This is a genomic window from Rhizobium sp. AN80A, from assembly GCF_030053015.1.
Lineage (GTDB): Bacteria > Pseudomonadota > Alphaproteobacteria > Rhizobiales > Rhizobiaceae > Rhizobium > Rhizobium metallidurans.
Genome location: NZ_JASJPX010000003.1, coordinates 1134875 through 1591413 on the forward strand (window position 1 = coordinate 1134875; position 456539 = coordinate 1591413).

Here is a 456539-nt window from a genome sequence, read left to right on the forward strand (position 1 = left end):
AGGCCCTTCAGCGGAACGACGTCGCAGACGGTGGCGAGCGCCACGATATCCAGCCATTGCAGGAGGTCGATGCCGCGCGCCTTCGGATGGCCGGCCTCGCGCAGCAGCCGGAGCGTCGCGACCAGCACGAGGAAGACGACGCCGGCGGCGCACAGATGCCCCTGCCCCGACAGATCGTCCTCGCGGTTCGGATTGACCAGCGCATGACACTCAGGCAGGTCATGTGTCACCTGGTGGTGATCGATGACGACGACGTCGACATGGCGCCTGGCTGCCGCCGCCAGCGCCTCGTGGCTGGTGGAGCCGCAGTCGACGGTGACGATCAGGCGGGCGCCGTTGTCGATCAGCTGGTCCATGGCGGCGGGGTTCGGGCCATAGCCCTCGAAGACGCGGTCGGGGATGTAGATTTCGGATGTCACGCCGAAATGGCTGAGGAAGCGATACATCAGCGCCGAGGAGGATGCGCCGTCGACGTCGTAGTCACCGAAGATCGCGACCTGCTGGCGGGCATTGATGGCGTCGGCGATGCGTCTGGCCGCCTTCTCGCAGTCGGTCAGCTTGTAGGGATCGGGCATCAGCGAGCGCAGCGTCGGATCGAGGAACTCGACCGCCTCGTCGACGGTGACGCCGCGGCCGGCGAGCACGCGGGCGATCAGATCCGGCAGGCCGTGCGTCTGCGACATGGCGAGCGCCCGGTTCTGCCCGGCCTGGTCCAGCCGCGAGATCCAGCGATTGTCGAGAACGGATTTCTCGACACCCAGAAAGGCGCGCTGTACCGGATCGGCCGGGATATCCATTGTGTCGTCCGAGTGTCTTACGTGTTTGCCGTCGTTACGTGGTTCTAACGATCCTGGAGCGCAAACGAAAGATGGCAGGCAGATCAGTGCTCCGCTTCCCACAGGATAGATCACCGCACGGTGACCCACACTCTCCCCTCATTCTCGCCCTTGTGGCGGGGATCCAGCCACGGCGCGTCTGCGCCGTGAGAAGACTCTTTCAGGCCCAAGGACTTGGGCCCGCTGGATTCCTGTGACAAGCACAGGAATGAGGTGAGAAGGAGAAACCGCGCCGCAGTCGGTAAGATAGACCTCAGTCCTCCTTCGGACGCTCGATGCGGATCACCTGCGGTTCGCCGACCAGATAGCCTTCGACCTTGATCGCCGCGACCGCCTTGCGCACCGATTCCTCGGTGGTCGCGTGGGTCACGAGGATGATCGTCTGGTGGTGCGACGGTGCGAGGTGCTGCTTGGAGCGCTGCACGATGGATTCGAGCGAGATGTGGTTTTCGGCCATGCGGGTGGCGACGCTGGCGAAGACGCCGGTGCGGTCGAGAACCGTCAGACGGATGAAATAGCCGCCCTCGTGGCTCTGGATCTGCGCCTTGCGGTAAGGTTTGAGCGACCTGGCGGGGTGGCCGAGCACCGGCACCTGCTGGGCGCCCGGGCGGCTCTTGGCGATGTCGGCGATGTCGCCGAGCACCGACGAGGCCGTGGCATTGCCGCCGGCGCCGGGGCCGACCATCAGCAGTTCGCCGAGCACGTCGGATTCGATCGCCACGGCGTTGGTGACGCCATCGACCTGGGCGATGACGCTGTCGACGGGCACCATGGTCGGGTGCACGCGCTGCTCGATGCCGGTATCGGTGCGCTGGGCAACGCCGAGCAACTTGATGCGATAGCCGAGTTCGGCGGCCGCATGGATGTCCTCGATCGAGATGTTGGTGATGCCCTCGAGATAGATGTCGTCGACGGAGATCTGGTTGCCGAAGGCGAGCGTCGTCAGGATCGAGAGCTTGTGGGCGGTGTCGTTGCCCTCGATGTCGAAGGCGGGATCGGCCTCGGCGTAACCCAGGCGCTGCGCTTCCTTCAGGCAGTCGGCGAACGACAGGCCTTCCTTCTCCATCTTGGTGAGGATGTAGTTGCAGGTGCCGTTCATGATGCCGTAGACGCGCGAGATCGTGTTGCCCGTCAGCGATTCACGCAGCGCCTTGATGACGGGGATGCCACCTGCGACGGCCGCTTCGAAGTTGAGCAGCGCGCCCTTCTCCTCGGCGATCCTGGCAAGCTCGACGCCGTGATAGGCAAGCAGCGCCTTGTTGGCCGTCACCACATGGAGACCACGGTTGAGTGCCGCCTGGACGCCGATCCTGGCCGGCCCTTCGGCGCCGCCGACGAGTTCGACGAAGACGTCGATATCGCCCTTGGTCGCGAGTTCCTCTGGCGTGTCGAACCACTCGATGCCGCCGACATCGATGCCGCGGTCCTTGGTCTTGTCGCGGGCGGACACGCCGGTAATCAGGATCGGCCGGCCGCACGTCGCGGCAAGCTGGTCGCTGCGCTGCTGAATGATGCGAACGAGAGAGGCACCAACGGTACCCAAGCCCGCAACGCCGATTTTAAGGGCATCTGCCATGGATCGATCCTGAAATATGTCATGAAGGGCAGCCGCCGGAGCGGCTGCCGAAAGAACTGATTGTATCAGCGGTGAGCGTTCAACGAGACGACGTTGTGCATCGTCTCATCGGCGGTGGACATGAACTTCTTGATGTTGCGCGCCGCCTGACGGATGCGATGCTCGTTTTCGACGAGCGCCAGACGCACGTAATCGTCGCCCATTTCACCAAAGCCGATCCCCGGCGCCACGGCGACGTCGGCCTTCTCGACCAGCAGCTTGGAGAACTCGAGGCTGCCGAGATGGCGGAACTTTTCCGGGATCTTCGCCCAGGCGAACATGGTGGCCGCCGGCGGCGGAACCTCGAAACCGGCCTTGCCGAAGCTGTCGACCATGACGTCGCGGCGGCGCTTGTAGACGTTGCGGACTTCGGCGATATCCGAGCCGTCGCCGTTCAGCGCGTGCGTGGCGGCCACCTGGATCGGCGTGAAGGCGCCGTAGTCGAGGTAGGATTTCACACGCGTCAGCGCCGCGATGAGCCGCTCGTTGCCAACCGCGAAGCCCATGCGCCAGCCGGGCATGGAGAAGGTCTTCGACATCGAGGTGAACTCGACGCAGACATCAATGGCGCCGGGCACCTGCAGCACCGATGGCGGCGGGTTGTTGTCGTCGAAGTAGATTTCCGAATACGCCAGGTCGGAGAGCACGATGATGTCGTGCTTCTTGGCAAACGCGATGACGTCCTTGTAGAAGTCGAGCGTGGCGACGTAGGCCGTCGGGTTCGACGGGTAGTTGACGATCAACGCCAGCGGCTTCGGGATCGAGTGCTTCACGGCGCGTTCCAGCGGCGGGAAGAAGCTGTCATCCGGCTCGACCGGTAGCGAGCGGATCACACCGCCTGCCATCAGGAAGCCGAAGGCATGGATCGGATAGGTCGGGTTCGGGCAGAGGATGACGTCGCCGGGCGCGGTGATCGCCTGCGCCATGTTGGCGAAGCCTTCCTTGGAGCCCAGGGTTGCGACCACCTGCGTATCCGGGTTCAGCTTCACGCCGAAGCGGCGTGCGTAATAGGCGGCCTGGGCGCGGCGCAGGCCGGGAATGCCCTTGGACGAGGAATAGCGATGCGTTCGCGGGTCCTGGACCACTTCGCAGAGCTTGTCGACGATCGCCTTGGGGGTCGGCAGGTCAGGGTTTCCCATGCCGAGATCGATGATATCGGCTCCGCCCGCTCGCGCGCTTGCTTTCAAACGGTTGACCTGTTCGAAAACATAAGGCGGCAAACGCCGGACTTTGTGAAACTCTTCCATTTCTTTCCCCACGGAAACGCGGCCACCATGACCGCAAATCGAAGTTCGTCCTAACTTCCGGCTGCTTGCGACACGAACTTCAGAATCGCCAAGGCCGTATTCATCAGACTTTCAGCGCACGGCGATTCTTTGACGGACCGCCGACAGGCTGACGCTTTATCGGGAAAATTTCATCTTCCGCACCTGACGGAAGGCTTTGCTTGCAAACGCCAGAGAAGGCAAGGCCTTATTTGGTGATTTCGGACAGCGTTTCAGGGCCGTGGTCGGCGGCGAGCTTGCGGTATTCCGCAACGCGGCGCTGGTACTCGGCTTCCGTGATGGTTCCCGCCTTGCGGCGGTTGCTCAGCGCCGTCAGCTTCTGCTGCAGGCCGGCGGCTTCCTCGTCGTTCATCTGAACGTTGGCGGCCGTCAGCGGCGCGCCGAAGCCCGGATAGCCATCGCTATAGTGCGACAGGCCGCTTTCGGTCGGCGCCTCGCCCTTGGTGGCGTTCATGACCACGGCCGTCGGGGCCGCTCGCCTCGCGGCGATCTCGGCCTTCTCTTCCGGCGTTCGCATGCATCCGGCAAGCGCCATGGCGCGGCGGCGCCGATCAGGGCGATGCGGGTGACGTTTGCGATGGTACGAATGCCTGTGTTGGTCATGCCGGAGGTTCCAAATCCTTAAGCTGCTTCGACTTGTTAAATTCGCAGCCTGCACAAAGCAATAGCATGAAGGCCCGTCAGCGGAACTTGTTTTCTTGATCCGAGCGGATACAACTTGATTTGGAGACAGATGCTGCCGCCGGAGGAACCGCGTGACCGACAGCAACCAGGACAAGGGCGAGAAGGGCCAGGGCCCGGGCTTCGAGGCGAAGGATTTCGATCCTTACATGCTGAAGGACCCGGAGACGATGGCGCTGAACTTCGCCCGCGCCCTGGAAAACCTGGGAAAAGCGGCGTCCGCCTGGCTTGCTCCGCGCGAAAGCGGCGAGATCCGGACGAACACCGCCGACCCCGTCACCGACATGGTCAAGACGCTCTCCAAGGTCAGCGAATACTGGATCTCCGACCCGCGCCGCGCCTTCGATGCGCAGACCAAGCTGATGACCAGCTTTTTCGGCGTGTGGATGCGCTCGATGCAGCGCATGCAGGGCGAATCGGCCGAGCCGGAGCCCGATCGCAAGGACAAGCGCTTCGCGGACCAGGATTGGGAGAAGAACCCCTTCTTCGAGTTCCTGAAGCAGGCCTATTTCATCACCGCGGACTGGGCGGAGAAGCTGGTCACCGAAACCGAGGGTCTGGACGAGCACACGCGGCAGAAGGCCAACTTCTACGTCAGGCAGATCACGGCGGCGATCTCGCCGACCAATTTCGTCGCCACCAATCCGCAGCTTTATCGCGAGACGATCGCGAGCAGCGGTGAAAACCTGGTCCGGGGCATGAAGATGCTGACCGAAGACATCGTGGCCGGCCACGGCGACCTGAAGCTGCGGCAGACCGACATGACCAAGTTCGCCGTCGGCCGCGACATGGCGCTGACGCCGGGCAAGGTGATCGCCCAGAACGAGATCTGCCAGATCATCCAGTACGAGCCGACGACCGAGACGGTGCTGAAGCGCCCTCTGCTCATCTGCCCGCCCTGGATCAACAAGTTCTACATCCTCGATCTCAATCCGCAGAAGAGCTTCATCAAGTGGTGCGTCGACCAGGGGCAGACGGTGTTCGTCATCTCCTGGGTCAATCCGGATGCGCGTCATGCGGCCAAGGACTGGGCGGCCTATGCGCGCGAAGGGATCGATTTCGCGCTCGAGACCATCGAGAAGGCGACCGGCGAGAAGGACGTCAACGCCATCGGCTATTGCGTCGGCGGCACGCTGCTGGCCGCGACGCTGGCGCTGCATGCCAAGGAAAAGAACAAGCGCATCCGCTCCGCGACGCTGTTCACCACCCAGGTCGATTTCACCCATGCCGGCGACCTCAAGGTGTTCGTCGACGAAGAGCAACTGACGCGGCTCGAGAACTATATGGATGTGACCGGCTATCTCGACGGCTCGAAGATGGCGACGGCCTTCAACATGCTGCGCGCCTCCGAGCTCATCTGGCCCTATTTCGTCAACAACTACCTCAAGGGCCAGGAGCCGATGCCCTTCGACCTCCTGTTCTGGAACGCCGACTCGACGCGGATGGCGGCGGCCAATCACGCGTTCTACCTGCGTAACTGCTATCTCAGGAACGCTTTGACCAAGGGCGAGATGGTGCTCGACGGCCAGGCCGTATCGCTGAAGAGCGTCAGGATCCCGATCTACAACCTCGCCACCCGCGAGGATCACATCGCGCCGGCGAAATCGGTGTTCCTCGGCAGCCAGTTCTTCGGCGGCAAGGTCGATTTCGTGCTCGCCGGCTCCGGCCACATCGCCGGCGTGGTCAACCCGCCGGACAAGAAGAAATACCAGTATTGGACCGGCGGACCGGCCAAGGGCGAATACGAGGACTGGCTCATCGACGCCGAGGAAGCGGCCGGCTCCTGGTGGCCGCACTGGCAGGCCTGGATCGAGGCCAAGGACGGCAAGCGGGTACCGGCTCGCAAGCCAGGGGGCGACGCCCTCAATGCGCTCGAGGAAGCGCCGGGCAGCTACGTGCTGGAGAAGGCTTGAACGGCATCACCGATCGGTGACGTCAATCTACTCAAACACAATCACGCTTGCCGGCGATGGCGGCAGCGGGCTGATCGCGATGTCGCGGAAGCCCGCCATCGACGCCATCTCGCGCAGGTCTGACGCCGTGTAGGCGTCGCCCTTCGGTGTCGTCGCCAGCATTTCGAAGGCGAAGGCGGCGGGGAAGTCGGGCGAGACGCGGTCCTCGTTGGGGACGAACTCGACGGCGATCAGCTTGCCGGTGGCGCTTAGGCTTGGGCGCGCCTTCTTCAGCAGTTCCGCGCAGCCGGCGATATCGAAGTGATGCAGGAAGTTCGGCAGCATGATGAGATCGTAGTCGCTGCCCCAGTCGACATCGAAGGCGCTGCCGGCGATGAAGCTGAACCGATCGGCAACGCCTGATGCCGTCGCATTCTCCCGCGTCAGCTCCAGCACCGGCTTCCAGTCGAGCGCGACGATCCGCGCCCGCGGAATGGCCCTGGCGATCTCGATGCCGAAGTAGCCGGGGCCGGCAGCGATATCGAGCACCTTTGACGGCGGTGACGGCCATGCCGCGACGTCGGCGGCAAGCGTCCTGCCCGCCCCGCCGGTAAAGGCGCCCATGGCGCGGGCAAAGCGCACCCACACGGGATTATCCGGCGAGAGGTTCGCCAATCCTTCGGCGCCGCCATTGCGCACGCAGGCGGCGGGGTCGGTCAGAAAGAGCGCGAGCATCTGCGGCGCCGCGATGAAATCGATCGCGGAGCCCATATAGGCCGGCGAGTGGCGATCGAGGAACGCGGCGCTCGACGGTGTCAGCGCGTAGACGTCGCCACTCTTGGTCAGGAAACCCGCGACGACGAGATAGTCGCACAGAATGCGAACGCCGCGCTCGGCGCATCGCATCCCGGACGCCGCCGCCCTGGCCGTCTGGCCCGTTCCGATGACGGTGAAGAGGTCGAGTTCGATCGCCGCCTTGATGGCGGCGGTCTTGCGGACGGCGAACATCGCATCGACCAGCAAGGCCGGCGAAACGTCGTTGCCAGGTGCTGCTTGTGCCGAAGACATCGGCGTCACCCCTCGGAAGCCCTCGATGCCACTTCATAGCACAATCGCAATATATTTTCCCGCTAATATTTACATGAAATCGGTGACATAGCCCCACACAGATCGACCCGTGCGCGTCACATTAGAAAAAAGCGAACAAGAACAACATGGTTAGCGGACAAGGTGAAGAATTTCACAACGGGCGACGCCGCCGTAAAGGGTTTGGTTACCATAATTCGTCATTCTCCAAGTCAACCGGAAAGCATGGAGAGGCCGCATTTTGGCCCCGATGCCCCATTACCGGCCCCGGCGAAGAAGTATCCGTTTCCGTGTACCGCCGGCCTCAGTAACGAGTTGTGAAAGACGAGTGTCATGGCGTTTGCGGTCGATGTGTTTGCCAATACCAGGCCAGTAGGTACGCCCATTTCTCGTTTCAGTCGCTTATTCCGCCTCATCTCGGGGGCGGGTCTCATCGGCGCAAGTTTTGCCGCCTCGGCATGGGTCGTGACATCGATCGCCACCGTGCCCGCAGCCGCGCCGCCGCCCTACAAGAGCGCCGCCAACGACATCGCGCTGGTGCAGCACGTCGCGGTGTCCGCCGCCTTCAAGGAGCGCCCCGCCGCTGTCAAGGAACGCAACATCCGCGTCTCCAAGTTCTCGCGCCTGCAGGCTTACACGGCGGCCGAGAACCGTCGGGCCCTGACGCCGGGCGCGATCAAGGCGGCATTCGCCGGCACCACCACCCCCGTCATCGCCGACGCCGTGCCCGTGCAGAAGGTGACCACCGTCACCTTTGCGGCCCCGGTTGCGGTCGCCCAGCCGTCCGTGACGACGAACCCGCCAGCGGAAGAAACCGTTGCCAGCGCATCCTCGCAAGATCGCATCATCATTCCGTCGAAGGCCGAAGTCGCGGCGCTCGAAGCCCCTGCCCTGCTGGCGCTGGCGGCGTCCGCGAAGACTGAAGCCCAGCCGAGGGCCAGCGTCGCGGCCGCGCCCGCCAAGCCCGCTGCCGCCGAAGTCGCGAGCGTCGCCACCAATACCGGCGCGGCGGTGAGCGCCAACAGCAGCCAGGCATTCGGCCTCGTCCTCAATGAAGGCGATACGTCCGCGCCGCTGCCGATGGCCCGCCCGGACGGAATGCTGAAGCGCGCGCCTGCAAAGGACGGCGCGACACGGCCGGCCGAACCGGTCCTCGCCTACGCGCGGCCCGATCTCACCGACGATCAGGGTGAAATCCCGGTTGTGCCGAAGCGCCAGGCAGTCGCCCGCGCCGGCGTCGCCGTCTACGACATCTCGGCGGGCATGGTCTACCTGCCGAACGGAGAACGCCTCGAGGCGCATTCCGGTCTTGGAAAGATGCGCGACAATCCAAGCTACATCCGCGAGAAGATGCGCGGTCCGACGCCGCCGCATATCTATACGCTGAGCATGCGCGAAAGCCTGTTCCACGGCGTGGCCGCGATCCGGCTCAATCCAATCGGCGGCGCGGGCAAGGTGTTCGACCGTGTCGGCCTGCTCGCCCACACCTACATGCTCGGCGCCAAGGGCGATTCCAACGGCTGCATCTCCTTCAAGGATTACAAGCGCTTCCTCGCCGCCTTCAAGCGCGGCGACATCCAGCAGCTGGAAGTCGTCTCCAGCCTGCCGGACAAGCCGAAATCCACCGTCGCCTCGCTGTTCTCGTCGCGGTCCTGATCGGACCGCGACGTTCACTCATGCGGCGTCAGCTCAGCGGCCGCCGGCCGCCTCGACGATCATCCGGGTGATCTCGTCGGGATGCGAGATCATCGACAGGTGGCTGGATTTGAGCTCGATGGTCCGCGCGCCCATGCGCTTGGCCATGAAGCGCTCCAGATCCGGGTTGATCGTCCGATCCTCCGTCGATACCGCATACCAGCTCGGCTTCGAGCGCCATGCCGCCTGCGTGGTCTTGCCCGTCAGCAACGCCTTGTTGAACGGCTGCTGCACGGCATGGAGCACCCTGGCCTTCGCCTCGGGGATATCGCCGGCGAAATCGCGCAGGAAGGCCGCCTCGGTCAATCGTCCCTCATCGCCATCGAACACGATCCCGGCGGAAGCCGGCGGGGTTGGATAGGTCTTTGCCAGCGCCGCATAGTCCTCGCCCGCATCGGGAGCGCGGGCGGCGACATAGACCAGCGCCGAAACCTTGGGATGCACGCCGGCCTCGGTGACCAGCATTCCGGAGAAGGAGTGCCCGACGAGAACGGTCGGACCATCCTGGCGATCCAGCACCTTCTCGACCGAGGCGACGGCCTCCGGCAAGGTGGTCAGCGGATTCTGCACGGCGGTGGCGTTGAAACCGGCCGCCTGCAGGCGAGCGATCACCTCCGTCCAGCAGGAACCGTCGGCGAACAGCCCGTGCGCCAGCACGATATTGCGTGCCTTGGCGGGCTGCGCCATCGCGGCCATGCCGCGTGTGGAGACAAGGGAAGCGGCAGCACCGGCGAGCAGCGCTGTCGAGAAAGTCCGTCTGTTGATGATCATGGTCTTTACCTTCGGCTTTGATCGATCCGACCCGGCGACGGGCTGTGAACCCGCGCATGATCGGCACCGGTCGATCCGCTCGGCCTGCCGGTTCTCTTCCGCGCACCGTCGCGACACCCTGAAATGGGCCGCCGTGCCTTGGCCAGGACCTGCAGCCCGGGCACGATCGCCGGCTGGCGCAGGTGAGGATGGCCCTCGTCCAGACATGCCGTTTATGCCTGATTTTCCTGACGCGACCGGTATACGTCGGCGCCGAAGCTTTTGTTACAGTCCGCCTTGCAGCGGAAATTTGCGGCCGGGACCGCCTTGTCGGTCCCGGCGCGATGCGCTCAGACTTCCTTCAGGCTCGGCGCATTGTCGAGGCGGCCGATCAGCGTCGCGCTCGCCTCGTTGAGGCCGATCACCTCGACGGCAACGTCGTGCGCCTTGAAGCGCTGCACCACCCGGTCCAGCGCCGCGACGGCAGTGATGTCCCAGAAATGCGCGTGGGTGAGGTCGATCGTCACCGCCATGCCCTCGGCATCGGCGATGTCGAAGGCGTCGATGAAGACGTCGGCGGACGCGAAGAAGACCTGGCCGGCGACATGGTAGACGATGCGCTCGCCTGCCTCGTCCGTCTGCTTGCGGATCGACAGGAGCCTGGCGACCTTGAAGGTGAAGAAGACGCCGCTCAGGAGGACGCCGACGGTGACTCCGAGCGCCAGGTTGGCGGTGAAGACGGTGACGACGACGGTCGCCAGCATGACGATGCTGGACGTCTTCGGATGCACCACCATGGTCTTGACCGACGACCAGTCGAAGGTGTCGATCGACACCATGACCATGATCGCGACCAACGCCGCGACCGGCACCTGCGACACCCACGGCTTGAGCAGCACCATGAGGATCAGCAGCAGCGCGCCGGCGAACAGCGTCGAGAGACGGCCGCGGCCGCCATATTTCACGTTGCTGACCGTCTGGCCGATCATGCCGCAGCCGGCGATGCCGCCGAACAGGCTGGCGGCGGTGTTGGCGATGCCGAGGCCGGCACATTCGCGGTTCTTGTCGCTGGTGGTGTCGGTGAGATCGTCGACGACACTCGCCGTCATCATCGATTCCAGCAGGCCGACCATGGCGATGGCCAGTGCCGGGCCGGCGATGATGCGAAGTGTCTCCAGGGTCAGTGGCACCTGCGGCCAGGCGAAGACCGGCAGCGGATCCGGCAGCTTGCCGAGATCGGCAACGGTCAGGACCGGCAGCTGCAGGCCGACGGAGGCGACGGTCAACAGCAGGATGCAGATCAGCGGCGACGGGATGGCGGTGGTGATGCGCGGCGCGATGTAGATCACCGCCAGGCCGGCGGCCAGCATGGCATAGGCGATCCAGTCGCCACCGATGATGTGCGGCAGCTGCGCCCCGAAAATCAGGATCGCCAGCGCGTTGACGAAGCCGGTGCGCACCGATTTCGACACGAAGCGCATCAGGACGCCGAGCCGCAGCAGGCCGAAGACGATCTGGATGATGCCGGCGAGCAGGCCGGCGGCGAAGAGATAGGGCAGCCCGTGGGAGCTGACCAGCGGCGCCGCGACCAGCGCCACGGAGCCGGCGGCGGCCGAGATCATCGCCGGGCGGCCGCCGGTGAAGGCGATGACGATGCCGATGACGAAGGAGGCGAACAGGCCGACCTGCGGATCGACGCCGGCGACGAAGGAGAAGGCGATGACCTCGGGGATCAGCGCGAAGGTGGCGACGGCGCCGGCAAGCATTTCGCGTGTCGGATTGGAAAACCAATCCCGGCGGATCGAGGATACGTGCATGTTGATGATATCTCGCAAAGCGTGGCCCAACGCGCCCGGACGGGCGGTCGAAAAATGGCGTGCAGGTTTTGCGTTGTCTGGCGGATCGGCGGCCAGAAGAGCCACCCGGAGTTTCACCGGGTCCGTGGTGAGTGCGCCCGTTATAGACCGCATTTTTGCCGCGATGCAATATCACCGGGCCATTTCGTGACCGCAGGCGTTCAGGGGCCGGACGCGGACAAATCCGTTTCCCTTTTGTACTCTTTGCCTCTTCCATTTCTCGCTGACTCTCTCCATATTCCGGCCATGGCCAAATCTCCGAAAAACTCCCCCGCCCCCGATGGTTTCGAGGAAGCTCCCCAATCCGCGTTCGAAGGCGCGCCCCTAGAGGGTTCCGTCGCCGATTGGGTGAAGCAGCTGGAGGCCGATGCCGAGGCATCGGGCGTCGAGACGCAGCGGCAGATCGCGTCCAAGGCCGGCAAGCACCGCAAGAAGGTGGAGATCGCCGCGTCCAAATCCGCGCGTGGCACCTCGATGGGCGGCTCGACCGACCCGAAGACGCGTGCGGCCGCCGGCCTCAACCCGGTCTCCGGCCTCGACGTCTCGCTTGAAGACGCCGCCGCACTGAAGGCCGGCACGGCGGTCACCGCCACGGTGGAGGCGCTTTCGGCGCTGATCGAGAGCGGCAATCCGCTTTTCAAGGACGGCAAGATGTGGACGCCGCATCGCCCGGCCCGGCCGCCGAAATCCGAAGGCGGCATCGAGATCCGCATGAACTCGGAATACTCACCGTCCGGTGACCAGCCGACGGCAATCAAGGATCTCGTCGAGGGCCTCGACAATGGCGACCGCAGCCAGGTGCTGCTCGGCGTCACCGGCTCCGGCAAGACCTTCACCATGGCCAAGGTGATCGAGGCCACCCAGCGCCCGGCCGTCATCCTGGCGCCGAACAAGACGCTGGCGGCCCAGCTCTACAGCGAATTCAAGAACTTCTTCCCCGACAACGCGGTGGAATATTTCGTCTCCTATTACGACTACTACCAGCCGGAAGCCTATGTGCCGCGCTCCGATACCTTCATCGAGAAGGAAAGTTCGATCAACGAGCAGATCGACCGCATGCGCCACTCCGCCACCCGATCGCTGCTCGAGCGCGACGATTGCATCATCGTTGCCTCCGTCTCCTGCATCTACGGTATCGGTTCGGTCGAGACCTACACCGCCATGACCTTCCAGATGGAGGTCGGCGACCGCCTCGACCAACGCCAGCTGCTGGCCGACCTCGTGGCGCAGCAATACAAGCGCCAGGACATCAATTTCGTCCGCGGCTCCTTCCGTGTTCGCGGCGACACGATCGAAATCTTCCCGGCCCACTTGGAAGACGCGGCCTGGCGCATCTCCATGTTCGGCGACGAGATCGACGCCATCACCGAATTCGACCCGCTCACCGGCCAGAAGACCGGCGACCTGAAGAGCGTGAAGATCTACGCCAACAGCCACTATGTCACTCCGCGCCCGACGCTGAACGGCGCCATCAAGGCGATCAAGGAAGAGCTGCGCCTGCGCCTCGCCGAACTCGAAAAGGCCGGCCGCCTGCTCGAAGCCCAACGCCTGGAACAGCGCACCCGCTACGATGTCGAGATGCTTGAGGCCACCGGCTCCTGCGCCGGCATCGAGAACTATTCGCGCTATCTCACCGGCCGCAGCCCCGGCGAGCCGCCGCCGACCCTGTTCGAATATATCCCCGACAACGCCCTGCTCTTCATCGACGAAAGCCACGTCACCATTCCGCAGATCGGCGGCATGTACCGGGGCGACTTCAGGCGCAAGGCGACGCTCGCCGAATACGGCTTCCGCCTGCCGTCCTGCATGGACAACCGGCCGCTGCGCTTCGAGGAATGGGACGCGATGCGCCCCGACACGGTCGCCGTCTCCGCCACCCCCGGCGGCTGGGAACTCGACCAGTCCGGCGGCGTCTTCGCCGAGCAGGTGATCCGCCCGACCGGCCTGATCGACCCGCCGGTCGAAGTCCGCTCCGCCCGCAGCCAGGTCGACGACGTGCTCGGCGAGATCCGCGAAACCGCCGCCAAGGGTTACCGCACGCTCTGCACCGTGCTCACCAAGCGCATGGCCGAGGACCTCACCGAATATCTGCATGAACAGGGCGTGCGCGTCCGCTACATGCACTCGGACATCGACACGCTGGAGCGTATCGAGATCATCCGCGATCTTCGTCTGGGTGCTTTCGACGTGCTGGTCGGCATCAACCTTCTGCGCGAAGGCCTCGACATTCCCGAATGCGGCTTCGTCGCCATTCTCGACGCCGACAAGGAAGGCTTTCTGCGCTCCGAGACCTCGCTGGTCCAGACCATCGGCCGCGCGGCGCGTAACGTCGACGGCAAGGTCATCCTCTATGCCGACACCGTCACCGGCTCGATGCAGCGCGCCATGGACGAGACCGCCCGCCGCCGCGAAAAGCAGGTGGCTTACAACACCGAACACGGCATCACGCCGGAATCGGTGAAGGCGAAGATCTCCGATATCCTCGACTCGGTCTACGAACGCGACCACGTCCGCGCCGACATCTCCGGTGTGTCAGGCAAGGGCTTCGCCGACGGCGGCAACCTCGTGGGCGGCAACCTGCAGACCCACCTCAACGCGCTGGAAAAACAGATGCGCGACGCCGCCGCCGACCTCGACTTCGAAAAGGCCGCGCGCCTGCGCGACGAAATCAAACGCCTCAAGGCCGCCGAACTCGCCGTCATGGACGACCCGATGGCGCGCGAGGGTCCAAGGCCATGGAAGGCATCAAGCGGAACGCCAAGGCGACCCGCGAGTCCCTTCTACCCAGCGGGGGTCGGAGGACGGGACGAGACAACCGGCTCGTCCCGGGGTGCCCGGCAGGGCGGATGAGGGGGCCACGCCCTCGACCTCCCTCTTCCAGAAACCCACCCTCGACGACATGGGCCCAGGCACCGACACCGCCATCCCCTCGCGCACCTTCCGCCGCAACGACCTCGACGAAATGACCGTCGGCCGCACCGAAAAGCCCGTGTCAGGCAAGCTCCCGGAAAAGCCCGACGCCGCCAAGAGCACCAAGCGCTTCTCCCCCCTGCTCGAAGGCCAACCCGACCGCGACGACCCGCGCCCCCTGGTGCGCGGCAAGACCGGCGTCGGCAGCTACGAGGATGCGGGTGATGTGAAGCGGCAGAAGCGGACGAAGGGCAAGACGGGGCGGCCGGGGCGGTAGAGGCGCCATCAGAGTTGCGCACCTATAACATCGTCGCGAACTTACTATGTGCTTAAAGCGCTCGAACTACCAGAAACAGCATTTCGTTGCTTCCTGAAAAACAGATCGATCGACAGCGCCTAAAGTAAAATTTCTAAAAATACCACTTCAAATCAAACAAGATCCGGATAAAAATCCCAGAATCAGTATTTTATACTTTTAGTTTATTCACTGCTGACTTTTTGAGAAACGAGATTAGAAATAATACTTGAATCTTCATTCTCAATATACGCCGCACTCCTGTCCTCAATCATCGGCGCTGGAGAACTATAGTACCAATCCCGTCTCCGACCATTTCCAAGTTTACGTGAGCGCTTTTCAAATATGTCACGGTAACGTCTCGGCGATATACCAACAAATGGACGAAAGAGAACTTTCTTGTCTGCCAGTTCATCGTCAAAAGTGATCGCATCGGAATTCAACTCAACCGCATAGCTTTTTGGATACGGCTCAAGATATACAAGCGACTTAATACCAGACGAAACAATATGTTTTGCACACATGTGACATGGAAATGTCGTGCAAAACATCGTCGCTTTTTTAACGGATACCCCTAGCCTAGCGGCATCCGTGATCGCAGACATTTCCGCATGAATCATACGCCCGAACTCAATGATGTCCATTATCTGGGACTCACGAATATCTTCGGCGTCCATAATTTCCCGCAACTGCTCTATAGCGTTGGTCTTCGACGAAAGTTCCTTCGACAAAAATCCCGCCCGACTCATACGATCGACCAAGTCATACAAAATTTGTAGTTTACGCGACTGGTTTGCGTCTCGACCTTTCTCGAAGTCACGTTGCGCTCCCTCACCATCCTCCGCCCAATATGTTCCCCCAAAGGCTTTGGGAACCTCGTTGCAGCCCATCGATAAAATTTCACCAGCGTCAGTGAATATGGACGCCCCGACCTGCCGTGATAAATCAATAGAACGCAACGACGCCGCAGCGGCCGTATACATTCCATATTCCATCTTCGTCGGAGAGTGACCGTTATATCCGAAAAACGCCTCAAAAAAACGCTTGAGTGTTTCGTCAATGTTTTGCTTATTCATTCCATAAACAAAGACATCACCGAGATGAAAGATGTTTGATATCTTTTGACCAAAGCTACCAATTCCTTCATCAAAATCTTTTTTTATGAGGTCAATTGCTTCCTTTTCGCATTCGTCCTTGTCACGTGTCGCTTCGTTGAAATCCTTTATTTTACTCGATATATCGGCACGCCTCTCTCTTTCAGAAGCTGAGACCGAAATCTGTATAAATTTGCGCCCGTAAGTCTGACGCATTAGTTCGATTTCTTGCGGCCTTTTGAATTGGCGAATGATATATGCGTGGCCCAACGCAGGTTTTTCAACGCTGCCCGTAATGAGGCTTCTTTCTGCGCGAATTCGAGCGACTGCAAGAGCTGCCAACGCCGCAGAGCTATCTGCGATCTCGCAGACTTTGTCTGCGTAAGCAATCAACGAATGATATTTGGAACTATAGGTACTGTTATCAACTTTCAGACCAGTCTCGATAGCCATCATTAGATCGGTTATTCGAAGCGGGACGGATTCATACTCCAAATGCTTCAGCTCGCGAACGATAACGTTTTGCACATAGTCTAAATCAACGCCAATAGGGCCTACCAGCCCAATTACGAGCTCAGGCTTTGCACCCACATCCATGGAAGTCTCCGATGCAAAATATGTTGATAATTCGTGAACTCAACTGAAAATAAATCGTTATGGGGATAGCTGTCTGAGCGCTACAATTTAGTGAGTCCATAGCAACCTTTGATGGAGGCGACATTGTCAAAAAATTGCAATGGTGTAAAGGATGCCAATGACTTCGTAGCAGCGGGTAAAACTTGGCTTGAGGAACAAATACACGTTGCGGCACGCAATTTAAGTAATCGGCCAAGTGAACGACGAGGCCCATTTGAAATAAGTGACGAGTTAATAGAAGACTTGACGGAGCAATTCTCGTTGAAGTCGCAATGATATTGCGGTTGATTGCTACACCGTGAAATCGCTGAAGATATTTAAGGAAGACAGCCGCAAGGTCTGCCTTCCTTATTTATTTGCGGCTTTATTCTATCCAATTCTAATGTTGGTGTCGCTATTCGGTTACAGCAGCGGCCCAGCTTGTAATTACGGTGGACTTCCAACACTCTCGACGTGACACAAGAGGTGGTTGTACTCATCTAAAACAGCCAACATATTTTATTTTCCCCACCCTCCCCCACCCATGCCATCATCCTCTCATCCCACCACGGATACACCGGCAGGCGTGCCGGCGAGGTGGGGTCGGCGCCGGGTGTTTGAGGAGGACGCAAGCTCTCTCATCCGGGGTTCGCAGAAAATGGTCTCCCTCCGGTGACGGCGGGTCCTGTCGCAAGACGGGCCCGAGTTGAGCCCGGACGTGCCTGTGAGGCACACATGGTTCCGCCGCGAAGTTGGGCGGAAAGGCAGAGAGACCGGAGTTGCGTTCATAAACCGCCGAACGGGGTGCTGGAAGGCACCATATTTTTTACTCTATCGAGGTGATTTCCAGCGCCCCGTCCGAGTGAAGCCTGAACCAGCAAGCCACGGGTGAAACCAGCCGCGTGACGGCATCGCCGCGCGCCGGAGCCGAAGAGGACCGCAATGCCGCAGCACCCTCATGATAATCCCGGCAAGGACCTTAAGGACCGCCTCGGTCTCGAGTTGATCGTTGCGCTGGCGGCGAGGACATCGGAGATGCTGTCCATGCCGGTCTTAACCTGCCCGATCAACCGCTGCCGCCGCGCTCGCGCCTGCCAGCGCATCGCCGTCAAGGGAAGCAAGCTCGCCTGCGTCCATACGCTGCCCTCGGAATACACACCCTGCTTCACCGACTATCTCGGCTGGGCCGGGATGGTCTGCGCCGACGCCCGCGATGGGGAGCACGGCGCGATGTTCCGGCTCCTTGACCTCCTGACGCCGGGCCTGCGCGGCAACACGGTGTCGATCGCCCGTGATTGCCTTGTCGGCGACGCCCCGGCGCTCGCCTGCCTTGATGAGACACTTGCCCTTATCGCCGAGAAAGCGCCACCGTTCCTCGGGCACCCGCAGGAGGAAGCGCAGGCCACACCCTGATGCGATCGCGATCGCCACCGCCCCCGGCGCCCCCGGCGCCACCGCCCTGCCCGCCGACATCGCGTTAAACTTGCGTCAACGCCCGCGTGGCATATCTGACCGCGAGACACGCAGGAGACTTTCATGGCATTCGTCGGCTTCAAGAACACCCATAATCATACGATCTACGTCAACCCCGCCCAGGTGCTCTATGTCTCGACCTATGAGGAAGACGTGACGATCATCGCCTACGCGGTCGCAGACGCCGCCGGCAAGCCCACGGTCTCCTATGTACGCGGAAGCGCCGACATGGTGCAGCAGAAGCTCGGCGCCGGCGCCGCGCGCTGATCCCACTCACCTTTACCGGGAATCCGGCTCGCCTTTACCGGGCAGCCGCCCAGCGCCTGGGCATTCGCATAGATCGGCCATGAAAGCGTGCCGTTGCGAGACGCATTCCAGGAATGGGCCAGCGGTGGCGGCTCGTGGTTACCAATCGTCAAGTGCTTGAATCTTTGGCCATTCCCGCTTTGGAGCGGCTGGTGTCAGAATAATGTCGCTTGCATTTTGCTCCGTTTGCTGGCACCAATTGTGTACTCGGGCATTTGCATGCCGGTGACTGGACTGATGTGGCTGAGCCCTCCCCGCGGGAGGGTGGCGTGGGGGGACCTCACGTGCGTAGACGTTCTTTCCCCGTTCGTGAACTACTCGACTGACCCTTCGCGCGCTGAGTTAAGATGAGGGAGCGCGAAAGTGAAAGCCGTCCATTTCCTTTCGGGGGGATGGATACCAGACAGACTACAGGGAAAAGGACCTATCCCAATGGCCACCAAAGGCGTCGTAAAATTCTTCAACCAGGACAAGGGTTTTGGTTTCATCACTCCTGATGGCGGTGCGAAGGACGTATTCGTTCACATCTCCGCTCTCCAGGCTTCCGGCATCCAGTCGCTCCGCGAAGGCCAGCAGGTTACCTTCGACACCGAGCCGGATCGCATGGGCAAGGGCCCGAAGGCCGTCAACATCTCGGCCAACTGATTTCGGTTTCTGCCTCGGCAGGACTGCGAAACGGCGCTCCGCAAGGGCGCCGTTTTCGTTTTCCGGCTTGCTGGTGCCGGGCGGCTGCATCGGGTTCCCGTGCGATGAGGGCGTGATACCTTAAATCGGCCTCCCCCATTGATCGCAATGGACGAACCCGGCATAGCTGCATTATGTATGACGACAATTTCCGCTAAGGCCCCCGCAATGGTAAACTATATCGAAGCCTCCTCCGCGCCATCCAAGAATACCGGCGCCATCAGGCTCTACGGCGCCGATGCCTTCGCAGGCATGCGCAAGGCGTGCCAGGTCACCGCCCGGTGTCTCGATGCGCTCGCCGATATCGTCAAGCCGGGTGTCACGACCGATGCGATCGATCGTTTCGTCTTCGATTTCGGGCTTGAGAACGGCGCGGTTCCCGCGACGCTCAATTACCGCGGCTACACCAAATCCACCTGCACCTCGATCAACCATGTCGTGTGCCACGGCATTCCGGATGCCAAGCCTCTGCGCGAGGGCGACATCGTCAATATCGACGTCACCTATGTGGTCGATGGCTGGCACGGCGATTCCAGCCGGATGTACACGGTCGGCACGGTCAAGCGCGCCGCCGAGCGGCTGCTCGAGGTAACCTATGAATCGCTGATGCGCGGGATATCGGCCGTGCGCCCCGGTGCGCGCACCGGCGCCATCGGCGAGGCGATACAGACCTATGCGGAAGCCGAGCGCTGCTCGGTGGTGCGCGATTTCTGTGGCCATGGGGTCGGCGCGCTGTTTCACGACAGCCCGAATATCTTGCATTACGGCCGCGCCAGCGAGGGACCGGAACTGCGCGAGGGCATGATCTTCACGATCGAGCCGATGATCAACCTCGGCCGCCCGCATGTGAAGGTGCTGGCCGATGGCTGGACCGCCGTCACCCGCGACCGGTCGCTGTCGGCGCAATACGAGCACACGGTCGGCGTCACCGCCGATGGCTGCGAGATCTTCACGCTGTCGCCCGGCGGACTGGACCGCCCGGGCCTGCCACCCCTCACAAAATGAGCCGCTGATGGCAAAAGGACCGGTTTCCCATTCCGAAGACCTGGAGCTGCCTTTCGCGGCGGATGAGGACGATGGCATGGACGAGCGGTCCTATTTCGCCGAGCAGGCCGGCAAGCCCGCAGCACTCCGGCCCTCGCCTGCCAAGGAAGAGCACTATCACGGCCATCGCGAAAGGCTGCGCCAGCGCTTCCGCGATCATGGCGATACGGCGCTTGCCGATTACGAGATGCTGGAACTGATGCTGTTCCGGCTGATCCCGCGCCGCGATACGAAACCGATCGCCAAGGCGCTGCTCGAGCGCTTCGGATCGCTCGCCGCCGTCTTCGGCGCGCCAATCGCGCTGCTTCAGGAGGTGAAGGGCGTCGGCGAGGCGGTGGCGCTCGATCTGAAGCTGATCTCGGCGATCGCGCATCGGACGCTGAAGAGCGAACTGCGCGGCAAGCAGGTGCTGTCGTCCTGGTCGTCCGTGATCGAATATTGCCACGCCGCCATGGCGCACGAAACGCGCGAGCAGTTCCGGATTCTCTTCCTCGACAAGCGCAACGCGCTGATCGCCGACGAAGTGCAGGGGCACGGCACGGTCGATCATACGCCGGTGTATCCGCGCGAAGTGGTGCGCCGCGCGCTGGAGCTTTCGGCCACCGCGATCATTCTGGTGCACAACCACCCGTCCGGCGACCCGACACCGTCGCGCGCCGATATCGACATGACCAAGATGATCATCGATACCGCCAAGCCGCTTGGGATCACGGTGCACGACCATATCATCGTCGGCAAGGATGGCCATGCCAGCCTCAAGGGGCTGCGGCTGATCTGAAAACGTGGGGCGAATTTTCCTCGCTCCGCCAAAGCCGGCTATTGTGGACGGACCTGCTCTTTCTCATCGTCGGCGAAGGACTTCATCGGCCGATGTATCCCGCCCCAAGTTTGCCTCGCCCATTCCTAATATTCGGCCGTAAATCAATCTGCAACATTGACCGGATACCTGTGAACGCGCCATTTTGCGTCGCAAAATGATTCCAGCTTTCCAATCGGGACCAGGCTCAATGTTTCAATACGATCTCGTTGTTGTGGGGAGCGGCCCGGCCGGTCGCCGCGGTGCTATTCAGGCCGCCAAGCTCGGCAAGAAGGTGCTCGTCATTGAACAGGGCAAGCGCGTCGGCGGCGTCTCCGTGCACACCGGCACCATCCCGTCGAAGACGTTGCGCGAGACGGCGCTCAATCTCTCCGGCTGGCGCGAGCGCGGTTTCTACGGCAAGGCCTACCGGGTCAAGCAGGAGATCAGCGCCGAGGATCTGCGCCGACGCCTGCTGATCACGCTCGACCACGAAGTCGAGGTGCTCGAGCACCAGTTCGCCCGCAACCGCGTGCAGCACCTGCGCGGCAAGGCGAGCTTCGTGGATGCCTCGACGCTTGAAATCGTCAAGGACGACGGCGAAGTGATGCGCGTCTCTGCGGGCAGCATCCTGCTTGCCGTGGGCACCAAGCCGTTCCGGCCCGACTATATCCCCTTCGACAACAAGACGGTTCTCGACAGCGACGAGCTGCTCGATATCGAGGAACTGCCGCGCTCCATGGTCGTCATCGGCGCCGGCGTCATCGGCATCGAATATGCCACGATCTTCAGCGCGCTCGACACCGCCGTCACGCTGATCGATCCGAAGTCGACCATGCTCGACTTCATCGACAAGGAAATCGTCGAGGACTTCACCTACCAGCTTCGCGACCGCAACATGAAGATCATGCTCGGCACCAAGGCGGAAAAGGTCACGAAGCTCGATGACGGCAAGGTCGAGCTCATTCTCGACAATGGTCGCCGACTGGTGACGGACATGGTTCTGTTCGCGGCCGGTCGCATGGGCGCCACCGATGCGCTGAACCTGAAGGCGGCGGGCCTGGAGGCCGACAGCCGTGGCCGGCTGAAGGTCAATCCCGAGACGTTCGAGACATCCGTGCCCGGCATTTACGCGGCGGGTGACGTCGTCGGTTTCCCGAGCCTGGCTTCCACCTCGATGGAACAGGGCCGTATCGCGGCGCGCGTCGCCGTTGGCGCGGTCGCCAAGGAGCCGCCGAAATACTTCCCCTACGGCATCTACGCCGTGCCGGAAATCTCCACCTGCGGCCTGACGGAAGAAGAGATGAAGGAACGCGGCATTCCCTATGAATGCGGCATCGCGCGTTTCCGCGAGACCTCGCGCGGCCATATCATGGGCCTCGATACCGGCCTCCTGAAGCTGATCTTCTCGCTCAAGACGCGCCGCCTTCTCGGCGTCCACATCGTCGGCGAAGGTGCGACCGAGCTGGTGCATATCGGCCAGGCCGTATTGAACCTCAAGGGAACGGTCGAGTATTTCGTCGAGAACACGTTCAACTATCCGACTCTCGCCGAAGCCTACAAGATCGCAGGCCTCGATGCCTGGAACCGGATGGGTGACATCAAGTCGGAGCTCTGAGCTTTTCGCTCGCGGGCCATGCGCTGTCGCCGTGGTCCGCAAGCGCCGCCAGGGACATCGGGCTGGGTTCGCGGGCTCCCCGAAGGCATTGCGGCGCCTGACAAGCTCGTAATAGGCGCAGCTTGTATAATCGGCTGCGTCTGATAGCGTTCACGCCACTTGGGGGGCTCTCTAATCAGCGAGTGACCGTGCGCGAACAATCCGAGACGACTGACCGGAATTTCCAGCTCATCCTCATCAAGCCGTCGCACTATGACGACGACGGCTATGTCATCCGCTGGTGGCGGGCGATGATCCCATCCAACTCGCTTGCGGCGCTCTATGGAATTGCCGCCGATTGCGCCGAGCGCCGGGTGCTCGGGCCGGGTGTCGGCATCGAGATCACCGTCATCGACGAGACCAATACCGGGTGAACACCTCAGCATTGCTGCGGCAGCTGAAAACAAACGACAATTTCGGCATGGTCGCGCTGGTCGGCGTGCAATCGAACCAGTATCCGCGCGCGCTCGATATCGCCCGGCCTTTCCGCGAAGCCGGCATTCCCGTCTCGATGGGCGGCTTTCATGTCTCCGGCTGTCTGTCGATGCTCGACGGCCACGCCGTGGGGCTCGACGAATGCCGCGAGATGGGCATCTCGATGTTCGCGGGCGAAGTCGAGGGGCGGCTCGACAAGGTGCTGCAGGACGCGGCATCGGGAACGCTGGCGCCGCTCTACAATTTCATGAACGACCTGCCGAGCATCGAAGGTGCCGCCGTTCCGTTCCTGCCGAAGACCAATGTCGCGCAGACGCTTGGACTGAGCACCAGCTTCGACGCCGGGCGCGGCTGTCCCTACCAGTGCTCCTTCTGCACCATCATCAACGTGCAGGGCCGCAAGTCGCGCTTCCGTACCGCCGACGATGTCGAGAAGCTGGTGCGGATGAACTGGGCGCAGGGCATCCACAAGTTCTTCATCACCGACGACAACTTTGCCCGCAACAGGGATTGGGAAGCGATATTCGACCGGCTGATCGAGCTGCGTGAAAAGGATGGCATTCCGCTCGGCCTGATGATCCAGGTCGACACGCTCTGCCACAAGATCCCCAACTTCATCGAGAAATCGAAGCGCGCCGGCGTCACCCGCGTGTTCATCGGGCTGGAGAACGTCAACCCCGACAATCTGACGGCGGCCAAGAAAAACCAGAACAAGATCACCGAATATCGCAAGATGCTGCTCGCCTGGAAGGCGCAGGGCATCATGACGTTGGCCGGCTATATCCTCGGCTTTCCGGCCGATACACCAGATACCATCCGCCGCGATATCGCGATCATCCAGCACGAGTTGCCGCTCGACGTGATCGAGTTCTTCGTGCTCACCCCACTGCCCGGCTCTGAAGATCACCAGACGCTGTTCCGCAAGGGCGTGGCGATGGATCCGGATCTCAACATCTACGACGTCGAGCACGTCTGCACCGAACATCCGAAGATGAGCAAGCAGGAGTGGGAGAGCATCTATCAGGAAGCCTGGTCGCTCTACTATTCGCCTGAGCATATGAAGACGCTGCTGCGCCGGGCGGTGGCGACAGGGGTACCGCTGGCGCGGCTGGTCAAGGTGCTGGTGTCGTTCGCGACCACCGTGCCGCTGGAAAACGTGCATCCGCTGCAGAGCGGGCTGTTGCGGTTGAAGCATCCCTCGGAGCGCCGGCCGGATTTGCCGCGCGAGAGCGCCATGGTCTTCTGGCCGCGCTTCGTCGGCGAGACGATCGCCAAGCACCTGAAGCTCGGCGGCACGATCGCGCGGCTGGCGGTCACCGCCTTCATGATTTCACGCGACAAGGGCGCCAGGACCTATATGGACCAGGCATTGACACCGGTTGGTGACCACGAGGACGAGACGCTGGAACTCTTCACCAAGACGGCGGGCGGACAGGCGGCGGTCTCGCATATCAAGAAGGTCAACGAGCTCACGCATGCCCACAGGGCGGGCTGATCGCGGCCCTTCCGACAGCGCAAGCACCCTCACCCGCGCAAAGCTTGCCCCCGAAACACCGCCCAAAATGAAAAACCCCGCACGAGGCGGGGTTCATCAAAATCCAGATTGGCCGGAGATTACTCGGCGCCTTCCTCGGAAGCCTTCTTCTTCGGAGCGGCCTTCTTCTTCGGTGCGGCTTCTTCGCCTTCAGCGGCTTCAGCCTTGGCAGCAGCCTTCTTCTTCGGAGCGGCCTTCTTGGCGTCCTTCTCGGAGCCTTCGCCTTCTTCGTCGGCGAGCAGCTCTTCCTTGGTGACCTTCTTGTCGGTGACGTCGAGTTCGGTCAGCAGATGGTCGATGACCTTCTCTTCGAAGATCGGCGCGCGGATCGAAGCGGCCGCACCCGGCTGGCTGCGGAAGAATTCGAGGATCTGCTTTTCCTGGCCCGGATACTGACGCAGCTGCTCGTAGATGGCGCGCTGCATTTCGTCTTCGCTGACTTCGACGCCGGCCTTTTCGCCGATTTCGGAGAGAACGAGGCCGAGGCGGACGCGGCGCTCAGCGAGCTTCTTGTACTCTTCGCGAGCCTGCTCTTCCGTCGTGTCTTCGTCTTCGAAGGTCTTGCCGGACTGTGCGAGGTCGTTGGCGACCTGGTTCCAGATGCCGTTGTACTCGGCTTCGACGAGCGAGGCCGGGGTCTCGAACTTGTACATTTCGTCGAGCTGGTCGAGGATCTGACGCTTGACCTTCTGGCGGGTCATCGAGCCGTACTGCGATTCGATCTGGCCGCGAACGATTTCCTTCAGGCGGTCAGCCGATTCCAGGCCGAGCTTCTTGGCCAGTTCGTCGTTGATTTCGACGTCGGCGGGAGCGGCAACGTCCTTGACTGTGACGTCGAAGGTGGCTTCAGCGCCAGCGAGGTTCTTGGCCGGGTAGTCAGCCGGGAAGGTGACCGTGATGGTCTTTTCGTCGCCAGCCTTGGTGCCGACGAGCTGCTCTTCGAAGCCCGGGATGAAACGGCCGGAGCCGAGAACGAGTTCGGCGCCCTGGTCGGTGCCGCCGTCGAAGGCAACGCCGTCGACCTTGCCGACGTAGTCCATGGTGATGCGGTCGCCGTCGGCGGCCTTGCCCTTCTTGGTCTCGTAGGAACGGGCGCTTTCGGCAACCTTGAGAACCTGCTCGTTGACTTCCTCGTCGGAGATATCAACGACTTCGCGGGTGATCTTGACGCCCTTGACGGACTTCAGCTCGATCGGGGGCAGAACTTCGTAGGAGAGCGTGAACTCGAAATCCTTCTGAGCAGACAGGATCAGTTCGGCTTCGTCCTTGTCTTCCGTCATCGCGATTTCAGGCTGCGTGGCGGACTTTTCGCCGCGCTCGGCCAGAATCGAGGTCGGCTGTTCGCGGACGATCTCGTTGACGAGGTCGGCCATGATGGACTTGCCGTAAACCTTCTTGAGGTGAGCGGCCGGAACCTTGCCCGGACGGAAGCCGTTGATCCGGACCTTGTCCTTCACGTCGGCAAGACGCTCGTTCATCTTGGTTTCCATGTCCTTGGCCGGGATTACGACCTTGATTTCGCGCTTCAGCCCTTCAGCGAGCGTTTCGATAACCTGCATGTGTTCCTACCTTCAATTCGTGGCGGCCGTGCCCAGACGCCGTTCGTTTCGATGAGCACGACGCCGGAAAGTGCCGGGCGTGGCCTGTTCTCAATTCTTCTTCGTTCTGCGTGAGCGGAACGGCGCTTGGCTCCGGGCAATCGAGGGGCACCTATCCGGTCCCTCGCCTGCAAGCCAGCTTTGGTGCGGGTAGAGAGACTTGAACTCCCACGCCTTGCGGCACCAGAACCTAAATCTGGCGTGTCTACCAATTTCACCATACCCGCGTTCTCAAAAACCGCATGCATATGCCTGCACATGAGGCCTTCCGGAGTGCGGCGTCTCTATAACACCCGATTTGGAGGAGGCAAAGGAAAAATGAAGGCCAAATGACAGCGATTTTAGCCCCTGCCGCGCGGACTTCAGCCGTCGGCGGGTCAAACTCAGTAAAGCGGCTCCTCATAGGCCGGCTTGCCGTCCACCAGGAGGCTTTTGATCTGCGCCACGCCATTGGCGCCAATGCTTGCTGTGATCGACACCTGACCGTCCCGGCGCGCCTCTTCGAGCGCAAGTCCGGCCCCCTCGGGAACATAATAGCGCTCGATGCCATATTCGACGCGGATGGTATCGGCCTGCGAGGTCTCGCCATAACTGTAGAAGGGCTGGCTTTGCAGCACGACGGAACCGTCGGCTTGCGGGAGCTTATCGAAGGATGATTCGGCGACCTGCCAGAAACCGCCCTCTCCCGGCTTCAGCCGCACCCAGAGGCTGCGCTGCGCCGCCTCCTTCGGCATGCCGCCTGATATCGAGGAGACGGGCACGGAGGATATGTCGTAGTTCAGCACCACGTAATCGCCGCGCAGGAAGTCGCGCGGATCGACCGGCGCGGTCTTCAGGAGCACCTGCGTTCCATTGCGCAACAGCGAGGCGCGGCTCTGAACGATATAGCCGAGCACCGCCGTCTGCAGCAGCGCCACCGTGACGGCTGCCGTGACGCAGCGGCGTTTCGAATAGCCCTTGAAGGAGAATAAGCTCATTGGACCGCCCCCCGCGCCTTGCCGGCAAATCGTCTTTCGAGACGGATGACGATCCACGCCACCGCCGCGACGAACAGGCCCGCGCAGAGGAAGAGCCCCGACGTGCCGAGAATGGAGCCGACGGTGACCGATCCGAGATAGAGAATTTCGACGGCGAAGACCGTGTAGGCCAGATAGCGGACGGCGCCGTTGTCACGCCCCTGCAGGGCGATCGCCAGAACGGATGCGGCCAGCGTGACGATCCCAAGCAAAAGAACCCATTTGCTGGCGTCGAGCTCGACATGCAGCAGGAGCAGGCCGATGACGGCAAGCAGGAAGGAATAAAAGGCGGGCGCTGCGCCGGCTCCCTCGATCAGCGAGGACAGCCTCGCCACCGGCAGGCTGACCAGAACGAAGACGGCCATGCCGCCAACGACGTAGATGAGTGCCAGCCACAGGCCGGAGTTCAGCGTGTAGAGCCAGGCGAGCCAGCCCAGCAGCAGGAGATAGGCAAGATGGCGAACGCGGCCGGCGCCGGTATAGCGGACCAATGCTATGACAATCGCCGCCATGACGGGAGCCGCCCATGAATCGATCGTCATCACGCGCATGTCGGAGTTGCCGAGATAGATCGCGAAGCTGCCCCATGACAGGAAGCCCGCCACGCCCGACACCGCCCCCGAGCGGAACAGCATGGCCGAAACCACCGCCATGGCGAACCACACATACATGACCGTCTGCTCGTCGCCCGAGAGATGATACATCTGCCCGACCAGCGAAATGGCGCCGCCGAAGGAGAGCGTGCCGATCACCAGCAGGGCGTTGGCGGCAGCGATCTGGCCGCGCACAAGCGCGGCGCCGGCGCCGAGATGGACCGACCAGATCAAGGCGAGGATGAAGAACATCCTGACGAGACGCGGTATCGCCTCCCAGTTCGAGGCGACCACCAGAAGGATGGCGGCGGCGAGCAGGATGGCGGCGAGTATCATCAGCACGTTGCCGAGGCTGAAGCTTGCCGGGCGCCGATCATAGTCCTGCAGCAGCGCGTCCGCGGTCTGCTCGGTGATCAACCCCTTGCCGACCCATAGCGACAAATCCCTCTCCAGACGTCCGCGATACATGCCCTACCCCGCAAACCGCGCGCCCTCTGGCGCACCTGATTTTCAACCTTATAGACGTGGTTTGGCGTTTGAGGAAACGGCTCCCTGGCGATTTCCTTCACGGATCATGCCGCGGCTGCATTAATCGCCCGGCAAGACTTTGCCGCTATCATCCGAGATGCCATGCATATTGCGCATGGAGACGACCGATTTACTGCATCGCACTATATCACTCAAAATCATTGAGCATGAGTGCAACCCGGGATGTACCCGGACCGGATTACCGGACGCTTTCGGATATGATTTCCGCCTAAATGATCGGGATGTGGACCTATCCTCCCAAAAACAGCCCGATCGACCGACAACGTCCTCCTCCCAGTTGCCGGTCAGACGAATGGACGCCCGCCGGATAACGCATCCGGCGGGCGTCTTCGTTCCGTCCGGCAAGTCCAGGCGGCCCAATGCCCGGCTATCGTTCATTTTGCCTATTCATTGACCAGAACATGGCGGAATCGTGCGATTTACAGCTTGAGAAATGCAGCCGGCGCATATGTGCGTTGAATTCTTGTCTCTGTTAGCTCTTCGCGGTGCAATATATATACAGCTCATCAGACAGAGGTCAGCGCCGATAGGCGGCAGCTGGCAGACGCAAGCCCTCGGAAAGGGGACCGACATGAACATTTCTCGCTCTTTCAACAACTGGCGCAAGTATCGTCAGACCGTGACCGAACTCGGCCGCATGACCAACCGCGAATTGCACGACCTCGGCATCGACCGCGCCGACATCCAGCGCGTCGCTCGCGAAGCCGTTCGTTAATATCCTCGCTGATCTCAGGGCGATTCGCTTCCTCCCAGGCCGATCGCCTCACCAAGACGCCCGCTGCCATCAGGCAACGGGCGTTTTCTTTTGTCTCGGTGTCTCGTTAACGCCAGAGTTGCGCCAAAGCCGCGCGTTTTTCCTGCTCAAAAAGTAACGCTTGCGTTTTATCTGTGCATAGCCGTGCACAATTGCATGGCAGGCGCCTAATAATTGCACTGCACAATATGACAGGGATCACCTATATCAAGGTCAACAACAGAGACGGCAATCGCGCCGCTCACTGAACTGATTTTGAGGAACTACACCATGAACCCGATCCGCATCGCAAAGAGCTGGCTCAGCTACCGCCGTACCGTCAGCGAACTCGGCAGCCTCTCCAACCAGGCTCTCGCAGACATCGGCGTAAGCCGTTACCAGATCCACAACATCGCTTCGCGCGCCTTCCGCTAATAGCGGAACGCAGGAAGTCCCCAAAACGGCGCCTTCACGGCGCCGTTTTCGCGTTTGGGTTACGTTCGCCGCCTACATCTCCAGCGCCCGCAGTTTCTCCACCGCGAAATCCACGAAAGCCCGCGTCTTGGCCGAGACGTGCCTTGCCTCGGCATGGACCACATGGATCGGGAGCGGCGCTTCCTCGTGATCTTCAAGCGTCAGGCGCAACCGACCCGAGGCAATGTGCCGGCTGACCTGATAGGATAGCGGCCGCGACAGTCCCCAGCCGGTGACGGAGGCTGCGATGGCGGCGTCGACCGTGTTGCAATAGAGGCGCGGATGCAGCGTGGCGGCGGCGCCATCGGGGGCGAAATGCCAGTCGATCGACGCAGACGAACCGGTGGCGACGATCGTGGCATGGTTGGCAAGATCGGCAGGTGTCCGCGGTTCGCCGTGACGCTCGAAATAGGAGGGCGCGCCACAGACGACGCGGCGCACATTTCCCACCTTGATCGCCGTCTGGTCGGAATCCTGCAGGCGGCCGATGCGGATCGCGACATCGATCCCCTCCTCCACCAGACTGACGATCCGGTCGAACAACAGCACGCGGCCGGTCAGGCCTTTATGGATGTCGAGAAACTCCGTCATCAGCGGCATGATATGCAACTGCCCGAACTGCACGGGCGCGGTGATCGTCAGCGTGCCCGAGGGCGTCGCGTGCGAGCCGCCGGCCGAGGCCTCGGCTTCGTCGATCTCAGCCAGGATACGCTTGCAGTCATCGGCATAACGCCGGCCGGCTTCGCTGAGCTTGACCGATCTCGTCGACCGCACGAACAGACGCGCGCCGGTGGCGTCCTCCAGAAAGGCCACGGCGCGGGTGACGGCGGGCGGGCTCATGTGCAGCTGCCGCGCCGCTTCCGCGAAGCTTGCCGTCTCGGAAACCCGCACCAAGACCTTCATGCATTGAAGCCGATCCATATCGTCGCCTTTATTACGCCGGAAGAAACAGTCTCTTTCCTATAATCGAAATTCCACACAATAACAGGAACAATTATTCTTCCGTCATTATCAACGGAGACCAGTTCCATGAAGCTCTACTCGTTCCCGCTTTCCGGCCATTCCCATCGCGCCCGGCTGTTCATCGCACTTACCGGAATCGATGCCGACATCGTCGATGTCGACCTCGTCGGCGGCGAGCACAAGCAGCCCGCATTCCTTGCACTCAACCCCTTCGGACAGGTCCCCGTTCTCGACGACAACGGGCTGATCCTGGCGGATTCGAATGCGATCCTGGTCTATCTCGCCAAGACCCGCGCGCCGGACTGGCTGCCTGATGATGCCGCCGGCGCGGCCGCGGTCCAGCGCTGGCTTTCGGTGGCCGCTGGCGAGATCGCCTACGGCCCCGCCGCCGCTCGGCTGGTGACGGTGTTCGGCGCACCCTTCGACACCAAGGAGGTGATCGCGCGCGCCCACAGCATTCTTGCGCTCATCGATGCGGAACTGGCCGGCAAGACATGGATCGCGGCGGATCGGCCGACCATCGCCGACGTCGCGCTCTACAGCTACATCGCCCGCTCGCCCGAGGGGAACGTCGATCGCTTCGGCTACGGCAACGTGACCGCCTGGCTGAAGCGTGTCGAAGCGCTGCCGCGCTTTCACCCGTTCGAGAAGACGGCGATCGGTATTGCCGACGCGGCCTGACACAGGCCAAGCGCCGCCGCCGGTCCTCAATATCCACGAAGGAGAATGTCATGCTTGTCTTGAAGCAGACCGAAAAGCCTTCCCCGTGGCATGACGGGGAGATTGCCCTGCAGGAGAGGGCCGGCGTCGCGGAGCACATGAAGGATTTGGGCGCGCGCATTGTGCGCGACCATCTGATCGACCAGCACCGCCAGTTCTACCCGCAGCTTCCCTTCATCGTACTCGGCTCCGTCGATGCCGATGGCAATCCGTGGGCGACGCTGCGGGCGAACTATCCGGGTTTCCTGGGTAGCCCCGATCCCTATACACTCAGCGTCAAGCTCAAGCGCGAACACGACGATCCGGCCGACCGGGGGATGGAGGACGGCGACCCGATCGGCATGCTGGGTATCGAGCTGCAGACGCGCCGTCGCAACCGGCTGAACGGCAATATCACGCGCAACGCGGCGGATCGTTTCGATGTCGGCGTCGTGCAGTCCTATGGCAACTGCCCGCAATACATCCAGCTGCGGGATTTCGGCTTCAGCCGCGAGCCGGGCTTATCCTCGGCCGTGCCGCCGGTGGTCGCGGACGCGCTGGACGCGCGGGCGATGGCGCTGATCGCGAAGTCGGATGCGTTCTTCGTCGCCTCCTATTCCGAACATGGCGATGGCGGGCGGCAGGTGGACGTTTCGCACAGGGGCGGCAAGCCGGGTTTCGTGCGGATCGGCGAAGACGGGGTTCTGACGATCCCGGACTTCGCCGGCAATCTGTTCTTCAACACGCTCGGCAACATTCTGCTCAATGGCCGCGCGGGGCTTGTGTTCGTCGATTTCGACAGCGGCGACCTGCTGCAACTGTCCGGTGACGCCGAGGTCATTCTGGATCCGCCGGAGATCGCGGCCTTTCAGGGTGCCGAACGGCTCTGGCGCTTCCGCCCCCGTCGTGTCGTCTACCGGGCCGATGCGCTGCCGCTGCGCTGGCAATCGCGCGCCGACGGGCAATCGCCGAACGCACTGATGACGGGCGACTGGGAAGCCGCCGCCGGGCGCATCCGTGCCGCCGAGATGGCGCAGCGCTGGCGGCCGTTGCGGGTGGGAGCGATCGTCGATGAGAGTGCGGGCATCCGCTCGTTCCACCTGGAGCCCGTCGATGGCGGCGGACTGATCGCGCACGATGCCGGCCAGTATCTGCCGATCCGCGTGGCTGTTGCCGGCGAGGATCGGCCGCTGATCCGGACCTATACGCTCTCCGTGGCTCCTTCCGACAACCGTTACCGCATAAGCGTGAAGCGGGAGGGTGTCGTCTCGCGTCACCTGCACGATAACATTGGCGTCGGCGATATCATCGAAGCGCGTGCGCCCGGTGGTACGTTCGGCATCGATGCGCTGGAGCAACGGCCGGCGGTCATGCTGGCGGCCGGTATCGGCATCACGCCCCTGCTCGCCATGCTGAGGCATGTCGTCTACGAGGGATTGCGCAAGCGCCGGATACGGCCGGTTTGGCTTTTCTACGCCGCGCGCAGCAAGGCCGAGCGCGCCTTCGACGACGAGATTACAGCACTTGTCGCTGCTTCCGGCGGGGTGGTCAGGCTGGTTCGCGTGCTCGGCGATATCTCGGGCGCGGTCGAGGGGCAGGACTACGACGCGCAGGGGCGGATCGACATGGCGCTCCTGAGTGCCGCGCTGCCGTTCAACGATTACGACTTCTACCTCTGCGGCCCTCCGGGCTTCATGCAGTCGGTCTATGACGGGCTGCGTGGTCTTAATGTCTCCGATGGCAGGATCCATGCGGAAGCTTTCGGCGTCGCGTCGCTCTCGCGGTCCGGCGGCGCGTCGGTCGAGGCTCCTTCGGCGGAGGTTCAGGCGGCGGCCGATGTGCCGGTGCCTGTCTATTTCATGCAATCGGCCAAGGAAGCCCGGTGGGAGCCTGAGGCCGGCACCTTGCTGGAGCTTGCCGAGGCACGCGGGCTGCAGCCGGAATTCAGCTGCCGGCTCGGCAATTGCGGCAGTTGCCGGACAAAGGTGCTGTCGGGCGCGGTCGCCTATACGAGGCAACCGACGGCCGAAGTGGCCAAGGATGAAGCACTGATCTGTTGCGCGGTTCCGGCAAAGGGAGAGACGCGGCTGGAGCTCGATCTCTAGGGAAACGTGAGGGCCACCGTTGGGCGGCAGTTGCTGCTCAAATATCCGGTTTCCTGCCAATATCCAGTTTGCTGTCATGGCGCGGCGTGATAATCAGCCGCCCATGACCCAGACCTCTTCTCATTCTCCCATCCACGTCGTCGGCGGCGGGCTCGCGGGCTCCGAAGCCGCGTGGCAGATCGCAAACGCCGGCGTTCCCGTCATCCTGCACGAGATGCGCGGCGTGCGCGGCACAGATGCGCACAAGACGGACCATCTGGCCGAGCTCGTCTGTTCCAACTCGTTCCGCTCGGACGATGCGACCGCCAATGCCGTCGGCGTCATCCACGCGGAGATGCGCATGGCGGGATCGCTGATCATGGCTTGCGCCGACAAGCACCAGGTACCGGCCGGCGGCGCGCTGGCGGTGGATCGTGACGGGTTCTCGGAAGCCGTCACCCGGGCGGTGCACGATCATCCGCTGATAACGGTCGTGCGCGAGGAGATCACCGGTCTTCCGCCGAAGGAGTGGGACCTGGCGATCGTCGCCACCGGCCCGCTGACGGCGCCGTCGCTTGCCAGCGCCATCCAGGCCGAAACCGGCGCCGATGCACTCGCCTTCTTCGACGCCATCGCGCCGATCGTCTATCGCGAGAGCATCGACATGGATATCTGCTGGTATCAGTCGCGCTACGACAAGGTCGGCCCCGGCGGCACCGGCAAGGATTACATCAACTGCCCGATGGATGAGGCGCAGTACAATGCCTTCGTCGACGCCCTGATCGCCGGCGACACGGTTGGTTTCAAGGAGTGGGAAGGCACGCCCTATTTCGACGGCTGCCTGCCGATCGAGATCATGGCCGAGCGCGGCCGCGAGACGCTGCGCCATGGGCCGATGAAGCCGATGGGTCTGACCAACGCGCATAACCCGACGGTGAAGGCCTATGCCGTCGTGCAGCTGCGCCAGGACAATGCGCTCGGTACGCTCTACAACATGGTCGGCTTCCAGACGAAGCTGAAATACGGCGCGCAGACTGAGATCCTCAAGATGATCCCGGGGCTGCAGAACGCCGAATTCGCACGTCTCGGCGGCCTGCACCGCAACACCTACATCAATTCGCCGACGCTGCTTGACGGTTCGCTGACGCTCAAGTCGCGACCGGGCCTGCGCTTCGCGGGCCAGATCACCGGCTGCGAGGGCTATGTCGAGAGCGCCAGCGTCGGCTTGCTCGCGGGCCGGTTCGCGGCCGCCGAGCGCAAGGGCGAAGCAGTCTCGCTGCCGCCGGCAACGACCGCGCTCGGTTCGCTGCTCGGCCATATCACCGGCGGGCATCTCAGCAACGACGAGGAACCGGGCAAGCGCTCCTTCCAGCCGATGAACATCAATTTCGGGCTGTTCCCGGAACTCGAGCCGGGCTCGATCGTCAAGCCGGAGGGCGTGAAGCGCTTCCGCGGCAAGGACAAGACGATCATGAAGCGGCAGCTTATCGCCAAGCGGGCGCTGAGCGACTGCGCGACGTGGCTTGGCGATACGGCCTGATCCGAATAGGGATCAGGCGGCTCTGCCCATAAAATAAGACAGGTCAGTGGGTGACCGGCCCGTTGGCCTTCTTCCAGGCATCGATGCCGCCCTCGATGTGGCAGGCGGATGCGATGCCGGCGTCGTGCGCGGCCTGTACCGCCATGGCGGAACGTTCACCGAAGGCGCAGTAGAAGACCAGCCGCTTGGTGGTCGATACGCCGAATTCATGCAGAACGCCGCCGGCGCCGATGCTTTCAGCGAGGGCCGGATAGGGAAAATGCAGCGATGTCGGGATGACGCCGTGACGCTGGCGTTCGCTGTCCTCGCGCAGATCGATCAGCGCGACATCGGGCCTGCCCATGAGATCGAAGACCTGCCGGACGCTCAACGACCATCCGCGACTGTCGACGTCGTGATGATCCATGCCTATCTTCATGTTGGCCGGCACGGCCACGTCCATCATCTTCGGGTTGGAGAGCTTCAGGTTGTTCATGAGATCGGCATATTCGTCGGCCGAGCGCACCTGCAGGCGCGGGTTGAAGGCCTTCTCCTCGCCGATCGTGGAGACAGTGTCGCCCTTGTAGTCGTGGGCGGGGTAGACCAGCGTCGTGTCGGGAAGCTTCAGAAGGCGGCCGAAGATGGATCTGAACTGGGCGCGCGGATCGCCGTTCTGGAAATCCGTGCGGCCGGTGCCCCGGATCAGCAGCGTGTCGCCGGTGAAGACGCGGTCGGGCAGCACGAAGCTATAGCTATCGTCCGTATGGCCCGGCGTGTAGATGACATCGAGCGACAGGCCTTCGATCGTCAGCTTGTCGTTATCGGACAGGCGCATCGAAACGACATCAGCCTTGGTCTGTTCGCCCATGACAGTCGTGCAGTGGGTCTTGTCGCGCAATGCGCCAAGACCCGTGATGTGATCGGCATGAAGATGCGTGTCCACGGCCTTGACCAGTTTCAGGTCAAGCTCGTGGATGAGCTGCAGGTACCGATCGACCTTTTCCAGCACGGGATCGATGATCAGCGCCTCCCCGCCGCGCCTGCTCGCCATCAGGTAGGAGTAGGTGCTGGATGCGGGGTCGAAAAGCTGACGGAAGATCATCTGCGTCTCCTGCGCGCGGTCTATATTATCCCTTCGGCTGCGGCACGATGCGGATATAGGGCTTCGGCGCCGCCCATCCGTCTGGATACTGCTTTTTCGCATCCTCGTCGGAGACCGAACCGGCGATGATGACGTCGCCGCCGTTCTGCCAGTTGGCTGGCGTCGCGACCTTGTGCTTTGCCGTGAGCTGCAGGGAATCGATCACGCGGATGACTTCGTCGAAGTTGCGGCCTGTCGTCATCGGGTAGACGAGGATCAGCTTGATCTTCTTGTCGGGCCCGATCACGAAGACGTTACGAACCGTCTGATTGTCGGCGCGGTGCGCACCGTCGGATCGCCAGACACAGCTGCCGGCAGCATGTGGTAGAGCTTCGATACGTTGAAATCGACGTCGGCGATCATCGGGTAGTTCGGTCGCGTGCCCTGCGTTTCCTCGATGTCGTCCATCCAGCCGTCGTGACGCTCCAGCGGATCGACCGAGAGGCCGATGATCTTCACGCCGCGCCGGTCGAATTCCGGCTTGATTTTCGCCATATAGCCCAGCTCCGTGGTGCACACGGGCGTGAAATCCTTGGGATGCGAGAACAGGACCGCCCAGGAACTACCAATCCAATCGTGAAAATTGATGGTTCCTTCGGTGGTCTGCGCTTCGAAATCAGGGGCAACATCGTTTATCGCAAGCATACCTACCTCCAATGAGTTGTCGAAAGTCATACCGTTTCGCTGAGCGCGCGAAAGATGCTCCAATTTGGGGCACCAGGCAATATGACACGATAGACGTAGGTACGACCGGGCGTCGCCGCAAGTCTGGCGGGTGGCCGGACACGGTTTCGATTGAAAGTCGAAAGGTGTTTTTATCGGTGATTGGCGGCTGTCGGATCGGTAAGCGGCAGCTCGCGATCGGGCTCGGCGACGTAGTTTCCAAGCAGCCAGAGGGCTACTTCCGACGCCTCCTTCGGCGACGCGAATTCGAAGGTGCCGTTCTGGTGCCGCGCATCGAGGAACTCGAGCGTCAGCCCCTTGCCGGTGTCGGAACTCTGGACGCGCACCCGGCCGGGCTGGATGACCTGGCAGGAGTAGTGGCGCTGCATGTTGCGCATGAAGCCGGTCTTGTTGTCGTGCAGGCGAACGAACACCACCTCGCCGTTCGCGGTCGCCTGCAGCGAGCGGATCGCCTCGGTCGGAAAGGCGCGGTTGAACTCGATGATGGCGAAGCCCGCGTCATCCAGACCCTGCGCCTCGTGCTTCGACGACATGCGCACGGCGACAAGGGCCAGGAGAGCAAGAAGCGAGAAAAGAACGACCCAGGCGAAAATGCTCACGTTACACTCCATCCAAAACAGGCCATCCAAGGCAGGCGATCATGACAGCTATAACGCGCGAGGCTTGCGCGAGTTTGGACAAGCGTCAGATTTTCCCGCGCATCAGCGCGATCGTCATGCCGATCTGGCGGCGCCATTGCGGTTGCTGCACCGTTTTCTCGAACAGCCCCGCCCCCACATGCTGCGCTTTCGACAGCACCGGCCCGGCCAAGGCCGCGGGCAGAAAGGCCGGAAGGAGCGGCTGCGGGATGGCGATCTTGCGTGCCTTGGCGAGATGGTCCCGCCCAAGCCCGGCAAAGGCCTCGATGGCGGCCGAAACGCGCGTCTTTTCCCCGCCGTCAAGGAAGCTGTCGCGATCGAGGCCGGTCGCCGACAGGATTTCAAGCGGGATGTAGATCTGCCCCCGGTGGCGATGGAGCGGCATCAAAAGCAGCAAACCCGCCATCGCCTGGGCGACGCCGGCATGGCCGGCCGCTTCGGCCGACTTCGGCGCATCGTCCGGTGACAGGATCAGGCTCGCCAGCTGGATCAGCGCCGAGGCCGTCTCGCCGGCATAGCCTTCGAGCGCGCCGCGCGATTCCATCGGATCGTCGTAAAGATCGAAGACGCGGGCGTCTATCATGTCGAGAAGCGTTTGGCGCGGCAGGCAGTGGGTCTCGATGGCCGACAGAAGTGCCGCGGCCACCGGATTGGCCTCGGTGGAACCGTGGGCGGTTCCCTGAAGCAGGTCGCGCCAGTATTGCATGCGGACTTCACCCGGAAGCGGCTCATGCACGAGGTCGCGGATACGGGCGAGTTCGGCGTTGAAGGCGTAAAGTGCCGCCAGCGCGCCGCGCTTGTCTTGCGGAGACAGCAGGCAGGCAAGATAACGGTCGCGATCGCTGTCGCGCAGCATCGCCAGGCAGATGTCCTGGTTCGTCGAGGATTGATCGGCCATTCGTCAGACCGCGATCAGCGCCGCCGCGACGGCACGTGATTCCATCAGCATGATGTTGAAGGTGCGCACCGCCGCCCCGGTGCTCATCGAATCCGAAGAAATACCGGCAGCCTTCAGCGCCGCCTTGAGGTCCGCCGGGATCGGGCGCATGTCGACGCCGGTGCCGAGCAGCAGGAACTCGATCTCGGACGCCTCGTCGAGCACGCGCTGCAGGTTCTCGATCGACAGCGGCATGGTCGCGTCCATCTTCCAGCCATGGATGCCCGACGGCAGGCAGAGGATCGAACCGCGATGCGACATGTCGGCGAAGCGGAAGCCGCCGTTCCCGTAGGTATCGATCGGAGCGCGACCGGGAAAATGCGCTTCGCGTATTTCTATGCCTCTTGCCATATTCTCACACTGCCGGCTTGCCGGGCTGGGCGGCCGGTTCCGGTACTTTCTTGTCGTTGTCGTTGTTGAGCGCATCCGGGCGAAGCTTGAAGACGATCAGCACCGGTGCAGCAATGTAGATGGAGGAAAACGTGCCGATGGCAACGCCAGCCAGCATGATGAAGGCGAAGGAACGGATGACCTCGCCGCCGAACAGCGCCAGCGCGAGCAGCGCCAGCATGGTGGTGGCCGCGGTCAGCACGGTGCGCGACAGCGTCTGGTTGATCGACGCGTCGATCAGGATCGGCAGCGGCATCTTGCGGTAGCGCTTCAGGTTTTCGCGCATGCGGTCGTAGACCACGACGGTATCGTTGAGCGAATAGCCGATGATGGTCAGAAGGGCCGCGACGCTCGTCAGGTTGAACTCGATGCCTGTCAGCACGAAAAGCCCGAGGATCAGGATGATGTCGTGCAGCGTGGCGACGATGGCGCCGACGGCGAACTGCCACTCGAAGCGCATCCAGATATAGACGAGGATGACGATGAGCGACGCGAGCACGCCGAGCGAGGCGGCGCGGGTAAGCTCGCCCGATATGGCGGGCCCCACCACTTCGACGCGGCGGAAATCATAATCGGTGCCGAGTTCGTCGCGCACCAGCGTGACCGCCGACTGTTCGGCATTCTCGCCGCCGCCCTGCGCCTCCAGCTGCACCAGTGCGCCCGAGGGATCCGCGAGCCTGCGGGCCTCGATGTCTCCGATCGGCAAATCGCCGAGGCGGGCGCGGATATCGCCGATGTCGGCCGCGCCCTGCTTGGCCTTGACCTCGACGATCGAACCGCCGGCGAAATCGATGCCGAGATGCATTCCGACCGCGGCGAAGCCCACCATGGCGGCGACGCAAAGTGCGGCCGAGGCGGTGAACACGTAGCGGCGGATGCCCATGAAGCGGATGTTGGCGCGATCGAAGATGCCGGTGTGGACATCCTTCGGCAGATGCTTCGGATGCCGGCGATGCAGCCAGGTGACGACGATCCAGCGGGTGAGCGTGACGGCCGTGAAAATGGTGGTCAGGATGCCGGCGGCAAGCGTGACGGCAAAGCCGCGCACGGCGTCGTTGCCGAGGAAATAGAGGATGACGGCGGCGATGACGATGGTGACGTTGGCGTCGAGGATCGTCATGATCGCCCGAGAGAAGCCGTAGTCGATCGCCTCGAAAAACGGCCTGCCGGTTTTCGCCTCGTCGCGGATGCGCTCGTAGATCAGGACATTGGCATCGACCGCCATGCCGATGATCAGGACGATGCCGGCAATCCCCGGCAAGGTGAGCGTAGCGCCGATGAGGCTCATCACCGCGAGGATGAGGACGAGGTTCAAGAGCAGCGACAGGGCCGCGATCAGTCCGAGGCCGCGATAGAAGCCGAACATCAGGCCGATGACGAGAATGGCCGCGACAATGCCGGCGACGAGCCCTGCCCGCGCCGATTCCGCGCCAAGCGCCGCGCTGACCGTGCGCTCCTCGACCGCGGTCAGCGTGGCCGGCAGGGCGCCGGCGCGCAGCATGAGCGCCAGATCGTTGGCGCCCTCTTCGGTGTAGCTGACCGGGATCGCGCCCTTGCCGTCAAGGATCGGCGCGGTGATGGGAAGCGACGCCATGACCTGATCGTCAAAGATGATCGCGAGGTAGCCGCCGGTGTTCTGCTGCGTCTTCTCCGCCAGACGTTTCGTGCCTTCGGCGTCGAGCACGTAGCTGATCGACACCGTATCGGCCTGCGTATCGGCCACCGACTGGACATCGACAATGTTAGCGCCGGTGATGAAGTCGGTGCGATCGACGAGGTAGGGAACCGGCGGATCATCCAGCGAATAGAGAACCTCCGAGCTCGCCGGCCAGCGACCATTGACCGCGTCCTGTCCGGACATGGTTGCGTCGAGCATGCGCACGGAGAGCTTGGCGGGTTCGTTGAGGATATTCTTCAGACGCTCGGCATCGACCTCGCCGAAGACCTGCACATCCAGCCGATCTGCGCCCTCGGGCTTGATCGCGAAATCCGGGTTGCCGAGGCCGGAAATGCGGCGGCTGACGATATCGATCGATTGGGTCTGGGCCGCCGAAATGGCGCCGTCGATGGCGGCATTGGCGATCTGGATCGTGAGATCGCCGCTGGCGGCCTGCGTGAGCGTGACATCCTGCGCCGAGCCGCCGAGCAGGCCGTTCCCGGTGCCGGCGGCCGGTTCCTTCAGCGCGGCGACGGCGGCGTCGATCTGCTTGGGGTCGGTGATCTTGACCGTCACGGTCTGGTCGTTGCCGGTGAGGCCGGTGTAGCGGATATTGGCCTGACGCAACCGGCGACTGATCTCGCCCACCGTCGCCACCAGCTTCTGGCGCGCGACATCGGCGCGATCGACCTGGAAGACGAGGTGCGTACCGCCCCTGAGATCGGAGCCGAGCACGACGCGGTGCTTGGACAGCCAGGACGAAATCGAGCCGGACTGCCCCAGCGGCAGAAAATTGGGGGCCGCGATCACCACGGCCACCAGCACCACAAACCAGATCAGAACGGTCTTCCAGCGGGAAAAATGAAGCATTTTCTCTCGACTATGTCAGATCCGGGCGATCCGGTTCGTGGATATGCGTGATGACTACGCGGCGTCGGCCTTTACGGGCTCGCCCTTCACGCGGATTTCGGAGACGCCGGTACGCACGATACGGACGCGGACGCCATCGGCAATCTCGACTTCGATTTCCCGCTCGTCAATCACCTTGGTCACCTTGCCGACGAGGCCGCCGGAGGTCACGACCTGGTCGCCACGACGGATCGCCTTCAATGCTTCGTCGCGCTTCTTGGCCTGGGCGCGCTGCGGACGGATGAGCAGGAAATACCAGACGACCATCAGCGGCACGAACAGGATGATCATTTCGAAGCCGGAACCGAACGGCGACGCCGCGCTGTCGGTGGCCTGGGCGAATGCCGGGGTGATGAACATGCTAAACTCCTCAAACTTTTCCGGAGGCGGAACGTCGCCTTTTTTCTCGGTGGCCGGACTATAATTATGGTCTTTGCGATTGCAACTGAAACAGCCGAAAACCGTACCGATTCCGCTGCCTCATAACCTTTCCGCATGTAAAAGGCCATGCTACCCGGCTACGAAAAGCGATTGGCGCACAGCCGCGTGCGCGCGAAGGAGGAAACACCATGGCCGAAGACGTCAACAGCATCATTCTCGGCGAGCTTCGCCGCCTTGCCGATGCCGTCGAACGGCTCGCGGGACCGCCGCCTGAAATCAACGACTGGAACGCGGCGGATTGCTTCGTCTGGGCCCCTGCGCGCCAGCATTTGCAGCCTGTTTCGCGGCCAAACCGCGTGGCGCTGGCGCTGATCCGCGGCGTCGATCGGGTGCGTGACATCCTGCATGAAAACACGGTGCGCTTCGCCGAAGGCTATGCCGCCAACAACGTACTCCTGTGGGGCGCGCGCGGCATGGGCAAGTCGTCGCTGGTGAAAGCCGTTCACGAAGATGTTAGACGCGAAACCGGCGTCTCGCTGAAACTCGTCGAGGTGCACCGCGAGGATATCGCCAGCCTGCCGGTGCTGCTCGACCTGCTGAAGGACACGCCGCACCGGGTCATCGTCTTCTGCGACGACCTCTCCTTCGACCATGACGACACCGCCTACAAGTCGCTGAAGGCGGCGCTCGACGGCGGCGTCGAGGGCCGGCCCGACAATGTGCTGTTCTACGCGACCTCGAACCGGCGACATCTCCTGCCGCGCCACATGATGGAGAACGAACAGTCGACGGCGATCAACCCGTCGGAGGCGGTGGAGGAGAAGGTCTCGCTGTCGGACCGCTTCGGGCTCTGGCTCGGCTTCCACAAGTGCAGCCAGGAAGACTATCTGACGATGGTCGACGGCTATGCCGCGCACTTCAAGCTGCCGCTGGACCGCGAGGTGCTGCATGCCGAAGCGCTGGAATGGGCAACGACGCGCGGCGCCCGCTCGGGCCGCGTCGCCTGGCAGTATATCCAGGACCTCGCCGGCCGAAAGCGGATCGCGCTCGACCGCTGCTAAGCTCAGCTTGCCGCTTACCATAACGACAAAAGCCCGGCTTCGGCCGGGCTTTTGCGTTGTCCTCGATACGCAATATCTATTCGAGGAAAGTCGTGACCTACTCGAGGAACGTCATCGGGTTCACCGGCGTCGCGTCCTTGCGGACCTCGAAGTGAACCTGCGGCTGCTTGACGTTGTTGCCGCTCATGCCCGAGACGGCGACCGTCTGGCCGCGCTGGATCTTCTGGCCGCGCGTCACGCTCAGCGTATCGGCGTTGCCGTAGACGGTGACGGTGCCATCGTCGTGGCGGACGAGAACCGTGTTGCCGAGTTCCTTGAGGCCATTGCCGGCGTAGATGACCACGCCGTTTTCAGCCGCCTTGATCGGGGTGCCCTGCGGGACAGAGATGTCGATGCCGTCGTTGCGGCTGCCGTTGACGTTGGCGCCATAGGCGGCGATGACCGCGCCTCGGGCCGGCCAGCGATACTTGCCGATGCCGGTGGCCTCGGGTGCGGCGGACGCCACTTCCTTCTTGGCGACGTCGCTGACGCTTTCGGTCGCGGCGGGCGCCTTGTAGGAGGCAGGCTGGGCGGTGGCCGTTTCAGGGGCAACCGCCGGCTGGGCGGCGGGCTTGGGTTCCGCCTTTGGCTGGATCGACGCGGTCTTGATGGTATCGGTAGCGGCGGCGCTGGCGTTCGGAATGTTCAACTCCTGGCCGATGCGGATCGAGCCGGCGGTCAGGTCGTTGGCCGCCTTGATGTCGTCGACGCTGTTTCCGGTCGCCTTGGCGATCTTGGCAAGAGAGTCGCCCGACTTGACGACGTAGGTGCCACCCGCGCCCTTCGGGCCGGCGCCGACAGGTGCCTTGCCGGACTGATCGGCGCCCGCCATCGACTTGTCACGCGAGGCGTTCGAGCCGGTCGGGATGAGCGCGAGGTTCTGTTCCTGGCTCTTGGTCGGCTGCGGCGCCTGACCGCCCTTCGCGAGATCACGCGACTGGGTGGATGCCTTGGCGGCGTTGCCGCCGTTGAAGGTCGGGATCAGAATGATCTGGCCGGGCTTGGCGGCCGCTGCGGTCTTCAGGCCATTGGCACGCAGCACTTCCTTTTCGGGAACGCCGTAGCGGTTGGCGAGAATGGCGATGCTTTCGCCCGGACGCATGGTCACGGAAGGCGCATTGGTCGCGGACCAGCCCGACGTCCTCGGGATCGACCCGGTGACGACGGTGTCGGTGTCGCGCTTCGGCGGCGCGATCGTCTGGGTACGCTGCGGCGCGTCGCTGCCCGGGAAAGGCTGCGCAAGGGCGACCTGCTTTTCGCGTGCCGGCGACATCGGCGCCTGCGACACCGCGCCTGGCGCGGCAAGCTCGGAACGCTGAACCGAAACCGGAGCCGATGCCATGCGTGCACTCGACCCATAGGCCGGCTGCTGGCTCGGATACGGCTGGTTCATCGAATTGTTGTTATTCGCATAGCTCGGCTGCATCGCGCCGCCCTGCATATCCGCCTGCGGCACCGGATCGGCCTGGAGGCCGCTCATGCTGCGCCGGGGAATGGAATTCGTCGTTATCTGATCCTGACCGGACGAAGAAAACAGACCGCCGAAACGTGTCACATCGGAACTGCAGCCTGATGCAGCACTCGCCAGGAGAGCCACGATCAGGGCATTACCGGCAGACTTCCCGAACTTAGGCGAAACGCTGAAACGCATGACACTCGACCCACTGAATAACGCAACCATTTGTGGGTATGATTAAAGCGCGTTAGCATTACCAACCGGTTAAGGCGGAGGGATTGACCTGCGTTTTTTGACAAATCGCTAACCATAGCGACAGCCGCGATCAGAGCTGCGACGCCACGCGGGGAACGATCGGCAAGTATGGGGAGTTGAATAACTCCTCGCGCTCGAAGCGGCTGCCGGTCTTGGTCAGGCGAACGAGACGGCACTCGGTCTCGGAGATGATCAGCGGAGCGATCATCGAGCCGCCGGAGACCAGCTGATCGGCATAGAAGCGCGGCATGCTTTCGAAGGCGGCGGTCACCAGAATGCGGTCGAAGGTGCCCTCGCCCTGCAGGCCGCCGCTGCCATCAGCCTGGCGAACGATGACGTTGCGGATACCCAGTGCCTCGAAGCGCTTCTGGGCGTTGGAGGTCAGCGTCTTGTAGCGGTCAATGGTAAGCACGCGCTCGGCCATGCGGGCGATCACAGCCGTCATGAAACCACTGCCTGTCCCCACTTCCAGCACCCGCTGGCCGGGCTTGACCCTCAACTGGTGCAGGACGCGGACGGCGAAATCGACGCCCTCGAGGAAGGAGCCGCATTCGATCGGGATCGTGCGGCTCGAATAGGCCTGTTCGGCGAACTGCGGCGGCACGAAGAGGGAGCGCGGCGCCTGCTCGACCGCCGTCAGCAAATCAAGGTCTGACACGCCTTCGGCCCGCAGCCTCAGAACGAGCGCCGCAAACTCTTCCTTCTCCACCAGACGTGCCGCCAATGCGATTTACTCCGTACCCGAAAGCGCCCGCGTCACGCGGTCCTGTACGGAATAATCGGTCAGATCCAGTTTCAAAGGTGTTACCGAGATCTTTCTATTCTTGAGCGCGTTGACGTCGGTGCCCTCGACGAAAGCGCCGGCGCGCTCGCCGAACTTCAACCAATAGTAGGGGAAACCGCGACCGTCGGCACGAGCATCGACCTCCAGATTGAAGGCGAGCTTGCCCTGCGCGGTCACTTCCGTGCCCTCGACCTCTTCAGGCGCGCAGTTCGGGAAGTTCAGATTGAGGAAGGTCCCTTCAGGCAGATCGACCGCCATCAGCTTGCGCAGCAGCGCCGGGGCATGGGTCTCGCAGACCTCCCAGGGAAGGACGCGGTGATCCCCCTCGCGAATGTAAGCCTGGCTCAACGCAAAGGAGCGTACGCCCTGCATCGTGCCTTCGATGGCACCGGCGATCGTGCCCGAATAGGTGACGTCGTCGGCGACGTTCGAACCGGCGTTGACGCCGGACAAAACGAGATCGGGCTTGATCTCCATCACCTGCTTGATGCCCATGATGACGCAATCGGTCGGCGTGCCGCGCAGCGCATAGTGCTTGTCGGAGATCTTGCGCAGGCGCAGCGGCTCCGACAGGCTCAGCGAATGGGCGAGACCGCTCTGGTCGGTCTCGGGCGCGACGATCCAGACGTCGTCGGACAGCGTGCGCGCAATCCGCTCCAGCGCCGCAAGGCCTTCCGCGTGAATGCCGTCGTCGTTGGTAAGCAGAATGCGCATGGTCTCAGGCCGCCCGTTCGATCTTCGTCAGGCCGCCCATGTAGGGCACCAGCACGTCGGGGACGGTCACCGAGCCATCCTCGTTCAGATAGTTTTCCAGAACCGCGATCAGGCAGCGGCCGACGGCGGTACCGGAGCCGTTCAGCGTGTGAACGAAGCGGTTGGTCTTGTCTTCCTTGCCGCGATAGCGCGTGTTCATGCGCCGCGCCTGGAAATCGCCGCAGACCGAGCAGGACGAGATTTCGCGGTAGGTGTTCTGACCGGGCAGCCAGACCTCGAGGTCGTAGGTCTTGCGCGAGCCGAAGCCCATGTCGCCGGTGCAGAGCGTCAGCGTGCGGAAATGCAGGCCGAGGCGCTTCAGCACTTCCTCGGCGCAAGCCGTCATGCGCTCATGCTCGGCGATCGAGCTTTCGGCGTCGGTGATCGAGACCAGCTCGCACTTCCAGAACTGATGCTGGCGCAGCATGCCGCGCGTGTCGCGGCCGGCCGAGCCTGCTTCCGAACGGAAGGACGGCGTCAGCGCGGTGAAGCGCAGCGGCAGCTTCTCCTGCTCGAGGATTTCCTCGCGCACGAGGTTGGTGAGCGTGACTTCCGCCGTCGGGATGAGATAGCGCCCGTCCGTCGTCTTGAAGAGGTCTTCCTCGAACTTCGGCAGGTTGCCGGTGCCGAACAGCGCTTCGGGGCGCACCAGCAGCGGCGAGCTGACTTCGGTGTACCCATGTTCGCTGGTGTGCAGGTCGATCATGAACTGGCCGAGCGCCCGCTCCAGCCTCGCCAGCGGGCCCGTCAAGACGGTGAAGCGCGAGCCGGAGAGCTTGGCGGCGGTCTCGAAACTCATGTAGCCGAGGGCTTCGCCGATCTCGAAGTGTTCCTTCGGCGTGTGGTTCCAGCGCGGCTTTTCGCCGGTCACGCGGGTGACGACGTTGTCGGCCTCGTCCTTGCCGACGGGGACGTCGTCATGGGGGACGTTGGGGATGCGCGAGAGGGCGTCGTTCAGCTCTTCGGAAAAGGCGCGGTCGTCTTCCTCGGCGGCCGGCAGCAAGACCTTGAGGTCGGCGACCTCGGCCTTCAGCTTCTCGGCCAGCTCGGTGTTCTTCTGCGCCATGGCAGCACCGATCTCCTTGGAGGCGGCGTTGCGGCGGGACAGCATGTCCTGGACCTTCTGAACGGCCGTGCGGCGCTTTTCGTCCAGCGCGATCAGGCTTTCGGACAGGGGCTCGGCACCACGCTTGGCAAGTGCCGCGTCGAGGGCTTCGGGATTCTCACGGATCCATTTGATATCGAGCATCGTCGTTCCAGGTCGTTGCAAAAAGGATGACCCGGCCGAAGCCTGACCGGGCCTCGACCGGATATTGGAAAGCGCTCATCGAGGAATTGCGGTGACGCTAGACGTTGTCCGTCTTGGCAACGTCCTGGGACCCTTCAGCCTCGGTGGCCGCATCGCGAGCACGCTGGCGTTCCACGAGTCGCGCCGCGTAGATGGCAATCTCGTAGAGAATGATGGTCGGCAGCGCAAGACCGATCTGGGACATCGGATCGGGCGGCGTCAGGACCGCGGCGACGACGAAGGCCATGACGATCGCGAACTTGCGCTTTTCGCGCAGCCAGTCCGACGTCAGCAGGCCGACGCGGGCAAGCAGCGTGGTGATGACGGGAAGCTGGAAGACCAGACCGAAGGAGAAGACCAGCGTCATGATGAGGCTGAGATATTCCGAGACCTTCGGCAGCAGCGAGATGGCGACATCCCCCTCGCCCGGCGCCTGCTGCATGGTCAGGAAGAACCACATGACCATCGGCGTGAAGAAGAAGTAGACGAGCCCCGCCCCCATCAAAAACAGGATCGGCGAGGCGATCAGGAACGGCAGGAAGGCCGAGCGCTCGTTCTTGTAGAGACCCGGGGCCACGAATTTGTAGATCTGCGCGGCGATAATCGGGAAGGCGATGACGAGGCCGCCGAACATTGCCACCTTCACCTGCGTGAAGAAGAATTCCTGCGGCGCCGTGTAGATCAACTGCGCCTTGGAGACATCCAGGTTCGCCCACTGGACCGCCCATTTGTAGGGGACGACCAGAGCATTGAAGAGATTCTTGGCGAAAATGAAGCAGACGATGAAAGCGGCGAAGAAGGCGCCGATCGACCACATGAGCCGCGTGCGCAGCTCCATCAGGTGCTCGATCAACGGCTGCGGCTTGTCTTCGATATCACCGCTCATGCTTCATCTTTCTTTTTCTTCGCCGCCGGCTTCTTCGGCGCGGCTGTCGCGGCGGCTACCGGCTTGGCGGCGGCCGTCTTGCTGGCGGGGGCAGCCTTGGCAGGTGCTGCAGGAGCACTTGCCGGAGCCGGCGCCGCCTTGGCAGCAGCACGCTTCGGCTTTTCGGCCGTAACCGCGACGGCGGCAACGGCATCGGCCTTATCGGCGGCCTTGGCGCGTGGCTTGCGGGCCGGCTTTGCCGTGGCCTCGGGCACGGCCGCCGAGGCAGCCGGCACGGGAGTGGGCGCAGGCATGACGGATGGCGTTCCGGTCGGTGCGACTTCTGGCGCCGGCATCAGGCCGAGCGGCGCTTCCGTGTTGCTATCGACCGATGTCGAGCGCTGGAGATCGGCCTTGATCTCGTTGCCCATCTGGCGAAGCGGGTTCATCGCCTCGCGCAGCGTGTTGACAGGATTGAGCTTCTGGGCGTCGTTCAGCGTCTGGCGCACGTCGTCCATATCGGCTTCGCGCAGCGCCTCGTCGAACTGCGCACGGAATTCGCCGGCGACTTTGCGGGCACGCTGCGTCATCTTGCCGAAAGCACGAAGCATCGGAGGCAGATCCTTGGGACCCACCACGACAATCAATACGACCGCGATGACAAGCAGCTCGGTCCAGCCAATATCGAACATTCAAGGCTCCTGAACGGGAAACGCGGGGGCGGCGCTGCCCGGACGTGGTTACTTCGTTTCGTCGGCCTTGTGATCGACGGTCTTGCCTGCGGTGGTCGTGTTCGAGGCCTCGGAGGCATCCTCGTCGGTCATGCCCTTCTTGAAGCTCTTGATGCCCTTGGCGACATCGCCCATCAGCTCCGGAATCTTGCCGCGACCGAAAAGCAACAGCACGATGACCAGAACGATCAGCCAGTGCCACATGCTAAAAGAACCCATTACGCTAACTCCTGTTGTGATGTTCTATTGATGTAAGAATACCCGACATCAAATCCAACATCTAATTCCCCGTAGATAGACGCTTAATGTCACGGTATCGACCATCGTGACAAGATAGTCCTCGGTCGAAAAGTCGTGAAGACAATTGTTTTCGCTCGGCGTGGCGAAACAAAGACACGGCGCCGACTATTCCTCGGGCGCGCCACCGGGCGCCAGAAGGCCCAGTTCCTCGAGATCCAGCTGCGTGATCGGATCTTCGTCCTCGGTCAGCTCATCGTTCATCGATGGCGACGGAATATTGAAGTTGGCCGGGATGCGACCGGAGAGCAGCCCTGCCCCCTTCAATTCCTCGAGCCCCGGCAGATCGCGCAGTTCCTCAAGCCCGAAGTGATCGAGGAAGTCGCGGGTGGTGCCGAGCGTGACGGGACGTCCCGGCGTGCGGCGGCGGCCGCGAAAACGCACCCACCCGGCCTCCATCAACACATCGAGCGTGCCGCGCGAGGTCTGAACGCCTCGGATATCCTCGATCTCGGCGCGCGTCACCGGCTGGTGATAGGCGATGATCGCGAGAACCTCGAGTGCGGCGCGCGACAGCTTGCGCACCTCGTTTTCGTCGCGGCGGATGACGAAGGAGAGGTCGGCGGCGGTGCGAAACGCCCAGGCATCGTCGACCCTGACCAGATTGACGCCGCGATGGGCGTATTCTTCCTGCAGCCGCAGCATGATGGCGCGCACGTCGAACACCTTGGGGAGGCGATCGGCGATGAAGGCTTCCGAGACGGGCTGGGCGGAAGCGAAGACGAGCGCCTCGGCGATGCGCGCCGCTTCCAGCTCGTCGCCGACGATGTCATCCTCGGCCCGGCCGCTGCCGCGCTCGTCGTCTTCCAGGTTGGCGTCTTCCAGATCGGTCAAGCCGGCAGCTCCTGTTCAACGACCTGCATCGTGCCATGGTTTGGCCCGCGCCGCATGTAGATCGGCTCGAACACGCCGCCCTGGCGTATCTCGATCTTGCCTTCGCGCGCGAGTTCAAGCGACGCGGCAAAGGCGCTGGCGATCGCCGTCACCCGGTCCTCGGGCGAGACCATGTAGGTCAATATATGCTGTTCGAGCGCCGTCCAGTCACCGACCTCGCCGATCAGGCGGGTGAGCAGTTCACGAGCCTCGGTGAGCGACCAGACGGTGCGGCGCGCGATCGTGACCTGCGTGACAGCCTGACGCTGGCGCAGCGACGCATAGGCGGTCAGGAGATCGTAGAGGCTGGCGTCGTAGGCGGACTGGTGGCGATCTGGGATATGTTCGGGAGCGCCACGGGCCAGCACGTCGCGGCCGAGACGATTGCGGTTGACGAGACCGCCCGCCGCCTCGCGCATGGCTTCGAGGCGCTTCAGGCGAAAGGCCAGCGATGCCGCCATCTCCTCGCCGGAGGGGCCGTCGTCCTTGATCTGCTGCGGAATGAGCAGGCGCGACTTCAGATAGGCGAGCCATGCCGCCATCACCAGATAGTCCGCCGCGAGCTCGATGCGAATACGGCGGGCGCTGTCGATGAACAGCAGATATTGCTCGGCGAGCGCCAGCACCGAGATGCGGGACAGATCGACCTTCTGCGTGCGGGCGAGATGAAGCAACAGGTCGAGCGGGCCTTCGAAGCCGGCGACGTCGATCAACAGGGCCGGATCGGTAGAGGCACGGTCGGCGCCGCCATCCTGCCACAGCTTGTCCATCGGCGTTGCCGATGTCTGCGGGCGTTCCTGAACCTTTGTCGTCGTCACGTCGTCTCGTCCCTTTCGCGGTCAGGCCGTCGCAAGCATCGCATCGAATTCGGCGCGGATCGCGGCCTCGTCGGCACCATCGGCCGTCGGGAACCCCTGCTCCACGCGCCTGGCGCGCTCGAGCGCAGCACCTTTGAGCAGCGGCACGTTGGCGACGACCTCAAGCATCTCATCCATATGACCGTTGCAATGCAGCACGATATCGCAGCCGCCCGCAATGATATTCGCCGCCCGTTCGCCAAGCGTGCCGCTCAGCGCGTTCATCGAACTATCATCGGAAAGCAACAGGCCTTTGAAGCCGATATGCTCGCGGATGATCCCGTCGATGACCTTGCGCGAGGTCGTGGCCGGATTATCGGCGTCGATCGCGGTGAAAACGAGATGGCAGGTCATCGCCATCAATTCGTCCTTCATGGCGATGAAAGGCGGAAAATCGTGGGCCTCCAGCTCTTCGCGCGAGACGCGGACGACCGGGAGCTCGTGATGAGAATCGGCAAAGCCGCGGCCGTGGCCGGGCATGTGCTTCATGACGGAGAGAACGCCGCCCGCCTTCAGGCCCTCGGAGGCGACGATGCCCATATCGGTCACGGTCTTCGGGTCCATGCCATAGGCACGGTTGCCGATGACGTTGCTGCTGCCTTCGACAGGGACATCCAGCACAGGCAGGCAATCGACGTTGATACCGAATTTCGAGAGATCGAAGGCATGCAGGCGCGACATCAGCCAGGCCGCGCGCCTGCCCTTTTCCGGATCCGCCCGATAGAGGTCGCCGAGCTGCTGGCCGGAGGGATAGTGCGGCAGGATCGGCGGGCGAATGCGCTGGACGCGACCGCCCTCCTGATCGATCAGTACCGGCGCGTGCCAGCCGACGCTTTCGCGCATCTCGGCCACGAGGTCTGTTATCTGCTGCGGCTCGGAAATATTGCGGCCGAACAGGATGAAGCCCCAGGGGCGTTCGCCCGCGTAGAAGGCCTTTTCTTCGGGCGTCAGGGAAAGGCCGCTACAGCCAAGGATCATCGCTTTTGATTCGGTCATACCCGAATCATAGAGACGCCATGGCGAAATGCGAGCAGCGTCAACTGCCATTCACAAAAAAGAACGGCACAAACGAAAAGAGCGGCGGGTATGCCCCGCCGCTCTCAAGCAATCCAGTTTCGAGACTTACTTCGAAATCAGGCAGGAGCCACCGGCCGCGCGATACTTCTCGCAGATCGCCGCGGCTTCGTCCTTGGAACCGGCGGTGATACGCAGGCGGTAGTAGGTGCCCTTGCCCGCGACCTCGGCCTTGCGGATCTCGTAAGGCATGCCGCTCAGTACGCCGCCGAACTTCTTCGACAGGCTGGCATAGGACTTCTGCGCTTCGGCTTCAGACGGCAAGGATGCGATCTGGACACCGTAGCTTCCAGGAGCAGCCGTCGTGGGCGGGGCTTGAGCCGCCGCCGGCGGAACGGCCGCGACTTCCTTCGGAGCCTGGGCCGCGGCGGTTGCCGGGGCAAGAGCAGCAGCGCCCGGACGCGATGCCGGCGCGGTATCGCTCTTGGTGCTGGTCACGGCGCGAACCGGCGGGCTGACGTTGTCAGGCGATGCCGAGGCGGCCTTGGCAAGCACGTTCTCGGAAGCCTGCTTCGCGGTCGGCGTGGTGCCTTCGACCGGCGTCGAGCGAATGTCGGCCGACGCCAGCTGTTCGATTGTCGGGGCGTCGGACGACGCGGCGCCTGCCGTGATCTTCTGCGTCTGCACGGAGGTTGGCTTCGGCAGCGAAGGTGTCGTGGGCTCCGGCGCCGGCTCTTCGCGGGCGACGAGGGTACCATCGGGCCGGACGATCATGGTGCGGACCTTGCGCGCCGAGACCGACGGCGAACGATCGGCATCCGCCGGATCGGCCGCGGCCGTGTCGGTCGCGTCGTTGTTCGGCAGCAGACGCGGATCCTGGGTGTCGCCGACGGGCGTCGACATCGAAGGCATCGGCGCGTCGTTGTCTTCGGGCAGCGTTTCGGGCGTCAGCGTGCGCTGAACGACATCGACCGGCTGCTCGTCGCTGGAAACCAGCGATTTCTGCTTCGGCGCCTCGGCGGCTGCGCCACCAACGCTGTCATAGACGGCCTTGTCCTGGTTCGGGACGGTCTTGCCACCCGGGTTTTCGGGAACGACCTTGACCGGGTCCTTGTCGGCGACGATGACCGGCGGCTCGCCGGTGGCGATGCTGATGCCGCCGTCGCGCGCCAGGAAGGAGTAGCCGGCGTAGGCGACGCCGCCGAAGATGACGATGACGGCCGCCGCCGCCAGCATGCGCTTCATCGAGCGGGCGCGGCTCATATCCTCGGCGTCGCTTGCCGACTGGATCTGAACCTCGGACACCGTATCACGGCGCTGCTGCACGGGCTCGTTGACGCTGCGGCGGAAGTCTTCCTCGAGCGCGCGCTCGAATTCATCGAAGCTCTGTGCCTGCGGCTGCGATGGCTGCGGGCGGGCGACGGACGCGGCCGGAGCAACGGCGGCCTGGCCGCGCACGCGCATGTCCTGGGCCGGTCTGGCGGGCGCATCTACCGGCTTTGCAGGCGCCAGAAGATTGGCGATCTCCGGATCGACGTCGAAATCGAAATCCGACATCGCCGGGACCGGCTCGTGCTTTTCGACCGGCGGGAGCGTCGGAACATGCATCTCGACGGCTTCCGTCTGATACTCCGCGTCGGAGATCATCGACGGATCGAAAGGCAGTTCTTCCGTCATGTCGGCGGCGGGCGCCGGCGCCCGGTAGGACGCCGCCGCGGGAGCTGCCGGCTCGGGCGAACGGTAGGCGGGCGCCGGCTGATAGGCGGGGGCCTGCTGATAGACGGGGGCCTGATAGGCCGGCGCGGGAGCGGATGGCTGGTACGGCGCGGGCGCCGGGCGCGCGGCTTGCTCCGGCTGGCGGACCGCCGGCTGGTAGGCCACGGGTGCCGGCGCAGGCTGCGGCTTCGGCTGCACGATCTCCTCGGCCACGACGGGCTCGACGAAATCGAGGTCGGCCAATTCGAGCTCGATACCTTCGAGATCCAGCTCGAAGTCGTGGCCGGCGAAGGGGTCTTCCGCATCGGGCACGGCCTTGGCGGCGACCATCTGCGGCTCGGGCACATGGCGAGGCGCCACGGGCGCTGCCGCAACCGGAGCGACCGCGACGGGCGGCGCGGGGATATAGGCACGCGCGGCGACTGGCGACGAGACGACAGGGGCTGGCGCGACCGGAGCCGGAACGACCGGCTGAACCGCTACCGGCGCGGCTTCACGCGCGACAACCGGGTACTGCTGGACATCGGCGAGAAGGTCATCGATATCGAAGTTGATGTCGTCGGCCTCGGCGGCGACTTCCGTCAGCGCGGCATCGGCCTTGACGTCGCCGTCCTTGGCGGCGGCGGCCAGATCGAAGGCGCTGTGATCGACCACAGGCTCGACGAACGCTTCCACGACAGGCTGCTCGACGACGAGTGCCGGTTCATGGCGATCGATCTCTGCCGGGAAGCTTGCGGCGGCCGGCGCTTCGAACGCGGCTTCGCGGCGCGGCGCGGCGGGTACGGGAGCGGTGGGCACCGGCTCGGCGGCGATCACCGGTGCCGGGGCGGCAACGGGTGCTGCGACGACCGGCTCTTCGCGGCGAGCGGGATGGAAATTGGCGATCGGCAAGCGGATGCTTGCCGCCGACCACTGTGGCGCCTTCGCAGGCTGCACAGGCGTCGGCGCGGCGCTGATGGAAAGCTCGAGCTCCTCGATCAGGTCACGAGCGCCGCCGGAGACGGGCTCGACGGGCCTCGACACGGTTGCCGCCCAATCGGCGGACGAGAGAACCGCGCGCGCATCCGGCTGCTCGAAAACCGGCAGGCTGTCGGCTTCGACCCGTTGCGAAACAACTGGCGCTTCGTACTGAACAGGTTCGGCCTCATAGCGGGGCGCTTGCTGCACGTATTGCGGCTCTGGCTCGTCGTAGGTGACGGGCTCAGGCTCGGCATAAACAACCGGCTCAGGCTGAGCGTAGGCCGTTTCGACCGGATGATCGACGACGGCCGGCGCGGTCGGAGCGTCGTAACGCTCGAACTCGCGCAGCAGTTCGTCCTCGAGATTGAAGGCCGGCTCCTGCCTTGGAGCCGCCTCGACGGTGTTCGCCGCTACACGGGGCTCAAAACCGACGATACGCGCAAGCTCCGCAAGGGGATCGTCGTCAGCAAAGAGGTTCGCATCGTTACGCGTGTCATACGCCCGCTGTTTATCTGCCATACTCATCCACTCGCAAATGCAAAGGTTTCGTGCCAGCGCATTGTGGGTAAATGGTGACGCTACCGCATCTCTTCCGGCGCAGCCGTTCCTGCGATGGCAAGACCCGACTTCAAAACGGACGCAACGGCGTACACCAGCCCTAGTCTGGTAATACTAGACTCTCGGCTCTTATCGTTAATAAATCGTAAGTCTACCTGATCCTTGCCTTTATTCCAATGCGCATGGAAAGAACTGGCGAGATCGTAGAGATAGAATACGACACGATGCGGCTCTTGCGACTGAGCCGCCGCCTCGACCAGCCGAGGGAACTCGGCAACCTTCGCAACCAATTGTAATTCCGCGGGATCCGCTATCCCAGACACCGCTTTCGCAAGGGTTTCGGGAGATACGTCGATATCCGGAAACGCCTCCTTGGCCTGCCTGAAGACCGACATGCAGCGGGCATGCGCGTACTGTACGTAAAAGACCGGATTATCTTTCGACTGCTCCGTTACTTTGGCGAAATCGAAGTCCAACGGCTCGGAACTCTTCCGGTACAGCATCATGAACCGCACCGAATCGCGGCCGACTTCCTCGACCACATCGCGCAGCGTCACGAAGTCGCCCGAACGCTTCGACATCTTCACCGGTTCGCCATCGCGGAACAGCTTGACGAGCTGGCACAGCAGAACGGTAAGCTTGGCCTTGCCTTCCGACACGCCGCGCGCGACCGCTTCCAGGCGCTTGACGTAGCCGCCATGGTCGGCGCCGAGCACATAGATCATCTCGCTGAAGCCGCGATCGAACTTGTTCTTGAAATAGGCCACGTCGGCGGCGAAGTAGGTGTAGGAGCCGTCGGACTTGATCAGCGGACGGTCCATGTCGTCGCCGACCTCGGTCGAGCGGAACAGCGTCTGTTCGCGGTCTTCCCAATCTTCCGGCAACTGGCCCTTCGGCGGCGGCAGCGTGCCCTTGTAGACGTGGCCCTTGAAGGTCAGGTCGTTGATGGCGGTGCGGATGGCGGCGGCACCATTGGCGTGCAGCGTGCGCTCGGAGAAGAACACGTCGTGATGGACGTTCAAGGCATCGAGATCCTCGCGGATCATCGCCATCATCGCATCGATCGTGCGATCCTTGACCAGCGGCATCCACTGATCCTCGGGCATGTTGTGCAGCTTGACGCCGTAGTCACGCGCCAGTGACTCGCCGACTGGCACCAGGTAATCGCCCGGATAGAGACCGGACGGGATCTCGCCGATCTTTTCGCCGAGCGCCTCGCGATAGCGCAGGAACACGGAGCGCGCCAGCACGTCGATCTGCGAGCCGGCATCGTTGATGTAGTATTCCTTGGTGACGTCGAAGCCGGCGAAGGACAAGAGGTTGGCCAGCGCGTCGCCGACGACGGCGCCACGGCAATGGCCGACATGCATCGGACCGGTGGGGTTGGCCGAAACGTATTCGACGTTGACCTTGCGGCCCTCACCCATCGTCGAGCGACCGTAATCGGTGCCGCTTGAGATCATCGATGCAAGCAGGCGCTGCCAGTAGCCGACGGCGATCCTGATGTTGATGAAGCCAGGGCCCGCGACCGATACGTCGGCGACGTCGGGATCTTCCTTCAATTTCGCGGTGATGATTTCGGCCAGCGCGCGCGGATTTGTGCCGAGCGGCTTGGCAAGCACCATCGCCGCGTTGGTCGCGACATCGCCATGGCTCGCATCGCGCGGCGGCTCTACGGCGATGCGTCCGAAATCCAGCTCGGATCGCTTTTCCTTGACCAGATCGATCTGTTCAAGGGCGGTTTTAATCCTGGCTTCGAAATCGGTAAAAAGGTTCATCGCACTCTTCCATGCATAGGCTGTGCCACTGGCATCCACCCGGCCTTTGCCGGGCGACCGCTGCCTAGCGCAAATCCGGAGTCTGGTCAAACAAGCGCCTGTGGGCACTGATGGCGTAGGTGTCGGTCATGCCGGCGAGATAATCGCCAACATGGCGCGCCTTCGGCGCTTCGGCCAGCCCCGCGATGTGATCCACCCAGTAGTGGCTCTGCATCTCCTTCGGGTTGGCCATGTAGGCCGAAAACAGGTCGGTGACGATCTGCGCGGCGCCTGAGCGGATGCGCATGATGTCGGGATGGCGGTAGATGCGCTTGAAGAGCATCGCCTTGATCTGCCTGTCCGTCTCGGCCATGCCCTCAGAAAACGTCGCGATCACGCGGCTGGCGTGCCTGACGTCGTCGGCGCTCTCGGGGCGGATCTCGGAGAGGCGCTCTTGGGCGACGGAGATCACGTCCTCGACCATGCGGGTGATCTGGCGGCGCATGATTTCGTGGGTGAAGCGGCTCGGCTCCAGAGTGGGGTAGCGCTCCCTCACCTCGGCCATCAGGCCGGCCAGGAACGGGATATCCTCCAGCATGTCGAAGGTGAGATAGCCAGAGCGCAGGCCGTCATCGATATCGTGGGTGTTGTAGGCGATATCGTCTGCGATCGCGGCCACCTGCGCCTCCAGGCTGGCGAAGGTGTCGAGCTGCAGGTCGTGGATCTCGCAGTAATCGAGGATCGGCTGCGGCACCGGGCCGCGCGTGCCGGTCCCGTCCTTGGTGAGCAGCGGGCCGTTGTGCTTGACCAGCCCCTCCAGGCTTTCCCAGGTCAGGTTGATGCCGTCGAAATCGGCATAGCGGCGTTCGAGCTTGGTGACGATGCGCAGCGACTGGGCATTGTGGTCGAAGCCGCCATAGGGCAGCAGCACCTCGTGCAGCGCGTCCTCGCCGGTGTGGCCGAAGGGCGTGTGGCCGAAATCGTGCACGAGCGCGACGCCCTCCGCCAGATCCTCGTCGAGCTTCAGCGCCCTGGCGAGCGCGCGGGCGATCTGGGCCACCTCGATCGTGTGCGTCAGCCGCGTGCGATAGTGATCGCCATCCTGGGCGATGAAGACCTGGGTCTTGTGCTTGAGGCGCCGGAAGGCTGTCGTGTGGACGATACGGTCGCGGTCGCGCTGGAAGTCCGAGCGCGTCGGGCTGGAGTTCTCGGGATAGAGCCGCCCGCGCGTCGTCCACGGGTCAGCCGCGTAGATTGCCCTGTCGCTGTTACCGAAGCCTAATGCACGCCTGTCGATCGTCATTCTTCACCGTCACTCGCCATGTCCCTGGCGCACGCCCATTGACGCCGCCATACGCTCTTCATACCTATAGAGAGCATAAACGGCAAAGAGACGACGTATCGCCGACTTTGCCGCGGGCGGCGCTTTCATGATATAAGGCGCGATAGCATTGAAAAACAGCTGTTTATATTGATGGCTGGACCACTATTCTCTCCGGATCTTGACCCCGGCAGGAGCAGACATGACCGAAGCAAGTGTAACCCTTTCCGACGCGGCCGCGAAGCGAATCGCCACCATCGTCGGCAGCGATCCCGGCAAGAGCGCGCTGCGCGTTTCCGTCGAGGGCGGCGGCTGTTCGGGTTTTTCCTACAAGTTCGACCTGACCGACGGCATTCAGGACGACGATGTCATCGTCGAGAAGAACGACGCGAAGGTGCTGATCGACAGCATGTCGCTGATCTACATGGCGGGCTCGGAGATCGATTTCGTCGATAACCTGCTCGGCCAGTCCTTCCAGATCAGGAACCCGAACGCGGTCGCCAGCTGCGGCTGCGGCACCAGCTTCTCGATCTGACCACCCTCTCCTGCTATCCACACCGAACCGGCCGAAGATTGTCTTCCGGCCGGTTTAACGTCTTGTGGCTTGCTCATGGTGCACGCTAGAAGAAGACGTCAAAGCGGAACGGGACCAAAGAATGAAGATCGCGACCTGGAACATCAACGGCGTCAAGGCGCGTATCGACAACCTCACGCAGTGGCTGAAGGATTCGAACCCCGACATCGCCTGCCTGCAGGAGATCAAGACAGTCGACGAAGGCTTTCCGCGGCTGGAGATCGAGGCTCTCGGCTACCATGTGGAGACCCATGGGCAGAAAGGCTTCAACGGCGTCGCCATTCTTTCCAAGACCAAGCCGGACGAAGTGACGCGCGGCCTGCCGGGCGATCCGCTGGACGAGCAGGCGCGTTTTCTGGAGGCGGTGTTTTCGCTTCCCGGAAATCGTGTTGCCCGCGTCTGCTGCCTCTATCTGCCGAACGGCAATCCCGTCGAGACCGAGAAATACAGCTACAAGCTCGCCTGGATGGAGCGGCTGCGCGCATTCGCGGCCGAACGGCTGGCTTACGAGGAGATCCTGATCCTTGCGGGCGACTACAACGTCATCCCCGAGCCACATGATTGCTTCGATCCCAAGGTGTGGGAGAACGACGCGCTGTTCCTGCCGCAGACGCGGGAGGCGTTCCGCAGGCTCGAAAGCCTGGGGCTGACAGACGCGGTGCGCGCCACGACGGATGCGGTGCCCGCCTATACGTTCTGGGATTATCAGGCCGGCGCCTGGCCGAAGAACAACGGCATTCGCATCGATCACCTGATGCTGTCGCCGGAGGCCGCCGACCGGATGACCTCGACGGCGATCGAAAAGCATGTGCGTGCGTGGGAAAAGCCGTCCGACCACGTGCCTGTGGTCGCCTATTTCGATTTCGCGGCCTGATTAGAAGGCGCGGCGACCGAGCCCGGTCCTGGCGATCCGGCGGTCGATCGATCAGTCGGTGTTGCTGCTGGCGATCTTGTGAGAGAGCGCGATGGCGTTGCGGCGGTCGCTTTCACTGGCCACGGAGAAGGCCTGCTCCTGCAGCGATTCCATCCATTTGCAGTCCTTCGGCTTGCAGCGGTCGAGCGCCGCCGTCATCAGCGCCAGACCGTTGGCCGACTGGCCTTCCTGGAACAGGATATTGCCGAACACGGACATGGCGCCGGGATGACCGCTCTTGCGGGCCTGGTTCAGCCACTTCTTGGCCTGCTGCGAACTGGTGCTGCCGCCATCGCCGGCAAGCATCATCTGCGCCAGCTGGAACTGCGCTTCCGGAACGCCGAACGTCGAGGCGACCTGGAAATAGATCTGGCGTGCCTGATTGAGATCGACCTTCACGGGGCTACCAGGGATGCCGCTCTTGTAATAGCTGGCGAGCGACAGCAGCGCGTTGACGAAAAAGCCGGTATCCTCCGATCCGGGCTCGACGCCCTGCTGGGCGATCTCGCTATAGATCTTGAAGGCGGCGAAATCGTCCTGCGCGACGCCGTCACCGTCGGCATACATGTTGGCGAGCGCCCAGCGCGAGCCGGTGTGGCCCTTTTCGGCCGCGTATTTGTAGGCCTCGACCGCCTCTTCCTTCTGGCCGTTCTTGTAGGCCTTGAAACCGAACTTGAAGAGATCGAAAGGACCGGATTCCTTGTTGACGCCCGACTTGATGTCGAACGCGCCGGCGGGAGAGCTGAGCGCCGCGAGACAGGCGACGGAAAGCCCCATAAGCATCAATCTGAAAGGTCTGAACTCGAACGTCAGCATTTCACTCGATTTCTTTCGTTTCCACCCATACGCGCCGTACCGGACATCCTGTCCATAAGGCCCGCAGATAAACTTCCTTCGGCGAGCGATCCCGCGGTGGGTTCCAAGACCCGCTTGCCCGCGTCGCATCCAGCCTTTTGCCCTCGCAAGAGAGCCTTCATCACCTTCGCATCGACCTCATCCGCCCGCTTCCCGGCGCGAACTGGCGACGATGCCATCAACCTCATTCCGGCGAGCCCATAGAGCGGCATTTCGCCTTCAGAAATGTCGTAGTCACCAATTGTGACAAAACGCGAGACGTCGTTACCCAAAGCCGGTCCCGATAGCGGCAACACCGTCGAACGTGAGGAAAATGAAAGGCTTGAGAACGCTGCGGTCGAACGACGTTTTCCGGCTGAAACACCTTGCACAGCAGGCGAAACGATCAAAGCGGCGGCAACTTCGCCGCACGTCATGCCCGTCTCTTCCGCATTCACTGAAAAACGACCCATCTTACTCTTTTACGCGCACCCTATGCCTGTCATTCCCTCGCCCGACATTACCGCTGCGCCTAGTTTGTGGCGGGAAATGGACAATTCGTATTGGAGCTCATCATACGCGAACACTCAAAAAAAACTGTTGCTGAATCGTCACAAATTGACACGCCAGCAGAGCATGCTTAATGGCGCCCGGACAAAGAAAAGCCCGACATTTCGCCGGGCTTTCACTTGCACTGATCTTGGCGGGTCAGAACTTGACCTTGATGCTGGTGGAGATGGCCGCCACCAGATCGTTTCCGAAGGAATATGTGACATCGTCGCCGTAAGTGACGCCGTCGCGCGTGAAGGTTCCCGATTCCCCGCTGGTGAGCACGCCGAGCGAGCCCGCAAGGCGCCATTCGATATTCTCTGTCGGGCTGTAGGCCGCGCCGACGCCAAGCAGCCAACTGTCGGTCTGTGCGCCGTAGCCATCGCTGGTGCCACGATCCCACGTGACGCTAACCGCGCCGCTCCATTGATCATTGAACTTGTGTCCGATGCCGCCGCTGACGGTCCAGCCGTCGCGATAGCCGAGATCAAGCGAGGTCAGGCCGCCCTTCGGACATGGCAAACCATTTGTCGGGCAGAAGGGGATGGACTGCAGAACGCTCCAGTTCGTCCACTTGACCGAGCCGAAAGCCAGCCAATCGGGTGCGATACCGCTTTGAACCTTCAGCTCGAGAGATTCAGGCGCTTCGGCGGAGCCGACCACGGGGGTGTTGCGACCCAGGAACGGGTTGCCGCCCGTGATAGGCAACTGCGTCAGGTTCACCGTGCCGGTCAGATTGTCGTACTTGACGCGGCTGTTATAGACGAGACTTGCGCGCAACGCATATTCCGGGATCTCGTAGGCCACGCCCGCGCGCCATCCCCAGCTCTCGTCCGAGAGATCAAGGCGTCCAACGCCGCTATACAGCGCAGAGGCCGGCGCGGGAATGACAGCGACGAGCTTTTCCTGGAAGCCCTCGATTTCCTGATAGAAGGCTCCGCCGATCACGCGCAGCTGGCCGGGGCCGACATCGAATTTATAGGAGCAGGTGGCGCCATAGTTTCGGCTATCAACCTTCGTCTCGACGTTGTTGTTCGCGCCGGCCCAGTTTACGCCCGGGTTGGTATGCGCGCCGAAAGGCTCGGAATAATCCACCAAGCAATCGACATTACCCGCGCCGCCTTTCAGACCCAAATAGGGGACGGCGTAGTCGGTCGTGTCATCGGCATAGTTGGGGCGTGAATTGAGATTGCCACCACTTGTGGGAACGTCCTGCACATTCTTCAGCTTGCGCTGCGGCATGACGTAGATCACGCCGGACTGAATAGAGAACTGCGATGCATCGAACAACTGATCGATATTATAGCCGCCACGATCCAGACCGCCCGCGAAGGCAGGCTGGGCGAGCGCCGACAACATAACAAGCGGCAGGGTTACTGCCAAAACCTTACGAGATGCCAAGGTGTCTCCCCCACTGAGGCAATTGCGATGGTGGGACTGTGACGGCGAGAGGTTAAAATGGCAACTTCGTGACCGGGCGCGATTGAAAAGTGAGCTAATGGATGCTTTACGTAAAAAATTGACGGGCACGTCAAAATTTCCCCATATTAGAAAATACGTCTCAAAAATCGCTGGAATCAATCAGGTGATAGAGCAATCGTTCTATACGAGCACAATTATGTTACCTTCTGACAACAGTTCTATTTTTAGAAAAAACTTCGTGGAAAAGCCGAAAAAAGGCGTCCCATCGGCCAAGTTATGGCGGAGCCGGGCCTCGTTACGGTTAATTTTTCGAAAAAAGGCGCCTGATTCACCATCAGACGCCTTGGAATGAAATACTATTAAAAGTTGATTTTACTCCGCCTCGGCTACACGCGACAGCGCGATCTTGAGGCTCGCGAGCTGCACCGTCAGTTCCTCCAGGCGCTCCCGTTCGGCCGCGACGACCTCCGGGTTGGCGTTGGCGACGAACTTCTCGTTCGAGAGCTTGCCGTTGATCCTCGCCATTTCGGCCTCGGTCTTGGCGATCGCCTTTTCAAGGCGGGCCTTTTCGGCGCCGAGATCGATCAGCGCGCCGAGCGGCAGGCAGACCGTCGCCTCACCGGCCACGATCTGGGCTGCTCCCTTGGGCGCCTGTTCGGCGAGAGAAATGCCGTCGACACGCGCCAGGCGCTTGATCGCCGCGTCGTGACGCGACAGGCGGTCACGCGTCAGGCTGTTGGCGTTGACGAAGACGAGTGGCGCGACCGCCGAGGGCGGCACGTTCATTTCGGAGCGAACCGAGCGGATGTTGGAGACCAGATCGATCAGCCAGTTGATCTCGTCGGCCGCCGTATCGTCGGCGTAGGACGGCGACGGCCATTCGGCGTGGCAGACCAGACCATCGCGCTCGCGGCCCTCGCCTGCCGTATGCGCCCAAAGCTCTTCGGTCATGAAGGGCATGAACGGATGCAGCAGCTTGTAGATCTCTTCGAGCACGTAGGCGACGCAGGACTGCGCCTCCTTCTTGGCGCCCTCGTCGGTGCCGCCGAAGATCGGCTTCAAGAGTTCGAGATACCAGTCGCAGACCTGGTTCCAGACGAAGCGATAGAGCACGCCGGCGGCATCGTTGAAGCGGTAGGCTTCGATCGCCTCGGTGACGTCGCGCTCGGTGCGGGCCAGTTCCGTCAAGATCCAGCGGTTGACCGTGAGCTCGGCCGCCTCGGGAATGAAATGCGGATCGTTGACGACGCCGTTCATCTCGGCGAAGCGCGTGGCGTTCCAGAGCTTGGTGCCGAAATTACGGTAGCCGGCGATGCGGGCCGGATCGAGCTTCACATCGCGGCCCTGCGCCGCCATGATCGCCAGCGTGAAACGCAGCGCGTCGGCGCCGTACTCGTCGATCAGTTCCAGCGGATCGATGACGTTGCCCTTCGACTTCGACATCTTCTGGCCGTTCTTGTCGCGAACCAGCGCGTGAACGTAGACGGTGTTGAACGGTTCGACCGGAACGCCATCCTCGTCCTTCATGAAGTGCAGCCCCATCATCATCATGCGGGCGACCCAGAAGAAGATGATGTCGAAGCCGGTGACCAGAACGTTGGTCGGATAGTAGCGCGCAAGTTCCGGCGTCTGCTCAGGCCAGCCGAGCGTCGAGAACGGCCAGAGCGCCGACGAGAACCAGGTGTCGAGCACGTCTTCGTCGCGTATCAGGATCTCGCCCGGCTTAAAATTCTCGAGCTTTTCCTCGACCCAGGCCTTCCACGGGCCTTCATGGGCGATGTAGTGCTGGATGGCGGCCTGCAGGGCCTCCTCTTCGGTCTTTTCGACGAAGACCTGGCCATCGGGACCATACCAGGCGGGGATCTGGTGACCCCACCAGAGCTGGCGCGAGATGCACCAGGGTTGGATGTTGTCCATCCACTCATAATAGGTCTTGTCCCAGTTTTTCGGAACGAAGTTGGTGCGGCCCTCGCGAACCGAGGCGATCGCCGGCTGCGCCAGCGTGTGGGCATCGACGTACCACTGCTCGGTGAGACGCGGCTCGATCGGAACGCCGCCACGGTCGCCATGCGGAACCATGTGCTTGTGCGGCTCGATCTGGTCGAGCAGGCCGGCCTCTTCGAAGATCTCCACGATTATCTTGCGGGCGGTGAAGCGATCCTGACCCTCGAGGCGATCCCAGGCGCCGTGAAGGGCCGCCGGATTGTCGAGACCTTCGAGGAAGTCCTCGTTCTCCTTGATGGTGATCGTGCCATCGACATTCATGATGTTGATCGCGCGCAGGCCGGCGCGCTTGCCGACGTCGAAGTCGTTGAAATCGTGGGCAGGCGTCAGCTTGACGGCGCCGGTGCCCGTGGTCGGGTCGGCGTAGGCGTCAGCGACGATCGGGATACGGCGGCCGACGATCGGCAGGACGACATGCTTGCCGACGATGCCCTTGTAGCGCTCGTCATCGGGATTGACGGCAACGCCGGTGTCGCCAAGCATCGTTTCCGGACGCGTGGTGGCAACGACCAGATAGTCGCGCGTTTCGAATTCCGTCGGCTTGCCGTCTTCGTCGAAGGCGATCGGGTGCTGGTAGGCGACGCCCTTTTCCAGCGGGTAGCGCAGGTGCCAGAGGTTGCCCTTGACTTCATGCTGCTCGACCTCGAGGTCCGAAATCGCGGTCAGGAGCTTGGGGTCCCAGTTGACCAGGCGCTTGTCCTTGTAGATCAGGCCTTCCTTGTAGAGGCTGACGAAGACTTCGAGGACGGCCTCGGACAGGCCTTCGTCCATGGTGAAGCGCTCGCGCGACCAGTCACAGGAGGCGCCGAGGCGCTTCAGCTGGTTGAAGATCAGGCCGCCCGACTCGTTCTTCCACTCCCAGACCTTGTCGATGAAGGCTTCGCGGCCCATGTCGCGGCGGCCCGGAAGCTGCTGCTCCATCAGCTTGCGTTCGACGACCATCTGCGTGGCGATGCCGGCATGGTCCATGCCCGGCTGCCACAGCACGTCCTTGCCGCGCATGCGCTCGAAGCGGACCATGATGTCCTGCAGCGTATTGTTCAGCGCGTGGCCCATGTGCAGCGAACCCGTCACGTTCGGCGGCGGGATCACGATGGTGAAGCTGTCGGCGCCCGGCTTGGCGTTGGCGCCCGCGCGGAAAGCGTCCGCCTCGTCCCATTTCGCGGCGATCTTCGGTTCAACGGCTGCGGAATCGTAGGTCTTTTCGAGCATTTTTGGACCAAATCTGGAGGTTTTCTGGATGCGGGTTGTAAATAGGATGCCCGCCAGCAAGTCAATAAAAAAGCCGCCCCGGAGACCGGAGCGGCTCTTTGAAAGGGTCGCGGAATCCGGTCAGCGGCGCGGGCCGCGCGCCACGCGCTCGATCTCTTCGCGCACGAGGCGCTCGACCAGCGTCGGCAGGTTGTCGTCGAGCCAGTCGCGCAGCATCGGGCGCAGCATGTCTTCGGCGATCTCATCCAGCGAGCGACGCTCGGCGCCGTCAATGGCTGCAGCCAGTTCCTCGAAGGAGCGGGCGATCTGCAGGCCGGCATCCTGCGACAGCAGCGACTGCTGGGTCTCCTCGATAAGGCTCGGCAGAAGGCGATCCGACAGCGGCGCGGCAACCGGCTGTGCCGCGATGGGTGCTGCGGACATGGGCGGCGCGATGGCGACCTGTTCCTGAACCGGCGCCTGGGCGGGCTGAACGGCTTCGGCTTCCACGGGCTGCGACTGTGACGGCATTTCGAACGGCATCGCGGCAGGCTCTTCGGCCAGCACGGGCTCAGGTTGCGGCGCCGGAGCGACCTGGTGCATCACCGGCTCTTCAACGGCCTGCTGCTGCGGCTGAGCGTCCATCACGGGCGCCGATGCGACGGGGCTCGATGCCAAGGCGGTTGGCGCAACGGGCGCCGGGGCCAGCTGCTGGCGGAATTCGAGAGGCGGTTCGCGCGGCGGCTGCAGGGTGTTGCGCTCGGAGGCGGCACGAACGCGAGCCGCGACATCGGCCAGCGACATGGCGGCGCGCGGTGCTTCCTGAGCGGGCGCCGAGCCTGCGGAATTGGCGGCGACGAAACGCGGATCGGCCTGCTGCGGCGCGGGATCGGGGAATTCCACGCCGGCATAGGCCTGATCGACCGTCAGATGAATGTCGGAGCCGTGATCGTCTTCATCATCACCATAAACAGGCGGCAGCGATGCGGAGAGTGCCCTGCCCGCGCCCGGCTCATTGCTTTCGATGATCTGGCGGATCGACGCCAGGATTTCTTCCATGGACGGTTCACGCGCTACGCTTGGCTGAGCCATATCTATCCCCGTTATTCCCGAACAACGATCGGATTGCGAGGTGTCGGCATCCGAATCACCCGGACTGTAGGATAGCCGATCGGGGAAAAAAATCATCGCGAATCAAATGACTGCCGCTTTGCACAGTTTTCTGAAAGGTCAACGGTTCCTTCGAAGGCCGGCCTGAAACGGAAACGGGCGCCAGTGGCGCCCGCATCATCGACAACCCACGTCGCGTGTCGCTTAGAACACGAATTCGCGTGCCTTGGCGAAGCCAGGCAGCGGCTTGACGGAGGCGTTGAAGAAGACGTTTTCGGAGACCGCGCCGCGCTCGCTCACGAACACCGTCGCCCGCGCCGAACCGCCATATCCCTTGATGGCGACAAGGCGACCGCCTTCGCGCAGCTGCGCGAAGAGCGCCGCGGGAACTTCTTCCACCGCGCCGTTGACGAAGATCAGATCGTAGGGCGCGCCCTTGGCGCTGCCGGCTTCGAGCGATCCCTTGACCACGGACACATTGGCGTAATCGGCAAGGTTTGCCGTTGCCTCGGCGGCCAGCGCCTCGTCCTCTTCAAGCGCCACGACGGAGCCGGCGAGCTTGGAGAAGAGCGCGGAGACATAACCGGTGCCGCAGCCGACATCGAGAACGACGTCATCCTTGGTCACGGCGGCGAGTTGCAGCAGCTTGGCGAGCGGCGACGGCTGCATGAGGAAACGCGCCGGCTTGCCCGATGCCGCCGGACAGATCTCGACGTCGGCGTCGATGTAGGAGATCGCCTTGGACTTTTCCGGGACGAAAGCCTCACGCGGCACGGCAAGGAAAGCGACCTGCACGGAGTGCGAGGTGACATCCGTGGTGCGGATCTGGTTGTCGACCATGTTGGCGCGTGCCGTCTCGAAATTCATAGTGTCCTCTCGCCCATTGAAAAGCGCTTCTAGCTGATCCGTGTCTTAATCGCAGGGGAACCGGCTTTCAAGGCTTACTGAGCGACGGCGGCAAGAATTCGGATCGCGCCGCCGGTTGCATCTCATGACCAGGAACAATCCGTGGAAACATTCATGAGATTGTGATAATATTGCAACCGGAGGAATAGGAGGAGAAGATCATGTCAGCCATAGCTGAATATTTGACGCTATTCGACCTGCTCATCGTCGCCGTGTTGATCGCGCTCATGTGCTGCGGATTGTGGGGAAAAGAGACAGGCTGAGATTTAAACATAGGTTCCCGCAACCAGGACGTTCAGGTGCTCGTCAGCTTTATTAGCGATGACTTCAACGCATAGGAACCAGGCCAGCGGGGTATCATGGCGAAATCAGCTCTTTTGGGTGGCCTCTTCATCGGGGGACTATTGGCGATCGTCGTGATGATACCGCTTGTGCGCGCAAGCGTTCCTGGTGTGGCGACCTATGGAGTGTCACCGCTGGTCTCGCTGCAGCGCGCCAACTGATCGATGCAGAGTGTGGCCCATAGATGGGGTTTGGCGCTGTTCTTCGGACGGTTTTCGACGGGCAAAGTCCCATGGTGAATTTTGACGCCTGAAATCCCTCAGGTTTTTGAACAACCCCCTTGCGCTTGTTTTCTATTCATTCTAAATGCCGCCCACGCTTTTAAATGTAAGCGTCGTGAGGCCTCGTGGCGGAGTGGTGACGCAGAGGACTGCAAATCCTTGTACCCCGGTTCAATTCCGGGCGAGGCCTCCAAAATTTCACCGAATACATGATGATATCAGCATGTGCGGCGCTCGCAGTGGCGCGGCCTGTGCTGCATGCATCAAAAAACCTGACCGCCGTCTCGGGCGATCAGGTTCATGTCATTCCGATACCAGCCTTGGCTCGATCAGGGGCCAACACATTGACGGCGTGGGCCATAGTTTGGCTGGTAGGTATTGTCCGACGCGCGATACGAGCGATATCGGTTGTAGCAATAGCTGACATGGTCGTTGCCGACATAGCGGGGAGCGCGGGGCTGCGAGGCGATAATTCCGCCGATCAAGGCGCCCGCCGCCAGACCACCGATAATGGCGCCAGCGTTGTTGTTATGACGGCGATAGTATCTGTCGTCGTAGCGATTGTAGTCGCGTCGATAATAATCACGACCACGGTCGCTATATCTGTATCCGCACCGGTAGTATGCGCAACGATTGCCCATATGGCTGTTGCGTACCCCGGAATCGCCAAACGTTCCGCGGCTTTGAACGGAACGCGAGTCGCCCCAGTTCTCGGCGAATGCAGGCCCTACTCCACTGATTGCGGTGGTCAGCGCCACGATCATGATTGCAAGCTTTCTCATCGTACACCTTCGAACTGTTAATGCGACTCGCGTCTCAAACGCTTGAAGGATAAACGCATTCGCGCGCTCGGTGTTCCGTCGATCGCAGCAGCGTTCCTGCGTCGGGGAAAACCGCAAAAGAATCGCCACGGGTCGATTGTGACACTTTTATTGCAGGTTGCGCTATTTTATGAGCAACGCATAAACAGTTCACATGGGATGGATGGCATGCTCAGCTGGTTTCGAAAACTTCTGCCGCGCGAAGATCGTTTCTTCGACCTTTTCGCCCAGCATTCGCGCACCATCGTGGGGGCGGCCGAAGCGCTGAACGAATTGCTCAAGGGCAACGACACCGAACGGCACTGCGAGCGCATCGTCACGCTCGAGGACGAGGCCGACAATATCACCCGCGAGGTGATGCTCGCCGTGCGGCGCAGCTTCATCACGCCGTTCGACCGTGTCGACATCAAGGATCTCATCCAGTCCATGGATGACGCGATCGACATGATGCACAAGACGGTGAAGACGATCCGGCTGTTCGAGCAGAAAGAGTTCGATCCGATCATGCAGGAAATGGGCGAAGCCATCGTCGAAGCGGCGGGTCTCGTCGCCGAAGCCATCCCCCTGCTCGAGCGCATCAACGCCAATGCAACGCGGCTGAGCGCCATCGCCGAGGAAGTCACCCGCGTTGAGGAGAGATCCGACGAACTCCACGACCGAGGCCTGAAAGCGCTCGTGCTTCGTCACCGGGAATCGAACCCGATGGCCTATATCATCGGCAGCGAGATCTATGGCGAGCTCGAGAAGGTCGTCGACCGCTTCGAGGACGTTGCCAACGAGATCAGCGGCATCGTGATCGAGAACGTCTGATGGACGCCACCCTCGCCTTTCCGCTGCTTGCCGGGCTGATCGCGGTCGCGCTGTTCTTCGACTTCCTGAACGGCCTGCACGACGCCGCCAACTCGATCGCCACGATCGTGTCGACGCGCGTGCTGAGGCCGCAGTTCGCCGTTGCCTGGGCCGCCTTCTTCAATTTCATCGCCTTTCTGTTCTTCGGGCTGCATGTCGCAGAGACGCTCGGGACGGGCATCATCGATCCCGGCATCGTCTCGCCCATGGTGATCTTCGCGGCGCTGATGGGGGCGATCATCTGGAACATCGTCACCTGGGTGTTCGGCATCCCGTCGAGTTCCTCGCACGCTCTGGTCGGCGGGCTGGTCGGCGCGGGGCTCGCCAAGGTCGGCTTCAGCTCGATCGTCTGGAGCGGCCTGCTGAAGACGGCAGGCGCGATCGTGATGTCGCCGATGATCGGCTTCCTGCTGGCGCTGTTTCTCGTTCTGGTCGTCTCCTGGGTCTTCGTGCGGCAGACACCTTTCGCGGTCGACCGTACCTTCCGCGTCATGCAGTTCGTCTCGGCGTCGCTCTACTCCCTCGGGCATGGCGGCAACGACGCGCAGAAGACCATGGGCATCATCGCCATCCTGCTCTATTCGCAGGGCTATCTCGGCGGCAGCTTTTACGTGCCGTTGTGGGTGGTGCTTTCCTGCCAGTCGGCCATGGCGCTGGGCACGCTGTTCGGCGGCTGGCGCATCGTTCACACGATGGGATCGAAAATTACCCGGCTGAACCCGATGCAGGGATTCTGCGCGGAAACCGGCGGCGCGCTGACGCTGTTCGGCGCCACCTGGCTCGGCATCCCGGTCTCGACGACGCATACGATCACCGGCGCGATCATCGGCGTCGGCGCGGCGCGGCGTGTGTCGGCCGTGCGCTGGGGCCTTGCGGGCAACATCGTCGTCGCGTGGGTGGTGACGCTGCCGGCCGCCGCGCTGATCGCGGCCGCCTTCTACTGGATCGCCGGCATCTTCGCCTGAAGCGATGATATCAGGAGGCGGAATTCCGCCTCCTCTGCCACCACACCGAAAAGCGTCGTCTCATGCGCCGCGCGACATGCAGATCGTGCGACAGCACCAGCACGCCGAGCGGAATCATCCAGAAGCCGAGGATCGGAAGAAAGCCCAGACATCCGCCCAAAACCAGAAGTCCGCCGATCAAAAGCCGCGATATGCGCGACTTCGGCAACGGAATGCGGGTCGACCCCATGACGATGTGGCCGGTGACGTGATCGATACCAAAGCGTTTGGCGTTGTTTTTCGGGCTCTCGGTCATCACCACCATGTGGGGATAACCTGAATGATTGCAAGGAGATGTCATTTTTTTGAAAAAACCGCTTGGCAAATCGAGCAAGCATTTGTATTAGCCCACTCACACCGCGGCGAGCGGTGATCCCTGGTAGCTCAGCGGTAGAGCATTCGACTGTTAATCGACAGGTCGCCGGTTCGAATCCGGCCCGGGGAGCCAGTTTCCAAAAGGTCTGCATTGAAAAATGCAGGCCTTTTTCTTTTCCGAAATCAAGACGATACACCTCACACCCGGCGCCAACGCCGGCGCCTCATCCCAGCGGATGGTCGAGCCGCCGGGACAAAGTGCAAGAGGGCGATATCAGTAGCTGCAGGAACGCCCGTCGCTGGGCCTGAAGCCATCGGAGCAGGCACGGTTCATGGAATCGCCCTGCACATAGCCGGATGCCGACCCGGACGAGGTCGGAACGCTGGTGCATCCCGCCGTGAGCGCCGAAAGGCCGATCAGCGTGACGGCGGCCAGGATGGTTGAAATTCGCTTCATGTGGACCTCTCCTCAAAACTGTCTTGGACATTAAGCTAGCACGCGGCCAGCAAACGCCACGTAAATTTCTTGCTGCCCGAACTTCCTGCTTCACGCCGGGCGACCATGTACGCGGCCGGGCACCCTACCCCTGCAGCGTGTCGACCTTGCGAAGATCCGGAAACAATCGGGTCCACATGAGCACCACGACGATGGTTCCGACGCCGCCGATGACGCCGGCGGCGACGGGGCCCATCATGCCCGCGAGCATGCCCGATTCAAATTCGCCCAGCTGGTTCGAGGTGCCGATGAAGAGTGAATTGACGGCGTTCACGCGGCCACGCATCGAATCCGGTGTCAGCAGCTGCACGAGCGAGCTGCGCACCACGACGCTGACCGTGTCGGCCGCTCCCACCACGAAAAGCGCCGCGATCGACAGCGCGATGCTGGTCGACAGGGCAAACACGATCGTCGCCACGCCGAATACGGCCACGGCAACCAGCATCTTCGCCCCGACCTTGCTGGTGAGTGAGCGTCTTGCGAGCAAGATCGACATGGTGAGCGCGCCGACGGCCGGCGCCGCGCGCAGCATTCCGAGCCCCCAGGGCCCGGCTTGCAGGATATCGCTGGCGAAGATGGGCAGCAGCGCGGTAGCGCCACCGAGAAGAACGGCGAACAGGTCGAGCGAGATCGTGCCGAGCATCACGGGCTTGCTCTTGATGAAGGACACGCCAGCGAAAACGGAAGAAAGCGTGACCGGTTCGCGCCTGCTTGGCGTCCATTTCATGCGGATCGAGATGACGTTGACGCTTGCAACGGCAAACAGGACAGCGGCGACGGCGAAGGGGGCGACGGCATCGACGCCGTAAAGCAGGCCACCCAGCGACGGGCCGACGATCAGCGCCGTCTGCATCATCGAGGTCGATGTCGCCACAGCGCGCTGAAGCAGCGATGGCGGCATGATGCTGGGGAGAAGTGCTGCCATCGTCGGGCGCTCGAAGGCGACGGTTGCGCCCATGATCGTCACCGCCGTCAGGATGCCTGAAGGCGTCAGCCAGTTCTGCCAGGTGGCGACCGCAAGTGCGGCCGACACGATTGCCAGGATCAGCTGGCAGACGAGGCCGATGCGCCTTCGGTCGAAGCGGTCGGCGACGTGGCCGACCACGAAGGTCAGCACCACCATCGGCAGGAACTGGCACAGCCCGACCATGGCCAGCGCGAAGGCGCTACGGGTCTGGTCATAGATCATCCAGCCCATGGCGATAGCGACGCACTGGAACGAGAGCGAGGAAAAGACGCGGGACGCCGCGAAATTGAGATAGCCGGGATGGCGCAGAACGCTATCCTGGTGAACTGCTGAAACATTCATGGGAAGACTGTCCGGCCCGCTGCCGACAGCGCGCCTCTGGGGGTTGTTGCTGCAACGGTTTCCGCCCGGACAGGCGTCCTTGTCAATGGCAACGGGGCCGCTTTCCGTACGGCCCTGCCGGATCGTGACCACCGACAGCGCTTGCCGCGGTGGTCACCGGATCAGGAACGCTACTTTTTCTTCTTCGTCGGGCGAACCTTCACCGGTTTCGGCGGCGGTATCAGCTCGGCGTCGGCATAGCAGTATCCGGCGACCCATCCGCCGCTGGCGAAGAGCTTGGAATCACCCTCCGCGTGCCACTGGCAGGTGAGCGAATTGGGGTCCCACGCCGTGACGGCCACGCCATAGATGCCCTTGCCCGCGAAGGTCGTCTTCGGGTTGCCCGTCAACCGCCAGCCCTCCGCCGGCTGCATCGTCCATGAGATTCTCTCGCCCTCCCGGGCCTTCTCCTTGAGACCGAATTCCGGGGTCTGGCAACGGTTGGTGGCGGGATCACAGGTCATCCTCACCGTAGACATTTGCGTCGGCGTGGTTCTCACCACGGTCTGACAACTGGTCAGGGTAAGCGCCACGAGCGTCATGGCCAAGGCAACATTATACCACATATCCGGCCTCCCATCCGTCACATGCTATCGATGAGGGCTACATTACAACATTACGACACCGGTCGCGCTTCACCGTTCGGGGGATATGTGCGCGGACGATTACATCGAACGGCAATGGCGATCAGCCAAGCGAGGTGTGCGGGGTGTGATCGGGTGCGTATCGCCTCGGCGCCTTCGCCTTCTCCCGGAGATTGTCGAACAGGGCGTAGCCGCCGGTCCAGCGGCCGAAGCCGCTGGCGATATTGATGTGGCCCGCCAGACCGATGTTCCTGAGATCCGTCTTCCAGAGACGCGCGTAAAGCGTCAGACGGTCGAGTTCCATGTAATGGTCGTTCAGGCTGCCGACGGTGATGCTTGGAAATGGCAGCGCCCTTGTCGGCATCGGCCCGAAGCGGATGGCCGCGTCCGGGTGCCGGCGTTCGGTGGGGCGCAGGTCGCATGGGGCGACGAGCAGCGCACCCTTGATCCGGCGCGCCGATGGTCGGTCGGCGAACTTCGCGGCGAGCAGGCAGCCGAGACTGTGGGCGACGATATAGGCCTCGCCGTGCTCGATGAGCGCTGCTTCGAGCCGCTCGGCCCAGCGATCGACCAACGGATCGTCCCAATCGTCCTGCTCGACCAGAACGCTCTCGGGGCGGTCGTGGAGCCAGAAACGCTGCCAATGGCCGTGGTCGGATCCATATAGCCCGGGGATGATCAATGTCGCGGTCATCGCGCCCTCCTAGAAATCGGAATAGCGCGGGCTGTGCATGAGCGCCGAAATCTCGTCCGTCATCTGCATGATGCGCTCGCGCAGATCGGCGCCCGTGCCGTCGTCGACATCCTCGCTGCCGAAGCAATATCGCGCTTCATGGAGCTCGAGCCTGGCTTCCAGCTGGTCGCGGATAGCGCAAAGGCGGTCGAAATGCCTGATGATACTCATCGTCGTCTGCTCCTGTGCGGCCGCGTTTTTTTCCGGCCGGCATCTGATGGAGCAGTATTCTCTATATTTTTAGTAGATTAAAGGAACGAGCATCCCTGCATGCGCGAACGAGGGGAAAATTCGCTATGCTGATACCGCCTGAGGGCGACGATCGACCCGCGAGACGCGCGCCCGCCGATCCTGTCGGACAATTCGCGGATTTCAGTGTTAAATCTTTATGCAGGCTGAAACTTTTGATCCACACTCCCCGTAGCTTCGTAACAGAGACAAGAGAGAAACAGGGGACCACATTCATTGTCCGACGACGCCGCAAAGCCGCTTATCCTCTGGTTTCGCAAGGATCTTCGCCTCGACGACAATCATGCGCTGCATGCTGCCTGCCGCACCGGACGCCCGATCATTCCCCTCTATATCCGCGAGCCCTCCTCTTCCGGCACCGGACCTCTTGGCGGCGCGCAGGCGTGGTGGCTGCATCACTCGCTGGCGTCGCTCACCGCATCGATCGAAGCGCTTGGCGGCACGCTCAATCTTGTGAGCGGCGATGCGCTGGATGTGCTCGGCGCCGTGATCAAGAAGACGGGTGCGGACACGGTCATGTGGAACCGCCGCTACGATCCGCCCGGCATCGCCATCGATACGCGCATCAAGCGGGAGCTTGAGCAGTTGGGCCTGGATGCGCAGAGCTTCGCCGGCCAATTGCTGCATGAGCCGTCGCGGCTGAAGACAGGCGGCGGGACGCCTTACCGTGTGTATACGCCGTTCTGGCAAGCGCTTGAGGGCGTCGGCGAGCCGCCTCACCCCGTCGATGCGCCCAGGAAGGTCGAATTCGCGCCGGAGCTCGCCGCAAGCGAGAAGCTGACATCCTGGAAGCTTCTGCCCACGAAACCGGACTGGGCCAAGGATTTCGACGAAGTCTGGACTGCCGGCGAAGAGGCGGCGCGCGAGCGACTTTCGGATTTTCTCGATGAAAGCCTTAAGGGCTACAAGGCCGACCGCGACTTTCCCGCCAGGCAGTCGACCTCGATGATGTCGCCATATCTGGCGCTCGGCGTGATATCGCCTGCCCGGATTTGGGAGGAGACGCGCGGGCTGGATGTGCCGGCGGACGATCTGGTTCATTTCCGCAAGGAACTCGCCTGGCGCGAATTCTCCTACCATCTGCTGTTTCACTTCCCGAAACTACCCTACGCCAATTGGAACGACCGTTTCGACGGGTTCGAATGGAGCAACAGCAAGACGCATTTTCGTGCCTGGACCAAGGGTATGACCGGCTATCCGATCGTCGACGCCGGCATGCGCCAGCTCTGGAAGCATGGCTTCATGCACAATCGGGTGCGGATGATCGTCGCCTCTTTCCTGATCAAGGACCTGATGATCGACTGGCGTCGCGGCGAAGCCTGGTTTCGCGACACGCTCGTCGATGCCGACCCGGCGAGCAATGCCGCCAGCTGGCAATGGGTGGCGGGATGCGGCGCCGATGCCGCCCCTTTCTTCCGCATCTTCAATCCGGTGCTGCAGGGCGAGAAGTTCGATCGGGATGGCGCTTATGTCCGCGAGTTCGTTCCAGAGCTCGCGGCGCTCGACACCAAATACATCCACAAGCCGTTCGCAGCACCTCAGAGCGTGCTCGACAAGGCGGACATCCGGCTCGGCGAGACCTATCCCAAGCCGATCGTCGACCACGCGACCGCCCGCGACCGGGCGTTGAAAGCCTACAACGCCGTAAAGGACGCCGCATGAACGCGCATTTTCACCATCCGCACAGTCGCCTGAAAATCGCGATCATCGGCTCCGGCGTCTCCGGGGCATCGGCTGCATGGGCGCTCAATCCGCTGCATGACGTGACGCTCTACGAGAAGGAAGCGCGCGCCGGCGGCCATACGGCCACCGTCGATGTCGATTACGACGGAATGCGCATTCCCGTCGATACCGGCTTCATCGTCTACAACGAGCCGAACTACCCGAACCTGACGGCGCTGTTCGCGCGGCTCGGCGTCGCCACCCATGCCAGCGACATGAGCTTTTCGCTCTCGCTCGACCACGGCAAGCTGGAGTGGAGCGGCGCCGGCCTGTCTTCGATCTTCGCGCAGAAGCGCAATCTGGTGCGCCCGTCCTTCCTGTTGATGATCCGCGAGATCCTGCGCTTCAACAAGACATGCCTCGTCGACCGCGCCGCCGGCCATCTGGCCGCACGGTCGATCGGTGATTATCTCGACTGGCGCGGCTTTTCGCCGGGGTTCACCAACAACTATCTGGTGCCGATGGCGGCGGCGATCTGGTCCACGCCGGCGGCGAAGATGATGCAGTTTCCGGCCGAGCACTTCGTCAATTTCTTCGACAATCACCGGCTGATCTATTCCAGGCAGCACCAGTGGCGCACGGTGACCGGCGGCAGTCGAAACTATCTCGACAGATTGCTTGAGCCTCTGGGTGACCGGTTGAAGCTCGGGCTCGGCGTGCGCGCGGTGCTTCGAACCGAGAATGGCGTCACGATCATCGACGAAGCTGGCGAACAACGCCATTTCGACAAGGTGATCCTTGCCGCGCACAGCGATCAGACGCGACGCATGCTTGCCGACGCGACCGATGAGGAAAAGCGGCTGCTGGCGGCGGTGCCCTATCAGCCGAACAGGGTCGTGCTCCATCGCGATCCGACGCTGATGCCGCAGCGCCGCAAGGTCTGGGCCTCGTGGAACTATCTGCGCTCCAGCTCGGCCGATGGCAACGCCGATGTCGCCGTGACCTACTGGATGAACAAGCTGCAGGCGATCGACGAGCGGTTCCCGCTGTTCGTTACGCTCAACCCCGATCGCGAGCCGGACCCGCGCAAGGTCTTCGCCGAGTTCAGCTACGAGCATCCGCAGTTCTGCGCCGACAGCGTGCAGGCGCAGCGCGCGCTCGTGAACATACAGGGACGCAATGGCTGCTACTTCGCCGGCGCCTGGACGGGCTATGGTTTCCACGAGGATGGACTGACCTCGGGCCTTGCGGCCGCCAAGGCGCTCGGCGCGACGCTGCCGTGGAGCACGCTCAAGACAAACGACATCGAACCGGAGCTGGACGCCGTCGCATGACGCAGGAACGCGAAGGACGTGGCATGAGCATGCGCGACAACGGGCCGCCGCCCGAGGCCGCGGCCGCGCTCTATGTCGGCGACGTCATGCACCAGCGAATGAAGCCCTTCGGCCACCGCTTTCGCTACCGCGTATTCTCGATGGCGATCGATCTCGATCGGCTGGATGAGGCGGATCGGCTCTCCGTGCTGTTTTCGGTGAACGGGCGCAATGCCGTGTCGTTTCACGAGAGCGACCATGGCGGCAGGCTGGGCGCCCGGGCACATGCCGACGAGCTGCTGGCGCGGGCGGGGATTGCCGCCCGCCGCATCGTGCTGGTCTGCTATCCCCGCATCCTCGGCTACGTCTTCAACCCGCTCTCCGTCTACCATGCCTATGACGGGCATGATGAGCTGATCGCGATGATCTACGAGGTTCGCAACACGTTCGGAGAACGGCACACCTATGTCTGCCCTGTCGGCTCAGGCGAAGTCAGCGAGAGCGGTGTTCGGCAGAGCTGCGAGAAGATCTTTCACGTCTCGCCCTTCATCGAGATGGGCATGCGCTACAATTTCCGCATGCTGCCGCCGGGCAAGGAGATCCGCTGGCGTATTCTCGAGACCGACGCCGATGGCCCGCTGCTCGCGGCGACCTTCTCCGGACAACAGCTGGCCATCACGACGAGAAACCTTGCGTGGCTGACGGCCGCCATCCCGTTCCTGCCGATCCGGATCGTCGGCGGCATTCATTGGGAAGCGCTGAAACTGTGGCTGAAGGGCGCGAAGTATATCGCAAAGCCCGCGCCACCCACGCCCGTCAGCGTGGTCGCGCCACGCGAAACGGCGGAGGCAGCGGAATAACATAAGCGCGCTTCGATATATACGTCGTTCGCGCGCAACACGGGACTGGAAATTTGTTTGGCTTTTCCAATTTTTACGATAGCGTTCAAAGCAATCGCCGGGGGGCGGAGTTTTTCAGCGCATCGTCGTCCTGAACCGGCCATATCTTGCCGGAGGAGAAAACCATGAGTGATGCTAGCGACTTGACCGATTCTCAACGCAACGCGATCCAGCTGACGCAGCAGAATATCGGACAGGTTTCGAAGGGGTTGCCCCTGCGCGCGAAGCTGGCGCTGAGGGCATTGCTTCGCATGCAGCATGGCTCGCTGACGATCGCGTTTCCCGACGGTCGCGTGGTGCTGGTGACCGGCGGCACGCCCGGTCAGCACGCGGAAATCCACCTGAAGAACTGGAATATCTGCTACCGGGCGCTTTCCAACGGCACGATCGGCGTGGCCGAGAGCTACATGGATGGCGATTGGGACAGCCCCGATATCGCGGCCTTCCTCGAGCTGTTCATCGTCAACGACGAGGCGATCCAGGATTACGCCAACGGCAAGCGCGGCCTGCCCCGTCTCGTCGAGCGCGTCCGCCACTGGATGAATACAAATACCCGCAAGGGGTCGAAGCGAAACATCTCGGCGCATTACGATCTCGGCAACGACTTCTACAAGCAATGGCTCGATCCGACGATGACCTACTCGTCGGCGCTTTACTCCACCGGCGCCAACGACCTGCAGTCGGCACAGAACGCCAAGTATCGGGCTCTCGCCGAGGCGACCGGGATCAAGCCGGGTGACCACGTGCTGGAGATCGGCTGCGGCTGGGGCGGGTTCGCCGAATTCGCAGCCAGCGAACTGAACTGCCGGGTCACGGGCCTGACGATCAGCCGCGAGCAGCTGGCATTCGCGGAGGAGCGCATCCGCAAGGCAGGTCTCGGCGACAAGGTCGATTTTCGCTTTCAGGATTATCGCGACGAAACCGGCGTCTACGACAAGATCGTTTCGATCGAGATGTTCGAGGCCGTGGGCGAGAAATACTGGCCCGCCTATTTCTCCAAGCTCGAGCAATGCCTGAAGCCCGGCGGCAAGGCCGGCCTGCAGATCATAACGATTCGGCCCGAGTCCTTCGAACAGTACAGGAGCAACCCAGACTTCATCCAGAAGTACGTTTTTCCCGGCGGCATGCTACCGACCCGCGAGCATTTAGCGGAACTTGGGCGAAAAGTGAATTTGTCACTGGTACGAGACTTCGGTTTTGGGTTAGACTACGCCCGTACTCTGGCCGAATGGCGGGAGCGGTTTTGGTCCGTGTGGGAACGAGTTCGCCCACTGGGATCCGACGAGCGCTTCAAGCGTCTCTGGGAGTTCTATTTATTTTATTGTGAAGCAGGTTTCCGCGCCCGAAACATAGACGTCCGCCAGGTCGTCTTTTCGCGGAGCTGACGAGAGCGGATGGCGGGACCAGACAGTCGACCTCCTGTCCCGGTCGCCATCCGCCTCGTCTATTCCCTCTCACCAGCCTGATCGTCACCTGCTCGCGTGCAGTCAAGCGTGCCTTTCACCTCAGCGTGTGACAGCCGCGACTACTCCGCGGGGCTTGGGGTCACCGGGCGGCGACCGTCGGCGCGTGGGCGCTCCTGCCAGCCGGTGGCACGATTGACCAGCCAGAAATACAGGCTGTAGGGAAGCAGGTTGAGAGCCTTCAGCGTGTAGGTGAAGCGCTTGGGGAAGGTAATCTCGAAACTTTTCGACTTCAGGCCCGCATAGATCTCGGCGGCTGCCTCATCGACCGGGATAAGCGACGGCATCGGGAATTCGTTCTTGCGGGTGGCGGGCGTGTCGACGAAACCAGGATTGATGAGCTGGATGCGGATGCCCATCTTGTCGAGATCGAATTTCAGGCTCTCGGCCATGTTGATCAGCGCGGCCTTGGTGGCGCCATAGGCCGCCCCCGTGGGCAGGCCGCCGTAACCGGTGACCGAAGAGACGATGGCGATCTGCCCCTGCCCCTTGTGCTTCATGTGGCGCACCGCCGGGACGAGGCAATTGACCACGCCCTGCAGATTGACCGCGAAGCTGCGCTCGAAATCCTCACGGCGCAATTCTTCCGCATGCACGGGCAGATAGACGCCTGCGTTGAAGACAGCGAGCGCCAGCGCGCCGTGCTCGTATTCGATCGATGCGAGCACATGCTCCATGTCCTCGGGATTGGTGACGTCGCCATCCAGCACGATGATGCTGCCCGCCAGGCCATTCGCCTCCGATTGCAATTCGGCGAGCTTTTCGTGATCGCGGGCGGTCACGGCGACCTTGTAGCCTTCGCTTGCCATTTTCAGCGCGAGGGCACGGCCGATGCCGGAGCTTGCGCCTGAGATCCAGGCAATTCCATGTTCGGGGCGGGCTACAAAATCGTTCATGGCGTGAATCCTCCGGTTGTATCGAAAAACGTCGAAACGGGCCCGGAAGTTCCTCTCAACCTCCCGGGATAATGGCTCTATCACGCTATTGTGGCTGCTTTCAGCCGATCAGGTCGCCAATCAGCTGGCGGAAGGACCCGGTCAGTTTGATGGGGGCGTCAAGAACGGAAAATGCAATGCAGGGACGATCTTTTTCGGCCACCGGACGGTGATCGATCGTCTCATCGGCAACCGAGATGTCACCGGGGCCGAAACGGCCGCGCGTGTCGTTGAAGGCGCCGTCGATGATGAGCGTCAGCTCCATACCCTTGTGGGTGTGGGCGGGCAGCGCTCGGCCGGGCTTGATCCACATGACGCTGACCTCGCAGCCGTCGATATCGACCGAATACTCCTTGAAACCGGGAAGCTTGGTTTTCCACGGCACCGTGTCGACATCGAAGCCGACGAGGCGGCGAAGGGCGCGCGGGAAAGTCCCCGGCTTTGCACTGGCGATCGGCGGCGACTTCGGCTCGGTGGGCGTGGCGGATGCGAAGATGCGCGCCAATCTGACATCGCGATCGTCCAGCCTTGTTTCGGAGGTCTGCTCCAGGGCCTCACCGGCCAGGAACTCCAAATCCCGTACCAGCATCCGACGATCCGGCTTCATCTCCAGATGCGATTCGACGAGCACCCGCGCCGGCTCGGGAAGGGAACCGGCAACATAGTACGCCATCAATGCATCGACCGTGTCGATATGCTCGTGAACCATGATGGTTTCGGTCGTTTCCGCTTTCAGTGATTGCTTTGTCATCGTCCATACGATGAAAGTCAATGTTCAGATCACAGACGGCCCCCAATCGCGGCATCGCAGGCCGATCGGGGGGGCGGAAGTCTAATTTTACCGTGGCAGTCTGGGGCGAGGAATAGGATTTCTTGCCAACCCAGCCTTGTGAAGGGAAAAGACCGTTCCTAAACTAAGTGTTTCAAAGAGGCAGATTCCATGACCGTGCACCCTTCCGTCCTAGAAGCCATCGGCAACACTCCCCTGATCAAGCTCAAGGGGGCGTCGGAAGCGACCGGTTGCACCATTCTCGGCAAGGCGGAATTTCTCAATCCGGGGCAATCGGTCAAGGATCGCGCGGCGCTTTACATCATTCGTGACGCGGAGAAGAAGGGCTTGCTGCGGCCGGGCGGCGTGATCGTCGAGGGCACCGCCGGCAACACCGGCATCGGCCTGACCGTCGTTGCCAAGGCACTGGGCTACCGCACCGTGATCGTCATTCCCGAGACGCAGAGCCAGGAAAAGAAGGACGCGCTGAAGCTGCTCGGCGCCGAGCTCGTCGAAGTGCCGGCCGTGCCCTACAAGAACCCCAACAATTACGTGAAGGTTTCCGGACGACTGGCCGAACAGCTGGCGAAGACCGAGCCGAACGGCGCCATCTGGGCCAACCAGTTCGACAATGTCGCCAACCGGCAGGCGCACATCGAGACGACGGCCAAGGAAATTTGGGCGGATACGTCAGGCAAGATCGACGGCTTCATCTGCTCCGTGGGCTCGGGCGGGACGCTCGCCGGCACGGCGATCGGGCTGAAGGGCTTCAACAAGGACGTCAAGATCGGCATCGCCGACCCGGATGGGGCGGCACTCTACGAGTTCTACAAGAACGGCGAGCTGAAGTCGTCGGGCAACTCGATCACCGAGGGCATCGGCCAGGGGCGCATCACCGCCAATCTGGAAGGGTTCACGCCCGACTTCGCCTACAATATCTCGGATGCGGAAGCCCTGCCCTATGTTTTCGATCTCGTCGAGCATGAGGGGCTTTGCCTCGGCGGCTCGTCGGCCATCAATATCGCGGGCGCGGTGCGGCTCGCCAGGGATCTCGGCCCGGGTCACACGGTGGTGACCATTCTCTGCGACTACGGCAACCGCTACCAGTCGAAGCTCTTCAATCCCGATTTCCTGACATCGAAGTCGCTGCCGCTGCCGGCATGGATGACCTCGCCCGTCGATATCAAGATCCCATACGAACCCGCAGCGTGAGGCCCGATGCCCGTTAATGCCCTCTACCGTGACGACTTCTATCTCTCGACCTGCGAGGCCGTCGTCACCGCCATCCACGAAGACGGGGGCATCGAGCTCGATCAGACCTGCCTTTACGCCACATCGGGCGGCCAGCCGGGTGATACCGGCTTCCTCGAGCGCGCGGATGGCAGCCGGATCACGCTGGGGCAGACAAAGCACGGCGCGGCCAAGGACATCATCATCCATGTTCCGCTTGATGAGGGGCAGGCAAGCCCCGAGGTCGGCGAGAAGCTTGTACTTCATGTCGATTGGGAGCGTCGCCACAAGCTGATGCGCATGCACACCGCCTGTCATCTGCTGTCCGTCGTCTGTTCCTATCCGATCACCGGCGCGGCCGTCGGCGAGGAGGAGAGCCGTGTCGACTTCGACATGACCGATACGATCGACAAGGACGAGGTGACGGCCAAGCTGATGGCGCTGGTCGATGAAGACCACCCCGTTTACCTGCAATGGATCACGGACGAGGAACTGGCGGCCAATCCCGGGATCGTCAAATCCAAGAACGTACGCCCGCCGATCGGGCTCGGTCGCGTCAGCCTCGTCTGCATCGGCGAGAACTCAGCGATTGACAGCCAGCCCTGCGGCGGCACACATGTGTCCAAGACGCGGGAAGTAGGACGGATTCACATCGCCAAGATCGAGAAGAAGGGCAAGGAGAACCGCCGCTTCCGTATCCGTTTCGGCGCTCCCGGCGACGACGCGTAAGCATTGATTGGAGAGAGCAGCATGAGCGAAACCACGAGCCGCTTCGTCGTTTCGGCCGATTGGGTCGAAAAGCAGCTGGGGACTTCAGGTTTCAAGGTGGTGGACGCCTCCTGGTATCTGCCGGCGCACAAGCGCGACGCCAAGGACGAATATGCGGCGGGCCACCTTCCCGGCGCCGTGTTCTTCGATCAGGACGCGATAGCCGACCACGCGACCGGTCTGCCGCACTCGCTGCCCTCGCCGGAGTTCTTCGCCGCCGAAGTCGGCAAGCTCGGCATTTCAGAGACGGACACGATCGTCGTTTATGACGGCATGGGCTTCTTCTCGGCGCCGCGTGTCTGGTGGATGCTGCGGACCATGGGCGCCAAGGACGTTTACGTTCTGGATGGCGGCCTTGACGGCTGGAAGGCCGAGGGACGTGCGCTCGAGACTGGAACAGCCACTCCGACGCCGGCGGTTTTCAAGCCGAAATTCCGGGCCGACAAGGTCATCCCCTTCGAGACCATGCGCGAGATCGTCGATGACGGTTCGGCGCAGATCGCCGATGCGCGCGGCGCCGGCCGCTTCACCGGCGAGGAAGCCGAGCCGCGCGCCGGCATGCGTTCGGGCCACATGCCCGGCGCCCGCAGCCTGCCGGCAACCAGCCTCTCGGCCAACGGCCGTTTCAAGGACGTGGCAACGCTGAAGACGATGATATCAGATGCGGGAATCGACCTCTCCAAGCCTGTCGTGACGAGCTGCGGCTCGGGCGTGACCGCCGCCGTGATCATGCTGGCGCTGGAAAGCGTGGGGCATGACGACAACGCGCTATATGACGGCTCGTGGAGCGAGTGGGGCAGCCGGCAGGACACGCCCGTCGCGACCGGTCTCGCGGAAGCGATCAAAGCTTGACCATGGCAAAAGCACCCTCTTCGCTGAAGGCCCATGTGACCCGCCTCGAGATGACGGCGGCGCCGAAGACGAGCCTGCCGGTGCCGGTCAATATCCAGACCGCCATCATGCGCGCGCCGGAAATTCCGCTGCCGTTCTACCGCTATCTCTATCGCCAGGTCGGCGCGCGATGGCAGTGGGTGGATCGCCTGAGGATGAACGACGAGGAACTGGCCGCCACGCTCTACGACAAGCGCAACACGATCTGCGTGCTCTACGTGAACGGGGCGCCGGCCGGGTTCTACGAGTATCTGACCGTCGACGAGGATACGATCGAGCTCAGCCATTTCGGGCTGATGGAGCATGCGCTGGGTCTTGGGATCGGCAAGTGGTTCCTGCTGCAGGCGCTCTACGCGATCTGGACGCAGAACCCTTTGCGCGTGACCACGACGACCAACAATCTCGACCATCCCCGGGCGTTGCAGCTCTACCAGATGTTCGGATTTTCTCCGGTGTCCACGGGCACCGCGATCGTGCGGCCGCTCAGCGACAAGGAACTGCTTGAGCTGGCGAAGAGAAGCTAGCTGGCGCGCGCAAGGATCGGGTGGTTTCCACTCGGGTTGAAGCGCATTCATGGCAAGCTCAAAAGGAGACTTGCCATGACCGCTTTATCTTTCACCGCGATGCCGACCGCCGACGCCGAGACGATCTGGAACGGCGGGAACGATGCCTATGGTCACTCGCCGGAGACAATGATTTCCGATGGGCCGGGACACCCCTGCCGCCATTGCCTGAAAAACATCGATTCGGGCGACGCGCTTTACGTCTTCGCCTACCGTCCCTTCCCGCAGCTGCAGCCCTACGCGGAGACGGGACCTGTGTTCCTGCACCAAAAGCGCTGTGAGCGCTATGAGGCCGAGGAAGTGCTGCCACCTGTCCTGACGACGAGCCCCAACTTCATCCTGCGTGGCTATGGTGCCAACGACCGCATCGTCTACGGCACCGGCGCCGTGACGGAGGTCGCCGATATCCCTGCCTATGCGACGGAGCTCCTGCGCAGGCCCGAAGTGGCCTATGTGCATGTTCGCTCGGCGCGCAACAATTGCTATCAGTGCCGGATCGACGGTTGAATCACGGAAAAAAGCCGGCTGCGGAGAGCGCAACCGGCTTCAGTTGACGCAGCGCGATGGACCTTACGCCACGTTGAGCACGGCTTCCGCGGCGTAAGGCTCGTAGCCCAGCGCCTCGGCAACGGCTTTATTGGTGACGCGCCCCTTGTGGACGTTGAGACCGTTTCTGAGATGCCGGTCTTCCGCGATGGCGCGCAGACCGCGATCGGCGAGCGCCAGGCCGTGAACGAGCGTCGCATTGTTCAACGCCTGCGCCGAGGTGACCGGGACCGCGCCCGGCATGTTGGCGACGCAATAATGGACGACACCGTCGACCTCGTAGGTCGGATCGGAGTGGGTCGTCGCATGCGATGTCTCGAAGCAGCCGCCCTGATCGATGGCGACATCGACGATAACAGAGCCCTTCTTCATGCCCGAGAGCATTTCGCCGGTGACGAGCTTGGGCGCGGCGGCACCCGGGATCAGCACCGCGCCGATGACGAGATCGGCGGAGAAGACTTCATCCTCCAGAGCCTGAATGCTGGAATAGCGGGTATGGATGCGGCCGCCGAAAAGATCGTCGAGCTGGCGCAGGCGCGGCAGCGACTTGTCGAGGATGGTGACATCCGCGCCAAGGCCGGCGGCCATACGCGCCGCGTGCAGACCGACCACGCCGCCACCGATAATGGTGACCTTGGCCGGCAGCACGCCGGGCACGCCGCCCAGGAGAATGCCGAGGCCGCCATTGGCCTTCTGCAGCGCCGTAGCACCCGCCTGGATGGAAAGACGACCGGCAACCTCGGACATCGGTGCCAAAAGCGGCAGGCCGCCACGGTCGTCGGTGACCGTCTCGTAGGCGACGCCGGTCACGCCCGACGACAGCAGGCCCTTGGTCTGCTCGGGGTCCGGCGCCAGATGCAGATAGGTGTAGAGGATCTGGCCGTCGCGCAGCTGCGCCCATTCGGACGGCTGCGGCTCCTTGACCTTCACGATCATGTCGCACTTTTCGAAGATGTCCTTGGCGGAAGAAGCGATCTTCGCGCCTGCCGCGGCATAGGCAGCATCGTCGGCGCCGATGCCGGAGCCCGCCTTCGTCTCGATCCAGACCTCGTGGCCATGCGCGACGTATTCGCGAACGGCGGCTGGCGTCAGGCCGACGCGATATTCGTGATTCTTGATTTCCTTCGGACAACCGACGCGCATCGGGGCGCTCCTCCTCGTTTGTTTTTCAAGCCTCGTCCCGCGAAGCGTTCACAAGCGAAATCCAATCACCCCGCGCGCGAAATGTCCTTGCAAAGAGGATTTGCATGAAGGGCATTTTTCGAAGAAAGATGCGTTTCGGACGCAATAATCGAAAGTTCTTCGAATGTCGGAACTAGATGCCATCGATCATGCCATTTTGAAAGCACTTCAATCGAACGCACGGATCACCAACGCGGACCTGGCCACCAAGGTGGGACTGTCGGCATCGGCCTGCTCCCGGCGGCTCGACATACTCGACCGCAGCGGTGTCATCCTCGGCTATCACGCGCATGTCTCGCCCAAGGCGCTCGACTACAAGATGATCGCCATCGTGCATATCTCGCTCTCGGGCCAGTTCGCCAAGACGCTTTCGGAATTCGAGACCGCCGTGAAACGCTGCCCGAACGTGCTCGTCTGCTACCTGATGTCTGGGGAATACGATTATATCCTGCGCGTCGCGGCCCGCGATCTGGAGGACTATGAGCGCATCCATCGCGACTGGCTTTCGGCCCTGCCCCATGTCGTCAAGATCAATTCAAGCTTCGCCTTGCGCGAGGTGATCGACCGGCCCAATGTGGGCTTGTAGCGGAAGAGCGGAATCACCCGCGCGCGGGTTTCCGGAATGGGGCGAGAGCCCGTGCAATAAGAAGACGCCATGAAATCGAAGACCCGGGGCTATATTTTCGTTCTTCTGGCGATCACCATCTTTTCCATTCAGGACGGCATCTCGAAACATCTGGGCGGGGCCTATCCGCCCGTCTTCGTGACGATGATCCGCTATTGGGCATTCGGTCTCTTCACCGTCCTTCTGGCCGCGAAGATGCGCGGCGGCATTGTCGCCACGGCGCGCACCAAGCGGCCGGTCTTGCAGGTGATCCGCGGATTGCTGCTCGCCGCCCAGGTGGTCGTGGTGATCAGCTGCTTCGCTGTCATTGGACTGGCGCGCTCGCAGGCGATCTTCTCGGCGACACCGATCCTGATCGCGCTTCTCGCCATCCCGCTGCTCGGCGAACGTGTGGGCTGGCGGCGGTGGACGGCGATCGGCGCGGGGTTGATCGGCGTGCTTCTGATCCTGAAGCCCGACAGCGGCTTCTTCGACGTCACGCTGCTGCTGGCGGTGCTATCCTGCTTCCTCTTTTCTTTCTACGTCATCGCCACCCGACTGGTCAGCCGCGACGATTCGTCGATGACGAGCTTCTTCTATACCGGTGTCGTCGGCGCCATCGCGATGACGCTCGTCGGGCCGTTCTACTGGACCTGGATGGCGCCCACGGACTGGATCTGGATGGCGCTGGTCTGCATGACCAGCATCGCGAGCCACTACTTCCTGATCCGAGCCTATGACATGCTCGACGCCGCCGCCGTGCAGCCGCTCACCTATCTGCAGCTCGTCTACGCCTCGATCATCGGCGTGACGATCTACGGAGAGACGCTGAGCCTAAACACGATCATCGGCTCCGTCATCGTCGTCGCCTCCGGCATTTTCACGATCTGGCGCGAGCATATCGTGGCGCGCCGGGAAGCAACGCGGATGTAAAAAACGACCGTGCAATTTTAGTGAATTGTATAAATCGATTTCAATCTACGCGACGTATGCTGTCTCCAGTTCAATTTGGGAGACGCGTCATGCACAATCTCAACATTATTACCCGCAAGGCCGAGCGCAAACCCTGCAGGCTCTTCGGCAAGGTTCGTTACCTGACCAAGGAAGTCGATGCGCGCATTCTCAACATGTCCATCTCGGGCGTGGCGGTGGAAGTTCGCGCACCGCTGCATGCAGCTTCCGGCAGCCGGGTGCAGATTCTCGCCGACGATCTCGGCGTTCTCCACGGCATCATCCGCTGGACGCACAATGGCCGCGTCGGCATCCAGTTCGACCCGAACTCCAACGCCCGCGCCCAGGTCGCATCCTACTTCCGGTTCTTCCACAAGGAGGTAAAGCCGGTACTGGCGCGATGAGCAATATCGGCCACGCGTAGAGCGGAACCGATATTCCCCTGTCATTTACGGGGTTTACTCCTTCGAAAATCATCCTACTCTCGCCGCCGGGCGGGCGTCGCGTGAATTTTCGAAGGAGTTTTCATGTCTTCCAGTTTTGAACTTCCACCCATGAGCCGTCGTTCGCTTCTCACCGGCATCGCCGCCACCTCCGCGCTGGTTCTGCTGCATCCCTTCACCGCGCGCGCCGCCGCCAACCAGGCGCATCTCAGGCTGATGGAAACGACGGATATTCACGTCAACGTCTTCCCTTACGACTACTACGCCGACAAGCCGAACGACACGATGGGACTGGCGCGCACCGCGACGATCATCGACACGATCCGCGCCGAGGCGGCGAACTCGCTGCTGATCGACAATGGCGACCTCTTGCAGGGCAACCCGATGGGCGACTACATGGCCTATCAGCGCGGCCTGAAGGACGGCGACGTCCATCCCGTGATCAAGGCGATGAACACGCTCGGCTACACCGTCGGCACGCTGGGGAATCACGAGTTCAACTACGGCCTCGATTTCATGTTCAAGGTGCTTGGTGGTGCCAACTTCCCGTTCATCTGCGCCAACCTGACCAAGGGCCAGCTCGCCTCCGATCCGAAAAACGACGAGCTCTTCTTCAAGCCCTACGTCATCGTCGAAAAGATGATCAAGGACGGGGCCGGCAACGAGAGCCCCGTGAAGATCGGCTTCATCGGCTTCGTTCCGCCGCAGATCATGCTCTGGGACATCAAGAACCTCGAGGGCAAGGCGCAGACGCGCGATATCGTCGAGGCGGCCAAGGCCTGGGTGCCTGTCATGAAGGAAGCCGGCGCCGATATCGTCATCGCGCTCTCGCATTCGGGCATCGACGGCAGCGCCCCCACCGACAAGATGGAGAACGCCTCGTTGCATCTGGCCGCCGTCGACGGGATCGATGCGATCTTTACCGGCCACCAGCACCTCGTCTTCCCCGGGCCGAAGACCTGGGACGGCATTTCGAACGCCGATCCGGTCAAGGGAACGCTGCATGGAAAGCCCGCCGTCATGGCAGGCTTCTGGGGCTCGCATCTCGGCCTGATCGACCTTCTGCTCGAAAAAGACGGCAAGAGCTGGAAGATCGTCGACTTCACCTCGGAGGCCCGCCCGATCTATCACCGCGACGACAAGAAGAAGGTCGTGGCGGATGTCGGCGACAAGAGGGAGGTTATCGACGCCGCCAAGGCCGAGCACGAGGCGACGCTCGCTTACGTCCGCACCCCCGTCGGCAAGACATCGGCGCCGCTCTATTCCTACTTCGCGCTGGTGGCCGACGATCCCTCGGTGCAGATCGTCAGCCAGGCGCAGAGCTGGTACATCAAGCAGATGCTCGCCGACACGGAATACAAGGATCTGCCGGTGCTCTCGGCGGCGGCTCCCTTCAAAGCCGGCGGTCGTGGCGGCGTCGATTATTATACGGATGTTCCGGCCGGCGATCTCGCCATCAAGAACATCGCCGACCTCTATCTCTATCCGAACACCGTTCAGGCCGTCGTCATCACCGGCGAGCAGGTGAAGAACTGGCTGGAGATGTCGGCAGGGATGTTCAACGAGATCAAGGAAGGAACGAAGGACGCCGAGCTTCTGAACGCCGATTTCCCCTCCTACAATTTCGACGTGATCGACGGCGTCACCTACCAGATCGATCTGGCGCAGCCGCGCAAATACGACAATGACGGCAACGCGATCAACGCCGGTTCCAACCGCATCCAGAACCTTGCGTTCGAAGGCAAGCCGATCGATCCGAAGCAGAGGTTCGTGGTCGTGACCAATAACTACCGCGCCGGCGGTGGGGGCAAGTTCCCCGAGATCGCGGCCGACAAGGTGGTGTTCCAGGCACCCGATACGAACCGCGACGTGATCGTGCGCTATGTGTACGAACAGGGAACGATCAATCCCGCCGCCGACGGAAACTGGACCTTCAAGCCCGTGACGGGTGCGACCGCGACCTTCCAGAGCGGGCCGAAGGCGAAACAGTTCATCGCCGACGTCAAGGGAGCCAAGATCGAGGACGCAGGCGAAGGAACGGATGGTTTCGCCAAGTTCCGACTGGTTCTCTAGAACCTGAGACAGGCGAGGCCGAGCGCCTCGCCTACTCCGCCGCGAGCGGCAGGTCGGGAGCCTTGATCTCGTTCAGCGACGCCGTGAAATCGGCATGGTTCGGGCAGGCCGACAGCCGCGACTGGAAGGCTTCGATCAGCCATGTGGCGGCCGGCCCCGGCGGATTGGCGATCCGGCGCATCGCGTAGATCGGGTATTCGCCCTGCTCATAGGCCGGCAGGTCGAGATGGACGAGCGTGCCATTGGCAAGATCTTCCCGGATGATGGAGGCCGGCAGACCGCCCCAGCCCAGACCGCCACGGATCAGCGCATGCTTGGTGGCGATGTCGCTGACGCGCCAGGTCTTGTAGGACAAGACGTTGAAATCGCGCCCCTTGGTGAGCCCCGAGGCGTCGGTGACGACGAGCTGCACCTCCTCGCGAACATCGGCGAGCGTCAACGGCCCTTCGATATCCGCCAGCGGGTGGGAGCGCGCGGCGACCGGGATCATGAAGGAATGACCAATCTTTTCGACGGCGATCGAATCGTCCTGCTTCAGGAGCGCTCCGCCGATGCCAATCGTCGCCTTGCCCGACAGAACGGCGTCCATGACCATGCCGAGTTCACCGGCGCTGAGATTGAGCGTGACGGAGGGAAAGCGATCGCGGAATTCCCTGAGCACGGCGACGACCGCCTGCGACGGCACCATGACGCTGATCGCCACGTCGACCTCGGCCTCCAGGCCTTCCTTCAGGCTTTTCACCCTCGCCCGCATCACCTGCAGGTCGGTCATCAGCCGACGGGCGTCCTCGAGCATGGCCTTGCCTGCTTCGGTAAGCTTCGGCTGACGGGCGCCGGAACGTTCGAACAGCTGCATCTCGAGCTGCGATTCCAGATTGGCGATGGTGTAGCTGACCACCGACTGGGCGCGATTGAGCACGCGGGAGGCGGCCGAGAAGCTGCCGGTTTCGGCAACGGTCAGGAAAACCTGCAACTGGTCCAGTGTCGGGTTCGGCAACATCACATCCATCCAATCGATCGATAGTCTTGATCGACATTATCCCAGTTTTTTCGATAGGCCGCCAGACCTATTTCTTCTCCCGAAGACGCGGTTCGATCATCCCCAAATCGACCCGGAAACGCAAAGACCAAAGGATTATCAATCATGTCGTCCATTCTGCTTCTGACATCCAGCCCGCGTGCTGACTCGCTTTCGACCGATATCGCCGTGGACCTGGCTGGCAAGCTCCAGGCGCAGAAGGCCGGTAGCGTCGTCGTTCGCCGCGACCTCGCCGCCAACCCGCTCGCCCACATCAACGACCTGTTCACCGGCGCCATCCGCAAGCCCGCGGACGCCCGCACGGTCGAGGAAAACGAAGCCGCGAAGATCTCCGACGAACTGGTCAACGAACTGCTCGCCGCCGACACCATCGTCATCGGCACCGGCCTCATCAACTTCAACATCTATTCGTCGCTGAAGAGCTGGATCGACAACGTCGCCCGCGCCGGCATGACCTTCAAATACACCGAAAACGGTCCGGTCGGCCTTGCCACCGGCAAGAAGGTCTATGTCGTTCTCGCCTCCGGCGGCGTCTACTCGCAGGGTCCGGCCGCCGGCATGAACCATGCCGTACCTTATCTGAAGACCGTTCTGGGCTTCATGGGCATCACCGATGTCGAGACCATCTATGTCGAAGGCCTGGCCTTTGGCCCCGAGGCCGCCGAGAAGGCTGTGGGCGCGGCCAAGGCACGCGCCGAAGAACTCGCGCTCGCCGCCTGATATCAGCGGCAGCCGGTTCATGAAGGCGGTCGGCTTGCCGGCCGTCTTTTTATTTGCGGAAAATTGCGATCAGCCGGCGACCGTGAACTCGTGGACACCGCTCCGGCCGAAGACGCAGTTGCGGCCGTTCTTCTTCGCCTGATAAAGCCGCTCGTCGGCGGACGACAGGATGGCGGTGAAGACATCGCCGTCCTCGGTGGTCGTCGCCACGCCGATGCTGATCGTAACCGGCTTGCCATCGGGCGTGGAAACGCTGTTTTCGATCGTCCAGCGCAACCTTTCGGCAAGGCGCAAGCCCTCGGCTTGATCGGTCAAGGGGCAGATCGCCACGAATTCCTCGCCGCCGAAGCGGAACACCCGGTCGCCTGCCCGCAGGATCGTGCCGAGCCGCGCGGCGATGGCGCGCAGGACATCGTCGCCCTGCAGGTGGCCGAACACGTCGTTGACGTTCTTGAAGTGATCGGCGTCGAGGATCATGACCGTCGCCGACTGTCCCTGGCGCAGCGATTCGCGGATCATGACCGGCGCCTCCAGTTCCATTCGGGTGCGGTCGTAAAGTCCGGTCAGCACGTCGCGGCCGGTGCGGCTCAGAAGATCGTTGTAGCGTTCGCGGAAAGTCAGGTCGCTGAAGATATCGCCGATCGGACGCACGCTTGACGTGGTGACGGCGTGACCGATCCATTTCTCGTAAATCGCGAAGAGCACCGTGTAGATGCACACGGCGAGCATCTTCGCCTTCCACCCACCCCAGAAAGCGGCGACCGGCACGCCGACCGAATAGTGCAGCGCGCCGAAGAAGGCGATCTGGTCGAAGGTCAGCATCACGAAGCCGCAGATCATGAAGCGCAGCACGGGACGGTGCCGCAGATAGCGGCCCAGCCGCTCATAAAGCAGGATGATGCCGATCGCGTCGAGATAGAGGATGGCCGTGCCCCAGAGCATCAGCCAACCCATTTCCTTCAGAAACGCGTCGCTCGGGACGGTCTCCGGCGTAAGCTGTAGCGGCGCGTGCCATTGCACGATCCAGGCGATCGCGACCGTCAGCAGGTTGCCGATGAAGAGCCCGTAGATCGGCTGGCGGACGACGGCGGCATCTTCCTGAAGATAGAGCATCAGGATCATCATCAGCTTGCCGGTGAAGAACACCGACGATCCCGGCGAGACGATGCCGAACGGCAGCTCGATATAAAAGACCGCCGCGAGATAGGTCTCCATGAAGTGCATGACGCCGAGCGCGGTCAGGAAAATGCCGAGACCGATGCGGGCGCGAAAATGCAGCAGCGTCACCATCAGCGTGAAATAGCCGATGGCTTCGGCGATGAAGAGGATCAGATTGACGTTCGCGATCAACGCCGAGACCTCCCGCGATGCGGCTGCGCCAGCCCGGTACCGCCATGCCGCGCGACGCCGACCATGCTGTCGGCGACATTGGAAACGGCGATGCTGCGGGCATTTTGTGGCACTGGATATTCCTGCTCGATCTGGTGACCGCAGGATCGCCGCAATGTTTTAAAATAGCATGAGGGAATGGCGGCGCGGCTGCGCGACACGCAACTGTCGCCGCCCGCCAGCCTTCGGTGATCAGACCTGGCGAACCTTGGCTCCGTCGCTGAACAGGGACGGTCCGTTCTGATCGATGATCTGCTGCGCCTTGCGCACGGTGCATTCGATGGCATCATCCGTCGACGAAAACATATCGGCGCGGATGAAATTGCGCACCAGCAACTCGTCGCCGACCGTCTTCTCGATGCGGCCGGCCAGACGGTATTGGCCGCCTTCCTTCAGAGGTTCGGCGTAAATCGTGCAATCGGCATAGGGCTGCGGATCGGAAGCGACGCTGGAAGAAGCCGCGCCCGGCGGCTTCCCGCCGCCCGAGAACATGGAGAAAATGCTGGAAAATATCGAAGCCATTGATACGCCTTTATTGTGATGGGCGATGCCGTCAGGGTTAGATAGGGCCGCTACCGTCAAAGTTAAATGATGAGGTTGGCGAGGATCTCGTTTTCGGTGATGTCCTCGAAACCGATGCCGGACGCCTCGAAATTCGCGAACAGCGCCGCGAAGTTTTCCGGCGCCTTGGTTTCGATGCCGATCAGGACGGAGCCAAAGTTGCGGGCGGTCTTTTTCAGATATTCGAAGCGGGCGATATCGTCGTCGGGGCCGAGCAGGTTGAGGAAGTCGCGGAGCGCGCCCGGGCGCTGCGGAAGCCTGAGAATGAAGTATTTCTTCAGGCCCGCGTAACGCATGGCCCTTTCCTTCACGTCGGGAAGCCGCTCGAAATCGAAATTGCCGCCGGAAACGATCGCGACCACCGTCTTGCCGCGGATCGCTTCGGGATCCATCGTGGCGATGGCCGTCAGCGACAGGGCGCCGGCCGGCTCCAGCACCACACCCTCGACGTTCAGCATCTCGTTGATCGTCACGCAGATCGCATTTTCGGGCATCAGCATGACCTGATCGCTCGGGAAGTCCTTCAGCGCCGCGAAATTCAGGTCGCCGATGCGGGCAACGGCCGCGCCATCGACGAAGTTGTCGACCTTGGAGAGCGTCACCACCTCGCCGGCCTCGATGCTGCGCTTGAGGCTTGGCGCGCCAAGCGGCTCGACGAAGAAGAAACCGGTGCTCGCAACGGTGTCCTTCAGATAACCACTGACGCCGGCCGCCAGGCCACCGCCGCCGACAGGCAGGACGACGAGATCGGGCACCGTACCCTCGGGCAACTGCTGCATGATCTCGGAGGCCACCGTCGACTGACCCTCGATGATATCCTCATGATCGAACGGCGGCACCATGACACCGTCGATCATCTCGACGTGGTCGCGTGCGGCCTTGTAGCACTGGTCGAAGAAGTCGCCTGTCAGCTTGATGGTGATGAACTCGCCGCCGAAGATGCGGGTCTTGTCGATCTTCTGCTGCGGTGTCGTCACCGGCATGAAGACGACGCCCGGAACGCCGAAATGGCGGCAGACGAAGGCAAAGCCCTGCGCATGATTGCCGGCCGACGCGCAGACGAAGGTCTTGCCCGAGGCGCCTTCCTCGATGCGCTTGCGGAAGAAATTGAAGGCTCCGCGGATCTTGTAGGAACGGACGGGCGACAGATCCTCGCGTTTCAGCCAGATATCGGCGCCGTAGCGAGCGGACAAATGCTCGTTGAGTTGCAGCGGCGTTGCCGGAAAAAGGCCACGCAGAGCCTCCTCGGCAGCTTCGACATTCTGTCTGGTCACGGTCACGGTCCCTTGTTATTGCGCCCAACGCTATGCCATAGGCAGACAATCGAAAGAAGCCCATTTTCAACCACAACGGTTCGGTAGGGCGCTGGTGGCACGCGCGCTCGGACAAGCGCCGGCATAACGCCTGCTGCGCCATCGAGATAACGCAATCGTGCGGAGAAACCGCCCGACGAGATGATTATTGTGAGTTTTATGACAGCAGACAAACTTTCCAAGCCGATCGCCTGGCTCCTCCTCGCCGCCATCATCTTCGTAACGGTTTCGCCGATCGGCCTTCGTCCCCATACGATTACGTCAGTCAACATCGACAGGGCGCTCGCCTATCTGGTCGTCGGCCTCGCCTTCGCACTGGCCTATCCCCGGCACTGGATCATGGTCGCCGTGCTGCTGATCGCCGGTGCCTTGTTCATCGAATACCTGCAATATCTCTCACCCACCCGCCATGCGCGCCTTCAGGACGCCGGCGTGAAAGCCGTGGGCGGCACGATCGGTGTCTTTGCCGGATCGATTTTCAACAGGGTTCGCGCCGCGAGAGCGAAGCATCTTGACGCCTGCCAGCGCACGCATGCCCTTGACTGAATCGCCGCAGTCGTTGAATGAGAAGCCTGCGCGGGCGTGGCGAAACTGGTAGACGCAAGAGACTTAAAATCTCTCGGCCTTGGCTATGCGGGTTCGATCCCCGCCGCCCGCACCAACTCCTCCGCCGCCCAAGAATAGCCGAAGATACGACGAGCGGCTGCGATGCATATATGAGACTCCGCTTAACTACTTAATAATATCTCTTTCTTGCAACGTTAGAATGTGTTTGTATGCCGCCCGTCAGCAAAGCTACGGCTTTAGGGCGTGTATTTGTAAAGCTTGTCTTGTGGTGGGAGTAAGACGATGGTTTACGATTGGGATGGCGCCAGAACACGGCGCCTGAGACTGTTTAAAACAGGCACGGCATTCTTGATCGCATTGGCAGCATTCGCGGTACCGCTGTTCGTCTACACGGCAAAATTCAGCGGATTCTAAGATTAGACGACAGCAGCAATCAGCAGCGACAGTTTGATATTATGACGGCGTTTCGACGCCACACATGAAAAGGCGCGGCCCGAGGCCGCGCCTTCACTGTTTCAGGCGTTTCTGGCTCAGGCGAGCTTGGCCGCAAGCTTGGCGACATGCGCGCCCTGGAACTTGGCGGCGTCGAGCTCGATCGCCGAGGGCTGGCGCGAACCGTCGCCGTCGGTAATCGTGGACGCACCATAGGGCGAGCCGCCCTTGATCTCGTCAACGCCCATCTGGCCCTGGAAAGCATAGGGAAGTCCGGCAACGACCATGCCCTGATGGAGGAAGGTCGGGATGAAGCCGAGGATGGTGGATTCCTGGCCGCCGTGCTGCGTGGCGGACGAGGTGAAGGCCGAACCGATCTTGCCGACCAGCTTGCCGGCGAACCAGAGGCCACCCGTCTGATCCCAGAAGTTGCGCATCTGCGATGCGACGGTGCCGAAGCGGGTGCCGGCGCCAACGATGATCGCGTCGTATTCGGCGAGTTCGTCCACGGTGGCGATCGGTGCCTTCTGGTCGAGCTTGAAATGCGATGCCTTGGCGACCTCTTCCGACACCAGCTCGGGCACGCGCTTGACGGTCACGTCGGCACCGGCGGATTTCGCGCCCTCGGCAACGGCATATGCCATCGTCTCGATGTGGCCGTACGCAGAATAGTAAAGAACCAGAACCTTAGCCATCTCAGCAGTTTCCTCTCTCCGGGTTGCGGCGGGTGCTGCGATTGGCGCACCGACCAAAATTCGTTTGATGAATTCGCGGATCATAAAGAACGCCCACGACGCATTTTGTCTAGGCGATAGCTAGCGCAAGAGCCTGGCGGCGGCCAGTGGCGCCACGGAAGACGGACTGTTCAATCTTATCGCACGCTTTTGGCTTGCGTTCACATTTGCGTATGCATGGGCGCAGGCTTCCCGTTTGCCCTATTTGGTATAAGCTCGACGCCAAAGATGAAGACAGAGACCTGCAATGACCCAACAGATTGTGACCGCAGCCATTCTGGCAATCGGCGACGAACTTTTATCCGGCCGTACCAAGGACAAGAACATCGGCCACCTCGCCGATATGCTGCTGCTTTCAGGCATCGACCTCAAGGAAGTCCGCATCGTCGCCGACGAGGAGGAGGCGATCGTCGAGGCGCTGAACGCGCTCCGGACAAAATACGACTATGTGTTCACCTCCGGCGGCATCGGGCCGACCCATGACGATATCACCGCTGATGCCGTTTCCAAGGCCTTCGGTGTTGCCTGCCATCATGACGAGAAGGCGATGGCGCTGCTCGGCGAGATGTACAAGCGCCGCGACATGGAGTTCACCGAGGCCCGCCAGCGGATGGCGCGCATGCCTGTTGGCGCGACGCACATTCCCAACCCCGTCTCCACAGCGCCCGGCTTCGTCATCGGCAACGTCTATGTGATGGCCGGCGTGCCACAGGTATTTCAGGCGATGGTGGACGCGGTGATCCCGACCCTGCGGACCGGAACGCCGGTGCTGTCGCTGGCGATCTCCTGCCCCTATGGCGAAGGCGATATCGGGACGCCGCTGGCGGCGATCCAGAAGGCGCATCCGGACACCAGCATCGGTTCCTATCCGCGTTATGTCGGCCAGAAGTTCTCGACCGAGATCGTCGTTCGTGGCCGCTCGCAGGCGGTGATCGATGCCGCGGGCGCCGACGTCGCTGCGATGATCGAAGGTATTCGCCGCGAGCGGGATATCCTGGAAAACCATTCGGCGGAGGCCTAATTTATTTCGACACCGGCCTATGCGGCTTGATCTCGGTCAAGGAAACAAATGCCGGCCAAGCGCATTGCTTCTCTTACGGAGTTTTTCATCCGAGCAAGGAGATACACATGTCTTACAAAACGATTCTTGCGATTCTCGATACTTCAGACAATTGCGCCGCCGTCGCCGATCTGGCCTTCGCGCTGGCGGCTGAACACGATGCCCATGTGATCGGGCTCCATGCCGAAACGGTCTCCGTCGTGCCGCTCGTTGCGCCCATGGAGATTCCCGATCCCGTCGCGATGCAGGCGCTGCACGAGATGGCGCATGCCGAAAAAGTCAAGATCGAGACGATCGTTCGCCGCAAGGCGGAGGTCGAGGGCGTCTCGTTCGAGTGGCGCAGCTTTGCCTCCTCGAGCGGCTATGGCTCGGCGCCGCTGATCGAGAGCGCCCGCAGCGCCGATCTGCTGGTCGCCTCGCAGGCCGATCCGGCAATACCGTCGGACAGTCACGTCGATGTCGATAATTTCCTGCTCGAAAGCGGACGACCGGTTCTGATGATCCCCTTCATCATACGCCAGCCGAAGCCGATCAAGCGGGTGCTCGTCGCCTGGAACGGCTCGAAGGAGGCCGCGCGCGCCACGTTCGACGCCCTGCCCTTCCTGAAGGCCGCGGACGAAGTGGAGGTCTTCTCCGTCGATCCGGTCGACAACGCGCTGCAATCGGCAGAGGTTGCGGGTGCGGAAATCGCCGCGACCCTTGCACGCCACGGCGTCAACGTCACCCTTGCGACGGCGACAACCTCGGACAAGAGCACGTCGGCCGTTATCGAGAACCGCCTGTCCGACAGCAGCATCGACCTGCTGGTCATGGGCGCCTACACGCATTCGCGGCTCTGGCAGATGATCTTCGGCGGCACGACGAAATCGCTGCTGCATTCCATGACGGCGATGACGCTGCTTTCGCGCTAGCAGGCGGCTCCGACAGCGGGGGCTTGCGTTTTGCAACCAAATTCCGCTAATTGCCACGACCGACGACGAGCTCCGGCTTCGGTCCTTCCATCGCGCAGTCTCGGCTGCGCGATTTGCGTTTGACGAAGGAAACGGAAGAGCGTCCGGCCGCCGGCAAACGGCGTGTCATCATTCATGCCTCGGAGCGAGCCAATGTCCCTTCCCGATAAAGCCTTTCCTGTTTCCTGGGATCAATTTCACCGCGACGCGCGCGCGCTGGCCTGGCGTCTCGCCGGCCTGAACCGCGAGTTCAAGGCGATCGTGTGCATCACCCGCGGCGGCCTCGTGCCGGCCGCCATCATTTCGCGCGAGCTGAACATCCGCCTGATCGAGACCGTCTGCGTCGCGTCCTACCACGATTACGTGAACCAGGGCGAGATGATGCTGCTCAAGGGGATCGCAGCGGAACTGCTTGAAGATGGCGGCGAAAGCGTGCTCGTCGTCGACGATTTGACGGATACCGGCAAGACGGCCTCCGAGGTCCGCACGCTGCTTCCGAAGGCACATTTCGCCTGCGTCTACGCAAAACCACAGGGTGTGCCTGTCATCGATACGTTCGTCACCGAGGTGAGCCAGGATACCTGGATCTACTTCCCGTGGGATATGGGTTTCAGCTATCAGGAACCGATCGCCAAGAGCACCAAGGGCTGATTTTCCAGCGCCTTGCTTGCACAAAGACTGAAGCAACCATAAATTGTTCCAATCTTTGTTTACTAACATCACCAAATTCGCTGTCCGGCCCTCGCCGTCCGCCGTATGATCATATGGCTTCAGGCGGCAAGGGCGCCGCCTGTTGATTGGGTAGGGGCGGTCGCGGGCGCGACACTGGAAAGACCATGCGGCGTTGGCGGTTTATCGGCGTGATCGCGGCTTTCGGGCTGTGCTTGAACGCGCAACCGCGCGCGGTCTCTGCCGAACCCGCCTATATATCCGTCGTGCGCGAATACGTGGATGCGCTCGTCAAGCCGATGATCAACAAACCGATGGTTCTGGCCGCGATCAAGTCGCAGAATTTGAAGTTCGGCGATGTCAGCGCGACTGATATCCAGGTGCTCGACAACAGCTACCGCTCGGAAATCAAGAGCGGGCAATGGCAGATGGTTACCCGTCTCCTCAACAACCCGGTCTCGCGCTACCTCAAATCCAAGCAGGATGATTCGCAAGGAACGATTGTGGAAATCTTCGTGACCGACCGGAACGGACTGAATGTCGCGCAGAGTGTCCCCACCACGGATTACTGGCAGGGCGACGAAAACAAGTTCCTGAAGACGTTTGCCCGGAACTCCGACGAGGTTTTCATAGATCGCGCCAGCCGCGACGATGCCACGCAATTGCTGCAAACACAGGCAAGTTTCACCATTCGCGACGAGAGCGGAGAAGCGATCGGAAGCGCCACGGTGACCATCGCCATCGACGCACTTTAAAGCCGTGTTCGGCCTTGCGAATCACAAGGCTCATTTGGGCGCGAAAAGCCACCGGCAAATGACAAAATATGGCGAAATTTATCCGGCTTTGGCATTTGCCTTGCGCATCTCGTAGCAAGCCATTGAAATTCTTGCCCAACTGGTTTTTCCCCAGTCTCCACAGGCCACTCCACAATATCTTGTGGTGAACACTTCGTTAAGAACAAGCCCTTGACGGAATCGCCTCTTTTCAAGTTAATGAAGTTCGATGTTGCGGCGGCAGCTGAACCGGACATGACGAGGCCGGTTCTCACCAGAAATCGAGCATTGAATCAGGGCGTTGATCCATGAGGGGTGAGCCGCCATGAGTATGTTCTGCGCGATTTTTGCCGCCTGAAAAAGCGACATCCGGGGCTGGCGGAAAAAGGCTGTTAATACTATATTTAGTGATTGCAGCCACCATCACCACAAGATACAGGATGACCCATCTCCGGATGACACTCCTGTGACGATACGGAAACGAGAACTGGCTGCGCTCCTTTCGGCGCCGCCGGAGGTGGAAACTTGCGCCTTGGTCAACGGGGACGGGGCGCGCGAGCTAGAGGTTAAGGCAAATGCGCATAGAACGCCGATTTACGAAGGCAGATCAGGGCGCTTACGCGGCTATCGAATTCCGCAAGGCAACCAGCGAGATCAAGAACCCTGACGGGTCGATCGTATTCCGCCTCGAGAACATCGATGTTCCCGCGCAGTTTTCGCAGGTCGCGGCCGACATTCTGGCGCAGAAGTATTTCCGCAAGGCCGGCGTCCCTGCCCGCCTCAAGAAGGTCGAGGAAAACGACGTTCCTTCCTTCCTGTGGCGCTCGGTTGCCGATGAGGCGGCTCTGAAGGACCTCCCGAAGGATCAGCAGTACGGTTCCGAAACCGATGCGCGCCAGGTCTTCGACCGTCTGGCCGGCACCTGGACCTACTGGGGCTGGAAGGGTGGCTACTTCTCTTCCGAGGAAGACGCGGCCGCCTTCCGCGACGAACTCGCCTACATGCTCGCGACTCAGCGCGTCGCCCCCAACTCACCGCAGTGGTTCAACACCGGCATGCATTGGGCCTATGGCATCGACGGCCCCGGCCAGGGCCACTTCTATGTCGACCCCTTCACCGGCAAGCTGACGAAGTCGAAATCGGCCTATGAGCATCCGCAGCCGCACGCCTGCTTCATCCAGTCCGTCGAGGACGATCTGGTCAACGAAGGCGGCATCATGGACCTGTGGGTTCGCGAAGCCCGCCTCTTCAAGTACGGCTCCGGCACCGGCTCCAACTTCTCGTATCTGCGAGGCGAAGGCGAACGCCTTTCCGGCGGTGGCCGTTCCTCCGGCTTGATGAGCTTCCTGAAGATCGGTGACCGCGCCGCCGGCGCCATCAAGTCTGGCGGCACGACGCGTCGCGCGGCCAAGATGGTCGTGGTCGACATCGACCATCCGGATATCGAGGAATACATCAACTGGAAGGTCAAGGAAGAGCAGAAGGTTGCTGCCCTCGTCACCGGTTCCAAGATCGTCAATCGCCACCTGAAGGCGATCATGAAGGCCTGCGTCAATTGCGAAGGCGACAATGACGATTGCTACGACCCGAACAAGAACCCTGCCCTGAAGCGCGAAGTGCGCGCTGCCAAGAAGGACCAGGTTCCGGAAAACTATATCGGCCGCGTCATCCAGTTCGCTCGCCAGGGCTACAAGGACCTCGAGTTCAAGACCTACGACACCGACTGGGATTCGGAAGCCTACCTCACGGTTTCGGGCCAGAACTCCAACAACTCGGTCTCGATCAAGGACGACTTCCTACGCGCAGTCGAAAACGACGGCGACTGGAACCTGACCGCCCGCAAGGACGGCAAGGTCATGAAGACGCTGAAGGCACGCGACCTGTGGGAATCGATCTCCTACGCCGCATGGGCCTCGGCCGATCCGGGCCTGCACTTCAACACGACGATGAACGACTGGCACACCAGCCCGGCCGCCGGCCCGATCCGTGCATCCAACCCGTGCTCGGAATACATGTTCCTCGACGACACGGCCTGCAACCTTGCCTCGCTGAACCTCATCCAGTTCAAGGATGCGGCCACCAAGCGCATCAACATCGCCGATTACGAGCATGCCGTTCGCCTGTGGACGGTCGTGCTTGAAGTCTCCGTGATGATGGCGCAGTTCCCGTCGAAGCAGATCGCCGAGCGCTCCTACGAATACCGCACGATCGGCCTCGGCTACGCCAACATCGGCGGCCTGCTGATGTCGTCGGGCATTCCCTATGACAGCGACGAAGCCCGCGCCATCGCAGGCTCGCTGACCGCGATCATGACCGGCATCTCCTACGCCACTTCGGCAGAGATCTCGGCCGAACTCGGACCTTTCCCGATGTTCAAGCCGAACCGCGAAGCCATGCTGCGGGTCATCCGCAACCATCGCCGCGCCGCTTACGGCGAGACGTCTGGCTATGAAGGCCTGTCGATCAACCCGGTCGCGCTCATCCACTCCGAGAACCCGGACCAGGACCTGGCGGCTCACGCCAAGAGCGCCTGGGACAAGGCTCTCGAGCTCGGCGAAAAGCACGGCTACCGCAACGCCCAGGCAACCGTCATCGCGCCGACAGGCACGATCGGCCTCGTCATGGATTGCGACACGACGGGTATCGAGCCTGACTTCGCGCTGGTGAAGTTCAAGAAGCTCGCCGGCGGCGGCTACTTCAAGATCATCAACCGCGCCGTTCCGGAGGCGCTGCGCACGCTCGGCTACTCCGAGAGCCAGATCGCCGAGATCGAAGCTTACGCTGTCGGCCACGGCAACCTGAACCAGGCTCCGGCAATCAACCCCGGCTCGCTGAAAGCCAAGGGCTTCACCGACGAGACGATCGAAGCGCTGAACGGCGCGCTGAAGTCGGCATTCGACATCAAGTTCGTCTTCAACCAGTGGACGCTCGGCACCGACTTCTTGAAGACGACGCTGAAGGTTTCCGACGAACAGCTCGGCGACATGGGCTTCAACCTGCTCGAGCACATCGGCTTCTCGAAGAAGGACATCGAGGCTGCCAACGTTCACGTCTGCGGCGCGATGACGCTGGAAGGCGCACCGTTCCTGAAGAACGAGCACCTCGCCGTCTTCGATTGCGCCAATCCGTGCGGCAAGATCGGCAAGCGTTATCTCTCGGTCGACAGCCACATCCGCATGATGGCTGCCGCCCAGCCGTTCATCTCGGGTGCGATCTCCAAGACGATCAACATGCCGAACGACGCGACGGTCGACGATTGCAAGAGCGCCTACATGCTCTCCTGGAAACTCGGCCTGAAGGCAAACGCTCTCTACCGCGACGGCTCCAAGCTGTCGCAGCCGCTGAACGCCTCGCTGATCGAAGACGAGAGCGATGAGGACGCACTGGAGGATCTGCTGCAGCAGCCGGTCGCCGCCCAGGCCGTCACCATCACCGAAAAGATCATCGAGCGTGTGGTCGAGCGCGTGACCCGCGAACGCGAGAAGCTGCCGAACCGCCGCCAGGGCTACACCCAGAAGGCCGCCGTCGGCGGACACAAGGTATACCTGCGCACCGGCGAATTCGGTGACGGTCGCCTCGGCGAGATCTTCATCGACATGCACAAGGAAGGCGCGGCCTTCCGTGCGATGATGAACAACTTCGCCATCGCCATCTCGCTCGGTCTGCAGTACGGCGTGCCGCTCGAGGAATATGTGGAGGCCTTCACCTTCACCAAGTTCGAGCCGGCAGGCATGGTCATCGGCAACGACGCGATCAAGAACGCCACGTCGATCCTCGACTACGTGTTCCGCGAACTCGCCGTCTCCTACCTCGGCCGCCACGATCTGGCGCATGTCGATACGTCGGACTTCTCGAACACGGCGCTTGGCAAGGGCATCCAGGAAGGCAAGACGAACCTCGTCTCGACCGGCTGGACCGCGGCTACAAGCCGACGATCGTTTCGAACAGCGAACGCCAGGCATCCGGCGAGCCGAAGGGCTCGGCAACAGCCGCCCCTGCCCGCGCCTCGTCCGGCGCGACGGTGACGTCTTTCGCGGGTGCCGCCGCCCGCAAGATCGAGCCGACGGTCGCGATCTCGACCTCCGAAATCGTCGCCTTCAAGCGCGATTACGAAGAGCGCGCGAGGGAATTGGCCGAAGAGATCGCCGAGGAAGTGCTGGAAGAAGTCACGACCGAGGCGCAGCAGCAGGCAACCGCCCTGTTCTCCGACAAGGCCGCGGCTGACGCCGCTTCGGCCAAGACGGAAGCCAAGAAGATCGAATCCGAGCGCCGCGCCCGGTCGATCATGCAGGGCTACACCGGCAACATTTGCTCGGAGTGCCAGAACTTCACGATGGTGCGCAACGGCACCTGCGAGAAGTGCGACACGTGCGGCGCGACCAGCGGCTGCAGCTGATCGGCGTTAGAGAACGCCAGGCCAAATAAAAAGGCCGTCCGCTTGTCCAAGCGGGCGGCCTTTCTTTTTCAAGGTGTGGTCTGCTTTTCGTAGCGTGACTTGGCCTCAACGCGCATCCACGCCCGTCGTGTGCAGCTTGGTTCTCACATGGCGGACGCCATCGACCGAGGATGCGGCGAGTTCGACCTTGCGGGCGATGCCGATGGTCTCGACGGAGCCTTCGACGGTGACGACGTGGCCGTCGGCGTGGACCTCGATGCTGTCGATGTCGACTTCGGGGACATTCTCGATGTTTTCGGTGACCCGCGCTTCGAGATCGTCGCTGTCATCGCGGTCGATCGTGTCGGCTCGCAGCAGATCCTTCAGCCGGTTCTCGTTGCCATCGCGGTCTATGCCGTCTATGCGGAAGCCTGGATTGTCGCTTCTGTCGAAATTCGCGGGCGTTTCACCGTAGGCGCCATTTTCAGGCGCTGCGGACGATGATCCCGGTGTATCCGCATAGGGCCAGCCGTCGTCGATATTGCGCTCTTCGAAGTCGCGATAGTCCTCGCTGCGCGACAGCGGCTTCTTTCCATCATCGTTCATGGGCATCGATCTTCTCCTTCAGCGTGTTTTCAAACAACGCCCAAGAGGCCAGATGGTTCGTCAATTTTGCCTGGCGTCGCCTCGCGGATGCAACTGCGTCTACCACAACCGCTATCTCCGGGGTGCAGCCGGTTCGTGGAAACAAGCTATGGAATAGCCTAGCCCTTGTGCGTCAAAACGCAAGGGAGAGAGACATGGCGACGTGCAAGGCAAGCAATGGCGATACCTGGGAGATCTACCAAACGAATGGCCAGTGGCACTGGCGGCGCAGGGCGCCTAACGGAAATATCGTCGGCGCCTCGACGGAAGGCTATCACAATCGAAGCGACTGCATCGCCAATGCCCGGCGCAATGGAATGACCTGCGATCCGGTCTGACCGGCTCGACTGTCGCGGAATTCGATAAGGGAAGGTGCGCGGCCGATCACATCAGGGCTGCGCGCTTCCGATTGCTATCGAGCAGCCTTCGGTTCGGCGAATGTCGCAGCGCCTTGCAATGGCACGTCATCGGCCACTTCCTGCGCGACGGCGGAGAGGTCGAGATTGCCCCAGATGGATTTTTCCTTGCTGCGATCGGCACGGCGGGATGTCTTGATTTCAACAACGAACGGCTTCGATTGAGCGCGCATGTGATTCCTACTGAAAAGCGTTGAACAGAATCCATCAACGCAGCGAGCCTATGAAGCGTTCCCTTGCCGCGCAAGCGCATTCGGCGTCGCACCCCCTGACCTCGGCTGCCTATACAGCCTCAAGTCAGCCACGGGCAAAAATTCACCCCCATGACGCGAGCCGATGAGGGCGCTGCTACCGTTTTTTCGTCGCGACGGGCAGCCATGCAAAATTGTTTCCGGAAAATCCTTGAAGGAACAATCAATGTCGACTAGGTAGCACGTCGCCGAATATGGTGGCGTCCAGGCTCAGGCTTCGACGACGTCCAATCGGCCACCTTTTCCTACTCGTGTAGAGGCACCGGCAGCGGCCCCAGGTCGCTTATCGATCGTTTGATCGGCAGCCGGTTTGCAAACAAAATATCAGCGTGCGGATGGCACCTGGACAGCGGAACGGCCGATCAACATCGCTCGTTTCGACGGCTAGGGAGTCGCTGGCGCCAAGGAATGAAAAAGACTGCGAATGACCATTAAAGAGCGTTTTCTGAAACAGCAGCATGCCTGGATGATCGGCGCATGCTACTCCCGCAAACACCCCGATTTTCATCGCTATGGCGGCGTCGACGTCGCCGTTTCCCCCGCTGGAAAGAGTGTCTCGACACGTTCATGAACGACATGATCGACACCCTGCCCCGCAGCCTGTCCGAGCGCCGCCTGGCGCTGCGCAATCCGCGCCGGCCTTTCGAGCCCGGCAATGTCGAGTGGGTTTTCGTCAGCAAGCATCGTGGCCTGCGCGCGCCCGACGGCACCCGGCCGGAGTTGCCCGAAGCGCGCCTGCGCCGCGCCTGAATGCTTTCAAGCGATCGACTGTCGCCGGCTGGCGGGGTTTTCTTGTCCCTCCAGCCGGCGAATTTGTTTCGGGCGCCTGTTAGCGCCGGCCTCGTATGCTTTTCGTCAGCACAATGAGAATGAGGCCGACGGCAACGGCGAGAGCGCCCCAATAGATCCAGGGCGTCTGGTCGATCATGAAGCTCTCGGCCGGATACGGAAAATAGCCGCTGCCCTGTCCCATCCAGATCAGGCCGGTCAGGACCAGCAGGCCTTCAAGGCCATAGACGAGCTTCACCATCACATACTCCTCCACGGCGCCCTGCTCATTGCAGGACGCGAGCTCAAGCCTTCGGGAAATCGGCGCCAAGGCTGGTGTCTTTCCACGCTTCGATCAGTGCCAGGCGCTCCTTCAGCTTGGCCGTGACCGCGCCATAGCCGAACTCGCCGAGCACGAGGTGGCGCGGCGCATTCTCAACCTCGGTGATCTTGATGATCGCTTCGCCGGCGCGCACGGGATCGCCGGGTTGCTGGCCGCTGTATCCGGCCGTCTGGCGCATGCGCGCGGCGGCTGTCTCGGCGTAATCGGCGATCTTGCTCTCGGTCTGCCGCAGCGAACGGCCGGCCCAGTCGGTACGGAACGGGCCGGGTTCGACGCAGGTGACCTTGATGCCGAGCGGCGCGCCTTCGGCGGCCAGCGCATCCGACATGCCCTCGACCGCATGCTTGCTGGCCGAGTAGTAGCCGGACGCGGGGAAGCCGATGAAGCCGGCCACCGACGTGATGTTGATGACATGGCCGCGTCTGCGCGTGCGCATGCCGGGAAGAACCGCGCGCGTCATGGCGAACAGGCCGAAGACATTGGCCTCGAACTGATCGCGGATCTCGCGGTCGCTGCCCTCCTCGATCGTCGACTGATAGCCATAGCCGGCATTGTTGACGAGGACGTCGATCCGTCCGAAGCGTTCCTCGGCAGCCTTCACGGCGGCGGTGATCTGGGAGGTGTCGGTCACGTCGAGGTCGACGGCGAGCGCGTTCTCCTCATGGCCGGAAACGAGATCGGCGACGCGAGCCTTGTCGCGGGCGCTGACAACAGTCGGCCAACCGCGGGCGATGGTGAGTTTCGCCAACTCGCGGCCGAAGCCTGTCGAGCAGCCGGTGATGAACCAGACGGGATTTTTGTCTTGAGGCATGGTGTTTTCCTGAAATGTTCGTCTGAAATTGAAAGCGCCCTTGGGTGTCCTTTGGGGATCTCCTTGGGCGCGTCTTGGGGGCACCTTCTGATCTAGGGTGCAGCCCGGCACTTTTCCACAAGGGCGCGGAACGTCGAACCTGCGGATGCAAAAAGCCGCGCGCTCGCTGGAGCACGCGGCCGGATCGACCAGGATTTTCGTTTCGGCTTACTGCAGGGTACGCGGCGGCAGGCCCTGGGCAAGCGTCGCGCCCTGCTGGACGGGGGCCACGCCGGCGCCCATGCCATCAAGGCCGGTGGCGACGACGGAGACGCGGAACTTGCCATCCAGATTGCGGTCGAAGATCGCGCCGACGACGATATCGGCATCGTCCTGCACTTCGTCGCGGATACGGCTTGCGGCTTCATCGACTTCGAACAGCGTCATGTCGGAACCGCCGGAGATCGAGATCAGCACGCCCTTGGCGCCGCGCATCGAGATGTCGTCGAGCAGCGGGTTGGCGATCGCGGCTTCGGCGGCCTTCATCGCGCGCTCTTCGCCCGAGGCTTCGCCGGTGCCCATCATGGCGCGGCCCATGCCGCGCATGACAGACTTCACGTCGGCGAAATCGAGGTTGATGAGGCCTTCCTTGACGATCAGGTCGGTGATGCAGCCGACGCCGGCAAACAGCACGCGGTCGGCGGTCATGAAGGCGTCGGCGAAGGTGGTCTTCGCATCGGCGATGCGGAAGAGGTTCTGGTTCGGGATGACGATCACGGTATCGGCAGCCTGGCGCAGCGCCTCGATGCCGGCTTCGGCCGTCTTCATGCGGCGGTTGCCTTCGAAGGTGAAGGGCTTGGTGACGACGCCGACCGTCAGGATGCCGGCGTTGCGGGCCGCCTGCGCGATGACGGGTGCGGCACCCGTGCCGGTGCCGCCGCCCATGCCGGCGGTGACGAAGCACATGTGCGAGCCGGCCAGGTGATCCATGATCTCGTCGATCGATTCTTCAGCAGCCGCGCGGCCGATCTCGGGCAGCGAGCCGGCGCCGAGGCCTTCTGTCACATGCGCGCCGAGCTGGATACGGCGCGAGGCCTTGGATGTCGCAAGCACCTGCGCGTCGGTGTTGGCGGCAATGAATTCCACGCCTTCGAGGCTTTCCGCGATCATGTTGTTGATGGCGTTTCCGCCGCCGCCACCAACGCCGATCACCGAAATTCTGGGCCGCATCTCGGAAATTCCGGGCTTGGCGTTCGTCATCGCAATCTCCTTCGTGCGCATTCTTCCATGGGCTCCACCGCATTATCGGGACCCGAATCGCGCATCAGCCTATGGGCGCAAGAAGGCAGAGGCGGGGCGAAAGAACAAGATGCAGGCTTTTCTAAAATTTATCCGGAACCTTTTTTGAGGTTGGCGCATTAGATCGATTCAAGCCAGTCAAAATTCCTTTTCAAATGAAAGTCCGCCTGCCCATAAAGAGAGGAGTACCGCGCAGATGCCTATGCTCGCTTCCAGCCAGTCGATAGCCCCTCCGAAAGACCATATCGTGACCGCACAGGAAGCGCTGGAGCCGCTCTTCCTGCAGATCGAAGCGGAAGCCGAATTGCGGATGATTTCCGCGGCGCTCAAGGCCGGCTGGTCGGCCGAGGATGCTGTGACCGCAATCGACGAATTGCGTCGCACCGAGTTGCTGCCCGGCAATCGCTGAGCACCAAAAAATCATTCGCCTTCGAGGCCGGATGGCCTATCTCTACCGCGGTCAAGTGATTGCGGAGATAGGATTTCATGACCATCAAGACCATCTGCATTTTTGGTGCCGGCGCCCTTGGCGGGATGATCGCCACAAAAATAGCGGCGTCGATTGGACGCGACGTGACGGTGTCGGTCGTGGCGCGCGGAGCGCATCTCGACGCGATCCGCCGCGACGGGCTGACGCTGCATGAGGCCGGTTCCCAGACGCCGATCAATGTCAAGGTAGCGGCGACGGACAATCCGGCCGATCTTCCGCCGCAGGACCTCGTCATCACCGGGCTCAAGGGCCATCAGCTCAGCGCCGCCGCCGAGGGGATGGGCGGATTGCTCAAGGACGACACGCGCGTCGTCATGATCCTCAACGGCATTCCGTGGTGGTATTTCCACCGCGACGACCATCCCGAGTTCGCCGAGCTGCAATTCGAGGAACTCGATCCCGGCGGGGCGCTCTGGAGCCTTGTCGGACCACAGCGAGTTATCGGTTGCGTCGCACATCAGGGCGCCGAAGTCAGCGAACCGGGCAAAATCAGGCTCAGCAACAAGGGCCGCTTCATCCTCGGCGAGCCCTCGGGCGAGATCACGGGCGACCTTGAGGCTATTCAGGCCCTGCTGCGGAAGGCCGATCTCAGCGTCACGCTGTCACCGGATATCCGCAACGACATCTGGAGCAAGCTGATGGGCAATGCTTCGTTCAATCCGATCAGCGCGCTGACGCGCTCCTCCATGTCCGATCTCATGGCCGACGTTGCCGTCAGCGACCAGATCGGCAAGGTGATGAAGGAGGTCAAGGCGGTTGGCGAGGCGCTCGGCGCCAATGTGGGCATGTCGGTGGAGGAGCGCCTCGAGCAGGCCAGCCAGATCGGGCCCGTGCGAACCTCGATGCTGCAGGACCTCCTTGCCGGAAAGGCGCTGGAGATCACGCCGCTGGTTGGCATGGTCGTGGCGCTTGGCAGGCTGACCTCCGTTCCGACGCCGGTCTCCGAAACCTTGCTCGCGATGGTCTCGCGGCTCGATCGCGAGAACTGCAAGCCGGCCTCCTGACCGGCTTGGTCAGCCGCTTGCCCCTCTCAAGGCGCTCACGGAATGAGTCCGGAAACCCCTCCAGCGCCTTGAAATCATCTCGCTTTAGTTAAGCCAGTCCGCCATGCGGTCGACCGCCTCGGCGATCTCGGCTTCGGAGCCGGCGTAGGACATGCGCATCGCGCGATGTCCCTCCAGCGGATCGAAATCGAGGCCCGGCGTCGCGGCGACATCGATCTCGGTCAGCATGCGCCTGACGAATTCCATGCTGTCGTTGGTGAAGCGCGTGACGTCCACATAGGCGTAGAAGGCGCCATCCATCGGCGAAGCGATCGGCAGTCCCATTTCCGGCAGGCGCCGCATCAGGAAGTCGCGGTTGGCGGCATAGCTTGCCTTGTAGACATCGAGTTCATCCTCGGCGCCGAGGGCGCGGCGGCGGCGATCTGCGACAGTTCCGGCGCGGAGATATAGAGGCTTTGGGCGACCCGCTCGACCGGCCGCACGAGGCGATCGGGAAGCACCATCCAGCCGATGCGCCAACCGGTCATGCAATAATATTTCGAGAACGAGTTGATGACGATGGCGTCGTCGGTCACCGCGAGCGCGCTCGTCTCCTCGCCCGCGAAGGTCAGGCCGTGATAGATCTCGTCAGAAATGAAGGCGATCGAATTGGACGAGCAATAGTCCGCGAGTTCGGCAAGCGCCTTGCGACCCGTCACGGTGCCGGTCGGGTTTGCCGGGCTTGCGAGAAGAACGCCCTTCAGGCGGATACCGCTTTCCTTCTGGGCCGCCTCGAGGCTTTCGGGCGTCAGCGTGAACTGCGTTTCGGCGGCAACGGGCACCTCGACAACCCTGAGACCGAGGGCCGCGAGAATGTTGCGGTATGCGGGATAGCCGGGCCTGGCGATCGCCACCGCATCACCGGCATCGAAGAGCGACAGGAATGCGAGGTTGAAGCCGGCGGAAGAGCCCGTCGTGATCGCGATGCGCGCGGGATCGATTTCAAGGTCGTGCCGCTCGCCGTAGTGCGTTGCAAGCGCCTGCTTCAGATCAACGATGCCGAGCGCATCGGTGTAGCCGATCCTGCCGTCGTCAAGTGCGGCTTTCGCCGCGTCGAGAGCCGCGCGTGGTGCCGGATGAGACGGCTGGCCGACGGCCATGGAAATCACAGGCAGGCCGCTCGCGCGCCGCCGTGTCGCTTCCGCCAGAACATCCATTGCGTGAAACGGCTCGACTGCACTGCGTTTGGAAATGGAAAACAAGGGTACTTCTCTTTCGGCTCGAATTGCGGCCCGACAAATGCCGCATTAGTAAGTTCTTCACAATCCCGCGACCACATAACAACCGCGAGAATTCCTGTTTCAATAGGCCCGGATGCGCCGTATTTTTGCTGCTTCGCATTGCATTCCGGTCGCGGGACTGTGATACCCGAAGCATTGGACGACCGACATCACCCGCAAAGACGAGGATATCATGGCCATTCTCCCGAAAATCTTCATGGCGCTCGCGCTGACCGCCTCCGTTGTCTCCGCCCAGCCGGCCGCTGCACTCGACGACGCGCAGAAGAAGGAGTTCGGCGACTTCATCAAGCAGTATCTCATCGAGAACCCGGAGATCATGCTCGATGTCCAGGACGCGCTGCAGAAAAAGCAGGAAGCCGCACGTCTGGTCAAAGCCAACGCGACGATCTCGGAAAACAAGGCGGCGATCTTCGATTCCAAGTACGACATGGCGCTCGGCAACCCGAAGGGCGATGTCACGATCGTCGAGTTCTTCGATTACAATTGCAGCTATTGCCGCCGTGCCCTGTCCGACATGCAGACCATCCTGAAAAAGGATCCGAACATCCGCTTCGTGCTCAAGGAATTCCCGATTCTCGGCCCTGAATCGGTTGCCGCCCACAAGGTTTCGGCGGCCTTCCGCAAGCTGGCACCTGAAAAGTACAGCCAGTTCCATATCGCCCTTCTTGGCAGCGATGGCCGCGCCAACGAAGCAAGCGCCATAGAGGTCGCGCAGTCGCTGGGTGTCAGCGAAAAGGAAATCCGCGCCGAGATGGCGAAGGACCCGACCGACGCCTCCGTGCAGGAAACCTATTCGCTGGCGCAGAGCCTCGGCATCACGGGCACGCCATCCTACGTGATCGGCAACGAGCTGGTGCAGGGCGCGGTCGGTTACGAAGACCTCGAGACCAAGGTCAAGAACATGCGGACCTGCGGCAAGACCAGCTGCTGAGCCGGCCCCCATCAAATTGCCGGAATCCGGGTGCTTCAGCCATGTGGACAATATGGCGTGATTCCTGATGCCTTATCCAAAGGGCTTTCATTAAGCCTTTGGTGAGTCTATAGGTTGCCCTCGCACATTTGACGGAACACTCGATGACGCAAACCATTTTCGTCCTGAACGGGCCAAACCTGAACATGCTCGGCAAAAGAGAGCCAGGCATTTACGGCGGCAAGACGCTTCAGGACATCGAGGCGGACTGCAGGTCTGCCGGGCGAGAGCTTGGCTTCGATATCGATTTCCGCCAAAGCAACCATGAAGGCCAGATCGTCGAATGGCTGCACGAGGCCGACGACAAGGCAATCGGCGTTGCGATCAACGCCGCCGCCTATACGCACACATCGGTTGCGCTTCATGATGCGATCCGCGCCATTTCCATTCCCGTTGTAGAGCTCCATATCTCCAACGTGCATGCGCGGGAAGAATTTCGCCACAAGTCGATGATCGCGCCCGCCGTAAAGGGCGTCATCTGCGGCTTCGGACCATACAGCTACATTCTGGCGCTCCACGCGCTGAAGAACGTCACCGCATAAAAAGACAGGGCAAAACTCATGGCTGAAAAAAAGAACGGTATCGACCAGGCACTGATCCGCGATCTCGCGAACATCCTCAACGACACGGATCTGACCGAGATTGAAGTCGAGCAGGACGATCTGCGCATCCGCGTTTCGCGCGCCGGCAACACGCAGTATGTCCAGGCGCCGATGGCTGCCCCCGCCTACGCGGCCGCTCCGGCGGCGATTGCCGCGCCGGCTGCTGGCGCAGCACCTGCCGCCGCCGCTCCGGCACGCAACCCGGCCAACACGGTCACCGCGCCGATGGTAGGCACCGCCTACATGGCGCCGGCTCCGGGCGCGCGCGCCTTCATCGAAGTGGGCGCGACGGTCAAGGAAGGCCAGACGCTGCTCATCATCGAAGCAATGAAGACGATGAACCAGATCCCTGCCCCGAAGTCGGGCAAGGTCGTTGAAATTCTTGTCGAAGACGGCGCGCCGGTCGAATACGGCCAAGCTCTCGTGGTCGTCGAATAAGGCGGACGTCATGGTCTCGAAAATCCTCATCGCCAACCGCGGGAAATCGCCCTTCGCGTGCTTCGCGCGTGTAAAGAGCTCGGCATTCCCTGCGTCGTCGTTCACTCGACCGCCGATGCCGACGCCATGCATGTGCGCCTGGCCGACGAAAGCGTTTGCATCGGCCCGCCGCCGTCGCGCGACAGCTATCTGAACATTCATCAGATCGTCGCTGCCTGCGAGATCACCGGCGCCGACGCGGTCCACCCAGGCTACGGCTTCCTGTCGGAGAACGCAAAGTTCGCCGAAATCCTCGAAGCGCACGGCATCACCTTCATCGGCCCGACCGCGGAACACATCCGCATCATGGGCGACAAGATCACCGCCAAGACGACGGCGCAGGAACTCGGCATCCCCGTCGTTCCAGGCTCCGACGGCGAAGTGAAGACCGAGGAAGACGCGCTGAAGACGGCAGCCGAAATCGGTTATCCGGTGCTGATCAAGGCGACCGCCGGTGGTGGCGGTCGTGGCATGAAGGTCGCCAAGAGCCCCGACGATCTGATCGAGGCCTGGTCGACGGCCCGTACCGAGGCGGCCGCCGCTTTCGGCAACGAAGCCGTCTATATGGAAAAGTACCTCGGCAAGCCGCGGCACATCGAAATCCAGGTGTTCGGTGACGGCGAAGGCAATGCCATCCATCTCGGTGAACGTGACTGCTCGCTGCAGCGCCGCCACCAGAAGGTCTGGGAAGAAGCCAACTCGCCTGCCCTCAACGTCGAACAGCGCATGAAGATCGGCCAGGTCTGCGCCGACGCCATGAGGAAGCTGAAGTATCGCGGCGCCGGCACGATCGAGTTCCTCTACGAAAACGGCGAGTTCTACTTCATCGAAATGAACACCCGTCTTCAGGTCGAGCACCCGATCACCGAAGCGATCACCGGCATCGACCTCGTGCACGAGCAGATCCGCGTCGCTTCCGGCGGCGGTCTGTCGGTCACGCAGGATGAGATCCACTTCCATGGCCACGCCATCGAATGCCGTATCAACGCCGAGGACGCGCGCACCTTCGTGCCCTCGCCCGGCACGATCACGCATTTCCACGCACCTGGCGGTCTCGGCGTTCGCATCGACTCGGGCGTCTATCAGGGCTACAAGATCCCGCCCTATTACGACAGCCTGATCGGCAAGCTCATCGTGCACGGCCGCACCCGCGTCGAATGCATGATGCGTCTGCGCCGCGCGCTTGACGAGTTCGTGGTCGACGGCATCAAGACGACGCTGCCGCTCTTCCAGGATCTGGTCGACAACCAGGATATCGCCAACGGCGACTACGACATCCACTGGCTGGAAAACTATCTGGCCAGCAAGCCGGCTTAACCGCAATGGCAGGGTCGCGCAGGAAATCTCCAGGCATCACACCGGAAATTCTCCTGCGCGCCTATTCCATCGGGCTCTTCCCGATGGCCGAGATCGGCTGACGATCCCGAGATCTTCTGGGTCGAACCCGACCTTCGCGGCGTGCTGCCGCTCAATGATTTCCACGTTTCCAAAAGCCTCGCCAAGACCATCCGGCGCAAACCGTTCGAGATCCGCTTCGATCATGATTTCGAGGCCGTGATCGCCGCCTGCGCCGAGGAGACGTCGGGACGGCCGAGCACCTGGATCAACCAGACGATCAGATCACTCTACGCCTCGCTCTTCCGCATGGGGCACGCGCATACCGTCGAGGCATGGGACGGCGATGAATTGGTGGGCGGGCTTTACGGCGTATCGCTCGGCGCCGCCTTTTTCGGCGAGAGCATGTTCTCGCGGCGCACGGACGCCTCGAAAATCTGTCTCGTGCATCTGGTGGAACGGCTGAAGGAGAAGGGTTTCGTCCTGCTCGACACCCAGTTCACGACCGAACACCTGAAGACCTTCGGCGCGATCGACGTTGCGAAGGACGAATACGAGCATATGCTCGCCGCGGCGATGGATCTCGCCGCATCTCGAATTCTAGAAAACTGCTGTATTACTTGGCGGCCTTACTTGGCGGACTTGTCGGGCGCGGGCACATCCGATGTCGCCTTGCAGTCCTTCAGCCACACGTCGTAGATCGGATGCTCGACGGCGTTGAGGCCGGGGCTGTCGGCGAACATCCAGCCGGTGAAGATGCGGCGGATCTTGCGATCCAGCGTGATCTCGTCGACCTCGACGAAGCCGTCGATCTTCTGGGCTTCGGTCTGGTCGCGCGAATAGCAAGCCTTCGGCGTGACCTGCAGGGCGCCGAACTGGACCGTTTCATTGACGTAAACGTCGAAGGTGGTGATGCGGCCGGTGATCTTGTCGAGGCCGGAAAAGACGGCGACAGGATTGTCGATGCGGGCGGCCAGAACCGTCTGCGGCAGAAAGGACGAGCCAAGCGCCAGAGCGATCCCGGCGGCACGCAGGACAGGGTTCCGCGTGAGAAGCTTCATATCTTTCCGTCTCCACCGCATTTCAAAAATAGAAGGCCGCAGTGTCTGCGGCCATTCTGCGGGTATAGGTCAATTGTGGCCAAAAGCGGGGCCGGACAGCCTATCAGCTGCCGGGCGTCCATGCGTCGTAGTCGCCGGTCACGCGCGGGCGTTCGCCGGCAACGACGAGCGAGCCCGGCGGACGATAAGCCTGCGGCGAACCGGTCGGGTTGGCGCGATGCGCGACCTGCCAATCCTTGGCGACATAGGTCTCCTTGGACGGCGGAACGTCCGTGCGGTAGTGCATCCAGCCATGCCAGCCCGGCGGGATCGCCGATGCGTCCGCGTAGCCCTTGTAGATCACCCAACGGCGCGGCAGCCCGAAGGACGTGGTGCCGCCTTCGTAGTAGACGTTGCCCAATTCATCTTCGCCGACGCGCTTGCCGAAGCGCCAGGTCGCGAAGCGGGTGCCGATCGTCTGACCGTTCCACCAGGTGAAGATTTGCAGGAGGAGAGTTTTCATGTCTTTTCCTTGTGCCTGCCTTGGGAGCAGACGGGACCAGAATTCGATCTTTTGCTTATGCCGCCAGCAGCGCCGGTTGTCCAGCGATTCCGCAGCCAAAACAGTTCATTTCAGCGCCATCTTGAAGCCGAGATGGGACGGTTCGAAGCCGAGCCGCTCATAGAAGCGATGGGCATCCTTGCGCTTGGCGTTGGAGACGAGCTGCACACGCGCCAACCCAAGCGCGGTGGCCTTTTCGATGCAGAACTCGACCATCCGGGCGCCGATGCCCTGGCCGCGCATGTCGCCGCGCGTCTGCACGGCTTCGATGATCATGAAGGACGTTCCGCGACCGGTGAGCGTCGTCGCGATCGCGATCTGGAAAGTGCCGATGACCTCGCCAGCCAGCTCGGCGACGAACAGCGTCTGATCGGGAGAGGCGGCGATAATCTCGAAGGCGCGCTCGTAGTCAGGCAGCGCGTCTTCGCAAACCGTATCACCGTGGCCGCCAATGTCGTCGGCGGCGAACATGGCGATCAATACCTTCAGATCGTCCCGGCGGGCTTCGCGAATGATGATCTGCTTGGTCATGGACAACGCTTCAATAGCTCGCGAGCGGCTTTTCGAGGATCAGCGCCGGGATGCCGGATTGGCCGGGGCCGTTGTTTTCGGACCGGCCGACATCGGCGAAACCGAGCTGGTGATAGAAGCCGATCGCCGCCTCGTTGCGCGGTTCGACCTCGAGCCGCATGATTTCGGCCGCCGGAAAGCAGGTTTCGAGCTCGGCAAAGATATCGCGGCCGATGCCCTCGCGCTGCAGCGAGGGGCGCACGTAAAGCAGATGCAGCATGACCGTCTTGGTCATCTCGCCGGACATGGCCGCATAGCCGACGCCGCCGATTTCCTTGCCGTCATCGGCCACCAGGAATTCGGCGTTCTTGTTTGCCATGCGCGTCTTCAACGCCGCGGGCGAGAAGAGCGTCGCGACCAGCTCATCGACCTTGGCCAAGCCAAGCAGCGCGTCGTAGGTCGCATGGAAGGTTTCGACCAGGAGAGCGCGAACCTTGTCGAGATCGCGCTCGCTGGCGGTGCGGACGAAGTAGACCATTTTCTTCCTTCCGGCATCGGCTATCCGAAAACCGCTTCACACTTTTCGGCGATGCCGGATGACCTATTCCTCGACGATGCCGAGCTTGGTCTTGACCAGCGCCTGGACGGCCTGCGGGTTGGCCTTGCCGCCGGTCGACTTCATCACCTGGCCGACGAACCAGCCGGCGAGAGCAGGCTTGGCCTGAACCTTGGCGACCTGATCCGGGTTGGCGGCGATGATCTCGTCCACGGCCTTTTCGATGGCGCCGGTGTCGGTGACCTGCTTCATGCCACGGCTCTCGACGATCTCGGCCGGGTCGCCGCCTTCGGTCAGCACGATTTCGAACACGTCCTTGGCGATCTTGCCGGAAATGGTCTCGGCCTTGATCAGGTCGATGATCGAGCCGAGCTGAGCGGCGGAAACCGGAGTCGATTCAATATCCTTGCCGAGTTTGTTCAAGGCGCCCAAGAGGTCGTTGATGACCCAGTTGGCGGCCATCTTGCCATCGCGGCCCTCGGCAACGGCTTCGAAGTAATCGGCGATCGCCTTTTCCGACACGAGCACGGAGGCGTCGTAGATCGACAGACCGAGTTCGCGCACGAAGCGCTCCTTCTTGTCGTCGGGCAGTTCCGGCAGATCGGCTGCAAGTGCCGAGACATAGGCGTCGTCGAACTCGAGCGGCAGCAGGTCGGGATCGGGGAAATAGCGATAATCGTGCGCGTCTTCCTTCGAGCGCATCGAGCGCGTCTCGCCCTTGCCGGCGTCGAACAGGCGGGTTTCCTGATCGATCACGCCGCCGTCTTCAAGAATAGCGATCTGGCGGCGGGCTTCGTATTCGATCGCCTGGCCGATGAAACGAATGGAGTTGACGTTCTTGATCTCGCAGCGCGTGCCGAAGGCTTCGCCCGGGCGGCGCACGGAGACGTTGACGTCGGCGCGCATCGAGCCTTCGTCCATGTTGCCGTCGCAGGTGCCGAGATAGCGCACGATCGAGCGCAGCTTGGTCATGTAGGCCTTGGCTTCATCCGACGAGCGCATGTCCGGCTTGGAGACGATTTCCATCAGGGCGACGCCGGAACGGTTGAGGTCGACATAGGACATGGTGGCGTGCTGGTCGTGCAGCGACTTGCCTGCGTCCTGCTCCAGGTGCAGACGTTCGATGCCGATCTCGATATCCTCGAACTGGCCCTGACGGTCCGGACCGAGCGAGATCACGATCTTGCCCTCGCCGACGATCGGATCCTTGAACTGCGAGATCTGATAGCCCTGCGGCAGGTCGGGATAGAAATAGTTCTTGCGGTCGAAGATCGAGCGCTTGTTGATCTGCGCCTTCAGGCCGAGACCGGTGCGGACCGCCTGGGCAACGCATTCCTCGTTGATAACGGGAAGCATGCCGGGCATGGCGGCATCGACGAGCGATACGTTGGAATTCTGCGGCTTGCCGAACTCGGTCGAGGCGCCGGAGAACAGCTTCGAATTGGACAGCACCTGCGCATGGACTTCCATGCCGATGATGACTTCCCAATCGCCAGTGGCGCCGGGAATGAAGCGTTTCGGATCAGGCGTGCGAACGTCGACAAGGGTCATGGAAATGCTCTTTTGAGGCTATCTTATTCAACTGGTGAGGTAACGGAAATGACCTTCCGGTGCAAGGCTTTCGGCATGGTCTCGGCCATTGCGGCGCGGACAGCTGGCATTTTTCGGTTGTTAACGGGCCGCCGCTAAACTTCGCGGATGCTCCTCACCGATCTCGCCAAAATCATCGGACTGTTTGCCGCGTGGAACGGGCTGGTGTTCGCGATCTACTTCGTCGACAAGCAGGCGGCGCGTTATGGCCAGTGGCGCATCAGCGAAAAGACGCTTCTGACGCTTGCCTTCCTTGCCGGCAGCCCCGGCGCCGTCAGCGCGCAGCAACTGCTGCGCCACAAGACCCGCAAGGAGCCGTTTCGCTCCGAGCTGATGGCGATCTGCGTCCTTCATCTGCTCGCCGTGGTCGCGCTCGTCTCCGGCATCACGGCCAGAATGCTTGGGCTGATCTAGAAGGCGCCATACGGGCCATCGCCATGCGACGACACCGGCTTCGACAGCCCAACCGAAGGGACGTCCCGATCGAGCTTGGGATTGTAGGCGACCGACAACCAGTGGATGGCGTAGCCATTCTTCTTGAAAAAGGTGATTGCCTCATTGTTCTCGGCGTGGGTCTGCATCATCACGCTATCAAGCCCCTGCTCCGCCACCTCCTTCTCGATCGACCGCAACAGCGCCGAACCGAGGCCATGGCCGGTGAAAGACGGATCGATCCAGAAGTCGGAAATCGTCTCATCGAGATTTTCGCGCGCGGCCCAGCCGGCCGTGTGGCCGTTCCACTCGATGACGGTGATGGTCAGCCAGCGGGTCTCGGCGAAATTGAGGAAGGCATTGCGGGCGGCGGGCGCCATCGCATCCGCTTCGCCGATCGGCGCCATCGCCCTTTGCCAGGCGCGCAGGCCGATCTCGCTCAGGGGCCCGGCTTCTCCCTCATGTGCATTGCGATCGTGATCAATCAGAACCTCCGAAACACCGAGGAAATTAAAGCACTGAATCAGGCCATATCAAACCTTTACCTCACGTCAGGCAAGATTTGTCCCGCATTGCAGCAGACGAGCTTGCTTGACGCGGAGACGGGCTCGGCCTATCAAATCCCGATGTTGAGCTCGCAATCAGAGACCCGGTAGAGGCCCTGCCCTCAAGTTTTCTTGCGCGCATGGGCCCGACGAGAACGAAACCCTGACGTCCCATCCGGACGCCAGATCGTTTTTGTGCGCCTTTGGATGGCGCGATACCGGATCAACATCTCATGGACATTTCACGCGCGGAACAGCGCATCCTGCACCTGCTGGCCCAGGGCGGCCGCATCGAAATCGAACGCGACGACAGACACAAGATCGAAACCGTCAACTGCCTCACCCGCGACGGCTGGCTCTACCCCGGCTTCGACCTCGAGCTTTTCCGAAGGCTCAAACGGCTGAAGGCGATCAGATCTCAGACCGGACAGCCATATCGGATCACCGAGCGCGGGCTGCGGCTGGTACGCTCGCAATTGGATAACCGGTGAAAGGGAAACGGCGCCATCGGGGCGCCGTTTTCACTTGGCCAGCAATGCCGGGCGCATGGCGGCCCACTCATCGCCGAACGAACCTGTCGCAGCTGTCTTGCCCGCCTACCGATACCAGTAGCCGGCATTCCACTCATCGCCTTCGATGCGGTGACAGAGTGCGTGGCCCCAATCGAAAGGCTGTTCGCCTTCACGGGCCTGGCAGAGATTGTGCACGGCCTCCCATTCCGCTCCCATCACGAAATCCGCGGCGGCCAGACGGTCGAAGGCCTCGACGAGCGTTGCAATCTGCGATGCCATTTCTTTCCTCCACTCGACGCATCTAAAGTGCGCAGGACTCCCAGGCCGCAAAACCGACTTCGCCGACCAGCATGTGGTCGGCGATGGTCATGTCCCTGATTTTCAGTCCACTTACCACCACTTGGCGGGGGTGAAGCGGCCGGCGGCCTGTTCGATGACGTGAGCCGTCTTGAAGAGGGTCTCTTCCTCGAACGGCTTGCCGATCAGCTGCAGGCCGAGCGGCAGGCCCTTGTGGTCGAGGCCGGCGGGGACCGCGATGCCGGGAAGGCCGGCCATGTTGACGGTGACGGTGAAGATGTCATTGAGGTACATCTTGACCGGATCCGATGCCAGGTCCTCGTCGGCGACGCCGAAGGCGGACGACGGGGTGGCGGGCGTCAGGATAGCGTCGACGCCGGCGTGGAAGGCGAGGTCGAAGTCGCGCTTGATCAGCGTGCGGACCTTCTGGGCCTGGATGTAATAGGCGTCGTAGTAACCGGCCGAGAGAACATAGGTGCCGATCATGATGCGGCGCTTGACTTCCTTCCCGAAGCCGGCGGCGCGGGTCTTCTCGTACATGTCGGCAATGTCCTTGCCGTCGACGCGCAGGCCGTAGCGCACGCCGTCGTAGCGCGCGAGGTTCGAAGACGCCTCGGCGGGCGCGACGATGTAATAGGCCGGCAGCGCGTATTTGGTGTGCGGCAGCGAGATGTTGACGATCTCGGCACCCGCATCCGTCAGCCAGGCGATGCCCTGCTGCCAGAGCGTTTCGATTTCTTCCGGCATGCCGGCGACGCGGTATTCGTTCGGAATGCCGATCTTCATGCCCTTGAGCGACTGGCCGAGCACGGCTTCGTAATCGGGAACCGGCAGATCGACCGAGGTGGTGTCCTTGGCATCGACCGAGGCCATCGACTTCAGGAGGATGGCGGCGTCGCGGACGTCGCGGGCGATCGGGCCGGCCTGGTCGAGCGACGAGGCGAAGGCAACGGTACCCCAGCGCGAGCAACGGCCGTAGGTCGGCTTGATGCCGACAGTGCCGGTGAAGGCGGCCGGCTGGCGGATCGAGCCGCCGGTGTCGGTGGCGGTGGCGCCGGCGCAGAGATGGGCTGCAACGGCAGCGGCCGAACCGCCCGAGGAGCCGCCCGGAACGAGCTGCTGGTTCGAGCCTTCGGCGCGCCAGGGGTTGATGACCGCGCCATAATGCGAGGTCTCGTTTGAGGAGCCCATGGCGAACTCATCCATGTTCAGCTTGCCGAGCATGACGGCGCCGTCGTCCCACAGGTTCTGCGTGACGGTCGATCTCGTAATGCGGCTTGAAACCATCGAGGATGTGGCTGCAGGCCTGGGTGTGGATGCCTTCGGTGGCGAAGAGATCCTTGATGCCGAGCGGAATGCCTTCGAGCTCGCCGCCCTTGCCGCCGGCGAGACGGGCGTCGGAGGCTTCGGCCATCTGCAGCGCCTTTTCAGGCGTCACCTTGATATAGGCGTTGAGCTTGTCGTTGGCCGCCTCGATCGCCGAGATATAGGCTTCGGTGAGTTCGGTCGCTTTGATCTCCTTGGCGCGCAGCTTGGTGCGGGCTTCGGCAATGGTCAGGCTGGTGAGTTCGCTCATGATGGTTCGCTTCAAATCTTGAATGGCAACGAGGTCGGAAAGCGGCGAAAGGCCTTATTCGACGACTTTGGGCACCAGGAAGAAATTCTGATCGGTGACAGGCGCGTTGGAGACGATATCGGCGGCCTTGTTGCCGTCGGTGACGTCGTCGGTGCGCTTCTTCATCAGCATCGGCGTGACAGAGGTCATCGCTTCGACGCCTTCGACATTGACTTCGGAGAGCTGCTCGACGAAGCCCAGGATCCCATTCAACTCGCCGACCATGCGGTTTGCCTCATCTTCGGAGACGGCAATACGGGCAAGGCGCGCAACGCGCTTAACGGTGGCTAGGTCGACGGACATCATATTCTCCGGATGGGATTTTCCCACCCGCTATAAAGGCCATGCCCGTCGTGTGCAACGGGCATGGCGTTTCGTTCATTCAGATTTCCGCCCTTTCAAGACGGGTGGAAGCGCGATTGCGTCAGAGGACGACGCTCTCGCTCGGCTTGATCGCCTTGACCTCGGTCTTTGCGCCTTCCATGCCGGCAACGAACTTTTCCGGCGTCTGGTCGATGATCGGGAAGGTGCCGTAATGGCAGGGGAGCGCCGTCTTGAAGTTGAAGTAGCGCTGGCAGGCGAGCGCCGCCACCGCGCCCCCCATGGTGAAGCGGTCGCCGACGGGGACGAGGCCGATATCGGGCTGGTGCAACTCGTTGATCAGCGCCATGTCGGAGAAGATATCGGTGTCGCCCATGGCGAAGATCGAGGCTTCGTCGTCGAAGTGCAGCATCAGGCCGTTGGCATTGCCTAGCGCGTGGGAGACGCCGTCCTCGGTGATCTGCGCGGAGGAGTGCAACGCGTTGGTGAAGGTAGCGGAGAAGCCGCCGAGCGGAACCGTGCCGCCGGTGTTGCCCATCTCGATCTTCGAGACGCCCTTGGAGCCGAGCCAGGCGGCGAGATCGGCGTTGGCGAGGACGACGGCGCCGGTTTCCCTGGCGATGGCGATGGTGTCGCCGACATGGTCGCCATGGCCGTGGGTCAAGAGGATGTGGGTGACGCCGGCGGTGACATCCTTGATATCCTGGCCGGCGAAGGAACCGTTATGGGTCAGGAACGGGTCGAGAAGGATGGTTGCCTTTGCGATCTCGATACGAAAGGCCGAGTGGCCGAGCCAAGTGATCTTCATGAAAGCTGTCCTTTATTATCTGATGCAAAAGCCTGCATCGATGGGTATGGAGATAACCGATACCGCCGCGAAGAAAAGCGGTCGAGGCCTCAATTTCTTTTGACGGGATGAAACGACGATGACGGTGTTGACGATCGAGGAACTGGCGGCGACCCTTCAGCCGGGACAGGCAATCGCCGGTCTCGACCTCGGCACCAAGACGATCGGGCTGTCGATGTCTGACCTCGGCCGGCGCTTCTCGACGCCGCGCCCGGTCATCAAACGCGAGAAGTTCACCATCGATGCCGCAGTGCTCTTGAGCTTCGCCGAGAAGGAAAAGGTCGCGGCCTTCATCATCGGCCTGCCTGTGAATATGGACGGATCGACTGGCCCGCGGGTGCAGGCCACGCGCGCATTCGTGCGCAACATGGAGCAGAAGACGGCCCTGCCCTTCGTCTACTGGGATGAGCGTCTGTCGACGGTTGCCGCCGAGCGGGCGCTGCTGGAGATGGATGTTTCACGCGCCAAGCGGGCCGAACGTATCGATTCGGCGGCCGCGAGTTTCATTCTTCAAGGCGCTCTGGACAGGCTGTCCTTGCTTGGAAGGACCGCGCCGGACGACCTGGACGCCTGACGCGCCCGCCACCAGGCGATGATCTTCCCGCGTCTGCGGAACAGCAAAATGGCGAAGACGACCAGGCTGTCGACGACGATGGCACGCGCCACCAGCGGCGGGATGGTTTCGGCCGGAATACCGAGAATATTGGCGTAGACCTGGAAGGTCAGATCATGGGCCTGACGCGTAAGCATGAAGATGCCGAAGCTCATGTCGTAGTAGGATAGCCAGTACCAGCCTGCCAGAAACACGATCGGACCGGCCCAGAAGATCAGGAACCACTTCATGCGGTCGCCCCTCTTTGTCGCTTTGCGAATGGCCGCTCAGCCGAGACCAGCCATGTCGAACATGCCATCAAGCCCAATACCAGGGCCGGTACCGCGATATCGAGCGCGAGCACGGCAAAGAACATCATCGCGGCAACGAGGAACAGGATTCTCGCGATTTTCGTTCGCATGGTTCCGGACAACTCAAACTTTGAAACTGCCCGGTAACCTGACTTCTTAAACACTCTGGCGCAACGTAAACCATTTGTTAAGGTTAACAGCGATGCGGGAGGCTGTGGGAAACTTCACTCCCGATCAGCCGTAAACGCCGCGAACGATGCGTTTCAGCGCCGCTTCCGCCTTCTCCCAATCCTTCGCCGCCTTCAACGACAAACCGGCGCACTGCCCGCCCGCCGAAGCCGAGAGAACGATGTGCTGGATGGCGGCGATGAGGATCGCATTGACGGCGATGGCGTCGACACCCTTGGGCGGCGCAAGCGAGCCGCGCATCCGCTCAAGCCATGTGGCCAGCGCCTTGGAACGGGCTTCAGAGAGACGGCGGACCTGCTCGGTGTTTTCGGACACCTCCCAGGCGACGATGCGGCGCATCAGCGGGTCGTCCCGAAGCGCCTGCAGGAATAGCAGCGAAAGACGTTCCATAAGGTCGCCGTAGGTCAGCAGGAACATGCCGCCGGTGTCCTCGGGAATGCGGTCCTTCACCCAGGAGCCGAGATCGGCGCCGATCGCGTCGACCAGACCGTTGAGGCCCCCATAGTAGCGATAGATCAGCTGTTTGTCGCAGCCGGCCTTGCGGGCCACGGCGTTGATGCCGAAGTTCTGGAACCCCTCTTCCGCAAGCAGTGCCTTGGCGGCGTTGAGGATCGCCTTTTCCGTCGCGCCACGGTCACGCACACGCTTTTCCGGTTCGGCTTGCGGCGCGCTCGCGATGGGGGTCAAAGGCATGGGATCATTCAGCATCGGGGACTCGGATTTCAGGTGTCACTCACCGGTGAGTAACAACACCGCCTCCAACCGGCAACGGCGAACCCCTTGAAAGATTGTGGATTGTTTTCAGGCCACTCGCGGCGGGCAGCCGAATGTCGCCGCATGGCGACATCGATCAGAGCGTCTGGCCGAACCAGACTGTGCGCTCTGACGGTTCGACGAGCGGCGGCCCGAGGCGGGTGAAGCCGCGCGAGCCCCAGAAGCCGATGCCGGCGGCGTTCGTTGCGCTGGCGCCAAGATGCACGGACTTCACACCCGCGTCTCGCGCTTGCGAAAGCCACAGGTCGAGCAGCTTGGTTCCCATCCCCTGCCCGCGCAGACGCGACAGCAGGTTCATATGGATGTGAGCCGGAAACGCCTCGATGATGGCCGACGGCGCCGACGAGGGATGATGGATGGCTGAGATGCGTTTCTCGTCGGCGTTCCAGAGCTCAGGATCGCCTTCAGGGTCGGGATAGGCGCTGCGCAGCGTCGGCCACCAGTCGCGCTCGAGCTCCGCCTGAAATGCAAGGGTATCATGGACACCGACGATATAGCCGGCGACGCCTTGCGCATCCTCGGCCACGAAGGCGGTGTCCGGGCTGAGCGTCACGTAGGGCGCGGAATAGATGTGGCCGATGAGCTTGCCGTCACCATGCAGTGACGTCGCGTCCTTGCCCGCGTCGCCGGTGACCAGCGAGATGTTGTAGATCTGTTCGAGATCGTCGAGCCGGGCTTGGCGCAGCGTTGTCGTCATCAGCTTGCCGGCGGATAGAGGAGATCGACGATATAGCTGGCGTCGAAGCGGCTATCGAGCATGCCGTAGGTGGAGCGCCAGCCGCCGGCGAGACGGGTTTCGATGAAGGCATCGGCGATGCGCCCTGCCCCCAGGCGATAAAGTTCGGCGGCACCGGCTGCGAGCGCCAGCTGCTCGACGAGCAGGCGGGCGGCGCCCTCGTCGCGCTCGCAGAGCGCCATGGCGGCGCGGAGCACGTCGATGGTCTTCTTGCCGGCCGGGCCGAGATCCCTCGCAAGGCCTGCGAAGACGGTCTCGAAAAGATCCTTGCCGCGGTTCAATATGCGCAGCACGTCGAGCGCCATGACGTTGCCCGAGCCTTCCCAGATCGCATTGACAGGCGCTTCGCGGTAGTGGCGGGCGATCGGGCGTTCCTCGATATAGCCGCTGCCACCGATGCACTCCATCGCTTCATAGATCAGCGCCGGCGCGATCTTGCAGCACCAGTATTTGGCAACCGGCGTCATGACGCGGGCATAGGCGGCCTCTTCGGCGCTGCCGCGCGCGCGGTCGAAGGCGTCGGCGAGGCGGAAGGAAAGAGCCGTGGCGGCGGCGACGTCGAGCGCCATGTCGGCAAGCACGCGGGTCATGATCGGCTGGCTGACCAGCGTCTTTCCGAAGACGTTGCGGCCGCGCGCGTGGTGCACGGCCTCGGCCAGCGAGGCGCGCATGATGCCTGATGATGCCAGAGCGCAATCGAGGCGCGTCAGCGTGACCATGTCAAGAATGGTGCGAACGCCGGCATCCGGGCCGCCGAGCAGGAAGCCGAATGTATCGCTGAACTCCACCTCGGACGAGGCGTTCGAGCGGTTGCCGACCTTGTCCTTCAGGCGCTGGAACTGCAGGCCGTTGGCCGATCCGTCCTCAAGCAGGCGCGGCACCAGGAAGCAGCCCATGCCTTCCTTGGTCTGCGCCAGCATGATGAAGGCGTCGCTCATCGGCGCGGACATGAACCATTTGTGGCCCGACAGCCGGTAGATGCCCTCGCTGACCTTTTCGGCCGAGGTGGTGTTGGAGCGGACATCGGTGCCGCCCTGCTTTTCGGTCATGCCCATGCCGATGGTCACGGCGGATTTCTGCATGGCCGGCTTGTTTGACGAATCGTATTTGCGCGACAGGATCTTCGGCGCCCAGTCCTTCTGGACGGCTGGCGACGCGGAGAGCGCGGCCACGGACGCGCTCGTCATGGTGATCGGGCAAAGATGGCCGGTCTCGAGCTGCGACGAGAGATAGAAGCGAGCGGCACGGATCTTGTGCGCCTGATCCTTCGCCTCGGCATCGGCCTGTGGATCCCACACGGAAGAATGAAGACCGACGGACATGGAGCGCCGCATCAGCGCATGCCAGGCCGGGTGAAACTCCACGACATCGAGCCGTTCGCCGCGCGGGCCATGGGTGCGTAGCTGCGGCACGCCCTGGTTCGCCATGCGCGCCAGCTCCTGCGCTTCCGGCGAGGTGACGTAGCGGCCCATATTGTCGAGATCATCGCGAATGCCGCGCGGCAACGCGCCAGTGAGGTCGACGATCAAGGGATCGGACCTGTAGGCGTTGATGCCGGACCACAGGCTCGGCTGGTTGAGTTCGGCGAGTTTTTCTTCAGCGGATGTCATGAATCGCTTCTAGAGTATGAGGCGGGCAAAGGGAAACCGGAAGTTTGGCAGTGCTTCTGCTTTAGCCCAATTGCGACAAAATTGCAGGGGGAGAGCGCGCTTTGCCCACAGCGCATGCTTGCCGCCGCCGCACGCACTCTTTATAGAGCCGCTGACGACAGCATAGAGGCAGGTTCATGGTCTTCTTTCCCCACCGCCACCTCATCGGTATCAAAGGGCTCACCGAGCAGGATATCACCTTTCTCCTCGACAAGGCCGACGAGGCCGTCAAGATCAGTCGACAGCGAGAGAAGAAGACGTCGACCCTTAGAGGTTTGACGCAGATCAATCTGTTTTTCGAGGCATCCACCCGCACGCAGGCCTCCTTCGAGCTCGCCGGCAAGCGCCTCGGCGCCGACGTGATGAACATGTCGGTCGGCAATTCCTCGGTGAAGAAGGGCGAAACGCTGATCGATACGGCGATGACGCTGAACGCGATGCGCCCCGACGTGCTGGTTATCCGGCACTCCAGCGCTGGCGCCGCGGCACTTCTCGCGCAGAAGGTTTCCTGCTCGGTGGTCAACGCCGGCGACGGCCAGCATGAGCATCCGACGCAGGCGCTGCTCGACGCGCTGACGATCCGCCGCGCCAAGGGCAAGCTGTCGCGCATCATCGTCGCGATCTGCGGCGACGTGCTGCACTCGCGCGTGGCGCGCTCCAACATCCTGCTCCTCAACGCCATGGGCGCCAGAGTTCGCGTCGTGGCGCCGGCCACGCTGCTTCCGGCTGGGATCGCCGACATGGGCGTCGAGGTCTTCCACTCGATGAAGGAAGGGCTGAAGGACGCCGACGTCGTCATGATGCTCCGGCTGCAGCGCGAGCGAATGTCCGGCGCCTTCGTGCCGTCGGTGCGTGAATACTTCCATTTCTATGGGCTGGACGCGGAGACGCTGAAGGCGGCGAAGGAGGATGCGCTGGTCATGCACCCGGGGCCGATGAACCGCGGGTGGAAATCGCTTCCGAAGTGGCGGACGGGCCGCAGAGCGTGATCGCCGAACAGGTCGAAATGGGTGTCGCCGTACGCATGGCTGTCATGGAAACGCTGCTGATCTCGCAGAACCAGGGTCCCCGCAGCGAAGGAGCCGGCGCATGAGCAACTCGATCGTCTTCAAGAACGTTCGCATCATCGACCCATCGCGCAATCTCGACGAGGTCGGTGCGATCATCGTCAAGGACGGTGTGATCGTCGCCTCCGGCAAGGATGCGCTGAACGAGGCCGTGCCGGCAGGCGCCACAGTGCGCGACTGCAACGGTCTTGTCGCAGCGCCCGGCCTCGTGGACGCGCGCGTCCATATCGGCGAACCTGGTGCCGAGCATCGCGAGACGATCGAATCCGCCAGCCGGGCGGCGGCCGCGGGCGGCGTGACCTCGATCATCATGATGCCCGATACCGACCCCGTGATCGACGACATCGCGCTGGTCGAATTCGTGAAGAAGACCGCCCGCGACAAGGCGCTGGTCAATGTCTATCCGGCAGCGGCGATCACCAAGGGTCTCGCCGGCGAGGAGATGAGCGAGATCGGCATGCTGATGGAAGCCGGCGCGGTGGCGTTCACCGACGGCCGCTCCAGCATCCACGACGCGCAGGTTCTCCGCCGGGTGATGACCTATGCGCGCGAATTCGGCGCGGTGATCTCCTGCGAGACGCGCGACCAGCATCTGGCCGCCGGCGGCGTGATGAACGAGGGGCTGTTCGCAAGCTGGCTCGGCCTCAGCGGCATCCCGCGCGAGACCGAACTGATCCCGCTGGAGCGCGACCTTCGCATCGCCAAGCTGACGCGCGGCAAGTATCACGCGGCGATGATCTCGGTGCCCGAATCCGTCGAGGCGATCGAACTCGCCAAGAGCCGTGGCGCGACCGTTACCTGCGGCATTTCGATCAACAATCTGGCACTCAACGAAAACGACATCGGCGAGTACCGCACCTTCTTCAAGCTCTATCCGCCGCTGCGCTCGGAAGACGATCGCGTGGCGATGGTGGATGCGCTAGCGCGCGGGGCGATCGACATCATCGTCTCCTCGCACGACCCGCAGGACGTCGACACCAAGCGCCTGCCCTTCGGCGAGGCTGCCGATGGTGCCGTCGGGCTCGAGACCATGCTGGCGGCGGCACTTCGCCTGCACCACAGCGGGCATGTGACGCTGATGCGCCTGATCGACGCCATGTCGACGCGGCCGGCACAGATCTTCGGCCTCGATGCCGGTACGCTGAAGCCCGGCGCCAAGGCGGATATCGTGCTGATCGATCTCGAAGAGCCTTGGATTGTCGCCAAGGACATACTTCTCTCGCGCTCGAAGAACACGCCGTTCGAAGACGCGCGCTTCAGCGGACGCGCGGTCGCGACCTATGTCGCCGGCCAGTGCGTGCATACGTCATGAACTGCGTGCATAGATTATAAGAAGACAGATGGGGATAAGAAGGCAAGTGGGGGAACATGGGCGCTGATCTCATGACGTGGCAGATAACCTGGCAAATCGCGCTGGCGGCGGCCGCCATCGGCTATCTGCTGGGCTCCATTCCGTTCGGACTGATTTTGACGCGCGCAGCCGGGCTCGGCGACGTGCGCAGCATCGGCTCCGGCAATATCGGCGCCACCAATGTCCTTCGGACCGGCAACAAGAAGCTGGCGGCGGCGACGCTGCTGCTTGACGCGCTGAAGGCATCGGCGGCGGCGTGGATCGTGCTCTATGTCTACGGACCGGAAGCCGCCGCCATTGCCGGCTTCTTCGCCTTCATCGGCCACCTCTTTCCCGTCTGGATCGGCTTCAAGGGCGGCAAGGGCGTCGCCACCTATATCGGCACGCTTCTCGGCGTCGCGCCGCTGATGGTTCTGGCCTTCGCGGCGGTGTGGCTCGGCGTTGCCTTCGTCACCCGCTATTCTTCTCTTTCCGCGCTGGTTGCAATGCTTGTCATTCCGGTTGCATTGTGGATACTGGGTGCAGAGAAGGTTGCAGCAATCATGGCGATCATGACCGTGATCTCCTACTGGAAGCACAAGGCCAACATCAGCCGCCTGTTGAGCGGCACGGAAAGCAAGATCGGGGCAAAGGGATAGGATAGATGGACGCACGCAGCGCAAGGCCAAAGGGAATTGCGCTGACGGACAGGCAAAGGATTGCCTGGTTGCGCCTCATCCGCTCCGACAATGTCGGCCCGGCCACGTTTCGCGATCTCATCAACCACTTCGGTTCGGCGGAAGCAGCCCTTGCCGCCCTGCCCGGCCTTTCCACACGGGGCGGCGCGACACGGGCGATCCGGATCGCCACCGAGAGCGAAGCACTGAAAGAACTCGATGCGGCCCACAGGTTCGGCGCACGCTTTGTCGGCATCGGGGAACCGGACTATCCGCAGGCGCTGAAACAGATCGATGGAGCGCCGCCTCTGCTGGCAGTAAAAGGCAATCTCGCGTCGACCGTGCAGCCGGCCGTCGGCATCGTCGGCTCGCGCAACGCCTCGATATCAGGCGCGAAGTTCGCGGCGATGATCGCCAGGGAATGCGGGCGCGTCGGCTACGCTGTTATCTCCGGCCTTGCACGTGGCATCGACACGGCCGCCCACCGCGCCAGCCTCGACACCGGCACGATCGCCGCCATGGCCGGCGGGCTGGACCAGCCCTACCCTCCCGAGAATGCCGGACTGCTCGAGGAAATCTGGAACGGCAACGGCCTGGCCGTCAGCGAAATGCCGTTCGGCTGGGAGCCGCGGGCACGTGACTTTCCGAGACGCAACAGACTGATCGCCGGCATTTCACTTGGGACGGTGGTGGTGGAAGCGGCAACACGATCGGGCTCGCTGATCACGGCGCGGCTGGCAGGCGAATTCGGTCGGCTGGTATTCGCGGTGCCCGGCTCGCCGCTCGATCCAAGATGCCATGGCACCAACGGGTTGCTGAAGGACGGCGCGATGATCGTCACGGCGCCTGATGATGTCATCAGCGCCCTTGCGCCGCTATCCCAGCTCGACCTGTTTGCCGCACCACTTGCCGAAGAGCCGGAACGCGGCGGCGCCTCGTCGCTGCTGCCGCCCGATGAGACCGACAGGGCGCGCATCGTCGATGCGCTCGGGCCGACGCCAGTCGAGATCGACGATATCATCCGGCATACGGGTCTCAGCGCCTCGGCCGTCTATCTCGTCCTCCTGGAACTCGACATCGCCGGGCGGTTGCACCGGCACCCCGGCGGGATGGTGTCCATTGCAATGGAGGTATGACGACTTACATACGAGCGTGGAGGTCGCCGGCTTCGACATATGCCATCTCGATCAGATAGCAGAGCATATCGGCCTTTTCCTTTTCCGCCACCTGCCGCAACTCGGCGAGCATCTGGCGGATGAAGGCAATGTTCTCGCGGGAGCCGGATCGGCCGGTATCCCTCTTTGCGTACTTAGCCGTCATGAATGCACTCGCGCCCCGATTGGGAAGGGTTGATCGTCGCAGCCTGAACCACACGCGAAAAACGATATCGTAATAATCAGAAATTGCAATATGTCTTGCATCGTCTTTTGGTTGCAAGGCGTTGCAATGCGTAAAAATGCGTTCAAAGCACTTGACCGAAACGAATTCCCTGTCCATGTCGGAGAACCGGCGCGCGTGGCACGGCAGGTCCTCTGCCCTGAGATAGGCCGGCTGGCATCCATTTTTAGAGAATCATCATGAATGTTGTAGTGGTGGAATCGCCCTCGAAGGCCAAGACGATCAACAAGTATCTGGGACCCGGATACAAGGTGCTCGCCTCTTTTGGCCACGTCCGCGATCTCCCCGCCAAGGACGGCTCCGTGCTGCCCGACCAGGATTTCGAAATGCTGTGGGAGGTCGATGGGGCCTCGGCCAAGCGTATGAAGGACATCGCCGACGCGGTGAAGTCCTCCGACGGCCTGTTCCTGGCGACCGACCCTGATCGCGAAGGCGAAGCGATCTCCTGGCATGTGCTCGATATGCTGAACAAGAAGCGTGTGCTCGGCGGCAAGACCGTCAAGCGCGTCGTGTTCAACGCGATCACCAAGAAGGCCGTGCTCGACGCGATGGCGGAGCCGCGCGATATCGACGTGCCGCTGGTCGACGCCTACCTGGCGCGCCGCGCGCTGGACTATCTCGTCGGCTTCAATCTTTCTCCGGTGCTCTGGCGCAAGCTGCCCGGCGCCCGCTCGGCGGGACGGGTACAGTCGGTGGCGCTGCGACTGGTCTGCGACCGCGAGTCCGAGATCGAGCGTTTCGTCTCCGAGGAATACTGGAACATTTCGGCGCTGCTGAAGACACCACGCGGTGACGAGTTCGAAGCCAAGCTGGTTGCGGCGAATGGCAAGCGGTTGCAGCCGCGCGCGATCGGCAACGGCGACGAGGCCGGCAAGCTGAAGGCGCTGCTGGAAGGCGCGTCCTATGTCGTCGACACCGTCGAGGCCAAGCCGGTCAAGCGCAACCCGGGACCACCCTTCACAACCTCGACGCTGCAACAGGCCGCCTCCTCCAAGCTCGGATTCTCGGCATCGCGCACCATGCAGGTGGCGCAAAAGCTCTATGAAGGCTTCGACATCGGCGGCGAGACCGTCGGTCTGATCACCTATATGCGTACCGATGGCGTGCAGATGGCGCCCGAGGCGATCGACGCGGCGCGCAGTGCCATCGTCGACCAGTTCGGCAAGCGCTACCTGCCGGAAAAGGCCCGCTTCTATTCGACCAAGGCGAAGAACGCCCAGGAAGCGCACGAAGCGATCCGTCCGACGGACTTCAACCGCTCGCCGGACAAGGTTCGACAGTATCTCGACGCCGACCAGATCAAGCTTTACGACCTGATCTGGAAGCGCGGTATCGCGAGCCAGATGGCGTCGGCCGAGATCGAGCGTACGACCGCCGAGATCATCGCCGACAACAACGGCGACAAGGCCGGATTGCGCGCGGTCGGCTCCGTCATCCGCTTCGACGGCTTCATCGCCGCCTATACGGACCAGAAGGAAGACGGCGAGCAGAGCGACGACGGCGACGAGGATGGTCGCCTGCCGGAGATCAATGCGCGCGAAAACCTCGCCAAGCAGAAGATCAATTCGAGCCAGCACTTCACCGAACCGCCGCCGCGTTATTCTGAGGCGTCACTGATCAAGAAGATGGAAGAGCTCGGCATCGGCCGCCCGTCCACCTACGCGGCGACGCTCGCGACCCTTCGCGACCGCGAATACGTGATCATCGACAAGCGCAAGCTGATCCCGCACTCAAGGGCCGGCTGGTGACGGCCTTCCTCGAAGGCTTCTTCACCAAGTATGTCGAATACGACTTCACGGCTGATCTGGAAGAGAAGCTCGACCGGATTTCCGCCGGTGAGCTGAACTGGAAGCAGGTGCTGCGCGATTTCTGGAAGGATTTCTTCGCGCAGATCGAAGACACCAAGGAACTGCGCGTCACCAACGTGCTCGATCTCGCTGAACGAATCGCTCGCGCCTCTGGTGTTCCCGAAGCGCGAGGACGGCAGCGATCCCAGGATCTGCCAGGTCTGCGGCACGGGCAACCTGTCGCTGAAGCTCGGCAAATACGGCGCCTTCGTCGGCTGCTCGAACTATCCCGAGTGCAATTACACGCGCCAGCTTTCTTCCGAAGGCGGCGCCGAAGCCGAGGGTGCTGCACTCAACGAGCCGAAGGCGCTCGGCACCGATCCTGTCACCGGCGAGGAACTCACACTGCGCTCCGGCCGCTTCGGGCCTTATGTCCAGCGCGGCGACGGCAAGGAGGCCAAGCGCTCCTCGCTGCCGAAGGGCTGGAAGCCCGAGGATATCGATTATGAAAAGGCGATGGCGCTGATTTCGCTGCCGCGCGATATCGGCAAGCATCCGGAATCGGGCAAGATGATCTCGGCCGGCATCGGCCGTTATGGCCCCTTCCTGTTGCATGACGGCGGCTACGCCAATCTCGAGACCGTCGAGGACGTCTTCAGCATCGGCCTCAATCGCGCGGTCACCGTGATCGCCGAGAAGGCCGCGAAGGGTCCCGGCGGGCGTGGGCGCACGGCAGCGGCTGCCCTGAAGGAGCTCGGCGAGCATCCCGATGGCGGTGGCGCGATCACCGTGCGCGACGGCAAGTACGGCCCCTACGTCAACTGGGGCAAGGTCAATGCGACGCTGCCCAAGGGCACCGATCCGCAGGCACTGACCGTCGAGGAAGCCGTGGCGCTGATCACCGCCAAGGCCGGCAAGGCGCCGGCGGCCAAGAGCAAGGCGAAGCCGAAAGCCAAGGCCGCGGCGAGCGATGACGCGAAGCCGGCAAAGACGGCCGCCAAGCCGAAGGCCAAAGCCAAGGCGCCCGCCAAGAAAGCTGCGGCGCCCGCGAAGAAGAAAAAGAGCGAAGAGTGACCAGAATCCCGCGGGAACCAAAGGGCATGGGCAAGCGTCCCGACAAGACGGGACGCTCCAGCAGGGCGCCCGCCGTCGAGCCACTCAACATCCAGCACGGCGCGCTTCCTTCGCGCGAGGTGATCCTGCGCTTCATCGCCGATCATCCGCAGAAGGCATCCAAGCGCGAGCTCGCCAAGGCCTTCGGGCTGAAGGGCGACAGCCGGGTCGAGCTCAAGCACCTGCTGCGCGATCTCGAGCAGGAAGGCATGCTGCAGAAGACGCGCAAGTCGTTGATCCGTCCCGGTGCGCTGCCGCCGGTCACGGTGCTCGACATCACCACCCGTGACAAGGACGGCGGGCTGATCGGCCGTCCGGCGGAGTGGTCGGACGAAATGGGGGTGGCGCCTGCCGTCTCCATCCGGCAGTCCTCCTCGCCCGCCGGCCGCAACGGCAAGGGCAAGGCGCCGGTCGCCGGCATGGGCGACCGCATTCTCGCGAAGATCTTCGCCGCGACCGATCGCGGCGGTCCGGCCTATACGGCCCGCATCATCAAGATCCTCGACAAGCGCCGCGCGCGCTGCTCGGCGTCTTCAAGGATGCGCCCGGTGGCGGCGGGCGGCTGTTGCCGATCGAGCGGCGCGGCGAGGAAATGCTGATCGACCCCGATGACAAGGGCGACGCCAAGGACGGCGACCTGGTCGAGGTCGAAGTCGCGCGCCTGCGCAGCTTCGGGCTGCCGCGCGCCAAGGTTCTTTCGGTCGTCGGCTCGGTCGCTTCGGAAAAAGCGATATCGATGATCGCCATCCACGCTCATGGCATCCCCTATATCTTCCCGCCGGCCGTGGTTGCCGAGGCGGATGACGCCAGGCCCGCGACCATGTCGCACCGCGAGGACTGGCGCGACGTGCCGCTCATCACCATCGACCCGGCCGATGCCAAGGACCATGACGACGCCGTCTATGCCGAGCACGACCCCTCGCCCGACAATGAAGGCGGCGTGATCGTCACCGTGGCGATCGCCGATGTCTCCTACTATGTCCGCCCGAACTCGCCGCTCGACCGCGAGGCGCTGAAGCGCGGCAATTCCGTCTACTTCCCCGACCGCGTCGTGCCGATGCTGCCGGAGCGGATTTCGAACGATCTCTGCTCGCTGCGCGAGGGACAGGACCGCCCGGCGCTGGCCGTGCGCATGACCTTCTCGAAGGAAGGCCGCAAGGCGGGGCATACCTTCCATCGCGTGATGATGAAGAGCGCCGCCAAGCTCTCCTACCAGCAGGCGCAGGCCGCGATCGACGGCAATCCCGACGATAAGGCCGGACCGCTGCTGGAACCGATCCTGAAGCCGCTGTGGCATGCCTACGAGGTGATGAAACGCGGCCGCGACCGCCGGCAGCCGCTGGAACTCGACATGCCCGAGCGCAAGATCCAGCTGAAGCCCGACGGTACCGTCGATCGCGTCGTCGTGCCGCCGCGCCTCGATGCGCACAAGCTCATCGAAGAGATGATGATCCAGGCCAACGTCGCGGCCGCCGAGACGCTGGAAAAGAAGAAGCAGCCGCTGATCTATCGCGTGCATGACGGCCCGTCGCTCTCCAAGCAGGAAATCCTGCGCGAGTTCCTGGCGACGCTCGGCATTTCGCTCGCCAAGGGCGGCAACATGCGCGCCAACAACTTCAACGGCATCCTCGCCAAGGCCGAGGACACGCCGCACCAGACGATGGTCAACGAGATGGTTCTGCGCTCGCAGAGCCAGGCGATCTACAGCCCCGAGAATATCGGGCACTTCGGCCTGAACCTGATGAAGTACGCACACTTCACCTCGCCGATCCGCCGCTATGCCGACCTGATCGTGCATCGCGCGCTCGTCGGCTCCCTCGGTTTCGGCGAAGGCGGGATCACGCCCGACGAGGAAGCGGCTCTAGACGATATCGCGGCCGAGATCTCCACCTTCGAGCGTCGCGCCATGGCCGCCGAACGCGAGACGGTCGACCGCCTCATCGCCCACCACCTCGCAGGCCGCATCGGCGAGGAATTCGACGGGCGCGTGGGAGGTGTGACGAAATCGGGACTATTTGTCGCTCTTCCGGACTATGGAGCGGACGGTTTCATTCCTATATCTACGCTGGGAATGGACTACTTCATCTATGATGAGGCACACCAGGCGCTGTCGGGCGAAAAGACCGGTCTCGGTTACCGCCTGGGGGACAGCGTCAGGGTCAAGCTGGTGGAAGCAATTCCGCTCGCCGGAGCGCTTCGGTTCGAGATGGTGAGCGAGGGGCGCAAGATGCCCACCGCGGTACGTTCATTCCACAAGGGCGGCCGACGCGACGCAAGCCGCGCGCGCAAGCAGGCCGGAACAAGACCCCCGCGAGGGCGTCGGTAGGGCGTGTAGGGACGCCGGGAAGGAAGTGCAGTCATGACGACCACCTCAGACAGCCAGGCGATCCAATACGGCGACATCGACGCAACCAAGCGTCCGCTCGGTCAATCGATCAAGCGCGGCCTTCTCGGTCGCTGTCCGGCTTGTGGCAGCGGCAAGCTGTTTCGGGCCTTCCTGAAACCGGTGGACAACTGCGCGGCCTGTGGCGAAGCCATGCACCACCATCGCGCTGACGATCTGCCGCCCTACATCACCATCGTCATCGTCGGCCACGTGATCATTGGCGGCTACATGATGACCGATCTCGTATGGCCGATGCCGCTCTGGCTCACCTTCACCATCTGGACGCCGCTGACGCTGCTCGCGACGCTCCTGATCATCCAGCCGGTCAAGGGCGGGGTCATCGGACTGCAATGGGCGCTGAAGATGCATGGCTTCGGGGGCCACGGCGACGAGCATGACCAGTATGAAATCCCTGGTCGGCGTCACCAAGGCTGAAGACTTTCCTTGAACCTTCACCGTCACGACATAATTGGCGTGTAGCAGCGCCGGATATGTCGTGGAGTCCGTTTGAAGCACGATATCAACGCGCGCAATGGTAGGCTTATTTGACTGAATCTCGTCCACCGCAATCAGATCATTGCAGCCAACCTCGTTCATCTAGTAAAGCACACCCGTCATCTGGGTCTGGCCTGTCATATAAGGCTGGTATGACCATGGGGGCACGTGCGGCTTTCAGGTCGCATTCGTGCGCAGCAGTTCTGTAGGGGTGCATATATGTCTCAGCCGCGAAACGGCACACCGGGCGATCTCGAGGAAATCCATTGGCCGTCTCTGGTCGCCGCCGTTTGCTCGATCTCGGCGGTCGGCATAGCGATCGGGTTGGGATTGCCGTTGCTCAGCATCATCCTGGAGAAGCGCGGCGTCTCCTCGACGCTGATCGGCCTCAACACGGCGATGGCGGGTGTGGCGGCGATGGTGGCCGCGCCGATCACGACAAAGCTCGCCCATTCCTATGGCGTGGCCCAGACGATGCTCTGGGCGGTGGTGGTCTCGGCGCTCAGCGGCGTCAGCTTCTACTATGCGCAGGACTTCTGGATGTGGTTTCCGCTGCGCTTCGCCTTTCATGGCGCCACGACCACCCTGTTCATTCTTTCCGAGTTCTGGATCAACGCCGCGGCGCCACCATCCAAACGCGGCTTCGTGCTCGGCATCTATTCGACAGTGCTTTCGGTCGGCTTCGCGGCCGGCCCGCTGCTCTTTTCCGTGCTCGGCAGTGACGGCGTCCTCCCCTTCGTGGTCGCCGCCGTCGCCATTCTGATGGCGGCCGTGCCGATCTTCATCGCGCGCAATGAGAGCCCCGTGCTGGAGGAGAAGCCGGAACTGCATTTCATGCGCTACGTATTCCTAGTGCCCAGCGCCACCGCCGCCGTCTTCATTTTCGGCGCGGTGGAAGCAGGCGGGCTGGCGCTGTTTCCGATCTACGCGGTGCGCGCCGCCTTTACCGAGACGCAGGCGGCTCTTCTGCTGACCGTGATGGGCGTTGGCAACATGATCTTCCAGATCCCGCTGGGCATGCTGTCCGACAAGATGAACGACAAGAGGCCTTTGCTGGCGGCCATGGCCTTCATGGGCCTGATCGGCTCGCTGATGCTGCCCGTGCTGTCCCACAGCTGGTTCCTGATGGCGTTCGTGCTGCTCTTCTGGGGCGGCTGCGTGGCGGGCCTCTATACGGTCGGATTGAGCCATCTCGGCTCGCGCCTGACCGGTTCCGATCTTGCCGCCGCCAACGCCGCCTTCGTGTTCTGTTACGCCGTCGGCACCGTTGCGGGTCCGCAAGTCATCGGCGCGGCCATCGACGTCGCCGGAAACAACGGCTTTGCCTGGGCGATTGCTGGTTTCTTTGGAGTTTATGCCTTGCTTTCGGCGGGCAGACTGCTTTTCATTCGAAAGCGGGGTTGACTTTTCGAGCTAGATTCGTAGTTTCGCGCCAGAATTAGCCAAGGCACCTATACGGATTCCGACGGCTTTCATTTCATTAAAGGCAGGACGACCATGGCCAAGGCTACAACAATCAAGATCAAGCTGCTGTCGACAGCCGACACAGGTTCCTTCTACGTCACGACGAAGAACAGCCGTACGATGACGGACAAGATGACGAAGACCAAGTACGACCCGATTGCTCGCAAGCACGTCGAGTTCAAGGAAACCAAGATCAAGTAATTTCTTGATCCTGTAGACCGCTTAAAAGCGCGCGCCGCCAGGCTGCGCGCTTTTTTGTTGCCCGCGTTACGCGCCGCTGCCGGCGACATGCGAAAGCGACAAATGAAAACGCCGCCCTGCCCGTTTAAACGGAGAGGACGGCGTTTTGCGAAAGGGGGTCGGTCAACAGGCAACGCGGCACGAGGAACCGCAGATGTTGCATGCCGACCGACCGACCCCACGACCCAGGAGATGCGGCGGACCTGAGCATCATGGGGTATCGGCGCACCCCGTATAGGGAGTGCTTTATTTCTATGTATTGATCATTTGCGCGAAACTGAAAGAAAATCAACAAATTCTTAATGATGAGATTTATTAGCTTGATTTTATGGTTAAAAGTCCCGATTTGGGACGCCGTTTCGCATGATTTTGGACCATCTTGCGCTAGAATAATATCCGGCAGCAAGAATAGACAGACAATATAGGGCAGTAGTCCTCCCCTTCGCGAACCGGCGAAACAGCCTGTAAATCAGCGAAATCCGCCGACGAAACCAAGCAAAGTGACGGAACCTCACATTTTCTTCTGACGCCGCCCGCGTCTTTTCTGATGCAAAGCAGCCTCGGCGGGCGGCACCAAGCTCAAAACCCCGCACTACTACTTGCGGCTAATCGGCGAGCGCGGCCCAAACCGCCTCCATTCAACTTTCTGTGGATGATCAACGCGGTATGAGCCGACACGCGGGATCAGGCCGCGGCGACGACTCGGTTGCGGCCCGCGTTCTTGGCTTCGTAGAGCGCGACATCGGCCTGCTTCAGCAGATGGCCAGGTGTGATGACCTGCGGCGTGCGGGAGGCGATACCGAAGGATGCCGTCACCTGCAGCTCCTCACCCGTGCCCTTCACCACGAAGGGTACGCTTTCTATGACGCCACGCAGGCGCTCGGCCACGGACGCGGCGATCTCCGGCGAGGTGTCGGGCATGACGACGACGAATTCCTCGCCACCGTAGCGGCAGGCCAAATCGGCGCCGCGAACCGTGGAGCGGACGCGGTTGGCGAACTCGCGCAGAATATCGTCGCCGGCATCGTGGCCGTGGGTGTCGTTGATCTGCTTGAAGCGGTCGATATCGGCGATCAGCACCGACAACGGACGACCGCGCGCCATCGAGCGGTTGAAGAGCGTGCTGATGTGATTGTCGAGATAGCGACGGTTGCTCAAGCCCGTCAATGGATCGGTGACCGCAAGCTCTATCGTCTGCTGCATATTGGCGCGCAGGCGATCATTGTAGTTCTTGCGGCGGATCTGCGTCAGGCTGCGGGCCACCAGCTCGTTCGGATCGACGGGGCGGACGATGTAGTCGTTGACGCCGAGATCGAGCGCACGCACCACCATCTCGTCATCGCCCTGCTCGGTGATGATCAGGAGCGGCAGGAAACGGGTACGCTCCAGCGAGCGGAGCTGCGAGCAAAGCCTGAGCGGATCGTAATCGTCGATATTGGAATTGACGATCACCAGGTCGAACTGATTCTCGGATGCCTCGAACACGGCGGCCTGGGCATCGGAAATGGCGAAGACGTTGCCGATCGGCTTCAGCGCCTTGATGATCCGCTCCTGCGAATTGGCACGGCCATCGACCAGCATGATCTGGCCGCCCTCCTCGCCGCGCTGATCGGCGCGCAGTAATTCGTCGATGCCCATCGTGTGCGCCGTCTGGGCGCGAATGCGCAATTCGTCGCTCAGCGTCTTCAGCCGCAACAGGCTCTTGACGCGCGCGATCAGCTGCAGGTCGTTGACGGGCTTGGTCAGGAAATCGTCGGCGCCCGCCTTCAGGCCACGCACACGGTCCGCAGGCTGATCGAGCGCGGTCACCATGACAACGGGAATGTGAGATGTCTTAGGGTTGGATTTCAACCGCTCGCAGACCTCGAAGCCGTCCATGCCCGGCATCATGATATCGAGCAGGATGAGATCGACCTGATTGCGTTCGCAGATCGCCAGAGCCTGATAACCATCGGCCGCCGTCAGCACGTCGAAATACTCGGCGATCAGCCGCGCTTCGAGCAGCTTCACGTTTGCCGGGATATCATCAACGACGAGAATGCGCGCGGTCATAAGCTTCTTTCCGATCTATCAGGCGTCGCCCAGGTAGGTCTTGATCGTCTCGATGAACTTCGGAACGGAGATCGGCTTGGAGACATAGGCCTCGCAGCCGCCCTGGCGAATACGCTCCTCGTCACCCTTCATCGCGAAGGCGGTGACGGCGATGACGGGAATGACGTGGAGTTCGTCGTCCTCTTTCAGCCACTTGGTGACTTCGAGCCCGGAAACCTCGGGCAGCTGGATGTCCATGAGGATCAGATCGGGGCGATGCTTGCGGGCAAGATCCAGCGCCTCCATACCGTTGCGGGTCTGGATGGTCCTGTAGCCGGACGCTTCGATGAGGTCGCGAAAGAGCTTCATGTTGAGCTCGTTATCCTCTACAATCATCACCTGTTTGGGCATCGAACGCGATCCTAAGTCCGTCATGAAAACCGTTTCGCCGTGCGGATCAAAGCCCGCGAGCGCACCGGCCGCCATGAAACCGATTGCGGCACGCTATCGGTATTTGGTTGAAAAATAGGTAATTTACCGCAAGAAATGCAGAGCAACTTCAAGACTTCAAAGCAACGCGCCGCCGATCCGCAAGAGACGGCCATCGCTGTTCTCGCGTGGCTGGCAAACGAACCCGATCTGTTCGGCCGCTTCCTGGCGCTGACCGGCGTCGAGCCGGCGCAGGTGCGCAACGCGATCAATGATCCGGGGTTTCTCTCAGGCATGATGGACTTCCTGATGCAGCACGAACCGACGGCGCTGGCGTTTTGCCAGGCAACCGGCACGCCGCCGGAGGTGCTGAATGCGGCCTGGCAGCATTTTTCGCCGGCCGGCCTCGGCTCGGGCGAATACTGATCATGAGCGTGGTCACCGACCCCTCTCAGGTTCGCCTCGGTGATCGGCCGCTGATCGTCTGCGACATCGACGAGGTGGTGCTGGAGTTTCTCACACCCCTCACCCGTTTCCTTCGCTCGCACGATTACGATCTGCTGCCACGCTCCTTCCGGCTGCACGGCAATATCGTGTCGCTTCTCGACGGCGCGGAAATGGATCGGGACGCATTCGACCGCTTTCACGAGATGTTCTTCGAGACCCAGGACCTGTGGCAGGAGCCGGCGGAGCGGGCGGTCGAGACGCTGCATGCGCTGGCCGCCGATGCCGACATCGTCTTTCTCACCGCCATGCCGCCGCGTCACCACGACATCCGCCGCAGGCTTCTCGACCGGTTCGACCTGTGCTTCGACATGATCGCCTCGGAACAGCCCAAGGGGCCGATCGTGGCGGCGCTGCACGACCGCCGGGAGCTGCCCGTCGCCTTTATCGACGATATCCAACGCAACCTCCTTTCCGTTGCCGACCATGTGCCGGACTGCCTGCTGCTCAACATGATGGCGAATGCCGATTTCAAGCCATTCGCGCCACCGCCTACCGGGACGATCGTACAAGCTTCCGACTGGACGCATGCCGCCCAGCTGATGCGGCAACATTTCTCGACCGCGACGACGCTGGACAAAACCAGCGCATAAGCGCCGACATCCTCTTGAGACTCTCGAACTTAGAGCGTAGTGTCGCGATGTTCAACCTTTGTTCCCATCGATGACCGCCAACCCTGCCAAGACACCGGGCTTCTGTCGCGACTGCCTTGCCGAGCAGAAGGCCGAGGGGCGACGCTGTGCGGCCTGCGGCAGCCCTCGCCTTGTGCGCCACGACGAGCTCTACGGCCTGACGCTGGCGCATATCGACTGCGATGCCTTCTATGCCTCGGTGGAGAAGCGCGACAATCCCGAACTTGCCGACAAACCCGTGATCATCGGCGGGGGAAAACGCGGCGTGGTATCGACGGCCTGCTATGTGGCGCGGATCTATGGCGTGCGCTCGGCCATGCCGATGTTCAAGGCGCTGGAGGCCTGCCCGCAGGCCGTGGTGATCCCTCCAGACATGGAGAAATACGTCAAGGTCGGCCGCGAGGTGCGGGCGATGATGCAGGAACTGACACCCTTGGTGCAGCCGCTGTCGATCGACGAGGCGTTTCTGGAACTCGGCGGCACTGAGCGGCTGCACAACGACCCGCCGGCGCGCACGCTGGCAAAGTTCGCCCGCCGCGTCGAGAAGGAGATCGGCATCACGGTTTCGATCGGGCTCTCCTACTGCAAGTTCCTGGCGAAGGTGGCCTCCGACCTGCAGAAGCCGCGCGGATTCTCGGTTATCGGCCGCGAGGAAGCGGTTTCGTTTCTGGCGCCGCGTCCGGTGACGACGATCTGGGGCGTGGGAAAGGCCTTCGCCGCGACGCTGGAAGCCGACGGCATCCGCACCATCGGCCAGTTGCAGACCATGGACGAAACCGATCTGATGCGCCGTTACGGCACAATGGGACAACGGCTTTCGCGGCTGTCACGCGGCATTGACGACCGCGACGTGCATCTCAACGATCCCGCCAAGAGCGTTTCGGCCGAGACGACCTTCTTCGATGACATTTCCCGATATGACGAGCTCGTTCCCGTGCTGCGCAACCTCTCCGAGAAGGTCGCGTGGCGTCTTAAGAAGAGCGATATCGCCGGCCAGACCGTCGTCCTGAAGATGAAGACAGCGGACTTCAAGTCGCGGACGCGCAACCGGAAGCTGGAGGATCCAACGCAGCTTGCCGACCGTATCTTCCGCACCGGCATCGAACTGCTTCGGAAAGAAACCGATGGAACCAAGTTCCGGTTGATCGGCATCGGCGTGACCGATCTCTGCGACCCCACGCGTGCCGATCCGCCCGACCTGATCGACGTCCAGTCCGGGCGACGTGCAGCGGCCGAGGCGGCCATGGACAAGCTGCGCGACAAGTTCGGCAAGGGCACGGTCGAGACCGGCTACACGTTCGGAACCAAGCGCAACCAATAGCAAGCCCTGCCCGGCACCGCGCATTTCAAGTCTTCCTTAAGTTTCAAGCATTACGCTCCGACGCATAGTATTGCGTATCGGTTGGGTTCAAATGTTCTCGCGTCTCGTCTTCGGGCTCGGCTTGCTGTCGGCCACCGCCCTGGTGCATCCCGCCTTCGCCACCGATGCGAGGGCGCTGCAGATCTTCGTTTCCAAGAGCAAGCAGTCGATGGCCGTCTATGACGGCGCCGATGTCATCGCCACGTCGAAGATATCGAGCGGCAAGGCCGGCCACACGACGCCGAGCGGCATCTTCTCGGTGATCGAGAAGCAGACCTATCACGAGTCCAACATCTATTCGGGCGCGCCGATGCCGCTGATGCAGCGGCTGACATGGTCGGGCATCGCGCTGCACCAGTCGAACTCGGTGCCGCGTTATCCCGCCTCGCACGGCTGCGTGCGCATGCCCGACGCATTCGCAAAGCAGCTCTTCAAGATGACCGAGATGGGCGTGCCGGTGATCATCACCGACGGACAGCTCGCGCCGGAGCCGATCGATCACCCGATGCTGTTTCGCCCGCAAGCGCCGGCTCCGGCGCCGCTTTTATCGGATGTCGAGCTCAGGCCTGGTATCGGCGAACTGCCGGTGCAGGTGGCGATGAACGAGGTGGCGATGCCGCGCCTGCAGGTGCAGCCGATCGCGGCGCCCGCAAACGACCAGCCGGTGAAGATCCTGATCACGCGCCGCTCGCAGCGCGAGACGATCATCGATCTCCAGACCTATCTCGCCGAACTCGGATTTGCCGTCGGCAATGCCGACGGCTATCTCGGCCCGGCGACGGTGCAGGCGATCGGCGAATTCAAGAAGCAGCATCCCCTTGCCTCCACCCAAGCCAGGTCACTTGTCAGTGACGACCTCGTGCGCGCGGTCTATACCGCCGCCGGCAAGGGCGAGCCGCCGAACGGCGTGATCATGGTGCGTCAGGGTTTCCGGCCGGTGTTCGAAGCGCCGGTGACGATCGCCGAACCGGAACTGGCGCTCGGCACCCATTTCTTCAGCGCGAGCGAGGTGAACCTCAAGGACGGCACGACCGAGTGGTTGGGCGTGACGCTGCCCAACACGTTGACCAGCCAGACGATGAAACGGCTGGGCATCAGCACCATGGAAAGCTCCGTCATATCGGGCACGCCGATCCTGAACGCGCTTGGCCGCATCACCATTCCCGATGACACGAGACAGCGGATCGACGCCATGCTGACGCCGGGATCGACGCTGACGATCTCCGACACCGGCGTCGGTCCGGAGACCGGTCAGGGTACCGACTTCATCACGCTCACGCGCGGCTAGACCAGCTCGACGTCGATCACGCCCGGCGCCGAGCGCATGGCGGCGGCGATCTCGGGCGTGATCCGGTATTTCTGCGCCAGCTCCACCTCGATCTCGCGCTTGCCATCCTCCTTGATGACGATGAAGGAGACGAGACCGTCGCCTCTCGCGTTGAGATGGGCGGCAACGGCGCGCAGAGGGCCGGAATCGCGCACATAGACACGCAACGCCTTCTGCATCTGCAGGGACTTTTCCTCCAGCGACTGGATCGTCTGGATGCGAAGGCCGATGCCTTCGGGCCGCTCCTCGCCGGTGGCGGTGATGACGAAGGATTTTCCCGACTCCAGCATGTCGCGATACTGGTTCAGCATTTCCGAGAAGAGTACGGCTTCGAACTGGCCGGATGAATCCGAAAAGACGACGATGCCCATCTTGTTGCCGGTGCGCGTCTTGCGCTCCTGCTTGGAGATGACGGTTCCGGCCAGACGCGCATTGCTGGCGCCCTGCTTCACGGCGGCCGCGAAATCGCCGAAGGTCTGGACGCGCATCTTCTCCAGCACGCTACTATAGCTGTCGAGCGGATGGGCCGTCAGATAGAAGCCAAGGACCTGGAATTCCTTGAGCAGGCGCTCGGAGGGCAGCCATGGCGAGAAAGGCGGCATCGAGATTTTTTCCGGGCCCGCGCCCGACGACGCGCCGAAGAACCCCATCTGACCACTGGTTTTCTCTTGCTGGGCATTTTGGGCATAGCCCATGATGCGATCTATGCCGCCCGAGAGCTGGGCGCGATCGAGATCGAAGCAATCGAAGGCGCCGGCGAAGATCAGGCTTTCCAGCACGCGCCGGTTCACCTGCTTCGGATCGATGCGCAGGCAGAAATCCTCGAGGCTGGCGAATGGCGTGTCGCCGCGCACCTCGACGATGTGATCGACGGCCGATCTGCCGACCCCCTTCAGCGCCGCCAGCGCGTAGTAGATACGGTTGTCACCGGTCTGGAAGTGGCGGAACGAGGTCTGCACGGAGGGCGCGATCACCTCGATACCGAGGCGCTTGGCGTCCTGGCGGAAGTCGTTGACCTTTTCGGTGTTCGACATATCGAGCGTCATCGAGGCGGCGAGGAACTCGACCGGATAATGCGCCTTCATGTAGGCCGTCTGGTAGGAAACGATGGCGTAGGCTGCGGCGTGCGATTTGTTGAAGCCGTAGTTGGCGAATTTCGCCAGAAGCTCGAAGATATTGTCTGCCTGCGGCTTCGACACGCCGTTCTTGACGGCGCCGACGACGAAGCGCTCGCGCTGCTGGTCCATCTCCGCCTTGATCTTCTTGCCCATGGCGCGGCGCAGAAGATCGGCCTCGCCGAGCGAATAGCCCGACAGTACCTGAGCGATCTGCATGACCTGCTCCTGGTAGACGATCACGCCCTGCGTTTCCTTCAGCAGGTAATCGATGGTCGGGTGGATCGATTCGAGCTCTTCCTCGCCATGCTTGCGGGCGTTGTAGGTCGGGATGTTCTCCATGGGACCCGGACGATAAAGCGCCACGAGCGCGATGATGTCCTCGATGCAGTCCGGCCGCATGCCGATCAGCGCCTTGCGCATGCCGGCGCTTTCCACCTGGAACACGCCGACCGTTTCGCCGCGCGAGAGCATCTCGTAGGTCAGCTTGTCATCCAGCGGGATCGCGGCGAGGTCGACCTTGATGCCGCGCTTGGCCACGAAATCGACGGCGACCTTCAGCGTCGTCAGCGTCTTCAGGCCGAGGAAGTCGAACTTGACCAGACCGGCCTGCTCGACCCACTTCATGTTGAACTGGGTGACCGGCATGTCGGAGCGCGGATCGCGGTACATCGGCACCAGTTTCGACAGCGGGCGGTCGCCGATGACGATACCGGCGGCGTGGGTCGAAGCGTGGCGGTAGAGGCCCTCGATCTTCTGCGCGATATCGAGCAGGCGGGCGACGACGGGCTCCTTGTCGGCCTCTTCCTGCAGCTTCGGCTCCTCCTCGATCGCCTTCGACAGCGGCGTCGGATTGGCCGGATTGTTGGGCACCAGCTTGCAGATCTTGTCGACCTGTCCGTAGGGCATTTCGAGCACGCGGCCGACGTCGCGAAGGGCGGCGCGCGCCTGCAGCGAACCGAAGGTGATGATCTGCGCCACCTGCTCGCGGCCGTACTTCTTCTGCACGTAGCGGATCACCTCTTCGCGGCGATCCTGGCAGAAGTCGATATCGAAGTCGGGCATCGAGACGCGTTCCGGATTGAGGAAGCGTTCGAAGAGCAGCGAGAAGCGCAGCGGATCGACGTCGGTGATCGTCAGCGCGTAGGCGACCAGCGAGCCCGCGCCGGAACCACGACCGGGGCCGACGGGAATATCCTGCATCTTCGCCCACTTGATGAAGTCGGCAACGATCAGGAAGTAGCCCGGGAATTTCATGCGCTCGATGACGCTGAGCTCGAACTCCAGGCGGTCGCGGTAATCCTTCTCCTCGTAGCCCGGCGACATGCCGAGCGTTGCGAGGCGCATGTCGAGACCTTCGACCGCCTGGCGGCGAAGCTCCAGCGATTCGGCACGCTCCGCCTCCTCGGGGTCTGCCGTGGCGCCGGTGAAGCGCGGCAGGATCGGCTTGCGGGTCTTCAGGACGAAGGAGCAGCGGCGGGCGATCTCCACCGTGTTCTCAAGCGCCTCGGGCAAATCGGCGAAGAGCTTCACCATCTCGGCGCGGCTTTTCAGATAGTGATCCGGCGTCAGGCGAAACCGCGTGTCGTCGGAGACGATGGCATTGTGCGCCACGGCCATCAGCGCGTCGTGCGCGTCGTAATCGTCGCGGGTCGGGAAGAAGGCCTCGTTGGTCGCGACCAGCGGGATCTCGTGCTCATAAGCAAGGCCGATCACCCGCTGCTCATGGCGCTTGTCATAGGTGCCCTGGCGCTGAAGCTCCATGTAGAGCCGGTCGCCGAACTTGTCCTTGAGCGATAGCAACCGCGCGGTCGCCGGCGCGATGTGGCCCTCTTTCAGCGGCATGTCGATCGGGCCAGTCGATGCGCCTGACAGCGCGATCAAGCCCTCGGTGCCAAGTTCGTCCAGCCAGGAGGCCTTGATGTGGACCGCCTGCCCGGCGCCCTCGCCGCCGAGATAGGCACGGCTGACCAGATCCACCAGCCGCTCATAGCCGGCATCGCTAGCCGACAGGAGCACGATGGAAGGCAGCTTCGCCAGTTGCTGCTGGCCGCCCCTACGGTCCGTCTCAAGGCCGTCTTCCATGTCGATCGAGACCTGGCAGCCGATGATCGGCTGCAGGCCCTCGTCCATCGACTTCTGCGCGAATTCAAGCGCGACGAACAGGTTGTTGGTGTCGGTGATGGCGATGGCCGGCTGGCTATCGCCCGATGCCTTGTAGAGAATCTTCTTGAGCGGCAGCGCGCCTTCGAGCAGCGAGAAGGCGGAATGCACACGCAGGTGAACGAAGCCCGGCGTACCGCCGATGAAGTCGCTCGCGCCATTTTCCGTGCCCGCCATGCTATGCCTTTCCGCGCATCCTGATGAATCGGCTGCATTGTCGGATTTGGGGAGGACGATGTCCAGAGAGGCGGGCGCGAACGGACCGCATGACAGCCATGCGGTCCCCGTTATTCTTAGATTGCCATGCAGATCAAAGAGAAGCTCGCAATGAACATTGCGATGGAGGTGAATGCTGCGATATCGCGGATCATATCAGTCATTTGGCTCTCCTGTGCTGTTATGTTTCTAATTTGTTCCGCTATTGTTCTATTGTCAACAGGATTCTTTTCCGCTTTCCTGCTCGCGCAGCTCCGGAGAAAAGCATGTTTAAATTTGTCTTAATTCTTGCGCTCACATCCAGCGCCAACTCTGCCTGGGCAGATCAGATCGAACCCGCCGCGATCATCGCGGCCGCGACCGGCGATTGGAACGGCGACGGCGGCAGCGATCTTGCGCTTCTGGTCGCGCCGCCGGAACCGAGCAACGACGTCGGGATCTATCTTTACCTGCGGGACAAGAACCACGCCCTGCAGCGCCTCGTCACCATGGCGCCGGGCAAGATCTGGGGAAATACCAGGCTGGACGGCATGCTCGGGCAGGATCCCTCGATCGAGGCCCGTCCGGGCGGATCGATCGCGGTCAGTTCACAAAATTCGGCTATCGGGCGCAGCCGGTGGGAACAGACGCTGACGATCGCCTATCGCGACGAACAGTTCGTCGTCGCCGGCTACACCTACAGCTATTACGACACGCTCGACACGGACGATACCGGCCAGTGCGACTACAACATCCTGACGGGCAAGGTGATGGCGAAAGGCAAGGCATCAACGGTCGAGCCGAAGACGATCGCGGTCGGCGATTGGCAGGACGAGGTCGGACAGAAGGCGTGCGGGTTCACCGAGTGAAACGACAGCGATAGGGATGGCCGATGATTTCTCCACCGCCGATCGCGGTCAAAAATCCACGACCTTGCCGTCGGCGATGGTGACGCGGCGGTCCATGCGGGCCGCCAGCTCGTGGTTGTGAGTAGCGATCAGCGCCGCGAGGCCGGATTGACGCACCAATGCCTCCAAGGCTTCGAAGACATAGCTCGCCGTCTCGGGATCGAGGTTGCCGGTCGGTTCGTCGGCAAGCAGGAGGCTCGGCGCGTTGGCGACGGCGCGGGCGATCGCCACGCGCTGCTGCTCACCACCCGACAGTTCGCCGGGACGATGGGCGCCACGGTGGCCGATGCGCATGTAGTCGAGCAGCTGCCCTGCCCGCACCTTTGCTTCGCTGCGCGGCAGCCCCGATATCATCTGCGGCATCATGATGTTTTCGAGCGCCGAGAATTCGGGAAGCAGGTGGTGGAACTGGTAGACGAAGCCGATCTCGCCGCGGCGGATCGCCGTACGCTTGTCGTCCGACAGGCCGTTGCAGGCATGGCCGCCGATGTGGACCTCGCCGCCATCGGGATGTTCGAGCAGGCCGGCCAGATGCAGCAAGGTCGACTTGCCCGTGCCCGACGGGGCGACGAGGGCGACGATCTCACCGCTGTTCAGCGTCAGATCGGCCTTCTTCAGGATCGAAAGGCGGGTATCTCCCTGGCCATAGTGACGCTCCACGCCGGAAAGCTTGAGAACGGTATTCCGCTTCATGAAATCAGCATTCCTTATTCGTAGCGCAGGGCCTGCACGGGATCGAGCTTTGAAGCACGCCATGCCGGAAAGATTGTCGCGAAGAAAGACAGCGTCAGCGCCATGACGATAACGGAGACCGTTTCGCCGAACTCCATCTTGGCCGGCAATTGGCTGAGGAAATAGAGCTGCGGGTCAAACAGCACCGTTCCCGACAGCCAGGAGAAGAACGCGCGGATCGATCTCGATGTTGGCACAGACGATAACGCCGAGCAGCACGCCGGCGAAGGTGCCGACCAGGCCGATGGCGGCCCCGGTCATGAAGAATATTCGCATGATCGAGCCCGAGGTCGCGCCCATGGTTCTCAGGATCGCGATATCGCTGCCCTTGTCCTTCACCAGCATGATCAGGCCGGAAATTATGTTCAGCGCGGCGACGAGGACGATCAGCGTCAGGATCATGAACATCACGTTGCGCTCGACCTGCAGCGCCGAGAAGAAGGTCTGATTGCGCTGGCGCCAATCGGTGATGGCGATCTGCCGGCCGGCCGCCTGCTCCACCTTGGGGCGAAGCTCATCGACACTTTCGGGATTGTCGGCAAAGAGCTCGATCGACTGCACCAGCCCCTCGGCGTTGAAATAGAGCTGCGCTTCCTCGAGCGGCATATAGATGATCGTCGCGTCATATTCCGACATGCCGATCTCGAAGATCCCCGAGACCTTGTAGGACTTGACGCGCGGGTTGATGCCCATCGGCGTCACGTCACCTTCGGGCGATATCAGGGTAATGCTATCACCCGCCTGCAAGCCGAGCTGATCGGCCATGCGCGAACCGATCAGAACCCCCTGGTTCGCGGCAAAGCCGACCAGGTCACCGGACTTGATGTTGTCGGAGATGGTTTTCACCTTGCCCAGGTCTTCAGCGCGAATGCCGCGAACCAGAGCGCCGGTACCGGCACCGCCGGCGCCGGACGCCAGCGTCTGCCCTTCGACCAGCGGCAGTGCCACCTTGATGCCGGGCACGGCGCCCAGGCGATCGGTCAGAGCCGCGTAATCGGTGAAGGGACCATCGACCGGCTGCACGATCATGTGGCCGTTGATGCCGAGAATGCGCGAGATCAGCTCGGTGCGGAAACCGTTCATGACGGCCATGACGATGATCAGCGTCGCGACGCCGAGCATGATGCCGATGAAGGAGAAGCCGGCGATCACCGAGATGAAGGCTTCCTTGCGGCGCGCGCGCAGATAGCGCCACGCGACAAGTCGCTCGAAAGCGGAAAATGGCCTGCTGGCCGCAGCCGAGCCGGATTTGGATCCCTGCTGGCTCACCGCTGCGTCCGCCATTTCGCCTCCCGCCTTCTTCTTAGCCCAAGAGCTTATTGATTGCCGCATCGATGGTCATCGTTTCGCGGGCACCGGTCTTGCGGTCCTTGACTTCAACTTCGCCGTTCGCGACCGCGCGCGGGCCGGCGATGATCTGCACGGGAACGCCGATCAGGTCCGCGGTCGCGAACTTGGTGCCGGCGCGATCGTCGGTGTCGTCATAAAGAACATCGACGCCAGCCTTGGAGAGCTCTGCGTAAATCTTCTCGCAGGCGGCGTCGCACGCGGCGTCACCGGCCTTCATGTTGATCACGACGACATCGAAAGGCGCGACGGAGGCCGGCCAGATGATTCCGTTCTCGTCATGCGATGCTTCGATGATGGCGGGAACAAGGCGGGTCGGGCCAATACCGTAGGATCCCATGTGGACGGCGTGTTCCTTGCCATCGGGGCCCTGCACCTTCGCGCCCATCGGCTCGGAATATTTCGTGCCGAAGTAGAAGATATGGCCGACCTCAATTCCGCGCGCCGAAAGGCGATCGCCCTCGGGGATGGCGGCGAAGGCGGCTTCGTCGTGCATCTCGGACGTGGCGGCGTAGACCGAGGTCCACTTCTTGAAGATCGTGTCCAGACCGGCCACATCGTCGAAGTTGGTGTCGACCGACGGGATATCGAAATTCACGAAGTCCTTGTGGCTATAGACTTCCGATTCACCGGTGTCGGCGAGGATGATGAACTCGTGGCTGAGATCGCCGCCGATCGGGCCGGTGTCGGCGCGCATGGGGATGGCGCGCAGGCCGAGACGATCGAAAGTGCGCAGGTAAGCCGCGAACATCTTCTTGTAGGAGTGCTCGGCGCCTTCGCGGGTCATGTCGAAGGAATAGGCATCCTTCATCATGAACTCGCGCGAGCGCATGGTGCCGAAGCGCGGACGGATCTCGTCGCGGAACTTCAGCTGGATGTGATAGAGGTTCAGCGGCAAGTCCTTGTAGGACTTGACCGAAGACCGGAAGATATCGGTGACCATCTCTTCGTTGGTCGGGCCGTACAGCATCGGGCGATCCTGGCGGTCCTTGATGCGCAGCATCTCCTTGCCGTAGGCGTCGTAACGTCCACTTTCCTGCCAGAGTTCGGCCGACTGCAGGGTCGGCATCGACAGCTCGATGGCGCCGGCGCGATTCTGCTCCTCGCGGATGATGTTGTTGACCTTGTCTAGCACGCGCTTGCCCAGCGGGAGCCACGAGTAGATCCCCTGCGACTGCTGGCGGATCATGCCGGCACGCAGCATCAACCGGTGGGAGACGATTTCAGCCTCCTTGGGGTTTTCCTTGAGGATGGGCATGAAGTAGCGAGACAGACGCATGGCGAATTCCAGAGCTGTTGAGACGCCGCCTGATAGCGGAATCGAAGGCAATCACAATGTTGGCTGCGTTCATAACCGCTTCGCGGCTTGAAGGAAACCCGCGAGGGCTGTCCACAGGCTTCTCTTAGAGCAAGTTCGAGCCCGCAAATCGAAGAAAGTAAGAAAAAGGCGAAATTATAATGACTTGCGCGAAATTCTTATCAACAGAAAAAATTTACTCGAGTGTAGCAAAAATGCAAAAAAATCTGATGACAAAGCACAATCTTTGAGCTAGCTTTAGCCCACAAAACAGGCAGGGAGTTCAAATCCCTACCAATTTCGCGGTCAAGTCTTGGGAGGATCAGATCTTAGGCGCGCTTGTCGCAGCCCCGGTAACGGTTAAGGATCACGCGATACTTAAAACAAGGCTTTTAGCCTTGTTTTTTTTTGGCTTTTCGAGATCACGCCGCGTTCCGAAAGCACCTGTCTTCCGCAACGTAATGCGCTCTTTCCGTTACGGCACCTCCATGCCGCAACTTGATGACATGCGTATGACGGCCTCGCCAGCGCATCTGCCCAATCACTGGGCAAACGCCCTCAGACGCGCGAAAACGATGGGCCGATCTGCGGAAGAGCGTCCAGGTTCCAGCCGAAATAGGTCGAAGCGACGTACCAGAGACCGTAAATGATGGCGGAGACCAGCGTCGTCAGGGAGAAGGTGAAGAGCGGGCGGAAACGGGCGGGCGCGCTATGTACGGTACCGAGCACGATATCCTCGTTCTCAGCCTGCGTACGCAAGCCGATCGGCAACACGGCGAAGAGGGTCATCCACCATACGATGAAGTAGACCGCGAAGCCCTGTAGAAATGTCTGCAGCATAAAACCTCCCACCCAAGCGGCAGCAACACGGCCACCGCCCTTATAAGCCTGAACGGTCGCGATACAAAGCGACGTTGACGCAGTTGCGCGATCTCGGTGGCGCTTGGGTCACTCCGTTGCAGCAGGTTCAGACCTGCTCGAGCTCGATCAGCGTGCCGAAGAAGTCCTTCGGATGCAGGAAGAGCACGGGCTTGCCGTGCGCGCCGGTCTTCGGCTCGCCATTTCCGAGCACCCTCGCCCCGGCGGCCATCATCTGGTCGCGAGCGGCGATGATATCGCTCACCTCGTAGCAAATGTGGTGCATGCCGCCGGATGGGTTCTTCTCCAGGAAGGCCGCTATAGGAGATTGCGGACCGAGCGGCTCGAGCAGTTCGACCTTGGTATTCGGCAACTCGACGAAGACAACGGTCACGCCATGCTCCGGCAATGCCTCGGCCGCCGACACCACGGCGCCGAGCGTGTCCCGATAGGCGGCCGTCGCGGCGGCGAGATCGGGGACGGCAAGGGCGACGTGATTGACGCGGCCGAGCATCGGTCAGACCTTGGTGACGAAGACGGTGACCAGCGGCTTCTTGCCCCAGATCTGGTTGGCGGTCGAACGAACCGCGCGACGCATCGATTCCTGCAACAGATCCAGATCCTTGCGGCGCGCGCGCGGAATGCTCTCGAAGGCGCTGAGAGCGGCGTCGTAGAGCGTGTCCTCGAACTCGTCGCCCTCGTCGTCGTAGATGGGCAGGCCGATCGCCACCATGTCGGGTTCGCCGATGATGTCGAAGCGGCTGTCGATCACCACGTTCAGCGCGACGTGACCGACGTAGGAGAGCTTCTTGCGCTCGCCGATCCCCATCTCGTCGAAATCGCCGATCAGCGCGCCGTCCTTGAAGATGCGGCCATGCGGGGCCTCGTCGATGACCTCCACCGGACCGGGCGCCAGACGCAGGATATCGCCGTTGCGCACACGCGGAACGATCGAGATACCGGATTGCTCGGCGAGCACCTTGTGGGCTGTCAGATGCGTGGCCTCGCCATGCACGGGAACTACGATGGCCGGCCGCGTCAGCTCGTACATCTTCTGCAATTCGTTACGGCGCGGGTGGCCGGAAACGTGAACGAGCGCTTCGCTATCGGTGACGATGTGAACGCCCTGCTCGACGAGCCCGTTCTTGATGTCCTGAATGGCCTTCTCATTGCCGGGAATGGCGCGCGAGGAAAAGACCACCGTATCGCCGGCCGTCAGCGCGACATTGCGCATCTCGTCGCGCGAGAGCTTGGCAAGGGCTGCGCGCGGCTCGCCCTGGCTGCCGGTCAGGATCACCACGACGTTCTCACGCGGGATGTAGCCATACTCCTCCTCGGCGATGAACGGCTTGATGCCATCCAGCAAACCGAGTTCGCGGGAGACGTTGACGACCCGCTTCAGTGAACTGCCGAGCAGCAGGACTTCGCGTCCGGCGGCTTCGGCAGCTTCGGCGACGGTGCGAATACGGCCGACATTCGAGGAGAAGGTGGTGATCGCGACACGACCCTCGGCATTCTCGATGATCTTGCGCAGGCTTGCTGAAACGTCCTTCTCCGACGGCGAGACGCCGTCGCGCAGCGCGTTGGTCGAATCGCACATCAGCGCCAGCACGCCTTCGTCGCCGAGCTGGCGGAAGCGTGTCTCGTCGGTCAACGGACCGAGCGACGGCTCGTGATCGATCTTCCAGTCGCCGGTGTGGATGACATTGCCGGCCGGAGTACGGATCACCAACGACATCGGTTCGGGGATCGAGTGATTGACGGCCACACCCTCGACGCTGAAGGGGCCGACATTGACCACGGTGCCCGCTGTGAACGGCGTGATCGGGATTTCGACCATCGTCGACTTCTCGTAGTTGCGCTTGGCTTCAAGAAGCCCCGCCGTGAAGCCCGATGCATAGACGGGAACATTGAGGCCCGGCCACAGATCGGCCAGCGCGCCATAGTGATCCTCATGCGCGTGGGTGATGAAGATCGCCTTCAGGTTCTTGCGTTCCTTGGCGAGGAAGCGAATATCGGGGAGAACCAGATCGACACCCGGCAGATCCGGACCCGGGAAGGTGACGCCGCAGTCGACCATGATCCACTGGCGATGGGCGGACGGGCCATAGCCGTAAAGGGCGAGATTCATACCGATCTCGCCAACGCCGCCCAAAGGCAGAAATACCAGTTCGTCCTGCTTCGCCATGCTGCTTGTTTTTCCAATCATCCAAAGAAGACGTCGCCGGCGGCGATCGTCATCATCCTGCCTGCCCCCGTATCGAGCAGCAACAGGCCATTATCATCAATTCCGGTGAAGTGGCCGGAAATCGAACGATCCGGCAGGTTCACGGTTATCTTTTTCACCAATACCGCAGGCGACCTGGCGCCAACGGGCGGTTATATCGCGAACGCCCCGGCCGCGTCCCACGCTGATAGCACATCGGCCATGGATGCGAACAGATGGGCGAAGAGTTCCTGCGCGGAGGCGGAACTTCCCTGTTCCTGCAGGCAGGTGACGGGGTAGAGCGGATTGTCCGGCATGAAGGCGACATTGATGCCGATGCCGATGACGAGCGCATAGCGGCCATCCGGCAAGGTCTCGCCTTCCATCAGGATACCGCATGTCTTCTTGCGGCCGATCAGGATGTCGTTCGGCCACTTGACCTCGAGCGGCTCGGCGCTCGCGGGCAGCACCATTCGCACCGCTTCGTGCACCGCGACAGCGATCGCCAGCGGCAGCGACGAAATGCGCTCCATCGGCGCTGGATCGATCAGAAGCAGGGAGGCGTAGAGATTGCCGGGGTCCGATACCCAAGGACGACCGCGGCGGCCGCGCCGCCGGTCTGTCTTTCCGCGGTCACCCAGAGACAACCGGTGTCCCCTGCCCTGGCACGGGCAAGGCATTCGCTATTGGTGGACAACGTCTCCGACAGAGCCTCGTGCCTGAAGTCGTCGAGCGACTTCAGGCGCCGTGGGTCGAAGCTCATCAGAACAGCGTCGCCGCAGCGAGCTCGGCCGCACCACCGATCGGACCGCCGATGAGGACATAGGCGAGAACGAAGAGGCCGGAAACGCCGAAGACGAGGCGCAGCGAGCCGGAGACGCGGGCGAATTCGCCGGTGGCTTCATCGAACCACATCAGCTTGATGACGCGCAGGTAGTAGTAAGCGCCGACAACCGATGCAAGCACGCCGATGATGGCAAGCGCATAGAGCTTGGCCTCGATGGCGGCGACGAAGACGAAGTATTTCCCGAAGAAGCCCGCAAGCGGCGGAATACCGGCCAGCGAGAACATCAGGATGGTGAGCACGGTCGCCATCATCGGATTGGTGGTCGACAGGCCCGCGAGGTCGGCTACGTTTTCGACAACGGTGCCATCCTTGCGGCGCATCGACATGATGATCGCGAAGGAGCCCAGCGTCATGACCATGTAGATCAGCATGTAGAGCATGACGCCGGAGACGCCCGTCTGCGAGCCGGCGGCAAGGCCGACCAGTGCGTAGCCCATGTGACCGATCGACGAATAGGCCATCAGTCGCTTGATGTTCTTCTGGCCGATCGCGGCAAACGAGCCGAGCAGCATCGAGGCGATCGAGATGAACACGACGACCTGCTGCCAGTCCGCCATGATGGGCTGGAAGGCGCTGATGACGATACGCGTCATCATGGCCATCGCGGCGATCTTCGGCGCGCTGGCCAGGAAGGCCGTGACCGGGGTCGGCGCACCTTCGTAAACGTCAGGCGTCCACATGTGGAACGGAACGGCCGAGATCTTGAAGGCGATGCCCGCGAGAATGAAGACCAGACCGAAGATCAGGCCGAGCGAACGCGTACCCTCGACCGTCAGCGCCTGCGCGATTTCGGCGAACTGGGTCTGGCCGGTGAATCCGTAAACCAGCGACATGCCGTAGAGCAGCATGCCCGACGACAGCGCGCCAAGCACGAAATACTTCAGGCCGGCTTCGGTGGACTTGACGCTGTCGCGGTTGATCGCGGCGATGACATAGATCGCCAGGGACTGCAGTTCCAGGCCGAGGTAGAGCGCGATCAGGTCGTTGGCCGAAATCATCAGCAGAATGCCGAGCGTGCAGAGCACGATCAGAACCGGAAACTCGAACTTGTCGAGCTGGTTTTCCTTGGCGAGACCGAGCGACATGAACAGCGCCACGATCGAGCCGACGAGCGCCGTCACCTTCATGAAGCGGCCGAAGCCGTCAGCCAGGAAGACGCCGCCATAGGCAATGCCCTCGCTCGGAGCGAAGACCAGCCACAGCGCCGCGACGGCCAGCAGGATGATCGCGAGAACGCTGACCATGCGGCCGGAGCGCTCTCCCGAGAATACGCCGACCATCAGCAGGACCAGGGCACCGATCGCGAGGATCAGTTCCGGTATCGAAAGATGCAGGCTTGCGAGAAGTGTTTCAGAGGTCATATCACAAAAGTCCCGTCATCATTTCATCGACAGCGCGACATCACGCGCTGCCTGGACTGCGGCCGAATAGCTATTGACCAGCTGATCGACGGAGGCAGCGGTCGCATCGAAGACCGGAGCCGGATAGACGCCGAAGAAGATCGTCAGAGCAATCAGCGGGTAGAGGATCAGCTGCTCACGCGGCGTCAGGTCGAGGAGAGCCTTGAGCTTTTCCTTCTCCAGCGTGCCGAAGATCACCCGGCGATAGAGCCAGAGCGCGTAAGCGGCCGAGAGGATGACACCGGTGGCGGCGAAGAGCGCAACCCAGGTGTTGACCCGGAAGACACCGATCAGCGTCAGGAATTCGCCGACGAAACCAGAGGTGCCGGGAAGACCGACGTTGGCCATGGTGAAGACCATCATCGCAAAGGCATATTTCGGCATGTTGTTGACGAGGCCGCCATAGGCCGCGATCTCACGCGTGTGGGTCCGGTCGTAAATCACGCCGACGCAGAGGAAGAGCGCGCCGGAGACGAGACCGTGCGACAGCATCACGAAGATCGCGCCCTGCACACCCTGCGTGTTGGCCGCGAAGATGCCCATGGTCACGAAGCCCATGTGAGCAACCGACGAATAGGCGATCAGTTTCTTGATGTCGTCCTGCATCAGCGCCACCAGCGATGTGTAGATGATGGCGATGACGGACAGCGCGAAGACCAGAGGCGCGAAGAAGTCGGAGGCGACGGGGAACATGCCAAGCGAGAAGCGGATGAGACCGTAGCCACCGAGCTTCAGCAGCACGCCCGCCAGGATGACGGAACCGGCCGTCGGCGCCTGAACGTGGGCGTCGGGAAGCCAGGTGTGGACGGGCCACATCGGCATCTTCACCGCGAAGGAGGCGAAGAAGGCAAGCCATAGCCAGGTCTGCATCTGCGGCGGGAACTTGTAGGCAAGCAGCGCCGAAATGTCGGTCGTGCCGGCCTGCCAGTACATCGCCATGATGGCGAGCAGCATCAGGACGGAACCGAGCAGCGTGTAGAGGAAGAACTTGTAGCTGGCGTAAACGCGATCCTTGCCGCCCCAGACGCCGATGATCAGGAACATCGGGATAAGGCCGGCTTCGAAGAAGACGTAGAAGAGAACGATATCGAGCGACACGAAGACGCCGATCATCATCACTTCCAGCACCAGGAAGGCGATCATGTATTCCTTCAGGCGCTTCTCGACGGCAAACCAGCTGGCCAGCACGCAGAAGGGCATGAGGAAGGTCGACAGGATGACGAACAGCATCGAGATGCCGTCGACGCCGACCTGATAGCTGATACCCGTGCCGAGCCAGCTGTGCTTCTCGACCATCTGGAAACCCGGGTTCGCGTTGTCGAAGCCGATCCAGATGAAGAGCGAGAGAATGAAGGTCGCGACGGTCGTCAACAGAGTGATGTTGAGGACGTTGCGGCGGCCGTTCGGGCCGTCTCCGTTCATCAGAAGCAGGAGCACCACGCCGACGAACGGCAGGAAGGTGACCGTGGAAAGAATAGGCCAATCGGTCATCAGAGGGCACTCCCGAGCATCATCCAGGTAACGAGCGCCGCAACACCGATCAGCATGGCAAACGCGTAGTGATAAAGGTAACCGCTCTGCAGGCGCACGACGCGGTTGGTGACATCGACGACGCGGGCGGCAATGCCGTTCGGGCCGTAGTTGTCGATGACGCCGACGTCACCCTTCTTCCACAGGAACCGGCCAAGGGCCTTTGACGAACGGACGAAGAGGAAGTCGTAGAGCTCGTCGAAGTACCACTTGTTCAAGAGGAACTGGTAGAGCACCCGATGCTGGCGTGCGAGCACGGCCGGCGTCGATGGCGACTTGATGTACATGTACCAGGCGATCACGAAGCCGGTGACCATGGCGATGAACGGGCTGAGGATAACAAGAGGGGGAACCTCATGATACGCGGTCAGCATGTCGTTGCCTTCAGCCGTGAAGAGCGCGCCCTTCCAGAACTCGGCATATTCCTCGCCGTAGAAGTAACCTTCGAAGTACCAGCCGGCAAAGATCGCACCGAGAGCCAGCAGATAAAGCGGCACGAGCATGACCTGAGGCGATTCGTGCACGTGATGCATGACCTCATGCGAAGCGCGCGGCTTGTTGAAGAAGGTGAGGAACATCAGGCGCCAGGAGTAGAAGCTCGTGAACAGAGCCGCGATCACCAGCATGGCGAAGGCGAAACCGGCGACCGGCGAATTCGAAGCGTAGGCTGCCTCGATGATGACGTCCTTCGAGAAGAAGCCGGCAAAGCCGAACGACGTGAAGGGAATGCCGACGCCGGTAATGGCGAGCGTGCCGATCAGCATCATGACGAAGGTGACCTTGATGTGCGGACGCAGACCACCCATGTGACGCATGTCCTGCTCGCCATCGACGGCATGGATGACCGAGCCGGCGCAAAGGAAGAGCAGCGCCTTGAAGAAAGCGTGCGTGAACAGGTGGAAGATGGCCGCGCCATAGGCGCCGACGCCGAGAGCGACGAACATGTAGCCGAGCTGCGAGCAGGTCGAATAGGCGATGACGCGCTTGATATCGTTCTGCACGAGGCCGACGGTTGCCGCGAAGAAGGCGGTGATCGCACCAATGAGGGTAACGACCGTCAGCGCATCGGGCGACAGTTCGAACAGCGGCGACATGCGGGCGACGAGGAAGACGCCAGCGGTGACCATGGTCGCGGCATGGATGAGGGCCGACACGGGCGTCGGGCCTTCCATGGCGTCCGGCAGCCAGGTGTGCAGCAGGAACTGCGCCGACTTGCCCATCGCGCCCATGAACAGCAGCAGGCAGGCGCCGGTCAGTGCCTGAGCCTTGTTGAGCTGCATGCCGAAGAGATTGAGAACGACGTCGGTGCCAGCGCCACCCTCCTTGGCGAAGCCGGCGGCGTTCGCGAAGATGGTGTCGAAGTTGATGGCGCCGAAGAGGACGAAGACGCTCGCAATGCCGAGAATGAAGCCGAAGTCGCCGACGCGGTTGACGACGAAGGCCTTCATCGCCGCGGCGTTGGCCGACGGCTTCTTGTACCAGAAGCCGATCAGCAGATAGGATGCCAGACCCACGCCTTCCCAGCCGAAGAACATCTGGGCAAGGTTGTCGGACGTGATCAGCATCAACATCGCGAAGGTGAACAGCGACAGATAGGCGAAGAAACGCGGGCGATGCGGGTCGTGGTGCATGTACCCGATCGAGTAGAGGTGAACGAGCGTCGAAACGGAGTTGACGACGATCAGCATGACCGAGGTCAGCGTGTCGATGCGCAGCGACCAGGAGACGTCGATGCCGCCGGACTGGATCCAGCGCAGGACTTCAACCTTGATCGGGCCGCCTTCGACCTCGCCCATGCCTACGGTGATGAAGACGTACCACGACAGCACCGCCGTGATGATCATCAGACCGGTCGTGAGGTATTCCGATGCCTTGGCGCCGATCGCGCGGCCGAAAAGGCCGGCGATGATCGCGCCGATCAAGGGAAGAAAGACGATAGCCTTATATAAAAACATAGCCTTATCAGCCCTTCATCATATTGACGTCTTCCACGGCGATGGAGCCGCGGTTGCGGTAGAAGACGACGAGAATTGCAAGACCGATGGCCGCTTCAGCCGCGGCGACGGTCAGAATGAACAATGCAAAGACCTGGCCGACGATGTCGTTCAGGAACGACGAGAAGGCGACCATGTTGATGTTGACGGCGAGCAGAATGAGCTCGATCGACATCAGGATGACGATGATGTTCTTCCGGTTGAGGAAGATGCCGAAGACGCCGAGCGTGAAGAGGATGGCGCTGACCGTCAGGTAATGGGAAAGTCCGATGACCATAGTGTTGTTTCCTTAAGCTCGCGCCTGCCTCAAAGCCCCTGACCCGGCTTCACCGAGATCACCTCGACGGCGGTCTTCGGGTTGCGGGCAACCTGGTTTGCGATGTTCTGACGCTTGACCGTCGTGCGATGCTTGAGCGTGAGCACGATCGCCCCGATCATGGCCACCAGCAGGACGAGAGCGGCGATTTCAAAGAAGTAGACATAATTCGTATAGAGCACGTCGCCGAGGGCGGCGGTGTTGGTGCGCTCGGTGATCGCGGGGATCGGCATCGCCACCGTCTTGGCGATCTCCGGCGAGATCATGCTGCCGCCGACGACGACGATCAGCTCGGCCGCGAGGATCAATCCGATCAGCGCGCCGATCGGCGCGTATTCCAGAACGCCCGCACGCAGCTCCGTGAAGTCGATGTCGAGCATCATGACCACGAAGAGGAAGAGAACCGCCACGGCGCCGACATAAACGACGAGCAGGATCATCGCGAGGAATTCAGCCCCGAGCAGCAGGAAGAGACCGGCCGCGTTGAAGAAAACCAGGATCAGGAACAGAACCGAGTGAACCGGGTTCTTCGACCAGATGACCATGAACGCCGACGCTATCGCGATAAAGGCGAAAATATAGAAAAATAGAGCCTGCAGACCCATGTTCGTGCCTTCTTCATCTTCCCACGGGCTGCCGGGGGCTTCCCCCGCCCGATGAAGCTTCGCATTGGTTGTCGCGAAGCTCTGGTGCATGTTGACTGGGCGACGCTTCAAGCACCGCCCGGCATTTCAATTTCAATCAACGGTACGGAGCGTCGAGCGCGAGGTTGCGAGCGATTTCACGCTCCCAACGGTCGCCGTTTTCGAGGAGCTTCTGCTTGTCGAAATAGAGCTCTTCGCGGGTTTCCGTCGCAAATTCGAAATTCGGGCCTTCGACGATCGCATCGACCGGGCATGCCTCCTGGCAGAAGCCGCAATAGATGCACTTCACCATGTCGATATCGTAACGGACCGTGCGGCGGGTGCCATCGTTGCGGCGCGGACCGGCTTCGATGGTGATCGCCTGAGCAGGACAGATCGCCTCGCACAGCTTGCAGGCGATGCAGCGCTCTTCACCGTTCGGATAACGGCGCAAAGCATGTTCGCCACGGAAGCGCGGGCTGACCGGTCCCTTTTCGAACGGATAGTTCACCGTTGCCTTCTGCTTGAAAATGTAGCGGAACGTCAGCCAGAACGCGCTGACGAATTCCTTCAGGAACAACGAGCTGACAGCGTTGGACAAGCCTGCCATCTTCAACCTCCAATATTGCTGGAAACCACGGCCGGCATGATCACGCCCCTGCCGTCAGCTTCAGCACGAATGCAACGATGATGACCATGGCGAGCGACAGCGGAAGGAAGACCTTCCAGCCGAGGCGCATCAGCTGGTCGTAGCGGTAGCGCGGGACGAATGCCTTGACCATCGCGAACATGAAGAACACCAGGCACGACTTCAGCATGAACCAGACGATGCCGGGAACCCAGTTGAGGAACCAGACGTCGACCGGCGGCAGCCAGCCCCCGAGGAACAGGATCGTCGTCAGCGAGCACATCAGGACGATGGCCGCGTATTCGCCGAGCATGAACATCATGTAGAGGGAGGAACCATACTCGACCATGAAGCCGGCGACGAGTTCGGATTCAGCTTCCGGAAGGTCGAAGGGCGGACGGTTGGTTTCAGCCAGTGCCGAGATGAAGAAGATGATGAACATCGGGAACAGTGCAAGCCAATTCCAGTCCAGGAAGGACGATGGCAGGCCGACGCCCGTACCGATGCCACTCTGCTGCGCATAGACGATATCCGTCAGATTGAGCGAACCCACCGTAAGCAGGACAGTGACGATGACGAAACCGATCGAAACTTCGTAGGAAACCATCTGCGCCGCCGAGCGCAGCGCGCCAAGGAACGGATACTTCGAGTTCGAGGCCCAGCCGCCCATGATCACGCCGTACACTTCAAGCGACGAGATCGCGAAAATGTACAGGATGCCGACGTTGATGTTGGCGATGACCCATCCATCCGCGAAGGGAATGACAGCCCAGGTCGAGAGCGCCAGCAGCACGGTGACCAGCGGCGCCAGAAGGAAGACCGCCTTGTCGGCGCCGGCCGGAATGATCGGCTCCTTGAAGACGAACTTCAAAAGATCGGCGAAGGACTGGAAAAGGCCGAAGGGACCCACCACATTCGGTCCACGGCGCAACTGTACGGCCGCCCAGATCTTGCGGTCGGCCAACAGAATGTAGGCGATGAAGACGAGCAAGCAGACGAGGACGAGAAGCGACTGACCGACCATGAGGAGGCCTGGCCAGACATATGTTGAAAGAAACGATTCCATAGTCCCCTGCCCTTACTCTGCCGCGACTTTGAAGTTGTTGCGGGCCAATGCCGAGCACTCGGCCATGACAGCCGATGCGCGCGCGATTGGGTTCGTCAAATAGAAGTCTTTCACCGGCGATGCAAAGCCGGACTTGTTCATTTTGCCGGCTTTTTTGGCCACCGCTGCAATTTTGGCGCTGTCGCTGTCGGCAATCTCGTCGGCGGCCGCGAAATGCGGGAACGCCTGGTAGAGCTTGGCGCGCAGCTGGCTCAACGAATCGAACGGCAATTTCTTGCCGAGAACGTCGGAGAGCGCGCGGATGATCGCCCAATCCTCGCGGGCATCGCCCGGAGCAAAGCCGGCGCGATTGCCGATCTGCACGCGGCCCTCGGTGTTGACCCAGGTGCCCGACTTTTCCGTGTAAGCGGCGGCCGGCAGGATGACGTCGGCGTTCTGCGCGCCCTGGTCGCCATGCGAACCGATGTAGACGGTGAACTTCGCCTTCTTGGCTTCGAAATTCATCTCATCGGCGCCGAGCAGGAAGAGAACGTCCATCGACGTCAGCATTTCAGCCGCATCGACACCCTTGGCGCCCGGCACGAAGCCGAGATCAAGACCGCCCACGCGGGCGGCAGCCGTGTGCAGAACGGCAAAGCCGTTCCAGCCATCGACGACCGCGCCGACAGTGCCGGCGAGCTTGGCGGCGCTGGCGAGAACGCCAGTGCCATCAGCGCGTGCGAGAGCGCCCTGGCCGATGATGATCAGCGGCTTCTTGGCATCGGCCAGCACCTTGGCGAAGCTGTGCGTGCCATCGACCAGATCCTTCAGCGTATCCGGGCCGGAACCGAGATATTCGTAGTCGTAACGCAGTTCGCCGGCTTCGCCGATCACGCCGATCGGGGAAGTTGCCGCGGCGCCAGCGCTTGCGGATGCGGGCATTGAGAACGGCGGCTTCGAAGCGCGGGTTGGCGCCGATGATCAGCAGCGCGTCGGCCTGTTCGATGCCTTCGATCGTCGGATTGAAGATGTAGCTTGCGCGGCCGAGCGACGGATCGAGTGCCGTCCCATCCTGGCGACAGTCGAGGTTCTCGGAACCGAGCGACTTCACCAGCTCGGACAGGGCGTACATCTCTTCGACCGAAGCGAGGTCGCCGGCGATGGCGCCGATCTTGTCGCCGGAGGTGGAGGCCACGGCCGACTTGATGGCGGCGAACGCGTCCGGCCAGCTTGCGACCTGCAGGCGACCGTCCTTGCGAACATAAGGCTTGTCGAGGCGCTGCGTCTTCAGGCCGTCCCAGATGAAGCGGCTCTTGTCGGAGATCCACTCTTCGTTGATCTGGTCATTGACGCGCGGCATGACGCGCATGACTTCGCGGCCACGGGTGTCGACGCGGATCGCCGAACCGAGCGCGTCCATGACGTCGATCGTTTCGGTCTTGTTCAGTTCCCACGGACGGGCCGTGAAGGCAAAGGGCTTGGAGGTCAGCGCGCCGACCGGGCACAGGTCAACGACGTTGCCCTGCAGCTCGGAGGTCATCGCCTGCTCGAGATAGGTGGTGATCTCGGCATCCTCGCCACGACCGATCAGGCCAAGCTCGGCGATGCCGGCGACCTCGGTGGTGAAGCGAACGCAGCGCGTGCAGTGAATGCAGCGGTTCATAACCGTCTTGACGAGCGGTCCGATGTACTTGTCCTCGACGGCGCGCTTGTCTTCCTGGTAGCGCGAGCCGGCGATACCGAAGGCCATGGCCTGGTCCTGCAGGTCGCACTCGCCACCTTGGTCGCAGATCGGGCAATCCAGCGGATGGTTGATCAGCAGGAATTCCATCACGCCTTCGCGGGCCTTCTTGACCATCGGCGTGTTGGTGAAGACCTCGGGCAGTTCGCCGTTCGGGCCGCCGCGGATATCGCGCACGCCCATGGCGCAAGATGCCTGCGGCTTCGGCGGGCCACCCTTGACCTCGACGAGGCACATGCGGCAGTTGCCGGCAACCGAAAGGCGCTCGTGGAAGCAGAAGCGCGGAACTTCAGCACCGGCTTCCTCACACGCCTGAATGAGGGTGTAATGATCCGGGACCTCGATCTCGTTACCGTCAATCTTCAGTTTTGCCATCGTCACTCAGTCCTGTTTCCCGTTCACCGGATGCCGGCAAACAAACCTATTCTGCAACGTTTCCACTGCCAGGGCGGATTTTCGATCCCGCTGACACCGGTGTCGTCCAAATTTTCGTCTCCGCCCCCCGAGGCCCGGGAACCGGCCTGCGACCTTCGCGGCACCGGGACCCTCCCCGCGCCGCTCGGCCTTGTCTCTCCTCCGGTCGCGATCCGCGACCGGACATCATCACGTCCGCTTCCGGCCCCTCGCCGTCAGCGCCTTGGCCTGCGCCACCCAGCCATCGCGGGCGATGCGGCCGTCGAAGCCGAGTTCGGCGTCGAGGCGGGCCACATCGGCATCCGACCAGGCGGCGATCACCGCGAGCGTGCGAACGCCCCTGGCGTTCAGCACCTGCTCCAGCTTCGGGCCGATGCCGGAGATCTGCTTCAGATCATCGGCCTTCCTGCCCCGGGCCGCCGGCTTGCCGGCCGCGGCAACTTTCGCCTTCGCCGCAACCGGCTCGGCCGTGTCGGACACGACCGCCAGCTTTACGCGGCCGGCTGCCTTTTTCGGCGCGGCCGGGCGAATGTTTTCCGGCTTCACGTCGATCTCGGGCTTCGGCTCTTCCGGCGGCGTCTCGTCGAGAACCGCCGCCAGCTTGTTCGATGCTTCCATCGCTCCCTGGAGGGCGCCGAAAAAGGCGCCGGCCATTTGCGTGGAGAAGCCGAAACCGATCGCGGTCGCGGCGGCCATAGCGGCTGCCGGATTGACCATCATCGGCGCGATCGGCAAGGCGCGGGCATTTTCCAGCATCTCGGCGGCAAGACGGCCGAAGTCCGCCGAGAAATCGGCAACCCCTTCCTTGTTCTTGCTGTCGGATGCGTTTGCCATCGTCTTACTCAGCAGCCTCGAGAACCGCGCCATGATCCATGGCGCTCGCCGTATATTGATCAATCCGCGCTTCGATCTCATGACGGAAGTTACGGATCAGACCCTGCACCGGCCATGCGGCAGCATCGCCGAGCGCACAGATGGTGTGGCCCTCGATCTGCTTGGTGACGGCGAAGAGCATGTCGATTTCGCGCTTCTGGGCGTTGCCCTTGGCCATGCGCTCCATGACGCGCCACATCCAGCCGGTACCTTCGCGGCACGGCGTGCACTGGCCGCAGCTCTCATGCTTGAAGAAGGCCGAGATACGGGCGATCGCCTTCACGACGTCGGTGGACTTGTCCATGACGATGGCGGCGGCCGTGCCGAAGGAAGAGCCAACAGCGCGCAGGCCGTCGAAGTCCATCGGGCAATCGATGATGTCCTTGGCCGGAACGATCGGGCACGATGCGCCGCCCGGGATGACGGCGAGCAGGTTGTCCCAACCGCCGCGGATACCGCCGGCGTGACGGTCGACCAGTTCGCGGAAGGTGATGCCCATTTCTTCCTCGACGGTGCACGGCTTGTTGACGTGACCCGACAGCATGAACAGCTTGGTACCGACATTGTTCGGACGGCCGATCGACGAGAACCAGCCGGCGCCGCGACGCAGGATGGTCGGGGCAACGGCGATCGACTCGACGTTGTTGACAGTGGTCGGGCAGCCGTAGAGACCCATGTTGGCCGGGAATGGCGGCTTCAGGCGCGGCTGGCCTTTCTTGCCTTCCAGGCTTTCGAGAAGTGCGGTTTCCTCGCCGCAGATATAGGCACCGGCGCCGTGGTGGACGAAGATGTCCATCGGATAGCCGAGCTTGTTGTTCTTGCCGAGAAGGCCGTAGTCGTAGCACTCGTCGATCGCGGCCTGCAGCGCCTCGCGCTCGCGGACGTATTCGCCGCGCACGTAGATGTAGGCGGCGTTGGCGCCCATGGCGAAGCTGGCGATGACGCAGCCTTCGATCAGCGTGTGCGGATCGTGACGCATGATGTCACGGTCCTTGCAGGTGCCGGGCTCGGACTCGTCGGCGTTGACGACGAGGTAGTGCGGGCGACCGTCGCTTTCCTTCGGCATGAAGGACCACTTGAGACCTGTCGGGAAGCCTGCGCCGCCACGGCCGCGAAGGCCGGAGGCCTTCATCTCGTTGATGATCCAGTCGCGACCCTTTTCGAGGATCTGCTTGGTGCCATCCCAGTGGCCGCGGCTCATCGCGCCCTTCAGGGACTTGTCCTTGAGGCCGTAGATATTGGTAAAGATGCGGTCTTTATCTTGTAACATGCTTCACCTCTTACCGCGGCTTCTTGCCGAAAACTTTAATGTATTCGGCTTCGCCGCCCTTGGCGAGCGCCTTGGCCTGCTTGACCCAGTCGTCACGATCGATGCGGCCCTTGAAATTCAGGTAACCATCGACCCAGTCGCGCTCGGCCTTCTTCCAGCCCGCGACCTGCGCGAAGGTGAAGATGCCGAGTTCGTGCAGCGTGCCTTCGATCTTCGGGCCAACGCCCGAGATCAGCTTCAGATCGTCGGGGGTCGCGGGCCGCTCGATGCCGGCCGGACGGTTCTTGTCGGTGAGCGACGGCTTTCCGGCGTCAGCAGCCGGAGCAGCAGCCTGTTCTTCGACGGCCTTGGCGTTGTTCGCGGCCGCCTTGGGCGCCGTTACCGGCGTCTTCAGCGCAGCATTGGTCTCGGCGTCCGTGCTCTTGGCCCGGGCGGCTTCCGACGGAGGAACCGGTGCCGCATCAACCGTTGCGGTCGCCGCATCGGCGACGACCTTCTTGGCGGAGACCTTCTTCTTCGGCTCTGCGTCCGTCAGCGTGGTCGGGCCGCCTTCCGGAGACGAGAAATGACGGTCGATCTGCGGGCCGGGCGTGATGCTTGCGCCATTGCCGGCATCGAAGGTGTCGATGATCTCGGCCAGCCGCTCCGGCGTCAGGTCTTCATAGGTATCCTTGCCGATCATCACCATGGGCGCGTTGACGCAGGCCCCGAGACATTCGACTTCTTCCCAGGACAGCGTGCCTTCGGCATTACGCTCGAACGGATGATGATGGATCTTGCTCTTGCAGACCGACATCAGGCCTTCCGAACCGCGCAGCATGCAGGGCGTGGTGCCGCAGACCTGGACGTGGGCGCGCGTGCCGACCGGGCCGAGCTGGAACTGCGTGTAGAAGGTCGCGACCTCGAGAACACGGATATAGGCCATGTCGAGCATGTTGGCGACCTTTTCGATCGCCGCGCGCGTGACCCAGCCGTCCTGTTCCTGCGCTCGCATCAACAGCGGAATGACCGCGGATTGCTGACGGCCCGCAGGGTATTTCTGGATCGTCTTATCCGCCCAGACCGCGTTCTCGTCATTGAAGGCGAACGCGGCAGGCTGGAATTGATCTTCGGCTAGTCGACGAACGGACATTCTTCCTCACGCCTTGTCAGTTTAGGGCGCCACACTGCGACGACGTCAGAGACTTCATCTCGCAAGCATAGGCCGACTGGTCTTTCTGCAGAAACACAACGAAGAACTTGCCACCGTTGGGCACTGCAGCCTTGATTTGATAGCCCCTGGACAAAAGCTCGCCCATGGACGCCTTGTTTGCCGGCGGCGCCACGTCTTCCTGGCCCAGCTTGGGGCCAAGTCCACCGGCCTGCTGGGCGTATGCCCCGGAAGCCAGGAGGAGAACGACGGTAGCGAGCGACGGCAGCTTCATTAGCGGTCGACCTCGCCGAAGACGATGTCGAGCGAACCGAGAACGGCGGTCACGTCGGCGAGCATGTGGCCCTTGCAGAGGAAGTCCATCGCCTGCAGGTGGGCATAGCCCGGAGCGCGGATCTTGCAACGGTAGGGCTTGTTGCTGCCGTCGGCGACGACGTAGACGCCGAACTCGCCCTTCGGCGCTTCGACGGCCGCGTACACTTCGCCGGCCGGAACGTGGTAGCCTTCGGTGTAGAGCTTGAAGTGGTGGATCAGCGCTTCCATCGAACGCTTCATCTCGCCCCGCTTCGGCGGAACGACCTTGCCGTCGATCGAGGAGACCGGGCCGACCTTGGCATCGCCGAGCAGGCGATTGACGCACTGCTTCATGATGCGGACGGACTGGCGCATTTCGATCATGCGGATCAGATAGCGATCGTAGCAGTCGCCGTTCTTGCCGATGGCGATGTCGAATTCGAGATCGTTGTAGCACTCGTAGGGCTGCGAGCGGCGCAGGTCCCAGGCAGCGCCCGAACCGCGAACCATGACGCCCGAGAAGCCCCAGGACCATGCATCCTCCAGCGAGACGACGCCGATATCGACGTTACGCTGCTTGAAGATACGGTTGTCGGTCAAAAGGCCTTCGATATCGTCGAGAACCTTGAGGAACGGATCGCACCACTTGCCGATATCCTCGACCAGTTCCTGGGGGATGTCCTGGTGGACGCCACCCGGACGGAAATAGGCCGAGTGCATGCGGGCGCCGCAGGCGCGCTCGTAGAACACCATCAGCTTTTCGCGCTCTTCGAAGCCCCAGACCGGCGGCGTCATCGCGCCGACGTCCATGGCCTGCGTCGTCACGTTCATGATGTGCGACAAGATTCGGCCAATTTCGGAGTACAGAACTCGAATCAGCTGACCGCGAATCGGAATTTCCAGCTTCAGCATCTTTTCGACGGCGAGCGCGAAAGCATGCTCCTGGTTCATCGGCGCGACGTAGTCGAGACGATCGAAATAGGGAACGGCCTGAAGATAGGTCTTCGATTCGATCAGCTTTTCGGTGCCGCGGTGCAGGAGGCCGATATGCGGATCGACGCGTTCGATGATTTCGCCATCGAGCTCGAGCACCAGACGCAGAACGCCGTGCGCGGACGGGTGCTCCGGTCCGAAGTTGATCGTAAAGTTGCGAACGTTATGTTCAGTCATAGCGACGCGCTCCGCGCTGGCAATTGGCATGAGACGGCGAACGGAGAGGCTTCAAGACAGTCGAGCCTCATCTCAATTCGCAGCCTTCTCGTCTCCCGGAAGTACGTAATCGGTGCCTTCCCACGGGGACGTGAAATCGAAATTGCGGAATTCCTGCTTCAGCTCGACGGGTTCGTAGACGACGCGCTTGGCGGCATCGTCATAACGCACCTCGACATAACCTGTCGTCGGGAAGTCCTTGCGCAGCGGATGGCCTTCGAAGCCATAGTCCGTCAGCAGACGGCGCAGGTCGGCATGGCCGGAGAACGGAATGCCGTACATGTCCCAGGCTTCACGCTCGAACCACTCGGCGCCCATGTAGACCGACGTTGCCGACGGAACCGATACGCCATCGGCAACGGCAAGCTTGACGCGGATGCGCAGGTTCTGCTTCGGCGACAGGAGATGGTAGACGACATCGAAACGCTGTTCGCGCTGCGGCCAGTCGACGCCGCAAATGTCGATCATGCTGACGAAACCGCAGCGCGGATCGTCGCGCAGGAACGTCAGCAGCGCCAGAATTGCTTCCGGCGTCGTGGTTACGTTCAATTCGCCATAGCTGATCGACGCATCGGCAATCAGGTCGCCACGCATCTCGCGGAGATAAGACGACAGTTCGCTCAAGGCTTCACTCATGACAGTCCTCCGCCCTTAGCGCTCAATCGTTCCGGTGCGCCGTATCTTCTTCTGCAGAAGCAACACCCCGTAGAGCAGCGCTTCTGCCGTGGGGGGACAGCCCGGCACGTAGATATCGACAGGAACGACACGATCGCAGCCACGCACGACCGAGTAGGAATAGTGATAGTAGCCACCGCCGTTCGCGCAGGAGCCCATCGAGATGACGTAGCGCGGCTCCGGCATCTGGTCGTAGACCTTGCGGAGCGCCGGCGCCATCTTGTTGGTCAGCGTACCGGCGACGATCATGACGTCGGACTGGCGCGGCGAAGCGCGCGGAGCAACACCGAAGCGCTCCATGTCGTAACGCGGACCGGAGACCTGCATCAGGCCTTCGACGGCGCAGCAGGCCAGACCGAACTGCATCCACATCAGCGAACCGGTGCGCGCCCAGGTGATCAGATCGCGAGTGGATGTGACCAGGAAGCCCTTGTCGGCCAACTCGTCATTGATCTCGCTGAAGAACGCACTGTCGCTGCCAATCGGCCTGCCCGTTGCCGGGTCGATGATGCCTTTCGGATGCGGCGCGACGAGCGCCTTGTCGCTTGGGGCTACTCCCATTCCAGGGCTCCCTTTTTCCACTCATAAATAAAGCCGATGGTCAGCACGAGAAGGAAGACCATCATGGACCAGAAGCCGAACCAGCCGATCTCGCCGAAGGAAACGGCCCACGGAAACAGGAAGGCGACTTCGAGGTCGAAGATGATGAAGAGAATCGACACCAGGTAGAATCGGATATCGAACTTCATGCGCGCATCGTCGAAGGCGTTGAAGCCGCACTCAAAAGCCGAGAGCTTTTCCGGATCGGGCGCCTTGTAGGCGACGGCGAAAGGCGCGATCAACAGCGAAAGGCCGATGACGGCGGCAATACCAATGAAGATCGCGATCGGAATATAGGAACTGAGAAGTCCAGTCATCAGGTTCATCCCTGCTTGCCGTTACGCCGGGAGGCGCGGGTGGGCATTTGCCCGGCAAGCGAACGTGCGTTGTAATCTCGCCGTGGTTAGCGCAGCCGGAGCCAAGGCGCAAGACTTTTAGAATGCCAATAGCGTACTCGTCGCCGGAGTTTATCAAGCAGATGCAACGATGTCGCGACAAAAGCATCCACAGCGATTCTGAGTTGCATGCCTGACCAGCGCTCAGCGCATGGCTCGGAACAACCGCGCAACGGAACAGCACAACTTGAGCATCCTCGACCAGGCTGCCTGCGACTGTCTTCGAAAAGAGAACTTTTGAAAATGGCGCGAGTGACGGGGCTCGAACCCGCGACCTCCGGCGTGACAGGCCGGCACTCTAACCGACTGAGCTACACCCGCGCATTTCAGATCGCGTCGTTCCGGACCATGCTTTTCAGCACCTGCGTGAAATGGCGCGAGTGACGGGGCTCGAACCCGCGACCTCCGGCGTGACAGGCCGGCACTCTAACCGACTGAGCTACACCCGCATTCATTTCAAGCGATCCGGAGGCTTTCGCGTCCGTGTCAAAGCAGCTTGCCGCTTCGATGAGCGGCTAACTACGGGGTTCGCATTTGAGTGTCAAGCAGGTTTGGAGACAAAACGATGACAGCCTGCGATTTGTTTGTGGGTGAATGAAATCACATCCGAAATCGCCCACTTATATGTATGCTTTCGCGCACTGCTTCCTCCGCGATCGACCAACGAACCGCCCTGCCCTTGTCGATTTTGTTTTCCACAGCCGCAAGTGTCGGGAAACCGGGAGGTCGGCGGACGTCGATCGAAAAAAATCAAAAAATCTTCACAAACGCTCTTGCGGTTTGTCCGCGATCCGCATAGATCACGGCCATCGACGCGGCGGACATGATCCGCACCGCGGAGGGCGATTAGCTCAGTTGGTAGAGCGCCTCGTTTACACCGAGGATGTCGGGAGTTCGAGTCTCTCATCGCCCACCATTTTCTCTCCCCTTTATGTGATTGACAGACCTTGGGCTTTCCCTTGGCCGCGGTTGCTAATCGCGTTTCCGACGATTAGGTTCCGGCCAAATCGAACGGCACCTCATGTGCTTCAGGCGGAGACGGAATCATGAAAACACGCGAAGATCGCCAGGCGCAGCGGGCGGCCATGCCGCGCACGCAGCTCAGCGCCCATCATATGGAAAACGCGCGTCTGCTGCCGGATCGCGGCGAATTGCTCTATCGCATTCCAAACGGCGGCGTGGCCGTGGAAATCGGCGCGGCGTTCGGGGAATACACGGCGGAGATTCTCCGAAAAGAATCGTCCGGCGCAGCTCTATCTCATCGATCCCTGGAGCATGGACCGCTACAGCTCGGGTCTCGATCAGATCCACACGCAGTTCGCCAAAGAGATCGAAAGCGGGCAGCTGCACCTTATGCAGGGCACTTCGCTGGAGAAGCTCGCGGAGTTCGAGGACGATTTTCTCGACTGGGCCTATATCGACACCGATCACTCGTTCGAACTGACCTGGCAGGAACTGCTGCTGTGCGACCGCAAGGTCAAGCGGACCGGCCGCATTGCCGGCCATGATTTCTGCACCGGCAACACGGTGAAGCCGATCGTCTACGGCGTCGTCGAAGCCGTGACCAAGTTCTGCAAGGACTATGGCTGGCAGTTCGAATTCCTCACCGTCGAATCGCACGCGCACTTCTCCTTCTGCCTGAAGCGGCTCTGAGTCGGGCCACTTCACGGGGAGCGGCAGAGGCGGACGTTCCGCCCTGCCCTATCTCCTTCCTCTCAAGCGCTTGTCGGCCTTTGTGCGGACTGATAGTGCCAATGGCGAAACGAGGAGGATCATTCCAATGAAGCAGCATTCTTTCGGCCACCTGCCGCATACCGTAACCAATGTCGGCTTCGGCGCATGGCAGATCGGCGGCGCCTGGGGCGACGTCAGCGAGGCGGACGGTCGCGCGGCGCTCAATGCGGCGCTCGATGCCGGGATAACCTTCATCGACACGGCCGACGTCTATGGCGACGGCCGCTCGGAGAAAATTATCGCCGATGTGCTCGAGAGCCGTGGCGGCGAGCGCCCGATGGTCGCCACCAAGGCCGGCCGGCGACTCAATCCGCATGTGGCCGATGGCTATACCAAGGCCAATCTCGAAGCTTTCATCGACCGCAGCCTGAAGAACCTCAGGGTCGACAGTCTCGATCTCGTGCAGTTGCACTGCCCGCCCACCGAGGTGCTTTATCGTCCCGATGTCTTCGACGGGCTGAACGAGCTGCAGAAGGCCGGCAAGATCTGCGGCTATGGCGTCAGCGTCGAGAAGGTCGAGGAGGCGCTGAAGGCGATTGAGTTTCCCGGCGTGGTCAGCATCCAGATCATCTACAATCTCTTCCGCCAGCGCCCGAGCCATCTGTTCTTCCAGGAGGCGCGGCGCAAGAACATCGCCGTCATCGCGCGCGTTCCGCTGGCAAGCGGCCTGCTTTCCGGCAAGATCAGCCGCGAGACGACGTTCGCAAGCGACGACCATCGCAACTTCAACCGGCACGGCGAGGCATTCGATGTCGGCGAGACCTTTGCGGGCGTGCCGTTCGAGGTCGGCCTGCAGGCGGTCGAGGAGGTTCGCAAGCTGGTTCCCGCCGGCGCCACGATGGCGGCATTCGCGCTGCGCTGGATCCTGATGAGCGACGCCGTCACGGTGGTCATTCCAGGCGCTCGTAACGCCGAACAGGCAAAGGCCAATGCGGCGGCCGCCGGCCTGGCGCCGCTGACGAACGAGGTGATGGCAGCGAGCCACGAAATCTACGAGCGGCTGATCGCTCCGCATGTGCACCAGCGCTGGTAACAGCCGCGTCCTTCATGCAAAACAGAAATGGCCGGGCAGCGACCCGGCCATTTCCTTATCCGGGGTTTGCCCGAATTACTTCTTTTCGGCGAAGGCCTTGATGGAGGCGGCGACTTCGGCCTGTGCCTTCTCGGCGCTGTCGAAGCCGTTGACCTCGACAACCTTGCGCTTTGCCGGCAGCTGCTTGTAGACGCGGAAGAAGGCCTGCAGGCGCTCCTGCTCGATCTCGGGAAGATCGCTGATTTCCTTGATCTTGTCGTAGGTGGGATCGATGGCGCTGGCCGGAACGGCAACGATCTTGTCGTCCTGATCTCCACCGTCGACCATCTTCAGCACGCCGATGGCACGAACCCGGATGATGGCGCCCGGAACGACCGGTTCGCGCGTGTAGACGAGTGCGTCGAGCGGATCGCCGTCACCGCCGAGCGAGCTGGTGATGGAGCCGTAGTTGGCCGGATAGATGACCGGCATCGACTGGAAGCGATCCACGATGATGCGGCCGGTCTTGGCGTCGATTTCGTACTTGGTGAAGCTTCCCTGCGGAATTTCGATCGCCGTGAAGAACTCCTTGCTATCGTCGTTCGGCTGCGGGAAATCGAGATAGGAAACGTCGGCAGCGGCGGCGACGCCGGCCGTGAGAAGAACGGCAGCGGCCGCAGAAATAATTGCCTTCATAGGAGATACCCTCAATTGGTATTGCGAAGAAACGCCATCCGCCTATGGGGTTTGCATTACAGCGATGTGACATGTCTCAGGCGCCCGGGGCGATCCAAATGACATTCTCGTGATCGCCCATCCAACGCCTATGCGGCGCCGCGTTCGCGCTTCATCTCGTGACGCATGATGAAAAGCGAGGCCGCCAGAATCAAGCAGGCGCCGAGCCACAAGTAGCCCGCCGGCGCATAGCCGAAGACCACCCAGCCGGCGAGAACGTTGAGCGGCAGCTTCAGGTCGTCGAAGGGCTGGACATAGGCGGCATCGGCGGCGCTGTAGGCCAGCGTCAGGAGATATTGCGCCATGACAGTCAGCAGACCGGCCGCGACGAGCAACATCAATACCGTGCCTGTTGGCATCGCGAATCCGGCCGCGAGGGCAAGGCCGCCATTGACCGGTGTGAGCAGGACCAGCAGCCACACGGTGATCGTCTCCGGCCTTTCTATTCCCGTCAGGCTCTTGGTGATCAGCGACGAGGCGCCCCATAGCAATGCAGAGACGATCGGCAAAAGGGCCGCCCAGCTGAAACTGTCCGACCAGGGCTGCAGGATAATCATGGCGCCAGCGAAGCCACAGGCCGTGGCGCTCCAGCGGGCGGCGCCGACCTGTTCGCCCAGGAACAGGCGGGCGCCGAGGATGATGAAGAAGGGCGAGGTCATGACCAGCGCGATGGCCTGCCAGATCGGCACGCTCGCAAGACCGGCGACCCAGGTCTGCACGCCGAGTGCCGCCAGCACGACGCGAACGACGTGGCGCCAGGGATATTGGGTGCGCATCGCCGCAAGGCCCGTCTTCCACAGAAAGGGCAGCGAAAAGACGAGCGCGAAGGCGTATTGCCAGAAGGCGACCGAGGCGGAGGGAAAGACCAGGGTCATCGTCAGCCACTGGGTGACGATGTTGAGAACGGCAAAGGCAATGCCGGCAAGCACCATCCAGCTTGCACCGGCAAGCGCACGCGATGCGGATGCGGAAATCGGGGTAGTCTGATTCATGTCATTCATCCGAACAAAGGGACCAACATAAATCAGGACGCATGAACGCGGGTGCCGACGCGGCGGACGATGCCGCCCCGCGTACCCTGCTCATTCTCTTTCATCCGGACTATGACCGTCGGCTCCGGAATTCAACCGGATCTGCTGACCCTTCTCACCTGAGATGAAAAGGCGCTCGCGGGCTCAAGCTTGCGCTCTTACCGCCGGTGGGGAATTGCACCCCGCCCTGAGAATGATCCATGCGTAGTTCAAACAGGCGATCGCGGCAAGGCTCGCAAATGCGAAAAGGGTCCGGCTTTCGCCGAACCCTTCGAATACTTGAGCTGCCGGTCTCGTTGCCCGGCGGCCAAGCAAATCCAATCAGCCGTTGACGGCTTCCTTCAGGCCCTTGCCGGGCGTGAACTTCGGCACGTTGCGAGCCGGAATGTCGACTTCAGCGCCGGTCGACGGATTGCGGCCCTTGGTGGCTGCGCGATGGGAAACGGTGAAGCTACCGAAACCAGCGAGGCGAACGTCGCCCTTGCCCTTGAGCTCAGCCTGGACAACTTCGAAAACAGCGTCGACGGCCGAAGCGGCATCGGTCTTCGAGAGTCCTGCCTTTTCGGCAACTGCGGACACGAGTTCATTCTTGTTCATGTTTCCACCCCTTTCAAATGGTTCGAAACGACTCAAATCTATAGCCGGGCACGGAAGTTGGTGCATCAGGCCCGCCGCACCCCAAAGAGCCTGCAAATCAAGGAAAAGCAAGCGTCTCCGTACGGTTTTCACAAAAAAAGGCTGGCAAAAATGCCAGCCTTTTCAGGGTTTTTAAGCAATAGGGCACGAATGTGGCAAACAAGGCTCAATGAGCGATGGATGCGCCGGTCTCGTCGAGCCCTTCGACCGTTGCGATGACAGGCGTTTCCACCGTGCCATCCCACTCGATCGCCTCCGGTCTGCGGACCAGAGCATGCTTGATCACCTCGCCCATGCGGGACACAGGGATGATCTCCATATTGTTCTTCACATTGTCCGGAATCTCCGCCAGGTCCTTGGCGTTTTCTTCCGGGATCAGAACAGTCTTGATGCCACCGCGCAGCGCGGCGAGCAGCTTTTCCTTCAATCCGCCGATCGGCAGGACGCGACCACGAAGCGTGATCTCGCCGGTCATCGCCACGTCCTTACGAACAGGGATGCCGGTCATGATCGAGACGATCGCCGTTGCCATGCCGACGCCGGCCGATGGGCCGTCCTTCGGGGTCGCCCCTTCCGGCACGTGGACGTGGATATCCGACTTGTCGAAGCGCGGCGGCTCGATGCCGAAATCGACGGCACGCGAGCGAACGTAGGACGCCGCCGCAGAAATCGATTCCTTCATCACGTCCTTCAGGTTGCCGGTCACGGTCATGCGACCCTTGCCCGGCATCATGACGCCTTCGATCGTCAGCAGTTCACCACCAACCTCGGTCCAGGCCAGACCGGTGACGACACCGACCTGATCCTCGCCCTCGGCTTCGCCGTGACGGAAGCGCGGAACGCCCAGATAGTCCGAAATGTTCTCGGCGGTAACCGCGACCGATTTCGTCTTACCCTTGATGATCTCGGTGACCGCCTTGCGGGCGAGCTTCATCAGTTCACGCTCGAACGAACGGACACCGGCTTCGCGTGTGTACTGCTGGCTAATCGCCATCAGGGCATCGTCCGAAACCGAGAATTCGTTCGGCTGCAGAGCATGTTCCTTGATGGCCTTCGGCAGCAGGTGCCGCTTGGCGATCTCGCGCTTTTCGTCCTCGGTGTAGCCGGCGATACGGATGACTTCCATGCGGTCCATGAGAGGTGCCGGAATGTTCAGCGTATTCGCCGTCGTGATGAACATCACGTCGGACAGATCGTATTCGACCTCGAGGTAGTGGTCCATGAAGGTCGAGTTCTGTGCCGGATCGAGCACTTCGAGCAGAGCCGACGACGGATCGCCGCGGAAATCCTGGCCCATCTTGTCGATTTCATCGAGCAGGAAGAGCGGGTTTGACTTCTTCGCCTTCTTCATAGACTGGATGACCTTGCCGGGCATCGAGCCGATGTAGGTGCGGCGGTGACCGCGGATTTCAGCTTCGTCACGAACGCCACCGAGCGCCATGCGGACATACTCACGGCCGGTCGCCTTGGCGATCGACTGGGCGAGCGAGGTCTTGCCGACACCCGGAGGTCCGACGAGGCACAGGATCGGGCCCTTGATCTTGGTCGCGCGGGCCTGGACAGCCAGATACTCGACGATGCGCTCCTTGACCTTGTCGAGACCGAAGTGATCGGCTTCGAGGATCTTTTCGGCGTTGTTGAGATCCGTCTTGATCTTCGACTTCTTCGACCACGGAATACCGAGCAGCCAATCGAGATAGTTGCGCACGACGGTGGCTTCCGCCGACATCGGGCTCATCTGACGCAGCTTCTTCAGCTCGGCATCCGCCTTCTCGCGACCTTCCTTGGAGAGCTTGGTCTTGGAGATGCGCTCTTCCAGCTCGGCCATCTCGTCGCGGCCTTCCTCGCCGTCGCCGAGCTCCTTCTGGATCGCCTTCATCTGCTCATTCAGGTAGTATTCGCGCTGGGTCTTCTCCATCTGGCGCTTGACGCGCGAGCGGATGCGCTTCTCGACCTGAAGGACCGAGATCTCACCTTCCATGAAGCCGAGCGCCTTTTCGAGGCGTGCCTTGACGCTGGTGGTTTCCAGCATCTCCTGCTTCTCGGTGATCTTGATCGACAGGTGCGAGGCAACCGTATCGGCCAGCTTCGAATAATCGTCGATCTGGCTGGCGGCGCCAACAACTTCGGGCGAGATCTTCTTGTTGAGCTTCACGTAGCTCTCGAACTCGGACACGACCGAGCGGCTCAGCGCTTCCAGTTCGACCGGATCGTCGTGCGGCTCCTCGAGCACGTGACCGAGGGCTTCGTAGAAATCCTCGCGGTCGGTGTAGGCGTCGATTTCGGCGCGCGCGCGGCCTTCGACGAGAACCTTGACGGTTCCGTCGGGAAGCTTCAGCAGCTGCAGAACATTGGCGACGGTACCGACATTGTGGATGGCGGACGGTTCGGGATCATCGTCGCTGGCATTGATCTGCGTGACGAGCATGATCTGCTTGTCCGAGCCCATGACTTCCTCGAGCGCGCGGATCGATTTCTCGCGGCCTACGAAGAGAGGTACGATCATGTGCGGAAAGACCACGATGTCGCGCAGGGGCAATACTGGATAAGCGGTGCTCGCAACTGACGTTTTCTTCGTCATTTTATTTCCTTTCCATCGTCCCGTTGCCGGGCTCTTCTGGCGCGGCCGTTTGGGACCGGCCGCACTCTCACTTGGATTAACAAGTGGAGGTTCTGACTATGCTTTTCAAGCTGCCACATGGCCCGTGTCCGCTTGGACATGACAGCTATGCTACAACGGAACACCTCACTATGTCGCGCCTAGCTGGACCGGCGCTGACCATTTCCGAACCGGCTAAAATACAACGCCGAAACACACCAACGGAATCATTCCATAATTGCCAAGGGCGGATGAATTCGCAACGGCAACGAACGTGGTTTCGGGCTTCATCAGCAAGTTTTATCGGCATTTGCAGGTGCCGCGAACGGTTTTTCAAATAGAAAGGGGCCTGCCAACGGCAAGCCCCTTGAATTCACGCTTCGTATCGCGCTGATACTTAGGCCGAGGCGTTGGCCTTTTCTTCCTGGCGATCAGCGTAGATGTAGAGCGGACGCGAGGAGCCGCGGACGACTTCGTCGGAGATGACGACTTCGCGTACGCCTTCGAGCGTCGGCAGTTCGAACATCGTGTCGAGCAGGATCTTTTCCATGATCGAACGCAGGCCGCGGCGCCGGTCTTGCGGGTGATCGCCTTGCGGGCGATTTCGCGAAGGGCGTCCTCGTGGAAGGTCAGTTCGACATCTTCCATCTCGAACAGGCGCTGATACTGCTTGACGAGCGCGTTCTTCGGCTCCGACAGGATCTGGATCAGCGCGTCTTCATCGAGGTCCTCGAGCGTCGCCAGAACCGGCAGACGACCGATGAACTCGGGGATCAGGCCGAACTTGACGAGATCTTCCGGCTCCAGTTCACGCAGCACTTCGCCGACGCGACGGTCATCCGGAGCGGCAACGCTCGCGCCGAAGCCGATCGAGGTCTTTTCGCCACGGGCCGAGATGATCTTGTCGAGACCAGCAAAGGCGCCACCGCAGATGAACAGGATGTTCGTGGTGTCGACCTGCAGGAATTCCTGCTGCGGATGCTTGCGGCCACCCTGCGGGGGAACCGAGGCAACCGTGCCTTCCATGATCTTCAGAAGCGCCTGCTGCACACCTTCGCCCGACACGTCGCGGGTGATCGACGGGTTGTCGGACTTGCGCGAGATCTTGTCGACTTCGTCGATGTAGACGATGCCGCGCTGCGCGCGCTCGACGTTGTAGTCGGCGGCCTGCAGAAGCTTCAGAATGATGTTTTCGACGTCTTCACCGACATAGCCGGCTTCGGTCAGCGTCGTGGCATCGGCCATCGTGAAGGGAACGTCGATGATGCGGGCGAGCGTCTGGGCAAGATAGGTCTTGCCGCAACCGGTCGGGCCGACCAGCATGATGTTCGACTTCGCAAGCTCGATTTCGCCGTTCTTCGTGGCGTGCGCGAGACGCTTGTAATGGTTGTGCACGGCAACGGACAGGATCTTCTTCGCCTGGCGCTGGCCGATGACGTATTCGTCGAGGACCTTGATGATGTCCTGGGGCGTGGGAACGCCGTCACGGGACTTGACCATCGAGGACTTGTTTTCCTCGCGGATGATGTCCATGCACAATTCGACGCATTCATCGCAGATGAAAACTGTCGGTCCGGCAATCAGCTTCCGGACTTCGTGCTGGCTCTTTCCGCAGAAGGAGCAGTACAGGGTGTTCTTAGAGTCGCCGCCGTTGCTGCCGCTGACTTTGCTCATATCACTTTCCTTCCAGCACGCCGCATTTCAAGGTGAAAGTGCGGTCCACTCATTGGCCTGCCCCCACTTGGAGCTACAGCCGGCCAAGGCCGTCAAGGGTACGAACCGGGTCCAGACTAGGCCGTCATGGCCCCGGCGGCAACGAACTCCCCTTCGAAGCCAAATGCTATGTCATAAGAATTCAACATAGCATTAATACTTGAGATTGGTTCACCCGCCACTCGGTTTATTCCCTAGTTCGATCACAAATGAGATAGAACTGTGGCGGAGAAAACACCATCCCTAGTTCTGACTAGGCGTGTCACCTTCGATCTCGACACGAGACGTCAGGACCTTGTCGATCACGCCCCAGTCCTTGGCTTCCGCCGCATCCATGAAATGGTCACGGTCGAGCGTCTTTTCAACTTCCTCGTACGTCCGGCCCGTGTGCTTGACGTAGACTTCGTTGAGGCGGCGCTTCATTTTGAGAATGTCGCGCGCATGACGTTCGATGTCCGAGGCCTGGCCCGAGAAGCCGCCCGACGGCTGGTGAACCATGATGCGCGAGTTCGGCGTGGCGAAACGCATGTCCTTGTCACCGGCCGCCAGAAGCAGCGAGCCCATGGACGCGGCCTGGCCGATGCACAGCGTCGACACGGCAGGCTTGATGAACTGCATCGTATCGTAGATCGCCATGCCGGCGGTGACGACGCCACCCGGCGAATTGATGTAGAGCGCGATTTCCTTCTTGGGGTTTTCGGCCTCGAGGAAAAGCAGCTGGGCGCAGACGAGCGTCGCCATGTGATCCTCGACCGGACCCGTCAGGAAGATGATGCGTTCCTTGAGCAGGCGCGAATAAATGTCGTAGGAGCGTTCACCGCGATTGGTCTGTTCCACAACCATCGGCACGAGGGCCATAGCGGTATCGACTGGGTTTCTCATGTGCGTCCTTTGTCAACGTCTTTCCGGCCCGACGCCGGGAATCAAAGAAAATGCGTTATCCCTACATAGAACTTCCCTACCCTTCTCTTCAAGACGCGCCTTGGGATAACGTTAAGACGGCGGGAAACCATGCCTGTTTTGATGAGCCCTCTGTAGGGAGATTCTTCGAAACCGTCATTAACGGTTGGCGGCCATACTCCCGGCTCACAGCTTTTCTCTTCAGCAAGATGAAGAAATGCTGAATTCGCGCTCCACGGGGCGCCTTCATTTACCTCGTGGAAAGCCTATCGCCAGATAACGGAAGGCGCCTGCGGGCTACCGCTTTCCGATTAAGAAAGTCGCCAGCTTATTTAGCGAGGATGCGGTCATACAAGGGGTATTGCCGTGTTCAATGTTACGACAGGACTGGCCATTTGGTGCACCGAGGCTTTGACGCTCGCGCTGGTCGCGTTCATTGCCTGGCGCCACAATGTCCGAGACAAGACTTATTTCTACTGGGGCCTGGGTTTCATGCTCAGCGGCATCGGCTTCGGAATGGTGGCGTTGCGTGCCTACATTCCGAGCTATCTGTCGATCGAGACCGGCAATACGATAGCACTTTTCGGCCAGAGCGCCTGGGTGGCCGGATATCTGGCGCTCGACCGACGCAAGATCGAATGGTGGGTGCTGCTGCCGCCGGCCGTCTGGCTGGCCGGCGTGTTCCTGCCCTGGGTGCACGACGACTATCCGAACCGGGTCGCCCTCTACAATCTCGCTTCGGCAACCGGCGCGACAGCGCTGACAATGGCGGTGAGCTCGCCCGGCCTCAACAGGGAGTCGGCGCGCGCCAAGCTCGCGGTCATGTTCATTCTTCAGAGCTGCATCAGTTTCGTGGCCGCGGGCGCGATCGCGGTGTTGTCGCCCGACGATATGACAGCGGCCAATATCGCGGGGATCGCGGCGATGGGTACGGCGCTGATGTTGACACTCGCCTGTGCGCTGACGGTTCGCCTCATCATGGGGCGTTCGGAGCAGAAGCTGCGTCTCCTCAGCCTGACCGACACGCTGACAGGTGTTCTCAATCGCCGCGGACTGTTTTCGCAGTTCACGCGTATCCAGACAAAGGCATTCGACGAGAACCGGCAGGTGGCCGTTCTTCTGTTTGATCTCGACAATTTCAAGCGCATCAACGATCGCTTCGGTCACCAGAGCGGCGATGCCGTGCTGACGGTGTTTGCACGCACGGCGCAGCAGTTCACGCCAGCCGGCGTGTTCGGGCGCATGGGCGGCGAGGAGTTCGCGGCCTTCACGAGCGTTTCCGACCAGACCGAGGCGGAAGCGCTCGCCGAAACGATCCGCACCGAGTTCTGCCGCGTTCCCGTCAGCACCGGCGACGCCATCATTCCGGCCACCGTCAGCATCGGCGTAGCCCTCGCCTCGCCCATCGAGGCGAATATGGACAAGCTGGTATCGGCGGCCGACCGCGCGCTCTACGCCGCCAAGGCGGCTGGCCGCAACTGCACCGTCACCTTCGGCGAAGCCGAGGCGGCAGCGCCACCACCGCCGGAAGAAAAGCCGGATCACACCACGGGCGAGCTCGTTCCGACGCTCGACGACCAGATCCATGCGCTGCGTCGTGTAGGTTCACTCGGACGCTGACAATAGGTTGTGCTCTCTTCCCGAGATCGGGCAAATCCGCTAAGCCTCGGGCATGATTACATTGCCTTATATGTCCATTGACCCTGCCGCGCGCCGCGTTTCCATCGATGCGCGCAGCCCCTTGTTCTACAGCAATCCCAATGCCGCCTACGCGGCATTGCACTCCCATTGTCCCACATTTTACTGGGAAGAGCAGAAGCAGTGGTTCTTCACCGGTTATGACCATGTGAACGCGCTCCTGCGCGACCGCCGCTTCGGCCGGCAGATCCTGCATATCGCCAGCCGCGAGGATCTGGGGCTTCCCGAACCCGACCAGCACGTCGCCAACTTCGACCTCGCGGAACGCTACTCCCTGCTCGAGCTCGAGCCGCCGGAACACACGCGCCTGCGCACGCTCGTCAACCGCGCCTTCGTTTCGCGACACGTCGAGAAGATGAAGCCGGAGCTCGAAGAACTCGCCAACCGGCTCATCGACCAATTCGAGCACAAGGGCGAGGTCGAGTTGCTCTCGGCCTTCGCAGACATCATTCCGGTCACGATGATCGCGCGGATGATCGGCATTCCGGAGGAGATGGGGCCGCAGCTTCTGAAGTGGTCGCACGCCTATATCCGCATGTATCTGTTCGGCCGCACCCGCGCGGACGAGGATGGCGCGGAACAGGCGGCGACGGAATTCGCCGACTACGTCAAGACAGTGATCGCCGAACGCCGCGCCAATCCGCGCGACGACCTTTTGACGCACATGATCCACACCGAGCACAAGGGCCAGTTTCTGACCGAGGACGAGCTCGTCTCGACGACCATCGTGCTCCTCAATGCGGGGCACGAGGCGACGGTGCATCAGATCGGCAATTCGGTGCGGATGATCCTCGACAGCGGCTATGCGCCGGCGCAGCTGTTCAAGGATGAAGAGACGATGGAGCGGACCGTCGAGGAATCGCTGCGCATCTGTGCGCCTGTTCACATCTTCCAGCGCTGGGCGCTGGAGCCGGCCGAGATCGACGGCATATCGTTCAAGCGCGGCGACAAGGTGAGCCTGATCCTGGCCGCGCCAATCTCGATCCGCTGAAGTTCACCGATCCGCTGACCTTCCGGCCCGATCGTCGCGAGGCGCCCAACCTCTCCTTCGGCGCCGGCATTCACTTCTGCATCGGTGCGCCGCTGGCGCGGCTGGAGCTCAACATCGTCCTGCCGATCCTGTTCGAGCGCCTGCCCGGCCTGAAGCTCGCGAGGACACCCGAGGTCAAGGACGTCTATCACTTCCATGGGCTGGACAGGCTCGATCTCAACTGGCCCTCTCGGTGAGAAACGACCAAATAAAACGACCGCGCTCCCTTTCGGGAGCGCGGCCATCCGCCTTGGGAGGCACAGCTGCCTGTTAACGGCAGGCTGTTCTTTGGTTTGTTTGCCTTACTCGGCTGCCTGCAGCGTCGGAGCCGGCTGATCGAGCTCTTCCGGCAGCTGGCCTGCCATGGCGGCGGCGAGCTTTTCCTGGTCGAGCTCATTTTCCCAGCGGGCGACCACGATTGTGGCGACGGCGTTGCCGACCAGATTGGTCAGGGCGCGGCATTCCGACATGAAGCGATCGATACCGAGGATCAGCGCCATGCCGGCGACCGGGACAGAGGGGACGACCGACAGCGTCGCGGCGAGCGTGATGAAGCCCGCGCCGGTGATGCCGGCGGCACCCTTGGACGACAGCATCGCAACGAGGAGCAGCAGGACCTGGTCGGTCAGCGACAGCTGGATGCCGGTCGCCTGGGCGATGAAGAGCGCAGCCAGCGTCATGTAGATGTTGGTGCCGTCGAGATTGAACGAATAGCCGGTCGGGATGACCAGGCCGACGACCGAGCGCTTGCAGCCGGCGCGTTCCATCTTCTGCATCAGGTTCGGCAGGGCCGCTTCCGAGGAGGACGTGCCGAGAACCAGCAGCAGTTCTTCCTTGATGTAGCGGATCAGCGACAGGATCGAGAAGCCGTTATACTTCGCGACCGCGCCGAGCACCACCAGCACGAAGATGAGCGCGGTGATGTAGAACGTCAGGATCAGGAAAGCGAGGTTGGCGACCGAGCCGATGCCGTACTTGCCGATGGTGAAGGCCATGGCGCCGAAGGCACCGATCGGGGCAGCCTTCATCAGGATAGCAACGAGGCGGAAGATCGGTGCCGTGAGCGCGGTCAAGAAATCCGTGACCGGCTTGCCCTTCTCGCCGACCATACCGAGCGCGACGCCGAACAGGACCGAGAAGAACAGCACCTGAAGAATGTCGCCCTGGGCGAAAGCGCCGACGATCGTTTCCGGAATGATGTTCATCAAGAAGCCGGTGATCGTGGTTTCATGCGCCTTCGTGGCGTAGGTCGAGACCGCCTTGGCATCCAGCGTGGCCGGATCGATGTTCATGCCGGCGCCCGGCTGCAACAGGTTGCCGACGACGAGGCCGACGATGAGCGCCAGCGTCGAGAAGACGAGGAAGTAGATCATCGCCTTGCCGGCGACGCGGCCAACCTTCTTGAGATCCGACATGCCGGCAATGCCGGTAGCGACCGTGAGGAAGATGACCGGCGCGATGATCATCTTGACCAGGCGAATGAAGGCATCGCCGAGCGGCTTCAGGCTGGCGCCGAATTCGGGATAGAAATGGCCGATCAGCATGCCGGCGATGATGGCGACGACGACCTGGAAATAGAGATGCCGGTAGAACGGGATCTTGGTCCGCGGCTCGGCGGCTGGAATTGCAACACCCATAGTGTCCTCCATAAAGCCCCCAACCTGACCGGCCTCCCGGGGCAAACTGCGTTTCAATCAACAGCCTTCCGGCTATTCGCGGATACTTTGCAATGGCCGTGCCAGTTTCCGAACGCCGCAATATCGCCATGATTCAACACGCTTTTTTCTTCAGGCAAAACTTTGCGGGATCGGGATTGAGCGGACTATCGCACAATTCCATTTGACGAATGTGCGAAAATTCGCACACTATACCCCATGCCAGACACGAAGAGCATTGCGGGATTTGAGACCATCGACGACGTCGATCGCAGGACGCGGCGCGGCTGGATCCTGTTCGTCGCGCTATCGGCCGCCCTGCTTGCCGCCGCGCTGATCGGTGCTGCACTTTACGGACGCAGCTCGTCCATCAACGCGCTCGCGGCACAGAGCCAGACCGATGCCAGCCTGAAGGTGGCATTGCTGACGGCGGTTCTGGAGCGTCCTCGCGCGTTGCCGTTGCTCCTCGCCGAGGACCAGCAGGTCCTGAATGCCCTCGCGTCCACGAGCGCCAACGATATCGACATATTGAACCGCAAGCTCGAGCGGCTGGTGACGGGCACGCAGGCAGCCGTCCTCTACGTCATCGGCACGGATGGCCTTGCCATCGCTTCCAGCAACTGGCGCGAACCGATCAGCTTCGTCGGCAACGACTACACGTTCCGCGACTATTTCAAGCGGGCCATGCAGCAGGGAACGGCGGAGCATTTCGCGCTCGGCAGCGTCAGCAAGCGGCCGGGGCTCTACATTTCCCGCCGGGTCGGCAGCGCCGACGCGCCGCTTGGCGTCGTCGTGGTGAAGCTGGAATTCGACCAGCTCGAGACAGACTGGCGCGACACCCGTCGGCCGGTCTACGTGACGGACGAAAACGGTGTCGTGCTGATCACCAGCATCCCTGCCTGGCGCTTCATGACGGCCGTGCCGGTGGCGGAGCAGGAGATAGCCTCCATCCGCGAAAGCCTGCAGTTCGGCGACGCCCCGCTGACGCCACTGCCGGTCGTCAGGCCCGACGTCATCGACCCCCGCACATCGCTTGTTTCGGCAATCCTTCCGGGCAGAGGCGCGGCGGAATTCCTGCGCCTCTACGCTCCCGTTCCAACAACGCCCTGGCGGCTGGAGTATCTGGTGCCGACGGAAGCGGCGGTCGCCTCTTCCGTCCGCGAGATGCGATTGCTTTCGCTCGCCGTGCTGGTCCCCATCCTCGCGGTCGCGGCGTTCCTGCTCAGACGCCGGCAAAGCGCGGCCATGCGCATCGCCGTGGAGCTGTCGATGCGAGAGGAGCTCGAGCGGCGGGTCGTCGCGCGAACGGAGGATCTCAGCCGCGCGCGCGACCGTCTGCAGGCGGAGATCGCCGATCACAGGAACACCAGATCCAGGCTTCAGGTCGTGCAGCAGGAACTGGTCCAGGCGAACCGGCTGGCGATTCTCGGCCAGGTCGCGGCCGGCGTCGCGCATGAGATCAACCAGCCGGTCGCCACCATCCGCGCCTATGCCGATAATGCGCGCGTTTTCCTCGACCGCGAACAGGCCGAACCGGTGAAGGAGAACCTTGGTGCCATCGCGGCTCTGACCGAGCGGATCGGTTCGATCACCGAGGAGTTGAAGGCTTTCGCGCGCAAGGGGCGGACGGCACCGGAGCCGGTGGAACTGCGCGATGTGATCGAGGGCGCCGTCGTACTGCTCAAGAGCCGCTTCGCCGGACAATTGCAGGCGCTCAGCATCAAGCTGCCGCCGGCCGGATTGCAGGTTCTCGGCAATCGGGTTCGCCTGGAGCAGATCCTGATCAACCTGTTTCAGAACGCGCTGGAAGCGCTGGAAGGTCGTAGCGACGCCCGGGTGGAGATTTCCGCCGTCACGACGGACGACGACGTCGAGGTGATCGTGGCCGATAACGGCCCGGGAATACCCGCAGCCATCCTCGCCTCGCTGTTTACACCCTTCAACACCTCCAAGGAGAAGGGTCTCGGTCTCGGTCTGGTGATCTCGAAGGATATCGTCGCCGATTACGGCGGGCGCATCGAGGTCTCCAGCAGCGATCAGGGCACCAGCTTCATCGTGCATCTCGTGAGAGCAAAGCCATGACCGACGCCGCATCCATCTTCCTCGTCGACGACGACAAGGATCTTCTGCGTGCCACCAAGCAGACGCTCGAACTGGCGGGCTTCAGCGTTTCCGCCTTCTCGTCGGCTGTCGATGCGCTTGCGGCGCTGACACCGGATTTCCCAGGGATCATCGTTTCCGACATCCGCATGCCGCAGATCGACGGGCTGCAACTGTTCGACCGTGTGCAGCGGCAGGATGAGGATCTTCCCGTCATTCTGGTCACCGGTCACGGCGATATTCCGATGGCGGTGAAGGCGATCCAGCAGGGCGTCTATGATTTCATCAGCAAGCCCTTCCCCGCCGACCGGCTGGTGCAAAGCGTACGCCGAGCGGTGGAGAAGCGACGTCTGGTGCTGGAGAACCGGGCCTTGCGCAAGGCAAGCGAGCAGGTGCGCGACGACCTGCCGCTGATCGGCCAGACGCCGGCGATGGAGCGGCTGCGCCATACACTGCGACAGATCGCCGACACCGATGTCGATGTGCTGGTGACCGGCGAGACCGGGAGCGGCAAGGAGGTTGTCGCGAGCCTGCTGCACCAGTGGGGACGGCGTAATTCGGGGAATTTCGTGGCGCTCAACTGCGGCGCTCTGCCGGAGACGGTGATCGAAAGCGAGCTCTTCGGCCATGAGCCGGGCGCCTTTACCGGCGCGCAGAAGAAGCGTGTCGGGCGCATCGAACACGCCAGCGGCGGCACGCTGTTTCTCGACGAGATCGAGAGCATGGCGCCGTCGACGCAGGTGCAGATGCTGCGCGTGCTTGAAATGCGCGAGGTGACGCCGCTTGGGACCAACGAGGTGCGGCCGGTCGATCTGCGCGTCGTGGCGGCCGCCAAGGTCGATCTCGGCGATCCCCGGCAGCGCGGCGATTTCCGAGAGGATCTCTATTACCGGCTGAACGTGGTGACGATCTCGATCCCGCCGCTCAGGGAGCGTCGCGACGACATTCCGCTGCTCTTCGGCTATTTCGCAGAGCGAGCGGCGAAGCGCTTCAGGCGCGACATGCCGGTGGCGTCTTCCGCCGTGCACCGCCATTTGCAAAGCCACGACTGGCCCGGCAACGTCCGTGAACTCTCGCATTTCGCCGAGCGTTTCGTGCTTGGCGTCGAGCAGTTCGTCGGCGGCGCATCCGACCCGAAGCCCGCCGATCTCGGCGAGGGCCTGCCCCTGCCCGATCGGCTGGACCGCTACGAGGCGAGCATCATCCGGGACGTGCTCGACGCCAATGACGGCGATGTGCGCAGGACGATCGCGGAACTCGGCATCCCGCGAAAGACCTTCTACGACAAGCTGCAGCGCCACGGCATCGTGCGTGCCGACTACGCGCCGAGCGACGAACGCGGCTAGCCTGCGTTCACGACACCGTAGCGTGCGGCGGGCTTGTCACGCGAGAGGTTGGGCCCGAGCGCGAAACGCGCCGCGGTCGCCGTGTCGAGATCGCCGCGATCGGGCAAGGAGGGGATGGTGATCAGTTCGCCCTGATCGAAGCCTGAAAGGGCTGCATCCACCATGTCGTTCACGTCCATCACCATCGATGGCGGCAGATCATCGAACGAGCGGCCGACGCGCTCGAAGATTTCCGTGCGGGTCAGACCCGGCATGACCGCCTGAACCCTGACGCCCTTTTCCGCGACTTCGGAATGGATGGCCTGGGTGAGATTGAGGACGAAGGCCTTGGTGGCGCTGTATGTGCCGTTGAAACGCTCCGGAATATAGGCGACCACCGATGCGATGTTGACGATGGCACCCCTGCCCCGCCCGGCGAAAGCCTGCGCGGCGGCAATGGCCAGCCGGTTGGCGGCGACGACGTTCAACTCGATCATCGTCTCGAGATAATCGATGTCATCGTCCAGGAGCTTGCCCTTGGGCCCGATGCCGGCATTGTTGACGAGCAGGCTGATATCGGTGTCCTCGCGCAGGCGCTTTTCGACGTTCCTGACGTCGGCGCGATCGGTCAGGTCGGCCGGCAGGACGCTCACCTTCACGCCGGTCTCCTCGGTCAGACGATCGGCCAACGCCTGCAGGCGCGCGGCATCGCGGGCAACGAGAACGAGATCGTATCCGCGCTTGGCCAGGCGATCGGCATAGGTGGCGCCAATGCCGGACGAGGCGCCGGTGACGAGTGCGGTTCCGAGAGTAGACATTGCAGCATTCCTTCCTTGTTTGAACCGACCCTGTTTGATCAAGGGAGGGCGCTTAAATTTACTGGTATATACCACTATATTTAAGCGACGAATTGGCGTGCGCAAGAGCCTTGGAAAAAGATCTGACGTTTTTAGCGGTTGACGGATCGCCAGCAATCGGAAGACATCAGCGGTGGAGAACAAGCGATGGCAGAGAGCAGCGCCCCGGACGGGGCATGGAATTATTGCAGCAACAGCGCGCTCAAGCGCGCCTCACGGCAATTGGGCCAGCTTTATGAAGACGTGCTGGCGCCGAGCGGCCTGAAGATCACGCAGTACACGCTGCTGACGCAGATCAGGCTGGGCCGCGAAACGCCGCTGAAGACGCTCGCGGAGGCGATGGTGATGGATCTCTCCGCGCTCGGCCACACGCTGAAGCCGCTGCAGCGCGACGGGCTGGTCGAACTGGTGGCCGACAAGCACGACCGCCGCGTCAAGCGCGTGCGGCTTACCGACAGGGGCAATCAGTTATGGAGCGATACGAACGGCTTGTGGCGCGACGCACAGGCGCGCTTCGATGCGGCGTTCGGCAAAGAGGCCTCTGAAAATTTGCGGCGGACCATGGACCTCATCGCATCGCCGGGCTTTGCCGCGGCGTTTGCCGAGGCTCGAAAGCATCAGGACTAAAGGCCGCGCCACAAATATCACCGGATGGTGACAAGGCCATCAAAGTATGATGACGTAATCCTTGCGCGTCGTTTCAACGACTTCCCAGGTTCCCTTGAAGCCGGGTCTCAGGATCATCCGGTCGCCGGTGCGCAGGTGGACCGGCTCGCCACCGTCTTCGGTGACGATCGAGTGGCCTGACAGTACGTTGAAATACTCCCACTCATCATAGAGGATGCGCCACTTGCCCGGCGTGCCCTCCCATATGCCGGCATAGAGACCGCCATCGGCCTCCTCCAGATTCCATGTCCGGAATTGCGGATCGCCCGAGATCAGCCGACCCTCCGCCGGGGCGCCGACCTCAGGTTCGACGCCCGTGATATCGAGTTGGAGATGGTTTGCCATTGCGCTTCAAACCCTCGCCAACGACTGTTCGAGATCGGCGATGATGTCCTTGACGTCCTCGATACCAACCGACAGGCGCACGACATCCGGGCCGGCGCCGGCGGCGGTCTTTTGCTCGTCGGTCAGCTGGCGGTGGGTCGTCGAGGCCGGGTGGATGACCAGCGAGCGGGTGTCGCCGATGTTTGCGAGATGCGAGAAGAGCTGCAAGCCCTCGACCAGCGACTTGCCGGCCTCGTAGCCGCCCTTGACGCCGAAGGTGAAGACGGAGCCCGCCCCCTTTGGCGAATAACGTTGCTGCAGCGCGTGGTTCGGATCGTCCTCCAGGCCGGCATAGTTGACCCAGGCGATCTTGCTGTGCGCCTTCAGCCATTTGGCGACCGTCGCGGCGTTTTCGCTGTGGCGCTGCATGCGCAGCGGCAGCGTCTCGATGCCGGTCAGGATCAGGAAGGCGTTGAAGGGCGAGATGGCCGGGCCGAGATCGCGCAGACCGAGAACGCGGCAGGCGATGGCGAAGGCGAAGTTGCCGAAGGTCGAGTGCAGGACGACGCCATTATATTCCGGCCGTGGGCTCGAGAGCATGGGATAGTTGCCTGACTTCGACCAGTCGAAGGTGCCGCCATCGACGATGATGCCGCCCATGGAATTGCCGTGGCCGCCGAGGAACTTGGTCAGCGAATGCACGACGATATCGGCGCCGTGCTCGATCGGACGGATGAGATAGGGGCTGGCCATGGTGTTGTCGACGATCAGCGGCAGGCCGTGCCGGTGCGCGACATCGGCGATCGCCGCGATATCGACGAAGGTGCCGCCGGGATTGGCGAGGCTTTCGATGAAGATCGCCCGGGTGTTCTCGTCGATCTGGCTCTCGAAGCTCGCCGGATCGGCGGGATCACCCCAGCGCACCTGCCAGCCGAAATTATCGAAGGCATGGCCGAACTGGTTGATGGAGCCGCCATAGAGGCGCCTGGCGGCGACGAAGTTTTCGCCAGGGCGCAGCAGCGTGTGGAAGACGATCACCTGCGCTGCGTGGCCGGAAGCGACGGCGAGCGCGGCCGTGCCGCCCTCAAGTGCTGCGACACGCTCTTCGAGCACCGCCTGGGTGGGGTTCATGATGCGGGTGTAGATGTTGCCGAATTCCTGAAGCCCGAACAGTGCTGCGGCGTGATCGGCATCGTTGAAGACGTAGGCCGTCGTCTGGTAGATCGGCGTGGCACGGGCGCCGGTCGACGGATCGGGCTTTGCGCCCGCATGCACGGCCAACGTATTGAAACCCGGATCATTCGCGGTCATGAAGTGCTCCCGTTCTGATTTGACTTTGCTGCTTTGACTTCGCTGGGCGGAGCATAGCGAACGATCGCCAAAAGTTAATCGCCATCCGTTTCAACCGAGACGCGTTTGGCGAAAAATTTGCCCTTCTCAGCCGATGAGGCGGGGGTACTCGATCGCCGGGCAGCGGTCCATCACAACCTTGATGCCGGCCGCCTCGGCCTTGGCGGCCGCGGCATCGTCTCGAACGCCGAGCTGCGCCCAGATCACCTTCGGTCGCGGGTTCATCGCCAGCGCCTCATCCACCACCTCCGACAGATAATTGGAAGCGCGGAAGACGTCGACCATGTCGACCGGCACGGGCACATCAGCGAGACGGCCGAAGACCTCCTGCCCCTGGATGCGCTTGCCGACCTGGCCGGGATTGACCGGCACGACCTCATAGCCGCGCGACAGGAGATAGCCCATGACGCCATTGCTCGGCCTGGCGGGATTGGGCGACGCGCCGGTGAGCGCTATCGTCTTCACCGAGCGCAGGATATCGAGGATGTAGTCGTCGCTATAGTGATCGTGATCCATCTGGCCTTGTCTCCAACTGAATGACACCGGGGGGTGTCTGTTATATATAATAGGTGCGCCTGATGCCGAAGGAGGAGATCGCCGTGAGAAAAGTGCTTGTGTTCATCGCCGCGCTCATTGCCGCGACGCCGGCTCTGGCGATATCGCGCTACAATTCGCAGACGATCAGCTGCGATCGGGCGCGCGCCGCCATCCATAACGAGGGAGCGGTCATCTTGCGCTACCCCTCCACCCGCGTTCGGGGCATGACGCTCTACGACCGATATGTGCGCAACAGCCGGATGTGCGACGCCAACGAATACGCCGAATGGACCACTATTCCGACGAAAGACAACCCGAAATGCCGGGTTCTGAATTGCCAGAATATCGACAACCTGGACGGGACATTCATCATTCCGGATTACTCGCTCTGAGACCCGCCACAGCGGTTGAGCGAGTGCCCAGCGGACGGGCATAAAACCCACCAATTTTAAGTGACGCGCCGCGCCGACGTGCGGCTTTCTGTGATCTATTTGCATCACCCATCCGGGTTAACGTGCAAATCCCCATCGATGTTCACTGTATATACTGTTTATGTCCCCATTCGTTCACGTTCATTTTAGAAACACCTCATAGTTGAATGAGCAAAAACGGTTTGAAACTTCTGGCGTACGTGTCTCAGGAAGCGGCAGGCGATATGATCGTCCGGCGGTTGCATAATCGATTAAGCAGAGAGGACGCCGCATACCTCCGCCACCATGGTCGCTGTTGCATTTTCCTGATGACGGCGTAACAAGATTTATTCCGTCCTCTCGCCACACCATCAGGTAGTTGTTTTGTCCTTCACCGTCATCCTGCTGGTCCTGTTCGGCGCGCTTCTTCACGCCACCTGGAACGCCTTGATCAAGGCCGGGACGGACAAGGCGCTCGATGCCAGCCTGATTTCGGCGGGCGGAGCGATCGCGGCCCTGCCGTTCCTGCCGCTGTTGCCGTTTCCGAATACCGATGCCCTGCCCTATATTGGCGCATCGGCGATCTTGCAGTTCGCCTATTTCCAGCTGGTCGCGGGCGCCTATCGCGCCGGCGACATCGGGCTCGTCTATCCGCTAATGCGTGGTTGCGCTCCGCTTCTGGTGGCGGCAACGAGCGGGTTCGTGCTCGGCGAGAGCCTGTCCGGGGGCGCGCTGATCGGCACGATCACCATCTGCGCCGGCATCCTGACGCTCGCCTTCGAGGCCAAGCGCGGCAGCGGCCACGCCATTCGTCTGGCGCTCGCCAACGCCGTGGTCATCGCCACCTACACCTATGTCGACGGCATCGGCGCGCGGATATCGGGCAATGCCATATCCTATACGCTGTGGATGTCGCTGTTGCCGCCGGTGCTGCTCATCAGCTGGGCGATCTCGCGGCGCGGCGCCTATGCGGTGGCCATGCATGTGAAAGTCAACTGGTGGCGCGGATTGATCGGCGGCGCCGGATCGATCGCATCCTACGGCCTGGCGCTCTGGGCAATGACCAAGGCGCCCGTCGCCACCGTCGCCGCGCTGCGCGAGACGTCGATCCTGTTCGCGCTCATCATCTCCGTCGTGTTCCTGAAGGAGAAAGCCAGCCCCTGGCGCTATCTCGCCGGCGCGATCATCGCGCTCGGCGGGCTGCTGCTGAAGCTGGCGTGAGCTCCCCGGGTTCAGTCCCGCGTCCAGTCCGGCATCCTGTTTTCGAGGAAAGCGCCGATCCCTTCTTCCGCATCCTCGGTCATCATGCTGTCGACCATGACTTCGGCGGCATAGCCGTAAGCTTCCTCGACCGGCATTTCGACCTGGCGATAGAAGGCTTCCTTGCCGACCTGGAGCGCCATCGGCGATTTGCTTGCAATCACCGATGCGTATTTGGTGACGACCTGCTGCAGATATTGTTTCGGCACGATGCGGTTGACCAGGCCGAAATCCTTGGCGGTCGAGGCGTCGATCGTCTCGCCCGTCAGCAGCATCTCCATCGCCTGCTTGCGATGCGCGGACCGCGTCAGCGCCACCATCGGCGTCGCGCAGAAGAGCCCGATATTGACGCCCGGCGTGCAGAAGGTCGCGGTATCGGTGCAGATCGCCAGATCGCAGGAAGCAACAAGCTGGCACCCGGCGGCGGTTGCAAGGCCGTCGATCTCGGCGATGACGGGCTTCGGCAGCTTTGTGATCTCAAGCATCAGGTCGGCCGCGAGCGCGAAGGTTTCCTCGAAGAAGGCCTCGCCATCATCGGCATCGGCGCGATGCTCGGTCAACTCCTTGAGATCATGGCCGGCCGAGAAGACATCGCCTGATGATGCGATGATCACCACACGCACGCCGTCGTCCTCGGCCGCATTCTGCAGTTCGCCCATCAGCGTCTCCATCATCGCGAGCGACAGGTGATTGGCAGGAGGATTGTTCAGCGTCAGCCGCAGGATGCCATCGGAAAGCTGGCGCAGCACGAGCGAAGCGCTGGCATTGCTGGCATCGGTGCGGAACGATAGAACTTCGGCCATGATGAAACTCCCTGCATGTCGATTTCGTGCTATCAGTCCTGCCACAAAAGGCCAGTCATTTCGAGGAGAAGCGATGCCGTCGGCGCCAAAGCGCTAGTGTCGCGATGCCGAAAGTTGAGGTATCAAAATACCACACACCTAACTCATTGATTTCATTTGCTTGTTTTTACAGCCACGGCCCGCAGCAATATTGACGCTGTCCACCTCAACCTCTATACACACCGCCAGAACGCAGCCTTTCCCGGCTGCTTTCTTTTTGGTGCGCCCCAGGGCTCCCAAATCAAGCAACAAGAAACGCCCTTTCGCCTTCGGGCCAAGGGATCAAAAGAGAGTAACTACTATGGCAACCTTCTCCCAGAAGCCTGCAGAGGTAGAGAAGAAGTGGGTCATCATCGACGCCGAAGGGCTTGTCGTTGGTCGTCTCGCTTCCGTTATCGCCATGCGTCTGCGCGGCAAGCACAAGGCTACCTTCACTCCTCACGTTGACGACGGCGACAATGTCATCGTCATCAATGCCGACAAGGTCGTATTCACCGGCAAGAAGTATTCCGACAAGGTCTACTACTGGCACACCGGTTTCGCCGGCGGCATCAAGGAGCGTACCGCTCGCCAGATCATGGAAGGCCGCTTCCCGGAGCGCGTTCTTGAAAAGGCAGTCGAGCGCATGGTTCCGCGTGGCCCGCTCGGTCGTCGCCAGATGAAGAACCTGCGCGTATACGCTGGTTCCAACCATCCTCATGAAGCTCAGCAGCCTGTCGCTCTCGACGTGGCCTCGCTGAACAAGAAGAACGTAAGGAGCGCCTAAGAATGGCTGACCTCTCCTCCCTGAAGGATCTCGGCACGGCTACCGAAGCTTCGGCTCCGGCACACGTCCGTAAGGTCGATTCGCTTGGCCGCTCCTACGCGACCGGCAAGCGCAAGAACGCTGTTGCTCGTGTATGGGTCAAGCCGGGCTCCGGCAAGATCGTCATCAACGGCAAGGAATTCACGGAATACTTCGCACGTCCGGTTCTGCAGATGATTCTGCGTCAGCCGATCGTCGCTGCTGCCCGTGACGGCCAGTTCGACATCATCGCAACGGTTGCCGGCGGCGGTCTTTCCGGCCAGGCTGGTGCCGTTCGTCACGGCGTCTCCAAGGCACTCACCTACTTCGAACCGGGCCTGCGCTCGGTCCTGAAGAAGGGTGGCTTCCTGACCCGCGACAGCCGCGTCGTCGAGCGTAAGAAGTACGGTAAGGCCAAGGCCCGCCGTTCGTTCCAGTTCTCCAAGCGTTAATCGCTTCGGACTTCGGAATGTGGAAAGGTCGGGTGCAAACCCGGCCTTTTTTCGTTTAGGGCATGCGCTTTGACAATCCGTTACCGTGAATTATAATTCACACATGATAGAAGTACGCCAAACGCCTTTATTCGCCAGGTGGCTTGGCGACCTCCGGGATGGCAGAGCCCGCCTGCGTATCGCTGCGCGCATTCGCAGGATGGAACTCGGAAATCCAGGTGATGTGAAATCGGTTGGCGAAGGTGTGAGCGAGATGCGCATTTCCTACGGACCGGGCTATCGCATTTATTTTATCCGCGCTGCGGACACGATCACCATCCTGCTTTGCGGCGGAGATAAGTCCTCACAAAGCCGCGATATCGCTCTGGCAAAGCAGATGGCGAAGGAGATTTGAACATGCCTCTCGAAACCACACGCTTCGACATTCAGGATCACCTGAAAACACCTGAAGACCGACTTCTTTATCTTGAGGCGGCATTCGACGATGGCGATCCTGCCCTTATCGCGCATGCGCTAGGCGATGTCGCCCGGACAGTCGGCATGACCTCCATTGCCAAGGACGCAGGCGTCACGCGGGAAGCACTTTACAAGGCGCTCAGCGAAACGGGCGACCCGCGGCTGTCTACCTTCTTCGGTGTCATCAAGGCGCTTGGGCTGAAGATTTCGATAGAGGCGGACCAAGACGCCGCTTGAATTCCGTCAGAGGCCCTAGATCAGGCCTCTCTCTTTCACCGAGATTCCAAACCAAAGGACAGTCACTTGGCCAACAAGTCGGTCGATCATGCTTTCACGGCGACGAGCCTCAACTCGGCGGCAACGGATCCGACATTTGCGGGAGCGCTGTCCTTCATGCGCCGGCGCTTCACCAAGGATCTGACCGGCGCCGATGTCGTGGTCTGGGGCGTTCCCTTCGATGCCGCGACCTCCAACCGGCCGGGTACGCGTTTCGGGCCGCAGGCGATCCGGCGGGCTTCGGCGATCTTCGACAACGATCCGCAATATCCCTTCAATCGCGATCTCTTCGCCGAGATGGCCGTCATCGACTACGGAGATTGCCTGCTCGATTACGGCAACCACCAGGAGACGCCAGCTGCGATCGAGCGACAGGCGAAGACGATCGTCGATACGGGCGCCTTCATGCTGACGCTGGGCGGCGACCATTACGTGACCTGGCCGATCCTCAAGGCGCATGCCGCCAAGCACGGTCCGCTGGCGCTGGTGCAGTTCGACGCGCATCAGGACACCTGGTTCGACGACAACAAGCGGATCGACCACGGTTCCTTTGTGGCGCGCGCGGTTCGCGACGGCATCATCGATCCCGATCGCTCCATCCAGATCGGCATCCGCACGCATGCGCCCGACGATTTCGGCATCAATATTCTCTACGGCCATCAGGTCGAGGAGATGAGTGCTTCCGAGATCGCCTCGACGATCATCTCGCACACCAAGGGTGCGCCCAGCTATCTGACCTTCGACATCGATTGCCTGGACCCGGCCTATGCGCCCGGCACCGGCACGCCGGTTTCCGGTGGCCCGTCCAGTGCCAAGATCCTCTCGGTGCTGCAGCGGCTGCACCAGCTCGATATCCGCGGCGCCGACGTAGTCGAGGTGTCGCCCGCCTACGACCATGCCGACATCACCGCCATTGCCGGGGCGACGGTCGCGATGTATATGCTGGGGCTGCACGCCGAACGACGCGCGACAGCGTCACACGGCTGACTCATCCATCTTCCAAAATGATTCCGGACTTCTTTCTAACCTATTGAAAGTGTGAGCAAGACAATGGCACCGAAGATCTTCATCGATGGCGAACACGGCACGACGGGCCTGCAGATCCGCACGCGCATGGCCGGCCGCCGCGATGTCGAGCTTCTGTCCATTCCGGAAGCGGAGCGCCGCAATGCCGCGATCCGCGAGGATATGCTGAACAGCGCCGATATCGCCATCCTCTGCCTGCCCGACGATGCGTCGAAGGAAGCCGTGCAGATGGTCTCGGCCAACAACAATGTCCGCGTCATCGACACCTCGACCGCCTATCGCGTCGACCCATCCTGGGCCTATGGCTTCGCCGAGATGGACAAGGAGCAGGCGGCCAAGATCAGTTCGGCGCGCTTCGTCGCCAATCCCGGCTGCTATCCGACCGGCGCGATCGGGCTGATGCGGCCGCTGCGCGCAGCGGGCATTCTGTCGGACGGCTATCCCGTCACCGTGAACGCGGTCTCGGGCTATACCGGCGGCGGCAAGCAGATGATCGCGCAGATGGAAGACCAGAGCCGTGACGACGCAATCAGCGCGCCGCACTTCCTCTACGGCCTGACGCTGACGCACAAGCATGTGCCCGAGATGAAGATCCACGGCCTGCTCGACCGCGCGCCGATCTTCGCGCCATCGGTCGGCAAGTTCGCGCAGGGCATGATCGTGCAGGTTCCGCTGCACCTCGACATGTTGGCCTCAGGCACGACGCTGGAGAGCATTCATACGGCACTGACGGCCCACTATGCCGGCCAGGATATCGTCACGGTCGTTCCGCTCGCTGACAGCGGCAAGATGGCGCGCGTCGATGCCGTCGAACTTGCCGGCAAGGACACGATGAAACTCTTCGTATTCGGCACGCCTGGTGGTTCGCAGGTCAATCTCGTCGCCCTGCTCGACAATCTCGGCAAGGGTGCCTCGGGTGCAGCCGTACAGAACATGGACCTGATGCTGGCCTCCTGAGCGAGGCCGGGCTTTCATGTCGCTTTCCGGTAGTGTGGCCGATATCGGTGCGTGGCTCGCCGCCGCGCTGCCGGATCATGGGCTTTACAAGCTGATCGCCATTGCCTGCATTGCCGGGCTCGCCCGTGGCTTTTCCGGCTTCGGGGCGGCGCTGATCTTTATTCCGCTCGGTGGCGCCATCATCGGGCCGAAGCTGATCTCGCCGGTGTTGCTTGTCATCGACGGGCTGGCGACACTGGGGATGATCCCGCCGGCATGGAAGCGGGCGAACCGGCGCGAGGTGTTCACCATGGCTGCCGGTGCGATGCTCGGCGTTCCCGCGGGAACCGCCGTGCTGACGCTGATGGACCCGCTGCTCTTGCGCTGGTCGATCACTGTCATCGCGCTGCTACTGCTTGCGCTGTTGGTCTCGGGCTGGCGCTATCATGGGGAACCGCATTCCTATCTCGGCACCGCTGTCGGGCTGGTGGCCGGATTGTTCAGCGGTGCCGCCCAACTCGGCGGGCCGCCCGTCGTTGCCTACTGGCTCGGCGGAAAGACGGAGTTCACCAAGGTTCGCTCCAACATCATCATCTACTTCGCGATCTCGACCTGTTTCAGCGTCGCCAGCTATTATGCCGGCGGGCTGTTCGTCGATACCGTCTTCGCGCTGACGCTGGTCATCCTGCCGAGCTACACGATCGGCCTGTTTCTCGGTTCCAGGCTTTTCGGCTTCGCCAAGGAGAGCACCTTCCGGATCATCTGCTACGGGCTGATCGGTGCCTCCGCCTTGCTCGGCATGCCTGTTCTCGACGGCCTACTGCGCTAAAGCGGATGGCGGGCGGGCGTGGCCGGCTTTGACACCAGCGCTTCGCCCGGACCATGGACCGCCGCGAATAGCAGGCCAGCGAGGAAGGTGAAGTGGTCGATGAAAAAGCCGAACTCCGCCTGATTACCGGCCCAACGGCCAGGCCCATGGAACGACACAGCGAGAAAGATGACGTAGACCCCCGCCACCAGCGCTGCCGGCGAAAAGAAGATGCCGGTCAGGAAGGCGAGCGCCAGCCCCAGCTCGAAGAAGGCCGCGACCCAGGCGAGAAAGAGCGGGAACGGAAATCCGGCGGCGGCGATGTAGGCGGCCGTCGCCTGCATATCCATGAACTTGAAGCTCAGCGCCATGATGAACACGCCGGCGAAGATCAGCCTTGCGACCAGAATTGCGATTGTCCTGCCCATATCTCTCTCCCTGTGCCGATAGCGGCCCTATCCTTGAACGCTCCGCAGCGCGATTGCGCCGCCTTATGATGCAAGGACGAATGATTGGGCACGCTCCCGACATGCCCTCGCACAATCTCCTCTCGTGCCCTGCCATTTTGATTCAAGTGCTTCGCAAGTCGAGTCCGGAACGCGACGCAAGCCGTTGATTTCGGATTCCATTCCGCGATCGGTCGCGTTCATGGACCGACGCGGTCTTTATGAGATTTCTATTTGCCACCGGGGGCGCGCGAATGGATTTCATACGCTGTGCGGCCGTAGGCTCTGATCGAAATTCAGAGGTAAACGCCATGCGAGACTCCCTATTTCCCCACCCTCCAGCCAGTCGCCCCCGACGCCCCGTGGTCAAGCGACAGATGCGCGAGAAGCGCACGGCGCACGTGCTGATCATCTTCGGTCTGGTGCTTGCCGCCGTCGAGATCTACGTCATCTGGGGCAGTATCTGACACGACCATGCGGATGGACACACGACTACGACTGGGAACAGCGATCACGGCGCTGGTCACGCCATTCAGCAACGACCGGCTCGACCTTGCCATGCTCGAGCGACTGGCGGAGCGGCAGATCAACTCCGGCATCGACGGACTGGCCGTCTGCACCGTCACCGGCGAAGGGCCGACGCTGTCGTCGACCGAGAGGGCGGCGATTATCCGCACCTGCGTCAGGGTGGCGGCCGGGCGGGTGCCCGTCATCGCCGCGACAGGCACCAATGCCACATCGACCACGATCGCGCTGACCCTGGAAGCGCGGGAGCTTGGAGCCGATGCCGCGCTCGTCACCGTGCCCTATTATTCGAAACCGGGGCAGAAGGGAATCGTCCACCATTTCGAGCAGGTGGCGGCGGCGAGCGATCTGCCTGTCATTATCGATGACAGCCCGTCGCGCTGCGCCAGCAGCCTGGCACCTGAAAGCCTTGAGGCGCTGGCGCGTATCGAGAGCATCCTCGGCGTCGTCCATTCGAGCGGTGCGGCGACCCGGCTTGCGCCGCATCTGCGCCGGCGCTTTGTCTCCCTGTCATCCGATGACGGCAGCGCGCTTTCGTTTCTCGCTTGCGGCGGAGACGGCATGCTGTCGTCAGGCGCGAATGTCGAGCCGCGCCTGTTTGCTTCGCTTCATCGCTCAGCGAAGGCGGGCAACATGGCGGCGGCCCCAGCGCTGCGTGACCGTCTGCAACCGCTCATCCGTGCGCTTGCCGAAGACGGCTCGCCGGCTCCCGTCAAATACGCACTGCATGTGCTGCTTGGCACGTCCTCTGATGTCCGCCTGCCGATGGCCGGCCTCGACGCCAGCGAAAAAGCGGCGATCTTCGCTGCCCTGACGGGGCTCGCGGAGAGTCGTCACCAAGCGCGGGCGATCTAAGCCGCACCACTCCAACCATAGCCGCGATCACCCAACATGAAAGGAACAATCATGCCCTCCTCCAACGCGCGCGCCCTCGCCGCGACCACGCATCCCGAGCCCCTGCCGCGCTTTACCATCGGTCGGAGCAAGGGCGGCGGATGGGTGGTTCAGGATCGCGAGGGGCGCGTCGGCGGTCTGTTTATCAGCGAGAGCGCCGCATTGCATTTCGCCTCCGACGAATGCGATCACGACGCGACGCAGATCGCGATCACCCGCACGCGTACTCTGCTGCCTTTCGGTCGGCCCGACGGCGGGGAACATGTGCACTGACGAGACATAACCCACTTCAGCGGGTGCGCGCGACGGCGTTCCCGCAGGCGTTGGCGAACGCTTCCTTAACCGCCGTTTCGTATCATCCGGCTCCTCCGTCACGCCGAGCCGACACGATGCCGAACAAGCCGAACTTCCGCTTCACTCATTACGATCTCAAGGAGCAGCGCGCCGGGACGGTGATCGAGGTGACCTTGAACGCGGTCGCCAATGTCCGGTTGATGACGTCGCCGAACTATCAACGCTTCACGGAAGTGCTCGATTTCAAATATGTCGGCGGCGTCGCGCGCAAATCGCCGATCCGCGTGCCGATCCCCGACAGCGGCCACTGGCATCTCGTGGTCGACATGGAAGGCCATCACGGCCTTGCGGAGTCGTCGGTCAAGATCGTCGCCGCTCCGTCCGGACAAACGCGCGCGTCTTGATCAGCGCTGATTGCGCTCTTTCCTGAGTTTCGACCACCATTCAAGCCGCTTGCGGATATCGCGCTCGAAGCCACGCTCGGGCGGATCGTAGAAGGTCTGGCGGCCCATCTTTTCCGGAAAATAATCCTGGCCCGAGAAGGCGTCGGGCTCGTCGTGGTCGTAGCGGTAGCCTTCGTTGTAGCCCTCATCCTTCATCAGCTTGGTCGGCGCGTTGAGGATGTGCTTGGGCGGCAGCAGCGAGCCGTTTTGCTTGGCGGCCATGGTGGCGGCCTTGAAGGCGGTGTAGACGGCGTTCGATTTCGGCGCGGTGGCGAGGTAGACGCAGGCCTGCGCCAACGCCAGCTCTCCCTCGGGAGAACCTAGATAATCGTAAGCGTCCTTGGCGGCGTTGCAGATGACAAGCGCCTGCGGATCGGCAAGGCCGATATCCTCGACCGCCATGCGCACCAGCCGGCGTCCAAGATAGAGCGGGTCCTCGCCGGCGTCGAACATGCGGGCCAGATAGTAGAGCGCCGCGTCAGGGTCGGAGCCGCGCACGGACTTGTGCAGGGCCGAGATCAGATTGTAGTGGCCGTCCTGGGCCTTGTCATAGACCGGCGCGCGGCGCTGGACGATCTTGGTCAGTCCCTCGGTGTCGAAGATCTCGTCGCGACGGGCGGCGCGCCAGACTTCCTCCGCCAAGGTCAGCACCGCGCGGCCATCGCCATCGGCCATGCGCAAAAGGCTGACGCGGGCTTCCGGCGTGAGCGGCAGCTCCCTGCCCTCGATCGCCTCGGCGCGGCTCAGGAGCTCGGCCAGGCTCTGATCGTCATGCGACTTGAACGTCAGCACGCGGGCACGCGACAAAAGAGCGGCGTTGAGCTCGAAGGACGGGTTCTCGGTGGTGGCGCCGACGAGGATGACGGTGCCGTCTTCCATCACAGGCAGGAAGCTATCCTGCTGGGCGCGGTTGAAGCGATGGATCTCGTCTACGAAAAGAAGCGTCTGGCGGCCGTCCATACGGCGCAGCCGGGCTGCTTCGAAGACTTTCTTGAGATCGGCGACGCCGGAAAAGATCGCCGAGATCTGTTCGAAGGCAAGACCCGCCTCGCCCGACAGCAGCCGCGCGACGGTGGTCTTGCCGGTTCCGGGCGGTCCCCAGAAGATCATCGATCCCAACGAGCCGCTTTCGATCATTCGCTTGAGAACACCGTCTTCACCTGTCAGGTGGTCCTGACCGGTGACGTCGGCGATGGTCTGCGGGCGAAGCCGATCCGCGAGCGGTCGCCTGTTGGCGACCTCCGGCGGAATGCGCGGCGCGAAGAGATCGTTGCTCATCGGAAGAACTGCCGGATGCGCTGGCCGTTGCGTTCGATCTCCACACGCCAGAAGCTCGGATTCTGGGCAGCGACGGTGGCGAGTTCCTTGGTGGTCTTCACATCCGAACTGTTGATGGAAACGATGATGTCCTTGGGTTCGAAACCAAGTTGCTGGGCCACGGAGCCAGCCTTCACTTCCGATACCACGACACCGGTGCTCTCGCTTGGCATGCGCAGCTCATCGGCCACGCGCGGCGAAAGGTTTTCGACGACGGCGCCGGTGAAGGGCGAGCGGCCGCCGATCGTGCGCTGATCGCGCGGCGTCGTCTCGGGTGCCTGGCCGAGCGTGATCGTCACACTCTCCTGCTTGCCGTTGTCGGTGATGGCGAGATCGACCGCCTTGCCGAGGCCGGCCGTGGTCAGGCGGTAAAGCAGCGCATCGGGATGCTCCACCGCAACGCCGTTGACGGCGGTGATGACTTCGCCCGGCTTCAGGCCGGCCTTTGCAGCCGGGCCGCCTTCCGTGACCTTGACCACGATGGCACCGCGCGCCTTGCCGAGACCGAGCGCATCGGCGACGTCGGAGGTCACCGCATCGAAGGTTGCGCCGACATAGGGGCGCTCGAAGGTCTTCACGCCCGCATCGGCGGAAGCGAGGAATACCTTCACGAGATTGGCGGGGATGGCGAAGCCGATGCCGTTGGAGCCGCCGCCGCGTGAGAAGATGGCGGTGTTGATACCGATCAGTTCGCCCTTCATGTTCATCAGCGCGCCGCCGGAATTGCCGGGATTGATCGAGGCATCGGTCTGGATGAAGAAGCCGAACTCGTTCTTCACGACCTGGTTACGCGCGAGAGCCGAGACGATGCCAGACGTCACCGTCTGACCAACCCCGAACGGATTGCCGATGGCAAGCACGAGGTCGCCGACTTCAACGGCATCGGAGTTGCCGATCGGAAGCGCCGGGAAGGTCTCCTTCGTGTCGACCTTCAGGACGGCGAGATCCAGCCGATCGTCCGTCAGAATGACCTTGCTGGCAAACTCGCGGCCATCCGAAAGCGCGATCTTGATATCGTCGGCGCCCGCGATCACGTGGTTGTTGGTGACGATGGTGCCGTTGGCCTCGACGATGACACCGGAGCCGAGCGAGGACTGCTTCTCGGTACGGTTCGGCATCTGCTGACCGAAGAACTGCTCGAAGAAGGGGTCGCCCGCGAAAGGCGACTGACGGCGGACAGTCTTTTCCGCGTAGACGTTCACCACCGCGCCCGCTGTCTGCTTGACGAGCGGTGCAAAGGACAGCTGCATATCCATCTGGCTCTGCGGCACGGTCTTGACCGTCCCAGCATTGGCCGTTTGGGCATTGGCGTTGATCGGCAGTGCAAGCACCAGAGCAAGCAGCGGCAAAGACGCGCGCTTCAACAGGTCGTGCATAAGAATCCCTTCTTGAAATCGTCGTGAGAGAACGTTGTAGTGCCGGACGCTAGAAAGGAAAGAGGGCAGAAGCATGGAAGATTGAGGCGGGCAGATTGATGCGGGACACACTTGCCAAACAGAGTCAGGAACGACAGGCATGCAACTGATATCAAAGGCCAAACTCTGGGCGAAATCACTGAAGCGTGACGTGGTCGCGCTGTGGCTTGCCGCGCGCGACAGGCGCGTGCCCTGGTACGCCAAGGCGGTGGCGGGCGGCATTGCCGCCTACGCGCTGTCGCCGATCGACCTGATCCCGGATTTCATTCCCGTGCTCGGCTATCTCGACGATCTCGTGATCGTGCCGCTCGGCATCCTGCTTGCCGTCAGGCTGGTCCCGCCCAATGTCATGGCGGAGCTGCGGATGGACGCCGCGGCGCGCCTGGAACGGCCGTCCGGTCGCGCCGCGTTGGTCGTCATCCTTGCCATCTGGCTCTGCTGCATCATCTTCGTCGGCATGGCATTCTTGAGAGCCAGCTAGACCGGACAGGAACCCACTGCATGACGCGATATCGCCAGCCCCTCCTCTTCACCGCCACAGCGCTTCTTCTTTCCACCGCGGGATGAGCCATGCGGCAAGCTTCGACTGCGAGGCCAAGGAGCTGAAGCCGGACGAGAAGGCGATCTGCGACAACCGCGTGCTCAACGACGCGGATGTGAAGATGGTGACAACCTTCGACCTGTTATCGGGCCTGCTCGCCATGGGCTCGCGCGGCACGATGCAGGACGAGCAGACGGCATGGCTGAAAAAGCGCCAGGCGTGCGCCGCAGACGTCGCCTGCATCCAGGCAGCCTACGACGAGCGGCTGAAGCAGCTGGCGGAAAGCTACAAAAACATAAACCGGCCGCTTTGAGGCGACCGGTTTACTGGAGCAACTGACTTTTAATCAGCAGGTTCAGCGATCGCCAAGATCGCGAACGGCGCCACGGTCGGCGCTGGTGGCGAAGGCGGCGTAGGCCTTCAGCGCGGTCGTGACGTTGCGCTTGCGCTTTTCGGCCGGCTGCCAGCCCTTGGCGTCCTGATCGGCACGGCGGGCCGCCAGTTCCTGGTCGTCGACGCGCAGGCTGATCGTGCGGTTCGGAATGTCGATGTCGATCATGTCGCCTTCGCGGACGAGACCGATGGTGCCGCCATTTGCCGCTTCCGGAGAGGCGTGGCCGATTGACAGACCCGAGGTACCGCCGGAGAAGCGGCCGTCGGTGATCAGCGCGCAAGCCTTTCCGAGACCCTTCGACTTCAGGTAGCTCGTCGGATAGAGCATTTCCTGCATGCCGGGGCCGCCCTTCGGGCCTTCATAGCGAATGACCACGACGTCGCCGGCGACGACTTCGTTCGCCAGGATCGCCTTCACGGCCGCGTCCTGGCTTTCGTAGACCTTGGCCGGGCCGGAGAACTTCAGGATCGATTCATCGACACCAGCCGTCTTCACGATGCAGCCGTCGAGCGCGAGGTTGCCCTTCAGAACGGCAAGGCCGCCATCCTTGGAGAAGGGATGCTGGGCATCGCGGATGACGCCGGTTTCGCGGTCGAGGTCGAGTTCCTCCCAACGCGAGCTCTGGCTGAAGGCGACCTGTGTCGGAACACCACCCGGGGCGGCGCTGAAGAGATCGAAGGCGGCCTTGTTATCGGTGACCGCGACATCCCACTGCGCCAGTGCTTCACGCATGGTCGGCGCGTGGACCGTCGGAAGATCGACATTCAAAAGGCCAGCACGGTCGAGCTCACCAAGAATGGCCATGATGCCGCCGGCACGGTGAACGTCTTCCATGTGAACGTCGGCCTTGGCCGGCGCGACCTTCGACAGGCAGGGAACACGACGCGACAGGCGATCGATATCGTCCATGGTGAAATCGATCTCGCCCTCATGCGCCGCCGCAAGAATGTGCAGGACGGTATTGGTCGATCCGCCCATGGCGATATCGAGCGCCATGGCGTTCTCGAACGCACCCTTGCTGGCGATGGTGCGCGGCAGAGCGGTCAGATCGTCCTGTTCGTAATAACGGCGGGCGAGATCGACAACGCGGCGACCGGCCTCAAGGAAGAGTTCCTTGCGGTCGGAATGGGTGGCCAATGTCGAGCCGTTTCCGGGCAGCGACAGACCGAGCGCCTCGGTCAGACAGTTCATCGAGTTCGCCGTGAACATGCCGGAGCAGGAACCGCAGGTCGGGCAAGCCGAGCGCTCGATGACGGCGACGTCCTCGTCGCTGATCTTGTCGTCGGCAGCGGCGACCATGGCATCCACGAGGTCGAGCGCGACCTTCTTGCCGTTCAGCACGACCTTGCCGGCTTCCATCGGGCCACCGGAGACGAAGACCGTCGGGATATTCAGGCGCAGCGACGCCATCAGCATGCCAGGGGTGATCTTGTCGCAGTTGGAGATGCAGACCATGGCATCGGCGCAGTGAGCGTTGACCATGTATTCGACGCTGTCGGCGATCAGCTCGCGCGAGGGCAGCGAATAGAGCATGCCATCATGGCCCATGGCGATACCGTCGTCGACGGCGATCGTGTTGAACTCCTTGGCGACGCCACCGGCCGCCTCGATCTCGCGGGCGACGAGCTGGCCGAGGTCCTTCAGGTGGACGTGACCCGGCACGAACTGGGTGAAGGAGTTGACCACCGCGATGATCGGCTTGCCGAAATCCGGATCCTTCATGCCCGTGGCGCGCCAAAGGCCGCGCGCGCCCGCCATGTTGCGGCCGTGGGTCGTGGTTCTCGAACGATAAGCTGGCATTGGCGTTTTCCTCACAACATCGGAAGTCTTCGGCGAAACAGACCGCGCCTTGAAGATACGGATCCACTCTCGCTGCTTTTTGGAATTGTCCTAATCCAAAGAGTATAAACTGTCACTACCGGGAAAGGCAAAAACGGTACTCCTCGGTACGCCTCCGGATAGCGTCGAGGGACGGATGGGACGCCCATCTGACGAATACGGGATCGGAGCGCGTTTTGTTACAGGCTCGGGCGACGATTTCGCTACACAAAAAGTTGGCTTCCCGGCCGGCCGCATGAAGGCGTAAACAGTGATCCGAAACGAGCTTGAATGCGTTCAAGTTCAATGCCGAGCCTGTTGCTCAGGAGGATGCCATGCCCGTCTATCGCCCCCCCAAGATCGCCGCTTCGGAGATTACCCCGCGTCAGGTCTATCTCGGTCGCCGTGAATTCCTCGGCGCCGCCGCGATCGGTGCCGTCGGCCTGCTGGGTGCGGGCAATGCCGGCGCGGCCGCGCTCTCGGCCGTAGAGAGCAAGTACAAGGTCGACGAGAAGCCGACCCCGGTCAAGGATGTGACGACCTACAACAACTTCTACGAATTCGGCCTCGACAAGGGTGATCCGGTGGCGCTGTCCGGCGACTTCAAGCCCCTGCCCTGGACGATCAAGGTCGACGGCATGGTCAACAAGCCGGGCACGTTCGATCTCGACGCGCTGATGAAGGAATTCCCGATCGAAAGCCGCACCTATCGCATGCGTTGCGTGGAGGCGTGGTCGATGGTCATTCCGTGGGACGGCTTTCCGCTGGCCTCGCTGCTGAGCAAGGTCGAGCCGCTCGGAAGCGCCAAGTATGTCGCCTTCGAAACCGTGGTGCGCCCGGAGGAGATGCCGGGGCAGAAGGGTATCTTCCAATCGCTCGAGTGGCCCTATGTCGAGGGGCTGCGGCTCGACGAAGCCAACCATCCGCTGACGCTGCTCGCCGTCGGGCTCTATGGAGAGACATTGCCCAACCAGAACGGCGCGCCGATCCGGCTGGTGGTTCCGTGGAAATATGGCTTCAAGGGCATCAAGTCGATCGTTCGGATCACGCTCACCGACAAGGAGCCGAAGAACACCTGGCAGATCACCAATCCGCAGGAATACGGCTTCTACGCCAACGTCAATCCGGCCGTCGATCATCCACGCTGGAGCCAGGCGACCGAGCGGCGGATCGGAGAGAGCGGCTTCTTCGGCGCCAGCCGCCGTCCGACGCTGCCGTTCAACGGGTATGCGGACGAGGTGGCAAGCCTCTACGCAGGCATGGACCTGAAGGCGAACTTCTGATGGCGGCGTTGTCGTTCAGCCTGCCGAAACGATGGCATTCGGCTTCCGTCTGGCTGCTATACGTCGTCGGGCTGCTACCTGCCGCCTGGACATTCTATCTGGGCGCAAGCGACCAGTTGGGCGCCGATCCGGTCAAGACCTTCGAGCTGTTCCTCGGCCTGTGGGCGCTGCGCTTCCTGATCCTGACGCTCGCCGTCTCCCCTGCCCGAGACCTGCTCGGCTGGAACTATCTGCGCTATCGCCGGGCGCTCGGGCTTTTGTGTTTCTACTACGTCGTCATGCATTTCGCCGTCTACATGGTGCTCGATCAGGCGCTGGACGTGTCGGCTGTCATCGACGATGTGATGAAGCGGCCCTTCATCATGTTCGGCATGGCCGGGCTTGTGCTGTTGGTGCCGCTGGCTGTCACCTCCAACAACCTGTCGATCCGGAAGCTCGGATCGAAATGGAACTGGCTACACAAGCTGATCTACATCATCGCCGCCTGTGGCGCGGTGCACTTCGCGCTGTCGACAAAGCTTCTGGATCTCGAGCAATATGTCTATGTCGGGCTGATCATCCTGATGATCCTTTATCGCTCGTATAGGCCGATTGCGCGCAGTCGCAAGCGAGGACGAAACGGGCAAGGCGGCAGAACGCGTCCGGCCCAGGCTGCCGGCTGAACTCTTGTTTGAGAGCGTGAAGGCTGGCAGACTACTCGAATGGAAGCAGCGTCGCCTCTATATATCTACCGTGACCCTCACTTCGCCCCGGCTGGCGACACAGTCGTTGCCGCGGCGCCGCTTGACGTCGTCGTAGACGCCTACGGCGACGGCGGGCTTGTCGGCGAGGCTGGCTTGAGCGCCGCGTTTGGTGGCGCGATCGTCTTCAAGAACGACCTGACGGGCGCCTGCTTTCTCGGCATATGGGGAAAGCGCAATGCTGCGCGTTTCAAGGCGACGCTAGAGGCGTATGGCGATGTCGAGGTCATAGAAGGCGCACCGCCTGCGCGGCTCCAGCACTTCGGCAAGACTGGCGACCGGCCGAAGCGAACTCGATGACAGATCAATACCACAAACGAAAACAGCCGGGCTTTTCAGCCCGGCTGTCTTGCTTCCGGCGAACCGGAAAAAATCAAGCGGCTTCAGCAGCAGCTGCTTCGGCTTCAACGCGAGCCTTGTCGGCTGCGCCCTTGGCGAAGGTGTCGCGGTCAACGAATTCGATGACGGCGAGAGCGGCGTTGTCGCCCTGGCGGAAGCCGGCCTTCATGATACGCAGGTAACCGCCGTTGCGGGTTGCGTAGCGCGAAGCGATCGTGTCGAAGAGCTTCGAAACGACAGCGGCGTCGCGGATCTGCGAGATCGCCTGACGACGAGCGTGCAGGTCGCCGCGCTTGCCGAGGGTTACGAGCTTTTCAACGATCGGACGGATTTCCTTTGCCTTCGGCAGGGTGGTCACGATCTGCTCATGGGTGATGAGCGAAGCCGCCATGTTGGCAAACATTGCCTTGCGGTGGCTAGCGGTTCTATTCAGCTTGCGGCCGGCTTTACCGTGGCGCATTGCTATTCTCCTTCACATGCAGGCATCTCGCCCGCCGTTTGATGGTTAGTATTGGTCTTCGTAACGCTTGGCGAGATCTTCGATGTTCTCGGGCGGCCATGCCGGCACTTCCATGCCGAGGTGCAGGCCCATGGAAGCGAGAACTTCCTTGATTTCGTTCAGCGACTTGCGACCAAAATTCGGCGTGCGGAGCATTTCTGCTTCGGTCTTCTGAATGAGGTCGCCGATGTAGACGATGTTGTCGTTCTTCAGGCAGTTTGCCGAGCGAACAGACAGTTCGAGTTCGTCCACCTTCTTGAGGAGCGCCGGGTTGAAAGCGAGTTCGGTGACTGCTTCTTCTTCGGTTTCCTTCTGCGGCTCGTCGAAGTTGACGAACACGCCAAGCTGATCCTGCAGGATGCGAGCCGCGAAAGCGACGGCATCTTCGCCGGAGATCGAGCCATCGGTTTCGATGGTCATGTTCAGCTTGTCGTAGTCGAGAACCTGTCCTTCGCGGGTATTTTCAACCTTGTAGGACACCTTCTTGACCGGCGAATAGAGGCTGTCGACCGGGATGAGACCGATCGGAGCATCTTCCGCACGATTGCGATCGGCCGGAACATAGCCCTTGCCGTTGTTGACGGTGAATTCCATGCGGATTTCGGCGCCCTCGTCGAGCGTGCAGATCACATGCTCGGGGTTGAGGATTTCGATATCGCCGACCGTCTGGATGTCGCCAGCCGTTACAACGCCCGGACCCTGCTTACGCACGACCATGCGCTTTGCGTCGTCGCCATCCATCTTGATGGCGATTTCCTTGATGTTCAGGACGATGTCGGTGACATCTTCACGAACGCCAGGGATCGACGAGAATTCATGCAGCACGCCATCGATCTGCACGGCCGTCACTGCGGCACCGCGCAGCGAGGACAGCAGAACGCGGCGAAGCGCGTTGCCGAGGGTGAGGCCGAAACCGCGCTCCAGCGGCTCTGCTACGAGCGTCGCCTTGGTGCGCGAGCTCGAAGAGAACTCGACCTTGTTCGGCTTGATCAATTCCTGCCAGTTTTTCTGAATCATATTTTTGCCTTCCGTTCGTTGCCACCATCCAATCGTGACAACCGAGCTTGAGAAGCATCGGGAGCGAGGATCCGCTCACCGATGTTGTGAATGGCGATGATCAGACGCGGCGCTTCTTGCGCGGGCGGCAACCATTGTGCGGGATCGGCGTCACGTCGCGGATGGACGTGATCATGAAACCAGCAGCTTGGAGGGCGCGCAGAGCGGATTCACGACCCGAACCCGGACCGCAAACTTCAACTTCCAGCGACTTCATGCCGTGTTCCTGGGCCTTCTTGGCGCAGTCTTCAGCAGCGATCTGAGCGGCGAACGGGGTCGACTTGCGCGAGCCCTTGAAGCCCTTGGCGCCAGCAGACGACCAGGCAATGGCGTTGCCCTGTGCGTCGGTGATCGTGATCATCGTGTTGTTGAAGGTCGAGTTGACGTGAGCGACGCCCGACGAAATGTTTTTACGTTCGCGACGGCGAACGCGTACGGCTTCCTTGGCCATTTGTATCCCTTTCTTGGATCTCTGCACCGCCGTAATACCAGCGGCTACACCGGAACGAGACCTTGCGGCCCTGCCCGAAACTCAAAAGAGGCCGGCGCAGACCGCCAGCCCCCTCACCTCCGGTTTCCCGGAAATTACTTCTTCTTACCAGCGATCGCCTTTGCCGGGCCCTTGCGGGTACGAGCATTGGTGTGCGTGCGCTGACCGCGGACCGGAAGGCCACGGCGATGACGCAGGCCGCGGTAGCAGCCGAGGTCCATCAGACGCTTGATGTTCATCGAGGTCTCGCGACGCAGGTCACCTTCGACCTGGTAATCGCGGTCGATGGTTTCGCGGATCTGCAGGACTTCAGCGTCAGTGAGCTGATTCACGCGACGATCAGCAGGAATACCGACCTTCTCGACGATTTCCTGTGCGAATTTCGGACCGATCCCGTGAATGTACGTCAGCGCGATTACAACGCGCTTTGCGGTCGGGATGTTGACGCCAGCGATACGTGCCACGCCTATTCTCCTTGCGTTCCAGTTGCCATCCGGCAAGTGGTGTCTCGTTACACGGCCTTGAAAGGCCGCAATTACAATTCAGGTTCTCAACAAGTCAAAACGATCGAACCCGGAATTCCTATCGGAAGTCCGCGCCGATCGCATCAGATATCGCGAGTTGGCGCGGTGTTTAACGGAATCAGTGCTGAAAAGCAACCGCTCCCGCCAAGTTTTATTTCCAAAGCCTTACAGCTTCGAAAGTATGCCCTCGATCTCGCCGGTGACGCGATCGATGTCTGCCATGCCATCCACCGACTGCAACTTGCCCTTGGCATAGTAGTAGCCGATCAGCGGCGATGTTTCCTTGTAGTAAGCGCCGAGACGGGTGACGACCGTTTCGCGATTGTCATCCGGACGACGCTTGAAGTGAGTCGAACCGCAGCGGTCGCAGACGCCTTCCACCTTCGGCTTGACATTTGTGTCGTGATAGCCGGCACCGCAGTTGGCGCAGGTGTAACGGCCGGAAACACGGTCCGCCAGAATCTTGTCGTCCACCTGGATCTCGACGACCTTCGACAGCTCGATACCCTTGCCCTTGAGCATGGCTTCCGTCGCATCGGCCTGAACGAGCGTGCGCGGGAAACCGTCGAGAATGAAGCCATTCTCGCAATCGGGCTGGTCGATACGCTCCGACACGATTGCGATGACGATGTCGTCAGAGACCAGCTTGCCAGCATCCATAACGGCCTTGGCGCGCTTGCCCACTTCGGTACCGGCCTGAACGGCGGCGCGAAGCATGTCACCCGTGGAAAGTTGCGGAATGCCGTACTTTTCCACGATCCGCTGAGCTTGAGTCCCCTTACCCGCGCCCGGCGGCCCCAAAAGTATAAGTCTCATCGACCCCTCTTTCCTCCACGCAACTTCGATTTCTTGATCAGGCCTTCGTACTGCTGCGCGATCAGGTGACCCTGGATCTGCGCCACCGTATCAAGAGTTACGCTAACGACGATCAAAAGCGAAGTGCCACCAAGGGATAACGGGATCCCGGTCTTTGCCACAAGCATTTCCGGAAGGATGCAGACGAAGACGAGATAGATCGCGCCGACGACCGTAATGCGGGTCAGAACGTAGTCGATATACTCGGCGGTTCGCTCGCCCGGACGGATACCCGGGATGAAGCCGCCATGCTTCTTCAGATTGTCGGCGGTATCCTTCGGGTTGAAGACGATAGCCGTATAGAAGAAGGCGAAGAAGGCGATAAGCAGAGCGTAGAGAAGCATGTAAAGCGGCTGGCCGTGACCTAGCGCGGCGACGATCGACGTGACCCAGCCCGGCATGTTCGTGGTGTTCGCGAAGCCCGCGATCGTTGCCGGCAGCAACAGAAGCGACGACGCGAAGATCGCCGGGATAACACCCGAGGTGTTGAGCTTCAGCGGCAGGTGCGAGGTATCGCCCTGGAACATCCGGTTACCGACCTGGCGCTTCGGATACTGGATCAGCAGGCGACGCTGCGCGCGCTCGACGAAGACGATGATGGCGATAACGACAATCGCGACCACGATGACCAGAAGGATCAGGCTTGTCGACAGCGCACCGGTGCGGCCGAGTTCCAGCGTGCCGGCAAGAGCGCTCGGCAGGCCGGCGGCGATGCCGGCGAAGATGATGAGCGAGATGCCGTTGCCGATACCGCGCGAGGTGATCTGCTCGCCGAGCCACATCAGGAACATCGTGCCGCCGAGCAGCGTGATGACGGTGGAAACGCGGAAGAAGATGCCCGGATCAACGACGAGGCCGTTACCGCTCTCAAGACCGACTGCAATACCGTAGGCCTGCAGCGTGCCGAGCAGCACCGTGCCGTAGCGCGTGTACTGGTTGATGATCTTTCGGCCCTGCTCGCCTTCCTTCTTCAGGTTCTCGAGCGCAGGCACGACAGACGTCATCAGCTGCACAATGATCGAAGCGGAGATGTAAGGCATGATACCGAGCGCGAAGATCGCCATGCGCTGCACGGCGCCGCCCGAGAACATGTTGAAGAGGCCGAGAATGCCGCCAGACTGGTTGCTAAAGGCCTGAGCGTAAGCTTCCGGGTTGAGGCCGGGAAGCGGAATGTGCGTTCCCAATCGATAGACGAGGAGAGCTGCCAGTGTAAACCACAGGCGCTTCTTGAGATCCTCGGCTTTGGCGAAGGTCGAGAAATTGAGGTTGGAAGCCAACTGTTCCGCTGCAGACGCCATGCGTATCTCCGCGCTACCGGTTTCGGGCTCTGACCAAGCAAAAGGCAGAACGCCGGATCGGCATTTCTGAATTATTCAAAAGCGGGCTTCGGACGGATTGCGGGCGCAACCTATGCCTCACCCTGTTGTTCGTTCGACCGTCCTGACGCACGTGCATCCGGCCGGCTTTCGTGAGGCTCACATATGGGAGCAAAACCGCCCGGTGTGAAGCACCCCGGGCGGTTTATCATAGATTAAATTACTCTGCAGCTGCGGCAGAAAGAAGCGTGACGGAACCGCCAGCCTTTTCGATCTTTTCGATCGCCGGCTTGGAAGCGCCAGCAACTTCGAACTTGACCTTTGCCTTCAGCTCGCCGTCGGCGAGAACGCGAACGCCGTCCTTGACGCGACGGATAACGCCGGCAGCCTTGAGAGCCGCTGCATCAACCGTGGACTTGGCGTCGAGCTTGCCAGCGTCGATCGCTGCCTGAACACGCTCCAGGGACACGACAACGAAGTCGGCCTTGAAGATGTTGTTGAAGCCGCGCTTCGGCAGGCGACGGTAGATTGGCATCTGACCGCCTTCGAAGCCGTTGATGGCTACGCCCGAACGGGACTTCTGACCCTTGACGCCGCGACCACCGGTCTTGCCGGAGCCCGAACCGATACCGCGGCCGAGGCGCTTGCGGCTATGGGTCGAACCTTCGTTGTCTTTGATTTCATTGAGTTTCATAGCGAATACTCCCTGCTTACTTCTCGTCGACGATGCGAACGAGATGCTGGACAGCACGGATCATGCCACGAACGGAAGGGGTATCTTCCAGCGTGCGACGACGGTGCATCTTGTTCAGCCCGAGACCGATCAGCGTGCGCTGCTGGACATCCGGACGGCAGAATCGGGCTGCCGATCTGCTCGACGGTAACCGTCTTCGCTTCGGTCTTCTTTGTAGCCTTGGCCATGGATCAGCTCCTCTTATTCTTCAGAAGCGTTACCGGAAGCGGCACGGCGAGCCTGAAGCGTTGCATACTTGATGCCGCGCTGTGCTGCGATGTCCTTCGGGTGAACCTGGTGCTTCAGAGCGTCGAAGGTAGCGCGAACCATGTTGTATGGGTTCGAGGAACCGGTCGACTTGGCGACGACGTCGTGAACGCCGAGCGTTTCGAAAACAGCGCGCATCGGACCACCGGCGATGATACCGGTACCGACCTTGGCCGAACGAAGCAGAACCTTGCCGGCGCCGTGGCGGCCGTGAACGTCGTGATGCAGCGTACGGCCGTCACGCAGCGGTACGAAGATCAGTTCGCGCTTGGCAGCTTCGGTTGCCTTGCGGATTGCTTCCGGCACTTCACGTGCCTTGCCGTGACCGAAGCCAACGCGGCCCTTCTGGTCACCGACGACGACGAGGGCTGCAAAACCGAAACGACGGCCGCCCTTGACGACCTTGGCGACGCGGTTGATCGCGACCAGCTTGTCTACGAATTCGCTATCGCGCTCTTCGCGGTTCTGGCGATCGTCGCGCGAACCTTTTCTTTCCTGTGCCATTGTCCTTTTCCTTTTTCTTTTGCGGGTGGAACGGCAGACAACACGAGGACCGCAGCAGCCTCCCCTATCGAGGAGCGTTTGCGGTCCGGTTAAAATCCGGCCGGAGCACTGAGCTCCGGCCGGAAATTCATTAGAAGGTCAGACCGCCTTCGCGGGCTGCATCCGCCAGGGCCTTGATACGGCCGTGATAGATGAAGGCGCCACGGTCGAATACGACTTCCTTGACACCAGCCTTGGAGGCGCGCTCGGCGACGAGCTTGCCAACGGCGGCAGCTGCCGCGGTGTCAGCACCGGTCTTCAGAGAACCGCGCAGGTCCTTATCGAGCGTCGAGGCAGCCGCGAGGGTCTTGCCAGCAACATCGTCGATAACCTGAACGTAGATGTTCTTCGAGGAGCGATGAACCGACAGGCGCGGACGGCCATTGGCCACCGACTTGAGATGACGGCGCACGCGGTTGGCACGACGTGCAAGTGCTTCTTTCCTGCTAGCCATTTCGCGTGATCCTTACTTCTTCTTGCCTTCTTTGCGAACGATACGTTCGCCGGCATACTTGACGCCCTTGCCCTTGTAAGGCTCAGGACCGCGGTATTCGCGGATTTCAGCGGCGACCTGGCCGACCTGCTGCTTATTGATGCCGGTGACAACAATTTCAGTAGGCTTCGGCACAGCGATCGTGATGCCGACCGGCGGCTCATAAACCACGTCGTGGCTGAAACCGAGAGCGAGCTGCAGGTTCTTGCCCTGAAGCGACGCGCGGTAACCGACGCCGTTGATTTCGAGCTTGCGCTCGTAGCCGTCCTTAACACCCGTGAAGATGTTCTCGATCATCGTGCGGGACATGCCCCACTTCGAACGAGCATCCTTCGACTGCGAGAGCGGCGTCACGACAACCGCATTGTTTTCGAGCTTAACGCCGACTTCGTCGTTCGCGACGAAGAAGAGTTCGCCCTTCGGGCCCTTTGCAGTAACCTTCTGGCCTTCGACCGTAGCCGTAATCCCAGCAGGAATCTGAACGGGCTTCTTACCGATACGAGACATTTTTATATCCTGTCTGTTCGCTATGGAGATCGATGCTCGGTATTAGAATACCGAGCAAAGAACCTCGCCACCAACGTTCTGTTCGCGAGCCTGGTGATCGGCCATCACACCCTTCGGAGTCGAAAGGATGGTGATGCCGAGGCCGTTCGCGACCTGCGGAATGGACTTGACCGAGACATAAACCCGGCGGCCCGGCTTGGACACACGGCCGATCTCACGGATCACCGATGCGCCTTCGTAGTACTTCAGCTCAATGCTGATTTCAGACTTGCCATTGCCGAAATCGACAAGGGAGTAGCCACGGATGTAGCCTTCAGCCTGAAGAACATCAAGAACACGTGCACGGAGCTTCGAAGCAGGCGTCGATACCGACGACTTGCGGCGGGAAGCGCCGTTACGGATGCGAGTGAGCATATCGCCCAACGGATCAGTCATTGTCATCTAACCTGCTCCTTACCAGCTCGACTTGACGATGCCCGGCACCTTGCCGAGATTGCCGAGTTCACGCAGCGCGATACGCGACATGCGCAGTTTGCGGTAGTATGCGCGCGGACGGCCCGATACTTCACAACGGTTGCGAATACGGGTCTTCGATCCATCGCGCGGCAGGGATGCCAGCTTGATCGAGGCCTTGAACCGCTCTTCGATCGGAAGAGCCTGGTTCATGATGATCGCCTTCAGCTCGGCGCGCTTAGCGGCCTGGCCGGCGACCTTAATACGGCGGCGCTTGTTCTTTTCAACTGCGCTTGTCTTCGCCATGTGCGGTTCCTTTTCTACGCTCGTCGTTACGGTTACTGACGGAACGGGAAGTTGAACTCTGTGAGCAGAGCCCGCGCTTCGTCGTCCTTGGTGGCCGTCGTGCAAACGATGATGTCCATGCCCCACATCTGATCAACCTTATCGTAGTTGATCTCAGGGAACACAATGTGCTCCTTGATGCCCATCGCGAAGTTGCCACGGCCGTCAAAGCTCTTCGGGTTCAGGCCGCGGAAGTCGCGAACGCGCGGAAGCGCGATGTTGATCAGGCGGTCCAGGAACTCGTACATGCGAGCGCCGCGCAGGGTAACCTTTGCGCCGATCGGCATATCTTCGCGGACCTTGAAGCCAGCGATGGAGTTGCGTGCACGGGTGATGACCGGCTTCTGACCAGCGATAGCGGCCAGGTCAGCTGCGGCAACAGTCGGCTTCTTCGAGTCAGCCGTTGCTTCACCAACACCCATGTTGATTACGATCTTGTCGATCTTCGGGATCATCATCTCGTTGGCGAAGGAGAACTTCTCCTGCATCGCCGCGCGGATCCGCTCGACATATTCCTTCTTGAGCCGCGGCTCGTACTTTGCCTGAGCCATCAGATCACCTCACCGGAACGCTTGGCCACACGGACCTTCTTGCCGTCAACAACCTTGAAACCAACGCGGGTCGGCTTGCCGTCCTTGTCGATGATCGAGACGTTGGACAAGTGAACCGAGGCTTCCTTGCTGATGATGCCGGCTTCCTGGGTCTGCGTCTGGCGCTGGTGGCGCTTCACGACGTTGACGCCACGAACCACGGCGCGATCTTCCTTGGGCAGAACCTGAAGGACTTCGCCAGTACGGCCCTTGTCCTTGCCTGCGAGCATGACGACCGTGTCGCCCTTACGAATCTTTTGCATCGTTCGTGCTCCTTACAGAACTTCTGGAGCGAGCGAGATGATCTTCATGTGGTTCTTGGCGCGAAGTTCGCGCGGAACCGGTCCGAAGATACGGGTGCCGATCGGCTCTTTCTTGTTGTCGATGAGGACTGCTGCATTGGTGTCGAAGCGGATGATGGAACCATCAACGCGACGGATTTCCTTGGCGGTGCGAACGACAACCGCCTTCATCACGTCACCCTTCTTCACGCGGCCGCGCGGAATAGCTTCCTTGATCGAAACGACGATAACGTCGCCGATCGAGGCATACTTGCGCTTAGAACCGCCCAGCACCTTGATGCACATGACACGACGTGCGCCGGAATTATCCGCCACGTCGAGGTTTGTTTGCATCTGAATCATATCAGGTCGCCTTCTTGTGTTTACCGGGATGGTTGGGCTGCGCCCCCTACCCCGGCATATGAAAATTGTCAGCCGGCCGCTTGCCACGAGAGCAGGCGAAAACACGGCAATAGCTTGACTAGCGCGGGATCGATCGTGCCAGGGTGGTTTCCCAAACGGGACCTTCCGTGCGCTCAAAGCAAAAGAACGCTCGACGAACGAGCGTTCTGACGCTGCTTCATACAGAAATTTCCGCGAGACGCAAGGCCTCGCGAGAAATTCTTACTTTGCCTGGCCGGAAATAACCGTCCAGCACTTGTCCTTCGAGATCGGCGCGCATTCCTCGATGGATACGGTATCGCCGATCTTGTACTGATTGTTTTCGTCGTGGGCCTTGTACTTCTTGGAACGACGAACGGTCTTCTGCATCAGCGGATGAGCGAAACGACGCTCAACGCGGACAACTACAGTCTTCTCGTTCTTGTCGCCAACGACGACGCCCTGCAGGATGCGCTTCGGCATATTCTTAGGCCTTTGCTTCTGCCGCCTTCTGGCGGGCAATGGTTTTCACGCGGGCGATGTCCTTGCGAACTTCGTTGACGCGGGAGGACTTCTCGAGCTGACCGGTGGCCTTCTGGAAGCGCAGGTTGAACTGCTCCTTCTTCAGGTCGGCGAGCTTGTCCTTGAGCTGATCGGCCGTCAGGCCGCGAACTTCTTCGGCTTTCATGTGCCTTGCTCCTTACTCTGCAATGCGCTGTACGAAGCGCGTCTTGACCGAGAGCTTGGCAGAGCCGAGGCGAAGCGCTTCGCGAGCGATTTCTTCGCTGACGCCGTCGATCTCGAACATCATGCGGCCTGGCTTGACCTTGCATGCCCAATATTCAACAGAGCCCTTACCCTTACCCATACGGACTTCGGTCGGCTTTGCGGTTACCGGAACATCCGGGAACACGCGGATCCATACACGGCCAGCACGCTTCATGTAGCGCGTGATCGCGCGGCGGGCCGCTTCGATCTCGCGTGCATTGACGCGGTTTGGCTCCTGAGCCTTAAGGCCGAATTCACCGAAGGCGAGGTCGGAACCACCCTTGGCGACGCCCTTGATGCGGCCCTTGAATTGCTTGCGGTACTTGGTACGCTTTGGCTGCAACATTTTCTTATTCTCCGAACTTATCTGCCACCAACGCTATTAAGCGTTGTCGCGGCGACGATCGCGGTCGCGGCTAGCCGGACCCTGAGCATCACCCTCGAGTGCGCGGCGCTCGGAGGCCATCGGATCGTGCTCAAGGATTTCGCCCTTGAAGATCCAAACCTTGATGCCGCAGATACCGAAAGCGGTTTCCGCTTCGGCTGTGCCGTAGTCGATGTCAGCGCGCAGCGTATGCAGCGGCACGCGACCTTCGCGGTACCATTCCGTACGAGCGATTTCAGCACCGCCGAGACGGCCCGCGCAGGTGATCTTGATGCCTTCGGCGCCAAGACGCATCGCGGACTGAACGGCGCGCTTCATGGCGCGACGGAAAGCAACACGACGCTCGAGCTGCTGAGCGATCGACTGGGCGACCAGAACAGCGTCGACTTCCGGCTTGCGAACTTCAACGATGTTGAGGTGCGTTTCGGAGTTCGTCATGTCCGACAGCTTCTTGCGGAGCTTGTCGATGTCTGCGCCCTTCTTGCCGATGATCAGGCCCGGACGAGCCGAGTGGATCGTGACGCGGCACTTCTTGTGCGGACGCTCGATAACCACCTTGGAGATACCAGCCTGCTTCAGTTCGTTCATGACGAACTTGCGCATCTTCAGGTCTTCGTGCAGCAGCTGACCGTATTCGGCATTGTCCGCGAACCAGCGGCTATCCCAGGTACGGTTGATGCCAAGACGGAAACCAATCGGATTGATTTTCTGACCCATTATGCGGCCTCCTCGGTGGCGGCTTCAACTTCGCGAACAACGATCGTGAGGTGCGCAAAGGGCTTTTCGATGCGCGATGCACGACCACGGCCACGAGCGTGGAAACGCTTCATGACGATCGACTTGCCGACGTAAGCTTCCGCTACGACCAGCGAGTCAACGTCGAGATCATGGTTGTTCTCGGCGTTGGCGATCGCGGATTCGAGCGTCTTCTTGACGGCGCCTGCGATGCGCTTGCGGGAGAATTCCAGCTCAGCGAGTGCGCGCTCGACCTTCTTGCCGCGGATAGCCGCGGCAACCAGGTTGAGCTTCTGTGGGCTGACGCGGAGCGTGCGGGCGACTGCTTGCGCCTCGTTGTCCTTCAGCCGGCGTTCGGCTTTTGCCTTGCCCATCGTTACTTCCTCTTTGCCTTCTTGTCCGCACCGTGACCGTAGTAGGTCCGGGTCGGAGAGAATTCACCGAATTTGTGACCGACCATGTCTTCATTGACATTGACCGGAACATGCTTGCTGCCGTTGTAGACGCCGAAGGTGAGACCGACGAACTGGGGCAGGATCGTGGAGCGGCGGCTCCAGATCTTGATTACTTCTGCACGTCCGCCTTCACGAACCTTCTCAGCCTTCTTGAGAAGATAGCCGTCAACGAACGGACCTTTCCATACTGAACGAGCCATTGGAGACTTCCTCTCTTACTTCTTACGCTGATGACGCGAGCGCATGATCATCTTGTCGGTCGACTTGTTCGACCGGGTGCGCTTGCCCTTGGTCGGCTTGCCCCACGGAGAAACAGGATGACGACCACCAGACGTGCGACCTTCACCACCACCGTGCGGGTGGTCGACCGGGTTCATGACGACGCCGCGGTTATGCGGACGCTTGCCGCGCCATACGGTACGACCGGCCTTGCCGTCGTTGATGTTGGCGTGGTCAGGGTTGGAAACCGCACCGATCGAAGCAAGGCAGGAGCCTGGCACGAGACGCTGTTCGCCGGAGTTCAGGCGAAGGATCGCCATACCTGCATCGCGGCCTACGAGCTGTGCGTAGGAACCAGCGGAGCGAGCGATCTGACCGCCCTTGCCCGGCTTCATTTCCACGTTGTGGATGATGGAGCCAACCGGGATGTACTGCAGGGGCATGGTGTTGCCCGGCTTTACGTCCACAGCCTTTTCAGAGGCGATGACCTTGTCGCCGGCAGCAAGGCGCTGCGGAGCGATGATGTAGGCCTTTTCGCCGTCGGCGTAGGAGATGAGCGCGATGAACGCGGTACGGTTCGGGTCGTATTCGATACGCTCGACCGTGCCTTCGACGTCGAACTTGCGACGCTTGAAGTCGATCATACGATACGTACGCTTGTGACCGCCGCCGATGAAGCGAGCCGTGATGCGACCGAGGTTGTTACGACCGCCGCTCTTGGTCAGACCTTCCGTCAGCGCCTTGACCGGCTTGCCCTTGTAGAGCGAGGAGCGGTCGACGATGACCAGCTGACGCTGGCTCGGGGTCGTAGGATTGAATGTTTTCAATGCCATGTTTTTATTCCTCAGAGACCGGTGGAGACGTCGATCGTCTGGCCTTCAGCCAAAGTCACGATTGCCTTCTTCACGTCCTTCTGCTTGCCGGCAAAACCGCGGAAACGCTTGGTCTTGCCCTTGCGGAGCAGAGTGTTGACGGCCGTGACCTTGACGCCGAAGAGCGCCTCGACTGCAGCCTTGATTTCCGGCTTCGACGCCGTCTTAGCGACGTTGAAAACAACCTGGTTGTTTTCCGATACCAGCGTGGACTTTTCGGTGATCGACGGCGAGACGATCACATCATAGTGGCGAAGATCGGTCACTTGAAACGCTCCTCTAGAGCTTCAACGGCAGCCTTGGAAAGCACGAGCTTGCCACGGCGCACGATGTCATAAACGTTGATGCCCTGGATCGGCAGAACATCGATGTTCGGGATGTTCTTGGCTGCGAGCTTGAAGTTGCCATCAAGTTCGGCGCCGCCGATGAAGAGAGCGTTGGTCAGGCCGAGCGTTGCGAAGGTCGAAGCCAGCGCCTTGGTCTTTGCTTCAGCAGCAACCAGGTTGTCGATGATGATGACATCGTCGGACTTCAGCTTGGCAGACAGCGCGTGACGCAGGCCGAGAGCGCGAACCTTCTTCGGAAGATCGTGTTCGTGGCTGCGAGCAACCGGGCCGTGAGCCTTACCACCGCCGCGGAACTGCGGAGCGCGAGCCGAATGGTGACGAGCGCGGCCCGTACCCTTCTGCTTGTACATCTTGGCGCCGGTGCGCCATACGTCGGCGCGGCCCTTTGCCTGGTGGGTGCCCTGCTGCTTCTTGGCAAGCTGCCAGCGGATGACGCGGGCGAGAATGTCTTCGCGGGGCTCGAGACCGAAAATCGCGTCAGAAAGAGAAACCTTCCCTGCGTCTTTTCCCTCGAGGGTCTTGACGTTGAATTCCATTGGTCTGGCTCCCTTACTTCGCGGCCGACTTGACGGCGTCGCGCACGATGATCCAGGCACCCTTGGAACCGGGTACTGCACCCTTGATCAGGATCAGACCACGATCTTCGTCGGTCGAAACCACTTCAAGGTTCTGAGTCGTTACGCGCGTCTGGCCCATGTGACCAGCCATCTTCTTGTTCTTGAAAACCTTGCCCGGATCCTGGCGCGAGCCGGTCGAACCGTGCGAGCGGTGCGAAACCGACACACCGTGCGTGGCGCGCAGACCGCCGAAGCCGTGACGCTTCATGGCGCCGGCAAAGCCCTTACCAATCGTCGTGCCGGTGACATCGACGAGCTGACCGGTGGCGAAATGGCCAGCCTTGAGCTCGGTGCCGACGTCAAGCAGGTTGTCTTCCGTGACACGGAATTCAGCGAGCTTGGCCTTCGGCTCGACGTTGGCAATAGCGAAATTGCCGCGCATCGCCTTGGACGTGTTCTTGACCTTCGCCGTGCCAGCACCAAGCTGAACCGCGGCGTAGCCGTTCTTTTCTACTGTGCGCTGGGCTACGACCTGGCAGCCTTCCATACGCAGTACTGTTACCGGAACATGTTCGCCGGCGTCGTTATAGACGCGGGTCATGCCGACCTTCTGTGCAATCACACCTGAACGCATCGGTTCAATCCTTCCAACTCAGCTCGAGCTAGGCTCAGAGCTTGATCTCAACATCGACACCAGCGGCGAGATCGAGCTTCATCAGCGCGTCTACCGTCTGCGGTGTCGGGTCAACGATGTCGAGGAGGCGCTTATGCGTGCGCATCTCGAACTGCTCGCGGCTCTTCTTGTCGATGTGTGGGGACCGGTTTACCGTAAACTTCTCGATGCGAGTCGGAAGCGGAACGGGGCCCCGGACGCTTGCGCCGGTGCGCTTCGCCGTCGACACGATCTCGCGCGTCGAAGCGTCGAGAATGCGGTGATCGAACGCCTTCAGGCGAATGCGGATATTTTGGCCGTTCATTCGACGTTATCCTTGTGTTTGTTACTTACGCGCCCTTGATCAAGGCACGGGTTGTTTTATTCCCTAAAGGCGGACCACCGGTTTCAAAGATCGAGAGGGACGTCGGAAACCGGCATCCCTATCCAGTCTTCAGGCCTTTCGGCCACCTTTATGTTAGTTTCAGTCTGCCGCTTCGAAACAACGAAGCAGCACGCAAACAGCGCTTGCGCGCCATGTGCCGTATTTCTCTGTAATAAGCAAGCGGCTAAAGCCACTTGCTTCATAATAATGTCATCGAAGCGGCCGTCCCTTTCGAGACGGCCGATCTCAATGATTACTCGACGATCGAGGCAACGATGCCAGCGCCGACGGTACGGCCGCCTTCGCGGATAGCGAAGCGCAGCTTTTCTTCCATCGCGATCGGAACGATCAGCTCAACGGCAACCGTGACGTTGTCGCCAGGCATAACCATTTCCGTGCCTTCCGGCAGCGAAACGATACCGGTCACGTCCGTCGTGCGGAAGTAGAACTGCGGACGGTAGTTCGTGAAGAACGGCGTATGACGGCCGCCTTCTTCCTTCGTCAGGATGTAGGCCTCTGCCATGAACTTCTTGTGCGGCTTGACCGAACCCGGCTTGCACAGGATCTGACCACGCTCGACGCCGTCACGGTTAACACCGCGAACCAGTGCGCCGATGTTGTCGCCGGCCTGGCCCTGATCGAGCAGCTTGCGGAACATTTCAACGCCGGTAACCGTCGTCTTCGAGGTGGCGCGGATGCCGACGATTTCGACTTCTTCACCAACCTTGACGATGCCGCGCTCGACGCGACCGGTCACGACCGTACCGCGGCCCGAGATCGAGAACACGTCTTCGATCGGCATCAGGAACGGCTGGTCGATCGGACGCTCAGGCGTCGGGATGTAGGCGTCGACAGCGGCCATCAGCTCGCGGATCGCGTCTTCACCGATCTTCTTGTCCGAATCTTCGAGAGCGGCAAGAGCCGAACCCTTGACGACAGGAATGTCGTCGCCCGGGAAGTCGTAGGACGACAGGAGTTCGCGAACTTCCAGCTCGACGAGCTCGAGCAGCTCGGCGTCGTCAACCTGGTCGACCTTGTTGAGGAACACGACGATCGCCGGAACGCCAACCTGACGAGCGAGCAGGATGTGCTCGCGGGTCTGCGGCATCGGGCCGTCGGCAGCCGAGCAAACCAGGATCGCGCCGTCCATCTGTGCGGCACCGGTGATCATGTTCTTGACGTAGTCGGCGTGGCCGGGGCAATCAACGTGGGCATAGTGACGGTTGGCCGTCTCATACTCGACGTGTGCCGTCGAGATGGTGATGCCGCGTGCCTTTTCTTCCGGAGCGGCGTCGATCTGGTCGTACGCCTTGAACTCGCCGAAATACTTCGTGATCGCTGCCGTCAGAGACGTCTTGCCGTGGTCAACGTGGCCGATCGTGCCGATGTTAACGTGCGGCTTGTTGCGCTCAAACTTACTCTTTGCCATTTAGGCTCTCCATTCTTGCAAGTCCGCGAGGGACTTAATTCTTGTTATCGGTCAATTGGTATTCCGGTCACTTCTGACCGGAATACTTTGCCTGGATCTCGGTGGCGACGTTCGACGGGACCGGCGCGTAGTGATCGAAGGTCATCGTGTACTGGGCGCGGCCCTGCGACATGGAGCGCAGGTTGTCGACGTACTTGAACATGTTCGCCAGCGGAACGTTCGCGTTGATGACAACAGCGATACCGCGGCTTTCCTGGCCCTGGATCTGGCCGCGACGCGAGTTCAGGTCGCCGATGACGTCGCCGACGTAGTCTTCCGGCGTCACGACTTCAACCTTCATCATCGGCTCGAGGAGCTGAGCACCGGCTTCGCGGGCAGCTTCACGGAAGCATGCACGAGATGCGATTTCGAAGGCCAGAACCGACGAGTCAACGTCGTGGAAGGCGCCGTCGATGAGGGTCGCCTTGACGCCCAGCATCGGGAAGCCAGCCAGCGGGCCGGACGACAGAACGCTTTCGATACCCTTCTGAACGCCGGGGATGTATTCCTTCGGAACAGAACCGCCGACGATCTTGGATTCGAACTTGAAGTCTTCGCCATCGGGGTTCGGTTCGAAGATGATCTTGACGCGTGCGAACTGACCAGTACCACCCGACTGCTTCTTGTGGGTGTAGTCCTTTTCCGTCTGACGGGTAATCGTCTCGCGGTAAGCAACCTGCGGAGCACCAACGGTCGCTTCGACCTTGAACTCGCGACGCATGCGGTCGACGAGAATGTCGAGGTGAAGTTCGCCCATGCCGGCGATGATCGTCTGACCGGATTCCTGGTCAGTCTTCACGCGGAAGGACGGGTCTTCAGCAGCCAAGCGGTTGAGCGCGAGGCCCATCTTTTCCTGGTCGCCCTTGGTCTTCGGCTCGATCGCGATCTGGATGACCGGCTCGGGGAATTCCATGCGCTCGAGGATAACCGGCTTCAGCGGATCGCAAAGCGTATCGCCAGTGGTGGTTTCCTTGAGGCCGGCGAGAGCAACGATGTCGCCCGCGAAGGCTTCTTCGATGTCTTCACGCGAGTTCGAGTGCATCTGCAGCATGCGGCCGACGCGCTCGCGCTTGTCCTTGACCGTGTTCATGACCGACGCGCCCTTCTCGAGCTTGCCGGAGTAGATGCGGGCGAAGGTCAGCGAACCGACGAAGGGGTCGTTCATGATCTTGAACGCGAGCATGGAAAGCGGCTCGGCGTCGTCAGCATGACGCTCGATTTCGGCTTCGGTCTTGAAGTCGATACCCTTGATTGCCGGGATGTCCATCGGCGACGGCAGGTAGTCGACAACGGCGTCGAGCAGCGGCTGAACGCCCTTGTTCTTGAAGGCGGTGCCGCAGAACATCGGGTGGAACTTGACGTCGATCGTGCCGCGACGGACGAGCGCGCGGATCTGATCGTTGTCGGGCATGGTGCCTTCGAGGTAGGCTTCCATCGCGGCTTCGTCGATCTCGACAACGGTCTCGATCAGCTTTTCGCGATATTCGGCAGCCTTTTCCTTCAGGTCGTCAGGGATTTCGACGACGTCCCACTGAGCGCCGAGCGACTCGTCGCGCCAGATGAGAGCGTTCATCTCGATCAGGTCGACAACGCCCTTGAACTCGGACTCTGCGCCGATCGGGAGCTGCATGACAACCGCGGTGGCGCCGAGACGGGTCTTGATCATTTCTACCGAGCGGTAGAAGTCAGCGCCGGTCTTGTCCATCTTGTTGCAGAAGATCATGCGCGGAACGTTGTACTTCTCAGCCTGACGCCAGACGGTTTCCGTCTGCGGCTCTACGCCGGCGTTGGCATCGAGAAGGGCAACAGCACCGTCGAGAACGCGCAGCGAACGCTCGACTTCAATGGTGAAGTCGACGTGGCCGGGGGTGTCGATGATGTTGAAGCGACGCATCTTGCCGTCGCGACCCTTCCAGAAGGTCGTGGTCGCAGCGGACGTGATCGTGATGCCACGCTCCTGCTCCTGCTCCATCCAGTCCATCGTGGCGGCGCCATCGTGCACTTCGCCGATCTTGTGCGACTTGCCGGTGTAGTAAAGGATACGCTCGGTCGTCGTCGTCTTGCCGGCGTCGATGTGCGCCATGATACCGAAATTACGGTAGTCTTCGATTTTATATTCGCGAGCCATAATGGACTGCCTTTCGGGAACCGTTCGGGATTACCAGCGATAATGCGAGAACGCACGGTTGGCATCAGCCATCTTGTGCGTGTCTTCGCGCTTCTTGACGGCGCTACCACGGTTGTTGGATGCATCGAGAAGTTCGCCGGAAAGGCGATCGACCATCGTCGTCTCATTGCGCTTGCGGGCGGCAGTGATCAGCCAGCGAATTGCGAGGGCCTGGCGACGCTCGGGACGAACATCGACCGGAACCTGGTACGTAGCACCACCAACGCGGCGCGAACGGACTTCTACGTGCGGAGCAATGTTGTCGAGGGCGGCATGGAAAACAACCAGCGGCTCCTGCTTCGACTTGCTCGCTACGGAGTCAAATGCGCCGTAAACAATGCTTTCAGCGACGGACTTCTTGCCGTCAAGCATGATCGCATTCATGAACTTGGTGACGATGAGATCGCCGAACTTCGGGTCCGGGTTGATCTCGCGCTTTTCTGCTCTGTGACGTCTGGACATACTTCTCGTCTCTTAACCGTTAAGGCGCTTTATCACGCGGAGGACCTCACGCAGCGCCGAATTTACAAAAGTCCGAATTACTTCGGACGCTTCGCACCGTACTTGGAGCGGCGCTGCTTGCGGTTCTTGACACCCTGGGTATCGAGAACGCCGCGGATGATGTGGTAACGCACACCCGGCAAGTCCTTTACGCGGCCGCCACGGATCATGACGACAGAGTGTTCCTGCAGGTTGTGACCTTCGCCAGGAATGTAGCCGATGACTTCGAAGCCATTGGTCAGACGGATCTTGGCAACCTTACGGAGAGCCGAGTTCGGCTTCTTCGGGGTCGTGGTGTAGACGCGGGTGCAAACACCACGCTTCTGCGGGTTTTCCTGCAGAGCAGGAACCTTGTTACGCTTTACGTTTGGCTGGCGCGGCTTGCGGATCAGCTGGTTTACGGTAGGCATTCAACCATCCCTTACGTTTAAATCTCAAACCCTTGCGGGCGTAACTCACGCCGTCTCCGGCAAGATCACACGCCTGTCTCAATGCGCAAAACGTGGCCCGATCTGTTTTAGCAGATGGACCACAAAGAGCAGAGGACGCAAAAGAAATGCGTCATGCGTGCAGGCAACATATCTTCAACGTGCGTTTCGAACCTTGTTTGAGGTGATATCGAGGGCGTGTCGCCCCAGATGGCCATGCCTCACATGGGTTCCGATGGCGCGGGTACTACTGGTTTCCCGTCGTCTCGTCAAGGCTGTTAACAAATAATCTTCCCGGGAAGGCCTTGAAACGCGGCCTTTCAGCCCTCGCCCGGACCTTTTAGACAAAATCGCGTGCGGTGGCCAAGATAAACTTGGGCATTGCAGCGAAAGCGGCTAAGGAATCACAGATTGCACAGGCCAAGTGCCTGAAATGAGATTCAAATCTCGAATCGAAGGACGAAGAATGATTACCAGCCCCGACAACGACAACAACAACGAAGGCCCGATGGTCTTCATCATCATCGGCAAGGGATACGAAACCGATGGCGGCGAAGGCGTCGATCTGCACATCATGCTGAAGGCGGCCGACGACGACAGCGCGGTTCGCGAGGCGCTGAACGCGTTGTCGGAGGAGGGTTTCATCGAGGCCGACCTGGACCAGATCGGCATGCTGACCGACATTCCGGAAGAAGAGCCGCACGCATCCGCCTACAAGGGCGCGGTCGAAGGCGAAGTCGCGATCATCCGCTTCAGCTGAGCCCGAGATGATGGAGCCGGATGCGCTGAAGGTGCTGATTTACGCCACTTCGGGCGACCGGCTTCTCGTTTTCGACGAACCGGACTTTCCCGACGTGCTCTGGCAGGTGCCGGGCGGAACGGTGGAACCCGAAGAGGATGTGGCCGAGGCCGCCGTCCGCGAGTTCGTCGAAGAGACCGGATTGACGCCGCCCAATCCCCTCATTCCGCTTGCCGTGCACGACTACCGGTTTTCGCTGAAGACCGGCGGTATCATATGGCATCGCCGGCACTACTATCATGTCGAGCTCGTTGACGGCCATGCCGAGACATGGCTGCATCATGAACTGACGCCGTTCAGCGGCGGCGACCCCATCCAGTTTCGCTTCTTCTGGATCGACTTCGCGCAAGCGAAAGCCCGGCTCGGCTACGGCATGGAACACTGCCTGCCGATGATCGACTGATCGCCGCGCCCTCCCCGCTCCCGACTTCGACGGCCTGAAACGACAAAACCGCCCGGATCGCTCCGGGCGGTTTTCAATTCCTGATACCTGGTCCTGGGACCGGGCGCCGATTACTCGGCGGCCGGTGCGCTTTCGCCAGCCAGATCCTGAAGCATCGGGGTCGCGACATCGGCGCCCGTGCCCTTGCGGCGTTCCTCGAGGATCAACTCGTCGCGCGACGTCGCGATACGGCGGATCTGGGTCATCGTGCCACCGGTACCGGCCGGGATGAGGCGGCCGACGATGACGTTTTCCTTCAGACCCTGCAGGCCATCGGTCTTGCCGGCGATCGCCGCTTCCGTCAGCACCTTCGTCGTTTCCTGGAAGGACGCGGCGGAGATGAAGGACGGCGTCTGCAGCGATGCCTTGGTGATGCCGAGAAGAACCGGCTCGCCATAGGCAGGCTTCTTGCCCTGTTCGATCAGGCCGTCGTTGACGTCCTCGAGCTCGATACGGTCGATGTTGTCGCCGACGATATAGGTCGAGTCGCCCGCATCGGTGATTTCCACCTTCTGCAGCATCTGACGGACAATCACTTCGATGTGCTTGTCGTTGATGACAACGCCCTGCAGGCGGTAGACTTCCTGGATTTCGTTGACGAGGTACGAAGCCAGAGCTTCGACGCCCTTGATCGCCAGGATGTCGTGCGGCGCGGGGTTACCGTCGAGGATGTAGTCACCCTTTTCGATATAGTCACCTTCCATCAGATGGAACGGCTTGCCCTTCGGGATCAGGTACTCGACCGGCTCGACACCGTCTTCCGCCGGCTCGATGATGACGCGACGCTTGTTCTTGTAGTCGCGGCCGAGGCGGATCGTACCATCGATCTCTGCGATGATGGCGTGGTCCTTCGGACGACGAGCTTCGAACAGTTCGGCAACACGCGGCAGACCACCGGTGATGTCCTTGGTCTTGGCGCTTTCCAGCGGCGAACGTGCAAGCACGTCACCCTGGGAAACCTTCTGACCGGGCTCGACCGACAGGATGGCGTCAACCGAGAGCTGGAAGCGGGCATCGGCACCGCGCGGCAGCTTCATGACGCTGCCGTTGGCATCCATGATGACGATCGACGGCTTGAGGTCCGAACCGCGCGGGGTCGAGCGCCAGTCGATAACCTGACGCTTGGTGATACCCGTGGATTCGTCGGTCGCTTCCAGAACGGAGAGACCGTCGACCACGTCCTCGAACTGAACGATACCCGAGACTTCCGTCATCATCGGACGGGTGTACGGATCCCACTCGGCCAGACGCTGGCCGCGCTTGACCTTGTCGCCGTCATCGACGTGCAGCTTGGAACCGTAGGCGACGCGCTGCGAAGAGCGTTCTACGCCACGCTCGTCGAGAATGGTGACCGCCATGTTGCGGCCCATTGCAACGAGAACGCCGTCAGAGTTGCGCAGCAGGTTGCGGTTCTTCATCTGCACGGTACCTTCGTACGATGCTTCGAGGAACGACTGGTCGACCACGTTCGCCGTACCACCAAGGTGGAACGTACGCATGGTGAGCTGCGTGCCCGGTTCACCGATCGACTGCGCGGCGATGACGCCGACGGCTTCGCCCATGTTGACCGGTGTACCGCGAGCGAGGTCGCGGCCGTAGCAGATCGAGCAAACGCCGGTCTGAACTTCGCAGGTCAGTGCCGAACGGATACGGATCGACTGGATACCAGCCTTCTCGATCTCGATGACATCGGGCTCGAGGATCATCTTGCCGGCATCGACGATACGTTCGCCGGTAACCGGATGATCGATATCGTCAAGCGCCGTACGACCGAGAACGCGAACACCAATCGACGCCACGACCTGACCGGCATCGACGATGGCGGTCATGGTGAGGCCCTTGTCGGTGCCGCAATCCACGAGGTTGACGATGCAATCCTGCGCGACGTCGACGAGACGACGGGTCAGGTAACCCGAGTTCGCCGTCTTCAGAGCGGTGTCCGCAAGACCCTTACGGGCACCGTGGGTCGAGTTGAAGTACTCGTTGACGGTCAGACCTTCCTTGAAGTTCGACGTGATCGGCGTCTCGATGATTTCACCCGACGGCTTGGCCATCAGGCCGCGCATGCCGCCCAGCTGGCGCATCTGGTTCGGAGAACCACGGGCACCGGAGTGCGACATCATGTAGATGGCGTTCATCGGCTTCTGACGACCGGTGCTCGGGTCGAACTCGACAGCCTTAATGCGGGCCATCATGTCCTCGGCGACCTTTTCGGTTGCCTTGCCCCAGGCGTCAACGACCTTGTTGTACTTCTCGCCCTGAGTGATCAGGCCGTCGTTGTACTGCTGCTCGTATTCCTTGACCAGGTTTTCGGTGTCGCCGACGATCTTCGCCTTCGAGTCCGGGATAACCATGTCGTCCTTGCCAAACGAAATGCCGGCGCGGCAGGCGTGGGTGAAGCCGAGCTGCATGATGCGGTCGCAGAAAATGACCGTGTCCTTCTGGCCGCAATGGCGGTAGACCGTGTCGATCATCTTGGAGATGTTCTTCTTGGTCATTTCCTGGTTGCAGATGTCGAAGGTCACCTTGCCGTTCTTCGGCAGGAGTTCGCCGATGAGCAGACGGCCAGGGGTCGTTTCATAGATCTTCGAGTAGGGCTTGCCATCCTCGTCGATCGACTTGAAGCGGCCGCGGATCTTGGAGTGCAGCGTCACGACCTTGTTTTCAAGCGCGTGATGCAGCTCGCCGAGGTCGGAGAAGGCCATGCCTTCGCCCGGCTCGTTCTGGTTCATGATCGCGAGGTAGTACAGGCCGAGAACCATGTCCTGCGACGGGACGATGATCGGTGCACCGTTTGCCGGGTGCAGGATGTTGTTCGTCGACATCATCAGGACGCGGGCTTCGAGCTGGGCTTCGAGCGACAGCGGCACGTGAACGGCCATCTGGTCACCGTCGAAGTCGGCGTTAAAGGCCGTGCAGACGAGCGGGTGCAGCTGGATGGCCTTGCCTTCGACCAGGATCGGTTCGAAGGCCTGGATGCCCAGGCGGTGCAGCGTCGGTGCGCGGTTCAGCAGAACCGGATGCTCGCGGATGACCTCGTCGAGGATATCCCAGACTTCCGGCTTTTCCTTTTCAACCAGCTTCTTGGCCTGCTTGACGGTCGAGGAATAACCCTTGGCGTCGAGGCGGGCGTAGATGAACGGCTTGAACAGTTCGAGCGCCATCTTCTTCGGCAGGCCGCACTGGTGCAGCTTCAGTTCCGGACCGGTCACGATGACCGAACGGCCGGAATAGTCGACGCGCTTGCCGAGAAGGTTCTGGCGGAAGCGGCCCTGCTTGCCCTTGAGCATGTCGGACAGCGACTTCAGCGGACGCTTGTTGGCGCCGGTGATGACGCGGCCACGGCGGCCGTTGTCGAACAGCGCGTCCACAGATTCCTGCAGCATGCGCTTTTCGTTTCGGATGATGATGCCAGGAGCGCGCAGTTCGATCAGGCGCTTCAGACGGTTGTTACGGTTGATGACGCGACGATAAAGATCGTTCAGGTCGGACGTCGCGAAACGGCCGCCATCGAGCGGAACCAGCGGGCGCAGGTCCGGCGGGATGACAGGAACGACCTTCATGATCATCCATTCCGGGCGATTGCCGGATTCCATGAAGTTCTCGACGATCTTCAGGCGCTTCATCAGCTTCTTCTGCTTGAGATCCGACGTCGTGTCGGCCAGATCCGAGCGCAGGTCGCCCGCGATCTTCTCAAGGTTCATCGATGCCAGCATTTCGAAGATGGCTTCAGCGCCGATCATGGCGGTGAACTGATCTTCGCCGTACTCGTCGACGGCAAGCATGTATTCTTCTTCCGTCAGGAGCTGGTGCTCCTTGAGCGCGGTGAGGCCCGGCTCGGTGACGATGTAGTGTTCGAAGTAGAGAACGCGCTCCACATCCTTCAGCGTCATGTCGAGCAACGTCGAGATGCGCGAAGGAAGCGACTTCAGGAACCAGATGTGGGCAACGGGAGCGGCGAGCTCGATGTGGCCCATGCGCTCACGGCGAACGCGCGACAGCGTGACTTCCACGCCGCACTTTTCGCAGATGATGCCCTTGTACTTCATGCGCTTGTACTTGCCGCACAAGCATTCGTAGTCCTTGATCGGTCCGAAGATGCGGGCGCAGAACAGACCATCGCGTTCAGGCTTGAACGTACGATAGTTGATCGTTTCCGGCTTCTTGATCTCACCATAAGACCAGGAGAGAATCTTCTCCGGAGACGCAATCGAGATCCGGATGGAATCGAAATTCTGCGCAGGCAGCTGCGGATTGAAAAGATTCATGACCTCTTGGTTCATGCCTGTCTCCTTCATGGGCTGAAAGCCCTCAAACTGCGATGGTCAGCGGCAAATCCCGGGCGCCGCGCCATGGCGAAAAACGACAATAACCGCAGAATGCGGCGAAATCGTCCCTTCCCGGCCAACACGTTACGGGGCCAGAGCTGGGACGGTGCGCGCTACATGGCAGCGCGCACCCTATCAGGTGGTTACTCGGCGGCGTCCGGCAACTGGCCGGTCTGCTGCTCGTCAACCTTCGAGTTCTCGAGCTCGACGGAGAGACCCAGCGAGCGCATTTCCTTGACGAGAACGTTGAAGCTTTCGGGAATACCCGCTTCGAACGTATCGTCGCCACGGACGATGGCTTCGTAGACCTTGGTACGGCCGGCGACGTCGTCGGACTTGACCGTGAGCATTTCCTGCAGCGTGTAAGCCGCACCGTATGCTTCCAGAGCCCAGACTTCCATTTCCCCGAAGCGCTGACCGCCGAACTGCGCCTTGCCGCCCAGCGGCTGCTGGGTAACGAGCGAGTAAGGACCGATCGAACGAGCGTGGATCTTGTCGTCGACAAGGTGGTTCAGCTTGATCATGTACATGTAGCCGACGGTGACCTTGCGGTCGAAGGGCTCGCCCGTGCGGCCGTCGTACAGAACCGACTGACCGCTTTCGTGCAGACCTGCCTTCTTCAGCATCGATGCAACGTCGGGCTCATGCGCACCGTCGAAGACCGGCGTTGCGATGGAGACACCCCGGCGGGACTGTTCGGCCAGCTTGACGAGCGCGTCGTCGTCGAAGTGGGCGACTTCATCCTTGGCCTGCGAAGCGTAGACATCCGTCAGCTCTGTCTTCAGGTCGGTGATGTCCATCGTCTTGCGGTATTCGTCGAGCAGCTCGCCGATCTTCTTACCCATGCCGGCGCAAGCCCAGGCAAGGTGGGTTTCGAGGATCTGGCCGACGTTCATGCGCGAAGGCACGCCCAGCGGGTTCAAGCATATGTCGACATGCGTGCCGTCTTCGAGGAACGGCATGTCTTCGACAGGCACGATACGCGAGACGACGCCCTTGTTACCGTGACGGCCGGCCATCTTGTCGCCCGGCTGGATCTTGCGCTTCACAGCGACGAAGACCTTGACCATCTTCATGACGCCAGGAGGCATTTCGTCACCGCGCTGGACCTTCTCGACCTTGTCCATGAAGCGCTGTTCAAGGCGCGACTTGGATTCGTCGTACTGGCCACGCAGAGCTTCGAGCTCGGACTGAACCTTCTCGTCCTCGACGGCGAACATCCACCACTGCGAGCGGGGATATTCGGAAACGACGGCGTTCGAAAGCTCGGTGCCCTTCTTGAAGCCCTTCGGGCCCGCGATGGCGACCTGGCTACGCAGCATGTCGATCAGACGGCCGTAGACGTTACGGTCGAGGATCGCCTGCTCGTCGTCGCGGTCTTTTGCAAGACGCTCGATCTCTTCGCGCTCGATGGCCATCGCGCGCTCGTCCTTTTCAACGCCGTGGCGGTTGAAAACGCGAACTTCGACGATCGTGCCGTAGGTGCCCGGAGGCATGCGCATGGAGGTGTCGCGGACGTCGGACGCCTTTTCACCGAAGATGGCGCGCAGAAGCTTTTCTTCCGGCGTCATCGGGCTTTCGCCCTTCGGCGTGATCTTGCCGACGAGGATGTCGCCCGGCTGAACTTCAGCACCGATGTAGACGATACCGGCTTCGTCGAGGTTCTTCAGCGCCTCTTCCGAGACGTTCGGAATGTCGCGCGTGATTTCTTCCGGACCAAGCTTGGTGTCGCGTGCCATCACTTCGAATTCCTCGATGTGGATGGACGTGAACACGTCGTCAGCGACGATGCGTTCCGACATCAGGATCGAGTCTTCGTAGTTGTAACCGTTCCACGGCATGAACGCGACGAGCGCGTTGCGGCCGAGTGCCAGATCGCCCAGGTCCGTCGACGGACCGTCGGCGAGAATGTCGCCGCGGTTGACAACGTCACCGACGGTGACCAGCGGACGCTGGTTGACGCAGGTGTTCTGGTTCGAACGCTGGAACTTCTGCAGGCGGTAGATGTCAACACCGGACTTGCCGGCATCGAGGTCTTCCGTCGCGCGGATAACGATACGCGTCGCGTCGACCTGGTCGACCACACCGCTGCGGCGGGCGCCGATGGCAGCACCGGAGTCGCGGGCAACGATCGGCTCCATGCCGGTGCCGACGAACGGAGCTTCGGCGCGCAGCAGAGGCACGGCCTGACGCTGCATGTTCGAGCCCATGAGAGCGCGGTTGGCGTCGTCGTTTTCCAGGAACGGGATGAGAGCGGCTGCGACCGAAACGACCTGCTTCGGCGAAACGTCCATCAGGTTCATGCTGTCGCGCGGAGCGAGCATAACTTCGCCGGCATGACGGCAAACGACGAATTCGTCGACGAACGAGCCGTCGGTGCCGAGTTCGGCGTTGGCCTGAGCGACGTAATACTTCGCCTCTTCCATGGCGGAGAGGTAAAGAACGTCGTTCGTCACCTTGCCATCGACGATGCGGCGGTACGGGCTCTCGATGAAGCCGTACTTGTTGACGCGCGCGAAGGTGGCCAGCGAGTTGATCAGACCGATGTTCGGGCCTTCAGGCGTTTCGATCGGGCAAATACGGCCGTAGTGGGTCGGGTGAACGTCGCGGACTTCGAAGCCCGCGCGCTCACGGGTCAGACCACCCGGGCCAAGAGCCGAGAGACGGCGCTTGTGGGTGATTTCCGAAAGCGGGTTCACCTGGTCCATGAACTGCGACAGCTGCGAGGAGCCGAAGAATTCGCGGACGGCAGCTGCTGCCGGCTTGGCGTTGATCAGGTCCTGCGGCATGACCGTGTCGATTTCGATCGAGGACATACGTTCCTTGATCGCGCGCTCCATGCGAAGCAGGCCGAGACGGTACTGGTTTTCCATCAGCTCGCCGACAGAGCGAACACGACGGTTGCCGAGGTTGTCGATGTCGTCGATCTCGCCCTTGCCGTCGCGCAGTTCGACCAGCATCTTGACCACGGCCAGGATGTCGTCCTTGCGCAGGACACGGACGGTGTCTTCGACTTCGAGGTCGAGACGCATGTTCATCTTGACGCGACCAACGGCCGACAGGTCGTAGCGCTCAGCGTCGAAGAACAGCGAGTTGAACATCGCTTCGGCCGATTCCATGGTCGGCGGTTCACCCGGACGCATGACGCGATAGATGTCGAATAGGGCGTCCTGACGGTTCTCGTTCTTGTCGGCGTTCAGCGTGTTGCGGATGTAGGCGCCGACATTGATGTGGTCGATGCCGAGAACCGGGATCTCTTCGAAGCCGTGCGACAGGATGACGGCGAGCGACTTCTCGTCGATCTCGTCACCAGCCTCGAGGTAGATTTCACCCGTCGAGTAGTTGACGATGTCTTCGGCGAGATAGTTGCCGTACAGATCTTCGTCGGTCGCCTGCAGAGCCTTGAGGCCCTTTTCGGACAGCTGACGGAGCAGACGCGGGGTCAGCTTCTTGCCGCCTTCTACGACGACTTCGCCGGTGTCGGCGTCGATCATGTCGCTGATCGTCTTCGCACCCTTGAGCGTCTCGGGCGTAAACGGAATGCGCCAGCCCTTGCCGTCACGAACATAGTCGGACTTGGTGTAGAAGGTCGACAGGATTTCTTCGCCATCCATGCCGAGCGCCATCAGCAGCGACGTTACCGGCAGCTTGCGGCGACGGTCGATACGGGCGTAGACGATGTCCTTGGCGTCGAATTCGATATCGAGCCAGGAACCGCGATACGGGATGACGCGCGCGGCAAACAGAAGCTTGCCGGACGAGTGGCTCTTGCCCTTGTCGTGATCGAAGAACACGCCCGGCGAACGGTGCATCTGAGACACGATAACGCGCTCGGTGCCGTTGACGATGAACGTGCCGTTGTTGGTCATGAGCGGCATGTCGCCCATGTAAACGGACTGTTCCTTGATGTCCTTGATCGACTTCGCGCCCGTATCCTCATCGATATCGAATACGATCAGACGGAGAGTAACCTTCAGCGGCGCGGCGTAGGTCAGGTCGCGCTGGCGGCATTCATCGACGTCGAACTTCGGCGGCTCGAACTCGTAGGACACGAATTCCAGCATGGAGGCGCCGGAGAAATCCGTGATCGGGAATACGGACTTGAAAACCGACTGAAGGCCCTCGTCAGGGCGACCGCCCTTGGGCTCTTCAACCATCAAAAACTGGTCATAGGACGCCTTCTGAACCTCGATGAGGTTCGGCATCTCCGTGACTTCTGGGATCTTACCGAAAAACTTGCGTACGCGCCTACGACCATTGAACGAAAGGGTCTGAGCCATCGTCGCTCCTTCAAAATTGCATCCGGGCCTGCAACGGACGGGAACCGATGGCCAGTCGACCCCGTCAACCAATGTGTGCTTCAAACTCGTCTCACTTCCCGAAATCACGAGGCCGGATTGCCTGCGCGTCTCGGTTCGAGACCATCCTCTTGAAGAACCCATTACCCAAAAGCCGTTTTCACGCGGCTTTTGGGTAATTCGTTCCGGAAAACGGCAAATGGGAGGCCGGAAACCCAGCCTCCCAGATGCAGTTCAAGATTACTTAACGTCGACCTTAGCGCCGGCGTCTTCAAGCTTCTTCTTGATGTCGGCGGCTTCAGCCTTGGAAACGCCTTCCTTGACAGCCTTCGGAGCGGCTTCAACGAGGTCCTTGGCTTCCTTGAGGCCGAGGCCGGTGATGCCACGAACTTCCTTGATGACGTTGATCTTGTTAGCGCCGGCGTCAGCCAGGATAACGTCGAACTCGGTCTTTTCTTCTTCAGCAGCAGCCGGAGCAGCGCCACCGCCAGCAGCAGCAACTGCTACCGGAGCAGCAGCGGAAACGCCCCACTTTTCTTCGAGAAGCTTGGACAGTTCTGCAGCTTCCAGAACGGTCAGCGAGGACAGGTCGTCTACGATCTTTGCGAGATCAGCCATTGTATCAATTCCTTATGTTCGGTTCGAACCGGTTGTTTATAAACAGCAAAAAACCGCCTTATGCGGCTTCGTCCTTCTTGGCGTAAGCCGAGAACACGCGAGCAAGCTGGCTTGCCGGTGCCTGAACAACGCCTGCGATGCGGGTAGCCGGAGTCTGGATCATGCCCAGCAGCTTCGCACGCAGTTCGTCCAACGAAGGCAGGGTCGCGAGCGACTTGACTGCTTCCGCGTTGAGCGTCGTTGTCCCCATGGCGCCGCCCAAAACAACGATCTTATCGTTGGTCTTGGCGAAATCCACGACGACTTTCGGAGCGGTGATCGGGTCATTGCTGTATGCAATGAGCGTCTGACCGTTGAAGAGACCAGAGATCCCTTCCGCTTCCGTACCCTGAAGGGCGATTTTGGCCAGGCGGTTCTTCGCGACTTTGACGGTACCGCCAGCTGCGCGCATCTTGGAACGGAAGTCGTTCATCTGCGCGACTGTAGCACCAGCATAGTGGGCCACGACAACCGAGCCCGAAGCCTTGAAGACTTCGTTCAGTTCCGTGACGAATTCGCGTTTTTCCGCTCTTTCCACTGCCTATCTCCAGTAGATGAGACCGTGACCGGCCCCATCGGGTTGCCTTTGCCTCCCGAGATCACGAATGATCCCAAGCGACGCTTGAGGATCCTGTCCCCTCGCGCTCCGCGCCAGAAAGGCTAAGAGGCACAAGGCATCCAAGGTTCGAACCAAATCGATGAAGCGGAGCTTCAAAAATTCGGGCCTTACCCGTCTCATGCAGGCCAAGTGATTAAGGGAAAACCACCTGCAATCTCGGACAGGATCCGGATTTCTCCGGAATATTCCGGCCCCTTGCGAGGCCGGAATTCTTGAGCCGGGCTGACGCCCGGCGAAACTTGATTAAGCGGCCGTGACCGAAGCGACTTCGATCTTGACGCCCGGGCCCATGGTCGAGGAGATCGCTACGCGCTTGACGTAGTTACCCTTGGCGCCAGCCGGCTTTGCCTTGATGACGGCGTCAGCGAAGGCCTTGATGTTTTCTTCAAGAGCCTTGGCGTCGAACGAAGCCTTGCCGATGCCGGCGTGGACGATACCAGCCTTCTCGACGCGGAACTCGACAGCGCCGCCCTTGGAAGCCTTGACGGCGCCAGCGACGTCCATGGTGACGGTGCCAACCTTGGGGTTCGGCATCATGCCACGCGGGCCGAGAACCTTACCGAGGCGACCGACGAGCGGCATCATGTCCGGGGTCGCGATGCAGCGATCGAAATCGATCTTGCCGCCCTGAACGATCTCGACGAGATCTTCAGCGCCGACAACGTCAGCACCAGCAGCCTTGGCTTCGTCAGCCTTGGCGCCACGTGCGAAGACGGCGACGCGAACGTCACGGCCCGTGCCGTTCGGCAGGTTGACAACGCCGCGAACCATCTGGTCGGCGTGACGCGGGTCAACACCCAGGTTCATCGATACTTCGACGGTTTCGTCGAACTTGGCGACAGCCCGTTCCTTGACCATGCTGATCGCGAGGTCGAGAGCGTAGAGCTTCGTGGGATCAACACCTTCGTTGATCTTCTTGGTGCGCTTGCCTGCCATGGTCTTATCCTACCACTTCCAGGCCCATGGCGCGGGCAGAGCCCTCAATCATCGCCATTGCACCTTCGATATCAGCTGCGTTCAGGTCCTTCATCTTGGCTTCGGCGATCGTCTTGATCTGAGCCTTGGTGAGCTTGCCTGCGGTGGCGCCCTTGCCGGGCGTCTTGGAACCGGACGTGATCTTCGCTTCCTTCTTCAGCCAGTAGCTGACCGGAGGCTGCTTCATGATGAAGGTGAAGGACTTGTCCTGGTAGTAGGTGATGACGACCGGGATCGGCATACCCTTTTCCATTTCCTGCGTAGCGGCGTTGAACGCCTTGCAGAATTCCATGATGTTAATGCCACGCTGACCAAGCGCCGGGCCGATTGGCGGGGACGGGTTAGCCGATCCTGCCTTGACCTGAAGCTTGAGCTGGCCTGCAACTTTCTTAGCCATAACTCTCTGCCTTTCACTGACGGCCGGTTGCCCGGCCAATAATGCCGGACTTCTCCGGCGGCTGCGGTTGCGTGGTTCGGATTTTGGGACCCGGCTAAGGCGCCCTCACCTTCCACGCGCTTTGCGGCCTTCGCCGCGAGGACATAAGCCGTTGCCGGCCTACATCCGAGCTCAGACCTTCTCGACCTGAGCGTATTCCAGTTCGACCGGCGTCGCGCGGCCGAAGATCGACACTTCCACCTTCAGGCGCGAACGCTCCTCGTCCACATCCTGAACCGTGCCGTTGAACGATGCGAACGGACCGTCGGAAACGCGGACCTGCTCGCCGATCTCGAAGCTGACCGAAGACTTCGGACGCTCGACACCCTCCTGAACCTGGCCGAGAATACGCTCGGCTTCGGAATCAGGGATCGGAACGGGCCGATTGTCGGACCCTAGGAAGCCGGTCACCTTCGGCGTGTTCTTGATCAGGTGGTAGGCTTCGTCGGTCAGGTTGGCGCGAACCATCACATAACCGGGGAAGAACTTGCGCTCGCTGTCGACCTTGCGGCCGCGACGCACCTCAACCACCTTTTCAGTCGGGACGAGAATCTTCTCGAAGAGATGCTCAAGACCTTTCTGACGGGCCTTGTTCTCGATGTCTTCCGCGACCTTCTTCTCGAAATTCGAATACGCGTGGACGATATACCAACGTGCCGCCATCTTATATCTCCAACCGATCAGTTGCCGAAACTGAGCACGAAGCCCAGCAACCAGCCGATCAACTGGTCCGCGGCGAAAAAGAACAGCGCGGCAAAGACAACCATCACAAGCACCATGATCGTCGAGATCATCGTCTCACGGCGCGACGGCCAAGTAACTTTCAACGTTTCCGCGCGAACCTGCCGGATAAACGTAAGCGGATTTGTTTTGGATGCCATCGACTGCCCACGCAATTACGGCGCGTAAAGCTGATCATATCAGCCCCACGCACCGCGTGTCTGTTGAACCCCTACATAAACACCGATTCCCCATTAGACAAGAGGGGAACCAAAGTTTAACGAAATTAGCCATGTACGAGCCTCTTGCGAAATGCTGCAGGATATCCGCGCTGTTCGTTCAAGGAAATGGCAGGGGCAGAGGGGCTCGAACCCACGACCTGCGGTTTTGGAGACCGCCGCTCTACCAACTGAGCTATACCCCTTTACGCTTCTCAATCAGCCTGTTGGCGAAAGCCGTCAGGCGTTTTCGAGAAGCATGGCGCACCCTTTAAGACGCCGGAACGAGATTGGCAAGTGCGATTTTCACTTTTTCCCATTCCTGGCATCGGCGCCGAACGCGTTCACACTTTCACATACCGACGCCAGTCGTGCTCCTCGCGAAAGCCCAGCACTTCCCTGATCTTGCGGTTCGACAGAAGGCTTTCGAATTCGCCGATTTCACGGGTAAACCTGACGTTCGGATAGTAGCGCGCGGCGAGCTCGCGCGTGGGCGTGTTGGCCGAAACCGTATCGTTGGCGGCGTTGAACACCTGAAAGCCGAGACCGTCCTTTTCGATGCAGAGATGGCAAATCTGGCCGAGATCGCGCGCATCGATGTAGCTCCAGGCGATCCGCTTGCGCATTTCGGGATTGGCGAAGTAGGTCGGGAAGTTCTCGTATTCATGCGGCTCGATGACGTTGCCTATTCTCAACGCGTAGATGTCGGCGCCGGAGCGCTCGGCGAAAGCCCGTGCCGTCTTCTCGTTCAGCACCTTCGACAGGCCGTAGGAATCCATCGGATTGACGTCGTAGTCCTCATCCAGCGGAAACTGATGGAAATCACGGTGTCCCTCGGCGAAGCAGACGCCATAGGTGGTTTCGCTGGAGGCAACGACGATCTTGCGCACGCCGAGCTTAACCGCCGCCTCGATGACATTATAAGTGCCCATCGTGTTGATGCGGAAGGTTTCGTTGTCTGGCTTGATCAGAATGCGCGGGATGGCCGCGAAGTGCACGACGGCATCATAGGGGCGAACGCCCCTGCCCGCTTCCAGATCGGGGAAGTCGCGGTGCATGGAGAGCGCATTATAGACCTGGCCGCTATCGGTGATATCGACGATCAGGTTGGTGACGCCGGGGCTGTCGAGCGGCACGAGATCGATGTTGTGAACCTCGTATCCGGCATTGACCAGCCAAGGCACGGCATGACGCCCCGCCTTGCCGGACCCACCCGTAAACAGAATGCGCTTCTTCATGAAATATCCTCCTCCGTGGAGTTGGGATAGATAAGGTCTTTGAGAATGAGCGCAAGACAACAAAAGAAAAGGCCCCACCGTTTCCGGTAGGGCCTTCAGACCGCTGACAAACCCTCCTAGGGTTCGTCCCGAGTGTCAGATTCACGGAACGTCTCTAAATCAAAAAGAGAACGGATCGGAATCAAACAAGTTGTGCTGCGACCTTGAAAGGGTTTGTCAGCAGTCTGAAGGCCCCACCGTTTCCGGTAGGGCCTTCTTTATATCTGGGTAATCCTAGGGATTACTCGACGATCGAGGCAACGATGCCAGCGCCGACGGTACGACCGCCTTCGCGGATAGCGAAGCGCAGCTTTTCTTCCATCGCGATCGGAACGATCAGCTCAACGGCAACCGTGACGTTGTCGCCAGGCATAACCATTTCCGTGCCTTCCGGAAGCGAAACGATACCGGTCACATCCGTCGTGCGGAAGTAGAACTGCGGACGGTAGTTCGTGAAGAACGGCGTATGACGGCCGCCTTCTTCCTTCGTCAGGATGTAGGCTTCTGCCATGAACTTCTTGTGCGGCTTGACCGAACCCGGCTTGCACAGGATCTGACCACGCTCGACGCCGTCACGGTTAACACCGCGAACCAGTGCGCCGATGTTGTCGCCGGCCTGGCCCTGATCGAGCAGCTTGCGGAACATTTCAACGCCGGTAACCGTCGTCTTCGAGGTAGCGCGGATGCCGACGATTTCGACTTCTTCACCAACCTTGACGATGCCGCGCTCGACGCGACCGGTCACGACCGTACCACGGCCCGAGATCGAGAACACGTCTTCGATCGGCATCAGGAACGGCTGGTCGATCGGACGCTCAGGCGTCGGGATGTAGGCGTCGACAGCGGCCATCAGCTCGCGGATCGCGTCTTCACCGATCTTCTTGTCCGAGATCTTCGAGAGCGGCAAGAGCCGAACCCTTGACGACAGGAATGTCGTCGCCCGGGAAGTCGTAGGACGACAGAAGTTCGCGAACTTCCAGCTCGACGAGCTCGAGCAGCTCGGCGTCGTCAACCTGGTCGACCTTGTTGAGGAACACGACGATCGCCGGAACGCCAACCTGACGAGCGAGCAGGATGTGCTCGCGGGTCTGCGGCATCGGGCCGTCGGCAGCCGAGCAAACCAGGATCGCGCCGTCCATCTGCGCGGCACCGGTGATCATGTTCTTGACGTAGTCGGCGTGGCCGGGGCAATCAACGTGGGCATAGTGACGGTTGGCCGTCTCATACTCGACGTGTGCCGTCGAGATGGTGATGCCGCGTGCCTTTTCTTCCGGAGCAGCGTCGATCTGGTCGTACGCCTTGAACTCGCCGAAATACTTCGTGATCGCTGCCGTCAGAGACGTCTTGCCGTGGTCAACGTGGCCGATCGTGCCGATGTTAACGTGCGGCTTGTTGCGCTCAAACTTACTCTTTGCCATTTGAATGCTTCCTGTGAACGAAATGGATGACCCCGGCGAACCGGTTTAGTGCCGCCGTTTAAGGCTTTCGGCGGAATTGCGCAAGACTTAATTGCGGACGCTATTCCGCACTGGCGCCGCATATGGGAACGAAGCATTCGATCGGCAATATATAAGTGTGTCGGCACCTGCGCGATTTCACCATGAACCGCCACAAGCGATTGATGCTGTGATATTACTTGCCTTGCCGGAGCCACGCCGGCGATCGCCCGGGGAGTACGGCATGGAACCGAAGGATATCGCGAAACGATCGGCCGGCAATTTTCTGATCTTTGCCGGCTGCGCATTCATATTGTGGATACTGGCGGCCGCGGTCGACCGGATCGCCCAGATCGTGCGGCTCTCGACGCCCGAGCGGCTGCCGGCGCTGGCCGCCTCCATCGTCAGCTCGTCGACGCTGCAGGCGATCGTCGCCATATGGCTGCTGACGGCGGCCGTCGCCATCGCGTTTCCAAGGGTTCTCAGGCCGCTGTCGACCACGACGACGCTGATGTTCGATGTCGGCTACGGCATACTCGGCGCGCTCACCGGCTTCGGCATCGCGATCGGGCTTTTCGGCGGCGGGTGGTCGATCCTGTTGCGCGCGCTCATTTACAGCGCCGTGATCGCCGTCGGCTATGTCGCCGTGCGCAAATGGTTGTCGCGGGACGAATTCACGATGGATGGGCGCACACGCTGGATGGCGGCCGGCATCATCGCGCTCGCCTCCCCCTTCGTCTTGCTCTGGGGCTGAGATCAGTCGCAGTGCGTCAGCGCGATACGGAAACGCAAACAGGCGCTTGCGCGTTGTGGATAATGTCAGACTTCGACTTGGAAAGTGGAGCGGGTAGCGGGAATCGAACCCGCGTATTCAGCTTGGAAGGCTGCTGCTCTACCATTGAGCTATACCCGCGGGGTTTGGTCCGATCCGAGGACGAATGGTGGAGAGAGTTGGATTTGAACCAACGTAGGTGAAACCAACGGATTTACAGTCCGTCCCCTTTAACCACTCGGGCATCTCTCCAGTTTTTCGTCCGGATCGTTAGACCAAGTCTGCTAGACTTTCGAAGCGTTGCCGCCCCTCGGTCTGCGCCGCGTATATGACGGGCCGAGCTGCCTATGTCAACACGATGACGATGGAAAATATGTGAAAAATGTCATCGGCGGCGGAAAGGCCCTGTGCACAAAGAAATCCTATGCGGAAAGAAACACCACCGCTATAAAGCGGCATGAGCAAAGACAACAAAACCGGGGGCACGCCCTCCGACGAGAAATCCGCCAAGGATACGCACTACGCCAATCTGCGTCGTGCGCATCGCGACAACAAGCGCGAACGCGGCGAAATTCCAACTCCCGGCTTCCAGAAACGGAAGCGTGGCGGCGACGACTGGAAGCCGCCGACGCTGGCGCCCGACCAGGTCCATCTCTATGGCCTGCACACGGTGCGCGCGGCGCTCGAAAACAGAGAGCGCAAGAAGATAAAGCTGTCGGTGACGCCGAACGCGCTGGCGCGTCTGGAGGTCGATGTCGAGACACTCGGCATCCCGGTCGAGATGGTTTCGCCGCAGGATCTCGACAAGATGCTTGGCCCCGACGCCATCCATCAGGGCGTGATGCTGGAAACGCGCCCCCTGCCCGTCCGCCGCCTCGAAGCGCTGAAGGACAGCCCGCTGATCCTGGTGCTCGACCAGGTGACCGATCCGCACAATGTCGGCGCCATCATGCGTTCGGCCGTCGCCTTCAATGCCGGCGCGCTGATCACCACGCAGCGCCACAGCCCGACCGAGATCGGGCGTGCTCGCCAAATCCGCCTCCGGCGCGCTGGAACTCATCCCTTATATCCAGATCACCAATCTCGCCGATGCGCTCGGCGAACTGCACAAGCTCGGCTTCGTCACTATCGGACTTGATTCGGAAGGCCCGGCACCTCTTGAAGGTACCTTCTCCGGCGACAAGGTCGCGCTCGTGCTTGGCGCCGAGGGCAAGGGGCTGCGCCAGAAGACGCGCGAGACCGTGAATGCACTGGCGCGGCTCGATATGCCGGGTGAGATCAAGTCGCTCAACGTGTCGAACGCGGCCGCTATCGCGCTCTATGCGGCGCGTATTCATTTGAAAGGCTGACAGGCTCATCACCGCGCCTCCGGATGCCGATGCCGCCGGCTGATCGTCAACTGCCTCGGTTTTGACGTCAGCGGCGGTTATTGTCCCGCAATGCTCCGACCAACAAGGAGAAGCAGCAGACATGGCAGTTCGTCCCCTCGTCATCGGCATTCTCTTCATCGGGATCCTCGTCGCCATCATTCTCAGCATCACCTGGATCGACAAGACCCAACCCATGCGTCAACCCGATCCGCTGGCACCCGCCGCGCCCGGCGCCAACCCCACGACACCCGTGCCGCCGCCAGCGCAACAGCCCTAAGCGCCCTTCAGGAACCGAATTGCCGGCTCCGCGTTTCTTCCTCGTTCAAAAGGAGAAATCGCGTGCGAATAATGATGGCTGTCATCGCTCTCATGGTTGTTTCGGTTCTCAGCATCGTTGCCCTGCCCTCGTCCGGCGGCGGGATGGGCGAGAATGGCGACAGCCTGCAATCGAGCGTTCGCCAGACCACGCCAAACTAGCGCGGCGGTCGGGCGCGGCGATATCGTCGGGCCTGTTGAAATCAACGAGCGAAATCAATCGGCGACCGATTTTTTCTTTACAGAACACTAGAATCTGCTAATTGGCGGGCGTTGCCCTTGTAGCTCAGTTGGTAGAGCACCTGATTTGTAATCAGGGGGTCGCGGGTTCGAACCCTGCCGGGGGCACCACTTCCTCTCAATATATCCTAATTGCATGGTCCCAATGTCCTAATTGCATGGTCCCAGCGAACAGCTGCGGCCTTAGAATGCCTTGTCGTGCCAGCCCATTATCATTTAGCTAGGCGGACTTTATCAAAGGGCATTGCATGAGCGTATCCTTTCAGACCCTCAGTTTTCTCGCTTCCCCCGCCGCCGAGGCGCTTGCGGCGCGCGATGAGCTGATTCGCATTTACGGGGATGTGCCCGCCAGGGACGCCGATGTGATCGTGGCGCTGGGCGGCGACGGCTTCATGCTGCAGACGCTGCACAGCACGATGAACTCCGGCAGGCTCGTCTACGGGATGAACCGGGGCTCCGTCGGCTTTCTGATGAACGAGTACCGCACCGACGCGTTGCGGGAGCGGATCAACGCCGCCGTGGAGAACACGTTCCGCCCGCTCAGGATGACGACCACGAATGCCGACGGGACGAGCGACACCGCGCTCGCCATCAACGAGGTCTCGCTCTTTCGCCAATCCTACCAGGCCGCGAAGCTCAGGGTGGAGGTCGATGGCGTCGTGCGCCTTGAGGAACTGACCTGCGACGGGCTGATGGTGGCGACGCCGGCCGGTTCGACGGCTTACAATCTTTCGGCGCATGGGCCGATCCTGCCCCTGGATGCGCCGCTGCTCGCCATGACGCCGGTGAGCGCATTCCGCCCCCGCCGCTGGCGCGGCGCCCTGCTGCCGAACAAGGTGGCGGTGGACATTCACATCCTCAGAATCGGAGAAGCGGCCAGTGAACGCCGTTGCCGACAACTCCGAGGTCAAGTCGGTGCTGCATGTACGCATCGCTCAGTCGGAGCATATGACGGCACGCATTCTATCCGATCCCGACCGCTCCTGGTCCGACCGTATTCTGTCCGAGCAATTCGAGGATTGAGGCGATGACGCGTCTTGGACTGACGGCCTGCGCCCTGCTGATCGCAGCGCTTCCTGTTGTCGCGCGAGCAGCGGATACGATGGATGACCCCGTGCTGCCTGCCAACATCACATTCGCCACGAGTACGGGCTACTGGGCCGACGACGGCAACGCGCCGGCCGTCACGCGTCCGCCGATCGCGGCCACGGCGAACGCGCCGGCAGCGGCGACAGCCACTCCCACCGCGCCAAGCCAACCCCGCCGCGGCTACTACAAGCTGTTTGCGGTTCGCCAGGCCGATCGCACCGCCAAGGTCTATCTGCAGCAGATCGCGCAAACCGATGCCGGGCCGCAGATCGTCTCGACGGTCGAAGTTCAGGAACTGAACGATCTCAACCCCTATGTGACGGACATTCGCCCCGAGAATTCGAGCGGACGGCTGAACGAACCGGGGATGTTCGCCATGGTCTATCTGAAGACGGATCCCGATGCAGATGTCGAAAGCTGGACCGTCATCATCGACGAGTTCGGCGAAATCGGCGTCGAAAAGTCGGGACACTAACCCAAAACAGAAAAGGCCCCGCGTGGGGCCTTTTCGATATCATCTCGACAAAAACCTGTCAGTCGACATCGTCGACCATGGCATCCGGCTTGCCGCTGATGCGGTGCGCCAGCGCTGCTTCCATGAACTCGTCGAGTTCGCCATCCAGCACGTCGTCGGGCGCGGTGCTGGTGACGCCGGTGCGCAGGTCCTTGACCATCTGGTAGGGCTGCAGGACGTAGGAGCGGATCTGGTGGCCCCAGCCGATATCGGACTTGGAGGCCGCTTCGGCGTTGGCCGCGTCTTCGCGCTTCTTCAGTTCCGCTTCGTAGAGACGTGCGCGCAGCATGTCCCAGGCCTTGGCGCGGTTCTTGTGCTGCGAACGCTCCTGCTGGCACTGCACCACGATGCCCGAGGGCATGTGGGTGATGCGGACGGCGGAGTCGGTCGTGTTGACGTGCTGCCCACCGGCGCCCGAGGAGCGGTAGGTGTCGATGCGGCAGTCGCTTTCGTTGATGTCGATCTGGATCGAGTCGTCGACGACGGGGTAGACCCAGATGGACGAGAACGAGGTGTGGCGACGGGCGTTGCTGTCGTAAGGCGAGATACGGACCAGACGGTGAACGCCCGATTCGGTCTTCAGCCAGCCATAGGCATTGTGGCCCTTGACCAGCAGCGTCGCGGACTTGATGCCGGCTTCTTCGCCGTCGTGGACTTCGAGGAGTTCGACCTTGAACTTCGAGCGTTCGGCCCAGCGGGTGTACATGCGCAGCAGCATGTTGGCCCAGTCCTGGCTCTCGGTGCCGCCGGCGCCGGAGTGAACTTCGAGATAGGTGTCGTTGCCGTCGGCTTCGCCCGACAACATCGCCTCGACCTGCTGGCGGGCGGCCTCGACCTTCAGCGCCTTCAGCGCGTCCTCGGCCTCCTTGACGATGGCCTCGTCGCCCTCGTCCTCGCCCATCTCGATGAGCTCGATATTGTCTTTCATCTGCTGTTCGAAGCGGCGTACGCCGTTGATGCCGTCATCGAGCTGCTGGCGCTCGCGCATCAGCTTCTGTGCCTCGGTGGCATCGTTCCAGAGGTTCGGGTCCTCTGCCTTGTTGTTCAACCAGTCCAGTCGTCTTACCGCCTGGTCCCAGTCAAAGATGCCTCCTCAGCAGGGTGATAGCCTGCTTGGTTTCATCGACTACGTTCTGGATTTCCGCTCGCATTTTCCCGCTTCTTTGCGTTGTCTTCAAAAGTCGTCCGTCAAATAGTTGTGGCGGCCGCGGATGTAAAGAGCCGCGACCGCCACGCTATTTTTGGGTGGTGTCAGTATAGACCACCCGTATTGGATTGAATCGCCTGGTTGGCCTGCGGCGAGGTCTTCAAGATCTCCTCCGGCGCCATGGTGTTGTCCATGCCGATGACGGAGTAGCTGTCGGCAGGGCCGGTGCCGGGCTTGAAGGCTTCGATGATGGTGTTCGGATCGCCCTGCATCGCGGCCATCCCGGTCTTGCGATCGATCGGGATCAGGTTCATGCCCGGCGGAATGACGAATTTCGATACCGGCGTGTCCTTGACGGCCGCCTGCATGAATTCGTTGAAGACAGGCGCGGAGAGCGAGCTGCCGGTGCCGCCACGGCCAAGCGAGGACGGCGAATCGAAGCCGATGTAAAGACCGGCCACGAGATCAGGCGTGAAGCCCACGAACCAGGCGTCCTTTTCATCGTTGGTCGTGCCGGTCTTGCCGGCGACATCACGTTCGCCGAGCTGGATCTTGCCGGCGGCCGTGCCGCGCTGGATAACGCCCTGCATCATCGAGGTGATCTGGTAGGAGGTCATCGGGTCGAGAACGGTTTCGCGGTTGTCCACCACGTTCGGCTCTTCCTGGTTCTGCCAGTCGCCGGCGTTGCAGGCTTCGCAGACACGTTCCTCATGCTTGAAGATCGTCTTGCCATAACGGTCCTGGATGCGGTCGACCAGGGTCGGCTTGATCTGCTTGCCGCCGTTGGCGATGACCGAATAGGCCGACACCATGCGCATGACCGTCGTCTCGCCGGAGCCGAGCGACATCGACAGGACCGGCATCATCTTGTCGTAGATGCCGAAACGGTTGGCATATTCGGCGACGACGTTCATGCCAAGATCGTTGGCCAGACGCACCGTCATGCGGTTGCGCGACTTCTCGATGGCAAAGCGCAGCGTGTTGGCACCGCCGCCCTCGCCTTCGTAGTTGTCGGGCGCCCAGACCTGGCCGTTGCCGATCTGAATTTCCAGCGGATCGTCGCTGACGACCGAGGCCGGGGTATAGCCGTTGTCCAGGGCGGCTGCGTAGACAAAGGGCTTGAAGGACGAGCCCGGCTGACGCATCGCCTGTGTCGCGCGGTTGAATTCCGACTGCGCATAGGAGAAGCCGCCGACCATGGCCAGGACACGACCGGTCTTCGGGTCCATGGCGACAAGACCGCCGGCGACCTTCGGCGGCTGGCGCAGACGATAGGATGTCGAATTGTCGGCGCCAAGGCGCTCGACATAGACCACGTCACCCGCCGACAGCACGCCCTGCGGCGACTTCGAGGTCTTGCCACCGGTTGCCGAGCGGTATGCCCACTGCATGTTCTTGGCTTCGATGACGGCGCGCTCACGATTGGGCAGGACCTTGCCCGTACCGTCCTTCAGCGGCTGCAGTCCGATGTCCACGCTGTCGTTGGCGACCGCCAGCACTACGGCCAGCTGCCATTCGGGAACGTCGGAAAGAGTCGGAACATCGGCAAGCGCCTTGCCCCAGTCCGACGTCGTGTCGATCTGCGTGATCGGGCCACTGAAGCCGCGGCGCTCGTCGTAATTGATCAGGCCATCCTGCAGCGCCTTGCGGGCGAAGAGCTGCAACTGCGGGTCGAACGAGGTACGGACCGAGAGGCCGCCCTCATAGAGCATCTTCTCGCCGTACTGGTCGATCAGCTGGCGGCGGACAGCTTCGGCAAAGTAGCCGGATGCGAAAAGCGACGGACCGCTGCTCCGGCCGGTGACGCCGAGCGGCTGCTTCTTGGCTTCATCGCCATCCGACTGGCTGACGTAGCCATTCTCGACCATGCGGTCGATGACCCAGTTGCGGCGCGTCACCGCGGCGTCCGGATGACGGAAGGGATGATAGTTCGCCGGGCCCTTCGGCAGCGAGGCCAGGTAGGCCGCGTCGGCGACGGTCAGTTCGTTGACCGACTTGTTGAAATAGGTGAGCGCGGCGCTGGCGATACCGTACGAATTCAAGCCGAAGAAGATTTCGTTCAGATAGAGTTCGAGGATCTTGTCCTTGCTGTAGGCCTGCTCGATACGGAAGGAGAGAATGGCCTCCTTCGCCTTGCGCTCCATGGTCTGTTCGCTCGACAGCAGGAAGTTCTTGGCGACCTGCTGCGTGATGGTCGAGCCGCCCTGCGTCGGACCGCCGGTCAGGTAGGCGACCACGGCGCGGCCGAAGCCGGTGACGTCGATACCCGGATGCTGGTAGAAATTCTTGTCTTCCGCCGACAGGAACGCGGCCTTGACGCGATCGGGAACGGCCTGGATCGGAATGAACAGGCGGCGCTCCTTGGCATACTCGGCCATCAGCGCGCCGTTGCCGGCATGCACGCGCGTCGTCACCGGCGGCTCGTAGCTGCTCAGCACCGCGTAGTCAGGAAGATCCTTCGTCACCGTCGCCAGGTAAACGGCAACGGCCGCCGCTCCGCCCAGGAACAGGACGCAAGCCGCTCCGAAGAAATATCCAAGAAGTCTGATCATATCTAAGCTACCGGTATCTCAATTATCGATCGGCGCGCGCATAACAATCGCATGAACCGCGGCACTTTGCACGCTGCGCGAATTACTCCATGCCGAATGCGGCCACAAGCCAATTCCGTTTCGCACACGGAAACATAGCCGTGAGTAATGGCCTGAATGTGAGGAAAGTAGGGCTTTTGCCTGCAATTCCACACGGATACATGTTTACCTGGGCAAGTGTCACATCTCGGCAACGACTCTATGTCAGCCGCCCTTGGCCACCATGGAGGCGCGGTATCTCTTCACCGCCTCCGTCAACAGATTGCCGATCTTGTCGCGCCAGGCCTGGTCGAGAAGCAGTTTCTCGTCCTCCGTGTTGGAGAGAAAGCCGAGTTCCAGCAGGACGGAGGGAACATCGGGCGCCTGCAGCACACGGAAGCCGGCATGCCGGTGCGGATTGTTGATCGTCGTAACCTGATCCTTGAAGGATGTCAGAACGCTTTCGGCCATCGAGATCGAAAACGCCTGCGTTTCTCGGCGCGTCAGGTCGAGCAGGATATCGGCCACTTCGGGCGGCTCGGCCGTGGCCGCGTTGCCGGCGATCTGATCCGAAAGGTTTTCGCGTTCGGCGAGGTCGGCGGCGAGTTTGTCGGACGCCTTGTCGGAGATGGTGTAAACGGTTGCGCCGCGAATATCCTTCTGCCGCAACGTATCGGCATGCATGGAGACGAAAAGTGCGGCGCGGTTCTGCCGCGCGATCTGCACGCGCTCGGACAGCGACAGGAACGAATCATCCTTGCGCGTCAGGAAAGCCTTGATACCGGGTACGCCGTTCAGCCGGTCGGCGAACGCCTTGGCGAACTCCAGCGTGACATCCTTTTCCTGCGTCTTTGTATCGACGCCGATCGCGCCGGTATCGATGCCGCCATGGCCGGCATCGACGGCGACGATGAAGTCCCCGGGTCCGGCGTTTTCGGGCGCCGGCATGGCACTGGCCGTTTGCGCGGCCTCGGGCTCGCCCCAGGATTGGGCTTTCACCAATTCGTTGAACGTCGCCTTGTCAGTCGCCTCGGCTTCCAGGACGAGACGCTGTCCCTTGCCGCCTTCATCCGCCTGGACCTTCGCCGTGCCGATACGCACCGGCTTCGTCGCCGTCAGAACGATGCGGGCGCTGTCGCCATCCATCGTGCCGTAGCGGATATCCTTGAACAGCCCCCTCGCCTCGAGATCCTTGGCGGGGAAACCGAAGGCCGTTTCCGGAAGATCGACCACGACCCGTTCCGGATTGGCGATGTAGTGAATGGAGAAGCTGGGGGGACGGTCGAAATCCATGACGACGCGCGTTCTCGCATCGTCGCCGACAATGCGCGCGCCATAAGCGAGCAGGCGTTCCTGACTTGCCGCGACCGCCACCGAATGACCGAGCGGCAGTGCGGCAACCGCCATCACCGTCGCAATCAACCAAGCCCTGAAGTTTTTCGTCCGCAAGCCGGATTTCACCGTTGCGCGCCGCGTCTCGCTATACAACCGACTGTCATGCCCCAATTGTCATCAATGTCGGATCCCGCGCTACATAAGATTGCGGCCTGGAACAATTGCCGCAGTCGCCGCGCCGGAATCACCTCGTCCACCGCTATTTTCTATGATGCTGCAAATCCATCAATATTATGGCACATTTGGCTTTTCCCTTGCTATTGTGACGGAGAAAACATACAAGCATTTTTAGGGTAGAAGCACTGACGGGATAGAGTCGCCGACAAGGCAGCCAACCGCAAAGGACCTGGCGCCACAACCGGCAATCGTCCGCCGTCTTACATGCTTACATCCGACAATGGATCCTGAATTTTCCGGAGTATGCGGAAACTTCATCGGTGGATTGCCACCAACCGCTCTTTAAAGAGAGAGCAAACTCATCGGGCCTGAATAAGGTCTTTGTTTTGTCGATCTCGCTTGGTCTTTTATGGTGTCGCAGCAGGTTTTATCTAAAGTCTACAGACCCCGGGAGAAGAGTTTCCCCGCTGCTGTCTGGCTGCTGCCTTCCACACCGCACCAATCGCGACTTTCACTATCCGGCGCTGCTATGACGGACCGCACTCCCCTTGTCTTATCGACTGTGGAGCCTGCCGACGTTCGACTGCGCCGAGGAGCTCAGCTTACATGGCAGACAAAATGCTTATCGACGCGTCTCACGAGGAAGAGACGCGCGTCGTTGTCGTTCGCGGAAACCGCATAGAAGAATTTGACTTCGAGTCTCAGCATAAGAAGCAAATTCGCGGCAACATCTACCTCGCAAAGGTAACGAGGGTCGAGCCCTCGCTGCAGGCCGCTTTCGTTGACTACGGCGGCAACCGGCATGGCTTCCTGGCCTTCGCCGAAATCCATCCCGACTACTACCAGATCCCGCTGGCCGACCGCCAGGCGCTGCTGCGCGCGGAGGCCGAAGAGCATCGCCATGACGACGACGTCGAGCATGTCGAGACCGCGCGAATCGATCCCGCCAACCAGGAGCAGCCCGACGTCGGCATCGTCGCCAAGCACGAGCCCGAGGCGGTAGCCGAGGAAGCAGCGACCGAAGTGGTCGTCGAGGCACCGGCAGCAGCCGAAGCAACCGAGGTTGTCGAAGCCGCTGAAGAGGCTCCCGCCAAGAAGGCCAAGCCGCGCCGCAGCCGCAAGAAGGCCGTACCCGCCGCCGAGGCCGAGGAAACGGCATCCGCCGAGGCTGCTGTCGCCGACAATGACGACGAAGGCTCCACCGGTGGCGAAATGGCAGCCATGGTCGAGACCGACACGATTTCCGAAGACGTCGGCGCTCGCCGCCGCGGTGACGATGAAGACGACGACGATCATGATCACGAAGAAGAAGTGATCGAGAATGTCGGCGCCGAAGACGCGATGGAAGAAGTTCCGGATCGCGTGCAGCGCAAGCCGCGCAAGCAGTACCGCATCCAGGAAGTCATCAAGCGCCGGCAGATCCTTTTGGTGCAGGTCGCCAAGGAAGAGCGCGGCAACAAGGGCGCTGCTCTCACCACCTATCTGTCGCTCGCGGGCCGCTACTCGGTTCTGATGCCGAACACGGCGCGCGGCGGTGGCATTTCTCGCAAGATCACCAATCCACAGGACCGCAAGCGCCTGAAGGAAATCGCACGGATGCTCGAAGTGCCGCAGGGCATGGGCGTCATCCTGCGCACGGCCGGCGCCAACCGCACCAAGGTCGAGGTCAAGCGCGACTTCGAATACCTGATGCGCCTGTGGGAAAACGTCCGCACACTGACGCTCGCTTCGACCGCACCTTGCCTCGTCTACGAGGAAGGTTCGCTGATCAAGCGTTCGATCCGCGACCTCTACAACAAGGATATCGGCGAGATCATCGTGTCCGGCGAGGAAGGCTATCGTGAAGCGAAAGACTTCATGAAGATGCTGATGCCGAGCCACGCCAAGGTGGTCCAGCCTTACCGCGACATTCACCCGATCTACTCGCGCTCCGGCATCGAAGCCCAGCTCGACCGCATGCTGCAGCCGCAGGTGACGCTGAAGTCGGGTGGCTACCTGATCATCAACCAGACCGAAGCGCTGGTTTCGATCGACGTCAACTCCGGCCGTTCGACCCGCGAGCATTCGATCGAAGACACCGCGTTGCAGACCAACCTGGAGGCCGCCGACGAAGTCGCTCGTCAGCTGCGCCTGCGCGACCTGGCCGGCCTTGTCGTCATCGACTTCATCGACATGGAAGAAAAGCGCAACAACCGCGCTGTCGAGAAGAAGCTGAAGGATTGCCTGAAGAACGATCGTGCCCGCATCCAGGTCGGTCGCATCTCGCATTTCGGCCTGCTCGAAATGTCGCGCCAGCGCATTCGTGCATCTGTTCTCGAATCGACGACCCAGGTCTGCTCGCATTGCGGCGGCACCGGTCACGTTCGCTCGCAGTCTTCCGTTGCGCTCCACGTGCTGCGTGGCGTCGAGGAATACCTGCTCAAGAACACCACGCACGACATCACCGTGCGCACCACACCTGACATCGCGCTCTACCTCTTGAACCACAAGCGCCAGACGATCGTCGACTACGAAGCCCGTTTCGGCGTCGCCATCATCATCGGTGCCGATGGCGCTGTCGGTGCACAGCATTTCGCGATCGATCGCGGCGAAGCCGTCGAAAATCCGGTCAAGATCGAAACGCTCTTCAACTTCGCCGCCATCCCCGAAGACGACGACGATGACGTCGTCATCGAGATCGACGAGGAAGAAGACGAAGAACTGGAAGAAAAGCAGGCGTCGGAACGCCCCGCTGCCGCTGCCCGTTCAGAGGGCGAAGGTGACGGACGCAAGCGCAAGCGTCGCCGTCGTCGTCGCGGCCGCAACGGCAATGGCGAGCAGCAGGCATCCGACGAGAACGGCGCCGAACAGGCTGGCGACGAAGACGGTGGTGACGAGGACGGCGACGACGCCGAAACCACGTCCGCTGCCGGCTCCGAAGAGCGCGCCGAAGGCGATGACGCACAGCGCCGCAAGCGCCGCCGTCGCGGCAAGCGCGGCGGTCGCCGCAACCGCGAGGAAGGTGCCGAAGGTGCTGAGGGCGACGATGTCGCCGAAGACGGTGACGTTGCCGCAAGCGCGGAAGCAGTTGAGATCACGGACGAAGCCGCGGTAGCAACAGCAGACAGCACGCCGGTAGACGTTGTCGTCGAAGCTGCCGCAGCGGAAGCTGTCGAAGCCTCATCGGCCATGGCTGCCGTCGAAGCCGGCGCCACGGTGACCGAGGATGTAAAGCCGAAGCGCGCTCGCCGCAGCCGCAAGGCGTCTCCGGTCGAAGAGCCCGTCGTGGAAGCAGACGTGGCGGTTGCCGCTGAAACCGCACCGGTTGCTGAAGCTGCCGCTGCCGCCGAGCCGGAAGTCGCCGAAGCGTCCGCCGATCTGGCAGCGCCCGCAGAGGAAGACGCCAAGCCCGCTCGCGCCAATCGCGGCGCGAACGTCGCCTCCTCCGAACCGACCGTCAAGTCGTCCAGCGCGGAAGCGACTGATGGCGACGGCAAGCCAAAGAAGGCCGGCTGGTGGCAGCGCCGCGGTTTTTTCTGAGACTGATTTTCGGACGTGACTGATCGAAATCCGGCTGCGGCGACGCAGCCGGATTTTTTCGTTCAGGAGTTATGTGTGGCTGGAGCCCGGATGCATCGGGTGCACCCGATAGCGAGGCAGGGATATCTTATGGTCTGTGCAAGCGGGCACGTCACACCGTCTTCGGATGCTTGCAGGCTCTGACACGCGGACCGCGATCGCCTATACCGGCAACGCCCACTGCTTGCCAAGCAGACAGCGGGACGCGGTTGCTGCCCGATCTGGCCGAGGCAAACTTGTGATCTGTCGAAGCCGCGTCAGACGCGCAAGGCTAGCCACTATCCGTGCATATTCCCGCCATGGGCCATGGCCGCGAATCAATCGCGTTCGGAGATAACCGTCGCGTGAGGGTACTCACCATAGAAGCCGCGCCAGTTAGCGATCGCGAAGCCGAAGACGACAAGCGCGCCGCCCTGATGCATCAGACCCCACTGGAGCGGGACTTCGAACAGCAGTGTGGCGACGCCGATCGCGCCCTGGATAGTCACGAGAGCGAACATCACGACGGCGCGGCGCGCATGCGTCGTGGCGGGTGCGGCGCGCAGCATGACGATCATGTTGAGCAGTGTCACGGCAAACAGCGTGTAGGCGCCGATGCGATGGATGAACTGCACCGTCTTCGGATTTTCGAAGAAGTTGATCCATGCCGGCTGCTGGATCAGCAGATCGGACGGCACGAGGGCGCCGTCCATCAGCGGCCATGTATTGTATGTGAAGCCCGCGTCGAGACCGGCGACCAGCGCGCCTAGATAGATTTGGAACAAGGTGAGCGCGACGATCGCACCGGCCCAGACATGCGCATTCTTGCTCGGCGCGCTGTCCTTTGAATGCGGTGACAGGGCGCGCATGATCCACATGCAGGAGCCGAAGATCAGACAGGCCGTGATCAGATGCGTCGCCAGACGGTACTGGCTGACATCGGTGCGCGCGGTCAGGCCCGACGAGACCATCCACCAGCCGATGGCGCCCTGGAAGCCGCCAAGCGCCAGAATGCCGACGAGAGGCCAGCGCAGACGCCGCTCGATCCGGCCGGTTGCCCAGAAATAGATCAGCGGCAGCGCGAAGATCACGCCAATGCCGCGAGCGATCAGGCGGTGGGCCCATTCCCACCAGAAGATGCCCTTGAACTCATCGACCGTCATGTCGCTATTGATCTGCTGGAACTCCGGAATACGCTGGTAAAGCTTGAATTCCTCCTCCCACTGGGCGGCGTTCAACGGCGGAATGACACCGTGGATCGGCTTCCATTCCGTGATCGAGAGGCCGGAGTTCGTCAGTCGGGTCGCTCCGCCGACGATCACCAGACAGAACAGCGCCAGAAGAACAATGCCGAGCCAAATTCGTACGGCCTTGCGATTGTCATCCTGCTTGCGCACCTGACGCAGAATTTCCTGTTCAGTCGTGAGATCGGCGACGGCCATGGAGGGACTCCTTCGTTCCGCCAGTTGATTTGCCTTAGCCACTGATGCAAAACAAGTCTGAACATTTGCGGCATGCCGTCGCGGTGGCCTGCACATCCAATCTGGAATTCAACAGATGCCCGTCCGCCTTCGCAAGTTCATCGGCACCATCCTCATCGTCGTTCTCGTGCTCCTCTATGCGCTGGTCGCCAATACCATCGCGGTTGCTACGCTCGGCAGTGCGCCGTGGTGGGGCCACCTCCTCTATTTCTCGCTGACGGGACTGCTCTGGGTGTTGCCGGCAATGCTCATCATCAAGTGGATGGCCGGTCCCAAGCAACAATAGCATTAATCGCGAAATAACCGTGATTGACGGAAAAGCCGGCGGCCTGGCTCCCGTAAAGGAAATCGACGCGCTGGCACGCTATTTTCCCGGGCAGTATCTTTTCCCGGAGAACGCCCGTGCAAACGCAGAAGCTTCCATTGGAATCCGCGCCGCGTGAGATCGCCGCAGACGCCGATGCCGAACAGGCGAAGCTCGGAGAGACTGATGCACGACTGTTCTTCGATGCGATCGAGATCGACGTCGTCGATTCCATGGAAGCCATCGAGCAGGAGTGGCGCGCGCTCGAGCGCGACCGTCTGAACTCGCTGCATCAGGGCTATGACTGGTGCGCATCCTGGATGAAAGCTTTTGGCAATCCGGCCGCCGTCATCCGCGGCCGATCGGGTATGCGAACCGTCTTCATCCTTCCCGTCGAGATCGTCCGGTCGCGCGGCGTGCGTGTCGCCAAGTTCATCGGCGCCGACCACAGCAATATCAACACCGGTCTGTTCGCAGCCGATCTCGCGGATGCCTTCGAGACACTCGATGCAAGTGACCTTGCCACGCGCTTCTCCGGTGCGCTCCGAGGGAAAGCCGACCTCTTGCTGCTGCAGAACATTCCGCTCACATGGCGCGGCCGTCGCAATCCGTTGGCACTGCTGCCGATGGTTCAAAATCAGAACCATGCCTATCAATTGCCGCTGTCCGACACGATGGAAGCAACGCTGAAGCAGTTGAACGCCAAAGGTCGGCGGAAGAAGTTCCGCGTGCAATCGAAGCGCCTGGAGGAACTTGGCGGCTTCGACTACGTCAGCGGCTCGGACGCCAGGAGCCAGCACATGCTTCTCGACCAGTTCTTCCGGCTGAAAAGCGAACGCTTCAAGGCCATGGGATTGCCCGACGTCTTCGACGACGTCGAGACGAAGGCCTTCCTGCATGGTGCGATCGATATCCGCGACGCCAAGAACGAACTGTTCGGCCTCGAAATGCATGCCATACAGCTGAAAGGCGCGCATGCCGGTCATCTGGCCGCCATCGCCGGCATATCGCGAAAGGGCGATCATGTGATCTGCCAGTTCAGTACGATCGACGAAAGCATCGGCGCCGAGGCCAGCCCGGGGGAATTTCTGTTCTGGCAGATGATACAGGGCCTGCACGGAAAGGGCGTCAGTTTGTTCGATTTCGGCCTCGGCGACCAGGGCTACAAGCGTTCCTGGGCGCCAGTCGAGACCGACCATTACGATGTGGTGCTGCCGCTGACCGCTCGCGGCATCGTCGCCGGCGCGGTGCACCGGCTCGTGACCCGAGGCAAGGCCTACATCAAGTCACAACAGCGGCTCTATCGCGCCGCCCAGCGCCTGCGCCGGTTCGCCGGCGTCTGATCAGGCCGCCTGCTGGGCGACCGTCGCATTGCCATCCATATTGCCGCCGGACATCAGCACGACGCGCTCGTAGCCCGCCTCTTCGAAGCTGGTCATCGCGGCCACGAACTGTTCCTCGACGATCTCGGGCATGGACAGGATGATTTCGACCGTCTTGCTATGCGTGAGCCTGGAGACGCCGGCCACATCGGCGGCGCCGGATTCGACCAGCACGAGATCATAGGCGGAGGTTAGCGCGTCGAGCAGCAGCGAGAGGCGGTCGGCGCCGCGCATGGCGCGACGCATGTCGCTGGTGCCCTGCGGGATGAAGTGGGCGTCGGAGAGATGATCACCATGGATGGTGTCGCCAAAGGCCGCCTCGCCGCACAAGAGATCCGTAACGCCCGGCAGCGAACGCCCCTGCGCCATCAGTTCGGTCGGATGTCCAGAACCGGTCATGTCCACCAGCACGACGCGGGAGCCGGCCGACGCCAGCGTGCGGGCCAGGGCGACGGTGGCGGCCGATCCATTGTCACCGGTCGGTGAGATCGCGATTGCGAGTGGCGCGCGGCTGCCGAGCAGGTACTGGGCGACGGAAGCGATTGAGAATTCGTTTTCCTCTTCCGGTTGCTCGACGACGGGCTCTTCGGCTGCCTCGTCCTCCCGTTCGTCCTGCTCGTCTTGCTGCACGGCCAGCATGCTCGGTGCTGCCATGCGCGCGCGCGGCGAGACGGCGACAATTTCGACCGTTTCCTGCTCGACGCGCTCTTCAGTTCCGTAGCCCGATATCGGCCGCAGCGCACGCCCGCTGAAGAGTTCCGCCAGCATGATCACGATCGAGGTCATGATGAAGGTCGCGAACGACACGACGGCAACGATCGGAACGACCTTGGGGAAATAGGGATCGACCGGTTGAACCGCGGTGGAGACGATGCGGGCATCGGCTGGGCTGGAATTCTTGTCGGCGCGCGAGGCGGCCTCGCGGAAGCGCGCCAGATAGGTTTCAAGCAGCTGCCGCTGTGCCGCGGCCTCGCGCTGAAGCGCGTTGAGGCCGACCTCATCCTCGCCGGCCTGGGCGCTGTTGGCCTTGACCTTGTTGGACTGCTGATCGAGCTCCTGTTCGCGAAGCGTCGCTACTTTCGCTTCGTTCTCGATGCTTGCCAGGATCTTCTGCGTTTCCTGACGGATCTGCGTCCTGATGTCGGCGAGCTGGGCGCGAAGGCTCTTCAGCCGCGGATGGTTGTTCAGCAGCGATGTCTGAAGGTCGGATATCTGCGACTGCAGGCCAGATTCCGTTCCCTTCAGCCGCTGGATCGCCTGCGACGACATGATGTCCTGCAACGTGTCGGACGGCTCGCCGGACGACAGCGCATTGCGCACGGATTGCGCACGCGCCTGGGCGTTCACCTTGTCGCCACGCACGCGCGTCAGCTCGGCGGAAATGTCGTTCAACTGCTGCGTCTGGAAATTGCCGCCGCCATTGGTCGGCAGCAGGCCGCGCGCCGTACGATATTCGGCGACCTTCTGCTCGGCTTCGCTGACCTTGGTGCGGAGCGTCTCGATCTCAGGCTCCAGCCAGCGCGTGGCTTCCGAGTTGGAGTCGAGCTTGGCGCCGCTCTGCTTGGCCAGGTAAGCGGCCGCCATGGCGTTCGGGATCGCCGCTGCAAGTGCCGGGTCCTTCGAGGTGAAGGTGATACCAATGACGCGGGAGCCGGGAACCTGGTAGACCTGCAGGCGCTCGACGAAAGCATTGATGACGCGCTCTTCCGGCGGATTGGCGAGCGGGCTCTTCTTCAGGTTCAGCGCGATCAGAATGTCGCCGAGGGCGGAACTGTCTGCCGCGGCGTCGAATTCCGGGAGATCGTAGAGCTTCTGGCTGCTGATGACCTGCTTGATGAGATCGGCCGACTGCAGAAGCTGAACCTGGCTGGAGATATTCAGTTCGTCGAGGAGCTGGCTTGCGTTCGCGTCGGCGGCCTGCGCGTTGGCGAAGGCCGGCGCGCGCGGCTCGATCAGGATGCGCGTTTCGCTGCGATACTTCGGCGAGACCATCTTGGCGCCGACAAAGGCCACCCCTGCCCCGAGCAGCGTGATGGCCACGACCTTGAGCCGACGGGCCCAAACGCCGCGGACCAGCTGGGCAAGATCGATATCGACATCCTGATTACCCGTTACGCCGGACATGCTCGTACTCCAAGAACAAAGGTGCCCGCGAGGGTAAATGACTATAGTAACTCAACGGTTAATGCTTGCCGGCAGGCGTCCGGAGCATTCGGACAGTGAAGAAAAAGCGAATTCGACGGCGGCCTTTACCGGTCATTAACCCTAACGGATCGATAACGTGAGGAAGAAGTTCGTTTCCCGTGAGAAGCTAGATGCCCGTCGCACAGCCCAAGTTTCTGATGGCCTTGAGCCTTGCCGCCATGACAGCAGTCCTGGCCGGCTGCAACAGCTATCAGCCCGCTCCGCGCGCATTCAATCAGGCGACCATACAGCCCTATTCGCTGGATAGCGGCGACAGGCTTCGCATTACGGTATTCGACCAGCCAAGCATGACCAATACCTACACGATCGACCAGGCCGGCTACATCGCCTTCCCGCTCATCGGCCAGGTCGCGGCGCGTGGCCGTACGCTGCAGCAGCTGTCGGGACAGATCGCGCAGAAGCTCAAGCAGGGCTATCTTCGCGACCCCGATGTCACCATCGACGTCGATCGCTATCGCTCGATCTTCATCATGGGCGAGGTCGGTCAGCCCGGGCAATACGCCTATGTACCGGGCATGACCGCGCAGAACGCGATCGCCGTTGCCGGCGGCTTCACGCCGCGCGCCAACCAGGGCGCCGTCGACGTCACCAGAAAGATCAATGGGCAGGTCATGACCGGTCGCGTCAACATATCGTCCGCGATCATCGCCGGCGATACGCTCTATGTCCGCGAACGGCTGTTCTGATCGTAGATGAGCGAACAGCGGCCCCTTCGCATCATTCACTGCTTCAGGTCCCCGGTCGGCGGCATCTTCCGCCACGTGCGCGATCTGGTGATCGAGCACAGCAAGGCCGGCCATGAAGTGGGCATTCTTTGCGACAGCTCGACCGGGGGCGACTACGAGGACGCGCTTTTCGACGATATCAGGCCGTATCTGGCGCTCGGCCTGACGCGCGTCCCGATCCGGCGCTCGGTCAGCCTTTCCGATATCGGCGTACTTTGGGACGCCTACAAGAAGATCAAAAGTTTGCGGCCGGACGTGCTGCACGGACACGGCGCCAAAGGCGGCGTGCTCGCGCGACTGGCCGGCTCAGCCCTGCGGGTGAACAGGTATTGCGTAGCCCGCCTCTATACCGCCCATGGCGGAAGCCTGCATTATTCCCGATCCTCGCTTCTGGGGCAGTTCGTGCTGCGGATGGAGCGGCTGCAGGAATATTTCACGGACGCCCTGGTCTTCATCTGCGAGTACGAGCGCGAAACCTATACCAAGAGAGTCGGTCGGCCGCGAACGCAGACGCGACTGATCTACAACGGCATCAGCGAGCGGGATTTCGAGCTGATCCCCACCCGGTCCGATGCCGTCCACTTCATCTACGTTGGCATGTTGCGGGACCTTAAGGGTCCCGACCTTTTTGTGGACGCCTTCGCCAAGACGGAACGCCTGATCGGCCGGCCGCTCTCGGCGCTGATGATCGGCGACGGGCCGGATCGGGATCGCTACCGGGAGATGATGGTCGAGCGCGGCCTTGGGAAGCGCATCGGCATGCTGCCCGCCATGCGTGTCCAGCAGGCTTTCGCCATGTCGCAGAACCTGGTCGTCCCATCGCGGGCCGAAGCCATGCCCTACATCGTTCTCGAGGGGCTTGGCGCCGGAAAGACAATCATCGCGACCCGTGTCGGCGGCATTCCGGAAGCGCTCGGCAAGGATAGCGGAGCACTCGTGGCGCCAGACAATGCCGACGACCTCGCGCGGGTGATGGCGGACGCCATTCGCATTCCCGAATGGCACGACAAGACGATGCCCCCGATCGAACAGGTGCGCTCGGTGTTTTCCGCGACCGTCATGGCCAACGAGGTGCTGGAGCTCTATCGCGACCTCATCCGCCGCCCGGCAGCAGGAGCAGCGAAAGCCGCCTCGTAAAACGTTTCTTAGGGGCTTTGTGCTATTGCCGACTGGTGAAACAGCGGCGGTAGCCTGATGAACAAGGCAGAGAACAACGATCAATTTGATCTGGAAACCCTGCGCAAGCAAGTTTCCGACGTCAATCGACGCGGCGACGGCAGCGAGACGACGAGCTCGGAGCCGCTCAACGACTACGCACGTCAGATCGCCGAACAGTTCAGCGATGGCACACGCACGCCATCGATCATGATCGGACAGTTCCGGCTGATCGAATTCCTGTCGCAGTTCGGAATCGGCCTGCTTTCCTTTCTGCTATGGGTGGATACCGAGGAAACCATCGCCATGCGAGCCGTTGCGTCCCTGTGCGTCGCAGCGCTCCTGGTCGTCGCGCTACAGACAGCCGATTGCTACACCATTCCGGCACTTCGCGCCCGTACGCGGCCGCTTCCCAAAGTGCTCCTGACATGGACCGTCGTCTTTGCCGCCATGGTCGCGATCATCGCGGTCGTCAGCCCGGTCGGCGCGGCGCAGCTGCATTCCTACGTCGGCTGGTTTGCTCTTGGCGGCGTCTTCCTGCTCGGGTCCCGCTTCCTGCTCGCCTACGGCATCCGGAACTGGGCGCGAAACGGCATCATGGAGCGCCGCGCGGTTCTCGTCGGCGGCGGCCAGCCGGCCAAGGACTTCATCCGTCTGCTCGAGCAGCAGCCGGACAACGACATCCGCATATGCGGCATCTTCGACGACCGCGGCGAGAAGCGCTCGCCGGCGATGGTCGCCGGCTACCCCAAGCTCGGGACGATCGGCGAGCTCGTCGAATTCGCCCGCCTGACCCGGATCGACATGCTGATCATTGCGCTGCCGCTCAGCGCCGAGGCACGCATCTTGCAGCTCTTGAAAAAGCTCTGGGTGCTGCCGGTGGACATCCGGCTCGCGGCCCATTCGAACCGCCTGCGCTTCCGCCCGCGTGCCTATTCGCATGTCGGCTCCGTGCCGATGCTCGATATCTTCAACAAACCCATTCGCGACTGGGATTCGGTGGCCAAGCGCTGCTTCGACATCTTCTTCGCCGTGCTTGCGCTTGTCGTTGTCTGGCCGATCATGCTGGTGACGGCGCTCGCCATCAAGACGACGTCGCCGGGGCCCGTCTTCTTCATGCAGAAGCGGCATGGCTTCAATAACGAGGTCATCAACGTCTTCAAGTTCCGCTCGATGTATTCGAACATGGGCGACCCGACCGGAAAGGCGGCAGTCACCAAGGGTGACCCCCGCGTGACACCCGTCGGCCGTTTCATCCGCAAGACGTCGATCGACGAATTGCCGCAACTGTTCAACGTGCTCATCGGCAACCTGTCGCTCGTCGGCCCCCGCCCGCATGCGGTGCTTGCACAGGCCCGCGACCGCGCCTTCGGCGACGTCGTTGAAGGGTATTTCGCCCGCCACCGCGTCAAGCCCGGCGTGACCGGCTGGGCGCAGATCAACGGCTGGCGCGGCGAGGTCGACAATGACGACAAGATCAAGTTCCGCACGGCCTACGATCTCTACTACATCGAGAACTGGTCGCTCTGGTTCGACCTGAAGATCCTGTTCCTCACGCCGTTTCGCCTGTTCAACACGGAAAACGCCTATTGAGCGCGATCGAACCGACATACGCGCGCGTCGCCGATCCACAACGGGCGACACTGCGGCTGATCGGTTCGGCGGCCGTGACTGTCGGCGTGTTCCTTTCGGGCTTCGTTATCAGCGAGCCCGCCCCCTATGAACTGTGGATGGCCGGGTTGGTCGGACTGTGGTTCATCCTCGGCCTCAGGATTTCTCGCTATACCTTTCCGCTTCTGGCCCTGCTGATCACCTTCAACGTCGGCGGCATGCTGTCGCTGACGCAGATGAAGGATATCGCCGACGGTCCTATGTATATCGCGGTATCGACATTCCTTGCTCTGACCGCCGTCTTCTACGCGGCGATCATCGAGGACAGTCACCGACGGCTGCAGCTCATCTTCAATGCCTGGGCATTCGCGGCCGTGATTACCTCGACGCTCGGCATTCTCGGGTATTTTCAGGTTTTTCCGGGCTCCGAGGTCTTCACCCTCTACGACCGCGCCAAGGGCGCCTTTCAAGACCCCAATGTCTTCGGCCCGTTCCTCGTACCCCCTTCCCTCTATCTCGTGCACGGCATCCTGACGGGAAATCTGCGTGCCGCGCCGCTCAAGGCGGTAGCGCTGCTGATCCTTGCGCTGGGTGTGTTCCTGTCGTTCTCGCGCGCGGCCTGGGGCCTGTTTCTGCTGACCATCCTGCTGCTGATCTTCGTGATGCTGCTCAAGGAGCGGACCGGCGCCTTCCGGCTGCGCATTCTGGTCCTGTCCTTGGCGGCTATCCTGATGATGGTCGCCTCGCTTGTCATCGCATTGCAGTTTCCGAAGGTCAGCGAGCTGTTCTCGATGCGCGCGCAGCTCGTGCAGCAATATGACGGCGAGTATCTCGGGCGCTTCGCGCGTCACCGGATCGGCCTCACGATGATGATGGAGCGGCCGCTCGGCATCGGGCCGATGGTGTTCGGCACCATTTTTCCCGAAGACGAGCATAATATCTGGCTGAAGTCGCTGACGACTTATGGCTGGCTCGGCTTCGTCAGCTATATCGTGATGCTTTGCTGGACCCTCTATCTCGGTTTCAAGAACCTGCTCAAGGACCGGCCCTGGCAGCCCTATCTGATGATTGGCTGGATCGGCGTGATCGGTCACGTGGCGATCGGCAACGTCATCGACATCGATCACTGGCGTCACGTCTACCTGCTGTTCGGCATCGTGTGGGGCTGCGCCGCGCTCGAGGCGAGGCACCAGCGCGACGCAATTCGCTCGCGACCTCCGCCGAGCCCTTGCGAACCGGCGCCGGCGCGCTAGACTTTCCTTATGATTACAGCCATGCAGATACGCGCCGCCCGCGCCATGACGGGTATGACGATAGAGCAACTGGCAACCGCATCCGGCCTGCCCGTCGCAACCCTCGAAACTCTTGAGCGTGACGAGACGCAAGGCGAGCCGCAGGCGCTGCTGGCGGTCAAGCAGGCGCTCGAAACCGGCGGCGTTCTCTTCATCGCCAGCGGCAATCATGACGAGGGTGGTCCGGGCGTCCGTCTGAAGGCGCGCACCGGCGGCGACGAGGGAATTCGTCCTGAGAACCTGAACTCGGCAAACGACGACTGAGCGCGGAACAAAAATCGAGGTTTCGCGTTATTCCCGCGCATTATCAAAATGTTGAGGGATATTTACTTGAGAAACTCGAACAGTCTTTATGTTGTCATCGGCGCGCTGATCGTCGTCGTCGCCGGACTTGGCGCCTACATCTACAATGAGAAGACGAAGCCGACGGGCGTCGAGATGAGCATTGGCGAGAACGGCGTGTCCATCGAGCAGAAGTGACGTTCAGGCGATGAGCGCGACCTGCGCGCGCTCAATTCTTGAGACTATGGACGCGCTGTAAATACAGCGCGTCGTCAATGATGACGGCCGCAGCAACCTTCATCAGATGGGTTTCCGCCAACTCCATCAGCAACAGCGCCACATCACGTTCCGGCCACCCGGCCTGAACAGCATTGTCGACCACCTTCGAAAGTGATTCCGACATTCCAGCTCGAAGAGATCTGCTGTCATTGACATCAATCATGAACAACCTCATGCATCTCCCGTATATCCATGCCATAATTGGAGGAAATATTCGAGATGACATTATGATTTTCAGATGATTTATTCAGAGCAGCGGCCTAATCCAATTTAATACTGGACATTGGCGCCATTCATTATTGACAAGCCGAGAATCATTTCTCACCGCGCATGGAAGCGCGCTAGGCCAAACCTTGCTCTTCGTTGAGAGTTTTTATGATGATCCCGGCTCCTGGGGGCTGCCGACGATCTGTTTAAATGGTCGGGGCGACAGGACTTGAACCTGCGACCCCTTGACCCCCAGTCAAGTGCGCTACCGGGCTGCGCTACGCCCCGACCTGCCTTTACGGCCTGATCCTGTTAGTCTTTTGGGATTCTCGGCGCAAGCGAAAAATCGACATCGCTTGGAAATTCACCCGTTCTTTTCGTCCGACGCGCCCAGCGTAGCCGTCCGGCGCCGCAAAGCGCTTGCCCTCGCTCGCTCATCTGACTATTGGGACGTCAGATTGCCAAGGGAGACACAGCATGGAAATCGAGATCCCCTGCCCGAAGTGCAGGAACACCAGAATGAAGTTCGAACGTCCGCAGCCGCTGGATAGCGACATGCTGACATGCTTCACCTGCGGACACGAGCTCGGCACGCTCGGCTCCGTCAAGGCGAAGATGCTGGCCGCATATGAGCGGATGCAGAAGCAGGGCCTGCCGCGCAAGCAGTGAGTGCTGGACTAGCGGCGTGCGAAACCGATGCGGCCGTCGTCGTTCAACGCGACGCCGCAGCCGTGATAATCGGCGATCGACATGTGCGGAGTTTCAAACGGCGTGGCGTGGGTCGTCGTGACGACGACCACATCCGCGCCCGCCGCCTCGCCCGCGAGGATACCGGCGACCGCGTCCTCGAACACCAGGCAACGACCGGGATCAACACCCAGACGTTCGGCGCCAAGGCGATAGCCTTCCGGGCTCGGTTTTCCGGATGATACCTCTTCACCCGTCACGATCACCGATGGCATGGGAATGCCGGCGGCGGCCATGCGGAGCCTCGCAAGCTCCGCCGGCGCGGAGGTGACGATGGCCCATCGCTCCGGCGGCAGGCTGTTGAGGAATTGCACCGCGCCCGGGATCTCGACGATGCCGTCGACATCCTCCAACTCCTCTTGAAGCAAGAGCCGCGCTTCGTGCTCGGCATCGACACCAGGCAGCGCCAGACCGCGGATCACATCGCTGGCGCGAATGCCATGGATCGTCTTCAGGAACACCTCGGGCTGCAAGCCGTACCTGATCGCCCAGCCGGTCCATACACGCTCGACCACGGCAATGGAGTTCAGCAGGGTTCCGTCCATGTCGAACAGGAAGGCGTCATAAACCTTTTCGGGGGACTTTGCGGTAACCGGCACACGAAGCTCCTGCCTGACGATACGGGATGATCTCGGGTCGGCCGACGGCGACCTCAGCGGACCTGATCGAGAAGGCGCTTGCATTCCAGGAGATCATATAGCGCCTCCTGCAACAGCGCCCGGTCTTCCTTGCCGACGCTCGATTTGCCGAGGGACACCTCGGCCGCGTCGTCGTCGCCGCCGCCGAAGTTGAAGAAACGGCGGGACGCGGGCGCCTTGGCGCGGCCGACCAACTGATCTTCCTCCGACATCCCGACCCTGGGCTCGCCGGCATCGCCCTCGCTCTGGCCGGTCAGGGCCTGAACGCTCGCGAGATCGCCATGGCCGATCGCGATGACGAACTTGTTGCCGTTGGTCTTCAGAAGCTTCTGTACACCCTTGATGGTGTAGCCGTGATCATAGAGCAGGTGCCTAATGCCCTTCAGGAGATCGACGTCTTCAGGCCGGTAATATCGCCGGCCGCCGCCGCGCTTCATCGGCTTGATCTGCGGGAAGCGGGTTTCCCAGAAACGCAGCACGTGCTGCGGAAGATCCAGGTCGTCCGCTACCTCGCTGATGGTGCGAAAAGCATCCGGGCTCTTATCCAAGGTTCTCACTCCCTACGCGATTTTCAGCACGCGATCTTCGGCGCGTCGCGCCTGCCGTTCGCCGGCAAGCCCAAGGGCTCGCACCTGAAATGTCCGAGCCGCGACTCATCATATTTCAACGGTTTGCTTGCGTTAATTCAAGTCACGTCTCGAATTCGCACAGAAAACCTTGCGGAAAATTCAATGGAAGCGTCGATCAGCCTCGTCGGGCGACGGGGCCGGGAAGCGATCAGGCAGCCGGATTGGCCGGCTTGGTCTTGACCTTGCGCAGCGTGTGCGCCTTCAAGATCCGGGTCTTCAGCACGTTCGATGCCTTGAAGGTCATGACGCGGCGCGGAGAGATCGGCACTTCCTCGCCGGTCTTCGGATTACGTCCGATGCGCTCGTTCTTGTCGCGCACCTGAAAGGTCGCGAAGGAGGAAAGCTTGACCGTCTCACCGCGAACGATGGCGTTGCAGATCTCGTCGATCACAGTCTCCACGAGCTCCGCCGATTCCGTTCGGGACAGACCGACTTTGCGAAAAACGGATTCCGCCAAGTCTGCGCGCGTGACTGTTTTGCCGGTCATCTTTTTCCCTGCCCATCGGTTTTGTTTTGTGAGGACGAGCGAAGAGTATTTGTCTTGCGCCTTACGGTCAAGCCCTTGTTCGTTGTCAGTTTTTTCGGTTTTTAGACCGTTACCAGCGCAGCAGCACGGCGCCCCAGGTGAAGCCGCCGCCCATCGCTTCGAGCATGACGAGATCGCCCTTCTTGATACGCCCGTCGCCAGCTGCAACCGCGAGCGCGAGCGGGATCGATGCCGCCGACGTGTTGCCGTGCAGGTCAACGGTGACGACGACCTTGTCGGGCGCGATGTTGAGCTTCTTGGCCGAGCCATCGATGATGCGACGATTTGCCTGATGCGGCACCAGCCAGTCGAGATCGTCCGACGTGGTCCCGGTGCTGTCGAAGGCTGCCTGAATGACGTCGGTGATCATGCCGACGGCGTATTTGAAGACCTCGCGGCCCTCCATCCGCAGCTTGCCGACCGTGCCCGTGGTCGATGGTCCGCCATCGACGAAGAGCTTGTCCTTGTGCGAGCCGTCCGAACGCAGATGCGCGGTCAGCACGCCACGATCCGCCGTCGTCCCCTCGCCTTCGGCCGCCTCGAGCACGATCGCTCCGGCGCCGTCGCCGAAGAGCACGCAGGTCGTGCGGTCGTTCCAGTCGAGGATGCGCGAGAAGGTCTCGGCGCCGATGACAAGCACGCGCTTTGCAAGGCCACCACGGATATAAGCGTCGGCGGTGGTGACCGCGTAGACGAAGCCGGTGCAGACCGCCTGTACGTCGAAGGCAAAGCCGTGGCTCATGCCGAGACGGTTCTGGATGCTGACGGCGGTCGCCGGGAACGTGTTGTCCGGTGTCGACGTCGCGCAGATGATCATGTCGATGTCATCGGGCGTCATGCCGGCCTTTTCGAGCGCCGCCAGAGCCGCCGCCGCGCCGAGCGAGGACGTCGTCTCATCTTCTCCGGCTAGATAACGCTGGCGAATGCCCGTGCGCTGGACAATCCATTCGTCGGAGGTGTCCACGACATCTTCCATGTCGCGATTGGTCATAACGCGTTTCGGAAGCGCGGATCCGAAACCGCGAACCACTGAACGGATCATATTCATCAAATCCCGTCGCTCATGCCGCTTCCGGCCCGATCGGGGGCAGCCGCTTGGCATGATACTTTTGCAAATCGTTTTCTATTTTCTGATTGAGGCCATTCTTGGCCATGTCGTAGCCGACCTCGATCGCCGACGCGATCCCTTCGGCATTGGCGCCGCCGTGACTCTTGATCACCACGCCGTTCAGGCCAAGAAACACACCGCCATTGACCTTGCTCGGGTCCATCTTCTCGCGCAGCATGTCGAAAGCGCTCTTGGCGAAGATGTAGCCGATCTTGGCAAGCAGGGTGCGCGACATCGCGGCCTTGAGATATTCGCCGATCTGGCGAGCAGTGCCTTCTGCGGCCTTGAGCGCAATGTTGCCGGCGAAGCCTTCGGTGACCACGACATCGACGGTTCCCTTGCCGATATCATTGCCCTCGACGAAACCGAAATAGTCGAGCGAGTCGATATTGGCTTCGCGCAGCAGGCGCCCGGCCTCCTTGACCTCTTCCTGCCCCTTGATCTCCTCGACGCCGACATTCAGCAGGCCGATCGTCGGGCGGTCGATCTCGAACAGCGCACGCGCCATGGCCCCGCCCATCAGCGCGAAGTCCATCAGTTGCTGGCTATCGGCCCCGATCGTCGCGCCGACGTCGAGCACGATGCTCTCGCCGCGCATGGTCGGCCAGATCGCCGCGATCGCCGGGCGCTCGATATTGGCCATCGTGCGCAGACAGAACTTGGCCATCGCCATCAGCGCGCCGGTATTGCCGGCGGAAACCGCGACATCGGCGTCCTTGGTCTTCACGGCCTCGAGCGAACGCCACATGGAGGAGACATAGCGGCCGCGGCGCAATGCCTGGCTCGGCTTCTCGTCCATGCGCACCGCAAGTTCGCAATCGTGGAGAACGGATTTCTCCTTCAGCTTCGGAAACTGGTCGAGAATAGGCTCGCACTGTTCCTTCAAGCCATACATCACGAACGATATGTCCGGATGCCGTTCCAGCGCCTTGGCGGCACCGGGGATGACTACCTGGGGACCATAGTCGCCACCCATGAGGTCGAGAGAAATTCTGATCACGCGTCCCTGATCCTTTTTTTTCGTCCCAGGAGGGCGAAATTTCGGCCAAAATACCGGTTTTCCCGTCGCTGACAACTGAATTATGTCAAACAGCGAGCGGCTTTCAGTCCTTTTTCCAGTCTTTCAGAACAGCGAAGGCGGAAGGCTTCTTATCGTTCTCTCCGGTGTCTTCTATGTGACCATCGAAGGCAACGCCCTCCTTGCGGGGGTACGGATCGATCGCCATGGCGGCGAATTCGGTGGCCACTTCGCCGGCGTCGATCGTGTCGCCCACGAAGCTTTCCGGCATGTCGGGACCATCGGGGTCCAGCATCATTTCGCCGGTGTCGTTGGCCGGACGGCGCGCAAGCTTGGAATTTTCCGGGACGAATATCTGCTCGAAGGGTTCATCGATCTTCGATGGCACCGGCTCCAGCGTCACAACGCAGCTCTGCACGATGCTTGCCCGCACCCTGCCCTTCACGCGGATGCCATCCTTCTTCCATCGCGCGATCTGCAGATCGGCGCGGAAATCGTCGACCGAGATCACGTCCCAGGTTTCGGCGAGCGCCTGCAACTCGTCCTTGTCGGCTTCGAGATGAATGTCGACGGGATTGGCCGAGACGTTGCCGACCTTCACGAGATAGGAAAAAGGCGGGTTATCGGTTGGATTCTTCATGGGGTCTCCTCACGCAACGCCCGGCAATGTTGCCGATCCGGTCGCGATCGTGTCTTCGGACTGCGCCGACAATTCCGATTCGGCGACGAACATCCAGTCAGCAAGGCCGCGCATGTCGACGGCGTCAGCCGCTTCGGGATGAATGTTGCGGCCAAGCGCCATGGCGAGAGCCGGAACATCGTTGGCGTCCATGGCCTTGGAATAGGCTTCGAGCCGGCCATAGAACATGCCGGCGAATTTCTTCATGCGCTTGGGAACGCTGTTGTCGCCGATCCCGAGCTCGCGGATCGAATGGTCGATGTCCTGGAAGAATGCATCGACGATTTCCTGGGCGATTTCCTGGCCACTGGTCGCGGATGCGCGGGTGCGGCGAAAAAACAGGATCATCACCGCCGACAGCATCTCGAAGCGGCCCATAACGGTATCGGGAACATTCAGGCTTTCGTAGAATGCAGGCGTGCGCGCCGCCGAGGTCAGCGTCGCGTATTGCCGGTCGACGATCGCCTGATTGCTGTTTTTCTTGCCAAAGAGCCCGAATATCATTGTTTTTTCCGGAAAGGCCTCGTTCTGGGCGCCAACCTGCGTCCGGCCGTGTTGCATGATTTCGAAAGCTGGTTTACCGAAGCATGCGCGAATTGCAATGGCGAAGGTGGCCAGTTTCGGGACAGCGCTTCGACGACGGCCACTCGGCAGATGGCTAACGTCCGACCCCGGAAAGGCCACAATGGTTTTGCATCAGCGTAACATTGCATGGCCGATGGCTGGTATCGATACGTTAAGGGAGTAGATGTCGTTGAAGAAACGGTATTTCAAGTCTGACAGGAAATTCCTCAGCAATGCCGCCATTGCCATCATGATAGCCTCCGCCGGATTGACCGGCTGCCAAACCGGTACGGTTCTCAACGGCGGTTATGTCGCCGACGAGCAGTCGCTCAACCTGGTTCCCGAGGGATCGAGCCGCGAGCAGGTCCTGCTTTCGCTGGGCACGCCTTCGACGACCGCCACCTTCGATGGCGAAGTCTTCTATTACATCTCGCAGCGCCGCGAGCGCTCGCTGGCGTTCCAGAAGCTCAAGGTCGTGGACCAGAGCGTGCTCGCCATCTACTTCGACAAGGACGGCGTCGTTACCCGCCGCGCCAACTACACGCTCAAGGACGGCAAGCCGTTCGACACGATCACGCGCGTCACGCCGACGGGCGGCAAGGATCTCACCTTCCTGCAGCAGCTGCTTTCGGGCGGCAGCGCCGCGAACATGGCCAAGGGCCTGTTCGGCGCCGGCTCCCAGCCATCGCCGCAGAACCCGGCCAGCCTGCGCTAACAGGAATATCTATTCGCCCATACAAAACCCGCCGGATCGCTCCGGCGGGTTTTTCGTTGGTTGCAATGCTTATCCGGCCGGAGAGACTATCCGGCGAGGATAGCGAGCAGCAGCAGCGCCACGATATTGGTGATCTTGATCGCCGGATTGACGGCAGGGCCAGCCGTATCCTTGTAGGGATCGCCGACCGTATCTCCGGTCACCGATGCCTTGTGCGCTTCCGATCCCTTCATGTGGCGCGTGCCGTCCTTGTCGACGAAACCGTCCTCGAAGGACTTCTTGGCGTTGTCCCATGCGCCGCCGCCCGAGGTCATTGAGATCGCGACGAACAGGCCGTTGATGATGACGCCGAGGAGCGACGCGCCAAGGGCGGCGAAGGCCGAAGCCTTGGAGCCGGAAATGGCAAGCACGCCGAAATAGACGACGACGGGCGCCAGAACAGGAAGAAGCGACGGAATGATCATTTCGCGGATGGCCGCCTTGGTCAGCAGGTCGACGGCCTTGCCGTAATCCGGCTTCTCTGTCCCCTGCATGATGCCGGGCTTTTCGCGAAACTGCTTGCGTACCTCCTCGACGATGGAACCGGCCGCGCGACCGACCGCGGTCATGGCGATGCCACCGAAGAGATAGGGGATGAGGCCGCCAAAGAGCAGTCCGGCGACGACATAGGGGTTGGACAGATCAAAGGAGATCGTGCCGATATTGGCGAAGTAGGGATACTGGTCGCCGCGCGAGGCGAAATATTGCAGGTCGTTCGCATAGGCCGCGAAGAGCACGAGAGCGCCGAGACCGGCCGAACCGATCGCGTAGCCCTTGGTAACGGCCTTGGTGGTGTTGCCCACCGCATCGAGCGCGTCCGTCGATTTGCGCACTTCCGGCGGAAGATGGGCCATTTCGGCGATGCCACCTGCATTGTCGGTGACAGGGCCGAAGGCGTCGAGCGCCACGATCATGCCGGCAAGGCCGAGCATGGCGGTGACGGCGATGCCGGTACCGAACAGTCCGCCGAGCTGGAAGGTCGCCAGGATGCCGCCGACGATGACGATCGCCGGAAGTGCCGTCGATTCGAGTGATACGGCAAGCCCCTGGATGACATTGGTGCCGTGTCCCGTCACCGATGCCTGGGCGATCGAATTGACCGGGCGCTTGTTGGTGCCGGTGTAGTATTCGGTGATGACGACGATCAGCGCGGTGACGACGAGGCCGACGATACCGCAGATGAACAGGTTCATGCCGGTGATCTCACGACCGGCCACGGTGCCGATCGCCCCCCAACCGACGGTGAGCGACGTTGCCGCACCGAGGCCCAGGATCGACAGCAGACCGGTGACGATGAGCCCCTTGTAGAGGGCGCCCATGATCGAGCCGTTGCTGCCGAGCTTGACGAAGAAGGTACCGATGATCGAGGTGATGATGCAGGCGCCGCAGATGACCAGCGGATAGATCATCGCCGACTGGAGCATCGGCGTGCCGCCGAAGAAGATCGCCGCGAGAACCATCGTCGCGACGACGGAAACGGCATAGGTTTCGAAAAGGTCGGCCGCCATGCCGGCGCAATCGCCGACGTTGTCGCCAACGTTGTCGGCGATGGTGGCGGGGTTGCGGGGGTCGTCTTCCGGAATGCCGGCCTCGACCTTGCCGACGAGATCGCCGCCCACATCGGCGCCCTTGGTGAAGATGCCGCCGCCGAGACGGGCGAAGATCGAAATCAGCGATGCGCCGAAGCCGAGCGAGACCAGTGAATCGATCACCTCACGCGAGGCGGGATCGTGGCCTAGCACACTCGTGAGGATCAGATAATAGATGGAGACGCCGAGCAGCGCCAGGCCGGCGACCAGCATGCCGGTGATGGCGCCCGACTTGAAGGCGATGCCGAGACCGGCGGCCAGGCTATGCGAGGCGGCCTGCGCGGTACGCACGTTGGCGCGAACCGAAACGTGCATGCCGATGAAACCGGCAGCGCCCGACAGGACCGCACCCACCAGGAAGCCGATCGCGGCCGTGGCGGAGAGCAGCAGCCAGGCGGCGATGAAGACAACGACGCCAACGATAGCGATCGCCGTATACTGGCGCGTCAGATAGGCCTGCGCGCCTTCGCGAATATAACCCGCAATTTCCTGCATGCGGGCATTCCCCTGGTCGGCTGATAGCACCGACCGGATCGCCCAGATGGCATAGACCACCGAAAGCAACCCGCACGCTATTACGAATAAAAGAATCGTCATTTCGCTCTTTCCTCCAAAAGAGCCGGAGCTCACTCCCTCTCCGGCTGCGAACACGCCGTCCTCATTTCCTCCCACAGAAATGCTGCAACGCCGAGTGGAGATTGCGGGGAGGAAAACGGGACGTCAAGCCCGCAAGGGCGGAAAACCCTTACGGAGCAATGGGAAAGAGGAGATAAGCCAATCGGAGGAAGGGGCCGATTCTTGCGCGCGAAACGCTACTTTTTCTGATCGCCGCGAACCTGCTTGGCGATGCGGTCGAGAACCGCATTGACGAGCTTGGGCTCGTCATCGCTGAAGAACGCCTGAGCGATCTCGACATATTCGGTGACGATGACCGCAACCGGCACGTCCTTGCGGTCGAGAAGCTCGAAAACGCCGGCGCGCAGAATGGCGCGAACGGTGCTGTCGAGGCGCGACAGCGCCCAATCGTCCTGCAACGCCGAGGCAACCAGCGGATCGAGGCGCTTCTGTTCGCGCACGACGCCGGAGACGATCGAACGGAACCAGGAAGGATCAGCCTTCAGATAGGTTTCGCCATCCAGTTCCTGGCCGAGACGATGGGCTTCGTATTCGGCGACGATTTCGAGAACCCCGGCACCGCCAACATCCATCTGATAGAGCGCCTGCACGGCGGCAAGGCGCGCGGCGCCGCGCTGGTTGGCTGTCTTGACCGGACGCTCCGCGTTTTCGTTGCTCATACTTTATGCACCCAGCTTTTTCTTCAGCTCGATCATGGTGAGAGCTGCGCGAGCGGCAAAGCCGCCCTTGTCCTTGTCCGAACGACGTACGCGCGACCAAGCCTGCTCGTCGTTTTCGACCGTCAGGATGCCGTTGCCGATGGCAATGGATTCGCTGACGGACAGATCCATCAAAGCGCGCGAGGATTCGTTCGATACGATATCGAAGTGGTAGGTCTCGCCGCGAATGACCATCCCGAGCGCAACGTAGCCGTCATAGTTCGTGCCGTCATTATCCGCTCCATCGAGAGCCATTGCAATCGCAGCCGGAATTTCCAGCGCGCCGGGAACGGTGACGACGTCATAGGTCGCGCCTGCTTCGGTCAATGCGAAGGTGGCGCCTTCCAGAAGCGCGTCGGCCATGTCGTCGTAGAAACGTGCTTCAACGATCAAGATATGAGGAGCGGTTTCTCGCGCCATGGGTCACCTTCATTTCCTAGAGGATTTGCCGTTCGACAGGCGGCGGTCAAAACACGCCTTTGCTAGAATGGCAAGCAAATTCGGCTCATGGCTGCGGTGCAAAATCGCGAATCGTCCCGGCGATTGGCGAGGTGCTGGCGGACCGCCTGTTCGAAAACGCCAAGTGCCGATCGATAACGGGTTGATTTCCCGCGCAAACTCATAGTTCCCTGGGGCAAAGGGAGACGAGAATGACCGATCAGCAGACACCCATCGTCAACATCGATGCCCTCAGCCTCGACCGCTGGAAGCAGGGAGCGCTTTACGAAAGCGCCGATACCTCGTTCGCAACGATGCTGGGCCTCAAGGGGCTCGGCGTCAGCTATAACGAGGTGCCGGCAGGCAAATCGAGCTGTCCCTTCCACAACCATCATGTCGAGGACGAGATGTTCTTCGTGATCGAAGGAGCCGGCGAATACCGTTTTGGATCGGCGCGCCATCCGATCCGCAAGGGCGACGTGCTCGGCGCACCGGCGGGCGGGGCGGAGACGGCACACCAGATCATCAACACGGGCGCGACCCCGCTCATCTATCTCGGCATCTCGACGAAGGCCGCAACCGATATCGTCGAATATCCTGATTCCGGCAAGTTTCTCGCCAAGACGCGCCGCGAGGGATCGCTCGACCGGTCGTTTCGCGAGATGGGCCGCGTCGGCGGCAGTCTCGATTACTGGGATGGCGAGCCTGGGGCGTGACGAGGAAAGCGATCGCGATGACCGAGATACCGACGATCGAGACCGAGCGGCTGATCCTGCGACCGCACACAGTTGAGGATTTCGAGGCTTATCATGCGCTCTGGAGCAACGATGCGGTCGTGCGCTTCATCAGCGGGGTGGCGTCGACGCGAGAGCAGAGCTGGGGACGCATGCTGCGCGTCGCCGGGATGTGGTACCATATCGGCTTCGGTTTCCTCGCCATCGAGGAAAAATCAAGCGGCCGGTTCGTGGGCGAAGCGGGCTTCCTGGACATGAAACGCGACATGCAGCCCGTCAGCACCGAGGGGACGCTGGAAGCGGGCTGGGCGTTGATGCCGGAGGCTCAGGGAAAGGGTTACGCGACCGAGGCGCTGCGGGCTCTGATCGGCTGGGCGGAGGCACGCTTTCCGTCACGGCCGATGAGCTGCATCATCGATCCCGACAATGCCGCCTCGCTGCGCCTTGCCGAAAAGCTCGGCTTTGGCGATGCTAGAGCCTTTCCTGCTTAGATTGAAGCATTCTGCCGGAGCAGGTTTTCGTCAGGGCAAAGGCGATTGGCGAAGGGCATACCCCAGGTACGGTCGAGCCGATCGCCTTTGATCCTGGCGGAAAGATGCCCGGCCCTTCGGGTTGGCTGAAACGGGCCGCCTGATCGTCCGGCCGGCTTGGCCGTATGCGTGGGCTACGACGCGCGCCGGCCGGGCGACCATCCGACTCCGTTTGAGCCAACAGAATGTTTCAATCTAAGCAGGAAAGGCTCTAGGCGCACGCACTATAATGGCGAGGTTATTCTGCTTTCGCGACCGGGAACTCGGCCAGTCTAGCGGCATAGCGCGCCATGGTGTCGACTTCGAAGTTGACGAAATCGCCGGCCTGGCGCTTGCCCCAAGTCGTGACCTCGAGCGTGTGGCGAATGAGAAGCACGTCGAAGTCGGTGCCATCGACGGCGTTGACCGTCAGCGATGTGCCATCGAGCGCGATCGAGCCCTTGGGCGCGACGAACTTCGCCAGATGCTCCGGCGCGCGGATGCGGAAACGGGTGGCGTCGCCCTCTTCGGTGACGGAGAGGATTTCGGCCTTGCCATCGACATGCCCGGAGACGATGTGGCCGCCGAGTTCGTCACCGATCTTCAGCGAGCGCTCGAGATTGACGGGGCTGCCCTCTTTCCAGGTGCCGATCGTCGTCAGGCGCAGCGCCTCTTCCCAGGCTTCGACCTCGAACCAGCGACCGTTGCTGCCTGTTTCCGGCAGGCCCGTGACGGTCAGGCAGATGCCGGAATGCGAGATCGAGGCGCCCATATCTATGGTCGCGGGATCGTAGCTGGTGGCCACGCGCAGCTTGATGCCTTCCTTCAAGGGTGAGACGGATTCGATCGTGCCGACGTCGGTGACAATGCCTGTAAACATCAAACTTCTCTTTCGTACTCGTCCAGGCTGTCGTCGCCAATCACGCGCGTGCCCATATGCTTGAAATCGGATGGGATATCGGTCTTGCGGACCGGCGTTTCAATACCGCCTTGCCCAATCGTGCCCGGGCCCTGATAGAGCAGGATGCGGTCGACATAGCCCGTCTCGAGGAAAAGCCGCGCCGTCCTGGCGCCGCCTTCGACCAGCAGCGAGGAAATGCCGCGGGAGGCGAGTGCCGGGAGAAGCTGTTCCGGGTGGTAGGGGTGGCAGTACACGACTTCGACGCCGGCGGTTTCCAAGGCTTGGCGGCGGGCGTCGAGTTGATTGTTCGAGGCGTCGGCGGTTGGGATGCCCCCCTCTGCCCAGCCAATCTCCCCCACAGGTGGGGAGATTGGCTGGGCGGAGCCGCTCGCTTCAACATCGACTGTCTGGCTGGACGGCTGCCACGCATCGATCTCCCCCCTTGTGGGGGAGATGTCCGGCAGGACAGAGGGGGGGTAAATCTTGCTCCCACGCCTCCGAAACCTCTTCACGCCCCACCACAATCACAGGAACCTGCCGCGCCGTCCGCACCAGCTTCGACGTCAACGGCAACTCCAGCAGCGGATCGAGCACGATCCGCACCGGCGAGCGTCCCTCAAGACCGGGAATGCGCACGGTGAGTTCCGGATCGTCGGCAACGGCTGTGCCGATACCGACGAGGATCGCGTCAGTTTCGGCGCGCAACTGCTGCACTTCGGCGCGTGCGGCCGGGCCGGTGATGGCGATCTGGCCCTCGCCCGTACGGCCGATCATGCCATCCTTGGAAACGGCAAGTTTCAGAATCACATAGGGACGGTTCTTCGTCTGGCGGGTGAGATAGGCGGCGAGCGAGCGGCGCCCCTCCTCCTCCAGCAGCCCGGTCTCGACCCCGATGCCGGCATCGCGGAGCATCCCGATGCCCCTGCCCGACACACGTTCATCGGGATCGGTGACGCTGATGACGACGCGGCTCACACCGGATGCGATCAGCGCATCGGCGCAGGGCGGCGTCTTTCCGTGGTGGGAGCATGGCTCGAGCGTCACATAGGCGGTCGCGCCGCGGGCCAGTTCGCCCGCTTGCGCCAGCGCCTGCGGCTCGGCATGCGGACGGCCGCCGACTGCCGTGGTACCACGGCCGACGATATTGCCATCGCGCACGACGACGCAACCGACGGAGGGATTGGTGGATGTCTGGCCGAGATGGAGGAGACCCAGGCGGATCGCCTCCCGCATGAATTGCGCGTCGTCCGGCGAGGCGCTCATCGCTCAGCTGTCCAGCGGATCGCGTGCGATCTTGGCATTGATCTCCGAGATCACCTTCTCGAAATCCTCGGCATGGCTGAAATCCCGGTAGACCGAGGCGTAGCGCACGAAACCGACGTCATCGAGGCTTTTCAGCGCCTCGAGAACCTGCAGGCCGATCTGCTCGGAGCTGATCTCGACCTCACCGGAGCTTTCCAGGCGCCGGACGATCCCGGAGACGGCGCGCTCGATGCGGTCGCGGTCGACGGGGCGCTTGCGCAGTGCGATCTCGAAGGAGCGCACCAGCTTGTCGCGATCGAAAGGCACCTTGCGGCCGGTCTTCTTGACGACCATGAGCTCGCGCAGCTGCACGCGCTCGAAGGTCGTGAAACGACCGCCGCAGTCGGGACAAATACGCCTGCGGCGGATGGACGTATTGTCCTCCGCCGGGCGTGAATCCTTGACCTGTGTGTCTTCCGATCCGCAGAATGGGCAGCGCATGCGCTATCCTTAGCCGATGTAATCGTACATTGGGAAGCGGCCGGTGAGGCTCATCACCTTGTCGCGTACGGCTGCTTCGACGCTGGCATTGCCTTCGTCGGAGTTGGCGGCCTTCAGGCCGTCGAGAACCTCGACGATGAGATTGCCGATTTCCTTGAATTCCGCTTCCTTGAAGCCGCGCGTCGTGCCTGCGGGCGCGCCGAGGCGAACACCTGACGTGACGAAGGGCTTTTCAGGGTCGAACGGAATGCCGTTCTTGTTGCAGGTGATGTAGGCGCGGCCGAGCGCTGCTTCCGCGCGCTTGCCCGTGGCGTTCTTCTTGCGAAGGTCGACCAGCATCAGGTGGTTGTCAGTGCCGCCGGAGACGACGTCGAGGCCGCCCGCGATCAGCGTATCGGCAAGCGCCTTGGCGTTCTTCACGATCTGCGCCGCGTAATCCTTGAACTCAGGCTGCAGCGCTTCGCCGAAGGCAACGGCCTTGGCGGCGATGATGTGCATGAGCGGACCACCCTGGAGACCCGGGAAGACGGCCGAGTTGAACTTCTTGGCCAGATCTTCGTCGTTGGTCAGGATGACACCACCGCGCGGGCCGCGCAGCGACTTGTGGGTCGTGGTGGTCGCGACGTGGCAGTGCGGGAACGGCGACGGATGCTGGCCACCGGCGACGAGACCGGCGATGTGGGCCATGTCGACCATCAGGTAGGCGCCGACTTCATCGGCGATCTCGCGGAAGCGCTTCCAGTCCCAGATACGGGAGTAAGCGGTGCCGCCGGCGATGATGAGCTTCGGCTTGTGGGTGCGCGCCTTCTCGGCGACGTCGTCCATGTCGAGCAGGTTGTCGCCTTCACGAACGCCATAGGACACGACGTTGAACCACTTGCCGGACATGTTGACCGGCGAACCGTGTGTCAGGTGACCGCCCGAATTGAGGTCGAGACCCATGAAGGTGTCGCCCGGTTGCAGCAGCGCGAGGAAGACGGCCTGGTTCATCTGCGAGCCGGAGTTCGGCTGAACGTTGGCGAAGTTGACGCCGAACAGCTTCTTGGCGCGTTCGATCGCAAGCTCTTCGGCGATGTCGACGAACTGGCAGCCACCGTAGTAGCGCTTGCCCGGATATCCCTCGGCGTACTTGTTGGTCATGATGGAGCCCTGGGCTTCCAGAACCGCGCGGGAAACGATGTTTTCCGAAGCGATCAGCTCGATCTCATGACGCTGGCGACCGAGTTCCTTTTGGATCGAACCGAAGATTTCCGGATCGGTATCGGCAAGCGAGCGATTGAAGAAGGTCTGGGTAGAAGCATTGGTCATCGGCGGGCTCCTCAACTGGAATGCGCTAGGCTATTAGCGCTACGCCCTTTCAAGGGCAATACGAAGAACGACATTTGCTAGGCAATCTACGCGCAACAAAAAACCGCGCCCTGAAAGACGCGGTTTTTTATGGGTCGAACGGAGCATGCGGCTCTTACTGAACCGGCTGCTCCATCCCTGATGTGGTGTCGAGCGCGAGCTCGGCATTGCCGTCCATCTGATAGATGTCGTCGCGGAACTGCACAACACCGTCGGGCATGGCCCAGGCGGAGATGTAGACGAAGTAGACAGGCACTTCTTCCGCAAGCTTGATCGGCGTGCTGACGCGGGTGGTGATCACCTGCTCCATCTGCTGGCGAGACCACGGAGGGGTATCACGCAGCAGCCAGGTGGTCAGATCGCGGACGTTCTGAACGCGGACGCAGCCGGAAGACTCGAAGCGCATGAGCTTGTTGAACAGGCCCTGCTGCGGCGTGTCGTGCATGTACTCGCCGTTCTTGTTGTAGAAGTTGATCTTCGTCGAAGCCATGGCGTTGATCTTGCCCGGATCCTGGCGGAACGTGAGGTTCGGCGCCTTTTCGGCGTTCCAGTCGATCGTCTCCGGCGCGACCTCCTCACCCTTGCCGTCGATCAGGCGGATGTTGTTCTTCGTCAGATAGGTCGGGTCCTTGCGCATCAGCGGCACGATGTCTTTCTCGACGATCGAGCGCGGCGCGGTCCAGTAAGGATTGAGGATGACCTCGTAGATTTTCGAGTTGACGAGGTGGGTCTGGCGGCTGATGCGGCCGACGATGGCGGCATGGCGCGTCACGACGCTGCCATCCTCGATACCCTCGACATAGGCGGCCGGGATGTTGACCATCACATGGCGACGGCCGAGCTCCTCGGGGAAGGTCTGCAGGCGAACGAGGTTGGTGGTGAGCTGCTGCAGGCGCACATCGGCCGGAACATTCATCGCCTTCAGCGTGAATTCACCGATAACGCCATCGGCCGGCAGGCCGTGACGGGCCTGAAAGCGCTTGACCGCGCCGTCGACGTAGGAATCGAAGGACGAGGACATGCCGGCTTCGCGCGGCAGGTCGCCGGTGATGAAGAGGCGCTGACGCAACGCCTGGACGGACTGGTCGGTGACGCCGATCTGCAAACGCTGCTGGCCAGGATTGACCTGCGGCCACCCGCCGGCGGATGCGATCTGCTGATACTGCGCGATTGCCTGCTGAACGCTGGGAACGGACTGCGGTCCGAGAATAGGCGTGTTCGACACGACGGCGGTGGCCGTACGCGAAGCGGCCTTCGCGTCGAACTGATCGTCCCAGTCGCCGCGCTCCGGTGCGTTGATGATCGAATCGATCGCCGACTGCGCGAATGCCGGCGCCGCGACCGTGCTTGCGCCGACAGCCGCCGCCGAGGCGAGAAACGCCCTTCTGGAGAGAGCTTCAATTCCAATTTTCTTCGACATTCGTCCCAACCACAATAATGCCGCCGCTTGAGAGACCGGTGGCTTTGCCCTTCGTCACCGCGCATAACGCAGTCGCTGCCCATCCGTTGCCACGGCGCGCCTCGAAATCTCGCTGCCGGCGATCACTTGATCGCGAGCAGAAAAGCGAGGTTTTAGGAACCTCGGCTCCAGGAAACGCCGGTTTCCGTGTATTTCCGCTGCCATGCTAATATGGCCAATTCGTGTCTCCGCCGCAAAGCGCAACCTTCGATGGCGATCGAGGCGAAAAATGAACCAAACCATTGCAAGGATTTTCCTGGCTAATAGCGGCTAAAACGCGACTTGAATACAGGCGTTTGTGCCTCGAAGCATGGTTGACCGGTCATGCGTTGCAAAGATGCCACGTCGGCCAAAACGGCAAAGCCGGACGCGCAGGGAAACGCATCCGGCTTTCTTTGACCTTGGAGGGGTCTTGTTGCTTAGAGACGATACATGATCGAGTCGTTCCAGAAGCGGTCGAGACGGGTCAGCAGCTTGTTCATCTGCGCGAACTCGTCGGTGCCGATGCCGCCGACCTTGTCGATCGATGCCGTGTGGCGCTCATAGAGCTTGGCAACCGTCTCGGCGATTTCCTGGCCGGTTTCCGTCAGGCTGATGCGGACCGAGCGACGGTCGATGCGCGAGCGCTGGTGGTTGATGAAGCCGAGGTCGACGAGCTTCTTGACGTTGTAGGAAACGTTGGAGCCCAGGTAGTAACCGCGGGAGCGAAGTTCGCCGGCGGTCAGTTCCGAGTTGCCGATGTTGAAGAGGAGAAGAGCCTGGATGGCGTTGACGTCGCTGCGACCCTGACGGTCGAACTCGTCCTTGATGACATCCAGAAGACGGCGGTGAAGACGTTCAACAAGATGAAGGGATTCCATGTAAAGATCACGGATACCCAGGTCCTGCTGTTCACGGAAGTTCGATACCGCCTGCGGCTTGATTTTCGTATTCATGATGACTGCCTCACTGTTTTGTTTGGCGGTGTTGGTTGTCTTCCCGCCTTGAGACAGACCCTATCGAATACAGATAAAATTCTACTTAAACTGCAGGCTTAACAGTGCCTTACCAAAAGGCGCTGTTGTATCAGGGTAAATCAACACTTACCTGCTGCCGGCGCCGGCGCTTCTCCTGCCAGAGCAGGAAGCGGAAAACCGCGTAGATGACGGCGACCACGGCATGGAGGAAAATGACGAGCTTGTTGGCTCCGAAAATCTCCGGAAGAAACCCGTACATGACGATCTGGCCACCTGCCGCGAGCACCCAGATCACCGGGCCCCAGGATACCGCCAGCCAGAGCCCAAGGGCTGCGACCGGGAAGAGGACGGCAAGGCTAGTGCTGGCCACCTTCCACGGCAGGCTCAGCAGATCAAAGCGGCCGGCACCGATCAGCGAGTAGCCGACGAGCATGGCCCAATACTGCAATCCAAACCAGAAGCACGATATCGCGATCAGGCGCAGGAACAGGACGAAGAGAACGCCGGTCAGCGTGCTTTTCGGTATGGTCGGAGAATCAGCGTTCATGCGTCAGACAATAGGTGCGTGGCGACGTCTTCGCCAGCGCTTCGTCACCAGCCGTTTGCCGGTTGCGGCCATTCGCCCGGTTTGGATTTATCTGACGACATGATAATGAGCGCGGCAACAATTGGAACCGCCAAGAGCTGGAACGATCATGCAGGACAAGACACACCTCGTCGACGAAATCACGGGCCACCGCCGGATGCGGCGCAACCGCAAGGCGGACTGGACGCGCCGGATGGTGCAGGAGAACCGGCTGACGGTGGACGACCTGATCTGGCCGGTCTTCGTGGTTCCGGGCTCCGGCATCGTCGAGCCGATCCCCGCCATGCCTGGCGTCAACCGCATGAGCGTCGACAAGCTGGCGGAAGCCACGAGGGAAGCGGCCGATCTCGGCATCCCCGCCATCGCGACCTTCCCGAATATCGAGATGTCGCTGCGCGACGAGACAGGCTCCAACAGCCTGGAGGCGAACAATCTGATCAACCAGGCAACCGCCGCCATCAAAAAGGCCGTGCCGAATATCGGCGTCATCACCGACGTGGCGCTCGATCCGTTCACCAGCCACGGACATGACGGCATTCTGCGCGGCAACGAGATCGTCAATGACGAGACGGTCGATCAGGTGGCGCGCGCCGCCGTCATGCAGGCCGATGCCGGCTCCGACATCATCTCGCCGTCCGAAATGATGGATGGCCGCATCGGCGCCATCCGCAGGGCACTCGACGCCGCCGGGCACCAGAATGTCGGGATCATGAGCTACGCGACGAAATTCGCATCCGCCTTCTATGGCCCCTACCGCGAGGCGATCTCCACGGGCGGGCTGCTGAAGGGCGACAAGAAGAGCTACTATATCGACCCGGCCAACGGCACCGAGGCGATCCGCGACGCCGCGCTCGACGTCGAGGAAGGCGCCGACATGCTGATGGTCAAGCCCGGCCTGCCCTATATCGATATCTGCTGGCGGATGAAGGAAGCCTTCGGCCTTCCGACCTTCGCCTATCAGGTGTCGGGCGAATACTCGCAGATCAAGGCGGCGGCGATGAACGGCTGGATTGACGGCGAAAAGGCGATGCTCGAGACGCTGCTCGCCTTCAAGCGCGCGGGCTGCGACGGCATCCTCACCTATTTCTCCATCGAGGTCGCCAGGATCCTCGCCAAGCGCTGATCGTTTCGCGCCAATATTGTATTCGGGGAGAGCGTCACCATATCAGCGGTAGCCACTCTCGAAAGGAGATCGTAACGATGTCGCTCAACCCGAACCCGCTTTATGCCGCACCTGACGACTGGCGCGCCTATAGCGGCACGCTGAGCCGACGCGTCTTTGCGTTCATCCTCGACTATGTGGTCATCCTTTTGCTCTGCATTCCAGCGGCAGTCATCCTGTTCTTTCTGTCGATCGTCACGCTCGGTCTCGGTTTCTTCCTCTATCCGGCCCTGTTCGCGATCGTCGCGGGCCTCTATTTCGGCTTCACGGTCGGCGGCCCGAGCCAGGCGTCGCTCGGCATGCGGGCGATGGGCATCGCGATCGTGCGCGTCGACGGGCGTGAAATGGATTTCCTGACTGCCATCGTGCATCTGGCGCTGTTCTGGATCCTGAACTCGGTTCTCACGCCGCTGATTCTGCTGGTCGGCCTGTTCACCGACCGCAGCCGCCTGCTGCACGACCTTCTTATCGGAACGGCGACGATCAGAACCGCGTGAAATCCGCCAAGCCTCTGAAATAATCAAACTTCCCCGGCTTTACAGGGGACGCCGGCGGGCCATATCCGAAAGTATAAGCGATCATAAAGCGCGGCCGACCGCCGCGCTGTTGACGTTTTCTTTTCTTAAGTCATGCTGTCATTTCAGCATGCAACCGAAGGACATCTCCGCAGCAGATGAATACGCAGACCACGCCATCTCCGCAGTTTTATCTGACGGCCCCGGCTGCCTGCCCTTATCTTGCGCATGAGATGGAACGGAAGGTTTTTACGCATCTCGTCGGGCCACGCGCCGCCGAGATGAACGACATCCTGACGCAGGGCGGATTTCGCCGTTCCCAGAACATCGCCTACCGTCCCGCCTGCGAGGCCTGCCGGGCCTGTGTTTCGGTGCGCATCCTCGCCGACGAGTTCGAGCCGACCAAATCGATGAAGCGGGTGGTCGCGGCCAATTCCGATCTGATCTCCACCGAATTTCCGGCGCAGCCGTCGAGCGAGCAATATTCGCTGTTTCGCCGCTATCTCGACTATCGGCACCAGCAGGGCGGAATGTCCGACATGACGGTGCTCGATTATGCGATCATGGTCGAGGACACGCATGTCAACACCAAGATCATCGAGTATCGCCGACGCGTGGAAGGCTCGGGGCTGGAAACGCGGCCGAGCGGTGAACTGATCGCGGCGGCTCTGACCGATACGATGAGCGACGGTCTCTCGATGGTCTATTCCTACTTCAACCCTGACCTCGACAAGCGGTCGCTCGGCACCTTCATGATCCTTGACCACATCAGGCGGACAAAGGCGCTCGGCCTGCCGCATGTCTATCTCGGATACTGGGTTCAAGGCTCGCGAAAAATGGACTACAAGACCCGTTACCAGCCGCAGGAGCACCTGACCGCCCGCGGCTGGGAGCGTTTCGACCCCACATCCCTTCCCGAAGGCAGCCAAGCTTAAATGCCCCTCCCCACCCTTTCCGATCACAGGAAGGGCCTGCTGCTGACGGCGATCGGCGGCCTTGCGCTCTCCATGGACATTCCGCTGGTTCGCCTGGCAAATGGCGATATGTGGTCGATCGTCGGCATGCGCAGCATCACCACTGTCGTCGTGACGCTTGTGATCGTTTGCCTGATCCGGTGGATCAAGGGAAGCTGGCCGGCGATGGTGCCGGGTCGGGCGGGTCTTGTTGCCGGTGGCCTCTACGGCCTGTCGACTGTGACGTTCCTGCTCGCGGTGTTCAATACCTCGACGGCGAATGTCGTCTTCATCGTCGCCTTCAATCCGATGTTCGGCGCGCTGCTTTCATGGCTGTTCCTGAAAGAGCGTCCATCCATGTCGACGCTGGTGACCATGATGGTGATGATCCTTGGTGTCGGCATGATCGTCGGTGACGGCCTTTCCGGCGGCAACGGCTTCGGCGATGCGATGGCCCTTTTGACAGCGCTGGTGCTTGCGGGCGCGATTACCGTCGGGCGTGCGTCACGCCGCGCCATGGGGTTCGTGCCGCTGCTCGCCGCCGTGCTTCCGGCGGCCCTTGGTCTGGCGAACGCCCTTCCGGCGGGTCTGGTCATCGACAACCCCGCCTGGATCATCTTCAACGGCGCGGTGCTGATGCCGGTGTCGTTCTGGTGCCTTGCCAGCGGCCCGCGCTATCTATCCGCGCCCGAGGTCGGCATGTTCTACCTGCTCGAGACCATCCTGGCGCCGATCTGGATCTGGCTGATCTTTTCAGAAACGCCGCCGGTCATGACACTGATCGGCGGCTCGATCCTCGTCACCGCGATTATGGCGCACTCGCTTTGGATGGTTCGGAGACAACCTGCGACGGAACAAGCTCCGGCAGTTTGACGGCGTGAACCGCATCGAGTTCGCGCTCCAGTCCGTTCAGGATGTGCGTCCAGCCGCGATGCGTCCGTTCCTCGAAGGCCGACCATTCAGCGCACATTTCATGCGACAGCGTCAGGCGCGTGCCCTCCCCCAGCGGCTCGATATCGATGCGGATGCGATCGGCGTTGTGATCGTGCTCGGCGACCGAAAACGAGAATGTCATCAGGCGCGGCCGGCGCATTTCGAGAAACACGCCATAATGAACGGCGTCGCCGGTCGGCCGTCTGTCGATGACGAGGAAATGGCCGCCGACGCGCGGCTCGATATCGGCGCGGATGACCCGGCCGTCATCGGTGGCGAAGAGGAAGCGTTTGGCGATCTCGGGATTGAGCCAGGCGTCGTAAACCTCGCAGGGCGAGGCATTGTAGGTGTGGGCGACGGTCAGCGTAATGGTCTTGCAGGCAGTCATCAACATTCCTCCGTGATCGGACCTCCATGATCGGACATGCCGCCTTCCCACGAAGGCGCCACATACGATCATTCCGTCCGCCTTCGGAATGATGTTTGTCCATGTTGTGATTACAGGGCAAAACTAGAGGAAATGCCCCGCTCGCCAAGAGCGGGGCGCTGATATATTTCAGCCGGCGAACTTGCCGCTGCGGGGGAAGCCCTTGGGAACGGTACGGCCGGCGGAGGCGCGGTCGGCAAGCCATTCGGCGAGCTCTTCCTTGTTCTTGCTGAACGTACGGCCGGCGCTGTCTTCCCAGACGAGGCCATCCGCGATCGCGAAGCAGCGCACGTCCGAAATGCCGCCATCCTTGTAGCGCTGCAGGCGAACGCCCTTGCCGCGCGACATTTCCGGTACCTGATCCAGCGGGAAGACCAGGAGCTTGCGGTTCTCGCCGACCACGGCGACGTGGTCGCCGGAAACGGGCACGAGGAGTTTCGTCTCGTCGGGCATGGAAACATTCATGATCTGCTTGCCCTTGCGGGTATTGGCGACCATGTCCGCCTCGGCGACGACAAAGCCGTTACCGGCCGTCGAGACGATCATCTGCTTGCGCTGCGGATCGTGGACGAAGGCCGTCAGCACGTCCTGATCGTTGTCCATGTCGATCATGATGCGCAACGGCTCGCCATGGCCGCGACCGCCAGGCAGCTTGTCGCCACCGAGCGTGAAGGCCTTGCCGCCGGTGGTGACGACCAGGATCTTGTCGGTGGTCTGCGCGGGGAACGCGATCCTCAGCGCATCGCCTTCCTTGAAGGTGAGCGTCGCGGTGTCGGAGATGTGGCCCTTCAGCGCGCGGATCCAGCCCTTCTCGGAGACGACGACGGTGATCGGCTCCTTCTCGATCATCGCCTGCTGGATCGCCTGCTCGTCGGCATCGGGCGCTTCGGCAAACTGGGTGCGACGGCGGCCGAGTTCGGTCGCCTTGGCGAACTTCTTCTTCACCTCGCCGATTTCCCAGGCAACGGTCTGCCACTGCTTGTCCTCGGAGGCGAGCAGTGCTTCGATCTCGGCCTTTTCCTTGCTCAGAGCGTCGAACTCGGTGCGGATCTCGAATTCTTCCAGCTTGCGCAAGGAGCGCAGGCGCATGTTGAGGATGGCTTCGACCTGGATCTCGGTGAGCGACCAGCGCGCGACCATGACGGGCTTGGGTTCATCCTCCTCGCGGATGATGCGGATCACCTCGTCGATGTTGAGGTAGGCGATCAGCAGGCCGCCCAGGACTTCGAGGCGACGCTCGATGGCGGCAAGGCGGAAGCGTGAACGACGCTGAAGCACGTCGCGGCGGTGGTCCAGCCACTCCTTCAGAACCTCGTTCAAAGCCATGACGCGCGGAATGCGGCCCATGGAGAGAACGTTCATGTTCAGCGGGAAACGGCTTTCGAGTTCCGTCAGCTTGAACATGGATTCCATGAGGATGGTCGGATCGACGGTGCGGTTCTTCGGCACCAGCACGACGCGGACATCCTCGGCCGACTCGTCGCGGATGTCCTCGAGCAGCGGCAGCTTGCGTGCGATCAAGAGCTCGGCGATCTTCTCGATCAGGCGCGACTTCTGCACCTGGAACGGAATTTCGGTGACGACGATCTGATAGCCGCCGCGGCCGAGATCCTCGGTCTGCCATTTGGCGCGCGTGCGAAAGCCGCCGCGGCCGGTCTTGTAGGCGTCGATGATCGTCTGGCGGTCGTCGATGATGATGCCGCCGGTCGGGAAATCCGGACCGGGGATGAACTGTTCCACCAGCGTCTCGACCGTCGCATCCGGATGCTTGATCAGATGCAGCGCCGCGTCGCACAGTTCATGCGCGTTGTGCGACGGGATGGAGGTCGCCATGCCGACGGCGATGCCCGACGAGCCGTTGGCGAGAAGGTTCGGGAAGGCGCCGGGGAGAACCGTCGGTTCCTGGTCTTCCTCGTTGTAGGTCAGCCGGAAATCGACGGCGTCCTGATCGACACCCTCGAGCAGCAGCCCGGCGACATCGGTCATGCGCGCTTCGGTGTATCGATAGGCGGCGGCACTGTCGCCATCGATGTTGCCGAAGTTCCCCTGCCCGTCGACAACGGGATAACGCTGCGAGAAATCCTGGGCGAGACGGACCAGCGCATCGTAGACCGACTGGTCGCCGTGCGGATGGAACTTACCGATGACGTCACCGACGATACGGGCGCATTTCTTGAAGGCCGAGTTCGGGCGGATACCCATCTCGCTCATCGCGTGGATGATGCGGCGGTGGACCGGCTTCAGGCCGTCGCGGACGTCGGGCAGCGCGCGATGCATGATGGTCGACAACGCATAGGCGAGATAACGCTCCTCGAGCGCCGCCTTCAGGTCGATCGGAAGAATGCTGTCATCGTCTCCGCCGGAGGGCGGCAAAATCTCTTGTCCCATACCTTCTGACTAAACGAGATGGTTGATGTGAGCAAGGAATCCGGGCATTGCGGCTGTGGATGAAGTCTCCGAACAGAAAGAAAACAACCGCTAAAACCTTTCTGCCCGAATTTGGACTTTGTTTGCTTGTCCCTTCAACAGAATTTTAGAGAACGCAAAATATAAACCGGCGCAGATCCGTAGTAGATTGACGGCCAACCGCCCACCTGGACCAGAGGAACATTCATGACATTTTACCGGACGACGCGGCTCATGCTTTCGGGCGTGGCATTCCTTTCTCTCGCCGGCTCCGCTTTCGCGCTCGATGGCCAGGATCTGCTGAAGAAGATCAATGCCGCCTACACGATGCAGGGAGGCACGCTCGCGGCCGACGGCATCGACGTGAACGACAAGACCGTCACGCTGAAGAATGCCAGCTTCAAGCCGAACAATGGCGATGCGCTGCCAATCGGCGAAATCAAGCTGAGCGGCGTCGAGCAAAACGACGACGGCGGCTACTACATCGAGGAAGCGACCTTCCCCGACATCAACACCACCAATGACGGCGCGACGCTGACCGTCAGCGAGCTCGCGCTCGGCGGCGTCTCGATCCCGGCCGACGCCAAGGGTGAAGGCCTCTCCTCGATGATGCTCTACGAGACCGCGCGCAGCGGCCCGCTGAAGGTCGTCCAGAACGGCGCCGAGCTGTTCTCGATCGGCGGCACCGAAATGAACCTGACGCTGCGCGAAGACGAGTCCGGCTTCGATTTCGACGGCACCTTCAAGGGCCTCAAGGCTGATCTCGGCAAGGCGACCGATCCGCAGAGCAAGGAAGCGATCGAGAAGCTGGCGCTGCAGCAGGTCAACGGCGACATCACCATGAAGGGTGGCTGGGACATGGCCCCCGGCACGATCGATGTGTCGGAGTTCGCCTTCGACTTCAGCAATGTCGGCAAGCTCAACCTCGCCTTCAAGATCAACGGCTACACACTTGCCTTCATGAAGTCGATGCAGGAAGCCGCACAACAGGCGGAAGCCAACCAGAACAAGGAACAGGCCCAGCAGGCCTTCGGCCTCGCCATGCTTGGCCTTCTGCAGCAGCTTTCGTTCGAGAGCGCCCAGATCCGCTTCGACGACGCCTCGATCACCAAGCGCGCGCTCGATTACGCCGGCAGCCAGCAGGGCATGTCGGGTCAGCAGATGGCGGACTCGCTGAAGGCGATGGCGCCGATCATGCTGGCGCAGCTCAATATCCCCGAGCTGCAGAACGCCGTATCGGCCGCGGTCAACACCTTCCTCGACGACCCGAAGAGCCTGACGGTCGACGCCGCTCCGGCCAAGCCCGTACCCTTCCCGATGATCATGGGTGCCGCCATGGGCGCACCGAACACGCTGCCGCAGGTACTCGGCGTGAAGGTTTCGGCGAACGATTGATCGCTGTGACGTGAATGAGAAAAAGCCCGGCGCGCATTGCTCGCCGGGCTTTTTTGTTACCTGAGAATGATCGGAGCTAGAAACGAAAAAAGCCCGACTCGCGCCGGGCTTTTCTCGTTCAAGCGTTGCCCGCTCAGTCCTTCTTGACCGGCGGCATGACGCGCAGCGACAGTTCCATCAGCTGCTTCGGCGTTGCCGGCGACGGGGCGTTCATCAGCAGGTCCTGTGCCTGCTGGTTCATCGGGAACAGCGTGATTTCGCGCAGGTTCTTGGCGCCGAGCAGAAGCATCACGACGCGGTCGATACCGAAGGCGCAGCCGCCATGCGGAGGCGCGCCGTACTGGAAGGCGCGGTACATGCCGCCAAAGCGTTCCTCGACATCGGTCTGGCTGAGACCGACCAGTTCGAAGGCCTTGACCATGGCTTCCGGCGACTGGTTACGGATCGAGCCCGAGGCGATTTCGAAGCCGTTGCAGACGGCGTCGTACTGGTAGGCCTTGAGCGACAGCGGGTCCTGCGTCTGCAGCGCCTCGAGGCCACCCTGCGGCATCGAGAAGGGGTTGTGGGCGAAATCGATCTTCTTGTCTTCCTCGCTCCATTCGTAGAACGGGAAGTCGATGATCCAGCACAGTTCGAAGCGATCACGATCAACGAGGTTCAGGTCTTCGCCCGCCTTGGTGCGCGCTTCGCCCGCGAACTTGTAGAATTTGGACGGCTCGCCGGCGACGAAGAAGGCGGCGTCGCCCGCTTCAAGGCCGAGCTGGACGCGGAGCGCTTCGGTGCGCTCCTCGCCGATGTTCTTGGCGAGCGGACCGGAACCGCCGACCTTGCCGTCTTCTTCCTTCCAGAAGATGTAGCCGAGGCCCGGCTGGCCGAGCGATTGCGCCCAGGCGTTCATGCGGTCGCAGAATGCACGGCTACCACCGGTCTTGGCCGGGATGGCCCAGACTTCGACCTTCGGGTTCGACGCGATCATGCCGGCGAAGACCTTGAAGCCGGAGCCGGCGAAATGCTCGGTGACGGCCTGCATCTCGATCGGGTTGCGCAGGTCGGGCTTGTCGGAGCCGTACTTGCGGATCGCGACGTCGTAAGGGATGCGCGGCCATTCCTTGGTGACCGGCTTGCCTTCAGCGAACTGCTCGAAGACGGAGGTCATGATCGGGGCCATCGTGTCCCAGACGTCTTCCTGGGTGACGAAGCTCATTTCCAGGTCGAGCTGGTAGAATTCGCCAGGCAGGCGGTCGGCGCGCGGGTCTTCATCGCGGAAGCACGGCGCGATCTGGAAGTAGCGGTCGAAACCGGCAACCATCAGGAGCTGCTTGTACTGCTGCGGCGCCTGCGGCAAGGCGAAGAACTGGCCGGGGTGGATACGCGACGGCACGAGGAAGTCGCGCGCGCCTTCCGGCGAGGAGGCCGTCAGGATCGGGGTCGTGTATTCGCCGAAGCCGGCCGACGTCATGCGGTTGCGGATATCGGAGATAATCTGGCTGCGCTTGACGATGTTCTTGTGCAGCGTCTCGCGGCGCAGGTCGAGGAAGCGATACTTGAGGCGGATGTCCTCGGGATAGTCAGGCTCGCCGAAGACCGGCAGCGGCAGTTCCTTGGCTTCGGAGAGGACTTCGATCTCCTGGGCGTAGAGTTCGACCTCGCCGGTCGCCATGTTCTTGTTGACGGTATCTTCCGAACGCGCCTTGACGACGCCGTCGATGCGGATGACCCATTCGCCGCGCACGGTCTCGGCGATCTTGAAGGCCGGGCTGTCCGGGTCGGCGACGACCTGGGTCATGCCATAGTGGTCGCGAAGGTCGATGAAGAGAACGCCGCCATGGTCACGAACGCGGTGGACCCAGCCGGAGATCCGGACATTGGCGCCGACATCCGACTTGCGGAGGGCTGCGCATGTGTGGCTGCGGTAACGATGCATCATCTCAATTCCCAGTATTTGGCTTGAAGACGGCGGCGGGGGCTCGATTGGCTCTCCCGTTCCGACAAGAAAATCGGGCGGAAAAGCGCATGGACGGCCTGATTTGTCAAGACTTGGCGCCGTAAGCCCGCGGTTTTCGCCGTGGCTGCAGGCTTATCATATGACAGGCTCCGCGGCAGTTTGGCCGCAGGAGGGATATTGCTGAAAGTCCCGGTCAACTTTAAAGAGGACACATCACCATTTCAGGGAGTCCCGCCATGCCCCTCCTCACCCGTCGCAATCTTCTCAAGGCTTCAGCCGTCGCCGGCGCATATGGGGTGGGCATCGGCGTCGCGGGCAAGTTCGGTCTGGCGCAGGCAGCACCCGAGCCGCAGGTGCTCAAGGCGCTGAAGTCGGAGGCAACGCTGACCGAGGCCGGGGTGACAAAGAACATCATGACATGGGGTGATGTGGCGGGTGAAGCGGGAATGCCGCCGGTGCTGCGGATGACCAAGGGCAAACCGTATGCGGCGCGACTGGCCAACGCGCTGGACGAGCCAACCACAATTCACTGGCATGGCATACGCGTTCCCAACAACATGGACGGCGTGCCGTTCCTGACGCAGCCTTACGTCTATACCGGCGACAACTTCGACTATGCCTTCACGCCGCCCGACGCCGGAACGTTCTGGTACCATCCGCACTGCAACACGCTGGCACAGATGGGCCAGGGCATGACCGGCGTGATCGTGGTCGAGGATCCGGCCGATCCGACGTTCGATTCCGAGGTCATTCTCAACCTGCGTGACTGGCGCCTGGGAGGCAACGGCCAGTTCATCGCCGCCTTCCGCCCGCGCGACGCCGCCAAGTCGGGCACTTTCGGGACGCTGAGAACGGCGAACTGGAACCGGGAGCCGCAATACGACGCCCCGGCCGGAGGCTTGATCCGCCTGCGCATCGCCATCACCGATGTCACGCGCATCTATTCTCTGAAGGTCGCGGGCGCGGAGGCGACCGTGATCGCGATCGACGGCAATCCGGTGCCGAAGCGCTTTCCGCTCGATCTGCTGCTGCTCGGACCCGGGCAGCGCATCGATCTGGCCGTGCGCATGCCAGACAGCGAGGGCGCGACGGCGACGCTCGAAGACATTCGCGGCACCGCACCGAAGACCCTCGCCAAGCTGCGCGCGGTTGGCGCGTCGCTGAAGCGCGATGTCGGCGATCTTGCCGCATTGGGCGACAACCCGGTTGCCAGCGCCGACCTTTCCACCGCCGAGAAGATATCGGTCGTGCTCAGCTCCACCGCCGAGAGCGCGCCCGCCGACGGCATCTGCGGCACGATTGGCTACAGTTTCTGGGCGATCAACCGTGTTCCCTGGCCCGGCGATACGAAAGACCCGACGGCGCCGCTCGCCGAGTTGAAGCTCGGCAAGAGCTATATTCTGCAGGTCGAGAACGTGACGCAGCATCTGCACCCGATTCACCTGCATGGCATGAGCTTCACCGTGCTCTCCTCCTCGACGCGGGAAGCGGTTCCATTCGTCTCGGATACCTATCTAATCCAGCCGGGCGAGAAGGCGCAGCTCTCCTTTGTCGCCGACAATCTCGGAGACTGGCTGTTGCATTGCCACATCATCGAGCATCAGAAGTCGGGTATGACGAGTTATGTAAAGGTTGTTTGACCCCTCACGGCCGGTAGCGGTTGACATATTGGGCCGAAAGGAGAAGGAAGGTTCAACCATGTCTATCCTGCGAATGAATTGAGATGATTGAAACAACCGCCGATTTGGAGGCGGCCTGCATCGAGCTGGCCAAGTCAGAATTCATTACTATCGACACCGAGTTTCTGCGCGAGACGACGTTCTGGCCGGAACTTTGCTTGATCCAGATGGCAAGCCCGACGATGGAAGTGCTTGTCGACCCCCTGGCGAAGGGGCTCGACCTGAAGCCCTTCTTCGAGCTGATGGGCGATGCCAGCGTGCTGAAGGTGTTCCACGCCGCGCGGCAGGATATCGAAATCATCTACAACAGGGGCGGCCTCATTCCGCATCCGATCTTCGACACGCAGGTCGCGGCGATGGTCTGCGGATTCGGCGATTCCGTTTCCTACGACCAGCTGGTGAGCCGGACCAAGGGCGTGCAGATCGACAAGTCCTCGCGGTTCACCGACTGGAGCCGGCGCCCGCTCTCCGAAAAGCAGCTCGACTATGCGCTGGCCGACGTGACGCATCTGCGTGACGTCTACCTCTATCTCAAGGCCGAACTGGAACGCGAAGGCCGTTCCTCGTGGCTGTCCGAGGAGATGGACGTGCTCGAGGCGAAAGAGACCTACGACATTCATCCCGACGATGCCTGGCAGCGCCTGAAGATGCGCCTGCGCAAGCCGCAGGAATTGGCGGTGCTGAAATACGTGGCCGCATGGCGCGAGCGCGAGGCGCGTAACCGCAACGTGCCGCGTTCGCGCGTCATCAAGGACGACGCGATCTACGAGATCGCACAGCAGCAGCCGAAGGATGCCGAGGCGCTCGGTCGCCTGCGCACGATCCCGAAGGGCTGGGAACGTTCGTCGGCGGGCGCCGTCGTGGTCGAGGCGGTGAATACGGCGCTGGCGCTACCCAAGGCCGAGATGCCGCATGCGCCGAGGCAGAATCAGCCGCCGGAGGGGGCCGCCGCCGCCGCCGAGCTGTTGAAGGTCCTGTTGAAGCTGATCTCGGAAAAGCACGGCGTCGCGCCCAAGGTGATCGCCAACAGCGAGGATCTCGACAAGATCGCCGCCGAGGGCGAGAACGCCGACGTCGGCGCGTTGCGCGGATGGCGCCGCGAGCTGTTCGGCGATCCGGCCCTGCAATTGATCAAGGGCGACGTCGCGCTGCGCTTCGTTGGCAAGAAGGTCGAGACGGTCGCTCTCTAGGTCGTGACGCAATTTTACCGGCGCACCGATTTAGGTCACAACTGCGCCCAATCGTTCAGCTAAATCTTTTTCGAAGGGATATCCCATACCCTTCCGAAAGGGCTTTCGGACGCCTACATTGCTTCAGGTGCACGCTGGCCAAGGCTGAACGAAAAGGCCCTTATGAGAGAAGTATCCCCGGTCCAGAACTGGCTTCTGATCATGCTCGTCATGGCGGCAAGCGGTGTTCTCTACAGCGTCATGTTCTTCCAGGACAGCCGCCCCTTCATCGGCGCGATCTTCGCGCTGTGCATGGGGATGCCGATCATCGCGTTCGAGCGGAAAGTCTTCCTGCGCGGGCTTCAACGGCGCATCGAACAGTTGCCGACCTTCACGTTCTTCCTTGCCGAACTCTTCATCTACGAGATCCTGATGAGCGTGGGCTTCGCGGCGGCGGGTCTATCGCTCTGGGGGCTCGGCCTGATAACCCCCAGTTCGTGGGTCGATGCGGTCGTGCTGCCGTTCAATGCGTTTCTCTACGCGCTGGCGGTCTGCTCGCTGATGATCTTCGTGCTTCGCGTTCGCGAGCTTCTGGGCCGCGACGTGTTCGCGAGCATGCTTGTAAGCCGGTACCGAAAGCCGGTGAGCGAAGAGCGCGTTTTCCTGTTCATCGACCTTGTGGATTCCACGACCTTCGCGGAGAAGCACGGCGACCTGCGCGCGCAGCAGATGCTGAGCTCGCTGTTCGCGGCCTTCGCCGAGCCCGTGCGCAAGCACAAGGGAACGATCGACGACTATGTCGGCGACGCCGCGATCATCAGCTGGCCGCTGGAGCGCGGGGTAAAATTCGCCCGCTGCGTGAACTGCATCTTCGACATCATCGGCGCCATCGAGGCGGATGCGGAGAATTGGCTGAAGACCTACGGTCAGGTGCCGCGCCTGCGTGCTGCTTTGCACGGCGGCAACATCATCACCGCGGAAATCGGCGTCGACCACCACAAGATCACCTATTTCGGCGATACGATCAACACGACGTCGCGGCTTGAATCCCTGTGCAAGACGCTGAACCGCGCTGTGCTGATATCGGCCGACCTCGCCCAGCGCATCCAGCTACCTTCGAAAGTCGTCGCTGAGGATCTCGGCCAGCACGCGGTCAAGGGCCGCGGACAGAGCCTCGGTGTGATCTCGCTCGTCAAGGCCGATAACCGTATCGCGGCACCGAAGCTTCAGGCCGGCGTCAAAGCGCCGACATAAGAGGCCGAGGGCGCGCTACTCGAAGCGGAAAGCGAGCCGCTTGTTGGTAAGCTTGGCGAGCTGCTGCAGGCGGCCATCGAGGCGTTCGCCGGCGAAATCGCGGTATTCCGAAGGCACCACGAATTCGAGGTCGAGATCGGGGTCGCTCGATTTGCGGAACGTCAGGTTGCGAACGATGCCGGGCATCGAGGCCGAGAACAGATAGACGACGCGCAGCATGCCGCCAAGCAGCTTGGCGCGCTCGACATATTGCGGCGTGGCAATCGTCGCCAGCGGGCTGGTCGCGCCGTCGTCGTGCAGGCCTTCGAAGCGGTAGTAATTGGCGAGCGCGATGAAGGCGCGGCCGGGATGGCTGATGCCGACGAAGGACGTGTGGGCGATGATGTTCAGCGCCTGAAGGCCACGATAATCGGGATGGGCGCGCCAGCTGATGTCGGCGAGCAGGCAGGCGGCCTGGCGATAGCGGGCCTCCTCCGGCGTCTCCGAGATATCGAAGAACGGCATCATCCGGCCGGTCCACTCCGAGAGCTCGCGGGCGTGTTCGGGCGAGCGCGCACGCAGGATCGCGAGTTCACGCGCGGCCTCGATCAACGGGTCGGCGCGGCGTTCGCTTTCGGAGAGAAGCGAGTAGAGATAGCCCTCGCGCACGCCCTGGCCGGAGAAGGAGATCACCGAGGGCTTCATGACGCTCAGCACTTCCTTCATGGCAACCGCGCCATATGGAAGGAGCGCACGGCGGTATTTCGATACCGCCGCCCAGGCGGGGTCCTTGGAATCCTTGGCAGCGTCGACCTGATCGAGGAACAGCATCATCTGCTCGAAAGAGATCTCGTAGCCCTGCATCATGTGCAGCGGGTAATTGATCATCTCCATATGCAGCTTGGCGATATTTCGCCAGGTGCCACCGACGGCGTAGAAGGTGCGCCCCTCGCCCTTGGCCAGAAGCCTGGAGATGGTCTTTACATGCTTGCGGGCGAAGGTACGGGCCTTGTCCATCGAGCCGCCGGCATATTCCGACAGGCGCAGCCCACCGAGCGGCAGCGTCACGCCCTGGCCGAGCTCCTTGCCCTTGATATCGATCAGTTCCAACGAGCCGCCGCCCAGATCGCCGGCGATGCCATCTGGCGTATAGAAGCCGCTGACGATGCCGAGCGCGGAGAACCTGGCTTCTTCCTCGCCGGACAGAACGCGCACCTTGCGCTGCAGGATGGTTTCGGCGCGATGAATGAAATCGGGGCCATTCGAGGCCTCGCGGGCCGCGGCTGTCGCCAGCACGTACATGGTCGCAGCACGCGCCTGGTCGGACAGCGCCTTGAAGCGATGCAGGGCGGAAAGCGCGCGTTCGACGCTGGCCTCGTCCATCTTGCCTGTCAGCGCTATGCCCTTGCCGAGACCACAGAGAACCTTTTCGTTGAAAAGGATCGTGGGCGATCTCGACAAGCCTTCATAGATGACCACACGGATCGAGTTCGACCCGATATCGACAACGGAGACCGGAGCAATCCCTGGAAGGCGCCCCTGGGCTTCTGATTCAACCATGCAGGTCCAGTTTTATCTTTTTGTCCGGCCGGAAAGAAGGCCGGCAATCAGCTTTGGCGCACTGGATTTCAACGCTTCACCGCGGCCCGAAAGGCTCGGATTGGTCATGAAATACTGTTGCGCATTGAACGGCTCCTCGCCCTTGCGCACTTCCATGCGCCTGGACGTCCCGTCGGCCAATATCTCGTAGCTTTGCTGATTGTCAATGAGGTTGCCCAGCATGATCTGTGACAAAACCTGCTCGTGCACGGTCGGATTGGTAAGCGGAACCAGCGTTTCGACACGGCGATCGAGGTTTCTCGGCATCATGTCGGCGGAGCCGATATAGACCAGCGCCTTGTCCGACGGGAGGCCGTGACCATTGCCGAAGCAGAAGATGCGGCTATGCTCCAGGAAACGGCCGACGATCGACTTGACGCGGATGTTTTCCGAGAGACCGGGCACCTGGGGGCGCAGGCAGCATATGCCGCGGATGACGAGATCGATCTCGACGCCGGCGTGGCTCGCCGTATAGAGCGCGTCGATGATTTCGGGATCGACGAGCGAGTTCATCTTCATCCAGATGGCCGCCGGGGCGCCGCTCCTGGCGTGCTTGATCTCTTCGTCGATGTGGCGAAGGATGCGCGATCGCAGCGTATAGGGCGATACGGCGAGCTTCATGCTCTCTTCCGGCTCGCCATAGCCGGTGATGAAATTGAAGATGTTGGCCATGTCGTGCGCAATCACAGGATTGCAGGTGAAGAACGACAGGTCGGTGTAGATCTTCGCGGTGATCGGGTGATAGTTGCCGGTGCCGAGATGGCAGTAGCTGCGCAGCTTGCCCTCTTCGCGGCGCACGACCAGCGACATCTTCGAGTGGGTCTTCAATTCGATGAAGCCGAAAACGACCTGCACGCCGGCGCGTTCGAGGTCGCGCGCCCAGCGGATGTTGGCCTCCTCGTCGAAACGCGCCTTCAGTTCGACCAGCGCGGTCACCGACTTGCCGGATTCGGCCGCGTCGATCAGCGCGCGGACGATCGGGCTGTCGTTGGAGGTGCGGTAAAGCGTCTGCTTTATCGCCAGGACGTCAGGATCGCGCGCAGCCTGGAGCAGAAACTGGACCACCACGTCGAAGGACTCGTACGGGTGATGAACCACCATGTCCTTCTCGCGGATGGCGGCGAAGCAATCGCCGGCGTGCTCGCGGACGCGTTCGGGAAATCGCGCATTGTAGGAGGGAAACCTCAGGTCGTCGCGCGGCGCCTTGGTGATCTCGGACAGCGTGTTCAGCGCCAGAAGACCCGGCAGCACGGCGACGCGGTTGTCGGGTACGTTGGTCGCCTGGACCACGAACTGACGCAGCGAGGCCGGCATTTCGGAATCGGTTTCGAGGCGGATCACCGAACCGCGACGACGGCGCTTCAGCGCTGTCTCGAAGAAACGGACGAGATCTTCGGCCTCTTCCTCGACTTCGATATCGCTGTCGCGGATGATGCGGAACGTACCGGAACCCTGCACCTCGTAGCCCGGGTAGAGCCGGTAGATGAAGATATTGGCGACATCCTCGAGCGTGATGTAGCGGATCGTGTTGCCGTCATCCGGCAGGCGCACGAAACGGTCGAGCGCCGGCGGCAGGCGCAGCAGCGCCGTCATCGGCTCGCGGCCGTTCTTGCTGACCAGCTGCAGGCCGATCGAGAAGCCGAGATTGGGAATGAAGGGGAACGGATGGGCCGGGTCGATGGAGAGCGGCGTCAGTACCGGGAAGATCGCCTGCTCGAATTCGGTGGCGAGCCAGTTGCGATCGGTTTCGCTGAGCGCGCCCGGGCGAACGATCAGGATGTCTTCCTTGGCGAGATACTGCTGCAGCACGGCCAGCGAGGCCTGCTGCTCCATCTGCAGATTGTCGATCTCCTGCAGGATGGATTCGAGCTGCTCGGCCGGCGTCTTGCCGTCGGGCGTGCGCACGACAATGTTCTGACGCACCTGCCCTTCGAGACCGGCAACGCGCACCATGAAGAATTCATCGAGGTTGGCGGCCGAGATCGACAGGAAGCGAACGCGCTCGAGCAGCGGATGCTCGGTGTTCAGCGTTTCCTCGAGAACGCGGCGATTGAACTGCAGCCAGGAGAATTCCCGGTTTATGAAGCGCTCGGGGCTGGAGAGCAGTTCTTCAAGCGTAGGAACGTTCGCCTTGGTTTCAGGAGCCGTCTCCTGGTTTCCCGCGACTGCACTGTCCATCGTTCGATTGCCCCCTCATGATTGCGCCAAGCCGAATATATCAGTTTCACGACGGAACTGTGACAGTCAATCAGCCAGATCGGAATTGCCCAATTCATTCAACACTTCAGCGGCAAGCGCGCGCGTGATCTTGGTGCCTCTTGAAAGCGCCAGCCGGTCCAGCCGCTCGACGATCGTCTGCGCGGCATTCAGCGACCGCTCCATCCTCACGACAATATAGAGCACCAGTTTGTCATCTATATAAAGCTGACGATCGGCGAAGAGCTTGACGATGACCTGCGACAGGAGCTCCTCGTCTGGCTCGCCGATCTCGACGACCGTCGCCGCCTTCAGGCGGGAACGCAGGTCGGCCAGCTCGACCGGCCAGGACATCGGCCAGAGACGGCTGGTCATCAACAGGCTATGGCCGTTTTCGCGCACGCTGTTGATGACGTGGAACAGCTCGGTGTCGTCGAAGCCCAGGCGATCGACGTCCTCGAAGAGAACCGGGCCGCTCGCCGCATCGACCGCCGCGTTGACGCCGGCCTTCGGATGGATGAGCCTGGCGCCGCTGTGATCCTTCCAGATATTGGCGAGATGCGACTTGCCCGACCCGACCGGGCCGGCAAGGATGACGACCGGCGACGGCCAGTTCGGCCAGGCATCGACGATCTCGACAGCCGCCGCCAGCCGCTCGGAGATCAGGAGATCGTCACGACCGGTCGCGGCGTCATGAGAAAAGGCCAGGGGTAGCTGCTCCACGGGCTTGCGCCTTGAGTCAGCGTTTTTCACGTCAGTCATTTCGGGCCAGCTTTTGTCTTCCGTACCGGGGCCGCCTTCGCCTCGCCCGCATACAGGTCGCTGTCAAGGTAGCGCGAAAGCGCGAAACGGACAAGAACGCCGACGGCGGCGGCGGCCGGCACCGCGACCAGAAGGCCGACGAAGCCGAACAGCGCTCCGAAGGCGAACAGCGCGAACATCAGCCAGACTGGATGCAGACCGACGCTATGGCCGACGAGCTTCGGCTGCAGGATATTGCCTTCCATGAACTGGCCGCTGAAGAAGACGACGAGCACCGCGCCGACCCAGAGGTAATCCGGCCAGAACTGGACGAGCGCCACGCCGAGGGCGGCAATCAATCCGACCGTGGAGCCTACATACGGGATGAAGCTGATCATGCCGGCGAAGAGGCCGATGAGCAGGCCGAAATTCAGCCCGACGAGCGACAGGCCGACCGCGTACCAGATACCGAGGATGAGGCAGAGCGAGCCCTGCCCGCGAATGAAGCCGGCGATCGCCTGATCGATCTCGCGCATGATCTGGTGGACGTTTGCCACGTAATCGCGGGGCACATACTTGTCGATGTTGTCGACCATGCGATCCCAGTCGAGCAGCATGTAGAAAGCGACCACTGGTGTCACGATCATAAGCGATATCACGTTGACGACGGCCAGGCCGGAGCTCCAGACCTGGCTGAACAGCCCGGTGAGCAGGCCGAAGCCCTGCGACAGGATTTCCGAGAAATTGTTCTTGATGGTGCCGAGCTGGTTCTTGATCCAATCTGGCAGCATCGAGTTCTGCTGCTTGGCGATGAAGGCCTGCAGCTGGTCGATATATCCCGGCAGCCGGCCGGCGAAATCGGCGAACTGGCTGGCGAGGATCGGGATCAGGATCATCAGCGCCAGCACGATGAGGATGACGAAGGCGATCAGGATGACAATGGTCGCCATCAGGCGGCTGAGGCCGAGCTTTTCCAGCCGGTCGGCAACGGGGTCGAGAAAATAGGCGATCGCCATGCCGGCCAGGAACGGCAGCAGGATGGAACTGAACACCAGCAGGAAGGCAATGAAGAATGCGAGCACGATCAGCCAGAAGATGACCTGGCGCTTCAGACTGGCGCCGCTAACCTGCTGTGGCATCATGTTCTCCGCTGATCGAACGTCGGTATATGCCGCATCGCAGCGATACGGCCCGCGAGCCACATAGGATGCAGCCGCGAGAATGGTCAACCCCGGCGTCCAATTTCCCGATTGCCGTGGCCGAAAGAGCGGGAAATTGGGGCTTTTGCCACGCAATGCCTTGCATAAAGGCCCCTGTCATGCAATGGCGACCCGCATGTGACGCGGGGATATTTCCCGCCCGACGACAGCCATCGGAGAGCAGTATGAGCCAGTCCGGAAAAAACGGTCTCACCTATAGCGATGCAGGCGTGGATATCGACGCTGGCAACCTTCTCGTCGAAAAGATCAAGCCCGCCGTACGCTCGACCCACCGCCCCGGCGCGGATGGCGAAATCGGCGGTTTCGGTGGCCTGTTCGACCTCAAGGCCGCCGGCTTCACCGATCCGGTTCTGGTCGCCGCCAATGACGGCGTCGGCACCAAGCTGAAGATCGCGATCGATGCCGATTATCACGACACCGTCGGCATCGACCTCGTCGCCATGTGCGTCAACGACCTCGTGGTCCAGGGCGCCGAGCCGCTGTTCTTCCTCGACTACTTCGCGACCGGCAAGCTCGATCCGGACCAGGGTGCGGCGATCGTCGAAGGCATTGCCGCAGGCTGCCGCGACGCGGGCTGTGCGCTGATCGGCGGCGAAACCGCCGAGATGCCGGGCATGTACTCCTCCGGCGATTACGATCTGGCCGGCTTTGCCGTGGGTGCGGCCGAACGCGGCAAGCTGCTGCCGTCCGGAGACATCGGCGAAGGCGACGTCATCCTCGGCCTCGCCTCCTCGGGTGTCCACTCCAACGGCTTCTCGCTGGTGCGCAAGATCGTCGGCATTTCCGGCCTCGCCTGGGATGCGCCGGCCCCCTTCGCTGATGGCAAGACGCTTGGTGAAGCGCTGCTGACCCCGACCCGCATCTATGTGAAGCAGCTCCTGAGCGTCATCCGCGAGACCGGGGCGATCAAGGCGCTGGCGCACATCACCGGCGGCGGTTTCCCCGAGAATATTCCGCGCGTGCTGCCCAAGCACCTGGCAGCCGAGATCGATCTTGCGGCCGTCAAGGTTCCGGCCGTGTTCTCCTGGCTGGCGAAGACCGGCGGCGTCGAGGCGAACGAGATGCTGCGCACCTTCAACTGCGGCATCGGCATGATCGCCGTCGTTTCCGCCGAGAACGCCGACACGGTCATCTCGGCGCTGGAAGCGCAGGGCGAAAGCGTCGTGCGGCTCGGCCGGATGATCGCGCGCGCCGAGGGCGCTCACGGCACGCTCTACAAGGGCACGCTCGCCATATGACGTCTTTGCGCAAACGCGTCGTCGTCTTCATCTCGGGCGGCGGCTCCAACATGATGGCGCTGGTTGCCGCCGCGAAGGCCCAGGATTTCCCGGCCGAGATCGTCGGCGTGATCTCCGACAAGCCGGATGCGGGCGGCCTTGCCAAGGCGGCCGCCGAGGGCATCGCGACCTACGCCTTCGCGCGCAAGGACTACGCCAGCAAGGAAGCGCATGAGGAGGCGATTTTCGCGGCGCTGGACGCGCTGTCGCCTGATATTCTCTGCCTGGCGGGCTATATGCGCCTGCTGAGCGGCACGTTCATCCAGCGCTACGAGGGGAAGATGATCAACATCCACCCTTCCCTGCTGCCGCTATTTCCCGGCCTGCACACGCACCAGCGCGCCATCGACGCCGGCATGCGGATCGCCGGCTGTACAGTACATTTCGTCACCGAGGGCATGGATGAAGGCCCTGTCATCGGCCAGGCGGCCGTGCCTGTACTCTCCGACGACACCGCCGATACGCTGGCGGCGCGCGTGCTGACGGTCGAGCATCAGATCTATCCGCAAGCACTGAAGCTGTTTGCCGAGGGCAAGGTACGGATGGAAGGTGGCAAGGCTGTCAGAACGGGCGATGCGTCCGGCAACGCCACAACCGGTGCTGTTATCTCCGCCTGATTGACCGGCGAGATGATGCGGATCATCATGTGCGTGGCCCACGGAGCAACGCCATGACTGTTACCGTCAACATCGATGAAGCAAGCCTTCCCGAACTCCTTGCCAAGGTCGAAGCCGGCGAGGAGGTCGTTATCCTGCGCGATGGTTTGCCAGTGGCAAGGTTGGCCCCTGTCGTGGCGGATCACGAAAAGCGCAGGCAGGCCATCGAGGCCGTCCGTGCCTTCCGGAAAACCATGCCAAGCACTACAGCGGAAGAAATTGCCGAGTGGAAGGCGACGGGCCGGCGATGACGCGGCCTACCTAGCGCTGGCAATTAGACAGAGTCTGCCGCTCGCCACCCTGGACAAGCAACTGATCAAAGCAGCGGCCCACCAGGGCGTTCCGCTGCTTCGCTGAGTTGATCCTGATCGTTACGCCGCGATCGCCCGTGGCTGGTGCAGCGTGCCGTCGCTGTAGACGAAGCGGCCGCCGCGGAAGGTGGCGCGGATGCGGTGGATGTCTCCGGCTTCCACGACCACGAGGTCGGCGCGCTGGCCTATGGCGATTTCGCCGCGGTCGACGAGGCCGGCGGAACGGGCGGCGCTCCTGGTTGCCATGGCGACGGCGGTCGGCAGGTTCGTGGCCTCGGCGATCTTGAAGATGCCGGGAACGAAGGCGGCCGGGTGATAGTCGGCGGCGATGACGGAGAGGACGCCGGCGCGGGCGGCATCGAGCGCGCTCAGATTGCCCGACATGGACTGGCCGCGCAGCGCATTCGGTGCGCCCATCAGCGTCCAGAGCCCACGGCGGCGCGCTTCCTCGGCGGCCGGCAGCGTCACCGGGAATTCGCTGATCGTGACACCCATGTCGTGCATCTCAGCCACCTTCTCGGCGCTGTCATCGTCATGCGAGGCGAGCGACAGCTTGTGACGCAGCGACAGGTCGACGATCCGGCGGAGCGTGGTCTCGATCTCGGGGTTGTCGCGCATGGCGATACGCTTAGCGACCATCTCGGCGGCCATCTCCTCGGAGATGGAGCGGCGCTCGGCCATGCTCAGGATGTAACTCTGGATATTGTTGTACTGGCCCTGCCCCGGCGTGTGATCGGTCAGAGAGACCATGTCGACATGGCCGGCGTCCAGCAGCTTCTCGAGCGCAGGCGCGGCGCCGACATTGGTGATCTCGTAGCGCGCGTGAACGCGGTGATCGATCAGCAGATTATCCTTGAAGCGGCTGACACCCTCGATGACGGCGCAGGTGGTTTCCAGCGAGCGGACATGGCCGTAGACGCTTTCGGTGGCGAAGGAGACGGCGGCATAGGCGGTCGTCACGCCATGGGCGGCGAGCTTCTTGTCGAGCTCATGAATGGAGAAGCCGATCGGCATCATGGCGTTGGGGCGCGGCGCGATCTCGCGCTCGATCATGTCGCCATGGAGATCGACGAACCCCGGCATCAGCAGGCGCCCCTCGCCATCGATGGCGGCATTGGCGACCGTCTCCGGGCGGATCTCGGCGATGACACCATCCTCGATGCGCACCGAGCCGTTGTTCACGACCTCATCCGGCAGAACGATCGTGAAATTGCTGAGCCACATCGGCTTTCTCCTCATAGCAGGGAATTATGACAAGCCGGAGCCGATAGCCCCGATTCATGACATGCGAATGAACACCTCAGGGCTTATTCAAGGCAGCCCTGTTCAGCGCCGCCCATTGCAGCAGAATGATCGTCTTGAAGTCGATGATCTCGCCGCTGGCGATCATCTGCACCGCCTCGTCGAGCGGAATTTCGACGACCTCGATGTCCTCGTGCTCCTCGGCCAAGCCGCCGCCTTCGGATACGCGGTCCTCCGTGTCGATCGAAGCCGCGAAGAAGTGCACGAGTTCGGCGTTGGCGCCGGGAGAACTGTAGGCCTTGAAGAGGAAGCGGATGTCGCGGACGCGAAAGCCGGTTTCCTCGATGGCTTCGCGGCGGATCGCCTCTTCGGGCTCGTCGCCGTCGAGCAGCCCGGCCGGCGTCTCGAGTATCCAGGCCGGCTCGCCATGGAGATGGACGGGCAGACGGAACTGACGGACGAGGACGACGGTATCGCGCTTGGGGTCGTGCAGCAGGATCGTGGCGGCGGCCGTGCGGTGGTAGATCTCGCGGTGGATGCGGTGCGTCTCGCCATCGGAGTTGGTGTAATCGACCTCGTAGGTGCTGAGCCGTGTCCAGCCATCCGAGAGTGTCTTCTCCTGGATGATCTCGGCCTTCGCCTTTTCAAATTTCGTCATGCCGCATCCTTGCGAAGCCAAACCTTGTTGTCGTGGACGGCAGCGCCGCCATAGGGCGCGATGGGGTCGGCGCCGGTCAGAACGTTGATGCCTTCGCCGTCCACATGCGCCTTGTTCGGCCACAAACCCTCGGCGATCAGCACGCCCGGCTTGACCTCGGTCGTCAGCCTGGCGTGCAGGCGAACTTCGCCTCTGGCATTGCCGACCTGGACGAGATCGCCATGAGCGATGTCTTGGGCTTGCGCATCGGCAGGGTTGATCATCAGTTCCGGCCGCCCCTCCTTCTGCCGCGAGGTCTTGGTCTCGGCGAAGCTGGAGTTGAGGAAATTGCGCGCGGGCGATGTGGCGAGGCGGAACGGATGCTCGGCATCGGCTACCTCGATGACGTCAACCTGATCCGGGAATGCAGGAAGTTCCGGATATGGCCCGAGCAGGCCGACGGCTTCCGGCGGGCGGTTCGGCGCCGGCTGGTTGCGCCAGTCAGGGCGGAAGTGGAAGCGGCCATCGGGATGGGCGAAGCCGTTGATGAAATGCGCGTCGTCGAAATCCGGCTGGCGGTCGAACCATTTGTGCTCGAGGAAATGGTCGTAGCCGGGGAGTTCGCTCGATTGGAGAACGCGGTCGATCATCTCGCGCGCCGTGAAGCCGAAGCCCGGGCGATCGGCGACGCCGAGGCGCCTGGCGAGTTCCTCGATGACGAAGAGATTGGTGCGTACCGTCTCCGGCGGCTCGACGAGCTTGGGGCCGAGCAGGATGTGGTTCTGACCACCGGCGCGGTAGATGTCGTCATGCTCGACGAACATGGTGGCGGGGATGACGATATCGGCCATCTCGGCGGTATCGGTCATGAACTGCTCGTGGACGGCGACGAAGAGATCGTCGCGGGCGAAGCCGCGCTTCACCAGCCGCTGCTCGGGCGCGATGTTCACAGGGTTGGTGTTCTGGATAAGCATCGCGGTGACCGGGCCGCGATGGCGGAGCGCCACGGCATCGCCCGTCAACGCGCGGCCGATCTGCGACTGGTCGATCATGCGGATATCGGCATCCTTCATCGACTTGCCGGTCAGTTCCGCGTTGTTCATGCGGAAGATGTCGCTGTTCGAATGGAAGGCGCCGCCGCCTTCATATTGCCAGGAGCCGAGAACGGTGGCGACCGAGGCTGCCGCGTGCATGGCGACCGCGCCGTTGCGCTGGCGGGTAAAGCCATAACCGAGGCGGAAGAAGGTCTTCTTCGTCGTGCCGACGAGCTTTCCGAAGGCTTCGATCTCATCGACCGAGAGCCCGGTGATGGCGGCGGCCCATTCCGGCGTCTTCGTCTTCAGGTGCGCTTCGAGACCGGCGGGATCGTCGGCGTATTTCGCCATGTAGGCGCGGTCGGCATAGCCGTCGCGGAAGGCGATGTGCATGGCGGCGCAGGCGAGTGCTGCATCGGTGCCCGGCTTGAGGATGAGCGCCAGGTCGGCCTGCTTCATCGTCGGGCTGTCGTAAATATCGATGACGACGATGCTCGCGCCACGTTCCTTGCGCGCCTTGATGGCATGGGTCATGACGTTGACCTGCGTGGCGACCGCGTTGGTGCCCCAGATGACGACGCAATCGGTGCGCGCCATTTCGCGCGGATCCGGCCCCCTGAGCACCCCTGTCGCCATGGTGAAACCGGTCCAGGCGGGATTGGTGCAGATCGACGAGAAAAAGCCGGAATAGCGCTTGGCATGGCGCAGGCGGTCGATGCTGTCGCGCTGTACCCAGCCCATGGTGCCGGCATAGTAATAGGGCCAGATCGCCTCGCTGCCATCCCTGGCCTCGGCCTTGACGAAGGCTTCGGCGATTTCATCCAGCGCATCGTCCCAGGAAATCCGTTGCCACTCTCCCGCCCCCTTGGCGCCCTTGCGGCGTAGCGGATGCATCAGGCGGTCGGGATGATAGAGGCGCTCGGCATATCGGGCGACCTTGGCGCAGATGACGCCCGAGGTGTAGCTGTGGTCGTTTGCCCCTCGAACGCGGCCGATCCTGCCATCATCTATGACCTCCACTTCCAGCGCGCAGGTGGAGGGACAGTCGTGCGGACAGGCCGTGTGGCCGATCCGGACAGCAGACTTCGGGGATTTGGCTTCGATGGGGGTCGCAATGTTCATGGAGTTTCTATATTCCAACCGGAAACCGGCCAAAAGCCGGAAACGACGTCCCCCACGCGAATTCATGTAGGCATCAGCGAAAATGAACTACCGCCACATCTACCATGCGGGCAACTTTGCCGATGTCCTGAAACACGCGGTTCTCGCGCGTCTCGTGCGCTACATGCAGAAGAAGGATGCGGGCTTCCGTGTGCTCGATACGCATGCCGGCATCGGGCTTTACGATCTCTCCTCGGAAGAGGCGCAAAAGACAGGCGAATGGCGCGACGGGATCGGCAAGATCATGGAGGCCGAGCTTTCGCCGCAGGTGGCCGAATTGCTGGAGCCCTATCTGAGCGCGATCCGCGAGCTCAATCCAGAAGGCGGCATGCGCTACTATCCCGGCTCGCCGAAGCTGTCGCGCATGCTCTTCAGGCCGCAGGACCGGCTATCGGCGATGGAGCTGCATCCCGAGGATTACCAGCGACTGCATCGCCTGTTCGAGGGCGATCATCATGCCCGGATCACCGAGCTCGACGGCTGGCTGTCGCTCGGTGCGCATCTGCCGCCGAAGGAGAAGCGCGGCATCGTGCTTGTCGATCCTCCCTTCGAGGAAGGCGGCGAATACGAGCGGCTGGTCGATGGTCTGGCCAAGGCCTACCGCCGCTTTCCCGGCGGCACCTATTGTCTCTGGTATCCAATCAAGAAGGGCGCGCCGATCAAGGAATTCCACGAGGCGCTGCAGGCGCTCGATATTCCGAAGACGCTCTGCGCCGAGCTTACCGTGCGCAGCGATCGCGGGATGGTCACCGGGCTGACCGGCTCCGGGCTGATCATCGTCAACCCGCCTTATACGCTGAAGGACGAGCTGCACCAGCTGCTGCCGGCGCTGAAGGATCATATGGCGCAGGACCGTTATGCCTCGCACCGCGCCTTCTGGCTGCGCGGCGAGAACAAGGCCGTGAAAGAGGATTGACCGCGCCTTTTCGGCGCGAAATAGTCCGGCCACATTCCAAGTACGTTGCCAGGCATTTTGAAAGAGACCGACGATGAAGATCCTTTGCGCGCCCGCCTCCCCCTATTCCAGCAAGGTTCGCATGGCCGCGCGCTATCTCGAACTCGATGCTACCGAGATCCGCGTCGACACCAATGCCGGCCCGGCGATCCTGGTCGACAACAATCCGCTCGGCAAGATCCCGACCGTGCTGACGGATGACGGTGTTTCGGTTTTCGACAGCGTCGCGATCATGCATTATTTCGGCCGACTGAAAGGCAAGCAGCTCTATCCGTCGAAGAACAGCAAGCGGACAGAGGCCGAGGTGCTGGAAGCGCTCTGCGACGGCATCTGCGACTGCCTGCTCGCCATCGTCTACGAGCGCCGCTTCCGCGACGAGGAAAAGATCCATCAGCCCTGGATCGACCGGCAGTGGAAGAAGGTCGTGAGCGGCCTCAATCACCTGAGCGTCCATCTGCCGAAGATCGGCAAGAAGCTGCATGGCGGCCACTTCGCGCTGGCGGCGACGCTCGGCTATCTCGACCTGCGCTTCAAGGGCCAGTGGGAAGCCGAGCATTCCGAACTGATCGGCTGGATGCGGACCTTCGAGAAGAAGTTCCCGGCCTACTCGGAGCTCAAGCCCCAGGGCTGAGAGAGCTCGGCTTCGATCACAGAATTCGAGAGTCTTTCGATCTGTTGGCGAGCCTGCCTGATGTGACGGATGAAGAATCCGACAACCTCAGTCAGCGAAACGCAACAAAAAAGCCGGAGCGATGCCCCGGCTTTTTTCATTTACTTCTGATCGGCTGATCAGAACTTCATGCCGATACCGACCTTGACGCTGTTCTCGTCATAGCCGCGCGAAATGTTCGCGCCGCCGACGTTGAAGTCGTTCTTCTGGTAGTCGGTGTAGCGATATTCGATACGCGCCGTGATGTTGTTCGTGACCATGGCTTCGGCACCGGCGCCGACCGTGTAGCCCAGCGCGCTGTCGGTATCGGAACCGGCCGCGTTGCTGAACTTGTTCTTGGCGGCCGCGAGACCAGCCGTACCGTAGATCAGGAAGGGGTTCAGGTCGTAACCGATACGGCCGCGGATCGAGCCGTTGACTTCGTTCTTGGCGGTACCGCCGTCGACCGCGCCGTCAGCGCCGGAGTAGCCGATGTCGCCTTCGACACCGTATACGATCTGGCCCTGCTGCCAGTTGTAACCGCTGTAGATCTGACCACCGAAGGCACGGGCGTTATAGTCGTTGGCGAACCTGCCCATGTTGTAGGTGCCGGCGCCGCCGAGGTAGAAGCCCTGCCAGTTGCTGGTCGGTGCAACATCGTTCTGAGCGACCGGAGCTTCCGGGATCTGGTCAATGGCATCGGCCGCGTAGGCAGCGGAAATGCCACCAAGGGCAACGGTCGAAACCAACAGGCTAGCAATAAACGTACGCATACTCATCTCCTTATCGAACCCGCGCCCTTCATCAACTGTGTTACCGTGAAGCATTCGCGAGCAATTACGCATGTCCCTTTCGGATTGAGAGGGAAATTGATGCGCAAATGAGGATTTGGAAGAGCCAAAATGTGATTTGATTGTGGCTTAGGGGTGACTGAAATTCGATGTTGCTTTATCGCAACAAACACTTCATTAACCATAACGAAGCGTTAAATCATGAATACTTATTTTATCGAATTATATTCTTAAATAATACGCACAATATCCAAGTTTCGCGCACACTCAAGACGCCTATTTATAAGATCTGATCGGCCGCCTATATAAGCACCGCAGAGGTTCGCGGGATGAAGAGGCAGGATTTTGAGCGAGACAAGACTTCGAACAGCGCTGGTGACGGGTTCAGCCAAGAGAATAGGCCGGGCGATAGTCGAAGATCTTGCAGCAAACGGCTTCTCCGTGGCGATCCACGCCAACGGTTCCATCGCGGAAGCCGAAAATTTTGCGGCGAAATTGCGGCAGGACGGCAAAAACGCGATTGCACTTCACGCCGATTTGAAGGATGTCGAGGGCACCAACGGACTGATAAAAAAGGCATTTGAGGCGCTTGGACCGCTCGATTTGCTCGTCAACAACGCATCGGCCTTCCACAATGATTCGGCGCACCACTTTGACGCCACAGCCTGGGACGACCATTTCGCGCTCCACGTGCGTGCGCCCTCCATATTGTCCGCCGCCTTTGCCGAACAGCTGCCGAAGAGTGCAGCGGGGCTGATCGTCAATATCATCGACCAGCGCGTTTGGGCGCTCAATCCGGGCTTCTATTCCTATACACTGTCGAAGGCGGCGCTGTGGACGGCGACGCAGACGATGGCGCAGAGCTTCGCGCCTCGTATCCGTGTGAACGCGCTCGGGCCGGGGCCGACGGTTCGAAGTGCCCGACAGAGCGAAGAGGACTTCCAGCAGCAGGTCGACGGCCTTATCATGAAGGCGGGGCCGGGATTCGGCGAGTTCGGACGGACGATCCGCTTCCTCTATGATACGCCCTCCATCACCGGCCAAATGATTGCCCTCGACGGCGGCCAGCATCTTGCCTGGCAGACGCCCGATGTGGCGGAGATTACGGAATGAATTCAAGGAAGCTGCCGGATGGCGGCGTTCTTTACGACGAAAATGACGAGACCGACGACGATATCGAGGTGGAAAGCGAAAGCTCTGCCTCGCCCGTCGGCGCGCCAGCTGCCTCTGCCATCGACTGGAACGAGGGCGGCAGCAACGAGACCGGGCTTGTCGGCGCCGACCTGATCGCGGAATTCGTCAAGCGGCTGCCGAACAGCCCCGGCGTCTACCGCATGTTCAACGAGGCCGGCGACGTGCTCTATGTCGGCAAGGCACGCAGCCTGAAGAAGCGCGTGAGCAATTACGCGCTCGGCCGCGTGCACTCCAACCGCATCGCGCAGATGGTGCGGCAGACCGCGCATATGGAGTTCGTGACGACGAGGACCGAGATCGAGGCGCTTCTCCTGGAAGCCAACCTGATCAAACGGTTGCGGCCGCGCTTCAACGTGCTTTTGCGCGACGACAAGTCGTTCCCCTATATCCTGATATCAGGCGACCATCGCGCGCCGGCCATCCTCAAGCATCGCGGCGCCCGCGCCCGCAAGGGCGATTATTTCGGCCCCTTTGCTTCGGCCGGCGCCGTCGGCCGCACGATCAACTCGCTGCAACGCGCCTTCCTGATCCGCACCTGCACCGACAGCGTCTTCGAAACGCGCACCCGCCCCTGCCTGCTCTACCAGATCAAGCGCTGTTCGGCGCCCTGCACGCATGAGATCAGCGATGCGGGGTATGGCGAACTGGTGCAGGAGGCCAAGGACTTCCTTTCCGGCAAGAGCCAGAAGGTGAAGGCGCATATGGCCGAGGCGATGAACGAGGCGGCCGAGGATCTCGATTTCGAGCGGGCCGCTGTCTATCGTGACCGCCTTGCCTCGCTGTCTCATGTGTCCAGCCATCAGGGGATCAACCCCGCCGGCGTCGAGGAAGCCGATGTCTTCGCGATCTACCACGAGGGCGGGATTTCCTGCATCCAGGTGTTCTTCTTCCGCACCGGGCAGAACTGGGGCAACCGCGCCTATTTCCCGAAGGCCGATCCGCAGCTGACAGGGGCCGAAGTGCTTAGCGCCTTCCTGGCGCAGTTCTACGACGACAAGCCGGTGCCGAAGCAGATCCTGCTTTCTGAAACGGTGGACGAGATGGAGCTGCTCGCCGCCGCCTTCGCCGAGAAAGCGGGTCACAAGATCTCGGTGCTGGTGCCGCAGCGCGGCGAGAAGCGCGATCTGGTCGATCACGTCATGGGCAACGCCCGCGAGGCGCATGGGCGCAAGCTCGCGGAAACCGCGTCGCAGTCGCGGCTGCTCGAAGGCTTCAAGGATACGTTCAAGCTGTCCTACGTGCCGCAGCGCGTCGAGATTTACGACAACTCGCATATCATGGGAACGAATGCCGTCGGCGGCATGGTCGTGGCGGGGCCGGAAGGCTTCGTGAAGAACCAGTATCGCAAGTTCAACATCAAATCGACCGACATCACGCCCGGCGACGACTTCGGCATGATGCGCGAGGTGATGACGCGGCGATTCACGCGACTGCTCAAGGAAGAAGGCATTCCGGACAGGAGCCAGCCGGTCGCGGCGGCTGATGCCGCCGACATGCCCTTCCCCGCATGGCCCGACGTGATCCTGATCGACGGTGGCCAGGGGCAGATGACGGCGGTGCGGGCGATCCTGGAAGAACTCGGGATCACCGACAGCGTGATCGCCATCGGCGTTGCCAAGGGCGTCGACCGCGATGCCGGACGCGAGCGCTTCTTCCTGCCCGGCGGCGAAAGCTTCACGCTGCCGCCGCGCGACCCGGTGCTCTACTTTACCCAGCGCATGCGCGACGAGGCCCACCGCTTCGCCATCGGCTCGCATCGGGCGCGGCGCAAGAAGGAGATGGTCAAGAATCCGCTGGATGAGATCGGCGGCATCGGTCCATCACGCAAACGTGCGCTGCTCCAGCATTTTGGTACGGCGAAGGCGGTTTCGCGGGCGGCCTTGGCGGATCTGATGGCGGTGGAAGGCATTTCGGAGACGGTCGCCAAGCAGGTTTACAATCATTTTCACGACGACGCCGCGAAATAGGCGGCAGCAGTCGCAAATTCCACGCAAAGGCAGCGAAAAAACAGAAACAATGTTGACGCTTTGCACGCAAAGCCGTCATCTACGAGCGCATCAAATCAGAGAACAGTTCATGGCATCGCGCGCATACAATATCCCCAACCTGCTGACTTACGGCCGCATTCTGGCCGTTCCGCTCATCGTCCTGTGCTTCTTCGTCGAAGGAAAACTGTCGATCAGCAATACCGCCCGCTGGGTTGCGCTGTGGATATTCGTCATCGCGTCGATCACCGATTTTCTCGACGGCTATCTCGCCCGCATATGGAACCAGACGTCCAACATCGGCCGGATGCTCGACCCGATCGCCGACAAGCTGCTGGTCGCCTCGATCCTTCTGCTTCTGGCGGCTGACCAGACCATTGCCGGCTGGTCGATCTGGGCCGCCATCACCATTCTTTGCCGCGAGATACTGGTCTCCGGCCTGCGCGAATACCTGGCGGCGCTGAAGGTGAGCGTGCCTGTGACGCGCATCGCCAAGTGGAAGACCACGGTGCAGCTGGTGGCGATCGCCTTCCTGCTTGCCGGTCCGGCCGGCGACGAGATCTTCCCCTACACCACGATGACCGGCATCGCGCTTCTCTGGCTCGCCGCCATCCTGACGATCTATACCGGCTATGACTACTTCCGCGCCGGCATCAAGCACATCGTGGAAAACGACGAATGACCAAGCTCATCTATTTCGCCTGGGTGCGCGAGCGGATCGGCAAGGCCGAGGAGGACATCGCGCTCCCCGCTTCCGTCGTCACCGTCACCGATCTTCTCGATCATCTGAAGACGCTCGGCGAGGAATACGAGACCGCGCTGCAGTTTCCCGACGTCATCCGCGTCGCGCTCGATCAGGAGCATGTGGAGCACGACGAGCCGATCGGCGATGCCCGGGAGATCGGTATTTTTCCGCCGATGACGGGGGGCTAAGTTCATGACTGCCGTGCCAGTCAGCCCCCCCTCTGCCCTGCCGGGCATCTCCCCCACAAGTGGGGAGATCGGCTGGGCTCGCCCGATCGAGCACACAAAGAACACCGCTGCAAAACGCACGGGCAAAGCGGCGCGAGGTGCAAGCAACTTGTGATCTCCCCACCTGTGGGGGAGATGCCCGGCAGGGCAGAGGGGGGCCCACGCGGCACATCCTATCCGCGAAGCCAGGCATTCTCTGATGAGCCCTACCCCAACCATCCGCGTCCAACGCGAGGATTTCGACCTGCAGGTCGAAGTCGATCTGTTGAGCAAGGGCAAGCCGGGTATCGGCGCGGTCGTCACCTTCTCCGGCTTGTGCCGCGACGAAGGCGGGACGCTCGATGCACTGGAGCTCGAGCATTATCCTGGGATGGCCGAGGCGGAGATGACGCGGATCGCGGAGATGGCGATCGAGCGTTTCGAGCTGATAGGCCTAACGGCCATTCATCGCTACGGAAAGATCGCGGCAGGCGAGAACATCGTGCTCGTCATCGCCGCCGCGCCGCACCGCCAAGCGGCCTTCGACGGCGCGAACTTCGTGATGGATTTTCTGAAGACGTCGGCGCCCTTCTGGAAGAAGGAGCATGGCAAGGACGGCGTCGCGCGGGAATGGGTCGAGGCCAAGCGGCACGACGATGCCGCGCGCGACAAATGGAAGTGACTACGGGATCACCCGCTCGCGCCGACTGAGCACCAGCAGCAACACAAGCAGCGAAAAGACCACCAAGTCGCGCCAGAGGAACGGGCCGTAGGCTGTCCACAATGTCTCGGCCAGACCGAGACCGGCCGCGCCGCCCGCCGATTTCAGTGGGTCCGAATAACCGCCGACGGCGGCCACCATCAGAACCTTCAGCCCGAACATCAGCCCGGCGCCGAAGTCCATCGTGCCGTAATAGGCGGTGGAGAGGATGCCGCACAGCGTTGCCATCAGCACGGCTGCCGCGTAGGCCACGAGGAAGACGTTGACGGCGCTGACGCCGCAGAGTTCGGCGGCTTTGGGATCGTCGGTGACGGCGCGCCAGGCGCGGCCCCAGGATGTCCGCTTCAGGATCACGGCGCCGATCGCCACGAACACACCCATCAGTGCCGTGTTGATCAGTTGCATCTCGGTCAGCACCACCTCGAAGCCGGCGCTCCGCCAGAAGACGACATGGCCGTTCAGAAACGGCGACAGCCAGAGGCTGCGGGTGTCGGATGCCAGGCGCGCGGTCTCCATCAGCAGGATGGTGACGCCGAGCGCCGCGACGATGACGGTGTTCGAGGACTGGCGCACCAGCTGCAGCATGACCGAGCGGCCGATCCAGACCCCCGCCCCCACCGCATAGACCAGCGAGGCCACAGCGCCGAGCGCGAGCGCCGCGGGCAAGACCAGCCAGAGCCTGTTGTAGCCGAAATCGGTGAAGAGCAGCAGCATCTGTCCCGAAAAGGCGAAGAGCGCCCCATAGGTGATGTCGGGGCGCTTGGTGACGCCGAATGCCACCGCATAGCCGAAGGCCAGCGCGGCATAGAGGGCTGCCAGCGGCACCGCATTCGCCAGTTGCTGCAAGAGATAGGCCATCGACATATCCTATTTCGCTGAAATCATAACTGGCAAAATTGCTTTTACCAGTTATATTTTACCTATGACCTTCTCGTGGACCCCTCATCGCTTTTCCGGCGGCGTGCTCGCATTCGATGTCGCCAACAGCGTCGTGCTGCGACACGACGAGGCGCGCCGCATCGATCGCTTTGCCGTCGATGCGCAACTGCAGGCGTTTCCGCGAGCCGCCGCGAATTTCTGCGCCGAACGGGCGATCTTTGGGGACGTTGCGCCGGTTTCGGCGGATGACAGGCAGGCGTTCATTGATCTGCGCGAGGCGACCGACCGCTATTTTCGCGACCGCGTTCTCGCCGGTGGCAGCGATGGACTGCTGGCGGACTTGTTGGAGGCGGCAGCGGTCGTCCTGCGTGGCAACTCCGATGCCGCCGGCATCGATCGCGCCACCGCGCATTCGGTGCTGAGGCTGATCGCCTCGCCCGAACCGGAGCGGATGAAGATCTGCGGCAATTGCGGCTGGCTGTTTCTGGATCGCAGCAAGAACAGAAGCCGCACATGGTGCGACATGGCGGTCTGCGGCAACCGCGCCAAGGCGAGCAAGCACTATCGGCGCCGGAAAGAGGAGAACGGCTCATGAAAACGCTTGGAGCGGCCCTGCTATCGGCCATGCTGGCGCTGACGGCCTGCCAGCGTGAGAGCGACACGCTCGCAGAGGTCAGCGGCCATATCTTCGTGTTCAACTACCGCGTCGCGATCGCCACCTATCTGGTGACGCTGAACAAGAAGGCGCCGCTGCCTGAAGGCGCGGTGGCGATCGCCGAATTCGAAAATCCGGCCGGCGGGGCGCCGCTTGTGGTCAACGAGAAGATCTTCCCGGCCTGGGACAAGATCAGCCTGCAAAGCCCGCCGGTGCACTGCGTCAAGAAAGACAAGCCCTACGCCGTCAGCATCCGGTTGGTCGATGCCACAGGAAAGGAGTTGCAGAGCCTGAAGACGACGGTCACATCCGATGTCGACCAGTCGATCATGCCGGGCAAGCCGCTCGTGGTCGGGCCGCTTTACACCCGAAATCCCGAAGTGTTCAAAGCGGACGGAAGCGTCGATTATCACAGCGACGAGACCTGCCCCAAGACGTGAAAAAGCCCGGCGCGGTGGCCGGGCTTTCGGAGTCATTTCAAAAGGTTCAGCCCGCGGGCTGAGCTTTTGAATCAGCCGACGATTTCGGTTTCCGCGAACCAGTAGGCGATTTCCTGAACGGCGGTCTCGGGAGCGTCCGAACCGTGAACCGAGTTTTCGCCGATCGACAGCGCGAACTGCTTGCGGATCGTGCCTTCGTCAGCGTTGGCCGGGTTGGTGGCGCCCATGATTTCGCGGTTCTTCAGGATGGCGTTCTCGCCTTCCAGGACCTGAACGATGGTCGGGCCAGAGGTCATGCCTTCAACCAGTTCGCCGAAGAAGGGGCGTTCCTTGTGAACGGCGTAGAAGCCTTCGGCTTCGCGCTTGGACATCCATACGCGCTTGGAGGCGATGATGCGCAGGCCGTTGTCTTCGAATACCTTGGTGATGGCGCCGGTCAGGTTGCGCTTCGTTGCGTCCGGCTTGATCATCGAGAAGGTGCGTTCAATCGCCATTGTAATAATCCTCATTCATCGGGGAAAAGTGGGCGGTGTTTACCCGTCCGATAGGCTGAAAACAAGGGGGTTGCGCGAATTTCACGCGGTCGTCACAGAGCGGGACAGTTTGACGCGAGGCGATGAAGGAATTTCTTGGTGGCATCAGAACCATTGTCGTGTCAGCGACTTAGGATAGAACGGATCACCAGATGGAGGACAGAATGCTGAAACAATACGCGATGTTCGCGGATTACAACCGCTGGGCCAATGGGCTGGTCTACAGGGCTGCCTCGGAGCTGACGGACGCCGAATACCGCGAAAACCGCGGCGCCTTCTTCGGCTCGCTACACGCGACACTCAACCACATCCTGTCGGCCGACCGGATCTGGATGAAGCGCTTTACCGGATCGGGCGACGCGCCGACGACGCTCGACAGCATCCTTTACGAAGACCTCGAGACGCTCAGCGCGGCACGTGAGCGGGAGGATCGCAGGATCGCCGACTGGGTCGATACGCTTGATGCCGAGGCGCTCGCGGGCACGTTCAGCTACACGCCGGTTACTCGCCCGGGTGCGATCACCCAGCCGCTCTGGCCGGCGCTGTCGCATCTTTTCAACCACCAGACACATCATCGCGGCCAGTGCCACATGACCTTGACGGCGCTCGGCAAGCCCAGCCTGTCGCTCGATCTCAGCTACTTCCTGCACACGGAGGGCAAACGATGGCTGAGCGCATGATCTCAACGCCGCATTAACCGCGTTGGCGAAATCAAGGAAACAGATTTACTCGGCAAAGGTGCAAATTCAGGCCATCTTAAACAGTCCGATGCATAGGGGGAGAGAGAGGCCGGACAGGGCCGACGAGCGAGGAGTGCAACATGGCAAGTGCAGCATCGAGCCCGCAGGCGCAACGCGAGGCATCCCGTCCGGCACCGGTCACGGATATTCAGCGGATCAGCCAGCATATGACGCGTCTCGGCGTTTCCGGCCTTCCGCGCAATTACGAGCTGTTTCACGAGGCGATCGTCGGCCAGAACGCCGCGCTGGCCCAGGATATCGCCTCGCTCGGAGCCGCGCCGCGCCAGCCATCGCTCGATGAACTCGGCCTCAAATATCGCCTCGTCAGCCATTGCGGGCTGGTCGGAGAGACCTCGCAGGCCGAGATGAGCAAGATGATGCGCGATGCTGTCGAGCGCTTGACGGCGGGCGTAAGGCAGAAGCAGATTTTCATGCGCGCGGCGGAAACCGCGCTGAAATCGATCACCGGAAACCCGGACCAGAGCCTCTCGTCCTTCATGAGCGAGATGGAATTCCTGTCGACTTCGCTCAACGGTCTCCTGACCGCCGAGACCGACCTCGAGATCAAGCTGCGCCACGACGTCGATCGGATGGAAGCGCTCGAGCGTGGGGTCGCCGCGGCTCAAACGGCGTCCTCTACCGACCGTCTCACCGGCCTTCCCAATCGCACCGCGCTCAACAGGACCGTGCTCGATCTTTATGAGCGCGAGGAAGGTTCGGCCGGAAGCGCGCTGATCATGATGGATATCGACGACTTCAAGGCGCTGAACAGCCGCTACGGCACGCAGACCGGCAGCCGTCTTTTGAAAAAGCTCGCCGATCTGTTCCGCAAGTCGATCAAGAAGCACGACTTCGTGGCCCGTACCGATGGCGACGAATTCACCTTCGTGTTCGCCAATGTCGGCATGCAGGAGGCCATGGCGATCGCCGAGCGGCTGCGCAATTCCGTGGAAGAGAACGTGGTCTTCGCGACCTCGGACGCCGGACAGAACGCCAGGCTGACGGTGTCGCTCGGCATCGCATTGAGCGCCGACGCGGCGACGGCTTCGCAGTTGCAGGCCAATGCACGCATCGCGCTGCATGCCGCGCAATCGAACAGGCGCCTGCCGGTGCAGGCCTTCGGGCGCTGAGAGGCCATTTCAAGCTCTTGCGCTGATCGCGGCTTTCGGCCAAAACGCCGGACATGATCACGATTAGCGATATCTCCGCCCGCATTGCCGGCCGCCTGCTCCTCGACCATGCCAGCGTCTCGCTGCCCGCGGGCACGAAGGCCGGCCTCGTCGGCCGCAACGGCGCCGGCAAGTCCACCCTGTTTCGCATCATCACCGGCGATCTCGGGGCCGAGACAGGATCGATCACAATCCCCAAGAACGCGCGCATCGGCCAGGTTGCCCAGGAGGCGCCGGGCACGGAAGATCTGCTGATCGAAATCGTGCTGTCCGCCGACAAGGAGCGCAGCGCCCTGATGGCGGAGGCCGAGACCGCCAGCGACCCGCACCGCATCGCCGAAATCCAGATGCGCCTTGTCGACATCGACGCGCACTCGGCCGAAGCGCGAGCCGCCAGCATCCTGTCCGGCCTCGGCTTCAGCCAGGAGGCGCAGGCGCGGCCGGCATCGTCCTTCTCCGGCGGATGGCGCATGCGCGTGGCGCTGGCTTCGGTGCTGTTTACAGAACCCGATCTGCTCCTGCTCGACGAGCCGACCAACTATCTCGACCTCGAAGGCACGCTCTGGCTCGAGGATTACGTGCGGCGCTATCCGCACACCGTGCTGATCATCAGCCACGACCGCGACCTCCTGAACAATGCCGTCAACTCGATCGTGCATCTCGACCAGAAGAAACTGACCATCTATCGCGGCGGCTACGACCAGTTCGAGCGGCAGAAGGCGGAAGCCGACGAGCTGCAGACCAAGGCGAAGGCGAAGAACGACGCGGCGCGCAAGCATCTGCAGAGCTTCATCGACCGTTTCAAGGCGAAAGCCTCGAAGGCCCGCCAGGCGCAGAGCCGCGTCAAGGCGCTGGAACGGATGGGCACCGTGGCCTCGGTCATCGAGGATCACGTGCAGCCGATCACCTTCCCCGAGCCGGAAAAGCAGCCCGCCTCCCCGATCGTCGCCATTTCGGGCGGTGCCGTTGGCTACGAGCCGGGCAAGCCGATCCTCAAGGGGCTCAACCTTCGCATCGACAATGACGACCGCATCGCGCTTCTCGGCTCGAACGGCAACGGCAAGTCGACCTTCGCGAAGTTCATCTCCGGCAGGCTTTCGGCCGAAAGCGGCGAAGTGAAGCTGGCGCCGAGCCTGAAGATCGGCTTCTTCGCGCAGCACCAGCTCGACGACCTCATCCCCGACCAATCGCCGGTCGAGCATGTGCGCCGCCTGATGCCGGAAGCGCCCGAAGCCAAGGTGCGGGCCCGCGTCGCGCAGATGGGGCTGGCGACCGAGAAGATGGCGACGGCCGCCAAGGATCTGTCCGGCGGCGAAAAAGCGCGCCTGCTGATGGGGCTTGCGGCCTTCCACGCGCCGAACCTGCTCATTCTCGACGAACCGACCAACCACCTCGACATCGACAGCCGCCGCGCGCTGATCGAGGCGCTGAACGACTATGACGGCGCCGTCATCCTGATCTCGCACGATCGCTACCTGATCGAGGCGACCGTCGACCGGCTGTGGCTGGTCAACAATGGCACGGTCACCACCTTCGAAGGCGACATGGACGAGTATCGCGATCTGATCGTCGCCTCCGGCAAGAAGAAGGACGAGAAGCCGCAACTGCTCGAGGAGACAGCGACCAAGGCCGACCAGCGCAAGCTCAATGCCGACCGGCGCGCCTCGCTCGCCCCACTCAAGAAAAAGATCAACGAAATCGAATCCTTGACGGGCAAGCTGGAGAAACTGATTCAGGGTCTTGATGCGGAACTTGCGGATCCGGTGCTCTACGAGAAGGCGCCGGCCAAGGCCGCCGAGAAGGCAAAGCAGCGCGGCGAAGCGGCCGCCAAACTGGCGCGGCCGAAGAACAATGGCTGGAGCTTTCGTCCGAATACGAGGAGGCTATGGCAGGATAGCCACAGCCGTTACCCAAGCGCCCGGAACCTAACATTTGTCAGCGCGCGGGCGAGCGAAAGAAACTGATCGTTAACCATAATCCTCAAGGTTGTCTCAACATTCATTACTGATTTGTTGAGACACTCTTCATGCACCGCTTCGCCCTTTACGCCGGCCTTCTTTTGTCCGCCGCGCTCGCCGGCTGCCAAACGACAAAGCAGCCCGCGCCCGACACGACGATCAAGACTTCGTCCATCCTCGCGCCCGAAGGCAGCAAGAACACGATCCGCGGCGATACAGCCGAGCGATCCGGATCGGTCGTATCTGGCAAGCAGCACCATCTCGCCGGACGGACGATGACCGTGTCGTCGATCCGCGACATCCAGTTGCAGGACAAGGAAGTCATTCTCAGCTTCGACGATGGTCCGATCCCGGGCCGTACCGACCGCGTTCTGGCGACGCTCGACGAGTTCGGCGTGAAGGGCGCCTTCATGATGGTCGGCGAAATGGCGACCTTGCATCCCGACCTCGCCCGCAAGGTCGCAGCCGATGGCAATGCGATCGGGAGTCACACCTACAAGCACGACAACCTCTCCGCACTGACCTTCGACATGGCGATGGCCGAGGTTGTGCGCGGCCAGGCGGCCGTGACCAAGGCCACCGGCGTCGACGTCAATTTCTTCCGCTTCCCGTATCTTGCCGACAGCTCGAAGCTTCGCTCCGCGATCGGCATTCGCGACATGGTCGTGATGGACGTGGATGTCGACAGCAAGGACTATTTCAACACGACGCCCGCCGCCGTGACCGAGCGAACGCTCGACCTCGTCTACAAGCGCGGACGCGGCATCATTTTGATGCACGACATCCACAAACGCACGGCGACCATGCTTCCGACGCTGCTCTCCAAGCTGGAGGCCGATGGCTACAAGGTGGTGACGCTGAAGTTCCAGAAGCCGGTCGCGCCGACCGTCATGGCATCCCTGTAATTCGCAGGTGAATTCCAGACCCGCGACAGACGCCGACGCTTGCCCGTCGGCGTCTTTCTGCTACAACAGCCGCCAATAATCATACTATTGAGCGAAACACCGAACGCGAGCCAAGAGCATGTCACCCATCAACCTCGCCATCGTTGGCGTCGGCAAGATCGTCCGCGACCAGCACCTTCCCTCCATCGCCAAGAACCCGGACTTCAATCTGATCGCCACGGCGAGCCGTCACGGCACGGTCGATGGCATCCAGAGCTTCACCACGATCGAAGCGATGCTCGACGCCGTGCCCGAGATCGACGCGGTGTCGCTGTGCATGCCGCCGCAGTATCGCTATGAGGCCGCCCACAAGGCGCTTTCGGCCGGCAAGCACGTGTTCCTCGAAAAGCCCCCGGGCGCGACGCTGAGCGAGGTTGCCGATCTCGAGGCGCTCGCCGCCTCCAAGGGCGTCTCGCTATTCGCCAGCTGGCATTCGCGCTACGCGGCGGCCGTCGAGGCGGCCAAGTCCTTCCTCGCATCCACGACCATCGAAAGCGTTCACGTCGTCTGGAAGGAAGACGTGCGCCAGTGGCATCCGAATCAGGACTGGATCTGGCAGGCTGGCGGCCTTGGCGTGTTCGATCCCGGCATCAACGCGTTGTCGATCGTCACGCATATCCTGCCGAAGGCGATCTTCCTGACGAGCGCGACGCTGGAGTTCCCCGAGAACCGCGACGCGCCGATCGCAGCCGACCTGCACTTCAAGAATGCCGACAACGTCCCCGCGCATATCGAGTTCGACTGGCGCCAGACCGGCAAGCAGAGCTGGGATATCTTCGCCGAGACGACGGCTGGCAAGATGGTTCTGGCCGAAGGCGGCTCGAAGCTCTCCATCGACGGAGAACTGAAGTTCGAGGCGCCGGAAGAGGAATATCCCGCGCTCTATCGCCGCTTCGCGGAGATCGTCAAGGCCGGCAAGTCCGACGTCGACCTCGCGCCGCTGCGCCACGTCGCCGATGCCTTCATGCTCGGCCGGCGCAAATTCGTCGAAGCCTTCCACGATTGATTCGAAATTGCCGAACCTCGTGATACATTAAGGTCATCTTGGGTATCTCAGAGGTTCGGCATGCGCGACGATGAAGCGTTCGGTCTCGGGCTGAAGAACCTGACGGTCTCGCTCTCCGACGCCAACACGCTTTGGCACGACGCTTACGAGGAAGAGGCCGAGGCGATCCGCCAGGCGCTCGGCGACACCGTCATCGACATCCAGCACGTCGGCAGCACGTCGATCCCATCAATCAAGGCCAAGCCGATCATCGACATCATGGTCGGCATTCGGTACTTCGCCGACGGCCCGGCCTGCGTCGGCGCGATGGAGAGCATCGGATACGATTATGCCGGCACCGATCTCGTTCCCGACGATCACATCTTCGGGCGCGGCATCAAGGGCGAGACACGAACGCATCTCGTTCATGTCGTGGAATATCACGGCGAGAACTGGAACCGCATGCTGGCGTTTCGCGATGCGCTGCGCGCCGATCCCGATCTTGCCCGCGCCTATGAGCAGCTGAAGGTCGGCCTCGCCGGCACGCATGCGGCAAGCCGGGCGGAGTATACCCGCGCGAAACACGATTTCATCGAGAAGGTGGTCAAGGATGCCGGGGTTGGCTGATCCAGCTAGGAGCTATACGGGCTAGCTCTGCGGGCCTATGCCTTCTTTTCCCAGCGACCTTCCGGCGTCTGCTGCCAATATGTGAGGCTGTGCCCCTCGCCTTTCAGCTTCTTCCACTGGGCCCGCGCGCCATCGAGCTGTTCCTGATCGTAGCCATCGAACATGAAGACGACCCGCTCATATGGATCGAGCGGCGGCGGCTCGGCGCCGGCGACGATGAAGCGGACGGTCGCGCCGTTGATGTTGTCGTCGGTGATGGTCAGGAGGACCGGCTGGTTGCCGGCCAGTTCCCCCTCATCCGTGCCGTGCGGCAGGAAGCTGTCCTCGCGAAAGGTCCAGAGATGCGCATCGAGCGCATCCCTGTGAGCCGTTTCCTTCATCTGAACCGCGACGCGCCAGCCGCGCTCGACGCTTTTGTCGAGCAAAGGCGGAAGCGCGTCCTCCAGCTTGGATTCGGTCAGATGGTAGAACAGGACCTCGGTCATGATTCGTAGTTGGCCCGCACCAGCTGATCGAGCAGCCGCACGCCGTAGCCGGAACCCCAGGATTGGTTGATCTCGTCGAGCGGCGAGCCGATGGCGGTGCCGGCGATATCGATATGCGCCCAGGGCGTGTCGCCGACGAAGCGGCCGATGAAGTGGGCGGCGGTGATCGAGCCGGCGTGGCGGCCGCCGGTGTTCTTCATATCAGCGAACTTGCTGTCGATCATCTTGTCGTATTCCTTGCCCATCGGCATGCGCCAGAGACGCTCGTGGGTTTCGGTTCCGGCGATCGCCAGCTGCTCGGACAGCGTGTCGTCGTTGGAAAACAGGCCGGCCTGGATGTTGCCGAGCGCCACCAGGATCGCGCCTGTCAGCGTCGCGAGATCGATCATGAACCGTGGCTTGAAACGGTCGTTGCAATACCAGACGGCATCGCAGAGAACGAGGCGGCCTTCGGCATCGGTGTTGATGACCTCGATCGTCTGGCCGGACATGGAGGTGACGATATCTCCCGGACGCTGCGCGTTGCCATCGGGCATGTTCTCGACCAGGCCGATGATGCCGACGACATTCGCCTTGGCCTTGCGGGCCGCCAGCACGTGCATGAGGCCGGTGACCGCGGCGGCCCCGCCCATGTCGCCCTTCATGTCTTCCATGCCTCCGGCCGGCTTGATGGAGATGCCGCCGGTATCGAAGACCACGCCCTTGCCGATGAAGGCGAGCGGCGCATCGCCGTTCTTGCCGCCCTTCCACTGCATGACCGCCAGGCGCGGCGACCGCACGGAGCCCTGCGCGACACCAAGAAGCGCACCCATGCCGAGCTTGCTCATTTCCTTTTCCGTCAGGATCTCGACCTCGACGCCGAGCTTTTCGAGTTCCTTGACCTTGGCGGCGAATTCAACCGGGCCTAGTACGTTGGCCGGTTCGTTGACGAGATCGCGTGCGAGATTGACGCCATCGGCGACCGCCTGCGAGACCGCGAAGGCCTTCGCCGCTTCCGTGGCCTTCGCCGTGACGATGCGCACCTTGACCGGTCCGTTGCCGTCCTTGGCGTTGTTGTCGTCTTCCGACTTCTTCGTCTTGTAGGTGTCGAAACCATAGGCGCGCAACATCATGCCGAGCGCGAAATCGGCGGCCTGCGCGGCGTTGACGTCCACGCCCGGCGCATCCACGAAAACAGTCACATCCGTCGTGTTTTTGATCTTCGAGGCGGCGGCGCCGCCGGCCTTCAGCCAGTCGAAGGACACGAGGTTGTCCGCCTTGCCGAGGCCGATCACAAAGAGACGCTCGGCCTTCGATCCCTCGGGTGCCACGATATCGAGCGCGCCGGCAAGCTTTGCCGAGAACCCGGCGATCCTGGCGGCCTTCGCCACCACGCCCGACGGGTCGGCGACGCTCGCGCCAGCGGCGAAATCCGCGCCCTTGGCCTGCAACAGAATGGCGTATCCACCGGCAATTTCGGCAGATTTTTCAAACGAAATATCGAATTTGGCTGACATGTCTTCTCCAGTGGGATCGCTATAAATCCTCTGCCCCGATCATTCAGGTTTTCACTGTCGAAAACAAGTCTCCGTCGCGGCCAACGCGACCGGGATCGCGGGCGTTGCGTCAACAAGGCGTCATGCAAGACGACTATTGATCCCGGCAGATCGACACGACGGGGATCGGTCTTGAACTCGATATTGAAGACTTTCAGTCCGATTGCCATGCGCGAAACGCGTTACGGCGCGACGGACATATTCAAGTTCCTGCTCGTCGCCTGGTTCGTGCTTCTTGCCATCTTCAATCTGTTTCCCGGTATCGATCAGGGCGTCTCAACGTATTTCTTCACCAGCGCGGCCTGCGATGCCGGCGCATCGCTTCTCAAGGTTTGCGGGTATTTCCCCTATCGCGAGGAGTTCGGCCTGCAAATCCTGCGCACCATCTTTCTGCGCCTTCCCTATCTGGCGGCGTTCGTGCTGTTGTGGAAACTCGTCGAGTGTTACGGCCAATTCGGCGCCACCTTCGACGCCGATCGCGCCCGCGACCTGAAGATCGCTATTGGCGCACTGATCGTCGGCCCGATCATTCTCGTCAACTTCATCCTGAAAACGTACTGGGGGCGCCCTCGCCCCTTTTCCACGATCGATTTCGGCGGCGCGCTCGACTTCGTTTCCGCCGGATCGACGACCGGCAAATGCCTGTCCAACTGTTCGTTCGTTTCGGGCGAAGCCGCCGGCGCCGGCTGGTTGCTCTGCCTTGTCTTCATCATGCCGCGCGCGTCGCGACGCGCGCTCTTCCTGCCGCTGGCGGCGATTTCGTTGTTGGCGCCGGCATTGCGTGTCGCCTTCGGGGCGCACTATCTGTCGGATGTCGTCCTCGGATGGTTGTCATCCTTCGTTGTTTTTGCCGGCATCCTGGCGCTGACCGATTCGCCACAGCGGGAAAAAAACTGAAAATTGAATGAATTTTCGACCCTAGCTTGTCGCAAAAGCCAATCAAAGAGCGTAGATGGATTTCGCTGCGTGGCGGCAAGAATTCGCGAAGAGCGTTCAAGGGCGTGCATGAAACTGCTTGAAACATATATATTGCGGCGCGTGGGCCAGATGTTTCTCGTCGCCCTTTTGCCTGTGCTCGCGATTATCTGGACGACGCAGGTCCTGCAGCGCATCAATCTGGTGACGGATAGCGGCCAGTCGGTCGGCTCCTTCGCCAAGCTCGCCACGCTCATCCTGCCCTCGATCATTCCCGTCGTTCTGCCCTTCGCGCTTGTTATCGGCATCACGCAGACGCTGACCACGATGAACAACGATCGGAGCTTGCCGTTATCGATGCCGCCGGCGCGCGCCGCGGCATCATCTGGCGCCCGATCATCATTCTCGCGGCCGTCATCAGCGCCTTCTCCTTTCTCGTTGACAACGTGGTCGAGCCGAAGGCAAAGACCGGCGCAAGGCAAATGATCGCAGCGGCTTACGCCGATCTGCTGTCGACCGTCATCGAAGAGAAGAACTTCCGCCAGATCGATTCCGGCCTCTATGTGCAGATTTCCGAACGCCTGGCCGGACGCGTTCTCAAGGGCCTGTTCGTAGTGGACGAGCGCGACCCGGCGTTCCAGCTGATCTACTACGCCCGCGAAGGCGCGGTCGACGAGAAGGGCACGTCGCTGATCATGCGTGACGGCGAAGTGCACCGGAAAACGCCGACGGGGGATGTGTCGATCATCCGTTTCGCCGCCTATTCGTTCGACCTTTCCGACCTGACGCAGAATCGCGGCCAGTCCACGCTTCGCGCATCGGACCGTGAACTGCCATTCCTGCTCAATCCCGATCCGACGGACAAGGACTACATCGCCAAGCCCGATAGCTATCGCGCCGAGCTGCACAGGCGACTGACCGACTGGATGCTGCCAATGGTGTTCGCGTTGATCTCGCTTGCGATCGCCGGTGACGCGCGGTCGCATCGCGAGGCGCGGCTGCACCCGATGGTGTCGGCGCTCGTCATCGCTTTCGCGGTCCGATGGGCGACCTTCTATGCCGCCAACCAGATCAGAATCGAAGCCGATTTTCATCGGCATCCTCTACGCGCTGCCGCTAGGGATCAGCGCGATGGCGATCGTTTCGCTGGTGCTGCACAAGCGAGATCTCGCTGCTGGGCATCATCGGCAACTGGGTCGCTATTTTCTGGCGCAAGCTGCAGCAGCGCTTGCCCCGCTCGTCGGGAGGTGGCGCATGATTTTCGGTACGCTCGGGCGCTACTTCTTCCGCCGCTACGCAACGACCGCGATGTGGTTCTTTCTCGGTGTCGTCGGCATCGTCTACCTGGTCGATTTCAGCGAGACCGCGAGCCGCATGTCGGGTCTTCCGGGCTATACGGTAACCGGCGGATTGCTGATGACGGCCGTGCGCCTGCCGCTCATCCTGCAGCAGACTGTCCCCTTCATCGCGCTCTTCGTCGGCATGACCGTGCTGATCGGCCTCAACCGCAAATACGAGCTCGTCGTGACACGCGCCGCCGGCATCTCGGTCTGGCAGTTCATGTCGCCCTTCATCGCCGGCGCGTTCCTGCTCGGCATCGGCGTCATGACGATTCTCAATCCGCTGGCGGCCTGGGGACAGCGGCAGGCGGCAAGCGTGGAGAGCAACTGGCGCGGCGACAACGGTGCATCGAGGGGCGCGCCCCAGGTTCCGTGGATCCGCCAGATCAGCAATCAGGACGATGCCATCATCGGCGCGCGCAGCGTTGTCGAGGGTGGAACGCTGCTCGTCGACGCGGTGTTCGTTCACTTCGATTCGAGCAATCGCATCATCCTCAGGCAGGACGCGGCGACCGCAAAATTGGAAGATGGTTACTGGCTTCTTAAGAACGTTACCGAGCGTCGCCCGGGCGAAATCGCGGAACGTAAGGAAGAGGTACAAGTCCGTACCAGTTTGAAACGGGATTTCGTCGAACAGCGGCTTACCGCCCCTGAAACCATTGCATTTTTCGATCTTTCGAGCCGAATCGAAATCGCTAAATCCTTCGGGATTCCGACCAAGGCTCTGGAGACACAATTTCACTCTTTGTTGTCTCAACCACTGTTGCTCGTGGCGATGACTCTCATCGCTGCAACAGTGTCCCTAAAATTTAGCCGGTTCAACCAATCGAGGTCCGTGATTCTGGGTGGCATCCTGGCGGGCTTCGTGCTTTATGTGGTCACCGTGCTTGTGAAAGCATTCGGAAGCAGTGGGGTTGTCCCGCCTTTCGTGGCGACGTGGATTCCGGTCATCGTCGCCTTGGCTTTGGGTGCAACAATTCTGCTTCATCAGGAGGATGGCTAGTGGCGGCAGGCAACCGCAAAAGTGTTCGTAAGCAGTTGGTTGCCCTGTTCGCAGGCGTAGCCCTGTGCGGCTATACCGGCAACATCCCCGTTGCCATCGCGCAAGACGCTTTGCAAAACATGAAGCCCGATGTCTCGAAGGAAGCCAAGATGCTTCTTTCGGCCAATGAGCTTGTCTATAACAAAGACGCAGAGGTCGTTTCGGCAGTCGGCGGCGTGCAGATCAATTACGCCGGCTACAAGATGGTCTCGCAGCGAGTCGAGTACAATCAGAAGACCGGCCGGATGATGGCGCTCGGCAATGTCGAGCTCGTCAGCCCCGATGGCACGCGCATGTATTCCGACAAGCTCGACGTCACGGACGACTTCGCGGACGGTTTCATCAATTCGCTGCGAATCGAGACCCCCGACAACACCCGCATCGTGGCTGAAACCGGCCAGCGGGTCGGTGGCAACGAGATGATTCTGAACAAGGGCGTCTACACCGCCTGTCTGCCCTGCTCGCAAAATCCCGAGCGACCACCGTTCTGGCAGGTGAAGGCGGAACGCGTAATCCAAAACGGCGAGAAGCGCACGATCTCGCCTCGAACGCGCGCGCATGGAGATTCTTGGCTATCCGATCGCCTATGTTCCGTGGCTCGTCGTTCCCGACAATACCGTGAAGCGCAAGTCGGGCTTCCTGTTCCCGAGCTTCAGCACCGCGCAGAATCTCGGATTCGGCCTGTCCGTCCCCTACTACTACGTGATCTCGCCCAGCATGGACGCGACGGTTACGGGTACGGGCTACACGACGCAGGGCTTCCTGGCGGATGCCGAATTCCGGCAGCGTTTCGAGAACGGCACGCATACGCTGCGCGTGGCCGGGATCAACCAGATGAATTCCAGCCAGTTCACTGCAGGTACTAGCGACGCCGAGAACGACGCGCGTGGCCTCGTGGCGTCTAAGGGTGCATTCCAGATCAATCCCCGCTGGACCTTCGGCTGGGATGTGATGGTGCAGAGCGACAACAATTTCGCGCGCACCTATAATCTCAAGGGCCTCAACGATTCGACCCGCACCAACCAGGTCTATTTGACCGGCCTCGGGAAGCGGAACTACTTCGACATGCGTTCCTTCTATTTCGACGTGCAGGACGCCGATCCTTCGAGCACCGCCGAAAAGCAACAGGCGATCGTCTATCCGGTGGTGGACTATCGCTACATCGCACCGCAGCCGCTTGCCGGCGGCGAGCTCTCGGCCGATGTGAACTTCACCAATATCTCGCGCGGCAAGGACGATTTCTACGACGTCGCCGGCTTCGATCGCTTCCGTGGCCTCGAAGGCCAGACATCGCGCCTGACGGGCGAACTGACGTGGAAGCGCACCTTCGTAACGCCGGCAGGCGTTCTGATCACGCCGCTGTTGTCGGCGCGCGGCGATGCGCTGGCGCTGAACATGGACGATCCCGCCGGTTATGCCGGCAACTACGACACGAGCGATGCCGCGACGCGCGGCATGGTGACGGCAGGCCTGGAAATGCGCTATCCGATCCTGGCCACCACCGAAAACAGCACGCACGTGTTCGAGCCGATCATGCAGATCTATGCACGTCCGGACGAATCGCTGGCCGGCAGGCTTCCGAACGAAGACGCGCAGAGCTTCGTCTTCGACGCGACCAACCTGTTCGAACGCGACAAGTTCTCCGGCTACGACCGTATCGAGGGCGGCACGCGCGCCAATGTCGGCATCCAGTATACCGGCACCTTCGACAACGGCTACAAGCTGCACGGCATCTTCGGCCAGTCCTACCAGCTGGGCGGCCAGAATTCGTTCACCACCGACGACCTCGTCAATGTCGGTGCCGATTCAGGCCTCGAAACCACGCGGTCCGACTATGTCGGCCTCGGCGGCATCGAGACGCCTCAGGGCTTCGCCTTCGCCGCTTCGTATCGCCTTGACGAGAAGACCTTCGAACTTCGCCGCGGCGACCTGACGGCCGGTTTCCAGACCGACACGTTCCAGAGCCAGCTTCTCTACACGCACGTCTCCGCGCAGCCGGAATATGGCTTCGATCTCGGATAACGACGAAATCCAGACGCGCGCGACGGTCAAGTTCAAGGATTACTGGTCGATCTTCGGCGGTATCGCCTACGATCTGAACAACAACACGTTCACGCGCCAGACCATCGGCCTGACATATGAAGACGAGTGCACGATCTTCACGATCGCCTACTCCGACAAGCGCGACACCAGCGATCAGTCGGCGAGCGACTGGACGATCGGCGCGAGACTGACATTCCGCACCCTTGGCGACATCAATCTCGGTGACGCCAGCGAACTGGGCTACGGAAACATCTACAACAACTGATCGATTTTGCAGCGCGGCGAGAGAAAGGGGCCTTTCTTTCGCCGCAACGCTGTGCAGGACATTGTGGCCATTGGATATATGCGGCATATGCTGCTGCGTCTCGAAGGCGGCAACGCTGACGTTATCTCGGTAAGATAGGCGCGCCGCAACGCGAAAGCGCGGCGTCAATGGGAAGGGTCGACAGATGATTGGCGCGAAGAACACCGTAAGAACGATGATCGCAGGCTTGGCGTTCGCCGCCGTCGCGGGCTTGGCGTTGCCTGAGGCCAACATGGCCTATGCAGCAAGCGAAGTGCGGGTGGTCGTCAACGGTACCGCACTCACCAGCGGTGACGTCGCCAAGCGCCAGGCTTTCCTGCGTCTGCAACGCCAGAAGGCCGATGCCAAGGCCGCCGAAGATCAGCTGATCGAGCAGACCCTGAAGCAGCAGGAAATCGCGCGCGTTCGCATGTCGGTGTCCAAGGACGACGTCGATGCGTCCTTCGCGCGCTTCGCCAGCGGCAACAAACTGACGCCGGCGCAGATGACGCAGATTCTCAGCCAGGCCGGCGTTGGCGTCGACCACTTCAAGGCGTTCATCGCCGTGCAGATGAGCTGGCCGCGCCTCGTGAACGCCCGCTACGGCAACAGCAACCGGATGTCGAACGCCGACCTCGTTGCCCGCATGATGGAAAACAACAAGCAGAAGCCGGAAACCACCGAGTATATTCTGCAGCAGATGATCTTCGTCGTTCCGGCCAGCAAGAAGGGCATCGTAGGAAAGCGCAAGAGCGAAGCCGAAGCCTCGCGCTCGAAGTATCCGGGTTGCGAACAGGCCAAGGTTTTCGCCGCCACGATGCGTGACGTATCCGTGCGCGACCTCGGCCGCCTGCTCGCGCCGGAACTGCCTGCGGAGTGGAAGCCGCTCGTCGAACAGGCCAAGGGCAACACCACGGCGACGCGCGTTACCGACAAGGGCGTCGAATATCTCGCGATCTGCAGCCAGCGCCAGGTCTCCGATGACCAAGCGGCCGAGATGGTCTTCCGCGAAGAGGATCTCAACAAGGCCAAGGGCAAGAACGCGCCGCCGGAAAACGCCAATTCCACCAAGTATCTCGATGAGCTGCGCAAGAAGGCGCAGATCGTTCGCCGCTGATGCCAATGACGCTCGCCTTTTCGCGCCCGCTTGCCCTGAGCCAGGGCGATCCCGCCGGGATCGGCCCTGACGTCACGCTGATGGCCTGGCTCCGCCGCCGCGAGCTTGGCCTGCCGCCGTTCGTCTTCATCGGGGATCCCGATGTGCTTGTCACCCGCGCACGGATGCTGGACCTGACGGTTGCGATCCGCGAAACCGATTGCGCCGGCGCCGTCGACGTCTTTGCCGACGCCCTGCCCGTCCTGCCGATTCCGACAGGTGTCGAAGTCAATGCCGGCGAAGCCCATGTCGCGACGGCCAGAGGGACGATCGCCGCGATCGAACAGGCTGTGTCGCTCACCATAAGCGGCGAAGCGCTCGGCGTGGTCACCAACCCGATCGCCAAATCCGTGCTTTACGAAAGCGGTTTCCGTTTTCCCGGTCATACCGAGTTTCTGGCCGAGCTCGCGAGCCGCGCAACCGGAAAGCCGGTGATGCCGGTCATGATGCTCGCCGGACCGAAGCTCCGGGCGATACCGGTCACCATCCACATCCCGATCAAGGATGTGCCGCAGGCGCTGACGGCTGAGCTGATCGTGGAGACGTGCCGGATCGCGCATGCCGATCTCGTCCAGCGCTTCGGCATAGCCAATCCGCGCCTCGCGGTCGCGGGCCTTAACCCGCATGCAGGCGAAGACGGCGCCATCGGCAAGGAAGACGCCGACATCATCCATCCGGCGATCCAGTTCCTTCGCGCCGAAGGCATCGATGCGATCGGCCCCCTGCCCGCCGACACCATGTTCCATGATGAAGCGCGCGCGCGCTACGACGTGGCTGTCTGCATGTATCATGATCAGGCCTTGATCCCGGCCAAGGCGCTCGGCTTCGACGATGCCGTGAACGTGACGCTGGGCCTGCCATTCATCCGCACGTCCCCCGACCACGGCACCGCCTTCGGCATCGCCGGCAAGGGGCTGGCGCGCGAAAGCAGTCTGGTCGCCGCGCTGAAGCTCGCCGGACATCTCGTTCGCGTCGGCAAGAGCAACCCCTGATGGCCGCTCTCGACGGATTGCCGCCGCTTGGCGACGTGATCAGGCGGCATGGTCTCGACGCGCGCAAGGCGCTCGGCCAGAACTTCATCCTCGACCTCAATCTCACGCAGAAGGTGGCGCGTACCGCCGGCTCGCTCGAAGACGTGACGGTGTTCGAAGTCGGGCCCGGCCCCGGCGGCTTGACCCGGGCGATCCTCGCGCTCGGCGCCAAAAAGGTCATCGCCATCGAGCGTGATCCTCGTTGCCTGCCGGCGCTGGCTGAAGTGTCGGCGCACTATCCCGGCAGGCTCGAGGTGATCGAAGGCGACGCGTTGACGAGCGATTTCGAAGCGCTCGCGCCCGAGGGACCGGTGAAGATCATCGCCAACCTCCCCTACAATGTCGGGACCCAGCTTCTGGTGAACTGGTTGCTTCCCCGGCAGTGGCCGCCGTTCTGGCAATCGCTGACGCTGATGTTCCAGAAGGAAGTCGGGCTACGTATCGTCGCCGATGAGGAGGACGATCACTACGGGCGGCTCGGTGTCCTGTGTGGCTGGCGTACGAACGCGCACATGGCCTTCGATATTCCGCCGCAGGCCTTCACGCCGCCGCCAAAAGTCACCTCGACGGTCGTTCATCTGACGCCGAACGAGAATCCTATTCCCTGCTCCGTCGCCAATCTCGAGAAAGTCACCCAAGCGGCGTTCGGCCAGCGCCGCAAGATGCTGCGCCAGAGCCTGAAGCCGATCGGCGGGGAAAAGCTCCTGGAGAAGGCGGGGATCGATCCCCAGAGACGCGCAGAGACGCTGTCCGTCGAGGAGTTCTGCCGGCTGGCAAACAGCCTGTAGAACCCGCTTACCGACATCATCGCCCCAGCAAAATCAATTTCACCGGATCGGCGAAGCCAAACGGCTTGCGATGGCGCCGCAGGCTATTCGCCGTTGCGATGTTACAAACTCGGCTCTTCCGTCAGCAGACCGTTGACGAAATCGAACAGGCCATGCCGTCGGTCGCGGCGCACGCGCTCGGCATTGACGATGCAACTGACGTTGCGAAATGCCTCGTCGAGGTCGTCGTTGACGATCACGTAGTCATACTCACGCCAGCGTTCGATCTCGGCACGAGAGTTGAGAAGCCGCGTCCGAATGACGTCTTCGGAATCCTCGGCACGACGGTGGAGACGAGACTGCAACTCGGTCATCGTCGGCGGCAAAACGAAGATCGACACGATATCGGCCTTCATCTTTTCCTGCAGTTGCAGCGCGCCCTGCCAGTCGATGTCGAACAGCATGTCACGACCGGCTGCCATGGCGGCCTCGACGGGCTCGCGTGGCGTGCCGTAGAAATTACCATGAACTTCGGCCCATTCGAGCAGATCACCCGCATCGCGCATTCTCTCGAACTGCGGGACGCTGATGAAATGATAATGTTTGCCCGCGATCTCGCTCGGGCGCTTGGCCCTCGTCGTCACACTCACGGAGATCTCAAGGCTATGGTCGTCCCTCAGCAGATTGCCGGCAATGGTCGACTTTCCCGCACCTGACGGCGAAGACAGGACGAGCATCAGCCCGCGCCGGGCGATCTTGGTGGGCGTGCTCGACGGGGTCGGGCTCATGGTTCACTCCAAATTCTGAACTTGCTCGCGAAACTGGTCGATGACCACTTTTAACTCAATACCGGCCGCTGTCACGGCCGCGGTATTGGACTTCGAGCATATCGTATTCGATTCCCGGTTAAATTCCTGTGCAAGGAAATCGAGCTTGCGGCCGATCGGGCCGCCCTTGGCGAGCAGATCGCGCGCGGCGGCCACATGCGCCTTCAGGCGGTCGATCTCCTCGCGCAAATCGGCCTTGGTCGCCAGGATCGCTGCCTCGGCATGAAGCCTGTCCTGATCGAACTTGCCGGATGCATCCATCAACATCGCGACCTGGGCCGCGAGCCTTGCCGCGATCTCGCGTGGCGAGCGCGACGGATCGCTTTCAACGACCAGCGTCAGGCGCTCGATGATCGCCACCTGGTCGAGAAGCACGCGGGACAGGGCCGCTCCCTCCTGCTCGCGCATATGCCTGAGGTCGGTCAGTGCCAACGACAGGCCATTCATGATCTCGGCATCGCGCGCGGCAATCGCTTCCGGGCTATCCTCGGTCTCGCGAAAATCGACGATGCCGCGGATGCCAAGAAGCGTATCGAGCTTCAGCGGCGCCGGATCGATGATATCAGCCAACTGATCGCGCAGCGACAGAACGGCCGCGAGCGCTTCCTGATTGAGAACGGTCTCGACGCGGCTTTCGGGCGATGAGACGGAAAGCGACACCTGCATGTTGCCACGACTGAACTGCTCGCCGGCAAGCCGCTTGACGTCGTTTTCCAGCCGCTCGAGGCCCGGAGGCAGGCGCAGGCGCACATCAAGCCCCTTGCCGTTTACCGAGCGCAGTTCCCATGCCCAGCGCCAGCGATCGGTCGTGCCTTCGCGCCGCGCAAAACCCGTCATGGACTGCAAAGCCATGGAAGCCTCCGATATCGGTTAGTTTCTTTTCTTTTTCGGGGCCGCGGCGGGAGCCGCCGGCGCATCGGCGGGCGTTGCCGCATCGGGCTGCCCATCGACCGCGATATTGGGATCTGCGCCCTTGTCTGCCTCCAGCTTGCGCCAGCGCTTGACGTTCGCATTATGATCTTCAAGCGTCGTCGCGAAGACATGGCCACCCGTTCCATCGGCGACGAAATAGAGGTCCTGCGTCTTCCACGGATTGGCGACGGCCTCAAGCGCATCGCGGCCGGGATTGGCGATCGGCGTCGGCGGCAGGCCCCTGATCACATAGGTGTTGTAAGGCGTTTCCTTCCTGAGGTCCGACTGATAGATCGGCCTATCGGACGGTTTTCCATCACCGCCGAACAACCCATAGATGATCGTCGGGTCCGACTGCAGGCGCATGCCCTTTGCTATCCGGTTGAAGAATACCGAGGCAACGCGGCCACGCTCGTCGGGAACGCCCGTTTCCTTCTCCACGATGGATGCGAGCACAACCATCTCGTCCTTCGACTTGAGCGGCAGCGATTGATCGCGCTTGTCCCAGATCTGGTCCACCAGCTTCTGCTGGGCAGCGGCCATCTGCTCAACGATCTCGGAGCGCTTGGTGCCGCGCGAGAACTTGTAGGTGTCGGGCCGCAGGCTGCCCTCGGCGGGAAGCACGGCGGGCAGATCGCCTTCCAGCACCGGATCCTCGTTCATGCGGTTGAACATCTGACGGACGCTGAGGCCTTCCGGGAACGAAATCGAATAGAGAATGGACTTGCCGGATTTCAGCAATTCCATGATCTCGCTCATCGAAGCACGAGCCTTGATCTCGTATTCGCCGGCCTTGAGGCTCTCGCCGTCGTTCAGGTGCGTTGCCGTGAGGTAGCGGAAGACGCGGCCGTCGGAGATGATGTTGTTGCGCTCGAGATTGAACGCGATCTCGGTAATGCCGGCGCCATTGCGCACGACGAAGTTGGTGTTGGCCTCCAGCGGACCGGGGTTCTGGTAGGCGGAAATCGCGTAATAGAAGACGACGACGGCGACCGCGCAGCCAAGCACGGCGATCGTCATCAGGAAGTTCAGGAAGATGACAACCTGGCTTCTGGCCTTCTTGGAGCGCTTCGGCGGCTCCGGCACGCGCTCTGGGCGCAGCGCTTCGGTAGGCGACTTCGGAATGATCGGGCCACTCTGCGACTGCTGGCCCTGCTGGCCGGTCGTGTCGTTGCTCTGGTTCGTATCGCTCACCGGCAATCCTCTAAATTTAGCCCCAAAAGCTGCTTCTTGCGAAGCAATGCGGCGAAATGCGGGTGGGCAGCCATCTGATTGGACTGCCCTGCCCGTTGCGGACGTCGACGGTTAGTCTCAGGCGACGTAGCGACGCAACACCAGCGATGCGTTTGTACCGCCAAATCCGAAGGAATTCGACAGCGCCACGTTCACTTCCCGTTGACGCGCCATGTGCGGAACGAGATCGATCTTCGTCTCGCGCTCGGGGTTGTCGAGATTGAGCGTCGGCGGCACCACGTTGTCGCGGATCGACAGCGTCGCGAAGATCGCCTCGATCGCGCCGGCGGCGCCCAGGAGGTGGCCGGTGGCGGACTTGGTCGAGGACATGGAAATCTTCGATGCGGCGTCGCCGACCAGGCGCTCGACGGCGCCGAGCTCGATCGTGTCGGCCATGGTCGATGTGCCATGCGCGTTGATATAGTCGATATCTGCGGGCGTCAGGCCTGCACGCTTCAGAGCCGCCGCCATGCAGCGGCCTGCGCCCTCGCCGTCCTCGGACGGAGCGGTGATGTGGTAGGCGTCGCCCGAAAGGCCGTAGCCGACCACTTCGGCGTAGATGCGCGCGCCGCGTGCCAATGCGTGTTCGAGCTCTTCGAGAACCACGATGCCGGCGCCCTCGCCCATGACGAAGCCGTCACGGTCCTTGTCGTAGGGGCGCGAGGCCCTGGTGGGGTCGTCGTTGTGCTGCGTCGACAGCGCCTTGCAGGCCGCGAAGCCGGCGAGCGAGATGCGGCTGACGGGCGATTCGGTGCCGCCGGCGACCATGACATCGGCATCACCGAAGGCGATCAGACGGGCAGCATCGCCGATGGCGTGCGCGCCGGTCGAGCAGGCGGTGACGACGGAGTGGTTCGGCCCGCGCAGCTTGTGACGGATTGAGACCTGGCCGGATACGAGGTTGATCAAACGGCCGGGAATGAAGAAGGGAGAAATGCGGCGCGGGCCCTTGTCGCGCAGCGTGTAGCCCGCTTCAACGATGCCTTCGATGCCGCCAATGCCGGAGCCGATGAGGACGCCGGTTGCAATCTGGTCTTCGTCGCTCTCGGGATGCCAGTTGGCATCGTTGAGCGCCATGTCGGCCGCGGCCATGCCATAGATGATGAAGGGATCGACCTTGCGCTGTTCCTTGGGCTCCATCCAATCATCCTGATTGAAGGTGCCGCCGGTGCCGTCGCCAACGGGAATGCGGCATGCGATCTTGGCCGGAAGGTCTTCGACTTCGAACTCGGTGACGAGGCGTGCGCCGTTTTCACCCGCCAGCAGGCGAGCCCAGGTCACTTCCGTGCCGCATCCCAAGGGAGACACCATTCCGGTGCCCGTAATAACCACCCGTCTCATCGACTGCATTCCCCCGCCTTTTGTATTCTATGGAGACCATGCCAGAAATAAAAAGGGCGGACTCCGGGTCCGCCCTTTTTAAAATGCTCAGGATTAAGCCTGGGCCTTTTCGATAAACTTGACAGCGTCGCCGACCGTCAGGATCGAGTCCGCAGCGTCGTCAGGGATTTCAACGCCGAATTCTTCTTCGAACGCCATGACCAGTTCGACGGTGTCGAGCGAGTCAGCGCCCAGATCGTCGATGAAGCTTGCGCCTTCGACAACCTTGTCGGCGTCGACGCCAAGATGATCAATAACAATTTTCTTTACGCGTTCTGCGATATCGCTCATGTCGGTTTCCTCGACCTTATAATCCTGATCAGAGTGCCTTTATGGCACCCTACCCTGTTTCAGCCTGCGGCGCCCTAAAGCCACCTTCGGCAAACTCGTTGTACCCGGCTACCAGAGATGTCCCAGGCTTGCTTGAAAAGCCCGCCGGTCCGTCTTCTTTCTCGGGAGACTGTTCACAGTCAAGGCCCGATTAACACGGTTTATGTCTGCCGCAAAGCCAGAAAATCAACCCCATAGGGTTGGTGAACAGGCTATTGCGGGGAAAAACGGCCCGAGAGCCAGTTTTCCGTTTCAGATCATGGCCATGCCGCCATTTACATGCAAAGTCTGGCCCGTCATGTAGGCTGCTTCCGACGAAGCCAGGTAAGCAACCGCGGATGCCACTTCGGCGCCGGTGCCCATGCGCTTCATCGGGATCGCGCCCATGATCGCATCCTTCTGCTTGTCGTTCAGCTTGCCCGTCATCGCGCTTTCGATGAAGCCCGGCGCGACGCAATTGACCGTCACGTTACGGGTCGCGATCTCCTGCGCCAGCGACTTGGTGAAGCCGATCATGCCAGCCTTGGAGGCGCAGTAGTTGGCCTGGCCCGGGTTGCCCGTGACGCCGACGATCGAGGTGATGTTGATGATGCGGCCATAGCGGCGGCGCATCATCGGATGCGTCAGCTCGCGGGTCAGGCGGAACATCGACGTCAGGTTGACCTCGATGACGCTGTCCCAGTCCTCGTCCGACATGCGAACGAAGAGGCCGTCCTTGGTGATGCCGGCATTGTTGACCAGAATGTCGACGCCGTCGAGTTCGGCTTCGGCCTTGACGCCGAGCGCCTTGACTTCGTCGCGATCGGCGAGGTTCGCCGGGAAGATCTTGACGCGGTCGCCGAGCTCATTGGCCAGCGCCTCAAGCTTTTCGACGCGGGTGCCGTGCAGGCCGACGATGGCGCCCTGCTTGTGCAGGATGCGGGCGATTTCCTCGCCGATGCCGCCAGAGGCACCGGTTACCAGAGCCTTGCGGCCGGAGAGATCGAGCATGGAAGTATTCCTTGTAATCGTTAAATCAATCAGGCCAGAAGAGCGGCAACCGCCGCGTCGATATCAGCCGGCGAGTTGACCGAGATGCCGGTCACGTTCTTGTCGATGCGGCGCGCAAGGCCGGTCAGGACCTTGCCGGCGCCGAGTTCGTAAAGCGTGGTCACGCCGTTGGCCGCGAACCACTCGACCGTTTCGCGCCAGCGAACCTGGCCGGTGACCTGCTCGACCAGCAGCCTGGCGATTTCGTCAGCGTCGGTGACGGGCGCGGCGCGCACGTTGGCGATCACAGGCACGACCGGATTCGACTTCGCGACACCTGCGAGCGCTTCGCGCATCGCATCGGCGGCCGGCGCCATCAGGGTGGAATGGAAGGGGGCGGAGACCGGCAGCAGGATCGCGCGCTTGGCGCCCTTTTCGGTGGCGATGGCGGCCGCCTTTTCGACCGGCGCCTTCTCACCCGAAATGACGATCTGGCCGCCGCCATTGTCGTTGGCGATCTGGCAGGCGCCGAGCGCCGAAGCTTCCTCGCAGACGGCGATCACGTCGGCATGCTCGAGGCCGATGATGGCGGCCATGGCGCCGACGCCGACGGGGACGGCAGCTTGCATGGCATTGCCGCGAATGCGCAACAGGCGCGCGGTATCGGCGATCGAGAACATCCCGGCGGCGCAGAGGGCGGAATATTCGCCGAGCGAGTGGCCGGCGACGTAGGAGACCTTGGCCTTGAGATCGACGCCCTTGGCTTCGAGCACGCGGATGACAGCCATCGATACGGCCATCAGCGCCGGCTGCGCGTTGGCCGTCAGCGTCAGCGTCTCTTCTGGACCGTTGAACATGGTCTCGGACAGCTTCTCGCCGAGAGCGTCATCGACCTCTGCAAAAACGGCGCGCGCTTCGGCGAAATTCTCGGCAAGATCCTTGCCCATGCCGACGGCCTGACTGCCCTGGCCAGGGAACGTGAAAGCGATGGTCATCCTATGTCCTTTTTATATGGACCCGCGGTCATTTCGCCTCCAATTGACATTCTTTCCCCGAGAGTCAAGTGCCGGAGGCCTGCGTTCCAAGGCTTTCGCGACTGCAACAAAGCCGTAGTTTTGCTCTTGCGCTTGCTCAATTCCAGCCTAAATTCGCGCCGTCCTTCAAAGACCTCTTTCTTTAAGATCACCATTAAGGCTCCCGAATGAAACACAAGAAACTTGGTCGCACCGATATCTCGGTGTCCGAAATCTGCTTGGGCACGATGACCTGGGGTTCGCAGAACTCCGAAGCCGAAGCGCACGGCCAGATGGACTATGCGTTCGAAAAGGGCGTCAACTTCTTCGACACCGCCGAGCTTTACCCGACCACGCCCGTCGCCCCCGAAACGCAGGGTCTCACCGAACACTACATCGGCACGTGGCTTGAAAAGACCGGCAAGCGCAAGGACATCGTTCTCGCCACCAAGGTCGCCGGCCCCGGACGCGCGTATATTCGCGGCGGCGAAGGCGCCGACGGCAAGAATATCCGACTGGCCATCGAGGCCAGCCTGAAGCGGCTGAAGACCGACTATATCGATCTCTATCAGATCCACTGGCCGGTGCGCGGTCATTTCCACTTCCGCCAGAACTGGCACTACGATCCCTTCAAGCAGGACCGCGCCAAGGCGCTCGCCAACATCACCGACATCCTGGAGACGCTGGGCGAGCTGGTGAAGGAAGGCAAGGTGCGCACGATCGGCCTTTCCAACGAGACGACCTGGGGCACGCAGAAGTATCTGACGATCGCCGAGCAGCTCGGCCTGCCGCGCGTCGTCAGCATCCAGAACGAGTACAACCTGCTTTACCGCCACTACGATCTCGACATGGCGGAAATGTCTCACCATGAGGATGTGGGCCTGCTCGCCTATTCGCCGCTCGCAGGCGGCATCCTCAGCGGCAAGTACATCGGCGGCAGCGTACCCGGTGGCTCGCGTGGCTCGATCAACGGCGACATCGGCGGGCGCCTGCAGCCGCTGCAGGAAGCGCCGACCAAGGCTTACGTCGAAATCGCCAGGCGCCACGGCCTGGACCCCTCCGCCATGGCCATCGCGTTCTGCCTGACGCGCCGCTTCATGACATCGGCGATTATCGGCGCGACGACCATGGCGCAGCTGACGACCAACATCGATGCGGCCGGCATCAAGCTATCGAGCGATATCCTCGCCGAGATCGACAAGGTGCATCGCGAATATCCGATGCCGATCTGATATCGGCTTCGATTGATGTTTGACGACGGCCGCCAGCTTGACTGGCGGCCGTCTTCGTTTTCGATCATATCGACAGGCGATGCCGCGATCATCCATTGGACGCTTGCCTTTCCGTGAAAAATCCGTATAAGCCGCCCTGTTCGCAAAACCCGGTCTTCTGGCTGGTGGCTGAACGGAGGGCCGGTTTCCCACGGGAAATCGTTCGGAACGGAAGCGTTCCAGCCTCCCGTGTCTCCGCTCTCGACCGTCTCGGAACGCTTTTCTTGCCTGGGTTCACCCAATCAGGAGCAGTCGTTGAGGCTTAGCCGCCGAATATCGGGTTGAATAAACGCAAGAAAGGCAAAGCTGTCATGGCTCTTTATGAACATGTATTCCTTGCCCGACAGGATATTTCCGCTCAGCAGGTCGAAGCCCTCGTAGAACAGTACAAGGGTGTTATCGAAGCTAACGGCGGTAAGGTCGGGCGCGTAGAAAACTGGGGCCTCAAGTCCCTGACCTACCGCATCAAGAAGAACCGCAAGGCTCACTACGTTCTCGTCGACATCGACGCCCCGGCTGCCGCCGTGCAGGAAATGGAACGTCAGATGCGCATCAGCGAAGACGTCCTTCGCTACATGACCATCGCTGTCGAAGCTCACGAAGAAGGCCCGTCTGCCATGATGCAGAAGCGCGACCGCGACGACCGCGGCCCGCGTGATGGCGCCGACCGTGGCCCGCGTCGCGAATTCGGCGATCGTCCGCCGCGTCGTGATGGCGACTTCCAGCGTGGCCCGCGTCCCGATCGCGCTCCGCGCGAAGACCGTGCATAAGGAGAACTGAGAATGTCTGAATCTTCCTCCGCACCGGTACGCCGCCCGTTCCACCGTCGTCGCAAGACTTGCCCGTTCTCCGGTGCAAACGCTCCGCGCATCGACTACAAGGACGTTCGTCTCCTGCAGCGCTACATTTCCGAGCGCGGCAAGATCGTTCCTTCCCGTATCACAGCTGTTTCGCAGAAGAAGCAGCGCGAACTCGCCCAGGCGATCAAGCGCGCCCGTTTCCTCGGCCTGCTGCCGTACGTCGTCGCTTAATCGGCCGACGAGACCAAATCGAGGGAAGGCAGTGATGCCTTCCCTTCTCCCTTTCGCGATGGGCGCGGATCGGATCCTTAAAACCCATGTTGAGGCATTCTGAAATCGATTCGGAAAGCGCCCTCTAACTGCTTGATGAAGCAGGACAGCGACCATGAAACCATCGAATGCAAAAATGCTGGGCGTCGGAGCCCTTGCCGGACTGGTCGCCGCGTTTCTGGTGTTTGCCGCGGGCCGGCAGCCGTCGTCGTTCAGCGCCGTTCTCTATGCCGCTTCCGCGCTTCCGATTCTTCTCGTCGGCCTCGGCTGGGGCAATATGGCGGCGATCTCGGCCGTCGTCACCGCTGCCGTGCTTGGCGCGATCGCCATCTCGCCGTCCTTCGCGGTGATGATGACGCTGGTCACGCTGCTGCCTGCGGGCTGGATCAGCCATCTTGCGAACCTTGCGCGACCGGCCTCCGAACTCGGCGGCCCCGATCACCTGATGGCGTGGTATCCGTTGTCGGACATCCTGCTGCATCTCTGCGGACTGGTGACGCTCGCCGTCATCGTCGTTGGCGTGATGATCGGCTACGGCCCTGAACTGATCAACCGTCTGGTCGACGTGCTGTTCGCCTCGGTGGCGCAGCAGCAATCCGATTTCGCGCCGGATGCGACCGTGATCGCGCAGACCAAGGCGCTCGTCCTCCTGCTTCTCCCGGCCATCCAGGGCGGCATGTGGGTGATGATGCTGTTTGCCGCCTATTACCTCGCGACCCGCATCGTCGCGGCATCCGGTGGCGGCCTGCGTCCACGCGAGGATATCCCCTCTTCGCTGAGGATGAACCGCAACACGATCTTCATCTTCCTTCTCGGGCTTGCCGCTACCTTTCTGGGCGGCATCCCGGCGATGGTCGGAGCAACCGTCGTCGGCACGTTCGGTGCCGGCTTCCTTCTCTCCGGTTTCGCCGCGCTGCATTTTCGCACGCGCGGCAAGGATTGGCGCCTGCCGGCGCTCGTTCTCTGCTACCTGGCATCCCTCATGTTGATGCTGCCAGCCCTTTTCATCCTCGTTCTGGGGCTCAGCGATACCCGCAAGGCCATCGCGCTCACCCCGAACAAGGATGCTGATGCCCCCAAACAGACAGATTCAAAACTCTAGGAACACGAAAGGAACTCTAACATGGATGTCATTCTTCTCGAACGCATCTCCAAGCTCGGCCAGATGGGCGAAGTGGTCAAGGTAAAGGACGGCTTTGCCCGTAACTACCTGCTGCCGCTCGGCAAGGCTCTGCGCGCCAACGACGCCAACAAGAAGCGCTTCGAATCCGAGCGCGCGACGCTCGAAGCCCGCAACCTCGAGCGCAAGTCGGAAGCACAGACCGTTGCCGACGCTCTCGAAGGCAAGTCCTTCATCGTCGTTCGTTCGGCTGGCGAAACCGGCCAGATGTACGGCTCGGTCGCTGCTCGCGACGTCGTTGAAATCCTGGCCGCCGAAGGCTTCAACATCGGCCGCAACCAGGTTCACCTGAACACCCCGATCAAGACGATCGGTCTGCACCAGGTCGAACTGCAGCTGCATGCCGAAGTCGAGATCAAGATCGAGCTCAACGTTGCCCGTTCGGCCGACGAAGCCGAGCGCCAGGCCAAGGGCGAAACCCTGACGTCGGTCGACGCCATCTACGGCGTGGACGAAGACGCTCTGCGTCCGGAAGACTTCTTCGATCCGGAAGCCGACGGCAACGCCGAAGACGAATAAGGTTCAGGAGAGCAATCTCCGGAATGCGAAAGCCGGGCCTCGCGCCCGGCTTTTTGCTGTCCGCTGTTCAGAAGACTAATTGGCCGCCGTCTTCCGCTCCGGCTCTGCGCTCTTGTCGACGCTGACGACGACCGACAGGCCCGGCCCCAAGCCCTTGGCCGCCGGCTGGTCGGGATCGATGCTGATGCGGACGCCCACCCGCTGGGCGATCTTGACGAAATTGCCGGTGGCGTTGTCGGCCTTGATGACAGCGAATTCGGAGCCGGCCGCAGGCGAAAAGCGCTCGATGCGGCCGGTGAGCCGCTGGCGGCCCAAGGCATCGACCACGATCGAGACGGGCTGACCGACCTGCATGCCCTCGAGCTGCGTCTCCTTGAAATTGGCGACAACCCAGACATCTTCCGGCACCACAGCCATCAATTGCGTGCCCGCCGCCACATACTGGCCGAGGCGAACGCCGATCTCGCCGAGATGGCCATCGCGCGGCGCCACGATCGACGTGTTCTGGAGGTCGATCTCGGCGAGTTTCACCGTCGCCTCGGCGCTTGCGACATTGGCCTCCAGCAGGGAGCGATTGACGATGATGGTCGCCATATTTTGCTTCGACACTTCCAGCGCCGACTGCGCCTGGTTCAACGCCGCCTTCGCCTCCTCGAGCGTCGCCTGCGCCTGCTCGGATTCGCTGGCCGAGGCAATGCCCCTGTCGTTGAGGTTACTTATCCGATCCCAGGCGAGCTGCGCGCGCTTCAGCGAGGCGTTGGCACTATCGATCTGCGCCTGGCTGGAGGCGATGGTCGCCTTCGCCGACAGTTCCGACTGGCGGGAATTTTCGAGCGACGCCTTCTGGCCCTCGAGCGCCGAGCGGGCCTGGGCGAGCTTCTGCGTGTAGATGCGGTCATCGATCTTGGCCAGCACATCGCCCTGCCTGACCTGCTGGTAGTCCTTCACGGGAACGTCGACGATGTAGCCGTTCACCTGCGGGCTCATGATCGTCACGTAGCCCCTGATATAGGCGTTATCGGTCGTTTCGACCGACGTGACGAAGGGCGGTAGGCGCCAGGCGTAAAGCACGAGCAGGACGCCCGCGATACCGGCGAGAATGGCGATGAGACTGGCGGGCGACCGGAATAATTTCGACATGCGGTGAACTCGTGATCAGGATTGAACGGCTGTGGAGGCACTCGGCTCGGCGCCCCGGCGCGTGGAGAGGCGCAGCCATGCCTGATGGACGAGCATGACAAGGAGACCGAGCAGAGATGCAATGCAAATAGCAAGAAAGGTGTCGTTGTAGGCAAGCGTATAGGCCTCACGCGAGACCTGCTGGGACAGCAATGCGATGCCCTCGGCGTTGAGCAATGTCTGGTCGGTGATGACCTTGCCGTAGCCCGAGGACAGCTGCGACACGCGCTGGGCAACCAGCGGATCCTGCAACAGGATATGCTCGACCAGCGCGTTGGAATGAAATTTCTCGCGGATGGTGACGAAGGTGCCGAGCATGGCCGAGCCGAAGAGCGAGCCGATGCTCTGGGTGAAGAGGAAGATCGCCAGGAAATTGACGATGAAGGGCATGCCACGGGCCATCGCCGCCTTGAAGCCGCTCGCCATCACCGGCGGCAGGAACATCGCCGCGCCCGCGGAGACCAAGGCTTGGCTGAGATACATCTGCTCCGGCCGCGTCAGGCTGGTCGACAGGCTGTCGAGATAGGCGCCTGCCGCGATGAGCACCAGCGATATGAGATGGGCGGTATTGACGTAGCGCGTCGTCATCAACAGCGCGCAGAACAATCCACCCACGACGGAAGCGACCAGAACGACCGCGTAGAGCTTCGTCGTCTGATCGTTGAGGAGGCCAAGCTGCTGATAGAAGCTGGCAGCGGTCGACGATTGCTCGGACGAGACGAAGCGGAACATCAGCAGGACGCCCGCCATCCTGAGATTGGGTCCCGACAGCACCCAGCGGATATCGAGCATCGGATTTTCGCGCGGCAGCTCGATGGCCACCACCAGCGCCAGGCAAGCGGCCGCGACGGCAAGCAGAACGCCGATCCACGGCGCCTCGAACCACCAGTAGAGCCGTCCGAGTGTCAAAGCGACCGCGAGACAACCGAAACCGACGGCAAGCAGGAGATAGCTCAGAATATCCATGCGCTGGATGACGATCGCGCGCGGCGGCGCCGTCAGAGGCATGGTGTAGATGACGGCGAAGGCCAGCAGCGCCAGCCCCATCTCCAGCGTGTAGAGCGCGTGGTAGCCGCCGAGATCAAGCAGCGGCGGCGAGATGATGCGCGCGATCGGAGCGGCGAAGAGCGTGCACATCAGCGCCATGCTGATGCCTGTCGTCAACTTGCGCTCCGGCGGAAACAGTTCCAGCATGTAGAGAAAGCCGAGCGTGGAGATCGGCGCGGCGGCTATGCCGCTCAGCGCCCTGACCACGATGGCCGAGCGCAGATCGGTCACCAGAAGGTTCAGCACCGCGGCAAGGACGAAGCAGATGATGCTGAACTCGGCGAAGCGCCTCAGGCCATATTGCGTACGGATCTTGAAGAGCGCGATCGACAGGCTGGCATAGGGCGCCATATAGGCCGCCGACAGCCAGGAGACCTCGGCGGCCGTTGCCGAAAACGATCCCTGGAGCTGGTAGATATTGGCATTCACGAGGTTCATGCCGAGGCCCTGCGTGACGAACAGCAGAACCGAGGCGGCCATATAGAAAGGCTTCTTCCAGCCCGGCATCAGCGCCACGGGCGGAGGCGCGGGCTGCGGCTCCTGTCCCGTCGTCTCGTCCGCGGCTTTCGGCGCAACAGTGTCGCTGGACGCCTGGACGAGGCTCATCGCTATTTCCTCACACCCCGCGAATGCCCTGCAAATTCGCCTGCATCGCCCGTATCGTATCCAAGGTAGTCCTCAGGTCGCGTTCGGGAATACCTGCGATCACCTGGGCTCGCACGCTGACGGCGATGTCATCGATCTCGCCGGCGACGACCTTGCCTGTCTCGGTGATGTAGATTTCCTTGGCACGGCGATCCGAACCCGCGACGCGGCGCTCGACGAAGCCCTGCCCTTCCATCGCGTCCAGAATGCGGACCAGCGTCGGCGTTTCCAGCTCCAGCCGGTCTGCAAGCTCGCGCTGGTTGATGCCGTCCTTCTTGTTCAGCGTGAAGAACACCCGCGCCCGTGGCAGCGTCATGTTCCGTTCCCGTACGATCTTGTCGAAAACCGCTCTAAGCTTCCGGTTGAAAGCCGCCAAATCTTCAATCAACTCTCGTCCGAGAGGCGCATTTGTCATATTTATCAGCCCATTTAATTAGTGTGCTTATTATATTTATTATGCCTACAGTCATTTTTCGCGGTTTTCAAGCGCAATGACGAGAGTCTCGATGCACACTCCCTTACCAAAGCCTAAAATACCACGAACGCGTTGATTCGCGTGAGTCGCTTTGTACCGTGTCCTGATGGCTACACCGCCGGTATTTTCGCGCGATGGCACGATGCGCTGTGGAGAAGTCGAACAACTTGCCAAAGCCAAAGCGTTTTGGCCGTGCGCCATGCTCAGCACTTGATTTTGCCGTTGGTGAATTGCAAACCCGAAGCTGAATAAGACAGAACGGATCAAGATGAACGACGCCGCCCGAAAGATCGCCGCTGTTGCCCAGCCGGAACAGCACTATCGCGAAGCTCCCAACAACATCGAGGCCGAGCAGGCACTTCTCGGCGCGATCCTGATGAACAACGACGCCTATTACCGGGTGTCGGACTTCCTCAAGCCGCCGCATCTTTATGAGCCGCTGCACCGCAAGATCTTCGAGGTCGCCGGCGATATCATCCGCATGGGCAAGATCGCCAATCCGGTGACGATCAAGACCTTCCTGAAGGCCGACGAGAAGGTCGGCGACATGACGGTTTCGGAGTATCTCGCGCGTCTCGCGCGCGAGGCCGTGACCATCATCAACGCCGAGGACTACGGCCGCGCGATCTACGATCTGGCGCTGCGCCGGGCGCTGATCACCATCGGCGAGGACGTCGTCAACATCGCCTACGACGCGCCGCTCGACATGCCGCCGCAGGCGCAGATCGAAGACACCGAGCGCCGCCTGTTCGAACTTGCCGAAAACGGCCGCTACGACGGCGGCTTCCAGGCGTTCAACGACGCCGTGGCGCTGGCGATCGACATGGCGGCTGTCGCCAAGGAGCGCGATGGCGGCCTTTCCGGTATCTCGACCGGCATCATGTCGCTCGACGGCAAGATGGGCGGCTTGCAGCGCTCCGACTTGATCGTGCTTGCCGGACGCCCGGGCATGGGCAAGACCTCGCTTGCGACCAACATCGCCTACAACATCGCCGCCGCCTACGAAGGCGAAGTGCAGTCCGATGGCAGCATGAAGGCGAAACAGGGCGGCGTCGTCGGCTTCTACTCGCTCGAAATGTCGTCCGAACAGCTGGCGACGCGTATCATCTCCGAGCAGACCGAGGTCTCCTCCTCGAAGATCCGCCGTGGTGACATCAACGACGCCGATTTCGAAAAGCTCGTTGCCTGCTCGATGATGATGCAGAAGGTGCCGCTCTATATCGACCAGACCGGCGGTATCTCGATCGCCCAGCTATCCGCCCGCGCGCGCCGCCTGAAGCGCCAGCGCGGCCTCGATTGCCTCGTGGTGGACTACATTCAGCTGATGACGGGCGCTGGCAAGGGTGACAACCGCGTGCAGGAAATCACCCAGATCACGACAGGCCTCAAGGCGCTCGGCAAGGAACTCAACGTGCCGATCATCGCGCTGTCGCAGCTGTCGCGTCAGGTCGAAAGCCGCGAGGACAAGCGCCCGCAGCTCTCCGACCTTCGTGAATCGGGCTCGATCGAGCAGGACGCCGACGTCGTGCTCTTCGTGTTCCGCGAGGAGTATTACGTCAAGAACCTGGAGCCGCGCGACATCCACGATCCGAAATATCCGGAGTGGGAAGCGCTGTTCGAGAAGGTGAAGGGCACCGCCGACGTCATCATCGCCAAGCAGCGCCACGGACCGACCGGCACCGTCAAGCTCGCCTTCCAGTCGGAGTTCACCCGCTTCGCCGACCTGGCCGAGCCGAGCTTCACGCATTACGAAGAGCAGTAAGGGCCTGAGCAAGCGCCCGACTGTTCTTCCACCCATCACACTTGCTCCCTAAACTGGCCGGAGATTGTATCTGCCGGCCAACTTTCTTGGTGCGAACTATGACCGATTTTCCCGACGACTACGAAGAAGAAGACCGTTTTGCCTCCGCCGGTTTGCGCCTGACGGTGGATCTGGCCGCGCTGACCGACAATTGGCGTGACATGGCGCGGCGTTCCGGCAAGGCGCGCACGGCGGCCGTGGTCAAGGCCGACGCCTACGGGACAGGGATGGAGGACGCTGGCGAGGCGCTCTATCTGGCCGGCGCGCGGGACTTCTTCGTGGCGACCGTCGATGAGGGCGTGACGCTCAGGCTCTACGCGCCGGACGCCCGCATCTTCGTGCTCGCAGGCATCTGGCCGGGAACCGAGCGGCGCTTCTTCGAGAACGACCTGGTGCCGGTCATATCGTCGGAGGAGCAGCTCGCCTTCTGGATGGCGGTGCTGGCCGAGTATGGCGACTACCCTTGCGCGCTGCATGTCGATACCGGCTTCAACCGTCTCGGCCTCGACATGAACGAGGCGATCGCGCTCGCCGACGACGTGTCGCGTCCGGCGAGTTTCGCCCCCGTGCTTGTCATGAGCCACCTCGCCTGCGGCGACGATCCGAACTCGGCGATGAACAGGCAACAGCTTGAATCATTCAGCAAGGTTAGCGCCGCCTATGAAGGTATCGATTCAAGCCTGTCTGCCTCCGCTGGCATCTTCCTCGGCAGCGACTATCACTTCGACCTGACCCGTCCCGGTATCGCTCTCTATGGCGGCGAAGCGGTGAACGGGATGGCCAATCCGATGCGTTCCGTCGTGACGGCGGAAGCGCGCGTCATTCAGGTGCGCGATGTCAGGGCGGGCCAGGCCGTCGGCTATGGTCGTGCGCTGGAGCTCACCCGCGACAGCCGGCTCGCGATCGTCTCCGCCGGCTACGCCGACGGCTATCTGCGCAGCCAGTCCAGCGGCGGCGTACCTTTGCGCCAGGTGGCGCCGCAGGGCGGCCACGGCTTCATCGCCGGCCGCAGGGTGCCGATCGCCGGGCGGGTGACCATGGACCTGACGATCTTCGACATTACCGACCTGCCCGAGAACGCGGTGAGCGCAGGCGATTATGTCGAGCTCTTCGGGAAGAACATCTCGGTCGACGACGTCGCGCGCGCGGCGGGTACGATCGGCTACGAGGTGCTGACGAGCATGGGGTTGCGCCATGAGCGGCGGTATCTGAGCGAGGACGATGGCTAGGGGCTTGGAAAGCGATATTCTCCTGTGCTATACGAGAACAAAAGGAGATCGAAATGACCGAGATCCATCTCAGCGAGCAAGACCTCACCTTCATCGAGGAGCAGATAGCAGACGGACGATACCGAAACGCCGAAGAAGTTATTGCGGCTGGGTTGAGACTGCTTGGCAGCGAAGAAGGCGAGATACAGGAACTGCGCCATCTGATCCAACAGGGCATCGATGACATCGATGCCGGACGCGCCATCACGTTCGAAAGCGCCGAAGATCTGACAAAGCACATTCTCATGATGGCGGAGGAACGAAAGAATGCGACCGCGTCAGCTGAAAATGTCGTTCGAGGCGCTGGACGATCTTCTCGGCATGTATGATCACATTGCAGCCTTCGATGCGCTTGCTGCGCGCCATTTTCTCGATGACATCAACAGCAAGATCGAATGGATAGCAAAGCTCGGCATAGCCGGAAGTCCGCGCGAGTTCATTCCCGGGTTGCGGGCTTTCCCTTATCGTAATCGCTGTATCTATTTCTTCATTGATGATGAGACGCTTTCCGTCCTGCGCGTGCTGCATGGACGGCAGGAGATCGAGCTCTCACATTTCCTGCGTTTTTATCAGACAGAACAAGAAGACTGATCCTTCCTCATGGCAAAAGCAAGAACACAATTCATCTGCCAGGGCTGCGGCACCATCCATAGCCGCTGGGCCGGCAAATGCGAGGGTTGCGGCGCGTGGAACACCATCGTCGAGGAAGACCCGATGGGCGGAATCGGAGGTGGGCCGGCAAAGACGCCGAAGAAAGGCCGCCCAGTGGCACTGACCGCGCTGTCGGGCGAGATCGAGGAAGCCCCGCGCATCCACACCGGCATATCCGAGCTCGACCGGGCGCTGGGCGGCGGCTTCGTGCGCGGGTCGGCGGTGCTGATCGGCGGCGATCCGGGTATCGGCAAGTCGACCCTCCTCATGCAGGGAGCAGCGGCCCTTTCGCGGCGCGGGCACCGGATCATCTATGTCTCGGGCGAAGAGGCGGTCGCGCAGGTGCGGCTTAGGGCGCAGCGCCTTGGAGCAGCGGATACGGATGTGCTGCTGGCGGCCGAGACCAATGTCGAGGACATCCTGGCGACGCTCGCGGAAGGCAAACGGCCCGATCTCGTCATCATCGATTCCATTCAGACACTGTGGAGCGATCTTGCCGGATCCGCGCCTGGCACCGTGACGCAGGTGCGCACCGGCGTACAGGCGATGATCAAATTCGCCAAGCAGACGGGTGCCGCCATGGTGCTCGTCGGCCATGTGACCAAGGACGGGCAGATCGCCGGTCCGCGCGTGGTCGAGCATATGGTCGATGCCGTTCTCTATTTCGAAGGCGACCGAGGTCATCATTACCGCATCCTGCGCACGGTCAAGAACCGCTTCGGGCCGACGGACGAGATCGGCGTGTTCGAGATGTCGGACAAGGGCTTGCGCGAGGTGGCGAACCCGTCCGAGCTCTTCCTCGGCGAGCGCAACGAGAAATCGCCGGGGGCTGCCGTCTTCGCCGGCATCGAGGGAACGCGGCCGATCCTCGTCGAGGTGCAGGCGCTGGTGGCGCCGACCTCGCTCGGCACGCCGCGACGGGCGATCGTCGGATGGGATTCGGCGCGTCTGTCGATGATCCTGGCGGTGCTCGAGGCCCATTGCGGCGTCAAGCTCGGGCAGCACGACGTCTACCTCAACATCGCCGGCGGCTACCGGATTTCCGAGCCGGCGGCGGATGTGGCTGTCGCATCGGCGCTGGTTTCGTCGCTTGCCGGTATTGCCCTTCCCGCCGATTGTGTCTATTTCGGCGAAGTCAGCCTGTCGGGCGCCGTCCGGCCGGTTGCGCACACGAACCAGCGCCTCAAAGAAGCCGAGAAGCTCGGATTTTCTGCGGCACTGCTTCCATCGGGGTCCGCCGAACTGCCAAAGGGCACGGGCGGGCGCTGGAGCGAGATCGAAAGCCTGCCGGATCTGGTCGCCCGGATCGCCGGCTCCAAAGGCGCTTTGAGACGTGTGGAAGAAGAGGTTTGATCCTTTCATCGCCATGTCAGGTGATGATATAGGATGCACGCAATGAGGCGCGACTGAGCTGCGAATAGGCGGCCGTCCTGGAGTGGAATTTATATGCCCATTACGATTTTCGACGGTATTGTCATCGGCGTCGTGCTTTTTTCCGCCGTGCTCGCCATGGTGCGCGGCTTCTCCCGCGAAGTTCTTTCCATCGCCAGCTGGGGCGGCTCGGCCGCCGCAGCCTACTATTTTTATCCCTACCTCGTTCCCTACGCCAAGAAGTATACCGACGATGACCGCATCGCGCTCGTCGGCTCGGCCGCGGTCGTGTTCCTGATCGCGCTGATCATCATCTCGTTCATCACCATGAAGATCGCCGACTTCATCATCGACAGCCGCATCGGTGCGCTCGACCGCACTTTGGGCTTCCTGTTTGGCGCGGCAAGAGGCATACTTCTGCTCGTCGTCGCCACCGCTTTCTGGAACTGGCTCGTCGATCAGGACCACCGCCCAGCCTGGGTGAATGATGCCAAGTCCAAGCCGTTCCTGGATTCGATGGTGGTGAAGCTGCAGTCGGTTCTGCCTGCTGAACTCGCCCAGGTCGTGCGTGCAAGCGTGATGGAGAAAATACAGCCGCAGGGCAGCAATACGGAAAGCGACAATGCGCCCGCTTCCGATCAAGCCCCGGCCGAGGATGCCGCGCCTGCCCCTGCCAATGGTGCACAGCAGCCGTCTAATTGACGCAGTGTTCAACAGCTTGACCCAGCCTGTGGCAGTTGCCATTTGACGGGGACGCGAATAAAGGTCCGGCCGGGCACACGCTCCGCCGGGCTTATGCCGTTTTCGGAAGTGCCATACCATTCTTGTGAGAGCAAAGGCCCGCAGCAATGAACCAGTCCCATTCCTCCACGCTCAACGACGAACTCGATGGCGATACGCTGCATGAGGAATGCGGTGTGTTCGGCGTTCTCGGCCATCCCGACGGCGCAACGCTGACGGCGCTCGGACTGCATGCCCTGCAGCATCGTGGACAGGAAGCGGCCGGTATCGTCACCTTCGACGGCAAGCAGTTCCATATGGAAAAGCGCATGGGCCTCGTCGGCGACCACTACACCGATCCGGCGACGCTGGCGAAGCTCCCAGGCTTCATCTCGATCGGCCATACCCGCTATTCGACCACGGGCGAAGTGGCGCTGCGCAACGTGCAGCCGCTGTTTGCCGAACTCGAGGTCGGCGGCATCGCCGTTGCCCATAACGGCAACTTCACGAACGGCCTGACGATGCGGCGCATGCTGATCGCCGATGGCGCCATCTTCCAGGCGACGTCGGACACCGAAGTGGTGCTGCATCTGATCGCCCGCTCCAAGCAGGCCACCTCCTCCGACCGCTTCATCGACGCTATCCGCCAGATGGAAGGCGGCTACTCGATGCTGGCGATGACCCGCACCAAGCTGATCGCGGCGCGTGACCCGATCGGCATCCGCCCTCTCGTCATGGGCGAACTCGACGGCAAGCCGATTTTCTGTTCCGAGACCTGCGCGCTCGACATCATCGGCGCGAAATACATCCGCGACGTCGAGAACGGCGAGGTCATCATCTGTGAGATCCAGTCCGACGGCTCGATCACCATCGACAGCCGCAAGGCCGACCAGCCGAAGCCCGAGCGCCTCTGCCTGTTCGAATATGTCTATTTCGCCCGTCCCGATTCCGTCGTCGGCGGCCGCAGCGTCTACACGGCGCGCAAGAACATGGGCATCAACCTCGCCAAGGAAGCGCCCGTCGACGCCGACGTCGTCGTGCCGGTGCCGGATGGCGGCACCCCGGCAGCCCTTGGCTTTGCCCAGGCAAGCGGCATTCCCTTCGAATACGGCATCATCCGCAACCACTATGTCGGCCGCACCTTCATCGAGCCGACGCAGCAGATCCGCGCCTTCGGCGTGAAGCTGAAGCATTCGGCCAACCGCGCGATGATCGAAGGCAAGCGCGTCGTCCTCGTCGACGATTCGATCGTTCGCGGCACGACCTCGCTGAAGATCGTGCAGATGATCCGCGATGCCGGCGCCAGGGAAGTGCATATCCGTGTCGCCAGCCCGATGATCTACTTCCCGGATTTCTACGGCATCGATACGCCCGATGCCGACAAGCTGCTCGCCAACCAGTATTCGAGCCTGCAGGCAATGTGCGACTATATCGGCGCCGACTCGCTCGAATTCCTGTCGATCGACGGCCTCTACCGCGCCGTCGGCGGCGAGAGCCGGGATGCCGCCAACCCGCAGTTCACCGACCACTACTTCACCGGTGACTACCCGACCCGCCTGCTCGACAACGACAGCACGAGCAATGTCCGCAAGCTCGCCGTGATGGCCAGCAACGGCTGATCTCGACCGACCTTTCGATCGAGGGGTGGTCAGCGCCCCTCGCCTCCCCGCGCATACGGATAAGGCTACAATGAGCGTCAATCTCTCCGGCAAGGTCGCACTCGTCACCGGCGCATCGCGCGGGATCGGCTATTTTACCGCGCTGGAGCTCGCCAAGGCCGGCGCGCATGTCGTCGCCTGCGCTCGTACGGTGGGTGGCCTCGAGGATCTCGATGACGCGATCAGGGCCGTCGGCGGTTCGGCGACGCTCGTTCCTTTCGACCTCGCCGACATGAACGCCATCGACGCGCTCGGCGCCTCGATCTTCGAACGCTGGGGCAAGCTCGACATTCTCGTCGCCAATGCCGGCGTGCTCGGCGTGATCTCGCCGATCGGTCATATCGAGGCAAAGGTGTTCGAGAAGGTGATGACCATCAACGTCACGGCGACGTGGCGGCTGATCCGCTCGGTCGATCCGCTGCTGACGCGTTCCGAAGCCGGTCGCGCCGTTATCCTGTCTTCGGCTGCCGCCCATCGCTGCCGTCCGTTCTGGGGCGCCTATTCGGCCTCGAAGGCCGCCGTCGAGGCTCTGGCGCGCACCTGGGCCGGCGAAACGCAGAGCACGGCGCTACGCATCACCAGCGTCGATCCGGGCGCCACGCGCACCGCGATGCGCGCGCAGGCGGTGCCGGGCGAAGATCCGGAAACGCTGCCGCATCCTTCCGAGGTTGCCAAGGCGATGATGCCGCTTCTGGCTCCCGACTACACCGAAACAGGCAAGCTGTTCATCGTGCGCGAGAACAAGCTCGTCGGCTACCAGATGCCGGGCTGACCGGCCTTCCTTCCAGACGCGGCCCCGAACGACGCACCGAGGACGGTCTCGTTCGGGGAGAGAGTTCTTTCGACCATCCGGCCCTTCGCTTGCGCTCCGGGCGTTCGACGCTGCAATCGATCTCGCTGGATCGATTGCCCTGGCTCAGCCCGACCGCGTCTCCCCCCTTGACCAACGCCCGAAGCCGCGCCATAAAACCCGCCATGAAGACGGTTACCTGCATTATCTGCCGGAAGATTATTCGCTAGCGCGCTCGCTGGCCTGGCCGTTTTCGTCTCCCAACACGCCAAGATGACAAACGCCCCGGCCCGCCGGCGGCGATACGTTTTTCGGATTATGGCATTTTGGGAGAATAAACATGGACGGCCAGTCGGGATCGAAGACGCCGGAACTCAAGCTCTACAACACGCTGACGCGCGAGCGGACGGTTTTCGCACCGATCGATCGCGACAACGTGCGCATGTATGTCTGCGGCCCGACCGTCTATGACTTCGCCCATATCGGCAACGCCCGCCCTGTCATCGTCTTCGACATTCTGTTTCGGCTGCTGAAGCACGTCTATGGCGACGATCACGTCACCTATGCGCGCAACATCACCGACGTCGACGACAAGATCAATGCGCGGGCGCTGCGCGATCATCCGAGCCTCTCGCTGAACGACGCGATCCATGCGGTGACCGAGAAGACGGCACGGCAGTTCCACGAGGACGTCGCCGCACTCGGCTGCCTGGAGCCATCGGTGGAGCCCCGCGCGACGGACAATATCGCGCAGATGATCGAGATCATCGGTCGGCTGATTGCGCGTGGCCACGCCTATGAGGCCGAGGGCGAGGTGTTGTTCGACACCAAGTCGATGGCCGATTACGGCCAGCTTTCCAAGCGCCCGCTCGACGAGCAGCAGGCCGGCGCCCGCATCGCGGTCGACGCGCACAAGAAGAACCCCGGCGACTTCGTTCTCTGGAAGGCCTCCAGCGACAGCGAGCCCGGCTGGGAAAGCCCCTGGGGCCGCGGGCGTCCGGGCTGGCATATCGAGTGCTCGGCGATGAGCCAGCGCTATCTCGGCGACGTCTTCGATATCCATGGCGGCGGGCTCGACCTGATCTTCCCGCACCATGAAAACGAGATCGCCCAGTCGCGCTGCGCGCACGGCACCGAGGTGATGGCGAACGTGTGGATGCACAACGGCTTCGTGCAGGTCGAAGGCCGCAAGATGTCGAAGTCGGAAGGCAACTTCATCACCATCAACGAGTTGCTGGCGACCGAGAAATTCGGTGGTCGCAAGTGGCCGGGCGCGGTGCTGCGCCTTGCCATGCTGATGACGCATTACCGCGAGCCGATCGATTTTTCGGTCAAGCGCCTGGAAGAGGCAGAACGCCTGCTGGCGAAGTGGCCGGCGGCCGACGCCGGCGACGCCGCGCCGTCTGATGCGGTCCTCGGCGCGCTCCGCGACGATCTCAACACGGTGGCTGCCGTGCAGGCGCTGCATGCGCTGGCCCAGGACGCCAACGCCGACAAATCGCTGTTGCCGACCTACGCCGCGAGTGCCGCCCTGCTCGGTCTTCTGCCCGAGATGGCGGAGATCGACGAGGCTGTGGCGATCGAGATCGACCGGCGCGTGAAGGCACGGCTGGAACTGCTGAAGGCCAAGAACTTCGCCGAGGCCGACAAGATCCGCGACACGCTGCTGGCCGAGGGCGTGCAGCTGAAGGACGGCAAGGATGCAGCGACCGGCGAGCGGGTGACGACGTGGGAGTTGAAGCGGTGACAGCGGAAGTCTCGGCGTCGGAGCTTGTGGCGAATGCCCCTCCCCAACCCCCTCCCCACAAGGGGGAGGGGCTATAGTGCCGCGACCACCCGCTTCACCTTGGTCACAGTGCATGCGGTTTCTCGAAGTGAGGCATCGCCACGGGTTAGCCCTCCCCCTTGTGGGGAGGGTTGGGAGGGGTCTATGCATCCAGCGCAACGGAGGATTGCCGAATGACGACCTACACCGGCGGCTGCCAGTGCGGCGCGATCCGTTTCCGGGTCCGGGGGACGCTCACGGACTCCTCGATCTGCCATTGCCGCATGTGCCAGAAGGCCTTCGGCGCCTATTACGCGCCGCTGGTATCGGTGCGTGGCGCCGAGCTTGAATGGACGCGGGGTGAGCGGAAGCGGTTCCGGTCGTCCAACGTCGTCGAGCGCGGCTTCTGCGCCGATTGCGGCACGCCGCTCACCTATGAGGCGCCGGATGGGATCGCGATTGCCGCCGGTGCCTTCGACGATCCCTCGGCGCTGCCGCCGGTGATCCAGTTCGGCACCGAGCGCAAGATCGACTTCGTCGACCACCTGCACGAACTGCCGGCCCGCGTCACCGAGGACGATGCCGAGGCAGCACCCTTCGTGCTCGATCTCGTCTCCAACCAACACCCCGACCACGACACGGCCGAATGGCCATCTGGAGCATCATCATGAGCGAACCCATCCGGACAGGCGGATGCCAATGCGGCGCCGTGCGTTTTCGTATCTCGGCCAAGCTCGGGCGACCGTCGATCTGCCATTGCCGCATGTGCCAGAAGCAGTTCGGCGGGTTCTTCTCGGCGTTGGTGACGGCACCCGAGGAGGGTCTAGAGTGGACGCGCGGCGCGCCGAGCTATTTCCAGTCGTCCGTCAACATCGAGCGCGGCTTCTGTAAGGATTGCGGCACGCCGATGATCTACAGGCATCCCGGCGGGCTCGAGCTTGCGATCGGGACCTTCGACGACCGCAGCGATCTCGCGCCACAGATCCAGGTGAACTACGAGGCGCGCGTCCCCTGGGTCGAGACGATCTTCGACCAGCCGGTTCATACCGACCCCGATTTTTATGCACGGCAGGAGGCGATCATCTCCTTCCAGCATCCCGATCACGATACCAATATCTGGCCAGCCCAAGGCGTGAAAATATGACCGAAGTTCTCCGAACGCTCTATCCCGAAATCGAACCCTATGCGTCGGGCCATCTCGATGTCGGCGACGGGCACATGATCTACTGGGAACGCTCGGGCACGCCGGGCGCGAAGCCAGCCGTCTTTCTGCATGGCGGCCCCGGCGGCGGGATTTCGCCGAGCCATCGGCGGCTGTTCGATCCCGCGCTCTACGACGTGACGCTGTTCGACCAGCGCGGCTGCGGCCGCTCGACGCCGCATGCCGATCTCAATGCCAACACCACCTGGCACCTGGTCTCCGACATCGAGCGACTGCGCGAGATGGCCGGCGCCGACAAATGGCAGGTCTTCGGCGGTTCCTGGGGATCGACGCTGGCGCTCGCCTATGCCGAGAAATATCCCGAGCGCGTATCCGAACTGATCGTGCGCGGGATCTATACGCTGACGAAGGCCGAGCTCGACTGGTACTATCAGTTCGGCGTCTCCGAGATGTTTCCGGACAAGTGGGAGCGCTTCATCGCGCCGATCCCTGAGAACGAGCGGCATGAGATGATGCACGCCTATCACCGCCGGTTGACCCATGAGGACAAGGCGGTGCGGCTGGACGCGGCCAAGGCCTGGAGCATCTGGGAAGGCGAGACGATCACGCTGATGCCTGAGCCTTCGACCAGCGACAAGTTCGAGGAGGCCGAGTTCGCCTATGCCTTCGCGCGTATCGAGAACCACTTCTTCGTCAATGCCGGCTGGATGGAGGAAGGTCAGTTGCTGCGCGACGCGCACAAGCTGAGGGACATTCCCGGTCTCATCGTGCACGGTCGCTACGACATGCCCTGCCCGGCCAAATATGCCTGGGCGCTGCACAAGGCCTGGCCGAAGGCGGATTTCCACCTGATCGAGGGTGCGGGACATGCCTATTCGGAGCCTGGGATCCTCGACAGGCTGATCCGGGCGACGGATATGTTCGCGGGGAAGAGCTGAGGGAACTGCGGGTGAGGAACTGCGGGAACTGTGCCTGTGGCCCCCTCATCCGCCTGCCGGCACCTTCTCCCCAGTGGGGAGAAGAGACTCGTTGCGGCCTCTCGCTCGTCCAGCGACGTATGCTGTTGGAGCGGTGCCGGTGCGTCACATCCCTTCTCCCCCACGGGGAGAAGGTGGCGGCAGCCGGATGAGGGGGCTTCCGCACAACGCTAAATTTTACAACACACCCGGCCACCGGGAGGAACCGACATGAAAGACCGCATCTATCTCTTCGACACCACGCTGCGCGACGGGCAGCAGACGCCGGGCATCGATTTTTCCGTCGAGGACAAGATCGCCATCGCCACCATGCTCGACGAATTCGGGCTGGATTACATCGAGGGCGGCTATCCGGGTGCGAATCCGACGGATACGGCTTTCTTCAACGAGAAGCGCACCCGCAACGCCTCTTTCGTCGCTTTTGGCATGACCAAGCGCGCCGGCGTTTCGGCTTCCAACGATCCGGGGCTCACCGGCCTGCTGCAGGCGAAGAGCGACGCGGTCTGTCTGGTCGCCAAGAGCTGGGACTATCACGTCAAGGTCGCACTCGGCTGCTCCAACGAGGAGAACCTCGAAAGCATCTCCGAGAGCGTCAAGGCCGTGGTCGCCGCCGGCAAGGAGGCGATGGTCGATTGCGAGCATTTCTTCGACGGCTACAAGGCCAATCCTGAGTATGCGCTCGCCTGCGCCAGGGCGGCCCATGATGCCGGCGCGCGATGGGTCGTGCTCTGCGACACCAATGGCGGCACGCAGCCGCCCGAAGTCCGCGACATCGTCGGGGCGGTGATCGCCGCAAGCGTTCCCGGGCACTGTCTTGGCATCCATGCCCACAACGACACCGGCCAGGCGGTCGCCAATTCGCTCGCCGCCGTGGAGGCCGGCGTGCGGCAGATCCAGGGCACGCTCAACGGCATCGGCGAGCGCTGCGGCAACGCCAATCTGGTGACGCTGATCCCGACGCTGGCGTTGAAGGAAACCTATTCCTCGCGCTTCGTCACTGCCATCGACCCGGAACGTCTTCTCAATCTGACGCGGCTGTCGCATGCGTTCGACGAGCTGTTGAACCGCTCGCCCGATCACCAGCTGCCCTATGTCGGCGCATCCGCCTTCGCGACCAAGGCCGGCATCCATGCCTCGGCGCTGCTCAAGGACCCGCGCACCTACGAGCATGTGACGCCGGAGAGCGTCGGCAATTTCCGCAAGGTGATGGTGTCGGACCAGGGCGGCAAGGCGAATTTCATCAACGCGCTGAAGCGGCGCGGCATCGAGGTTGGCAAGGACGATCCGAAGCTCGACCGGCTGATCTCGCTAGTCAAGGAACGCGAAGCCTCGGGCTATGCCTATGAAGGTGCCGATGCCAGCTTCGAGCTTTTGGCGCGGCGCACACTCGGCACGATCCCCGAATTCTTCTCGGTCGAGGGATTCCGGGTGATGGTGGAGCGTCGGTTCGATTCACACGGGAAGGTGAAGATTGTTTCCGAGGCGGTCGTGAAGCTCGGCGTCGATGGCCAGACCATCATGTCGGTGGCGGAAGGCGATGGTCCGGTCAACGCACTCGACCTCGCGCTGCGCAAGGATTTCGGCAAATACCAGCACGAGATCGACGATCTGGTCCTGGCCGACTTCAAGGTGCGTATCCTCAACGGCGGCACGGAAGCGATCACCCGCGTGCTCATCGAATCCACCGACAGCGACGGCGTGCGCTGGTGGACGGTCGGCGTCTCGGAAAACATTATCGATGCCTCGTTCCAGGCACTGATGGATTCGGTCATCTACAAGCTGATGAAAAACCGGCAGCTGGCGGGAAAGATCGCGGCGGAATAGGACCGCTCAATGCAGGTTGGCCATGACGAGGCCCCAGCGTTCCTGCGAGTACCATTCCTGCTCGGTCTTGACCGCATTCCAGCGCAGCGCGTGAATGCGGTTGAGCCCTCCTGCGTGGAAGGCACGATCGAGCGCGGCATAGGTGGACAGATCGCCCGAGATCCCTCGCCCCAGACGAAATTGACCGGCTGCAGAAAGCGCGCGCTCAATTCCTCCCCTTCCCTGCCGATGACGAAGAAGGCGGCCTGCGAGGTGACGCCGAGCAGCCGACCTTCGCCGCCAATCGCGGGTGTGCCGAGCGGAAACAGCAGCCGTCCGCCGGACGCAAGCTTGTCGATCCAGGGTTCGGCCGGATGATGCAGAGCGAAATTCACGTAGACGACATCCGCAGCCTCACGGGGCCATTCGAGGCCGTTTCCATTGACGACCTCGACGTTTTCGTATCGCTCGAGATTGCGCCTGGCCTGCTGCGCCAGTTCCGCGTCGAACTCGACGGCCACGACGCGGCCGGTCTTTCCGACGATTTCCGCGATGATCGCGGTATAGTAGCCGCTGCCGGCGCCGATGTGGCAGACGGTCTCGCCCTTGCGCAACTTCAACCGGTGCAAGGCGCCCGCATGCAGGCTCGGGCTGCCATTGTACACCTGGCGATCGGCCTGCAGCGCGAAGAGCAGATCCTGATAGAGGACGACCGGATCGTCTGACGGCACCTCCATGTAGCGCTTCCAGTCGCGCATCTTCCACGGCGGCGGCCCCAGAAAGTTCTCGCGCGGCACAATGGAGAAAGCACTCAGCAGCGCCTCATTGCGGTCGACGCCGGCTCTGGCCAGCATTTGCGCGGCGTATGCGCGGCGGCAGATTTTCAGCTCGGCGTCATCCACGATCGCATCCTTGTCCTTCAGCCGTATCGAATATCGCTTCAACGAAATGAATTGGCCTATTCATGGCCATTGCGCTAATCGGGTGCCAATCACAAAACCAATGGAAACACCCCATGTCCGCAGATGCAAGCATTCCGCTCGTCAAAAACGAGGACAGTCCGCGTGGCTTCGCCTTCGCGCTTACCGCCTATCTGCTCTGGGGCTTCCTGCCGATCTACATGAAGGCGGTCGCGCATATTTCGCCGGCCGAGGTGATCGCGCATCGCATCGTCTGGTCGCTGCCGCTTGCCGGCATCGTGCTTATCGTCCTCGGCCGCACGCAGGACATCCGCATCGCGCTGCGCTCACCGCGCATGCTGGCGATGGCGGCGCTGACGGCGGCGCTGATCACCGTCAACTGGGGAACCTATGTCTGGGCCATCGGCGCCGGCTATTCGCTCGATGCGGCGCTGGGCTATTTCATCAATCCGCTCTTCAGCATCTTCCTCGGCGCTGTCGTCCTCAAGGAAAAGCTGCGCCCGGCGCAGATCGGCGCGATCGCGCTGGCGGGCATCGCCGTCGTGGTACTCGCGGTCGATGGCGGCGGCATTCCGTGGATTTCGCTGACGCTGACGATTACCTGGGGCCTCTACGCGCTCTTTCGCAAGACCTTGCCGCTCGGACCGAACCAGGGGTTCTTCCTGGAGGTACTGATCCTCAGCATCCCGGCCTTCTTCTACATTCTCTATCTGGAACTGGGCACCGGCACCGGCCATTTCTATCGCACCGGCTGGACCGATACCGCGCTGCTGCTCGGCTGCGGCCTGATCACCGCCGTCCCGCTGATGATCTATGCCAACGGCGCCAAGCTCCTGAAGCTGTCGACCATCGGCATCATGCAGTATATCGCGCCGACGATGATCTTCCTGATAGCGGTCTTCCTGTTCAAGGAGCCGCTCGGCACCGCGCGGATGATCGCCTTCCCGCTCATCTGGGCAGGGCTTTGCCTCTACACCTGGTCGATGCTCAGAGGCAGCCGGGGGCGATAAGCCCCCTAACACTGACGTTACATCTTCGAAATAACGGCTTCCTCGCCGTCGCGATCGCTCGCGACTTCCGCCGCCTGCGCCATGATCGCGGGAATGATCTCTTCGATACTGTCGATGACGAGCGGCTGCACCCTGTGGGCGGTGTGGATGAAGCCCTCGTCGGTCATGTGGCGCAAAAGTTCCATCATCGGGTCCCAGAAGCCGTTGATATTGGCGAAGATCATCGGCTTTTCGTGACGGCCGAGCTGCGCCCAGGTCATGATCTCGATGATTTCCTCCAGCGTGCCGATGCCGCCGGGAAGCGCGACGAAGGCATCCGAGCGCTCGAACATGGTGTGTTTGCGCGCATGCATGTCCGGCGTTACAATCAACTCGTTGAGCTGGCCGAGCGAGTGGCGGGTCGCCTCCATGTCGATCAGGAATTCGGGAATGATACCGGTCACCTGACCGCCATTCGAGAGCGCACCGTTCGCAACCGCCCCCATGATGCCCTTGGTGCCGCCGCCGTAGATCAGGCGCAGGCCGTAATCGGCGATTTCCTTGCCCAGCGCGCGGCCGGCGGCCATGTGGCTCGGGTCGCTACCGGGGCGCGAACCACAGTAGACACAGATGGAGCGAATGGAATGAGATTGATCTGTCATGGGAGCAAACAACTATTCTCTCTGGGTCCAGTCAAGAAAAATGACGGAAAACGTACATCTTACATTTGCCCGGCTACTTTGACTGCTTGTGCAAAGCAACGGGAATCGCTAGCAATTTCAGGAAGTCTGGCAAGATTGCCGCTTGGGGAGCCCTGATGATGAAAAACCGCGCCGGCTTGCTGGCCCTTGCAGTGCTTGTAATCGCAATTCTGTTGATGGTCTTTGTCATCATGCCCCGTATCGGTGGCGATGCCGCCAAGGTCGGTGACGCAATCAATCAGGCAAGCTCCGAGGTCAAGAAAACCGTAACCGAATCCGCCAAGACGTCGCGTCCGTCGGCGCCCGACGATGCCGCGACCGCGCAGAAGCTCGGCGGCCTGACGACGGCGGCCGGACAGGCACTTGGCGAACTTAAGGCGCTGTTTGCCGACGGCAAGGGCCCGGCCGACGATGTTTACGCGGCCGCCAAGACGAAGACGATCGCAGCGCTTCAGGCGCTCGTCGATTTCGCCGCACCCGAGGGCACCAACCCGATCACCACGGCCGCGATCGACAAGGCCAAGGCCGGCGCCGCCAAGGCGCTGTCCATCATCCAGGCGCTGCCCGAGACGATCGCCGACGCGGCCGCCGCCATCGCCCGCGCCGAAGCCGCGCTCACGGGCGCGCCGGAGCCCGCGGCCCCCGCCGCAAACCAGACCGAGGACAATGCGGCCGCGACGGTGCCGGCCGGCCCGAAACTGCCGACCTTCGACGTGCTGCGCGTCGAGCCTGATGGCTCCACCGTCATCGCCGGTTCGGCGGAACCAAACAGCAAGCTCGAAATCCTCGACCGCGACACGGTGCTGATGGGAACCGATGTCGGCGACAACGGCGATTTCGTCGCCGTTCTGGAAAATCCGCTGTCCAGCGGCGACCACCAGCTGCAACTGCGCGCGACGGCCAAGGACGGCAAGGTGACGACCTCCGAAGAGATCGCCACCATCTCGATCCCGAAGGACGGCAATGCATCGCAGCTGCTCGCCATGGTCTCAAAGCCAGGCGCCGCCAGCCGCATCATCACCGCTCCCGGTGTGACGCCACCGACAGCCGCGAGCGGCGCCACCGCGACCGACCAGGCCTCGGCAGCGCCGCAGGTACAGGCTCCCGCGACATCAGACACGGCGGCCGAGCCGACGACAGCGGCGGCCGCCGCCGACGTCCGGGTCAATGCCGTCGAGATCGAGGGCGACAAGATCTTCGTCGCCGGCACCGCGAAGCCTCAGTCCAACGTGTTCGGCTATGCCGACGACAAGCTGATCGGCAAGGCCAAGGCCGGCCCGGACGGCCACTTCGTCATCGATGGCGTGATGCCGCTTGCCGTTGGCGACCACAAGATCCGGGTCGACGTCGTCGATGCCGCCGGCAAGGTTCTGGTTCGCGCTTCCGTGAACTTCAACCGCCCCGAAGGCAACCAGGTCACGGTGGCCGCCCAGTCCGGCACGCCCGCCGGCAATGCGACCGCGCCGATGCTGTCTATTGACGAGAGTGCGCTCGGCAAGCTGAAGAACGATGCCGCCAAGGCGTTCACGCTGCTCAGCGGCCTGTTCGGCGATGGCAAGGTGCCCGGCACCGAACAGCTCGCGGCCGCCCGTTCCGCCAACGAGTTCGCGCTGAAGGCGATCGTCGATTTCCGTGCGGCCGCCGATGCGACCGCCGATTTCAAGGAGCGGGTGACCACTTCCTCGATGAAGGCCAGCGATGCGCTGAAGCTGCTGCAGTCGCTGCCGCGCGACGCCAATTCGGTCGGCGCGGCGCTTGCAAGGCTCGGTCAGATGGTGGCCGATCTGACGGCGCCGCCGCCGGCAGCACCCACGGCACCGGCCGCCCCCGCGGCAAACGAAGTCGCCAGCGGCAACGCCGGTCCGGCGACCATCGAGCAGGCACCGCTGCAGGAGAGCAAGGAAACCGTGATCATCCGCCGCGGCGATACGCTGTGGCAGATCTCGCGCCGCATCTATGGAGCGGGCGTGCGCTACACGACGATCTACGTCGCCAACGAGGACAAGATCGTCAACCCGGACCGCATCCTGCCGGGCCAGATCTTCGGCCTTCCGAAGGACGCGCTGCCCAACGCCGAGGAGATGCATCGCAAGCGTCTATCGGGCGAACACCTCTAGGCCGACAAGAATACTGAAGATTACCGGGGCCGGCATCGATATGATCGCCGGCCTCTCTTTTCCTTTGATCCTCTTGTGTTGTATTGCTCCGCCCGGAACCCTATCTGGCTTTGACGGCGATCATGTCAGGCGGCGGCCTCGCGCTGCGCCCCTTCCCCTCTTTGCCGGCAACGCGACACTTCCAGAGCCTCCAGCGGGCCGGAGACATGCATGGCAAACGGCAAGACAGTTTCAGACTCCAACCTGTTACAGACCCTCCTCAATCTCTGGCCGTACATGTGGCCGACCGGCCGCGCCGATCTGAAGATGCGGGTCGTCTGGGCATCGGTCTATCTGCTCGTGTCGAAGTTCGTGCTGCTGCTCGTGCCCTATTTCTTCAAGTGGTCGACGGATGCGCTGAACGGCAAGTCTGATCTCGCGGGCAAGGTGCCGGATCTGCTCGTCGGTGCGATCGCGCTCGTCATCGCCTACAACCTCACCCGACTGATCCAGCTCGGCCTGAACCAGCTGCGCGACGCGCTGTTTGCCAGCGTCGGCCAGTACGCGGTGCGCCAACTCGCCTACAAGACCTTCGTGCATATGCATGAGCTGTCGCTGCGCTTTCATCTGGAGCGCAAGACGGGCGGCCTGTCGCGGATCATCGAGCGCGGCACCAAGGGCATCGAGACGATCGTGCGCTTCACGATCCTGAATTCGGTACCGACGCTGATCGAGTTCGTGCTCACCGCCATCATCTTCTGGTGGGGCTACGGCTTCTCCTATCTCGCCGTCACCGCCTTCACCGTGTGGGCCTATATCTGGTTCACCATCCGCGCCAGCGACTGGCGCATCTCCATCCGCAAGACAATGAACGACAGCGATACGGACGCCAACACCAAGGCGATCGATCTGCTTCTAAACTTCGAGACCGTCAAATATTTCGGCAACGAGGACATGGAAGCCAAGCGCTTCGATACCTCGATGGAGCGTTACGAGAAGGCGGCGACCAGCGTCTGGACGTCGCTCGGCTGGCTGAACTTCGGCCAGGGCGTGATCTTCGGCCTCGGCACGACCGTGATGCTCATCCTCTCGGCGTTGGCAGTGCAGCGCGGCGAGCAGACCGTCGGCGACTTCGTCTTCGTCAACGCCATGCTGCTGCAGCTCTCGGTACCGCTCAACTTCATCGGCTTCGTCTACCGCGAAATCCGCCAGGGCCTGACCGATATCGAGCAGATGTTCGACCTGCTCGAAGTACAGGCCGAGGTGAAGGATGCAGCCGATGCCAAGCCGCTGAACATCCAGCAGGGCGCGATCTCGTTCAAGGACGTACATTTCGCCTACGACCCTGCCCGCCCGATCCTGAAGGGGATTTCGTTCGACGTGCCGGCCGGGAAGACGGTGGCGATCGTCGGGCCGTCAGGAGCCGGCAAGTCGACCATGTCGCGGCTGCTCTATCGCTTCTACGACATCCAGAGCGGGTCCATCACCGTCGACGGCCAGGACGTGCGCGGGGTCACGCAGAAGAGCCTGCGCACCGCGATCGGCATGGTGCCGCAGGACACCGTGCTGTTCAACGACACGGTTGCCTACAACATCCGCTACGGCCGGCCGTCGGCAACCGAGGTTGAAGTGAAGACCGCAGCCGAAATCGCGCAGATCGCCCACTTCATCGACCTTCTGCCTGAAGGATCCGACACCATGGTCGGCGAGCGCGGATTGAAGCTTTCGGGCGGCGAGAAGCAGCGCGTGGCCATTGCCCGCACGATCCTCAAGGCCCCGCCGATCCTCATACTCGACGAGGCGACGTCGGCGCTCGACACCACCACGGAACGCGAGATCCAGACCGCGCTCGACGTCGTCTCGAAGAACCGCACGACGCTTGTCATCGCCCACCGTCTTTCGACGGTGATCAGCGCCGACGAGATCATCGTGCTCAAGAGCGGAGAGATCGCCGAGCGCGGCACGCATGCCGAACTCTTGCTGAAGAACGGGCTCTACGCGTCTATGTGGAGCCGCCAGCGCGAAGCGACCCAAGCCGAGGAACATCTGAAGCAGGTGCGCGAGAACGACGATCTCGGCGTGGTCAACCGGCTGGCGCCGGCCACTTGAGACTTTCGGTCGTTCGGGCCGTTGCAGGCCCGCGCGCCGCATAGATGTGCATGAAAGGGCATCGGCATTGCCCCCAGGAGTGTTTCCCTGTAACCAGCGGAGACGAAAACGCTAGGAGAGCGGCATACATGAGCTTGTTCAATACGGTACGCAACACGATCGTTCCGGTGCACAAGGAAGGTTATCCCTTCATCGCGGCCTTCTTCGTGGCCTCCCTCGTTCTCGGCTGGATCTTCAAGCCGCTGTTCTGGATCGGCCTGATCCTGACCGTGTGGTGCGCCTATTTCTTCCGTGATCCGGAGCGCATGACGCCGCAGGACGACGATCTGGTGATCTCGCCCGCCGACGGCAAGGTGTCGTCCGTGCAGATGGTCGTGCCGCCGGCTGAACTGAACCTCGGCTCGGCGCCGATGCTGCGCATCTCCGTCTTCATGAACGTCTTCAACTGCCATGTGAACCGCGCGCCCATGCGCGGCCGCATCGTCAGCATCAACTACCGCTCCGGCAGCTTCGTCAACGCCGAGCTCGACAAGGCCAGCGAAGACAACGAGCGCAACGGCCTCGTCATCGAGACCGCGCATGGCCAGATCGGCGTCGTGCAGATCGCCGGCCTCGTGGCGCGCCGCATTCTCTGCTGGGCCAATGCCAACGAGCCGCTGGATGCCGGCGAACGCTTCGGCCTGATCCGCTTCGGCTCGCGCCTCGACGTGTTCCTGCCCGAGGGCGCGCAGCCGCGCGTGACGCTCGGCCAGACGGCCGTCGCGGGTGAAACGGTGCTGGCCGAATTCGGCTCCGCCAAGGGCCCTGTCATCAGCCGCCGCGCCTGAAAACACTAGGATCGCGATCATGGAAACGCCCTTCCCGCCTTTCGAACCCAACGGTCCGCCCGATAATTCGGGGCGCGGGCCACGGCTTCGCGAGATTCCATTGCGGCTGGTCGTTCCCAACCTGATCACTATCCTTGCCATCTGCGCCGGCCTGACGGGCATTCGGCTGGCTTTCGAGAACCGCTACGAGCTCGCCGTCGGCATGGTGCTGGTCGCCGCCTTCCTCGACGGCATCGACGGACGCGTCGCGCGGCTGATGAAGGCGACGTCGAAGTTCGGCGCGCAGATGGATCTGCTTGCCGACATCGTGAATTTCGGTGTCGCGCCGGCGCTGGTCGTCTATGTCTTCGCGCTGGATCAGGCGCGTTCGCTCGGCTGGATCGCGGCTCTCATCTATGCGATCGCGGCCGGGCTGCGGCTGGCTCGCTTCAACGTCATGTCGGAGCGCGAGAACAAGGCGACCTGGCAGTCGGAATACTTCGTCGGCGTGCCGGCGCCGGCCGGCGCCATGCTGGTGCTCCTGCCCGTCTATCTCGGCTTCCTTGGAATCAGCACCGACAAGACTTTCGGATATGTTTCCGCCGGCTACACGGTGCTCATCGCCTTCCTGCTCATCAGCCGCCTGCCGGTCTGGTCCGGCAAATCGGAGGGCACCAAGCTCAGACGCGATCTGGTGCTGCCGCTGATGCTCGGCGTGGTGCTTTATGTCGCCATGCTCTCGAGCTTCACCTGGGAAGTCATGTCGCTGACCGCCGTGATCTACCTATTGACGCTGCCGTTCGGCGCCCGCAAATGGAAGCGCAAATACGGTACGCTGACGATCGAAGAGCCCGGTGTCGGCGAAGACGATATCGGCCGTCATATCTGAGCCTTTCCAGACTATCCTGACCTGACCTGCTTGACTTAGAGTCGTTGTTTTATCGCATGTCGGCAGCGCCAAACCGCTGCACACTTTTGCGTGACATGCCTCAAGCCTCGCGAATTATGGTTTGTCGACACAAATCATGATGTGTCTTGCCTCCATTTTGTCGTTATTTTAGGCAAAAAAGCAATAATTATAAGAGTTCAGGGACAAAAGTTAAGGAGAGTAACGTGACCCCGAAGAAGACAAGCGTGGAACAGCCGGCAAAGACAGACCTCAGCGCGCACTACCGTCCGCTCGGCCTGAAGGCCGTTCTCGCGGCCGCCCTGATGCTGAAGAAGCCAGCGCTCACCAAGAAGCTCGCCTGATCAGGACGTCAGGAAACGGGCGCCGAGGCTGATTGCCAGAAGCGCCATGACGATGCCGATGAGCACGTCGAGAACCCGCCATGCGGCGGGTTTGGCAAAGACCGGTTGCAGCAAGCGCGCACCGTAGCCCAGACCAAAAACCAGACAAACGATGCCGTGACGGCGCCCAGGCCGTAGGCCAGCCGGTCCGCGCCCTGATAGGCGGCCGACAGGCTGCCGAGCAGCACCACCGTATCGAGATAGACATGCGGATTGAGGAAGGTGAAGGCCAGGCACGTGGCTACCGCCGCCTTGAGACCCAGCGGCTCGGGCGTTCCCGTGCGCATCGCACCGGGATGAAGGGCGCGCCGGAACGCCATGACAGAATAGGCGCCGAGAAACAGCATGCCGCCGAGACTGACGGCCGCGATCAGGGCGGGCGAGCGTGAAACGAGCGTGCCGAGGCCGGCGACGCCGGCTGCAATCAGCACGGCGTCCGACAGGGCGCAGATCAGGCACAGAATGAAGACATGCGAGCGCATCAGCCCCCTGGCGCAGAATGAAGGCATTCTGGGCGCCGATGGCAATGATGAGGGAGGCGCCGAGGAAGAAGCCGGAGAGCGCGGCCGAAATGGAGAACATGTGAATTTCCGGATGTGACTACAGTGGGATTACAGGATCAGAAGAAGCTGAGCTGGCCGTTATCAGGCTTTTTCTTGTCAGCGGGCGGCATCGGCTTTTCCACCGGCACCGGGGTTTGCAGATCCGCACCCATGTTGGCGACCTTGTTGACCTTGTCGGACACCGGTATCGCCTCGAAGAAATCCTCCTCGACCGGCCGCATGAGATCGGCCACCTCGCGCGGTTCCTGCGTCTTGCAATCCAGCCAGCGGGCGAAATCCTCCGGCTTGATGACGACTGGCATGCGGTCGTGGATCGGGGCGATCGCGGCATTGGCTGCGGTCGTCAGGATCGCGCCGGTATCTACTTCCGAGCCGTCGGCCGAAGACCATGTTTCCAGCAGCCCGGCGAAGGCGACCACGCCGCCGTGACGCGGCCTGATCCAATAGGCCTGCGATTTCTCGCCGCTCTGCTTCGACGGACGATGCCATTCGTAGAAGCCGGAGGCTGGAACGAGCACGCGGCGATGGCGCATCGCGGCGCGGAACGACGCCTTGCCGATCGCCGTTTCCGAGCGGGCGTTGATGAGAAGCGGAAACGTCTTGGGGTCCTTCACCCAACCGGGCGTGAAGCCCCAGCGAACGAGAAGCGCGCGGCGATCCGGCAGATTGCTTCCCCTCTCCTGTCCATCGCCGGCGACAACCACCAGAATCGGCTGGGTCGGAGCGATGTTGAAGCGCGCGGGAAAATCCTCGAGGTCGAGGACACCCATGATTTCCTTCAGCTCCTCGGGGGATATGGTCAGGGCGTAGCGTCCACACATGACAATCTATTTGCACCCCGCCCATTCAGCGGTCAAGGGACTGGCCAAGGGGGAGCAGCGGCTGCGCCCGTCGGCTCAGCCTCTGGGCGCGAAGAGGATGATCGCGGAGCCAACGAGGCAGACAAGGGCACCGCCGATGTCCCAGCGATCCGGCACGCGGCTTTCGACGAGCCACAGCCAGATCAGCGAAGCGACGATGTAGATGCCGCCATAGGCCGCGAAGATCCGGCCCGCCGCGTCGCTCGGAACCAGCGTCAAGAGCCAGGCGAAGAGCGCCAGCGACACCATGCCGGGGGCCAGCCACCAGATCGGCTTTGCCAGGCGCAGCCACGCCCAGAAAGCGAAGCAACCGGCAATCTCGAAGAGGCCGCGGCGGCGTAGATGATATAAGTCACGGCAGCTGCCTTCGAATCGCTGGGATCACACTTTCTTCGCGGTTCAGATAGGCATGCGACGGCGATCACCGGCAAGCAACAAACGGCCTTTCTGATGACTTCTTCTCCGACTGCTGCATCTTCCGCGATTCTCGAGCGCGACGGACGTTTCCTGCTGGTGCTCAGGCGCAATCCGCCATCGGCGGACATGTACGCCTTTCCCGGCGGCAGGGCGGAGCCCGGGGAAACGCCCGATCAGACCGCGTTGCGCGAATTCGAGGAGGAGACGGGCATCCAAGCCCGCAATCCCGAGATCTTCGCCACCTACGACCTGAAACAGCACGGCGCCGACGGGCGCCTCACCAGCCACTTCCATCTCTCCGTTTTTCGGGTCGAGGCCGACGCCGATGCCGTCGCGGTGGCGGCCGACGACGCGGTCGCCCTCGGCTGGTTCACCGTGGACGAGATTCGCCGGCTGCCGACACCCCAGAGCGTGCTCGAATGCGCCGAACGGCTGGCGGTCGCCAGGGAATAAGGAAGGGCAATAAGCAAGGGGAAAGGCGACCCCACACCTTGTCGCCGCCACCTTCTGGGTGTCCAATACTCACATGATTCCCATTCGCCGCGTCTTGTTGTGTTTTGTTCTTGGCGTCCTGACGGCGGCGCCGACATTCGTCTCGGCACAGGGGCCGGTGACGGCTGTACCCGACGAGCCGGTTGCGCCAAAAGACGTCACCGTTCCCTACGACGACCGGCTTGGCCGGTTGGCCGAGGTGCTGGGATCGGTGCATTATCTCAGAACGCTCTGCAAGGCGCGGAACGGCGAGGAATGGCGGGCGCGAATGCAGCAACTGCTTGATTCTGAAACGAAAGACGAGCCGGGCAGAAAAGAGAAACTGACAGCGGCGTTCAATCGCGGATACCGCGCCTTCGCCTCCGTTTATACCGATTGCACACCAGCGGCGATCGTGGCAGAAGAACGCTACCGTAACGAAGGCGCAACACTTGCCACCGAAATTACGTCACGCTTTGGAAATTAACGATAAATTAACCTCTTTTCACTGCGGGACGTGTCGTTTTGGGAAAAGGCTGATAGTGTTGTTAACCAGACAGTAAGGCATGCAGTTCGAGGAAAAGCTAATGGAACCGAGCCTCAACGACATCGACGACATGATCGTCCACGAAAAGATGCAGGCGGCGCTGGAGTACCATAACGAAGCCTGGGCCGACGGCATGGCCGACGGTATCGAACCCGAGATCATCGCCGACACGGCGATCATTCACGCGCTTCGCGAAACCATTCGGCTGCACGGCGAAAAGAACGCGGAAGCCTTGCTGGAATCGTTGCGAGAACGCATGTTGGCCGGAGAGTTTTCTCCGACCCGCATCCTGCAATAACACAGAGAGTTTCATGCGCACCGATATGAAGAATGCTTCGCGGCCTGCCATCGCGCCGTTTTTGCTTGCAATCAGCCTCGGTGCCAGCAGCCTTATGGGCGCCCCATCCGCCTTCGCGCTTTCGGAGCTGCAGAAGACGCCGGGCGTTTCCGACGGCACCTCCACCGACAAGCCGCCAAGCGCGCCGGACGCATCATCAGGCGTCCCCTCGCCCGGACCTGTCATCAGCAAGCCCGCGGGCCAGAGCCCCGACACCACGCCGGGCGCGCAGGACGGCTCGAAGCCGGTCGACGTTCTCTACGATATCAGCAAGGTGCCCGAGCCGGTCCGCCGTATGCGCGAGCAGATCGTCGAAGCCGCGGCATCAGGTGACCTCGAGCGGTTGCGCCCGCTGTTCGGCACCGGCGCGACACAGACACAAGTCAGCGTCGGTGAAGCGACCGACGATCCGATCCGAACCCTGAAGGACATCTCCGGCGACCCTGACGGCAATGAGATCCTGGCAATCATTCTCGACATCATCTCGACGGGATTCGTGCACTCTGGCCAGGGCACGGCCGACGAGATGTATGTCTGGCCGTATTTCGCGGACAAGGACCTGAAGAAGCTGACGCCGCCCGAGCGTGTCGAACTGTTGCGAATCGTCACCGCGGGTGATCTCGCCGACATGCAGGAATTCGGCGGCTATAATTTCTACCGTCTCGGCATCACCCCCGACGGAAAATGGAAGTTCTTCACCGCCGGCGACTGATGCTTGCGATCCCCGCTCCGACGACATACTTCTGAGCGATAACAACGCGACAGGTGCGCCCATGCCAGCCGTATTTCTGAACGATCGCGCGCTCATCAGGGTGAGCGGCGCCGAGGCTCAGTCCTTTCTGCATAACCTGATCACCACCGATATCGTCTCGCTCGACGCGACCGAAGCGCGCCCCGGCGCATTGCTGACGCCGCAGGGCAAGATCCTGTTCGACTTCATGATCTGGCGCGATGGCGACGACTTCATCATCGAGACCGACGAAGGGCAGCGCGAGGCGCTGACGAAGCGGCTGACGATGTACAAGCTTCGCGCCGCGGTGGCACTTACCGCCGAAGGCAGCGGCGTCACCGTTTCCTGGGACGAGGCGCCCGCCGAAGGCTTCCGGGACAGCCGCTTCGCCAAGGCAGGCATCGAGGTGTTTCGTCGCCCAGGCCAGCACGGCGGCGACGACATCACCCTCTACGACGCCTTGCGCGCCACCCATGGCATCGCCGTTTCCGGTTCCGACTACGCCTTGCAGGATGCCTTTCCGCATGACGTGCTGATGGACCTGAACGGCGGACTCTCCTTCAAGAAGGGCTGTTATGTCGGCCAGGAGGTCGTTTCGCGCATGCAGCACCGCGGAACGGCACGCCGACGCGTCGTGACCGTCAGCAGCACCGAGCCGCTCCCTGCTTCGGGCACGGAGATCACCGCCAATGGCAAGCCGATCGGCACGCTCGGCTCCGTTACCGGCCATCGCGGGCTCGCCATCGTCAGGATCGATCGCGCCGGCGACGCCATGTCATCGGACACGCCGCTCCTCGCCGGCGACGTCACCGTCACCGTGGCGCTGCCGGTGTGGTCGGCGCTCGTCTTTCCGGCCGGCTCCGACGAGGCCAGCGCTTGACGACGAAGGCTCCCCGCGCCTGGCAACGCATGCTTTCCGGACGAAGGCTCGATCTGCTCGACCCCTCGCCTCTCGATGTCGAGGTGAGCGATATCGCCCACGGCCTGGCGCGCGTCGCGCGCTGGAATGGGCAGACCTCGGGCGATCACGCCTTTTCGGTCGCGCAACACAGCCTGGTGGTCGAGGACATCTTTCGGCGGCTGAACGAGGCCACGCCGGAGCAATGCCTGATGGCGCTTTTGCACGATGCGCCCGAATATGTGATCGGCGACATGATCTCGCCGTTCAAGTCCGTGGTCGGCGGCGGCTACAAGACGGTGGAGAAGCGGCTGGAGGCGGCGATCAACCTGCGGTTCGGACTGCCGCCCCACCCGTCGCGCGAACTTAAGGACAACATCAAGAAGGCCGATACGATCGCGGCTTATTTCGAGGCCTCGCAGCTCGCGGGCTTCAGCGCCAGCGAGGCGCAGAAGCTCTTCGGCCAGCCGCGCGGCATCACCAAGGAGATGCTTCTCCTGACGCCCCTGCCGGCTACGGAAGCGCAGCGGCTGTTCTGCGAGCGCTTCGCCGCTATCGACGGCATGCGGGGGAAGCCATGACATCGATCGTCGTCGCCCCGCTTGCCCGCATCGCCGAAATGGCCGTGCGGCACCGCGCCCGCGAAATGATCAGCCTGATGGCGAAGGAGCAAAGCTTCCATCGCCCGGCGGTCATCCAGGCGCACCGGCATCTGCTGCTCCACATGAACGACATCGCCTTCAAGGGTACGGGCGATCTCGTGGCCCCGGATGAAACGCATGTCCGGGATATCATCGACTTCGCGGCGCAATGGGATCAGAGGGCGCCGCTCATCGTTCATTGCTGGATGGGGGTATCGCGCTCGCCCGCCGCCGCCGTGGTCGTGGCCTTGTCGCTAAAGCCGGATCAGAGCGAAGAGGCGCTGGCGCGGCGTCTGCGCGCGGCCTCGCCCTACGCCACGCCGAACATGCGGATCATCGAGATCGGCGACGCGCTGCTTGGCCGCGATGGACGGCTGGTAAAGGCGATCAAGGGGATCGGCCGTGGTGCCGACGCGGATGGAAACGCGCCGTTCGTACTTGCGCTGGACGAAGCTTGACGGTTTTAAACGGTTGACGCGCCTGCCTTCTGTCCCATCTACGCAGGTCAACCGATAATCATTTCAAATATTTGGCGAGATCATGGAACAACAAGCAACAGACGCAATCCTGGCAACCCGGACGGCCTTGAGCCAGGCAAGCGCTCTTGCGGTGCAATACTCTTTCTCCATCCTCGGCGCGCTCATCCTGTTGATATTGGGTTGGGTGATGGCGAGCTTCGTCAGCCGCTGGGCATTCGAAGGCATTTCACGGGTACGCGGCATCGACGAGACGCTGGCGCGGTTTTTCACCAATGTCCTGCACTATGCGTTGCTGATCCTTGTCTTCATCACCGTGCTCGGTCAGTTCGGCGTGCAGACGGCCTCGATCATCGCAGCGCTCGGCGCGGCGGGTCTCGCCATCGGCCTTGCGTTGCAGGGCACGCTGCAGAATATCGCTGCGGGCATCATGCTTCTGGTGCTGCGGCCGTTCCGCGTCGGCGAGTATATCGCGACAGCCACTGTCGCCGGCACGGTGCGTGAAATCGGCCTCTTCGCCACGGAGCTTCGCACCGCCGACGGGCTCTATCTGCTGGCGCCGAATTCGACCCTCTGGAACACGCCGATCACCAATTACAGCCGCGAGAAGACGCGCAAGAACGACCTGATGATCAATGTTCGCGCCGGCGACGATGTGGATCTGGCGATCAAGATGCTGACGGATATCGCCCAGGCCGATCTGCGGGTGGAGAAGTCGCCGCAGCCGAAAACCTATATCGACGCCGTGACGTCGGACAAGATCACGCTGCTGCTGCGCTATTGGGTAAAGACCGGCGAATGGGAAGACGTGCGCCGCGACATCATCAGCCGGATGAAGGCCAGCTTCGACGAGAAGGGGCTTCCCATTCTGTAAAGGCGGCCGCCAGACAGGCGACCGCCAGATATCAAAGCGACAGGGTAAAAGCTATTTGATGACGGCGCAGGCTAGCCGGGCGCCGGCATCGCCGGCCGGCTGACTGCGATAGTCGTCCGAGTTTTCGTGGATCATCAGGGCGCGGCCGCGGATGCCGTTGTCCTTGCCATCGAGCGTCACCATCCCGTCGAAGACCTGCGCCCTCAGCACTCCGTCCTGCCCGACATATTGGTTCGGCATATCGCCCGCATGCGGCCCCTTGGCGGCGAGCAGACCATGCTCCGCCCTGGTGGGATTGAAGTGCTTGCCCGCGGATTCGTGATGGGTTGCGGCATCGCACTTGCCGGTTTCATGGACGTGAAAGCCGACCCACTTGTTTGCCGGCAGGCCAGACACTTCCAACTCGATCAGAACGCCGCCCGTGGCCGAGGCCGTCAGTGCGGCGCGGCCATTGTCCTTGCCATCGGCGCCGGCGAAATTGGCCGAGGCCGTCTGCTTGTCTTGCGCGACGGCTGATGTCGTCAGCGCCGCGACGGTCGTCAGTGTTATAAATAGAAGCCGTTTCATCCCGCTGCCCTCCTTTTAGCACTCTCTCACAAACGCATGCGCCGTGTCGGTGTTCCCGGCAGACAGTGTGTTGCGGGAAGGAGGACAAAGAAAAAGCCGACCAAACGGCCGGCTTCCTGTTTGATCGATCCAAAAGCAAGCGATCAGGACGCGATGTCGAGATCGTACTGGCCATAGGTGTTCTTGTAGAGAACATTGGCCATGTTAACCTGGCCTTCATTGCCGGAATTGAGAGTGCCGGACTGGCGTGCTCCCATCATGAATGCAAGGACGCCATTCGACAGCTTTGGTGCTTCCTGGGTGCCCTGAGACTGGCTTACAACGGACAGGATCCCCGGCTTCTCATCAGCCGCACGCTCACTCCGGCTCAACACGCCGTCACTGTTGGAATCCAATCTCGAAAGAGTACCGAGATACGCGTAGGACGTATCAAGTGCAGACGAAATACGGCTCATACAAACCTCCGTTCACCGCATTACCGATGATGTTTGTACGCAATACGAATAGGGAAAATCAGAACTAAGGCGGTGGATAAACTGATTTGCCGGGTCGGTCAATAACTTGTTAATGCCGTATTAACCATGATTGACAAAGTCTGACTTTTTTCGGCACTCGCGATTTTTGTGCGAAGCGGCACCGGCGCGGGTGTCGTTTAAAGCGCGAAAGGCATTGATTAATATAGCGCTATTTCTATATTTGTTTCGACGAGAACCAAATATTAATGCGACCAAAGGATTATGTTCGTTAGGTTTACGACACGATATCAACCTTAGATTGCATATTTTTCTTGTTTTAGAACGCTTCAGGAATGTCTTTGTATGTCGCGTGTATCGCACGGGATCCCAGCATCCAGAAAGTCAGTTCGTCCGGCATGCTCGTGCCCTCATCGGCGGCGGAGATGATTGGCCATGGAAGCTGAAGCGCTCTTCAGGCGCCAATGCGCGGCATCGCTCAACGACGACGGCACCGCCGACGGGCAGCGGCTGATCAAGCTTGTCCTGGACACGTACCGCGAGCAAGCTCGCAGTATCGGCGGCCTGGAACGCCACGCCAACCGGGCTATCGAGGAGAACGAAGCGCTTCAAGTCGTCCTCAGTCAGGCGAATCGAAACCTTGCCGAGCAGAGCCGCCTGCTCGAAATCGTCCTCAATCACCTGCCGCTCGGTCTGTGCATCTTCGATTCGGATCAGACGCTCGTCGTCTCCAACATTCGCTTTCAGGAGCTGTTTGGGCTGGACGCCGACGATACGCGGGCGGGGACGTCGATCGGCTCGCTGATCGCGAAGATTGACGGCCTGGAGACGCCGGGGTCGAGAGCAGCCACGCGCGAAAGCCGCTCCGATGGCGGACATATCCGTCGCCGCGAGTGGGTGATGAATGACGGGCGCATCGTTCAGAGTGTCGTCACGGTCCTTCCTGACGGTAGCAACATCTCCATTCATGCCGACATCACCGACGACCGGAAAGCCGCCGAACGCATCGCGTTTCTGGCGCATCACGACCCCCTCACCGGCCTTCCCAATCGCCTCCGGTTCCGGGATCAGCTGGACGCCGCGCTTGCCGCGCGCAAGCCCACCGATCACATCGCGCTCGTTCACCTCAATCTCGATCGCTTCAAGTCGGTCAACAACACGCTCGGCGTTTCGGCCGGTGACGAGATCTTGCGGCAGGTGGCCGATCGGCTGCGGGCGCTTGCGGGCAAGAGCAATATCCTGGCACGCCTTGGCTCCGATGAATTCGCCATTCTCCAAAACGGACGCGAGCAGCCGTGGAACGTGATGGCGCTCGCCGAACAAATCCGGCGGGAGCTCTCGGCACCCTTCTTTCGTGGCGAAAAGGCCGTCGAGCTCAGCGTCTCCATGGGGATCGCAATCTGCCCCAAGGATGGCATCGAGACGGAGCTGCTTCTGAAACACGCCGGCGTGGCGCTGTCTCACGCCAAGAGCGGCGGCAGACGCGGCGAGCGCTTCTTCACCTCGGAGATGGAAGCACAGCTCGAATCGCGGCGGGCGCTTGAGGCGGATCTGCGCAAGGCGATCCACAGCGAGGAATTCGAGCTGCACTATCAGCCACTTTACGACATGGCCGAACGGCGCATCTGCGGCTTCGAAGCCCTGCTGCGCTGGAACCACCCGACCCGCGGGCGGATCGCGCCGATGGAGTTCATTCCGCTGGCCGAGGAGGTCGGCCTTATCGTCGAGATCGGCCGGTGGGTCCTGAAGCGCGCCTGCCTGGACGCAGCGACATGGCCTGACGGCATCAAGGTCGCCGTCAATGTTTCCGCCATCCAGTTCACGTCGGGCGACCTCATGGACGACGTGTCCAAGGCCCTTGCGCTTTCGCAGCTCTCTCCCGGACGCCTGGAGATCGAGATCACCGAGAGCGTTCTGATGGAGAACCGCGACGAGGTGCTGCCGATGCTGCATGCGCTTCGCCAGCGTGGCATCCGCATCTCCATGGACGATTTCGGCACCGGCTATTCGTCGCTCAGCTATCTCAGCAGCTTTCCGTTCGACAAGATCAAGATCGACAAATCCTTCGTCAACGACATCGTCGACAACAAGGAAGCATTCGCGATCATGCGCGCCATCATTCTGCTCGGCGACGCGCTCGGCATGCGCGTCACCGTCGAGGGGGTGGAATCGGAGCAACAGCACGATCTGCTGGCGCAGGAGGCCTGCGACGAAATCCAGGGCTATCATATCAGCTCGCCTCGCCCGGCATTCGACGTGCCGCAGTTGCTTGCGCGGTCGCGGCCGACCGGCAAGGCGCGGGCAATGTGACATCGCATTGCGACTCGTCGCCGCTCGCTCTAAGAGAGGCGGTCTCTGTCTATTCCTGGTGCGCACATGAAAGAGGCTCAGGCCTTCCGCCCCTTTGAAACGCTTGCCGAAGCGCTGATACCGCACTCGCACGAGGGCGACGACGGTTCGCATGATCTCGCGCATATCCTCAGGGTCTTCAAGAATGCGATGCGCATCCAGGCAAGCGAAGGCGGAAACGGGCGGACACTTGCCGCCGCCGTGTTGCTGCATGACTGCGTGGCCGTCGAAAAGAGCTCACCGCTGAGAGCCCGGGCATCCGCGCTTGCCGCCGAGAAGGCTTCCGGCGTGCTGGCGGACCTTGGATGGTCGCAGGAGGATATCGCCGCCGTCGCCCACGCGATCCTCACCCACAGCTTCTCGGCGAATATCGAGCCCGAAACGCTGGAAGCGAAGATCCTGCAGGATGCCGACCGGCTGGATGCAATCGGCATGGTCGGCGCGGGACGCTGCTTTTATATCGGCGGGCGCATGGCGTCCTCGCTCTACGACCCGCTCGATCCTGCCGGAAACGACCGCCCGCTTGACGACCGGCGTTATGTGATCGACCATTTCCAGACGAAACTGTTCAAACTGGCCGACGGGTTCAAGACAGCCGCCGGGCGCGCGCTCGCGGCCGAGCGCGACAAGAGGCTGCGGGACTTTCTCGACGCCTTCATGGACGAAATCTAGGAGTATCTCATATGCGCGTCCGCGATCTCTTCATCTATCCGCTCAAGAGCGCCCGTGGCATCGCGCTTCAAAGCACGGAGATCGATGCCTTCGGCCTTACCGGCGATCGGCGCGCGATGCTGGTCAATCCGGATGGGAGCTTCATCACCCAGCGCGAACTGACGGATCTGGCGCGGCTCGACGTTCAGCGCGAGACATCCGGCTTCCGGCTCGGCATGAGCGGAGAGAGCCTGTTCGTCCCCCTGCCCGATGGCAGCCGGCGCATCGATGTCTCGATCTGGCGGTCGATCGTCAATGCCGCGGTCGCCGACGACCAATCGAACGCGGTGTTGTCGCGCTGGCTCGGCCGGGAGCTCAAGTTCGTATTTTTCGACGAGGAGGCCGACCGGACGGCGAACGCCGAATGGGCGGGCGACGGCACGCCGGTGACATTCGCGGACGGCTACCAGATCCTGGTGACCACGACCGGATCACTGAAGGCGCTCAACGCCGATATCGAGGCGCACGGCGAAGGCAGCGTCGGCATGGAGCGGTTCCGGCCGAATATCGTCATCGACACGGACGAAGCCTGGCCGGAGGACCGCTGGGCGGCAATCGAGATCGGCGGCATCCGCTTCGACCTGGTGAAGCCGTGCGCGCGTTGCATCATGACCACGCAGGACCAGCAGACAGGCTCTCGCGAGGTCGCGAACCCGATGCCGGCCATGGGCCGCATCCGCATGTCGGCCGACAGGCGCGTCCCCGGCCCCTTGTTCGGCTGGAACGTCACGCCACGCGCGGCAGGCGCTATCGCGATCGGCGATACGGTGAAGGTTCTCGGCGAGCGGCCTGATGGATGGGCGTTCAAGGTGCGCAAGCGGGCGTGACGTTGGCTTAGAGCCCTTGTCTTGCCGCATGCCGGCGCTGCAAAACCGCTGCACGATTTTGCGCGACGAGCTTTAGGCCTATACGTCACCCGATATGGCGGCGGCTGGTTTCAGCGCCTTCAACGCCGCCTGCACGAAGCCTTCGCGCGCCGTCGACGGTTCCAGGCCGCGCGGCTCGTAGACATGGCGATGCAGGAAGAATGCCGTCAGGCGAAAGGCTTCGGACAGGCTGTCGAAATCGGCGGCCTGGCGCTTTTCCACGGAGAGAAACGACGGCAGGGCGAACATCCTGTCGGCCCAGGGCGTGCCTGCAGCGCGGCTGACCGCGCGACCCGACTTCGGCGAGACGTAGGCAAGATCGGCGCGGCTGCCCGTTGCGGCACATTCGCTGAGATCGAGCCCGAAGCCTAGATCGTTGAGCACGGCGAGCTCGAAGCGAACGAACAATTCGCCGGCATCGGCCGGGTTGTCGAGATTGTCGAGAATGACTTCCAGCGCCTCGAAGAGATGCGGATGCGGATCGCGCTCCGGCAGAAGCCTGAGCAAGGCGCCCATTGCCTGAACGCCGTAGACCGCGGTCGCCGTTTCCATCAGGCGGGCGGCGCGCAAGGTGACGGGTTCGACCCGGAATTCGCCCATATGCTCGTCCAGACGGGCGCGCCAGGTGACCTCGACCTCATTGCCGGGCTGCAGCACCGGCTGCATGGCGCGCGAACGTCCGGATCGCACCATGCCCAGGTGACGGCCGCGATCCGGCGTCATCACCTCGGTGATGACGCTTGTCTCGCCATGGCGCCGAACGCCAAGAATGATTGCACGACCTTGCCACTGCATTACAAATCGACCTTCCGACCACGCGTTATCCTAGCGCATGGTGGGAGCCCTGTCATGAAAGCCTATCAGGTCTCGGAGGGGAAAAGCCGGCGCAGGAAGTCGCGCATCGCGTCCTCGTCGAACGGCTTGACGAGAAGCGGCCTGTCTTGAAGGTCTTCGGGAAAATCCAGCGTATCCGAGTAGCCACTGACGAAGCCGAAAGGAATTCCGGCGACAGCGACACGACGGGCGAAATCGAAGCTCATGACCTCGCCGAGATTGACGTCAAGCAAAGCGAAATCATAGCTGTCGGCCAGGATCGCCTCATTGGCCTGCTCGACGCTGTTGCAAATGTCGATGGTCTCGACGCCGACGGCGCGCAGAATGTCTTCCGCCTCCATCGCGATGATCAAGCTATCCTCGAGAACCAGAACACGTCTCGCGACCATGATCACAAAGCCCTCTTCCGTGCGCCGCCATAGACGCACCCTGTATCCCAAAACCGCATTTCCACCCCTGACAACCCAAGGCCTTCAGCCAAAAAGTTCACGCCGCCTATGCTTGCATAGCCGCTTTTTCAGTCCCGGTCGATATTTGAGAATCTCGACACAAGAATGACTCGTGCTGGACATTATGAGCCGACCTGAAAATTTGCATTTAAAAAAGACATAGATAGAACCGCTAAAGGAATGGGCGAACCTTGTCGTCCAGCCCGTCCCAGCCGGCGATCTTCGCGAGCGTCTCGCCGTCCAGCACCTCGCAGGCGCGCTCCTGCCAGCGGATGAGTTTGCGTGCGGCGAGCTTTTTCAAGGTCTTGTTCGTGTGCACGATCGAAAGGCCGAGCGTATCGGCGATATGCTGCTGGGTGATCGGGATGGCGCTATGGCCATTGAAGAGATTAAGCTGCTTGCCGCGTTGATAAAGGAAGGCGATCAGATAGGCGGCGCGCTCCAGCGCCGTCCGGCGGCCAATGCTCAAGAGGTGTTCGTCGAGCATCCGCTCCTCCTGCGCCGCCATCCAGGTAATGTCGAAGGCGAGCGACGGGTGCTTGTTGTATAGCGTCATCAGCTTGTCGCGCTCGAAGACGCAGAGCGAGACCGGCGACAGCGCCTCGATCGAGTGCTGCATCTCCCCCATGATCGTTCCCTGCAGGCCGATCAGATCGCCGGGCATGATGTAGTTCAGGATCTGGCGCCGACCGTCCTCAAGCGCCTTGTAGCGGAAACCCCAACCGGTCAGAACCGTGAACAGGTGGGCGCTGTGCGCCCCTTCCACCAGGATCGTGGCACCCGCATCAGCCGCCAGTTCGCCCTTCTTGAACTTTGAAATGAAGCCCAGCTCGTCGCCGGTGAACTCACGAAAATGCGGCAGCGGCCGCAAGGGACACTGTTCGCAGGGTGTCTTGAACGAATGCGTCGGCCGTGATGTCGCCATGCGTGTCCCATAATCCAGAAAAAGCGGCGCCCCGAAATCGGGACGCCGCTCTTAAAGAACTCGTCACTTCGTATTTTGTTCCCTCGATCTCCAGATTTTTGCAAGAAAACGAGGGACTTGCGCGGCGGCCGGCCCGCTTACTGGCGGGGGAATTCCAGGCCCATTTCGCGGAAACGCTCGGGATCGTCGCCCCAGTTCTCGCGCACCTTGACGAAGAGGAACAGGTGCACGGTCTGCTCGAGGATTTCGGACAGTTCCTTGCGCGATGCGGTGGAGATCGCCTTGATCGCCTCGCCGTTCTTGCCGAGCGCTATCTTCTTCTGGCTATCGCGCTCGACGTAGATCACCTGTTCGATGCGAACCGATCCATCCTTGCGCTCTTCCCATTTCTCCGTCTCGACATGCGAGGCGTAGGGAAGCTCCTGATGCAGGCGCAGAAACAGCTTCTCGCGGGTGATTTCCGCAGCCAGCTGGCGCATCGGCAGATCGGAAATCTGGTCTTCCGGATAGTACCACGGCCCCTCGGGAAGCGTCTTGGCGAGATAGTCCATGACGTCGTCACAGCCCGAACCGTTTTCGGCCGAGATCATGAAGGTCTGGTCGAAAGCGACGTATTCGTTGGCGGCCGATGCCAGCGCCAGCAGATCCTCGCGCTTGACGCGGTCGATCTTGTTGAGAGCAAGGATCTTGCGCTGCGGCACATCCTTCAAGCTCTCGAGGATCTTCTCGGCATCACCGCGCAACCCGCGCTCGCTGTCGATCAGGAGCATGATGATATCCGCGTCCTTGGCACCACCCCAGGCGGAGGTCACCATGGCGCGATCCAGCCGGCGGCGCGGCTTGAAGATACCAGGCGTGTCCATGAAGACGATCTGGGCGTTGTCGTGGGTGGCGATGCCGCGGATGACGGCGCGCGTCGTCTGCACCTTGTGGCTGACGATCGATACCTTGGCGCCGACCAGGCGGTTCAGCAAGGTCGACTTGCCGGCATTGGTCGGCCCGATCAGGGCGACGAAGCCGGAATGCGTCGGGCCAGCGGGTTCGGCGGCGCTACCCGCGATGTCGTGTTCTTCGGTCATTGTTCCCGTCAATTTCCGGCAGACGATTTCTGCCAAATGCCTTCGCGTTCGAGCATCTTTGTCGCGGCCACCTGCTCGGCGGCACGCTTGGAGCGCTCGACGCCCGTTTCCGGCTTCACACCGGCGACTTCGACCGTCACCGTGAAGCGCGGATCATGATCCGGTCCGGTGCGTTCTTCAACCCGGTAGTTTGGCGTCACGCCGAATTTGGCATGCGACCATTCCTGCAATTCCGTCTTGGCGTCGCGTCGGGCGCCATCGGCGCGCACCGCGCGCTTTTCCCAATACTTCACGATGAAGCGGCGCGCGACCTCAAGGCCGGCGTCGAGATAGATCGCCGCGATCAGGCTTTCGACGACGTCGGCGCGAACGTTCATCATGCGCTTGCCGGTGAGCTTCTTCACGTCGGCGCCGGTGCGGATATAGAGATGCAGGCCGAGTTCGTCGGCCACCTCGGCGCAGGTATCGGCGCTGACCAGCTGGTTCAGGCGTACGGAGAGTTCGCCTTCCGATGCCGCGCCGAAGGTCCTGAAAAGCATCTCGGCGACACACAGGCCGAGCACCCGGTCGCCAAGAAACTCAAGCCGCTCGTAGTTGCCGCCCTTCTGGGTACGGGCGCTGGCGTGGGTCAGCGCGCGATCCAGGCGCTCCTTCTCGGCGAAAACGTGACCGATCAGCGCCTCGAGCTTTGTTCGGTCGGCCGCCGAAAGCGTCGGCGACTTGCTCATTCAACGCCCTTGAACAACCGATCCCAACGCATGTTGGAAGGCCACTTCCAGATTTCGCGGAAAGAGGTGTCGTTGCCGAGCGAGAAGAAGATGACGCTGGCACGACCGACGAGATTCTCGGCCGGCACGAAGCCGACATCGAAGCGGCTGTCGAGCGAGTTGTCGCGATTGTCACCCATCATGAAGTAGCTGCCTTCGGGGACGATGAACTCGCGCGTGTTGTCGCCGCGCGAAACCGGAGACTGGTCGAGCGTGTCGTAGGTCACGCCATTATCCAGGGTTTCGCGGAACACCGGAACGTCCTGGCCCGGATCCTGTGCGTAGTCGGAGTTGAACGTGCCGTCCTGCACCTTCGGAACAGCCTTGCCGTTCACGAAAAGCACGCCATCGGTCACCTGGATGCGGTCGCCGGGAAGGCCGACGAGACGCTTGATGTAATCGACTTCGGGGTTCGGCGGGAAGCGGAAGACGACGACGTCGCCGCGCTTCGGCTCGCTTGCGAAGATGCGGCCGCTGAACAGGTTCGGCGAGAACGGCAACGAGTATTTGGAGTAGCCGTAAGCGAACTTGTTGACGAAGATATAGTCGCCAACCAGAAGCGTCGGCATCATCGAGCCGGAGGGGATGGTAAAGGGCTGGAACAGGACCGTGCGGATCACCATCGCCAAGACCAATGCCTGGACGATGACCTTGATGTTCTCCCAGAGGGCGTTCGGCTTGGCTTGAACTTTTTCGGACACGCAGTTCTATTCCTTCAGAGCGCCAAAACGGCGCAAGTCTTTAATCGGTTCTGTGTAGCGGCTTCGGCTGATTGCGGCAATGCCACGAACATTAAAAGCCCGAGATGTAACGATCAGTTGCTTAGCGGCAGTGCCTCGATGATTACGAAGGCCTGCGCCAAGGGATAATCATCGGTAATTGTCAAATGGATGGCGGCGCGGTGCCCCGCAGGCAACATCTTCTGCAAAATCTCGCCGGCGCCGCCGGTCAGCTTCATCGTCGGCTTGCCGCTCGGGAGATTGACGACACCCATATCCTTCCAGAAGACACCCTGGGCGATACCGGTGCCCAAAGCCTTCGAACAGGCTTCCTTGGCGGCGAAACGCTTGGCGTAGGAGGCGGCGCGGTTGGCGCGGCGGTCGGATTTCTGCTGTTCGATCTCGGTGAAGCAGCGGTTGGTAAAGCGTTCACCGAAGCGCTCGAGCGATTTCTCGACGCGCCGGATGTCGATGAGGTCGCTGCCGATGCCAATGATCATACTGTCTCCTCAAGCGAAACGGGATCGGCGACCCGCAGGCGCGCGCGCTCGATCAGGCGGGCGCGGCGGCGTCCCTGGAAGCCCCGGACAGTGTAGAATGTCGCGAAATACATCGCCAAGGCGGTGACGATTGCCGGCGGCAACGACCCGATCAGCATCGGCTCCAGCACCGGACGCCACAGCTCGCTGAAGTGGAGCTCGTGCAGGAGCGCGGGAAGATCCACCGCGGTGCCCTGCATCGTATTGTCGCCGCTCAAGAGCAGCCGCCCGATTTCCCAGGTCGTTCCCCAGATGAACGGGTAAGTCAGCGGGTTGCCAAAGGCCGCGCAGCCGAGAGCCGCGGCCACCATGTTGCCGGAGAAAACATAGGTGAGAATGAAAGCCATGACGAAATGGACGCCGACGAACGGTGTCCAGGAGACGAATGCTCCCGCCGCAACGCCGATAGCCACCGCATATGGCGACGCCCTCAGGCGCAGCACGCGCATAACCAGATAGCGCGGCGGCCTCAGGAATCCCTTTCGTGGCCAAAGCAGCTCGCGCAGCTTCTCACGAAATCCAGCGGGTTTCCGACGACGAAATAACATGGCGCGTATGTAGTGCATGCCGCACAGGCCTGACAAGAGCGCCAGACCACCTCGACCGCTATTTGATGTGCGCCGGCCGAGTATCCACCGGGGCGTAACTCAAACGCCCCTTCCCACTTGCAAATCCGATAGCCGATTAACGGGTACGGAACAGACCACGGTCAACCTGACGCTGACGGTATTCCAGATCGATGCGGTCGAACGAACCGTTCAGGTACGCGGTTTCGCGTTCTTCAGCACTCGGAGCGCGCAGGGCACGAGCGAACTTCTTGATCGGTGTAAACATTTGGATGCCTCTTCTTTCAGTCACTTGTCGATGACCAGAAGATAGGCGGCGCGGAGCGCTTTTACCAACGCTCTAACTCTCAGTCAGCCATGCGCAAAATGCATACCTAGCCCTTTATCTGCGACAATCTGACCACAAAACGATCACATAATGTGCAAACAGAGTGCAAATGCGCCCGGTTTACTCGTAGAGTCTGCGAACGGTCGCGATGCAATCAAGCTCCGTCAACTGCGCAAGCAATTGATTCAGCTGACGAAGATCCCAAACCTCGACGTCCAGCGCCATCTCGGTGAAGTCGGTGGCGACGCGAACCGTGTTCAAGACGCGGATGTTGACGTCGACATCGGCGACGGTGCGGGCAAGCTTGGCGAGCGTGCCGGGCTCATTCAGCGCGTTGACGAGGATGCGGGCCATGAAGCGCGACTTGTTGGCCTCGTCCAGATCCCAGCGCACATCGATCCAGCGATCGGGCTGTTCGTCGAAGCGCTGCAGCACGGGCGACTGGATCGGGTAGATCGTGATGCCCTTGGCGTTCTCGGTCGTGTTGGTGATACCGACGATGCGATCGCCGGGGACCGCACCAGTCGGCGCGAACTGCACGTCGATATTGCTCGAGATGCCACGGATCGGCACGGACTCGGCGTCGCCGAGTGCGCCAAGGCCGCTCGCGGGGTGTTCGCCGGCCTTCCCCTTGTCCGGGATCTTGAAGATCATGCCGGTGGCGCTGCGGACGTTGAACCATCCATCGTCGCCCGAGGGCTTCGAGGTGATGCGTTCTTCCTGGTGATCGGGGTAGACGGCGCGCAGCACGTCGAGCGACGACATCTCGCCACGGCCGACGGAGGCAATCGCGTCCTCGACATCCTTCTGGCCGAGACGGTGCAGCGCGGGCTTCATCGCCTCGCGGGAGAAGACCTTGCCGGCGCGGTCGAAGGTGCGCTCGAGAATGCGGTGGCCGAGGCCGGCATATTGCTTGCGGATGGCCATGCGTGTGGCGCGGCGTATGGCGGCGCGCGCCTTACCCGTCACGACGATCTCTTCCCAGGCCGCCGGCGGCACCTGCACGCCGGAACGGATGATCTCGACCTCGTCGCCATTCGCAAGGCGGGTGACGAGCGGCATGATGCGGCCGTTGATCTTGGCTCCAACCGTGGTGTCGCCGATGTTGGTGTGAACAGCGTAGGCGAAGTCGATCGGGGTCGCGCCGCGCGGCAGGGCAATCAGCTTGCCCTTGGGCGTGAAGCAGAAGACCTGGTCCTGGAACAATTCAAGCTTGGTGTGCTCCAGAAACTCTTCCGGGCTATCGCCCTCGGCCAGCGCCTCGATGGTGTGGCGAAGCCAGGAATAGGCGTTGGATCTGCGCGAGAGGATGTCGCCATCGCCATTCATCGCGCCGTCCTTGTAGAGCGTGTGGGCGGCGATACCGAACTCGGCGATCTCGTGCATGCGCTTGGTGCGGATCTGCAGCTCGATACGCTGGCTCGACGGCCCGACGATGGTGGTGTGCAGCGAACGATAATCGTTCTGCTTCGGCGTCGAGATATAGTCCTTGAAGCGGCCGGGGACGACGCGCCAGCGGGTGTGGACGATGCCGAGGCCGCGATAACAGGAGGGAATGTCGTCGACGATGATGCGGAAGCCATAGACATCCGACAGCTGCTCGAAGGAGAGCGACTTCGACTGCATCTTGCGAAAGACGGAATAAGGCTTCTTCTGGCGACCCTTGACGTAGGCATTGGTCAGGCCGTTGGCGACGAGCAGGTCGCGCAATTCGGTCTCGATCTTCTTGACCAGGCCTTCGTTGCGCCGCGACAGCTCCTCGAGCCGCTTGGTGACGGTGTCGTAGGCCTCGGGGTTGATGTGGCGGAAGGACAGGTCCTCCAGCTCCTCGCGCATATCCTGCATACCCATGCGGCCGGCAAGCGGCGCGTAGATATCCATCGTCTCCTCGGAGATGCGGGCGCGCTTTTCCGGCGACATGTGGTCGAGGGTGCGCATGTTGTGCAGGCGATCGGCCAGCTTGACCAGAAGCACGCGCACGTCGTCGGAGATGGCGAGCAGCAGCTTGCGCAGGTTTTCGGCCTGCTTGGCCTTCTTAGTGACGAGATCGAGCTTCTTGATCTTCGTCAGCCCTTCGACCAGGCGGCCGATATCCTCGCCAAACAGCTCATCGATCTCGGCGCGGGTCGCGGTGGTGTCCTCGATCGTGTCGTGGAGTAGCGCGACCGCGATGGTCGACTCGTCGAGATGCATGTCGGTCAGGATGGCGGCGACTTCGAGCGGGTGCGAGATATAGGGGTCGCCGCTTGCCCGCTTCTGTTGCCCATGCTTCTGCATGGCGTAGACATAGGCTTTGTTGAGCAGTGCTTCGTTGGCGTCGGGCTTGTATTTCTGAACCCGCTCCACGAGCTCGTACTGCCGCATCATGCCGAAACCACTCCATTACAAAAGAAAAGCGCGCCAATCACAGATTGGCGCACGTGATACTCAATCATATGCCGAAGCAATAATGGCGCAAGATTGACGATTAGTAATCGTCGCTCTTTTCCGGCGGCACGAGGCCTTCGATACCGGCCAGAAGCTCTTCTTCCGACATCTGGTCGAAGGTGATCGTCTCCGGAGCATCGTCCTGCTCTTCGCCATCGGCGGCAGCCGCGGTGGCGATGAGGCTTGCCGGATCGGGCTCGGGCTCGTCGACTTCGACGTGCTTCTGCAGCGAATGGATCAGATCTTCCTTCAGGTCGTCGGGAGACAGCATCTCGTCGGCGATCTCGCGAAGGGCGACGACCGGGTTCTTGTCGTTGTCGCGATCGATGGTGATCGATGCGCCCTGGGAAATCAGCCGGGCACGGTGGCTGGCAAGCAGAACCAGCTCGAAGCGGTTCTCAACTTTGTCAATGCAATCTTCTACTGTGACACGGGCCATTGCCTGTCCTTTACGGTCGGGATCTCGGGATTAGCACGGCGATACAATTAAAAGCAGGCGAATTCAAGTTTTTAGTGAAGGGCCCGTTCGAGCCTGTGGGAACTTTCTAATTTTAGAGGTTTCCACTAAAAGTTGCTTGGAATATGTCGAATCCTGCCCTAAATCTGACTTATATGAATAGTTCATAAAGTAAGAATTGTTCTGAATTTTTCAGATAACCCATTGTTTTCGTGGGTTATCTGCAGCCGAATTTTAGATTACTCAAAGTGGATTGGTACGCGATGTTCGACCCGCGAGAAAAAATTGCACTCTTCATCGATGGCGCCAATCTCTATGCGGCGTCCAAGAGCCTGGGCTTTGACATCGACTACAGAAAACTTCTGAAAGCCTTCCAAAAGCGCGGCTATCTGCTGCGCGCCTACTATTACACCGCGCTGATCGAGGATCAGGAATATTCCTCGATCCGCCCGCTGATCGACTGGCTCGATTACAACGGCTACAAGGTGGTGACCAAGCCGGCCAAGGAGTTCACCGACTCCATGGGCCGCCGCAAGATCAAGGGCAACATGGATATCGAACTCGCGATCGATGCCATGGAGCAGTCGGAAACGGTCGATCACCTGGTGATCTTCTCCGGCGACGGCGACTTCACGACGCTGGTCGAGGCGCTGCAGCGCAGGGGCCGGAAGGTCTCGATCATCTCGACCATGGCGACACAACCGCCGATGATCGCCGACGATCTGCGCCGCCAGGCCGATCACTTCATCGACCTCTTGTCCCTGAAGAGCGAAATCGGCCGCGACCCCTCGGAGCGCCCTGCCCGCCCGGTGGAGCCCGCGGCATCCAGCGACTTCGAGAGCTAGAGTTACAACGCTCGAAAAGAAAACCGCGGCAGTTGCCGCGGTTTTGATTCAGGCTCCAATCAGCCGTTGTCCTTGAGAAGCCGGCTCTTCTGCCGGTTCCAATCGCGCTCTTTTTCAGACTCGCGCTTGTCGTGCAGCTTCTTGCCCTTGGCGAGCGCCAGTTCCATCTTCGCGCGACCGCGATCGTTGAAATAGATCTTCAACGGGATGAGCGTCATGCCTTCGCGGTTGATGCCGGCACGCAGACGGTTGATCTCGCGGCCGGACAGCAAGAGCTTGCGGCGGCGGCGAGGCTCGTGGTTGAAGCGGTTGGCCTGCAGATACTCCGGAAGATAGGAATTGATCAGCCAGATCTCGCCACCCTCGTCCGATGCGTAGGATTCGGCGATATTGGCCTTGCCTTCGCGCAACGACTTGACCTCGGTGCCCATCAGCACCAAGCCCGCCTCATAGGTATCGACGATCTCGTAGTTGTAGCGCGCCTTGCGGTTTTCGGCGACGATCTTCTTGACGACGCGCTGGCTGCCTTTGGGGGCCATGACAAATTCCAATTTCTCGGGGGCGCGATATCCGCGCCCGCACTTCTCGGCTTTATGTAGAGGCGCGGCCCATCTTTGTGAAGGCCGCGCGTTTTATCGGTTCAACATGCTATCAGTTTAGCAGGCCGGCGTGGCGCAGCGCGGCGTCGAGCGCGGCTTCCGTGCTTGCCTCCAGCGAGGAGACGAGCGGCGAGCGGACCGTGCGGTTCATGCCGCGGATCTTCGACAGGCCGTACTTGGCGCCACAGAGGCCCGGCTCCAGGAAAATCGCCTTGTGCAACGGCATGAGGCGGTCCTGATACTCGAGCGCCTTGGCGAAATCGCCAGCCAGCGTCGCGGCCTGGAACTCCGCACAAAGGCGCGGGGCGACATTGGCCGTGACAGAAATGCAACCGACGCCGCCGTGGGCGTTGAAGCCGAGCGCGGTCGCGTCTTCGCCGGAGAGCTGGCGGAAATCCTTGCCGCAGGTGATGCGCTGCTCGGACACGCGCTCGATCTTGCCGGTGGCATCCTTGACGCCGACGATATTGCCATAGGCCTTGGCAAGCGCGCCCATGGTTTCCGGCGTCATGTCGATGACCGAGCGACCCGGAATATTATAGATGTAGATCGGCAGCTTGATGGCTTCGGCAACCGCCGCGAAATGGGCATAGAGACCCTTCTGCGTCGGCTTGTTGTAGTAGGGCGTGACGACCAGAACGGCATCGGCGCCGGCCTTTTCGGCATGCTGGGCAAGCTCGACGGCTTCGCGGGTGTTGTTGGAGCCGGCGCCAGCCATGACGGGAACCCGCTTGGCGGCAGCCTCGATACAGAGTTCGACGACGCGTTTGTGCTCGGCATGCGACAGGGTCGGGGATTCGCCGGTCGTTCCGACAGGAACGAGACCGCTGCTGCCTTCCTTGATCTGCCAGTCGACATGGGCGGCGAAGGCCGCTTCATCGACAAGGCCGGAATCGGTGAAAGGCGTGACGAGTGCGGGAATAGACCCCTGGAACATTCAGAACTCCTTACGGCCGCAATCCATGCTTCGGCCGCATTCCTTTAATATGAGGAGCGCACCATAGTGCGGCAAAATGGGTCCGACAAGCGCGCAGAGCTTTGTTGCAACAAATTCCAATCGCAAATGTGAATGAATTTGAACGGCTTCGGTAAGGTTTCGTTAACCCACGTCCCAGCAAATGGATGGACGCGTTTCCATTGCGAGTGTCCCTGATGAAGAGAGCTGTTCTGATCCTATCCGTGCTCGGCCTGACGGCCGGCCCATGGAGCACGTTTGCCGCGCAGCTTCCCGGCGAAGACGCGCCCGTTCCGAACGTGAAGCCGTTGGGATATCTGCCGCAAACGTCTTCGCCAGCGTCGATCATCACGGGCTCCATTCCGCGCGCCCAGGCGGTTGCGCCCGTCAACAGCGACCTGAAGGCCGGGCTCGACGCGCTCTCCAACAGGAACCCGATGCAGGCGATTTCTATCCGCGACAGCATGCGCCAGGGTACGCTCGACCGCCACATTCTGACCTGGGCGATCGTGGTTTCCGGCCAGAAAGGCGTGCCATCGGTCGAGATCGCGACCGCCGCCAGAGAGCTGAGCGGCTGGCCGGGGCTTGCCAAGCTGCGCCCCTATTCGGAGCGCGCGCTTTACGATGAAAATCCCTCGCCCTCGGCCGTTCTTGCCGCCTTCGGCGAAACCGCTCCGGAAACGACATCCGGCGCGATGATCTTGTCGCGCGCGCTCGTGGCGACCGGCAAGCAGGCGCAGGCCGCGAAATACATGCGCAAGGTCTGGCGCGGCGAGACGCTGGACAAGCCGATGGAGGACAAGATCCTCGCCGAATTCGCCGGCCTTCTCACCGTTGCCGATCACAAGGCGCGCATGGAATATCTGATGTACCGCAACCGTACCGCCCAGGCGAAGCGGTTCGGCGATCTCGGGCAGGCGCAGTCGCTCTTCAAGGCTTGGGAAGCCGTCACCAACAAGGCGCCGAACGCGGGCGCGCTTCTGGCTGGCGTCGACGGCAAGTGGAGCGGCGATCCCGGCTATCTCTTCGCGCGCATCGAATATCTGCGCAAGCAGGACAAGTATGTGGAGGCCGCCAAGCTTCTGCAGCAGATGCCGCGCGAGCGCGGCGAACTCGTCAATGCCGGCGAATGGTGGAACGAGCAGCGGATCATCAGCCGCGGGCTGGTGGACCAGGGCCAGTTCAAGCTCGCCTACAGCATCGTTTCGAAATACGCGGCGGCGACGCCGACCGATATCGTCGAGGCCGAATTCCATTCGGGTTGGTACGCGTTGCGCGGCTTGAAGGATCCAGCGACGGCGCAGGCGCATTTCCGCAGGATTCTCGACGTGTCCAGCGGTCCGATTTCGGTCTCACGCGCCTGGTACTGGATGGGACGCTCGGCCGAAGCGGGTGGCGGCGGCAAGGCCGCCGAGTTCTACGCCAAGGCCGCGAACTATTCGACGACCTTCTACGGCCAGCTTGCCGGCGAGAAGCTGGGCCGCAAGGCCATCAATGTCAGCTACCCCTCGCCGAGTTCGGCGGACCGCGAGCGATACCAGCAGCGCGAGGCGGTGCAGGCCATCGCGCGGCTCGATGCGGCCGGCCACGGATGGCGCGCCAATGCGCTCTATCTTGCGCTTGGAGAACAGATGCAGAGCCCGGGCGAACTGGCGATCCTCGCCGCGCAGGCCGAGCGCACCGGCAACCATCAGCTCTCGCTGCAGATCGGCAAGAGCGCCTATGCGCGCGGCATCGATGTCGCGGCGCTTGCCTTTCCGATCGGCGTCATTCCGGGCACCGCCAACATCTCGGGCTCCGGCAAGGCGCTCGCCTATGCGATCGCCCGGCAGGAAAGCGCCTTCAACCCGACCGCGATTTCGGCGGCCGACGCGCGCGGCCTGCTGCAGATCCTGCCGGGAACCGCCAAGGCCGTCGCGAAGCGCTTCAACATCGCCTACTCCCAGGACAAGCTCACCACGGACGCCGGCTACAATGCAACGCTTGGCGCGCATTATCTCGGCGAGCAGATCGACGCGTTCGGCGGCTCCTACATCATGACCTTCATCGCCTACAATGCCGGACCGCGGCGTGTTCCCGAATGGATCGAGCGCTATGGCGATCCGCGCGGCAAATCGATCGATGCCGTCGTCGACTGGATCGAGCGCATCCCCTTCCCCGAGACGCGCAACTATGTGCAGCGGGTGATGGAAAACTACCAGGTCTACAAGGCACGGCTTGGCCAACCCGCCAGCATCGAGCGCGACCTGATCGGCGGCCGCACCGCGTCCTAGGCAATGTTTGCGGACCGGCCCGCTGGACGCTAGTCTCTTCTCGTCAAGGTGAGGAGAGACGATGCACGATACGAACAGCAAGTCCTTTCAGGACCGGACCTACATTTCCGGAGATGGCCTGACGCTGCATCTGCGTGACTATGATCCCGGTCCTGCTGTAACCGATGGCCGGTTACCGGTGATCTGCCTCCCCGGCCTTACACGGAATTCACGCGATTTTCATGCGCTGGCACTGGTTCTCTCGTGCGATCCGCTTTCCGCGAGGCGGGTGATCGCGCTCGATTACCGTGGGCGCGGGCTTTCAGACCGGGACGGGAACAAGGCCAATTATAATCTCGCCGTGGAAGCTCAGGACGCTATCGACGCCTGCGCGTTTTTGAACATCGACCGCGCCGCCTTTATCGGCACGTCGCGCGGCGGCCTCATCCTTCATCTGCTCGCCGGAATGAAGCCGGGCCTGATTGTGGCGGCCGTTCTCAACGATATCGGACCCGTCATCGAGACCGACGGATTGATGAAGATTCGCGACGATCTCAACGGGGCCCGGCTGCCGCGCGATATGCAGGAGGCGGCGACGTTGCTGAAACTGCGGCATGGCGCCGACTTCCCTGCCCTCTCAAATGACGACTGGGCGGAGATGGCGGCGGCGATCTATCGCGAGATCGATGGCCACCTCATGCCCGATGCCGATCCCGCCATCGCCAGACAGTTGCTGTCGATCGATTTCACGAAACCGCTTAAGGACCTCTGGGCGCATTATAAGAATTTCGCGCCGCTGCCCTTGATGGTCGTTCGCGGCAAGAATTCGGCGCTGCTTTCAGAGAACACGCTGACAGCCATGGCCGAGGGACATCCCGGTCTCAAGATCGTCAGAGTTCCCGACCAAGGCCACCCGCCCCTGCTGCATCTGGAGCCGGCCCTCTCGAACATCAGAGAATTTCTCTCGGCCGTCTGACGAGTTCCGAGCCTGCTCTCAGGTGCCCTGCTTTCCGAAAGATCCTGCGTAGCGCCATGAATGCAAAAAGCCCGGTTCTTGCGAACCGGGCTTCCCTGATTAGACCGAAGTCAGATCAGATTAGAATGCACGCTGCAGACGGAAGTAGCCGGTCGTGACATCGTCGCCATTGTCTTCGTCCAGGTACTGAACCGAAGCCTTAGCGTAGAAGTTTTCTACGATCTGGTAGTCAACCGTCAGGCCAACCTTCCAAGCGTCGTTGTCAGAGAAGTCGTCGCCAGCAAGGCCGTAGCTGCCGAAGTACTGAACACCGGGGGTGATCTTCAGCTTGTCGGTTGCCTGGATGGCGTATTCAGCAGCGACGGTCCACTCGGATTCGTCGTAGTAAGCGTTGGCGCCGGAGGCCCAAGCAGCTGCCAGACCGAGCGTGCCCGGACCGATGGCAACAGTGCCCATGCCGCGGATCGCGCCTTCTTCAGTGTCGGTGTCGTAGCCGCCGATCAGCTGGTAGCTGAACGCGCCGGCCTTGCCGCCGAGGCCGAGAGCAACGCCAACGTTGTTGTCGTTTTCGCCAGCGTGGACAACGCCTTCGAGTTCGTCAACAGAGATACCGGCGTAGAAATCGCCAGATTCATACTGATAACGGATCGAGTTATGCAGCGTGTCGTGGCTTGCGAGAACGTCGGTTTCGCCCGAGAGGCCATCGTCCCACCAGCTGTAGAACAGACCAGCGCGGAAGCCGGCGATGTCGATGTAAGCCGAGTCAAGGATCGTTGCCTGCTCGGCAGCGTTGTCAGCGTTAGCCTGGAGAACGATTACGCCGGTGAGCGGGCCGTATTCGGTGTCGCTCTTAGCCGTGAACTGAACCTGACCACGCGTGAAAGCGTCCCAATCAGACGAGCCGCTTTCGTTCGGACCAACGTCAACCTGGAAACGAACGTAGCCTTCGATCTTCAGGCAGGTTTCCGTGCCCGGGATGTAGAAGTAGCCGGTGCCGTATGCGTCGCAAACGCGAACGTATTCTACTGCTTCCGGTTCAGCTGCAACAATCGCGTCAGCAGCCTGAGCACCGGATACAACTGCGAGAGCAGCTGCGGAGCCGAGAAGTAGGCTCTTGATGTTCATATTGACCTCCAATTCAAAGTTTCGATCGGATCCGGGTTTTCGCCGTTTTGGCAGCGTTCCCTGCCCCGTCACCGTGTTTCAAGAAGTCGGACGATCAACCGCCCTCGCTTCCGAAGTTGAAAATACAAGACCCGGCCTGTCACGCAATCACCAACTTGTCCGATTGGGGCATTTGCAACAGCCTTCCGTATGCGCTGTTGCTGAAAGGTCACAAATACGACATGCGGCCATTCCGTTTCTTTATACTTCGTTAAGAAAGCGCTGGTTTTGCGGGGGTTTAGTGCCGCTCGAGCGCAGGACGGAACACGGCGATGTGCCACATTGGAACCGTTTTCCGGCCAGATTCGGTGGGATAAGCCATAAGTTTAGCAGGTGAATAAATAAGCCAGATGACAGATCGGCGAATGCAGCCGTGTGGAATCGCTTGGCGTGCGCCGAATGATTCTCAAAACGATTCTGGCTCGCGCCGTCATCGTCGCGTCATGTGCACGACGACAAGGTCGAGCGCATGAACACGCAATCGCGGCGTGCGCATGTGGATAGAGATGACGAGAATATCTGACTGAGGGATTATTTGTTGTCCGGGCCGGACATCGGGATGATGGCGGAGAAGATGGGATTCGAACCCACGATACCCTTCCGGGTATACTCCCTTAGCAGGGGAGCGCCTTCGACCACTCGGCCACCTCTCCGGTCGAGAGCCTGATAGAGTCATTCGCTGGGGGACGCAAGCGCTTTTCGGCTTTGTCCCTGAAGAAAAGCTGGCTTATTTCTAAGCCAGCAACTGCTTCAGATCGGAAGACGCATCGGCCAGGATCGACTTGTCGGGGTTTATGCCGAGTTCCAGCATCTTCTTGCCGCTGACATAGGCCTTGGCGTCGTTGATCGCGTCGACGGCGATGAACCTGCCTGATTTGAAGTACCAGACCGAATGCGCGCCCTCGCGCGCGCCGGGGCGCAGGAGCGTCTCGTCGTAGCCGAGATTGAAGCCGGCGATCTGCAGCTTCACGTCATATTGATCGGACCAGAACCAGGGCTTCGGCTCATAGGGCGTGTTGCCGCCGGCGATGACGGCTGCGGCCGCGTCGGCCTGATCGACCGCGTTCTGCACCGATTCGAGGCGGATGCGCCCTCCCTGCCAGGGAAGGGCCGCGCAGTCGCCGGCCGCGAAGATCGAGGGATCGGAGGTGCGCGCGAATTCATCGACGACGATGCCGTTCGCGACCTCGAGGCCCGATTCCTTGGCGAGCTGGTCGTTCGGCGTAACGCCGATGCCGACGATGGCGAAATCGATATCGATGATCGAGCCATCGGAAAGTTCGGCGCCGACGAGCTTGCCGTCGCGTCCGAGCAGATGCTTGAGGCCGGTCTTTTCGCGAATCTGCACGTCATGCTCTTCGTGGATGACGCGCATGATATCCGCGGTCTCCTTGGCGGCGACGCGCTGCAGAATGCGGTCCGCCATTTCGATGACGGTGACTTCGAGGCCCAGATGGCGCGCAACGGCAGCGGCCTCGAGGCCGATATAGCCGCCACCTATAATAAGGACGCGGCGGCCGGGGCGCATCTCGGCGGCCAGCAGATCGGCATCGCGTTTGTCGCGGGCGACATAGACGCCCTCGAGATCGCCGCCGATCGCGGCCGGCAGGCCGCGCGGCGTAGACCCCGTCGTCAGCGCCAGCGTGCCGTAATCGATCATGGAGCCATCCTGGAGCACGACCTGCTTCTTGTCGCGCTTGATCTGCTCGACCCACGTGGACAGGCGAGATCTCGACGTCGTTGTCGGTGAACCACTGTTCAGGACGAAACAGCAGACGATCGAAGCTCATTTCGCCGAGCAGGTACTTCTTTGTGAGCGGCGGTCGCTGATAGGGCAGCACGTCCTCGGCGCCCAGAATGGTGATGGGCCTGGTATCCTTGAGCGCGCGCAGCTTGGCCGCCATCGCAAAGCCTGCCTGACCCGCGCCGATAATCACCAATCTGTCCGTCACGATCTCACTCCCGCATTCACTGTATTGAGCAAAGGCCTATCCCCTGCCCCTTGCGTCGTCAACCGGAGCGGAGCGCCGTCAGGCGATCTCGATCCAGCGGCGCTGGTGAAACGACTCTGCCATGGCGTGAACAGACTTTTCTATCCTAAGACCGTCTTCGAATGTAACGATCACCGACGGCTCACCGGAAATCGCGCGAATGAGTTCGCGGCATTCAATGATCTTCAGATCGTTGAAGCCCAGGCCGTGGCCGGGGGCGGGAATGAAGCGGTCATAGGGATGGTGGGCGGGCGCGGCGAGGATCTTTCTGAACCCCTGCTCGCTGCCGCGCCATCGGCCTGATAGAGCTCGAATTCGTTCATGCGCTCCTGGTCGAAGGTGATCGCGCCTTTCGAGCCGAATATCTGCAAGGCTATGCGCCCCTTGCGACCCCAGGCGGCGCGGTTGGCCATCAACACGGCGGATATGCCGCCGTCGAGCCGCATCAGCAAATTGGCCGCGTCGTGATTCTCGACCGTGCGTCTTCCACCGTCCTTCATGGGGCGATCGGCATAGGGCCTGGACATGTCGGCCACCACGGCGTCGACGTGCCCGAAGAGGTACCAGAGCAATGACAGCGGGTGCACGGCGAAATCGTCGAGCGCGCCGTAGCCGGCCGACAATTCGCTCTTCCAGTAGAAGAGCGCATCCGGATCGGCCATGAAGTCCTCGTCCATCTCGACGCGGATGTGATTGACCTGACCGATGGCGCCTTCGCCGATCAGCCTCTTGATGTGGCGAATGATCGGGTTCTGGATATAGTTGTAGCCGAGCACGGCCACCTTGCCGGCGCGCCTGGCGGCATCTAGCATGCGCTCGGCGTCCGCAAAGACCGGCGCCATAGGCTTTTCACACCAGACATGTTTGCCCGCTTCGAGGGCCGCAATCGCCATCTCGGGATGGAACTGGTTCGGCGTGGTGACCGAGACGACATCGACATCGGGATCGGCGATCAGCTGGCGCCAATCCGCCGTCGCCTTTTCAAAGCCGAATTCCGAGGCGCGCGCATCGGCGAGATCCTTGCTCGCCTCGGCCAGATGCACGAGGCGCGGACGCTCGACATCGCCGAAGACGGTCTTGACCGCATTCCATGCAAGCGCATGGCACTTGCCCATATAGCCCGTGCCGATCAGGCCGACGCCCAGTGACTTCATGATCTCCCCTCCATCTCCCGGCATGATTTTGGAATGGTTGGACCATTTTGGCAAGACTGGCCGGCGAGCCCGCACGCGCGCGAAAGCCACCAACCAGCGGAAATAGCTCGATATTCCCCACACAAAAAACAAATATGCCGGTGAATGGAAATCATCTATGGTCGAAAAACTGGAATATACGTTTCATTTTCGGATCAGCACATGGACAACGACCCCAAGGCCCCTTCTCGCGTTCCCAGGGACTTCGAGAGCCTGCGCAGCACGATCATCGAGCGCAAGGCGACCATGCCGAAGCGGCTGGCGCAAGTCGCAGCCTTTGCGCTGGCCAATCCCGACGAGATCGCCTTCGGCACGACGGCAAGCATCGCCTCTGCCTCCGAGGTGCAGCCATCGACGCTGGTGAGGCTGGCGCATCACCTGGGATATGAGGGCTTTTCCGACCTGCAGAGCATTTTTCGCGAGCGGCTGCGCGACCGGACGCTGACATACGAAGAGCGGTTGGTGACGCTGGAGCAATCCACCGGCGAGGACGAGGACGCCAATCTGCTCTCCGGCTTCATTTCGGCCGCCGGTCAATCGATCAACCGGCTGGCGGCGACCGTTCAGTCGGACACTTTCAGCAAGGCGGTGGATATCCTGGCGGCGGCCGACACCATCTATCTTATCGCCAAGCGCCGCTCCTATCCGCTGACCGCGCATATGAGCTACGCCTTCTCGAAGCTCAATATCCGACACCAGATCGTCGCCTCCCCGAACGGGGTCGATCCCGAAACCGTCCAGTTCGCCACGCCGAAGGACGCGGCGATCGCCGCGAGTTTTTCGCCCTACGCCGCCGAGAGCCTCGGCCAGGCGGAGATGCTGAAGGAACGCGGCGTGCCCGTCGTCGTCATCACCGATTCGGCCTTCTCGCCGCTCGCCACAAGCGCTGCCTGCTGGTTTGAAGTGGCGGAGGCCGACTTCGCCGGTTTCCGCTCGCTGTCCGCCTCGATGGCGCTGACCATGGCGCTGCCGGTTGCGATCGCCGAGCGGCGGCGAAAGCTGGGACAGCCAAAATCCAGAAAAGCAAAAATGGAATAAACATTCTGAATTGACATTCAAACGGAACCGATGTTTCATTGACCGATATCACCGGCGGGCATCCACGCCGGATCGAAAATGATCGGGAGGACATGATGGCAGTAACTCAACCGGGCACGAATCCGGGGCCGTCGCTTGATGTGATCGCCATCGGCCGCTCGTCGGTCGATCTCTATGGCCAGCAGATCGGTTCCAAGCTTGAGAATATCGCCTCCTTCGCCAAGTCGGTCGGCGGATGCCCGGCCAATATCGCGATCGGCACCGCGCGCCTCGGCCTGAAATCAGGCCTGATCACCCGCGTCGGCGACGAGCAGATGGGACGCTTCATTCGCGAGCAATCGGCGCGCGAGGGGGTAGCGACCGACGGCATCGTCACCGACAAGGAGCGTCTGACCGCACTCGTGCTTCTGGCGGTCGAGGCCGAGGGCGTCTCGCCGACTATCTTTTATCGTTCCGACTGCGCCGACATGGCGCTCGAGGAAACCGACATCGACGAAGCCTATATAAAGTCCTCGCGCTCCGTGCTGGTTTCGGGAACGCATTTCTCCCGGCCGAACACAGAAGCGGCGCAGCGCAAGGCGATCCGGATCGCCAAGGCCAACGGCCGCAAGGTGGTTTTCGACATCGACTACCGCCCTAACCTCTGGGGTCTTGCCGGCCATGCGGAAGGTTTCGAGCGCTATGTGAAATCGGATCGCGTGTCCTCCAAGATGAAGGAGACGCTCCCGGACTGCGACCTGATCATCGGCACGGAAGAGGAAATCCTGATCGCATCGGGCGCCGACGACGTGCTCGGCGCGCTGAAGGAGATCCGCCGCCTTTCGCCCGCGACCATCGTCCTGAAGCGCGGTGCCATGGGCTGCATCGTCTATGACGGCCCGATCTCGGACGATCTCGAAGCCGGTATCGTCGGCGAAGGCTTCCCGATCGAGGTGTTCAACGTGCTTGGGGCCGGCGACGCCTTCATGTCCGGCTTCCTGCGCGGCTGGCTGAAGGGCGAGCCGCTGAAGACGTGCGCGACCTGGGCGAATGCCTGCGGCGCATTCGCGGTCTCCCGCCTGCTATGCTCGCCGGAATATCCGACCTGGGCGGAACTCGATTTCTTCCTGAAGAACGGCAGCAAGCATCGGGCGCTGCGCAAGGACGAGGCGATCAACCACATCCACTGGGCCTCGAACCGGAAGGACGATATCCCGCTCCTGATGGCGCTCGCCATCGATCATCGTTCGCAGCTGACGAGCGTGTGCGACGAGCTCGGCGTCGATTACAAGCAGATCGTCGCCTTCAAGCGGCTCGCGGTGGAGGCCGCCGCGCGCGTTGCCGATGGCCGCGGCGGCTATGGGATGCTGATCGACGAGCGCTTCGGGCGCGATGCCTTCTTCGACGCGGCGACCAAGAATTTTTCTTGGATCGGACGTCCCGTCGAGCTGCCGGGCTCGAAGCCGCTGCGCTTCGAATTCAGCCAGGATATCGGTTCGCAGCTGGTGGAATGGCCGCTCGATCACTGCATCAAGTGCCTGTGCTTCTATCATCCCGACGATCCGGCGGAGCTGAAGAGCGAACAGCAGGAAAAGCTGCGCACGCTGTTCGAGGCGGCACGCAAGGTCGGCCGCGAACTGCTGGTCGAGATCATCGCCAGCAAGAACGGGCCGCTCACCGACGACACCATCTCGACGGCGATGGAAGAACTTTATGCGCTCGGCATCAAGCCGGACTGGTGGAAGCTGGAACCGCAGGCATCGAGCGCGGCGTGGAAGAAGATCGACGCCGTCATCGCCAGGAACGACCCATGGTGCCGTGGCATCGTGCTGCTCGGGCTGGAGGCGCCGGCGGACGAGCTGGTGAAAGGCTTCGAGGCGACGCTGGCAGCACCCTCGGTCAAGGGCTTTGCCGTGGGACGGACGATCTTTTCGGATGCGGCGCGGGCCTGGCTGTCGGGCAAGATCGATGACGAGCAGGCGGTCACCGACATGGCCGGACGCTTCCGCGAATTGACCGAAGCCTGGTTGAAAACGCGCGGGCTGGGCTCTTAATTACGAGTAGCCCCCTCCCCAACCCCTCTCCACAAGGGGGCGGGGCTTTAACTTGAGGCAATGCCCTGCCACGAACGAACGTCCCAACGGACGCAAGGTTGAGGCGAAGCGAAGTGGTTGCCACAGGTTAGCCCCTCCCCCTTGTGGGAAGGGGTTGGGGAGGGGAAAACGGATACGAGAATTGCGGGAGGAGCCCGATGGGCAAGACTGTACGATTGACGATGGCGCAGGCCGTCACCCACTTTCTGAAGAATCAGATGACGGTCGTCGACGGAAAGACGGTGCCGATTTTCGGCGGCGTCTGGGCGATCTTCGGCCATGGCAACGTCGCGGGCATCGGCGAAGCGCTCTATCAGGTGCGTGGCGAGCTGACGACTTATCGCGCGCACAATGAACAGGGCATGGCGCATGCGGCGATCGCATACGCCAAGGCGAGCTTCCGCCAGCGCTTCATGGCCTGCACGACATCGATCGGCCCCGGCGCGCTCAATATGGTGACCGCTGCCGGCGTCGCGCATGTCAACCGCATCCCCGTGCTCTTCCTGCCGGGCGACGTCTTCGCCAACCGCGCGCCGGACCCGGTGCTGCAGCAGATCGAGGACTTCGGCGACGGCACGGTGTCGGCCAACGACGCCTTCCGCCCGGTGTCGCGCTATTTCGACCGCATCACACGGCCGGAACAGATCATCCCGGCGCTGAAGCGCGCCATGCAGGTTCTGACCGATCCTTATGATTGTGGTCCGGTGACGCTGTCGCTTTGCCAGGATGTTCAGGCCGAAGCCTTCGATTATCCGGAAAGCTTCTTCGAGGAGCGCGTCTGGACCACGCGGCGCCCTCGCCCCGATGCCGACGAGCTGGCGAATGCCATCGCGCTGATCAAGAAGTCGGAAAAGCCCGTCATCATCGCCGGCGGTGGCGTGCTCTATTCACAGGCCACGAAGGAGCTGACGGAATTCGCGGATGCGCACGGCATTCCCGTTGTCGTCACGCAGGCCGGCAAGTCGGCGATCGACGAGCGACATCCGCTGGCGCTCGGTTCGGTCGGGGTCACCGGCACATCGGCGGCCAATGCGCTTGCGGAAGAGACCGATCTGCTGATTGCCGTCGGCACGCGCTGCCAGGATTTCACCACCGGTTCGTGGGCGCTGTTCAAGAATGAAAAGCTCTCCGTCCTTGGCCTCAACATCGCCGCCTACGACGCCGCCAAGCATGACGGGCACCCCCTGGTGGCGGATGCGCGCGAGGGGCTGAAGGCGATTTCCGAGGGTCTTTCCGGCTGGAAAGCTCCGGCAGCACTGGCCGCGAAGGCCGAGAAAGAGAAGAAGATCTGGATGGATGCCGCAGCCAAGGCGATGGCGGCGACCAATGCGGCGCTCCCCTCCGACGCCCAGGTGATCGGCGCGGTCACACGCACCATCGGCGGAGAGAACGCGATCGCGCTTTGCGCGGCGGGCGGCCTGCCCGGCGAACTCCACAAGCTCTGGCCGGCCACGGCGCCGGGCAGCTACCACATGGAATACGGCTTTTCGTGCATGGGCTACGAGATCGCCGGCGGCCTCGGCGCCAAGATGGCGCACCCCGACAAGGACGTCATCGTCATGGTCGGCGACGGCTCCTACATGATGCTGAATTCCGAGCTCGCGACCTCGGTGATGCTGGGCCTGAAGCTCAACATCGTCCTCTTGGATAACCGCGGCTACGGCTGCATCAACCGGCTGCAGATGGGCACCGGCGGCGCCAACTTCAACAATCTCTTGAAGGACGCCTATCACGAGGTCATGCCCGAGATCGACTTCCGCGCGCATGCGGAAAGCATGGGGGCGATCGCGGTGAAGGTGTCCTCGATCGCCGAGTTGGAGCAGGCGATTATCGATTCGAGGAAGAACGAGCGGACCTCGGTGTTCGTGATCGATACCGATCCGCTGATCACGACCGAGGCCGGCGGGCACTGGTGGGATGTCGCGGTGCCGGAGGTGAGTTCGCGCGAGGAGGTCAACAAGGCTCGCGCCAATTACGTGAAGGCGCGCGAAGCGCAGCGGATTGGGTGATTTGAGACGTTAGAGCCCGGAGCCCCCTCATCCGCCCTTCGGGCACCTTCTCCCCGCTGGGGCGAAGGGAAGGTCGGAGCGAGCGGCCTGCCACACATCCCTTCTCCCCATCGGGGAGAAGGGATGTGTGGCAGGCGGATGAGGGGGCCGCGCTCGCTGATTTTAGAGAATGACGAGGAGACACAACAATGAAAGCCAAACTTGGCATGTCGCCCATCGCGTGGTGGAACGACGACCTTCCCGAACTCAGTGACGACGTATCGCTGGAAGAATGCCTGCGCCAATCGCGCGGCGCGGGCTTTACCGGCATGGAACAGGGGCGCCGCTTCCCCAACAATCCGCGGGAGATGCTGCCGATCCTGAAGGCCGCCGACGTGACGCTCTGCGGCGGCTGGTTCTCGGGCACGCTCATCGACGAGGAGCTTGCTGCCAACAAGGATCGCATCCAGCCGATGATCGAGCTCTTCAAGGCCGTCGATGCGCCGTGCATCGTCTATGGCGAGGTCGGCCGCTCGATCCAGGGCGACCGCTCCAAGCCGCTCGCCACCAAGCCGAAACTCTCCGACGACGAGATGAAGGCCTATGCCCGCCGCGTCACGCAGTTCGGCGAATGGTGCGCCGAACAGGGCATGCCGCTCTCCTACCACCATCATATGGCGGCCGTGGTCGAGACCGAGCCGGAACTCGACGCCTTCATGCGCAACTCGGGTGAAGGCATTCCGCTGCTGCTCGACGCCGGTCACCTCGCCTTTGCCGGCGGCGACGTGCTGCGCGCCATCGACAACCACCACGCCCGCATCAACCATGTCCACGTCAAGGACATCCGCAAGTCGGTGGTCGACGGCCTCGACCGCGGCAGGCAGTCCTTCCTCGACGCCGTGGCGCTCGGCGCCTTCACGGTGCCGGGCGACGGATCGCTCGATTTCGAGGCGATCGTTCAGCGCTTCGCCGATTACGGCTATGAGGGCTGGTTCGTCGTCGAGGCAGAACAGGACCCACGCAAGGCGCCGCCGCAGAAGATGGCGGAGATCGGTCACTCCGAACTCATGCGGGTGATGACGGCTGCCGGATATACGGTGGAGACGGAAGGGTTTCCGAAGGGCTAGTCTCACGCGAGAACGGTGGGTGGGATACCCCCCTCTGCCCTGCCGGGCATCTCCCCCACAGGTGGGGAGATTGGCTGGGCGTAGCCGCTCGCTCTACCTTCATTGTTTGGCGTAAACCTCACCGCATGTCGATCTCCCCCCTTGTGGGGGAGATGTCCGGCAGGACAGAGGGGGGCGCCACACCCACGAATGTTCACGAGGAGAAACAAATGCCAAACCTCAAAGTCAAACCATCAGGCACGCATGGCCGCGTCACCCATGTCACGCCCGAGAGCGCCGGCTGGACCTATGTCGGTTTCGACATGCACAGGCTGAAACCCGGCGAGACGGTGTCGGGAGAGACGGGCGAGCGCGAGGTGTGCCTCGTCTGGGTGAGCGGCAAGGGCAAGGCCAGCGCCGGCACCAGGGAATTCGGCACGCTCGGCGAGCGGATGAGCCCGTTCGATGGCGCGCCGCATGCGCTTTACATCCCGATGGAATCGGCCTGGTCGGTGACGGCCGAGACCGATCTGGAGCTGGCGGTCTGCTCGGCGCCGGGTGGCGGTGCCTATGATGCGAAGGCGATCCCGCCGGGCACGCATCCGCCGCTGACACGCGGCAAGGGCACCAATGTGCGCTACGTCAACAATATCATGCCCGAGGATGACGCATCGGCCTATTCGCTGCTCGTCGTCGAGGTGATCACGCCGGGCGGGCATACCTCCTCCTATCCGCCGCACAAGCACGATCAGGACAACCTACCGAACGAGAGCTTCCTCGAGGAGACCTATTATCACCGCCTGAACCCGCCGCAGGGCTTCGGCTTCCAGCGCGTCTATACCGACGACCGGTCGCTCGACGAGGCGATGGTGCTTGAGGATGGCGACGTGACGCTGGTGCCGAAGGGGTATCACCCCTGCGCTGCCACCCACGGCTACGATCTCTACTATCTGAACGTCATGGCTGGTCCCAAGCGCGTGTGGAAATTCCACAATGCGGCGGAGCATGAATGGCTGCTCAAGGCGTGAGCCGGAAGACATGACGATTGAAAGCCGCGCCACGACAGCGCGGCTTTTGCTTCAATTGCGCGACATCAGATATCGAGCACGAGCTGCGGCAGGCCGTTCGAGGTCTTGCGTGGCGAAACGCCGTTTTCGTCGACCTGCGCGTTAACCCTCTGGCGAAAGGCCGAGAAGCTCTCGAAGGTAACGACATCGACGGGCTCGTCGAAATGCAGCGTCAGCTTGTGCAGGCCGCCGGATTGTTCGCTAAGCGCCAGGATCTTGCCGGTGAACGGCTGGTTGAGATAGCGACCGCTGACCCGCGCGCCGACGGTGAGTGCCGCAAGCGGCGCGGCATTGGGTCTGCTTGCCAGCGCCGATAGCGTATTCCAGTCGCGGACGCCGTGCTGGCTGGCGATCAGCTCGAGAGCGGCGCCGTGCGAGATCGATTTGCCGCTCGCTTCCATGGCGCCACGTAATCGCTTGGCCTGGGCCTTCAGATCGTCGATCGAAGGATAGTTCATGGTTCAGCCTTTCAAAAAGGCATGCTGTTCGAAGCAGTTGGGAGCTCGCATTGCCACCAGTCAGCATGCGCAAAGGGCTGTGACCGTTCATTGCAGGAGATCTTCACCATGGATTTTCATCCGCGAGCGGCGGGCGTCTCGTACCGGTTTTTGGTATGCGGCAGGCAAGTTCGTCTGTCAACATGAGTAATTTTCTGGCAAACCGACCGAATATTGCCCAAAAATGGGACTTATCCGCTCCGCATTCCGCATAAGCTTCTAGTTTTAAAGATCTTTTTCAGAACTATCGCGCACACTTGCGCTAGATTGAAACCAGACAACCAGCGGAGGCGACAGTGGCCTTTCAGATGCACCTCGATACGACACATCCCGAGCCAGACCAGGCTTACCGCGAATTCGCGCTTGACCGTCCTGGCAAGGTCATTTTCGTCGGCCATCACCTCAGCACCGCGACGCAACTGCGCTGCCTGATCCGCAGCATCACGCTCGCCGGCGCGACGATCGAGGTGAATTCGTCGATCGAAATGCCGAACAATTTCTTCCTGGAAATCCTCGGCATTCAGGATGAAATCGGTTCGACCCTGGTCAAGCGCGAGGGGGATCTCGCCACGATCAGCTTCAACATGCTGATCAATCCGGAGTTCCTGCATCACGTCTTGCGCCTGAGCTTCGAAAACTAGGAGCGACACACACGTGGAGAAAGAGCGGGCTCGCGCCCGCTCCGGCTTTCGACGCGGTCGTCAAGCCGCCAGTCGCCGCTCGATCTGGTCGATCGGCATATTCGTGTAGTCCTTGGGAATTTCTGCCGATATGATGGCCTGAGCCTCGACACTCATGTTGGCGCGAAGCGTTCCGAGCGCCCTTGGCGGCGCAACCAGCACGATATTGGTCGCATCGTTTTCAATGATCAGATCATCCAGCTTGAAGGCAATCCGCTTCAAGAATTCCGCCTCGGCCTGATCGTGCCAGCTGAGTTCCTCGACAGCGCTGCCACTCGTGCCATCGGCGCCATGTGCCCGACCGGGCTTGTCGGTGCCGATTTCGCGATCGGGCTCGTTCGGTTGCGCCAGTGTTTCCCTGACCTTGAGGTCGACGCCGGTGACGTCGCCGTCATTCTGCATGATCAGAGCCTTGCCTCCGTCGCATACCACAACCCAGGAATTTCGCGGCACTCTGATGTCAGCCATATCAGTCTCCTTGATGTTTTCTCCTGAGCGCGGAACCCCCGCGCCCGTGAGCACAGATCCGTACTTGTGAACACAAGGCAAACGTACGGGGTCGTAAAGAGTTCAACGATTTGTGGAATTCACGCGAGGGGCAATCCAATCCGTGTAGACGACGTACAGAGAGGCAAACATCAGGGACATGATCATGAAAACAGCTCTCGTCGCCTATGCCGGTTCACTGGGTACCCTGCTCGTGCTCGATGCCATATGGCTTGGCATCGTTGCCCGTACATTCTATCGCGACCAGCTGGGCGACCTCATGTTGCCGTCGCCGAACCTCGGAATCGCTGCGATCTTCTATCTGTTCTTCGCCGTCGCCGTGGTGGTGCTGGCGGTCTATCCCGCGATCACGTCCGGCTCCGCCTGGACCGCCGTCATCTACGGCCTGATTCTGGGGCTGGCAGCCTACGGAACCTACGACGTGACGAACCTCGCCACACTGAAGAACTGGCCGCCGCTGATGAGCATCGTCGACCTCGTCTGGGGCGGCTTCATCACCGCGATGACGGCTGCCGGCGGATTTTTTGCCGTCCGCGCCCTCAGTTAAATTCTCATTCATTAGAATTGTAGTGGCTTCGTTGATGATTGCGCAAAGCATTCATGTGACGCTCCGTTGGAAAGACTAGGATTTTTCTGATTTTTGGGAGTGTGCCTGCGATGTCGATGCTCAACTACACACACCTCACGACGGTGAAATCGGAAATCTACGAGACCCGGTGGGAGCAGTTCAATGTGCGCCGTCCGGCCCGTATCGTGGCTGTGCGCCCCTGCCTGACGGGTATTTCCGTGCGCAGCGGCGAGATCATCGACATCTCGCGCGGCGGCGCCACGCTTCTCGTCTCGTCGGCGACCGGCCTTCCCAAGCACTACTATCTCAACATTCTCGGGCTTGCCTACCGCATCGGCTGCGCCGAGGTTTCCCGGCGCAACGAGCGCCTGCATGTGCGCTTCATCAATACGATCGAACCCGACGTGCTGCGCCGCGTCGTCCGCGCCGACTTCATGATCGGCAACATGGAAGCGATCAGCGCGAGCCGCACGATCAGCATGTAGTCGGGCTTTTCGCGGAATAATCGTCCTTGCCTTGGCTTCGTCAGCGCCTATTGTTGGCGCGATTTTCATAGCCTTGGGAAATGCCCTCGAATGTCTGCCTTCTCGCGCTTCACACCGCTTGTCAGCGCCCTGCCCTCCACCGTTCCCTTTGTCGGCCCTGAGGCCATCGAGCGCCAGCGCGGCCTGACCGTCAAGGCAAGGATTGGCGCCAACGAAAACGGCTTTGGCCCCGCTCCATCGGTGCTGGCGGCGATGCGCGACGCGGGCGGCGATATCTGGAAATACAGCGATCCCGAGAATCATGAGCTGAAACAAGCACTTGCCGCCCATCTCGGCACCAGCGCCGCCAACATCGCGATCGGCGGCGGCATCGACGAGCTTCTCGGGCAGATCGTTCGCATGGTGATCGAACCCGGCGCGCCCGTCGTCACGTCGCTCGGCGGCTATCCGACCTTCAACTTCCATGTGGCGGGCTTCGGCGGCCGGCTGGTCACCGTTCCCTATGTGAATGATCACGAAGACCTGGACGGATTGCTGGATGCGGTGAAGCGCGAAAATCCGCCGTTGGTCTACTTCGCCAACCCCGACAACCCGATGGGCAGCTGGTGGGATGCCGACCGCGTGGTGGCCTTTGCCCGCGCCATTCCCGAGACAACGCTGCTTGTCCTCGACGAGGCCTATAGCGAAACTGGCCCGGCGAGCGCGCTGCCGTCGATCGCCTCCCTGATCGATCTGCCCAACGTGATCAGGACACGCACCTTCTCGAAGGCCTACGGCCTTGCCGGCGCCCGCGTCGGCTACGCGATCTCGACACCCGGGACGGCACTCGCCTTCGACAAGATCCGCAACCATTTCGGCATGAACCGGATGGCCGTTGCCGGTGCGATCGCCGCGCTGAAGGATCAGAACCATCTCCTGGAGGTCGTCGCGAAGATCCATGCCGCGCGGGAGCGGATTGCCGGCATCGCCGATGCCAATGGTCTGCGGGCGCTGCCGTCGGCCACCAATTTCGTCGCCATCGACGCCGGTCGTGACGGCACCCATGCGCGGGCGATCGTCGATGGGCTGATGCAGCACGGCGTGTTCATCCGCATGCCGGGGGTGGCTCCGCTCAACCGCTGCATTCGCGTCAGCGTCGGTCCGGCCGCCGATATGGACCTGTTCGAGGCGGCGTTGCCTGAAGTCCTGAAATCGATCGGCTGAAGCAACGACAAGAACCGCGCCGGCCTTGTTCCCTGCCGGTCGCGGTTCGATATCGTGGCATGGCGCTAAATTGGCGCTTTGCCGTTCCCTCTTCGAGGTTATTGTTCTTGTTGAATTGTTCGCGATGACGATCGCTTGCCTGTCGCATGTCGGTGCCGCAAAACCGCTGCACCTTTTTGCGCGACATGCATCAATGCACCGTCATCCATTCGCGGGCGGCGCGCAGCGCCTCGACAAGCTGCATCTTGTCCATGGTGGCGGCGACATCGGCACGCAGTTCGGCGGCGCGATCGTGGCCCTTGATGGCGGCGATGTTCAGCCACTTGTGGGCCGCAACGAGGTCAACGGAGCATCCGCGACCTGTCGCGTACATCAGACCCATTTCGCAGAAGACATCGGCGTTGTTTTCGCCACCCATGGTGGCCATTTCAGCATTGTGCATTTCAAAGCGTGCCATCGGTTTTATCCCTGTTTAGCCTGTTATCGACTTACCCTGTTTTTACCTCGGAGCCTTGCCGTCTAACGCGGCGTTCGGTCTCTTCGGTTCGGCGGGTTTGCCCCGCTCGTTTGATGGCTCCACTATGCCAAACGGGCTTCAAAAAACGCCTAAAATGCATGATTAATTTGAGACAAACAAAGTGCAAACGCTTGGTAAAATTGGGTTTTTGTTAAACATCGGATCGCCTGCTCATTAAGGATTCCGGCGTTTGCTTAAGAGAAAATTCAGATTTGAAAATCAACCCTTCATTCACCATGAAATCAGCGGCAAAATGAAAACACACGCCAATTCACAGCCGCAAACGCACGGTTTTCCAAAGGTGGGAACGCGAATATTTACCTTTACGTTCGCGTAAGATATCGTCCACAACCTCAGGACATCAGGGAGGAACAAGATGATCCGCAGTCTCATTCTGGCGAGCGCGCTGGCGCTTTCCGCGACGCTTGCCTATGCCGAGGAGCCCATAGCAGGCAACTGGAAGACGGTGGCGGGCGACACGGCGGTGATCGCGTCATGCGGCGGCAGCTACTGCATCACACTGAAGACGGGCAAGTATGCCGGGCGCAAGATCGGCACGCTGTCGGGCAAGGACGGCACCTACAATGGTGAGATCACCGACCCGAGCAACGACAAGACCTATAGTGGTTCGGGCACGGTTTCCGGCAACTCGCTGAAGATGAAGGGCTGCGTACTGGCCGTGCTCTGCAAGTCGCAGACCTGGACACGCCTGTAGGACGGTACCCGATGCGCCCGCGCCACCGGGCGCATCTCCCGCGTCCTTTCCGGTCCGGCACGTTTCAGGGCCGGCTTCATGAACGGCGGATGAACCTCGATCTCAGCATCGGTTCAGCCTGACCATGGCAAAACGGTGTCATTCAAAAGCGCACTGCGTCGCAATCGGCACGAAGCGCACAGATGACATTCGGGACATGGCCCATGGGCAAGGATACGGACGTGCTTATCATGGCAAGACGCTTCACCATCATCACGCTGTTCGCAGCGATCTTCGCCTTCTCGTTCTCCGCCGCCGTCACCCACAACGCCGGTAGCGGCGCGCAGTCGCATTTCGGTGCGAACTACACCTGCGTCGACAGAACCAACCCGATCTGCACCAGCGTCAACTGACGCCATCGCGGCCGGCAGCCACCGATTCCGGTTGCCGGTGATGCAAGTCATCGAGGTCATGCACGCGTCGTTTGCTTGTTAAGAACGACGTACTATAATGCCTCATGAGCAACCGAATCTCTCCTTCTGCCCCCCTCGACGTCTCGTCTCCGAGCCCCTTCAAGCCGCAAAGTTTCGACGATCCCATCAAGGCCGTCGAAGCGCTGACCGAGCTTTACGAGCGCAACACCACCTTCCTGATCGAGCACTTCAAGGAGCTGGCGCAGGGCGCGCCGATCACCTCGCGCTACCGGGCGTTTTATCCGCAAGTGAGCATCGAGACGACCAGCTTCGGACATATCGACACGCGCCTCTCCTATGGCCACGTCACGGCCCCCGGCATCTACACGACGACGATCACCCGGCCATCGCTCTTCCGGCACTACCTGAAGGAACAGCTCGGGCACCTGATGCGCAATCACAATGTGCCCGTCGTCGTTTCCGAATCGACCACGCCGATCCCGCTGCATTTCGCCTTTGGCGAAGGGGCCCATGTCGAGGCTTCGGCGTCGGCCTTCGTCGACGTGCCGATGCGTGACCTGTTCGACACGCCCGACCTCAACACCACCGACGACGAGATCGCCAACGGCGAGTATATCCCGCCGCCGGGCGAGCCCTCGCCTCTTGCGCCGTTCACGGCGCAGCGCATCGACTATTCGCTGGCGCGGCTGTCGCACTACACGGCCACCGGCGCGCAGCACTTCCAGAACTTCGTGCTGTTCACGAACTACCAGTTCTACATAGACGAATTCTGCGCCTGGGCGCGCAAGCTGATGGCCGATGGCGGCGATGGCTATACCTGCTTCGTCGAGCCCGGCAACATCGTCACCCATGCCGGCTCCAGCACGCCGGAAACGGACGCGACACTCTCGCGGCTGCCGCAGATGCCGGCCTATCATTTGAAGAAGAAGGGGCACGCCGGGATCACCATGATCAATATCGGCGTCGGCCCGTCCAACGCCAAGACGATCACCGACCACGTGGCGGTACTGCGTCCGCATGCGTGGCTGATGCTCGGCCATTGCGCCGGCCTGCGCAACAGCCAGCGATTGGGCGACTACGTGCTGGCGCATGCCTATATGCGCGAGGACCACGTTCTCGACGACGACCTGCCTGTGTGGGTGCCGATCCCGGCGCTGGCCGAAGTGCAGGTGGCGCTGGAGGCAGCCGTCGCCGAGATCACCGGCTACGAAGGCTTCGAGCTCAAGCGCATCATGCGCACCGGTACCGTCGGCACGATCGACAACCGCAACTGGGAACTGCGCGACCAGCGCGGGCCGGTGAAGCGGCTGTCACAGGCGCGCGCCATCGCACTCGACATGGAATCGGCGACGATCGCCGCCAATGGCTTCCGCTTCAGGGTGCCTTACGGCACGCTGCTGTGCGTGTCCGACAAGCCGCTGCATGGCGAATTGAAGCTGCCGGGGATGGCGACGGCGTTTTATCGCACGCAGGTCAACCAGCATCTGCAGATCGGTATCCGCGCCGTGCAGAAGCTTGCGGCCATGCCGCCGGAAACGCTGCATTCGCGCAAACTCAGAAGCTTCTTCGAGACGGCCTTCCAATAGGCCGCCTCGCTTGCCTCACGAAGCGCGGCGACGACCGAACGGCAGGGAGATCGCCGTTCCCGTGAGGGCGGACACGATGATCAGCAGATGGGCATTGATGCTTGCGCGGGCGAGCGCCGCGAGATCCGCGGCGTCGCTCGATGCGCCGAAGGCAACGGCGCCCGCCGTGATGCCCGCCGGATAGGTGCCGACACCACCTGGCGCATGCATAGGCAGCACCGACGACAGCTCACCGCCAAGCGCGCCGCCGAAGCTCGCGGCGGCGGGCACGACGCCCATCAGCCGCAGCGCCCAGGCAAGCACCAGCACCTTCACCAGCCAGTTGATGACGGTCATGCCCCAGGCGCGCGCGAAGGCAGGCGCGTTCGCGGGCAACCCGTTTTCGATCTCGGCGACGAGGTGTTGCAGTTTCAACGGCAGGAGTTTCGCCGCAAGCCGAACGAGCGGCTTGCGCGCCGCAAACGCTACCACCGGCATCAGCAGAAAAGCAGCCCAGAGAAGCCATGCCAATACCTTGTCCGACGAAGCGATGGCGAAGCCGATGCCCGCGGCGGCGAAGAGCGCATGAAGATCGAGAAGACGCATGACAAGCAGCGCCGCCGTGCCGCGCGCCAGAGGGATGCCGAATTCGGTGCGCATCAGAAGCGGAAAGCTGGTCTCGCCGGTTCGAAACGGCAGCATGATGTTCAAGAGGTTATGCACTTGCGTGACGCGAAAGAGGGCCGGGAACCGGCCGCGCGTCTCACGCGGGAAGTAATCATAGATGCGCCAGGTGCGCAGGAAGTAAGTGCTGGTGAGCAGCGCCAGCGCCACCACGATCGTCGGCGCCCCGACCTCCGCCCACTGCCGCAGGATGGTCGACCAGCCCCAGAACCATTCGATGAAGATCGCATAGGCCGCGATGATCAAAACTGTCAGCAGCAGCATTCGATTGCGTACGAACCAGGATTGTCGGCTGGCAACCACCGGAGACTTCATGTACTAGCTTCCTGCCTTCGGCCGACAGAAGAGCGGCACCACTGGGCGGCGTTTTAGGAGAAATACGTGTTGCAGACAACGGCAGAAACACTTTCGGGCGCGATCGACGCCGCTGCTCCGGTCGAACTATCGCTGGTCGTCCCCGTCTTCAACGAAGAAGAAAGCGTCGGCCCGCTGGTCGACCGCATCTGCTCGGCAATGACGCGGTATCCCGACCGCTGGGAGCTCATCCTGGTGGACGACGGCAGCACCGACGCCACGCTCGTCAACGCCCGCAAGCATATCGGCCGCGATGGCCTGGAGCTTCGCGTCGTGGCGCTGCAACGCAATTTCGGCCAGACCGCAGCCATGCAGGCCGGCATCGACACGGCCACGGGCCGCCTGATCGCCACCATGGACGGCGACCTTCAGAACGATCCCAACGACATTCCGCACATGGTCTCCGAACTCGAGCGCCGCGAGCTCGACTTGCTCGTCGGCTGGCGCAAGAACCGCCAGGACGGGCTGCTTTTGCGCAAGATCCCCTCCTGGTGCGCGAATTATCTCATCGGCCGCATCACCGGCGTCAAGCTGCACGACTACGGCTGCAGCCTCAAGATCTACCGCACTTCGGTCATCAAGCAGGTAAAGCTGATGGGCGAGATGCACCGCTTCATTCCGGCATGGGTCGCCGGCGTCGTGCCGAGCTCGCGCATCGGCGAGATGGCGGTCACGCACCATGCGCGCGCGCACGGCCAGTCGAAATACGGCATCTCGCGCACATTCCGCGTGATCCTCGACCTGCTGTCGGTCATGTTCTTCATGCGCTACAAGGCGCGGCCGGGGCATTTCTTCGGCTCGCTCGGTCTCGGCCTCGGCGCCTTGTCCGCGTTGATCCTGATCTATCTCTTCTTCGACAAGTTCATCCTGGGCAACGATATCGGCGCCCGACCGATGCTCATGGTCGGTGTCGTTCTTCTTCTGTCCTCGGTGCAGATGATCACGACGGGGATTCTGGCCGAAATGATCGCGCGGACCTACTATCGCGACGACGTTTCGCCGAACTACATCGTCCAGCGCATCTTCGACGGGAACGAGAATGCGTAACCTCCTGGCGCGGAAGCCGGATGCCGTCATCTGGCTTATCGCCGGGTATTTTTGCCTGCAATTCGCCGTTCGCCTGATACTGCCGCACGGCCTCAGATTCGACGAGGCGCAGCAGGCATTCGTTTCGCAATGGCTGACGCTCGGCTACGATTCGCAGCCGCCGCTCTATAACTGGCTGCAGTCGGTCGTCGTCTGGTGCTTCGGCCTGTCGCTGGCGACCATCTCCGCGACCAAGAACCTGGTGCTTTTCCTCGTCTACCTGACCTACTACAAGCTCGCCCGCGAGTTGCTCGAAGACAAGCTCTACGCGGTGATCGCGACACTCTCGCTGCTGACGATCCCGCAACTGTCCTGGGAGGCGCAACGCGACCTCACTCACACCGTCATACAGCTTCTAACCATCAACCTCTTTCTCTACGGCGTGATCAAGACTTTGAAATCGCCGTCGCTCGGCTCCTATGCTTTCATGGGGCTCGCACTCGGGCTGGGGATGCTGTCGAAGTATAATTTCACGCTCCTCGCCGTGGCCGCCATGCCCGCCGTATGGCTGCATCCGCAAGGACGCGCGCGGATCATGGATCGGCGCTTCCTGCTGTCGATCGCGCTCGCCGTGCTGATCTTTCTTCCACACGCCCTCTGGCTGCTCAACAATCTAGACATCGCGTCCGGCCGTACGCTCGGGATCATGAAGCAGGAGGCTCCGGATGGCGCGTTCGCGAAGCTGGTGCACGGACCGTTCAAGTTCCTCCGCCTGATCGTCATCATCATGGCGCCCACCGCTATCATCTATGCGATCGTCTTCGGCCGCTCATTCTGGCAAAGCGGTCGCGCAGTGACGGTATGGACCCGCTTTTTCGGCGTGCTGTTCATCACGATCGCGCTGCTGATAATGGTCCTGATCCTCACGATCGGCATGACCTCGCTGCGGGATCGGTGGTTACTGCCCTTCCTGTTCCTCATGCCGATCTATTTCTGCTTGAAAATGCAGGCCGCCGGGCAGCGGCCGGACAGTCATTTGCGACGTTTCCTCGTCGTGCCGCTGGTGCTGATGATCGCCATTCCGGCGGCGCTGCTCGTCAGGCCGAACCTGCCCACCTTGTTCAAGGGGTACGAGGCCTACAACGTCCCCTATAGCAGCTTTGCCGCAAAGGTATCGGCCGAAGAGAACAAGACACCCGGCCTAGTCGTCACCGACGGCTGGCTGCAGGCTGGAAATCTCCATCTGCAATGGCCGCAGGTGCCGCTTATGTCGCGATTCTTCGACAACATGAAGATCGACTATGAGTGGACGGCCGACAGGCCGATACTGTTGGCGTGGAGCACCGAGGACAGCGGAGCGGCACTGCCCCCCTTGCTGGCCGAATGGATCGCGCAGAACCTTGGCGAGCAATACCGCTCGGTCGACGTGAAAAGCACCTCCATTCCCTATCACCGGGGACGGCCGGAGGATCAGGTCGGCTTCAGCTATGTCTGGATCTACCCGAAGTAACCCTGCTCAAGCCTTCAGTTCCTTCCACGCCGCGTCCAGGGCGAGCTTGGCGATGCGCCCCATCTCGTCGACCTCGTCACGGCTGATGATGAGCGGCGGGGATGCGAGCATGCGGTCGCCAGTGGCGCGCAGGATCAGCCCATTGGCGAGCGCATGATTGCGCACGAGGGTGCCAACGGCGTCGGGCTTTTCATAACGGGTGCGGGTTTCCTTGTCGGCGGTGAGCTGCAACGCCGCCATCAGGCCGACGCTTTGGGCTTCACCGACGAGGTCGTGATCTCCGAGCGCGCTCCAGACCTTTGCGAAGTAAGGGCCGATATCGTCGCGGACGCGCTCGATCAGCCGCTCGTCCTCGATGATCCTCACGTTCTCCAGAGCAGCGGCGGCACAGACGGGGTGGCCGGAATAGGTGAAGCCGTGATTGAAATCGCCGACCTCGTTGATCAGCACATCCGCGACCCGGTCGCTGACCAGCACGCCGCCGATCGGCAGATAGCCTGAAGACAGGCCCTTGGCGATCGGCGCCAGATCCGGCTCGACGCCGAAATACTGATGGCCGAACCATTCGCCGAGACGGCCGAAACCGCAGATCACCTCATCGGCAACGAGCAGGATGTTGCGCGCCCTGCAGATGCGGGCGATCTCAGGCCAGTAGGTTTCCGGCGGGATGATCACGCCCCCGCGCCCTGCACCGGCTCGGCCACGAAGGCGGCGACGTTGTCCTCGCCGAGTTCGTCGATCTTCGCTTCAAGCTCACGTGCCACCTTGAGGCCGAATTCGGCGGGAGAAAGATCTCCGCCTTCGCCATACCAGTAGGGCTGCCCGATATGGACGATGCCGGCGATCGGCAGGTCGCCCTGCTCGTGCATGTATTTCATGCCGCCGAGGCTGGCGCCAGCGACGGTCGAGCCGTGATAGCCGTTCTTGCGGGAGATCACGATCTTCTTCGACGGCTTGCCGATGGCGCTCCAGTAAACGCGCGCCATGCGGAACCATGTGTCGTTGGCCTCGGAACCGGAACCGGTGAAGAAGACATGGTTGAAGCGTGGGCCGGCATGGGCGGTGATCTTTTCGGCAAGCAACGTCGTCGGCGTCGTCGTGGTGCCGAAGAAGGTGTTGTAATAGGGCAGCTCGTTCATCTGCCGCGCCACCGCCTCGGTGATTTCCTTGCGGCCATAGCCGACGTTGACGCACCAAAGCCCGGCGAAACCATCGAGATATTTGCGGCCGTGACTGTCCCAGACGTGCACGCCTTCGCCGCGCTGTATGATGCGCGTGCCATCCGCATTCAGCTTCTTCATGTCGGAGAATGGATGCAGATGATGAGCGGCATCGATGGCGGCGAGATTGGAGCGCGCGTAAGTATCAGACATGATTTGCTAAACACCCTCGGATATTGAAAGCCTCTTCCCAATGAGCTACGACCTTGGCCTTGTCCGAGGGGATTTTCAAGATCATGGCGAGCGACAACATGCACGGCAAAGCTGCGGATGGCGATCCGCGCATCGAAATCCTCCTGGTCGGCATGAATGGCGACCTGCGCGGCAAGCAGATCCCGCTGGACGCGCAGAAGAAGGTATGGGCCGGCGAGGTCCGCCTGCCCTCCTCCACCCAGTCGCTGGACATCTGGGGTTACGACAACGATGAGATCACCGGCCTCTCGATGACAATCGGCGATCCCGACGGCCAATGCATTCCCGACAGGCGCAGCCTGACGCCCATGCCATGGGCTCCCGAGGGCTCGGTCCAGGTGCTCGCGACCATGCATGAGTTCGACGGCACGCCGAGCTTCATGGATCCCCGCGCCATCCTGCAATCGGTGCTTGACCGCTACGCCGCGCGCGGACTGACCCCGGTTGTCGCCACCGAACTCGAATTCTACGTGGTGGCGCCCGACTGGAGGGAGACCGGCCGGCCGACGCCGCCGGCAAGCCTCACCTATCAGGGCGATCCCAACGGCTTCCAGCTCTACGACATGAGCGCCGTCGACGCGCTCGACGATTACCTGCAGACGGTGCGCGCCTATGCGAAAGCGCAGGGACTGCCGGCGGATGCGACGACGGCGGAGTTCGGGCCTGGCCAGTTCGAGATCAACCTTTTGCACCGCGCCGACGCGCTGGCGGCCGCCGACGACTGCATCTACCTGAAGCGGATCGTCGAACAGGCGGCGCGAAAGCACGGGTTGAAATCCACCTGCATGGCCAAACCCTATTCGGACCACGCCGGCTCCGGCCTGCATGTACATGCGAGCATCGTCGACCGGGAGGGCCGCAACATCCTCGACGCCAATGGTGGCGAGGCGACGAAGCTGAAATCGGTCTGCGCGGGAATGCTGCAGAGCATGCGCGATGCGCAGCTTGTGTTCGCGCCCTTCGCCAACTCCTATCGCCGCTTCCAGCCCGGCTCCTTCGCGCCCGTGGACCTCACCTGGGGTTATGGGCATCGCGGCACGGCGATCCGTATTCCCGACAGGAACGGGCCGGCGGCCCGCATCGAACACCGCGTCGCGGGCGCCGATGCCAATCCCTACCTGCTGCTGGCGGCCATTCTGGGCGGCATGCTGCTGGGGCTCGACAACGAGCTCGACCCCGGCGAAGAGACGACGCCGTCGCACGTGCCCGAAAACACCACCAAGCTGACGCATGACTTCCTGACGGCGGTCGAGACGTTTCGGGCGTCGCCGTTCATCGCGGATGTCTTCGGCGAGGCCTACCAGAAGCTCTACGGCGACACGAAGCGGAAGGAGGCGATCACGCACCTCCGTACCGTTTCCGACTTCGACTACCGCACCTATCTGCCGCGGCTTTAAGGCGTCGGTTCGCGACGTTCGGCTTCGTTGACCTGGGCGGCGAGGCCCTGCCTGACGAGCACCTTGAGTTCGCCGGGATGCAGTTTCAGCGCGACGTCGCGGGCAAGCGGCAACAATTCGCCGTCCATGACGCAATTGGCCTTCGAATGCAGCTTTGGGAAGTGCAGATGCACTTCGGCCGGATGCATGATCATCACGTCGGCGTTCTCCCGCACCTTTCCGCGCAGGAGATCGACGGCGAGACGCGCCACGCCCCACGGCTTCAGCGGTTTTGCGGTGTAGAAGCCAAGTTCGCCCGATGTCAGCGTATCGGCGTAAAGCAGCGCGTTCTCGCCGAAGGGATTGTTGGACACCGACACCGCTGACACCTTGCGTCGCTCCTTGATGCCGATCGCCTCGAACTCGACCTCGAACTCCGGCGGATTGAGCACCACGCCCAAGGCAGCGCGCGTGCTGGCACGCATTTTTCCGATCCTCGAACGGTAGGTGTAGGAATTGCGATAGCGGACCATTCGCGCATGCAGGCCCGTGGAGAACTGGTGGATGAAGGGGCGGTCGTTGGCGCTGGCGATATCGACGTGGTCGACCTCGCCCGATGCCAGAACGTCGAGCGCCTCCCAGATATCGAGCGGCACGCGCAACGATCGCGCGAAGAGATTCATGGTGCCGGCGGGGATGACGCCGAGCGCGACGCCGTTCTTCCACGCGATGGACGAGGCCGCCGATATGGTGCCGTCGCCGCCGCCGGCGACGATGCCGTCGATGTCGTCACGGCGAGCAGCGCGCTCCATGGCCGGGACGATCTCCTTGCCCGGAAACACCTCCGCCTCGAAATCATGGCCGGCTTCACGGAAAACCCGTTCCGCATGTTTCTCGTACGCTTCCATGTCGGTGGTGCGAAACGTGCCGCCATCGCGGTTGAAAAAACCTATAAGCTTCATCGGGCTCCCATTGTCCATCGGCTGACGCGCTGCTTAGACATGGTTGCCGTCCGTGCTATTTCAAGCAGATGGCGCGTCAAATGACGTCGCAATGCAACGCCCTGAACCAATATGCCGCACGTATGCGCGTGGCGGGATGCTGCGCTGCGTAAAATGCACATGACGCTTATCAACAAATCGTAAATTAATGAGGTGTTGGAGCGAGCGCTCCATCTCCCTCATTTTCCGCTTGTTCGTCCGGCAGTGACACTGCGTTGCGCGACCGTTCCAAGCCATTGCATGTCCGAAGGAGCTCGCGCTTGAGCCAGGTCGCCGTAAACGATTCCATCGCCGATATTCCCGTCTCCGAGGCACCATCGCCCATGGCGGTCGCGCTGGTTCAGCTGGCGCTTGCCTGCGGCGGCTTCGGGATCGGCACCGGCGAATTCGCGATCATGGGCCTGCTCCCCAATGTCGCGGGCACGTTTTCCGTCACGATACCGCAGGCGGGCTATGTGATCAGCGCCTACGCTCTGGGCGTCGTGATCGGCGCTCCCGTGATCGCCGTGCTGGCCGCCAGGATGGCGCGCCGTTCCCTGCTCCTGCTGCTGATGGGGATTTTCGCCCTCGGCAATATCCTGAGCGCCATGGCCCCGACGTTCGAGAGCTTTACGGTCCTGCGCTTCATCACCGGCCTGCCGCATGGTGCCTATTTCGGAGTCGCGGCGATCGTCGCCGCAACGATGGTGCCGGTGCACAAGCGCGCCCGCGCCGTCGGCCGCGTCATGCTGGGCCTGACGATCGCCACCCTGCTCGGCACGCCGCTTGCCACCTTCTTCGGCCAGTCGCTCGACTGGCGTGTTGCCTTCACCGCCGTCGGCGTGATCGGCCTCGTGACCATGGCGCTGATCTGGTACTACGTGCCGCGCGACACAGTCTCCGAGGGCGCGAGCTTCATGCGCGAACTCGGCGCCTTCAAGCGCCCGCAGGTGCTGCTCACGCTCGCCATCGCGGCCGTCGGCTATGGCGGCATGTTCGCGATGTTCAGCTACATCGCCGACACGACGACCGGTGTCGCCATGCTGCAGCCCGGCATGGTGGCTGTCATGATGGTGCTGTTCGGCGTCGGCATGAACGCCGGCAACGTCGTCGGCTCCTGGCTTGCCGACAAGTCGATCATGGGAACGATCGGCGGCTCGCTGATCTTCAACATTCTCGTGCTGATGCTGTTTTCGCTGACAGCCTCCAACCCGTTCATGCTTGGGCTGTGCGTCTTCCTGATCGGCTGCGGCTTCGCGGCCGGCCCGGCGCTGCAGACCCGCCTGATGGATGTAGCCGCCGACGCGCAGACGCTTGCAGCCGCTTCCAACCACTCCGCCTTCAACATCGCCAACGCGCTCGGCGCCTGGCTTGGCGGCCTCGTCATCGCCTGGGGCTACGGCTCGGCTTCGACCGGCTATGTCGGCGCGTTCCTTTCGGTGCTCGGTCTCATCGTCTTCGCCGCCTCGCTACGCCTCGATCGCCGCAGCCGCGACTGACAATCGGCGGCGCGCGGCTTTTTCGCCGCAACCGCCTATGGCGCTTGACTTTTTCAGCGTTTGGGACCACCTACTGCCTCACGCACGGAACGCCCGTTCCGAGCGGATATCAACGGAGCCATCTCACGATGCCAAGCGACAGTAGTAGTCGATTGCCTTTGCCGTACGCGGCCTTCGTGCGCTGACCGATATCGATCGGGCTCGCCCGTCGGACGCTGCGGCGGATCGACGGAAAGGCGAGCTATATGAACATCAATCGCTTCCCTCTGCGGGCAGGCCATGCCGCCCGTTTCTTTGCCAGCGACAGCCTCGGTGCCATCACCACGGCTGAACGCGTCGAGCGTCTTAACGCGCTCGAAATTCCCGAAGCAGCGGCTATCCTCGCCACGCTGCCGCAGCAGAAGGCCGTCCGCATATTGGGACGCCCGGAGCTGCACCATGCCGCCGCGATGCTGACCGAAATGCCGGTCGAGCAGGCCGCGCGGCTTTTGAACGCCACCGCCAACGATCGGGTCGCCGACCTGTTCCAGGAAATGGACGACGATGCGCGGGCGCACCTGTTTTCCAAGCTCGACCGCGCGACCTGCCTCGCCGTTCAGCACCTCATGGGCTACCCGCCGCGCACGGCCGGCAGCATCATGACGACGGAATTCGTCAGCGTGCCGGCGACCTGGACAGTCGAAAAGACGCTGGAGCATGTCCGCAAGGTGGAGCGTTCACGCGAGACCGTCTATGCGATCTATGTTCTCGACGTGGAGACACAGGCGCTGACCAGCGTCGTGACGCTGCGCCGCCTCATCAACGGCGAGCCGCAGGCCTCGGTGCTGAGCGTCGCCCAACAGGGCGGCATCGTCATCGCCGATCCGCTGATGACGCAGGAGGACGTGGCGCGTCTGATCCGCAAGCACAACCTCCTGGCGCTGCCTGTCATCGGCGAAAGCGGCCACATGCTCGGCATCGTCACCGTCGACGACGTGATCGACACGATGATCGCCGACCAGACGGAAGACGCGCAGAAGTTCGGCGGCATGGAGGCGCTCGGAAAGCCCTATATGGCGATCAGCTTCGCCGGCATGCTGCGCAAGCGCGCTGGCTGGCTCTGCGCGCTCTTCCTCGGCGAAATGCTGACGGCGAGCGCCATGCAGTATTTCGAAGGCGAACTGGAAAAGGCGATCGTGCTGACGCTGTTCGTGCCGCTGATCATGAGCTCCGGCGGCAACTCCGGTTCACAGGCGACGTCCCTGATCATCCGGGCGCTGGCGCTCGGGGAGCTTAAGCTGTCGGACTGGTGGCGAGTGCTGCTGCGCGAACTGCCGACCGGCATGGTGCTCGGCTCGATCCTCGGCGCGGTCGGTTTCTCCCGCATCGTGCTGTGGCAGACCATCGGGCTCTATGATTATGGCGAGCACTGGATCCTTGTCGGTTTCACCGTCTTCTCGGCGCTGATCGGCATCGTGACGTTCGGCTCGGTCGCCGGATCGATGCTGCCGTTCCTGATGCAAAGACTGAGGCTCGACCCGGCCAGCGCCTCGGCACCCTTCGTCGCCACGCTGGTCGACGTGACGGGGCTGGTGATCTACTTCTCGGTGGCGCTGTTGATCCTCAGCGGCACATTGCTCTGAACGCGAAAACGGGGCCGGTCGGCCCCGTTCTCATCTTGCTCAGGCGGTTTGCGCCTGGATGACGATGACCTGCGCGCCGGGCAGCACCCGGTCGTAGAGATCGATGACATCGTGGTTCAGCATGCGAATGCAGCCGCTCGACATGGCAAGACCGATCGACTCAGGCTGGTTGGTGCCGTGGACGCGGAAACGCGTGTCGTTGCCGCCGCGATAGAGATAGATGGCGCGGGCGCCCAGCGGATTGTTCGGCCCGCCAGGCATGCCGCCGGCGAGCTTGCGGTAACGCTCCTCGCGGCGCTGCATGTTTTCGGTGGGTGTCCAGCTCGGCCATTCCGCCTTGCGTCCGACATAGGCGCCACCCGAGAATGCCAGCCCTTCCCGGCCGACGCCGATGCCGTAGCGCATCGCCTGGTTGTCGCCGAGAATGTAATAGAGGCGGCGGGCCGGCGTATCGATGACGATGGTGCCGGGGCTGTAGCTGGAGGCGTAGGTGACCTGCTGGCGGCGAAGCTCCGGATCGATCTTGTCGAGCGGCATGGCCGGCAGCGGAAACTTCTCGGCCGGAAGGGCCGCGTAATTGGCGCGTTGATCAGGACCGCTCGAGGCGCAGCCGGCGAGAAGCGCGGAGACGCCCAGAACGAAACCACGGCGGGAAAGCGACATCGAAGCAGTTCCTTAACGTTCGGTTGATGCGACCGAGGTTAATAAGATTATGGTTAATGAACCGCTAAGCGTGTGCCTTCGATCACGCATTCGTTAAGAGGTTGTGAGGTGCTTCTCGCATCCGTTACGCCAAGCTGCATCATCGTACAGAGCGAATGCGACAGGCGCGACAATTCTTCCAAACGCGCCTGCCTGATCGCAAGGGCAGCGCTCATGGCTATTCCTCACATATTCGGATAAACCGGCCCCTCGCCGCCCTGCGGCGGCACCCAGTTGATGTTCTGGTTGGGGTCCTTGATGTCGCAGGTCTTGCAGTGGACGCAGTTCTGAGCGTTGATGACGTAGGTCTCCTCGCCATCCTTCTCCACCCACTCGTAGACACCGGCAGGACAGTAGCGCGTCGAGGGACCGGCGAAGATGTCGTGCTCCGACGACTTCTGCAGCGCCATGTCCCTGACCTTCAGATGCACAGGCTCGTTCTCCTCGTGATTGGTGTTCGACAGGAACACCGAGGAGAGACGATCGAAGGTCAGAACGCCATCGGGCTTGGGGTAGTCGATCGGCTTGTGCTTTGAGGCCGGTTCCAGCGATTGGGCGTCGGTCTTGCCGTGGCCGAGCGTGCCGAAGAAGGAGAAGCCAAGGAGCTGGTTGGTCCACATGTCGAGACCGCCGAGCGCCACGCCAATGGCCGTGCCGAACCTCGACCACAGCGGCTTGACGTTGCGCACCTTCTTCAGGTCCTTGCCGATGTCGCTTGCGCGCCATTCGTTCTCGATCTCGATGACCTCGTCGTTGGCGCGGCCTGCCGCAATGGCGTCTGCGATCCTGTCGGCCGCCAGCATGCCTGACAATACGGCGTTGTGGCTGCCCTTGATGCGGGGCACGTTGACGAAGCCGGCCGAGCAGCCGATCAGGGCGCCGCCTGGGAAGGTCAGCTTCGGCACCGACTGGTAGCCGCCCTCGGTGATGGCGCGCGCGCCATAGGACAGACGCTTGCCGCCCTCGAAGGTGGTGCGGATCGATGGATGCGTCTTGAAGCGCTGGAATTCCTCGAAGGGATGGAGATAGGGGTTCTTGTAATTGAGATGGACGACGAAGCCGACGGCCACGAGGTTGTCTTCCAGATGATAGAGGAACGAGCCGCCGCCGGTCTTCATGCCGAGCGGCCAGCCGAAGGAGTGCTGCACGAGGCCCTGCCTGTGGTTCTCCGGCTTGACCTGCCAGAGTTCCTTGATGCCGATCCCGAATTTCTGGGGCTGGCGATCTTTTTGAAGGTCGAACTTTGATATTAGCTGCTTGGCAAGCGAGCCGCGCACGCCTTCACCGATCAGCGTATATTTGCCGAGCAGTTCCATGCCGCGCGTGAAGTTCGGGCCGGGTTCGCCGTTCTTCTCGATGCCCATGTCGCCGGTGGCGACACCGATGACGGCGCCCTCCCCGTTGTAGAGCACCTCGGTTGCGGCGAAACCCGGATAAATCTCGACGCCCAAGGCTTCCGCGTGGCCCGCCAGCCAGCGACAGACGTTGCCGAGCGAGACGATGTAGTTGCCGTGATTGTTCATCAGCGGCGGCATGGCGAAGTTCGGCAGGCGGATGGAACCGGCCGGACCGAGCAGCAGGAAGTGATCGTCCTTGACCTCGGTCTTGAACGGGTGATCGGCCTCTTCACGCCAGTCAGGCAGCAGGCGATCGATGCCGATGGGATCGACGACGGCACCCGACAGGATATGCGCTCCGACCTCCGCACCCTTCTCCAGCACGACGACGGAAAGCTCGGGATTGACCTGCTTCAGCCGGATCGCAGCCGAAAGGCCGGCGGGACCGCCGCCGACAATCACGACGTCGAATTCCATGCTTTCGCGTTCGGGCAGTTCAGTCGTTTCGGTCATCCGTCATTCTCCGCTCGGCCGGCTTTGCGGCCATATTCCCCGTGTATGAGGTATCTCTTTGCAAAACACGGAGGGATTGTCGAGCCGGGAAACGACAGCCAATACCCCATTTCGCGCAATGATATTCCTCTTCACAGAAGAACTACATGACGTTTACGTCAACGTCAATAAATGAGCCAGATCCTGCCATGGACGACCTTTCCTTTTGATCGTCGCGCGCCGTATAAACGCAGCGAGCAACAGGAGACTTCAAAATGGATCTGGGCATCAAGGGCAAACGCGCGCTCGTGCTGGCATCGTCGCGCGGGCTTGGCCACGGCATCGCGGTCGCCTTGGCGCGCGAGGGCGCCGATGTGCTTTTGTGCGGCCGCAGCGGCGAAACGCTGGAGGCGAACTGCAAGGCGATCAATGCCGAGGGCAAGGGCAAGGCCGACTGGATCTGGGCCGATCTTTCGGAGGAGAACTTCGTCGAGACGGCAACGGCAGCCGTCAAAAGCAAGCTCGGCGGCGTGGATATCCTGATCAACAATACCGGCGGCCCGACGCCCGGCACCACCGAGGACATGACGGCCGAGCGGCTGGAGACCTATTTCTTCTCCATGGTCCTCAGGGTCATCACGCTCACCAACGCGCTGCTTCCCGACATGAAGCAACAAGGATGGGGCCGCATCCTGACGGTTGCGTCCTCGGGCGTGATCGAGCCGATCGGCAATCTCGCGCTTTCCAACACGCTGCGCCCTGCGCTCGCCGGCTGGAGCAAGACGCTGGCCACCGAAATCGGCCGCTTCGGCATCACCACCAACCTGCTGCTTCCCGGCAGCATCCTGACGAGCCGGCTCGATGATCTCGACGGCGCGGCCGCCAAGCGCACGGGCAAGAGCATCGACGAGATCCGCGTCGCCAAGGAAGCGGCCATCCCGGTCGGGCGATACGGCAAGGTGGAGGAGTTCGCGGCGACCGCCGCCTTCCTGTGCAGCCAGCAGGCGAGCTATATCACCGGCAGCCTTGTGCGCTGCGATGGCGGCGCCGCGCGATCCCTCTGATCGCAAACGACAATCGGGCGCCAGCCACCGGCGCCCGACCATGGTTGTGTCACATTCACGCCATCGTCGATCTTTTTAGAACATGAGAACATTACGAAGATTTAAGCCATTCTAACCACTTAGTGATGCCCTTACGGGGATTGTGTCTTTTTCGTGCCGCAATAAACGTGGCTGAATAGGACATACTCAACAGCCCCCGACCGGTATCAACCATGAAGAAACTCTGGATCAGCACCTGCCTTATCGCCGCAGCCGGCTTCGGCGCGTGGCACTACAAGGATCGCATTCCCTATCTCCAGCAATTCGGACCGAAACCGACCGAGCAGGCCTATGCCGCCGGGGGCAAACAGGCCGGAAGCGATGGATCGCAACAGGGTGGCGACCAGGAGGGCAAGGGGCGCAAAAGCGGCGGGCCGACGCTGGTGAAGACCGTGGCCGCCGCAAAGACGGTGCTGCCGCGCGACGTTACGGCATCCGGCTGGGCCGACGCCGACGACAATACGACGATCGCCGCGCAGGAACAGGGGCTGGTGACCGAGATCATCGCCACCGACGGTGCCACCGTCAAGCAAGGCGATCTCATCGCCAAGCTCGACAGCCGAACGGCACAGGCCGCGGTCGACAAGGACAATGCGATGATCGTGCGGGATACCGCGACGGTCGCCGAGGCCGAGACGGCGCTTACCCGCGCCTCGGAGCTGTTGACGTCGAAAGCCGGAACGCAGCAGACCTATGACCAGGCGAAGGCCGCGCGCGACACCGCCGTCGCCACCGTCCAGGCGGACAAGGCGACGCTCGCTTCCGATCAGGTACTGCTAGAGCATACGGAGATCAGGGCGCCCTTCGACGGGCGCCTGGGCGACGTCGCCGTCAGCCCCGGCGCCTTCGTGACGGCGGGCGCGGCGATCGTCACGATCGCGAAATACGATCCGATCTACGTGAAGTTCCACCTGCAGGAGCGCGATCTCAGGCAGTTGAAGCAGGCGCTCGCCGCCGGTCCGGTTGATGTGACCACCGTGCCGCCGTCGGACAAGGGCAAGCCGCGCACCGGGCATATCAGCTTCTACGACAACACCGTCGATACCGCGTCCGGCACCATCCTCGCCAAGGCGAAGTTCGAGAATGCATCGGGTGCGCTGTGGCCCGGCCAGTCGGTCAACATCGTCGTCCACTTCAACGACAACGAACAGCAGGTCGTCGTGCCGACGGTGGCGGTGAGCCCCGGCGCCGATGGCTTCTACTCGTTCGTCGTCAACGACGGAAAGGTGCGCCTGGCGCCCGTGACCGTCGCCCGTGCGAATGGCGGCTATACGGCGATCTCGGCGGGCCTTGCCGAGGGCGACCATGTGGTCGTTGAAGGTCAGGCGCAGCTCATCGACAAGCAGGCGGTGAAGGAAGAATTCGATAGCAAGGCGATCAACGTCGCCGCGGCCGATCAGCCGAAGACAAGCGAAACCATCGTGGCGGGCGCGCAAGAATGATACCGAATTTCTGTATCCGGCGCCCCGTCGCCACCACGCTTCTCGCCATCGGCGCCGTGCTTGCCGGCATCGCCGGCTATCAGCTGGTGCCGGTGGCAGCCCTGCCGCAGGTCGATTTCCCGACGATCAACGTCTCGGCGGCACTGACAGGCGCCTCGCCGAAGACGATGGCGACGTCGGTCGCGACGCCTCTCATCAAGCAGTTCGAGACGATCCCCGGGATCAGCGAGATCAGCGCCACCAACTCGCTGGGGAACACCAGCATCGTGCTGCAGTTCGATCTCAACCGCAATATCGACGCGGCCGCCGCCGACGTTCAGGCGGCGATCTCGCATGCGACGCGGCAGCTGCCCGACAACATGACGACGCCGCCGAGCTATAGAAAGACCAACCCGGCCGACGCACCCGTCATGCTGCTCGCCGTGCAGAGCGATACGATGCCGCGCAGCAAGCTCGACGAAATCGCAGAGAACATCATCTCGCCATCGCTCTCCACCCTGCCCGGCGTCGCCGAGGTCTCGGTATTCGGGGCGCAGACCTATGCCGTGCGTGTCGAGGTCGATCCGAACAAGCTGCTGAACCGTGGTCTGGGGATCGATACGGTCAACAAGGCGATCCAGGCCGCCAATAGTCAAGTTCCCGTCGGCACCCTGCAGAACGACAGCCAGAGCATGACGATCAACGCCGACACGCAGCGTACCAACGCCGAACAGTTCCGCAGCCTCGTCATCGCCAATCCCGGCGGCGCGCCGATCCATCTCAGCGATGTCGCCGATGTCGAGGACAGCGTCGAGAACCAGAACACCGGCAGCTGGTACGACGGCAAGCAGAGCATCATCCTGGCGATCCAGCGCCAGCCGGACGCCAACACGGTCGCCGTGGTCGATGCGATCAATGCGAAACTGCCGGCACTGCACGCCGAGATACCGGGATCGGTGACGACGCAGGTGATGAACGATTCGGCCAAGCCGATCCGCGACGCGATCTCGGACGTGAAGTTCACGCTGTTCCTGACGATCGGCCTCGTCGTTCTCGTCATCTACCTGTTCACTGGCCATCTGACGGCAACGCTGATCCCGGGCCTCGCCGTGCCGCTTTCGCTGATCACGACTTTCGGGATGATGTATGTGCTGGGCTACAGCGTCGACAACATCTCGCTGCTCGGGCTGACGCTCGCCGTCGGCCTCGTCGTCGACGACGCGATCGTGATGCTGGAAAACATCCTCCGGCACGTCGAAGGCGGGATGCCGATGCTGGAAGCGGCGATCAAGGGCTCGGGCGAGGTCAGCTACACGATCGTCTCCATGTCCGTCTCGCTGATCGCGGTGTTCATCCCGATCCTTCTGATGGGCGGCGTGGTCGGTCGCATATTCAACGAGTTCGGCATGGTGGTGGCGATCGCCATCGTCGCATCGGCCGTCGTGTCGCTGACGGTGACGCCGATGCTGGCCTCGCGGCTCGGCAGCGGCCATAGCCAGCCACCCTTCTTCATCCGCTGGTTCGACGCCGGCTTCGAGCGGACGCTGCGCGGCTACGACCGCGCCGTTGGCTGGTGCCTGGCGCACCGCCCGGCCATTCTCGGGTTGTTTCTCGCCTCGATCGGCCTGACGGTCTACCTGTTCATGACGCTGCCGACGAGCTTCTTCCCGACCGAGGATATCGGCCGCCTCAACATTTCCACCCGCGCCCGCCAGGACATCTCGTACCCGGCGATGAAGGACCTGCAGAACCAGGCGGCGGCGCTCGTCAAGCAGAACCCGGCAGTCAACCACGTCATGTCGATCGTCGGCGGCAATGCCCGCAGCCCGCTCAACAACGGCACGATGTTCGTCGAATTGAAGGACAAGAAGGACCGGCCGCCGCTCGACCAGACGCTGCGCGAACTGCGCGCCAGCATCAGCAAGATCCCCGGATTGCAGGCCTTCATCACGCCGCAGCAGAGCCTGCGCTTTGGCGGGCGGCAGACCGCCAGCCAATATCAGCTGGTGGTCCAGGCGCTCAGCGCCGACCAGACAAACCTGTGGGCCAACAAGATCCAGCAGGCGATGCACGGCGATCCGCGCTTTACCGACGTGACATCGGACGCACAGAACAACGCGCTGCAGGCCGATATCAAGGTCGACACCGAAAAGGCCGCCGCCTTCGGCATCACCGACGACCAGCTGCGGACGACGCTGCAGGAAGCGTTCGGCGGATATGCGGCCGCGCAGATCCAGTCGACCGGCGACAGTTACGACGTGCTCGTCGAGTACGACACCAACGCGCCCTGGGACGATCAGAAGCTTCAGGACATCCGCGTGGCCTCGTCGAGCGGCGCGCTGGTTCCGCTGTCGAACTTCGCCACCGTGCAACGCACGACCGGGCCGGTGACGATCAACCAGACGGGGCAGCTGGTCTCGACCACGGTATCGTTCAACCTGCCCGCCGGGCAAGCGCTCGGCGATGCGACGGCGGCCATCGACCAGATCAAGAAGGACATCGACATGCCAGCGGACGTGTTCACGTCCTATGGCGGCACTGCGCAGATCTTCGAGCAATCGCAGGGCAATACGCCGCTCTTGATCCTGGCGGCGGTGCTGACGATCTACGTCGTTCTCGGCGTCCTCTACGAGAGCTTCATTCACCCGCTGACGATCCTGTCCGGCCTGCCGGCGGCAGCCCTCGGCGCGCTTCTGGCACTGAAAGTCATGGGCTTCGACCTGTCGATCATCGCGCTGATCGGCCTTCTGATGCTGATCGGCATCGTCAAGAAGAACGCGATCATGATGATCGACGTGGCGCTGGAGAACCTGCGATCCGGCACCGGCATGACCTCGTCCGAGGCCATCCACGAAGCCTGCGTGCGGCGTTTCCGGCCGATCATGATGACGACCTTCTGCGCATTGCTCGGGGCGCTCCCGATCGCGCTCGGCTCGGGCGCGAGTTCGGAGCTGCGCCAGCCGCTCGGCATCGCCGTCGTCGGCGGCCTCATCGTCAGCCAGGCGCTGACGCTGTTCATCACGCCTGTCATCTTCGTCGAGATGGGAAAGCTCAGCGACTGGCTGCTCAGCTTCGGGCGAAAGAAGACCGAAGACCTGCACGAGGAGCCAACGCGGGCCATCGCGGCGGAATGATGTCACGGGCGCCCATCGGCGCCCGTTTCATTTTGCGCTTCCGCGTCTTGAATAAGACAGACCGCTGTGGCATCACGCGCCCTCTTGAATTCGGGCGTCCCTTGGCGCCCCGGCGGAGCGATTGCTCCAGTCTCCAGCAACGATCGACATTGAGAGGTGCGAGCATGGCTCAAGCGCTAGGTCTGGACTTTGGCACGACCAACACCGTACTTGCCACCGCGGACGGCAAGACCACCCATTCGATGGGCTTCACCAGCTCGGCCGGTGAAAGCGACAGCATGCGCACGGCGCTGTCCTTCATGAAGGACGGCAAGCTCGGCGCATCGGCGCTGAAGGTCGAGGCGGGCCATGCGGCGATCCGCCAGTTCATCGACAATCCCGGTGACTGTCGCTTCCTGCAGTCGATCAAGACATTCGCCGCCAGCGCCCTCTTCCAGGGCACGCTGATCTACGCCAAGCGCCACAGCTTCGAGGACCTGATGGAGGTGTTCATCCGCCGCCTCAGCAATTACGCCGGCAGCAACTGGCCATCCGACGTGGCGCGCATCGTCACCGGCCGGCCGGTGCATTTCGCCGGCGCGAGCCCAGATCCGGTGCTGGCGACGCAGCGCTACAACGAGGCGCTGTCGCGCTTCGGCTTTCCGGAGGTGCACTATGTCTATGAGCCGGTCGCGGCCGCCTTCTACTTCGCGCAGAACCTGAAGGCCGATGCGACCGTGCTGGTCGCCGACTTCGGCGGCGGCACGACCGACTATTCGCTGATCCGCTTCGAGACCGTCGCCGGCCAGCTGAAAGCCACGCCGATCGGCCATTCCGGCGTCGGCATCGCCGGCGATCACTTCGACGCACGCATCATCGACAACGTCGTCGCGCCCGAAATCGGCAAGGGGAGTCATTTCAAGAGCTTCGACAAGATCCTTGAAGTGCCGACCAACTACTACTCCAGCTTCAGCCGCTGGAACCAGCTGTCGATCTTCAAGACCTCGCGCGAATATGAGGATCTTAAGAAGCTCGTCAGGACCGCACTCGAACCCGAGAAGCTGGAACTCTTCATCGATCTCGTCGACCACGACGAAGGCTACCCGCTGTATCAGGCCGTGTCGGCCACGAAGATGGCGCTGTCGGCGGCCGATGAAGCCGAATTCAACTTCTCGCCGCTCGGACGCGCCGGAAAGCGCATGGTGGCACGCGCCGATTTCGAAAGCTGGATTTCCGACGATCTCGCGCGCATCGAAGGCGCGCTCGATGATGTGCTCCAAAAGAGCAATACGGAAGCGAGCGCGATCGACAAGGTGTTCCTCACCGGCGGCACATCCTTCGTTCCGGCGGTGCGTCGCATCTTCACCGAGCGCTTCGACACCGATCGCATCGAGACCGGCGGCGAGATGCTCTCGATCGCGCACGGCCTGGCGCTGATCGGCGAACGCGACGATATCGCGCAATGGACAGTGCAATAGGCCGGGATGTGGCGGCTGCGCACTTTCATTGAGGCTCTGGCTTCGGTAATGTCGCGCCCATGATCTCCGTCCACGACCTCTCTCCAGGCGAACTCGCAGCACTTCTGCATTTCCATGCGGATGCCGGCGTCGAGTGGCTGCTGGAGGACGAGGCCGTCGATCGCTTCGCCGAATTCGAGGCGATGAAGGCGGCGCGACGCAGCGCCGCCCCTGCCCCACAGGCTCCGGAAGCGCGTGAAACGGCTTCGCGTGCGGCGACCGCCTCCACGCAGCGCGGCGCGGCTCAGCCTGAGCGCTCGGCGCAGCGACCACAGCCAGCGATCCCTGACAGCGAAGCGATCCAGCAGGCGCGCTTCGCCGCCGAAAGCGCGCGTTCGCTGTTGGAACTGAAGACCGCGCTCGAGGCCTTCAATGGCTGCAATCTCAAGCACAGCGCGCGCTCGACGATCTTTGCCAGCGGAGATGCTGCGAGCGGTATCATGCTGATCGGCTCGGCGCCCGGCGCGGAGGACGATCGCGAGGGGCAACCTTTCGCAGGGCGCCCCGGCCAGTTGCTGGACAAGATGCTGGCCGCGATCGGGCTCGACCGCGCCGGCATCCTCCTGACCCAGGTCATTCCATGGCGCCCGCCGGGCAATCGCGTCGCCTCGCCGGCGGAGATGGACATCTGCCGTCCCTTCATCGAGCGGCAGATCGCGCTTGCCGAGCCGAAAGTGATTCTCCTGCTCGGCAATTTCGCGGCGCGGGTGTTTTTCGGCGAAGGCGACACCATTCACGGCTTGCGCGGCCAGTGGCGAGAAATTGCCGCAGGCGACCGCGTCGTCCCCGCCATCGCCACGCTGCATCCGCAGGATCTCTTGACCGCTCCGGTCAATAAGCGCTTGGCTTGGAACGATTTATTGGCATTTCAGGCAAAATTGACGGAATTCAATTCTGCCTCCTAAATAGCCAACGTTGACAGATTTGCGACAAGAGCCATGCGCATGGCGCATTCCTGCCTCGTATTCCTATGCCTTGTGAAATCCATTGTGCGCTGCAATATTAGCGTTGTGTCTTGGGAGGAATCATAAGGAACCAAGGCCATGAGCAACACTCGTCGTCCTACACACTGCAGATTTGAAACCTTGAGAACCGCAAACAGCCACGGCCGTACCACGCAGAGCTACTGCCGCACCGGCTTCGCCGCCAACGAGCAGATGATCGCTCGGGGCACTGGCGCAAGCGGTCGCATCGTGCGCCCGGCCGCCATCTTCGCGGATTTCCAGCAGTATTGATCGCAGGGTTCGGCCATCCGCCGTCCCTGCCGTTTTCCGGCTATTCTCATGACGACCCGCCTTATCTCACTTCTTTGCAAGATCGACACCATCGAGCATATCCGCGCGGCCGTATGCGCGGCGCAAGCCTACGATAGCGAATCCTGACGCGGCGCCTTCGGGCGACACGCCAAGATCTACTGCTTTCCCGACATCTCGCTTGCCGCGTGAAACGCCTGGTCGACATAGGCGAACTTGATCGCCTGCCACTGGCAATATTCCTCGACGAACGCGCGCGATATCCAGAGCGGCGGCTTCTTTTTGTCGACGTCCCATCCCATGAAGCCGTCCTGCGTCGCCTTGGCGAAGAGGCGCTGCAGATGGGTGCGCGATATCATGAAGTCGGCCGCCAGTGCCCTGCTGTCGATCGGGCCGACGACAAAGCGGTCGGGATGCTTATCTTCCGGATCGATCCTCGACATGAGATAGTCGACGATAAGCCCGCCGGCGTCGTTCCACATGAAGAGCCCAACCCGCTTTGGCGGCTCGCGCCAGGCCGGATCGCGCAGGCAATCGCGCGCGATGCGCGGCTGCATCATCCGCATCCACCCTGGATTCTGCGCGGAACCGCTCCGCCCTGTCGCCGTCATCGAGAACGTCGAGCGCCAGCAGGTTGGACCAGACCCAGCCGACCATCGCCTGCTGCGCGGTCTCGGCCACCTCGTAGCGGCGCGGTCGCTTGCGCTCCTCGCCGGGAACGCAGGTAATGAAGCGATAGGTGGCGACTTCGTCGATGTAGCTGCGGATCGTGTTGCGGCTCGCCGCCTTGAAGGCGGTAATCTCGGATGTCAGCGCCGTGGCCGTCAGCCCCGACGATGCATCGCCGTCAAGGCGCTCCATGCTCAGCGCATAGGCGACCTGGGTCAGCAGCCAGCGCTGGTGCGACGCAAGCAGGCGCGCAAGCCTTGGCCCGGCATCGAACATATCGCGCATGCGGCCTGCGTGAAATCGAATACCCAAAATGAACCTGGGATCGGCTATCAGGTCTCTGGCACTAAACGGCATTTATCTCCCGGACGGCGCTCGACTTGCCCATGCACAAGCTCAGCAACATGAAGCCGCCACTTATTTTCAACATAAGAGTGTATAAATAAATGAAAATTGCTCATGTTTACAAAGCATGACGGGCGCTCGCGCGCCACCCTCAAATTCCGTGGGAACGTTCGCTCGGGATCAAAAATGCATGAGTTTTGCGACACTTAGCCACACAATTTCGTGACCACGTCGTTACGGAGAACTGGCCTTTCGCGCAGCCGACCGCTCGAGTTCCAGCTGATGCTCGCGGTAGATGATGAAAATGCCGGCGGCGACGATGACAGCGGTTCCGATCAGCATGCTGGTGGTCGGGATATCGTCGAACACGAAGTAGGCGAGCACACTGCCCAGAACGATGGACGAGTATTCAAACGGCGCGACGGTCGAGACATCCGCATGGCGGTAGCTTTCCGTCAGAAAGATCTGTGCAACGCCACCGCAGAAGCCGGCGGCGATGAGGTACAGTTGTGGAGCGAGATCGAGCATGTCCCAGCCGAAAGGTACCGTGAACAGCGAGAAGACCGAGGCGGTGATCGAGAAATAGAGCACGATGGTCGAGGTCTTTTCTTCCTCGACCAGCTTTCTCACCTGGATCATGGCAAGGCCGCCGAGAACGGAGGCGAGCAGCACCGTGACAGCGCCGATCGCCTGTTCCGTCTCGACGCCGCCATCGCGAAACAGCGTGAGCTTCGGCCAGGACACGATCGCCACGCCGATCAGGCCGACGAAGACCGCGCTCCAGCGATAGATGCGCACCGTCTCGCCGAGAAGCAGCGCGGCGAAGACCACCGCGATCAGCGGCATGGCATAGCCAAGCGCGATCGCTTCCGGCAACGGCAGATGCAACAGGCCGTAAAAGCCGAGTCCCATCGAGATGATTCCAAGCGTGCCGCGCTTGAGATGGCCGACCGGATTGGTGGTGTAGAACGACGTTTTCAGCTGCCCGCGATAGGCAAGGAAAGCCACGATCGGGAACAATGCGAAAAACGACCTGTAGAAGGTGACTTGGCCGGGCTGGATGCCGGCGCCGGCAAGCTTGATGAAGGTCTGCATCCCCAGAAACAAGACGACGGAGGCGATCTTGCATGCGATGCCTCGCATCGGATTTTCGAATACCGGCCGCATGTCAGAAACTCGCGAATTCACCAATTGAACGTCGGGGGATCGCATCGGATTCGATGCCTGCCCAATGTGCCAGCGGTTCGTTCGAAAGAACAGGATAAAACGTCGGAAAAGCGCGGTGTGCGTGCGGCGTCGGCCGGAAATGTGTCGTTTGCCCCTCGGAAGTCGGGGAATTTGGCGAAACCACCCAATAATAATTGGCGTCGATCCGCGCCATTAACAGTTTGAGAACCATAAACTCGCATTGATTCTCTATTGCACACATAGCTTTTCATAGATCCACAACTTAAACCTGTTTCAGGAGGCATGCTCATGATGCCGTCTACGACACCCGAACGCCAGCAGCCGGCGGCAACGCCGCGCTCCATGCGGGTCGTGACAGAGGGGATCGGCTCCGATCTCGAACGCTTCAGCGCCGACAATACACATGTCGTCAAGCAGATCAGGCTGCTGGCGATCAACGCGCTCATCGAAGCGGCGCGGGCCGGCGAGACCGGCAAGGGCTTCGCGGTCGTCGCCAACGAGGTGCAGCGTCTCGCCCAGATCGCCAGCGAGATCGCCGGCACGTTCGAGAGCAACGTTCTCGGCCGCATCGGCCTTTCGCGCCGAATGGCGGATGGGCTGGTCAACGAGCTCGAAGGCGTTCGGCTGACCGACCTTGCGCAGACGCTCGTTCAGCTGATCGTTCGCAATCTTTTCGAGCGGACCGCGGATGTGCGCTGGTGGGCGACGGACGCTGCGCTCTGGCAAACCTTGCAGGAACCAGGCGCGGAAAGCGCCAGCTTCGCGGCCGAGCGTCTCGGCGTCATCAACCGCTTCTATACCGTCTATCTCGATCTCGTGCTGACCGACCTCAAGGGCCGGATCATCGCGTCGGCCAATCCCGATTTCCAACGGCGGCTCGTCAATATCTCGCTGGCCGGCGAAGCCTGGTACAAGACGGCGATCCTTTGCCAATCCGGCAGCGATTACGTGGTCGACGAAGTCTGCAACAGCCAACTGCATGGCGGGCGTACGGCGCTGGTCTATGCGACGGGCGTGCGTGAAGGCGGAAAACTCGATGGAAAACTCATCGGAACGCTCGGCGTCTACTTCGACTGGGAAAACCAGGGACAGGCCATCGTCGACAAGGAAGCCAATCTGCCGCCTCAGGTCGTCGACCGTACCACGGTGATGATCCTCGACGGCGCCAAGAGGATCATCGCCTGCAGCAATCCGTCGCTGATGTTCAGCCGGTTTGCCCTGCAAATTCAGCATGGGCAGGAGCGCGGCAGCTATTACGACAACAACGGCTCCATCGTCGCCTATGCGAAGACGCTCGGCTACGAGGATTACGACGGATTGGGCTGGTATGGGGTGGTTGTACAACAGACCGAAGATGAGACCGCGATCAAATCGATCCTCAATCTGAGATAGCGAGGTCGGAGCTACAATATCCCCGTTCTCGCGGCAACCAAACACGCATGCGCGACCTTCGGCTTTAGCTTTAGTTCAGACTTTAGTGTAATTATACCAATTAAATTTTAAGGCAGAGCGCCCACTCTGTTTGCGAAGCATTGTCTAAAGGTCTCAGGGAATATCATGCGCACAGATACCGGCCAGGTCATCAATCTGGCAGATTACCGTCCCACCGATTTCGTACTCGAGCGCGTGGATCTGACGTTTGAACTTGACCCGACCGCAACCAAGGTAGATGCCCGCCTTATCTTCCACCGCCGCAAGGGCGCCGATCCCAAGGCGCCGCTCGTTCTGGACGGTGACGAACTCGCTTTGTCCGGCCTGCTCTTCGACCAGACCGAAATGAAGGCCAGCCAATATACGGCGACACCAGACAGCCTGACGATCCGCAACCTGCCGAAATCCAAGCCGTTCGAACTGACGATCACCACGATCATCAATCCGGAGGCCAACACCAAGCTGATGGGCCTTTATCGCACCAACGGCGTCTACTGCACCCAGTGCGAGGCCGAGGGCTTCCGCCGCATCACCTATTTCCCCGATCGTCCCGATGTGCTCGCGCCCTACACGATCACCATCATCGGCGACAAGGCCGCCAACCCGGTCATGCTGTCCAACGGCAACTTCCTCGGCGGCGCCGGCTATGACGAGGGCCGGGCCTTCGCCGCCTGGTTCGATCCGCATCCGAAGCCGAGCTATCTCTTCGCGCTGGTCGCCGGCGATCTCGGTGTCGTCGAAGACACGTTCGTCACCACGTCGGAACGCGAGGTCACGCTGAAGATATACGTCGAGCACGGCAAGGAAGCGCGCGCGGCCTACGCCATGGATGCGCTGAAGCGCTCGATGAAGTGGGACGAGGAGCGGTTCGGCCGCGAATACGATCTCGACATCTTCATGATCGTCGCCGTGTCCGACTTCAACATGGGCGCCATGGAGAACAAGGGTCTCAACGTCTTCAATGACAAATACGTGCTGGCCGATCCGGAGACCGCGACCGATCAGGACTACGCCAACATCGAAGCGATCATCGCCCACGAATACTTCCACAACTGGACCGGCAACCGCATCACCTGCCGCGACTGGTTCCAGCTCTGCCTCAAGGAAGGCCTGACAGTCTATCGCGACCACGAATTCTCGGCCGACATGCGCTCGCGCCCGGTCAAGCGCATCGCCGAGGTGCGCCACCTGAAATCCGAGCAGTTCCCCGAGGATGGCGGCCCGCTGGCGCATCCGGTGCGCCCGACCACCTATCGCGAAATCAACAACTTCTACACGACGACGGTCTACGAGAAGGGCAGCGAAGTCACGCGCATGATCGCGACGCTGCTCGGCAAGGACCTGTTCAAGAAGGGCATGGATCTCTATTTCGACCGGCATGATGGCCAGGCCGTGACGATCGAGGATTTCGTCAAGTCCTTCGAGGATGTGAGCGGACGCGACCTGACGCAGTTCTCGCTCTGGTATCACCAGGCAGGCACACCGCTCGTCACCGCCTCAGGCGCCTATGACGCCGCCGCCAAGAGCTTCACGCTCGCGCTCGAGCAGATGGTTCCTGCGACGCCCGGCCAGACCGACAAGAAGCCGATGCACATTCCGCTCAGCATCGCGCTCTTCGCCGAAGACGGCACGCCGCTCGAACCGTCCTCGGTCGATGGCGCCGAGTATGGCGACAACGTGCTGCATCTGACGGAGCGCAGCCAGAAAGCCACCTTCAAGGGCATCGGCTCGCGGCCGATCGTCTCTATCAACCGCAGCTTCTCGGCCCCGATCAACCTGCATTTCGATCAGTCGCCCGCGGATCTGGCGCTGCTTGCCCGCTTCGAGACCGATCACTTCGCGCGCTGGCAGGCGCTGACGGACCTCGCATTGCCGACGCTGCTTGCAGCCGCCCGCGATGCGCGTGACGGCAAGCCGGTCGTCGCTTCCAAGGACTTCGTCGAGGCGCTGCTTGCGGCAGCGGCGGACGAAACGCTGGAGCCGGCCTTCCGCGCCCAGGCGCTGGCGCTTCCGAGCGGATCCGACATCGCCCGCGAACTCGGCGGCAACAACGACCCCGACGCCATCCACGCCGGCCGCTCCGCCGTGCTTCAGCAGGTCGCCGACGCAGGCAAGAGCGTCTTCGCGGCACTCTACGACAGCATGACCACGCCCGGCGATTTCAGCCCGGACGCCAGGAGCGCTGGCCGCCGTGCGCTCCGCAACAGCGCGCTCACCTATCTGTCCTACGCCGAGAACGTGCCTGATCGGGCAAAGGCGGCCTTCGATGCCGCCAACAACATGACCGACCTCATGCAGGCGCTGACGATCCTCGCGCACCGCTTCCCCGACAGCAGCGAGGCAGCCGCGGCGCTGTCCACGTTCCATGACCGCTTTGCCGGAAACGCGCTCGTCATCGACAAATGGTTCTCGGTGCAGGCGACCATTCCGGGTGCGAAGGCGCTCGAGCGGGTGCTGAAGCTGATGGACAATCCGCAGTTCAAGCGCAGCAATCCCAACCGGGTGCGCGCGCTGGTCGGCACATTCGCCTTCGGCAACCCCACCGGCTTCGGACGCGCGGATGGAGAGGGCTACCGCTTCCTCGCTCGCGAGATCCTCGATATCGACACACGCAACCCGCAGTTGGCGGCGCGCATCCTCACCTCCATGCGCTCCTGGCGCTCGCTCGAGCCCGCGCGCGCCGAACATGCACGCAAGGCACTGACCGCGATCGCCGAAGCGCCGGCACTGTCGACCGATGTTCGCGACATCGTCGAGCGCACCCTCAAGGGGTGATTTGCAACGCGAGGCGGCCGAGCCGGTCGAAGCCGCCTCCGATGAACCTTGGAAAAATCAGCACTTAGAATCGGTTAACAGATTTTTACCTTTTCCTCTGGACAAGGCGAATCACCAGTGATTCATTGAGTCAGGTTCGGGCGAGCGGCGCAGCGAATCACGAGGGATCAAGGCTGAAAAATGATGAACGTGCGGCGGGCAACCGTGGCCGAGGGACGGCTGCGTGTCGATTTCGAAAGCTTCCGCGCCTGGCGTGAGAGCTTCACCGGCAAGGCTACCGTCACCTCGCGCCCCTCCTCCTCTTCCCGAAGCTACACGCATGCCGAGTCCGTGTTGAAACGCGCCATCCCCATCCTGATCGTCGCATTCCTGGCTGTCGTCGCGGCCTCGTATTTCTTCGGAATGCTCTCCGAGCACGACCGCATGCAGGCCGCGGCCCGTCACTCCACGACGCTCGCCGCCGCGACGGCCGCCGCCGCCTTCGCGGATTCGGCCGCCATCTTCGACAGCGGCGACGCGGCCGAGGGCCAGGCGCGCCTTGCCCGCTTCCTGCCGCAGGACCGCCTCGGCGACGACGCCTTCGTTCTTCTTGTGCAGTCGAGCGGCAAGGTCTTCGCGGCTTCCGCCGCCGGCGCTGCCTATGTCGGCGCCGGGATCGGCGACTTCTTCTCCGAAGTGTCCGCGATCCGCCGCTTCGGCGACCGGGCGGGCGTCATCGAGACGACCATCGCCGGCCAGCCGCATTACGCGCAGATTACGCTCATCGGCGACAGCGGCGGCTATGTGGTCGCGGCAACGTCGCTCGATCGCGTCAGCAAGCTGTGGCGCGAGGAGCTGACGCTCAACGTCACCCTGTTCGCCGGCATTTCCTCGATCCTGCTGGTCATTCTCTACGCCTACTACATGCAGGTTCGGCGCGCCCGCCATGCCGACGAGATCTTCGTCGAGATCCAACCTGCGCGTCGAAACGGCGCTGTCGCGCGGCCGCTGCGGCCTGTGGGATTTCGATTTCGATCGTCGCGAATTCTTCTGGTCGCGCTCGATGTACCAGATGCTCGGCCTTCCGGGTGGCGACGGCAACATGTGCTTCGGCGACGCGGCCCGGCTGATGCACCCCGACGACAGCGGTATCTACGAGATCGCCCGTTCGGTCGCCCGGGGCGACGCGGAGCAGATCGACCAGATCTTCCGCATGCGCCATGCCGCCGGCCATTACGTCTGGATGCGCGCTCGCGCGCAGGTCATCCGCACCAATGCCGGCAATGTCCACATGATCGGCATCGCCATGGACGTGACCGAACAGCA

The 456539-nt window shown here is 61.8% G+C and carries 418 protein-coding genes, 13 tRNA genes, 34 pseudogenes, 1 riboswitch and 1 other annotated feature (2 of these 467 running past the window's edge); of the genes and pseudogenes, 216 read left to right on the forward strand and 249 right to left on the reverse strand.

The window, feature by feature from the left end; all coding sequences use genetic code 11:
- The 4 genes and pseudogenes from recJ to P3R82_RS17150 form a co-directional block, all read right to left on the reverse strand.
- Positions 1 to 797, reverse strand: the 5' end (the start) of a protein-coding gene (recJ, locus tag P3R82_RS17135) for a single-stranded-DNA-specific exonuclease RecJ (RefSeq protein ID WP_283194695.1). Its footprint begins 1006 nt before the window's first position; the window shows 797 of its 1803 coding nt (coding positions 1-797); its start codon is at positions 795 to 797; the stop codon falls past the left edge of the window.
- A 292-nt stretch (positions 798 to 1089) separates the two neighbouring features.
- Positions 1090 to 2412, reverse strand: a complete 1323-nt coding sequence (locus P3R82_RS17140) for a homoserine dehydrogenase (RefSeq protein WP_283194696.1) — start codon at positions 2410 to 2412, stop codon at positions 1090 to 1092.
- 65 nt (positions 2413 to 2477) lie between these two features.
- Positions 2478 to 3698, reverse strand: a complete 1221-nt coding sequence (locus P3R82_RS17145) for an LL-diaminopimelate aminotransferase (protein WP_283194697.1) — start codon at positions 3696 to 3698, stop codon at positions 2478 to 2480.
- Positions 3699 to 3924: 226 nt separating this feature from the next.
- Positions 3925 to 4340, reverse strand: a pseudogene (locus P3R82_RS17150) (hypothetical protein).
- A 152-nt stretch (positions 4341 to 4492) separates the two neighbouring features.
- Between P3R82_RS17150 and phaC the strand changes: the two are divergent.
- Positions 4493 to 6331 (forward strand): class I poly(R)-hydroxyalkanoic acid synthase, encoded by a 1839-nt coding sequence (phaC, locus tag P3R82_RS17155; protein ID WP_283194698.1) that lies wholly within the window; start codon positions 4493 to 4495, stop codon positions 6329 to 6331.
- 27 nt (positions 6332 to 6358) lie between these two features.
- Here phaC and P3R82_RS17160 read toward each other — a convergent pair whose 3' ends face one another.
- A complete protein-coding gene (locus P3R82_RS17160; RefSeq protein WP_283194699.1) occupies positions 6359 to 7378 on the reverse strand; it encodes a class I SAM-dependent methyltransferase in 1020 nt (339 codons plus the stop codon).
- A gap of 483 nt (positions 7379 to 7861) precedes the next feature.
- Between P3R82_RS17160 and P3R82_RS17165 the strand changes: the two genes are divergently transcribed.
- Positions 7862 to 9052, forward strand: a complete 1191-nt coding sequence (locus P3R82_RS17165) for a DUF2778 domain-containing protein (RefSeq protein ID WP_349294072.1) — start codon at positions 7862 to 7864, stop codon at positions 9050 to 9052.
- A gap of 33 nt (positions 9053 to 9085) precedes the next feature.
- Here P3R82_RS17165 and P3R82_RS17170 read toward each other — a convergent pair whose 3' ends face one another.
- A complete protein-coding gene (locus tag P3R82_RS17170) occupies positions 9086 to 9862 on the reverse strand; it encodes an alpha/beta hydrolase (RefSeq protein WP_283194701.1) in 777 nt (258 codons plus the stop codon).
- A gap of 329 nt (positions 9863 to 10191) precedes the next feature.
- Positions 10192 to 11658 carry a SulP family inorganic anion transporter gene (locus P3R82_RS17175; RefSeq protein WP_283196367.1) on the reverse strand — a complete coding sequence of 489 codons (1467 nt, stop codon included), beginning with the start codon at positions 11656 to 11658 and terminating at the stop codon, positions 10192 to 10194.
- Positions 11659 to 11729: 71 nt separating this feature from the next.
- Positions 11730 to 11785, reverse strand: a sequence feature (sul1 is cis-regulatory element that is thought to sense ions involved in sulfur or methionine metabolism; They are found in Alphaproteobacteria).
- Between the two features lie 158 nt (positions 11786 to 11943).
- Here P3R82_RS17175 and uvrB point away from each other — a divergent pair.
- Positions 11944 to 14884, forward strand: a pseudogene (gene uvrB / locus P3R82_RS17180) (excinuclease ABC subunit UvrB).
- Positions 14885 to 15087: 203 nt separating this feature from the next.
- Here the strand turns inward: uvrB and P3R82_RS17185 are convergent.
- A complete protein-coding gene (locus P3R82_RS17185; RefSeq protein WP_283194702.1) occupies positions 15088 to 16593 on the reverse strand; it encodes an anti-phage dCTP deaminase in 1506 nt (501 codons plus the stop codon).
- Positions 16594 to 17553: 960 nt separating this feature from the next.
- Here P3R82_RS17185 and P3R82_RS17190 point away from each other — a divergent pair.
- From P3R82_RS17190 to P3R82_RS17220, 7 genes and pseudogenes are all read left to right on the forward strand, one after another.
- Positions 17554 to 18024 carry a hypothetical protein gene (locus tag P3R82_RS17190; RefSeq protein WP_283194703.1) on the forward strand — a complete coding sequence of 157 codons (471 nt, stop codon included), beginning with the start codon at positions 17554 to 17556 and terminating at the stop codon, positions 18022 to 18024.
- Between the two features lie 123 nt (positions 18025 to 18147).
- On the forward strand, positions 18148 to 18351 hold the full coding sequence (locus P3R82_RS17195) for a hypothetical protein (protein WP_183899829.1): 204 nt from the start codon (positions 18148 to 18150) through the stop codon (positions 18349 to 18351).
- 471 nt (positions 18352 to 18822) lie between these two features.
- Positions 18823 to 19035 (forward strand): cold-shock protein, encoded by a 213-nt coding sequence (locus P3R82_RS17200; RefSeq protein ID WP_018900054.1) that lies wholly within the window; start codon positions 18823 to 18825, stop codon positions 19033 to 19035.
- A 207-nt stretch (positions 19036 to 19242) separates the two neighbouring features.
- A complete protein-coding gene (gene map, locus P3R82_RS17205; protein WP_283194704.1) occupies positions 19243 to 20079 on the forward strand; it encodes a type I methionyl aminopeptidase in 837 nt (278 codons plus the stop codon).
- A 7-nt stretch (positions 20080 to 20086) separates the two neighbouring features.
- On the forward strand, positions 20087 to 20896 hold the full coding sequence (gene radC, locus P3R82_RS17210) for a DNA repair protein RadC (RefSeq protein ID WP_283194705.1): 810 nt from the start codon (positions 20087 to 20089) through the stop codon (positions 20894 to 20896).
- Positions 20897 to 21125: 229 nt separating this feature from the next.
- A complete protein-coding gene (sthA, locus tag P3R82_RS17215; RefSeq protein ID WP_283194706.1) occupies positions 21126 to 22532 on the forward strand; it encodes a Si-specific NAD(P)(+) transhydrogenase in 1407 nt (468 codons plus the stop codon).
- 188 nt (positions 22533 to 22720) lie between these two features.
- Positions 22721 to 24501 (forward strand): annotated as a pseudogene (locus P3R82_RS17220) (radical SAM protein).
- Between the two features lie 119 nt (positions 24502 to 24620).
- On the opposite strand, the gene tig reads toward P3R82_RS17220, so the two are convergent.
- The 4 genes from tig to P3R82_RS17240 form a co-directional block, all read right to left on the reverse strand.
- Entirely contained in the window at positions 24621 to 26099 is a 1479-nt protein-coding gene (gene tig / locus P3R82_RS17225; RefSeq protein WP_183899824.1) for a trigger factor, read from the reverse strand.
- 181 nt (positions 26100 to 26280) lie between these two features.
- Positions 26281 to 26365, reverse strand: a tRNA-Leu gene (locus P3R82_RS17230).
- A gap of 156 nt (positions 26366 to 26521) precedes the next feature.
- Complete coding sequence (locus P3R82_RS17235; protein ID WP_283194707.1) at positions 26522 to 27115, reverse strand: GDYXXLXY domain-containing protein; 594 nt, start codon at positions 27113 to 27115, stop codon at positions 26522 to 26524.
- A complete protein-coding gene (locus P3R82_RS17240) occupies positions 27112 to 28215 on the reverse strand; it encodes a DUF2157 domain-containing protein (RefSeq protein WP_283194708.1) in 1104 nt (367 codons plus the stop codon). The genes P3R82_RS17235 and P3R82_RS17240 overlap by 4 nt, the downstream gene beginning before the upstream one ends.
- A 652-nt stretch (positions 28216 to 28867) precedes the next feature.
- Between P3R82_RS17240 and P3R82_RS17245 the strand changes: the two genes are divergently transcribed.
- Both P3R82_RS17245 and P3R82_RS17250 read left to right on the forward strand, forming a co-directional pair.
- The gene (locus tag P3R82_RS17245) at positions 28868 to 29011 is read left to right on the forward strand and encodes a DUF1127 domain-containing protein (RefSeq protein ID WP_113237037.1); all 144 of its coding nucleotides are present in this window, start codon (positions 28868 to 28870) and stop codon (positions 29009 to 29011) included.
- Positions 29012 to 29320: 309 nt separating this feature from the next.
- A complete protein-coding gene (locus tag P3R82_RS17250) occupies positions 29321 to 29464 on the forward strand; it encodes a DUF1127 domain-containing protein (RefSeq protein ID WP_183899820.1) in 144 nt (47 codons plus the stop codon).
- A gap of 72 nt (positions 29465 to 29536) precedes the next feature.
- Here P3R82_RS17250 and P3R82_RS17255 read toward each other — a convergent pair whose 3' ends face one another.
- Entirely contained in the window at positions 29537 to 30424 is an 888-nt protein-coding gene (locus tag P3R82_RS17255) for a LysR family transcriptional regulator (RefSeq protein WP_283194709.1), read from the reverse strand.
- A gap of 108 nt (positions 30425 to 30532) precedes the next feature.
- On the opposite strand from P3R82_RS17255, the gene P3R82_RS17260 reads away from it, so the two are divergent.
- The 3 genes from P3R82_RS17260 (at position 30533) to trmFO (ending at position 34789) form a co-directional block, all read left to right on the forward strand.
- Positions 30533 to 31147: a glutathione S-transferase gene (locus tag P3R82_RS17260; protein ID WP_183899818.1), complete on the forward strand. Its 615-nt coding sequence runs from the start codon at positions 30533 to 30535 to the stop codon at positions 31145 to 31147.
- A gap of 50 nt (positions 31148 to 31197) precedes the next feature.
- Positions 31198 to 33270, forward strand: coding sequence for a pyridoxamine 5'-phosphate oxidase family protein (locus P3R82_RS17265; RefSeq protein WP_283194710.1), 2073 nt, complete (start codon positions 31198 to 31200; stop codon positions 33268 to 33270).
- 103 nt (positions 33271 to 33373) lie between these two features.
- Positions 33374 to 34789: a methylenetetrahydrofolate--tRNA-(uracil(54)-C(5))-methyltransferase (FADH(2)-oxidizing) TrmFO gene (trmFO, locus tag P3R82_RS17270; RefSeq protein WP_283194711.1), complete on the forward strand. Its 1416-nt coding sequence runs from the start codon at positions 33374 to 33376 to the stop codon at positions 34787 to 34789.
- 43 nt (positions 34790 to 34832) lie between these two features.
- On the opposite strand, the gene P3R82_RS17275 is transcribed toward trmFO, so the two are convergent.
- From P3R82_RS17275 to yajC, 7 genes and pseudogenes are all read right to left on the reverse strand, one after another.
- Positions 34833 to 35870, reverse strand: coding sequence for an MBL fold metallo-hydrolase (locus tag P3R82_RS17275; protein ID WP_283194712.1), 1038 nt, complete (start codon positions 35868 to 35870; stop codon positions 34833 to 34835).
- Between the two features lie 25 nt (positions 35871 to 35895).
- Positions 35896 to 36554: pseudogene (locus P3R82_RS17280) on the reverse strand (peroxiredoxin).
- A 170-nt stretch (positions 36555 to 36724) separates the two neighbouring features.
- Complete coding sequence (locus P3R82_RS17285) at positions 36725 to 37192, reverse strand: hypothetical protein (RefSeq protein WP_183899813.1); 468 nt, start codon at positions 37190 to 37192, stop codon at positions 36725 to 36727.
- An 85-nt stretch (positions 37193 to 37277) separates the two neighbouring features.
- Positions 37278 to 38129 (reverse strand): phytoene/squalene synthase family protein, encoded by an 852-nt coding sequence (locus P3R82_RS17290; protein WP_283194713.1) that lies wholly within the window; start codon positions 38127 to 38129, stop codon positions 37278 to 37280.
- A gap of 3 nt (positions 38130 to 38132) precedes the next feature.
- On the reverse strand, positions 38133 to 38519 hold the full coding sequence (locus P3R82_RS17295) for an Mth938-like domain-containing protein (RefSeq protein WP_283194714.1): 387 nt from the start codon (positions 38517 to 38519) through the stop codon (positions 38133 to 38135).
- Positions 38520 to 38523: 4 nt separating this feature from the next.
- Positions 38524 to 41085: a protein translocase subunit SecDF gene (gene secDF / locus P3R82_RS17300; RefSeq protein WP_283194715.1), complete on the reverse strand. Its 2562-nt coding sequence runs from the start codon at positions 41083 to 41085 to the stop codon at positions 38524 to 38526.
- A 54-nt stretch (positions 41086 to 41139) separates the two neighbouring features.
- Positions 41140 to 41484 carry a preprotein translocase subunit YajC gene (gene yajC, locus P3R82_RS17305; protein ID WP_183899809.1) on the reverse strand — a complete coding sequence of 115 codons (345 nt, stop codon included), beginning with the start codon at positions 41482 to 41484 and terminating at the stop codon, positions 41140 to 41142.
- A gap of 209 nt (positions 41485 to 41693) precedes the next feature.
- Between yajC and P3R82_RS17310 the strand changes: the two genes are divergently transcribed.
- Entirely contained in the window at positions 41694 to 42566 is an 873-nt protein-coding gene (locus P3R82_RS17310; RefSeq protein ID WP_283194716.1) for an ATP-binding protein, read from the forward strand.
- Positions 42567 to 42663: 97 nt separating this feature from the next.
- On the opposite strand, the gene P3R82_RS17315 is transcribed toward P3R82_RS17310, so the two are convergent.
- The 13 genes from P3R82_RS17315 to P3R82_RS17375 all read right to left on the reverse strand — a co-directional run bounded on the left by P3R82_RS17315 (position 42664) and on the right by P3R82_RS17375 (position 58072).
- The gene (locus tag P3R82_RS17315; protein ID WP_283194717.1) at positions 42664 to 44256 is read right to left on the reverse strand and encodes a peptidoglycan DD-metalloendopeptidase family protein; all 1593 of its coding nucleotides are present in this window, start codon (positions 44254 to 44256) and stop codon (positions 42664 to 42666) included.
- Positions 44257 to 44386: 130 nt separating this feature from the next.
- Complete coding sequence (locus P3R82_RS17320; RefSeq protein WP_283194718.1) at positions 44387 to 45040, reverse strand: protein-L-isoaspartate(D-aspartate) O-methyltransferase; 654 nt, start codon at positions 45038 to 45040, stop codon at positions 44387 to 44389.
- A gap of 6 nt (positions 45041 to 45046) precedes the next feature.
- Positions 45047 to 45814, reverse strand: coding sequence for a 5'/3'-nucleotidase SurE (surE, locus tag P3R82_RS17325; RefSeq protein WP_183899805.1), 768 nt, complete (start codon positions 45812 to 45814; stop codon positions 45047 to 45049).
- A gap of 4 nt (positions 45815 to 45818) precedes the next feature.
- Positions 45819 to 47102 (reverse strand): serine--tRNA ligase, encoded by a 1284-nt coding sequence (gene serS, locus P3R82_RS17330; protein ID WP_283194719.1) that lies wholly within the window; start codon positions 47100 to 47102, stop codon positions 45819 to 45821.
- 97 nt (positions 47103 to 47199) lie between these two features.
- Positions 47200 to 48027: a twin-arginine translocase subunit TatC gene (gene tatC / locus P3R82_RS17335; RefSeq protein WP_283194720.1), complete on the reverse strand. Its 828-nt coding sequence runs from the start codon at positions 48025 to 48027 to the stop codon at positions 47200 to 47202.
- Positions 48024 to 48698 (reverse strand): Sec-independent protein translocase protein TatB, encoded by a 675-nt coding sequence (tatB, locus tag P3R82_RS17340; protein ID WP_283194721.1) that lies wholly within the window; start codon positions 48696 to 48698, stop codon positions 48024 to 48026. The genes tatC and tatB overlap by 4 nt, the downstream gene beginning before the upstream one ends.
- 48 nt (positions 48699 to 48746) lie before the next feature.
- The gene (locus tag P3R82_RS17345; protein ID WP_283194722.1) at positions 48747 to 48956 is read right to left on the reverse strand and encodes a twin-arginine translocase TatA/TatE family subunit; all 210 of its coding nucleotides are present in this window, start codon (positions 48954 to 48956) and stop codon (positions 48747 to 48749) included.
- Positions 48957 to 49142: 186 nt separating this feature from the next.
- Entirely contained in the window at positions 49143 to 49844 is a 702-nt protein-coding gene (scpB, locus tag P3R82_RS17350) for an SMC-Scp complex subunit ScpB (protein ID WP_283196368.1), read from the reverse strand.
- 20 nt (positions 49845 to 49864) lie between these two features.
- On the reverse strand, positions 49865 to 50677 hold the full coding sequence (locus tag P3R82_RS17355; RefSeq protein WP_283196369.1) for a ScpA family protein: 813 nt from the start codon (positions 50675 to 50677) through the stop codon (positions 49865 to 49867).
- A gap of 69 nt (positions 50678 to 50746) precedes the next feature.
- The gene (gene nagZ, locus P3R82_RS17360) at positions 50747 to 51760 is read right to left on the reverse strand and encodes a beta-N-acetylhexosaminidase (RefSeq protein ID WP_283194723.1); all 1014 of its coding nucleotides are present in this window, start codon (positions 51758 to 51760) and stop codon (positions 50747 to 50749) included.
- Between the two features lie 126 nt (positions 51761 to 51886).
- Entirely contained in the window at positions 51887 to 54973 is a 3087-nt protein-coding gene (locus P3R82_RS17365; RefSeq protein WP_283194724.1) for an SPOR domain-containing protein, read from the reverse strand.
- A gap of 59 nt (positions 54974 to 55032) precedes the next feature.
- Entirely contained in the window at positions 55033 to 56790 is a 1758-nt protein-coding gene (gene argS, locus P3R82_RS17370; RefSeq protein ID WP_283194725.1) for an arginine--tRNA ligase, read from the reverse strand.
- A gap of 64 nt (positions 56791 to 56854) precedes the next feature.
- On the reverse strand, positions 56855 to 58072 hold the full coding sequence (locus tag P3R82_RS17375) for a deoxyguanosinetriphosphate triphosphohydrolase (RefSeq protein WP_283194726.1): 1218 nt from the start codon (positions 58070 to 58072) through the stop codon (positions 56855 to 56857).
- A gap of 220 nt (positions 58073 to 58292) precedes the next feature.
- Between P3R82_RS17375 and erpA the strand changes: the two genes are divergently transcribed.
- Together erpA and xth are read left to right on the forward strand one after the other, a co-directional pair.
- On the forward strand, positions 58293 to 58625 hold the full coding sequence (gene erpA, locus P3R82_RS17380; protein WP_183899796.1) for an iron-sulfur cluster insertion protein ErpA: 333 nt from the start codon (positions 58293 to 58295) through the stop codon (positions 58623 to 58625).
- Between the two features lie 121 nt (positions 58626 to 58746).
- On the forward strand, positions 58747 to 59538 hold the full coding sequence (xth, locus tag P3R82_RS17385) for an exodeoxyribonuclease III (RefSeq protein WP_283194727.1): 792 nt from the start codon (positions 58747 to 58749) through the stop codon (positions 59536 to 59538).
- Between the two features lie 51 nt (positions 59539 to 59589).
- On the opposite strand, the gene exoR is transcribed toward xth, so the two are convergent.
- The 6 genes from exoR to P3R82_RS17415 form a co-directional block, all read right to left on the reverse strand.
- Positions 59590 to 60393 (reverse strand): exopolysaccharide production regulator ExoR, encoded by an 804-nt coding sequence (gene exoR / locus P3R82_RS17390; RefSeq protein WP_283194728.1) that lies wholly within the window; start codon positions 60391 to 60393, stop codon positions 59590 to 59592.
- A complete protein-coding gene (locus P3R82_RS17395) occupies positions 60387 to 60884 on the reverse strand; it encodes a hypothetical protein (protein ID WP_283194729.1) in 498 nt (165 codons plus the stop codon). Before P3R82_RS17395 ends, exoR begins: the two co-directional genes overlap by 7 nt.
- Before the next feature lie 235 nt (positions 60885 to 61119).
- On the reverse strand, positions 61120 to 62319 hold the full coding sequence (locus tag P3R82_RS17400; RefSeq protein ID WP_283196370.1) for an OmpP1/FadL family transporter: 1200 nt from the start codon (positions 62317 to 62319) through the stop codon (positions 61120 to 61122).
- A 435-nt stretch (positions 62320 to 62754) separates the two neighbouring features.
- Positions 62755 to 65598: a valine--tRNA ligase gene (locus P3R82_RS17405; protein WP_283194730.1), complete on the reverse strand. Its 2844-nt coding sequence runs from the start codon at positions 65596 to 65598 to the stop codon at positions 62755 to 62757.
- Between the two features lie 120 nt (positions 65599 to 65718).
- The gene (locus P3R82_RS17410) at positions 65719 to 66669 is read right to left on the reverse strand and encodes a DUF2497 domain-containing protein (RefSeq protein WP_283194731.1); all 951 of its coding nucleotides are present in this window, start codon (positions 66667 to 66669) and stop codon (positions 65719 to 65721) included.
- 222 nt (positions 66670 to 66891) lie between these two features.
- The gene (locus tag P3R82_RS17415; protein ID WP_283194732.1) at positions 66892 to 67554 is read right to left on the reverse strand and encodes a protein-L-isoaspartate O-methyltransferase; all 663 of its coding nucleotides are present in this window, start codon (positions 67552 to 67554) and stop codon (positions 66892 to 66894) included.
- Positions 67555 to 67952: 398 nt separating this feature from the next.
- Here P3R82_RS17415 and P3R82_RS17420 point away from each other — a divergent pair, with 398 nt between their 5' ends.
- Positions 67953 to 68096, forward strand: coding sequence for a hypothetical protein (locus tag P3R82_RS17420; RefSeq protein WP_183899902.1), 144 nt, complete (start codon positions 67953 to 67955; stop codon positions 68094 to 68096).
- Positions 68097 to 68275: 179 nt separating this feature from the next.
- Positions 68276 to 68349 (forward strand) — tRNA-Cys (locus P3R82_RS17425).
- Between the two features lie 136 nt (positions 68350 to 68485).
- Here the strand turns inward: P3R82_RS17425 and P3R82_RS17430 are convergent.
- Entirely contained in the window at positions 68486 to 68938 is a 453-nt protein-coding gene (locus P3R82_RS17430) for a BA14K family protein (protein ID WP_283194733.1), read from the reverse strand.
- Positions 68939 to 69145: 207 nt separating this feature from the next.
- Between P3R82_RS17430 and P3R82_RS17435 the strand changes: the two genes are divergently transcribed.
- Together P3R82_RS17435 and P3R82_RS17440 are read left to right on the forward strand one after the other, a co-directional pair.
- Entirely contained in the window at positions 69146 to 69787 is a 642-nt protein-coding gene (locus tag P3R82_RS17435; RefSeq protein WP_283194734.1) for a DUF47 family protein, read from the forward strand.
- Positions 69787 to 70791, forward strand: coding sequence for an inorganic phosphate transporter (locus P3R82_RS17440; protein WP_283194735.1), 1005 nt, complete (start codon positions 69787 to 69789; stop codon positions 70789 to 70791). The genes P3R82_RS17435 and P3R82_RS17440 overlap by 1 nt, the downstream gene beginning before the upstream one ends.
- A 10-nt stretch (positions 70792 to 70801) precedes the next feature.
- Here P3R82_RS17440 and P3R82_RS17445 read toward each other — a convergent pair whose 3' ends face one another.
- Positions 70802 to 71095, reverse strand: coding sequence for a hypothetical protein (locus tag P3R82_RS17445; protein ID WP_283196371.1), 294 nt, complete (start codon positions 71093 to 71095; stop codon positions 70802 to 70804).
- A 108-nt stretch (positions 71096 to 71203) separates the two neighbouring features.
- Here P3R82_RS17445 and P3R82_RS17450 point away from each other — a divergent pair.
- Positions 71204 to 71278 (forward strand) — tRNA-Asn (locus tag P3R82_RS17450).
- Positions 71279 to 71419: 141 nt separating this feature from the next.
- Here P3R82_RS17450 and P3R82_RS17455 read toward each other — a convergent pair.
- The 5 genes from P3R82_RS17455 to P3R82_RS17475 form a co-directional block, all read right to left on the reverse strand.
- Positions 71420 to 71602 (reverse strand): hypothetical protein, encoded by a 183-nt coding sequence (locus tag P3R82_RS17455; protein WP_183899788.1) that lies wholly within the window; start codon positions 71600 to 71602, stop codon positions 71420 to 71422.
- 124 nt (positions 71603 to 71726) lie between these two features.
- The gene (locus P3R82_RS17460) at positions 71727 to 72950 is read right to left on the reverse strand and encodes an MFS transporter (RefSeq protein WP_283194736.1); all 1224 of its coding nucleotides are present in this window, start codon (positions 72948 to 72950) and stop codon (positions 71727 to 71729) included.
- Between the two features lie 170 nt (positions 72951 to 73120).
- The gene (locus P3R82_RS17465; RefSeq protein WP_283194737.1) at positions 73121 to 73555 is read right to left on the reverse strand and encodes a hypothetical protein; all 435 of its coding nucleotides are present in this window, start codon (positions 73553 to 73555) and stop codon (positions 73121 to 73123) included.
- Positions 73556 to 73676: 121 nt separating this feature from the next.
- Positions 73677 to 74267, reverse strand: a complete 591-nt coding sequence (locus tag P3R82_RS17470) for an alpha/beta fold hydrolase (protein ID WP_183899785.1) — start codon at positions 74265 to 74267, stop codon at positions 73677 to 73679.
- Positions 74268 to 74276: 9 nt separating this feature from the next.
- Positions 74277 to 74477, reverse strand: coding sequence for a hypothetical protein (locus tag P3R82_RS17475; RefSeq protein WP_183899784.1), 201 nt, complete (start codon positions 74475 to 74477; stop codon positions 74277 to 74279).
- A 294-nt stretch (positions 74478 to 74771) separates the two neighbouring features.
- Here P3R82_RS17475 and P3R82_RS17480 point away from each other — a divergent pair, with 294 nt between their 5' ends.
- From P3R82_RS17480 to P3R82_RS17495, 4 genes are all read left to right on the forward strand, one after another.
- Positions 74772 to 76217, forward strand: a complete 1446-nt coding sequence (locus tag P3R82_RS17480; protein WP_283194738.1) for a deoxyribodipyrimidine photo-lyase — start codon at positions 74772 to 74774, stop codon at positions 76215 to 76217.
- Positions 76214 to 77551: an FAD-dependent oxidoreductase gene (locus P3R82_RS17485; RefSeq protein WP_283194739.1), complete on the forward strand. Its 1338-nt coding sequence runs from the start codon at positions 76214 to 76216 to the stop codon at positions 77549 to 77551. Before P3R82_RS17480 ends, P3R82_RS17485 begins: the two co-directional genes overlap by 4 nt.
- Positions 77548 to 78390 carry a DUF1365 domain-containing protein gene (locus P3R82_RS17490; protein WP_283194740.1) on the forward strand — a complete coding sequence of 281 codons (843 nt, stop codon included), beginning with the start codon at positions 77548 to 77550 and terminating at the stop codon, positions 78388 to 78390. Before P3R82_RS17485 ends, P3R82_RS17490 begins: the two co-directional genes overlap by 4 nt.
- A 164-nt stretch (positions 78391 to 78554) precedes the next feature.
- A complete protein-coding gene (locus tag P3R82_RS17495) occupies positions 78555 to 79814 on the forward strand; it encodes a cyclopropane-fatty-acyl-phospholipid synthase family protein (RefSeq protein WP_283194741.1) in 1260 nt (419 codons plus the stop codon).
- A gap of 140 nt (positions 79815 to 79954) precedes the next feature.
- Here the strand turns inward: P3R82_RS17495 and P3R82_RS17500 are convergent, their stop codons facing one another.
- Positions 79955 to 80788 carry an SDR family NAD(P)-dependent oxidoreductase gene (locus tag P3R82_RS17500; RefSeq protein ID WP_283194742.1) on the reverse strand — a complete coding sequence of 278 codons (834 nt, stop codon included), beginning with the start codon at positions 80786 to 80788 and terminating at the stop codon, positions 79955 to 79957.
- Between the two features lie 100 nt (positions 80789 to 80888).
- Positions 80889 to 81536, reverse strand: a complete 648-nt coding sequence (locus P3R82_RS17505) for a ChrR family anti-sigma-E factor (protein ID WP_283196372.1) — start codon at positions 81534 to 81536, stop codon at positions 80889 to 80891.
- A gap of 231 nt (positions 81537 to 81767) precedes the next feature.
- On the opposite strand from P3R82_RS17505, the gene P3R82_RS17510 reads away from it, so the two are divergent.
- The 5 genes from P3R82_RS17510 (at position 81768) to P3R82_RS17530 (ending at position 85555) form a co-directional block, all read left to right on the forward strand.
- Positions 81768 to 82808 (forward strand): cysteine synthase A, encoded by a 1041-nt coding sequence (locus P3R82_RS17510; RefSeq protein WP_183899778.1) that lies wholly within the window; start codon positions 81768 to 81770, stop codon positions 82806 to 82808.
- Between the two features lie 6 nt (positions 82809 to 82814).
- Positions 82815 to 83555, forward strand: coding sequence for an alanyl-tRNA editing protein (locus P3R82_RS17515; protein ID WP_283194743.1), 741 nt, complete (start codon positions 82815 to 82817; stop codon positions 83553 to 83555).
- A 21-nt stretch (positions 83556 to 83576) separates the two neighbouring features.
- Positions 83577 to 84446, forward strand: a complete 870-nt coding sequence (gene sseA / locus P3R82_RS17520; protein ID WP_283194744.1) for a 3-mercaptopyruvate sulfurtransferase — start codon at positions 83577 to 83579, stop codon at positions 84444 to 84446.
- A 2-nt stretch (positions 84447 to 84448) separates the two neighbouring features.
- Positions 84449 to 85009 carry a GNAT family N-acetyltransferase gene (locus P3R82_RS17525; RefSeq protein WP_283194745.1) on the forward strand — a complete coding sequence of 187 codons (561 nt, stop codon included), beginning with the start codon at positions 84449 to 84451 and terminating at the stop codon, positions 85007 to 85009.
- Between the two features lie 75 nt (positions 85010 to 85084).
- The gene (locus P3R82_RS17530; protein ID WP_283194746.1) at positions 85085 to 85555 is read left to right on the forward strand and encodes a DUF1203 domain-containing protein; all 471 of its coding nucleotides are present in this window, start codon (positions 85085 to 85087) and stop codon (positions 85553 to 85555) included.
- Positions 85556 to 85618: 63 nt separating this feature from the next.
- Here the strand turns inward: P3R82_RS17530 and ald are convergent, their stop codons facing one another.
- Entirely contained in the window at positions 85619 to 86737 is a 1119-nt protein-coding gene (gene ald / locus P3R82_RS17535; protein WP_283194747.1) for an alanine dehydrogenase, read from the reverse strand.
- A 163-nt stretch (positions 86738 to 86900) separates the two neighbouring features.
- On the opposite strand from ald, the gene P3R82_RS17540 reads away from it, so the two are divergent.
- From P3R82_RS17540 to P3R82_RS17555, 4 genes are all read left to right on the forward strand, one after another.
- Positions 86901 to 87362: an Lrp/AsnC family transcriptional regulator gene (locus P3R82_RS17540; RefSeq protein ID WP_283194748.1), complete on the forward strand. Its 462-nt coding sequence runs from the start codon at positions 86901 to 86903 to the stop codon at positions 87360 to 87362.
- A 69-nt stretch (positions 87363 to 87431) separates the two neighbouring features.
- The gene (locus tag P3R82_RS17545; protein ID WP_283194749.1) at positions 87432 to 88313 is read left to right on the forward strand and encodes a DMT family transporter; all 882 of its coding nucleotides are present in this window, start codon (positions 87432 to 87434) and stop codon (positions 88311 to 88313) included.
- 89 nt (positions 88314 to 88402) lie between these two features.
- The gene (locus tag P3R82_RS17550; RefSeq protein WP_183899770.1) at positions 88403 to 88735 is read left to right on the forward strand and encodes a PilZ domain-containing protein; all 333 of its coding nucleotides are present in this window, start codon (positions 88403 to 88405) and stop codon (positions 88733 to 88735) included.
- 123 nt (positions 88736 to 88858) lie between these two features.
- Positions 88859 to 90847, forward strand: coding sequence for a bifunctional 2',3'-cyclic-nucleotide 2'-phosphodiesterase/3'-nucleotidase (locus P3R82_RS17555; protein ID WP_283194750.1), 1989 nt, complete (start codon positions 88859 to 88861; stop codon positions 90845 to 90847).
- 31 nt (positions 90848 to 90878) lie between these two features.
- Here the strand turns inward: P3R82_RS17555 and P3R82_RS17560 are convergent, their stop codons facing one another.
- The gene (locus P3R82_RS17560; RefSeq protein WP_283194751.1) at positions 90879 to 91847 is read right to left on the reverse strand and encodes a LysR family transcriptional regulator; all 969 of its coding nucleotides are present in this window, start codon (positions 91845 to 91847) and stop codon (positions 90879 to 90881) included.
- Entirely contained in the window at positions 91847 to 92002 is a 156-nt protein-coding gene (locus P3R82_RS17565) for a hypothetical protein (RefSeq protein WP_183899766.1), read from the reverse strand. Before P3R82_RS17565 ends, P3R82_RS17560 begins: the two co-directional genes overlap by 1 nt.
- Between P3R82_RS17565 and P3R82_RS17570 the strand changes: the two genes are divergently transcribed.
- Complete coding sequence (locus P3R82_RS17570; RefSeq protein WP_183899765.1) at positions 91992 to 92606, forward strand: FMN-dependent NADH-azoreductase; 615 nt, start codon at positions 91992 to 91994, stop codon at positions 92604 to 92606. The two genes, P3R82_RS17565 and P3R82_RS17570, sit on opposite strands and share 11 nt — an antisense overlap.
- Before the next feature lie 69 nt (positions 92607 to 92675).
- Here P3R82_RS17570 and P3R82_RS17575 read toward each other — a convergent pair whose 3' ends face one another.
- Complete coding sequence (locus tag P3R82_RS17575) at positions 92676 to 93956, reverse strand: sensor domain-containing diguanylate cyclase (RefSeq protein WP_283194752.1); 1281 nt, start codon at positions 93954 to 93956, stop codon at positions 92676 to 92678.
- Positions 93957 to 93973: 17 nt separating this feature from the next.
- On the opposite strand from P3R82_RS17575, the gene P3R82_RS17580 reads away from it, so the two are divergent.
- Positions 93974 to 94129, forward strand: a complete 156-nt coding sequence (locus P3R82_RS17580) for a hypothetical protein (protein ID WP_283194753.1) — start codon at positions 93974 to 93976, stop codon at positions 94127 to 94129.
- A gap of 58 nt (positions 94130 to 94187) precedes the next feature.
- Here the strand turns inward: P3R82_RS17580 and P3R82_RS17585 are convergent, their stop codons facing one another.
- Both P3R82_RS17585 and ilvA read right to left on the reverse strand, forming a co-directional pair.
- A complete protein-coding gene (locus tag P3R82_RS17585; protein WP_283194754.1) occupies positions 94188 to 94517 on the reverse strand; it encodes an HlyU family transcriptional regulator in 330 nt (109 codons plus the stop codon).
- A gap of 62 nt (positions 94518 to 94579) precedes the next feature.
- Positions 94580 to 95830, reverse strand: a complete 1251-nt coding sequence (gene ilvA, locus P3R82_RS17590; protein ID WP_183899761.1) for a threonine ammonia-lyase — start codon at positions 95828 to 95830, stop codon at positions 94580 to 94582.
- Between the two features lie 198 nt (positions 95831 to 96028).
- Between ilvA and P3R82_RS17595 the strand changes: the two genes are divergently transcribed.
- On the forward strand, positions 96029 to 96415 hold the full coding sequence (locus P3R82_RS17595; RefSeq protein WP_283194755.1) for a VanZ family protein: 387 nt from the start codon (positions 96029 to 96031) through the stop codon (positions 96413 to 96415).
- Positions 96416 to 96445: 30 nt separating this feature from the next.
- Positions 96446 to 96530 (forward strand) — tRNA-Leu (locus P3R82_RS17600).
- A 436-nt stretch (positions 96531 to 96966) separates the two neighbouring features.
- Here the strand turns inward: P3R82_RS17600 and wrbA are convergent.
- Positions 96967 to 97563: an NAD(P)H:quinone oxidoreductase type IV gene (gene wrbA, locus P3R82_RS17605; protein WP_183899759.1), complete on the reverse strand. Its 597-nt coding sequence runs from the start codon at positions 97561 to 97563 to the stop codon at positions 96967 to 96969.
- Between the two features lie 286 nt (positions 97564 to 97849).
- Between wrbA and P3R82_RS17610 the strand changes: the two genes are divergently transcribed.
- From P3R82_RS17610 to P3R82_RS17630, 5 genes and pseudogenes are all read left to right on the forward strand, one after another.
- Positions 97850 to 98623, forward strand: coding sequence for a competence/damage-inducible protein A (locus P3R82_RS17610; protein WP_283194756.1), 774 nt, complete (start codon positions 97850 to 97852; stop codon positions 98621 to 98623).
- 107 nt (positions 98624 to 98730) lie between these two features.
- Positions 98731 to 99573, forward strand: a complete 843-nt coding sequence (locus P3R82_RS17615) for a universal stress protein (protein ID WP_283194757.1) — start codon at positions 98731 to 98733, stop codon at positions 99571 to 99573.
- Between the two features lie 192 nt (positions 99574 to 99765).
- Positions 99766 to 100263, forward strand: a complete 498-nt coding sequence (gene gpt, locus P3R82_RS17620) for a xanthine phosphoribosyltransferase (RefSeq protein WP_283194758.1) — start codon at positions 99766 to 99768, stop codon at positions 100261 to 100263.
- A 185-nt stretch (positions 100264 to 100448) separates the two neighbouring features.
- The gene (locus P3R82_RS17625) at positions 100449 to 101036 is read left to right on the forward strand and encodes a hypothetical protein (RefSeq protein WP_283194759.1); all 588 of its coding nucleotides are present in this window, start codon (positions 100449 to 100451) and stop codon (positions 101034 to 101036) included.
- Between the two features lie 593 nt (positions 101037 to 101629).
- Positions 101630 to 105450, forward strand: a pseudogene (locus P3R82_RS17630) (vitamin B12-dependent ribonucleotide reductase).
- Positions 105451 to 105555: 105 nt separating this feature from the next.
- Here P3R82_RS17630 and P3R82_RS17635 read toward each other — a convergent pair.
- Positions 105556 to 106041: a BON domain-containing protein gene (locus tag P3R82_RS17635; RefSeq protein WP_283194760.1), complete on the reverse strand. Its 486-nt coding sequence runs from the start codon at positions 106039 to 106041 to the stop codon at positions 105556 to 105558.
- 188 nt (positions 106042 to 106229) lie between these two features.
- Here P3R82_RS17635 and P3R82_RS17640 point away from each other — a divergent pair, with 188 nt between their 5' ends.
- A complete protein-coding gene (locus tag P3R82_RS17640; RefSeq protein ID WP_283194761.1) occupies positions 106230 to 106412 on the forward strand; it encodes a YegP family protein in 183 nt (60 codons plus the stop codon).
- 74 nt (positions 106413 to 106486) lie between these two features.
- On the opposite strand, the gene P3R82_RS17645 is transcribed toward P3R82_RS17640, so the two are convergent.
- The gene (locus tag P3R82_RS17645; protein ID WP_283194762.1) at positions 106487 to 106663 is read right to left on the reverse strand and encodes a hypothetical protein; all 177 of its coding nucleotides are present in this window, start codon (positions 106661 to 106663) and stop codon (positions 106487 to 106489) included.
- A gap of 502 nt (positions 106664 to 107165) precedes the next feature.
- Between P3R82_RS17645 and P3R82_RS17650 the strand changes: the two genes are divergently transcribed.
- On the forward strand, positions 107166 to 107312 hold the full coding sequence (locus P3R82_RS17650; RefSeq protein WP_283194763.1) for a hypothetical protein: 147 nt from the start codon (positions 107166 to 107168) through the stop codon (positions 107310 to 107312).
- Positions 107309 to 107491, forward strand: coding sequence for a hypothetical protein (locus P3R82_RS17655; protein ID WP_283194764.1), 183 nt, complete (start codon positions 107309 to 107311; stop codon positions 107489 to 107491). Before P3R82_RS17650 ends, P3R82_RS17655 begins: the two co-directional genes overlap by 4 nt.
- 79 nt (positions 107492 to 107570) lie before the next feature.
- Here the strand turns inward: P3R82_RS17655 and P3R82_RS17660 are convergent, their stop codons facing one another.
- From P3R82_RS17660 to ftsZ, 3 genes are all read right to left on the reverse strand, one after another.
- The gene (locus P3R82_RS17660) at positions 107571 to 107771 is read right to left on the reverse strand and encodes a hypothetical protein (protein ID WP_183899748.1); all 201 of its coding nucleotides are present in this window, start codon (positions 107769 to 107771) and stop codon (positions 107571 to 107573) included.
- A 43-nt stretch (positions 107772 to 107814) separates the two neighbouring features.
- The gene (locus tag P3R82_RS17665; RefSeq protein WP_283194765.1) at positions 107815 to 108663 is read right to left on the reverse strand and encodes an oxidoreductase; all 849 of its coding nucleotides are present in this window, start codon (positions 108661 to 108663) and stop codon (positions 107815 to 107817) included.
- Between the two features lie 207 nt (positions 108664 to 108870).
- A complete protein-coding gene (ftsZ, locus tag P3R82_RS17670; protein WP_283194766.1) occupies positions 108871 to 109902 on the reverse strand; it encodes a cell division protein FtsZ in 1032 nt (343 codons plus the stop codon).
- Between the two features lie 235 nt (positions 109903 to 110137).
- Here ftsZ and P3R82_RS17675 point away from each other — a divergent pair, with 235 nt between their 5' ends.
- Complete coding sequence (locus P3R82_RS17675; RefSeq protein WP_183899745.1) at positions 110138 to 110350, forward strand: hypothetical protein; 213 nt, start codon at positions 110138 to 110140, stop codon at positions 110348 to 110350.
- A gap of 77 nt (positions 110351 to 110427) precedes the next feature.
- Positions 110428 to 111435, forward strand: coding sequence for a 2-dehydropantoate 2-reductase (locus tag P3R82_RS17680; RefSeq protein ID WP_283194767.1), 1008 nt, complete (start codon positions 110428 to 110430; stop codon positions 111433 to 111435).
- Between the two features lie 84 nt (positions 111436 to 111519).
- On the opposite strand, the pseudogene P3R82_RS17685 reads toward P3R82_RS17680, so the two are convergent.
- A pseudogene (locus P3R82_RS17685) lies at positions 111520 to 112676 on the reverse strand (aminotransferase class I/II-fold pyridoxal phosphate-dependent enzyme).
- A gap of 211 nt (positions 112677 to 112887) precedes the next feature.
- On the opposite strand from P3R82_RS17685, the gene P3R82_RS17690 reads away from it, so the two are divergent.
- From P3R82_RS17690 to aat, 5 genes and pseudogenes are all read left to right on the forward strand, one after another.
- Entirely contained in the window at positions 112888 to 113646 is a 759-nt protein-coding gene (locus P3R82_RS17690) for a DsbA family protein (protein ID WP_283194768.1), read from the forward strand.
- Positions 113647 to 113789: 143 nt separating this feature from the next.
- Positions 113790 to 114227 carry a type II 3-dehydroquinate dehydratase gene (aroQ, locus tag P3R82_RS17695; protein WP_183899741.1) on the forward strand — a complete coding sequence of 146 codons (438 nt, stop codon included), beginning with the start codon at positions 113790 to 113792 and terminating at the stop codon, positions 114225 to 114227.
- A gap of 18 nt (positions 114228 to 114245) precedes the next feature.
- A complete protein-coding gene (gene accB, locus P3R82_RS17700) occupies positions 114246 to 114725 on the forward strand; it encodes an acetyl-CoA carboxylase biotin carboxyl carrier protein (protein WP_183899740.1) in 480 nt (159 codons plus the stop codon).
- 10 nt (positions 114726 to 114735) lie between these two features.
- Positions 114736 to 116081 (forward strand): annotated as a pseudogene (gene accC / locus P3R82_RS17705) (acetyl-CoA carboxylase biotin carboxylase subunit).
- Positions 116082 to 116086: 5 nt separating this feature from the next.
- A pseudogene (gene aat, locus P3R82_RS17710) lies at positions 116087 to 116798 on the forward strand (leucyl/phenylalanyl-tRNA--protein transferase).
- On the opposite strand, the gene P3R82_RS17715 reads toward aat, so the two are convergent.
- From P3R82_RS17715 to gatB, 5 genes are all read right to left on the reverse strand, one after another.
- Positions 116729 to 117160, reverse strand: a complete 432-nt coding sequence (locus P3R82_RS17715) for a DUF2155 domain-containing protein (RefSeq protein WP_283194769.1) — start codon at positions 117158 to 117160, stop codon at positions 116729 to 116731. The pseudogene aat and the gene P3R82_RS17715 sit on opposite strands and share 70 nt — an antisense overlap.
- Positions 117161 to 117263: 103 nt before the next feature.
- On the reverse strand, positions 117264 to 117662 hold the full coding sequence (locus P3R82_RS17720; RefSeq protein WP_183899736.1) for an NADH:ubiquinone oxidoreductase subunit NDUFA12: 399 nt from the start codon (positions 117660 to 117662) through the stop codon (positions 117264 to 117266).
- 105 nt (positions 117663 to 117767) lie between these two features.
- A complete protein-coding gene (locus P3R82_RS17725; RefSeq protein WP_283194770.1) occupies positions 117768 to 118232 on the reverse strand; it encodes a GNAT family N-acetyltransferase in 465 nt (154 codons plus the stop codon).
- A gap of 10 nt (positions 118233 to 118242) precedes the next feature.
- On the reverse strand, positions 118243 to 118749 hold the full coding sequence (locus tag P3R82_RS17730) for a GNAT family N-acetyltransferase (protein WP_283194771.1): 507 nt from the start codon (positions 118747 to 118749) through the stop codon (positions 118243 to 118245).
- 63 nt (positions 118750 to 118812) lie between these two features.
- The gene (gatB, locus tag P3R82_RS17735) at positions 118813 to 120318 is read right to left on the reverse strand and encodes an Asp-tRNA(Asn)/Glu-tRNA(Gln) amidotransferase subunit GatB (RefSeq protein WP_283194772.1); all 1506 of its coding nucleotides are present in this window, start codon (positions 120316 to 120318) and stop codon (positions 118813 to 118815) included.
- A 147-nt stretch (positions 120319 to 120465) separates the two neighbouring features.
- On the opposite strand from gatB, the gene P3R82_RS17740 reads away from it, so the two are divergent.
- Positions 120466 to 120771, forward strand: coding sequence for a DUF1294 domain-containing protein (locus P3R82_RS17740; RefSeq protein ID WP_283194773.1), 306 nt, complete (start codon positions 120466 to 120468; stop codon positions 120769 to 120771).
- Here the strand turns inward: P3R82_RS17740 and P3R82_RS17745 are convergent.
- Positions 120768 to 121274, reverse strand: coding sequence for a GNAT family N-acetyltransferase (locus P3R82_RS17745; protein ID WP_283196373.1), 507 nt, complete (start codon positions 121272 to 121274; stop codon positions 120768 to 120770). The genes P3R82_RS17740 and P3R82_RS17745 overlap by 4 nt on opposite strands.
- 293 nt (positions 121275 to 121567) lie before the next feature.
- On the opposite strand from P3R82_RS17745, the gene P3R82_RS17750 reads away from it, so the two are divergent.
- Positions 121568 to 121825 (forward strand): YjhX family toxin, encoded by a 258-nt coding sequence (locus P3R82_RS17750; protein WP_283194774.1) that lies wholly within the window; start codon positions 121568 to 121570, stop codon positions 121823 to 121825.
- 108 nt (positions 121826 to 121933) lie between these two features.
- On the opposite strand, the pseudogene P3R82_RS17755 reads toward P3R82_RS17750, so the two are convergent.
- From P3R82_RS17755 to P3R82_RS17770, 4 genes and pseudogenes are all read right to left on the reverse strand, one after another.
- A pseudogene (locus tag P3R82_RS17755) lies at positions 121934 to 122125 on the reverse strand (hypothetical protein); the annotation flags it as partial.
- Between the two features lie 111 nt (positions 122126 to 122236).
- A pseudogene (gene gatA, locus P3R82_RS17760) lies at positions 122237 to 123719 on the reverse strand (Asp-tRNA(Asn)/Glu-tRNA(Gln) amidotransferase subunit GatA).
- Between the two features lie 54 nt (positions 123720 to 123773).
- A complete protein-coding gene (gene gatC / locus P3R82_RS17765; RefSeq protein ID WP_018900164.1) occupies positions 123774 to 124061 on the reverse strand; it encodes an Asp-tRNA(Asn)/Glu-tRNA(Gln) amidotransferase subunit GatC in 288 nt (95 codons plus the stop codon).
- 121 nt (positions 124062 to 124182) lie between these two features.
- Entirely contained in the window at positions 124183 to 124887 is a 705-nt protein-coding gene (locus tag P3R82_RS17770; RefSeq protein ID WP_283194775.1) for a metal-dependent hydrolase, read from the reverse strand.
- 118 nt (positions 124888 to 125005) lie between these two features.
- Between P3R82_RS17770 and ruvX the strand changes: the two genes are divergently transcribed.
- A complete protein-coding gene (gene ruvX, locus P3R82_RS17775; RefSeq protein ID WP_283194776.1) occupies positions 125006 to 125500 on the forward strand; it encodes a Holliday junction resolvase RuvX in 495 nt (164 codons plus the stop codon).
- On the opposite strand, the gene P3R82_RS17780 is transcribed toward ruvX, so the two are convergent.
- From P3R82_RS17780 to P3R82_RS17795, 4 genes are all read right to left on the reverse strand, one after another.
- Positions 125437 to 125769 (reverse strand): DUF6105 family protein, encoded by a 333-nt coding sequence (locus tag P3R82_RS17780; protein WP_183899722.1) that lies wholly within the window; start codon positions 125767 to 125769, stop codon positions 125437 to 125439. The genes ruvX and P3R82_RS17780 overlap by 64 nt on opposite strands.
- 294 nt (positions 125770 to 126063) lie before the next feature.
- The gene (locus tag P3R82_RS17785) at positions 126064 to 126726 is read right to left on the reverse strand and encodes a TetR/AcrR family transcriptional regulator (RefSeq protein WP_283194777.1); all 663 of its coding nucleotides are present in this window, start codon (positions 126724 to 126726) and stop codon (positions 126064 to 126066) included.
- Positions 126727 to 126868: 142 nt separating this feature from the next.
- Positions 126869 to 127489: a GNAT family N-acetyltransferase gene (locus P3R82_RS17790; protein ID WP_283194778.1), complete on the reverse strand. Its 621-nt coding sequence runs from the start codon at positions 127487 to 127489 to the stop codon at positions 126869 to 126871.
- Positions 127489 to 129138 (reverse strand): acyl-CoA dehydrogenase family protein, encoded by a 1650-nt coding sequence (locus tag P3R82_RS17795; protein ID WP_283194779.1) that lies wholly within the window; start codon positions 129136 to 129138, stop codon positions 127489 to 127491. The genes P3R82_RS17790 and P3R82_RS17795 overlap by 1 nt, the downstream gene beginning before the upstream one ends.
- Before the next feature lie 176 nt (positions 129139 to 129314).
- On the opposite strand from P3R82_RS17795, the pseudogene P3R82_RS17800 reads away from it, so the two are divergent.
- From P3R82_RS17800 to dprA, 4 genes and pseudogenes are all read left to right on the forward strand, one after another.
- A pseudogene (locus tag P3R82_RS17800) lies at positions 129315 to 130270 on the forward strand (aspartate carbamoyltransferase catalytic subunit).
- Complete coding sequence (locus P3R82_RS17805) at positions 130267 to 131556, forward strand: dihydroorotase (RefSeq protein WP_283194780.1); 1290 nt, start codon at positions 130267 to 130269, stop codon at positions 131554 to 131556. Before P3R82_RS17800 ends, P3R82_RS17805 begins: the two are co-directional and overlap by 4 nt.
- A gap of 56 nt (positions 131557 to 131612) precedes the next feature.
- The gene (gene plsY / locus P3R82_RS17810) at positions 131613 to 132233 is read left to right on the forward strand and encodes a glycerol-3-phosphate 1-O-acyltransferase PlsY (RefSeq protein WP_283194781.1); all 621 of its coding nucleotides are present in this window, start codon (positions 131613 to 131615) and stop codon (positions 132231 to 132233) included.
- A 5-nt stretch (positions 132234 to 132238) separates the two neighbouring features.
- Positions 132239 to 133387 (forward strand): DNA-processing protein DprA, encoded by a 1149-nt coding sequence (dprA, locus tag P3R82_RS17815; RefSeq protein WP_283194782.1) that lies wholly within the window; start codon positions 132239 to 132241, stop codon positions 133385 to 133387.
- Positions 133388 to 133391: 4 nt separating this feature from the next.
- Here the strand turns inward: dprA and P3R82_RS17820 are convergent, their stop codons facing one another.
- Entirely contained in the window at positions 133392 to 133571 is a 180-nt protein-coding gene (locus P3R82_RS17820) for a hypothetical protein (protein WP_183899892.1), read from the reverse strand.
- 257 nt (positions 133572 to 133828) lie between these two features.
- Between P3R82_RS17820 and topA the strand changes: the two are divergent.
- The 5 genes and pseudogenes from topA (at position 133829) to rpmG (ending at position 141095) form a co-directional block, all read left to right on the forward strand.
- Positions 133829 to 136510: pseudogene (gene topA, locus P3R82_RS17825) on the forward strand (type I DNA topoisomerase).
- A pseudogene (rnr, locus tag P3R82_RS17830) lies at positions 136507 to 138875 on the forward strand (ribonuclease R). The pseudogenes topA and rnr overlap by 4 nt, the downstream one beginning before the upstream one ends.
- A gap of 33 nt (positions 138876 to 138908) precedes the next feature.
- A complete protein-coding gene (locus P3R82_RS17835) occupies positions 138909 to 139370 on the forward strand; it encodes a DUF983 domain-containing protein (protein WP_283194783.1) in 462 nt (153 codons plus the stop codon).
- Between the two features lie 279 nt (positions 139371 to 139649).
- Positions 139650 to 140834 (forward strand): MFS transporter, encoded by a 1185-nt coding sequence (locus P3R82_RS17840; RefSeq protein ID WP_283194784.1) that lies wholly within the window; start codon positions 139650 to 139652, stop codon positions 140832 to 140834.
- Between the two features lie 93 nt (positions 140835 to 140927).
- Positions 140928 to 141095 (forward strand): 50S ribosomal protein L33, encoded by a 168-nt coding sequence (rpmG, locus tag P3R82_RS17845; protein ID WP_018900182.1) that lies wholly within the window; start codon positions 140928 to 140930, stop codon positions 141093 to 141095.
- A 723-nt stretch (positions 141096 to 141818) separates the two neighbouring features.
- Here the strand turns inward: rpmG and P3R82_RS17850 are convergent.
- Entirely contained in the window at positions 141819 to 143186 is a 1368-nt protein-coding gene (locus P3R82_RS17850) for a PleD family two-component system response regulator (protein ID WP_183899708.1), read from the reverse strand.
- A gap of 18 nt (positions 143187 to 143204) precedes the next feature.
- Entirely contained in the window at positions 143205 to 143576 is a 372-nt protein-coding gene (locus P3R82_RS17855) for a response regulator (RefSeq protein WP_018900184.1), read from the reverse strand.
- A 135-nt stretch (positions 143577 to 143711) separates the two neighbouring features.
- Here P3R82_RS17855 and P3R82_RS17860 point away from each other — a divergent pair, with 135 nt between their 5' ends.
- The 4 genes from P3R82_RS17860 (at position 143712) to P3R82_RS17875 (ending at position 147378) form a co-directional block, all read left to right on the forward strand.
- Positions 143712 to 144020 (forward strand): DUF3572 domain-containing protein, encoded by a 309-nt coding sequence (locus P3R82_RS17860; protein ID WP_183899707.1) that lies wholly within the window; start codon positions 143712 to 143714, stop codon positions 144018 to 144020.
- A 2-nt stretch (positions 144021 to 144022) separates the two neighbouring features.
- Complete coding sequence (locus P3R82_RS17865; RefSeq protein WP_283194785.1) at positions 144023 to 144691, forward strand: hypothetical protein; 669 nt, start codon at positions 144023 to 144025, stop codon at positions 144689 to 144691.
- A 70-nt stretch (positions 144692 to 144761) separates the two neighbouring features.
- Positions 144762 to 146051 carry a DNA polymerase IV gene (locus tag P3R82_RS17870; protein ID WP_283194786.1) on the forward strand — a complete coding sequence of 430 codons (1290 nt, stop codon included), beginning with the start codon at positions 144762 to 144764 and terminating at the stop codon, positions 146049 to 146051.
- 91 nt (positions 146052 to 146142) lie between these two features.
- The gene (locus P3R82_RS17875) at positions 146143 to 147378 is read left to right on the forward strand and encodes a L,D-transpeptidase family protein (protein WP_283194787.1); all 1236 of its coding nucleotides are present in this window, start codon (positions 146143 to 146145) and stop codon (positions 147376 to 147378) included.
- On the opposite strand, the gene dnaE is transcribed toward P3R82_RS17875, so the two are convergent.
- Positions 147375 to 150872, reverse strand: coding sequence for a DNA polymerase III subunit alpha (gene dnaE, locus P3R82_RS17880; RefSeq protein WP_283194788.1), 3498 nt, complete (start codon positions 150870 to 150872; stop codon positions 147375 to 147377). The two genes, P3R82_RS17875 and dnaE, sit on opposite strands and share 4 nt — an antisense overlap.
- A gap of 305 nt (positions 150873 to 151177) precedes the next feature.
- Between dnaE and P3R82_RS17885 the strand changes: the two genes are divergently transcribed.
- The gene (locus P3R82_RS17885) at positions 151178 to 151759 is read left to right on the forward strand and encodes a hypothetical protein (protein ID WP_283194789.1); all 582 of its coding nucleotides are present in this window, start codon (positions 151178 to 151180) and stop codon (positions 151757 to 151759) included.
- A 48-nt stretch (positions 151760 to 151807) separates the two neighbouring features.
- On the opposite strand, the gene P3R82_RS17890 is transcribed toward P3R82_RS17885, so the two are convergent.
- From P3R82_RS17890 to P3R82_RS18010, 25 genes and pseudogenes are all read right to left on the reverse strand, one after another.
- The gene (locus tag P3R82_RS17890) at positions 151808 to 152491 is read right to left on the reverse strand and encodes an ABC transporter ATP-binding protein (protein ID WP_283194790.1); all 684 of its coding nucleotides are present in this window, start codon (positions 152489 to 152491) and stop codon (positions 151808 to 151810) included.
- A gap of 14 nt (positions 152492 to 152505) precedes the next feature.
- Positions 152506 to 153814, reverse strand: a pseudogene (locus tag P3R82_RS17895) (lipoprotein-releasing ABC transporter permease subunit).
- Positions 153815 to 153833: 19 nt separating this feature from the next.
- Positions 153834 to 155156: a proline--tRNA ligase gene (gene proS / locus P3R82_RS17900; protein ID WP_283194791.1), complete on the reverse strand. Its 1323-nt coding sequence runs from the start codon at positions 155154 to 155156 to the stop codon at positions 153834 to 153836.
- A 576-nt stretch (positions 155157 to 155732) separates the two neighbouring features.
- The gene (locus P3R82_RS17905) at positions 155733 to 156014 is read right to left on the reverse strand and encodes a DUF1467 family protein (RefSeq protein WP_183899698.1); all 282 of its coding nucleotides are present in this window, start codon (positions 156012 to 156014) and stop codon (positions 155733 to 155735) included.
- A 127-nt stretch (positions 156015 to 156141) separates the two neighbouring features.
- Positions 156142 to 156546, reverse strand: a complete 405-nt coding sequence (mce, locus tag P3R82_RS17910; RefSeq protein WP_283194792.1) for a methylmalonyl-CoA epimerase — start codon at positions 156544 to 156546, stop codon at positions 156142 to 156144.
- A 3-nt stretch (positions 156547 to 156549) separates the two neighbouring features.
- On the reverse strand, positions 156550 to 158220 hold the full coding sequence (locus tag P3R82_RS17915) for a ribonuclease J (RefSeq protein WP_283194793.1): 1671 nt from the start codon (positions 158218 to 158220) through the stop codon (positions 156550 to 156552).
- Between the two features lie 17 nt (positions 158221 to 158237).
- Positions 158238 to 159001 (reverse strand): annotated as a pseudogene (locus P3R82_RS17920) (biotin--[acetyl-CoA-carboxylase] ligase).
- Positions 159001 to 160446 carry an NADH-quinone oxidoreductase subunit NuoN gene (nuoN, locus tag P3R82_RS17925; RefSeq protein ID WP_183899694.1) on the reverse strand — a complete coding sequence of 482 codons (1446 nt, stop codon included), beginning with the start codon at positions 160444 to 160446 and terminating at the stop codon, positions 159001 to 159003. Before nuoN ends, P3R82_RS17920 begins: the two are co-directional and overlap by 1 nt.
- An 18-nt stretch (positions 160447 to 160464) precedes the next feature.
- Positions 160465 to 161976, reverse strand: coding sequence for an NADH-quinone oxidoreductase subunit M (locus P3R82_RS17930; protein WP_283194794.1), 1512 nt, complete (start codon positions 161974 to 161976; stop codon positions 160465 to 160467).
- Positions 161976 to 163970 carry an NADH-quinone oxidoreductase subunit L gene (gene nuoL, locus P3R82_RS17935; RefSeq protein WP_283194795.1) on the reverse strand — a complete coding sequence of 665 codons (1995 nt, stop codon included), beginning with the start codon at positions 163968 to 163970 and terminating at the stop codon, positions 161976 to 161978. The genes P3R82_RS17930 and nuoL overlap by 1 nt, the downstream gene beginning before the upstream one ends.
- Positions 163971 to 163977: 7 nt before the next feature.
- Entirely contained in the window at positions 163978 to 164286 is a 309-nt protein-coding gene (gene nuoK, locus P3R82_RS17940) for an NADH-quinone oxidoreductase subunit NuoK (protein ID WP_018900202.1), read from the reverse strand.
- A gap of 29 nt (positions 164287 to 164315) precedes the next feature.
- On the reverse strand, positions 164316 to 164930 hold the full coding sequence (locus P3R82_RS17945; RefSeq protein ID WP_183899691.1) for an NADH-quinone oxidoreductase subunit J: 615 nt from the start codon (positions 164928 to 164930) through the stop codon (positions 164316 to 164318).
- Positions 164931 to 165066: 136 nt separating this feature from the next.
- Positions 165067 to 165558 (reverse strand): NADH-quinone oxidoreductase subunit NuoI, encoded by a 492-nt coding sequence (gene nuoI / locus P3R82_RS17950; RefSeq protein WP_183899690.1) that lies wholly within the window; start codon positions 165556 to 165558, stop codon positions 165067 to 165069.
- Positions 165559 to 165598: 40 nt separating this feature from the next.
- On the reverse strand, positions 165599 to 166642 hold the full coding sequence (nuoH, locus tag P3R82_RS17955; RefSeq protein ID WP_183899689.1) for an NADH-quinone oxidoreductase subunit NuoH: 1044 nt from the start codon (positions 166640 to 166642) through the stop codon (positions 165599 to 165601).
- A gap of 12 nt (positions 166643 to 166654) precedes the next feature.
- Positions 166655 to 168737, reverse strand: a pseudogene (gene nuoG, locus P3R82_RS17960) (NADH-quinone oxidoreductase subunit NuoG).
- Between the two features lie 228 nt (positions 168738 to 168965).
- Complete coding sequence (locus tag P3R82_RS17965; RefSeq protein ID WP_283194796.1) at positions 168966 to 169610, reverse strand: 5' DNA nuclease; 645 nt, start codon at positions 169608 to 169610, stop codon at positions 168966 to 168968.
- 4 nt (positions 169611 to 169614) lie between these two features.
- Positions 169615 to 170919 (reverse strand): NADH-quinone oxidoreductase subunit NuoF, encoded by a 1305-nt coding sequence (nuoF, locus tag P3R82_RS17970; RefSeq protein WP_183899686.1) that lies wholly within the window; start codon positions 170917 to 170919, stop codon positions 169615 to 169617.
- A 10-nt stretch (positions 170920 to 170929) separates the two neighbouring features.
- Positions 170930 to 172051, reverse strand: a complete 1122-nt coding sequence (locus P3R82_RS17975) for an NADH-quinone oxidoreductase subunit E (protein WP_283194797.1) — start codon at positions 172049 to 172051, stop codon at positions 170930 to 170932.
- A 16-nt stretch (positions 172052 to 172067) separates the two neighbouring features.
- Positions 172068 to 172343, reverse strand: a complete 276-nt coding sequence (locus tag P3R82_RS17980; RefSeq protein WP_283194798.1) for a hypothetical protein — start codon at positions 172341 to 172343, stop codon at positions 172068 to 172070.
- A complete protein-coding gene (locus P3R82_RS17985) occupies positions 172343 to 173533 on the reverse strand; it encodes an NADH-quinone oxidoreductase subunit D (protein ID WP_018900211.1) in 1191 nt (396 codons plus the stop codon). Before P3R82_RS17985 ends, P3R82_RS17980 begins: the two co-directional genes overlap by 1 nt.
- Positions 173534 to 173605: 72 nt before the next feature.
- Positions 173606 to 174208 (reverse strand): NADH-quinone oxidoreductase subunit C, encoded by a 603-nt coding sequence (locus P3R82_RS17990; protein WP_183899683.1) that lies wholly within the window; start codon positions 174206 to 174208, stop codon positions 173606 to 173608.
- A gap of 15 nt (positions 174209 to 174223) precedes the next feature.
- Positions 174224 to 174808 (reverse strand): NADH-quinone oxidoreductase subunit B, encoded by a 585-nt coding sequence (locus P3R82_RS17995; RefSeq protein ID WP_283194799.1) that lies wholly within the window; start codon positions 174806 to 174808, stop codon positions 174224 to 174226.
- Positions 174799 to 175164 carry an NADH-quinone oxidoreductase subunit A gene (locus P3R82_RS18000; protein ID WP_283194800.1) on the reverse strand — a complete coding sequence of 122 codons (366 nt, stop codon included), beginning with the start codon at positions 175162 to 175164 and terminating at the stop codon, positions 174799 to 174801. Before P3R82_RS18000 ends, P3R82_RS17995 begins: the two co-directional genes overlap by 10 nt.
- A gap of 322 nt (positions 175165 to 175486) precedes the next feature.
- A tRNA-Asp gene (locus P3R82_RS18005) sits at positions 175487 to 175563 on the reverse strand.
- A gap of 51 nt (positions 175564 to 175614) precedes the next feature.
- Positions 175615 to 175691: transfer RNA gene (locus P3R82_RS18010), tRNA-Asp, on the reverse strand.
- 391 nt (positions 175692 to 176082) lie between these two features.
- Between P3R82_RS18010 and P3R82_RS18015 the strand changes: the two genes are divergently transcribed.
- From P3R82_RS18015 to P3R82_RS18025, 3 genes and pseudogenes are all read left to right on the forward strand, one after another.
- Positions 176083 to 176158, forward strand: a tRNA-Val gene (locus P3R82_RS18015).
- A 130-nt stretch (positions 176159 to 176288) separates the two neighbouring features.
- A pseudogene (locus P3R82_RS18020) lies at positions 176289 to 176895 on the forward strand (class I SAM-dependent methyltransferase).
- A 127-nt stretch (positions 176896 to 177022) separates the two neighbouring features.
- Positions 177023 to 178009, forward strand: a complete 987-nt coding sequence (locus P3R82_RS18025; protein ID WP_283194801.1) for an aldo/keto reductase — start codon at positions 177023 to 177025, stop codon at positions 178007 to 178009.
- 75 nt (positions 178010 to 178084) lie between these two features.
- On the opposite strand, the gene P3R82_RS18030 is transcribed toward P3R82_RS18025, so the two are convergent.
- From P3R82_RS18030 to clpP, 6 genes and pseudogenes are all read right to left on the reverse strand, one after another.
- A complete protein-coding gene (locus P3R82_RS18030; RefSeq protein WP_283194802.1) occupies positions 178085 to 178684 on the reverse strand; it encodes an inorganic diphosphatase in 600 nt (199 codons plus the stop codon).
- Positions 178685 to 178812: 128 nt separating this feature from the next.
- Positions 178813 to 179715, reverse strand: a complete 903-nt coding sequence (locus tag P3R82_RS18035) for a DMT family transporter (protein WP_283194803.1) — start codon at positions 179713 to 179715, stop codon at positions 178813 to 178815.
- A gap of 88 nt (positions 179716 to 179803) precedes the next feature.
- A riboswitch (FMN riboswitch) is annotated at positions 179804 to 179953 on the reverse strand.
- Positions 179954 to 180075: 122 nt separating this feature from the next.
- Positions 180076 to 180351: a DNA-binding protein HupB gene (hupB, locus tag P3R82_RS18040; protein ID WP_018900220.1), complete on the reverse strand. Its 276-nt coding sequence runs from the start codon at positions 180349 to 180351 to the stop codon at positions 180076 to 180078.
- Between the two features lie 205 nt (positions 180352 to 180556).
- Positions 180557 to 182971: an endopeptidase La gene (lon, locus tag P3R82_RS18045; RefSeq protein ID WP_183899677.1), complete on the reverse strand. Its 2415-nt coding sequence runs from the start codon at positions 182969 to 182971 to the stop codon at positions 180557 to 180559.
- 415 nt (positions 182972 to 183386) lie between these two features.
- Positions 183387 to 184663 (reverse strand): annotated as a pseudogene (gene clpX / locus P3R82_RS18050) (ATP-dependent Clp protease ATP-binding subunit ClpX).
- Positions 184664 to 184945: 282 nt separating this feature from the next.
- Complete coding sequence (gene clpP, locus P3R82_RS18055; protein WP_112425431.1) at positions 184946 to 185584, reverse strand: ATP-dependent Clp endopeptidase proteolytic subunit ClpP; 639 nt, start codon at positions 185582 to 185584, stop codon at positions 184946 to 184948.
- A 384-nt stretch (positions 185585 to 185968) separates the two neighbouring features.
- Here clpP and P3R82_RS18060 point away from each other — a divergent pair, with 384 nt between their 5' ends.
- On the forward strand, positions 185969 to 187222 hold the full coding sequence (locus P3R82_RS18060) for a GGDEF domain-containing protein (protein ID WP_283194804.1): 1254 nt from the start codon (positions 185969 to 185971) through the stop codon (positions 187220 to 187222).
- 52 nt (positions 187223 to 187274) lie between these two features.
- Positions 187275 to 188527 (forward strand): annotated as a pseudogene (locus P3R82_RS18065) (cytochrome P450).
- Between the two features lie 105 nt (positions 188528 to 188632).
- On the opposite strand, the gene P3R82_RS18070 reads toward P3R82_RS18065, so the two are convergent.
- On the reverse strand, positions 188633 to 189967 hold the full coding sequence (locus tag P3R82_RS18070; RefSeq protein WP_183899674.1) for a dicarboxylate/amino acid:cation symporter: 1335 nt from the start codon (positions 189965 to 189967) through the stop codon (positions 188633 to 188635).
- Positions 189968 to 190204: 237 nt separating this feature from the next.
- Between P3R82_RS18070 and P3R82_RS18075 the strand changes: the two genes are divergently transcribed.
- Together P3R82_RS18075 and P3R82_RS18080 are read left to right on the forward strand one after the other, a co-directional pair.
- Positions 190205 to 192067, forward strand: a complete 1863-nt coding sequence (locus P3R82_RS18075; protein ID WP_283194805.1) for an ATP-binding protein — start codon at positions 190205 to 190207, stop codon at positions 192065 to 192067.
- Positions 192064 to 193431 (forward strand): sigma-54 dependent transcriptional regulator, encoded by a 1368-nt coding sequence (locus tag P3R82_RS18080; protein ID WP_283194806.1) that lies wholly within the window; start codon positions 192064 to 192066, stop codon positions 193429 to 193431. The genes P3R82_RS18075 and P3R82_RS18080 overlap by 4 nt, the downstream gene beginning before the upstream one ends.
- On the opposite strand, the gene P3R82_RS18085 is transcribed toward P3R82_RS18080, so the two are convergent.
- Positions 193428 to 194228, reverse strand: coding sequence for an SDR family oxidoreductase (locus tag P3R82_RS18085; RefSeq protein WP_283194807.1), 801 nt, complete (start codon positions 194226 to 194228; stop codon positions 193428 to 193430). The two genes, P3R82_RS18080 and P3R82_RS18085, sit on opposite strands and share 4 nt — an antisense overlap.
- A 186-nt stretch (positions 194229 to 194414) precedes the next feature.
- On the opposite strand from P3R82_RS18085, the gene P3R82_RS18090 reads away from it, so the two are divergent.
- Complete coding sequence (locus P3R82_RS18090) at positions 194415 to 194894, forward strand: MarR family winged helix-turn-helix transcriptional regulator (RefSeq protein WP_283194808.1); 480 nt, start codon at positions 194415 to 194417, stop codon at positions 194892 to 194894.
- Positions 194895 to 194933: 39 nt separating this feature from the next.
- Here the strand turns inward: P3R82_RS18090 and P3R82_RS18095 are convergent, their stop codons facing one another.
- From P3R82_RS18095 to P3R82_RS18105, 3 genes are all read right to left on the reverse strand, one after another.
- The gene (locus tag P3R82_RS18095) at positions 194934 to 195278 is read right to left on the reverse strand and encodes a cupin domain-containing protein (RefSeq protein ID WP_283194809.1); all 345 of its coding nucleotides are present in this window, start codon (positions 195276 to 195278) and stop codon (positions 194934 to 194936) included.
- Between the two features lie 6 nt (positions 195279 to 195284).
- Positions 195285 to 196568, reverse strand: a complete 1284-nt coding sequence (locus P3R82_RS18100) for an O-acetylhomoserine aminocarboxypropyltransferase (RefSeq protein WP_283194810.1) — start codon at positions 196566 to 196568, stop codon at positions 195285 to 195287.
- A 126-nt stretch (positions 196569 to 196694) separates the two neighbouring features.
- Positions 196695 to 197123 carry a CoA-binding protein gene (locus tag P3R82_RS18105; RefSeq protein ID WP_283194811.1) on the reverse strand — a complete coding sequence of 143 codons (429 nt, stop codon included), beginning with the start codon at positions 197121 to 197123 and terminating at the stop codon, positions 196695 to 196697.
- An 83-nt stretch (positions 197124 to 197206) separates the two neighbouring features.
- On the opposite strand from P3R82_RS18105, the gene P3R82_RS18110 reads away from it, so the two are divergent.
- Both P3R82_RS18110 and P3R82_RS18115 read left to right on the forward strand, forming a co-directional pair.
- Positions 197207 to 197536 carry a hypothetical protein gene (locus P3R82_RS18110; RefSeq protein WP_283194812.1) on the forward strand — a complete coding sequence of 110 codons (330 nt, stop codon included), beginning with the start codon at positions 197207 to 197209 and terminating at the stop codon, positions 197534 to 197536.
- Between the two features lie 402 nt (positions 197537 to 197938).
- Complete coding sequence (locus P3R82_RS18115; RefSeq protein WP_283194813.1) at positions 197939 to 198775, forward strand: DMT family transporter; 837 nt, start codon at positions 197939 to 197941, stop codon at positions 198773 to 198775.
- 11 nt (positions 198776 to 198786) lie between these two features.
- On the opposite strand, the gene P3R82_RS18120 is transcribed toward P3R82_RS18115, so the two are convergent.
- Complete coding sequence (locus P3R82_RS18120; protein WP_283194814.1) at positions 198787 to 199617, reverse strand: enoyl-CoA hydratase; 831 nt, start codon at positions 199615 to 199617, stop codon at positions 198787 to 198789.
- Positions 199618 to 199957: 340 nt separating this feature from the next.
- On the opposite strand from P3R82_RS18120, the gene rplM reads away from it, so the two are divergent.
- The 7 genes from rplM to P3R82_RS18155 all read left to right on the forward strand — a co-directional run bounded on the left by rplM (position 199958) and on the right by P3R82_RS18155 (position 204415).
- Complete coding sequence (rplM, locus tag P3R82_RS18125; RefSeq protein WP_018900238.1) at positions 199958 to 200422, forward strand: 50S ribosomal protein L13; 465 nt, start codon at positions 199958 to 199960, stop codon at positions 200420 to 200422.
- A gap of 2 nt (positions 200423 to 200424) precedes the next feature.
- On the forward strand, positions 200425 to 200892 hold the full coding sequence (gene rpsI, locus P3R82_RS18130) for a 30S ribosomal protein S9 (protein ID WP_037177440.1): 468 nt from the start codon (positions 200425 to 200427) through the stop codon (positions 200890 to 200892).
- Positions 200893 to 200995: 103 nt separating this feature from the next.
- Positions 200996 to 201286 carry a type II toxin-antitoxin system RelE/ParE family toxin gene (locus P3R82_RS18135; RefSeq protein ID WP_283194815.1) on the forward strand — a complete coding sequence of 97 codons (291 nt, stop codon included), beginning with the start codon at positions 200996 to 200998 and terminating at the stop codon, positions 201284 to 201286.
- A 2-nt stretch (positions 201287 to 201288) separates the two neighbouring features.
- Positions 201289 to 201585, forward strand: coding sequence for an addiction module antidote protein (locus P3R82_RS18140; protein ID WP_112979489.1), 297 nt, complete (start codon positions 201289 to 201291; stop codon positions 201583 to 201585).
- A gap of 66 nt (positions 201586 to 201651) precedes the next feature.
- Positions 201652 to 202611 carry an agmatinase gene (gene speB / locus P3R82_RS18145; protein ID WP_283194816.1) on the forward strand — a complete coding sequence of 320 codons (960 nt, stop codon included), beginning with the start codon at positions 201652 to 201654 and terminating at the stop codon, positions 202609 to 202611.
- A 63-nt stretch (positions 202612 to 202674) separates the two neighbouring features.
- Complete coding sequence (gene argC, locus P3R82_RS18150; protein ID WP_283194817.1) at positions 202675 to 203607, forward strand: N-acetyl-gamma-glutamyl-phosphate reductase; 933 nt, start codon at positions 202675 to 202677, stop codon at positions 203605 to 203607.
- Between the two features lie 16 nt (positions 203608 to 203623).
- Positions 203624 to 204415: a sulfite exporter TauE/SafE family protein gene (locus P3R82_RS18155; protein ID WP_283194818.1), complete on the forward strand. Its 792-nt coding sequence runs from the start codon at positions 203624 to 203626 to the stop codon at positions 204413 to 204415.
- Here P3R82_RS18155 and P3R82_RS18160 read toward each other — a convergent pair.
- Positions 204412 to 204822: a DoxX family protein gene (locus tag P3R82_RS18160; RefSeq protein ID WP_283194819.1), complete on the reverse strand. Its 411-nt coding sequence runs from the start codon at positions 204820 to 204822 to the stop codon at positions 204412 to 204414. The genes P3R82_RS18155 and P3R82_RS18160 overlap by 4 nt on opposite strands.
- 498 nt (positions 204823 to 205320) lie before the next feature.
- On the opposite strand from P3R82_RS18160, the gene dapA (P3R82_RS18165) reads away from it, so the two are divergent.
- The 3 genes from dapA (P3R82_RS18165) to P3R82_RS18175 all read left to right on the forward strand — a co-directional run bounded on the left by dapA (P3R82_RS18165) (position 205321) and on the right by P3R82_RS18175 (position 206957).
- Complete coding sequence (gene dapA, locus P3R82_RS18165; RefSeq protein ID WP_283194820.1) at positions 205321 to 206220, forward strand: 4-hydroxy-tetrahydrodipicolinate synthase; 900 nt, start codon at positions 205321 to 205323, stop codon at positions 206218 to 206220.
- 51 nt (positions 206221 to 206271) lie between these two features.
- The gene (locus P3R82_RS18170; protein ID WP_283194821.1) at positions 206272 to 206532 is read left to right on the forward strand and encodes a hypothetical protein; all 261 of its coding nucleotides are present in this window, start codon (positions 206272 to 206274) and stop codon (positions 206530 to 206532) included.
- 116 nt (positions 206533 to 206648) lie between these two features.
- Positions 206649 to 206957 (forward strand): DUF1883 domain-containing protein, encoded by a 309-nt coding sequence (locus tag P3R82_RS18175; RefSeq protein WP_183899656.1) that lies wholly within the window; start codon positions 206649 to 206651, stop codon positions 206955 to 206957.
- Here the strand turns inward: P3R82_RS18175 and P3R82_RS18180 are convergent, their stop codons facing one another.
- The gene (locus tag P3R82_RS18180; RefSeq protein ID WP_183899655.1) at positions 206958 to 208274 is read right to left on the reverse strand and encodes a replication-associated recombination protein A; all 1317 of its coding nucleotides are present in this window, start codon (positions 208272 to 208274) and stop codon (positions 206958 to 206960) included.
- Complete coding sequence (locus tag P3R82_RS18185) at positions 208271 to 209689, reverse strand: DegQ family serine endoprotease (protein WP_283194822.1); 1419 nt, start codon at positions 209687 to 209689, stop codon at positions 208271 to 208273. The genes P3R82_RS18180 and P3R82_RS18185 overlap by 4 nt, the downstream gene beginning before the upstream one ends.
- A 139-nt stretch (positions 209690 to 209828) precedes the next feature.
- Between P3R82_RS18185 and P3R82_RS18190 the strand changes: the two genes are divergently transcribed.
- Together P3R82_RS18190 and P3R82_RS18195 are read left to right on the forward strand one after the other, a co-directional pair.
- Positions 209829 to 210209 (forward strand): YkvA family protein, encoded by a 381-nt coding sequence (locus P3R82_RS18190; protein ID WP_283194823.1) that lies wholly within the window; start codon positions 209829 to 209831, stop codon positions 210207 to 210209.
- A gap of 82 nt (positions 210210 to 210291) precedes the next feature.
- On the forward strand, positions 210292 to 210582 hold the full coding sequence (locus tag P3R82_RS18195; RefSeq protein WP_246400149.1) for a hypothetical protein: 291 nt from the start codon (positions 210292 to 210294) through the stop codon (positions 210580 to 210582).
- A gap of 42 nt (positions 210583 to 210624) precedes the next feature.
- On the opposite strand, the gene ilvD is transcribed toward P3R82_RS18195, so the two are convergent.
- Positions 210625 to 212463: a dihydroxy-acid dehydratase gene (gene ilvD, locus P3R82_RS18200; protein WP_283194824.1), complete on the reverse strand. Its 1839-nt coding sequence runs from the start codon at positions 212461 to 212463 to the stop codon at positions 210625 to 210627.
- A 353-nt stretch (positions 212464 to 212816) separates the two neighbouring features.
- Here ilvD and msrP point away from each other — a divergent pair, with 353 nt between their 5' ends.
- From msrP to P3R82_RS18215, 3 genes are read left to right on the forward strand one after another with little or no spacing between them, the layout of a single operon-like run.
- Complete coding sequence (msrP, locus tag P3R82_RS18205; RefSeq protein ID WP_183899650.1) at positions 212817 to 213764, forward strand: protein-methionine-sulfoxide reductase catalytic subunit MsrP; 948 nt, start codon at positions 212817 to 212819, stop codon at positions 213762 to 213764.
- Complete coding sequence (msrQ, locus tag P3R82_RS18210; RefSeq protein WP_283194825.1) at positions 213764 to 214426, forward strand: protein-methionine-sulfoxide reductase heme-binding subunit MsrQ; 663 nt, start codon at positions 213764 to 213766, stop codon at positions 214424 to 214426. The genes msrP and msrQ overlap by 1 nt, the downstream gene beginning before the upstream one ends.
- A 39-nt stretch (positions 214427 to 214465) precedes the next feature.
- Positions 214466 to 214804 carry a hypothetical protein gene (locus P3R82_RS18215; protein ID WP_283194826.1) on the forward strand — a complete coding sequence of 113 codons (339 nt, stop codon included), beginning with the start codon at positions 214466 to 214468 and terminating at the stop codon, positions 214802 to 214804.
- A gap of 73 nt (positions 214805 to 214877) precedes the next feature.
- Here P3R82_RS18215 and rplQ read toward each other — a convergent pair whose 3' ends face one another.
- From rplQ to rpsL, 31 genes and pseudogenes are all read right to left on the reverse strand, one after another.
- Positions 214878 to 215303: a 50S ribosomal protein L17 gene (rplQ, locus tag P3R82_RS18220; RefSeq protein ID WP_018900257.1), complete on the reverse strand. Its 426-nt coding sequence runs from the start codon at positions 215301 to 215303 to the stop codon at positions 214878 to 214880.
- Between the two features lie 45 nt (positions 215304 to 215348).
- The gene (locus tag P3R82_RS18225) at positions 215349 to 216359 is read right to left on the reverse strand and encodes a DNA-directed RNA polymerase subunit alpha (RefSeq protein ID WP_007787729.1); all 1011 of its coding nucleotides are present in this window, start codon (positions 216357 to 216359) and stop codon (positions 215349 to 215351) included.
- A 100-nt stretch (positions 216360 to 216459) separates the two neighbouring features.
- Positions 216460 to 216849: a 30S ribosomal protein S11 gene (rpsK, locus tag P3R82_RS18230; protein WP_003547577.1), complete on the reverse strand. Its 390-nt coding sequence runs from the start codon at positions 216847 to 216849 to the stop codon at positions 216460 to 216462.
- Between the two features lie 134 nt (positions 216850 to 216983).
- Complete coding sequence (rpsM, locus tag P3R82_RS18235; protein WP_183899648.1) at positions 216984 to 217352, reverse strand: 30S ribosomal protein S13; 369 nt, start codon at positions 217350 to 217352, stop codon at positions 216984 to 216986.
- A 225-nt stretch (positions 217353 to 217577) separates the two neighbouring features.
- Positions 217578 to 218228, reverse strand: a complete 651-nt coding sequence (locus P3R82_RS18240; protein WP_183899647.1) for an adenylate kinase — start codon at positions 218226 to 218228, stop codon at positions 217578 to 217580.
- A complete protein-coding gene (gene secY / locus P3R82_RS18245) occupies positions 218225 to 219565 on the reverse strand; it encodes a preprotein translocase subunit SecY (RefSeq protein ID WP_283194827.1) in 1341 nt (446 codons plus the stop codon). Before secY ends, P3R82_RS18240 begins: the two co-directional genes overlap by 4 nt.
- A gap of 238 nt (positions 219566 to 219803) precedes the next feature.
- On the reverse strand, positions 219804 to 220277 hold the full coding sequence (gene rplO, locus P3R82_RS18250) for a 50S ribosomal protein L15 (protein WP_007531682.1): 474 nt from the start codon (positions 220275 to 220277) through the stop codon (positions 219804 to 219806).
- Positions 220278 to 220293: 16 nt separating this feature from the next.
- Positions 220294 to 220504 (reverse strand): annotated as a pseudogene (rpmD, locus tag P3R82_RS18255) (50S ribosomal protein L30).
- A gap of 13 nt (positions 220505 to 220517) precedes the next feature.
- The gene (gene rpsE / locus P3R82_RS18260) at positions 220518 to 221087 is read right to left on the reverse strand and encodes a 30S ribosomal protein S5 (RefSeq protein WP_018900261.1); all 570 of its coding nucleotides are present in this window, start codon (positions 221085 to 221087) and stop codon (positions 220518 to 220520) included.
- A 130-nt stretch (positions 221088 to 221217) separates the two neighbouring features.
- Positions 221218 to 221580 (reverse strand): 50S ribosomal protein L18, encoded by a 363-nt coding sequence (gene rplR, locus P3R82_RS18265; RefSeq protein WP_018900262.1) that lies wholly within the window; start codon positions 221578 to 221580, stop codon positions 221218 to 221220.
- Positions 221581 to 221592: 12 nt separating this feature from the next.
- Positions 221593 to 222126 carry a 50S ribosomal protein L6 gene (gene rplF / locus P3R82_RS18270; RefSeq protein ID WP_183899643.1) on the reverse strand — a complete coding sequence of 178 codons (534 nt, stop codon included), beginning with the start codon at positions 222124 to 222126 and terminating at the stop codon, positions 221593 to 221595.
- A 42-nt stretch (positions 222127 to 222168) separates the two neighbouring features.
- Positions 222169 to 222567 (reverse strand): 30S ribosomal protein S8, encoded by a 399-nt coding sequence (gene rpsH, locus P3R82_RS18275; protein WP_037063300.1) that lies wholly within the window; start codon positions 222565 to 222567, stop codon positions 222169 to 222171.
- 12 nt (positions 222568 to 222579) lie between these two features.
- Positions 222580 to 222885 carry a 30S ribosomal protein S14 gene (gene rpsN, locus P3R82_RS18280; protein WP_183899642.1) on the reverse strand — a complete coding sequence of 102 codons (306 nt, stop codon included), beginning with the start codon at positions 222883 to 222885 and terminating at the stop codon, positions 222580 to 222582.
- Positions 222886 to 222917: 32 nt separating this feature from the next.
- Complete coding sequence (gene rplE, locus P3R82_RS18285) at positions 222918 to 223475, reverse strand: 50S ribosomal protein L5 (RefSeq protein ID WP_183899641.1); 558 nt, start codon at positions 223473 to 223475, stop codon at positions 222918 to 222920.
- Positions 223475 to 223777 (reverse strand): 50S ribosomal protein L24, encoded by a 303-nt coding sequence (gene rplX, locus P3R82_RS18290; protein ID WP_018900267.1) that lies wholly within the window; start codon positions 223775 to 223777, stop codon positions 223475 to 223477. Before rplX ends, rplE begins: the two co-directional genes overlap by 1 nt.
- A 12-nt stretch (positions 223778 to 223789) precedes the next feature.
- On the reverse strand, positions 223790 to 224158 hold the full coding sequence (gene rplN / locus P3R82_RS18295) for a 50S ribosomal protein L14 (RefSeq protein WP_018900268.1): 369 nt from the start codon (positions 224156 to 224158) through the stop codon (positions 223790 to 223792).
- A gap of 261 nt (positions 224159 to 224419) precedes the next feature.
- The gene (rpsQ, locus tag P3R82_RS18300; protein WP_018900269.1) at positions 224420 to 224659 is read right to left on the reverse strand and encodes a 30S ribosomal protein S17; all 240 of its coding nucleotides are present in this window, start codon (positions 224657 to 224659) and stop codon (positions 224420 to 224422) included.
- Between the two features lie 4 nt (positions 224660 to 224663).
- On the reverse strand, positions 224664 to 224864 hold the full coding sequence (gene rpmC / locus P3R82_RS18305) for a 50S ribosomal protein L29 (RefSeq protein ID WP_016553554.1): 201 nt from the start codon (positions 224862 to 224864) through the stop codon (positions 224664 to 224666).
- A gap of 12 nt (positions 224865 to 224876) precedes the next feature.
- Positions 224877 to 225290, reverse strand: a complete 414-nt coding sequence (rplP, locus tag P3R82_RS18310) for a 50S ribosomal protein L16 (protein ID WP_003573792.1) — start codon at positions 225288 to 225290, stop codon at positions 224877 to 224879.
- A 36-nt stretch (positions 225291 to 225326) separates the two neighbouring features.
- Complete coding sequence (gene rpsC / locus P3R82_RS18315) at positions 225327 to 226046, reverse strand: 30S ribosomal protein S3 (RefSeq protein WP_113010801.1); 720 nt, start codon at positions 226044 to 226046, stop codon at positions 225327 to 225329.
- A complete protein-coding gene (gene rplV, locus P3R82_RS18320; RefSeq protein WP_018900271.1) occupies positions 226046 to 226438 on the reverse strand; it encodes a 50S ribosomal protein L22 in 393 nt (130 codons plus the stop codon). Before rplV ends, rpsC begins: the two co-directional genes overlap by 1 nt.
- A 2-nt stretch (positions 226439 to 226440) precedes the next feature.
- Complete coding sequence (rpsS, locus tag P3R82_RS18325) at positions 226441 to 226719, reverse strand: 30S ribosomal protein S19 (protein WP_112820303.1); 279 nt, start codon at positions 226717 to 226719, stop codon at positions 226441 to 226443.
- A 15-nt stretch (positions 226720 to 226734) separates the two neighbouring features.
- A complete protein-coding gene (gene rplB, locus P3R82_RS18330; protein ID WP_283194828.1) occupies positions 226735 to 227571 on the reverse strand; it encodes a 50S ribosomal protein L2 in 837 nt (278 codons plus the stop codon).
- 11 nt (positions 227572 to 227582) lie between these two features.
- A complete protein-coding gene (locus tag P3R82_RS18335; RefSeq protein WP_183899639.1) occupies positions 227583 to 227876 on the reverse strand; it encodes a 50S ribosomal protein L23 in 294 nt (97 codons plus the stop codon).
- The gene (rplD, locus tag P3R82_RS18340; RefSeq protein ID WP_183899638.1) at positions 227873 to 228493 is read right to left on the reverse strand and encodes a 50S ribosomal protein L4; all 621 of its coding nucleotides are present in this window, start codon (positions 228491 to 228493) and stop codon (positions 227873 to 227875) included. The genes P3R82_RS18335 and rplD overlap by 4 nt, the downstream gene beginning before the upstream one ends.
- Before the next feature lie 13 nt (positions 228494 to 228506).
- The gene (gene rplC / locus P3R82_RS18345) at positions 228507 to 229148 is read right to left on the reverse strand and encodes a 50S ribosomal protein L3 (RefSeq protein ID WP_112941573.1); all 642 of its coding nucleotides are present in this window, start codon (positions 229146 to 229148) and stop codon (positions 228507 to 228509) included.
- Positions 229149 to 229182: 34 nt separating this feature from the next.
- Positions 229183 to 229491 (reverse strand): 30S ribosomal protein S10, encoded by a 309-nt coding sequence (gene rpsJ / locus P3R82_RS18350; RefSeq protein ID WP_003547547.1) that lies wholly within the window; start codon positions 229489 to 229491, stop codon positions 229183 to 229185.
- A gap of 313 nt (positions 229492 to 229804) precedes the next feature.
- On the reverse strand, positions 229805 to 230980 hold the full coding sequence (tuf, locus tag P3R82_RS18355; protein ID WP_183899628.1) for an elongation factor Tu: 1176 nt from the start codon (positions 230978 to 230980) through the stop codon (positions 229805 to 229807).
- Positions 230981 to 231047: 67 nt separating this feature from the next.
- A complete protein-coding gene (gene fusA / locus P3R82_RS18360) occupies positions 231048 to 233147 on the reverse strand; it encodes an elongation factor G (protein ID WP_183899637.1) in 2100 nt (699 codons plus the stop codon).
- Positions 233148 to 233177: 30 nt separating this feature from the next.
- A complete protein-coding gene (rpsG, locus tag P3R82_RS18365; protein ID WP_037187151.1) occupies positions 233178 to 233648 on the reverse strand; it encodes a 30S ribosomal protein S7 in 471 nt (156 codons plus the stop codon).
- A gap of 77 nt (positions 233649 to 233725) precedes the next feature.
- Positions 233726 to 234097 (reverse strand): 30S ribosomal protein S12, encoded by a 372-nt coding sequence (gene rpsL / locus P3R82_RS18370; RefSeq protein WP_018902683.1) that lies wholly within the window; start codon positions 234095 to 234097, stop codon positions 233726 to 233728.
- A gap of 484 nt (positions 234098 to 234581) precedes the next feature.
- Between rpsL and P3R82_RS18375 the strand changes: the two genes are divergently transcribed.
- Entirely contained in the window at positions 234582 to 234875 is a 294-nt protein-coding gene (locus P3R82_RS18375; protein WP_283194829.1) for a transcriptional regulator, read from the forward strand.
- A 10-nt stretch (positions 234876 to 234885) separates the two neighbouring features.
- Positions 234886 to 235317, forward strand: a complete 432-nt coding sequence (locus P3R82_RS18380; RefSeq protein ID WP_283196374.1) for an NUDIX hydrolase — start codon at positions 234886 to 234888, stop codon at positions 235315 to 235317.
- A 110-nt stretch (positions 235318 to 235427) separates the two neighbouring features.
- Here the strand turns inward: P3R82_RS18380 and rpoC are convergent, their stop codons facing one another.
- The 11 genes and pseudogenes from rpoC to tuf (P3R82_RS18435) form a co-directional block, all read right to left on the reverse strand.
- Positions 235428 to 239639 carry a DNA-directed RNA polymerase subunit beta' gene (gene rpoC, locus P3R82_RS18385; protein WP_183899635.1) on the reverse strand — a complete coding sequence of 1404 codons (4212 nt, stop codon included), beginning with the start codon at positions 239637 to 239639 and terminating at the stop codon, positions 235428 to 235430.
- Between the two features lie 188 nt (positions 239640 to 239827).
- Positions 239828 to 243964: a DNA-directed RNA polymerase subunit beta gene (gene rpoB / locus P3R82_RS18390; protein ID WP_183899634.1), complete on the reverse strand. Its 4137-nt coding sequence runs from the start codon at positions 243962 to 243964 to the stop codon at positions 239828 to 239830.
- Positions 243965 to 244222: 258 nt separating this feature from the next.
- On the reverse strand, positions 244223 to 244600 hold the full coding sequence (gene rplL / locus P3R82_RS18395; protein WP_112536934.1) for a 50S ribosomal protein L7/L12: 378 nt from the start codon (positions 244598 to 244600) through the stop codon (positions 244223 to 244225).
- Positions 244601 to 244658: 58 nt separating this feature from the next.
- Positions 244659 to 245177, reverse strand: a complete 519-nt coding sequence (gene rplJ, locus P3R82_RS18400) for a 50S ribosomal protein L10 (protein ID WP_018902689.1) — start codon at positions 245175 to 245177, stop codon at positions 244659 to 244661.
- Between the two features lie 324 nt (positions 245178 to 245501).
- Positions 245502 to 246194 carry a 50S ribosomal protein L1 gene (gene rplA / locus P3R82_RS18405; RefSeq protein ID WP_018902690.1) on the reverse strand — a complete coding sequence of 231 codons (693 nt, stop codon included), beginning with the start codon at positions 246192 to 246194 and terminating at the stop codon, positions 245502 to 245504.
- 4 nt (positions 246195 to 246198) lie between these two features.
- Positions 246199 to 246630, reverse strand: a complete 432-nt coding sequence (rplK, locus tag P3R82_RS18410; RefSeq protein ID WP_183899633.1) for a 50S ribosomal protein L11 — start codon at positions 246628 to 246630, stop codon at positions 246199 to 246201.
- A gap of 171 nt (positions 246631 to 246801) precedes the next feature.
- The gene (gene nusG / locus P3R82_RS18415; protein WP_112945135.1) at positions 246802 to 247332 is read right to left on the reverse strand and encodes a transcription termination/antitermination protein NusG; all 531 of its coding nucleotides are present in this window, start codon (positions 247330 to 247332) and stop codon (positions 246802 to 246804) included.
- A gap of 17 nt (positions 247333 to 247349) precedes the next feature.
- A complete protein-coding gene (gene secE / locus P3R82_RS18420) occupies positions 247350 to 247550 on the reverse strand; it encodes a preprotein translocase subunit SecE (RefSeq protein ID WP_183899632.1) in 201 nt (66 codons plus the stop codon).
- Positions 247551 to 247737: 187 nt separating this feature from the next.
- A tRNA-Trp gene (locus P3R82_RS18425) sits at positions 247738 to 247813 on the reverse strand.
- 138 nt (positions 247814 to 247951) lie between these two features.
- Complete coding sequence (locus P3R82_RS18430; protein WP_283194830.1) at positions 247952 to 248845, reverse strand: NAD(P)-dependent oxidoreductase; 894 nt, start codon at positions 248843 to 248845, stop codon at positions 247952 to 247954.
- A gap of 280 nt (positions 248846 to 249125) precedes the next feature.
- Positions 249126 to 250302: pseudogene (gene tuf / locus P3R82_RS18435) on the reverse strand (elongation factor Tu).
- A gap of 262 nt (positions 250303 to 250564) precedes the next feature.
- Here tuf (P3R82_RS18435) and P3R82_RS18440 point away from each other — a divergent pair.
- On the forward strand, positions 250565 to 251074 hold the full coding sequence (locus P3R82_RS18440; RefSeq protein WP_283194831.1) for a hypothetical protein: 510 nt from the start codon (positions 250565 to 250567) through the stop codon (positions 251072 to 251074).
- An 85-nt stretch (positions 251075 to 251159) separates the two neighbouring features.
- Here P3R82_RS18440 and P3R82_RS18445 read toward each other — a convergent pair.
- Positions 251160 to 251233 (reverse strand) — tRNA-Gly (locus tag P3R82_RS18445).
- Positions 251234 to 251259: 26 nt separating this feature from the next.
- Positions 251260 to 251344, reverse strand: a tRNA-Tyr gene (locus P3R82_RS18450).
- 205 nt (positions 251345 to 251549) lie between these two features.
- On the opposite strand from P3R82_RS18450, the pseudogene rlmB reads away from it, so the two are divergent.
- From rlmB to P3R82_RS18480, 6 genes and pseudogenes are all read left to right on the forward strand, one after another.
- Positions 251550 to 252441 (forward strand): annotated as a pseudogene (rlmB, locus tag P3R82_RS18455) (23S rRNA (guanosine(2251)-2'-O)-methyltransferase RlmB).
- Positions 252442 to 252562: 121 nt separating this feature from the next.
- Entirely contained in the window at positions 252563 to 252739 is a 177-nt protein-coding gene (locus P3R82_RS18460; RefSeq protein ID WP_183899624.1) for a hypothetical protein, read from the forward strand.
- Positions 252740 to 252801: 62 nt separating this feature from the next.
- Positions 252802 to 252939, forward strand: a complete 138-nt coding sequence (locus P3R82_RS18465) for a hypothetical protein (RefSeq protein ID WP_283196445.1) — start codon at positions 252802 to 252804, stop codon at positions 252937 to 252939.
- A 113-nt stretch (positions 252940 to 253052) separates the two neighbouring features.
- Positions 253053 to 253128 (forward strand) — tRNA-Thr (locus P3R82_RS18470).
- A gap of 137 nt (positions 253129 to 253265) precedes the next feature.
- A pseudogene (locus P3R82_RS18475) lies at positions 253266 to 254040 on the forward strand (NAD kinase).
- 4 nt (positions 254041 to 254044) lie between these two features.
- Positions 254045 to 254581 carry a hypothetical protein gene (locus tag P3R82_RS18480; RefSeq protein ID WP_283194832.1) on the forward strand — a complete coding sequence of 179 codons (537 nt, stop codon included), beginning with the start codon at positions 254045 to 254047 and terminating at the stop codon, positions 254579 to 254581.
- A gap of 58 nt (positions 254582 to 254639) precedes the next feature.
- Here the strand turns inward: P3R82_RS18480 and prfB are convergent.
- From prfB to P3R82_RS18495, 3 genes are all read right to left on the reverse strand, one after another.
- Positions 254640 to 255771 (reverse strand): peptide chain release factor 2 gene (gene prfB / locus P3R82_RS18485; protein ID WP_183899621.1). Its coding sequence is split into 2 segments (ribosomal slippage): positions 254640 to 255701 and positions 255703 to 255771, totalling 1131 coding nucleotides; the frame shifts between segments, so codons are not numbered across the junction.
- Between the two features lie 100 nt (positions 255772 to 255871).
- Complete coding sequence (locus P3R82_RS18490) at positions 255872 to 258319, reverse strand: penicillin-binding protein 1A (RefSeq protein WP_283194833.1); 2448 nt, start codon at positions 258317 to 258319, stop codon at positions 255872 to 255874.
- A 243-nt stretch (positions 258320 to 258562) separates the two neighbouring features.
- Positions 258563 to 259744: an N-acetylmuramoyl-L-alanine amidase gene (locus tag P3R82_RS18495; protein WP_283194834.1), complete on the reverse strand. Its 1182-nt coding sequence runs from the start codon at positions 259742 to 259744 to the stop codon at positions 258563 to 258565.
- A gap of 711 nt (positions 259745 to 260455) precedes the next feature.
- On the opposite strand from P3R82_RS18495, the gene P3R82_RS18500 reads away from it, so the two are divergent.
- A complete protein-coding gene (locus tag P3R82_RS18500) occupies positions 260456 to 263368 on the forward strand; it encodes a ribonuclease E/G (RefSeq protein ID WP_283194835.1) in 2913 nt (970 codons plus the stop codon).
- A 356-nt stretch (positions 263369 to 263724) separates the two neighbouring features.
- On the opposite strand, the gene P3R82_RS18505 is transcribed toward P3R82_RS18500, so the two are convergent.
- Positions 263725 to 264828, reverse strand: coding sequence for a COX15/CtaA family protein (locus P3R82_RS18505; RefSeq protein WP_283194836.1), 1104 nt, complete (start codon positions 264826 to 264828; stop codon positions 263725 to 263727).
- Between the two features lie 115 nt (positions 264829 to 264943).
- On the opposite strand from P3R82_RS18505, the gene P3R82_RS18510 reads away from it, so the two are divergent.
- Together P3R82_RS18510 and P3R82_RS18515 are read left to right on the forward strand one after the other, a co-directional pair.
- Positions 264944 to 265153 (forward strand): DUF2842 domain-containing protein, encoded by a 210-nt coding sequence (locus tag P3R82_RS18510; protein ID WP_183899617.1) that lies wholly within the window; start codon positions 264944 to 264946, stop codon positions 265151 to 265153.
- Between the two features lie 116 nt (positions 265154 to 265269).
- Positions 265270 to 266514, forward strand: a complete 1245-nt coding sequence (locus P3R82_RS18515) for a GNAT family N-acetyltransferase (RefSeq protein ID WP_283194837.1) — start codon at positions 265270 to 265272, stop codon at positions 266512 to 266514.
- On the opposite strand, the gene P3R82_RS18520 is transcribed toward P3R82_RS18515, so the two are convergent.
- On the reverse strand, positions 266515 to 268677 hold the full coding sequence (locus tag P3R82_RS18520; protein ID WP_283194838.1) for a Wzz/FepE/Etk N-terminal domain-containing protein: 2163 nt from the start codon (positions 268675 to 268677) through the stop codon (positions 266515 to 266517).
- A 191-nt stretch (positions 268678 to 268868) separates the two neighbouring features.
- Between P3R82_RS18520 and P3R82_RS18525 the strand changes: the two genes are divergently transcribed.
- From P3R82_RS18525 to P3R82_RS18550, 6 genes are all read left to right on the forward strand, one after another.
- Positions 268869 to 269444: a polysaccharide biosynthesis/export family protein gene (locus P3R82_RS18525; RefSeq protein WP_183899614.1), complete on the forward strand. Its 576-nt coding sequence runs from the start codon at positions 268869 to 268871 to the stop codon at positions 269442 to 269444.
- Between the two features lie 6 nt (positions 269445 to 269450).
- Positions 269451 to 270620, forward strand: coding sequence for a glycosyltransferase family 4 protein (locus P3R82_RS18530; protein ID WP_283194839.1), 1170 nt, complete (start codon positions 269451 to 269453; stop codon positions 270618 to 270620).
- A 57-nt stretch (positions 270621 to 270677) separates the two neighbouring features.
- Positions 270678 to 272231 (forward strand): undecaprenyl-phosphate glucose phosphotransferase, encoded by a 1554-nt coding sequence (locus P3R82_RS18535; protein WP_283194840.1) that lies wholly within the window; start codon positions 270678 to 270680, stop codon positions 272229 to 272231.
- Positions 272228 to 273502, forward strand: coding sequence for an O-antigen ligase family protein (locus P3R82_RS18540; RefSeq protein WP_283194841.1), 1275 nt, complete (start codon positions 272228 to 272230; stop codon positions 273500 to 273502). Before P3R82_RS18535 ends, P3R82_RS18540 begins: the two co-directional genes overlap by 4 nt.
- 9 nt (positions 273503 to 273511) lie before the next feature.
- Positions 273512 to 273805 (forward strand): helix-turn-helix transcriptional regulator, encoded by a 294-nt coding sequence (locus P3R82_RS18545; protein WP_283194842.1) that lies wholly within the window; start codon positions 273512 to 273514, stop codon positions 273803 to 273805.
- A 66-nt stretch (positions 273806 to 273871) separates the two neighbouring features.
- Positions 273872 to 274021 (forward strand): hypothetical protein, encoded by a 150-nt coding sequence (locus P3R82_RS18550; RefSeq protein WP_183899609.1) that lies wholly within the window; start codon positions 273872 to 273874, stop codon positions 274019 to 274021.
- 31 nt (positions 274022 to 274052) lie between these two features.
- On the opposite strand, the gene P3R82_RS18555 is transcribed toward P3R82_RS18550, so the two are convergent.
- Together P3R82_RS18555 and P3R82_RS18560 are read right to left on the reverse strand one after the other, a co-directional pair.
- Entirely contained in the window at positions 274053 to 274265 is a 213-nt protein-coding gene (locus tag P3R82_RS18555; protein WP_283194843.1) for a hypothetical protein, read from the reverse strand.
- Positions 274266 to 274520: 255 nt separating this feature from the next.
- Positions 274521 to 274597: transfer RNA gene (locus tag P3R82_RS18560), tRNA-Pro, on the reverse strand.
- Positions 274598 to 274828: 231 nt separating this feature from the next.
- Between P3R82_RS18560 and P3R82_RS18565 the strand changes: the two genes are divergently transcribed.
- Positions 274829 to 274978: a hypothetical protein gene (locus P3R82_RS18565; RefSeq protein WP_183899607.1), complete on the forward strand. Its 150-nt coding sequence runs from the start codon at positions 274829 to 274831 to the stop codon at positions 274976 to 274978.
- 8 nt (positions 274979 to 274986) lie between these two features.
- Here the strand turns inward: P3R82_RS18565 and P3R82_RS18570 are convergent, their stop codons facing one another.
- The 7 genes from P3R82_RS18570 to P3R82_RS18600 all read right to left on the reverse strand — a co-directional run bounded on the left by P3R82_RS18570 (position 274987) and on the right by P3R82_RS18600 (position 280215).
- Complete coding sequence (locus P3R82_RS18570; protein WP_349294073.1) at positions 274987 to 275655, reverse strand: HAD family hydrolase; 669 nt, start codon at positions 275653 to 275655, stop codon at positions 274987 to 274989.
- A 53-nt stretch (positions 275656 to 275708) separates the two neighbouring features.
- Positions 275709 to 276242, reverse strand: a complete 534-nt coding sequence (locus P3R82_RS18575; RefSeq protein ID WP_183899606.1) for a MerR family transcriptional regulator — start codon at positions 276240 to 276242, stop codon at positions 275709 to 275711.
- A gap of 229 nt (positions 276243 to 276471) precedes the next feature.
- A complete protein-coding gene (locus tag P3R82_RS18580) occupies positions 276472 to 276810 on the reverse strand; it encodes an integration host factor subunit alpha (RefSeq protein ID WP_018898677.1) in 339 nt (112 codons plus the stop codon).
- A gap of 109 nt (positions 276811 to 276919) precedes the next feature.
- Positions 276920 to 277891, reverse strand: a complete 972-nt coding sequence (locus P3R82_RS18585; protein ID WP_183899605.1) for a beta-ketoacyl-ACP synthase III — start codon at positions 277889 to 277891, stop codon at positions 276920 to 276922.
- A gap of 19 nt (positions 277892 to 277910) precedes the next feature.
- Positions 277911 to 278957, reverse strand: a complete 1047-nt coding sequence (gene plsX / locus P3R82_RS18590; protein ID WP_283194844.1) for a phosphate acyltransferase PlsX — start codon at positions 278955 to 278957, stop codon at positions 277911 to 277913.
- Positions 278958 to 279060: 103 nt separating this feature from the next.
- Complete coding sequence (locus P3R82_RS18595; protein ID WP_183899603.1) at positions 279061 to 279615, reverse strand: DUF177 domain-containing protein; 555 nt, start codon at positions 279613 to 279615, stop codon at positions 279061 to 279063.
- A gap of 9 nt (positions 279616 to 279624) precedes the next feature.
- Positions 279625 to 280215: a ubiquinol-cytochrome C chaperone family protein gene (locus P3R82_RS18600; protein ID WP_283194845.1), complete on the reverse strand. Its 591-nt coding sequence runs from the start codon at positions 280213 to 280215 to the stop codon at positions 279625 to 279627.
- Between the two features lie 187 nt (positions 280216 to 280402).
- Here P3R82_RS18600 and P3R82_RS18605 point away from each other — a divergent pair, with 187 nt between their 5' ends.
- On the forward strand, positions 280403 to 280933 hold the full coding sequence (locus P3R82_RS18605) for an outer membrane protein assembly factor BamE (RefSeq protein WP_183899601.1): 531 nt from the start codon (positions 280403 to 280405) through the stop codon (positions 280931 to 280933).
- 86 nt (positions 280934 to 281019) lie between these two features.
- Here P3R82_RS18605 and P3R82_RS18610 read toward each other — a convergent pair whose 3' ends face one another.
- From P3R82_RS18610 to ribH, 3 genes are all read right to left on the reverse strand, one after another.
- Positions 281020 to 283158, reverse strand: a complete 2139-nt coding sequence (locus tag P3R82_RS18610) for a sodium-translocating pyrophosphatase (protein WP_283194846.1) — start codon at positions 283156 to 283158, stop codon at positions 281020 to 281022.
- A 215-nt stretch (positions 283159 to 283373) separates the two neighbouring features.
- A complete protein-coding gene (gene nusB, locus P3R82_RS18615; protein WP_183899599.1) occupies positions 283374 to 283856 on the reverse strand; it encodes a transcription antitermination factor NusB in 483 nt (160 codons plus the stop codon).
- Positions 283857 to 283859: 3 nt separating this feature from the next.
- The gene (gene ribH / locus P3R82_RS18620; RefSeq protein WP_018898685.1) at positions 283860 to 284315 is read right to left on the reverse strand and encodes a 6,7-dimethyl-8-ribityllumazine synthase; all 456 of its coding nucleotides are present in this window, start codon (positions 284313 to 284315) and stop codon (positions 283860 to 283862) included.
- A 230-nt stretch (positions 284316 to 284545) separates the two neighbouring features.
- Here ribH and P3R82_RS18625 point away from each other — a divergent pair, with 230 nt between their 5' ends.
- Positions 284546 to 285049: a cupin domain-containing protein gene (locus tag P3R82_RS18625; RefSeq protein WP_283194847.1), complete on the forward strand. Its 504-nt coding sequence runs from the start codon at positions 284546 to 284548 to the stop codon at positions 285047 to 285049.
- Positions 285050 to 285066: 17 nt separating this feature from the next.
- Entirely contained in the window at positions 285067 to 285558 is a 492-nt protein-coding gene (locus tag P3R82_RS18630; RefSeq protein WP_283194848.1) for a GNAT family N-acetyltransferase, read from the forward strand.
- A gap of 277 nt (positions 285559 to 285835) precedes the next feature.
- Here P3R82_RS18630 and P3R82_RS18635 read toward each other — a convergent pair whose 3' ends face one another.
- From P3R82_RS18635 to P3R82_RS18665, 7 genes and pseudogenes are all read right to left on the reverse strand, one after another.
- A complete protein-coding gene (locus tag P3R82_RS18635; protein ID WP_283194849.1) occupies positions 285836 to 286456 on the reverse strand; it encodes a riboflavin synthase in 621 nt (206 codons plus the stop codon).
- A pseudogene (ribD, locus tag P3R82_RS18640) lies at positions 286456 to 287740 on the reverse strand (bifunctional diaminohydroxyphosphoribosylaminopyrimidine deaminase/5-amino-6-(5-phosphoribosylamino)uracil reductase RibD). Before ribD ends, P3R82_RS18635 begins: the two are co-directional and overlap by 1 nt.
- A gap of 3 nt (positions 287741 to 287743) precedes the next feature.
- Positions 287744 to 288220: a transcriptional regulator NrdR gene (nrdR, locus tag P3R82_RS18645; protein ID WP_183899594.1), complete on the reverse strand. Its 477-nt coding sequence runs from the start codon at positions 288218 to 288220 to the stop codon at positions 287744 to 287746.
- A gap of 9 nt (positions 288221 to 288229) precedes the next feature.
- On the reverse strand, positions 288230 to 289528 hold the full coding sequence (glyA, locus tag P3R82_RS18650) for a serine hydroxymethyltransferase (protein ID WP_283194850.1): 1299 nt from the start codon (positions 289526 to 289528) through the stop codon (positions 288230 to 288232).
- Between the two features lie 154 nt (positions 289529 to 289682).
- Positions 289683 to 290987: a L,D-transpeptidase family protein gene (locus P3R82_RS18655; protein WP_283194851.1), complete on the reverse strand. Its 1305-nt coding sequence runs from the start codon at positions 290985 to 290987 to the stop codon at positions 289683 to 289685.
- A gap of 458 nt (positions 290988 to 291445) precedes the next feature.
- A complete protein-coding gene (locus P3R82_RS18660; RefSeq protein ID WP_018898693.1) occupies positions 291446 to 291961 on the reverse strand; it encodes a MarR family winged helix-turn-helix transcriptional regulator in 516 nt (171 codons plus the stop codon).
- Between the two features lie 130 nt (positions 291962 to 292091).
- Positions 292092 to 292529 carry a DUF6163 family protein gene (locus tag P3R82_RS18665; RefSeq protein ID WP_283194852.1) on the reverse strand — a complete coding sequence of 146 codons (438 nt, stop codon included), beginning with the start codon at positions 292527 to 292529 and terminating at the stop codon, positions 292092 to 292094.
- Between the two features lie 148 nt (positions 292530 to 292677).
- On the opposite strand from P3R82_RS18665, the gene hemB reads away from it, so the two are divergent.
- The 4 genes from hemB to P3R82_RS18685 all read left to right on the forward strand — a co-directional run bounded on the left by hemB (position 292678) and on the right by P3R82_RS18685 (position 296071).
- Complete coding sequence (gene hemB / locus P3R82_RS18670) at positions 292678 to 293691, forward strand: porphobilinogen synthase (protein WP_283194853.1); 1014 nt, start codon at positions 292678 to 292680, stop codon at positions 293689 to 293691.
- Between the two features lie 77 nt (positions 293692 to 293768).
- Complete coding sequence (locus P3R82_RS18675) at positions 293769 to 294227, forward strand: RDD family protein (RefSeq protein ID WP_283194854.1); 459 nt, start codon at positions 293769 to 293771, stop codon at positions 294225 to 294227.
- 176 nt (positions 294228 to 294403) lie between these two features.
- Entirely contained in the window at positions 294404 to 295180 is a 777-nt protein-coding gene (locus tag P3R82_RS18680) for an arginyltransferase (protein ID WP_283194855.1), read from the forward strand.
- Positions 295181 to 296071 (forward strand): DMT family transporter, encoded by an 891-nt coding sequence (locus P3R82_RS18685; protein ID WP_283194856.1) that lies wholly within the window; start codon positions 295181 to 295183, stop codon positions 296069 to 296071.
- Here P3R82_RS18685 and P3R82_RS18690 read toward each other — a convergent pair.
- Positions 296007 to 296519, reverse strand: a complete 513-nt coding sequence (locus P3R82_RS18690) for an SRPBCC domain-containing protein (RefSeq protein WP_283194857.1) — start codon at positions 296517 to 296519, stop codon at positions 296007 to 296009. The two genes, P3R82_RS18685 and P3R82_RS18690, sit on opposite strands and share 65 nt — an antisense overlap.
- 168 nt (positions 296520 to 296687) lie before the next feature.
- Positions 296688 to 298946 (reverse strand): DNA topoisomerase IV subunit A, encoded by a 2259-nt coding sequence (gene parC / locus P3R82_RS18695; RefSeq protein WP_183899585.1) that lies wholly within the window; start codon positions 298944 to 298946, stop codon positions 296688 to 296690.
- A gap of 225 nt (positions 298947 to 299171) precedes the next feature.
- Between parC and P3R82_RS18700 the strand changes: the two genes are divergently transcribed.
- Positions 299172 to 300359: a hypothetical protein gene (locus tag P3R82_RS18700; protein WP_283194858.1), complete on the forward strand. Its 1188-nt coding sequence runs from the start codon at positions 299172 to 299174 to the stop codon at positions 300357 to 300359.
- Positions 300360 to 300492: 133 nt separating this feature from the next.
- On the opposite strand, the gene aspS is transcribed toward P3R82_RS18700, so the two are convergent.
- Complete coding sequence (gene aspS, locus P3R82_RS18705; RefSeq protein WP_283196376.1) at positions 300493 to 302283, reverse strand: aspartate--tRNA ligase; 1791 nt, start codon at positions 302281 to 302283, stop codon at positions 300493 to 300495.
- A 257-nt stretch (positions 302284 to 302540) separates the two neighbouring features.
- Here aspS and P3R82_RS18710 point away from each other — a divergent pair, with 257 nt between their 5' ends.
- The 3 genes from P3R82_RS18710 to P3R82_RS18720 all read left to right on the forward strand — a co-directional run bounded on the left by P3R82_RS18710 (position 302541) and on the right by P3R82_RS18720 (position 306406).
- Positions 302541 to 303944, forward strand: coding sequence for a multicopper oxidase family protein (locus tag P3R82_RS18710; RefSeq protein ID WP_283194859.1), 1404 nt, complete (start codon positions 302541 to 302543; stop codon positions 303942 to 303944).
- Positions 303945 to 304027: 83 nt separating this feature from the next.
- Complete coding sequence (gene rnd, locus P3R82_RS18715; protein ID WP_283194860.1) at positions 304028 to 305173, forward strand: ribonuclease D; 1146 nt, start codon at positions 304028 to 304030, stop codon at positions 305171 to 305173.
- A gap of 162 nt (positions 305174 to 305335) precedes the next feature.
- Entirely contained in the window at positions 305336 to 306406 is a 1071-nt protein-coding gene (locus P3R82_RS18720; protein WP_283194861.1) for an adenylate/guanylate cyclase domain-containing protein, read from the forward strand.
- Between the two features lie 15 nt (positions 306407 to 306421).
- On the opposite strand, the gene ppx is transcribed toward P3R82_RS18720, so the two are convergent.
- The 4 genes from ppx to P3R82_RS18740 form a co-directional block, all read right to left on the reverse strand.
- Entirely contained in the window at positions 306422 to 307945 is a 1524-nt protein-coding gene (gene ppx / locus P3R82_RS18725) for an exopolyphosphatase (RefSeq protein ID WP_283194862.1), read from the reverse strand.
- Positions 307946 to 307957: 12 nt separating this feature from the next.
- A complete protein-coding gene (locus tag P3R82_RS18730; RefSeq protein WP_283194863.1) occupies positions 307958 to 310162 on the reverse strand; it encodes an RNA degradosome polyphosphate kinase in 2205 nt (734 codons plus the stop codon).
- Positions 310163 to 310228: 66 nt separating this feature from the next.
- Positions 310229 to 310942 carry a DnaA regulatory inactivator HdaA gene (gene hdaA / locus P3R82_RS18735; protein WP_283194864.1) on the reverse strand — a complete coding sequence of 238 codons (714 nt, stop codon included), beginning with the start codon at positions 310940 to 310942 and terminating at the stop codon, positions 310229 to 310231.
- Positions 310939 to 312060 carry an AI-2E family transporter gene (locus tag P3R82_RS18740; protein WP_183899577.1) on the reverse strand — a complete coding sequence of 374 codons (1122 nt, stop codon included), beginning with the start codon at positions 312058 to 312060 and terminating at the stop codon, positions 310939 to 310941. The genes hdaA and P3R82_RS18740 overlap by 4 nt, the downstream gene beginning before the upstream one ends.
- A gap of 245 nt (positions 312061 to 312305) precedes the next feature.
- On the opposite strand from P3R82_RS18740, the gene purM reads away from it, so the two are divergent.
- The 3 genes from purM to P3R82_RS18755 are packed head-to-tail and all read left to right on the forward strand — an operon-like array spanning position 312306 to position 314325.
- Positions 312306 to 313379, forward strand: coding sequence for a phosphoribosylformylglycinamidine cyclo-ligase (gene purM, locus P3R82_RS18745; protein ID WP_283194865.1), 1074 nt, complete (start codon positions 312306 to 312308; stop codon positions 313377 to 313379).
- Positions 313376 to 314035 carry a phosphoribosylglycinamide formyltransferase gene (gene purN, locus P3R82_RS18750; RefSeq protein ID WP_283194866.1) on the forward strand — a complete coding sequence of 220 codons (660 nt, stop codon included), beginning with the start codon at positions 313376 to 313378 and terminating at the stop codon, positions 314033 to 314035. The genes purM and purN overlap by 4 nt, the downstream gene beginning before the upstream one ends.
- Positions 314036 to 314088: 53 nt before the next feature.
- Complete coding sequence (locus P3R82_RS18755) at positions 314089 to 314325, forward strand: type II toxin-antitoxin system prevent-host-death family antitoxin (RefSeq protein WP_283194867.1); 237 nt, start codon at positions 314089 to 314091, stop codon at positions 314323 to 314325.
- Between the two features lie 120 nt (positions 314326 to 314445).
- On the opposite strand, the gene P3R82_RS18760 is transcribed toward P3R82_RS18755, so the two are convergent.
- From P3R82_RS18760 to P3R82_RS18770, 3 genes are all read right to left on the reverse strand, one after another.
- Positions 314446 to 315609: an alpha-D-ribose 1-methylphosphonate 5-triphosphate diphosphatase gene (locus tag P3R82_RS18760; protein WP_283194868.1), complete on the reverse strand. Its 1164-nt coding sequence runs from the start codon at positions 315607 to 315609 to the stop codon at positions 314446 to 314448.
- Positions 315610 to 315685: 76 nt separating this feature from the next.
- A complete protein-coding gene (locus P3R82_RS18765) occupies positions 315686 to 316285 on the reverse strand; it encodes an NUDIX domain-containing protein (RefSeq protein ID WP_283194869.1) in 600 nt (199 codons plus the stop codon).
- On the reverse strand, positions 316282 to 318486 hold the full coding sequence (locus tag P3R82_RS18770) for a molybdopterin oxidoreductase family protein (protein ID WP_283194870.1): 2205 nt from the start codon (positions 318484 to 318486) through the stop codon (positions 316282 to 316284). The genes P3R82_RS18765 and P3R82_RS18770 overlap by 4 nt, the downstream gene beginning before the upstream one ends.
- Before the next feature lie 16 nt (positions 318487 to 318502).
- Here P3R82_RS18770 and P3R82_RS18775 point away from each other — a divergent pair, with 16 nt between their 5' ends.
- Complete coding sequence (locus P3R82_RS18775; RefSeq protein ID WP_283194871.1) at positions 318503 to 319375, forward strand: 23S rRNA (adenine(2030)-N(6))-methyltransferase RlmJ; 873 nt, start codon at positions 318503 to 318505, stop codon at positions 319373 to 319375.
- Positions 319376 to 319448: 73 nt separating this feature from the next.
- Positions 319449 to 320045, forward strand: coding sequence for a glutathione S-transferase family protein (locus tag P3R82_RS18780; protein ID WP_283194872.1), 597 nt, complete (start codon positions 319449 to 319451; stop codon positions 320043 to 320045).
- Positions 320046 to 320203: 158 nt separating this feature from the next.
- Here the strand turns inward: P3R82_RS18780 and P3R82_RS18785 are convergent, their stop codons facing one another.
- Positions 320204 to 320836, reverse strand: coding sequence for an outer membrane protein (locus P3R82_RS18785; protein WP_283194873.1), 633 nt, complete (start codon positions 320834 to 320836; stop codon positions 320204 to 320206).
- Between the two features lie 363 nt (positions 320837 to 321199).
- On the opposite strand from P3R82_RS18785, the gene P3R82_RS18790 reads away from it, so the two are divergent.
- From P3R82_RS18790 to P3R82_RS18810, 5 genes are all read left to right on the forward strand, one after another.
- Complete coding sequence (locus P3R82_RS18790) at positions 321200 to 321967, forward strand: SDR family oxidoreductase (RefSeq protein ID WP_283194874.1); 768 nt, start codon at positions 321200 to 321202, stop codon at positions 321965 to 321967.
- Entirely contained in the window at positions 321964 to 324015 is a 2052-nt protein-coding gene (gene uvrC, locus P3R82_RS18795) for an excinuclease ABC subunit UvrC (RefSeq protein WP_283194875.1), read from the forward strand. Before P3R82_RS18790 ends, uvrC begins: the two co-directional genes overlap by 4 nt.
- Positions 324016 to 324124: 109 nt before the next feature.
- Positions 324125 to 324715, forward strand: coding sequence for a CDP-diacylglycerol--glycerol-3-phosphate 3-phosphatidyltransferase (gene pgsA, locus P3R82_RS18800; protein WP_183899565.1), 591 nt, complete (start codon positions 324125 to 324127; stop codon positions 324713 to 324715).
- Positions 324712 to 324966: a molybdopterin converting factor subunit 1 gene (moaD, locus tag P3R82_RS18805; RefSeq protein WP_047513275.1), complete on the forward strand. Its 255-nt coding sequence runs from the start codon at positions 324712 to 324714 to the stop codon at positions 324964 to 324966. Before pgsA ends, moaD begins: the two co-directional genes overlap by 4 nt.
- 238 nt (positions 324967 to 325204) lie before the next feature.
- The gene (locus tag P3R82_RS18810; protein WP_283194876.1) at positions 325205 to 325666 is read left to right on the forward strand and encodes a molybdenum cofactor biosynthesis protein MoaE; all 462 of its coding nucleotides are present in this window, start codon (positions 325205 to 325207) and stop codon (positions 325664 to 325666) included.
- Here P3R82_RS18810 and P3R82_RS18815 read toward each other — a convergent pair whose 3' ends face one another.
- Positions 325667 to 326563, reverse strand: a complete 897-nt coding sequence (locus P3R82_RS18815) for a branched-chain amino acid ABC transporter permease (RefSeq protein ID WP_283194877.1) — start codon at positions 326561 to 326563, stop codon at positions 325667 to 325669.
- A 64-nt stretch (positions 326564 to 326627) separates the two neighbouring features.
- Here P3R82_RS18815 and P3R82_RS18820 point away from each other — a divergent pair, with 64 nt between their 5' ends.
- Positions 326628 to 327179 carry a CGNR zinc finger domain-containing protein gene (locus P3R82_RS18820; protein WP_283194878.1) on the forward strand — a complete coding sequence of 184 codons (552 nt, stop codon included), beginning with the start codon at positions 326628 to 326630 and terminating at the stop codon, positions 327177 to 327179.
- Positions 327176 to 327679 carry a hypothetical protein gene (locus P3R82_RS18825; protein WP_283194879.1) on the forward strand — a complete coding sequence of 168 codons (504 nt, stop codon included), beginning with the start codon at positions 327176 to 327178 and terminating at the stop codon, positions 327677 to 327679. Before P3R82_RS18820 ends, P3R82_RS18825 begins: the two co-directional genes overlap by 4 nt.
- A gap of 71 nt (positions 327680 to 327750) precedes the next feature.
- On the opposite strand, the gene ndk is transcribed toward P3R82_RS18825, so the two are convergent.
- Positions 327751 to 328173, reverse strand: coding sequence for a nucleoside-diphosphate kinase (gene ndk, locus P3R82_RS18830; protein ID WP_018898730.1), 423 nt, complete (start codon positions 328171 to 328173; stop codon positions 327751 to 327753).
- A gap of 203 nt (positions 328174 to 328376) precedes the next feature.
- Here ndk and P3R82_RS18835 point away from each other — a divergent pair, with 203 nt between their 5' ends.
- The 6 genes and pseudogenes from P3R82_RS18835 to P3R82_RS18860 all read left to right on the forward strand — a co-directional run bounded on the left by P3R82_RS18835 (position 328377) and on the right by P3R82_RS18860 (position 334635).
- Positions 328377 to 328892, forward strand: a complete 516-nt coding sequence (locus tag P3R82_RS18835) for a DinB family protein (RefSeq protein ID WP_283194880.1) — start codon at positions 328377 to 328379, stop codon at positions 328890 to 328892.
- Between the two features lie 140 nt (positions 328893 to 329032).
- A complete protein-coding gene (locus P3R82_RS18840) occupies positions 329033 to 330082 on the forward strand; it encodes a GGDEF domain-containing protein (RefSeq protein WP_283194881.1) in 1050 nt (349 codons plus the stop codon).
- A gap of 53 nt (positions 330083 to 330135) precedes the next feature.
- Positions 330136 to 332018 (forward strand): annotated as a pseudogene (locus tag P3R82_RS18845) (ABC-F family ATP-binding cassette domain-containing protein).
- Between the two features lie 129 nt (positions 332019 to 332147).
- Positions 332148 to 332984 carry a polysaccharide deacetylase family protein gene (locus P3R82_RS18850; protein WP_283194882.1) on the forward strand — a complete coding sequence of 279 codons (837 nt, stop codon included), beginning with the start codon at positions 332148 to 332150 and terminating at the stop codon, positions 332982 to 332984.
- A gap of 118 nt (positions 332985 to 333102) precedes the next feature.
- Positions 333103 to 334029 (forward strand): Gfo/Idh/MocA family oxidoreductase, encoded by a 927-nt coding sequence (locus tag P3R82_RS18855; RefSeq protein WP_283194883.1) that lies wholly within the window; start codon positions 333103 to 333105, stop codon positions 334027 to 334029.
- A gap of 60 nt (positions 334030 to 334089) precedes the next feature.
- Complete coding sequence (locus P3R82_RS18860; protein WP_283194884.1) at positions 334090 to 334635, forward strand: GrpB family protein; 546 nt, start codon at positions 334090 to 334092, stop codon at positions 334633 to 334635.
- A 35-nt stretch (positions 334636 to 334670) separates the two neighbouring features.
- Here the strand turns inward: P3R82_RS18860 and P3R82_RS18865 are convergent, their stop codons facing one another.
- A complete protein-coding gene (locus P3R82_RS18865; RefSeq protein WP_283194885.1) occupies positions 334671 to 335120 on the reverse strand; it encodes a DNA polymerase III subunit chi in 450 nt (149 codons plus the stop codon).
- Positions 335117 to 336616, reverse strand: coding sequence for a leucyl aminopeptidase (locus P3R82_RS18870; RefSeq protein ID WP_283194886.1), 1500 nt, complete (start codon positions 336614 to 336616; stop codon positions 335117 to 335119). Before P3R82_RS18870 ends, P3R82_RS18865 begins: the two co-directional genes overlap by 4 nt.
- 207 nt (positions 336617 to 336823) lie before the next feature.
- Between P3R82_RS18870 and P3R82_RS18875 the strand changes: the two genes are divergently transcribed.
- The 7 genes and pseudogenes from P3R82_RS18875 to rsmA all read left to right on the forward strand — a co-directional run bounded on the left by P3R82_RS18875 (position 336824) and on the right by rsmA (position 345253).
- On the forward strand, positions 336824 to 337552 hold the full coding sequence (locus P3R82_RS18875) for a phosphatase PAP2 family protein (protein ID WP_283196377.1): 729 nt from the start codon (positions 336824 to 336826) through the stop codon (positions 337550 to 337552).
- Positions 337553 to 337660: 108 nt separating this feature from the next.
- Positions 337661 to 338828: pseudogene (locus P3R82_RS18880) on the forward strand (LptF/LptG family permease).
- Positions 338825 to 339913 carry an LPS export ABC transporter permease LptG gene (lptG, locus tag P3R82_RS18885; protein ID WP_283194887.1) on the forward strand — a complete coding sequence of 363 codons (1089 nt, stop codon included), beginning with the start codon at positions 338825 to 338827 and terminating at the stop codon, positions 339911 to 339913. The pseudogene P3R82_RS18880 and the gene lptG overlap by 4 nt, the downstream one beginning before the upstream one ends.
- Positions 339913 to 342260: pseudogene (locus tag P3R82_RS18890) on the forward strand (LPS-assembly protein LptD). Before lptG ends, P3R82_RS18890 begins: the two are co-directional and overlap by 1 nt.
- Before the next feature lie 184 nt (positions 342261 to 342444).
- Positions 342445 to 343395, forward strand: a complete 951-nt coding sequence (locus P3R82_RS18895) for a peptidylprolyl isomerase (RefSeq protein WP_183899549.1) — start codon at positions 342445 to 342447, stop codon at positions 343393 to 343395.
- Positions 343396 to 343400: 5 nt separating this feature from the next.
- Complete coding sequence (gene pdxA / locus P3R82_RS18900; RefSeq protein WP_283194888.1) at positions 343401 to 344426, forward strand: 4-hydroxythreonine-4-phosphate dehydrogenase PdxA; 1026 nt, start codon at positions 343401 to 343403, stop codon at positions 344424 to 344426.
- Complete coding sequence (gene rsmA, locus P3R82_RS18905; RefSeq protein WP_283194889.1) at positions 344426 to 345253, forward strand: 16S rRNA (adenine(1518)-N(6)/adenine(1519)-N(6))-dimethyltransferase RsmA; 828 nt, start codon at positions 344426 to 344428, stop codon at positions 345251 to 345253. The genes pdxA and rsmA overlap by 1 nt, the downstream gene beginning before the upstream one ends.
- Before the next feature lie 101 nt (positions 345254 to 345354).
- On the opposite strand, the gene gmk is transcribed toward rsmA, so the two are convergent.
- The 7 genes from gmk to fabD all read right to left on the reverse strand — a co-directional run bounded on the left by gmk (position 345355) and on the right by fabD (position 351878).
- On the reverse strand, positions 345355 to 346020 hold the full coding sequence (gene gmk / locus P3R82_RS18910) for a guanylate kinase (RefSeq protein WP_183899546.1): 666 nt from the start codon (positions 346018 to 346020) through the stop codon (positions 345355 to 345357).
- Between the two features lie 3 nt (positions 346021 to 346023).
- Positions 346024 to 346911, reverse strand: coding sequence for a YicC/YloC family endoribonuclease (locus P3R82_RS18915; protein WP_283194890.1), 888 nt, complete (start codon positions 346909 to 346911; stop codon positions 346024 to 346026).
- A gap of 18 nt (positions 346912 to 346929) precedes the next feature.
- Positions 346930 to 348165, reverse strand: coding sequence for an endolytic transglycosylase MltG (gene mltG / locus P3R82_RS18920; RefSeq protein ID WP_283194891.1), 1236 nt, complete (start codon positions 348163 to 348165; stop codon positions 346930 to 346932).
- A 117-nt stretch (positions 348166 to 348282) separates the two neighbouring features.
- The gene (fabF, locus tag P3R82_RS18925) at positions 348283 to 349545 is read right to left on the reverse strand and encodes a beta-ketoacyl-ACP synthase II (protein ID WP_283194892.1); all 1263 of its coding nucleotides are present in this window, start codon (positions 349543 to 349545) and stop codon (positions 348283 to 348285) included.
- Positions 349546 to 349638: 93 nt separating this feature from the next.
- Positions 349639 to 349875 carry an acyl carrier protein gene (locus P3R82_RS18930; protein ID WP_003502080.1) on the reverse strand — a complete coding sequence of 79 codons (237 nt, stop codon included), beginning with the start codon at positions 349873 to 349875 and terminating at the stop codon, positions 349639 to 349641.
- 291 nt (positions 349876 to 350166) lie between these two features.
- On the reverse strand, positions 350167 to 350904 hold the full coding sequence (gene fabG / locus P3R82_RS18935) for a 3-oxoacyl-[acyl-carrier-protein] reductase (protein WP_018898755.1): 738 nt from the start codon (positions 350902 to 350904) through the stop codon (positions 350167 to 350169).
- Between the two features lie 29 nt (positions 350905 to 350933).
- The gene (gene fabD / locus P3R82_RS18940) at positions 350934 to 351878 is read right to left on the reverse strand and encodes an ACP S-malonyltransferase (protein WP_283194893.1); all 945 of its coding nucleotides are present in this window, start codon (positions 351876 to 351878) and stop codon (positions 350934 to 350936) included.
- Positions 351879 to 352084: 206 nt separating this feature from the next.
- Between fabD and P3R82_RS18945 the strand changes: the two genes are divergently transcribed.
- The 5 genes from P3R82_RS18945 to rplI all read left to right on the forward strand — a co-directional run bounded on the left by P3R82_RS18945 (position 352085) and on the right by rplI (position 355936).
- Positions 352085 to 353128 carry an aldo/keto reductase gene (locus P3R82_RS18945; protein WP_283194894.1) on the forward strand — a complete coding sequence of 348 codons (1044 nt, stop codon included), beginning with the start codon at positions 352085 to 352087 and terminating at the stop codon, positions 353126 to 353128.
- A gap of 350 nt (positions 353129 to 353478) precedes the next feature.
- Positions 353479 to 353937: a 30S ribosomal protein S6 gene (rpsF, locus tag P3R82_RS18950; protein ID WP_037180256.1), complete on the forward strand. Its 459-nt coding sequence runs from the start codon at positions 353479 to 353481 to the stop codon at positions 353935 to 353937.
- Positions 353938 to 353949: 12 nt separating this feature from the next.
- On the forward strand, positions 353950 to 354198 hold the full coding sequence (gene rpsR / locus P3R82_RS18955; protein ID WP_007531286.1) for a 30S ribosomal protein S18: 249 nt from the start codon (positions 353950 to 353952) through the stop codon (positions 354196 to 354198).
- A 154-nt stretch (positions 354199 to 354352) separates the two neighbouring features.
- Positions 354353 to 355339: a DUF2232 domain-containing protein gene (locus P3R82_RS18960; protein ID WP_283194895.1), complete on the forward strand. Its 987-nt coding sequence runs from the start codon at positions 354353 to 354355 to the stop codon at positions 355337 to 355339.
- Between the two features lie 21 nt (positions 355340 to 355360).
- A complete protein-coding gene (gene rplI / locus P3R82_RS18965) occupies positions 355361 to 355936 on the forward strand; it encodes a 50S ribosomal protein L9 (RefSeq protein WP_018898761.1) in 576 nt (191 codons plus the stop codon).
- A 75-nt stretch (positions 355937 to 356011) separates the two neighbouring features.
- Here rplI and P3R82_RS18970 read toward each other — a convergent pair whose 3' ends face one another.
- Genes P3R82_RS18970 through P3R82_RS18985 form a run of 4 tightly spaced genes read right to left on the reverse strand, consistent with a single transcriptional unit; the run spans position 356012 to position 359549 of the window.
- The gene (locus P3R82_RS18970) at positions 356012 to 357076 is read right to left on the reverse strand and encodes an HlyD family secretion protein (RefSeq protein ID WP_183899538.1); all 1065 of its coding nucleotides are present in this window, start codon (positions 357074 to 357076) and stop codon (positions 356012 to 356014) included.
- Between the two features lie 15 nt (positions 357077 to 357091).
- Complete coding sequence (locus P3R82_RS18975) at positions 357092 to 358768, reverse strand: MFS transporter (protein WP_283194896.1); 1677 nt, start codon at positions 358766 to 358768, stop codon at positions 357092 to 357094.
- 10 nt (positions 358769 to 358778) lie between these two features.
- Positions 358779 to 359222, reverse strand: a complete 444-nt coding sequence (locus P3R82_RS18980) for a MarR family winged helix-turn-helix transcriptional regulator (RefSeq protein ID WP_026283054.1) — start codon at positions 359220 to 359222, stop codon at positions 358779 to 358781.
- Between the two features lie 51 nt (positions 359223 to 359273).
- Positions 359274 to 359549 carry a hypothetical protein gene (locus tag P3R82_RS18985; RefSeq protein WP_283194897.1) on the reverse strand — a complete coding sequence of 92 codons (276 nt, stop codon included), beginning with the start codon at positions 359547 to 359549 and terminating at the stop codon, positions 359274 to 359276.
- 1 nt (position 359550) lies between these two features.
- Between P3R82_RS18985 and P3R82_RS18990 the strand changes: the two genes are divergently transcribed.
- From P3R82_RS18990 to cimA, 13 genes are all read left to right on the forward strand, one after another.
- Positions 359551 to 361044 (forward strand): replicative DNA helicase, encoded by a 1494-nt coding sequence (locus P3R82_RS18990; RefSeq protein WP_183899536.1) that lies wholly within the window; start codon positions 359551 to 359553, stop codon positions 361042 to 361044.
- A gap of 98 nt (positions 361045 to 361142) precedes the next feature.
- Positions 361143 to 362312, forward strand: coding sequence for an alanine racemase (gene alr, locus P3R82_RS18995; protein ID WP_283194898.1), 1170 nt, complete (start codon positions 361143 to 361145; stop codon positions 362310 to 362312).
- 53 nt (positions 362313 to 362365) lie between these two features.
- Positions 362366 to 362680, forward strand: coding sequence for a type II toxin-antitoxin system ParD family antitoxin (locus tag P3R82_RS19000; protein WP_283194899.1), 315 nt, complete (start codon positions 362366 to 362368; stop codon positions 362678 to 362680).
- Positions 362619 to 362942, forward strand: a complete 324-nt coding sequence (locus P3R82_RS19005) for a type II toxin-antitoxin system RelE/ParE family toxin (protein ID WP_283194900.1) — start codon at positions 362619 to 362621, stop codon at positions 362940 to 362942. Before P3R82_RS19000 ends, P3R82_RS19005 begins: the two co-directional genes overlap by 62 nt.
- A gap of 9 nt (positions 362943 to 362951) precedes the next feature.
- Positions 362952 to 364355, forward strand: a complete 1404-nt coding sequence (gene radA / locus P3R82_RS19010; RefSeq protein WP_283194901.1) for a DNA repair protein RadA — start codon at positions 362952 to 362954, stop codon at positions 364353 to 364355.
- Between the two features lie 93 nt (positions 364356 to 364448).
- A complete protein-coding gene (locus tag P3R82_RS19015) occupies positions 364449 to 365075 on the forward strand; it encodes a CvpA family protein (RefSeq protein WP_183899532.1) in 627 nt (208 codons plus the stop codon).
- A gap of 146 nt (positions 365076 to 365221) precedes the next feature.
- Complete coding sequence (gene purF / locus P3R82_RS19020; protein WP_283194902.1) at positions 365222 to 366712, forward strand: amidophosphoribosyltransferase; 1491 nt, start codon at positions 365222 to 365224, stop codon at positions 366710 to 366712.
- A 70-nt stretch (positions 366713 to 366782) separates the two neighbouring features.
- On the forward strand, positions 366783 to 367523 hold the full coding sequence (locus P3R82_RS19025; protein WP_283194903.1) for an SDR family NAD(P)-dependent oxidoreductase: 741 nt from the start codon (positions 366783 to 366785) through the stop codon (positions 367521 to 367523).
- A 358-nt stretch (positions 367524 to 367881) separates the two neighbouring features.
- A complete protein-coding gene (gene cysS, locus P3R82_RS19030; protein ID WP_283194904.1) occupies positions 367882 to 369288 on the forward strand; it encodes a cysteine--tRNA ligase in 1407 nt (468 codons plus the stop codon).
- 212 nt (positions 369289 to 369500) lie between these two features.
- Positions 369501 to 369977 (forward strand): GFA family protein, encoded by a 477-nt coding sequence (locus P3R82_RS19035; RefSeq protein WP_283194905.1) that lies wholly within the window; start codon positions 369501 to 369503, stop codon positions 369975 to 369977.
- A complete protein-coding gene (locus P3R82_RS19040) occupies positions 369974 to 370450 on the forward strand; it encodes a GFA family protein (RefSeq protein ID WP_183899526.1) in 477 nt (158 codons plus the stop codon). Before P3R82_RS19035 ends, P3R82_RS19040 begins: the two co-directional genes overlap by 4 nt.
- A complete protein-coding gene (pip, locus tag P3R82_RS19045; RefSeq protein ID WP_283194906.1) occupies positions 370447 to 371406 on the forward strand; it encodes a prolyl aminopeptidase in 960 nt (319 codons plus the stop codon). The genes P3R82_RS19040 and pip overlap by 4 nt, the downstream gene beginning before the upstream one ends.
- 249 nt (positions 371407 to 371655) lie before the next feature.
- Complete coding sequence (gene cimA / locus P3R82_RS19050) at positions 371656 to 373269, forward strand: citramalate synthase (RefSeq protein ID WP_283194907.1); 1614 nt, start codon at positions 371656 to 371658, stop codon at positions 373267 to 373269.
- On the opposite strand, the gene P3R82_RS19055 is transcribed toward cimA, so the two are convergent.
- On the reverse strand, positions 373218 to 374150 hold the full coding sequence (locus P3R82_RS19055) for an rRNA adenine N-6-methyltransferase family protein (RefSeq protein ID WP_283194908.1): 933 nt from the start codon (positions 374148 to 374150) through the stop codon (positions 373218 to 373220). The two genes, cimA and P3R82_RS19055, sit on opposite strands and share 52 nt — an antisense overlap.
- A 113-nt stretch (positions 374151 to 374263) precedes the next feature.
- Here P3R82_RS19055 and rarD point away from each other — a divergent pair, with 113 nt between their 5' ends.
- Positions 374264 to 375178, forward strand: a complete 915-nt coding sequence (rarD, locus tag P3R82_RS19060) for an EamA family transporter RarD (protein ID WP_283194909.1) — start codon at positions 374264 to 374266, stop codon at positions 375176 to 375178.
- 17 nt (positions 375179 to 375195) lie between these two features.
- Here rarD and P3R82_RS19065 read toward each other — a convergent pair whose 3' ends face one another.
- Positions 375196 to 375819: a TIGR00730 family Rossman fold protein gene (locus tag P3R82_RS19065; protein WP_283194910.1), complete on the reverse strand. Its 624-nt coding sequence runs from the start codon at positions 375817 to 375819 to the stop codon at positions 375196 to 375198.
- A gap of 155 nt (positions 375820 to 375974) precedes the next feature.
- Here P3R82_RS19065 and P3R82_RS19070 point away from each other — a divergent pair, with 155 nt between their 5' ends.
- The 5 genes from P3R82_RS19070 to P3R82_RS19090 all read left to right on the forward strand — a co-directional run bounded on the left by P3R82_RS19070 (position 375975) and on the right by P3R82_RS19090 (position 382120).
- Positions 375975 to 377975, forward strand: a complete 2001-nt coding sequence (locus P3R82_RS19070) for an Ig-like domain-containing protein (protein WP_283194911.1) — start codon at positions 375975 to 375977, stop codon at positions 377973 to 377975.
- Positions 377976 to 378185: 210 nt separating this feature from the next.
- Positions 378186 to 380063 carry an ABC transporter ATP-binding protein/permease gene (locus tag P3R82_RS19075; RefSeq protein WP_283194912.1) on the forward strand — a complete coding sequence of 626 codons (1878 nt, stop codon included), beginning with the start codon at positions 378186 to 378188 and terminating at the stop codon, positions 380061 to 380063.
- A 50-nt stretch (positions 380064 to 380113) separates the two neighbouring features.
- Positions 380114 to 380890, forward strand: a complete 777-nt coding sequence (locus tag P3R82_RS19080) for a phosphatidylserine decarboxylase (protein WP_283194913.1) — start codon at positions 380114 to 380116, stop codon at positions 380888 to 380890.
- Between the two features lie 19 nt (positions 380891 to 380909).
- Positions 380910 to 381758: a phosphatidylcholine/phosphatidylserine synthase gene (locus P3R82_RS19085; protein WP_283194914.1), complete on the forward strand. Its 849-nt coding sequence runs from the start codon at positions 380910 to 380912 to the stop codon at positions 381756 to 381758.
- Between the two features lie 224 nt (positions 381759 to 381982).
- On the forward strand, positions 381983 to 382120 hold the full coding sequence (locus P3R82_RS19090) for a hypothetical protein (protein WP_183899517.1): 138 nt from the start codon (positions 381983 to 381985) through the stop codon (positions 382118 to 382120).
- Here the strand turns inward: P3R82_RS19090 and P3R82_RS19095 are convergent.
- The 3 genes and pseudogenes from P3R82_RS19095 to P3R82_RS19105 form a co-directional block, all read right to left on the reverse strand.
- Positions 382121 to 382741: pseudogene (locus tag P3R82_RS19095) on the reverse strand (LysE/ArgO family amino acid transporter). It abuts the gene before it with no gap.
- Between the two features lie 37 nt (positions 382742 to 382778).
- The gene (locus P3R82_RS19100; protein WP_283194915.1) at positions 382779 to 383543 is read right to left on the reverse strand and encodes an SOS response-associated peptidase; all 765 of its coding nucleotides are present in this window, start codon (positions 383541 to 383543) and stop codon (positions 382779 to 382781) included.
- Positions 383544 to 383618: 75 nt separating this feature from the next.
- Positions 383619 to 383938, reverse strand: a pseudogene (locus P3R82_RS19105) (YnfA family protein).
- Positions 383939 to 384032: 94 nt separating this feature from the next.
- On the opposite strand from P3R82_RS19105, the gene P3R82_RS19110 reads away from it, so the two are divergent.
- The 8 genes from P3R82_RS19110 (at position 384033) to P3R82_RS19145 (ending at position 388973) form a co-directional block, all read left to right on the forward strand.
- Entirely contained in the window at positions 384033 to 384452 is a 420-nt protein-coding gene (locus tag P3R82_RS19110) for an NUDIX domain-containing protein (RefSeq protein ID WP_283194916.1), read from the forward strand.
- Between the two features lie 73 nt (positions 384453 to 384525).
- Positions 384526 to 384957, forward strand: a complete 432-nt coding sequence (locus P3R82_RS19115; RefSeq protein WP_283194917.1) for a TIGR02301 family protein — start codon at positions 384526 to 384528, stop codon at positions 384955 to 384957.
- A 100-nt stretch (positions 384958 to 385057) separates the two neighbouring features.
- Positions 385058 to 385315, forward strand: coding sequence for a hypothetical protein (locus P3R82_RS19120; protein WP_183899511.1), 258 nt, complete (start codon positions 385058 to 385060; stop codon positions 385313 to 385315).
- A 13-nt stretch (positions 385316 to 385328) separates the two neighbouring features.
- Positions 385329 to 386066 (forward strand): hypothetical protein, encoded by a 738-nt coding sequence (locus P3R82_RS19125; RefSeq protein ID WP_183899510.1) that lies wholly within the window; start codon positions 385329 to 385331, stop codon positions 386064 to 386066.
- 61 nt (positions 386067 to 386127) lie between these two features.
- Positions 386128 to 386964 carry a folate-binding protein YgfZ gene (locus P3R82_RS19130; protein ID WP_283194918.1) on the forward strand — a complete coding sequence of 279 codons (837 nt, stop codon included), beginning with the start codon at positions 386128 to 386130 and terminating at the stop codon, positions 386962 to 386964.
- 29 nt (positions 386965 to 386993) lie between these two features.
- A complete protein-coding gene (locus tag P3R82_RS19135) occupies positions 386994 to 387563 on the forward strand; it encodes an HD family hydrolase (protein ID WP_283196378.1) in 570 nt (189 codons plus the stop codon).
- A complete protein-coding gene (locus tag P3R82_RS19140; RefSeq protein ID WP_283194919.1) occupies positions 387560 to 388081 on the forward strand; it encodes a tyrosine phosphatase family protein in 522 nt (173 codons plus the stop codon). The genes P3R82_RS19135 and P3R82_RS19140 overlap by 4 nt, the downstream gene beginning before the upstream one ends.
- Positions 388082 to 388163: 82 nt before the next feature.
- Positions 388164 to 388973 carry a mechanosensitive ion channel domain-containing protein gene (locus P3R82_RS19145; RefSeq protein WP_283194920.1) on the forward strand — a complete coding sequence of 270 codons (810 nt, stop codon included), beginning with the start codon at positions 388164 to 388166 and terminating at the stop codon, positions 388971 to 388973.
- A gap of 51 nt (positions 388974 to 389024) precedes the next feature.
- On the opposite strand, the gene P3R82_RS19150 is transcribed toward P3R82_RS19145, so the two are convergent.
- Positions 389025 to 389540 carry a superoxide dismutase family protein gene (locus P3R82_RS19150; RefSeq protein WP_283194921.1) on the reverse strand — a complete coding sequence of 172 codons (516 nt, stop codon included), beginning with the start codon at positions 389538 to 389540 and terminating at the stop codon, positions 389025 to 389027.
- Positions 389541 to 389683: 143 nt separating this feature from the next.
- A complete protein-coding gene (locus P3R82_RS19155; RefSeq protein ID WP_283194922.1) occupies positions 389684 to 389995 on the reverse strand; it encodes a hypothetical protein in 312 nt (103 codons plus the stop codon).
- A gap of 453 nt (positions 389996 to 390448) precedes the next feature.
- Here P3R82_RS19155 and P3R82_RS19160 point away from each other — a divergent pair, with 453 nt between their 5' ends.
- From P3R82_RS19160 to P3R82_RS19170, 3 genes are all read left to right on the forward strand, one after another.
- Positions 390449 to 392323: an EAL domain-containing protein gene (locus P3R82_RS19160; protein ID WP_283194923.1), complete on the forward strand. Its 1875-nt coding sequence runs from the start codon at positions 390449 to 390451 to the stop codon at positions 392321 to 392323.
- Positions 392324 to 392389: 66 nt separating this feature from the next.
- The gene (locus tag P3R82_RS19165) at positions 392390 to 393034 is read left to right on the forward strand and encodes an HD domain-containing protein (RefSeq protein WP_283194924.1); all 645 of its coding nucleotides are present in this window, start codon (positions 392390 to 392392) and stop codon (positions 393032 to 393034) included.
- An 11-nt stretch (positions 393035 to 393045) separates the two neighbouring features.
- Positions 393046 to 393900 carry an MOSC domain-containing protein gene (locus P3R82_RS19170; RefSeq protein ID WP_283194925.1) on the forward strand — a complete coding sequence of 285 codons (855 nt, stop codon included), beginning with the start codon at positions 393046 to 393048 and terminating at the stop codon, positions 393898 to 393900.
- 78 nt (positions 393901 to 393978) lie between these two features.
- On the opposite strand, the gene recO is transcribed toward P3R82_RS19170, so the two are convergent.
- From recO to rpoZ, 11 genes are all read right to left on the reverse strand, one after another.
- Positions 393979 to 394734: a DNA repair protein RecO gene (gene recO / locus P3R82_RS19175; RefSeq protein WP_283194926.1), complete on the reverse strand. Its 756-nt coding sequence runs from the start codon at positions 394732 to 394734 to the stop codon at positions 393979 to 393981.
- A gap of 65 nt (positions 394735 to 394799) precedes the next feature.
- Entirely contained in the window at positions 394800 to 395162 is a 363-nt protein-coding gene (locus P3R82_RS19180) for a hypothetical protein (protein WP_349294074.1), read from the reverse strand.
- Between the two features lie 232 nt (positions 395163 to 395394).
- On the reverse strand, positions 395395 to 396147 hold the full coding sequence (locus P3R82_RS19185) for a Crp/Fnr family transcriptional regulator (RefSeq protein ID WP_183899499.1): 753 nt from the start codon (positions 396145 to 396147) through the stop codon (positions 395395 to 395397).
- A gap of 137 nt (positions 396148 to 396284) precedes the next feature.
- Positions 396285 to 397226 (reverse strand): GTPase Era, encoded by a 942-nt coding sequence (gene era / locus P3R82_RS19190; protein WP_183899498.1) that lies wholly within the window; start codon positions 397224 to 397226, stop codon positions 396285 to 396287.
- 8 nt (positions 397227 to 397234) lie between these two features.
- Positions 397235 to 397954, reverse strand: coding sequence for a ribonuclease III (gene rnc / locus P3R82_RS19195; protein ID WP_183899497.1), 720 nt, complete (start codon positions 397952 to 397954; stop codon positions 397235 to 397237).
- Positions 397951 to 398694, reverse strand: a complete 744-nt coding sequence (gene lepB, locus P3R82_RS19200; RefSeq protein WP_183899496.1) for a signal peptidase I — start codon at positions 398692 to 398694, stop codon at positions 397951 to 397953. Before lepB ends, rnc begins: the two co-directional genes overlap by 4 nt.
- A 113-nt stretch (positions 398695 to 398807) precedes the next feature.
- Positions 398808 to 399212, reverse strand: coding sequence for a holo-ACP synthase (gene acpS, locus P3R82_RS19205; protein ID WP_283194927.1), 405 nt, complete (start codon positions 399210 to 399212; stop codon positions 398808 to 398810).
- Positions 399209 to 399799: a DUF2062 domain-containing protein gene (locus P3R82_RS19210; RefSeq protein ID WP_283194928.1), complete on the reverse strand. Its 591-nt coding sequence runs from the start codon at positions 399797 to 399799 to the stop codon at positions 399209 to 399211. Before P3R82_RS19210 ends, acpS begins: the two co-directional genes overlap by 4 nt.
- A 136-nt stretch (positions 399800 to 399935) precedes the next feature.
- Positions 399936 to 400085 (reverse strand): DUF3563 family protein, encoded by a 150-nt coding sequence (locus tag P3R82_RS19215; protein WP_112941369.1) that lies wholly within the window; start codon positions 400083 to 400085, stop codon positions 399936 to 399938.
- A 180-nt stretch (positions 400086 to 400265) separates the two neighbouring features.
- A complete protein-coding gene (locus P3R82_RS19220) occupies positions 400266 to 402512 on the reverse strand; it encodes a bifunctional (p)ppGpp synthetase/guanosine-3',5'-bis(diphosphate) 3'-pyrophosphohydrolase (RefSeq protein WP_283194929.1) in 2247 nt (748 codons plus the stop codon).
- 100 nt (positions 402513 to 402612) lie between these two features.
- Complete coding sequence (gene rpoZ, locus P3R82_RS19225) at positions 402613 to 403011, reverse strand: DNA-directed RNA polymerase subunit omega (RefSeq protein ID WP_183899493.1); 399 nt, start codon at positions 403009 to 403011, stop codon at positions 402613 to 402615.
- A 281-nt stretch (positions 403012 to 403292) separates the two neighbouring features.
- On the opposite strand from rpoZ, the gene P3R82_RS19230 reads away from it, so the two are divergent.
- Complete coding sequence (locus P3R82_RS19230) at positions 403293 to 403874, forward strand: NYN domain-containing protein (RefSeq protein ID WP_112430657.1); 582 nt, start codon at positions 403293 to 403295, stop codon at positions 403872 to 403874.
- A gap of 59 nt (positions 403875 to 403933) precedes the next feature.
- Here the strand turns inward: P3R82_RS19230 and smpB are convergent, their stop codons facing one another.
- Positions 403934 to 404413 carry an SsrA-binding protein SmpB gene (gene smpB, locus P3R82_RS19235; RefSeq protein WP_018898818.1) on the reverse strand — a complete coding sequence of 160 codons (480 nt, stop codon included), beginning with the start codon at positions 404411 to 404413 and terminating at the stop codon, positions 403934 to 403936.
- Positions 404414 to 404525: 112 nt separating this feature from the next.
- Positions 404526 to 405410 (reverse strand): 4-hydroxy-tetrahydrodipicolinate synthase, encoded by an 885-nt coding sequence (gene dapA, locus P3R82_RS19240; RefSeq protein WP_283194930.1) that lies wholly within the window; start codon positions 405408 to 405410, stop codon positions 404526 to 404528.
- Between the two features lie 215 nt (positions 405411 to 405625).
- On the opposite strand from dapA (P3R82_RS19240), the gene P3R82_RS19245 reads away from it, so the two are divergent.
- Positions 405626 to 407701 (forward strand): lytic transglycosylase domain-containing protein, encoded by a 2076-nt coding sequence (locus P3R82_RS19245; RefSeq protein WP_283194931.1) that lies wholly within the window; start codon positions 405626 to 405628, stop codon positions 407699 to 407701.
- A gap of 61 nt (positions 407702 to 407762) precedes the next feature.
- Entirely contained in the window at positions 407763 to 408656 is an 894-nt protein-coding gene (locus P3R82_RS19250) for an alpha/beta hydrolase (RefSeq protein WP_283194932.1), read from the forward strand.
- 120 nt (positions 408657 to 408776) lie between these two features.
- Here P3R82_RS19250 and P3R82_RS19255 read toward each other — a convergent pair whose 3' ends face one another.
- The 4 genes and pseudogenes from P3R82_RS19255 to P3R82_RS19270 all read right to left on the reverse strand — a co-directional run bounded on the left by P3R82_RS19255 (position 408777) and on the right by P3R82_RS19270 (position 412965).
- Positions 408777 to 409781, reverse strand: a complete 1005-nt coding sequence (locus P3R82_RS19255; RefSeq protein ID WP_283194933.1) for a porin — start codon at positions 409779 to 409781, stop codon at positions 408777 to 408779.
- A gap of 602 nt (positions 409782 to 410383) precedes the next feature.
- Positions 410384 to 410473, reverse strand: a tRNA-Ser gene (locus tag P3R82_RS19260).
- An 80-nt stretch (positions 410474 to 410553) separates the two neighbouring features.
- A pseudogene (locus tag P3R82_RS19265) lies at positions 410554 to 411772 on the reverse strand (FAD-dependent oxidoreductase).
- Positions 411773 to 411850: 78 nt separating this feature from the next.
- Positions 411851 to 412965 (reverse strand): annotated as a pseudogene (locus P3R82_RS19270) (Gfo/Idh/MocA family oxidoreductase).
- Positions 412966 to 413166: 201 nt separating this feature from the next.
- Between P3R82_RS19270 and P3R82_RS19275 the strand changes: the two are divergent.
- The 5 genes from P3R82_RS19275 (at position 413167) to iolB (ending at position 420236) form a co-directional block, all read left to right on the forward strand.
- The gene (locus P3R82_RS19275; RefSeq protein ID WP_283194934.1) at positions 413167 to 414042 is read left to right on the forward strand and encodes a MurR/RpiR family transcriptional regulator; all 876 of its coding nucleotides are present in this window, start codon (positions 413167 to 413169) and stop codon (positions 414040 to 414042) included.
- Between the two features lie 95 nt (positions 414043 to 414137).
- Positions 414138 to 416075, forward strand: coding sequence for a 5-dehydro-2-deoxygluconokinase (iolC, locus tag P3R82_RS19280; protein ID WP_283194935.1), 1938 nt, complete (start codon positions 414138 to 414140; stop codon positions 416073 to 416075).
- Positions 416076 to 416272: 197 nt separating this feature from the next.
- The gene (gene iolD / locus P3R82_RS19285; RefSeq protein WP_283194936.1) at positions 416273 to 418123 is read left to right on the forward strand and encodes a 3D-(3,5/4)-trihydroxycyclohexane-1,2-dione acylhydrolase (decyclizing); all 1851 of its coding nucleotides are present in this window, start codon (positions 416273 to 416275) and stop codon (positions 418121 to 418123) included.
- A 188-nt stretch (positions 418124 to 418311) separates the two neighbouring features.
- Complete coding sequence (iolE, locus tag P3R82_RS19290) at positions 418312 to 419229, forward strand: myo-inosose-2 dehydratase (protein WP_283194937.1); 918 nt, start codon at positions 418312 to 418314, stop codon at positions 419227 to 419229.
- A 209-nt stretch (positions 419230 to 419438) separates the two neighbouring features.
- Positions 419439 to 420236 (forward strand): 5-deoxy-glucuronate isomerase, encoded by a 798-nt coding sequence (gene iolB, locus P3R82_RS19295; RefSeq protein ID WP_283194938.1) that lies wholly within the window; start codon positions 419439 to 419441, stop codon positions 420234 to 420236.
- A 65-nt stretch (positions 420237 to 420301) separates the two neighbouring features.
- Here iolB and P3R82_RS19300 read toward each other — a convergent pair whose 3' ends face one another.
- On the reverse strand, positions 420302 to 420733 hold the full coding sequence (locus tag P3R82_RS19300; protein WP_283194939.1) for a glyoxalase superfamily protein: 432 nt from the start codon (positions 420731 to 420733) through the stop codon (positions 420302 to 420304).
- A 347-nt stretch (positions 420734 to 421080) separates the two neighbouring features.
- Between P3R82_RS19300 and P3R82_RS19305 the strand changes: the two genes are divergently transcribed.
- Entirely contained in the window at positions 421081 to 421413 is a 333-nt protein-coding gene (locus P3R82_RS19305; RefSeq protein ID WP_183899881.1) for a hypothetical protein, read from the forward strand.
- Positions 421414 to 421473: 60 nt separating this feature from the next.
- On the opposite strand, the gene P3R82_RS19310 is transcribed toward P3R82_RS19305, so the two are convergent.
- Complete coding sequence (locus P3R82_RS19310) at positions 421474 to 421920, reverse strand: host attachment family protein (protein WP_283194940.1); 447 nt, start codon at positions 421918 to 421920, stop codon at positions 421474 to 421476.
- 184 nt (positions 421921 to 422104) lie between these two features.
- Here P3R82_RS19310 and P3R82_RS19315 point away from each other — a divergent pair, with 184 nt between their 5' ends.
- From P3R82_RS19315 to P3R82_RS19325, 3 genes are all read left to right on the forward strand, one after another.
- Positions 422105 to 422506, forward strand: coding sequence for a DUF2177 family protein (locus tag P3R82_RS19315; protein WP_183899479.1), 402 nt, complete (start codon positions 422105 to 422107; stop codon positions 422504 to 422506).
- Between the two features lie 110 nt (positions 422507 to 422616).
- Positions 422617 to 423012 (forward strand): PilZ domain-containing protein, encoded by a 396-nt coding sequence (locus tag P3R82_RS19320; protein WP_183899478.1) that lies wholly within the window; start codon positions 422617 to 422619, stop codon positions 423010 to 423012.
- Between the two features lie 90 nt (positions 423013 to 423102).
- Positions 423103 to 424215, forward strand: a complete 1113-nt coding sequence (locus tag P3R82_RS19325; RefSeq protein ID WP_283194941.1) for a pyridoxal phosphate-dependent aminotransferase — start codon at positions 423103 to 423105, stop codon at positions 424213 to 424215.
- 190 nt (positions 424216 to 424405) lie between these two features.
- Here the strand turns inward: P3R82_RS19325 and P3R82_RS19330 are convergent, their stop codons facing one another.
- Complete coding sequence (locus P3R82_RS19330; RefSeq protein WP_183899476.1) at positions 424406 to 424672, reverse strand: sel1 repeat family protein; 267 nt, start codon at positions 424670 to 424672, stop codon at positions 424406 to 424408.
- A gap of 436 nt (positions 424673 to 425108) precedes the next feature.
- Between P3R82_RS19330 and P3R82_RS19335 the strand changes: the two genes are divergently transcribed.
- From P3R82_RS19335 to amn, 3 genes are all read left to right on the forward strand, one after another.
- On the forward strand, positions 425109 to 425447 hold the full coding sequence (locus tag P3R82_RS19335) for a DUF2147 domain-containing protein (protein ID WP_183899475.1): 339 nt from the start codon (positions 425109 to 425111) through the stop codon (positions 425445 to 425447).
- Between the two features lie 203 nt (positions 425448 to 425650).
- On the forward strand, positions 425651 to 425839 hold the full coding sequence (locus tag P3R82_RS19340; protein WP_183899474.1) for a hypothetical protein: 189 nt from the start codon (positions 425651 to 425653) through the stop codon (positions 425837 to 425839).
- A gap of 104 nt (positions 425840 to 425943) precedes the next feature.
- On the forward strand, positions 425944 to 427446 hold the full coding sequence (gene amn / locus P3R82_RS19345) for an AMP nucleosidase (protein WP_018898839.1): 1503 nt from the start codon (positions 425944 to 425946) through the stop codon (positions 427444 to 427446).
- 15 nt (positions 427447 to 427461) lie between these two features.
- On the opposite strand, the gene P3R82_RS19350 is transcribed toward amn, so the two are convergent.
- On the reverse strand, positions 427462 to 428424 hold the full coding sequence (locus tag P3R82_RS19350) for a lysylphosphatidylglycerol synthase transmembrane domain-containing protein (RefSeq protein WP_283194942.1): 963 nt from the start codon (positions 428422 to 428424) through the stop codon (positions 427462 to 427464).
- 69 nt (positions 428425 to 428493) lie between these two features.
- Here P3R82_RS19350 and P3R82_RS19355 point away from each other — a divergent pair, with 69 nt between their 5' ends.
- Positions 428494 to 429510 (forward strand): glycosyltransferase family 2 protein, encoded by a 1017-nt coding sequence (locus P3R82_RS19355; RefSeq protein ID WP_183899880.1) that lies wholly within the window; start codon positions 428494 to 428496, stop codon positions 429508 to 429510.
- A complete protein-coding gene (locus P3R82_RS19360) occupies positions 429503 to 430999 on the forward strand; it encodes a glycosyltransferase family 39 protein (protein WP_283194943.1) in 1497 nt (498 codons plus the stop codon). The genes P3R82_RS19355 and P3R82_RS19360 overlap by 8 nt, the downstream gene beginning before the upstream one ends.
- A gap of 6 nt (positions 431000 to 431005) precedes the next feature.
- Here the strand turns inward: P3R82_RS19360 and P3R82_RS19365 are convergent.
- Positions 431006 to 432372, reverse strand: a pseudogene (locus P3R82_RS19365) (aspartate aminotransferase family protein).
- Positions 432373 to 432455: 83 nt separating this feature from the next.
- Here P3R82_RS19365 and P3R82_RS19370 point away from each other — a divergent pair.
- Complete coding sequence (locus P3R82_RS19370; RefSeq protein WP_283196379.1) at positions 432456 to 433808, forward strand: glutamine synthetase family protein; 1353 nt, start codon at positions 432456 to 432458, stop codon at positions 433806 to 433808.
- On the opposite strand, the gene P3R82_RS19375 is transcribed toward P3R82_RS19370, so the two are convergent.
- Positions 433805 to 434749, reverse strand: coding sequence for a diacylglycerol kinase family protein (locus tag P3R82_RS19375; RefSeq protein ID WP_283194944.1), 945 nt, complete (start codon positions 434747 to 434749; stop codon positions 433805 to 433807). The two genes, P3R82_RS19370 and P3R82_RS19375, sit on opposite strands and share 4 nt — an antisense overlap.
- 299 nt (positions 434750 to 435048) lie before the next feature.
- Here P3R82_RS19375 and P3R82_RS19380 point away from each other — a divergent pair, with 299 nt between their 5' ends.
- A complete protein-coding gene (locus P3R82_RS19380; RefSeq protein ID WP_283194945.1) occupies positions 435049 to 436266 on the forward strand; it encodes an MFS transporter in 1218 nt (405 codons plus the stop codon).
- A 245-nt stretch (positions 436267 to 436511) separates the two neighbouring features.
- Positions 436512 to 437888: a magnesium transporter gene (mgtE, locus tag P3R82_RS19385; protein WP_283194946.1), complete on the forward strand. Its 1377-nt coding sequence runs from the start codon at positions 436512 to 436514 to the stop codon at positions 437886 to 437888.
- A gap of 39 nt (positions 437889 to 437927) precedes the next feature.
- Here mgtE and P3R82_RS19390 read toward each other — a convergent pair whose 3' ends face one another.
- Genes P3R82_RS19390 through P3R82_RS19400 form a run of 3 tightly spaced genes read right to left on the reverse strand, consistent with a single transcriptional unit; the run spans position 437928 to position 440440 of the window.
- On the reverse strand, positions 437928 to 438551 hold the full coding sequence (locus P3R82_RS19390) for a L,D-transpeptidase (protein WP_283194947.1): 624 nt from the start codon (positions 438549 to 438551) through the stop codon (positions 437928 to 437930).
- A gap of 53 nt (positions 438552 to 438604) precedes the next feature.
- Entirely contained in the window at positions 438605 to 438766 is a 162-nt protein-coding gene (locus tag P3R82_RS19395) for a hypothetical protein (RefSeq protein WP_283194948.1), read from the reverse strand.
- 9 nt (positions 438767 to 438775) lie between these two features.
- Positions 438776 to 440440 (reverse strand): electron transfer flavoprotein-ubiquinone oxidoreductase, encoded by a 1665-nt coding sequence (locus P3R82_RS19400; RefSeq protein WP_283194949.1) that lies wholly within the window; start codon positions 440438 to 440440, stop codon positions 438776 to 438778.
- A 254-nt stretch (positions 440441 to 440694) separates the two neighbouring features.
- Between P3R82_RS19400 and P3R82_RS19405 the strand changes: the two genes are divergently transcribed.
- The 6 genes from P3R82_RS19405 to P3R82_RS19430 all read left to right on the forward strand — a co-directional run bounded on the left by P3R82_RS19405 (position 440695) and on the right by P3R82_RS19430 (position 448808).
- Positions 440695 to 441483 (forward strand): SDR family oxidoreductase, encoded by a 789-nt coding sequence (locus P3R82_RS19405; RefSeq protein ID WP_283194950.1) that lies wholly within the window; start codon positions 440695 to 440697, stop codon positions 441481 to 441483.
- A gap of 212 nt (positions 441484 to 441695) precedes the next feature.
- Complete coding sequence (locus P3R82_RS19410; RefSeq protein ID WP_283194951.1) at positions 441696 to 442964, forward strand: efflux RND transporter periplasmic adaptor subunit; 1269 nt, start codon at positions 441696 to 441698, stop codon at positions 442962 to 442964.
- On the forward strand, positions 442961 to 446077 hold the full coding sequence (locus tag P3R82_RS19415) for an efflux RND transporter permease subunit (protein ID WP_283194952.1): 3117 nt from the start codon (positions 442961 to 442963) through the stop codon (positions 446075 to 446077). Before P3R82_RS19410 ends, P3R82_RS19415 begins: the two co-directional genes overlap by 4 nt.
- A gap of 164 nt (positions 446078 to 446241) precedes the next feature.
- Positions 446242 to 447534: an Hsp70 family protein gene (locus tag P3R82_RS19420; protein WP_283194953.1), complete on the forward strand. Its 1293-nt coding sequence runs from the start codon at positions 446242 to 446244 to the stop codon at positions 447532 to 447534.
- Between the two features lie 59 nt (positions 447535 to 447593).
- Complete coding sequence (locus P3R82_RS19425; RefSeq protein ID WP_283194954.1) at positions 447594 to 448478, forward strand: uracil-DNA glycosylase; 885 nt, start codon at positions 447594 to 447596, stop codon at positions 448476 to 448478.
- 138 nt (positions 448479 to 448616) lie between these two features.
- Entirely contained in the window at positions 448617 to 448808 is a 192-nt protein-coding gene (locus P3R82_RS19430) for a hypothetical protein (RefSeq protein WP_183899459.1), read from the forward strand.
- A gap of 176 nt (positions 448809 to 448984) precedes the next feature.
- Here the strand turns inward: P3R82_RS19430 and P3R82_RS19435 are convergent.
- Positions 448985 to 449852, reverse strand: a pseudogene (locus P3R82_RS19435) (hypothetical protein).
- A 222-nt stretch (positions 449853 to 450074) separates the two neighbouring features.
- Positions 450075 to 451007 (reverse strand): DMT family transporter, encoded by a 933-nt coding sequence (locus P3R82_RS19440; protein ID WP_283194955.1) that lies wholly within the window; start codon positions 451005 to 451007, stop codon positions 450075 to 450077.
- Between the two features lie 309 nt (positions 451008 to 451316).
- Here P3R82_RS19440 and P3R82_RS19445 point away from each other — a divergent pair, with 309 nt between their 5' ends.
- The 3 genes and pseudogenes from P3R82_RS19445 to P3R82_RS19455 form a co-directional block, all read left to right on the forward strand.
- Complete coding sequence (locus P3R82_RS19445; protein ID WP_283194956.1) at positions 451317 to 452420, forward strand: methyl-accepting chemotaxis protein; 1104 nt, start codon at positions 451317 to 451319, stop codon at positions 452418 to 452420.
- 165 nt (positions 452421 to 452585) lie between these two features.
- On the forward strand, positions 452586 to 455234 hold the full coding sequence (pepN, locus tag P3R82_RS19450) for an aminopeptidase N (RefSeq protein WP_283194957.1): 2649 nt from the start codon (positions 452586 to 452588) through the stop codon (positions 455232 to 455234).
- Positions 455235 to 455414: 180 nt separating this feature from the next.
- Positions 455415 to 456539, forward strand: a pseudogene (locus P3R82_RS19455) (ATP-binding protein); it runs 1201 nt beyond the window's last position.

Bases quoted from the DNA above. Each gene is read 5' to 3' on its own strand.
- P3R82_RS17140 (WP_283194696.1), bottom strand. From the start codon at position 2,412: ATGGCAGATGCCCTTAAAATCGGCGTTGCGGGCTTGGGTACCGTTGGT.
- P3R82_RS17145 (WP_283194697.1), bottom strand. From the start codon at position 3,698: ATGGAAGAGTTTCACAAAGTCCGGCGTTTGCCGCCTTATGTTTTCGAA.
- P3R82_RS17160 (WP_283194699.1), bottom strand. From the start codon at position 7,378: ATGTCTTCGGCACAAGCAGCACCTGGCAACGACGTTTCGCCGGCCTTG.
- P3R82_RS17170 (WP_283194701.1), bottom strand. From the start codon at position 9,862: ATGATCATCAACAGACGGACTTTCTCGACAGCGCTGCTCGCCGGTGCT.
- P3R82_RS17175 (WP_283196367.1), bottom strand. From the start codon at position 11,658: ATGCACGTATCCTCGATCCGCCGGGATTGGTTTTCCAATCCGACACGC.
- P3R82_RS17185 (WP_283194702.1), bottom strand. From the start codon at position 16,593: ATGGATGTGGGTGCAAAGCCTGAGCTCGTAATTGGGCTGGTAGGCCCT.
- P3R82_RS17190 (WP_283194703.1), top strand. From the start codon at position 17,554: ATGCCGCAGCACCCTCATGATAATCCCGGCAAGGACCTTAAGGACCGC.
- P3R82_RS17195 (WP_183899829.1), top strand. From the start codon at position 18,148: ATGGCATTCGTCGGCTTCAAGAACACCCATAATCATACGATCTACGTC.
- P3R82_RS17200 (WP_018900054.1), top strand. From the start codon at position 18,823: ATGGCCACCAAAGGCGTCGTAAAATTCTTCAACCAGGACAAGGGTTTT.
- map (WP_283194704.1), top strand. From the start codon at position 19,243: ATGGTAAACTATATCGAAGCCTCCTCCGCGCCATCCAAGAATACCGGC.
- radC (WP_283194705.1), top strand. From the start codon at position 20,087: ATGGCAAAAGGACCGGTTTCCCATTCCGAAGACCTGGAGCTGCCTTTC.
- sthA (WP_283194706.1), top strand. From the start codon at position 21,126: ATGTTTCAATACGATCTCGTTGTTGTGGGGAGCGGCCCGGCCGGTCGC.
- tig (WP_183899824.1), bottom strand. From the start codon at position 26,099: ATGCAGGTTATCGAAACGCTCGCTGAAGGGCTGAAGCGCGAAATCAAG.
- P3R82_RS17235 (WP_283194707.1), bottom strand. From the start codon at position 27,115: ATGAGCTTATTCTCCTTCAAGGGCTATTCGAAACGCCGCTGCGTCACG.
- P3R82_RS17240 (WP_283194708.1), bottom strand. From the start codon at position 28,215: ATGTATCGCGGACGTCTGGAGAGGGATTTGTCGCTATGGGTCGGCAAG.
- P3R82_RS17245 (WP_113237037.1), top strand. From the start codon at position 28,868: ATGAACATTTCTCGCTCTTTCAACAACTGGCGCAAGTATCGTCAGACC.
- P3R82_RS17250 (WP_183899820.1), top strand. From the start codon at position 29,321: ATGAACCCGATCCGCATCGCAAAGAGCTGGCTCAGCTACCGCCGTACC.
- P3R82_RS17255 (WP_283194709.1), bottom strand. From the start codon at position 30,424: ATGGATCGGCTTCAATGCATGAAGGTCTTGGTGCGGGTTTCCGAGACG.
- P3R82_RS17260 (WP_183899818.1), top strand. From the start codon at position 30,533: ATGAAGCTCTACTCGTTCCCGCTTTCCGGCCATTCCCATCGCGCCCGG.
- P3R82_RS17265 (WP_283194710.1), top strand. From the start codon at position 31,198: ATGCTTGTCTTGAAGCAGACCGAAAAGCCTTCCCCGTGGCATGACGGG.
- trmFO (WP_283194711.1), top strand. From the start codon at position 33,374: ATGACCCAGACCTCTTCTCATTCTCCCATCCACGTCGTCGGCGGCGGG.
- P3R82_RS17275 (WP_283194712.1), bottom strand. From the start codon at position 35,870: ATGATCTTCCGTCAGCTTTTCGACCCCGCATCCAGCACCTACTCCTAC.
- P3R82_RS17290 (WP_283194713.1), bottom strand. From the start codon at position 38,129: ATGGCCGATCAATCCTCGACGAACCAGGACATCTGCCTGGCGATGCTG.
- P3R82_RS17295 (WP_283194714.1), bottom strand. From the start codon at position 38,519: ATGGCAAGAGGCATAGAAATACGCGAAGCGCATTTTCCCGGTCGCGCT.
- secDF (WP_283194715.1), bottom strand. From the start codon at position 41,085: ATGCTTCATTTTTCCCGCTGGAAGACCGTTCTGATCTGGTTTGTGGTG.
- yajC (WP_183899809.1), bottom strand. From the start codon at position 41,484: ATGTTCATCACCCCGGCATTCGCCCAGGCCACCGACAGCGCGGCGTCG.
- P3R82_RS17310 (WP_283194716.1), top strand. From the start codon at position 41,694: ATGGCCGAAGACGTCAACAGCATCATTCTCGGCGAGCTTCGCCGCCTT.
- P3R82_RS17315 (WP_283194717.1), bottom strand. From the start codon at position 44,256: ATGCGTTTCAGCGTTTCGCCTAAGTTCGGGAAGTCTGCCGGTAATGCC.
- surE (WP_183899805.1), bottom strand. From the start codon at position 45,814: ATGCGCATTCTGCTTACCAACGACGACGGCATTCACGCGGAAGGCCTT.
- serS (WP_283194719.1), bottom strand. From the start codon at position 47,102: ATGCTCGATATCAAATGGATCCGTGAGAATCCCGAAGCCCTCGACGCG.
- tatC (WP_283194720.1), bottom strand. From the start codon at position 48,027: ATGAGCGGTGATATCGAAGACAAGCCGCAGCCGTTGATCGAGCACCTG.
- tatB (WP_283194721.1), bottom strand. From the start codon at position 48,698: ATGTTCGATATTGGCTGGACCGAGCTGCTTGTCATCGCGGTCGTATTG.
- P3R82_RS17345 (WP_283194722.1), bottom strand. From the start codon at position 48,956: ATGGGTTCTTTTAGCATGTGGCACTGGCTGATCGTTCTGGTCATCGTG.
- P3R82_RS17355 (WP_283196369.1), bottom strand. From the start codon at position 50,677: ATGGACAAGCTGTGGCAGGATGGCGGCGCCGACCGTGCCTCTACCGAT.
- nagZ (WP_283194723.1), bottom strand. From the start codon at position 51,760: ATGACCGAATCAAAAGCGATGATCCTTGGCTGTAGCGGCCTTTCCCTG.
- P3R82_RS17365 (WP_283194724.1), bottom strand. From the start codon at position 54,973: ATGGCAGATAAACAGCGGGCGTATGACACGCGTAACGATGCGAACCTC.
- argS (WP_283194725.1), bottom strand. From the start codon at position 56,790: ATGAACCTTTTTACCGATTTCGAAGCCAGGATTAAAACCGCCCTTGAA.
- P3R82_RS17375 (WP_283194726.1), bottom strand. From the start codon at position 58,072: ATGACGATCGACAGGCGTGCATTAGGCTTCGGTAACAGCGACAGGGCA.
- erpA (WP_183899796.1), top strand. From the start codon at position 58,293: ATGACCGAAGCAAGTGTAACCCTTTCCGACGCGGCCGCGAAGCGAATC.
- xth (WP_283194727.1), top strand. From the start codon at position 58,747: ATGAAGATCGCGACCTGGAACATCAACGGCGTCAAGGCGCGTATCGAC.
- exoR (WP_283194728.1), bottom strand. From the start codon at position 60,393: ATGCTGACGTTCGAGTTCAGACCTTTCAGATTGATGCTTATGGGGCTT.
- P3R82_RS17395 (WP_283194729.1), bottom strand. From the start codon at position 60,884: ATGGGTCGTTTTTCAGTGAATGCGGAAGAGACGGGCATGACGTGCGGC.
- P3R82_RS17400 (WP_283196370.1), bottom strand. From the start codon at position 62,319: ATGTTGTCGGCGCTCGCCCAGCCTGCCTTCGCGGGCGGTCTGGATCGT.
- P3R82_RS17405 (WP_283194730.1), bottom strand. From the start codon at position 65,598: ATGCTCGAAAAGACCTACGATTCCGCAGCCGTTGAACCGAAGATCGCC.
- P3R82_RS17410 (WP_283194731.1), bottom strand. From the start codon at position 66,669: ATGGCTCAGCCAAGCGTAGCGCGTGAACCGTCCATGGAAGAAATCCTG.
- P3R82_RS17415 (WP_283194732.1), bottom strand. From the start codon at position 67,554: ATGAATTTCGAGACGGCACGCGCCAACATGGTCGACAACCAGATCCGC.
- P3R82_RS17420 (WP_183899902.1), top strand. From the start codon at position 67,953: ATGGCGAAATCAGCTCTTTTGGGTGGCCTCTTCATCGGGGGACTATTG.
- P3R82_RS17430 (WP_283194733.1), bottom strand. From the start codon at position 68,938: ATGAGAAAGCTTGCAATCATGATCGTGGCGCTGACCACCGCAATCAGT.
- P3R82_RS17435 (WP_283194734.1), top strand. From the start codon at position 69,146: ATGCTCAGCTGGTTTCGAAAACTTCTGCCGCGCGAAGATCGTTTCTTC.
- P3R82_RS17440 (WP_283194735.1), top strand. From the start codon at position 69,787: ATGGACGCCACCCTCGCCTTTCCGCTGCTTGCCGGGCTGATCGCGGTC.
- P3R82_RS17445 (WP_283196371.1), bottom strand. From the start codon at position 71,095: ATGGTGGTGATGACCGAGAGCCCGAAAAACAACGCCAAACGCTTTGGT.
- P3R82_RS17455 (WP_183899788.1), bottom strand. From the start codon at position 71,602: ATGAAGCGAATTTCAACCATCCTGGCCGCCGTCACGCTGATCGGCCTT.
- P3R82_RS17460 (WP_283194736.1), bottom strand. From the start codon at position 72,950: ATGAATGTTTCAGCAGTTCACCAGGATAGCGTTCTGCGCCATCCCGGC.
- P3R82_RS17465 (WP_283194737.1), bottom strand. From the start codon at position 73,555: ATGTGGTATAATGTTGCCTTGGCCATGACGCTCGTGGCGCTTACCCTG.
- P3R82_RS17470 (WP_183899785.1), bottom strand. From the start codon at position 74,267: ATGACCGCGACATTGATCATCCCCGGGCTATATGGATCCGACCACGGC.
- P3R82_RS17475 (WP_183899784.1), bottom strand. From the start codon at position 74,477: ATGAGTATCATCAGGCATTTCGACCGCCTTTGCGCTATCCGCGACCAG.
- P3R82_RS17485 (WP_283194739.1), top strand. From the start codon at position 76,214: ATGAACGCGCATTTTCACCATCCGCACAGTCGCCTGAAAATCGCGATC.
- P3R82_RS17490 (WP_283194740.1), top strand. From the start codon at position 77,548: ATGACGCAGGAACGCGAAGGACGTGGCATGAGCATGCGCGACAACGGG.
- P3R82_RS17495 (WP_283194741.1), top strand. From the start codon at position 78,555: ATGAGTGATGCTAGCGACTTGACCGATTCTCAACGCAACGCGATCCAG.
- P3R82_RS17500 (WP_283194742.1), bottom strand. From the start codon at position 80,788: ATGAACGATTTTGTAGCCCGCCCCGAACATGGAATTGCCTGGATCTCA.
- P3R82_RS17505 (WP_283196372.1), bottom strand. From the start codon at position 81,536: ATGGTTCACGAGCATATCGACACGGTCGATGCATTGATGGCGTACTAT.
- P3R82_RS17510 (WP_183899778.1), top strand. From the start codon at position 81,768: ATGACCGTGCACCCTTCCGTCCTAGAAGCCATCGGCAACACTCCCCTG.
- P3R82_RS17515 (WP_283194743.1), top strand. From the start codon at position 82,815: ATGCCCGTTAATGCCCTCTACCGTGACGACTTCTATCTCTCGACCTGC.
- sseA (WP_283194744.1), top strand. From the start codon at position 83,577: ATGAGCGAAACCACGAGCCGCTTCGTCGTTTCGGCCGATTGGGTCGAA.
- P3R82_RS17525 (WP_283194745.1), top strand. From the start codon at position 84,449: ATGGCAAAAGCACCCTCTTCGCTGAAGGCCCATGTGACCCGCCTCGAG.
- P3R82_RS17530 (WP_283194746.1), top strand. From the start codon at position 85,085: ATGACCGCTTTATCTTTCACCGCGATGCCGACCGCCGACGCCGAGACG.
- ald (WP_283194747.1), bottom strand. From the start codon at position 86,737: ATGCGCGTCGGTTGTCCGAAGGAAATCAAGAATCACGAATATCGCGTC.
- P3R82_RS17540 (WP_283194748.1), top strand. From the start codon at position 86,901: ATGTCGGAACTAGATGCCATCGATCATGCCATTTTGAAAGCACTTCAA.
- P3R82_RS17545 (WP_283194749.1), top strand. From the start codon at position 87,432: ATGAAATCGAAGACCCGGGGCTATATTTTCGTTCTTCTGGCGATCACC.
- P3R82_RS17550 (WP_183899770.1), top strand. From the start codon at position 88,403: ATGCACAATCTCAACATTATTACCCGCAAGGCCGAGCGCAAACCCTGC.
- P3R82_RS17555 (WP_283194750.1), top strand. From the start codon at position 88,859: ATGTCTTCCAGTTTTGAACTTCCACCCATGAGCCGTCGTTCGCTTCTC.
- P3R82_RS17560 (WP_283194751.1), bottom strand. From the start codon at position 91,847: ATGTTGCCGAACCCGACACTGGACCAGTTGCAGGTTTTCCTGACCGTT.
- P3R82_RS17570 (WP_183899765.1), top strand. From the start codon at position 91,992: ATGTCGTCCATTCTGCTTCTGACATCCAGCCCGCGTGCTGACTCGCTT.
- P3R82_RS17565 (WP_183899766.1), bottom strand. From the start codon at position 92,002: ATGGACGACATGATTGATAATCCTTTGGTCTTTGCGTTTCCGGGTCGA.
- P3R82_RS17580 (WP_283194753.1), top strand. From the start codon at position 93,974: ATGCGGCTGCGCCAGCCCGGTACCGCCATGCCGCGCGACGCCGACCAT.
- P3R82_RS17585 (WP_283194754.1), bottom strand. From the start codon at position 94,517: ATGGCTTCGATATTTTCCAGCATTTTCTCCATGTTCTCGGGCGGCGGG.
- P3R82_RS17595 (WP_283194755.1), top strand. From the start codon at position 96,029: ATGACAGCAGACAAACTTTCCAAGCCGATCGCCTGGCTCCTCCTCGCC.
- wrbA (WP_183899759.1), bottom strand. From the start codon at position 97,563: ATGGCTAAGGTTCTGGTTCTTTACTATTCTGCGTACGGCCACATCGAG.
- P3R82_RS17610 (WP_283194756.1), top strand. From the start codon at position 97,850: ATGACCCAACAGATTGTGACCGCAGCCATTCTGGCAATCGGCGACGAA.
- P3R82_RS17615 (WP_283194757.1), top strand. From the start codon at position 98,731: ATGTCTTACAAAACGATTCTTGCGATTCTCGATACTTCAGACAATTGC.
- gpt (WP_283194758.1), top strand. From the start codon at position 99,766: ATGTCCCTTCCCGATAAAGCCTTTCCTGTTTCCTGGGATCAATTTCAC.
- P3R82_RS17625 (WP_283194759.1), top strand. From the start codon at position 100,449: ATGCGGCGTTGGCGGTTTATCGGCGTGATCGCGGCTTTCGGGCTGTGC.
- P3R82_RS17635 (WP_283194760.1), bottom strand. From the start codon at position 106,041: ATGCCCATGAACGATGATGGAAAGAAGCCGCTGTCGCGCAGCGAGGAC.
- P3R82_RS17640 (WP_283194761.1), top strand. From the start codon at position 106,230: ATGGCGACGTGCAAGGCAAGCAATGGCGATACCTGGGAGATCTACCAA.
- P3R82_RS17645 (WP_283194762.1), bottom strand. From the start codon at position 106,663: ATGCGCGCTCAATCGAAGCCGTTCGTTGTTGAAATCAAGACATCCCGC.
- P3R82_RS17650 (WP_283194763.1), top strand. From the start codon at position 107,166: ATGACCATTAAAGAGCGTTTTCTGAAACAGCAGCATGCCTGGATGATC.
- P3R82_RS17655 (WP_283194764.1), top strand. From the start codon at position 107,309: ATGAACGACATGATCGACACCCTGCCCCGCAGCCTGTCCGAGCGCCGC.
- P3R82_RS17660 (WP_183899748.1), bottom strand. From the start codon at position 107,771: ATGGTGAAGCTCGTCTATGGCCTTGAAGGCCTGCTGGTCCTGACCGGC.
- P3R82_RS17665 (WP_283194765.1), bottom strand. From the start codon at position 108,663: ATGCCTCAAGACAAAAATCCCGTCTGGTTCATCACCGGCTGCTCGACA.
- ftsZ (WP_283194766.1), bottom strand. From the start codon at position 109,902: ATGACGAACGCCAAGCCCGGAATTTCCGAGATGCGGCCCAGAATTTCG.
- P3R82_RS17675 (WP_183899745.1), top strand. From the start codon at position 110,138: ATGCCTATGCTCGCTTCCAGCCAGTCGATAGCCCCTCCGAAAGACCAT.
- P3R82_RS17680 (WP_283194767.1), top strand. From the start codon at position 110,428: ATGACCATCAAGACCATCTGCATTTTTGGTGCCGGCGCCCTTGGCGGG.
- P3R82_RS17690 (WP_283194768.1), top strand. From the start codon at position 112,888: ATGGCCATTCTCCCGAAAATCTTCATGGCGCTCGCGCTGACCGCCTCC.
- aroQ (WP_183899741.1), top strand. From the start codon at position 113,790: ATGACGCAAACCATTTTCGTCCTGAACGGGCCAAACCTGAACATGCTC.
- accB (WP_183899740.1), top strand. From the start codon at position 114,246: ATGGCTGAAAAAAAGAACGGTATCGACCAGGCACTGATCCGCGATCTC.
- P3R82_RS17715 (WP_283194769.1), bottom strand. From the start codon at position 117,160: ATGAAGCTTCTCACGCGGAACCCTGTCCTGCGTGCCGCCGGGATCGCT.
- P3R82_RS17720 (WP_183899736.1), bottom strand. From the start codon at position 117,662: ATGAAAACTCTCCTCCTGCAAATCTTCACCTGGTGGAACGGTCAGACG.
- P3R82_RS17725 (WP_283194770.1), bottom strand. From the start codon at position 118,232: ATGACCAAGCAGATCATCATTCGCGAAGCCCGCCGGGACGATCTGAAG.
- P3R82_RS17730 (WP_283194771.1), bottom strand. From the start codon at position 118,749: ATGGTCTACTTCGTCCGCACCGCCAGCGAGCGCGATCTCGACAAGGTT.
- gatB (WP_283194772.1), bottom strand. From the start codon at position 120,318: ATGACCCTTGTCGACGTTCGCACGCCTGATCCGAAACGCTTCATTCCC.
- P3R82_RS17740 (WP_283194773.1), top strand. From the start codon at position 120,466: ATGCTCCTCACCGATCTCGCCAAAATCATCGGACTGTTTGCCGCGTGG.
- P3R82_RS17750 (WP_283194774.1), top strand. From the start codon at position 121,568: ATGGACATTTCACGCGCGGAACAGCGCATCCTGCACCTGCTGGCCCAG.
- gatC (WP_018900164.1), bottom strand. From the start codon at position 124,061: ATGTCCGTCGACCTAGCCACCGTTAAGCGCGTTGCGCGCCTTGCCCGT.
- P3R82_RS17770 (WP_283194775.1), bottom strand. From the start codon at position 124,887: ATGAAGATCACTTGGCTCGGCCACTCGGCCTTTCGTATCGAGATCGCA.
- ruvX (WP_283194776.1), top strand. From the start codon at position 125,006: ATGACGGTGTTGACGATCGAGGAACTGGCGGCGACCCTTCAGCCGGGA.
- P3R82_RS17780 (WP_183899722.1), bottom strand. From the start codon at position 125,769: ATGAAGTGGTTCCTGATCTTCTGGGCCGGTCCGATCGTGTTTCTGGCA.
- P3R82_RS17785 (WP_283194777.1), bottom strand. From the start codon at position 126,726: ATGCTGAATGATCCCATGCCTTTGACCCCCATCGCGAGCGCGCCGCAA.
- P3R82_RS17790 (WP_283194778.1), bottom strand. From the start codon at position 127,489: ATGACGACAACGCTGCGCCAAGCCCGGCTCGACGATCTCGAACAGATC.
- P3R82_RS17795 (WP_283194779.1), bottom strand. From the start codon at position 129,138: ATGACATCCGCTGAAGAAAAACTCGCCGAACTCAACCAGCCGAGCCTG.
- P3R82_RS17805 (WP_283194780.1), top strand. From the start codon at position 130,267: ATGAGCAACTCGATCGTCTTCAAGAACGTTCGCATCATCGACCCATCG.
- plsY (WP_283194781.1), top strand. From the start codon at position 131,613: ATGGGCGCTGATCTCATGACGTGGCAGATAACCTGGCAAATCGCGCTG.
- dprA (WP_283194782.1), top strand. From the start codon at position 132,239: ATGGACGCACGCAGCGCAAGGCCAAAGGGAATTGCGCTGACGGACAGG.
- P3R82_RS17820 (WP_183899892.1), bottom strand. From the start codon at position 133,571: ATGACGGCTAAGTACGCAAAGAGGGATACCGGCCGATCCGGCTCCCGC.
- P3R82_RS17835 (WP_283194783.1), top strand. From the start codon at position 138,909: ATGACGACCACCTCAGACAGCCAGGCGATCCAATACGGCGACATCGAC.
- P3R82_RS17840 (WP_283194784.1), top strand. From the start codon at position 139,650: ATGTCTCAGCCGCGAAACGGCACACCGGGCGATCTCGAGGAAATCCAT.
- rpmG (WP_018900182.1), top strand. From the start codon at position 140,928: ATGGCCAAGGCTACAACAATCAAGATCAAGCTGCTGTCGACAGCCGAC.
- P3R82_RS17850 (WP_183899708.1), bottom strand. From the start codon at position 143,186: ATGACCGCGCGCATTCTCGTCGTTGATGATATCCCGGCAAACGTGAAG.
- P3R82_RS17855 (WP_018900184.1), bottom strand. From the start codon at position 143,576: ATGCCCAAACAGGTGATGATTGTAGAGGATAACGAGCTCAACATGAAG.
- P3R82_RS17860 (WP_183899707.1), top strand. From the start codon at position 143,712: ATGCAGAGCAACTTCAAGACTTCAAAGCAACGCGCCGCCGATCCGCAA.
- P3R82_RS17865 (WP_283194785.1), top strand. From the start codon at position 144,023: ATGAGCGTGGTCACCGACCCCTCTCAGGTTCGCCTCGGTGATCGGCCG.
- P3R82_RS17870 (WP_283194786.1), top strand. From the start codon at position 144,762: ATGACCGCCAACCCTGCCAAGACACCGGGCTTCTGTCGCGACTGCCTT.
- P3R82_RS17875 (WP_283194787.1), top strand. From the start codon at position 146,143: ATGTTCTCGCGTCTCGTCTTCGGGCTCGGCTTGCTGTCGGCCACCGCC.
- dnaE (WP_283194788.1), bottom strand. From the start codon at position 150,872: ATGGCGGGCACGGAAAATGGCGCGAGCGACTTCATCGGCGGTACGCCG.
- P3R82_RS17885 (WP_283194789.1), top strand. From the start codon at position 151,178: ATGTTTAAATTTGTCTTAATTCTTGCGCTCACATCCAGCGCCAACTCT.
- P3R82_RS17890 (WP_283194790.1), bottom strand. From the start codon at position 152,491: ATGAAGCGGAATACCGTTCTCAAGCTTTCCGGCGTGGAGCGTCACTAT.
- proS (WP_283194791.1), bottom strand. From the start codon at position 155,156: ATGCGTCTGTCTCGCTACTTCATGCCCATCCTCAAGGAAAACCCCAAG.
- P3R82_RS17905 (WP_183899698.1), bottom strand. From the start codon at position 156,014: ATGCTGCAGACATTTCTACAGGGCTTCGCGGTCTACTTCATCGTATGG.
- mce (WP_283194792.1), bottom strand. From the start codon at position 156,546: ATGCTCGGCCGCGTCAATCACGTCGCCCTTGCCGTCCCCGATCTCGCC.
- P3R82_RS17915 (WP_283194793.1), bottom strand. From the start codon at position 158,220: ATGGCGAAGCAGGACGAACTGGTATTTCTGCCTTTGGGCGGCGTTGGC.
- nuoN (WP_183899694.1), bottom strand. From the start codon at position 160,446: ATGACCTCTGAAACACTTCTCGCAAGCCTGCATCTTTCGATACCGGAA.
- P3R82_RS17930 (WP_283194794.1), bottom strand. From the start codon at position 161,976: ATGACCGATTGGCCTATTCTTTCCACGGTCACCTTCCTGCCGTTCGTC.
- nuoL (WP_283194795.1), bottom strand. From the start codon at position 163,970: ATGTTTTTATATAAGGCTATCGTCTTTCTTCCCTTGATCGGCGCGATC.
- nuoK (WP_018900202.1), bottom strand. From the start codon at position 164,286: ATGGTCATCGGACTTTCCCATTACCTGACGGTCAGCGCCATCCTCTTC.
- P3R82_RS17945 (WP_183899691.1), bottom strand. From the start codon at position 164,930: ATGGGTCTGCAGGCTCTATTTTTCTATATTTTCGCCTTTATCGCGATA.
- nuoI (WP_183899690.1), bottom strand. From the start codon at position 165,558: ATGGCAGGCTTGTCCAACGCTGTCAGCTCGTTGTTCCTGAAGGAATTC.
- nuoH (WP_183899689.1), bottom strand. From the start codon at position 166,642: ATGGAATCGTTTCTTTCAACATATGTCTGGCCAGGCCTCCTCATGGTC.
- P3R82_RS17965 (WP_283194796.1), bottom strand. From the start codon at position 169,610: ATGGCAAACGCATCCGACAGCAAGAACAAGGAAGGGGTTGCCGATTTC.
- nuoF (WP_183899686.1), bottom strand. From the start codon at position 170,919: ATGTTACAAGATAAAGACCGCATCTTTACCAATATCTACGGCCTCAAG.
- P3R82_RS17975 (WP_283194797.1), bottom strand. From the start codon at position 172,051: ATGTCCGTTCGTCGACTAGCCGAAGATCAATTCCAGCCTGCCGCGTTC.
- P3R82_RS17980 (WP_283194798.1), bottom strand. From the start codon at position 172,343: ATGAAGCTGCCGTCGCTCGCTACCGTCGTTCTCCTCCTGGCTTCCGGG.
- P3R82_RS17985 (WP_018900211.1), bottom strand. From the start codon at position 173,533: ATGACTGAACATAACGTTCGCAACTTTACGATCAACTTCGGACCGGAG.
- P3R82_RS17990 (WP_183899683.1), bottom strand. From the start codon at position 174,208: ATGAGTGAAGCCTTGAGCGAACTGTCGTCTTATCTCCGCGAGATGCGT.
- P3R82_RS17995 (WP_283194799.1), bottom strand. From the start codon at position 174,808: ATGGGAGTAGCCCCAAGCGACAAGGCGCTCGTCGCGCCGCATCCGAAA.
- P3R82_RS18000 (WP_283194800.1), bottom strand. From the start codon at position 175,164: ATGACTGGACTTCTCAGTTCCTATATTCCGATCGCGATCTTCATTGGT.
- P3R82_RS18025 (WP_283194801.1), top strand. From the start codon at position 177,023: ATGAAGCAGCATTCTTTCGGCCACCTGCCGCATACCGTAACCAATGTC.
- P3R82_RS18030 (WP_283194802.1), bottom strand. From the start codon at position 178,684: ATGAAGGCAATTATTTCTGCGGCCGCTGCCGTTCTTCTCACGGCCGGC.
- P3R82_RS18035 (WP_283194803.1), bottom strand. From the start codon at position 179,715: ATGAATCAGACTACCCCGATTTCCGCATCCGCATCGCGTGCGCTTGCC.
- hupB (WP_018900220.1), bottom strand. From the start codon at position 180,351: ATGAACAAGAATGAACTCGTGTCCGCAGTTGCCGAAAAGGCAGGACTC.
- lon (WP_183899677.1), bottom strand. From the start codon at position 182,971: ATGACGAAGAAAACGTCAGTTGCGAGCACCGCTTATCCAGTATTGCCC.
- clpP (WP_112425431.1), bottom strand. From the start codon at position 185,584: ATGAGAAACCCAGTCGATACCGCTATGGCCCTCGTGCCGATGGTTGTG.
- P3R82_RS18070 (WP_183899674.1), bottom strand. From the start codon at position 189,967: ATGGGTGTTGCAATTCCAGCCGCCGAGCCGCGGACCAAGATCCCGTTC.
- P3R82_RS18075 (WP_283194805.1), top strand. From the start codon at position 190,205: ATGCCAGACACGAAGAGCATTGCGGGATTTGAGACCATCGACGACGTC.
- P3R82_RS18080 (WP_283194806.1), top strand. From the start codon at position 192,064: ATGACCGACGCCGCATCCATCTTCCTCGTCGACGACGACAAGGATCTT.
- P3R82_RS18085 (WP_283194807.1), bottom strand. From the start codon at position 194,228: ATGTCTACTCTCGGAACCGCACTCGTCACCGGCGCCTCGTCCGGCATT.
- P3R82_RS18090 (WP_283194808.1), top strand. From the start codon at position 194,415: ATGGCAGAGAGCAGCGCCCCGGACGGGGCATGGAATTATTGCAGCAAC.
- P3R82_RS18095 (WP_283194809.1), bottom strand. From the start codon at position 195,278: ATGGCAAACCATCTCCAACTCGATATCACGGGCGTCGAACCTGAGGTC.
- P3R82_RS18100 (WP_283194810.1), bottom strand. From the start codon at position 196,568: ATGACCGCGAATGATCCGGGTTTCAATACGTTGGCCGTGCATGCGGGC.
- P3R82_RS18105 (WP_283194811.1), bottom strand. From the start codon at position 197,123: ATGGATCACGATCACTATAGCGACGACTACATCCTCGATATCCTGCGC.
- P3R82_RS18120 (WP_283194814.1), bottom strand. From the start codon at position 199,617: ATGGCCGAAGTTCTATCGTTCCGCACCGATGCCAGCAATGCCAGCGCT.
- rplM (WP_018900238.1), top strand. From the start codon at position 199,958: ATGGCAACCTTCTCCCAGAAGCCTGCAGAGGTAGAGAAGAAGTGGGTC.
- rpsI (WP_037177440.1), top strand. From the start codon at position 200,425: ATGGCTGACCTCTCCTCCCTGAAGGATCTCGGCACGGCTACCGAAGCT.
- P3R82_RS18135 (WP_283194815.1), top strand. From the start codon at position 200,996: ATGATAGAAGTACGCCAAACGCCTTTATTCGCCAGGTGGCTTGGCGAC.
- P3R82_RS18140 (WP_112979489.1), top strand. From the start codon at position 201,289: ATGCCTCTCGAAACCACACGCTTCGACATTCAGGATCACCTGAAAACA.
- argC (WP_283194817.1), top strand. From the start codon at position 202,675: ATGGCACCGAAGATCTTCATCGATGGCGAACACGGCACGACGGGCCTG.
- P3R82_RS18155 (WP_283194818.1), top strand. From the start codon at position 203,624: ATGTCGCTTTCCGGTAGTGTGGCCGATATCGGTGCGTGGCTCGCCGCC.
- P3R82_RS18160 (WP_283194819.1), bottom strand. From the start codon at position 204,822: ATGGGCAGGACAATCGCAATTCTGGTCGCAAGGCTGATCTTCGCCGGC.
- dapA (WP_283194820.1), top strand. From the start codon at position 205,321: ATGGACACACGACTACGACTGGGAACAGCGATCACGGCGCTGGTCACG.
- P3R82_RS18170 (WP_283194821.1), top strand. From the start codon at position 206,272: ATGCCCTCCTCCAACGCGCGCGCCCTCGCCGCGACCACGCATCCCGAG.
- P3R82_RS18175 (WP_183899656.1), top strand. From the start codon at position 206,649: ATGCCGAACAAGCCGAACTTCCGCTTCACTCATTACGATCTCAAGGAG.
- P3R82_RS18180 (WP_183899655.1), bottom strand. From the start codon at position 208,274: ATGAGCAACGATCTCTTCGCGCCGCGCATTCCGCCGGAGGTCGCCAAC.
- P3R82_RS18185 (WP_283194822.1), bottom strand. From the start codon at position 209,689: ATGCACGACCTGTTGAAGCGCGCGTCTTTGCCGCTGCTTGCTCTGGTG.
- P3R82_RS18190 (WP_283194823.1), top strand. From the start codon at position 209,829: ATGCAACTGATATCAAAGGCCAAACTCTGGGCGAAATCACTGAAGCGT.
- P3R82_RS18195 (WP_246400149.1), top strand. From the start codon at position 210,292: ATGAGCCATGCGGCAAGCTTCGACTGCGAGGCCAAGGAGCTGAAGCCG.
- ilvD (WP_283194824.1), bottom strand. From the start codon at position 212,463: ATGCCAGCTTATCGTTCGAGAACCACGACCCACGGCCGCAACATGGCG.
- msrP (WP_183899650.1), top strand. From the start codon at position 212,817: ATGCCCGTCTATCGCCCCCCCAAGATCGCCGCTTCGGAGATTACCCCG.
- msrQ (WP_283194825.1), top strand. From the start codon at position 213,764: ATGGCGGCGTTGTCGTTCAGCCTGCCGAAACGATGGCATTCGGCTTCC.
- P3R82_RS18215 (WP_283194826.1), top strand. From the start codon at position 214,466: ATGGAAGCAGCGTCGCCTCTATATATCTACCGTGACCCTCACTTCGCC.
- rplQ (WP_018900257.1), bottom strand. From the start codon at position 215,303: ATGCGCCACGGTAAAGCCGGCCGCAAGCTGAATAGAACCGCTAGCCAC.
- P3R82_RS18225 (WP_007787729.1), bottom strand. From the start codon at position 216,359: ATGATTCAGAAAAACTGGCAGGAATTGATCAAGCCGAACAAGGTCGAG.
- rpsK (WP_003547577.1), bottom strand. From the start codon at position 216,849: ATGGCCAAGGAAGCCGTACGCGTTCGCCGTCGCGAACGTAAAAACATT.
- P3R82_RS18240 (WP_183899647.1), bottom strand. From the start codon at position 218,228: ATGAGACTTATACTTTTGGGGCCGCCGGGCGCGGGTAAGGGGACTCAA.
- secY (WP_283194827.1), bottom strand. From the start codon at position 219,565: ATGGCGTCTGCAGCGGAACAGTTGGCTTCCAACCTCAATTTCTCGACC.
- rplO (WP_007531682.1), bottom strand. From the start codon at position 220,277: ATGAAACTCAATGAAATCAAAGACAACGAAGGTTCGACCCATAGCCGC.
- rpsE (WP_018900261.1), bottom strand. From the start codon at position 221,087: ATGGCACAGGAAAGAAAAGGTTCGCGCGACGATCGCCAGAACCGCGAA.
- rplR (WP_018900262.1), bottom strand. From the start codon at position 221,580: ATGGCTAGCAGGAAAGAAGCACTTGCACGTCGTGCCAACCGCGTGCGC.
- rplF (WP_183899643.1), bottom strand. From the start codon at position 222,126: ATGTCTCGTATCGGTAAGAAGCCCGTTCAGATTCCTGCTGGGATTACG.
- rpsH (WP_037063300.1), bottom strand. From the start codon at position 222,567: ATGACAATGACTGATCCGTTGGGCGATATGCTCACTCGCATCCGTAAC.
- rpsN (WP_183899642.1), bottom strand. From the start codon at position 222,885: ATGGCGAAGACAAGCGCAGTTGAAAAGAACAAGCGCCGCCGTATTAAG.
- rplE (WP_183899641.1), bottom strand. From the start codon at position 223,475: ATGGCTCAGGCAAAGTACGAGCCGCGGCTCAAGAAGGAATATGTCGAG.
- rplX (WP_018900267.1), bottom strand. From the start codon at position 223,777: ATGCAAAAGATTCGTAAGGGCGACACGGTCGTCATGCTCGCAGGCAAG.
- rplN (WP_018900268.1), bottom strand. From the start codon at position 224,158: ATGATTCAGATGCAAACAAACCTCGACGTGGCGGATAATTCCGGCGCA.
- rpsQ (WP_018900269.1), bottom strand. From the start codon at position 224,659: ATGCCGAAGCGCATCCTGCAGGGCGTCGTCGTTGGCGACAAGAACGAG.
- rpmC (WP_016553554.1), bottom strand. From the start codon at position 224,864: ATGAAAGCCGAAGAAGTTCGCGGCCTGACGGCCGATCAGCTCAAGGAC.
- rplP (WP_003573792.1), bottom strand. From the start codon at position 225,290: ATGTTGCAGCCAAAGCGTACCAAGTACCGCAAGCAATTCAAGGGCCGC.
- rpsC (WP_113010801.1), bottom strand. From the start codon at position 226,046: ATGGGTCAGAAAATCAATCCGATTGGTTTCCGTCTTGGCATCAACCGT.
- rplV (WP_018900271.1), bottom strand. From the start codon at position 226,438: ATGGGCAAGGCAAAAGCCGAACGCCGGCTGAAGGACAACGAGGCGCAA.
- rpsS (WP_112820303.1), bottom strand. From the start codon at position 226,719: ATGGCTCGTTCAGTATGGAAAGGTCCGTTCGTTGACGGCTATCTTCTC.
- rplB (WP_283194828.1), bottom strand. From the start codon at position 227,571: ATGGCATTGAAAACATTCAATCCTACGACCCCGAGCCAGCGTCAGCTG.
- rplD (WP_183899638.1), bottom strand. From the start codon at position 228,493: ATGGAATTCAACGTCAAGACCCTCGAGGGAAAAGACGCAGGGAAGGTT.
- rplC (WP_112941573.1), bottom strand. From the start codon at position 229,148: ATGCGTTCAGGTGTGATTGCACAGAAGGTCGGCATGACCCGCGTCTAT.
- rpsJ (WP_003547547.1), bottom strand. From the start codon at position 229,491: ATGAACGGCCAAAATATCCGCATTCGCCTGAAGGCGTTCGATCACCGC.
- tuf (WP_183899628.1), bottom strand. From the start codon at position 230,980: ATGGCAAAGAGTAAGTTTGAGCGCAACAAGCCGCACGTTAACATCGGC.
- fusA (WP_183899637.1), bottom strand. From the start codon at position 233,147: ATGGCTCGCGAATATAAAATCGAAGACTACCGTAATTTCGGTATCATG.
- rpsG (WP_037187151.1), bottom strand. From the start codon at position 233,648: ATGTCCAGACGTCACAGAGCAGAAAAGCGCGAGATCAACCCGGACCCG.
- rpsL (WP_018902683.1), bottom strand. From the start codon at position 234,097: ATGCCTACCGTAAACCAGCTGATCCGCAAGCCGCGCCAGCCAAACGTA.
- P3R82_RS18375 (WP_283194829.1), top strand. From the start codon at position 234,582: ATGATTACCAGCCCCGACAACGACAACAACAACGAAGGCCCGATGGTC.
- P3R82_RS18380 (WP_283196374.1), top strand. From the start codon at position 234,886: ATGGAGCCGGATGCGCTGAAGGTGCTGATTTACGCCACTTCGGGCGAC.
- rpoC (WP_183899635.1), bottom strand. From the start codon at position 239,639: ATGAACCAAGAGGTCATGAATCTTTTCAATCCGCAGCTGCCTGCGCAG.
- rpoB (WP_183899634.1), bottom strand. From the start codon at position 243,964: ATGGCTCAGACCCTTTCGTTCAATGGTCGTAGGCGCGTACGCAAGTTT.
- rplL (WP_112536934.1), bottom strand. From the start codon at position 244,600: ATGGCTGATCTCGCAAAGATCGTAGACGACCTGTCCTCGCTGACCGTT.
- rplA (WP_018902690.1), bottom strand. From the start codon at position 246,194: ATGGCAGGCAAGCGCACCAAGAAGATCAACGAAGGTGTTGATCCCACG.
- rplK (WP_183899633.1), bottom strand. From the start codon at position 246,630: ATGGCTAAGAAAGTTGCAGGCCAGCTCAAGCTTCAGGTCAAGGCAGGA.
- nusG (WP_112945135.1), bottom strand. From the start codon at position 247,332: ATGGCGGCACGTTGGTATATCGTCCACGCGTATTCGAATTTCGAGAAG.
- secE (WP_183899632.1), bottom strand. From the start codon at position 247,550: ATGGCATCCAAAACAAATCCGCTTACGTTTATCCGGCAGGTTCGCGCG.
- P3R82_RS18430 (WP_283194830.1), bottom strand. From the start codon at position 248,845: ATGAAGAAGCGCATTCTGTTTACGGGTGGGTCCGGCAAGGCGGGGCGT.
- P3R82_RS18440 (WP_283194831.1), top strand. From the start codon at position 250,565: ATGGAACCGAAGGATATCGCGAAACGATCGGCCGGCAATTTTCTGATC.
- P3R82_RS18460 (WP_183899624.1), top strand. From the start codon at position 252,563: ATGGCAGTTCGTCCCCTCGTCATCGGCATTCTCTTCATCGGGATCCTC.
- P3R82_RS18480 (WP_283194832.1), top strand. From the start codon at position 254,045: ATGACGCGTCTTGGACTGACGGCCTGCGCCCTGCTGATCGCAGCGCTT.
- P3R82_RS18490 (WP_283194833.1), bottom strand. From the start codon at position 258,319: ATGATCAGACTTCTTGGATATTTCTTCGGAGCGGCTTGCGTCCTGTTC.
- P3R82_RS18495 (WP_283194834.1), bottom strand. From the start codon at position 259,744: ATGGCGGTTGCCGCACTGCCGCTCGGTCATTCGGTGGCGGTCGCGGCA.
- P3R82_RS18500 (WP_283194835.1), top strand. From the start codon at position 260,456: ATGGCAGACAAAATGCTTATCGACGCGTCTCACGAGGAAGAGACGCGC.
- P3R82_RS18505 (WP_283194836.1), bottom strand. From the start codon at position 264,828: ATGGCCGTCGCCGATCTCACGACTGAACAGGAAATTCTGCGTCAGGTG.
- P3R82_RS18510 (WP_183899617.1), top strand. From the start codon at position 264,944: ATGCCCGTCCGCCTTCGCAAGTTCATCGGCACCATCCTCATCGTCGTT.
- P3R82_RS18520 (WP_283194838.1), bottom strand. From the start codon at position 268,677: ATGTCCGGCGTAACGGGTAATCAGGATGTCGATATCGATCTTGCCCAG.
- P3R82_RS18525 (WP_183899614.1), top strand. From the start codon at position 268,869: ATGCCCGTCGCACAGCCCAAGTTTCTGATGGCCTTGAGCCTTGCCGCC.
- P3R82_RS18530 (WP_283194839.1), top strand. From the start codon at position 269,451: ATGAGCGAACAGCGGCCCCTTCGCATCATTCACTGCTTCAGGTCCCCG.
- P3R82_RS18535 (WP_283194840.1), top strand. From the start codon at position 270,678: ATGAACAAGGCAGAGAACAACGATCAATTTGATCTGGAAACCCTGCGC.
- P3R82_RS18545 (WP_283194842.1), top strand. From the start codon at position 273,512: ATGATTACAGCCATGCAGATACGCGCCGCCCGCGCCATGACGGGTATG.
- P3R82_RS18555 (WP_283194843.1), bottom strand. From the start codon at position 274,265: ATGATTGATGTCAATGACAGCAGATCTCTTCGAGCTGGAATGTCGGAA.
- P3R82_RS18565 (WP_183899607.1), top strand. From the start codon at position 274,829: ATGAAGTTCGAACGTCCGCAGCCGCTGGATAGCGACATGCTGACATGC.
- P3R82_RS18580 (WP_018898677.1), bottom strand. From the start codon at position 276,810: ATGACCGGCAAAACAGTCACGCGCGCAGACTTGGCGGAATCCGTTTTT.
- P3R82_RS18585 (WP_183899605.1), bottom strand. From the start codon at position 277,891: ATGATCCGTTCAGTGGTTCGCGGTTTCGGATCCGCGCTTCCGAAACGC.
- P3R82_RS18595 (WP_183899603.1), bottom strand. From the start codon at position 279,615: ATGAAGAATCCAACCGATAACCCGCCTTTTTCCTATCTCGTGAAGGTC.
- P3R82_RS18600 (WP_283194845.1), bottom strand. From the start codon at position 280,215: ATGCAACACGGCCGGACGCAGGTTGGCGCCCAGAACGAGGCCTTTCCG.
- P3R82_RS18605 (WP_183899601.1), top strand. From the start codon at position 280,403: ATGTCGTTGAAGAAACGGTATTTCAAGTCTGACAGGAAATTCCTCAGC.
- P3R82_RS18610 (WP_283194846.1), bottom strand. From the start codon at position 283,158: ATGACGATTCTTTTATTCGTAATAGCGTGCGGGTTGCTTTCGGTGGTC.
- nusB (WP_183899599.1), bottom strand. From the start codon at position 283,856: ATGAGCAACGAAAACGCGGAGCGTCCGGTCAAGACAGCCAACCAGCGC.
- ribH (WP_018898685.1), bottom strand. From the start codon at position 284,315: ATGGCGCGAGAAACCGCTCCTCATATCTTGATCGTTGAAGCACGTTTC.
- P3R82_RS18625 (WP_283194847.1), top strand. From the start codon at position 284,546: ATGACCGATCAGCAGACACCCATCGTCAACATCGATGCCCTCAGCCTC.
- P3R82_RS18630 (WP_283194848.1), top strand. From the start codon at position 285,067: ATGACCGAGATACCGACGATCGAGACCGAGCGGCTGATCCTGCGACCG.
- P3R82_RS18635 (WP_283194849.1), bottom strand. From the start codon at position 286,456: ATGTTTACAGGCATTGTCACCGACGTCGGCACGATCGAATCCGTCTCA.
- nrdR (WP_183899594.1), bottom strand. From the start codon at position 288,220: ATGCGCTGCCCATTCTGCGGATCGGAAGACACACAGGTCAAGGATTCA.
- glyA (WP_283194850.1), bottom strand. From the start codon at position 289,528: ATGACCAATGCTTCTACCCAGACCTTCTTCAATCGCTCGCTTGCCGAT.
- P3R82_RS18655 (WP_283194851.1), bottom strand. From the start codon at position 290,987: ATGTCGAAGAAAATTGGAATTGAAGCTCTCTCCAGAAGGGCGTTTCTC.
- P3R82_RS18660 (WP_018898693.1), bottom strand. From the start codon at position 291,961: ATGAATACGAAAATCAAGCCGCAGGCGGTATCGAACTTCCGTGAACAG.
- P3R82_RS18665 (WP_283194852.1), bottom strand. From the start codon at position 292,529: ATGAACGCTGATTCTCCGACCATACCGAAAAGCACGCTGACCGGCGTT.
- hemB (WP_283194853.1), top strand. From the start codon at position 292,678: ATGCAGGACAAGACACACCTCGTCGACGAAATCACGGGCCACCGCCGG.
- P3R82_RS18675 (WP_283194854.1), top strand. From the start codon at position 293,769: ATGTCGCTCAACCCGAACCCGCTTTATGCCGCACCTGACGACTGGCGC.
- P3R82_RS18680 (WP_283194855.1), top strand. From the start codon at position 294,404: ATGAATACGCAGACCACGCCATCTCCGCAGTTTTATCTGACGGCCCCG.
- P3R82_RS18685 (WP_283194856.1), top strand. From the start codon at position 295,181: ATGCCCCTCCCCACCCTTTCCGATCACAGGAAGGGCCTGCTGCTGACG.
- P3R82_RS18690 (WP_283194857.1), bottom strand. From the start codon at position 296,519: ATGACTGCCTGCAAGACCATTACGCTGACCGTCGCCCACACCTACAAT.
- parC (WP_183899585.1), bottom strand. From the start codon at position 298,946: ATGGGACAAGAGATTTTGCCGCCCTCCGGCGGAGACGATGACAGCATT.
- P3R82_RS18700 (WP_283194858.1), top strand. From the start codon at position 299,172: ATGACATTTTACCGGACGACGCGGCTCATGCTTTCGGGCGTGGCATTC.
- aspS (WP_283196376.1), bottom strand. From the start codon at position 302,283: ATGCATCGTTACCGCAGCCACACATGCGCAGCCCTCCGCAAGTCGGAT.
- P3R82_RS18710 (WP_283194859.1), top strand. From the start codon at position 302,541: ATGCCCCTCCTCACCCGTCGCAATCTTCTCAAGGCTTCAGCCGTCGCC.
- rnd (WP_283194860.1), top strand. From the start codon at position 304,028: ATGATTGAAACAACCGCCGATTTGGAGGCGGCCTGCATCGAGCTGGCC.
- P3R82_RS18720 (WP_283194861.1), top strand. From the start codon at position 305,336: ATGAGAGAAGTATCCCCGGTCCAGAACTGGCTTCTGATCATGCTCGTC.
- ppx (WP_283194862.1), bottom strand. From the start codon at position 307,945: ATGGTTGAATCAGAAGCCCAGGGGCGCCTTCCAGGGATTGCTCCGGTC.
- P3R82_RS18730 (WP_283194863.1), bottom strand. From the start codon at position 310,162: ATGGACAGTGCAGTCGCGGGAAACCAGGAGACGGCTCCTGAAACCAAG.
- hdaA (WP_283194864.1), bottom strand. From the start codon at position 310,942: ATGACTGACGTGAAAAACGCTGACTCAAGGCGCAAGCCCGTGGAGCAG.
- P3R82_RS18740 (WP_183899577.1), bottom strand. From the start codon at position 312,060: ATGCCACAGCAGGTTAGCGGCGCCAGTCTGAAGCGCCAGGTCATCTTC.
- purM (WP_283194865.1), top strand. From the start codon at position 312,306: ATGAGCCAGTCCGGAAAAAACGGTCTCACCTATAGCGATGCAGGCGTG.
- purN (WP_283194866.1), top strand. From the start codon at position 313,376: ATGACGTCTTTGCGCAAACGCGTCGTCGTCTTCATCTCGGGCGGCGGC.
- P3R82_RS18755 (WP_283194867.1), top strand. From the start codon at position 314,089: ATGACTGTTACCGTCAACATCGATGAAGCAAGCCTTCCCGAACTCCTT.
- P3R82_RS18760 (WP_283194868.1), bottom strand. From the start codon at position 315,609: ATGTGGCTCAGCAATTTCACGATCGTTCTGCCGGATGAGGTCGTGAAC.
- P3R82_RS18765 (WP_283194869.1), bottom strand. From the start codon at position 316,285: ATGACGAAATTTGAAAAGGCGAAGGCCGAGATCATCCAGGAGAAGACA.
- P3R82_RS18770 (WP_283194870.1), bottom strand. From the start codon at position 318,486: ATGAATTCGCGTGGGGGACGTCGTTTCCGGCTTTTGGCCGGTTTCCGG.
- P3R82_RS18775 (WP_283194871.1), top strand. From the start codon at position 318,503: ATGAACTACCGCCACATCTACCATGCGGGCAACTTTGCCGATGTCCTG.
- P3R82_RS18780 (WP_283194872.1), top strand. From the start codon at position 319,449: ATGAAGATCCTTTGCGCGCCCGCCTCCCCCTATTCCAGCAAGGTTCGC.
- P3R82_RS18785 (WP_283194873.1), bottom strand. From the start codon at position 320,836: ATGCGTACGTTTATTGCTAGCCTGTTGGTTTCGACCGTTGCCCTTGGT.
- uvrC (WP_283194875.1), top strand. From the start codon at position 321,964: ATGAATTCAAGGAAGCTGCCGGATGGCGGCGTTCTTTACGACGAAAAT.
- pgsA (WP_183899565.1), top strand. From the start codon at position 324,125: ATGGCATCGCGCGCATACAATATCCCCAACCTGCTGACTTACGGCCGC.
- moaD (WP_047513275.1), top strand. From the start codon at position 324,712: ATGACCAAGCTCATCTATTTCGCCTGGGTGCGCGAGCGGATCGGCAAG.
- P3R82_RS18810 (WP_283194876.1), top strand. From the start codon at position 325,205: ATGAGCCCTACCCCAACCATCCGCGTCCAACGCGAGGATTTCGACCTG.
- P3R82_RS18815 (WP_283194877.1), bottom strand. From the start codon at position 326,563: ATGGCCTATCTCTTGCAGCAACTGGCGAATGCGGTGCCGCTGGCAGCC.
- P3R82_RS18820 (WP_283194878.1), top strand. From the start codon at position 326,628: ATGACCTTCTCGTGGACCCCTCATCGCTTTTCCGGCGGCGTGCTCGCA.
- P3R82_RS18825 (WP_283194879.1), top strand. From the start codon at position 327,176: ATGAAAACGCTTGGAGCGGCCCTGCTATCGGCCATGCTGGCGCTGACG.
- ndk (WP_018898730.1), bottom strand. From the start codon at position 328,173: ATGGCGATTGAACGCACCTTCTCGATGATCAAGCCGGACGCAACGAAG.
- P3R82_RS18835 (WP_283194880.1), top strand. From the start codon at position 328,377: ATGCTGAAACAATACGCGATGTTCGCGGATTACAACCGCTGGGCCAAT.
- P3R82_RS18840 (WP_283194881.1), top strand. From the start codon at position 329,033: ATGGCAAGTGCAGCATCGAGCCCGCAGGCGCAACGCGAGGCATCCCGT.
- P3R82_RS18850 (WP_283194882.1), top strand. From the start codon at position 332,148: ATGCACCGCTTCGCCCTTTACGCCGGCCTTCTTTTGTCCGCCGCGCTC.
- P3R82_RS18855 (WP_283194883.1), top strand. From the start codon at position 333,103: ATGTCACCCATCAACCTCGCCATCGTTGGCGTCGGCAAGATCGTCCGC.
- P3R82_RS18860 (WP_283194884.1), top strand. From the start codon at position 334,090: ATGCGCGACGATGAAGCGTTCGGTCTCGGGCTGAAGAACCTGACGGTC.
- P3R82_RS18865 (WP_283194885.1), bottom strand. From the start codon at position 335,120: ATGACCGAGGTCCTGTTCTACCATCTGACCGAATCCAAGCTGGAGGAC.
- P3R82_RS18870 (WP_283194886.1), bottom strand. From the start codon at position 336,616: ATGTCAGCCAAATTCGATATTTCGTTTGAAAAATCTGCCGAAATTGCC.
- P3R82_RS18875 (WP_283196377.1), top strand. From the start codon at position 336,824: ATGCGCGAAACGCGTTACGGCGCGACGGACATATTCAAGTTCCTGCTC.
- lptG (WP_283194887.1), top strand. From the start codon at position 338,825: ATGATTTTCGGTACGCTCGGGCGCTACTTCTTCCGCCGCTACGCAACG.
- P3R82_RS18895 (WP_183899549.1), top strand. From the start codon at position 342,445: ATGATTGGCGCGAAGAACACCGTAAGAACGATGATCGCAGGCTTGGCG.
- pdxA (WP_283194888.1), top strand. From the start codon at position 343,401: ATGACGCTCGCCTTTTCGCGCCCGCTTGCCCTGAGCCAGGGCGATCCC.
- rsmA (WP_283194889.1), top strand. From the start codon at position 344,426: ATGGCCGCTCTCGACGGATTGCCGCCGCTTGGCGACGTGATCAGGCGG.
- gmk (WP_183899546.1), bottom strand. From the start codon at position 346,020: ATGAGCCCGACCCCGTCGAGCACGCCCACCAAGATCGCCCGGCGCGGG.
- P3R82_RS18915 (WP_283194890.1), bottom strand. From the start codon at position 346,911: ATGGCTTTGCAGTCCATGACGGGTTTTGCGCGGCGCGAAGGCACGACC.
- fabF (WP_283194892.1), bottom strand. From the start codon at position 349,545: ATGAGACGGGTGGTTATTACGGGCACCGGAATGGTGTCTCCCTTGGGA.
- P3R82_RS18930 (WP_003502080.1), bottom strand. From the start codon at position 349,875: ATGAGCGATATCGCAGAACGCGTAAAGAAAATTGTTATTGATCATCTT.
- fabG (WP_018898755.1), bottom strand. From the start codon at position 350,904: ATGCTCGATCTCTCCGGCCGCAAGGCTCTGGTAACCGGTGCCTCTGGC.
- fabD (WP_283194893.1), bottom strand. From the start codon at position 351,878: ATGACCATCGCTTTCACGTTCCCTGGCCAGGGCAGTCAGGCCGTCGGC.
- P3R82_RS18945 (WP_283194894.1), top strand. From the start codon at position 352,085: ATGAAACACAAGAAACTTGGTCGCACCGATATCTCGGTGTCCGAAATC.
- rpsF (WP_037180256.1), top strand. From the start codon at position 353,479: ATGGCTCTTTATGAACATGTATTCCTTGCCCGACAGGATATTTCCGCT.
- rpsR (WP_007531286.1), top strand. From the start codon at position 353,950: ATGTCTGAATCTTCCTCCGCACCGGTACGCCGCCCGTTCCACCGTCGT.
- P3R82_RS18960 (WP_283194895.1), top strand. From the start codon at position 354,353: ATGAAACCATCGAATGCAAAAATGCTGGGCGTCGGAGCCCTTGCCGGA.
- rplI (WP_018898761.1), top strand. From the start codon at position 355,361: ATGGATGTCATTCTTCTCGAACGCATCTCCAAGCTCGGCCAGATGGGC.
- P3R82_RS18970 (WP_183899538.1), bottom strand. From the start codon at position 357,076: ATGTCGAAATTATTCCGGTCGCCCGCCAGTCTCATCGCCATTCTCGCC.
- P3R82_RS18975 (WP_283194896.1), bottom strand. From the start codon at position 358,768: ATGAGCCTCGTCCAGGCGTCCAGCGACACTGTTGCGCCGAAAGCCGCG.
- P3R82_RS18980 (WP_026283054.1), bottom strand. From the start codon at position 359,222: ATGACAAATGCGCCTCTCGGACGAGAGTTGATTGAAGATTTGGCGGCT.
- P3R82_RS18990 (WP_183899536.1), top strand. From the start codon at position 359,551: ATGAACGACGCCGCCCGAAAGATCGCCGCTGTTGCCCAGCCGGAACAG.
- alr (WP_283194898.1), top strand. From the start codon at position 361,143: ATGACCGATTTTCCCGACGACTACGAAGAAGAAGACCGTTTTGCCTCC.
- P3R82_RS19000 (WP_283194899.1), top strand. From the start codon at position 362,366: ATGACCGAGATCCATCTCAGCGAGCAAGACCTCACCTTCATCGAGGAG.
- P3R82_RS19005 (WP_283194900.1), top strand. From the start codon at position 362,619: ATGCGACCGCGTCAGCTGAAAATGTCGTTCGAGGCGCTGGACGATCTT.
- radA (WP_283194901.1), top strand. From the start codon at position 362,952: ATGGCAAAAGCAAGAACACAATTCATCTGCCAGGGCTGCGGCACCATC.
- P3R82_RS19015 (WP_183899532.1), top strand. From the start codon at position 364,449: ATGCCCATTACGATTTTCGACGGTATTGTCATCGGCGTCGTGCTTTTT.
- purF (WP_283194902.1), top strand. From the start codon at position 365,222: ATGAACCAGTCCCATTCCTCCACGCTCAACGACGAACTCGATGGCGAT.
- P3R82_RS19025 (WP_283194903.1), top strand. From the start codon at position 366,783: ATGAGCGTCAATCTCTCCGGCAAGGTCGCACTCGTCACCGGCGCATCG.
- cysS (WP_283194904.1), top strand. From the start codon at position 367,882: ATGGACGGCCAGTCGGGATCGAAGACGCCGGAACTCAAGCTCTACAAC.
- P3R82_RS19035 (WP_283194905.1), top strand. From the start codon at position 369,501: ATGACGACCTACACCGGCGGCTGCCAGTGCGGCGCGATCCGTTTCCGG.
- P3R82_RS19040 (WP_183899526.1), top strand. From the start codon at position 369,974: ATGAGCGAACCCATCCGGACAGGCGGATGCCAATGCGGCGCCGTGCGT.
- pip (WP_283194906.1), top strand. From the start codon at position 370,447: ATGACCGAAGTTCTCCGAACGCTCTATCCCGAAATCGAACCCTATGCG.
- cimA (WP_283194907.1), top strand. From the start codon at position 371,656: ATGAAAGACCGCATCTATCTCTTCGACACCACGCTGCGCGACGGGCAG.
- rarD (WP_283194909.1), top strand. From the start codon at position 374,264: ATGTCCGCAGATGCAAGCATTCCGCTCGTCAAAAACGAGGACAGTCCG.
- P3R82_RS19065 (WP_283194910.1), bottom strand. From the start codon at position 375,819: ATGACAGATCAATCTCATTCCATTCGCTCCATCTGTGTCTACTGTGGT.
- P3R82_RS19070 (WP_283194911.1), top strand. From the start codon at position 375,975: ATGATGAAAAACCGCGCCGGCTTGCTGGCCCTTGCAGTGCTTGTAATC.
- P3R82_RS19075 (WP_283194912.1), top strand. From the start codon at position 378,186: ATGGCAAACGGCAAGACAGTTTCAGACTCCAACCTGTTACAGACCCTC.
- P3R82_RS19080 (WP_283194913.1), top strand. From the start codon at position 380,114: ATGAAAGGGCATCGGCATTGCCCCCAGGAGTGTTTCCCTGTAACCAGC.
- P3R82_RS19085 (WP_283194914.1), top strand. From the start codon at position 380,910: ATGGAAACGCCCTTCCCGCCTTTCGAACCCAACGGTCCGCCCGATAAT.
- P3R82_RS19100 (WP_283194915.1), bottom strand. From the start codon at position 383,543: ATGTGTGGACGCTACGCCCTGACCATATCCCCCGAGGAGCTGAAGGAA.
- P3R82_RS19110 (WP_283194916.1), top strand. From the start codon at position 384,033: ATGACTTCTTCTCCGACTGCTGCATCTTCCGCGATTCTCGAGCGCGAC.
- P3R82_RS19115 (WP_283194917.1), top strand. From the start codon at position 384,526: ATGATTCCCATTCGCCGCGTCTTGTTGTGTTTTGTTCTTGGCGTCCTG.
- P3R82_RS19120 (WP_183899511.1), top strand. From the start codon at position 385,058: ATGGAACCGAGCCTCAACGACATCGACGACATGATCGTCCACGAAAAG.
- P3R82_RS19125 (WP_183899510.1), top strand. From the start codon at position 385,329: ATGCGCACCGATATGAAGAATGCTTCGCGGCCTGCCATCGCGCCGTTT.
- P3R82_RS19130 (WP_283194918.1), top strand. From the start codon at position 386,128: ATGCCAGCCGTATTTCTGAACGATCGCGCGCTCATCAGGGTGAGCGGC.
- P3R82_RS19135 (WP_283196378.1), top strand. From the start codon at position 386,994: ATGCTTTCCGGACGAAGGCTCGATCTGCTCGACCCCTCGCCTCTCGAT.
- P3R82_RS19140 (WP_283194919.1), top strand. From the start codon at position 387,560: ATGACATCGATCGTCGTCGCCCCGCTTGCCCGCATCGCCGAAATGGCC.
- P3R82_RS19145 (WP_283194920.1), top strand. From the start codon at position 388,164: ATGGAACAACAAGCAACAGACGCAATCCTGGCAACCCGGACGGCCTTG.
- P3R82_RS19150 (WP_283194921.1), bottom strand. From the start codon at position 389,540: ATGAAACGGCTTCTATTTATAACACTGACGACCGTCGCGGCGCTGACG.
- P3R82_RS19155 (WP_283194922.1), bottom strand. From the start codon at position 389,995: ATGAGCCGTATTTCGTCTGCACTTGATACGTCCTACGCGTATCTCGGT.
- P3R82_RS19160 (WP_283194923.1), top strand. From the start codon at position 390,449: ATGGAAGCTGAAGCGCTCTTCAGGCGCCAATGCGCGGCATCGCTCAAC.
- P3R82_RS19165 (WP_283194924.1), top strand. From the start codon at position 392,390: ATGAAAGAGGCTCAGGCCTTCCGCCCCTTTGAAACGCTTGCCGAAGCG.
- P3R82_RS19170 (WP_283194925.1), top strand. From the start codon at position 393,046: ATGCGCGTCCGCGATCTCTTCATCTATCCGCTCAAGAGCGCCCGTGGC.
- recO (WP_283194926.1), bottom strand. From the start codon at position 394,734: ATGCAGTGGCAAGGTCGTGCAATCATTCTTGGCGTTCGGCGCCATGGC.
- P3R82_RS19180 (WP_349294074.1), bottom strand. From the start codon at position 395,162: ATGGTCGCGAGACGTGTTCTGGTTCTCGAGGATAGCTTGATCATCGCG.
- P3R82_RS19185 (WP_183899499.1), bottom strand. From the start codon at position 396,147: ATGGCGACATCACGGCCGACGCATTCGTTCAAGACACCCTGCGAACAG.
- era (WP_183899498.1), bottom strand. From the start codon at position 397,226: ATGACCGAAGAACACGACATCGCGGGTAGCGCCGCCGAACCCGCTGGC.
- rnc (WP_183899497.1), bottom strand. From the start codon at position 397,954: ATGAGCAAGTCGCCGACGCTTTCGGCGGCCGACCGAACAAAGCTCGAG.
- acpS (WP_283194927.1), bottom strand. From the start codon at position 399,212: ATGATCATTGGCATCGGCAGCGACCTCATCGACATCCGGCGCGTCGAG.
- P3R82_RS19210 (WP_283194928.1), bottom strand. From the start codon at position 399,799: ATGTTATTTCGTCGTCGGAAACCCGCTGGATTTCGTGAGAAGCTGCGC.
- P3R82_RS19215 (WP_112941369.1), bottom strand. From the start codon at position 400,085: ATGTTTACACCGATCAAGAAGTTCGCTCGTGCCCTGCGCGCTCCGAGT.
- P3R82_RS19220 (WP_283194929.1), bottom strand. From the start codon at position 402,512: ATGATGCGGCAGTACGAGCTCGTGGAGCGGGTTCAGAAATACAAGCCC.
- rpoZ (WP_183899493.1), bottom strand. From the start codon at position 403,011: ATGGCCCGTGTCACAGTAGAAGATTGCATTGACAAAGTTGAGAACCGC.
- P3R82_RS19230 (WP_112430657.1), top strand. From the start codon at position 403,293: ATGTTCGACCCGCGAGAAAAAATTGCACTCTTCATCGATGGCGCCAAT.
- smpB (WP_018898818.1), bottom strand. From the start codon at position 404,413: ATGGCCCCCAAAGGCAGCCAGCGCGTCGTCAAGAAGATCGTCGCCGAA.
- dapA (WP_283194930.1), bottom strand. From the start codon at position 405,410: ATGTTCCAGGGGTCTATTCCCGCACTCGTCACGCCTTTCACCGATTCC.
- P3R82_RS19245 (WP_283194931.1), top strand. From the start codon at position 405,626: ATGAAGAGAGCTGTTCTGATCCTATCCGTGCTCGGCCTGACGGCCGGC.
- P3R82_RS19250 (WP_283194932.1), top strand. From the start codon at position 407,763: ATGCACGATACGAACAGCAAGTCCTTTCAGGACCGGACCTACATTTCC.
- P3R82_RS19255 (WP_283194933.1), bottom strand. From the start codon at position 409,781: ATGAACATCAAGAGCCTACTTCTCGGCTCCGCAGCTGCTCTCGCAGTT.
- P3R82_RS19275 (WP_283194934.1), top strand. From the start codon at position 413,167: ATGGACAACGACCCCAAGGCCCCTTCTCGCGTTCCCAGGGACTTCGAG.
- iolC (WP_283194935.1), top strand. From the start codon at position 414,138: ATGGCAGTAACTCAACCGGGCACGAATCCGGGGCCGTCGCTTGATGTG.
- iolD (WP_283194936.1), top strand. From the start codon at position 416,273: ATGGGCAAGACTGTACGATTGACGATGGCGCAGGCCGTCACCCACTTT.
- iolE (WP_283194937.1), top strand. From the start codon at position 418,312: ATGAAAGCCAAACTTGGCATGTCGCCCATCGCGTGGTGGAACGACGAC.
- iolB (WP_283194938.1), top strand. From the start codon at position 419,439: ATGCCAAACCTCAAAGTCAAACCATCAGGCACGCATGGCCGCGTCACC.
- P3R82_RS19300 (WP_283194939.1), bottom strand. From the start codon at position 420,733: ATGAACTATCCTTCGATCGACGATCTGAAGGCCCAGGCCAAGCGATTA.
- P3R82_RS19305 (WP_183899881.1), top strand. From the start codon at position 421,081: ATGCACCTCGATACGACACATCCCGAGCCAGACCAGGCTTACCGCGAA.
- P3R82_RS19310 (WP_283194940.1), bottom strand. From the start codon at position 421,920: ATGGCTGACATCAGAGTGCCGCGAAATTCCTGGGTTGTGGTATGCGAC.
- P3R82_RS19315 (WP_183899479.1), top strand. From the start codon at position 422,105: ATGAAAACAGCTCTCGTCGCCTATGCCGGTTCACTGGGTACCCTGCTC.
- P3R82_RS19320 (WP_183899478.1), top strand. From the start codon at position 422,617: ATGTCGATGCTCAACTACACACACCTCACGACGGTGAAATCGGAAATC.
- P3R82_RS19325 (WP_283194941.1), top strand. From the start codon at position 423,103: ATGTCTGCCTTCTCGCGCTTCACACCGCTTGTCAGCGCCCTGCCCTCC.
- P3R82_RS19330 (WP_183899476.1), bottom strand. From the start codon at position 424,672: ATGGCACGCTTTGAAATGCACAATGCTGAAATGGCCACCATGGGTGGC.
- P3R82_RS19335 (WP_183899475.1), top strand. From the start codon at position 425,109: ATGATCCGCAGTCTCATTCTGGCGAGCGCGCTGGCGCTTTCCGCGACG.
- P3R82_RS19340 (WP_183899474.1), top strand. From the start codon at position 425,651: ATGGGCAAGGATACGGACGTGCTTATCATGGCAAGACGCTTCACCATC.
- amn (WP_018898839.1), top strand. From the start codon at position 425,944: ATGAGCAACCGAATCTCTCCTTCTGCCCCCCTCGACGTCTCGTCTCCG.
- P3R82_RS19350 (WP_283194942.1), bottom strand. From the start codon at position 428,424: ATGAAGTCTCCGGTGGTTGCCAGCCGACAATCCTGGTTCGTACGCAAT.
- P3R82_RS19360 (WP_283194943.1), top strand. From the start codon at position 429,503: ATGCGTAACCTCCTGGCGCGGAAGCCGGATGCCGTCATCTGGCTTATC.
- P3R82_RS19370 (WP_283196379.1), top strand. From the start codon at position 432,456: ATGGCGAGCGACAACATGCACGGCAAAGCTGCGGATGGCGATCCGCGC.
- P3R82_RS19375 (WP_283194944.1), bottom strand. From the start codon at position 434,749: ATGAAGCTTATAGGTTTTTTCAACCGCGATGGCGGCACGTTTCGCACC.
- mgtE (WP_283194946.1), top strand. From the start codon at position 436,512: ATGAACATCAATCGCTTCCCTCTGCGGGCAGGCCATGCCGCCCGTTTC.
- P3R82_RS19390 (WP_283194947.1), bottom strand. From the start codon at position 438,551: ATGTCGCTTTCCCGCCGTGGTTTCGTTCTGGGCGTCTCCGCGCTTCTC.
- P3R82_RS19395 (WP_283194948.1), bottom strand. From the start codon at position 438,766: ATGAGCGCTGCCCTTGCGATCAGGCAGGCGCGTTTGGAAGAATTGTCG.
- P3R82_RS19400 (WP_283194949.1), bottom strand. From the start codon at position 440,440: ATGACCGAAACGACTGAACTGCCCGAACGCGAAAGCATGGAATTCGAC.
- P3R82_RS19405 (WP_283194950.1), top strand. From the start codon at position 440,695: ATGGATCTGGGCATCAAGGGCAAACGCGCGCTCGTGCTGGCATCGTCG.
- P3R82_RS19410 (WP_283194951.1), top strand. From the start codon at position 441,696: ATGAAGAAACTCTGGATCAGCACCTGCCTTATCGCCGCAGCCGGCTTC.
- P3R82_RS19415 (WP_283194952.1), top strand. From the start codon at position 442,961: ATGATACCGAATTTCTGTATCCGGCGCCCCGTCGCCACCACGCTTCTC.
- P3R82_RS19420 (WP_283194953.1), top strand. From the start codon at position 446,242: ATGGCTCAAGCGCTAGGTCTGGACTTTGGCACGACCAACACCGTACTT.
- P3R82_RS19425 (WP_283194954.1), top strand. From the start codon at position 447,594: ATGATCTCCGTCCACGACCTCTCTCCAGGCGAACTCGCAGCACTTCTG.
- P3R82_RS19430 (WP_183899459.1), top strand. From the start codon at position 448,617: ATGAGCAACACTCGTCGTCCTACACACTGCAGATTTGAAACCTTGAGA.
- P3R82_RS19440 (WP_283194955.1), bottom strand. From the start codon at position 451,007: ATGCGGCCGGTATTCGAAAATCCGATGCGAGGCATCGCATGCAAGATC.
- P3R82_RS19445 (WP_283194956.1), top strand. From the start codon at position 451,317: ATGATGCCGTCTACGACACCCGAACGCCAGCAGCCGGCGGCAACGCCG.
- pepN (WP_283194957.1), top strand. From the start codon at position 452,586: ATGCGCACAGATACCGGCCAGGTCATCAATCTGGCAGATTACCGTCCC.